We start from the raw sequence: 461373 nt of genomic DNA on the forward strand, positions 1-461373 counted from the left end.
TTCAAGCCCATTCCAAATCTCTCATTCTGGGGAGAAGACCGGCACTTCTGTATAAGGGCGGCTGCGCTTGGGCTGCGGTTATACGTAGACACCCATTATCCGGCTTATCATATATACCGGGAATCCGACCTGGAAGGTGTTCCCGGCTACGTGTCCAGAACATTATCAACCCAAGACCATGAACAGCCGGCATCGGTCAGTCGGGCCCCTCAAGTTATAACGGGAACCAGACCGAAATTGACCTTGTCGATGGTCGTGAAGAATGAAAGCGGCCGTTATTTGGAGAAAGTCATTGCTGAACACAAGAAGTATGTTGATGAGGTTGTCATTATAGACGACGGCAGTACTGATAATACAGCGGATATCTGCAAGGAGTATTTTGATGGTATTCCTGTTCATTTGGTCAGCAACAAGTTATCCAAGTTCTCGAATGAAGTGGAGCTTCGTAAGCAGCAATGGAAGGAGACGATCTCCACCAACCCGGAATGGATCTTGAACCTTGATGCGGACGAAATGTTCGAGACTAGATTCCACATGGAGCTGCCGAAGCTTCTTGGCCAGACGCAGACGGATGTGTTTTGTTTTCGTTTATATGATTTTTGGAATGAAGATCACTACCGGGAAGACAGCTTTTGGAGATCACATAAGACATACCGTCCTTTTTTACTAAGATATCGTCCGAATTTTGAATATACCTGGCAAGAAACGCCGCAGCACTGCGGAAGATTTCCTAATAATATACTCAAGCTGACCCATGCGCTCTCTGACCTGCGTCTCAAGCATTTTGGTTGGATGAGCGAGGAGGATCGTGCTCGAAAATTCGACAGGTACATGAAGCTTGATCCGCAAGGCAAGTTTGGATGCTTGGCCCAATATTTATCGATTGGTGATGAGCACCCACATCTTGTGAGATGGATAGAGCAGCTTTAGGAGAGCAAGGAATCAGCAGCTGGCAATTGAATGACAGACCTCCTGCAGAGGTTACGCTGCTGATTTGGTACGAAAGAGAAAGGAGTATTGAGAAGTTTGTCGAATAAATAAATATACTAACAGATGCATGCTCTCCAACAGAAGAGATCAGGAGCTAAGGGTGGTATATTCCTCCCTTATTTTCTTTGTGTATATTAAAATAGAGTAGTTTTTTTTATTTATGTCATAAAAAGAAGAAATATGTCGATTAATAGTATAGTACTCTGGCATTAGATAATTAGAAAGGAACGTTCCCGAGATGATTGGATTTAGAAGATTAATGATTGTATACATATTAGTGATGAGCCTTCTGTTAATCTTTTTGAACGGAATTTATTACTACACTATGAGAAGCACGCTTCTTGATGGACAGAAGCAGAGCATTGAGATGATGACCTCACATATTAAATCTTCGCTGGAGATTACACAAAAGGGGGAGATGCTCTTCGAGGAAGCCTTGTCGGGTAAGCTGCGCCTTGCCTCGATTGCAGCCCAGGCTATGCTGCCGCATAAGCTTGATGAGGTATCCAATGAACAGCTGGTCCGGATCCGCGACAAGCTTGGCATTGAAGATTTGACCTTGTTCAGGTATTTGAAGAATGAGAATAACTTTATCGGAGAGAAGTCCAGTGATCCCAAAGAAATCGGCATGACCACGGAGACCTGGGGCAAGGGAAAGTGGAACGTAGTCTTCAAGGAATTGATGGAAAAGCATAATGCTACGCCGATTCCGAACTTTGGCGAGAACCTGCCTAATTTTTGGGCGGGCCCATTCGATACCTCCTCCTCTGATCCTACTAAAATCAGCAAATGGGGATACTACAACGACGGGACCACAGACTATCTGATTGATCCTTATATTTCGGAAAGTATCATTAACAGGTTCAGAGACAAGGCTGGGGTGCAGTTCAATATCGAGGAACAGGAGAAAAGCAACCCGTTAATCCTTGAAATTGGCATACTTAACGACAAAATTCTGCAGGGAGAATGGAAGGTGCCGAAGGATAAGCCTGAATGGCATTCTGAACGCAAGCTTCTCTATGGTAAATATAATTATACCTCCCCGGAAGATTCAACACTTGCGAAAGAGGCTTTTTCCAAGATGGAGAAAGTGCATAAGGTGATGGAGATCAATGGGAGGTCCGTGCTGAGAACCTATTCACCAATTAGCCTGGAGGATAATGTGAATAAAGGATTCGACCGCATGCTGGTCATCGTGACTTCCGACATGGATCAGCTTACATCGGACTTGATTCAGAAAGAAGTAAGAATATCGATTGTGGCCTTGATTATCCTGGTCATCGGAGCCTTAATGATTACTGCCGTTGTTAGATACATTAAGAAGCAGAGCAGAATTGTGAACGATGTTCAAAGCATGTACCTTCAAAATATAGACAGCCTGTTCACTACAATCAAGGAGTATCGGCATGATTTCGTGAATCATATCTTCGCGCTCACGGGACTTGCGAGAATTAAGAAATATGATGAGCTTGAAGCATACCTTCACAGCCTCAACCATATTAATAAATCGCTTAATGACATTATTGATATTCAGGTTCCCGCGTTCAATGGGCTTATTCAGGCCAAAGTGGCTCAGGCGCTGGAACGGAAAATTAACTTTGAGTATTATTTCTCGGGGTTTGAGCTGTTGGATCTGGATATATTAAAAATTACGAACCTTGTCCGCATTACCGGGAATCTGGTTGATAATGCGTTCTATGCCGTTCAGGATATGGATGAAGCTGAACGGAGAGTGGAAGTGATAGCGCGGGTTGAGCACAAGAAACTAACTATTCAGGTTCGCAATAATGGTGAACCCATACCGGAAGAGCTCAGAGAGCGGATCTTTGATCATGGATTCACGACAAAGCCCAAGACCCGGAACAGTGGTCTGGGTCTCGCGATTGTAAGAAAGCTTGTTGAGGGCTATAATGGGCGGATTACACTTGAGAGCAGCAGCGAATATACCTGCTTCAAGATCGACATTCCCCTTAGCCCCAAAGAAATGCATGGGTTCGCTTGATTGAGGAGACACCACCGCTGGAACCGAAGCCCGGGAGCATATTCCCGGGCTTCCTTGCAATAGATCAGAACAACAATGCCTGCCGTTTGCTCAGGAAAGGGGAACTTCACAACATGAAATCTGTACTCAAAGGTGGATTCTCCACTGAGTTATTGTATATTCTGGGGATTATCGCCATCTCGTCTGCGGCCATCTTTGTGAAATGGTCACAGGCTGAGGTATCGGTTATTGCCATGTACCGCATGTTCATTACAGACCTCTTGTTAATTCCGCTGTTATGGAAATACAGAACTGAATTCTCTCAGCTGACTCTGCGGCAGCTCGGTATGCTGTCAGTCTCGGGAATTGCGCTAGGGCTGCATTTCCTACTGTGGATGGCGTCACTTCGGTACACTACGGTGGCCAGTTCTACAGTCATACTGACCTTAGAGCCGATTATCGTTATGCTCGGTTCATTCTATTTGTTCCGCCTGCGTTCTAATCTTGCCATGAGATTAGGCATGGCTGTGGCGCTGGCCGGCTCGCTAGCCATCAGCATTGGGGATTTCACCTTATCGGGCTCCGCTTTAGCCGGGGATATTATGTCATTTCTTAGTGTACTTGCAGTATCTGCCCATCTTCTGATTGGTAAGCGGATGCGGGAGAAGACCAGTGCCTATGTGTACAATTTCAGTGTCTTTGCCTTTGCGGGGATATTTCTGGCTGCCTACAATGCCGTCAATGAGATTCCGTTTGGAGGGTATTCGGAGAGAGAGTGGGGATTATTCCTGCTTCTAGCCTTGATTCCAACCTTGTTCGGTCATTATTTATTCAATTGGCTGCTGAAGTATATGAACGCTTCTGCCGTGTCCATGGCGGTTCTAGGGGAACCGGTGGTGGCTTCCTTACTTGCCTGGCTGCTGCTGAATGAGAGACTGACCTGTCTGCAGCTCATTGCCGGGGTGTTCATTATTGCTGGGGTCTGGGTGTTTATCCGCTATGGCAGGGAGACGGACAGGAGCTGAAGAGCAAGCCCGGGCATACTCTCAAGCTTGATCTCCGCAGATCCTGTCAAATAGCTGAATATTTAAAAGAAGGAGCCCACGGTCTGATTGCCGGGGCTCCTTCTTTTCACGATCCCTGCCTTAATCCGCGCTTCCCACTAAGGACGGGCAGCTCGGACTTCAGGCGAAATTAAGGGTACGGCCGGTCTCGACAAGGGTCTTGATATTGCTGAGAATCATCGGCCAGCTCTTCAGACTCCCTTCATAGGAAGGGTCATTGGCGTGCCACTCATCGTGAATGAGAACCAGCTTTGTTACACTTCCAACAGGCTCAAGCAGCCAGCTGATCCGCGATTCATAGTTCTCTGCGTTCGGCTCCTTGAGATAGGAAGGTCCGACCCTGTGTGTGAACCGAAATGCCTTCTGCGGGGTGAACTCGAGTATCGTGCCGAACACATGAAGTGTCTTCTCACCATCGCTGCCTGGGCCGATGTATTCCAGCAGGTCCCCTTCCTTGAATGTGGAGTGAATGACGCTGCCATAGTAAATCTGCTGCACCTGATGCGGAGCAACCAAAGCTTCCCAGACCTCTTCAGGTGAGCCGCCGATATACATTTCATATTTCAGATCTTGCATGTCCATTATACCTCCTTGATTCATGATTCTACCCAGCTGCATATGCCGAGTATCTGGGCCAAGTATAGTACAAGATCACTGCCAGCTGCTGTCAGTTAAGATCATTCTTCTCATAATGATGCAGCATACCCTTGAGGATTTCGACCATCCTCTTCTGCAGACTCGCGGGTTCAAGTATGGTAATTGCCTTTCCGTAAGATAATAGGAAATAGGGCGCGAAGCTCTGAATGGACTCCTCTGTTAATCTGAACAAAATTTCGCCGGGTCCCCGCCTGGTTAGCGTGTGAGCGAACAGCCAATGCCTGCTTAGCTCATTCAGCGCTTCCTCCTGACCGGATATCCGTACATGTACGAGGTCCGGTTCCTCCTTGGATCCGGGAAGCAGGGAGTTCATGAAGAACTGGCTTGCCGAGAAGGATTCAGGGTGCCTGAAAGTCTGCTCGGTAACCGTCAACGTCTGAATTCGGTCTACCCGAAAGCTCCGGATCTCACTGCGGTGGTGACAGTAGCCGACTACGTACCAGTTCCCTTTCCACTGAACAAGCCCATATGGATCAAGAAGACGCTCCTTGGCCGATCCTTCGTGACTTCTCATATAGACCATATGAAGGGTGCAGCCTTCCGCCGCACAGGTGCTCAACAGCTGAAGATGTTCCTCGAGCTTCTCCGATGAAGGTGTGATGACTCCGATCCGGTTCTCATGGAGCATCACCTGCTGAAGCTGCTCCGGCCCAATATACGTTTTGAGCTTGGAGATGGCCCGGTTCAGGATATCGGGAAAAGGATACCCGGCATCCTGCGCGAACTGTGCAGCCTGAACAAGACTTTTCTGCTCGTCAGGATCGAAGAGCAGCGGGACAGAGTTGAAATGTTCCATCAGCCGGTACCCGCCATGATGCCCGGTATCCGCTGTAATAGGAACCCCGCTGGCACACAGTGAATCGATATACCTGTAGACCGAACGGACGCTGATCTCCAGTTCCTCTGCAAGCTCACGTGCCGTAATTCTTTTGCGGGTCTGAAGAATCCATAATATTGACATCATATAATCAGCTTTCGCCACTTAAGCATGCACCCTCTTCATTTGGCTGGGGTCATCAGTGAACCCTTCTGTCTCCATATTCCACATGCATCCGGAGTTTCCTTTGCGGACGATGGAATTAGGACTATAGAGACAGTTCGGTCTCACTATAGCTCCCGCTGTGATACAATGCACACGCTTACTTTCAGGGTATATAATACAATAAAGCTATAACTTCATAAGTAGGGGGAGTATATATGAAGGTCAAAGATTTCATGATTACGAATCCCGTTACGGTCAGCAGTACAACAACCCTGAGGGAGCTGCTTCAGAAGCTGGTGGATAAGCGAATTGGCGGAGCTCCTGTTGTGAACGACCAGAGCAAGCTGCTTGGCATGATTAGTGATGGAGATGTCATCCGCTACCTTAAGCCAAGCACGGGCCGTGTATATGACTTCTTCAGCTATGTGATCCAGACCGAGACAGAATCACTGGACAGCTCTGTGATGAACAAGCTTGAGACCTCGGTTGGCAAGGTTATGGTCAGCAAAAATTTATTTACGGTATCCCCGGAGGATCCTCTGGAAAGAGCGATTGAAATTCTGGGCAAGCACCACTTCAAGAAAATTCCGGTCGTTGACCCGCAAGGGACGATCGTGGGTGTAATCAGCCGGGGAGACGTGCTTCGCCAGCTGGTCAACTCCTTCGTTCTTAACCCTTGAACCGGGTTGATACTCAAGAGACCTTGGCACCTCCATTTGGTGCCAAGGTCTTTCTTTATAAACCCGAATATTACAAGCGCACACAATCAATGTAACAAACAAGCAGATTTATCAATCTGATTTCTTGTCCTTATTCATCTCTATTCGTTCTCCCAGCGCTTGAAATACCTCGTCAATCGTTTTTATCCGCTCCTCAACTCTTTTTGCCGCTGCATCCAAGGTGAAACCATCATCAAGCAGTTCTTTTACCAGAATAATTTTCTTAATGCTCATATAGTCGTATTTTCGGGTCGATCCTTCACCCTCTTTTACAGAGTGGATCACGCCTTTTTCTTCCCAATATCGAATTTGCCGCTGCGGAACCCCCGTTATATCGGACACTTCGCCTATGCCAATGACTAATTTTTTTAACAAGGCCAGATCAAGCATAGGATCTATTGATTCTTTCATCATGTTCACCCTTTGAATTCAATTATTGTAATTAGTCTACAATATGTGAATGCTGTTAACAACTTTAGTTATATTATTGACTTAAATTGTAGATATGTTACAATTTGCGAAGAAATATTACATTAAATATTTTTAATTTACTGAGGAGAGGGGGGCAATTAGGCTTGGCAGATTGTATGAATTAACTCGACATCATTTATAAAACAGTCCGATGGATAAGGTCGACGATCTTAGAGCTTGAAGAAAAAAATAGATGAGGTGTAGAACATGGATCATGCGGCAGTAGAAAATGTGATAGATGAGCAGGAGTATCGCCAAGTATTGAAGCGGATGTTGGAACTTGTATCTGTACCTGATGGTTATGCTTTGAGGCATGTACAATGCCAACAACAGAATAGCAACGATGTATGGGTTGTTCGTTATGAGAAAGATTCAGGAGACAATAGTGGCTTAGGTGGAGAGCATTACTCCTTTGTTGTGCAGAAAAATAATCATAAGCTTCTCGGAATCACTTGGATGGACGCGAGTCTCTCATACGGCAACCTTCCCTCCAAGGAGGAAACGGAAGAGCTGGCTAAATCTTTTTTGAACAAAATAGAGCCAGGGCTGTTTGAACGGCTGGAACATAAATGGACCGATCTTCATCAAGAAACGATTCATGTTAAGAACCGCGATGGGGACCATGAGGAAGTGATCGTGACTGGAATGAAATACAAATGCTATTTAAGAGATGAGCAAAATTATGCCTGGGTTATATTTGGCCCCGGGGGACAACTGATCACGTTTGAACAGGGAATCATCTGGGAGGGAGGCAGAGTTACGGAAAAATGGCTCCACGATAGTTGGCTTGAGCAAGAGAATCACACGTTATCGTAGTACTCCTCGATTGACTATGTGGAAAAGGAGTAAGTTCACCTTATGAAAATTAAAGTTCTCGTACTGACGATTGCTGCCTTCACCGTCGGTCTTGTGGAATTGATCATAGGCGGTGTACTGCCGCAAATTGCCGGTGACCTAAGCGTCCCTGTCAGTACGGCCGGTCAGCTCATTACAGCTTATGCCCTTGTATATGCCATATCTGGTCCTGTACTTATCGCACTGACGTCCAAGGCCGAGCGCCGTAAGCTGTATTTATGGTCATTGGTTGTTTTTGTCCTCGGAAGCCTGCTTGCTTTTTGGAGCCCGAATTTTGGTGTCCTGCTGATTTCACGTTTTGTTACGGCGGCCAGCGGCTCTTTGATTACAACCTTGTCGCTGACCATTGCCGTAAGATCCGTTCCGGAAAAGTTCCGAGCTCGTGTACTTGGTGTCATATCGATGGGCATGAGCTCGTCCATCGTACTCGGCCTTCCTCTGGGCGTTCTGGCAGCCGACCGGTTTGGCTGGCGTGTCCTGTTTCTGTTCATTGCCGTTTTTGCCTTGTTGACCATGCTTGTTGTATATAAACTCATGACGCCGATTGAGCCGCAGCACGTGATGCCGCTCCGTCAGCAGCTTACCTCACTGAAGAATATACGGGTTGCAGGGGCTCATGTAGTTACGCTGCTTATGATGGCGGGACACTATACGCTATATGCCTATTTCACGCCATTTCTGGAAAACATCATGCATATGGGGGCCTCCTGGATCAGTATTGTTTACTTTTTCTTCGGTGCCTCGGCCGTGGCAGGCGGTATGATCGGCGGTATATTATCGGATACTATCGGCGTGAAGCGGAGTATTTTGATCATCGTCGGCGTGTTTTCACTGCCTCTGTTTATTTTGCCGTTTTCAGCTTCGCTAATCCCTCTATTTGTTGTGCTGATCTTTATTTGGGGGGCGTCAAGCTGGGCATTGGCTCCTGCACAGCAAAGTTATCTGATCGAAACGGCACCGGAAACATCAGAAATTCAACAGAGCTTTAACTTTTCCGCCCTGCATGCGGGTATCGCAGCTGGATCGGCCATCGGTGGGATTGTGATTCATCGTACTTCATCCGGAGCGTATAATGCTTGGTTTGGCGGAGCCATTGTTATGCTGGCTTTTGTCGCAGCCTTATATACGTTTTATCATAAACCCTTACTCCGAGAATCAGGAAAAGTGGGGCCAGTCGCACAATTGCGCAGCGGAGAAGAGACTTAGGTTAACGTGTCCGTTCTGCTGATGCTGTTCTGCGAGCGGCATGCCGGGTCCGAAAGCCGTGCATGACCGCTCTCTGAAAGCCGATATGACGTGCTGCTGTACGTGCAGCCTGTTCATAAGTGCAAACAAGGAAGTGCCGCTTAATCAACGGCACTTCCTTGTTTGTGATGATATCTTGATTCCGCCCTCTAAGGCTTTGGCGAGAGAAGTCTCTGGCTGTGCCATCCACCCGGCAAAACCTAAGAGACTCTAAAGGGAAGGTTCAAAACATAATTTTCATGATAATATGCTTACACCAAATGGGTGAGAAAATACGATGCCGCATAAGGTTATTTGCAAGTCGCTTCCGCAATTCGGAATAAATACTGCTGCCAAAGGCACAGTCTGTCTCAAGTTCAGAACTTAGCTTCGCTCCAGGATTGTGTTCAGGGTCGTCCGGTCCAGTCCGCGAACCAGCTTGATCAACAGCTCCTTGGCTGCCGCATAATCGTCGGTATGAAGAATGGACGACGAGGTGTGAATATAGCGTGAGCAGACACCAATAACCGTAGAAGGGACCCCAATTCCGCTAAGATGGACCTGACCGGCATCCGTACCGCCCGGGGATACGAAGTACTGGTATTTGATCTTGTGGGTATCCGCGGTGTCTTGTACATATTCAACCAAGCCCCGATGGGTCAGCATGGTAGGGTCGAGTATGCGCAGCAGCGCCCCCTCGCCCAACTGGCCGAATTGACGTTTGTCCCCGGTCATATCGTTTGCTGCACTTGCATCCAGCCCGAAAAAGATATCCGGCTGAATCAGATTCGCCGAGGTACGCGCCCCGCGAAGGCCCAGTTCTTCCTGAACCGTAGCCCCTGCATACAGCACATTAGGCAGCTTCTCCTGATGAAGTGCCTCCATCAGTTCAATGGCTAGACCCACTCCATAGCGGTTATCCCAGGCTTTGGCCATAATCTTCTTCGGATTGGCGAGAGGGGTGAATTCACAGATGGGCACAATCTGTTGTCCAGGACGGACGCCGAAGCTCTCAGCCTCCTCCTTACTGTCCGCACCAATATCCAAATACATCGTTTTGAGGTCTACGGGCTTGCTGCGCAGAGCGTCATCGAGCAGGTGAGTCGGAATAGAGCCGACTACCCCGACGATCCGTCCCTGGGGTGTAATAATCTGAAGCCGCTGGGCAAGCACGGCTTGGCTCCACCATCCGCCGAGAGGCTGGAAGGTAATCATCCCGTTAGGAGTGATGCCTGTAACCATGAACCCTACTTCATCCATATGTCCTGCAACCATAACTTTAGGTCCTTGTTCGTCTCCGCGGAGGACACCGAATAGACTGCCCAAGCGATCCTGCACGAACTCTTCGGTATAGGAAGAGAGCCGCTCTTTCACGAAGCCGCGAAGCTCCCGCTCAAAGCCAGGTGCTGAAGGGAATTCAGTCAAGGTGCGAAATAGCTCAAGTGTGTGTTCATTCATATCGAGTATTCCCCTTTCGTTCAATATTTCTAGTATGAACTACGATGTAAGCCTTGTCGAGTTGATGAGCTCAAGGGTTATAACATGCACAGAACTCCTCAGCCAGCATACGATGTGTAAGGTCCTGCTTGGGGGGAGTCTTATGACAATTGTCCAGTTGAAGCAACTGCTTATGATCTGTCTGCTGTTCATTTTGCTTGTTATCGTGCTCTATTTTTTCGAGAGGCAATCTCGCCTGCTGCTGATGTACTGAACAGGTACTGAACAGTCTCCTGCCGGAGGCTGTTCTTCTTTATTTTAACTTTGGCATATGGATGATTTACCAATCATAACAATCCGCACTGCAACAAATAATGAGGGGGACGAGCTCAGCCGCGCTGCTAATGCGCTTGGCTCACACACATATCCTGGATCGATGATATGTATGGATTAACCTATGAAAGGGGCAGGATCAGATGATATTTCTCTGGGCATTTATCATCGGAGGTTTATTTTGTGTAGTGGGTCAGCTTATGTTCGACCTGTTCAAGCTTACTCCGGCCCATACAATGAGTACTCTGGTGGTCATTGGAGCCCTTATGGATGCATTCGGCTGGTACGATCCATTGATCAAATTTGCAGGTGCCGGGGCTTCGGTACCGATTACCAGCTTCGGGAACGCGCTTGTTCATGGGGCGATGACAGAGCTCAACAAGGAGGGCTGGATCGGGATTGTTGCGGGTATATTTGAAGTGACAAGCGCGGGGATCTCCTCTGCGATTATATTCTCGTTCTTTGCCGCATTGTTGGTTCGTCCCAGAGGATAAGAAGCCTGCTCGGCACAGAGATGTCCATAAGGTATCGCGTTCACAACGGCATGGATGACACGAACGCGTGGATAAGAGAAACCCTTTTTTGAAGATTGGTTGTGTTCCATTACTTCCATTTTCAAGAGAGTGGTTTCTTTTTTTTGGCTGTTATTAAGAAATCGAAGGAACTATACGCAGGCCCATCTCATCATGTACAATAGGAAGATATATACAGGCTTAAAGTTTATTGTTATTTTGTGAACATTTTGATGAGGGGGAAAGTCAGGCATGACGTTGATGAGAGAATCCGTGCAAGCTGCAACAGCTATCCGAGTGAATCTGGAATCATGTATATTAGGTAAATCCTTTGAAATAAAGCTATTGTTGACCGCGCTTTTTGCGGGAGGGCACGTCCTGATTGAAGATGTGCCAGGAACGGGCAAAACCCAGCTGATCAAGGCCCTGGCCAGATCCATGAATGGGGAATACCGCAGAATCCAGTGTAATCCGGATATTCTGCCAAGCGATATTACGGGGGTATCCGTATTTCATCCCCAGGAAGAGCGCTTCGTCTTTCGGCCAGGTCCTGTAATGACTCATATCCTTCTTGCAGATGAGATTAACAGGGCTACAACAAAGACGCAGTCGGCCCTGCTTGAGGTTATGGAAGAGCGGAATGTGACAGTGGACGGGGTAACCTATGGACTGCCGAATCCTTTTATGCTGTGTGCGACCCAGAATCCGATTGATTTCGAAGGCACTTATATGCTTCCCGAGGCTCAGCTGGACCGTTTCATGATGAAGCTGCGCATGGGTTACCCTGATGAGAGTACCGAAAGAACCATGCTGCACTCCCACCAGAAGGGACAGCCTGTGGATCAGCTTGAGCCTGTGACCCACATGGACGAAATTGCCCGTATACAAGAGGAAATTCGGCTTGTGCATATTGATGATGCCGTGCTGAATTATCTGCTGGAGATTGTGCGTCGTACCCGCGAATATGAAGGCGTGCTGCTTGGCGCCAGCCCGAGGGCTTCCCTGGCATTTCTTAATGCGGTGAAAGCGTATGCATTCCTGAATGAACGCAGTTATGTACTTCCTGATGATATCAAAATCCTGGTTCCCTATGTGTTGGGCCACCGGATTTTGCTCCGGCCTGAAGCTAGGCTGGACAGCCTGAACACGGATACTGTATTGCAGAACATTCTCAGACAAGTCGACGTCCCGGTTTCTGTGGAGCGATAAGCTTGTGAATCAAAGCTTGTTGGCTTTAGAAGGAGGGTCAGGGATGAAGCGACTATGGAGACCGGCTGTATTATGGCTGGTATGTCTGGTATACACCTTGTTTCAAGGAGGCAAAACCTCCATTATGCTGCTAATGATGGTCTCAATTCTGATGGTATACTGGGCGCTCAGCAGCTGGATCGGTCTAAGGAAAATAAGCGGATCAAGATCCCTGTCCATGGAAGGCGGGCCGGGAGGCCAGATGCAGGCCGGGGATCAGGTGCAGGTCAAGCTGAATCTGGAGCATGGCGGCTGGGCGCCGCATCCATTTATTGTTGTACGTGAAACATTGAAGCGGCACAGCGGCAGTTCTTGGGCCTTTGAAGAAAGTGTAATTCCGAGGTTTCGTTCGGGAGCACAGATCTCTTTCCAGACACCGCCGCTGGAGCGGGGCAGATATACTTTTGCGGAGACCGAATGCAGTGCCGAGGACATCTTCGGTCTTATCAAGCATTCGCGCAAGTTTGATTTCAAAGGTGAATTCTATGTGCTGCCGAGAACCGTATTTATTCCATATTGGCATTTGACCGACCGCAACTCCCGGTTCGCAGGTCCGGAGAATGCGTTGTCCCTGTCCCGGCGTGAGACGACTCAAATCAATGGAGTCAGAGAGTATGTCTATGGGGACCGCTTGTCCAGGATCCACTGGAATGCTACTGCGAAGACAGGGAGCTGGAAGTCCAAAGAATTTGAACATGAGTCTCTCCCGAAGACAGTAATGGTACTCGACGCCAGTCAAGGCAGTTATCCAGACCCGGCAGAATTCGAGCTTGCCGTATCTACTGTAGCCTCCTTGCTGGATTACAGCGCGAGAGAACGTATGAGTATCGGGATGTGCACAGTGGGAAGCCGCTTCACAGGATTTCTTCCAACAGATCATGCTGAAGGGCGTCAGCGGATGATACAGCATTTGGTGGACATCAAGGCGGATGGTCAGGGCCATCTGAGAGATAGGCTGGCCGGGAGAAGGGAATTGTTCGCACCAAGTACTTTCTTTGTGCTTATTAGTTCACGGGCAGACAAAGAAATCCTGGAGACCTTGCAGTGGGCGAAGTCCAACCAGATGTCCCCTTACCATATCTTGATCGGTGAAGCTCCGCAGAACGAACAAGTCCTGGCTTCCTTACGTCAGCAAGGCTTGCGGGGAATCGTTGTTCCTTCTCTACAGGAGCTTCCTGTGTCCATGAGAGGAGGACGCTATGTTTAACAGGTTAGGCAAAGTACAGTACTCATGGTATTTTATTCTTTGTATTATTTGGGTCATGATTATGTCTGTCCAGTGGATTCATTTCGTTAAGCCGATCTGGTACAACGAGACCTCGGTGCTTGTTCTGTATGTTTTGATTGCTTCGGCCGCAGCGGAGGCCCTGCTGCCTTTTAACAGGTGGCTCAAGTGGGGAGTTAAGGTTGCCGCCATCGTCATTATTCATTATTGGGTGTTATCTTCTTATTCTGTTTTTGTTGCAGACGGGCCTTTGATTCCCGGTAATGTCATCAAGTTCCTGAAGAGCCTGGACCCTTATATCTGGTTCTCTCTGCCTGCCTGGGGATTGTTTGAGCTTGCGATCCGGCTTGCGAGCTATCGCGGGTTTATCCTTCTCTTTACGGGGATGAATATTATAACCTTCGCCATCCTCGACTCGTTCACCAGCTATTATTTGTGGCCACAAGTGGCCTGGACGGTCTTCGCGGGACTTGGCTGGCTGGTCAGCTTTCATTTCCACCGGTATCAGATTAAATATCCGCGGGGCTGGAGCCACTTGCGGCTGTATCCGTTCAAAGTCCTTGCGAATGTTGTGGTAGTATTCTGCTGTGTTTTGCTGCTCGGAGTCAGCATGCCTGAGGTGTCACCGGTGCTGACCGATCCATACTCGGCATGGTTGAAATCCAGAGAGAATAAATATGGCAAGGCGGAGGAAGCCGATAAGAAGGAAGGGCAATCCGCTTCCGGATACAGCAGGGATGATTCGAAGCTTGGCGGCGGATTCACGTTTGACTACAGCTACGTCATGTCTGTGACTTCATCGAAGGCGGCTTATTGGCGGGGAGAGACGCGTGATCTCTATACAGGAACAGGCTGGGCTCTCCATGAGGGGCATGCGAATGACTCTTCAAATATTCTGGATCAGTCCGTGCACGACAACAGGCTGGGTAAGAAGGTGAAGACCGAGCCAGTGGTACAGACAGTTGTAATGACCGGCAAGCGAAGCTATCCGGTGCTGTTCGGAGCCTACTCCATTTCGAAGATCACACTGCTTAATAAAGAGGAGAAGGCCAAAGGTCCAATAGCGAGATGGCATCCGGGGGATAGCTCTGTGACGTGGGAGGGCTTTGACAAAAATCCGAAGAGTGCCGGATATCCTTCCATATACCAAGTGAAATCCGAGATACCGATTATTCCGTTGAGGGAGCTGAGGTCATCTGATTATGACTCCCTGTACCCGGATGGAGTGGAAGATAAGTATTTGCAATTAAATCCTGACTTTCCTGACAGTGTAAGAGAGCTTGCCGAGCGGGTGACGGCGAAGGGGAAGACCCCTTATGAGAAAATGGTGCTGCTGCAGAACTATCTAAAGACAAATTATACGTACACCAACACGCCGGACTTGTCGCGCAAAGTCCATGAAGATCTGGTGGAAGGCTTTCTGTTCGATATCAAAGCAGGCTACTGTGACTATTTCTCCACCTCCATGGTGACCATGGCCCGTTCGGTCGGGATGCCCGCCAGATGGGTGAAGGGCTTCTCTACAGGACATCAGCAATTTCAAGGTCCGGAGAATCTGACCAGTGTACCGACAGGTCCATATGTAGTAACCAATGCGGATGCCCATTCCTGGGCCGAAGTATACTTTGGCGAAGATTATGGCTGGGTTACCTTTGAAGCAACTCCCGGGTTTGATGCGCCTATGAACGTGGCTGATGATGAGTTGAATAACACTCTTTCGAAGCCGGTTACCGCAGAACCGGAGGATATGGATTCTGAGGAAGAGTCAGCGCGTTCGGCAAATCGTGTGTTCATTCATACGTTCCTATGGATAGCGGCAGGTGTTCTGTTCATTGTGGGCGGGTTCCTGGTGTGGAAATACCGCAGCACTCTGTATTATGCATATCTGCGGCTGAGACAAGGCCGTGAACTGACATCCGGAGAAAAGGTTGTTGTGGAGACAGGCCGCTGGCTTAGCTTTATGAAGAGAAGGGGCTTCACCAGAGAAGACCATGAGACCCTTCGCGAAGCGATTGCCCGATGGAAGGGTAATGCTCCGGACATGGCCGCGTCATTTGATGAGCTGCTGCTGCAATTTGAGAAGGCCAAGTACAGTCCGCATGCTGTCACAGAGCAGGACTGGAGAGCTCTTCAGGGTCTGCTGCACAACATGAGCCGATCTTTGAAGAAGACCTATTCGCACTAATCAAGTTACTTGAATCATAATGCCTTGGGGAGCAGGCTTCCCGGGGCGTTTCTTTTTTACTATAAAGAAAGATTATGGTATAGTTTGTCGTAGAAACTGAGGTGACGTAACTTGTTTGAGAAGTTGATGCCCAAACTGCGGGTGAATACGGTGTTTGATATTGATCTGGAGGGGCTGTACGCAGCAGGCTACCGGGCCATCATTACGGACCTGGATAATACGCTTGTAGGTGCGAAGGAACCTTTGGCAACGCCCGTTCTTGTAGAATGGTTTGAAAAAGTAAAGCAGCATGGTTTTAAACTTGTGATCGTGTCAAACAATAATTTGGGAAGGGTGTCTTCGTTTGCCACCCCTTTAAATATTGAATTCATTCACAAAGCCAGGAAGCCATCTAACATACCTTTTCATAAGGCCTTGGGTCTGCTCGGATATAAGCCGAGTGAAACGGTTGTAGTCGGAGATCAGCTTCTTACCGATGTCTACGGGGGGAACCGGATGGGCCTGTATACGGTGCTTGTTCAGCCGATTGCCCTTGAAGATGAGGGCTTCGTCACCCGGTTCAACCGCCGGGTAGAACGGATTGTTCAAAGGCGCTTGCGTAAAGTTGGAGTATGGACCGAGGAGGACAAGAAATAATGACAGAAGGACCGCTTATCCCGGAAGGGAGAAAGTGCAGCGGATGCGGCGTGAAGCTGCAGAATGAGGATGTGAACAAGCCCGGTTACCTTCCAGTGCAGGCATTGGAACGTGAACCGGTCATTTGCCAGCGCTGCTTCAGAATCAAGAATTATAATGAATCCTCTTCTGTAACGGTGGAGCAGGATGAATTCCTGCGTCTGCTCAGTCAGATTGGCGAGAAGGATGCGCTTGTCATCCACATTGTGGATATTTTTGATTTTGAGGGCAGTGTAATTGGCGGTTTGCAGCGCTTTGTGGGTGCCAACCCGGTGCTGCTTGCCGTGAATAAGATCGACCTGCTTCCCAAGGTAACCAATTGGAATAAGCTGCTCAACTGGGTACAGAAGCAGGCCAAAGAGCTCGGACTGAGAACACAGGATATCATCTTCTGCAGTGCGAAGCAGAACAAGGGGTTTGACCGGCTTCTGGAAGCCGTGGAACAGTATCGGGGCGACCGGGATGTCTATGTCGTAGGAGCTACCAACGTGGGCAAATCCACGCTTATCAACCGTTTGATACGTGATTATAGTGATCTGGAGCAGGAACTGACCACTTCACGTTATCCGGGCACCACCCTGGACATGGTTAATATCCCGCTGGATGACGGACAGTATATTATTGATACGCCAGGGATTATGTATCCTTCACGCTATAGTGAACTCGTTGGACCAGGCGACCTGTCCGTCATTATGGCGGACAAGCCGCTCAAGCCTATCGTCTATCAGCTTAATGAGGGGCAGACCCTGTACTTCGGCGGATTCGGCCGCTTTGATTTCATTCAAGGTGACCATCAATCCTTCACCTGTTTTGTCAGCGGCAAGATGCCGATTCACCGTACGAAGCTGGAGAGGGCGGATGAGCTGTTCGAGAAGCATGCGGGTGAGATGTTATCTCCTCCGAACCGTGACGAGATTAACAAGCTGCCGGACTGGACAAGACATGAATTCCGGATTCCGCGGGGAGCCCGGAACGATATATTCATTTCCGGACTTGGCTGGATCAAGATTAATGGGGAGTCAGGCGCGGTGGTAGCCGTCCATGTACCGAAAGGGATTAAGGTGCTGCTACGTCCATCCTTGATCTAAGTAATGCAATGTCATGTGAAGTGAACCTTATGTTCAATTCATATATTTCGGGAGGTTGCCTTATGAGCAAGGAGATCGGTTATTCTTCAAGCGGACCGCTGTTATTAGGTGTAATGGGAGATCCCATTGCGCACTCCAAGTCTCCTGTTATGCATGAAGCGGCCTTACGCGCCGTCTCTTTGCCAGGAAGCTATGTGCCTCTGCACGTGAAGCCTGAGTATTTAACTCAGGCCATTGAGGGAGTAAGAGCGCTTGGATTTCGCGGAGTGAATGTGACGGTCCCGCACAAAGTGAACGTGATGGACCTTCTGGATGAACTCGATGAAGGAGCCCGCCGGATCGGCGCGGTGAATACCATTGTTAATAATAACGGTGTGCTTACCGGATACAATACGGACGGAATTGGTTATGTCCGGTCCTTGAAGGAAGAGGCTGTGCCTGATCTTAAGGGTAAGACGATTCTTGTCCTTGGAGCGGGAGGGGCAGCAAGAGGCATTATCCATGCACTTCTTCAAGAGTCGCCCGCACAGATCATTGTGGCGAACCGGACACCGGACACCGCCAAGCAGCTTGCCGGAGAATGGTCCGGGCTTGGGAATTTGATTGGTTGTGGGAATGACAGCATTGAAGCATCGTTGAAGAATGCCGATGTGCTGATCAATACCACCTCGGTCGGCATGCATCCGGCCGTAAGCGACATCCCGATGAATCCAGAGTGGATTCCGGAAGGGATTGTTGTAAGTGATCTCATCTATAATCCGCTGCAGACCGAACTGCTTCGCCAGGCTGAGGCTAGGGGCTGCCGCACACACAGCGGACTTGGCATGTTCATCTATCAAGGAGCGTATGCTTTTGAATATTGGACTGGTCTTGAAGCTCCGGTAGTTCTGATGAGGGAAGCGGTACTTCGAAGCTTACAGGGTACATTATAATTAAAAATTTGAATATGGGCCGGTTAACGGCCATCTAAGGGGTTAGAACAACATATGCTTACAGGCAAACAAAAACGTTTCTTGCGCAGTCAAGCGCACCACTTGCAGCCGATCTTTCAGGTTGGAAAAGGCGGTACCAACGAACAAATTATCCGCCATATTACCGATGCCATTGAGACCCGGGAGCTGATCAAGTTATCCGTGCTCAATAATTGTCTGGATGACCCGAAGCAAATCGGGGAAGAGCTGGCAGCGGATTCAGGCGCCGAGCTGGTTCAGGTAATCGGCAGAACCATTGTGCTCTATAAGGAATCACGGGAGAACAAACAAATCGAGCTTCCCAAGAATTAAGGCGAAAAGGATGGTTGGATCATGAGAAAAATCGGGATCATGGGCGGAGCGTTCGATCCGATTCATGTCGGCCATCTGCTCGTGGCGGAGGCAGCCAGGGACCAGTTCGGACTTGAAGAGGTCTGGTTCATGCCCTCTCATCTGGCGCCGCACAAGCGGCAGGCCGGAGTGAGCGGGCAGATGAGGCTTGAGATGGTTGCGGAAGCGATTGCGGGCAATCCCGCCTTCAAGCCGCTGGATATTGAGCTTGTACGCGGCGGAATTTCCTATACGATTGATACCATGAAGGAGTTAAAGGGGCTGCATCCGGATATTGAGTTTTATTTCATTATCGGAGCGGATATGATCAATTATCTCCCGAAATGGGAGGGGATCGACGAGCTGGTGAACATGCTCAAATTCATCGGCCTCCAAAGACCGGGAAGTATGCTGGATCTGGATACGCTGCCCCAATTTATTGAAGACGCCGTTCTTCTGGCTGAGATGCCGCTTGTGGATATCTCGTCCAGTCTGATCCGTAGACGAGTAGCCCAGGGACAGTCAGTTCGCTATATGGTACCTGAAAGTGTATATGAATACATGAGAAGGAGCGGAATCTATGCGATACAGCCGGGATGAACTGATCAGGGCGGTATCCGGACAAATGCCGGAGAAGCGCTGGAAGCATACGGAAGGGGTCATGCAGTCTGCTGTAGAGCTTGCCAAGCGGTACGGAGCCGATCCGCAGAAGGCGGACCTGGCCGCGCTTATGCATGATGTGGCAAAGTTCTGGCCAATCGAGAAGCAGGAGCAGGTTATTCGCGAGAATCATCTGAATCAGGACCTGCTCGGCAATGACAAGCAGCTGTGGCATGCCGAGGTTGGCGCGTTCGTGGCCAAGCGGGATTACGGAATTGAGGATGAAGAGATTCTGGATGCGATCCGTTATCATACATCAGGCCGGATTGGCATGACTCTGCTGGACAAGGTGATTTGTCTGGCTGATTATATTGAACCCGGGAGGGATTATCCGGGTGTGAATAATATAAGGGAACTGGCAAATCATAGCCTTGAAGAAGGGCTGATCGCCGGGCTGGATTCTACGATCCATTTTCTTCTTGAGAAGAGAAAGGTGATCTATCCGCTTACCGTTCTATCGCGTAATGATCTTATTCGGTACATCAAGTGAAGATAAGACACTAAGCTGATTTCAAAACATTAGGAGGTAAATGAATGACAGTAAGTCCAAATGAACTGCTTAACATAACTATAGAGGCTGCGGATGACAAGAAGGCGGCCAACATTGTCGCGCTTGATTTGAAGGGAATCTCCCTGATCGCGGACTATTTCGTCATTTGTCACGGGAACTCGGATACGCAGGTCCAGTCTATTGCGACTGAGATCCGCAAGCGCGCTCAGGAAGCCGGCGCTACGATTCGCGGGATTGAAGGTATGGATTCGGCCCGGTGGGTATTGATGGATCTTGGTGACGTGGTCGCGCATATCTTCCACCGCGATGAACGTGAATATTACAATATAGAGCGTCTATGGTCAGATGCTAAAGTGGTGGAGACGGTATGAGTCTGATTGCGGGTACGATTGTCTCTCTGATGATTGACAGGGAGGTCTCGCCCTACGGTTTCTTTTTAAGTTATGGTTCTGAGGATGTGCTGCTGCATTACACGGAGCTTACCCGCAAGGTTGAGCCCGGGGATACGGTTGATGTGTTCCTGTTCTATGATACGGAGGACCGGCTGGCCGCCACCATGAAGACGCCTTACCTTACTCTTGGAGAACTTGCACTTCTTGAAGTAGCCGATGTTCATCCAAGGCTGGGATGCTTCCTGGAGATGGGGCTGGGCCGGCAGCTGCTGCTTCCGATCCGGGAGCTGCCGGAGCTGCCGGAGCTTCAACCCCGCGTAGGTGACCAAGTCTATGTAATTATGGAGCATGACAAGCAGGGCAGACTCAAGGCGAAGCTGGCTGGTGAGCAGGAGCTTGCTCCGCTGGCTTTTCACGCACCTACAACATGGAATAATCAGTGGCTGGAAGCTGTCGTATACAAGCCTCTGCAGATGGGTACGTTCGTCGTTGTTCAGGGCGGTGTTCTTGGTTTTGGTGCGATTGGGATGATCCACTCCTCTGAACGCAGCAGGCTGCTGCGTCTGGGTGAACGTGTGAACGTGCGTGTGGCTCATATTCGGGAGGATGGACGGGTGAACCTGTCTATGGCCCCGCGAAAAGAAATCGGCCGCAATGAGGATGCCGACCGGATATTTGAATACCTGGAGAGCCGGCCCGGAGGAGGCATGCCTTACTCAGACGCCACTCCTCCGGATGTTATCAAGCAGCGGTTCGGAATTAGCAAGTCCGCGTTCAAGCGCGCCATGGGCAAGCTGTTGAAGGAAGGCAAGATCCGTCAGGAAGAGAACTGGACTTATCTCATTAAGGACACAGCAGCCAATGACACAAGTGACGGAGACGGCACAGCCTAAGCTTCTATGGAAAGCGGTGTTGATTGATGGCATCATATCGCAAATTCGCGTATGTGTATGACGAACTGATGGAAGATATGCCCTACCCGGACTGGATCCGGTTCGCAAGAACAGCCTGGGAGAAGCTGGGGATGCCGAGAACAGTCGTTGAGCTTGGCTGCGGAACCGGGAGTATCACCATACCCCTGGTTAACTCGGGATTTGATGTAACAGGGATGGATTTGTCTCCGGACATGCTGGCGGTGGCCCGCCGCAAGATGGAGCAGACCCCGCGCGGCGGCAGACTTCTGCGGGATGGATCCGTACGCTGGGTACAGCAGGATATGAGAGAATGGGTGATGCCGGAGCCTGTAGACTCCGTAATCTCATTCTGTGATTGTATCAATTATTTGCTTGAGCAGGAGGATCTTACTCGGACATTTAAGCGTACCTTCGAAGGATTGAAGCAGGGTGGGACATTCCTATTCGATGTTCATCATCCGAACACCCTGAAGCGGTATGAGGAGGATCAGCCGTTCATTTGGGACGAGAAGTCCGTCTCCTATATCTGGACCTGCGAGCGGGATGCATACCGCAATGAGATCGAGCATCATCTGACGATATTTGCGCGTGAACAGGAGATGGGCTCCGATGTGTACCGCAGATTTGAAGAGACGCATGTTCAGCGTGCTTATGATCCGGAATGGATTAAGGTGGAGCTCACGAAATGCGGCTTCTCACAAGTGAATTATTATGCTGATTTCGAATGGGTCGAAGCTGGCGAGGATGCGGCAAGACTATTTTTTGTGGCGGTAAAATAATATATCCAAACAGCCGGTCATCTTCGGGATGACCGGCTGTTTGTTTAGAGCTCCTTTCCAATATATTCAGCTAATTGTTGAATAGTGTCTTCATTCCTGCGGTAGTAAGTCCACTGGCCTATGCGTCTGGCTTCCAACAGACCTGAACGCTGCAGCAGGGACAAGTACTGGGACGTAGTGGACTGGGACATGCCCGCCTTCTCCTGAATCTTGCCGACACAGATTGCATCTTTGAAATCATGCTCATCTGCGAGGGGAGCCGCACTTGGGAAGTTCAGCTCCGGTTCTTTTAGCCACAGCAGGATCTGCAGCCGGGTTTCGTTCGCTAGGGCTTTAAATATAGTCAAGTAATCCATGGATTCATTATATTTGTTCTTCCCGACTTGTCAAAGGAATTCCTGGAAGTATAGAAATCTTGTTCAGCAGTGAATAAAAGCCTCTGCGAATATAATAATAGTCGTAATGCTGTCAGTAGCTGAGGATCTGCCGACATACCTGGCATTGACTATAAGCGCAGTTATGAATATAATAATTGTTAATAAAATTGGATATTTAAGCTATGATGAGGATCAGTAATTCAGACCTAATCACTCAGAGAGCCGGTGGTGGTGCGAACCGGTTGATCAGACTGTAATGAACTCGCCTCGGAGTCATGATGCAAGCCGGGAATCCGGGCAGATTATTGCCTTTATTCCGGTGAACATACATCGTTACACCCGCGTTAAGGGTGCTAGAGTGAGCGCAGAACAAAGCATGTTGACGCGCTAACTAGGGTGGTACCACGGGAATATTCCTCTCGTCCCTAGCGGTAATAACGCTATGGATTGAGAGGTTTTTTTGTGACAATTAACTCACTGTGAATACCCGAAATGAATTCAGATTTCAGAAGTGCAATCCAAGGAGGATCTTATTTCATGGCAGACAACAATGGTAATAATCACGTCTATCATCCGCAGGCGATTGAGCCAAAGTGGCAGGCTTACTGGGATGAGCACCAGACGTTCAAGACACGGGAGGATGCTGGGAAGCCCAAATTCTACGCACTGGATATGTTCCCGTATCCTTCAGGCGCAGGTCTACACGTAGGTCACCCGGAAGGTTATACAGCAACGGATATCGTCTCCCGTTACAAGCGGATGCGCGGCTATAATGTGCTTCATCCAATGGGCTGGGATGCTTTTGGCCTTCCCGCTGAGCAGCATGCGCTGGATACAGGTGAGCATCCGCGTCATATCACAGTGAAGAATATTAATAATTTCCGCCGCCAGATTAAGTCGCTTGGCTTCTCCTACGATTGGGATCGGGAGATCAGCACGACAGACCCCGAATATTATAAATGGACACAGTGGATTTTTATCCAGCTCTATAACAAAGGGCTTGCCTATGTCGCAGAAGTACCGGTGAACTGGTGCCCGGCTCTGGGCACAGTACTTGCTAATGAGGAAGTTATTGACGGGCTGAGTGAGCGCGGTGGACACCCGGTTATCCGCAAGCCGATGCGTCAATGGGTTCTTAAGATTACTGAATATGCTGAGCGTCTGCTTGAGGATCTGGAGGAGCTTGACTGGTCAGAGAGCATCAAAGACATGCAGCGCAACTGGATCGGCAAATCCGAAGGCGCGGAGGTCGACTTTGCTATTGAAGGACAGACGGAGTCCTTGACCGTGTTCACAACCCGTCCGGATACCTTGTTCGGGGCCAGTTATGCGGTTCTGGCTCCAGAGCACGCACTTGTCGATGTGATTACAACGGGCGACCACCGCGAAGCTGTGAAGGCGTATCAGGAGCAGGCGGCGCGGAAGAGTGATCTGGAGCGTACGGATCTGGCCAAAGAAAAGACAGGTGTGTTCACAGGAGCGTATGCGATTAATCCGGTTAATGGGGCCAAGGTGCCAATCTGGATTGCTGATTATGTACTTGCAGGTTATGGTACAGGCGCCATTATGGCTGTTCCGGCTCATGATGAACGCGATTATGAATTTGCCAAGCAGTTCAATCTGCCAATTCTCGAGGTGGTATCAGGCGGTGACATCAGCAAGGAAGCTTACGCCGGTGACGGAGCGCATGTCAATTCCGAATTCCTGAATGGATTGAATAACGAGGAAGCGATTAAGAAAGCTATCGCCTGGCTGGAAGAACAGGGGAAAGGCAAAGGCAAAGTCACCTATCGTCTGCGTGACTGGTTGTTCAGCCGTCAGCGCTACTGGGGCGAGCCGATTCCGATTCTGCATCTGGAAGACGGAACTATGAAGCCTGTTCCTGTAGATCAGCTTCCGCTTGTCCTGCCTGAGGTGGATCAGATCAAGCCGTCAGGAACAGGGGAATCACCACTGGCGAATGTGACGGAGTGGGTGAACACCATAGACCCGGAGACAGGTCTGCCGGCACGCCGGGAGACGAACACAATGCCGCAGTGGGCAGGAAGCTGCTGGTACTACCTCCGGTTCATAGATCCGCACAATGACCAAGAGTTGTGCTCGCCGGAGAAGCAGAAGGAATGGCTGCCGGTTGATCTGTACATTGGTGGCGCTGAGCACGCCGTGCTGCATTTGCTGTACGCCCGCTTCTGGCACAAGGTTCTCTATGACCTCGGGGTCGTATCTACCAAAGAACCGTTCCATAAGCTGGTTAACCAGGGTATGATTCTTGGGACTAATAATGAGAAGATGAGTAAATCTCGCGGGAACGTCATTAACCCGGACGAGATTGTGAATGAATATGGAGCGGATACACTCCGTATCTACGAGATGTTCATGGGTCCGCTTGAAGCTACCAAGCCTTGGAATTCGAATGGAGTTGAGGGAACTTACCGGTTCCTCTCCCGTGTATGGCGTCTGTTCATCGGAGAGGACGGCGGACTCAGTTCCAAGATTGTGGATGGAGAAGGCAGCGAGGAATTCAAGCGCACCTGGCATAAGACGATCAAGAAAGTCACAGAGGATCTTGAAGGACTTCGGTTCAATACGGCTATCAGCCAGTTGATGATTTTCATCAATGAAGCTTATAAGACAGATGTCGTTCCTAGAGAAGCGGCAGCTAACTTCGTACAGCTGTTGTCCCCGCTTGCTCCGCATATTGCTGAGGAATTGTGGCAGCGTCTTGGTCACGAAGACAGTGTAAGCTATGTAGCATGGCCATCTTATGATGAGGCTTGGACTGTGGATGCCGAGGTGGAGATTGTTGTTCAGGTTAATGGCAAGATTGTGGAACGTGCCAAAATTGCCAAGGATCTGGATCAGGCTGCCATGCAGGAGCTCACTCTGGAGCTTCCTAATGTTAAGCGCGCAATTGAAGGCAAGTCGGTCCGTAAAGTGATCGCAGTGCCTGGCAAGCTCGTAAATATCGTTGTCGGTTAATCATCCCTTTGCTCCTGCTGGCTGAAGCTCGTATCAAGCTTAGCCAGGTCATGCTCATGCTTATGGGCAGTCGTCTGGATTAACTCAGGGAATACCGAAATTAAATGCTGCTTGAGTACGGAAAGGCCTTCCGCGGTTACACCTCCAGGAACGGCTACGCGCTGGATAAGCTGTTCCAGTGAGTAGCCACCCTCGGTGAGAAGGCGTCCTGTACCAAGCAGCATTTCTGCGCCCAGGTGTACAGCGGTTGCTCTCTGCAGCCCGCTTAGTTCTGCAGCCGAATCGGCCCAGAGCCCGAATATGAATGCCAGGAAAGCCGGACCGCAGCTCGAGATATCTGAAGCGGCGCGGACATGATCTTCTTCAATCAATACCGGGGTGCCCACCGAAGAGATGAGCTGCTCAAGCAGCAGCCTGTCTTCGGGGAGTATGCGCTGCCCATACATGCAAAGTGAAGCGCCGCTTAGGACGGCGTGGGTGATACTCGGCACGATTTTGGCTACTTTACATGGAAGAATGCCCTCGAGGTGGCTGATCCGGACCGGGCTCGTTATGGATACAATAATTTGCTGCGAGTTTAGGGATTCCTTGATTTCGGTGAGGACATCCGGGAACTCCAAGGGTTTCACACACAGAAATATAATGTCGCTCTGAAGCACAGTCTGAACATTGCTGCTGACGGCTTGAAGACCCGGATACTTGGCCGAAAGCCGTTCTGTCCGGGTTAGTGTGCGGCTGGTTGCCGTAATCTGCCGAGGCTGCAGTGCTCCGGAACGCAGAAATGACTCAATTAATAGACTTCCCATACTTCCTGTTCCGATAAATCCTATTCGCATCAATGAGATCTCTCCTTCTGCGCGAAGGCGCGGCTTCGTCGTTAACAATGTATGCAGCTGAGATAGATGTTCATGACTATGAGTTTATAGATTTGAGATTGGAGCTGGATGAATGGTATACAGAAAGTGGGTTGGAACAGTTGTAGTATCAGCTGCGGTAGGAGCAGGTCTGATGCTGCTTGCCGTAGGAGCAAGGCCGCCTGCCGGTCTTGAGGGCTGGGCCCCGGTAAATACACAGGCAGCCAAGGCCTTGCAATCGCATGAAGGCCCGGAGAAGACTAAGGATGAGGGGCGGGCCAGAGATCAGGCCCAAGATCAACCCAAAGATCAGACCCAAGATCAGACCATGATCCAGACTAAGGTAAGGGATCATAGTATGGATCAGGCCAAGGATGTTCCCAAGGCAGCGAAGAGCAGTGCTGACGGGAGTTCAACGGGGGCCCTGAGCACAGCAGCAGCGGCAAGCCAGCCCCCGTCAGCTCAAGACAGCAGTTCGGAAGCAAGCGGGCCTTCTGAGCCGGCTGGATCGGTCAATATCAATACTGCAGGGCTCGAAGAGCTTCAGAATATACCGGGGATTGGGGCCAAGAAGGCGGCCGCCATTGTCGACTACCGCAATCAGCATGGTGCCTTCACTAAGGTGGCTGATTTGACCAAGGTTAAGGGCATCGGTCCAAAAATGCTTGAAAAAATGAAGCCTTACATCGGGCTGTAGACAGGAGTAGTGAAAGATGAATCCGGATAAACGGAAAGATTGGGATACGTATTTCATGGATATCGCTTATATGGTATCTACCCGGTCACGCTGCAGCAGACGTCATGTGGGTTCGGTTCTTGTTCAAGGCAAAAAGCTGCTGGGGACAGCCTATAACGGCGCTCCTTCGGGAGTTCCCGATTGTTCTGAAGCCGGCTGCATGATTGCTGAAGAATATGAGCTGGTCACGGAGAATGGTCATGAGCAGATGGTTAAGAAACAGCGCTGTGTTAGAACAATTCATGCCGAGCAGAATCTGCTGCTTTTTACCGATCGGATCGACCGGGAAGGGTCCAGCGTATATGTAACGGATGAGCCCTGCTGGACCTGCGCGAATATGCTTGCGAACAGCGGGATTACCCTGATCGTATACCACCGTCCTTACCCGAAGGATTCCGCCAAGGTTAAGGCGATGATGAGCCAGAAAGGGATTACGTTCAGGCAGCTGGAAGCCTATTCACCTCCACCCGAGACGGTTCAGAAGGTGCAGGATTAACAGTCCCAATTGGGTAGACGGCAATCCATAGAATATAGACTAATGCTGAGGAAGAACCTCCGCTTGCGAATGAAGCAAGCCGGGGTTCTTTTTGTTTTTCTTTTTGTTTTTGCGAAATCTTTTGCGGGAGGGGGAAAGTAATGGCTCGTAGACCACTAGTGACTGCAGCGTGTCTGTGGATCGTGGGAAGTGTGATGGCAAGTCAGTTCCATAATTGGTCTTTCTGGCTGCTTTGGGCAGGCTTGTCCTTGGCGTTTCCGCTTATAAGCTACTTGAGCAGGTGGACCTGGAAGCAGACAATGATCTGCTGGCTTGTTGTCTCGGCATCAGCCCTGTATTGGAATTATAACGAGTTCCGGAATGTGAGCGCGATTACAGATATTCTGGATACAAATGGGATAGCAGCGGAAGAAGCGGTGATCAGCAAGGCAAAGGGAGTTATTATCTCGGCACCTGAGACGGATGGGGACAGAACGGACTTCAGGATCAAGCTCACAGACCTCTCTATAGACGGGCCGGGAGGGAAATCTCTGACTGATAACGACCTTGCTAGTGAGAAAGTGATTGTGCAAGTCCGCTTGTTAAGAGAGGAGGAGCTTATACTCTCCAAGAAATGGACCCGCGGACAGCATGTTACATTGACGAGTGTAAGTCTGACGGCTCCGGCACCAGCCCGGAACTTTGGGGGATTTGATTACAGCGAATACCTGCACCGGGAACATATCCATTGGCTGTTCAAAGTGAAAGGGGCGGCGCATGTTCAGACAACAGAGGCCAACTGGAGCTTTGCTGCCATTATGGCCTGGAACGACCAGCTCAGAAATACACTTGCCAGCCGGATCGGCCAATTGTTCAAGGAGCCGAGTGCCGGGTTCATGCAAGGTCTATTAATCGGTGTTACTGATGGGCTCGATCCAGAGACATACAGCAGCTTCACGCAGCTGGGCCTAACCCACATTCTAGCTATTTCGGGCGGCCATGTCGCCATTAATATGGGGATTTTGTTTTGGCTGCTAAGGCGGTTCAAGGTTACTAAAGAGAAGGCCTACCTTGTTGTCCTCATATTTATACCCTTCTATGTATTATTAACAGGGTTCACCCCGTCGGTAGTCCGTTCGGGAATCATGTCTATGCTGGGCGTCTACCTGCTTAGAAAGGGGCTCTTTAAGGATACGCTCAATATATTAGCGGCGGCGGCACTATGTATGCTGATGTGGGAGCCGTACTTTTTGTACAATGTTAGTTTTCAGCTGTCTTTTATCGTCACCGCTGGATTAATTGTGCTTGTCCCCCTTGTGAATCCCTTATTGACCTTTCTCCCGGGAAAAGTAAGAACCGCCGCATCCATGACCATCGTAGCTCAGATTGTATCGTTCCCATTAACGATCTATTATTTCAACCAATTCTCTCTGCTCTCGCTTGCCGCTAATTTCATCATCGTTCCGATAGTAGGGGTGTTCTCCTTGTCAGCCGGGACTGCTGCTCTTCTGCTAAGCTTAATATGGCTGCAATTAGGCAGGTGGGCGGCTTATCCCGCCCATTTCATGAATGAGCTCGCTTTTATGGCGGCGTCCTGGATGAGTGGCCGCAGCGGATTTACAACGATCTGGAAATCACCAGCTGTTGGATGGATAGCTGTGTATTATATTCTGATAGGATGGTTCTTGTACTTGGGTGCAAGAAGAGCCGCAACGGAGCAGTCTGCCTTCGGTTATTCGATCGCTGGTGAGACCCAGCCTCTTGTACCGGATATGTTACATTCTTCCCGGTTCGGCGTCCGTCCAAGCCGCCACAGGCTCAGTCTCTTCACTGCGGGTCAGCTTCTCAGCTGCTGTGGATTGCTTGGACTGCTGGCTGCCGCATATCAGCCGGAGAATCCCCATAATATTGGAACGGTTCAGTTTCTTGATGTGGGTCAGGGCGACTGCACGCTTATTACCACACCTGAGGGCAGAAATATCCTGGTGGATGGCGGAGGAACCGTGACTTTTGGCAAGCCGAAGGAGGCTTGGAGGAACAAGAAAGAGCCTTACGAGGTAGGTGCGAAGGTTGTGGTTCCTTTGTTGAAGAGAAGAGGGATACACCGGCTTGACGCGATTATTTTGACACATGGGGATCAGGATCATGCAGGGGGGCTGCAAGCCGTAATGGAATCTATTCCTGTCAACGCCTTATTTATCAATGGAACGCTTGCGGATTCCAAGACGATGAAGACACTTATACATACCGCTCTTGACAAGGAGATCAAGCTGTATTCCATATCGGGAGGCATGCGGATCAAGCCGGACAGCCGCACGGTACTGGCCTTTCTGGCGCCTGTTCAGCCTGCCGGGCTGGAAGAGGAACAGGTTCCTTTTGTTAAAGAGCAGAATCATGTATCTATTGCATTTCTAATCGAAATGGATGGTGCCCGCTTTCTGTTCACAGGAGATATGGATGCGGCCTCGGAGAAAGATGTAATCCGGCAGTTGGGTTCCTCGAAGGTCCTGGGTCTGCCGGGTGTTCTAAAAGTTGCCCACCATGGCAGTCATACCTCGACATCTGAAGCCTGGCTCGACTTTTGGAGTCCGCAGGCAGCTGTCATTTCCGCGGGTGTGTCCAACAGCTACGGCCATCCACATCCCGATACCATGGACAAATTGCAAAAGCGGGGGATTAACATTCACCGCACCGATGAGATGGGCGAGATCCAAATGCAGGTGCGCAAGGGGAACATAGTCACACGGCATAAGCTCTAGCAAAAGGACTATAGTCTCTTAAGAAAGCAAGCCACTATCATCCATAACGATGGCTGGATGACTCTGTGCCAGATTTCTGGTATTCTTAGGTGAGACTTATGGCATAAATTATATTGAAAAAGACAAGATGTCATTGCAACATATTACTCAAATGTAGCGTCTGTATAGTTGCAAGGAAGGGGGATCCTTTGTGGTCGAGCAGGGACTCATCAGAGCCGCTCAATCGGGCGATCGCGACGCTCTAATTACCCTATTGCGAGAGATAGAACAACAGGTGTATCGCACAGCCTATTATATTCTAAATAATGAGCAGGATGCCCACGATGCCGCCCAGGAAGCACTCATTCGTGTCTATACCAAAATTGATTCCTATGAAGAAAAGGCGCAGTTCAAAACCTGGGTTCAGCGGATTGTAACCAATATATGTATCGACAAGTTCCGTCGTAACAAGCCTACTGTATCCATTGATGAGCATGAGATGGTATTCCAGGGCAAGGAGAACGTGGAGCGGCAGGTCATGTCGGCTTATTTGGCACAAGATATCCAGGAGGCGATCAACCGGCTTCCGGATCACCATCGCTCGGTTGTCGTCCTGAGGTATGTTCAGGACTTATCCTATAGTGAAATTGCCGATTGTCTAGACCTCCCGCTAAATACGGTTAAATCTTATTTATTTCGAGCAAGGCAGCAGCTTCAAAACTTACTTCAAGATTATCAGAAAGGTGGTGTATCAGGATGAAATGCCCGGAAGCGGTGGAATGGATGCATCGTTATTTGGACGGGGATCTGAATGCGGAAGAGAGCGATTTGCTGATCAAGCATCTTCGCAGCTGTGATGATTGTGCTGAAGCGTTCGGGTTACTGAAACATTTGTCGGACAATCTCTATCAGCTTCCGGATGTGACTCCGAAGTTCAGTATTGTCGATTCGATTCTTCCAAGGCTTGAGGAGATGGATAGAGCCCGTGCCGAAGAGGGAAGTACTCTTGAGATGACTGAGCCGGCAGTTCCTTTGATGAGAACCGTGCCGAACAAGGTTACGCAGCCGAAGCGAAGCTCTTTTTGGCAGAGGTCTTCAAGAACTTGGATTGGCGGGGTTGCGGCCGCGGCTGTTATATTAGGTTTATTTATCTATCAATATGAGCCTGTGACCGTGCCTAACGCCGAGATTGCTTCAACTGGGACCTCTTATCAAATGCAGCAGTCGATAACAGAAGACTCAGAGGTCACCGGTTCAGTTCCTTCAGATATGATCAATTCTTCTAAGATTCAAGATCAAGCTAAGAAGGTGAATCCCGAAGCAGCCCCTCAAGAGGATGGCAAGCAGGGTAATGTGGAGACAGATCCGCTGACCGGGTTGCAGACAGACGCTATTGACAGGAACAGCGCTCAGACGGATGGAGCTGCGGTATCTCCGAAGAAGGAAGGCAGCGGGGATCAGTCGTCTGTAACTCCGAAGGAGCCCCGGCAGAGTATGAAGAAAGAAACGGCGCCTGCCCAAGAGACTGCGCCGGCAGATGAACGGAATTCTTCTTCAGGGAATGACTTGCCTACTTCAGAGAAAGCAACCCCCAAAAAGCCTTCTGATTCACAGAGAGAGCAGGAGAATCAGATAGCTAAAGAACCCGACGACAAGGCTTCCTCAACGGGTCCTGTGACCAATACGGATAATTCCATGATGGGAATAACCAGCTTTAAGCCAATCAAAGTGTCTCCGGACGGAAAGTATACGGTGGAAGTGGAACAAGGACACCTGAAAGTGTATGCCAATGACGGACAGAGCCGTACGCTTCTAACAGATACGGCGCTCAATGGAGATTGGGTGAAGGGCGAATGGTCGGAGGACAGCAAAGTCTTTCATTATCAGACTATCAAGGATGATATGACCAAGGACTTCTCCTTCAATGTCGCGGATTCGAACAAGAGCAATTCCACCAATTCGTCACAATAGGAACCTTTTCAGACTTATTTGAATAGGTTATATATTAAGTAACGAGCAATGAGTTTCCTGATCGTCTATGACCGCCGGGCAGTGAGTTTCTAGAGCTTTCTTGCCTGACGTTTATATAGATGTTCCGGGACAGAGAGACCTTAGTGCCTTATGGCGCGGGTCTCTTTGTTGTTTTATCCGGAGGTAACGGCGTAAGGAGCAGGGCGGGCATAGACTTTGCAGCCTGTTTTACATACAATATAGAGGGTACGGGCAGGAGGGATATAGACTTTGGACATCAAGGCAGCAATCAAAGAAATTAAGCGGGGGCAAGTCTCCCCTTTATATTTATGTTATGGCTCTGAGAAATATCAGATTCAGGAATTCATACAGCTGATCCAGAGTCAGATTGTCGATCCGGAGAATCGTGACTTTGCAGTGGTTCATTATGATCTGATCGATACCCAAATAGAGACCGTGGTTGAAGAGGCGGAGACGTTGCCCTTTCTAGTGGACCGCAAGCTGATTCTCGTCCGCGATAGCTCGTTATTCTCAGCCGCTAAGGAAGGCGGCAAGATTGAGCATAAAGTCGAACGCCTGCTTGCTTACCTGGATAACCCGGCTGAGCATAGTGTCATGGTGTTCATGGTGAATGGTGAGAAGCTCGATGAACGGAAGAAGACCGTCAAAGCGATGAAGGCGAAAGGGCAAGTGCTATCATTCATGCCTCTTGGAGGCCATGAGCTTATCCAGTGGGTGATCAAGCAGGCATCCAGCCGTGAATGCGTAATGGATGAGACAGCGGCTCAGGCACTTCTGGCCAGTGCGGGTGTGCAGATGGCTGCGCTGTCTGCCGAAGTGAACAAGCTGTGTCTGTATGCGGGGGCTGGGGGTACCATAACGGCTGACGTGATTCATCAGCTCGTTGCACGGACAACAGAGCAGAATGTATTCGGCATGGTCGAGGATATTGCCAACCTCAAGCTGGAGCGGGCACTGTCGACCTTCTATGAGCTGCTGAAGCAGCGTGAAGAGCCAATCAAGATCGCTGCTCTAATAGCCCGGCAGTTCCGGATTATGCTTCAGGTGAAGGAGCTTGGCGGGCAGAGTTACTCCCAGCAGCAGATTGCTTCACAGCTTGGCCTGCATCCTTATGCGGTCAAAATTGCTGGAGAGCAGGCGAGGAAGTTCGAGATGAGGCGGCTCAAAAGCTCCTTGGCGGAATTAGCGGAGCTGGATTACCGGATGAAGAGCGGCCGAATTGATAAGGTGCTTGGCCTTGAGATGTTCCTACTAGGGCTTGGCGCATAAATAGATAGAGAAGGGCTGTGGCGATTAGGCTGCAGCCCTTCTTCGTGTGTCTAAGAGAATCAAAAAACGGGCACCTCCCCAAAGGGAAGTACCCGTTTCATGCATTTGACATATAATAGCGCCTTACGCTTGCTTTGTAAGAGCGTTCAATTTTTTTGCCAAGCGAGATTTCTTACGAGCAGCTGCATTTTTATGGATCAAACCTTTCGTTACGGCTTTGTCCAATTTCTTGGAAGCTGCGGCGAAAGCGGCTTTAGCTGTATCCACTTCGTTGTTAGCCAGTGCGGAATCAGCGGCTTTAACAACCGTACGAAGAGCGGACTTCTGGGAAGCGTTCAGCGCGCGGCGTTTGTCATTAGTTTTCACACGTTTAATGGCGGATTTAATGTTAGGCATTGCATTCACCTCCTGTAAAGCATCTATCGAAAATTCACAACTTAAAATATTTTAGCATGGGCCCTTGTAAAAAGCAATAAATTCATCACAAAACATCTATAGTATAATCTGCACCACTCTCCCGCACAATAAAGGAAACAGCGGATTAGGAGGTTGCAGGAATGACATTGGATCTTAGTGGGTATGCGATAAGGACGGATTTAGCCGTTGAAGCGAAGGAGCTGGCCGAACGAGTACATGGGGCGCCCATTCCCGGATTGAATGAGGATATTACGGAGGATGACGGGATCAAGGTGACCAGGCTGGATGTGCTTAATGAGTCGGCTTCCATGCAGATCGGCAGAGTCCAGGGCCATTATGTAACGATAGAGGTGCCTGCACTAAGGAATCAGGATACAGGGCTGCAGGAGAGGGTGGCAGCGACTTTTGTAACCGAGTTCACAGGGTTCTTGAATAAAATCGGGATCACCGAAGAGAAGAAGGTGCTGATTGTCGGGCTGGGGAACTGGAATGTCACGCCGGATGCCCTGGGGCCGCTTGTTGTTGAGAATATGATGGTCACACGTCACTTCTTCCAGCTTGCTCCCGATCAGGTCGCTCCGGGTTATCGCGAGGTTAGCGCAGTAGCTCCCGGGGTGCTGGGCATTACGGGAATCGAGTCCAGTGAGATTGTACAGAGCATTGCTGAACGGACGAAGCCGGATGTCATAATCGCGATTGATGCCCTAGCTTCAAAGTCTCTGGATCGATTGAACACAACCATACAGATTGCGGATATCGGTATCCACCCGGGCTCGGGTATTGGTAACAAGCGGCGTGGACTGACCAAGGAGATTCTTGGGGTACCCTGCATTGCGATAGGTGTTCCTACGGTCTGCTACGCGTCAACCATCGTGAATAATACATTCGAGCTTCTTCTGAGACATTTTGATCAGGAGCATGGCGGCTCTGGTAACGGTCAGACGAAGCAGATAATGGGGCTCATCACAGAACTAAGCGAGCAGGAAAGACTCGGTCTAGTAAAAGAAGTTCTGGACCCGCTTGGTCACGACGTCATCGTGACTCCTAAGGAAGTTGATGAATTTATTGAAGATATCGCCAATATTATTGCAAGTGGGTTAAATGCTTCGCTGCACAAGGCCATTAATGCTGACAATGTCGGTGCTTACACTCACTAAGAATCGGATCCTATGAAGTTCGCAATCTAGCGGACTTCTCTTTTTTTGTGAGAATTGAGGTTCTACCTTTTTAGCCCGGTTCATAGATTTGGAATATAAGAGTGAATCACTCTCAACCGGCTAAGAGGAGGACAAGGCGACAATGAAATCATTCAGAACCTGGAACGTGGCAAGATGGAGACAGAAAATGATGCAGGTGCTCGCAATGGGCCGCACTTTCATGCTGCTCATGGTGTTGTCGATAGTGTTTTTTATTCTGCTGGGCATAGGCGGACTGGCTGAACGAAGCTTGAACACGTCTCCCGTCTCATCTATGAAAGGACTTGCGGCCTCACTATCAAGCCGTTTCTTCGCAGATATGGTGGGTATGGAGGTTCCACATCTTGGCAATGGACAAGGCCCTTCAGCGCTGTCAGGGAAAAACATGACAAATTTCGTATTCCAGCTGCTCACCAATGTGAATCCCTCTGATCCCAAAAGCCTGCTGGCCCGTGAAGTACCGGGGCTTGGAGCGAATAATCCGGTCCTGCTTCGCACAGGCTCAGGCAACAAGAATGTGGATGCCCCTGAGGATTATAATCCGGCCGCCAACAAACCTGCTTTAGACAAGCCCGTACAGGAAGATATGAAGCCGCACAAGGATAACGCACTGAATAATGCGGAATCAGACGATAAGACGGACAAGAGCCAACGCGTGAAGCCAGGATCCAAGAAGAAAGTGGTGATGATCTATCATTCCCACCCTCAAGAAGCCTATAATCCGCTGATTGGATCAACGGGTGACAATCCAAGCTCTGCGAATTTCTCCAAAAATGTAGGTGCGGTGGGAGGCATGGTTGCGAAGGAGCTGGAACGAAAAGGACTGTCCACCCTCCATTCGCTTGCCGACTATGCCTCTACCGTCAAGAATTATAATTATAACTATTCCTACAAATACTCCCGCGCTACCGTGAAGGAGGCGCTGAGCCAGAATAAGGACTTGTCGTATTTCATTGATATTCATAGAGATTCGCAGCGTTATAAAAAGACCACCACGACATTGAACGGCGTGAATTACGCCCAGGTCTACTTTATTATCGGCCATGGCAATCCTAATTGGCGTAAAAATGAGGCGTTCGCAAGCCGCATACACAGCCGGCTGGAAAAGGCCTATCCCGGCATTTCGCGCGGAATTTGGGGGAAGACCTCGGCTCAAGGCAACGGGGAATACAATCAATCCTTCTCAGCGAACAGTGTACTGATTGAGGTTGGTGGAATTGACAATACTAAAGAAGAGCTGGAGCGCACTTCCAAGATTCTTGCGAATATGATCGCTGAAGTATACTGGAGTGATCAAAAAGCCAAGAAGGTGGACGAGCCCAAGAAAAGCAAGCCAAAGAATACGGCCCAAGCTGATAAATCGGGCCCCCCGCATGCTTGATCATGACAGGGCTAAAGAGGTGAGGGGAGGAGACTGTTTTTATGAGACGGACAGTTAGAAAAGCTTTGCTGTATGGCCTGCTGCTTGTGACAGGGGCTACTATCGGACTACAGCTTGCCGATACAACACCGGCGAATTTGGCTGTAAGAGCAGGCATGTTTCCTGCCCAGCAGTATTTGCAGCAGGGAGGTACTCCTGTGCCCGCCAATGGACTGCAGACGAATTCCCAGCCGGGAAATCCACTGCAAGGGAATGTACAGGGAATTGTGCAGCAGGGCATGAGTTATCCGAACAACACACAGCCGTTCGGACCAGGTGAAGGAGCCGCCCCTGCGTCCAACTATCTGAACACCGGGGCTTATCAGGTGCAAAGCGGGCAAGCTGTGCAGTCCAATCAGCCAGCTTCGTCGAGTCAGTCTCAGCAGTCAACTCAGCAGTCAACTCAGCAGTCAACTCAGCAGTCTGGTCAGACACAGACTGCCCCGGGAGTGCTACAGACGCCCGGGAATATTCTGCTCCCTGCTCCCCCCAAGCCGCCAATAGACCACCTTGCGGACCGAACGGGAGAACTGCTTCAGCAGGCCTCCCAGAGTGGAATTAATTGGGTGGTGTCCCTCTTCGGATCCTTAACTAACTAGGCATACAAGCACGCTGATCACTCATTCCTGAAACGCAGTCTTTAATTCAGCCCGCGTAGCTGATATAATGAGTTGATTGTACTTCAGGTTCATTTGTGGGGGTAAGGCATGACGGACATTAGAGCAAGACAGAAGAAAATCAGAAACTTCAGTATTATTGCACATATAGACCATGGCAAATCAACACTCGCAGACCGTATTCTTGAATATACGGGGGCATTAACCTCCCGGGAAATGCAAGAGCAGGTTCTGGACCAGATGGATCTGGAGCGGGAACGCGGGATCACCATCAAGCTGCAGGCGGTTAGATTAACGTACAAGGCTGATGATGGTGAAGAGTACCTGCTGAATTTGATCGATACGCCAGGACACGTCGATTTCACGTATGAGGTATCCCGAAGCCTTGCGGCTTGTGAGGGTGCGCTTCTCGTGGTTGATGCCGCTCAGGGGATCGAAGCCCAGACTTTGGCGAATGTCTATCTGGCACTCGATAATAACCTTGAGATTCTACCAGTTATCAACAAGATCGACCTGCCGAGCGCAGATCCGGATCGGGTTAAGCAGGAGATTGAAGATGTTATTGGTCTGGATGCCAGCGATGCGGTGCATGCTTCAGCCAAAGCGGGAATCGGGATCAAAGAGATTCTGGAGCAAGTGGTGAGTAAGGTTCCAGCCCCGACAGGAGATCCGGATCAGCCGCTGAAGGCTTTGATCTTTGACTCTCACTATGATCCGTACAAAGGGATTATTGTGTATGTCCGTGTCATTGACGGCAAGATCAAAGCGGGCTCCAAGATTAAGATGATGGCAACGGACAAGACGTTTGAAGTGATTGAAGTCGGTGCCTTCATGCCGCGTATGGGTATAGTGGACGAGCTTAACGTTGGGGATGTTGGCTTCATCGTTGCCGGTATCAAATCTGTAGGGGATACCCGTGTGGGTGATACTGTAACAGATGCGAAGAACCCGACGCCAGAGCCGCTTCCAGGCTACCGTAAGATCAATCCGATGGTCTATTGCGGTCTGTACCCGATTGAGACTTCAGACTACAACGATCTGCGTGAAGCGCTTGAGAAGCTTCAGCTGAACGATGCATCTCTTAGCTTCGAGCCGGAGACCTCCAGTGCGCTTGGATTCGGATTCCGCTGCGGATTCCTTGGACTGTTGCATATGGACGTAATTCAGGAGCGTATAGAACGCGAGTTCAATATTCCTCTGATTACCACCGCACCGAGCGTTATTTATAAGGTCACACTGACGAATGGCGAAGTAGTTACAATTGACAATCCTTCACATTATCCGGAAGTGGGCAAGATCGACAAGGTAGAGGAGCCATACGTTAAGGCGAGCATCATTGTGCCTAACGATTATGTAGGTACGGTTATGGAGTTGTGTCAGAACAAACGCGGTGAGTTCGTTAACATGGAGTACCTGGATACGACACGGGTAACGATCACTTATAATATTCCGTTGTCTGAAATCGTGTACGATTTCTTTGATCAATTGAAATCCGGTACCAAGGGATATGCTTCCTTCGACTACGAGCTGATAGGATATCGTCCTTCTAACCTGGTCAAAATGGAGATCCTGCTTAACGGCGAACAAGTGGATGCGTTCTCCTTCATTGTTCACCGTGACAGAGCCTTCCACAGGGGACGGCTGATCTGTCAGAAGCTGCAGAAGCTCATTCCGCGGCAAATGTTCGAGGTGCCTATTCAGGCTTCTATCGGAACAAAAGTGGTTGCGCGTGAGACGGTTAAGGCGATGCGCAAGAACGTACTTGCCAAATGTTACGGCGGAGATATTTCCCGTAAGCGGAAGCTGCTTGAGAAGCAGAAGGAAGGGAAGAAGCGCATGAAGCAGGTCGGCAGCGTTGAGGTGCCGCAGGAAGCCTTCATGGCAGTTCTGAAGATTGACGAAGATTAAGCGGAATTACGGAGAAAAGGAAAGCTGCGGCATATTCTAGGATGTAGGACAAAGTGCATAGTAGAAGTAAGCTAGTTGTGAGTGAAGAGGATGTCCATCTCCAGCCGCTTCTTGTCCGCCCTTTGCTTGATTAGATTAAGAGGTGGCAAAGGGCTCCCAAAGGCGGACGTAAACTCTTACGATTGGACATCCCCTTCCTGTGAGGCTGTGCGAACTTCATAATGACTTTGTCAGAATGCTGAAGGAAAGCCGCGAGGCTTTCCTTTTTCCGTAAGGGGAGTAGGTAGGAGAAGAAGAACAATCGACAGGATAATTATCGATTTTGAAATAGAAAGACTAAAGGAAGACTAAACAGCAGTAGAAATTATCAACAAGCATAATGCTTGTTGGTAAGGAGGGTAACAGTATGCACAACATAGCTAACTTAAAGGGTAATGGGGCTGCCGATCTGCGAACAGCAGGGGGAGAAGCGCCCAAAGCCATTTATATACACATTCCATTTTGCACGAATAAATGCTTTTATTGCGACTTCAACTCTTATGTCCTTAAGGATCAACCGGTCATGGAATATTTAAAAGCGCTGGATCATGAGATGGAGCTTACCGTACAGCAGACTCCACCCGGGGTAATCAATACTATATTTGTAGGGGGCGGTACTCCTACTGTTCTGACACCTCACGAAATGGAGTTCTTCCTGTCTTCAGTCCGGCGTCATTTTCCGAACTGGGCGGAAGATATTGAATTCACGATGGAGGCGAATCCCGGTACAACTGATTTGGAGAAGCTTGCGGTCATGAAGGATGGCGGAGTGAATCGGGTTAGCTTTGGCGTACAGGCATTCCAGAATGAACTTCTGGGACGTATCGGACGTATTCATAATACAGATGACGTATACCGCAGTCTGGAGAACGCCCATAAGGCAGGAATCAGCAATATGTCTATTGATTTGATGTTTGGGCTGCCCAATCAGACTGTTGAAATGCTGGATCAGAGCATAACCAAGGCTTTGGCGCTGGGGCTTCCGCATTATTCAATATACAGCCTCAAAGTGGAGGAGAACACGCTCTTCCATACGATGTACCAGAAGAATGAGCTGCCTCTGCCAGACGAGGAGGATGAGCTGCAGATGTATCTGCTGCTAATGTCCCGAATGAAGGAAGCGGGCTACAAGCAGTATGAGATTAGCAACTTCGCCAAGCCCGGTTATGAAAGCAAGCATAATATGACTTACTGGCGTAATGAGGACTATTATGGACTTGGGGCCGGGGCTCACGGATACGTGGGAGGGCAGCGTCATATTAATATCAAGGGCGTCAATCCTTATAATGAGGCTGCTTCAGCAGGACTGCCCCGTCTGGATCAATTCAAGGTCACGACAGAGGAAGCTATGGAAGACTTCGTTATGGTTGGACTGCGTGTGCTCGACGGAATACAGAGCCAGCTTTTCCTGGAACAGTTCGGTGTCTCTATAGAAGAAAAGTTTAAAGCACCTTTGGACAAAATGCTCCAGGCCGGCCTGCTTGAGCCGAAAACTGCAGCCGAGGGGTACAAGCTTAGCGAGAAGGGCATTCTGTTCGGAAATGAAGTGTTTGCTGAATTCATCGGCTTCCTGACCGCTAATAACGGCTAGGTTAACTTGTTCAATCCTGCTCGCTGTAACCTCCGCCTGGCCTTTGCATACCCTGTATAAATATAGTTATTTATGTATTGAAACCTTATACGACTTAGTGTATATTTATTCATATTATATACAACTCAGGGAGGCAGTATAATGGCTGTGGTATGCAGACAGGCGGTGTTATCGGACGTAGAGCCGCTTTTTGAATTGATAGAGGAATATGCACGCCGGGGCATTATGCTGCCACGCTCGCGCAAGGTTCTTGAGCGGCAGATCCACGATTTTGTAGTTGCGGAGCTGGATGGAGTCTTCGTTGGATGCGGTTCGCTTTGTCTTCTGGGACAAGATCTGGTGGAGGTGCGTTCTCTTGGGATTTCCGAAGGGTATAAAGGGATGGGAATCGGCTCCAAGATTATGGACGAGTTGATCAAGCAGGCAAGGGAGCGGAAGATTCCCAAGATTATGGCGCTGACTTATGAAGTGTCTTTCTTTAAGAAAAACGGTTTTACCGTTGTGGATAAAGAGATTTTTCCGGAGAAGGTATGGACGGATTGTGTAGTCTGCCCGAAGCAGCACGCATGTGATGAGATCGCTGTTCTGAGAATGCTGGGCTAACCGGCAAGTTTAATATTACGAATCCTCACTAATTAGCAACAGACCACTAACCTTATTAACTATTTATTTAGCTAATAAGGTTAGTGGTCTGTTTTTTTATACATAGTTCATACACCTGGGGTGAAAAAAGATCTATGTATATTGTGCTACTGTGAAAAAAGCGCTCCCTTTATTGGTACTTTTATCCTATAATTAACTGAATGTAAAATTATATATTAGATAGAATGGGGAAAAGAGATGAAGAAAGTAGTAGTGTTGGTTTTGTTCCTTTCCATGATTTTGCCTGCTACGGTATTTGGAGCTGAGAAGGGGATTTCCGTCTATATTGACGGAGTAAAGCTGCAATTCACAAGCAAACCAATTCAAGAGAATGGAACAACACTCGTGCCTTTAAGAACAATTTTCGAAGGTCTGGGTGCAAATGTGAAGTGGGATTCCAAGACACAGACCGTAAAAGCTTCAAAGAATGGGGTAAACATCGAAATTAAATTGGGACAGAAGTTCGCCACCAGAGATGGCAAGAAGATCGCCTTAACCACAAAGCCCCGTACTATTGCAAGTGTGACTTATGTACCTCTTCGATTTATCGGCGAGTCGTTTGGTAACGCGATCGAGGTGAAAGGCAAGGATATTTATATCATATCTCCAGCACCTCCTTCCTTTGAATACGTGGCGAAAGACAGTAACACACAGGCACCGTCACAGCCCGGTTCAAAGCTCACTGTACAAGAGATCGGCAAGCTGTCAAATCGTGTAGTATATATAGAGACGTATGACGCTTCCAACAAGCCGCTTGCGACAGGCAGTGGTATTGTTGTGAGTAGTGATGGCAGAATATTGACGAACTATCATGTTATTGACCAGGCATCCACGGTAAAAATTGAGTTTAATGATCAGCGTTCTTTTACAACCTCCACCTTGCTCGCAAAGGATGAAGATCTTGATTTGGCTTTGTTAAAAATTTCAGCTGCCAATTTGCCTTACGTGAATATAGGTGACTCTGCCAGTCTTCAACTTGGAGAAGAGGTTGTTGCCATCGGTTCTCCTTTGGGTTACAAGAACAGCTTGACTAGCGGGGTGGTTAGTCAAACCTCAAGACAAGTAGATGGGCAGAACTATATACAAATTTCCACACCCATAGATCACGGAAGCAGTGGAGGAGCTTTATTTAATATGAAGGGTGAGCTTGTAGGTGTAACCTCAGCACTTATTCAAAGTTCAGCTAATATTAACCTGGCTATTCCCTCAAGTGACGTGAAGATTTTCCTCTCAAAGCCTCAGACAGAGCAGAGCCTCAGTACTCTGGTGCAGTCAAAGCCAGCTCCTAACATTACTGCTGTGAATAGTGCAGGTGCTCAGGTTCTGACCAGTTATCTGAACGAGAATTACGGCGGCCTGACATACGGTGGCCTCGAAATGGATTTTGATTGGTACGTAGTACCTTCAAAGGACGGACAGCAGTATCTTATTGGCGGGTCTATGAAGGACGGGCAGCAGTGGGCAGATTGGGTTGACATGCAGGATGATGACGAGACTGCTATTCCAAGCTTGATAATATATTTATCTAACGAATTACGCAGCAATTTAAAAATATCTGATACATTCTTTTCATTATTTCTAGATGTTTATGTGGATAAATACCCAGGGAGTTTCCCTGCTGAGTCTATCACTAAAGAGGGAAGCGGCTACCGCTTGAATTATAATTTTATATTTGGCTCGGTGGACTACACTACAGGTTATTTGGATTACATTATTGACCCGGCTAACAATAAAAATATTCAGTCAATGAAAATTAACTAGATCGGTTATGTATCATAACATTTTCAATGCGCTATAAAAGGTAAAATAGTGGTTCAAAGATACCGAACTGACTTGACAATGTCTGCGTCAGTTTGGTATTTTTGTATTACCGATTAGCACTCGTTATAAGTGAGTGCTAACGATACAAAGGTAGCTGATATATAATGTACGATAAAGTCCGCTAGGAGGGATATCATGTTAACGGAACGGCAAAGAATGATTCTGACTGCTATTGTAGATGACTATATCCGTTCGGCTGAGCCAGTCGGCTCTCGGAGCATTTCCAAGCGCGGCGATGTCGGTTACAGTCCGGCTACAATCCGAAATGAAATGTCCGATTTAGAGGAGCTTGGGTTCCTGGAACAGCCTCACACTTCTGCGGGGCGGATACCTTCACATAAAGGCTATAGATATTACGTGGATCACCTTGTACCACCGGAAGCTATTGCGTCTGAGGAATTAATGCAGCTTAAGACATTCTATGCGGAGAAGCTGAATGTGCTTGAGCAGGTCATTCAACATGCGGGCACAATTCTCTCACATATGACGAATTACACTTCCATCCTACTGGGACCGGAGGTTTTTCATACTTCACTCCGCCACTTTCAACTGCTTCCTCTTAATGAGGATACGGCGGTTGCGATTGTGGTGACCAATACGGGACAGGTGGAGAATAAGACTGTATCGATTCCTGCCGGAGTATCTGTATCCGAGATGGAGAGGGTAGTTAATCTTCTGAACCGGAAGCTGGCAGGTGTGCCTATTTACAAGCTCAAATCAGCGCTTTATACCGAACTGGGTCAAGAACTGCAGCGTCATGTCTCCCACTTTGAAGAGGTGATGACGGTACTTGATCAGGCTCTGGATAGCGGTAATGAAGGCCAGCGGGTATTTCTCAGCGGCACAACAAATATGTTGACCCAGCCGGAATTCCGTGATGTGGACAAAGTGAAGAGCATTCTTGATCTGCTTGAGGAGACTCCTACTTTAATGAAGATGCTGGTTTCGGCTTCCTCAGGCTCGGGTATTCAGGTTCGTATAGGTACGGAGAATGACCATGCCGCCTTTGCGAATTGCAGCCTGATTACAGCCACCTATGCCGTAGAGGGCGAAGCACTCGGTACAATAGGCATATTAGGTCCTACCCGGATGGAATATGCCAGAGTCATCGGCATTCTGAATATTTTGTCCAAAGATATGACGAAATTTTTGTCCAAACATTAAATTGAATGAATAACTGTAATTTCCGTATTTTAAGGAGGTGAAGACATCTTGAAGGAACAACAACCTATTCAAGAGGAACTCAATAATGAGATAAAGGAAGATAACATGAACACTTCTAATGATAATGTTAATGCGCCAAATGATGATCATCTGCAGGCGGAAGGCGTTAATTCTGCAGAGGCTGGGGATGCGGTAGAGAATGCTGGGTCTTCCGATTCAGCAGAATTGGAACAGCTTCGAAATGAAGTACAGGAGCATCAGCAGCGGTTCCTGCGTTCTCAAGCTGATTTCGACAACTTCCGCAGACGTACGCAAAAAGAGAAAGAGGAGCTTGCGAAGTATGCTTCCTCCAAGCTCATTACTGAGCTTCTGCCGGTAATTGATAACCTGGATCGTGCCCTTGCGGCCGCTCAGGAGAATGCGGAAGCAGAATCGTTCTCCAAGGGCGTAGATATGATCTTCCGTCAGCTTGAGGGCATTCTCGCAGCAGAAGGACTGTCGCCGATGAATGCGGTGGGCCAGCCTTTTAACCCGGAATACCATCAGGCGATTATGCAGGTAGATTCGGATGAATATGAAGAAGGCGTCGTTGTAGAGGAAGTGCAGAAGGGCTATCTGCTTAAGGATAAAGTCCTGCGCCCTGCAATGGTTAAAGTAAGCGGCTAAATTACACATAACGAACAGAATCTAGCATCCTTAAGGAGGATATAAACGAATGAGTAAAGTTATTGGTATTGACCTTGGAACAACTAACTCCTGTGTAGCAGTAATGGAAGGCGGCGAAGCCGTTGTTATTCCTAACCCGGAGGGTGCGCGCACAACTCCTTCCGTAGTAGGCTTCAAGAAAGATGGAGAGCGTGTGGTAGGTGAGACTGCGAAGCGCCAGGCTATCACGAATCCGGACCGTACAATTATCTCAATCAAGAGACACATTGGTACGAACCATAAAGAAGCAATTGACGGCAAAGATTTCACGCCGCAGGAGATCTCCGCAATTATTCTGCAAAAATTGAAAGCTGATGCCGAAGCTTACCTTGGACAAACGGTTACTCAAGCGGTTATCACGGTTCCTGCTTACTTCAATGACAGCCAGCGTCAAGCAACCAAGGATGCTGGTAAGATCGCAGGTCTTGAAGTTCTCCGTATTGTGAACGAGCCGACGGCAGCAGCTCTTGCCTACGGTCTCGAGAAGTCCGAAGATCAGACAATCCTGGTCTATGACCTGGGCGGCGGTACTTTTGACGTATCCATTCTCGAACTGGGCGACGGCTTCTTCGAAGTTAAAGCGACAAGCGGGGACAACCGTCTTGGCGGTGACGACTTTGACCAGGTTATCATTGATTACCTCGTTGCGGAATTCAAGAAAGATCAAGGTATTGATCTGAGCAAGGACAAAGCGGCTGTACAGCGTCTGAAGGATGCGGCTGAGAAAGCTAAGAAGGAATTGTCCGGCGTTCTTACGACAACAATCTCCTTGCCATTCATCACTGTAGCTGACGGAGTTCCTCAGCACTTGGAAGTGAACCTGACTCGTGCGAAGTTCGAAGAACTGTCCGCTGATTTGGTGGAGAGAACCCTTGGACCAACTCGTCAAGCGCTTAGCGATGCGGGCATGACTCCTGCGGATATCGATAAAATTGTTCTTGTCGGTGGTTCCACTCGTATTCCTGCCGTACAGGAAGCGATCAAGAAATTGACTGGCAAAGAACCTCACAAAGGTGTTAACCCGGACGAAGTGGTTGCTCTTGGTGCTGCCGTGCAAGCCGGCGTGCTTACAGGTGACGTTAAGGATGTAGTTCTTCTCGACGTAACTCCGCTCTCCCTGGGTATCGAGACTGCAGGCGGCGTATTTACGAAGATGATCGAACGCAACACTACGATTCCTACTAGTAAATCTCAAGTGTTCTCCACTTATGCGGATAACCAGCCTAGCGTAGAAATTCACGTGCTCCAAGGCGAGCGTGAAATGGCAGCGGGTAACAAAACACTTGGACGCTTTATGCTCGGAGACATTCCACCGGCTCCGCGCGGTGTGCCGCAGATCGAGGTTACTTTCGATATCGATGCGAACGGTATTGTTAACGTATCTGCAACCGACAAAGGAACTGGCAAGAGCCAGAAGATCACAATCACTTCTTCCAGCGGTCTGAGCGATGCTGAAGTTGAACAAATGATGAAAGACGCAGAGCTGCACGCTGAGGAAGACAAGAAGCGTAAAGAGCTGGTTGAAGCTAAGAACGCTGGCGACCAACTTGTATACTCTGTTGACAAGACCATCAAGGACCTTGGTGACAAAGCCGATGCTGGTGAAGTTGAGAAAGCCAATGCGGCAAAAGATGAGCTGAAGAAGGCACTTGAAGGTGACAACCTTGAAGAGATCAAAGCAGCAACAGAGAAATTGACCGAGATTGTTCAGCAGCTTTCTGTTAAACTGTATGAGCAGGCTGCACAAGCTCAGCAAGCTGAAGGCGCTGAAGGTGCTTCTGCTGGCGGAGCGGCAGGTAAAGATAACATCGTTGATGCTGATTATGAAGTGGTTGACGAAGATAAGAAAAACTAATTCACCTGATGTTGGTGTTATAGCTTAATTTAGGTAACAGGGAAGGTCAAAGCGCATAGGCATCCCGCGCTTTGGCTTTCCTTTTGCCTAACTAAGCGCTTTGCAGTGCTAGCCATAAAGATATGGGGGGTGGAACAATTGGCTGAGAAACGCGATTACTATGAGGTCCTGGGCCTCGGTAAAAGTGCTTCTGACGAAGAGATCAAGAAGGCTTATCGTAAGCTTGCGCGTCAATATCATCCAGACGTTAATAAAGCTGCCGATGCAGAATCGAAGTTCAAAGAGGTTAAGGAAGCTTATGATGTCCTCAGTGATTCGCAGCAGCGGGCCCGGTACGACCAATATGGACATATTGATCCGAACCAAGGTATGGGCGGAGGCTTCTCCGGCGACTTCGGGAGCGGGGGTCTAGGTGATATCTTTGATATGTTCTTTGGTGGCGGCGGAGGAAGAAGAGATCCAAATGCTCCGCAGCGGGGAAATGACCTGCAGTACACGATGACAATTGAGTTTAAGGAAGCGGTGTTCGGCAAAGAGTCGGATATTACAATTCCACGCACCGAATCCTGTGATACCTGCTTCGGATCCGGGGCCAAACCTGGAACGAAACCGGAGACTTGTTCGGTCTGTCATGGTTCCGGACAACAGGAAGTGGTTCAGAATACGCCATTTGGCCGTATGGTGAACCGCCGCCCATGCAGCCACTGTGGTGGAGCAGGGAAGATCATCAAAGAAAAATGTTCAACCTGTCACGGCAACGGCCAAGTGAAGAAGCAGCGCAAGATTCATGTGCGGATTCCTGCTGGTGTCGATGATGGCGCTCAGCTTCGCATGTCTGGAGAAGGTGAAGGGGGTCTGCGCGGGGGGCCAGCGGGCGATCTGTATATCGTAATCCGTGTGAAGCCGCATGACTTCTTCGAGCGTGAAGGAGACGATATTTACTGTGAAATTCCACTCACTTTCGCACAGGCAGCTCTAGGCGACGAGATCGAAATTCCAACCCTTACAGAGAAAGTAAAGCTCAAGATTCCGGCAGGCACTCAGACAGGTACTTATTTCCGGTTAAAGGGAAAAGGAGTACCCCGGCTGCGCGGCATGGGACAGGGCGACCAGCATGTTAAGGTCGTTGTAGTCACTCCAAGCAAGCTTACTGATGACCAGAAGGAACTACTTCGTCAATTCGCAGCTCTCGAGGGCGAGCATACGCATGAGAATGAGCAATCGTTCTTTGATCGTGTAAAGCGGGCCTTTCGCGGAGATTAGAGGATAGACTAACTCAAAAAGAAGCTGTTCTACAGTTCGCAAGTCTGTAGAACAGCTTCTTTTGTCTGCTTCGCGTGAGTCATTCAGATATACATACAACAGCCCCCTGCAATCGCAGGGGGCTTGTCTTGTTCAATCATCGATTTAGTTGGCGATTCTAGCGGTAATCTCCTCATCGAGATCGAGTGTTACATCTTCCCGGAATACCCGGAGACCATATTCGGTATGCGTATACAGCAATATGGCTTCAATGATGTTGGCTTCGACAAGATATTGGCTTCTCCCATTTACCCACACCTCGGCGGTATAGCCGGTATCTTCATCCCAGGCTAGCTCAACCTGGACATCGGTAGGACGAACGTCTTTGCGCTGAGCCATATGAAGACAGATCGCGTTGATGATTTCATCCATACTGAGAACCATACTTAGTATCTTCCTCCACGGTGATCGTTATATCTTGGCTTCCTGAACTTCCGGAACAAAGCAATCCCGATCATAACGACTACATAAATAGCAAGCAGGTTGATCAATAGACCAAAGATACTGCCTAGAGCACCCATATTAGAGAACAATCCGCCGAAGAGCATTCCTGCAAGGCCACCAATCATCAGGCCCTTCATAAATCCTCCACCGCTGAAGAATCCGCGGTTAGCTGTTTGTCCAGAATTTGTATTCTTGTTCGTAGTGGATCCTGAATCTTGAGATTTCTTCGGTGTGTTGGTGTAGGAACGGGAACCGGATTTAAATCCTCCACCTGAACGCTTCGCATCCACTGCATGCGGAACTGTGAATGCAAAGAACAGAGTGAACGCCATAACCACAAGCATTAATTTCTTCATCATTTGAGTCTTGAAGCCTCCTATAAAGATATAGTGTATTTTGTCTATAACATTTAATACGGAGCGGGCAGGAATCGGTTTCGTTTTCTATAGAAAAATAGTTTTCCCTGCAAAACACATTTTATTTGCCGAATAAATTGGCGTTGTGCGCCGCATCCTAATTCTCCAGAGAGTCTGTGAACTGGCATCACAGGACAATGAAGGGAAGATAACTGGAAAGGTGGACGAAAGACATGACAGAGAAGAATATCCTGGCTTACTTCAAGAGTCCGGAAGAGGCCGAGGGAGCCAAGCGCAAGCTTCAGTCTCTCCGGGTTGTAGACATGTCCATAACCCGCTTCAGCCGCTACCCTGGAGAAGGTTATGATCCCGCAAATATGTTCTCGGGAGATTGGACCTCCCTAGCCTCCCTTACCCAGAATGCGGAGATCACGAATCGTTCAGCTGGAATTTTGGCTGCAGCAGACCCAGCGGCCAGCGGAATGAGCGATGGAGGGCAAGGGGGGCCGACCGGGAGAGACATCCTCCTGACCGTTGTGGTAGAGGAAGATTCTCATCACCAGGCCCTGCGAATTGTTGAAGAAGCCGGTGGCATGCTATAGTGACAGCCCTATATATAAAGGAGTGGACAAAGTGAACAAGAAGCCCGCATATATTAAGCGATTTACAGGCAAGATCCCTCAGAATCTTAAAGGCAGCTATCTTGATGTGGAATTCTCTGAGGAGCGCGCCGATCAGGAGGACTGGGAAGCGCTGCAGCGGAGTGAACGGGCCGATGCCCGTCAGCATGGTAACCGTTTGGTATAGCATAAGCCTGGAACCCCAACCGCCGAATTTTATTCCGGCGGTTTTTTTGCGGAAGAATTTTGTCTCGCTTCTAAATGTATAGTACAATGAGAGTTATGCAATTAGGAAAGAGGAGGCATTTAACTCATGAATTGGAGAGAGTTAACTATACATACAACAGAAGAAGCGGTGGAGATGATCACCAACTTTATGCATGAAGCTGGTGCAGGTGGGGTCTCTATTGAAGAATCCATACATAACAGCAAGCTGCAGGATCTATCTTACGGACAGTGGTATGAACTGGAGCCTAATGATATTCCCGAAGGGAAAGCCAGAGTGAAGGGGTATTTCCCAGAGACAAGCAGCGTTGAAGAGGTGTTAGAGGAGATCAAGCCCCGGATTGAAGAACTGAGAGATTTTGGTGTAGATGCTGGCGAACTCAAATATGAGATCAAGGATGTCCATGAAGATGACTGGGCGAATAACTGGAAGCAGTATTTCAAGCCTCTGCGTGTATCAAGACGCCTGACGATCAAGCCAACATGGGAGCAGTATGAGCCAGAGACACCAGAAGAGCGTATCATTGAGCTGGACCCCGGTATGGCCTTCGGAACAGGAACACATCCGACAACCGCGCTGTGCCTAAGAACGCTGGAAGGCGTTATCCGCGAAGGAGACGAGGTTGTGGACGTGGGAACAGGCTCCGGGATATTGGCGATTGGAGCTGTAAAGCTTGGCGCCAAGCATGTACTGGCGATTGATCTTGACCCTGTGGCTGTGGCAAGCGCAAGGGAGAATACACTGCTTAACGGGCTGAGCGATCAGATTACTGTCCATGAAAGTGATCTGCTGTCCGTGCTTAAACAGGGTACCGAAGGACTGGGCATCAGCCTGCCGGTGCGGGTCGTGGTGGCTAATATTTTGGCCGAGATTATTCTGCTGTTCATTGAAGATGTATACCAGGCTCTCGAGCCGGGGGGATATTATATTGCTTCGGGAATCTACAAGAACAAAGAGAAGCTGGTCGAAGACGCTTTGATTGCAGCAGGATTTGAAATAACGGAAACGGGCCGTGAAGAGGATTGGGTAGCTTTCGTGGCCAGGAAGAGGTAACGCATGGAATTCTTAGATAGACTATTTCGCTTTCCTGTAGAGCAGCTCCCCTTCTTTCTTACGGCACTGGTTATCGCATTTACGGTACATGAATTTGCGCATGCTTATTTTGCGAACCGGTTCGGGGATCCTACGGCCAAGCTGCTAGGCCGGGTAACGCTTAACCCGGCTGTTCACTTCGATTTTCTCGGCGTATTGATGCTGCTGATCGCAGGGTTCGGCTGGGCCAGGCCCGTCCCGGTTAACCGGGACAACTTCAGTAACCCCCGCCTTATGGGGATTATCGTATCCGCTGCGGGTCCAATCAGCAACTTGCTGCTGGGTATTATAGGGACTTTGATTTACGCGGCTTTGTTCCATTTCGGGGTTATGAATTCGTTGTGGTTAGATAGTGAGCCGACCAAGCTGGCTCAGGCCATCTCCGCCTTCTTCTATTACTTTAACTTAATGAATTTCTTCCTCTTCTTGTTTAATCTAATCCCACTGCCCCCACTGGACGGTTATCGTATTATTGAGGATCTTGCACCCCGCTCGATGCTGGGCAGATTGCAGCAATTTGAACGCTGGGCCATCTTTGTTTTCCTGCTTATTCTGTTTGTTCCTCAGCTGCAGCGGTACACCATTACGCCGCTGTATGATGCGGCAAGCTCGATGTATCTGAGGCTGTTTCATCTCGTCTCAGGGTAGGCTGACAGGAATACGCTGGGAGAGTGTTTTTCACACTGGTCAGCCTAAGCCAAAAGTTGTATGATGTACTTTGATGATTTTGGACAAGGATGGTTGAGACATGCAGCGTTATTTCATTCCGTCTGAACAGTTCGGAGAGACTTCAGTAACGATTTCCGGTGAAGATGCCAGACATATTGCCCGGGTAATGCGGGGTAAGGCGAAGGATAAGGTTATTGTAAGTGACGGCGTCTCGAAAGAGGCAATTGTCGAGCTTCAGACCATAGAGCCGCTGGAAGTTCAAGCGGTAATTGTTGAACATCTCTCACTGTCCCAGGAGCCTTGGCTCCAGGTGACTGTGGCTCAAAGCCTGCCTAAGGGCGATAAAATGGAAATGGTTATCCAGAAATGCACCGAGATCGGTGCAGTTTCTTTTGTGCCTTTTTTGTCGGAGCGAACCATTGTTCAGTATGATGCCAAGAAGGAAGAGAAGCGGATTACCCGTTGGCGCAAGATTGCCAAGGAAGCTGCCGAGCAGGCTCACCGCAGCAAGATACCCGAAGTTGAACAGGCGCTGACCTGGAGACAGCTTATGGCGGGCTTCCCTGTCTACGATCTCATCTGTATTTGTTATGAGAAGGAGAATGGCAAGCACCTTCGCGACGTGCTGAAGCCTTGGTCCGAACAGCTGGACAGGGACCATAAGTATCAGATTTTGATTGTGGTTGGACCGGAAGGTGGATTCACCGAGAAGGAGATTGAAGAAGCCGAGTCGGCAGGTGCTGTATCTGTTGGACTTGGCCGGCGTATTCTTAGGACGGAGACGGCTGGAATGGCCGCCCTGACATGTATGCTTTACGAAACCGGAGAAATGGGGGGAGCATGACAACATGCCATCCGTAGCATTTTACACTTTGGGCTGCAAAGTGAACTTTTACGATACTGAAGCCATCTGGCAGCTGTTCAAGAATGAAGGCTATGAACAGGTCGATTTCGAGCAGACAGCTGACGTATATTTAATTAACACCTGTACCGTAACTAATACGGGAGACAAGAAGAGCCGGCAAATTATCCGTCGTGCGGTCCGCCGCAATCCGGATGCTATCATAGCAGTAACAGGATGTTATGCTCAGACTTCACCTGCTGAGATTCTTGATATTCCCGGTGTAGACCTTGTCATTGGTACACAGGACCGGGACAAAATCATGCCTTTCATTCAGCAGATTCAAGCTGAGCGTCAGCCGATTAATGCGGTGCGCAACATAATGAAGACCCGGGAATTCGAGGAGCTGGATGTGCCTGATTTCGCAGACCGTACTCGGGCCTTCCTCAAAATCCAGGAGGGCTGTAACAATTTCTGTACCTTCTGCATCATCCCTTGGTCCCGCGGGCTATCACGAAGCCGTGAACCGCAAAGCGTAATCAAGCAAGCACACTCTCTAGTTGCTGCAGGATTCAAAGAAATCGTTCTAACCGGGATTCATACTGGTGGCTATGGCGATGATCTGGAGAATTACCGCTTGTCTGATCTGCTGTGGGACCTCGATAAAGTAGAAGGACTTGAACGGATCCGTATCAGCTCGATTGAAGCAAGTCAAATTGATGAGAAGATGCTGGACGTGCTGAAGAACTCCAGCAAGATGTCCCGGCATTTCCATATTCCGCTTCAAGCGGGAAGTGATGAAGTGCTGAAGCGCATGCGCCGCAAATATACAATTGCCGAGTTCGAGGAGAAGATCCGGTTAATCCGTGATTTCATGCCGGATGTGGCGATTACGACAGATATTATCGTAGGCTTCCCTGGTGAGACGGATGAGTTGTTCCAGGAAGGCTTTGAAGCGATCAAGAGAATCGGGTTCTCGGAGATGCATGTATTCCCCTATTCCAAACGCACAGGTACTCCCGCAGCGCGAATGGAAGACCAGGTGGATGAGGAGATCAAGCATGCGCGCGTACACGATCTAATTGATATGTCTGAGCAGATGCAGCTTGCTTATGCGGAGAAATTTGTAGGCCAGGTTCTTGACGTAATACCTGAACGCGATGAGAAGGGACTGTGCGGCCCTGGCAAATTGATGGGTTACAGTGACAACTATCTGCAAATTTTGTTCGACGGACCCGAGGAGCTTCGAGGTGAAGTCTGCCGGGTTAAAGTAACGAAGGCGGGTGTAAATACTTGCGAGGGGCAGCTGGTTCGTGTCCTTGGTACTGCGCCCGAAGCGATTGCCTGATACAAGGGGACTTTAGGCTGGGGTGCATTCATGGACCCTGGCTTGGCTAGACTCCATACAATTAAGTGGTGGAATAACAACAAGGATTTCAACCCGCTGCGGGCTGAAATCCTTGTTGTTCAAATACAAAAGATATGCGTGACAAGAAGGAGGCCTGACAGCATGTCATTCAAAGAGATATCCGCGGGCGGGATTGTGTACCGCCGTGTTCAGGATCAGCTGCAGATTCAGCTGATTACCGACCGATATGGCAAGATCTCGTTCGCTAAAGGAAAAATGGAACCCGGCGAGACAATCGAGCAGACTGCGCTTCGGGAGATTGTGGAGGAGACGGGAGTAACCGGGCGGATTGTACAGCCCATCGATATTATTGCGTATACTTATCAGCATCCCCAGCATGGTAATGTGGACAAAGAGGTGCACTATTATCTTGTTGAATGTGTGAGCGGTGATCTGCGGGCACAGGTGGAAGAGATTCGCGGTGTAGCTTGGTACGAGCCGGGAGAAGCCTGGGAGAAGCAGCAAAAATCCGGTTACGACAATAACGATTTTATACTGGAAAAGGGTCTTAAGCTGTTGGGCGTTGAACTGTAGACATTGCGCTTAATGCGGTGAAGTGAAGGGCCCCAGGGGGCTGTTGCGGGGAGCCAGCTTAAGTACCTAGATCGCTTTTTGGCCTGGCGGCTGCCCTTCGCTTAACTTCCATATAGGCAGGTAGCAGATTGGCAGAGCAAGAAGGGAACAGACGACGTTGAACAAGGTCTGGCTATGGGCAATTTGGGAAGCGGGGTCCTCCGTGATCCATGCCGAGACGGCTTCCAAGCCATGAACAAAGGGAAGGAACAGAACCGCTCCTCCCAGATTGAGGATGATATGCGACCAGGCAACAAAGCTTCCTGAGCGGGTACCTCCAATGGAGGCGATTAGAGCAGTTACGCAGGTTCCAACGTTTGCGCCAATCACCATGGCTATCCCGAGTTCCACGGGCATTGCCCCTGTTCCTACAAAAGTCATCGCCATCCCGATCACAGCCGCGCTGCTGTGGACCAGAGCTGTTAATATAGCTCCTGCGGCTGCACCCCATAGCAAGCTGTCTGACGCTCTCCTAATGAGCCAGTCCAGGATACCGGCAGCTTCGAGTGCGGGGCTGACCGACTGCATCCATTGAATAGCAACCAGGATCAAGCTGAAGCCTGCTGCGGCCAACGCTCCGTACTGAACGGCTCTAAGTTTCGGTGTAAAGTTCCTTCGGGATCCGAGCATTTCTTCAGCCAGAATCGAAGCTGCCCAGCATACGGCAGAGACAATCAGCATGGGAACCCCGATTTGGGTGAAATTAAAGGCTATAAGCTCCGTGGTCAGACACGTGCCGATATTTCCCCCGAGTATGATCCCAAGCGTTCGCGCGTAAGTTAAGAGGCCTGCATTCACAAGCCCGATTGTCATCACGGTGACGGCCGTACTGCTCTGCAGCACGGCGGTGACCAAGGTGCTGAATATCATCCCCTTCAAGGGTGTGATTGTGGATGCGTTCAGCAGCTTGGTCAGCAGAGGGCCTGCCCATGCATGAAGGGCGGACTCCATAATTTTCATACCGAACATAAAGAGGGAGAGTCCGAGTGTCAGTGGGATAATAATTTCACGAAGCAGCAGGATGAATCCCTCCTTCTGTGTTGTTGCAAGCGTCTTACTGTTAAGTTATGCGGAGAGTAATACAAGCATGACAAGCCTTGAACTGGCTTGAGTTATAATTTATGAAGAAAATGGAGTGATATTTGTTGGCATCCGTAATCTTGTCGCGCAGCCGGAGAAAGAGGCTGGAACAGGGACATCCCTGGATTTATAACAATGAGATTGAGACCATTGAAGGGGAAGCTCAGCCGGGTGAGCTGGTTGAGATTCTGAATCATCAGCGCAAATATCTGGCGACAGGATACTACAACCCCAAGTCCCAGATCACAGTAAGAGTTGTGTCTTATCAACCGGTTGAGGAGATGGATGAGGCCTTCTTCACCAGAAGGTTCAAGGAATGTCTCCAGCTGAGGGAACGTTTTGTGTCTGAGAATGCATACCGTCTTGTGTATGGCGAGGCTGATTTCCTGCCCGGGCTGGTTGTCGACCGCTTTGGCGATGTACTCGTCATCCAGGTATTAACTCTTGGAATGGATCTTCGTCGTGATCAGATCGTTAAGGCACTGGTTGAGGTCGTGAAGCCTCAGGGTATCTATGAACGAAGTGATGTCAGCGTACGTGAGATGGAGGGGCTCGAACAGATCAAGGGGCCGCTGTACGGCACATGTCCACGGCATGTGACCGTAATGGAGAATGGCCTGGTTATCTCTGTTGATATTGAAGAGGGCCAGAAGACAGGCTATTTCTTCGATCAGCGAGAGAACCGCGCCTCCATTGAACCATTGATGACAGGCTGGGGAGCCCGCAGCGGGATTACTCTGCAAGAGGCTGCTGGCGACCAGGGTGAGACCAGGCTGATTCCAGTCAACAGCAAGGGCAAAGAAGTTACTTTCCCATACTGGGATGGGGCAACAGTACTGGAGTGTTTTTCCCATACGGGAAGTTTCACTCTGCATGCGTGCAAATACGGTGCGAAAAAGGTTACCTGTCTGGATATCTCGGCCCATGCAATTGAGAGTGCCAAAGCCAATGTGGAGCTGAACGGGTTCGGTGAACGTGTGGAATTCGTTGTTGCCGACGCTTTCGACTATCTTCGTGAACAGGTAAAAGGGGCAGATGAACGTAAAGCCCGGGCCCAAGCTGCAGCAAGCAAGGCTGATACTTCGGTGCCAATGACTGCGGGCGGCGGACGTACATGGGATGTGGTGATTCTGGATCCGCCAGCCTTCGCCAAGACGAAGAGCGCGGTTAAGGGAGCTGTCCGGGGTTATAAGGACATTAATCTGCATGGAATGAAGCTGGTAAATGAAGGCGGTTATCTGGTAACGGCAAGCTGCTCGTACCATATGCGCCCTGAGCTGTTCCTGGAGACTATTCTCGATGCGGCAGCCGATGCCGGCAAGGTGCTTCGTCTGGTGGAATGGCGGGCAGCAGGCAAGGACCACCCGCAAATTCTGGGCGTTGAGGAAGGGCATTATCTGAAGTTCGCTGTCTTCGAGGTTCGAAGCAAGAATAGTCTATAAAACGCTTGCCGCGTACGTTGAAAGTTATAGTAAAAAGGGCTCTCGATTTAGTTGAGAAGCCCTTTTTTATTTGAAGCCCACAGATTACTCTTTTGGCGGCGCACAGCAGCCTATATCTACCTGATATTCCAACCCTATCGCAGCGGCGGGTTCCTGAGCCTGGACCCAAATTTTACAAACATACGTTCTCTACTTAAGGGACTCTATGTGATATAATAGGAGGCATATTTGTCCGTGTAAGATTAGCGGATATAGACGGGAATTTGGGCAGGAGGCCTGTAAATGTCACTTCAATTTATCATTGGCCGGTCCGGCAGCGGGAAGAGCAGCCTGGTGCTGGAACAGGTTCGTACGAGACTGCGCGAGGACCCGATGGGCCCTCCAATCATTATATTGGTTCCTGAACAAGGAACATTTCAAATAGAACGCGCGCTCACAGAGAGCGAAGAGTTAAGTGGAACCATCCGGGCTCAGGTGCTTGGCTTCCGCAGGTTAGCGCTTCGGGTTATGCAGGAGACGGGCGGTTCAGCTCTGATTCCTATTAGTGATGAGGGAAAAAGGATGCTGCTGTACAAAATTATGCGGCGCCGCAGAAATGAGCTCAGATTGTACAAGAATGCGGGGGATCAGCTGGGGCTGATTGACCGCTTGAATACACTCTATACCGAGTTCAAGAAGTATGCCGGAGATGCTGCTGTGCTTGAATATCACCATTCCCAGCTTCAAGGCACCGGAGAGGAGTCCTCTCTGCTTAAGGACAAGCTGCACGATCTGTCGCTGCTCTATAAGGAGTTTGAGGAGGAACTGTCGCATCATTACGTGGACGCAGAGGATCATGTGATCAAGCTGGCTGAAGGTGCGGCTAAATCTTCCTTTTTGAGCCATGCCGAAATTTGGATCGACGGCTTCTATACATTCACCCCGAAAGAATATGAGGCGATTGGGCAGCTCATGAGAACGGCAGCCAAGGTACGGATATCGCTGACGCTCGACAAGCCTTATGACAATGGAACGCCGCCCCATGATCTTGACTTGTTCCATCCCACAGCATTGGCTTACATGAAGCTGAGAGCCCTGGCCGAGTCTCTGTCCGTTGAGGTTGACGACACAGTGGTATTAGATACCAAGCCATTCCCACGGTTCGTTCAGAGCGAGACGCTTGCTCATCTGGAGTCCGCTTATGAGCGGCGTATCCGGTGGAAAGGGGAGCTTCCTTCGGATTTCCGCCGCAGCCTGAGCCTGCACGCAGCACCTGACCGCAGGGCGGAAGTGGAAGAGACCGCCCGTGCCATTCGTAATCTGGTGCAGGAACACGGAGCCCGGTGGCGGGATATGGCGGTATTTGTGAGAAATATAAGCGATTATGAACATATCGCGGCTTCAGTATTTGAGGATTATGATATACCTTACTTTCTCGACCAGAAACGTTCGATGCTGCATCATCCGCTTATTGAATATGTTCGGGCTTCCCTGGATGTGGTGCAGAAATATTGGAAATATGATGATGTGTTCCGCTGTGTCAAGACAGACTTCGTACTCCCGTTAGATGAATCAATTACGAGAAGTGATATGGACGCGCTTGAGAATTATGTTCTGGCAAGCGGGATTCACGGGTCCAGATGGACGGATCAGCGGCCTTGGAAAGGAAGACCAAGCCTCTCGCTCGAAACTTTGGCCGCTGCAGAAGAAGCCTCAGGTTCGAGCGGCATGGTTAGGATCGAGCTCTGCCGTCATGCGATTGCCGTTCCTCTAGGGGCATTTGAGAAGCGGTTTAAGAAAGGGAAGACCATTCGCGAGAAGTGCGAAGCCGTCTACCGTCTTCTTGAGGACATTGAAGCTCCGCAGCGGCTGGATCTGCTTGCTCACCGTGCTCTTGCGAAGGGGCATCCCCAGGAGGCGATGGAGCACAGGCAGCTGTGGGGAGCTATCCTTGACCTGCTTGATCAGATGGTTGAGATGATGGGCGATGAGACATTAAGCAATGAGATCTTTGCAGGGATTCTGAACACGGGTCTGGAAGGCCTCAAGCTGGCTCTGGTACCGCCTACTCTGGATCAGGTTCTGATCGGCTCCACCGACAGAACACGTACCAGTCATGTGCGGCATGTCTTCCTGCTTGGGGTTAACGAAGGTGTCATGCCGTCTCTGATTCAGGAAGAAGGAATATTGACGGATCAGGAGAGAAGCGTGCTGGCGAAGACAGGAATGCAGCTCTCACCAGGGATTACACGCCAGCTGCTGGATGAGAGGTTTCTTGTCTATCATGCACTGTCCGCTGCAAGCTGCTCGCTCCGGGTGAGTTATCCGTCCGCAGATGAGGACGGGAAGCCGCTGCTGCCTTCCGAGGTGATTAGACATCTATACACTATATTCCCTGCTCTGCGCGAAGGGATTCAGGAACGGACAGCTTCAAGAGAAGAGACAGATGACTTGGCAAGAATCACTTATCCATCCCCGACACTTACGGAGTTGATCGGCCAGCTGCGCCTATGGAAGACGGGAACGGAAATAGCACCAGTCTGGTGGGAAGTCCTGGAATGGTATAGAGCTAGGCCCGAGTGGAACGGGAAGCTGCGTCAACTGCTTGGATCACTCGAGTACCGTAATCGGACCCATACCCTAACGCCGAATACCAGCCGCAAATTATACGGGAAAAGACTGCGGACCAGCGTCTCCCGGATGGAACGGTTCGCATCCTGTCCATTCTCTCATTTTGCCTCACATGGATTGAAGCTTAGAGAGCGGCAGCTCTACCGTCTTAAAGCTCCGGATATCGGTCAGCTCTTCCATGCGGCATTAAGTGCGATGGCGGTTACCTTCAAGGAACAGAACCGAAGCTGGGGCAGCCTGTCTTCTGATGAATGTGTGAGGGAAGCCGAAGCGGCAGTGGACAAGCTGGCTCCCAAGCTGCAAGGAGAGATTCTGTTAAGCTCGAAGCGGTACGGCTATATTTCGCGCAAGCTTAAGAACATCGTCGGCCGCGCTTCTGTAATTCTTGGGGAACAGTCACGCCGAGGAAGCTTTGAGCCAATCGGGCTGGAGCTTGACTTTGGACCTGGGCGCACGCTTCCCCCGCTGACATTCGAACTGCCGAACGGCTGTGTTATGGAGATTGTCGGACGGATTGACCGCGTGGATATGGCGGAGGGCGAGCAGGGGCTTCTGCTGCGAGTCATTGACTATAAATCGAGTCAGACCGACCTCAAGCTTCATGAGGTGTATTACGGTCTATCCCTTCAGATGCTTACCTACCTGGATGTGATTATCAGCTCGGCGGAAGAGTGGCTCGGACAGTCTGCTGTACCGGCCGGCGCCTTGTATTTCCATGTGCATAATCCTCTGCTCCAATCTGCCAATGGGCTGGATCCGGAACAGGCTGGACAGGAGCTGCTGAAGAGGTTCAAGATGAAAGGCCTCCTGATGGCCGACAAGGATGTCGTATCCCGCATGGATGGATTGCTGGAGAAAGGCTATTCGGACATTCTCCCTGTTGCCCTAAAAACAGACGGGACATTCTACAGCAGCGCATCTGTGGCTACGTCCGAACAGTGGGATACGCTCCTTCGTTCGGTGAGAAATACCATCAAGGGAATAGGTACACGAATTACCGAAGGTGACGTTGCCATCGAGCCATACCGGATCGGGCAAGAGACCGCATGCACGCACTGTTCTTACAGACCTGTGTGCCAGTTTGATGAGACGATGGAAGATAACAAGTATAATATGCTGACCAAACCGGACAAGGAGCAGACGTGGGATCTGTTAGGGGAACGCAGCCGTCAGGCGGATGCGTCCTGGCTGCCTTCCGGTGAGGTCCGGACTATAGAGGAGGGACTGGAATGAGCATTCCCAAACCGCCTGGAACTAAATGGAGTGATGATCAGTGGAACGCCATCTCCAAGTCTGGGGGTAATATGCTGATTGCCGCAGCAGCGGGATCAGGGAAGACGGCGGTGCTTGTAGAGCGGATTATCCGCAAGATTACAAGTGTGGAAGCGCCGCTTAGTGTGGACCGTCTGCTCGTGGCGACCTTCACCAAGGCCGCAGCTTCTGAAATGCGGGAACGTATTCGCTCGGCTCTTGAGTCGCTGCTGGAAGAGGACCCTTCGAATGAGCATGTAAGCCGCCAGCTGGCTATGCTTGGCCGTGCTTCTATTACAACGCTGCATTCTTTCTGTCTGGAAGTCATCCAGCGTTACTACACCTTGATTCCGCTTGATCCAGGCTTCAGAATTGCTTCGGAAAGTGATGTGAAGCTGCTTCGTCAGGAAGTGCTTGAGCAGCTGTTCGAGGAGAAGTATGGCACGGAGTCTGAAGGAGGTGCTTTCCTGTCCCTGGTGGATTGGTTCAGCGGAGAACGCAGTGATGATGCGATGTTCCTGCTGGTTCAGCGGTTATATGACTTCTCCCGAAGTCATTCCTGGCCGGATCACTGGCTGCGTTCTACGGCTGCGTTATTCCAAATGGCCGACATGGAGCAAATGTCAGAGAGTCCCTGGGTAAAGTCGATCCTCGCCGATACCCGGCTCACCTTGAACGGGGTACGCGATCTGCTGAAGCAGGCAAAAGATATCGCATTATCTCCCGGCGGCCCCGCTCCTTATGCGGTCTCTCTGGATGAGGATCTCGAGGTGGTTGAAGGCCTGCTTGAGGCGGCCTCCTATCAGCCTTGGGAGAACTTGTATCATGTATTCCAGTATTCTGGCTTCGGCAAGCTGAAGCCCTGCAAGAAAGATCAGACAGATCCGGTTCTTCAGGACCGTGTAAAAAACTTGCGGGAAGAGGCCAAGAAGACGATTATGGAGCTTCGGGGTCAGCTGTTCGGACGGCCTGCTGAGGATTTCGTGGCTGAGCTGCATCAGGCGGCTCCGCTGATGAATGAACTCGCAGAGCTTGTAATTGCTTTTGCCCAGCGGTATCAGGAAGAGAAGCAGGCCAAAGGGTGGCTGGACTTCTCGGACCTTGAGCATTATTGTCTGCAAATTCTTAGACATCCGGACTCTACTCCGGTGAATATAATCCCCTCTGATGCGGCTCTTGAATATCAAATGCAGTATGGGGAAGTTCTCCTGGATGAGTATCAGGATACGAACACGGTGCAGGAGGATATTGTACGTCTGATCTCCAGGGCCAATCCGGGCAACAGGTTCATGGTTGGCGATGTGAAGCAGAGCATCTACCGCTTTAGGCTGGCGGAACCTGGGCTGTTTCTGGATAAGTACCGGATGTATGGCCCGGATTTCACGGGTGAAGGGCTCCGAATTGATCTGGCACGCAATTTCCGCAGCCGCAGAGAGGTTGTCGGCGCCGTCAACTATCTGTTCAGACAGATGATGAATGAAGGGGTTGCAGAGATCTCTTATGATTCAAGAGCAGAGCTTGTCTATGGAGAAGGCTTCCCAGCGGGCTCACCGGATGATTCTTCCGGCTACATGCCCGAGCTGCTGCTCGTTGATCGAAGCAAATCTGACATGACGGCAAGTGAGAGTCTATCGGAAGTGAGTCCGGAGGATGAAGGCACTGCAGAGGACGCAGCCGAGCTCGAGGCGGTCAGGCTGGAAGCCCGCATGATTGCCGCTCGGATTCACGAGATGATGGGAGAGAACGGCAGGTCGCTGTATATCTACGACAAAACTATTCAAGATCATCGGCCCGTGCAATACCGGGATATGGTGATTCTTCTAAGATCCACGCTCTCCTGGGCCCCGGCCATGATTCAGGAACTGCGGCTTGAAGGAATTCCTGCATATGGCGAGTTAAGTCAGGGATACTTCCAGGCATCGGAAGTGGAGATTATGCTGTCTCTGCTTCAGATTATTGACAACCCCCAGCAGGATATCCCGCTTGCTTCTGTACTGAGGTCCCCGATCTATGGGTTATCGGAGGAGGAGCTGGCAGGAATCCGATTAGCGGCTCCGCAATCCGGCTTCTATGAAGCTGTCCAGACTGCGGCTTCCGCGGAGTCATCCAGTGAAGAGTTGTCCCGCAAGCTTGGCGGATTCCTCGCCCAGCTTGAAGGCTGGAGGACGGAAGCAAGACAAGGGGAGCTTGGACGATTGATCTGGAACATTTACAGAGAGACGGGGTATCTGGACTGGGTGGGAGGACTGCCAGGCGGAGCCCAGCGTCAGGCTAATCTGAAGGCGCTCTATGACAGGGCGCGGACCTATGAGCAATCCACCTCCTCCAGGGGGCTGTTCCGCTTCCTCCGATTTATCTCAAGACTGAAGGAGAATGGAGGGGACTTTGGCGCTCCGGGAACGGGCAATGATCAGAATGAAGGCATCCGCATTATGACGATTCATAAGAGTAAAGGGCTGGAATTCCCTGTCGTGTTCGTGGCCGGACTGTCCAAAATGTTCAACAGGCAGGATATGAATGCGCCGTTCCTGATGCATAAAGAGCTCGGATTCGGCCCGAAATTCGTTAATGCCGATACCCGGGTCAGTTATCCCACGCTGCCGAATCTGGCTATTCGCAGACGTGCCAATATGGAACTGCTGGCTGAGGAAATGCGGGTGCTCTATGTGGCTCTCACCCGTCCCAAGGACAAGCTTGTGCTGGTTGCCGCTGTTAAAGATCTGCCCAAGGCAGCAGCAGTCTGGAGTCAAGCGCTCCAGAATGGGGAAGAAATGCTGCCGGACTACATGCTCGCGAGGGGAAGAAGCTATCTGGACTGGATCGGTCCTGCCTTAATCCGCCACCCGGCAGCCTCTGTACTGAGAGAGCTCGCTGGTGCTGGCGAGGAGTCTGGGGCAAGGCTTATCGCTGAGCGCCTGGATTGGCGGATCGGAATCCTGTCTTCCCAGGATATGCAGAGACACGCCGCGGCAGCTTCAGAAGACATGGGAGAGACCGGCGAAGCTGGAGACAGGGCGGCGCTGCAGGCGTTGATATCCGGCCGTCCGGTTCTTGTCGGGAAGGGGCTGGATCCAGAATTGTCCGAGGCTGTTGCTTCCAGGCTGGGTTGGTCATATCCGTTCGAATCAGCCAGTCATATCCCCGCCAAGACTACCGTAACCGAGATGAAAGCCATGCTTGCGCTGCAAGATGATCCTCCAGTGAATATTCTGGAAGGACAAGCATTGCGGGAAGAGGTTATACAGGCTGCTGAGCCTGCTTCCTTCAAGCTTCATCTCCGGAGGCCCCAATTCATGGAGCAGCGGAGAATGACGCCCACGGAGCGGGGAACTGCGTACCATACGGTTATGCAGCATATTTCTTTTAACGCTGAAGACGTGGATCATGCTGCGGAGGAGACGACCCGCTGGCTTGTTCAGCATCAGATCATGGCTGAAGATCAGGCCCGGGAGCTTGAGCATGACAAGATTACCGGATTCTTGAAGAGTCCGCTTGGGCTAAGGCTCCGTGAAGCAGAGTGGGTCAAGCGTGAGCTAGCTTTCAGTTACGGAGTACAAGCCTCTGAAGCTTATCCCATGCTTAAGGGATTCGGGCTTGATGCTCATGATGACTACAGGCTTAAATTACAAATCCAGCAGGGACTGAATCAGGAAACTGTGCTTGTCCAGGGGATTGTGGACTGCCTGTTCTGTGTCGATGGAAGGTGGATTCTTCTCGATTATAAGAGTGACCGTGTGCTGGAGCATACAGGCGGCCTGAGCGCTTTGGCGGAGAAGTACCGTTTCCAGCTGGAGCTATACGGGAGAGCCATAGAGGAGATTACCGGGAACCCCGTGGATGAGAAATGGCTGTACTTCTTTGATCAAGATGAGGCTGTGAAATTATAAATACAGGCAGGGAAGGCATCTTGCCAGAATAGAGAGGGGGAAGACCATGCGGATTCTGCATACAGGAGACTGGCATTTGGGGAGAACGCTTGAAGGACGCAGCCGGCTCAGTGAGCAGATGATGTTTCTGGATGAGCTTGTGCAGTTGGCCAAAGACACCAAGGCGGACTTGATTATGATGGCGGGTGACGTCTATGACAGTGTCAATCCTCCAGCAGCTGCGGAAATGATGTTCTATGAGGCGGCGGCGAGGCTAACCGAGGATGGCAGACAGCTCGTTGCCATTGCGGGCAACCATGATCAGCCTGAGCGGGTAGCATCAGTCACGCCATTGGTTGCCCGCAGCGGGATTACCCTGGTAGGGCTTCCATCGTCAGAGCCCGTGCGGCTGCATGCAGCCAGAACAGGAGAAACTGCCGTCATCGCAGCACTGCCTTATCCATCTGAAGCGAGGCTCGGCGAGCTCCTCGCAGGTCAGGTGGATGAAGGCGAACTGAGATTGGCCTATAGTGAACGGGTGGGGCGTCTGATGCGCCTTTTGGGTCAGTCCTATAGCAAGAACACGGTGAATCTGGCCATGAGCCATATTTATGTTCTTGGGGGTCTGGAGTGCGACTCTGAACGTCCGATCCAGATTGGCGGTGCTTATACTGTCGATCCTTCGGCACTAGACATAGGCGCCCAGTATACAGCGCTCGGTCATCTGCACCGTGCCCAATCTGTCAAAGGGAATGGCATAATCCGGTACAGCGGCTCGCCGCTCGCTTACAGCTTCTCTGAAGCTGGACAAGCCAAGTCGGTCATGCTTATAGACGTGGAACCAGGGGGAGTACCGGTCACGGAGGAGATTTATCTGCGGAGCGGCAGACCGCTGGTCCGGTGGACTTGTACGGGCGGACTGGAAGAGGTTCACCGCTGGCTGGACGAGGGACGTGATGGGGATGCATTCATAGACTTGGAGATTCGTCTAACGAAGGCCATGTCGCTTGGAGATATCCAGTCCCTGCGTAAATCCCGTGAAGGGATTATTCATATCAGACCGGTGTATCCGGGCCGGGAGCTTGAGCAGACGGCAGCTGGACGCTCACAAATGCCGGTTCACGAGCTGTTCCGCAAGTTCTATCAGCGCCAGAGCGGAGGCGCAGAGCCTGAAGAGGAGCTGGTGGAACTGTTCATGCAGCTTGTCGCCGAGGATGAGCTCGCATCAAGCTTGGAGGATGACGCATCATGAAGCCTATTTCACTGAAACTCTCAGGTCTGCAAAGCTACCGTGAGCCTCAGGAGGTTGATTTCACGCAGCTGTGCGAGACTGGGCTGTTCGGCATCTTCGGTCCCACAGGCAGCGGCAAATCCACTCTGCTAGATGCGATTACCCTTGCCTTGTACGGTAAAGTGGAGCGTGCAGTTAATGGTACACAGGGCATCATGAATCATTCGGAGGACAGCCTCTTTGTCGCCTTTACTTTCGAGCTTATGTCAGCAGATGGGGCGGAATGTTACCGGGTTGAGCGCAGGTTCAAGCGCACAGGCGATGTCTCGATCAGCAATACAATCAGCCGCTTCATCCAGGTTCTTCCGGAAGGGGATCAGGTGCATGCTGACAAGCTGTCCGAGGTGACCCGCTGCGTTGAGGAGAAGATTGGGCTTAAGATGGACGATTTCACCCGGGCCGTCGTGCTTCCGCAGGGGAAGTTCGCTGAATTCTTATCTCTGAAAGGCAGTGAACGCCGGCAGATGCTCCAGCGCTTGTTCCATCTGGAGAAGTATGGCGATCATCTCGGAATGAAGCTCAGCCGCAAGGTCAAAGAGACCGACAGCCGGCTCAAGGAGCTGGCTGCGGAGCAGCAAGGGCTTGGTCTGGCTTCCGAGGAAGCCCTCCAGGAAGCCGCCGGGCGCCTGAAAGCGGCTGCGGCGGAGGCGGAGCTGCGCCGGCGCGAGCTGCAGGAGGCCGAGCGCCTCTACGAGCAGCTCGCCAAGCTGCGCGAGCTTGGCGCCGAGCTTGCGCAGCGCAAGCAGTCGCTCCTGCGGCTGCAGGAGCAGAGCGGCGAGGTCGCGCAGCTGGAGGCGCGGCTTGCGCAGGCTGCTGCCGCGGAGCAGCTGCGCCCCGCGCTCGGCGCGTGGCGCGACGCGCGGCGCCTGGCTGCCGAGCGCAGCGAGCTCGCGCAGCAGGCGGCGGCAGCCGCTGCGTCGGCGGAAGCTGCGGCAGCGCAAGCGGCCGAGGCGGCAGAGCTTGCCCGGCAGGCGCTGGCGGCTGAAGAGCCGGGTCTGCTTGTCCGGCTCGATCAGCTTGAACAGGCGAGGGGGCTGCAGACCGAGCGGGATGCGCTTAAGCGTGAGCAGGCAGGGCTGCAGTCCCGGCTCACCGAGGCTGCCCGTGCCCTGAGTGCTCTCACGGAGCAGATTACGAAGGAGGAGCTGCTTCTTGCCAAAGCGGTTCAGCGTCGACAAGAGCTGGAGCGGCGGCTTAAGGACGTGGAGGTTCCCTCTGTACTCAGGCGCAAAGTTCAGACGGCAGCATCGCTTAAAGAGCGGTTCATCGAGCTTGCATCCCGGCGGACCAAGGCTGATCATACTTCTTCTGATCTGAAGGAGCGACTGGTCAAAGCCGATAATGCACTGAAAGAAGCGCGGCAGCTTGAGAGTGTACAACTCGAATCTCGCAGTCAGGCTGCAGAACAGGCTGCCGGATTAATAGAAAGATTCTCTAGTCTGATGGAGATCTGCCAAGATGTGCTTGAGGGACTGGTGCGGCGTGAGCATACACTTCGTCATGCCGTGAAGTCCCAGGAGCTGCAGTTATGGTCTGCCCGGCTGGCCGAGCAATTAATTGACGGCGAAGCATGTCCGGTATGCGGATCGGATCATCACCCTATTCCAGCCGGACACGTTCTGAATGAGGCTGAGCAGCTGGAGGGTGAATTGGAGCAGATTGCAGCCAGCTTGTCCGCCACACGGGACATGAAATATAGTCTGTCCCGGGGATTTGACACCTGTCGAACCCTGCTGGAGTCTCTAATTCCACCAGGGGACCAGGAGGTTATGCTGCAGGCTGCTGCTGGGCATTCGACTGCCACTTTACCAAAGCTGGCTGAAGAAGACCATAAGTTCAACGAGCAGAAGACACATAAGGAATGGGCAGCGGAGATGAATAAGGCTCAGAAGGACTTGTCAACCGCCCAGGAACATCTTAAGCAGCTTCAGCAGGTGGTGAAGGAGGTTCGTGACAGTCATGACGCTTTACAGCCGCGTCTGGCAGGACTGAGTGCGGAACTCGCCGCGCTGCAGAATCAATTCGACCAATCCCTGCACATTCGGGATGAACTTGCTCGGGAGCAGACGGAGCTGACAGAGAAATGGAACCAAGAGCTGCCTGACTGCCAACTGGCTGATACGGACTCGCTGGTCAGGGACATCCATGAGAAGGATTCCGTGTCTGAAGATGTGAAGAAAAGACTTGAGCTCAGTGGACCCTTCATTGAAGAGAAGACTGTTCTGCTGCGCAGTCTGACTCAGGAAGCCGCAGAACTCGACAAGCAGCAGGTCCAGTTGCAGGCCCAGCTTGCGGGCAAGACTGAATTGCTAATAGAAAAGGAAGGGCGCCTGCATGTCTTGGCCGGAAATGAAGCGGTCGATAAGCTGCTTCTCGAGACGGCAGACCGTCTTGAATTGCTGCGAAGACAAGCTGCCGCTCTCCAAGAGCAGCATATGACAGCGGATCAGGTGAAGCAGGAGACGGCGAAGTCAAGCGCAGCGGCACAGCAGACTGCAATCGCTGCACTTGAACAGGAACAGCAGCTGCGAAGCGGCTTTGAGCAGCAATTGGAGATGAGCCCGTTCACCCGGGAGGAAGATACTGAGCAGGCTCTATTGGACCCGGCAACACGCGAGAAGCTTGAAGAACGGATTAGGACTCACCGTGATCTTGAACGTGAGCTCGCCATTCAGACGCGTGAGCTGGAGTCCAAGCTTGCGGGCAGACAGATTCATGAGGAAGAATGGGAGAGCTGCAAGAACAGACTGGCTGAGGGCAAGGCAGCCGATGAAATGGCTGTACAATCCAAAGCCAGAGCCGAGCGTGATCTTGAGGATATGGAGGTGCGTCACGTCCGCTGGAAGGAGCTTGAGTCAGATCGGGTCAAGCTTAGTCATTCTGCTAATCTGCTGAGCAAGCTGCAATCCAGTCTGCGGGGGAACGCATTTGTGGAATACATTGCCGAGGAACAGCTCATGAACGTCAGCAGGGCCGCTTCGCAGCGGCTAAGAGACTTGACCAAGCAGCGTTATTCCCTGGAGACAGACTCGGGAGGCGGATTCATTATATGTGATGATGCCAATGGTGGCATCAAGCGTCCGGTGTCTACGTTGTCTGGAGGAGAGACCTTCCTTACCTCACTAGCCCTGGCGCTTGCCTTATCGGCACAGATTCAGCTTAGAGGCCAATATCCTTTGCAGTTCTTTTTCCTGGATGAAGGCTTTGGAACGCTTGATCCCGAGCTGCTCGATACGGTGATCACTTCACTGGAGCAGCTTCATCATGATCATCTGGCGGTGGGCGTCATCAGCCACGTGGCCGAGCTAAGAGCGCGGCTTCCGCGCAAGCTGGTGGTAGTTCCGGCAGAGAATGCGGGCTCAGGCTCCCGAATTATGCTGGAGCATTTATAAACTAATAATGTACATTATGAATTGACGGGCACATGTAACGGAGGAATGATTCTGATTTCTGCGAAGCATGTGCTTCTTTTTTGTGTTGGTTTTCGGTATGATAGAAGCAGTTCAGGAACTGACGGTCTCGCCTTGCTCTTCAGGCGAAATCAAGAAAAGGAGGATACGACTACGATGGATTGTTTGTTCTGTAAAATTGCCGAAGGCTCTATTCCTTCGAACAAAGTGTACGAAGATGACAAGTTTCTGGTATTTCATGATATCCAGCCGGCGGCCCCTACCCATGTTCTGATTATACCGAAGAAGCATATTGCGACCATGAATGATGTGGCTGAAGAGGATCTGGCTCTCATTGGCGAGATGCACAAGGTTGCTCAGAATGCAGCCAAGAAGCTTGGTGTTGCGGAGAGCGGCTACCGGCTGATTAATAACTGTGGTCCTGATAGCGGACAGGCTGTGTATCATATTCACTACCATCTGCTAGGCGGAGCGAAGCTTGGGGCGTTGACCGGAATTTCCGGTTCACATGCCTGATTCTGGAACTGAATTTAACTGGATATAAAAAAGAAAGCCACTCACGGTTGACACCCTATTTCCTTTTCACCTATAATGAAAGTTGATGAACCGTGTTGTGCTCTTGGACGGTCTGGTCGGAGGGAGGGAAAACTGGTGTCTGAAACTAAAGTTCGCAAAAACGAGACTATTGATGCTGCACTTCGTCGCTTCAAGCGTTCCATTGCAAAAGATGGAGTCTTGGCTGAGGTGAAGAAACGCAAGCATTATGAGAAGCCAAGCGTGAAGCGCAAGAAAAAGTCCGAGGCTGCTCGTAAGAGAAAGTTTTAGGAGGATCTGAACTACCATGAATCTTAGCGAGCGATTGAACGAAGATATGAAGCAAGCGATGAGGAGTAAAGACAAGTTCAAGCTCTCCACCATTCGAATGGTTCGTGCAACGATTAAGAATCTTGAAATAGATTTGAAAAGAACTCTGGACGACAACGAAGTGCTTGATATCCTAAGTCGTGAAATCAAACAGCGCAAAGATGCCCTCCAAGAATTTCAAAAAGCAGGCCGTGATGATCTCGCTGCTCCTTTGGCAGAAGAGATCAAGATAATTGCCGAGTATCTTCCCGAGCAACTTTCTGAAGAAGAAATTAAAGTCATTGTACAGCAGACCATCCAGGAAACCGGTGCTTCTTCGAAAGCGGATATCGGGAAAGTAATGAGCGCGCTTATGCCCAAGGTCAAAGGCCTTGCAGACGGCAAGCTCGTTAATCAGGCAGTTCAACAGCTATTGCAATAACAAGTACGAAACACCCTCTAGTGATAGAGGGTGTTTTTTCATAATTGAAACGCAGCAAAACATCTTTCGTAGTACATAATAGGATTTGATGTTAATATTTACATAGGGGAGGGATCTTTTGGTGATGCGCAAGCTAAGGCTAGTTATGTTCCCGGCTGTGTTGCTGGTGCTGCTGCTCGTATCCGGCTTCGCACCGGCACTGCTGTCTAGTGTTGAAGCCGCTTCTGCTCCAGCTAAGATGAAGTCAGGAACGGTCTATGTTATTCCGCTGGATCAGAAGATTGAGTCAGGGCTTGAGAAGTTTCTTGTTCGTGGATTTAAGGAAGCGAAGGATCAGGGAGCGGCCCTTATTGTCCTCGAAGTGAATACGCCGGGCGGCCGTGTGGATAATGCGGAGAATATCGGGCAGCTGATAGCTGGGAGCCCGATTCCCACGGTTGCTTTTATCCAGGGCAATGCGGCTTCTGCCGGCAGCTATATCGCTCTGCATGCGGATAAGATTGCCATGCGGCCGGATAGTGCGATTGGAGCGGCAGCGCTTGTTGACGCTTCAGGGCAGACGGTGGACAGCCCCAAGGAGATCGCTTACTGGAAGAGCAAGATGAGCGCGGCAGCGGATCTTCAACGCCGGAATCCCAGAATTGCGGAAGGAATGGTCGATTCCTCCATCACGGTGGAGATGCCCGAGATTAACCGGACCAAAGAGAAGGGTCAGATTATCTCTTTGAGCAGCAGCGAGGCGCTAAAAGTAGGTTATGCCGATACGCTTGCAGACACCACGGAAGAAGTCATTCAGTGGATGGGCTACAGCGGTGAAGATACATTTCGGGTAGAACGGACGCTTGCTGAGAATGTGGCGATATTCCTCACGAACCCATTTGTGATGACGGCTTTGCTTTTTCTGGGCATTGCGGGAGTTGTAATTGAGCTGCTTGTGCCCGGCTTTGGAGTGCCAGGAATTCTCGGAGTGGTGGCTTTCGGGCTGTATTTCTTCGGTAACTATATCGCTGGATTTGCTGGACTTGAGACAGGTGTATTGTTCGTTATTGGTCTTGTGTTGCTGGCGCTAGAGCTGTTTATACCGAGCTTTGGGATTCTTGGCATACTGGGATCAGCCTGTCTGATTGCGGGGGTAGTCCGGGCTGCCTATGACACCCAGGACGCATTAACGTCTTTGGGCATTGCTTTTCTGGCTGCGCTAGTGGTGATCGTCATTGTTGTCTGGATATTTAAGGAACGGGGAATTTGGAACAGGTTCATTCTCCGTGACGAACTAACCAGTGATAAGGGTTATAGCTCCATACGGGAGCGGATAGATCTGCTGGGTCTTGAAGGAACCAGCCTTACTCCACTTCGTCCTGCAGGGACCGCTGTTATCGGAGGCGAGCGCATTGACGTTGTAACGGAGGGCGGGTTCATTAAAGCAGACATGCCGCTTAAAGTAATTAAGGTTGAAGGAACCCGGGTAGTGGTTGCAGAAATCTGATACATGAGGAATATGGAATGAGCTCTGCTCATCCTTATAACTATAAATTATAGACATTAGGAGCTGATACGCTGTATGTTGGATTCATCATTTATTGGAATACTGCTCATTGTGGTTGTCGCCATTATTGTACTGAGCATTTTCCTGAGCTTCTTCCCGGTAATGCTGTGGATTTCCGCCCTTGCCTCCGGAGTTCGGATCAGTATATTGACTCTGGTTGCCATGAGACTTCGCCGGGTTACGCCGGCCCGAATTGTTAATCCGCTCATAAAGGCTCATAAGGCGGGTCTGGGTCTCACCATTAACCAGCTCGAAAGCCATTATTTGGCCGGGGGTAATGTGGACCGGGTGGTTAATGCCTTGATTGCGGCTCAGCGTGCAAATATTCCTCTCGAGTTCGAACGGGCGGCTGCGATAGATCTGGCGGGCCGTGATGTGCTTCAAGCGGTTCAGATGAGCGTTAATCCGAGAGTCATCGAGACTCCGGTAGTAGCGGCAGTGGCAAAGGACGGGATTGAGGTTAAGGTTAAAGCGCGGGTTACGGTACGTGCGAACATTGACCGTCTCGTCGGCGGTGCCGGGGAAGAGACCATTATTGCCCGTGTTGGTGAGGGTATTGTAACTACGGTAGGTTCAAGTAACTCCCACAAAGATGTGCTTGAGAATCCCGATTTAATTTCCCGTACTGTTCTTAATAAAGGACTTGATGCAGGAACCGCATTTGAGATTCTCTCGATTGATATTGCGGACGTGGATGTAGGTAAAAATATCGGCGCGTTCCTGCAGACAGAACAGGCAGAAGCTGATAAGCGGATTGCCCAGGCCAAGGCTGAGGAACGCAGAGCCATGGCAGTAGCCCAAGAGCAAGAGATGAAGGCCCGCGTAGTCGAGATGCGTGCCCGCGTAGTAGAGTCGGAATCTGCGGTTCCTCTAGCTATGGCTGAAGCTCTAAAGGCTGGCCAGATTGGTGTGCTAGACTACATGAATCTTAAGAATATTGAAGCCGATACCAATATGCGTAGCACGATTGGTAAGCCAGGTGACGCATCTTCTACAACCAAGGATGACGAATAGGCGGTGTTCTAGATGAGGGATCTGCTGGAATGGGTGCAGAGCCATCTGTATCTGGTTATCGTTATCGGATTTGCGGTCTTGTCTATGCTGGGTAAGAAGGGCAAGTCCTCAGGACGCGGTTCTAACCGGATGCCAACCTTCGGGGAAGATCCAGGCAATCAACCCAAGCCTGTTCGTCAGCCCAATCAGACAAGGCCCGGCACTCTTCAGAGCGCCGGACAGGGCGAACAGCGGGGCCTTGGGTCAGATCAGAGAATGGAAGATTGGGGAAGAAATATTCTCCCGGGGTCTGCTACGAGCAGCTGGGCGGAGCATGAGGAGAATTCTATCGGTCCCAAATCTGCGGCCATTGAGGAGGGACGGGAGGCTGCTGAGATCATCAGTCTGCAGCGTAAGCTTGAACAGCTTGAACACACCAACCGTTCCCTTGTCCGTGAATTGAAGCGTAAGAATGCACCTGGACCTGAGGCCACTCGGCCTGCCGGTGAAGGTGCCCCTGCTTTGAATACAAGTCAGCTGGCAGACGGGATTGTCTGGGCCGAGATTCTGGGCAAGCCGCGTGCGAGACGTCCGTATACGTATAAAAGATAAGTTTTGAGGGCTGTATCCATATGGATCAGCCCTTTTTCTTGTCTACACCACTTGAGCTGTCCAATTTCAATTCTGTAAAAAAGATTCCTGAGCCTCATAAATCAGCATCCTCCCGCATAATTTGTACAGTATGGAAGGAGGACTGCCGATGAGCCGTTTCACCCGCAAACTACGTAAATGGTCGGTCGATATCCTGGACCTCCCTCAGGATCTTGTCATGGATCTGCCGAGGCTCACGATGGTTGGCAGCAAGCAGTTATTGATTGAGAACCATCGCGGTGTCCTGCATTTTGCTCCAAATAACTTGAGATTAGCACTTCCGGAGGGCTTTCTGTCCGTAGAGGGAAGCCACCTAGTCATAAAAGCGATTATGCCAGAAGAAGTATTAATAGAAGGCGATATCGCTGCAATCCAGTACTTTGGAACGGGGGAGAAACGATGAAGACACCGGGATTAACCAAATTACGCGGTTCGGTAAAGGTGACTATTCGTGGTGGGCATATTGAAGCCTTTGTGAATGAACTGGCCAGGGAACGAATCGAGGTATGGAACCTCAAATCATTGGGTCCTAACCGGCTCGAGATGGAGGTGGTTATCTCTGATTATTACCGGCTTCGTCCGCTCCTCAAGAAGACAAGCTGCCGGGTTCATGTGGACCGGAGAGAGGGTCTGCCTTTTTTTTGGAACCGGGTATTCAGACGAAAATGGTTTATCGCGGGGTTTGTTCTCTTTTTTCTGATGATCTTTGGCTTCTCTTCGCTGGTATGGAATGTGGAGGTGAAGGGCAATGTGAGAATACCCACCGAGGATATATTGCTTGCCGCCAAAGAGGAGGGCATTTACCCGTTTCAGTGGATCTTTCGTCTGCCAGATCAGGACAAGCTCTCCAAGGATCTGACAAGAAAACTCAGCGGAACCTCATGGGTCGGTGTTTCAAAGACAGGGACCAAGGTTACGATTGAGGTGGTAGAGGCTGCTCAGCCCAAGAATGCGGAGCTGCTCAGCCCCAGGCATCTTGTCAGCAAGACGGATGCGGTAGTGACGCATATTTTTGCCGAACGGGGACAGCCAGAGGTATCGAAGAATGACCGAGTAACGAAGGGAGCTACGTTAATCTCGGGAATTCAGGGCGAGCAAGCTGTCGTGGCTAAAGGAAATGTGAGGGGTCTTGTCTGGCATGAATATGACATTGAGGCACCACTTGTCCGCAAGCAGAAGGTCTATACGGGAGAGAAGAAAGAGCGAGGCTATCTGTATTTCGGCGGTACGGCAATTCAGATCTGGGGCTATGGCAAGGATGGGTATGAACAATCGCAGACGCTAACCCAGCTGGATCCGTTAACATGGAGACAGTGGAAGCTCCCGATAGGCTGGATGTCCGAGGACGTGCTGGAGGTCACGGAGCTTGAGACCAAGCAGTCCGTAGAACAGACTGCGACTCGTGGACTTGAGAGAGCGAAGCTCGATATCTTGGCGAAGAATGGAGCGGACGCTCAAATTGTGCAGCAAAAAATTTTGCATGAGAAGACAGACAATGGTAAAGTTTATATGAAAGTGCTTTTTGAAGTGGAACAGAATATAGCGGAAGAACTTCCGATAGTTCACGATCAAGGAGAATGAGGCTACTTGTCAGAGCAAACTGTAAGCATCAAGATACCGCTGCAAAGTGCAGCAGAGGGACTGTCTTTATTCGGCCCTCAAGACACCTTCCTTAAGCTGGTTGAAGAGAAAGTGGCAGTACAAGTGGTTTCGCGGGAATCGGAGATTACGATTCGCGGAGAGAGAAGAAGTGTTGATGTGGTGCAGCAGCTGTTCGAGGTTCTACTGCAGCTCATTCGCAATGGATACGTACTCACCGAACGTGATGTGCTGTATGCAATAGACCTTGCTCTTGATTTACGCGCTGACCAATTGCTTGATTTATATAAAGGTGAGGTTGCGATAACTTATAGAGGCAAGCCGATCCGTGTGAAGACAATCGGGCAGAAGCACTATGTTACAACTATTAAGAAAAGAGACATTGTCTTCGGAGTAGGTCCTGCGGGTACCGGCAAAACTTATTTGGCCGTTGTTCTTGCCATCACAGCGCTGAAGGAAGGATCGGTCAAGCGGATCGTACTTACCAGACCTGCTGTAGAGGCCGGCGAAAGCCTAGGCTTCCTTCCGGGTGATCTGCAGGAGAAGGTAGATCCGTATCTTCGTCCGTTGTATGATGCACTTTATGACGTAATGGGACCTGAACAGACCGCCAAGGCCTTGGAGAGAGGGTTAATTGAGATTGCCCCTCTGGCTTACATGCGCGGGAGAACCCTTGATGATGCTTTCGTTATCCTGGATGAAGCCCAGAATACGACGCCGGAGCAAATGAAAATGTTCCTTACACGTCTCGGCTTTGGCTCAAAAATGGTGATTACGGGGGACGTAACCCAGATTGATTTGCCTAGAGGCAAGAAGTCGGGGTTGGTGGAAGCCAAGTCCATCCTTAAGAACATTGATGAGATCGGCTTCGTCTATTTCGACGAATCGGACGTTGTGCGTCACTCACTTGTTCAAAAAATTATTATCGCTTACGACCAGGCTGCAGAGAATCAGGACTAGCAGCACAAGGGGAGCAACCGTCAATCTAAAGAGAGAAATCCCACAAATAATCAGGTACTTTCAGAAGATAGAGAGGGTTGTTCAATGACCTCGAAAGAAACGTCGAAAAGCAGTACATTTCAATCCAAAACGGCAGGATGGAAACATAGCGTCCCTGTACGCTATGTTCTGTTCTTGCTGTTTGTTGTTTTATTTTATGTCAGTCTTGCTCCTAAGCTGTTGCCAGAACGCTACAATATTGTAATTGGGCAGCCAAGTGACAAGGAAATTCTGGCACCTGTCCAGATTCCTAATAACAAAGCAACGCTCAAGGCACAGGAGCAGGCAGCCGAGAAACAGAAGGATATTTACAAGATCGTATCGCTTCGTAATGAAGTGCTTGCCGCCCAGCTTCTTGACCGGATTCTGCGCTTGAACCAGGATGATCAGGTCTCAAGAGAGGACAAGATCTCGATCTATCGTCAGGAGCTGCCCAGCAAGGTGCAGGAATACCTGCAGAGCTATATTGTGAACAATAAGCTCTCCTCCGCCTATTCGGAATCTTTGCTGGAAGAGATGAAGAAACGGATTAATGAGCAGGCTTATCATATTTCCGAAGAGACATTTATCAAGATTCCCCGGCTTACACCGGAGGATATCAGTGAAATGAAGCCTGTAGCGAAGGACATTGTATCCAGGCTTATGAGTGATCAGGTGACTGAAGCCCCGGCGGTACGTGCCAAAGTTGCCGAGCAGATCAGCTCCAGTATGCTGAGCAAGCGGATCTCCCGGGAGGTCGCCCAGGAGCTAATACGGCTGGTAATTACACCGAATAACTTCAGGGATGATGAGGCAACCAAGGAAGCCAAGGTACTCGCAAGAGAGAGTACCGAGCCCGTGTATATCAATCAGGGTGATGTGCTTGTTGCAAAAGGCGAGCGGATTACCGAGGAAATGTACAATTTGCTGGATCAGAACGGGCTGCTTAAGGATGAAGTCAACTACTGGCCACAGCTTGGACTGCTGCTGATGTCCCTTTTGTTAGGTTTCGGCCTGATTATGTACATGCGCCAATCGGAGGGAGCCGCCAGGTTCAAATATAACAACGTGCAGCTGACTATGCTGCTGTTGATTTTTGCGATTACAATTCTCTCTATCCATGTGGTTAATGTTCTACAGAGCGCTCAGCGCCCTTATATAGGGTATCTGGCGCCAATCGCAACAGGAGCCATGCTGATTACCCTGCTGATTGATATTCCATTAGCTTATATCAGCTCCATCGTGCTCGGAATACTGGCAAGTATCATACTGAACAGCCACCAGGGCCAAATTTTTGATTTCTATTTCGGCTTCTTCGCGGTCATTATATCGTTCGTGTCCATATTCTCGATTCACCGTGCCAGTCAGCGTTCCACGATTCTTAAAGCGGGAATTATGGTCTGCCTGTTCGGTTCCCTGTCCGTGTTCACGCTTGTTCTGCTTAACGAGAATGGCTGGACCCAGTCTGGCACGCTGTATGCGATTGGGTTTGCTTTTGCCGGGGGGCTTCTGACCACGATTCTGGTTATTGGTCTAATGCCATTCTTTGAAGTATCCTTCGGCATTCTGTCCGCGCTTAAGCTGGTGGAGCTGTCCAATCCTAACCATCCGCTGTTAAGAAAGCTTCTCACGGAGACGCCTGGAACCTATCATCATAGTGTGATGGTCGGCAATCTGTCTGAAGCAGCGGCGGAAGCCATTGGTGCGAACGGACTGCTGTGCAGAGTCGGATCGTATTATCACGATATCGGCAAGACGAAGCGGCCAAGCTATTTCATTGAGAACCAGAACAATATTGAGAATCCACATGATTTCATCGATCCGAAGCTGAGTAAGTCGATTATCGTGGCTCATGCACGGGATGGGGTCGAGATGCTTAAGGAGTACAAGCTTCCTAAGCCGATTCGGGATATTGCCGAGCAGCATCATGGAACTACCTTCCTGCACTTCTTCTATCACAAAGCGCTGAGGAATGCTGAGGAACAGGGGGGAGAGCCAGACTTTACCGAAGCGGATTTCCGTTATCCGGGACCGAAAGCGCAATCGAAGGAGGCCGCGGTTGTCGGGATTGCCGATAGTGTTGAGGCCGCAGTAAGATCGCTGCGCAAACCGACGGTGGAACAGGTCGAATCCATGATTGAGAAGATTATAAAAAGCCGTCTTGATGACCATCAGTTCAATGAATGTGATCTGACGATGCGGGAGCTTGATGTGATCGCCAAGACATTGCAAGAAACCGTTATGGGCATCTTCCATTCCCGGATCGAGTATCCAGAGGAGATTAAGAAGCCAAAAGGAAATGATGAGACAGACAAGGGGCGTGAAGTGAATGGGTCTGAAGCTGGCTTGGAACAATGAGCAGGATGACTTTGAGATCAGTCAGGAATTGATTGATCTGCTGGAGAAAGCCCTGGATATAGCAGGAGAGGCCGAAGGAATTGTTGACGGAGAAGTGGACCTTACCTTCGTCAATAATGAGGCTATTCATGAACTGAACCGGGAGTACAGGGGAATTGACCGGCCAACGGACGTATTGTCTTTTGCGATGAATGAATCCGTTGATGAGGAGCCGGAGATACTGTACGAGCTCGAAGAGGGTCAGAGCCTGGATGATATCCCGGATGTACTTGGAGATATTATCATTTCAGTGGAACGGGCAAAAGAGCAGAGTGAGGAATACGGACATTCGCTTGAGCGGGAGATCGGCTTTCTGTTCGTGCATGGATTCCTGCATCTGCTCGGCTACGATCATCAGGATGACGCCAGCGAAGCAGAAATGATGTCTAAGCAGGAAGCTGCTCTTTCAAGGGTCGGCCTAGTACGGTAATGAAGCGAAGTCATAGTTGGAGTTCCACTTTCCGTTATGCAATCGAAGGCATAGGGTACGGGCTCAGAACACAGCGCAATTTACGCGTTCATGTTATTTGCGCGGTGCTGGCGGCCGGTGCGGCCGCCTTTTTCCATTTACCAGCAACCAAGTGGGCGATCCTGCTGCTTACCATCGCGCTCGTCATTTCGCTGGAGCTGATCAACACCGCCATCGAGTCGGTGGTAGACCTGGCAAGCCCGGATATCCATCCTTTGGCCAAAGCCGCCAAGGACACCGCCGCCGGCGCTGTTCTCGTCGCAGCGATCTTGGCTGTGATTATCGGTATAGTGCTGTTCTACGCTCCCGTACTTGAGTGGGTAACTGGTAAATAACCAAAATATAAGACGAGCTTGAAATTATAATATATGTACGGTCGTAACTACGAGGTTGCTTGGACTTTCGGCCGCTGCCCGCCTCCAGATTTCTTGAACTATACGCATAGCGGTTGAAATCCGGAGACAAAGCTTATGCTTCCGGTATAGCTTTCTTTCAGAAAGCTTGTAGGTGAACGCGTTCGCCCCTACAGTTCCAAGCTTCCCCTCCGTTACGCCTTATGTATACGGGTCTATGCTCGAAGTAGAGCGCATCCCGCAGGGACAGCGTCTCCGAGCACGGAGTACCACAAACCCGAACGGATCTGTGCTCGAAGTAGAGCGCATCCCGCAGGGACAGCGCCTCCGAGCACGGAGTACCACAAACCTGCACGTGTCTGTGCTCGAAGTAGAGCGCATCCCGCAGGGACAGCGTCTCCGAGCACGCAGCAACACAACCCGCACGGGTCTGTGCTCGAAGTAGAGCGCATCCCGCAGGGACAGCGCAACCGAGCACGCAGCAACACAACCCGCACGGGTCTATGCTCGAAGTAGAGCGCATCCCGCAGGGACAGCGTCTCCGAGCACGGAGTACCACAAACCCGCACGGATCTGTGCTCGAAGTAGAGCGCATCCCGCAGGGACAGCGCCTCCCAGCACGCAGCGACAACAAACGCTCCCGCCAGTGCTCCGCAAGTAAAGCGTGTCCCGCAGGGACGACAAGCGGCTCATCGCACGCATTCTCAAAGTGCCGGCAGGAGCGCCAGAAGTCAAGCGTGCCCCGAAGGGGCGGCAAGCGGCTCAACGCACCAACCGTAGCCCAGGCGCACCCACCCATCCATAATCAGCCAAACTGCAGGGTGTCCAGAGGGCAGAGCCCTTGGGGCCCTCCCTAAGCAGGGAGGGTTTGGGTGGGTATGAAAAGAAATGTTTATACAAAAAAAGGAGTATTCCAATGAAATCTAAATTCAAATCCGGCTTCGTCGCCATCGTCGGACGCCCCAATGTGGGCAAATCGACATTAATGAACCAGGTCATCGGGCAAAAGATCGCGATTATGTCCGACAAGCCGCAGACCACGCGCAACAAAATTCACGGGGTCTATACGACACCGGAACTGCAGATCGTGTTCCTGGATACACCGGGAATCCATAAGCGCCAATCCAAACTGGGTGACTTCATGAATCAGACCGCGCTGAATACCCTGGGTGAGGTGGAAGCCGTACTATTCCTTGCCGATGCTTCGGAAGGGTTCGGGGGCGGTGACCGGTTCATTATCGAACGCCTGAAGGGAATCCGCACTCCGGTCATTCTGATTCTTAACAAAATTGATAAAATAGAGCCCGAGCAGCTGCTGCCTCTGATTGAAGAATATCGCAAGCTGAACGATTTTGCGGAGATCATTCCAATCTCTGCAATGCACGGCAATAACGTCAATACGATGCTTGAGCAGATCGCCAAGTATTTACCGGAAGGACCGCAGTATTATCCCGATGATCAGATCACGGACCACCCGGAGCAATTCGTATGCGCCGAGCTGATCCGGGAGAAGATTCTTCAGAATACACGTGAAGAGGTTCCCCACTCCATCGCGGTTACTATTGAGGATATGAAGGTGGAGAACAACGGAGTCGTTCATATCTCGGCGGTCATTTATGTTGAACGGGATTCACAGAAAGGCATTATTATAGGCAAGCAGGGAGCCATGCTCAAGGAAGTGGGCCGATTGGCCAGACACGATATCGAGAACCTCTTGGGCTCTAAGATATTCCTTGAACTATGGGTTAAAGTGAAGAAGGATTGGCGTAACCAGGATCGGGTGCTCAAGGACCTTGGGTTCCACAAGAACTCCTAGGGTAATTGTATACTGGGAGTTATTGCATCACATAGTTCGGATTCCACAGCACATCCTAATCTCGTAAATGCAGCGTCATTTTCTGAGAGGGGATGAGAACGTATGCGTGACTTTTCGTGGAATTATTTTACGAACAGTGGGGATGTCGATGCTTACCTGCTCTATAAAGCGGCCACTGTCCATACAGATCAGGAGCCGGAGGCCGCGGAGGAATTGATCCTGGAGGAGGAAGCGAATTAACCGCTTGTGAATGTCAGGGACAGCTTGGGGGAGGTTGCATGCTTTACAGGGTGGAGGGGATAGTCATCCGCAGCATGGATTACGGTGAGGGGAACAAGATTATAACAATCTGTACAGCCACTCATGGCAAAATTGGGGTGCTTGTGCGGGGAGCGAAGAAATCTAAAAGCCGCCATGCTGCGCTGACTCAGCCTTTTACAAATGGGGAATACCTGTTTTTCCGTACAGGAAATGGACTTGGTACCTTAAATCAAGGTGAGATTCTGGAATCTCACCATCTTTTGCGTGAGGATCTGATCTTAACTTCCTATGCTTCTTATGCCTGCGAGCTGCTGGACCGGACGCTGCAGGATGAGGAGGTTGGGGCATTCTGGTTCAATCAGCTGAAGGCTTGTCTTGAGGCTTTGACATCGGGAAAAGATCCACAGGTTACCGCGCATTTATTCGAAATGAAGATACTTCAAGCCGCCGGTTATGGGCCTGTGTTGGATAACTGTGTATCTTGCGGTAGTGAGGATGAGCCCGCTGTAGTCAGTCCGCGCCTCGGCGGTGTATTGTGCCGAAGATGCAAGCACCATGACCCGAGCGCGATGACGGTTACACCGGGGACGCTGAAGCTGTTAAGATTATTCGCGAAGCTGGATCTTCGGCGTCTTGGGAACATCGATGTCAAAGACACCACGAAGGCCGAGATGAAAGTGGTTATGCGCGCGTTTATGGATGCCCAGCTTAACCTTAATCTGAAATCACAGCGTTTTTTGGATCAGCTGGATAAATATGAACTTGAATAGCCAAAGCTAATGCTGCCCTTGTGATTATTTTTTTGATTATGCTACGGTTTGACTAACGTCAGGAAATCATTTATTATGGACTAGAAATTCTCTGATAGAGAACATGCGTTGAACGGGAAAGTAATGAATTGCGGTTCTAGGATTAAGCGATTCGGGGATGGTGAGAGCCCGAAAGAACGAATTCATGAAAGGGCACCCGGGAGCATGAAGCGAACGGAAAAGTGGATACAGCAGCGGCGGCAGGTAATCTGCGATGCGAGCGGCTGTATCAAGTAGGGTGGAACCGCGGGAACAGCTCTCGTCCCTATGTCTGTACAGCAGGCGTAGGGACGAGAGTTTTTTGCTGTGCTTAGGCGGTTGTAGGCCGCCTATCGTCCACTGCGTCCAATAGATAATGTGAAGGAGAATGGTGTTCATGAACTTTCAACAAATGATTCTTACACTGCAGCAATTCTGGGCCGAACACGACTGCATTATCGTGCAGCCCTATGACACGGAGAAGGGCGCGGGCACAATGAACCCGATGACCTTCCTGCGCTCCCTTGGTCCGGAGCCGTGGAAAGTGGCTTATGTGGAGCCTTCCCGGAGACCGTCGGATGGACGGTATGGAGAGAACCCGAACCGGTTGTATCAGCATCACCAGTTTCAAGTAATCATTAAGCCATCCCCGGACAATATTCAGGAGATCTACCTGGACAGCCTTAAGGCGCTTGGAGTAGACGCCCTGCAGCATGACATCAGATTCGTGGAAGATAACTGGGAGAACCCTTCCCTGGGCTGTGCGGGTCTTGGATGGGAAGTATGGCTGGACGGGATGGAGATTACCCAATTCACCTACTTTCAGCAAGTTGGCGGAATCGAGACCAACCCTGTGGCTGTTGAAATTACCTATGGTATGGAGCGCCTCGCTTCCTACATTCAAGAGAAAGAGAACGTGTTCGATCTGGAGTGGGTGAATGGAATTACTTACGGTGATGTGTTCAAACACCCGGAGTTCGAGCATTCCAAATATACGTTCGAGGTGTCCGACACCAAGATGCTGTTCACACTCTTCAACATGTATGAGCAGGAAGCGAACAAGGCGATGGAAGAGCACTTGGTCTTCCCGGCCTATGATTATGTACTGAAATGCTCACACACCTTCAACCTGCTGGATGCGCGCGGTGCAATCAGCGTAACGGAGAGAACAGGTTATATTACCCGCGTGCGCAACCTTGCCCGTCAAGTGGCAGCAACTTACATGGAGGAACGCGAGAAGCTGGGCTTCCCGCTGCTTAAGAAAGGGGGAGTAACCCGTGGCTAAAGATTTATTGTTCGAAATTGGTCTAGAGGAAGTTCCTGCCCGGTTCATCCGTGCGGCGATGGATCAGCTCAAGGACCGTATGGTCAAATGGCTGGCAGACTCAAGTATTGCACATGGAGAAGTTCAGGCATTTGCAACGCCGAGACGTCTTGCTGTCCTTGTTCAAGGCGTTGCCGAGAAGCAGGAGGACGTTCATGAGGAAGTGAAGGGGCCTTCGCGCAAAATCGCGCTTGATGAGAACGGAGCATGGAGCAAAGCGGCTCTGGGCTTTGCCCGCAGCCAAGGTGTAGATCCGGAACAGTTCACTTTCAAGGAGCTGGGCGGCACTGAATATATTTATGTGAGCAAGAGCACGACTGGTGTGGAGACCTCGGCTGTACTGGCCGAAGGCCTCCTGGGAATTCTGCAGTCGATGACATTCCCCAAGAATATGCGGTGGGGCAGTTATGAATTCAAATTCGTGCGTCCGATCCGCTGGATTGTCGCTCTGTTCGGCAAGGACATCGTGGAGATCGAGATTACCGGTGTGAAATCGGGCAATGTGACCCGGGGACATCGCTTCCTTGGTACGGATGCTGTAATTACAGAGCCATCCGGATACATTGAGACCCTGCGGACCCAGCATGTGATTGTGGATGTGAATGAGCGGAAGAAGCTGATTACATCCCAGATTGAAGAGCTCGCGGCGTCCAAGGGCTGGAATATTGCTGTCAAGGAGGATCTGCTCGAAGAGGTGCTCTTCCTGGTAGAGGTGCCGACCGTACTGTTTGGAACCTTTGAGGAATCTTTCCTCAACATCCCGCAGGAAGTGCTCATCACCTCTATGCGTGAGCACCAGCGTTATTTCCCTGTGCTGGATAGCCAAGGCTCACTGCTTCCATACTTCGTTACCGTTCGTAACGGAGGTTCGGTCGCTCTGGACACCATTGCCAAAGGGAACGAGAAGGTACTGCGGGCGCGTCTGTCTGATGCTAAATTCTTCTACGAAGAAGATCAGAAGCTCCAGATTAAGGATGCCCTGTCCAAGCTTGAGACTATTGTCTTCCACGAGGAGCTCGGCACCGTTGGTGATAAAGTCCGCCGGATCCGGAAGATCGCGGACAGTCTGTCCGAGAAGCTGAGTCTTGAGACAGCGACGGCAGAAGAAGTCAGCCGTACAGCTGAAATCTGCAAATTCGATCTTGTCACCCAGATGGTGTATGAGTTCCCTGAGCTGCAAGGTGTAATGGGAGAGGATTATGCCCGCAAGGCTGGAGAACCGGAGGCGGTTGCCAAAGGTATCCTGGAGCATTATCAGCCTAAATTCGCCGGTGATGCCGTTCCAGCATCCATGGTTGGATCTATTGTAAGCATCGCGGATAAAATGGATACGATTGCCGGCTGCTTCTCGATCGGCATCATCCCTACCGGCTCCCAGGATCCTTACGCGCTTCGTCGTCAGGCGGCGGGTATTGTACAGATTGTTCTGGAACGCAAGCTGCCGCTGCTGCTGTCGGACATCTTCACAATTGCATTGAACATTCATGAGGAAATGGGCATCCTGAAGCGGTCAACTCTTGAGATTCGCAAGGATTTGCTTGATTTCTTCGGACTTCGTGTGAAAAAGACCCTGTCAGATACCCTGCGTTATGATGTCGTTGATGCGGTCATTGCTGCAGGATATGACGATGTGGTCTCTGTTGTTGCCCGCGGAGCGGCATTAATGGATACCGTGAACGGGGAGCCTGATTTCAAGACAACCGTTGAATCCTTTAGCCGTGTTAGCAATCTGGCTTCCAAAGCTTCTGCCGAGAAGGTCAGATCCGACCTGCTGCAGGAAGAAGCGGAGAAGAATCTGTATGCGGCGTGGCAGAAGGTGTCGAATGACTACCGGAAGCAGCTGTCAGAGCAGAATCCGGCTGCGGCGCTTGCGCTGCTTAGCAGCTTGAAGCCAACCATTACAGGCTTCTTCGATTCGGTAATGGTTATGGCGGAGGATGAGCAGATCCGGTCCAACCGTCTTGCGCTTCTGGCGGCAATAGATCAGGATTTGAAGACCTTTGCCGATTTCAGCAAGCTGGTTTGGGCCTAGATAAATTCTGCGGGTTAGCGGCAGAAGATACATTTTGAATTCACGTATATAATAAATAAGCAGGAGCCATATACTAAATCGGAATGGCACATGAGAATACGGGAGCGAAGGTCAATGAGAATTGTAGTCGATGGCGATTCCTGCCCTGTAAAAGATGAGATCAGCCGGACCGGCCGCAGTCTGAATGTTCCGGTCCTCATGGTCTCGTCCTACGATCACGTTCTTCGTGCCGAAGAGGGAGTCTCTGTAATCCAGGTGGACCGGAGCTCCCAGAGTGCCGATTTGTTTATCGCTAATCATATTGCTTCAGGAGATGTTGTCATTACGCAGGACTATGGTCTGGCCGCTTTAGCGCTAGCCAAGTCCTGCGCTGTGCTTTCACCCCGCGGGGAGAGCTATCACAGCGGCAACATTGACTATCTGCTTGAGCGGAGGCATTACCATGCCAAGGCAAGAAGAGGCGGTAAATATGCCAAGGGGCCCAAACCATTTACAGATGAGGACCGGCAGGCCTTTCAGCGCGAATTGACAAAAGTTTTACTTAAATTGCAGGAGAACGTTGGATTTTAGCGAATTTATAACATATGTGTTACATGGAATGCTCAGCGTAATAAAGCCATTCCTGTAACCATTTCTCTTGAGAATGAGCAATCAGGTTGAAGTGTCTTTAGTTCATTCAATTCATAGAGATGAAGGTGGTTAAGATGAGTACCGGACGGGGGACCATTCCGGAAGAGATCATTGAGTCTGTGCTTAGACAGCATGACATCGTGGATACCGTAAGTAAGCATGTTCATCTGACCAAGCAAGGGAAATATTTGAAAGGTCTTTGTCCGTTTCACTCGGAGAAGACACCGTCCTTCACAGTAACGCCTGAACGACAGATCTTTCACTGCTATGGCTGCGGAATGGGCGGCAATGCCATCAAGTTCAGGATGGAGATTGAAGGATTATCTTTCCCGGAAGCGGTTAGGGTCATGGCGGAGGATGCGAATATCCCATTCAAGGATGCGGCCGGAACCGACCATACTCCGCGCAATCCTGAGCTGGATGCGCTGCTTCAAGCCCATGAATGGAGTGCCAAGCTGTATCATTTTCTACTGAAGAATACGGAGCACGGTAGACCAGCTATGGACTATCTGAAAGCAAGAGGGTTCACAGACAAAGCGATAGACCAATTCCAAATTGGGTACGCGCCTGCCCGCTGGGATACACTCGTTCAGTTTCTGGACAAAAGATCCTTTGATCTCAGCGCGATGGAACGCGGTGGACTACTCGCTTCAAGACAAGATGGCTCCGGATTTGTAGACCGGTTCAGAGACCGAATCATTTTCCCGATTCATAACCGGACAGGGAAGGTAATAGCTTTTGCGGGGCGAATATTGGGTGAAGGACAGCCGAAATATTTGAACTCCCCGGAGAGCAAGCTGTTTATCAAGAGCCGAACCCTTTACAATCTGCATCAGGCCAAATCGGCGATCCGTAAGACGGGGCAAATTGTCCTGTTCGAGGGTTACGGTGATGTGATCAGCGCTTCTGAAGCAGGGGTTCATAATGGGGTTGCTACGATGGGAACCGCCTTGACTGACAGTCATGCGGCGATACTGCGGAACATGGCGGATGAGGTTGTTGTCTGTTATGACGGGGATAACGCCGGACAAGCCGCGGCTCTTAAGAGTATTCCCATTCTGGAAGCGGCAGGCTTTCAAGTCAAGATATCCGTTCTTAGTGAGGGACTGGACCCGGATGAGTTCATACAGAAGTATGGAGCGGAGCGTTTCATACGGCAGATCATCGAAGGCAGTGTATCCTCCATCAAATTCAAGCTGATTAACCTCAAAAAAAACCATATCATGTTAGGATCCGGCGAGGACGCCAAGGTTCCCTTCATTAAGGAAGCCCTGGAAGTGATCGCGCCCATTGAATCTCCAACGGAGAGAGAAATATATTTGAAGGAATTGTCGGCCGATCTTAAGGTCTCCTTCGAGAGCCTGAAGCAGGAATGCAATCAGATTCGTACCGATCTGCAAAAAAAGGAGCAGGGCGGGGATAATAACCCCAAAAGGTGGAATAATGGTAGGCATAAAAAAGGGCAGGCCGAAGCTCCTGTATTACTCCCGGCTTATCATGCCGCAGAGCGAAGGCTGCTGTCATTTATGCTCCAGGATGAAGAGGTTGCGGCCTATGTGAACCAGCGCCTCGGAGACAGCTTCAATATTGAAGATTATGCAGCAGTTGCTGCTTATCTATACGCATATTACGCACAGGGTAAGAGCCCGGATGCAAGCAGGTTCATTTCCTCATTACAGGATGACCGCCTTGAGAAGACCGTAAGCTCGATTGCGATGATGGACACACCGCAGGAATGGACGGTTCAGGAATTGGACGATTGTATTCGTGAGATCCGGAAGTACCCGATTCGTCAAGAGATTGAACGCAAGAAGGAAGAGATGATCTTTGCGGAGCGTGCAGGCGACTTCATGAATGCTGCACAAATAGCAAGTGAGATTATAGCCCTAGAGAGACAGATGAACGAGAAGTAGCACGGATGTTTCTAGGGAGGAGGGAGTTGAGGGAATGGCAAATGATCAGCATGCTGAACTAGAAACGGAACTTACACTCGATCAGGTGAAGGATCAGCTAATTGAGAAAGGCAAGAAGAAATCCTCATTATCCTATAAGGAAATTGTTGAGAAATTATCCCCTTTCGATCAGGATCCTGAACAAATGGATGAGTTCTTTGAACAATTAGGGGACCTTGGAATTGACGTATCCAATGAAAGTGATGAGGAGCTGATCTCCCGTCCCGGTGATGACGAGCGTGAACGTGAGGACAAGGATGATTTCAACTTTGATGATGATCTCTCCCTGCCGCCGGGAATCAAGATCAATGACCCGGTCCGGATGTATCTGAAGGAGATCGGGCGTGTTCCCCTCCTGTCAGGTGATGATGAGATCGAGCTCGCCAAGCGGATAGAGGAAGGCGATGAAGAAGCCAAACGCCGGCTGGCCGAGGCGAATCTTCGTCTCGTGGTGAGTATAGCCAAGCGTTATGTAGGACGAGGAATGCTATTCCTGGACTTGATCCAGGAAGGGAACATGGGTCTTATCAAAGCCGTGGAGAAATTCGACTTCAAGAAGGGCTTCAAATTCAGTACGTACGCGACCTGGTGGATTCGTCAGGCGATTACGCGTGCGATTGCCGACCAGGCCAGAACCATTCGGATTCCTGTGCATATGGTGGAGACCATTAACAAGCTGATCCGCGTGTCCCGTCAGCTGCTGCAGGAACTGGGCCGTGAGCCAGCCCCTGAAGAAATTGCTGCAGAGATGGAGCTCAGTGTGGAGAAGGTTCGTGAGATTATGAAGATTGCCCAGGAGCCGGTGTCTCTGGAGACACCGATCGGGGAAGAGGATGATTCTCATCTGGGTGACTTTATTGAGGATCAGGAGGCGCTCGCACCTGCTGATGCGGCGGCTTATGAACTGCTTAAGGAACAGCTCGAGGATGTTCTGGACACCTTGACCGAAAGAGAAGAGAACGTGCTTCGTCTCCGTTTTGGCCTGGATGATGGCCGGACCAGAACGCTTGAGGAAGTGGGTAAAGTGTTCGGGGTTACGAGGGAAAGAATTCGCCAGATTGAAGCCAAGGCTTTACGGAAGCTCCGTCACCCTAGCCGCAGCAAGCGGCTTAAGGATTTCCTCGAATAGCCAGGCCAAGGTATCAAGACCTTTCTGCAAGTGCAGTCAGGTCTTTTTTTCTGAATCAGGGTCATCTATAATTATTCCAGTATCTTATTCGCTGTAGCATGTGGGGGTTAGGACATTTGAATCCTGAACGACGTGAGATTATATTGAAAGAGATTGATTATTGGCGCACGAATCGGCTTCTTCCAGAACATTATTGTGACTTTCTTGAGAATCTGTACCATGAAGAAGAGATTCAAGCCTCCAAGAGGACCTTCTCTATAGGTGCAATCCAGCAGGGAAGCCTGCGGACTTGGCTTCTAGGTTTTGGAATTATATCCGTAATTTTCTTTATTGGTTTTTATTTTAGCCTTTTTCCATGGCCATTGCAAATGGCGATTGCTCTGCTTGTTACGTCCGTGTGCTATACCTATGCAGCCGTGATCAGACCGGATAGGAAGGTGAGGGCCCTGCTGCTAGCTTCGATTGGAAGCATTGTATTGCTTGGGCTTGGCGGCTGGATCTTGTGGCTTCAGGATTGGCTTACGGCTGGAGCCGTCGCCGGACTGATCGGGATATGCGGATTAATCTGGTGGCTTGCCGGTTACTTTCTTCACCTGGGAATTCTCAATTACTGCGGATTCGTATGCTTCCTGCTGCTGTATGGTGTAATGCTGGAGCGAATTCACCCGGAGGCCTCCTGGCTGATGATGCAGCTGTACTGGCTGCCGCTCAGTGTGGTGATGGTGTGGTTATGCTGGCTCTCCCATCATAGGGTTAAGCGGATTGCGCCGGTGTTTTTTGCGGTTGGAATTACGGTTTGGTTCATGCCGGAGGCGGATATGCTTCTAATGAGTGAGCATATTCCAAGCGGGATGGCTTTGTTATGCCTGCTCAAAATCGCTGCTGCGTTTGTTATTTTATATTTTCTTCGAAAAAAATGGATGGTGTGGGTGTCTAAATGAAACTATCAGCAAGATTACAACAAATATGCGATCAGCTGCTACCGGGCTGCCGGTTCGCGGATATTGGTTCTGATCATGCCATGCTGCCTGTAGCAGCGATCCTTAGTGGACAAGCGGATTCCGCGGTAGCGGGAGAGGTGAATGAAGGTCCATTTGAAGCTGCGAAGCGGCAGGTGGCACAATCGGGGCTTAACAGCAAAATTTCAGTTCGCAAAGGCAACGGGCTTGAGGTGATTGAGCCTGGTGAGGTAGAGGTCATCACCATAGCTGGAATGGGCGGAGCGCTCATTGTCTCGATTCTAAGCCAAGGGGTTGCCAAGCTTGATGGAGTGCGGCGGCTTGTTCTGCAGCCTAATGTCGGGGAAGATCTGGTTCGCAGGTGGCTGCTTGACCAGAACTGGTATTTGTCTGCTGAGCACATTCTTGAGGAAGATGGCAAGATCTATGAGATCCTGACGGCCGACAGGCGGGACGACGCGGCCTTGCTGAACCGTGAGCTGTACCAGGAACGGATTATCCCGGGATGCAGCCAGGTGCTGAATCAAGAACGACTGTTATTAATGGGACCAAGATTAAGTGAATCGCCTGCTCAAGTGTTTTTTGACAAGTGGGATTCGGAGATTTCCAAGCTGATGAAAGTTCGCAGTCAGATTGCTAAATCAGATCTTGAAGCTTCACGTGCGAAAGAGGAAGAGATGAGAGCGCAGATCGAAGCTTGGAAGGAGGTTCTATCATGTATGCAAAAGGCCAGACCGTAATTCAATTGATGGAGCAGCTGGCTCCCAAGCATGTAGCTGTACCCGATGACAAGATTGGCCTGCAGCTTGGCAGCCTGCAGAAAGAGATCAAGAACATCCTGGTGACCTTGGATGTGACGGATGAGGTTGTTCAGGAAGCGATCACGCATAAGACAGATCTCATTATCGCTCATCATGCCATTATCTTCCGTCCTCTTGCCCAGCTGCAGACAGATACACCTGCAGGGCGCCTATATGAGAAGCTGATCAAGAACGATATCGCAGTCTACATCAGTCATACGAATCTGGATGTGACTGAAGGCGGGATCAACGATTGGATGGCGGAGGCGCTTGGTATTGAGGCCTCAGATTCACTTGAAAATGTGCATACGGACCACTTATTCAAGCTTGTCGTATTTGTTCCCAAGACTCATCATAAGCAGGTTCTGGATGCGGTGTTGAATGCCGGAGCTGGGGCAATCGGCAACTACAGCCACTGCAGCTTTAATATTGAGGGCTACGGCACCTTTGTTCCGCAGGAAGGGACCCATCCTTTTATCGGTGAACAAGGCAAGATGGAGCGTGCTGAAGAGATCCGAATTGAAACGATCGTGCCAAGCAGTATTCGAAGTAAGGTAATCGGCGCCATGCTTAAGGCCCATCCGTATGAAGAGGTCGCTTATGACCTGTATTCGATGGACTTGAAGGGAAGAACGTTGGGATTAGGCAGAACGGGCAAGCTTCTCGAGCCTGTCCTCCTGAAAGAATTTGTAGATCGGGTGAAGAAGGGGCTGCAGGTTGATCACGTAAGGGTCGTGGGCGATTTGAACCGGACGATTAAGAAAGCGGCTGTACTTGGCGGCTCTGGGGGCCGCTACTGGAAGCAGGCTCAGTTCCGCGGTGCTGATGTGCTCGTGACTGGCGATGTCGATTTCCACACCGCCCAAGACGCGCTTGCGGCCGGAATTGCCATCATTGATCCGGGGCATCATGCCGAGAAGATCATGAAGGAGAAGGTGGCTGGCTGGCTGAGGGAGAAGCTAGGTGAGTCCAAGTACAGCACCGAGGTTCATGCATCCCGAATAGATACCGAACCTTTTCAATTCATGTAAATTATAAGTAGGGAAATTGGCATTATGCGCTAATGGAACCTGTTTTTTAGGGTTGTGCGGGTCGTGAAATGCCTGTATACTAGATCAAGTCATGGAAAGTTCGACAGACAATCGCCGGCAAGCTCGTCTTGCGGGAGGAAAGTCCGGGCTCCACAGGGCAGGATGCTGGATAACGTCCAGTCGGCGCGAGCCGAAGGATAGTGCCACAGAAATGGACCGCCGATGGCCGTTCTCTAGGGGACGGATCAGGCAAGGATGGAACCGAGGTGTAAGAGACCCCGAGGAGCGTTGGTGACTTCGTTCCTGGTAAACCCCATCTGGAGCAAGACCTAATGGGACGCAGTCCCCTTCTGGGGGACAGCCTTTGCCCGAGGCGCGTCTAGGTTGGTCGCTTGAGCTGTGCAGCAATGTATGGCCTAGATAGATGATTGTCGCTTGTAGTGGGAGGGTAGTTCCCGTACGTACCACCAAAGAGCACAGAACCCGGCTTACGTCTAACTTTCCTCAACTAACAAGAAGCCCCGATCCATTAGCAGATCAATGATGATTTGCTCGTGGATCGGGGCTTCTTTGTGTGGTTAGGGCTGGACTCTTCGCTGCTTAAGCTTGTTGATCTCATCCTGGATGTGCTGCGGCCACAGCTGAAGCGGAGACATGCCGCCGCCCGCTGCCTGCAGCGCAGCGAGAACATCGATCTGGCCGAAGCCATAATATTTGTCCCGGCCGGTCTCCCCAAGATCAATGACGTTCTTGCGAATGATATCCATAACCTCTGTATTCCGCAGATCCGGATTGATGGAGCGGACTAATGCTGCCAAGGCCGCGACATGGGGGCTCGCCATGGATGTGCCGGAGAGTGCCGCATATTGGTTATGTGGATAGGTGCTCGCAATGCTTTCACCCGGAGCCATGACTTCAATGTAATTGCCATAATTGGAGAACGAAGCTTTATTCATATTCGAGTCGGTGGCTGACACGGACAGAACCTCCGGATAAGCTGCGGGGTAACCCGGCCTCTCGGTGTTGTCATTCCCCGTTGCAGCGATAATTACGACATCCTTGTTATAGGCATACTTGATGGCATCGTGCAGGAACTGCGCATCCGCGTAGTTGCCTAGGCTCAGGTTAATGACTTTGGCTCCATGATCAGCCGCCCAGATGATCCCTTGAGCAACGGAATAGGTTGTGCCTGAACCCGAAGAATCCAGCGCTTTGACAGGAAGGACCTTGTTCCCCCAGGTCATTCCGGCAATTCCCTCGTTGTTATTAACCTGAGCGGATATGATTCCGGCTACATGTGTACCGTGACCGACATCATCCATCGGCTTGCTGCTTGGGGAGATAGTATTATAACCGGGAAGAAGGCGTCCCTTCAAATCCGGGTGATCGAGATCAACTCCGGTATCCACTACAGCAACAACGACATCACTCTTGCCTTTCGTCAGCTTCCACCCCCTTGTGGTCTCAATGATGGGCAGATTCCATTGATATTCGGAGTAGAGGAGATCGTTAGGAGCCTCCGTAGTCTCCTCCAAGGTTCCATCCTGGGGAGCAGTCTCATTGGTCAAATATAGATAATGCGGCTCCACAAATTTAGGATTCCATTTGGAATGGAAATAAGCTTGAAGCTGGCTCATGCTTTTTCCGCTGGCGTGAAAAATGTAAGTATTGTTGATTTTTTGATACGGGATAATGCTGTTCAGGTCCTTGCGAATCTGCTTCAATGCAGCCCGTGTAGGAGGCTTGTGAAATGTGACCACAACCTCATTCTCGTAATAATGGCTTGCATTTTCGTTGTCCTGTCCGGTTTTGACGGTTGTATCCATTAGCGTATCCGGGTGGAAGGATTCCATCTTGTACCGGCCTTCTTTGGGGTACGGAATCAGCCTGAGATTTTTGTGCTGGTGGTTCTTCACTTTCCCCAGAATATCGAGGCTGAAGAGGGCGATAACTCCCTGCTCCCCTTTCTTGGCAGGTTCACCAGCTACAAAATACTTGGGGTCTCCGGCTGGAAATCCGGGCGATTCATAGGGCTGATTCCGGTTCAGGGATCTTTTGGCTAACTGAAAATAGGACTTGGCCAGCTGATCCTCCTTGCTCCCCGGTGTAAAGGCAGGGTGCCGGAATTCCTGTTCATGGCTGCTGTCAATCCAAATGAGTGACAAAAGGTGCTGGTGATCGTCCTGAAGCTTGCGGATGTACGCACTGTTCATATGCTCAGGAGCCTGCTCCAGCTTGTGACGCAGCACTTTAAGGTGCTGCCTGGCATCATGGCGGACAAGGCGGTCTGTAGCGGCCATATCTCTGTGGAGCAGAAGCTGCTTTAGCTGTTGTTCCTGACGAGGGCCAATGGATTCTGATGGTCTTGCCTCATTGCGTACGGGAGTTTTGGCTAGGAACATGGTTACGGCAAAAATAGCAGCGGTTGCTGCTAAGCCCGCAGCTATCCATTTGCGTGTTGACATGGTTTAGAAAGTCCTCCTTAAATGACATAAATGTACCACCGGATATATGTAGCTATAGCGTTAGAAACGGCCCCTTTTTTTATACCGGGTGCAGGTACGTGTATTCAGGTGAAAATGATGGAAATCCATGAAAATTCAAGTGATCCGGGACAAGAAAGGATACCGCTTTCAATGGTTTTGTGATACTATAATTTAGAATACAGTGACTCATGCTGTGTCCGCTGTACCTATTGCTCTTGCTTGACAGAACGGAAGGAGAACAGTTTTATGCCTGAAACCAATGTCCAACAATTATGCGAATCCGCCAAAGAGAAGCTAATGATTGCCATTCCTAAGCTGGAACAGTTTTTGAACGAATATTCACTTATACAGCTCGCTCCTGAACAAGATGAGGAATCAGTTCATTTCTCCAAAGGATTCTTGACGGACCTGCGTCATCTTCTGGTTAATTCAGAAGCTGTGTATGAGAAATTGGGTGTTGTGCTTCGGCGGGCTAACTTCGACAAAGAAGCCGCAGAGAAGGTGCTGTACAGCGTATACCATGATGCTGTGAACAGTTTTTTCTATCCAAAGAACGAAAGTTACTCTGAAGATGGACGTTATGCTTATACCGGACAAGATGCAATTCGTTTCCGCAAAAAGCCAGTTCGCGCTGCACGTGACATTATTCTGGATGTAACCAAAGTATATGAAGATCTCCGTGATGAACTCACATTTTATGAAAGTGATTATCTGACCCAACGCCGTATGCAGAAAGCGAATGCTTAGGGGACAGAATTATAAATACGCAGTGACCCGAAGATACCTGTTCATGGTATCTTTTTTTTGCTTTGAATTGACAGATGGCGTTCTGTATAGGGGACTGGCCCTGGGGAGAAAATGTACTTGAGGTGATAAACATGCCAAATGGCGAGAAGCCCATAGTGAAATGCAGTGTCTCCAACTGTCATTATTGGGGTGAGAAAAACATCTGCAAAGCCGACTTGATCATGATTGATATTGACCAGCATGCGGCTGCAAGCTACCGCGAGGAATATGCAGGGGAGTCGTTCGACTCAGAGCATCAGGATGCTGCCCGTTCCTCCGCGTCTACCTGCTGCCACACGTTCAAGCCAAAGTCGAAGTCATCCTAGACTGACCATTTCAAGCGGAGGTGTACACGATGAGCGAATATCCAAGAGACATCCAAGATGATCAGCAGTCAACATCCTTGACATCATCAACACCGACAACATCAACATCATCAACATCATCAGTGCCGTCAACGAATTCAACGCACTCAACATCATCAGTATCTTCAACGCATTCAACGCCATCCAGATCGGCATCATCAACAGATTCTTCGCAGTCCACATCGGCAGTATCATCAGCACCGTCGTCGCAATCCACATCATCCAGATATGGGACAACCGGCCAATTCAACAGCCGTGTGGATTATCCGCGCAGAACTTATCAAGAGGAGTATGCCTCAGAAGTGACGCCAGGTGTATCTTACACAGGAGCACGGACTGGGCAAGGTGAGAACACTACAGGGTCATCAACAGAATCCACATCCGGACAGACTGCGGGATACGTGGGTGTAGCGCTGGGGATCGCCTCGCTCTTCATATGGTCCATCATCCTGGGGCCGATTGCCGCTATTCTGGGGTTCTACGCCTACAGCCAGGGGAAAAGAACTTCTGGCGCCTGGGCTGCAGGACTCGGCATCATCGCTACACTTAGTTATTTCGTGCTGATTCCATTCACACGCTAAAGAAATCATTGTTACTCTCAATATTTAACAGGCCCTGTCCGATATAAAGGACAGGGCCTGTTTTTTTCGCCAAACTACTGGTTATCATCCTAACAGGCGTGTACAATAACAAAAGTACGACTTGGACACAGAAGAGGAGCTACTTTACATGCAAATAGATCCGCGTACCGCCAAGCAGCTGATTGAATTTCAGCTTATGAGCGGAATCGATTTACAGGGTACTGCCCTTCAGAATACTACATCTACAGGCGGAAGCAACTCCGCTTTTAATATGGTGCTTCAGCAGCTTATGCAGTCCGATTCAGCCTCGGCTTCGGAGAATGAATATTCCTCGGCTGTGAGTCTGGGACAGACCATTAATGTCAATGGCCAGCTTTGGCAGCTTATACAAGCAAATACAGAAGGAACTACAGACGTATCTTCAGTCTCGGCGGACTCCAGCCATGGAGTGCAGCCTGCACCCGTGCTTACGCGGGACCATAGTGCGGATCACAAATCCAGACCGACGGATTACAATGACCTGATCAGCAAGGCGAGCCGGGATTATGGGGTGCCTGAGTCCTTGATCAAGGCAGTTATTGATACTGAATCCTCCTTCAATCCCAATTCAGTTTCCTCCGCGGGAGCCAAGGGCTTAATGCAATTAATGGACGGCACAGCCCGGGGGCTGGGAGTCAGCAATTCCTTTGATCCGGCCCAGAATATCGATGGAGGCACCAAATATATTTCTTATCAGCTCAAACGCTATGACGGCAATTTAAGCACGGCCATGGCCGCTTATAATGCGGGACCTGGCACCTTGAGGAAGCTGGGCATCTCCAATGATAAGGAACTGATGGAGAAGCTTCACCTACTCCCTGTGGAGACACAGAAATATGTAACCAAAATCGACCGGGCCCGTGCCAAGTACGAGGTTTAAGAAAATCATGTTGGAGCGTTCCGCTTAAGCGGGGCGCTTTTTTGCCGCTTTTCAGCGCTGACGGCAAATCTGTTACAATGGGATGAGGAGGGGAATGTAGATGTATTACTTTGACCACGCCGCAACAACCCCGCCAAGCGATGAAGTGATCCGGACTGTGAATGAAGTGATGGCAAGGCATTATGGCAACCCGTCATCGCTTCATCGCCTGGGAGAAGACAGCGATAAATTGCTGAGGAGATCACGGGAAGTCTGCGCGGCTTCACTTGGCGTTGAGAGCGCCGAGATTATTTTTACGTCAGGAGCAACAGAGAGCAATAACCTGGCGCTCAAGGGAGCGGCATTACAATATAAAAGCAGGGGTAATCACATTATTACCACCGAGATTGAGCATCCTTCCGTATATGAATGTGCCAAGCAGCTTCAGCTATTGGGCTTTGAAATGACCTTTCTGCCTGTTAATGGGGAGGGTACTGTGGACGCGGAGCAAGTTATGGATGCGGTACGGCCGGAGACCATCCTGGTCTCGATCATGCACGTGAACAATGAGATAGGCAGTATCCAGCCAATTGAGGATATAGGCCTCCGCCTTAAAGCCGAACATCCTAAAGTGCTGCTGCACGTGGATGGCGTTCAGGGATATGGAAAGGTTCCCTTATCTCTAAAGGAGAGCGGGATCGATATGTACAGCCTGTCTGCGCACAAGATCAGGGGTCCCAAGGGCACGGGCCTCTTATATGTGCGGGAAGGCGTGTCGCTATTCCCGCTGCTGGCAGGCGGCGGGCAGGAGAGAGGGCTGCGCTCGGGTACCGAGAATGTGCCGGGCCTGGTAGGGATGGCGAAGGCGGTTCGCCTTGCGGGCGAAGGCGTGCAATCCAGATCGGATCAGCTGCGAGCTCTTCGCAATCGGTTCATTGAAGGAATAGCCCGTATTCCAGAGGTATCCCTGAATTCAGCGCCAACTGGCGGAGCCCCGCATATCATTAGCTTTTCCGTTCCGGGGATGAAAGCCGAAGCGCTGCTTCATATGCTGGAGGAAGATGGCTTTATGGTGTCCACGAAATCGGCCTGTTCATCCAAAGCGGCAGAGCCCAGCCGTGTTCTTCTAGCCATGGGAGCCGGGAAGGCTGCGGCTGCAAGCGGAATTCGGGTTAGTCTTGGTGAAGAGCATAACGGGGACCATATTGATTTGCTGCTCATCTCTTTGAATAAAGCGGTGAACAGGCTTCGTCATTTGAAAGGTGGACTTTAATTATCAATGATGACTTATGATTTATTACTCATGCGTTTTGGCGAAATGGCCATTAAAGGCAAGAACCGCAAGCGGTTCGAGAAAGCCGCCTTGGCTCACGTACAGACTATACTCGAGTCTTTCCCCCGGGCTTCGGTCCGCAAGGAATATGGGAGATTCTATATTATACTTGGCGGAGAATCCGCTTCTGCGCTTATTCGGGAGCTTAAGAAGGTATTCGGCATTGCATCCATTAGTCCGGTAATTGCCGTAGCCTCTGACCTAACGAACATCCTTCAGGCGGCCGTATCCTATATGAGCCAGCAGTCCTTCCCAGAAGGTACAACTTTCAAAGTCAACGCCCGGAGAGTCTGGAAGGACTTTCCCCACTCCTCACATGAGGTGAATAGATTGGTAAGCGGCCCGATCCTGCGGGAGCTTGCTTCACTCAAGGTGGATGTTCATCATCCACAGATTGAGCTTAGGGTCGAGATCCGGGAGGATCAGACGTATCTCTTCAGTGAGGTTATCCCTGGGGCCGGTGGGTATCCACTTGGCACGAACGGCAAAGCGATGCTCTTGTTATCAGGTGGCATTGACAGTCCGGTAGCTGGATGGTCCGCTATGCGCAGAGGGCTTGAGATTGAATGTGTCCATTTCCACAGCTATCCATTCACAAGCAAGAAGGCTGAGGAGAAGGTCATTCGCTTGGCCCATACCTTGTCTGCTTACTCCGGTGAGGTCAAGCTGCATTTGGTTCCATTTACAGAAGTACAGACCCTGCTGACCAAGGCGAAGCAGGATAGTCTGATGATTACGTTAATGCGGAGAGCGATGCTGAGAATTGCTTCCGCGTTGGCGGAGCAAAGTGGAGCCCTTGCTCTGGTCACAGGCGATAGCCTCGGACAGGTGGCGAGTCAGACTCTGCCCAGCATGAATGTGATTGGCAGGGCCACGGAGCTTCCTTTGCTGAGGCCTCTAATTATGATGGACAAGCCTGATATTATACAGCTCTCCAAGGAGATTGGAACTTATGACTTATCCATTCTGCCTTATGAGGACTGCTGCAGCCTATTTGTTCCGAAGTCGCCATCGACAAATCCGAATCTCAGAATCATACAGAAGATCGAAGCGACTTCACCTGAGCTTACTCAGGAGATAGAGACTGCGATTGCGGGAACAAAAACGATGGTGCTTCGTCCAGGTGTACAGCCAGTATTTGATGAAGCTGATGAAGTAATAAAGGCAGATTGGTTCTAGATACAAAGAAAAGGAGCTTTCCGCAAAGGGGAGCTCCTTTTTCTTTGTGCTGCCGGATTCTCAAGAGTGGGTTGCAGGATCCGGGTGATTCTTCTTCCCGCCCTCACGCTGATTCTGCTTCTTCTTGAGATGTCCTAGGAGAAGCACAGCTGCAACAACGGCAATGATGAAGACAAGGCTTAACACAGGCTTGTCCCCAAATAGAGCAGCTAGCTTGGGCTCAGTCGTAATCATATGAGACGCAGTATAAGCAAGAACGGCTGCGCCTACATAAGCGATCCAGGGAAAGGAATTAAGCAGCTTAATGAATAGTGTACTGCCCCACACGACAATCGGCACACTGATCAGGAGTCCAATGACTACCAGAATCATATGCTGTCCTGAAGCGCCAGCCACCGCAATGACATTGTCGAGTCCCATGGCCGCATCTGCTATAACAATGGTACGAACAGCGGGCCAAAGAGAGCTTTCGGCTTTGATTGAGTCATGGTCTCCATCATCGGTCAGCACTTTGTACGAGATATAGATCAGAAGCGCTCCGCCAATGGCCAGGAGCCAAGGGATATTCAGCAGCCATACTACAACCAGGGTTGCAAGTATCCGGAGCAGAACTGCACCGGCAGTTCCATAGAAAATAGCTTTCTTCTGCACAGGAGGCGGTAGCCTTCTTGCGGCCATCCCGATGACAATGGCATTATCCCCTGCCAGAATCAAATCGATAAAAATGATGTTAATCAATGAGACAAAAAACGCTGCGCTGAACATTTCCAACTTAGGTCACTTCCTTCGGTGTGTATATACGTATTAATTAACCAAAACGTTGCATTTGGCAAGTCCTATTCGCATGAGGTGATAAAATAACATCCAATCCCTTAGTGTACCTAAGGAATAGCTTGGCTGCTCCATGCATAAGTAAGTAAGGGAGGGATGTCCGTGGAATCGCTGGTGCTGCTGGGAGAAATACTTATGATTAACCTGGTGTTAAGCGGCGATAACGCCGTTGTTATTGCACTTGCAAGCAAGAATCTGCCGCTGAATCAAAGGAAGCAAGCCGTGTGGCTAGGCGCTCTGGGAGCCGTGCTGCTTAGAATTATTTTGACCTGGGTTGCTGTTATACTGCTTCAAATCCCCCTTATTCAAGGGATTGGCGGCATTATGCTGCTCTACATAGCCTTCAAGCTGCTGCTTGAGCATGAGGATGAATCCTCGGTGCGAGGAGCGACCACACTCTGGAAGTCAATCCAGACGATCCTTGCGGCTGATTTCATCATGAGCTTAGATAATGTTCTAGCTATTGCTGCGCTTGCGAACGGGGACTTGTCCATCCTCGTTATCGGAATTGCGCTCAGCATTCCCATCGTAGTATGGGGAAGTAATCTGATTGCCGATTGGCTGCGCAGATATCCGCTGCTGGTCTATTTAGGTGCAGGAATTCTTGCGTATACAGCCGGGAAAATGCTGCTTCATGACCCTAAAGTGGGATCCCTGCTCGTGTCCAGTATTCCGGCAATGGCCAACCTCATTCCCGTCTTCCTTGCAGGCATTGTGGTTATGGCGGGCTGGCTCAAGAAATATAATCAGAACAGAGCTTAATATTTGTCTAAATTCAGGCCGGCATCCGCCGGTCTTTTTGCCTTATATTGCATAATGGACAAGGGAGGAGAGTGGAATTTTCTGTATTTTTCATTTAAAATAAGAAGCAAGAGCATGTCGCTTATTGCAGCGGCTTGTCTTTATAAGTACTTTTTTGGAAGGTGAGTGATGGAATGTCGGAGAACAATAAGCTGGTTACCGGGATATTTATTCTAGCGGCGGGTATTGTTATTCTTCTGGGGAAATGGGGAGTATTCAGCTTCCTGGGCTTTACGCTTTGGCCGTTAATATTTCTAGTCCCGGGCATTCTTCTTCATCTGCTGTTCTTCACGGGAAGAAGCTCTGCCGTTCTGCTCGTTCCAGGCGGAACTCTCACCGTATATGGAATTTTATTCTTCATTCTTAATTTCTCGGCTTCCGGAATGCTCGCCCATCTATGGCCATTGTTCATTCTCGGAATCGCGGTTGGATTGTTCGAATATGACATGCTTGCGTTCCCAAGACCGGCTGGCGTATTCCTGATTGCAGTTGTTCTTACGGCAATTACGGTCGTGATCTATGGTATCACCCTATTGTCGATCTCCATCATCTATCTGTTTGCACTTCTGCTCATTGTCGGCGGGGTCTGGTTAATTGTCGCCCGGGGAAAAAGCAGACGCGGCTGGTGATCGAATGGAAGTTCTTGAATTATCCGCGATATCGCGTATAATATAAGGGATATGTCAAGCGTCGGCCTTAATAGATCCGGCGCTTATTTTGATGATTAACTTTTTCCAGTGGAGAAAGAACATTAAATAGAACCAGAAGGGATATGGAGAACAACCATGCATTCTAGAAATCAGATTCGTAACATCGCAATTATTGCCCACGTCGACCACGGCAAAACAACGCTAGTCGATAAGCTTCTTCAACAATCCGGTATTTTCCGGGAGCATGAAGCCTTGCAGGAGCGCGCCATGGACTCCAATGATTTGGAGAGAGAACGCGGGATTACCATTTTGGCCAAGAATACGGCCATCACTTACAAAGACTATTTGATTAACATTATGGATACGCCGGGTCACGCCGACTTTGGTGGTGAAGTTGAGCGTATCATGAAGATGGTTGATGGCGTTCTGCTTGTCGTTGACGCTTATGAAGGCTGTATGCCACAGACTAAATTCGTGCTGCGCAAAGCCCTTGAATCCAACCTTACCCCAATCGTTGTCGTGAACAAGATTGACCGTCCTGCCGCACGTCCAGCTGAAGTTATTGATGAAGTACTGGATTTGTTCATTGAGCTTGGAGCCAATGATGATCAGCTGGAATTCCCAGTCGTATACGCATCTGCCTTGAACGGTACATCCAGCCTGGATGCCGAGAAGCAAGATGACAACATGCTTGCTTTGTATGAGACTATTATTGAGCATATCCCGTCACCAACCGAGGATGTTGAACAGCCGCTTCAATTCCTGGTTACCTTGATGGATTACAATGAATATCTTGGACGTATCGCGATTGGCCGTGTGAACCGCGGAATTATCAGTCAAGGCCAGCAGGTCGCAGTGATGACCCGGGATGGAAGCAAGAAGATGGCCCGTATCGAGAAGCTGTTCGGATTCCAGGGGCTTCGCCGCATAGAGATAGAAGAAGCTGGCGCGGGGGATATCGTTGCGATTGCAGGTATTAAGGATATTAATATCGGTGAGACGATCGCTGATCCGAACAATCCGGAAGCTCTTCCTGTTCTTAAGATTGACGAGCCAACACTGCAAATGACGTTCCTCGTGAACAACAGTCCATTTGCCGGCCGTGAGGGGAAATGGGTGACATCCCGTAAGATCCGTGAACGTCTGATGAAAGAGCTTGAGACTGACGTAAGCTTGCGTGTAGAAGAAACGGACAGCCCGGATGTATTTGTCGTATCTGGTCGTGGTGAGCTTCACCTGGGTATTCTTATCGAGAATATGCGCCGGGAAGGCTATGAGCTTCAAGTGTCCAAACCTGAAGTTATTGTCAGAGAAATTGATGGGGCAAAAATGGAACCGATTGAACGCCTGATGATCGACGTGCCAGAAGAAAGTATGGGCGCTGTCATGGAGAGTCTCGGTTCACGCAAAGCCGAAATGGTGAACATGATCAACACGGGCAGCGGACAAGTTCGTCTTGAGTTCCTGATTCCGGCACGCGGCCTGATCGGGTACCGCACACACTTCCTGACACTGACCCGTGGCTACGGGGTTATGAACCATGCATTCGACAGCTACGGACCACTTCATGGCGGTCAAGTTGGCGGACGTCACGAAGGAGTGCTCGTATCCAGCGAGAATGGCGTATCCACACTTTACGGAATCTTGTCCATTGAGGACCGCGGCATTCTGTTCGTTGAGCCGGGCGCAGAAATTTACGAGGGTATGATCGTTGGCGAGCATACACGTGATAACGATATTGTCGTGAACATTTGCAAAGAAAAAGCGGTTAACAACATCCGTTCTGCGAACAAAGAAGAAACCGTGAAGATGAAGACGCCGCGCTTGATGTCACTTGAGCAGGCTCTGGAATATCTTAATGATGACGAATTTTGTGAGATCACACCGAAATCTGTGCGGATCCGTAAGAAGATCTTGAACAAGAGCGAACGCGAACGTGCGGAGAAGCACCGCAAGAACGCGCAAGCCAATCTGTAACACACAAGCTGTTAGGGCTTAGTGAGGAGGGCGTTCCATGCAGGACTGGCTTTCACATCATCCGTACATTGCTTTTGTGATTATCTTTGTACTGGTGGCCTATGTGTATAATAAGGTGTTCCGTGCGCAGCAGAAGCTGCCGCTCTGGAAAGAAGCGATACTTTATGTGTTAATGGCGATGGGTTCCTTCATGTTGATGGTTTTTCAAATCGACAAGCTTCCGATTATCCAGTGCCTGCTGGTCGCTGTCGGCCTCATGCTCATGGTGCGGATCCGCTACTTTGTTGAAGCTCGTCAGAAGAAGAAACAGAATAAGGTCCCTCCTGCTGAAAAAGCGGGAAGACTATAACTGATAGGAAAAAGGTGTAAAGATTCATGAATCCTAGAACCAGTGGTCTTCCTCCCCGAGAGGGAGGCCAAAAGAAGAAAACAGGTCGCCCTCAGGGCGGCAAGAAGAAGGCGCGTAAAGGAAGGGCTTTCCTGAAGTTCCTGCTTACGCTTGTCATTCTGGCACTGCTTGTTGTTGGTGGATATTTCGGTTTTCTGTACTGGAAAGTCAATCAGGTAATTGATACAGCTGGCAATTCAAATCCCGTGCCTGCTGAGAGATCCGCCAAGGTGAAGCCGTTATCTGTGCTGCTTATGGGAACGGACTATCGCCCTGAGACGGGAACCCATCTGACAGACGTCATGATGGTGATCGCCTTCAACCCGGAGACGAAGTCCGCAACGATCGTCTCTCTGCCTCGTGATACCCGCTTCAAGGCAAAGGGGTATGGAACAGGCAAGATCAATTCGTTCTATCCGAACATTCTGTCTGAGACGAAAGATCCGGTCCAGGCAGGCGATACGATGAAGAAGCTGATGGGGGATTACTTCGATCTCGAGCTTGACTATGTGACCGTGCTTAACTTCCAAGGCTTCCGCGATGTCGTCGATGCGCTTAAAGGTGTCGATGTGACCGTGGATATGAATATGTGCTACCGGGATAAAGCAGACGGAACGGATATTAATCTGAAGAAGGGTCCTGCTCATCTGGATGGCAAGGAAGCTCTGGATTATGTGCGTTACCGTAAGTCCAACTGTAAGCCAAAGACCAAAGGGTCGGATGACTTCGACCGGAACCGTCGTCAGAATGAAGTGCTGCATGCTCTAATTGATAAAGCGAAGTCTTTCAATGGAGTTGTGGGTGCTGCTGATGTCATTGAAGCGGTGGGTAAGAACATGGATACAGACTTTGAGTCTGAGCAGCTTAAGGATATGATTGCCACGTACTGGAATATATCCAAGGAGAATGTGCACTTCATGCCGGTTACAGGTGAGTGGAAGAGTCCTTATGTATATATTAATGATGACCAGCTCACTAAAGCCAAGAAAGCCCTTCAGGATGAAATGGCGGGCAGAGCAGCAACACAGGCAGTTACCAATTGAATGCAAGTTTTGCCTCGTGGTATAATATAATTAAGTAGATCGATTCAACTGTACGGGAGGCTGGCCGCATGTCAGAAGCTGTCGCGCAATTATATGAATCCTTACATGTTGTACTCAAGGCTCCTGGCCAGGTACTGTCGTCAGGTCTGATCGATCAACTGACTGATTTAGGTGAGCAGGATAAGGCAGAGAACTGTGCGCTTGCTTATGCGCATCAGGCTTCTTATGCCGTAGGCATGGCTGAAATGAATAAGAGTGCTGCAGACCTGCCGTACGGACAAGTGTGCAGCTATGTAGAAAAGCCCAGTGAGAACTCTCACCGGGCTTTTCTGTTCAGTTGGGACAATCTATGGCGAAGGGGTTGAAGGAGCCTTTTGACTCTTTTTCTTGGAGTGGACAGAAGGATTATGGTTCTGTAATTGAGATGGTTCTCCTGTGTCTCTGCCGGCCGGCTCTGGTGCGGCAGCAGGCGGGTTAACATCTCTTGGCATTTGCGGAATAATTCGACCGATAATATCGGAAAGTTCGTTGCCGAATCCAGATAGAGGATGTCCTTGGCGCACACTCTGACTAATATCTGAGATCCGGTGTGACAAATCGATATCCGCCGTTACGATCGCGTTTTTCCCATGCGGGTCCTTGCGCAGCGCTTCTGCTGCAGAGTATTTGATGGTACCTACTCGGGATCGATCCAGGTTCGCATCAACGTCGAGTCCCACTACGGCTGTATCTCCGATCAGGACACAGGATGCATTTCTGACTCCGGGAACCCGCTTGACAAGGGACTCCAAATGAGCCTGCAAAGACTCCTGACCCGGCTGCCCTTGCTCCTGATCCTGCTGGTTCTGTTGGTTATATTGGTTCTGTCCCGCTATATCTTGATCTGATCTACCAGCTTCGTCATTGCTTAATATGCGCGGTGTACTTCCCTTTTGACTCTGAGGAGAGGGTGATGCATGGTTATTAGCTGCAGTTCCACAGCTTGATAGCAGTAATGCCGTTAATATTAGACACAGCCATGTTCGCATGAATGTTCATTCCTTTCGGGTAATCTCTATCGTAGTGTTAGACTACCCGGGCCGGAGATAAATATGTATGTGAATGATAAGGCTGCAAAGACCGCGGTGGAGGGGATAGCTATGAAGAAAATATTTGTCCTGGATACGAATGTGTTGCTGCACGACCCCAATGCGATTTTTGCTTTCGAAGAACATGAGGTAGTGATTCCTGCTGTTGTGCTGGAGGAGATTGATTCCAAGAAACGGAATCCGGAAGAAATCGGTAGAAATGCCCGCGTTGTATCGCGGTTACTTGATGGGCTCCGGGAGAAGGGACATCTGCACAATGGGATTGAACTTGACCAGGGTGGAAGGCTGAAGGTTGAACTTAACCATAGAAGCTTTGTCAAGGTACAGGAAATGTTCGGTGAAGTAACGAATGATAATCGCATTCTGGCTGTTGCGTTAAATTACCATTTGGAGGAACTTGAGACTGCCAGCCCAAGGTCTGTCGTACTGGTTAGCAAAGATGTGCTTGTGCGGATCAAGGCGGATGTGCTGGGATTGACTACCCAGGACTATCTGTCTGACCGGACGGCGGGACCAGGCGATCTATATTCAGGCTATTCAAATATTAAAGTTCATCCTTCGGTCATAGATGAGTTCTATACCCACCGTTCTCTCCAGATTAAGCCGCTCGGCTTTAATTTTTCATTATATCCGCATGAATTTGTGATTCTCAAGGATGAGATGGGAAGCGGCAAATCGGCACTGCTCAAAGTGAACGAAGATGTTACTCAACTGGAGCCATTATACATGAGCAATGAACCGGTATGGGGAATCAGTGCGCGGAATGCCCAGCAGCGGATGGCACTTGAGCTTCTGCTGAACGATGACATTCCTCTGGTTACCATTACAGGCAAGGCGGGAACCGGCAAGACTCTGCTGGCTCTCGCGGCAGGGCTTCTGAAGACGGAAGACGAACACAAATATAAAAAGCTGTTAATCGCGCGTCCTGTAGTACCTATGGGAAAAGATATCGGTTACCTTCCAGGAGAGAAGGACGAGAAGCTGCGGCCTTGGATGCAGCCGATCTACGATAACCTGGAGTACCTTTTTGATACCAAGAAGTCCGGCGATATTGATAAAATATTGATGGGACTCGGGAGCATTCAGGTTGAAGCCCTCACTTATATCCGGGGCAGATCGATTCCTGGGCAATTCATCATCATCGATGAAGCTCAGAATTTATCCCGCCATGAGGTGAAGACCATTGTCTCCCGGGTTGGAGAAGGCAGCAAGATCGTTCTAATGGGTGATCCGGAACAAATTGATCATCCTTATCTGGATTCGGTCAGCAATGGACTCTCTTATTTGGTCGAACGCTTCCAACAGGAAGGGATCAGCGGCCATATTACACTCGAAAAAGGAGAGCGTTCCAAGCTGGCGCAGGTTGCTGCCGATCTGTTATAGTCATGAAGAACCGCCGCTGCTTAGGATCAGCGGCGGTTTGTTTTACATAGGCAAGAAGTAGATTGCGATAAATAGGGACAAAGACGCAGGGAATTTGTTACAATAATAGGAGGAAGTAATTTTGGGGACGAGAGGGAGATCAGGTTGTGAAGCACAAAAACCAATGGGTGCTTTTTGCCGTCCTGCTGTTGGCCTTAATCAGCCTGTCTCCTGGTGAGGATTCTGCACTGACCCGGTCTGATCGGCAGGAGGGGGCCAGCTATGCTCCTCAGCCCAAGCCAAGGACTGAGAAAGAGGCGGGCAGGATTAAGGTTGCCGCATCTATGGCGCCCGATGAATTTAATCGTCTGAATCAAATAAATCAAGCCTTTATGAAAGAGCATCGTGTACAAGTAGAGCTTGTTAATATACCCGAGAAAGATGCATACCACAGCTTTAAGAGCAGCATGGAGATGGGAGAAGCCCCTGATGTTCTGCTTCTGGACAATGCCTGGATACGGGAGTTCGCCTCCTCGGGCTTTCTGCTGCCTGTTGAAGCTTATAATTCGGGACAGGCGGGTGCCGATTCGCTGAGCACTTCACTCAGTCAGACGACTTGGAACGGTTATGTATGGGGGGTGCCGAAGGACTATGATCCCTATGTTGTTGTCTATCATCCGGCAAGGCTTCAGGAACTGGGTTATACCCAGCTTCCCAAGAGCTCAGGCGAATGGTCGGCGCTTATCGGAAGCTTCAACAAGAACAAGCATATCCCTTACCTGGCTGCATTAGACCCGAGTGATGCCTATGCGGCGATCTCGCTATTGTGGAGAATGGGTGCAGATCAGGACAATGGTAAGAATCACGACTTCCGGCTGACATCTGATATGAGGGCGGCCTTCTTGCGAATCCAGGAGATGAAATCCAAGTTCTATGTGTCGGCAGGAGATGAGGCCGGAGAAGAGCGTATCTGGAAGCGGCTGGAGCGGGGAGAGATTCTTTTCTATGTAACCAAAGCGTCCGCATTTGGTGAGAAGCTAAGACCAGGGCTGAAGATGGAGCAGCCTTCGCAGGAGCGCGGTGTGCCCATGTTATGGCTTGAAGGAAGAAGCTTCTGCTTATCTGCGCAGAGCAGGAATGCGAAGACCGCGAATGCCTGGATTTCGGAGATCACTTCGTCCAGACAGCAGGCGGCCGCCTACCGCGAGGGAGGCAAGCTTCCAACCTTGAAGACTCTATACAATCAGCCTGATCTCAAAGGAATAGGGGAATGGGTCTCTGCCATTCAAGATAGAGGCCGGGTAGGCATTGTACCGGTTGATGCCAGATTGCCGGCATACCTTAACAAGTTATCTTCTGATGCCGCGAAGTATTTAGCAGGCACCGGAAGTCTGAAATCTTTTATGGCCTCATTTGAACATATCGGTCACGCAGCTCGCCCCTAGAGGGCGAGCTTTAATTTTATAACAAGAAGTCCCTGTTGCAGTGTAACTTCGCTGGCTTCCACCAGAGGGATGATTAATTTAGGATAGAATCCAAGGTCGAAATCGTCCTCAAGCTCCTGACGGGTGGTGTCAGGCAGTTGGAGTCCGTTGAAAATTAATTGGTCCACATGGAACCGGATAGAGTTCTGCGGCTCATTCTCAATGGTATAGTGACCTTCAACCCTTAGCTGCAACGAGCCTTGCTGCCCCTCTGCAATAATCTTGCCGTCTTCAAACGTGAAGGCGAATTGATTGAATATTTCGTTCTCGGCCCTGAGGAACGTGTTCAGATCTTCCTGCTTGATCGAGATCGTATAGTTGGTACCCGAAGCCGTAATGCTGTTCCCGTTATTCTTCAAGAATTCGGGCAGATTGACCATAGCTTCAGCCAATGCCTTGAAATGGCGTCTAACCTCAAATAGACCGACGTTATTCCAGTAGGCATTCATCTCTTCCATAAGCGCTTTGAGTTTCTCTGCCTCGGAGCTGCCTTTGAGCGAGCTGTTCACACTTGCCTGAAGATCCATAACGCGATCACGCTGAAGCAGCAGGTTATGCTTGAGCTCTGTAAGCTCGGCGAGTAATTGATTCTGCTTGTCTCTGGTATCCGCAAGGCTTCGATAGGCCTTCTGATAGTCATCCAGGATCTCATGATCCCTCTCAAATATCATATCAATAATGTCCAGTACGGAGATGAAATCACCGATGCTCTCAGTAGACAGAAGTGCTCCAAGCAAATCCTCTCTCTCGCCCATATAGTAGGCACGAATGCGTTCATCAGTCTGGGATTGCCTGGCCGAGATCTCTGCCTGCTTGGAATCAAGTTCCCCGGAGAGCACGTCCAGCTTGGACTCGGCCTCCGCCTCCAGTTGTTCCGTCTTCTTGATCTCCCGGTCGATCTCTACGATAGACAGGCTCTTCTCCAGAAGCTTCCGAGTCTCCTCAGATATAGGATCTTCCGCATAAATACGGCCTGGAAAGAGAATAAGAGCGGTGCATAGTATGAGAAGGATGCAGCTAAATATACAACGGCGTAACAATGAAATCCTCTCCTTAATTAACTTCCATGCGAACTAGCTTCATGCAGCATATATGATTATATGTTAATCCCATTCATAATAGATGAACTTTAACGAGAAAAGGTGATCCGGCAACAGCCGAATCACCTTTAGTTGGTTGAGGACCTAGCCGATTTATAGCGGCAGGCCCATCTTGAATACCGTCCAATAGCTAAAGCCGGTAAATGTGACGATCATGTATCCCCAGAAGAGCAGAATATATGTTCTCTCCGTGAATTTCAAATATCCGAAAATAACAAAAAAAGCAGTTTGCAAGAAGAACAGCAGGGCCATTTCAATCAAGTTGCCGGCAAAAGCCATAAGCCCGATGGCTAATGTGAAGAAACCAAGCACCCGGAACATGCGTGCCATGATTTATCCCCCTTTCGTATGTATGTAAGCGACCTCATTTAATTAACTACATTATACCCGGAATGAATGGGTGTGTAAACGAGAAGTGTGATTAAATAAGAGTTTGTCTTATCAGGCTCATAAGGTATGACAAGCTAGATTTTTGGAAATACATTTTAGTATCAAATAGATTCTATGAACTCTACGAGAGGCATAGGAATGAATTAAGCAGCTTTTTTACCTTATTCAACTACCGGGGTAAGCCGGGTTAATGAAGACGGTTATATCAGGATGTCGTTAGGAGGGTTCGTATCGCATGACAGCAGTAAGACAGGATGCATGGAGCGCAGAGGATGACTTGATTTTGGCCGAGGTCACGCTGCGCCATATTCGTGAGGGAAGCACACAGCTTACCGCATTTGAGGAGGTTGGGGAGAAGATTGCCAGGACCCCTGCCGCTTGCGGATTTAGATGGAACAGCTGTGTCCGTAAAAAATATGAAGCCGCTATTCAAATTGCGAAAGCACAGCGCCAAAAAAGAAACTATTTGAAAAAACAATCTCCACTAATGGGTGGAGGCAGTATGGCATCCCTTGCATCGGTAGATCTGGAAGAAGGACTGTACAAGAGTGAAGGCGTTACCGAAGAGACCCTTTCTATCGATGCGGTGATTCGTTTCTTGAGACAATGGAAGAACACAGTTCAAGAAAGCAGCCGTCATATGAGATCTTTGGAGAAGAAAATCCGGGATAAGGAAGAAGAGCTAGCGTCGTTAAGAGAAGAGAATCGGAGATTGTCTCTACAAGTAAATGAAGTGCAGACAGACTACCGGGTAGTCAATGACGATTATAAGGCGTTGATTCAGATCATGGACCGCGCGCGCCGTCTTGCATTTCTCAATGAGGAAGATGAGGAATCGAAATCCCGCTTCAAAATGGATGCGAATGGAAATCTTGAGCGTATTGAATAGCGCAGGTGTGTTATAGAATAGAATGTATTCCCGGCCTTTAGGTCGGGGATTTTTTTATGGTATAAAGATATATAAATAGACCCTGACAAAGTGAGGGAAGAAGGATGAAAGTGGAGATTATGGGCGCCGGAGCCCTGGGCTTGATGTTCGGGGCGGCATTAGTTGCCGCCGGAGAAGATGTGCGGATCTGGACACGCACAGCCGAACAGGCGGAAGCACTCGGCAGAGACGGAATCCGTCTGATCATGAGTGAGGGACAAGAGGTATTTGCGCCTGCCGGCCGCTTTCTTGTGGAGAGCAGCAGAGAGTTAGATTGCCAGAAGATTGACAGAACCAATGCGGATTGGATTCTTGTAACAACAAAGCAGCGTCATATGGATGAGCGCCTGCATCGTCATCTGGCAGTACTGCGCGGGGAGGGAACAGATATCATCTGTTTTCAGAACGGAGTAGGCCACATTGAACGGCTTAGTGAAGCCTTGGGCGGACAGCATATTCTAGCGGCATTAACAACAGAGGGGGCCCGGAAGGAGGGGGACTGTACGGTCTACCGCTCGGGAGAAGGACAGACCAGGTTAGGTCTAACGGGAATTCATGAGAAAGCGGGTCTTTGGCTGGATAAGGCTGAAAATTTAGCTGTCAGCTTAACTATGGCAGGATTTCCCGCCGTGTTGTCGAATGACATCGATAAGGAAATTTACCGCAAACTCCTGATCAATGCAGCTATTAACCCGTTAACTGCCCTGCTGAGAATTCGTAATGGAGAGCTGCTCGCTAGTGAGGAGCGGAGAGCCCTTCTGATTGAGCTAATCGAGGAGACTCTTGACATTTATAATCACTATGGAATTTCGTATGACGCGGATATCAAGGATCAGGTCTTCGCGGTATGCCGTTCTACGGCGCACAACATGTCTTCTATGCTGAAGGATGTTCTGGCAGGACAAGTCACTGAAGTGAACAGCATCAACGGTCAGCTTGTGAAGATGGCCCATAAGAAAGAGATCAAGGTCCCGGCACATGAGAGGGTCTGGCGTCTGGTCTCGGCTATGTTGGCCCACCCTGATGGGAACTCCAAGCTTTAACCTGAGAGCAAGCTCAAATTTTGTGGAGGTGGAAGGTGTGAATCTGCTGCTCGCTCCGTTTGTCTTTTTCAGTGCCCTGCCCTTTGTTCCGTTTCTACTCGTCTATGGAATCCATTATTTCTGGAATGGAAGGAGGGATAGAAGGAAATCCTTGCTGCTGGCCGTCGACGTGACCACTGTCTTTCTCATTTTGTCTGTCTCCGCCTTGTTCAATCAGATCTTTGTGTCAGGATTTGGCTTCTATTTCATTTTGCTTCTGCTTCTGATCATTGGAGGCCTGATTGGAGGGGCCCAGAACCGGATGAAAGGAAAGGTGGATGTCAAAAGACTGGTTCGTGCGGTGTGGCGTCTGGCTTTTCTCGGTGCTGGATTTGCCTATATCTTGTTTGTAATTATTGGTTTTTCACCATACATATTTAGGGTTTAAAAGAGGCATACTTAATTCATTAACTCGGAACAAGATGTAATTGATTACCAGTTAGTGTGTTTATAATTGTGTTAATCTAACTGAATATTCAGTACTGTAATAGCATCTTGATTCCAGTATACATAAGCATATTTCGATAAGAACTATGCTTTTTGTTTTATTTCAAGGGATGCTTGAGGCAGGAATTCCCATTATGTTTTTTTGACCGATGGTTGTATAATCGAGAACACACATACCAACATCGTAAGGGAGACAGCTAGATGAACAGAAAGAAATTATTGGTTCTTGTAACGCTAGTTCTTGCTTTGAGCACAGTCCTAGCCGCCTGTCAGAAAAATGGTAATTCTGGTTCTTCCAACCAAGGCAGCACAGGAACCCAGAGCACAAAGCTTGCAGCAGATCAGACGTTCCATATCAATCTGGCCTCCGAACCGCCTACGCTGGATCCGGCTCAATCGCAGGACAACGTATCCAGTGCGGTACTTCGAACATTGTTTGAAGGTTTGACACGCAAGGATAAAGACGGCAACGTCGTTCCAGGTATTGCTGAGAAATGGGAACAAAATGGCAAGGAATATACCTTCCACCTTCGTTCCGATGCAAAATGGAGCAATGGGGATCCTGTAACCGCCAAAGACTTCGAATTCGCGTGGAAACGGGTGCTTGATCCAGCCACAGTTCCGGCTCCTCCGTATGCATATCAATTGTATTACATCAAGAATGCCCAAGCTTACAATGAGAAGAAGATTACGGACGCGAACCAGGTTGGTGTGAAGGCGGTTGATGACAAGACATTGAAAGTAACGCTTGCGAATGAGACTCCGTATTTCCTGGGTCTTACCTCATTCACAACTTACTATCCGGTTCATCAATCTGCCAAGGACAATGCGAAATGGGCTGCTGATCCAAGCACGCTGATCTCTAACGGACCTTTCAAGTTAACCACCTGGACAACCGGGCAGGCGCTTGAAGTAGATAAGAACGATAAATATTGGGATGCCAAGAGCATAACTTTAAATAAAATTACGGCTTCAATTGTAGACCAGGCAGCTACGGAAGTAAGCAGTTACAAGAGCGGCCAGCTTGATCTTGCAGGACAGCCTATCGGTGAGATTCCTACCGATCAGATCGCTTCTCTCAAATCAGAGGTTCCGAATGAACTTACGATTAAGGGGATTGCATCCACTTATTACTACCTGTTCAATGTAACAACACAGCCATTTGATAATGTCAAGATCCGCCAAGCTTTCACAAAAGCCATTAACCGTAAAGCCTTGATCGAGAATGTGACCTTGGCTAACCAGATCCCGGCATTTGGTCTCGTACCTCCAGGTATCAAAGGGGTAGACAAAGAGTACCGTGCAGAAAATGCGGATTCCGCTTATGGCAATGAAGATGTGAATGAAGCGAAGACGCTTCTTGCAGAGGGGCTTAAGGAATCTGGTCTTACCAAGCTTCCTAAGATTACCCTGATCTATAACACGAATGACAACCATAAGAAGCTGGCTTTGGCTATCGCGGATATGTGGAAGCAGAATCTTGGCGCTGAGGTTACAATTCAGAATCAGGAGTGGGGCGTGTTCCTGCAGAACCGCCGCAATTTGAACTATCAAGTCGCACGCGCCGGCTTCGGAGCGGATTATGATGATCCAATGACGTTCATCGACCTGTTCACTTCGAACAGCGGCAACAATGATACAGGCTTCAAGAATGCGGAATACGACAAGCTGGTACAAGAAGCATACTCCAGCAATGACAACAAAGCGCGCAACGCAGCAATGAAGAAGGCCGAGGATATCCTGATCAAGGACAACCAGGTTATTCTTCCGATCTACTACTACACGAACATTCAGCTTGTTAAGCCATACGTAAAAGACGTTATTCTTGACTATGCGGGCCAGCTTGATATTACACGTGTAAAACTGTTGGAGCACTAATAGTAATCTTCTGTAACAGGATGATTGCTTCGGGGTGTATATGTGAGGACCGATCCTCCGTATATATCCCGATTTTTTGTGTAAAGGCGCTTTTTCCATATCTTGTTTTCTTTGGAGAAGTTATAGAGGTAATGGACAACACAGACAGATTGGGGTGAAAGGCACTATGGTTCGGTATATTTCAAGTAAATTTTTATATATGTTAGTCTCTTTGCTCATTCTCGTGACGGCAACCTTCTTCTTGATGAAGGCGATTCCGGGTAACCCGTTCATGTCAGAGAAGCAGGTGCCGCCACAAATTAGGGAGCGCCTGATGGAGCAGTACGGCCTGGATAAGCCGGTCATCGTACAGTATGGACAGTATTTGAAGAATATCGCCCAAGGTGACTTCGGGATATCTATGAAGATGCAGAATAAAGAGGTGACAGCGCTGATCACGGATACATTCGGCGCTTCCCTGAAGCTCGGCTTGGTTGCAATTGTGGTGGCTCTAATTGTAGGTGTGCTGCTGGGTCTTATTGCTGCACTCTATCACCGGAGACTGATTGATAATGTGGCTATGGTCCTTGCAGTACTGGGGATAGCAGTTCCCAGCTTTGTGGTTGCCTCGATGCTGCAGTTCGTCTTGGCTCAGAAGGCAGGGATCTTCAACGTCATGGGCATGAATGGCCCTCTCGACTATGTTCTGCCTGTGGCCGCTCTAGCTGCACAGCCGATTGCGTTCATCGCCCGGTTGACCCGCTCGAGCATGCTTGAAGTGCTTCATGCGGACTATATCAAGACAGCCAGAGCCAAGGGGCTTAACTGGATAACCATTCTATTTAGGCACGTCGTTCGTAACGGAATTCTACCCGTGATCACGTACCTGGGCCCGATGACAGCCAATATTATTACAGGGTCTGTCGTAATTGAACAGATCTTCGGCATCGGCGGTCTGGGTAAGGTCTTTGTCTCAAGCATCAGTAACCGGGACTATACCTTGATAATGGGCGTAACCATTTTCTATGGCGTTATCTTGATGCTAGCCCGTTTCTTGACTGATATTGCTTATGTGTTAGTGGATCCAAGAATCAAACTGACGAACAGAAAGGAGGGCTAACCTTGGGTGTGAAAAATGAATTGATACCACAGGGCTCAGCCGCCAACCTGACTCCGGAAGATTTCCGGAAGATCGGTGTGGATGAGAAGCAATCCGAAGTGATTCAGCGCGAAAGCCTCTCGGCCTGGCGGGATTCCTGGGAACGGCTTCGTTCTAATAAGCTCGCGATGGCAGGCCTGATTGTTATGGCTTTGGTGGTCATTATGGCTGTGATTGGTCCCATGATCTCCAGTTTTGATTACCAGACCAATGATCTGATGAATACCAACAAGCCCCCGAACTCGGTTCACTGGTTCGGTACAGACGATCTGGGACGTGACATGTTCGTGCGTACCTGGATGGGGGCCCGGATCTCGCTGGTTGTCGGTCTGGCAGCAGCTTTAATTGACCTTATGATTGGTGTTATATACGGTGGCATTATGGGGTATTTCGGCGGACGAGTGGATGAAATTATGAATAAATTTGCCGAAATCCTCTATTCGATTCCTTATCTGCTGGTTACGATTCTGCTTCTCGTAGTATTCGAGCCGAGTCTCGGCACGATCATTCTGGCCCTTACGATTACAGGCTGGATTAATATGTCCTGGATTGTCCGCGGTGAGATGATGCAGCTCAAGAACCGGGAGTACGTACTGGCTTCACGTTCCATGGGAGCAGGCTCAGGCCGTCTGCTATTCCGTCATCTGCTTCCTAATGCGATGGGACCGATTATCGTTACCCTGACGCTGTCCGTACCAAATGCGATATTCTCGGAAGCGTTCCTGAGTTATTTGGGTCTCGGCGTACAAGAGCCTATAGCCTCACTCGGTTCAATGATCAGCTCCTCGCTGTCAGGATGGATGCTGTATCCTTGGCGGATGCTGTTCCCCGCTCTATTAATCAGTTTGACGATGCTCGCATTTAACATAGTTGGTGACGGTCTGCGTGATGCGCTGGACCCTAAACTCAAGAAATAGGAGGTGAGATTCGGATGGAGCCAATTCTAGAAGTAAATGACCTTCACGTGTCCTTTTCTGTTCGCGGAGGCGAGGTCAAGGCTGTCCGGGGCGTGAATTTCACGGTAGGCAAAGGGGAGACGGTGGCGATTGTCGGAGAGTCAGGAAGCGGGAAGAGTGTGACCGCCCAGACCATTATGCGGTTGATCCCTTCGCCTCCGTCCAAGATTAAGCAGGGACAGGTTATTTTTAATGGGCAGGACCTGCTTGGCAAGACGAACAAACAGATGGAAGCCATACGAGGCAGAGACATTGGAATGATCTTTCAGGACCCGATGACCTCGCTTAATCCGACGATTAAAGTAGGCAGACAAATTACCGAAGGCTTGATCAAGCACCAGAATCTTTCTTTGTCTGAGGCGAAGGCCCGTGGAATTGAAATGCTGAAGCTGGTCGGTATCAAGAATGCCGAGGCGCGCTTCGATCAGTATCCGCACGAATTCTCAGGAGGTATGCGTCAGCGGGTCATGATCGCGATTGCTCTAGCCTGTAATCCTTCGCTGCTGATTGCGGATGAGCCAACTACGGCACTGGACGTGACTATACAGGCTCAGATCATTAATGTGATGAAAGATATGCAGAGGAAGTTCGGCACCTCGATCATTATGATTACCCATGACCTTGGTGTTGTGGCCGGGATGGCGGACCGGGTGATCGTCATGTACGCGGGTGAAGTCGTTGAGACAGGCACAAGCATGGAGATCTTCAAGAATCCCCAGCACCCGTACACTAGAGGCCTGCTGCGCTCGCTTCCAAGGATTGATCAGCGCAAGGATGAGCCGCTTGTCCCTATCATAGGTACGCCGCCGGATCTGATCAAGCCGCCGGTGGGATGCCCCTTCGCGGCCCGTTGTGATCATGCCATGAAGGTGTGCGAGCGTATCGACCCGGCTCCGACCCATTTGAGTGACACGCATATGTCCCGCTGCTGGCTGCAGCATCCGATGGCACAGGAGGTGCAATCTTCATGAGCAAGCCGTTAATTGAGGTAGAAGGTCTGAAGAAATATTTCAATCTTGGCAGAGGCAACGTCCTGAAGGCTGTGGACGATATCAGCTTCTCCATTAATGAAGGAGAGACGCTTGGCGTGGTCGGGGAATCGGGCTGCGGCAAGTCCACCGCCGGACGTACGATTCTACGTCTGTACGAGCCTACAGCAGGAAGTGTCCGGTTCGGTGGAACCGATATTTACAAGCTGTCACCAGGTAAAATGAAGGCCATGCGCCGCGATATGCAGATGATCTTCCAGGATCCGTACGCCTCGCTCAATCCGCGCTTCACGGTAACGGATATCATTGGCGAAGCGCTGGACATCCACAACATGGCCGGAAGCCGGAAGGAACGTAAAAAGCGTGTTGAGGAGCTGCTGGATATGGTCGGACTGAATCCTGACCATGCGACGCGGTACCCGCACGAATTCTCAGGCGGACAGCGTCAGCGGATTGGTATAGCCCGCGCGCTTGCGGTGAATCCCAAATTCATTATTTGTGATGAACCGATCTCGGCACTGGATGTGTCCATCCAGGCCCAGGTGGTCAATCTGCTTCAGGATCTCCAGAAGAAGCTGGGTCTGACTTATTTGTTCATCGCCCATGACTTGTCGATGGTGAAGCATATCAGCAACCGGGTGGCTGTCATGTATCTGGGCAAGGTAGTAGAGCTTGCTGAGAGTGAAGAGCTGTATGCGAATCCCATGCATCCGTATACCAAAACGCTGCTCTCGGCGATTCCTGTACCGGATCCGGAGATCGAGGCAAGCAAGCCCCGCATTCTGCTGAATGACCAGAGTTCAGGGCCGATTCACTCTGCAAAAGACGGGGCGGCGTCCGGCGATATATATGGCCTGGATAACTCTGCTCTTGTGGAAGTAACCAAGGGACACTGGGTTGCCATGCCCCTTTCATAGAACTGACCGCCGAAGGGTCATACCACTGTGTAACAGGACAGTGGCATGACCACAGCCGGCGGTTTTTCTGTTTTCTTTTGACGGAGGAGCTTGAGATTGAGTACAATCAAATAAGGTTAGTTGGGCTACAGACAGGAGGATCACACCTTATGAATTTCATATCTGAGCCGCTTCCATCGCAGCAGCCGCTGGCTGAAGCGCTGGTCTCGGACTATGCTGCTGTGCAGCAGTTATATACAAGTGACGCTAGACTGGATTCAAGCTGGGTTAATCGGGCAGATTGGCTGAGACGGACAGAGGGGACCCGGGTGAAGCGGAAGGCGGTTGTAGAGCGGCTTCGTCGCTATAACGCCCTGCATAACCCTTCTCCAGAGGTATCTGCCGCGCTCGATCTGCTGGAGAAGCCGGAGACGTATGTAGTGACAGGAGGCCAGCAATCCGGATTATTTACCGGCCCGATGCTTGTCATCTACAAGGCAATTACGGTCATCCAGGCTGCTGCTCATGCATCCAGGAAGCTGAATAGGCCTGTAGTTCCCGTATTCTGGATTGCCGGGGAAGACCACGACTGGGAGGAAGCCAACCATGCGTATGTGCTGACCCGGGAGCTTGAGGTTAACCGGATTCGTGTCCATAAGAATGATGACAGACGAAGCCAGGTTGGACAGACCGAGGTTAGTCAGGATGCGTGGAACGGGGTAATTCAGAAGCTCACAGATGTGCTGCAGGATAGCGAACACAAAACGGAGCTTCTCCAGAGCTTGAGAGATGCTGCTGCAGAATCGAATACGCTGACCGGGTTTTTTGCCAAGCTGCTCGGAAAGTGGTTCGGACAGTATGGTCTGATTCTGCTGGATTCCTCGGACAAGGAGCTTCGGGAAGTCGAACAGCCAGTCTTTGAACAGATGATTCTGAACAACGACGAACTAGGACGGGCCTACCGGGAGTCAGCGGATCAGATGGAGAGTCTCGGCTTCGGCGCACAGGCGGAAGTGGCGGAAGATGGAGCTAACCTTTTTTACATACATGAAGGAGAACGACTGCTTCTGTTCAAGCGGGAGGGCAGATTTGAGGATCGAAAAGGCTTGGTATCCTTTAGCCGTGATGAGCTTCTGGAGGAGGTACGTCTACATCCTGACCGCTTCAGCAATAACGTGTTGACCCGTCCACTCATGCAGGATTCCATTCTGCCGGTTCTGGGAACTGTGCTGGGTGCGGGAGAAATTGCATACTGGGGTCTTACTGGAAGAGCTTTTGCAGCGCTGGGTCTGCAGATGCCGCTTCTGCTGCCGAGAATGTCATTCACCCTGACCGATGCAACCATACAGAAGTACATGGCGAAATATGAATTATCTTTCGGAGATGTCAAAGAAGGGCTGGCGGAGAAGAGAGAGGCCTGGCTCGCAGGGCAGGTGGAAATGGACGTGGATCACCGTTTCGATGAGGTCATCCAAGCCTTCGAAGCTTTGTATGAGCCCTTGATTGAAGAGATTGGAACAGTTAGGCGGGGACTGCTGAAGCTTGGCGCCGCCAACAAAGAGAAGATTAAGGAACAGATTGAATTTTTGCGCAAGCGGACCCAAGGTGCATTAGAAGAGGCGCATGAGACGGCCTTGAAGCAGTGGGAACGTATTGGCGTTACTTTGTTCCCTAACGACAAACCGCAGGAGAGGGTCCTGAATGTGTTCTATTACTTGAACAAGTACGGACACGGCCTGATTCATGACTTGCTGCAAATTCCATACGAAATAACGGGCGGACACCGAATTGTAGAAATGTAGGATTGTTCTTCAACATAAAAAATATTGGAGGTATCAGATGATGAGTACACAAGCAATTCAGAACAGTATTATTACGGATCTTGCACTGGCTGCTGAAGGACATCTGAAGATCGATTGGGTAGAGGCGCATATGCCAGTTCTTAACCGGGTGCGCAAGCAATTTGAGGTTGAGCAGCCGTTTAAAGGCTTGAAGGTGTCCATCTGCCTGCATCTGGAGGCGAAGACGGCTTATCTTGCTAAAGTCGTTCAGGCTGGAGGCGCGGAGGTTACCATTACGGGAAGCAATCCGCTATCAACGCAGGATGATGTCTGCGCGGCTCTGGTGGAGGATGGAATCACGGTATTTGCCAAATACAACCCGGACCCGGTGGAGTTCAAGCAGCTGATTGTGAAAGCTCTGGAGACCAAGCCGGATCTGATTATCGATGACGGCAGTGATTTCGCCTCCATTCTGCACGGGGAGCGTCCAGATCTGCTGGAGACGATCCGCGGCGGCGCAGAAGAGACCACTACGGGCATCATTCGTCTCAAGGCACTTGAGAAAGAGGGAACATTGAAATTCCCGATGGTTGCCGTGAACGATGCTTATTGTAAGTATCTGTTCGATAACCGTTATGGCACCGGCCAATCGGCATGGGATGGCTTGATTCGCACGACCAACCTTGTTGTAGCAGGCAAGACGGTTGTCGTTGTTGGATACGGCTGGTGTGGTAAAGGCGTGGCGATGCGTGCGAAGGGTCTTGGAGCCAAAGTGGTGGTTACTGAGGTGGACGCAATCCGTGCAGTCGAAGCCCATATGGACGGGTTCGATGTTCTGCCTATGATCGAAGCGGCTAAAGTTGGGGATTTCTTCATCACCGTGACTGGTAACAATTCAGTTATTCGGGGTGAACATTACGATGTGATCAAGGATGGCGCGATTCTGTCCAATGCTGGACATTTCGATGTTGAGGTTAACAAGCCAGAGCTAGCAGAGCGCGCAGTATCTGTTCGCACAGTCCGGAAGAATATTGAGGAATACAAGTTCGCGGACGGACGCAAGGTGTATTTGATTGCAGAAGGAAGACTGGTTAATCTTGGCGCGGCGGACGGTCACCCTGCCGAGATCATGGATACCACATTTGCTCTGCAGGCCTTATCCCTGAAATATGTGAATGACCATTATAAGGAAATTGGCAGCGCGGTAGTTAATGTCCCATACGAGCTTGATGAGCAGGTTGCCCGGTACAAGCTGGACAGCTTGGGGATTCAGATTGATACCTTAAGTGAGGAACAGAAGGCTTATCTGGATAGCTGGAAATAAATATGATACAGAACTCCCTTCCTGTGTGAACAGGAAGGGAGTTCTGTATTTAATGGCCTTTGTACCGCAATTTACCAATAAATTTTTGTGCTTGCAGAGAAGGAGTTTACAATAGGACGAAGAATAAGTATTATTTATAAGTGGTGTAAAGTGGTGTAAAGTGGGGGAAAGAGGTAAGGAGTGAGCGCATCCAATGTTTATGGGAGAATATCAGCATAGCATTGATGACAAAGGCCGGATCATCATACCGGCTAAGTTCCGCGAACTTCTGGGAGCTTCTTTTGTTGTTACCCGCGGGCTTGACCAGTGTCTGTTCGTATATCCTCAGGATGAATGGGGAGTTATGGAGCAGAAGCTCAAAGCACTGCCGCTTATGAAGTCAGATGCACGCGCTTTTACCCGCTTTTTTTTCTCCGGGGCTACTGAATGTGAATGGGACAAGCAGGGAAGGGTAAATTTACCGGCTACTCTCCGGCAGTATGCAAAGCTTGAGAAGGATTGTGTCGTGATTGGGGTATCCAATCGGGTAGAAATATGGAGCCGTGATACGTGGGAACATTACTTCGAGCAATCGGAGGATACGTTCAACGAGATTGCGGAGAAGCTGGTTGATTTCAATTTCGAATTATAAAAGTAAAAATAAGAAATTAATTTTAATGTCTGGGGGGCGGCAGCTTGTTTCATCACATCACGGTACTCAAGGAAGAGGCGACAGAAGGGCTGCGCATCAAGCCAGACGGCATTTATGTGGACTGCACCTTAGGTGGCGGAGGCCACAGCTCGGTGATTCTATCAAAGCTTGGGCCTGAAGGCAGATTGATCGCCTTTGATCAGGATGATTGGGCTCACGCGAACGCCAAAGAGAAGTTATCTGAATACGGAGAACGGCTCACCTTGGTGAAGAGCAATTTTCGTTACATGGAAGAGAAGCTAAGAGAGATCGAGTGGGTTCCTAAGCAAGGAGGAATTCCGCAGGTAGACGGCATTCTGTATGATCTTGGTGTATCCTCCCCTCAGTTCGATGAGGGTGAACGCGGATTCAGCTATAATGCAGATGCGCCGCTCGACATGCGAATGGACCGTTCATCGGATCTGACCGCACGAGAGATTATTAATGAATGGCCGGAGAAGGAGATCGCCCGGGTATTGTTCCAATACGGGGAAGAGAAGTTCTCAAGGCGTATCGCCAAGTTCATCGTTGACAGCAGACAGGAGACACCTGTTGAGACAACAGGCCAGCTTGTTGAATTGATTAAGCTGGGTATTCCTGCTGCGGCACGCAGAACCGGAGGGCATCCCGCGAAGCGAAGCTTCCAGGCCCTTCGAATTGCCGTGAATGATGAACTGGGCGCATTCGAGGACGGGCTTCATCAGGCTGTACGATGTACAGCTGCCGGCGGCCGGATTTCAGTGATTACGTTCCACTCACTGGAAGACCGGATCTGCAAGCAGATTTTTGCAGGGTATTTAGAGAAATGTACCTGTCCTACGGACTTCCCGATGTGTGTATGCGGAGGGAAGGGAACGCTCAAATTGATTAACCGGAAGCCGCTGGTTCCTTCGGAAGAAGAACTGGCTCATAATCCCCGGGCGCGCTCAGCCAAACTGCGCGTAGCGGAGAAATTGCAATCTATAGCGGAGGAAACCTGATATGGCCTACACACGGGGTAACCTGGCAGTCAAAGAGAAAACGTCCGGACGGGGACAAGCATTACCGAAGTACAAAGAAACGACCAAGGTTGTTACAAGACGCGCGCCACTGCCAGTAGGCGAGAAGCTGCTGTATATTTGTACAGTTATCTTCTGTGTGGTGATCGCGAGTCTGCTGATTTGGCAGAATGCTGCAGTCTATAACCTGAAATATCAGGTTCATCAAATCGATAAAGAAATCATACAAGCAAAGCAGGACATGTCGGATCTGGAAGTGAAAAAGCAGCAGCTGGAGCAAGGAGTTCGCGATTACGCTATTAACGTGCTTGGCTATGAGCAGCCTGGTATCCGTGAGAATGACCCTAATGGAAGTGCTTCTACTGGCGGGAAGGATATATCCGGGACGAAGACAGCCCGGAATTAACCGATAAAGATGAGGGCTTGAGAGATGGACAAGAGAATAAAACTTCGGACACTACTTATAGGGGGACTCGTTACCCTCTTTTTTCTTGTAATTATAGGTAAAGTCTTCTGGCTGCAAATTGTCCAAGGCTCCTTCTGGGAAGCATACGGCAAAGATAACTATTGGTCCCGGGACCAGAAAATTCCGGCTGTGCGCGGCGAGATTACCGACCGGAATGGAGACGCTTTGGCCATTAACGCACCCGCTTATACTGTAGCCCTTCAGCCAAAAGTGATTTTGAAAAACGGGCTGGAGGACGAGGTTGTCCAGGGACTGAGCAAGCTGCTGAACAAGCCGGAAAGTGAGATTAAGGCATTACTCCACTCTAAGAACAAAAATGGAGAGAATTTCGACCAGGTTGAGGTTCGAAATGAAGGATGGAAGATTGATCAGGAGCTGAAGGGTAAAGTTGAGGCTCTGTCAGATCAGATTCAAAAAAACCACAAACCTAAGGTTTCTTCTTCTGGAATCACCTTCATTGAAGATCAGAAGAGGTATTACCCAAAAGAAACTCTTGCCGCTCATATCCTGGGTTACACCAACCGGGAAGGGGCTGCTATAACAGGCCTGGAGAAAAAGTATGATGATCTTCTGCATGGAATTGACGGATCTATCAAATATGAAAGTGACCGGAAGGGCGTCAAGCTGACCAAAGCAGAGGAAAAGTACTTGCCTCCTAAGGATGGAAGCAATATCAAGCTGACGATTGACGATAACATACAGTTATTTATCGAGGATGCGATGAAAGAGGCTTTTGCCAAGCTGAAGCCAATCAGTATGACTGTCATTGCGGCTGATCCGAACACGATGGAGATTCTGGGCATGGCTAACGTGCCAACGTTCAACCCGAATGAATACTGGAAGGAAGACTATAAGGACAACTTCCGGAATCATGCGCTGGCCTCAACCTATGAGCCGGGATCGACCTTCAAGATTGTAACTTTGGCGGGTGCGGTGCAGGAAGGGTTGTTCAACCCGAACGCTACCTACATGTCGGGACGTATCAAGATTCCGGGATACCGGACCCCTCTCTATGATGTGAAGCGCGATGGCTGGGGGCAGCTGACTTATCTTCAAGGCGTTAAGCATTCGAGTAACGTGGCTTTTGTTAAGCTGGGATATGAGATGCTTGGCAAGGAGAGGCTGCTGAATTACATCAAGAACTTCGGATTTGGCAGCAAGACAGGGATTGAGCTGTCCGGGGAAGCAAAAGGTGTCGTTCATCCGCAGCGTGACATTGAGTATGCGACCACGACCTATGGACACGGGATTACCGTGACCCCGATTCAGCAGGTTGCTGCAGTTGCCGCTGTGGCCAATGGAGGCAAGCTGCTTGAGCCTCATATTATCAAAGAGATTAATCCGCCTTCGGGCGCGCCTCAGATCACCCAGCCGAAAGTGGTTCGGCAGGTCATTTCTCCCGAGAAAGCCAAGGAGGTTGGAAGCTACCTCGAGCAGGTTGTCTCTGACAAGAAAATTGGTACGGGCAAGAATGCGTATATTCCTGGCTACCGTGTAGCTGGGAAGACGGGCACCGCGGTGAAACCGAAGACCAATGGTCAGGCTGGGTATGACTATACGAAGCAGGTGATTTCTTTCATTGGTTATGCGCCGGTTAACGATCCGAAGATCCTGGTTCTGGTTGTGATTGATGAACCCCAGGATTCGGAATTGAGCGGCGGAGCGGCTGCCGCACCTGTGTTCAAGAAGATTGTAAGCCAGTCTCTGGAGTATATGGGAGTGCCCAAATCCAATACGGCGGCGGACGAGCACAGCGAGACGATGACAGCTGCGCCAGACCTCAAGGGATTGCAGCTTCGGGATGCCAAGAGCAGTCTGACGAAGAAAGGGATATCCTTCGAGACGCTGGGCAAGGGCAGCAAAATAATCAGTCAGTATCCTAAGGCCGGAACGATGATGTCCTCCGCGCAGCGCGTATTCCTTCTGACTGAAGAGAGCAAGTCGATGCAGATACCGGATCTGACCGGCGTGTCTCTGCGTGACGCTATGGAGATACTCACACTGATGCAGGTGTCTGTAACCGTGAATGGAGAAGGGTATGTGTCAAGCCAGAAGGTGACAAAGACAGGCGGGAAGCGAAGCGTCCTGCTTACACTTCAGCCGCCGTCTGCTCCAGTCAAGGATGCGAGTGGCGGTACTGCCAATCCTTCTGACAAGAAGTCGAAGGAGGATTCCGGATAGCCTGTTCTATCCCCTGTTTGTCCTGAATATTCATGATATCAATGGACAAGAGGATGAACAGGAGGAACATTTATGAAGATTTCCGGGATAACGAGAAGACGCAGGCTCTTCTCGCTTCTCTTGATACTTTGTATGCTGTTCGGTGCATTGGTGATCAGGCTGGCTTATGTCCAGCTTAGCAAGGGCAATGAACTGTCAGCCGAGGCTGAGGACTTGTGGAGGCGCAACATCCCATTCTCCGCCAAGCGCGGAGAGGTCCTGGACCGAAATGGCACTTCACTCGCTTATAATATTACAACGCCAACAATTATGGCGATTCCCGCCCAGATCAGGAATCCGGAGACAACCGCACACAAGGTGGCTCCCATTCTGGGGATGAATGAAGAGGCAGTGCTTAAAGCAATCAAGACCAGACAGCTGATTGTCAAACTACGACCCGGCGGGCGAAAAATTACGATGGAGAAGGCTCAGAAAATTCGTGATTTGGGTCTGCCGGGTATTGTCATTGCCGAAGATAACAAAAGGTATTATCCTTATGAAGGACTTGCGGCACACATACTCGGGTTCACGGGGATTGATAACCAGGGCCTGACAGGTGTGGAGAAAAAGTATGATGCCAAGCTGAGCGGCATGAATGGAAGCATCTCATTTCTGTCCGATGCTGGGGGACGGATTATGCCAGGTTCCTCCGAGAAATACGTTGAACCGAGGGATGGTCTCAATCTGGAGCTGACCATCGATAAGAATATCCAGAGCATTATGGAGAGGGAGCTTGACCAGGCAATGGCCAAGTACAAAGCTAACGGCGCCTGGTCTATCGCGATGAATCCCAAGAGCGGGGAGATTCTGGCGATGGCCAGCCGACCTGGGTATGAGCCTGGACAGTATCAGGAATATGCTTCGCAGGTGTATAACCGCAATCTGCCGATCTGGATGACCTATGAACCCGGATCGACATTCAAGATCATTACACTCGCTGCGGCACTTGAGGAGAAGCAGGTGGATCTCGTTAATGACCGGTTCTTCGATCCCGGTTATGTGAAGGTGGGCGGTGCGAGGCTCCGCTGCTGGAAGAAAGGCGGGCATGGCAGTCAGACCTTTCTGCAGGTGGTGGAGAATTCTTGCAACCCTGGCTTTGTAGCGTTGGGGCAGCGTCTCGGCAAGGAATCCCTGTTCAGTTACATCCGGAATTTCGGTTTTGGCAGCAAGACAGGTATCGATCTTGGCGGAGAAGAGAACGGAATTCTGTTCAAGCTGTCCCAGGTAGGACCTGTCGAGCTTGCTACCACGGCATTTGGCCAAGGGGTCTCGGTAACTCCGATTCAACAGGTGGCAGCCGTATCTGCGGCGATTAACGGAGGCAAGCTGTTCAAGCCTCACGTGGGCAAGGCTTGGGTGAATCCGGACACCGGACAGGTAGTGGAGAAGATGGAGCCTCAGTTTGTCAGACAGGTTATTTCAGAGAGCACTTCCAAGCAGGTCCGCGGCGCGTTGGAGAGCGTGGTTGCCCTTGGTACAGGGCGGCCGGCCTTTATCGATGGATACCGGGTTGGGGGCAAGACCGGAACTGCACAGAAGGTCATCAATGGACGATACTCGTCTAGTGAGCATATTGTTTCTTTTATAGGATTTGCTCCGGCAGACGATCCTCAGATTGTAGTCTATACAGCTGTTGATAACCCTCAAGGTATTCAGTTCGGGGGCGTAGTGGCAGCCCCTATCGTTAAGAACATCCTGGAAGATTCGCTGCATTATATGAAGATTCCACCGCGCAAAGACCAGCTTGCCAAGAACTATAAATACGGCGAGCAGCCGATTGTAGAGGTGCCTGATCTCGTAGGAGCCTCGGTGCAGGATTTGTATGAGGACCTGAATATGAACTTTAATTTGGCTCGCTCAGGTTCCGGTAATTATGTGATTAATCAAGCTCCCAAGCCTGGAGAACGGGTGGAGCGAGGGTCTACAATTCGTATTTACATGGGCAGTGAGTCTGAGGCAGAGCATAATCATCAGGAGTAAGGCGCCTGATTTGACGTTAATTTGACTATACTATATGGACTGAACTTAAGAGATGTATCGTCAGCTTGAGTTCATTTCATACTTGAATGAATTCGTGATATAGATGGAGGTATAACTTAATGTTACTTACACAACTAGCTGCCTATTTAACAGCTTCCAGCATCCATGGGGATGGTGGGGTCACAGTTACAGGCGTTCAGATCGACTCGCGCAAAGTGACCTCCGGCGACTTGTTCATTTGTCTGCCAGGACATACCGTAGACGGGCATGATTATGCCCGTCAAGCTGCAGACAATGGAGCAGCCGCATTGGTAGTTCAGCGTTTGCTTGATGAAGTGGAGCTCCCGCAGCTCCTGGTGAAGGACAGCCGTCTTGCGATGGCGGTGCTGGGTAACGCCTTTTATGAAGAGCCAAGTTCGCGTCTTCGCGTAATCGGGGTTACGGGCACGAACGGGAAGACAACAACCACGTATCTGATTGAGCAGATTCTTAAGGATCAGGGCAGTAAGCCGGGATTAATCGGTACGATCCAGCGCAGATATGACGGAAGGAGCTTCCCGATGTCAGGGACGACACCCGAATCGCTTGACCTGCAGAGCTATTTGAATGATATGGCTGAGGCGGATTGTGATTATTGTGTCATGGAGGTGTCCTCACATGCTCTGGAGCAAGGCCGCGTCAAGGGAACACGGTTCCGCACGGCTATCTTCACGAATTTGACCCAGGATCATCTGGACTACCACAAGACCATGGAAGAATACCGGGCGGCCAAAGGGCTATTCTTCTCGCGTCTGGGCAATCAATACTACCAGGACCCGCAGGAACGCAGTTATGCGGTTCTGAACGTAGACGATGAGGCATCCGCCTATTACGCTGCTCAGACTGCTGTGGAAGTCATTACATATGGTGTCGAGAAGGAAGCGGATGTGCGGGCTTCGAACATTTCAATCACGGCCCGGGGAACGTCGTTCCATGTGGATACTTTCCGGGGGAGCGCGGATATCCGTCTTCGCATGGTCGGCAAATTCAATGTATACAATGCTCTGGCGGCAATCAGCGCCGCCCTGCTGGAAGATATTCCGCTGGAGAAGATCAAAGCAAGTCTGGAGTCTTTGCCAGGGGTAGAAGGCCGGGTTGAGGCTGTGGATGAAGGGCAGGATTTTGCAGTTATTGTGGACTATGCCCATACGCCTGACGGACTGGAGAATGTGCTGCGGACCGTGAAGGAATTCGCGGAAGGCCGTGTGATATGTGTGTTCGGCTGCGGTGGTGACCGCGATAAGACGAAGCGGCCGATTATGGGACAGATTGCCGCCAAATATTCGGAATATATCTTTGTCACCTCAGACAATCCGAGAACCGAGAATCCCGAAGCGATTCTCTCCGATATTGAGCAAGGTCTGACGGGGCACGGCGTGACGAAGGATCGTTATGAACTCGTTGTGGACCGTAAGGAAGCTATTGAAAAGGCTATTGAAATGGCAAGCTCTAAAGATGTAGTATTGATTGCGGGGAAAGGCCATGAGACCTATCAGCTTATTGGGTCCCAGGTACTTGACTTTGATGATCGGATTGTTGCTAAAGAAGCCATAAGGGGTCCTCGAAAGTGATAAATAGAAATCTAGCTCAAATAGCACAAATGTGTGGTGGGAATCTTGTGAATGCCAAGCATGCGGAGATCAACGCGGCAGGCGTGATAACAGATTCCCGCAAAATAACTCCAGGCTGTCTCTTCATCCCTTTGGTGGGGGAGCAGTTTGATGGACATTCCTTTGCTGCCGAGGCTATCAGCCAAGGTGCTGCGGGCGTTCTCTGGCAGAGGGATCACGGCACTCCCCCGGAAGGCCCTGTTATTCTCGTAGAGAATACTCTGGAAGCTCTGCAGCAGCTCTCTAAAGCTTATCTTGCAGAGACAGCGGTACGCGTGATCGGGATCACGGGCAGCAACGGGAAGACAACAACGAAGGATATCGTTGCCTCGCTGCTGTCGACAACCTTTAAGGTTCACAAGACCAACGGGAATTTTAACAATCATATCGGGCTTCCGCTTACCATTCTATCGATGCCGGAGGATAGCGAAGTCATAATTTTGGAAATGGGCATGAGCGGCCGTTATGAAATTGAATTGCTTTCAAAGCTAGCAGAGCCGGAGACGGTATTGATTACGAATATCGGAGAATCCCACCTGCTTCAGCTGGGTTCAAGGGAGGAAATTGCCCGGGCCAAGGTGGAAATTCTTGCTGGACTGAAGCCGGGCGGCCTGTTTGTCTACAATGGGGATGAGCCTTTGATTCCTATGGTGCTGAAGGAGCCTGAGACCCACAAGCCGGAGAATCTGAAGATTGCAACTTTTGGAATGAATGACAGTAATGATGATTATCCGACCGGCATCATGTTTCAAAGTGGAGGAACTGTGTTTACCTCTTATTCAGGCCGTTCGGAGACAGCCTACCGGCTTCCGCTGCTGGGCGAGCATAATGTAATTAATGCGCTAGGCGCAATTACGGTTGCCAGGCATTATGGAGTGACTGAGGATCGTATCATCAAGGGACTTGAGCACTTAGAGCTCACAAGCATGCGTATTGAGCTGCTCGAGGGAATTAGCGGAGTCACAATCCTGAACGATGCATATAACGCGAGCCCCACTTCGGTGAAAGCGGCGATCGGAGTTCTGGAGAAGATGAAGGGCTACCGGAGAAAAATAGCTGTGCTTGGTGACATGCTCGAGCTCGGAGAGAACGAGGAACGATACCACGTAGAGATCGGGCAGTTCATAACGGAGGATAAAGTGGACCTTCTGTATACTTTTGGACCATTAGGGTCCAAGATCGCACAGGGAGCTGCAAGCCATCTTCCCGATACGCATATCCATGCATATATTGACAAGAATGAGCTCATTCGTGCCCTTTTACAAGAGTTGACCCCCAAGGACGCGGTGCTTATCAAAGCTTCGCGGGGAATGAGACTGGAAGAAGTGGCCCGGGCCATCCAGATAGATAAGCTTCAACCCTAATTAATGATAGCGAAAGGAGGGAGATCCGTGGATTTCTCACTTGTACTTCTCACCATAGGCGTTTCCTTCATCCTCGCCGTCATTGCGGCTCCCTTATGTATTCCCCTGCTGCGCAGACTCAAATTCGGACAGCAAATCAGAACCGAGGGGCCTCAGTCCCATTTGAAAAAAGCAGGTACGCCAACGATGGGCGGCATTATTATCATGATCGCTTTCACATTGGCTTTTGTGAAATTTTCTGTCATTAATACAGAATTCTACGTCATGCTGGTAGCTACGCTGGGATTTGGTCTGGTAGGGTTCCTGGATGACTATATCAAAATTGTGTTTAAGCGCTCGTTAGGACTTACTGCCAGGCAGAAGATGCTTGGACAGCTGCTGTTCGCGGCCATTGTATGCATCCTGCTGATCTCGAACGGTCACAGCACCGCGATTGGAATTCCCGGCACGGATTATTCTTTTGACTGGGGCGGAATTTTCTATTATCCATTTATCGTCTTTATGATGCTGGCCATTACGAATGCTGTTAACTTTACAGACGGTCTGGATGGACTGCTGTCTGGTGTCAGTGCCATCGTACTTGGTGCTTACGCCGTGGTTGCCATGCAGGCGACCTCACTGCCCGCTGCGGTATGTGCTGGAGCCATGATTGGCGCAGTGCTTGGCTTCCTCGTGTTCAATGCGCATCCGGCCAGGGTGTTCATGGGAGACTCGGGATCGCTAGGTATTGGCGGGGCTATCGCGGCCATTGCCATCGTCACCAAGAGCGAATTGTTGTTCCTGATTATCGGTGGAATATTCGTCATTGAGATTCTGTCCGTAGTGCTTCAGGTAGCTTCATTCAAGACCCGTGGCAAGCGCATATTCAAAATGAGTCCGATTCACCACCACTTTGAATTGTCTGGCTGGTCCGAGTGGCGGGTTGTGATTACGTTCTGGACAGTTGGACTTGTGCTCGCAGGTATTGGACTTTATCTCAACAAGGGGTTGTAATGATAATGAATCATCCGGAAATGTATAAAGGCCTGGAAGTTGTTGTCCTGGGCCTTGCCAAAAGTGGAGTTCAAGCAGCCAAACTCATGCACGAAGCAGGCGCCAATGTGATAGTTAATGATAAAAAGGATAGAGAACTGTGTCCCGAGGCATCCGAACTGGAGGCTTTGGGAATTTCTGTTCTATGCGGGAGCCACCCGGAAGGACTTATCCATCCGGGTGTCTCTCTGCTGATTAAGAATCCGGGCATCCCGTATACGGCGGCCCCTGTACAGACAGCACTGGAGCTAGGGATTGAGGTCGTTACCGAAGTTGAGGTGGCCTATCATATCTGCCAGGCGCCTATTATTGGTATAACGGGCTCCAATGGTAAAACTACGACCACTACATGGGTAGGCAAGCTGCTGGAGGCAGCTGGTCTGCATCCGATTGTTGCCGGTAATATCGGTACTCCGCTGTGTGAGGCAGCAGCCAATGCCCGGCCTGAAGATTGGATGGTCGTAGAGCTCAGCAGCTTCCAGTTGAAGGGAACGCAGGACTTCCGTCCGGCTGTAGGCTGCCTCCTGAATGTGGCAGAGACCCATCTGGACTATCACGGCGATATGGAAGATTACGTGAGTTCCAAGGCGAAGCTGTTCGCCAATCAGCTTGAGAGCGACACAGCTGTGCTCAATTTTGATGATCCGGTCTGCCGGGAGTTGGTTCCTTACGTCAAATCTAGGCTGCTGCCCTTCTCGGTTACAGAGACCCTGGTAGAGGGTGTCTATCTGGATCCGCCGTATGCGGCGGATGTTCAGGACCATGTGTCAAGAACTGTAATCTACCGCGATACAGAAGGGAATACACATGACATTATACAGGTGGATGAGATTGGTCTGCCGGGTCGCTTCAATGTGGAGAATGCACTCGCAGCCATCGCTATCTCCATTGCTGCCGGGGCAAGCCCGGACCTGCTCGCCGAGCCGCTGAAGACATTCCGCGGAGTTGAACACCGCTTGGAGTATGTAGATAAGAAGAACGGTGTGACTTATTACAACAATTCCAAGGCGACGAATTCCAAAGCTACTATTATGGCCTTGAGCGCGCTGGATGCGCCAATTATATTGATTGCTGGTGGACTTGACCGCGGCTCCGACTATATGGAACTGCTTCCTTCCTTTAAAGACAAGGTCAAGGCAGTTGTTGCGCTCGGGGAGACCAGGGAGAAAATTGGCCGGGTAGCCGGGCTTGCCGGATTAACGCAGATCGTGCTCGTCGATACTAAGGAAGACGCTGCCTCCGTACTTGGCACCGCGATTCAAGAAGCCGCAGGTCTTGCTCAGGCGGGGGACATCGTTCTATTATCCCCGGCTTGTGCTAGCTGGGACATGTTTGCTTCCTATGAAGAGCGTGGACGCATTTTTAAAGAGGCCGTGCATAACCTTTAGTAGAGGGGTGGATAAGCCCCTACTACTATTATAGTTAGAGGTGGCTTCCGCTATGATTAAGACGCGCCATGCGCCTGATATTTGGTTGTTAATCTGCATTCTGGCACTGCTGGCGATCGGCATGGTCATGGTATACAGCGCGGGCTCGGTGCTTGCTTTTCACGATTATGGTGATTCATTTTATTTTGTGAAAAGACAGCTGCTTTTCGCAGTACTTGGATTGATCGCGATGTTCTTTACCATGAACCTCGATTATCGTAATTTGCGTAAATATTCGAGAACTATTCTAATTTTTTGTTTTATTCTTCTAATTATTGTACTTATACCGGGCATTGGTGTTGTCCGCGGCGGAGCCAGAAGCTGGCTGGGCATCAGCTCGTTCGGGATTCAGCCTTCCGAGTTCATGAAGCTCGGGATGATCCTGTTCCTGTCCGACTGGCTGAGCCGGGAGACCATGGATATTACCAGGTTCACGAAGGGGCTGCTTCCGCCACTTGGCATGATTGGACTTGCATTTGGGCTAATTATGCTGCAGCCTGATCTGGGGACGGGGACGGTAATGCTGGGAGCCTCACTGCTGATTGTGTTCGCTGCAGGCGCGAGACTCAAGCATTTGTTCTCGCTTGCCCTGGTGGGGATTGCCGGTTTTGTAGGTCTGATTCTGGCCGCGCCCTATCGTTTGAAGCGGATTACAGCCTTTCTTGACCCATGGTCGGACCCGCTGGGGGCTGGCTATCAGATTATTCAGTCTTTGTATGCGATCGGCCCCGGCGGACTAGCCGGGCTGGGTCTGGGGATGAGTCGTCAGAAGTACAGTTATGTGCCTGAGCCGCAGACGGATTTCATATTTTCGATATTGGCAGAGGAGCTCGGGTTCATTGGGGGTCTGCTCGTGCTGCTTCTTTTTACAATTCTGGTATGGAGAGGTATGCGGGTCGCGATGACGGTTCCCGACACCTTCGGCAGTCTGCTCGCTGTGGGGATTATTGGTATGGTCGCGGTTCAAGTTGTGATTAATATTGGTGTTGTTATCGGTCTCATGCCGGTTACCGGCATTACGCTGCCGCTCATCAGCTACGGGGGATCCTCGCTTACGCTGATGCTGACGGCGCTAGGAATTTTGCTTAACTTATCCCGTCATTCGAGGTGAACATCATGCGAGTTGTATTAAGCGGAGGGGGAACTGGAGGACATATTTATCCAGCTCTCGCCGTCGCGAAGCAATGTGCTTCTGAATATCCGGAATCGGAGTTTCTATATATAGGTGGACAAAAGGGGCTGGAGAGCTCCCTGGTTCCCAAGGTAGGTATACCCTTTGAGGCTATTAATATTACCGGATTCCGTAGAAAACTGTCACCGGAGAATATCAAGACGGTTATCCGGTTTCTGCGGGGCGTCCGCACTTCCAAGAAATTGCTTAAGAGATTTAAGCCCGATGTAGTTATCGGAACTGGAGGATATGTGTGCGGCCCTGTCGTCTACGCCGCCTCAAAGCTTGGGATTCCCAGTATTATTCATGAGCAGAATGCGATACCCGGTCTTACGAATCGCTTCTTGAGCAAATATGTGGATACTGTGGCACTGAGCTTTGAAGGGATGGAGAATGCTTTTCCAGGTGCCAGGAATATCCTCTATACAGGAAATCCTCGGGCGACTACAGTCTATGAGGCGGATAAAACCAAGGGGTACTCCGCTTTAGGGCTTATACCCGGAACCCCGATCGTACTCGTGGTTGGCGGCAGCAGGGGGGCGAAGGCTATTAATGATGCCATGATTGAGATGGCACCCATGCTGAATGAACTAGAGCATGTCCGCTTTGTCTATGTGACTGGTGAGAATTATTATGAGCCAACCCTGGAAGCGATCAAGGCTAAGACGGGTCAGCTGCCCCGGAGCCTTCAGGTGCTTCCTTATGTGCATAATATGCCCGAGGTGCTGGCTTGCACGTCGTTGATCGTTAATCGTGCGGGAGCTTCCTTCCTGGCAGAGATCACCTCGCTGGGCATCCCGTCCATTCTGATTCCTTCTCCTAATGTGACTAACAATCATCAGGAGAAGAATGCCAGAACACTGGAGCAGGCCGGAGCGGCTGAAGTAATTCTTGAGCCGAGCTTGACAGGACCGGCCCTATTCTCATCGATCAAGCGGATTATGGAGGATGTGTCCAGGCAGGTTGCCATGTCAACAGCTTCCCGCAGACTCGGCAAGCCCGACTCTGCACACCTGCTGGTAGAAGAGATGCACCGTCTAGTCCAGCAGCGGAGATAAAACCAGGCTCTGGGCGGGTGTCACACTCTATGGGGGGCTTACATAAGATACTCTATAATCGCGTGACAATCTACCCAAGGTGCCGGTGGGATGCTCCGCTATTCATCCTAACTAGGCTAGATCGATCAATTGGCTGTGTGGGTAACGAACCAGGGAGGGAAATTAAGATGCAGCAGTGGATTTCTAAATTATCCAGGGCAGAGGTCGGCAGTATTCTGACCAACGAGCCAATGGCCAAATATACAACATGGAAAATCGGAGGTCCCGCTGATGCGGTGATCGTGCCGGAGACAGTACAGCAGCTTCAGCATCTAATCCGTATTCTGCATGAGGAGAAGGTTCCTTGGATGCTTGTTGGCAAGGGGTCCAACATGCTCGTGTCCGATCTTGGAATCCGCGGCGCGGTGATCAGACTCGGTAAGGGGCTTGAAGGCTCAGAGTTCCGGGGAACAGAAGTGGAAGCGGACGGAGGCGCAAGCTTTGTCAGTCTAAGCATTATGGCGGGCAAGAAGGGACTTACAGGTATGGAGTTCGCTTCAGGTATTCCCGGCACGGTTGGGGGAGCGGTATACATGAACGCCGGCGCGCACGGGTCTGATGTGTCACGCATATTCAAATCCGCTGAGATTGTACTGGAGACAGGGGAATTGGTTAGCTACAACGCGGAGCAGATGGGGTTCGCTTATCGCCATTCAATCCTGCACGAACGGAGTGGGATCGTGGCTAAAGCCGTCTTCGAGCTTATGGAAGGTGATCGTACGGCGATTTCATCAACTATGGCGGCCTACAAAGACCGGAGAAGACAGACTCAGCCTTTGCAGCAGCCGTGCGCCGGGAGCGTGTTCCGCAACCCGCCGGGAGATCACGCCGCAAGGCTGATTGAAGCCGCTGGTCTGAAGGGTTACCGGTCAGGCGGTGCCGAGGTATCTGAGATGCATGCCAATTTCATTGTTAATACCGGGCAAGCGACAGCAGAGGACGTACTCACCCTGATGAACCATATTCAAAGCGTTGTTGCCTCTAAATTCGAAGTGAATTTGGTTCCGGAAGTGTTCTGCGTGGGTGAGCGGTAAACTCGGAGGTGATACATTGGACAAATTGGTGATTGAAGGCGGGCAACCCCTATCAGGAACCATTCGTATCCATGGAGCGAAAAATGCCGCATTGCCAATTCTGGCAGCGAGTCTGCTGTCCGGAGGGAAGGTTCAGCTGCGCAATGTGCCGCGTCTGCTTGATATTGATGTCATGCTGCGCATTCTGAACCGACTAGGCTGCAGTACGATTCACAGAGGGGACACCGTGGTTGTTGATTCAAGCGGGGCGGATTCATGCCAAGTGCCGGAAGATTTAATGAAGCTGATGAGGTCTTCGATATTTCTAATGGGACCTTTGCTGGCCAAGTTTGGCGAGGTGTGCGTGTATCAGCCGGGCGGATGTGCGATCGGGGAACGTAAGATCGATCTTCATTTGAACGGGCTTAAGGCCCTTGGCGCCGAGATCGAGGAGAACGACGAGCAGATTTGGTGCCGTGCCAAGAAGCTGGTGGGTGCGGATATCCATTTGGATTTCCCAAGTGTAGGGGCAACAGAGAACATTATGATGGCTGCTGTACTGGCTGAAGGGACCACCATAATTACCAACGCGGCCCGTGAGCCCGAGATTCAGGATCTGCAGAATTTCCTGAATGAGATGGGCGCGAGCATTATGGGGGCAGGAACAGACACCATCAAGATTCGCGGGGTGAAGCAGTTATTTCCATGCGAGTATGGGATAATTCCTGACCGAATCGTGGCTGGAACTGCGTTAATTGCGGCTGCAGCTACCCGGGGCACGGTAACATTGACTCATTGCAATCCAGCCCATCTCATCTCGCTGCTTCATGTCCTGAGGCGCGCTGGTGTTCAAATAGGGGTATGCAATGATATAATCAATGTTAGTAGTCTTGGGAGACCTAAAGCGGTAGAGAGCATTGTGACCTCTCCTTATCCTGCCTTTCCTACCGACCTCCAGTCTCAGGTTATGGTGCTGCTATCCTTGGCGGATGGCATCAGTATGATGAGAGAGACCGTGTTCGAAGGCAGGTTCAAGCATGTGGATGAGCTTGTGCGTATGGGTGCTGATATCTCGGTGAATTCTACCTCTGCTTACATCCGCGGAGTTCCGAGATTATATGGGGCAACAGTAGAAGCAACGGATTTAAGAGCCGGTGCAGCGCTGGTTATTGCAGGACTGTCCGCTCACGGCCAGACTGTTGTTGAGCAGGTTCATCACATTGACCGGGGATATGATCGCATAGAGAATTTGTTTCAGCGGCTGGGAGCCCGCATGCATAGGCAGACTCCAGTGCTCAAACAGCTTGATTTTGCCTGATTAATGCCAAGGTTGTCCCCTCCATCCGGAGGGGCTATCAGGCTTAATGGAGAAGTGAAAATGCCAAAAGCAAATGTACCTGTCCTTAAGAAGGACAAGCCTAGAATGAAGACAAGCCGTAAAGTCATCGCTATATTAATTCTTCTGTTCATTGTCTTGATGGGTGTGCTGTTCTTCCGGTCACAAATTAGCAAGATCTCAGAAATCCGGTTCACCGGAAATGCATATTCAACGGATGCGGAGCTCTTGAAGCAGATGGGAATCCAGGTGGGGTCGCCTTTCTTCGGTACGAGTGAAAGCACGATACGTGAGCGTCTTGCCGGCATTCCGTCTATTGAGAAGATAACTGTGGACAAGCAGTTCCCGGGTCTTATCAGCATTACAATCAAGGAGTACCGCGCCGTGGCTTATTCTCTTAACAAAGACGGCAGCTTTGCAGCCTATCTGGCGAACGGGACTGAGGTTCCAGTCAAGAATGGCGGTATTGCTGCCGGGAAGCCGCTGCTTACGAAATGGAAGAAGAATGATCCGAATTTGATCAAGCTCTGTAGTGTGCTGGGGCAAATCCCGGACAATCTGACCGCGGATATTTCAGAGATCATTCCGTCGCCGACGGCATCTTATCCGGATCGGATCAAGATGTACACCAGCTCGCATTTTGAGGTGATTACAGCGATTTCCCTGCTGACTGAGAAGATCGAGGACCTGAACTTAGTTATCGATACACAGGAGCCGGGAACCTTAACTATGCTCGAGGCGGATTCCTATTCGTCCTTCGGGCCTGTAGAAGACAATAAGGAGCCTCAAAAAGAGACTACTAATCAGTGACGAACAATGATAAAATATAATTTATGAGCTTGTTAGCAATCTCCCTCTTTTTTCTTATAATTTTTGTAGTAGCTGTGTGTCAGGTTTCTATGGCAAAATGCTGCTGGGACAGGGTTCTGACTAAATCTTGGCAATTAAAAAATTTGTAGAAAAAAGAGGGAAAGTTTAAACCGCGTTGAATTAAGTAGAGAGTTACGCTTAGCTCTACTAAACAATTTTCAAGATAACAGGAGGTGCCAGGGGCTTGAGCAACAATGACATCATTGTTAGTTTGGACATCGGTACATCCAAAGTTCGTGCTATTATTGGGGAAATCTCGAATGGAACCTTTAATATTATTGGGGTTGGATCTGCCGAATCGGAAGGAATCCGTAAAGGCGCGATTGTAGATATTGACCAGACTGTGCAGTCTATCAAGAGTGCGGTCGACCATGCTGAACGCATGGTGGGTATTCAAATATCGGAAGTGTATGTCGGTATTTCGGGAAATCATATCGGACTCCAATCCAGTCACGGCGTAGTGGCTGTGTCGAACGAGGACCGTGAAATAGGGGAAGAGGATATTGAGCGCGTCATGAAGGCCGCAGAAGTGATTGCCCTTCCACCTGAACGGGAGATTATCGATGTAGTAGCCAAGCAGTATGTAGTAGACGGATTGGAAGGGATACAGGATCCTCGCGGAATGATCGGGGTAAGACTTGAAGTCGAAGCCACCATTATTACCGGTGCAAAGACGGCAATACATAATCTTCTTCGCTGCGTAGAGAAAGCGGGTCTGAAGGTCACGGATCTTGTTCTTCTGTCGCTGGGTGCAGGCCAGCTGGCCTTATCCAAGGATGAGAAGACTATGGGTTCCGTGCTTGTAGATATTGGAGCCGGGTCTACAACGATTGCTGTATTTGAGAACGGGACTATCTCCGCCACATCCACACTTCCAATCGGCGGGGAATTTATCACGAATGATATAGCCTATGGGCTTCGGACCTTGACTGATCAAGCTGAGAAGGTCAAGCTGAAATACGGATGTGCGCTTATGGAAGATGCTGCTCATGACGTTACTTTCAAAGTAACCCGTATCGGGAGCAATGTGGATAAGGAATTCACCCAAGAGGATTTGGCTGCAATCTCGGAGCCGCGGGTACAGGAGATATTCCACTTGATCCGTCAGGAAGTTAAACGGCTCGGTTACACAGAGCTTCCCGGGGGTTATATACTAACGGGGGGAACGGTATCCATGCCTGGGCTGCTGCAGGTGGCTCAGAATGAACTGGCCGCTTCTGTACGGATTGCTGTACCGGACTATATTGGAGTCAGGGACCCCGGTTTCACAAGCGGAGTTGGAATCCTGTATAATGTGATTCGTAACATTCGTATCCGCAGCACCGGGAATAAGAAGCAAGTCAAGAATCCAAAGTCGGCCCCTGCTGCTCAGGAGACAGCTCCTAAGGCGGGAATCTGGGGAAGCATTAAGAATATCTTCAAAGAGTTTATATAACTAAGACCACGATGGACGGGCCATCCACGCACACTGAGGGGGAGATGGAAGAGTATGTTGGAATTTGATTTTGAAATGGAGAGCATGGCTAAAATAAAGGTCATCGGGGTTGGCGGCGGCGGAAGCAATGCCGTGAACCGTATGATCGAGAATGGAGTGCAGGGTGTGGAGTTCATTACGGTGAACACCGACGCGCAGGCACTGCATCTGGCTAAGTCCGAACACAGACTGCAGATCGGGGACAAGCTGACTCGTGGTCTTGGAGCAGGAGCCAATCCGGAAGTAGGTAAGAAGGCTGCTGAAGAATCCCGCGATTTGATTGCGAATACGCTCAAAGGCGCGGATATGGTCTTCGTTACTGCAGGGATGGGTGGAGGCACAGGTACAGGCGCCGCTCCTGTAATTGCCGAGATTGCAAGAGAATGTGGAGCATTGACCGTGGGCGTAGTTACCCGCCCGTTCACCTTTGAAGGACGCAAGCGTTCCTCCCATGCCGAGCTTGGCATTGAAGGACTCAAGGAGAAAGTTGACACTCTGATCGTGATTCCGAATGACCGCCTGCTTGAGATGGTGGACAAGAAGACTCCAATGCTGGAAGCTTTCCGTGAAGCCGATAATGTGCTTCGTCAAGCGGTTCAGGGTATCTCAGATCTGATTGCGGTTCCAGGTCTAATCAACCTTGACTTTGCCGATGTGAAGACCATTATGACTGAGCGCGGGTCCGCGCTTATGGGTATTGGCCTCGCAACCGGTGAGAATCGTGCGGCTGAAGCAGCTCGCAAAGCTATTATGAGCCCGCTCCTGGAGACGACGATTGAAGGCGCTAGAGGCGTTATCATGAACATTACCGGAGGCTCCAATCTGTCTCTTTATGAAGTCAATGAAGCGGCGGAAATTGTCATTTCTGCATCCGATCCTGAAGTGAATATGATCTTCGGTGCGATTATTGACGAGAATATGAAGGAAGAGATTAAAGTCACCGTTATTGCTACAGGCTTTGAACACAAGCCAGCTCCTGTACAGCCGCAGCGGAAGCCTTCGGTAAGTAATCCGGAGCCACAGGAGAATCGTTCGAATAACCTGAGACCATTTGGGAACCAGCCAAGTGGAGATCAGCTAGATATTCCAACATTCCTGCGCAATCGCCGTAACAACGATTAGTCCTGGATAGATTTCCCCCATACATGAAGCCCGTTTGTCGCCTTGTGCGATGAGCGGGCTTTTTTGATCGTATCCTTGCTAGGTATAGGGAGAAGATCAGAATTGTGTCACAGATAATCCCTGGAAGGTCGACAAAAAAAGTTGATCTCCGCACTCAATATTAGACAGACTTCATAGTTTGATCTACTTATACTGAGAACATCAATCTGCTTTAAGAGAATGGACAATAAGACTGAACGGGGGAAATAACATTTTGAAGTGGTAGTCTCTTAAGTGTCTACAGCATTTCCATGAATGCCAGCTAGTGAAGAACTGCTCCCGTGGAAACAGGCAGGTGTAGCCGTGGTTGTGTATATTGATCTTATTTTCCTGTTGAACCTGGTCATTGACGGTGCTCTTATTTGGCTAACTGCCTGGATGAGGAAGCTGAAGGTGAATAAATGGCGTGCCGCTGCCGCCGCAGTCATTGGGGCTTTATATGTGCTCATGATGTTTCTGCCTCAGCTGTCCTTTTTGTATACGTTCCTTACAAAGTTTTTATTCTCGGTAGTCATGCTATGGGTAGCCTTTGGATTCGGAAGTCTGCAAAACTATCTGCGGAATATGGGCGCCTTCTATATCGTCAACTTTGTGGCCGCCGGGGGGATCCTGGGCATCCATTATCTCCTGCAAAGCTCTGGGGAGGTATGGAGCGGAATCTGGTATACGACGACTGGAGGAGCCGGCTTTGAACTGAAGATAGGGGCTCTGTTCATTCTCATTGTCTTCGTACTTGTTCTGCTGGCGTTCAAGTCCGTCCAGGCATCCCGGCAGAGGCAGCTTCGCTTGAATACCTATCTTGGGGAAGTGACGGTTCATATTGAAGAGGTGGAAATTAGCTGTACGGGTCTCATTGATACAGGGAATCAGCTTACAGATCCATTAACGAGGATGCCGGTCATGGTCATGGAGGCCTCGCTCTGGGAGCACTTTCTCCCGGACGGCTGGGCCAGCAAGCTCAGCAGCGGTGGAGCGGACAACCTCATTATGGAGCTCAGTGAAGATGCAGGATTCCCTTGGAGAGAGCGGCTAAGGCTGGTCCCGTACCGGGGTATCAACAAAGGCTCGCAATTTATGATTGCGCTCAAGCCGGATAAGGTAACTGTTGTGGCTGGAGACAAAAGGACCATAACGAGCAGAGTGCTCATCGGGCTGGATGGAGGAAGGTTGTCATCTGAAGGAGCCTATAAGGCCATTATTCATCCGCTGTTAACGGAGGATGCCGGCGGGAGCGACCAGGCAAGTGCAACTGCTAACGCGATATAGGAGGTTTGAGCCATGCTTGTAAAATGGAAATTAACACTTCAACTGCAGTACTATAGGCTGCTGTTCCTTCTGGGAATGAAAAGTGAAGAGATTTATTATATCGGCGGGAGTGAGGCGCTTCCGCCTCCTTTAACACGCGAAGAAGAGGAGTTCCTGCTGCAGAAGCTCTCCAGCGGGGATGCAGCCATTAGGGCGATGCTGATTGAACGCAATCTGCGCCTGGTCGTGTATATTGCCCGTAAATTTGAGAATACCGGAATCAACATCGAAGATCTGGTGTCAATCGGGGCAATTGGCTTGATTAAGGCCGTGAATACTTTTGATCCCGAGAAAAAGATAAAGCTTGCCACCTATGCCTCACGCTGTATCGAGAATGAGATTCTCATGTATCTGCGCCGGAACAGCAAGATCCGGTCCGAGGTATCTTTTGATGAGCCGCTTAATATCGATTGGGATGGCAATGAATTGCTCCTGTCTGATGTGCTGGGCACCGAGAATGACACCATCTACCGCAATATTGAAGAGCAGGTGGACCGGAAGCTGCTTCACAAGGCACTCGATAAGCTGAGTGACCGGGAACGAATGATTATGGAGCTCCGATTTGGGCTTAGCGACGGGGAAGAGAAGACACAGAAGGACGTGGCAGACCTGCTTGGAATCTCACAATCTTACATTTCCCGGCTGGAGAAAAGAATCATCAAACGGCTGCGCAAAGAGTTCAATAAAATGGTGTAACCCCAAAATATAGGAATAAAAAGACCTCCCTCGGAGATAATGAACATTAGTTTCACCGCAGATTAGGTAGGGCCTTACACGCCTTACAGGCTTGATCTGTATCCTTGGGAGGTAAGACACGATGACACGAAACAAAGTCGAGATTTGCGGTGTCGACACTGCAAAGCTACCTGTTCTAACGAATGCGGAAATGCGTGAATTATTCCACTCTCTACAACAAGACCACGTGCGAGCAGCAAGAGAAAAGTTAGTCAATGGGAATCTGAGGCTCGTGCTCAGCGTAATCCAGCGGTTCAATAACCGGGGAGAGTATGTGGACGATCTGTTCCAGGTCGGCTGCATCGGACTAATGAAGGCTATTGATAATTTTGATCTATCGCAAAATGTGAAGTTCTCCACCTACGCTGTTCCGATGATCATCGGTGAGATCCGGCGCTACTTAAGGGACAACAATCCGATTCGGGTCTCCCGGTCCCTGCGGGATATCGCTTATAAAGCGCTTCAGATGAGGGACAGTCTGACGAACCGGAATTCACGCGAACCGACCGTGCTGGAAATTTCAGAGGCTCTGAACATCCCCAAAGAAGACGTGGTGTTCGCTCTGGATGCGATCCAGGACCCTGTATCCCTGTTCGAGCCTATCTATCATGATGGCGGGGACCCGATCTATGTGATGGATCAGATCAGCGATGATAAGAACAAGGACGTGTCCTGGATTGAAGAGATCGCGCTGCGCGAAGCGATGCATAAGCTTAACCGCAGGGAGAAGATGATTCTCTCCATGAGATTTTTTGAAGGCAAGACCCAGATGGAGGTTGCGGATGAGATCGGTATCTCGCAGGCGCAGGTATCCAGACTGGAGAAATCCGCTATTTTACAAATGCAAAAGCATGTGAAATCCTGACGGCCCGAAAGGGACCGTCTTTTTTTATGCTTGATCTTATTTTTTGGATAAGTGACTCATATATTTAACAGACAAGGGCTTAAGAAGCTCTGACGTGAAACTGGATGAATGATGTGCACACAGGGGGAGAGGTCATTGGTGAAAATTTCCGATTTCCAGACAAAGGATGTCATTAATGTGGTAGATGGGAAAAGACTCGGTCAAATCAGTGATTTGGAGCTTGATCTGCGGCAGGGGCTGATTGAGGCTATTGTGGTTCCAGGTTACAGCAAGTTCATGGGGCTGTTCGGAGGCGGCAATGATATGGTCATTCCCTGGCGGAATATTGTTAAGATTGGTTCGGATGTCGTGCTGGTGAAGCTGGATGAGAGCCGGATCAGAACCCAGGAGAATGAGAACACGATCTATATTGAACGGGACAGACATGAGGGACGCCGGAGCCTGTAGAGTCGCCGGGATGTGAATGTTAGTGGGCAAACTCATCCGAATCAGGGTTAGTAAAGTCCGCGGCATATGGTACACTGTATTCAGGAGTAATTAGGAGGATATGGGATATGGAACCGTTTGTTAGGGTAAATATAAAGCACGGAGAGCCTGAGCGGCTGAATCTGCGTTCCTGGGAGGAAGCTTTCCCTGGACTTAGCGCAGGCTTTACCGGAAGGGGTGGCGGAACGGGAACCGCTCCTTATGAAAGTCTGAATTTAGCTCTGCATGTGGGGGATGATCCGGAAGCGGTCATAGCCAACAGGGCAAAGTTGGCGGAGTCGGCCGGATTCCCATTCGATGCATGGACCTGTGGAGAACAGGTGCATGGTACCCGTATAGGCGTGGTTGATGCTGAACAGCGTGGACGGGGAAGGCTTGACAGAACGAGCAGCTTTGAGGATACGGATGGATTAATCACCCATGTGCCTGGCATAATGCTTACGTCATTTTATGCGGACTGTGTGCCGCTGTATTTCCTAGACCCCGTCCACCATGTGGTTGGTCTCGCTCATGCGGGCTGGAAGGGAACCGTTCAGCAGATTGCCTTACAGATGATTGTTAAGATGGAAGAGGAATACGGGAGCAGACCGGATCAGATTAGAACAGCGATCGGCCCTTCCATTGGGCCGTGCTGTTATGAAGTTGATGAGCATGTGATGTCCAGGGTCAGAAGCATCGTGTCCGAATCTGAGCAGCAGGATCTGGCAGCGAAGGTGGCTTCGGCATCAGCCAACCCAGGTAAAAGCATGCTGAACTTGAAAGAACTGAATCGAATCATTATGATTAAAGCAGGAATTTTGCCGAGCCATATCGAATGTACAACGTGGTGTACAAGCTGCAGCACCGATGTATTCTTCTCCTATCGCAAGGAGAATGGAATAACCGGTCGCATGGCCAGCTGGATCGGCATGAAGGAGAGGTGATCCTTCTTGAGCTTGAAGGAACGGATTGAGCTGGTGAACACACGAATCAGACAAGCCTGTGAACGTAGTGGAAGGCAGCCTGAAGAGATTAACATAGTCGCTGTAACGAAATACGTATCTGTGGAAGCAACAGAAGCGGTTCTTGACCAAGGACTTGTACACCTTGGCGAGAACCGTCTGCAGGTGGCAGGTCCCAAATGGGAGCAGCTTGGTGGCAGAGGGACTTGGCATTTCATTGGCCATTTGCAGACCAACAAGGTGAAGGAAGTTATCGGGAAGTTCGAGTATATCCATTCGCTGGATCGTCTGTCCCTCGCCAAAGAGCTGGAGAAGAAAGCCGCTGCGGCAGATACGTTTATTAAGGTCTTTGTCCAGGTTAATATATCTGGAGAGGAATCCAAGCAGGGCCTTGAGCCGGATGAAGTGCCAGGCTTTCTTGAGGAGATCCGCAAGCTCCCTCATCTGAAAGTAATCGGGCTAATGACCATGGCTCCATTTGAAGGTGACCCGGAAGACACAAGACCTATATTTAGAGGGCTGAGAGAGCTTCGGGACCAGCTGAACGATAAGTCGTTAACTGACGAGCCGCTCAAGCATTTGTCGATGGGAATGTCGAATGATTTCGAGGTGGCGGTCGAAGAAGGGGCGACATGGCTTCGCCTCGGCACTCTACTAGTGGGGAAAGAGGAGGAGAATTAATGGGAGTCATGAATAAATTTATGAATTTCTTTGGCCTTCAGGAGGAGGAGGAAGTCGTGGAACGGGAGAAATTCCAAGAGACAGATGAACCTGAGCTTGAAACTCCGAGCTTCGATGCACGTAGAAATCAAAGGGGAAGCAATGTGGTAAGTATTCATTCCCAGAAGAATGTCAAGCTGATCTTGAATGAGCCTCGTTCCTATGATGAAGCGCAAGAGATTGCAGATCATCTGCGTTCGCACCGCGCGGTGGTTGTTAACCTGCAGCGCGTCCGTAACGATCAGGCCCTTCGTATTATCGATTTTCTGAGTGGTACGGTATATGCTCTCAGCGGTAGTATCTCCAAAGTTGGCGCTAACATCTTTCTGTGCACCCCGGATACGGTTGAGATTCAGGGCTCGATTACTGAAATTCTAGCCGACGAACAAGAATATAACAGAATGAGGTGACCGGAAGTTGAGCAGTATTGAGACGATTATTTATGCCTTGTATCAAATTTATACGTACATGATTATCATCTACATTCTGATGTCATGGATACCGAATGTCAGAGAGAGCTTCATCGGTGACCTGCTCGGGAAGCTGGTTGAGCCATTTCTTGCTCCGTTCCGCCGGTTCATACCGCCGATTATGGGCATGATTGATATTTCTCCAATCGTAGCTTTGTTCGTACTTCGGCTTGCTGTTGTCGGACTGGTAAGTGTAATCGGCTATTTGACAGGAAGCAGATAATGAAGGTTGACATATATGAACACTTCCGCCCCGAAGAACGAATGTTTGTGGACCGGGCATGGGAGTGGATTGTTGGAGCCGGGGAATATCATGAAGTGAAGCTTACCGATTTCCTGGACCCTCGTCAATGCTTCATCCTGGAATCACTCGCTGGAAGAAATCCCGAGGTAAGCGTCAGGTATGATGGCGGATATGAAGGGGCTGAACGGGTTCGTGCCCTTATAGCTCCGGACTACAGGGATTTGTCCTACGAACCAATGAGGCTTAAGGTTCTCGATATATCTTCCCTTGATCAGAAGCTGGACAGCTTGGAACACGGGGATTATATGGGGGCCTTGCTGTCTTTGGGACTTAAGCGGGACAAGATTGGCGACATTCATGTTCTTGAGGACGGCTGTAATGTGATAGTTGCTGAAGAGACAGCGGACTACCTTCGTGCCAACCTGCGTCAGGTTCACAGGGTTAATGTGTATACCGAGATCAAGGACCTGAGTGATCTGCGCGTATCAAGTCAGAATCTGGAGGCCATGGTGCTGACCGTGGCTTCCTTGAGATTGGATGGAATCGTCAGCGATGTGTATCGGCTCAGCCGAAGCAAGGTCTTGGTTCCCATTAAAGCCGGCCGCTGCCGGATTAATTGGAGGACAGAGGAAGACCCTTCCAAGAACCTCAGAGAAGGGGATGTCGTCTCCCTGCAGGGATTTGGACGGTTCAAGGTCCTGGAGTTGGACGGTGTGACGAAGAAAGGGAGATTCCGGGTAAAAATCGGGAAATTTGTGTAGAAGACAGCAGGAAATCTTCTCAATCTGTCGAATTGTAATACAGTGGACAGAGCGAGAACCTGATCTTCTGCCTTGTTGTTCAAATTTTTAGGAGGTGCGCAGCATGCCATTAACGCCGCTGGATATACATAATAAGGAGTTCTCCAGACGTCTTCGCGGCTACGACGAAGATGAAGTGAATGAATTTCTCGATCAGATCATTAAGGATTACGAGAGCGTCATTCGGGAGAACAAGGATCTTCAGAACCAGCTGCTGACGGTGCAGGAGAAGCTTGACCATTTTGCTACGATTGAAGAATCGCTGAGCAAGACGATCATCGTTGCCCAGGAAGCGGCTGACGAGGTTAGGAACAATGCGAAGAAGGAAGCTCAGCTTATCATAAAAGAAGCAGAGAAGAATGCGGATCGCATTATCAACGAATCCTTGAGCAAATCCCGTAAGGTTGCCCTTGAAGTTGAAGAACTCAAGAAACAGGCTTCCGTATACCGGGCCCGCTTCCGGGTGCTGGTTGAAGCACAGCTGGAACTTCTAAGTCAAGATGGCTGGGAATCTCTTGAAGAGGATACCAAGCGCGGCGAGCGTGAAGTGCGCGAGATATACTAGGCCTTCTCCAGGTTGACATTGTGACCCAAAACAGGTATAAATAAAAACATATGATTTTAACCGCATAGCTTCTTTTGATGATGGGAACCAGTACGCTGAACCCCTTGATCTCCAGAGAGTTGGTATCCTGCTGAAAGCCAACGTTCAAGAGTCAGACGGAATATCCTCCCGGAGAAGTTAAGCCTAAATCTGCAGAGATAATATCTCTGGAGACGTTAAGCTTCACCGGCTGCCGGCCGTTATACCGGACCCATATGAAGCGTATGGGACTAAGTTGTCAGTCTTTCTTCTGCCGTGTAGAAGGTAAGATTGGAACAAGGGTGGTAACGCGAGCACAAGCCTCGTCCCTTAGGGGACGGGCTTTTTTTGTTGTTTACAGATATGATTTCACATTGGAGAAAGGAAGGCTGCAAGCGATGCAAAAGGTGGATGTGAAAGAAAAAGCCCGGGCGCGGGAGAAACGGATTTTGGCCAAGTGGAACACGGAGGATACATTCCGCAGGAGTATTGAGAATCGGGAAGGAAGACCGAATTATGTGTTCTACGAGGGACCTCCGACAGCGAATGGCAAGCCTCATATCGGACACGTGCTCGGCCGTGTAATTAAGGACTTTATCGGACGTTACCAGACTATGAACGGGTACCGTGTTGTCCGCAAAGCGGGCTGGGATACTCATGGTCTGCCGGTAGAGCTCGGTGTGGAGAAGCAGCTTGGCATCTCCGGCAAGCAGGAAATCGAGAATTACGGAGTAGAGGAATTTATCAAGAAGTGTAAAGACAGTGTTTTTGAATATGAGAAACAGTGGAGAGAGCTGACGGAAGCAATCGGTTACTGGACGGATCTCGATAATCCTTATATCACGCTGAAGAACAGCTATATTGAGAGTGTGTGGAACATTTTGTCCACCATTCACAAGAAGGGGCTGCTCTATCGCGGTCACCGCGTGAGTCCTTACTGTCCTTGCTGCCAGACTACTCTTAGTTCACATGAGGTGGCTCAAGGCTACGAAGATGTCAAAGATCTTAGTGCTACTGCCAAGTTCAAGCTGACTGACAGCGGAGAATATATTCTCGCATGGACAACAACGCCATGGACGCTGCCTGCCAATACGGCGCTCGCCGTGAATCCGTCAATCACTTATGCGCGTGTGAAGCAGGGCGACGAAGTATTGATTGTGGCTGAAAGCCTGGCAAGTGATGTGCTCAAAGGCGAGTATGAGATTCTCTCTACCCTTACAGGTGCAGAACTGATCGGCAAGAGCTATAAAGCTCCGTTTGACTACATCCACCCTGAGAAGGGGCTAGTAGTAGTGGGTGCCGATTTCGTAACAGATTCCAGCGGTACAGGAATCGTGCATATGGCTCCGGCTCATGGCGAGGACGACTATAGAACCTGCCGTGAGAATGACATTGAGTTCATCAGCGTAGTCAACCTTCAAGGTAAGTACGCCGATGTGGTAACCGACTTCGCCGGACGCTTCGTGAAGGACTGTGATCTTGATATCGTCAAATTGCTGTCTGAACGCGGACTGCTGTACAGCAAAGAGAAGTATGAGCACAGCTACCCATTCTGCTGGCGCTGCAAATCACCGCTGCTCTACTATGCAATGGATAGCTGGTTCATTAAGACAACGGCCGTGAAGGACCAACTGATCGCGAACAATAATAGTGTGGATTGGTATCCGGGACACGTTCGTGAAGGGCGCTTTGGTAAATTCCTGGAGGATCTGGTGGACTGGAATATCAGCCGTAACCGCTACTGGGGTACCCCGCTTAACGTATGGGTCTGTGACAAGACTGGCAAGGAATTCGCTCCGGCAAGCATCGCCGAGCTGAGAGAGCATGCCATTGGGGATGTGCCTGAGGATATTGAGCTGCACAAGCCTTATGTAGATGAGATCAAGCTCAAATCTCCATTCCATGAAGAGGGGGTTATGACCCGTACTTCAGAAGTCATTGACGTCTGGTTCGACAGCGGCTCTATGCCTTTTGCCCAGCAGCATTATCCATTCGAAAATGAGCAGGAATTCAGCGAGCAGTATCCGGCTGATATGATCTGTGAAGGGATTGACCAGACGCGTGGATGGTTCTACAGTCTTCTTGCGGTATCTACCTTGTTCACAGGCAAAGCTCCTTACAAAGCTGTAATTGCTACAGGTCATATCCTGGATGAGAATGGGCAGAAGATGTCCAAATCCAAAGGCAACGTGATCGACCCTTGGGACATTATTGAAGAATATGGCACCGATGCTTTCCGCTGGGCTCTTCTGTCCGACAGTGCGCCATGGAACAGCAAGCGATTCTCCAAAGGAATCGTGTCTGAAGCCAAGTCGAAGGTTGTTGACACGCTGGTTAATACCCATGCGTTCCTGACTTTATACGCGAACATTGACGGATACAAGCCAGAGGAGCACGCTTACCGTCCATCGGAGAGCAAGCTGGACCGCTGGGTGCTGTCCCGCCTGAACAGTCTGATTCTGACTGTGAACAAAGGGCTATCGGTGAACGACTTCCTTAACCCGGCCAAAGCGATTGAACAGTTCGTTGACGAGCTGAGCAACTGGTATATCCGCCGTTCCCGCGACCGCTTCTGGGGCAGCGGACTAAGTGAAGATAAGCTGTCTGCTTATCAGACACTGACGAGCGTTCTCGTGACGCTGGCCAAATTGACCGCTCCGTACACTCCGCTTCTGGCAGAGGATATCTACAGTAATCTGGCTGGAGAGCTGGAAAGTGTCCATTTTGCAGACTATCCAAAAGCGGATGAGGCTCTGATTGACAAGGAACTGGAAGCGGATATGGAGACTGCCCGCCAGATTGTTGAGCTTGCCCGCAACGTTCGGAATGAGACGGGAATTAAGACACGCCAGCCGCTCTCCGAGCTGATTATCTCCATTGACCGCAGCTTTGCAGTTGCAGATTATGATGATATCATCAAGGATGAGATTAATATCAAACACATTGAAGTAGAGCAGAGCGACAGTGGATTTGTTGATTTCACGCTGAAGATGAACCTTAAAGTGGCTGGGAAGAAATATGGTAAAAATATTGGCTTCCTGCAGGGTTATCTCAAAGGTCTCGCTTCTGATGAAACCCGCCGGATTGTTAACAGCGGTGTTCTTCATATCACCTCTCCTGAAGGTGAGGAGCTTGAGATTACAGCCGAGGAGCTGCTGGTTGAGAAGCAGGCGAAGCCTGGATTTGCCTCTGCCTCCGGATATGGAATTACTGTGGCCTTGAATACCGAGATCACCCCTGCCCTTGAGCAGGAGGGGCTGGTTCGTGAGGTCGTCCGTGCGGTACAAGACACACGCAAGAAGCTGGATCTTCCGATTGAGAAGAGGGTTCACCTAACTCTTGGTGTGGATGATGAGTTAAAGGCTGCCATCACCGCATTTGACCACGTGCTCCGTGAGAATGTGCTTGTCACAGAAGTGTCCTTTGGAGATAAGGAAGGCGCTGAGCAGATCGATTTGGGGAATAGACAGATCAAAGTTCATATTGCCGGATAATAATCAGCATGGTTCTCCGAATTGGGGCCATACTATATAGCAAAAATAACTAACGAGCTTTAGCCAGAATTTCCTCCTGCAGGAAATCTGGCGGGCTCGTTTATGTTTTGCATAGAGAAGCCTGAAGGCCACCTACGGAAGGACTGAACAAGTCAAATGATACACCGCAAGCCGGCGAATGCAACGAAAAAAAATGAAGAACAATTGCTGGATGGGACGCTGGAAGAGAAGATGGGAGCGGTATACAAGTTGACCCTTCATTGGTCTCAGGAGCTTGAGAAGTCACGAATTATGGAATATACCCAGCTTATGGTCAGGCCATGGAAGCTGATCTGGCTCAATTTGCTGTCAGGAGCTTCACGTGGTGTCGGAATTGCTATTGGCTTTACTTTTTTTGCAGCAACAATTATATATTTCCTTCAAGCGCTTGGGGCATTGAACTTACCTATTGTCGGTGATTATATCGCCGATATTGTGCGGATTGTCCAGCGGCAGCTGGAGCTTAATACTCGTTAGAGCCAGTCCCGAGTGATTCTTCAGATTCCAGGTGTCTGGTGCTGCTCATATGCTTGCGGTACTGACCATTCCGGTAAAAGAATACCTCAGTGCCCGTGATATCAGTTGCGACAAAGCTCTCGTAAGGTTCAACGAATCCATCGAGCTCATTATCGGCTTCAATTTCCATATCGTTATAATTGTCAATCTCATTGCCTTCTGCCATAGCTGGTGAATTGGACGTTCCATAGCTTTCGAGGATCTGCCAGGCATCCTCACCATCGAAGCCATTCTGGTCGTCATGCTCGTCCATGCTGGTCCGGCCAAATGGAGGATACAGGAATTCCTCCTCAATCGGGCGCTTGCTGGAGACTTCTCTTTGCGGTGTATGCTCTATGCAATAGGTGGTCTCAGGGATGGCTTCCAGCCGGTCATAGCTGATGGGCTGACCGCAGGTGATGCACACCCCATAGCTGCCTTCGTTCATGCGCTGCAGAGCGTCATCAATCCGGTCAAGATGAAGCTCATCGTGCTCCGCAAGGGCTAGGTCTTTGCCCCGTTCGAACACTTCAGTACCCAGGTCTCCGGGATGGTTGTCATTGGTTGATAATTCACTGATATTCTCACGTGTTGTTGCCGCCATGCCGTAATGCTCGTTGTAAGCCAAGCGGCTCGAAATATCCTCGCGCTGTTCCCGAAGTCTTTGCTGAAGGGTGGAAATCTGTTCATTGCTTAGATGAGACATAAGGGTTCTCCTTTCTGAGGTGCACAGGATGTAAAAGCTCTTACCTCTAGGTTGCGCAAAGGGAGGCGGTTTTAGAGTAGGAAAATCCTATCGCTCATGGACGTTCTCTTTCCTGCTGTGCTACAATATACAGGGCTAAATCGTGGTTAATTCTGCCTGATTATGCGGCAGGTGATATCAAGAACGAGGTGACAATCGGCAGTGATCTATTACTTAATTGCATTCATTGTTTTTCTGATTGACCAGGGAACCAAATATATTATTGCTACAAAAATGCAGCTGCACGAGCAAATCCCTGTAATCGGTGATTTCTTCCTGATTACATCACACCGGAACAGAGGGGCAGCATTTGGAATACTGGAGAACCAGCGTTGGTTCTTCATTGTAATCACGGTTATCGTTGTCCTGGCTATCGTATGGTACTTGCAGAGAATCAAGAATAATCCGCACAAGCTGCTGCCTACGGCATTGGCACTGGTGCTTGGTGGTGCGGTGGGGAACTTCCTGGATCGGGCATTGACCGGAGAAGTGGTGGATTTCCTGATGCTTAATTTCGGAAGCTACACATTCCCGATTTTTAATATCGCAGATTCCTGCATTGTAGTGGGTGTGGCACTGATTGTTCTGGATTCGTTCCTGGATATGGGCAGACAGAAGAAAAAAGAGGCAGAGGCAGGGAGCGAGCAGACTTCATGAATGAAACTCTAGAATGGACGGTAACACCAGGCTCGGCCAAAGAGCGTATTGATAAGTATGTGAAGGAATGTCTTGCTGAAGATTATTCTCGCAGTCAGATTCAGCTGTGGATTGAAGAGGGACATGTCACGGTAAATGGCAGCTCTGTCAAGTCTAACTACAAGCTTGCTGAAGGTGATCTGGTGTGTATCCGCATCCCCGAACCCAGCTCAGTGGAAATTGTGCCCGAGAATATTCCGCTTGATGTATATTATGAAGATTCGGACGTAATTGTGGTTAACAAGCCTAGAGGCATGGTTGTCCACCCCGCACCGGGTCATGCATCAGGAACCTTAGTTAATGCGCTAATGTACCATTGCAAGGATCTGTCAGGAATTAATGGCGAGCTGCGCCCGGGTATTGTTCACCGGATCGATAAGGATACTTCGGGACTCCTTATGGCCGCTAAGAATGACAAGGCTCATGCTTCTCTGGCTGCACAGCTTAAGGATCACTCGGTTACACGCAAATATTTTGCGTTGGTGCATGGCAATGTGACCCATGATCAAGGAACCGTGGATGCTCCAATCGGACGTGACACCTATGACCGCAAGATGTTCGCGGTAACTGAGCGGAACAGCAAGACCGCGGTTACTCATTTCCATGTTGCTGAGAGATTCGGCGATTACACCCTCCTTGAATTAAAGCTGGAGACAGGCCGGACACACCAAATCCGGGTACATATGAAGTTCATTGAGCATCCGCTGGTGGGAGATCCGATGTATGGCAGAAGCAAAGGAATCAAGATGAATGGACAAGCGCTGCATGCGGCGGTACTGGGATTTGTTCATCCGTCTTCGGGAGAATATCTTGAATTCTCCGCACCCATTCCGGACGATATCGAGAACTTGCTGCGCTCTCTTCGGAACAGGTAACTTCAATGATCATTTTAAGGCATTCCATGAATCAAATCACATGTTCCGAGCGCTGGAGCATGGATTTGATTCGGAATGTCTTTTTTTTGTCAGCTGCTTCCAGGTCATCTTGGATGGTCAAATAGTACAAACGATCTGATGGATAATCCATTGTGAAAAGACTCTATTTCCAGCATATTTAACAGTAGATTTAGTTAAGGAGATGGGCTGGCATGAGTATTGAACAATATCAACAAACTTATATTCAGAACAATTTTGCAGACCGCATTGGCGGCGCTAATTACGGGAAAGATACCGCAATCTATAAATTCGAGAAAATTAAACGTGCCAAGGCTGCAGCCAAGAAGGATTTCCCGGATGTTGAGCTCATTGATATGGGTGTCGGGGAGCCTGATGAAATGGCTGATGCAGGCATTGTGGCGAAGCTAGCCGAGGAAGCTGCCAAACCCGAGAACCGGGGGTATGCCGATAACGGAATCGCAGAATTCAAGGAAGCTGCCGCGAAATATTTGCAGGAAGTATTCGGAGTGGAAGGAATTGATCCGGTTACCGAGATCGTTCACTCCATTGGCTCCAAGCCTGCTCTGGCTATGCTGCCTTCATGCTTCATTAATCCTGGAGACGTAACCATCATGACGGTGCCGGGTTATCCCGTTCTTGGAACACATACGAAATACTTGGGTGGCGAGGTATATAATATCCAGCTTACCGAAGAGAATAATTTCCTGCCGGATCTGTCTTCGATCCCAGAAGAGATCTGTGCTCGCGCGAAGCTTCTGTATCTCAACTATCCGAACAACCCAACAGGTGCCAGCGCAACCAATGAGTTCTTCGCCGAAGTGGTTGTATGGGCCAAGAAGCATAACGTTGTAGTTGTTCATGATGCTCCTTATGCCGCTTTGACTTATGATGGGCTTAAGCCACTCAGCTTCTTGTCCGTTCCAGGGGCCAAAGATGTCGGCATCGAACTGCATTCCTTGTCCAAGTCATACAATATGACTGGCTGGAGAATTGGATTCGTAGCAGGGAACCCGCTTGTAGTTAAGGCATTCAGTGATGTGAAGGACAATAATGATTCAGGTCAATTCATTGCCATTCAGAAAGCTGCGGCTTACGGGCTTGCTAATCCCGGGATTACCGAGAAGATTGCGGACAAGTATTCCCGCCGTCATAACATGCTTGTAGAGGTACTGAATGACCTGGGCTTTAAGGCCAAGAAGCCTAAAGGCTCCTTCTTCCTGTATGTCGCAGCGCCAAAAGGTGTGGCAGGAGGCCCGTCGTTCGAGAGCGGCGAAGCGTTCTCGCAATATCTGATTCGTGAGAAGCTGATCTCCACGGTGCCTTGGGACGATGCGGGATCCTTTGTCCGCTTCTCTGTTACATTTATGGCGGAGGGTGAAGAAGAGGAGAAGCGTGTTATATCGGAGATCCGACGCCGTCTTGGAGATGTGAAGTTTGAATTCTAATTGAATAAAAATTTAGAAGCTGCCGGGTGATGATCCGGCAGCTTCTTTGCTATTGCTTGGTAATATGCATCGATAGGACTTTAGAAAGAAGAAAACTTGTTATCTATAGTGGATATTTATGCATTACTGTCGTATAATTATTATGACGGAATACAATTTCCGGGATTTCCTTCTGATTACTTTTAACTGATAAACCGACAATGATCGACAATTACTAAGCAAGCCCGCCTTGACAGGCTCCCGGTGTTCTGTCATAATTCATGTAAATCAATAGCACCTTTAAATCAGTCCCGTGAGGCTGGCAAGGTAACGTGAATGAGGTAGTACGGAAAGGTCCAACACCGCGCGCTGCGCTGGTGCCCGTTTCGTATAGCCTTTGACAGTCATAGTCTAAGCTGTGACTCGAGAACTCCTTGCCTGATATTGGGCAAGGAGTTTTTTTTTCAGCCCTTCACGGAACCTGATGAACTTATCATTGGGAGGCGTACACTGTGAGCATTGAAGCACAACACGTCATTATGGACGAAACTGCAGTAAGACGGGCGCTGACTAGAATTGCACATGAAATAATTGAGAAGAACAAAGGAATTGAGGGCTGCGTCCTGGTGGGCATTCGAACTCGCGGGGTATTTCTGGCCAAGCGAATTGCGGAAAGACTGGAAGAGATTGAGGGAACCAAGGTACCTTGGGGTGAAATCGATGTGACCCACTACCGGGATGACCGGTCAACCACAAGTGCGAGAGATCCTTTGGGCCAACCGCTGGGTGACCAGACTATTCAAGGTAAAAAAATCATTCTTTGTGATGATGTTCTTTATACAGGCAGAACGATTCGTGCGGCTATGGATGCTCTGATGGATTGCGGCCGGCCTGAATCGATTCAGCTGGCGGTCCTCGCTGACAGGGGTCACCGGGAATTACCCATACGAGCTGATTATATCGGCAAGAACGTTCCTACCTCTAAGGCTGAGGAGATTGAAGTGCTGCTCCAGGAGTTTGACGGCGTGGATCAGGTGAGAATCATACAACAACGGGAGGGCAACAGATCATGACCATGTCAATGTCAGCAGTGAGAGAGCGCAGTCTGCTTGGTCTTAAGGAGATTAGCAGGGACGAGATTTCTTCCATACTCGATCGGGCAGCTTACTGGGAGAATCAGAAAGAGAAGATGGTCCCGGAGCTGGCGAATCGTTTTGTGGCGAATATGTTTTTTGAGAACAGCACGCGCACCCGATTTTCCTTCGAAATGGCTCAAAAACGCCTGGGAGCTCAAGTACTGAACTTCGCAGCGGCGGCATCCAGTGTTGAGAAAGGCGAGTCCATCTACGATACGGTCCGCACCTTGGAATCCATGGGCATTGATGCAGGAGTTATCCGGCTTAAGCCGATAGGCCTGCTTGCGGAACTCGCCGAGAAAGTATCCGTTCCGCTTGTGAATGCGGGGGACGGGAACAATGAGCATCCTACCCAGGCACTGCTGGATTTGTACACGATGAAGAAACAGTTCGGAGAGCTCAAGGGACTTCGGGTCTCCATCATTGGGGACATCCTGCACAGCCGGGTGGCCAGATCAAACCTGTGGGCGCTCAAGAAATTCGGAGCTGAAGTGAAGTTCTGTGCACCGCAGAGTATGCAGGCACCGGAGCTTGCCGAGCATGCACCTTATGTCTCTATGGAAGAAGCATTGAAGGCGGATGTGGTCATGATGCTTCGGGTTCAACTGGAAAGACATGCTGTAGGAGTGTTGAAATCAGCCGAACAATATCGTCTGAAGTATGGTCTGACCGAGGAACGGGCTGCTCAGCTGGAGCCGGGAGCGATCATAATGCATCCGGCCCCGGTTAACCGAAATGTGGAGATTGATGATCGACTGGTGGAGAGTGAACAATCCCGGATTTTCCCACAAATGTCGAATGGGGTTCCGATCCGGATGGCCGTTATGGAACGTGCCGCGAAATAGTAACGGCGAATGCCCAATAACGATATGATATAGCAGGTGAACTAAGGGAGCGGAGGTAATCATGAAGCTTATAATCAAAAATGCCAATATTCTTGGTGCAAATGACCAGCTTGAACTGAAGACGATTATCGTAGGTAATGGAGTTATCGAGAGTATCTCTGATGGTACGGGGAGCGACACAGTCGAGTCTGCGGATACGAAAGTGATCGATGCGAAGGGAAAGCTTGTATCTCCAGGATTTATCGATATGCACGTTCATTTGCGGGAACCGGGATTTGAATATAAAGAAACCATCGAGACAGGGGCACGTTCGGCGGCTAAGGGCGGGTTCACAACCATCGCATGTATGCCAAATACACGCCCGGTGACAGACAATCCGGAGACTGTGAAGCTGGTGCTGGACAGAGCTAAGGAAGCCGACCTTGTAAATGTACTGCCTTATGCTGCAATAACCAAGAGTGAGCTGGGACGTGAGCTAACCGACTTCGTAGCCCTTAAGGAATCCGGTGCGATCGGATTTACAGATGACGGTGTAGGGGTACAGAGTGCCCAAATGATGAAGGATGCCATGAAATGGGCGGCTGAGCTGGGTATGCCGGTTATCGCTCACTGTGAAGACAACACACTTGTTGAGGGAGCCCCGGTTGCAGAAGGCGAATTCGCCAAGAAGCATGGGCTTAAGGGGATTCCTAATGAATCCGAAGCGATTCATGTCGGCCGCGACATTCTGCTTGCTGAGGCCACAGGCGTACATTACCATGTCTGCCATGTCAGCACCGAGCAGTCCATCCGGTTAATCCGTCAGGCGAAGGAGATCGGTATCAAGGTGACCGCAGAGGTATGTCCGCACCACCTGATCCTTTCCGAAGAAGATATTCCCGGGCTTGATGCCAACTGGAAAATGAATCCTCCGCTGCGCTCACGCCGCGATGTAGACGCATGTATTCAGGCTGTAGAGGACGGTACGATTGATATCATCGTGACTGACCATGCGCCGCATAGTGAAGAGGAGAAAGCCAAAGGCATGCAGCTAGCTCCATTTGGCATCGTCGGATTCGAGACTGCCTTCCCGCTGCTCTACACGAAATTCGTAGCCACTGGCAAATGGCCGCTGGCACAGCTCATCCAGCGGATGACCTCTGATCCAGCCCGTGTCTTCGGCCTCAAAGCTGGTAAGCTTGAGCCGGGCGCACCTGCCGATCTGACGATTGTTGATCTAGAGTCCGAGAGAGCTGTGGATCCATCAACATTCGAGTCGAAGGGACGTAACACTCCTTTCACGGATTGGAAGCTTCAAGGCTGGCCAGTCGCGACGATCGTAAGCGGCAAAGTAGTCTGGTCCGAGTAGGCCAAGAGCGTATCCCGCAGGGAGAGCGCTCCAAGCAGAACAGAGATCAGAAGCACAAAAGCAACGCCCCGGGCCTTGCACAAACCAAGAGCGAATCTCGCAGGGAGAGCGCTCCAAGCAGGACAAAGATCAGGAGAGAAACAAGTAACTCCCCGGGTCCTGCGCAAGCCAAGAGCGTGTCCCGCAGGGACGACAAGCGGCTCCATGTGCAGACAGCCCGGAGAGTCAAATATAGCAGCACCAAGCACCAACGGTTTTCCGCAGCCAAGGAGCACCGCAGTCAAGCGGGTCCCGAATGGGACGGCAAGCGCTCCCGGCACCAACGTGAACAAGTACAGATCAAATAAATCCTTCGCCAACCTTTCGGGTGTCCAGAGGGCAAAGCCCTTGGGGCCCTCCCTTCCAGGGAGGGTTTGGGAGGGTCAAAACTAGAGGAGATGATACCATAATGCAGGCAAGATTATTGCTCGAAGACGGTACGTTATTTACAGGCAAATCTTTTGGAGCAGATGTTGAGAAGACAGGCGAAGTTGTATTCAATACAGGAATCACCGGTTACCAGGAAGTTCTGTCTGACCCGTCATACTGCGGTCAAATCGTAACGATGACCTATCCGTTGATTGGTAACTACGGGATCACCCGGGATGACTTCGAATCTGTTGCTCCATCGATCCATGGATTCGTGGTGCGCCGCTATGAGCCGGTACCGAGCAACTGGCGTGCACAGAATAGTGTAGGCGATCTGCTCAAGGAGTACGGGATTCCTGGAATCAGCGATATCGATACACGGATGTTAACCCGGATTATCCGCCATCACGGAACGATGAAGGGAGTTCTGACTACTTCCTCCAAATCCATCGAAGAATTGAAGGAAATGATTCAGGCAACCAGCATCAATGAACTGAGAAACCAGGTGGCAAGCACGTCCACTAACCATATCTACACAAGTCCAGGCGAGAAGGAGCGTATTGTGCTCGTCGACTTCGGCGCCAAGAGCGGAATTCTTCGTGAGCTTACCAAACGCGGCTGTGACGTTGTCGTGGTTCCTCATGACACAACGGCTGATCAGATTCGTCAGCTAAACCCCGACGGCATTCAACTGTCCAATGGCCCTGGGGACCCGAAGGACGTTCCTTACGCAGTCAAAATGGTCTCCGAATTGCTCGGTGAATATCCGATCTTCGGCATTTGCCTGGGGCACCAGCTGTTCGCCCTGGCGTGCGGAGCTGATACGGAGAGCCTGAAGTTCGGTCACCGCGGAGGCAACCATCCGGTTAAGGAACTTGAGTCCGGACGCTGCTATATCACTTCCCAGAACCATGGTTATACGGTAACTGAATCCTCAATTGCCGGAACACCGCTGGAAGTGACACACATTAACAATAACGACAAGACCATTGAAGGTCTCAAACATACGAAATTCCCTGCATTCTCCGTGCAATACCATCCGGAGGCTGCACCAGGTCCTTACGACAACAGCTATTTGTTCGACCGTTTCCTTGAAATGATCCGTACACACAAAGAGCAGAACCCAACTAAACCGCGTCAGGCGCTAATTATGGCTGCAGCGAAAGGAGCGCGTTAAGATGCCAAAGAATAACGAACTTAAGAAAATACTGGTTATTGGTTCCGGTCCGATTGTAATCGGCCAGGCAGCTGAATTTGACTATGCGGGTACACAAGCCTGCCAAGCGCTGAAAGAAGAAGGCGTAGAGGTTATCTTGATTAACAGTAACCCGGCAACGATCATGACAGATACGAACATGGCGGATAAAGTATATATCGAGCCAATCACCCTTGATTTCGTAACCCAAATCATTCGTCAGGAGCGTCCGGATGGATTGCTTCCTACGCTTGGCGGACAGACAGGTCTTAACATGGCTGTTGAGCTTGCTCGGGCGGGCGTGCTTGAGCGTGAGAACGTCAAGCTCCTCGGTACCCAGCTGACTTCCATCGAGAAAGCGGAAGACCGCGATTTGTTCCGTGAGCTTATGCGCGAACTGGATCAGCCTGTACCTGACAGTGATATCATCACTACAGTTGAAGAAGCTGTGAATTTTGCGAATGAGATCGGATATCCGGTTATTGTGCGCCCGGCTTATACCCTTGGGGGAACAGGCGGGGGAATCTGTGCGAACGAAGAAGAGCTGCTTGAGACCGTAGCTGCAGGTATTCGTTACAGCCCAATCGGTCAGTGTCTGATTGAGAAAAGTATTGCAGGTATGAAAGAAGTGGAATACGAGGTTATGCGTGATGCGAATGACAACTGTATCGTTGTCTGCAACATGGAGAACTTTGACCCGGTGGGCGTACACACTGGTGACAGTATCGTTGTGGCGCCGAGCCAGACGTTGTCTGACCGGGAGTATCAAATGCTGCGTTCCGCATCGCTCAAAATTATCCGCGCCCTGAATATCGAGGGTGGATGTAACGTACAGTTCGCTCTGGATCCACAGAGCTACCAATACTATGTCATCGAAGTGAATCCGCGGGTAAGCCGCTCTTCAGCCCTTGCTTCCAAAGCTACAGGCTATCCGATTGCCAAGATGGCTTCCAAGATCGCGCTGGGTTACACGCTGGATGAGATTGTTAACCCGGTAACAGGTCAGACTTATGCCTGCTTCGAACCAACCCTGGATTATATCGTCAGCAAAATTCCGCGTTGGCCGTTCGACAAATTCATCAGTGCGAACCGCAAGCTTGGAACACAGATGAAAGCTACCGGAGAAGTTATGGCCATTGGCCGGACTTTCGAAGAATCCATCCATAAGGCAGTTCGTTCCCTTGAGATCGGGACACACAGACTGCTTCTGAAAGGTGCGGATCAGCTCAGTCAGGAAGAGCTCGACAGACGACTGGTTCAGCCTGATGATGAGCGCTTGTTCCTGGTTGCCGAAGCCTTCCGCCGCGGTTATGAGCTTCAGCAGATTCAAGACTTGACGAATATTGACTGGTGGTTCCTCGACAAGATCGAGCGGATCGTGAATTTCGAGAAGAAAATTGCTTCCGAAGCAGAGCTTACCAGCGAGACGCTGTACGAAGCCAAGCGCCTTGGCTTCACTGACCGGGCAATTGCGGAACTTCGGGCTGAAGCTTCACGCAGTGAGTATACTACCGAAGGAACAGTAAGAAGTCTGCGTCTGGAGCAGGGTCTGCGTCCTGTGTACAAAATGGTAGATACGTGTGCGGCTGAATTTGAAGCTACTACGCCTTACTACTACTCCACTTATGAGACTGAGAATGAAGTACTGCCTTCGGCGAAGGAGAAGATTATCGTTCTGGGTTCCGGTCCAATCCGGATCGGTCAGGGTATCGAGTTCGACTACTCCACGGTTCATGCTGTCTGGGCTATCCAGAAGGCGGGTTATGAAGCTGTTATTATCAACAACAACCCGGAGACCGTATCGACTGACTTTAACACTTCAGACCGTCTTTACTTCGAGCCGCTATTCTTCGAAGATGTGATGAACGTAATTGAAGAAGAGAAGCCGGTTGGCGTTATCGTGCAGTTCGGTGGTCAGACTGCGATTAACCTCGCTGCGCCTCTGCAGGCTGCCGGTGTGAAGATTCTCGGAACCAGCCTGGAGAGCATCGATGAGGCGGAGGACCGCAAACGGTTCGAGGCACTGTTGTCCAGACTGGATATTGCACAGCCTAAAGGCAGCACGGTAACTTCCGTAGAAGCTGCGGTTGGCACGGCACAGTCCCTGGGTTATCCGGTACTGGTCCGTCCTTCCTACGTACTTGGCGGCCGCGCCATGGAGATTGTGTACTCGGATGACGAATTGCTGAGATACATGGAGCAAGCAGTACAGATTAATCCTAAGCACCCCGTGCTTATTGACCGCTATATGCTCGGAAAAGAAGTCGAAGTAGATGCTATCTGTGATGGCGAGACTGTGTTGATTCCTGGAATCATGGAGCACGTGGAGCGCGCAGGAGTTCACTCAGGTGACTCGATCGCCGTATACCCGCCACAGTATCTGTCTGAGACACTGAAGCAGAAGATTGTCGATGTTACGATCAAAATTGCCAAAGAATTGAAGACTGTAGGTCTTGTTAATATCCAGTTCGTTATCTATAAGGACGAGGTTTATGTAATCGAAGTGAATCCGCGTTCCTCACGGACCGTGCCTTTCCTGAGCAAAGTAACGAATATCCCGATGGCGAATGTGGCTACTCAGTGTATCCTGGGCACGAAGCTGAAGAATCTTGGTTATGTGGATGGATTATGGCCGGAGAGCGACTTTGTCTCGGTAAAAGTACCGGTATTCTCATTTGCCAAACTGCGCCGGGTTGAGCCTACACTCGGTCCTGAAATGAAATCGACCGGTGAGGTAATGGGACGCGATCAGAACTATGCGAAGGCCTTGTACAAAGGGCTGATCGGTGCGGGTATGAAGATTCCTGCAACAGGCTCTATGATTGCCACAGTATCGGATAAAGACAAAGAAGAAGCTATTGAGCTGTTCCGCGGATTCCACAATCTGGGGTACAACATCATTGCAACCGGCGGAACTGCGGAAGCGCTGAAGGAAGCTGGCATTCATGTAACCACTGTGAACAAGCTTAGCGAAGGCACACCGAATATTCTTGATTTGATCCGCGGAGGTAAGGCTCACTTTGTAGTCAATACGCTGACGAAGGGCAAAGAGCCTGAGCGTGACGGATTCCGAATCCGCCGCGAAGCGGTAGAGAATGGCGTGGTATGTATGACTTCACTGGATACTGTTCGCGCATTGCTTACGATGCTTGAATCCATTAACTTTACTTCGCAGGCTATGCCTTCATTAACTACTGTCTAAACCTTCCTCTGCATCAGGGTATTAGAACTGATTATAAGGAGGAGAACGAACAATGATGACCCATAATATTGCCGGACGCTTGATGGTGGCCCTGGACTATTCCTCAGCTGAGGAAGCCAGGCTGCTCATTGATCGGCTGCAGGGAATCCCCTGCTATATGAAAGTCGGAATGCAGCTGTACTATGCTGCAGGCCCCGATTTCGTCCGCGAGTTGAAGCATAAAGGCTATAACGTATTTCTGGATCTGAAGATGCATGATATCCCGAATACGGTTAAAGGCGGCGCGAATAGCATTACCCGGCTTGGAGTGGATATGTTCAATGTCCATGCCGCTGGCGGTGTGCAGATGATGAAAGCGGCCAGAGAAGGCGTGAATGAGGCTCTTGCGCAAGATGCCTCTCTCACCGCTCCATTAATTATTGCTGTAACCCAGCTTACCAGTACGGATCAGCGGACGTTGAACGAAGAGATTGGAATTCCGGGTGCGGTAGAAGAAGCTGTGGTTCGTTATGCGCGCAGAACGCTGGAAGCTGGTCTTGACGGAGTGGTTGCTTCGCCGCTGGAAGCGCAAGCTATCAAGGCTGCCTGCGGAACAGATTTCAAGACGGTTACACCGGGAATTCGTCCGCAGGGCAGTGCCCAAGGAGATCAGTCCCGGACGCTTACACCGGGTGAGGCGATCCGCAGAGGGACAGACTTCATCGTGGTGGGCCGCCCGATTACCGCGCATGCGGACCCAAGACGCGCGGCGGAGCAAATCATAGAGGAGATGACCATCTAGTGCCGAATCAACGTGAAATAGAGTCTAAGATTGCAGAAAGTCTGCTGGAGATTGGTGCGGTTGCGCTGCGTCCACATCAGCCATTTACATGGACTTCAGGCATTAAATCACCGATCTACTGCGATAACCGTCTTACGATGTCCTATCCTGAAGTTCGTGATTTGATCGCTGAATCATTCGCAAGCTTAATCCGGGAGCAGTATCCTGATACTGAAGTGATTGCTGGCACTGCAACGGCGGGGATTCCGCACGCGGCATTTGTATCACAGAAGCTGGGTCTGCCTATGGCTTATATCCGCGACAAAGCCAAAGGTCATGGCAAGGAGAATCAGATCGAAGGTCTGATTAAGTCCGGCCAGAAGGTCATCGTAATCGAAGACCTGATCTCTACAGGAGGCAGCTCGATCAAAGCTGCTCAAGCCGTCCAGGAAGCTGGAGCTAACCCGCAAGCCGTGCTTGCCATCTTCAGTTATCAGCTGGATAAGGCGGTAAATGCCTTCAATGAAGCCGGGATTGAGATTCAATCCTTGTCCAATTACACGGCCCTGATTGATGTTGCTGTGCAGAAGGGGACTATTCAGGAGCAGGATCTGGAACTGCTCAAATCCTGGAGAGAGAATCCTTCGGCATTTGGCAATTAAGAAATGGGTCCGATTAAGCAGATAATTAAATAGTTAGGTGTGAAGACAGCCGGGAGTTCCGGCTGTCTTTTTTTATACCAAGAGTAAAAATTGTGAAATTTTCTTATAAACTTATTGTAACTTTTTGCCAATGAAAATCGTTTATAATTCAGTAGGACTTGGAAATATTTACATGAAAATAATGATATAGGGAGAGCAAATGTTATGAGGCGATGGCTGCGCAAACGACCTGTAGACGAGGCTCCGGAAGCGGAGAACGATTCTTTGCCTGCCTCAACACAGGCTGCTGATCCGGAGCCAGAAGTGATTAAGCAGGCTGATAAGTGGATAGATACAGTGATTCTAGACTCTGATGTACCTACGTCTATTGACCAGTCAATTGAACCAGATATGCTGCCGGACAACATCATACATAAGTCGTTGGAGCCTATTCTTGAGGTCAGGGATGTTCACCGGTCTTTCCAGGTCGGAGGGCAATCCCTTCATGTGCTCAAGGGAATCCACATGGAAGTGCTGCCAGGACAGCTGGTCATGCTAAAGGGAAGATCAGGCTCGGGGAAGACCACTTTGCTGAATATGCTGGGGGGATTGGATCAGCCTTCAGAGGGTGAGATTTATTTTCGCGGTCAGACGCTCCATACCCTGAGTGATAAGAGAAGAACGGTGCTACGCCGAGATCAGATCGGGTTTATTTTTCAGGCTTATGCCCTGCTTCCTCTTCTGTCTGCTTGGGAGAATGTGGAGCTCAGTCTGCGTATGGCCTCGGTTCCCTCAAGAGAGTGGAAGGAACGGGTTGCCCATTGCCTAAATTTGGTGGGGCTCGGCAAGCGGATGCATCACAGGCCCTTCGAGCTCTCCGGAGGAGAACAGCAGCGGGTAGCCATTGCCAAAGCGATCGCTCACCGGCCTCATTTGCTTCTTGCGGATGAACCTACAGCCAATCTGGATTCCCAGATGGGCGCACAGGTTATGGCCGTATTCAGAAATATTATCGAGACGGAGAATGTGACGATATGTATGACCACACATGATCCAACAATCTTGGAGGTAGCGGACCATGTCTACGAAATGGTGGATGGACAATTTGTATAGGAGCAGGGGGGGATGGAGGCGAGGCATTGGCATTACCGCATTATCTGTAATAGTACTTGCCTCTTCGGGCTGCGGGCTTCTGCCCAAAGAGCAGGAGGAGGAGGTATTGCCCACGATTCAGGCGCCCAAGATTTCCAAGAAGCCGGAATACGAGGTTACGTCAGATACGTTCGAGACTACGGTTCAAAGCAGCGGACAGTTCCTTAGCCAGCGGGAAGAACCAGTCTATTTCACACTAGGCGATTCTCTCCAGCTTCATCTCAAGGAAATTAACATCAAGCTTGGCGATAAGGTGAAGAAGGGAGAAGTTATAGCTACGCTTGACACAGAAGAGCTTCAGAAAAGTGTGCGTGATAAGGAGCTGGATATCCGTTCCCAAGAGATAACCATGAAGGAAGCGCTTAGAACCAGGGATGAGAAGGATCCGATTGAATTTGAGACGAAGAAGCTTCAATTCGAGAAAGCCCGCCAAGAGCTTGCTGATCTGAAGGATCAGATCTCAAGAGCAGTGCTGACAGCTCCATTCTCGGGCACGGTGACTTCGGTCAGTGTAGAGAAAGGCGCGATGATTAAGTCCTATGATACCATTGCGGTCATCGCGGATACTTCCAATCTGATTGTTGCTGCCACGATCCAGAAGGAAGATCTAGAGAAACTGGTGGTAGGCATGCCGGCCAAAGTGGACATCAACAAAGTAGGGGAGATCAGCGGCAAGATCAAGGTCCTTCCGAGTGCTAGTGCATTGGAGAAGAGTAGTGAGAATGGTGGCGGCTCGGGCGGCATGGGGGGAAGCGGCAGCGGCGGGGCTAATGGAAATGGTAATGGCGGTACCGCGACCCCTCCCAAGAAGCAAAGTCTTGACCACTACATGATCGTTCAATTAGACAAGTATCCGAAAGGGATCGAGCGGGGAACCCAGCTTAGTGTGACGGTGTCTACCTCAAAAAGGGAGAATGTGATCGTTATCCCGATCTCCGCCCTGCGAACGACAGGCTCACGCAGCTATGTACAGGTTGTGGAGGACGACGGCAGCAAGCGGGAGGTCGATGTGGAGGTAGGCGAGCAAAGATCCACCGACGTTGAGATCAAAAAAGGACTCAGCGTGGGACAGAAGGTTGTGGGCCGATAATGGGAATGCCGCTGGTTCGATTCTTATTCCGAAAGATGTGGAATACAAGGTGGCTGACCGTCAGCACACTGCTTGGATTAATCGTGGCTGTGTCATTTACGGTAAGTATCCCCATGTATTCGGATGGTGCTCTTAAGCGGGTTGTTGCCAGGACACTTCAAGAGAATAGCACGGGTCTTCCCGCCGGATCTCTTCTGATGACCTATCAGGCAGCCGGAGGGGACAAGACGGACCTGTCTGGTCTTCAAGCGGTCGATCAGTACATAAGACAGAATGTGCCCAATGAAATCGGATTCCCGTATAAGGCCTATGTGAATACCCGCTCCATCCGGGGAACAGACGTCTACCCGGAGGATCCAACCAAGGTTGATGCCAGCCGCACCCGTTCGATGACGCTGGCCGCCATGAGCGGCCTTAAAGATCAAGCTGAGATAAGAAAAGGCCGGCTGCCTGGTGATCAACGGGCGGATGGTGTTGTTGAGGTGGCGATGCTGGAGGAGGGCATGTACCAGAATGATCTCCATGTGGGAGATATCCTCAACTACCCTGTGTACAGTGGTCTGGATATCACGATACGTGTTGAGATTGTGGGCGCCTTCAAGCCTGTGAAAGAGACGGATCCTTACTGGGTACAAGGATTCGAGGCCATGGCCAATCACCTGTACACAAGCGAAGCTGTTTTTGACGAAGGGATTCTGAAGGGCCAGAGCGTTCCACTGAACAATTCAAGCTGGTACTATGCGTTTGACCTTGGCGAGATCAAGACGGGTCAAATCACCACTTTAACAAGCTCGTTGGACCGGCTTGATACCGAGCTGTATCAGAAGCTGAAGAACACCAAAGTAACGATATCGTTCGGTGAGCTGCTCAGCAGCTTCCGCAGTCAAAGTCTGCAGCTGCAGACAATGCTGTTCACTTTAGCCGCACCGATGATTGCCATGGTCTTTTATTATATTGTGATGAACGCGCGTCAAGCTCTGAATAAGCAGCAGAGTGATATCGCTGTACTCCGGAGCCGGGGTGCCTCAACCAGGCAGATCATTATGATCTACCTGCTCGAGAGCATTATACTTGGCGCAATCTCGATGGTTCTTGGACCACTGCTTGGCTGGTTCATGTCCAAATCAATAGGTTCAGCGAACGGGTTCCTGGAATTCGTAGACCGGAGATCCATTCCCGTCGGATTTAATACCGATGCACTCCTGCTTGGGGCGGGCGCGGTCATTCTGGCGATCCTGTCCACATTGATCCCGGCTATCTCTTATGCGAAGTCATCTATTGTGAACGCGAAGAGAAAGCAGGCCCGGGCAGACCGGAGCCCCTTCTGGCAGCGCTGGTTCCTGGATGTCGTCCTGCTTGGTGTGGCGGGTTACGGCTACTACTTATTCAATGAACGACAGATGCTTACTTTTACAACAGGCTTAACTACAGACCAGCTGCAAATTCAGCCTTTTCTATTCTTCGTGCCGGCAATAGCCATATTTGCGATGGGACTCTTTTTCCTAAGAATATTTCCGTGGCTGCTCAAATTCATCGGGTGGGCAGGAAAGCGTTGGCTGCCGGTGTCGTCCTATTTGAGTCTAACGCAGCTATCCCGTTCATCACTTTCCTATTACCCGCTGATGATCCTGCTGGTGCTTACCTTGGGGCTGGGTGTATATAACGCATCCGCTGCCAGAACAATTGATCTGAACTCGACAGAGCGTACGTTGTACAGCTATGGAACGGATGTCGTTATCGAGACCCAGTGGACGGGAACTCCGGAGATGACGCTTGGTTCAGGCGGAAATGGAAGCTCTGGCGGAACCCAGGGTGGGGGCCGGCAAGGGGGAGGTATGCAGGGAGGAGCACCTGGCGGGGGCGGTGGAGCCCAAGGAGGACAGCAGAATAAAAATACGAAAATTGTATACTCTGAGCCTCCGTTTGAAGTCTTCCGCACCTTGCCGGGTGTGGAGAATGCAGCCAGAGTCCTTCAGACAAAGGGGAATATTGTTGTCTCCGGCCAGTCTGCGGGTCAGGGACGTATCATGGGGATCGATAATGTAGATTTCTCCAAAGTGGCCTGGTTCCGCAATGACCTGTTCCCCGCACACCCATTCAAATATTTGAATTTGCTGGGACAGTATGAAGCGGCGGCTTTGATTCCTACGAATCTGGCAGACAAGTATAAGCTGAAGCCTGGGGATACCTTTACAGTGTCGATGGAGGATCAGACAATTGATTTCGCTGTCTACGGCATCATTCCGTACTGGCCGAATCTATATCCGGATCAAGCACCTTTTGTCATTGCCAATCTGGATTACATTTATGATCAGGTTCCAATGATTCCCTACGAGGTATGGCTGAAGATGAAGCCAGGCGCCAAGGTAGCGCCGATATACTCTAAGTTATCCGAGCAAGACATCACGATATCAAAGGTCAAGGATGTTAGAACGGAACTGGTCACTCAGAGTAAGCTGCCAACACGGGGCGGGGTATTCGGAATCTTAAGTCTCGGCTTCCTAGTATCTGTAATCGTATCGTTGATCGGGTACATCCTGTTCTGGTTCTTCAATCTGTCTGGCCGGGTAGTTCAGTTCGGGATATTAAGGGCTATGGGATTATCCCGAAGGCAGTTGACCTTCATGCTTCTGGCAGAGCAGATCTTAACGGCCGGTCTATCCATTGGACTCGGGATCGCGATCGGCAAGCTTGCCGGATGGCTGTATCTTCCTTTTCTCCAGACAGCAGACAACGTGACCTCTCAAGTACCGCCTTTCCGAATCGTATTTGATGCCAAAGATACGCAGCAGCTGTATATGGTCGTGGCCTGTATGCTCTTGATGGGTGCCGGCTTGCTGCTGTGGCAGATTCGCAGGCTCAAAGTACATCAGGCTGTAAAGCTTGGGGAGGAGAGATAAGGCATGATTCACTGCGAGGGGTTAGTCAAAATATTTAAGACCAAGGATATCGAGGTTGTGGCGCTGCAAGGTCTGAATTTGACAGTTGAAGACGGAGAGATGATGGCTATTATCGGGAACAGCGGCAGCGGCAAATCCACACTCCTCAACATACTCGGCGGGCTGGACCATCCATCAGCCGGTCAGGTGACTGTGGGTCAATGGAATCTTCTCAAAGTCAATGAAAGTGAACTGGTTGAATACAAGAGGAACACGGTTGGATTCATCTGGCAGAATAATGCCCGAAATCTGCTGCCTTACTTGACGGCACTGGAAAACGTCGAGATGCCCATGATGCTGGGCGGCAAGGTAGACCGTGCTTATGCGAAGCAGCTGCTGGAATGGGTCGGTCTGAAGGACCGAATGCATAACAAGCTGCAGCAGTTATCCGGGGGGGAGCAGCAGCGCGTAGCCATCGCGATTGGCTTGTCTAACCGCCCTAAGCTTCTTCTAGCTGATGAACCTACCGGTTCGGTAGACACCCGCACCTCAGATCAGATTATGGACATATTCCGCCGGATCAATCGGGAGATTGGTCTTACTATAGTCATCGTTACGCATGACCTGACGCTTGCCAGCAAAGTTGACCGGGTTGTTGCGATACGGGACGGACTAACAAGCACAGAGTTCGTCAAGAGGAACCCGGGGCTTGACATGGCTTCTGGAGATAGTGGGTTTGGCAATCAAGGCGGACTTCAGGAGGTTCATGAGGCATTCGTTGTAGTAGACCGGGTTGGTAGATTGCAGGTTCCCAAAGAATACCTGGAGGCTCTCGGAATTGGGGGAAGGGCCAGCATGGAATTCGATGGAGGGAAGATTGTAATCACCCCGCCCAAACCAATTAAGGAGGAAGAATCTTGAGAAAACGATTTGGCAAGACGTACAAACTTCTCGCGACAAGTCTCGCCGCCATCATGCTGACGGGGATGATCGCAGGCTGTACCTCGGATAAGGCGAAGGAGAGTAATGAACCCAAAGTGCTGCGCATTGGAGTAATGTATGGCGGTGGAGGAAATGACCAATATTTCAGACAGCAGTTCACGGATGTATATGAATACACGCATCAAAACGTCACTATAGAGATTGTGCCTGCGATCAATAGTGATCAATTCCGCTACGCGGAAAACCAGAGTTATCAGCCGCCGGATACCGTGAAGAGCTTGAAAAAGCTAATGACGGGCAGCAACCCTGTGGACATAATTGTCTCAGATACGAACAGCTTGAAGAAATTGATTGATGAGAACCTGCTCAAGCAGCTCGATCCGATGATTCAAGAGGATAAGTTCGATACAGCGGATATTGTTCCTTCTGTTATTGATGGAATCAAGCAGATGGGAAATAACAACATTTATGCTTTGGCACCAACTTTTATACCTTCCGCTCTCTTTTATAATAAGAAGATTTTTCAGGATGCCGGTGTTGAAGTGCCTAAAGACGGCATGACTTATGATGATATATTTAATTTGGCTAGACGTGTAACTAAAGGTGAAGGCAATGACCGGATATTTGGCCTCGCATTCAATCAATACAATGGTGCTTCTGCCAGTGATGATGTGTATAAGTTCGTTCAACCGCTGCAATTGAGATACTATGATGAAAAAGCGGAAAAAATGACGGTGAACACACCTCAGTGGGAAAAAGCAATCAGCACAATTGCAAAGCTTAGAAAAGACAAGGTTATATTTGAGAATGTTCAAATGAACAGTCCGCAGGAGAATCAGGCCTATAATCCAATTGATAATGATGTCTTCATGTCAGGGAAGACTGCGATGGTCATGGGTAATATCGGTCTGGTTACAGAGCTTTCCGGTATGAAAGAGGCTGCGAAGACGAACAAAAAGGTGAAAGCTTTTGACTGGGACGTTGTGACCATGCCGACACACCCGGAGAAGCCAGGCGTTGGTGGGGATATCTACCTTAATAATTATATGTCAATCAACGCAAGCGCACCGAATCCAGAAACGGCGTGGGATTTTATCAAATTCCTGAATGGGCCTGAATGGGCCAAGATCAAAGCGAGAAGCACAACGTATGAGATGGTATCCCGCAAATCGTATATTAAGCCAGTGAATGGGCTGAATTATAATGTATCGGCCTTCTATAAGCTGAAGCCTGTTCCGCCTGCGAACGCGAATGACGAGAAGCTGCAAATAGAGAAGCCGGGAATTTTTGGGGTTGCCATGGTAGGGCAGACCTTTATACAAGAGGTTATCGACAATAAGAAGACTCCAAAAGAAGCTTTGCAGGCTTGGGAACGGAAAGGAAATGAAATGCTTCAGGAGCTCAAGAAGAATCCAAAAACTCAGTTCCAGCCTGACGGCACTCCATATATCCCGCCAGCTGACGGAAGTGGGTTTAAAGGTTAATACAAGGTTGTTGAGTTATACTGCATAACCGCACCTAAACCGTCCTTTGGGAATCCGAAGGACGGTTTTTTGTGTGACTATTTTTTTGGTTCAATCTGGTCATACTAAGAGTAGAGCGGAAGTAATGAACAATAAAGAAAGTGAGCGGATACGTATGAGCTGGGTGTACTTTAATAAGTTATATCGAACTAAATTCCAAGCAGGCTGTCTGGCCCGCAGGCTCGAGCATGACGGGTGGATCTATGGTCTGGATGACCTCCGGGAAATTGAAATTTTCCGTTCCAGACGCGGCAAATATGGGGTGCGATTTATTCTTTGAGGGTGACTCTTGACTATCGGTATGTGCATGAGGTATATTATTAGATGTCGCTATTTAATGACGCGGGGTGGAGCAGCCCGGTAGCTCGTCGGGCTCATAACCCGAAGGCCGCAGGTTCAAATCCTGCCCTCGCAATACTTTTTAACAAAAAAGGTAACAAGGGCCCTTAGCTCAGTTGGTTAGAGCGGTCGGCTCATAACCGATTGGTCGGGGGTTCGAGTCCCTCAGGGCCCATAGCGTGCAGACCCTTGCGTAGCAAGGGTTTTTTGCTGTTTATTTAACCGCCGAGTATGATTTTCCGGAGTGCCCTTGCAACCCCTGGTTCAACAGCATACATTACCTTAGATTAGGTTTGAGGGGAGGGGAACTGCGATGAGTGAGTGTCACGTTAATCGTCCGAATCCTGTATTTACTTCCACAGGAGTGATCTTGGTTCTTTTTATTCTGCTGGTGATCATTACCCGCACTTTCATCTAATCAACTCAAGCAATAGCAGATAGGGAAGACATGAGAAGACGGGCCATTTCTGGCTCGTCTTTGTCTATGTGCGAAAACATGTTGTTGAAGATAGCTTTTCTTGGTATATTAAATTAGTAAAAAAAACCAAATTTAGCCTATTCCATTTTGTACAAAGCCTCAAAATGGTACAACTTACGATGAAAAAGATTCCTGGATACTAGTTTTGGGTAAACATATTGTACTTTTGACTCGAAATACTTCATCCAAGTTGGGGGGGCCAATACGAAAATGGAAGTACCTATACCTGAGATCAATGTGAAGTTCAATTGTCAGGTCTGCAATCATGATATTGAAGTGCTCTTCAAAAGCCAACAAGTAGAGGCCGTTCGCTGTCCTGGATGCAGTAAGGTCTATTCTCTGCTTAAGCCTACAATAGGGGAAGAGATTCTGCTGGATTGGGAGCGGGAGGCTTTATACCATAAAATAAAAGCTGAAAAGACGAAGCAGGATAACAGCAGTCTGGTAGCTCTTATGATTAAAGTGGCTGAATTGCTGACCTGGCGGGATGGCGGCAATGGCAAGCTGAAGGCGATTGAGGCGCTGCGGCAGTGGTGTATTGATAACGAGGAGCAGGCCACGATGGAAGAGCTCAGGCTGATATATGGCCGCGGGAAAGCAAACCGGTTGCCGCCAAGATAGACTTCTGTGCGCAATGAATAATCCAGCCTGATATCACCAAGAATAAACGGTGTCTTTCAAACCAAACTTAAGGGGAGTGTTAGGCATGCGTGAAGGCTTGATTCCAACAGTTCTTGGTGCAGTAGTGTCAGCTACAGCCGCTTCCATGCTGGGAAGCCGGTACAAGATGGCTGCAACGGGAGTACTCGGTTTTGGTCTGGCTCATATTGTACTCGGAACCATCGATTTGATCGAGCACCGTTAAGCGTTTGAAAGATACCGGGAGGAGCATAGCTCTTTCCGGTTTTTTTATACACACTCTACGTATATGCATTCAGCACCTCTTCCACATCTTGAAGACGAATGATCAGCTGACCAATATCCTGGTTCTGATGACGCTGATAGAGACGGGGAAGGTCGATCCCAATGAAGTCCTTGTTCCCCTGCACCATTAAAATATCTTCAAGCAACACCGTAACTCCGTTCATATCTCCAAACTCCTCCGGCTCGAACTGCTCCCAAGGCGGAGTTGCCTTAATATAGAGCAGGGTGGACCAGTCCAGCTCATCCGGACTTAATTTGACCAGTATAATTGCTGGAGCCCGGGCTTCTATGTCGAATTCAGCTATTACTCCTATTCTTGCCATAATTTCTTCACTCCCTTGCTGAGCTGTCTGGACAGCTGAGTCATTATCCTCTGAGTCTCCTCAGACTGTATACATAATTCCTGAGCATCTCTTTCATTTCTGTTCCCACCAGGTATCCTGGCGTTCTCCTGCGCGGTAATCTGGTTAAGAATCCGGTTCTGAATCTGCAGCAGCCTCGCATAAGAGAACTTGTAGGGAAGAGTGAATTCCGAGGCAATCAGCTCAACCGCCTCTTTCTGGCTCTCTCCAAGGGGCAGCTCTTTAATCATGTAAAAGGGGGCCGCCGCATATTGAATAAACCGCTCTGCCTCGATCTCCTGCTGCTGCAGGAAGAGTTCCGGCATCTGTCTCTGATTACCCGCATGTCTCAGAACATGACACAGCTCGTGGAAGTACACGAGTCTCTTGGTGAGCGTATCTATCCCTTTAGGCAAAAAAATGACATCCGTCATATTGCAGCTGAAGGGAGGGCCTTCATATTCGACAAGATCAACTTTGAAGGCAGTGGATACTTCATCTATATCCAGATCTGAGGGACACAGAATTCCATGCTGTATGTACCGGGAACTAATCCATTGTTCAAGCTCGGTTTCATAGTATAAAGATAAATCCATAACTTATTCCTCCACTTAGGGAATGTATGTTCGTATTATAGGTGAAAAATAATGCCCTTAAACCTAAGGGCAGTTCCTGCTAACGCAGCAGCTTCTTCTTTTGTTCGCGGTAAGCCTTAAGTGCAGCTTCCATGACTTCAATCTCATCCTGGCTGTACTGGTCCGGTCCGCCGTAGAAGGCAATTCCGGTCTCTTCTTGCAAAGACTTAGGTTGTGAGGTTCGGCCTAGCAGGTAATCGGCATCTACTTCCAATATATCTGCGAGGGCAGCCAAGGTTTCGGAATCGACGGTGCGCTTGCCGGATTCATAATGCCCGTACCCCTGCCGTGTCATTCCTAATTTATCAGCCATATCTTGATGGGTCAAGCTCCTCGAGAGCCTGAGCTGAGTTAATCGTTCCGTAAACACTTCATCACCTCGCTTAGTTCTATTATACCTATGTGAAAGAAAATACGCAACAATTTGTTTCTTATTCAAGTTGACAGAAACAATTTGTTGCGTATAATTGGGTTACACAGGCAACATTTTGTTGCTATGGACACATTGGATCATGGGATATGCATATACATATCCCTTAATTAAAAAGGAGGTTTTTAAGATGCCTAACACTGATGTATCGATTATCCAACAACTTTTGCCACTGGCCGAGCGTTATGGTCTTGCTGTCGTCTTGTCGTTCATTCTGCTCCTGATCGTTGGCATCATCATCCGAATGATAATTAGGGGTGACTTGGTACCTCGTAGTCTGCTTGACAGGGCAGAAGAGGATCGAGATCGGCTTCAGTCCATTTTGGACAAGGAGCGTGAAAGCTTCATGACACCCCTTCTGGAAGTCGTGAACAACCTGAAGAGAAATGCTCCGGACAACAAAGAAGGGTAGCAGGCTCAGATTTTGCTGAGAGTACGCTGCATTTATTTCCTCCAAAGGGGCGGACACCCAGCCCACCAGGCCAGAGCAGGCATATGGTAGGGTAAGCCAACTATCAAGGAGGAACAAATAATGAATAATGCGCCAATGGGAATGTCAGAGAACAAGAAAATGGGGATGGGATACAGCGGCCCGATGCAGAGCCCGGCTTATACCGCTCCGGCACAGGGATATGAGCATGGATATATGCATCTGCATGGAGCTGGATATCACCACTGTCCACCTGTTTATGAGCAGCCTGTGTGTCACACTCCCGCACCATCGGCAGGAATCTGGTCGTCTACAGGGTATATTCTCGTACTCTTTATACTATTGGTGATCATCTCGCGCGGTCTGTGGATCTGAGTTGTTATACAAGGAACAAGCGGGCCTTCGGGCCCGCAGCTTGTGCTGTTCTATAGTCCCGTCTTCTTCTGACCATTATGCTGCACATCCTTAACCGGTTGAGCATGCTTCTGATGCTTCAAGAGCTCACTGACAGTTACACAGCGATAGCCGCGTTTCTGGATCTCTGGCAAAATGGCCTTTAGAGCGAGCGCTGTTTGGGAGCTGCCTTCCACACGGTCGTGCATCAGAATGATATCGCCGCTGCGGAGATTGCCAAGCACTCTGCTCACAATCCGGTTCACGCCGGGCCTTGCCCAATCCCGTGTATCCTGATGCCAAGACCACAGGACAAGCTGATAGCCTTTGCTATGACTCGAAGTGACAATACTTTTGTTGTAAAATCCGCCTGGCGGGCGGAACAAAACGGAATGCTTTCCTGTAGCATTATATATCAACTCTTCAGCGCGGGTGACTTCTTTATCAAATAATTGGGAAGAGTTGCTCGCATTGAAATACGTGTGATTGTAAGTGTGGTTGCCAATCTCATGCCCTTTCTGAAATACCTCTTTAAGAAGTTCCGGGTATTGTGCTGCCCGATTACCAACCACGAAGAAGGTAGCTTTGGCTTGATACTGTCCGAGCAGATCAAGGATGACAGGAGTCTGCTTAGGATCGGGTCCGTCGTCAAAAGTAAGAGCAACCACCTTGTCCTCGGTAGGAACCTCCCATACGATTTCCCCACGGGGTTCAAAATAATCTCGTCCCATAGGTGCCCCTAGAGCCGCGGCAGGGCTCCCGTTACCTGAGATTATGCCAATGCTTAAGGTTAGAGTAAGGGCTGTTGTCCGCCATTTATACATGGGTGCCTCCTTAATGAATGATGATATCCACTTATTATGTGGGAAAAGAGGCCGTTCATACATTCTACCTAATGAGTCGAGTATTGACATAATAGCTAGCAACATGATATGATCTATTTCGTCGCTAATCATGGAAAGACGTTATGGCGTAATTACGCCGGGGTGGCGGAATTGGCAGACGCACAGGACTTAAAATCCTGCGGTAGGTGACTACCGTACCGGTTCGATCCCGGTCCTCGGCATCAATGAAATCAAGGGTTTCAGCTCTTCTGAGTTGGAACCCTTGATTTTTTTATTTATGTGGTTTTGTTAATATGACGCTAACGATCTAAATTTCAAGCTATCTTGTTCGAACTGATTATTCAGCTTCATTCTGCAACATACTTCCAATTTTGGCGTTTGTTATTTATATACCAGAAAAGGAGTGTTATGGAAAACATGAAGCTTAAAAAGTGCATCTCGTTTATGTTTATTTTTCTATTAACCTTGGGTGCAGCAAATTATAGCCATGCGTCAAGTCCCAAGGGGAACCCCAATTATTTTAAAAATGAATGATTATTATGTTGCCTATACTTATCCTAAAGCGCCTTATATTGATAAGCAGAACCGGCTCATGTTGCCTGTAAGAGCAGCAAGTGAATTGTTAGGAGCCTCTATTACTTATGATGCTGCTTCACGTTCAGCCACAATTACACAGAATGATAATGTCGTTAAGATTCAAGGTGGCAGTCATCTTGCTGAGGTGAATGGAAATCAAGTTGAAATGGACACGCAGCCAGTACTGGAAAAGGGATATATGATTATACCTGCCCGTATTTTATTCGACTCATTTGCATTCAATGCTACTTCAATTAACAACGTAATTACGTTAAAGGATGATCGATTGCTTAAAGAAGGGCGCCTGAAATATCTTCTTGATGATGACCGTCTTGCTATATCTAGAACAATAGACTCAAATGCGTTTCAACCGCTCTATTATACGCTCAGCACTTGGCTTAATAAGAACACTACTGAACTTAACTTGAATCTTGTCGCCAAAAACATCTCCGGAAAAGATATTCCGAAAGGGGAAGAGAATTTATCTACAATCATTTATTTTGATGAGGGCGGCTTATTGGATATCCCTTATAGATCAGTCGATATAAAAGATAGAAATAGACTCCCTGTAAAATAGGACTCACTTATAACTAAACATATCGAAAATACGGGAGGGGTTCTAACTAAGAAGCCTAATCTATTACAGTATATCTTGATTTCAGGAAGGACAATTTCTCCAATTAATTAGGTACCTGAACTCAGAAAAAAGATCGCACAGCACTCAAGAAGTATGGGGGCCGGGCGGTCTTTTTTTTGTGCTCCCGAAACCCCATCTTAGCTCCTACAATCTACAAGGTAATCCAGCATCTGGACAGATTAGGAAGATTCCAATATAATCTTAAATACAACTTAACGGGTTGGAATAATATGAAATATATCATATTTCACCCTGGAAGTTTGGGATAGACTTCACTAGTACATATACATATCAATTTGTATACAGAAGGGGGAACTATGAATTTAGACTGGAAGTTTATTGGTGAGAGTCTCCCGCTTTACATGGACGCCATGTGGTTGACTATTGAATTAGCTCTAATCGCCATTAGTTTATCCATGATCTTGGGATTATTGTTCAGTCTAGTACTGTTCTACAGGATCAAGGGACTTCGGAGTATAATTCTCGGTTACGTTGAGGTGTCCAGGAATACTCCTTTGCTCGTACAACTATTCTTCCTATACTATGGACTGCCCAAAATAGGGCTGCACTTGAGTGAGTTCAACTGTGCTGCCATAGGTCTGGTATTCCTGGGCGGTGGATATATGACTGAGGCCTTCCGAAGCGGAATTGATGCCGTAAGCACAGCGCAGATTGAGTCAGGTTTAAGCATTGGACTTAGCAAGGTGCAGCTTGCCAGATATGTCATACTCCCACAGGCCTTTGCTATCAGTGTCCCTTCGCTCGGGGCGAACGCGATCTTTTTGCTGAAAGAAACCTCGATTGTAGGTGCCATTGCTTTGATGGATCTGATGAATGTAGCCAAGGACCTGATTGGAATGCATTACAAGACAGCGGAATCACTGCTTCTGCTGGTGCTGGCCTATCTTGTGCTGGTGCTTCCATTATCTCTGCTGCTGTCCTGGATCGAAAGGAAGGTTAGACATGCGGAATTCGGGGGTTGAGGTGCTGTTTGAAGGGTCAAACTTTGCCCGCTTGCTTGGCGGGCTGCTTGTCACGATAGAAATAGCCTTTATTTCAATTATAATCGGAACCATTCTGGGTGTGGTTATGGGGCTGCTTAGAACGGTCCGGTCCAGATCGCTGCGTATTGTTCTTAGGCTGTACCTTGAAGCTTTTCGGATTATTCCGATTCTGGTCTGGTTGTATGTGGTTCACTTCAGCTTTTCGCCACTGCTTCACATCGAGATTAGCGGGGAGACCACAGCAATATTGGTATTCAGTCTCTGGGGCGCAGCGGAGATTGGGGATATCGTACGCGGTGCGCTTGAATCCATGCCGAAGCATCAGTCGGAATCGGCCAAAGCCCTTGGGCTCAGCAGCGCCCAGCTGTATAGGTATGTCCTGATTCCTCAGGCTGTACGTAGAATGCTCCCAGGGGCCATTAACCTGGCCACACGCATGGTCAAGACGACCTCGCTGGTTGTTTTGATTGGTGTCATCGATGTAGTGAAGATTGGACAGCAGATAATAGAGCTTGGTGTAATCAAAGCTCCGAACGCTTCATTCTGGGTATACGGCTTTATTTTTATTCTTTATTTTCTTGTATGTTATCCCTTATCGCTGCTGTCCAGGAAGTACGAGCGCAGATGGCAGGTCTAACATGAAAGGACAGATCTAAATGACTGAGAATGCTGAAATTCTGCTGAACGTGCAGGGATTACAGAAATTTTATGGAGACAGGCTGGTCTTGGACGGAATTCATCTCCAGGTGAAGAAGGGAGAGGTTACTGTAATTCTTGGTCCGTCGGGCTGCGGCAAAAGTACCTTTCTCAGATGTCTGAACGGTCTGGAGCCGGTTCAGGGTGGGAGCATTCATTACCGGGGGCGGAATCTGACCGGGCCAGCTGTGAACTGGCGTGAGATCAGGCAGCATATCGGGATGGTATTTCAGAACTATGAGCTTTTTCCGCATATGACGGTCGTTGAGAATATACTGCTTGGTCCGTTGAAGGCACAGAAAAGAGAGGCTAAGGAAGCGAGGCAGCAGGCGGAGACGCTGCTCAGCCGGGTTGGGCTCTTCGAACGGAGGAATGACTATCCAAGGCAGCTTTCGGGAGGCCAGAAGCAGCGGATCGCTATCGTCCGGGCGCTGTGTATGAACCCTGATATCATTCTCTTTGATGAAGTGACGGCTTCGCTTGATCCGGAGATGGTGCGCGAGGTGCTGGATGTAATCCTTGGACTTGCCAATCAGGGGATGACCATGCTGATCGTGACACATGAGATGGGATTCGCCAAGTCGGTGGGGGACCGGATTGTGTTCATGGATCAGGGCAAGATTTGTGAGATTGCGGAACCGGAACAGTTCTTCACTGAACCTGTGACAGAACGTGCACAGCACTTTCTAAATATATTTGATTACAACAAATTATAAGAAGCGAGGGAGAAGAGAAATGAAGAGACAGATTAAAGCATTGACGGGATTGATACTGGCGAGTATGTTGTTATTGGGGCTAACGGCATGCGGGAGCTCAGGGGACAGTAAGGAAGCTAGCAGCGGTTCCTCCAAATTTGCCTCAATTGAACAGCTGAAGAAGGACGGTAAGATTAGAATCGGCGTTTTTGCGGACAAGCCGCCATTCGGTTATGTGGACTCTCAAGGCAAGAATCAGGGCTTTGATGTCTATATTGCCAAGAGATTCGCCAAGGATTTGCTTGGGGATGAGTCCAAGGCGGAATTCGTGCTGGTTGACGCAGCCAGCCGCGTGGCCTATCTGGAGTCGAATAAGGTTGATATAATTATGGCGAATTTCACAGTGACAGATGAGCGAAAGCAAAAGGTTGATTTTGCCAATCCATATATGAAGTTATCCTTCGGTATTGTGTCTCCGGACAGTGCTCCAATTACTTCTATTGACCAGCTGAAGGCGAAGGGGCAGAAATTGATTGTAGCCAAAGGGACAACCGCGGAGACCTATTTCACCAAGAATTATCCAGATATTGAGCTGCTGAAATTCGATCAGTATACTGAAATTTTTGCGGCACTGAAAGACGGCAGAGGTGCTGCAATTGCTAATGACAATACCGAGCTGATTGCTTGGGCTAAGTCCAATCCAGGCTTTACGGTAAGTATCCCGGCCTTTGGTGGACAGGATACGATTGCCCCGGCGGTCGCTAAAGGCAATACTGAGCTGCTGAATTGGCTCAACAATGAGATCGAAGCCCTGGGCAAGGAGAAGTTCATTCACCAGGCCTACAAAGAAACCTTGCATGATGTGTATGGTGAAGGTTACACGGATGAACTGGTAGTAGAAGGTGGAAAGGTGCAGTAAGGTTGATGAGCACAGGACTTACAATCCTGCGGTAGGTGACTATCGTACGGGTTCGACCTCCGTCCTCGGCATTCGAAATACATAGGCTTGGAGTAGATAAAGCCGTCTCTGTTCCTACAGAGGCGGCCTTGTGCTGTTTTATGAAGCGTCGGAACTATGAATATGGGTAAGTTGCAAGTAAAGACTGGCAAGGAGGAGAACAGCATGTTCGGTAACGATTGGGATGACATTTTAGAGGAAGAGATGAACAAGCCATATTTCAAGGAACTGATGTCTTGGCTTGATGAGGAGTATAAGGAGCATATAGTGTATCCGCCAAGAGAATTTTTGTTTCAAGCGCTTAAGCTGACCTCATATTCAAATACAAGCGTAGTGATTTTGGGACAGGATCCATATCATGGACCGGGGCAGGCGCATGGTCTGAGCTTCTCCGTGCTTCCTGGTATTAAGATCCCACCGTCTCTTAGAAATATTTATAAGGAAATGGCGAGTGATCTCGGAGTCCCTGTGCCCCATACCGGAACACTTACCCCGTGGGCTGAACAGGGTGTGCTGCTGCTGAACAATGTGCTTACCGTACGGGAAGGACAAGCGGGGTCACATCATGGAAAGGGCTGGGAGACCTTTACTACTGCCATTGTTGAGGCGCTCAACCAGCGCACCGAACCTCTTGTATTTATACTTTGGGGAGCTCCGGCACAGAAGAAGGGGGCTATCGTTGACCGTTCCCGGCATGAGGTCATCATGTCGGCGCACCCGAGTCCGCTGGCGGCTAGACGGGGATTCTTCGGAAGCAGACCGTTCTCCCGGACGAACGAGTTTCTTAAGCAGCAGGGCAGGCAAGAGATAAACTGGGAGCTCGGCTAGCAGGAATTTGTCTTTTGAATATGGAAAAAGAATTAAAGACCCAATGGATCATATTCACGCAGGATCATTTATTGGGCACATCCATTGTTATAAGTTACTGGAGAAGGAGAACGGGCCATGCGTTATGAGGATTGGATCGGGCAGGAAGTCATCGTGTACTGTCAGAGCCAGGAGGACATATATACCGGTACGATTGAAGCATGGGACAAAGCGGCGAATAAGCTGATTCTGGGTCCCCGCTCAATCGCGGTACCGCTGGATGATATTATCAAGATTCAACCCGGCAGCAGAGGCAGAAGAGTGGCCAGAAGAGTACTGAAGACGAAGACAGAGAAGGCTGCGCCTCACTCTGTAGGGTATATTATGAAGAACCGGGTGCAATTCGATAACGCGATCTATTTCAAATCCCCGGTTGCTGTGTGGAGGGCCAATAAGCTGCTCCATTACCATACTACGATTCACCAGCATAATGAACATGAAGTTATTCTAATTACCGGAGAGAAATATTTGAAGCAGAATCATATGTTTGTAGTCAGATCCATTCGAGGTTGAGTGGGTCTTTGTACTTATATATTAATTCATATTGTTTTTATCGGAATAAACGGGTATATTTAAATTAACCAAGATGAATTAAAAAGATGCTAACGATGACCTGGTTAACTTAGCAAGCGGATTAGGGCTTTGGGGTTGTAACAGATTGAATAACTTTGTCGAATGGAATATAATTGGAACAAATGTTCTTAATGTAAAGGATAACATCTATGACTAGACTCATTCCATTTGTTCAACAGCATATCTTAAGATATGCGGCCTTAATTCTATGCCTGTGTCTGCTTGCAGGCTGCTCATTCTCAGGCATCACCAAGGATTCTTCCACAATTGGCCCGGTGGACGGAAATGGCAAGCTGCGTGTCATTTTTATTGATGTGGGCCAGGGAGGTTCCCAATTAATCATTACTCCTTCGGGCAAGGCCATGCTTATCGATGCAGGGAATAATGATAAGGAACAGGTTATGCTCGATACGCTGAAGGAGTACGGAATCTCAAGACTTGATATTGTAATCGGAACCCATCCTGACGCGGACCACATTGGCGGACTGGACAAGGTGATTGATCAGCTGAGTATAGGCAGGATCTATATGCCCAAGATAAGCTCGAATACGAAGACATTTGAATCTGTTCTTCGCTCGATTAAGCGCAAGGGCCTGAAGGTCTCTTCGGCCAAGGGTGATCTCACACTGAACCTGGATAGCGGTGTTAAAGTTCATATGTTAGCCCCGTTAACGAAGTATGAGGATAATAACAATATGAGCGCTGTAGTGAAGGTCTCTTATGGTGAGCACTCGTTCCTCCTGACAGGGGATTCTGAAGCGGACAGCGAGCAAGATATGCTCGCCTCGGGTGCCGATCTTCGCTCAAATGTGCTTTTGGTCGGTCACCATGGTTCCAAATCATCTACGAGCGTGGCATTCCTGAAGAAGGTGAATCCGCAATATGCTGTCATTCAATCGGGAAGAGGCAACAAGTACGGGCATCCAACTCAGACCATTCTTGAGCGGTTGCAGAAAAAGGGTGTGAAGGTCTACCGTAATGATACCCAGGGAACAGTGGAGTTCTTGACGGATGGCCATCATCTTCAGATCAGAGCAGAAAGGTGAGCTGGTTATGAAAGGAATTGTCGAAGGATTTGAAGAAGGCTGCTGTGTAATTGAAATTGACGGGAAGACAACAAGTGTACCTTTGGATCAGGTAGATTCCTCTGTTAAGACCTGCGATGTTGTGGACTGGGACGGCAAGAAATGGGTTGCGAACCCTAAGGAGACAGAAGCGCGCATCCGAGAGATTAAGTCACTGATGAAAGATGTCTGGGAGGATTAGACACCACAAGGGGGATTAGAAGGATGTCATTACAGCGGCCGCTAAAAGGTGAATTTTCAGCTTATTACGAGAGTTATATTCAAGATCTGCCCGAAGGGGAGATTCTGGCTTATTTGCAGTCCCAACTCAATGAGTTCGGCGGGCAGCTTAAGCATCTATCGGAAGAGAAGGCCAACTTCCGCTATGCCGAGGGCAAGTGGAGTATTAAGGAAGTGCTGGGTCATATTAGTGACACGGAGCGCATTATGAGCTACCGGCTGCTGCGGATCGCAAGAGGAGACAACACGCCGCTGGCTGGGTTCAATGAATCCGATTACGTTGCATATGCCGGGTCGGAACGCTTCAATCTGAGTGATCTTCTTGCAGAATTCTCTATCGTCCGCACAGCTACTTTGGACTTAGCCAACCGGCTTGACGATGAAGCGTGGCAGCGCACGGGAATAGCGAATGGAGCTCAGGTCTCCGCACGCGCGATAATTTACATTATTGCTGGACACGCGGCGCATCATCTGAAGCTTATACGTGAACGTTATCTTCAGCTGTAATCTTAAGTAGTGAGTTGATACTTTGAAAATTAAGTTAAGCAAAACAGAAGCCTGCACCGGTCAAGCTGAGCTTGAAAGGGTGCAGGCTTCTGTATGTCTAGGACGTGAGCAAATGGTCAGCTGCAGTTATTCCCATGAAGCAATAGCTTCGAGCTTACCGGATATTTCATAAGGCCCGAATTCAACCGGAAGGATGAAGTGATCTCCTTTGCGAAGCGGGTAGACTTCGCCGCCGCTTTGGAGCTCGCCTTCACCGGCAATGATGCTGACAAGCGTGTATTTTGAACTCGGGTCAAAATGACTCTTGCCGGCAACGGACCATTTTTGAACAGTAAAGAAATCATTAGCTACAAAGGTAGTAATCTCCGCCTGGTCTTTAGCTTCTGTACGATAGGTCCCTTCCTTGTACACTTGAGGAACGGTAGTAACCTCGATGGCCTTTTCCAGATGCAGTTCACGGGTGTTCCCTTCCGCATCTCTGCGGTCATAATCATAGACACGGTAAGTGGTATCCGAGCTTTGCTGTGTCTCCAAGACCACGATGCCTTTGCCCAGGGCATGCAGCGTGCCGCTTGGAACGTAGAAGAAGTCTCCGGCTTTGACCTCGACCTTGGACAGTAGCTGATCCCACTTCCCTTCATGAATCCAGCTTGCCAGCTCTTCCTTGCTCTGCGCACCGTGGCCGTAGATAATCTCGGCACCTGGCTCCGCATCAACAATATACCAGCATTCTGTCTTACCAAGCTCGCCATTCTCGTGTTCGCCTGCGTACGTGTCATCTGGGTGTACCTGTACAGACAGATCGTCAGAGGCATCGAGGATCTTGGTAAGCAGTGGAAATACTTTGGAGTCCGAACGGAACAGCTCTTGGTGGCTGGACCATAGCTCGCCCAGCTCCATCCCTTTGAACGGACCATTCTCAACTACGCTCTGCCCATTGGGGTGTGCTGAGATGGCCCAGCATTCTCCCGTCTCATTCGAAGGGATCTCGTAACCGAACAGACTTTTAAGCTTGGTTCCTCCCCAGATCCGTTCTTTGAACACCGGCTGCAGAAAAATAGGTTGATTCATAATAGTTAATTCTCCTTTCAGATGATTGAATGTATTTAAATTTAGTAAGACATATGGACAAGTGCAGCCGCGCCAATGAGTCCGGCGTCCTGCTGCAGGGCGGCTGGAACAATAGGTGTCTTCCGGCCGGAGGGATTAAGGGCGTATCTTCCAACATAGTCCTGTACAGCATGGAAGAGGGGATCGCCGACTTGGGAGACACCTCCGCCAATAACTATTTTCTCGGGATCAAGGGTATTGATTAAGGTAACGCAGCCTATGCCGATGTAACGGAAGACCTGGTCGATCAGCTCCTTCATGGCGGGGTCACCGCCAGCGGCCAGCTCGAATGCTTCCTTGGAAGTTACACTCCGATCAAGCAGCTCGCTGGCTTGTCTGGCGATAGCCGTACCTGAGGCCACATATTCCCAGCATCCCCGCTGCCCACATACACACTGCCCCGCACTTGAATCAATGACAAAATGCCCCACATCCCCGGCATTCCCGCTGGCACCTGTAATCAGCTTGCCATGCATGTAGATTCCCGAACCGATTCCAGTGCTGATCGTTACAAATACAAAATGCTGAGCATCCATCGCCGCACCGAGCCACTTCTCAGCCAGAGTAGCTGCAGTCGCATCATTCTCAAGCTTGATCGGGTAGGGCAGATGGCGCTTCAATTCATGGATTAGCGGGAAGTCGCGCCAGCCTGGCAGATTAGGAGGACAAGTAATTTGTCCTTCAACTGTATTGAGCGGACCTGGAGCTCCGATACCAACACCGGCAATGTCCTCGCCGGGAATACCGCTCTCATGAACAAGTGTCAGAACAGTCTGGGCGATACGGTCTACCATAACATAGGGGGTTACAGCCGGATTCGTGGGAATGGAGGATTTCTGAATGACATCCCCGTCAGCAGAGATGATGCCGATAGCTGTCTTCGTACCCCCGATATCGATCCCGATTGCATACTTCACATTAAGTACCTCCTGATAATCAATTCAACTTGACAATACTTGACAAAAGTTGACTGTGTAAAGTAATATTAAAGTCAGTGTACCACATTTAAGGGGGATTGCAAGTTATGGCCCGCGTCAAAAAAGTATCCATGCAGGATATCGCCAACAGGCTTCAAATATCCAAGAATGCAGTCTCACTCGCTCTATTGGATAAAAAGGGAGTTAGTGAGGAGATGAAGAGCCGGATTGTCCAGACGGCCAAGGAAATGGGGTACGGTCCCTATGGTCAGAAGCAGGTGGAGCATCCAAATCTGCTTGTAGTGGTGCCTGACAGAGTTACCAGCTATGATGACAACGACCATTTCCATTTTTATCACGATATGATCTGGGGTCTTGAGTCCTCTATCCGGAAGAGCGGTTATAATGCCATTATTGTAAGAGTAGATCACACGATGGAGAAGAATCTTATTCTGCCTGGGCTGTTCGAAGATATTAAGTATGCTGGCGTAATCTTGTTCGGGATTATGGATAAGGCTTATGCCGAGATGATCTGGAAGCTGGACACGCCTCTTGTTATGCTTGATTCCTATTATCGGGACCTGCACTGCCCGGTAGTGACCTCGGCTAATATGGAAGGAGCTTATGAAGCTGCTGACTATCTAATAGGGAAAGGGCATACGCGAATCGGGTTCATCGGCCCCGCTAATCTGACGACAAGTCATGAAGAGCGCTGGTATGGCTTCTGGCGGGCCATGCAAAGCAGCGGGATAAAGATCGAAGAGAAGTGGTGTCTGACGTACTCAAACGGATTTGATTCTACCCAGCGGGAAATTACCGGATTTCTGGATCGTATGGGTGATATGCCGACAGCCTTCTTGTGCGGAAATGACCGGATCGCACTGCTGCTCAGTCAGGCTCTTCAAGCGCGTGGAATACGGCTTCCCGCTGATATATCTATTATGGGCTTTGACGATTTGAACATGTCGGAGACCTCGGATCCTCCGCTTACAACCATGCGTGTGAATAAGACCGGCATGTGTGATGCCGCGGTTGAGCTGCTCATCTCCCGGCTGAGTTCCGCGAGGGAAATGGTGCGTTGGAGCATTCCTCCGATGCTTATTGAGCGCGATTCAACAGCAGCGCTATAGATCAGCAGAACCATCCCCTTTCTTAGGAGAGGGGATTTTTATTTCACAAAACGTAATCTATGTACTGGATTAATTCTGTGGAACCATATACAATACGGTTTGTGTCTTTGCAGGAACCTATTGAAACCACCGTAAAGGAAGTTGTATATGCCCGGAAAATTGAAACGCCTGCTGATTGGCAGACCCATGAAATCCACCGAGATTGAAGGCGAGAAGCTGAGCAAGCTGAAGGCATTAGCCATTTTATCCTCAGATGCTTTATCCTCGGTAGCATACGGGACGGAGCAGATTCTCATTGTCTTGATGGCAGCCGGATTCGCGGCGCTCTGGTATTCGATCCCTATCTCCATTGCCGTCCTTGGGCTGCTGGCGATCCTTGTTATATCTTACAGGCAGACTATATTCGCTTATCCCGGCGGCGGCGGGGCTTACATCGTGGCAAAAGACAATTTGGGGTTATCTCCAAGCCTGCTGGCTGGTGGCTCTCTATTGGTTGACTATATATTAACTGTGGCGGTAAGTGCTTCGGCGGGAACGGATGCGATCACTTCCGCATTTCCGGTACTGCATGACCACCGGGTTCTGATCGCCGTAGTCATGATTCTGATTCTAACATTAATGAACCTTAGAGGAGTGACGGAGTCGGCCTCTATATTGGCTGTTCCGATCTACTTCTTTGTCATAGCTATTTATTTCCTGATCATATGCGGAATCATTAATTACATCACCGGGGGAGCCCACGCGGCCGCTCCTGAATTCGGCAAGACCATATCAAGTGTAAGCCTGTTCCTTCTCCTGAAAGCATTCAGCTCTGGCTGTTCGGCCTTAACCGGAGTCGAGGCCATGTCGAATGCCATTCCGAACTTCCGTAAGCCGTCTGATAAGAATGCGGCGGCTACGCTCATGATGATGGGTATACTTCTTGCAGGAATGTTCATCGGAATCAGCTTGCTCGCGTATTGGTACGGCATCAAGCCTGCGGCTGAGGAGACGGTGGTCTCCCAGATCGCTGAGTCCACTTTTGGCCGGGGCGTGCTGTATTATATCATTCAGGGTGCCACCGCGGTGATCCTGATCCTGGCGGCCAATACGGCGTATTCTGCTTTTCCGCTGCTTGCATTTATGCTGGCAAAAGACAAATTCATGCCTCATGCCTTCATGGTGCGGGGAGATCGGCTCGGCTTCTCGAACGGGATTATCTTCCTTAGCATTCTGTCCGCCGTGCTGGTCATGGTGTTCCAAGGGAATACAGAGAGCTTGATTCCTCTCTATGCGGTAGGTGTCTTCATTCCCTTTACCCTGTCCCAGCTGGGGATGATGATCCGCTGGATTAAGCTGAAGCCTTCTGGCTGGATGCTGAAGCTCTTCATTAATACGGTGGGTATGCTGACTACCCTGTCCATCACGCTTATATTTATTTTCACTAAGTTTAGCCAGGTCTGGGTCATTTTTATTTTCCTGCCACTCGTGGTCTACATGTTCATGAGAATTCAGCAGCATTACACGAACACAGCCGATCAGCTGCGTATCGATCACTTTAGTGAGAAGCCCATCGCGAAGGGGAATACAGTGATTATTCCGGTTGCGGGAGTTACGCGGGTCGTGCTGAATACGGTAAGCTATGCGAAGACGCTTTCGGACAATGTGGTGGCTGTATATGTAGGGTTTGATGATGAGTCGGTCCGCAAAATTGAACAAAGGTGGAATGAATGGAATCCCGGTGTGCGGCTGATTATCCTGAAATCCCGTTACCGGAGTATCCTTGGTCCGCTGCGCAAATTTATAGACACGGTAGAATGGAAGAAGGCCGAGAGTGACCATATCACGATCCTTATCCCTCAGTTCATTACCAAGCATTGGTGGCAGAACCTGCTTCATAACCAGTCAAGCCTGATGATTCGGGCCTATCTGATCACCCGTAAGGATGTTGTTGTTGCGACGGTCCCTTATCATATGGACCGCTAAACCCACATAATTCCAGATACTAAGGAAGCATCCGTTAAGGGTGCTTTTTTTGTGATAACGTTGGTCCATGTGTGTGTTAATTTCACTGCTTGTAGACTCGCGATGTATATTTTCGCCTGCTTTTAATACAATTAATACACTGTATAGTACAATGATTATATGTGGGTTATCCTCATGAGCTAACAGGAATAAGGAGTGATGTTGAGAGATGAATACAGTATGTGTATTTGCGGGTTCAAATCCCGGTGTGAAGCCGGAGTACCGGACTCAGGCCATTCAGCTGGGAAGTACACTTTCGGATCAGGGTATCCGTCTTGTATACGGAGGATCCAAGCTGGGGCTGATGGGTGAAGTCGCGAATGAAGTGCTGCTGCGCGGAGGCCATGTCATTGGAGTCATGCCCAAAGGATTATTTCGCGGGGAGATCGTGCACCGGGAATTGACGGAGCTTATAGAGGTTGAGAGCATGCATGAGCGCAAAGCCAAAATGGGAGAAATCGCTGATGGATTCATAGCGCTTCCAGGAGGTCTGGGTACGTTCGAAGAGCTGTTCGAGGTATTATGCTGGGCACAAATCGGGATACATGCCAAGCCGATTGGTCTGCTCAACATTAATGGATATTACGATCCGCTTATCGAGCTGATCAGGCACAGCGTTCAGGAAGGGTTCTCTAATGATTCGCACTTAAGCCTGATCAGGGTCTCGAGTGAGCCGGAAGATCTGCTGGATCAGATGAAGCGGTATCAGCCGCAGGCCCTTGGGAATAAGTGGACACAACTGGTTGTTGAGTGAGGCTATAGAGAAGTAAGCCCCTGCGGTGTGTGGAACAACTGCCGGGGCTTCTGTTCATATAACGGGTGAGGCTACATCAGCAGGGTGATGACCAACAGTTCATAGAGGACTAGAGGCAGGATGGTGTTGTTGTAATAGAAGCTGCCGGGAGCTCCCAGAAAGCGTTGATCGCCTTGAACGGTTACGCTCAAGTACAAGAAGCGGTCATCGGCGCTGACGATAATTCCTTCGTAAGTATAGCCGTCAATCGTAACTACTTTGACAGGACGGTTCAGGTGAATGGAACAAAGATTCCGAATTTGATCCTTGATCCCTTTTAGCTGCTGTGCCATATTGGGGTTCGCCTGATATACCACTTGATTGTCCTGCTGTAATCCATATGCCATTGATAATACCTCCTAAGTGGGCGTTTGTCTTGGTTCAGTATATACAGCTGTGCCTAGTAAGGTTCCAGCTTGTTGGGCTGTTGATATGTAAAAATTCCTGCCTCTCCATAGAACTCCGGGATTCATATAGAGTTCCGAGGAGCATGACCTCGCAGGGCAAGTCCTATGTTTGGCGTTAAATCCCCAGTGGGTAATAGTCAATAAGTAACCGGGGAGGGAATAACCATGGCAAAGCTGATTATTGGAGTATTCAAGACATCACAGGATACGTCCATTGTGATTGATGAGCTTAAGAAAGCGGACTTGGGTGAGAAGGAAGTATCTGTGTTGTCATGCAAGATCAAGCATATGCATAAGATTTCCGAGAATACAGATATGGGTGAGCCCCAAGCGGGCAATGGGGGAAAAAGTGTATTCGGCATGCTGAAGAATGTGACTGCGGAGATTGAAGATGAGCCCGTTGAACTGATTGCAACCGGTTCAGCGGCCAGGAAGATGGCTGGAACCAAGGTCGGCGAGGGTACTGATGACTTTATTGTCGCTCTGATGGGGGCAGGAGTTCCCCGGGAGGATGCCAGTCAGTATGAAGAACACTTGATTCAAGGACATATGATTGTTATGGTGGAATGCAAGCCGGAGCAGGCTGACCGGGTGGCTAATATTTTCACACAGCATCAGGTGGTAGGAATAGAATAGAAATGGTAGATTTATATCAGTCTACTATCTAATATTTATAGGAGTTGTCAGATGAAACAGGTTAAGGCATTTGTGGATGGGGAAGAAATTATTGGATTCTACCTGCTGAAGTCCGTAGGGATCAAGCAGACGAACGGAGCGGCACCCAAGGACTATCTCGATTTGATTCTTGCCGACCCGTCAGGGGAAATTTCAGCCAAGTTCTGGGATGCGACACACACGGACAAAGAAACCTTCTTCGCGCCTATGCTGGTTAAGGTGAAAGGGCTGGTTCACACTTACCGGGATAAGCTGCAGTTCAAGATCTCCCAGATTCGGCCTGCTTCCCCGGATGATGGTCATCATATAACCGATTTCATCAGGTCGGCGCCCGTCGCCCCGAATGATCTGGTGTATGCCATTACAAGCGCTGCCGCCAGCATTCAGGATGAGGAGCTTCGCTGGATCGTAGATGAATGCATCCAGAAGGTGGGGGATAAGCTTCTACATTATCCGGCGGCAAAGGGAATGCATCATAATTTCTACGCGGGTCTTGCATATCATGTCGTTCGGATGCTTGAGCTTGCTGAGTTCATCGTCATGCAGCGGCCGTTCCTGAACCGTGATCTGCTCGTCGCCGGTATTATTCTTCATGATATCGCCAAGACCGAAGAGTTAACCGCTGAGCTTGGGATCGTCTCTGAATACAGCTTTACAGGTAAGCTGATTGGTCACATCTCGCTTGCAGTGAACTGGATTACAGAAGCAGCATTACGCAAAGGCATGGATATCAGCTCCGAGAAAATCGTTATGCTTCAGCACCTGATTCTCTCCCATCATAATCTTGGAGAATGGGGAAGCCCGGTTCAGCCTCAGCTGCCGGAAGCCTTGGCCCTTCACTTGATTGACCAGCTGGATGCCAAAATGCAGGCTGCCGAGGATGCAATTGATACGATGGCCGATCCTGGAGGTTGGACGCCGCCTATACGTGCGCTGGAGAATAAGCCGCTGTATCGGCGCAAGCAAACATAATAGAGTACTGTTGTAAGCAGAAAGAGCCCTGAATCAGGGCTCTTTCTGCTTACAAGACAGCTGTGTGTCTGTCTACACTAGCTGTGTGCCATCGTCGTTGGGATTGTCCTTCTTCTGGGAGTTCTTCTTGGCTTCATCGTCATCGCCGGTATTCATAATAGCGTCGACCATGTCTTCCAGCACGTCCGTAGCTGCCGGACGGTTGGGATCTACATCAGGGATCTCATTAAATCCCGGTTTTCTATTCTCATCAGGTATACTCATGTTCAACTCAGCTCCTTCATTCATATACGATATAGAATGTCACCGGATTTCCCGGTATATGTAAGGTTAACCCGCCTAGTCGTGAGTTGAATCCATTAAACGTAATTTAGCCGGGTTAATGACAGATAGCCGAATGCGAGGAGATACGTACTTACACAGAAGCATAAGAGGGCTCCCGGTGGGGAACCCTCTTGTGCTTGCAAATATATAATATTGCTTATGTAGCATTTATGATTTGAAAGGGATAATTCTTGTCACATGTTCAATCTCTTCTAGCAGGACCCATACAGCACCTTCAACCGTTCTAATCTGAACGCCTTTAGGATTTTTGTTCCATTTCGGGATTCCAGTCATCATATCTCCAGTAAATAATTTAACTACAACCTCATGCTCCAATGTAACCGCCATTTTCAGTTGAATCAGATCCAGCTCCGCACTAGTCTTCATAATTTAGCCCCCATCACATGATAGATTAATTCCTCATACCTATTACTTCGGACGAAGAGACTATATTCCTGAGAGCAATATAAAAGATGAGTCTTTAGTCTTATCTAATCAGTAGACAAGACCCGTTTAGATACATTAAAGTTAGTTTTCAAGCTTGTATATCCGCCATATTGTTCCAGACAGCCACTAACAGAACGTTCCAACAGCATTTACAGGCCAAAAGTCTTTGATTGCGCTTTCATAACTATATTACCCTTTTTATGGTGATTTCTAACCAAATCTAGATAATCTAATAGTATGATTGTGTATGGGTATTTATTACAGTGAGTAGGAGTTTTTTTGGAAGATTGGATTATGCTATTAGCGACTAGCTTGGTAACTGTAGTTTATGGTTGTTTAGAATTTGCCATCATGTCTGGTTAGAGTTAATATAACTATAAAAAAACAATTAAATGGATTCATTGAGAGGATGTTAATATGGCGATATTCGGGAAGAAAGTAAATAGCATTGAGAATGGTTATGAAGATCTGCTCATAGACGATGAGACTATTGAATCAGTACATACACTTTTTAAAAACCAAGCAGTATTAACAAATATGAGAGTAATATTTGAAGAGCGAGAATCTCTTAATGAGATGAGTTTATCATTTATTGTATCTATTCCTTACTCTAAGATTAATGCCATAGCATTAGAAAGAAAGGGTTTTACAAGTACAAATAGGTTGATAATATCTACTGGTGCAAAAGAATATAAATTGATGTTTAACTTAATTGAAGATGTGTTGAAATTTCAAAAGTCACTAAGTACGTTTATTTTCACTTAGGTCATTTTTGAGTAAATGATAAAACAAAAGAACCCTTACACCGTAAGGGTTCTTCAAGTATGATCTGCAGTGGGCTCGAACCACTGACCCCCACCCTGTCAAGATGGTGCTCTCCCAGCTGAGCTAGCAGATCAAAAAATGGATTAGATAAATAATATCATAGCAGGTTAGTGAGCATATGTCAAACTTCCAGCTGTATAATTCTCTCTTCAAATGGGAAGGAATAGGCTCATTACACACCTGGAGGTCAGACCAAATGAGGAATACTAGGCATGGCTCAAGAGTGGCTCTCTTCACGATCGTATTAATCAGCTCACTCGCATTTTTGAATGGCTGCGGCATGAATGATTCGACAAGGGTTCCTGGCGATTCCATGTTTTCTTTCCCGATGCCCCATGTACCTGTGACAGAGGATGTCTACAACCCTTCCGTTATCGAGGATGTCTATTCACCGGGTGGGGAGCAGCTGGATAATTGGCAGTAACCCGTTTGCGGGGAGCAGATTCAGATTACAGTCAAAGTCGATCCTGGAGTGAATCTCTTAGTGATCGACTGTTTTGTTGTCTTAATATTATTTGTTATAATAATTCAGCTGAAGATTAATTCATACTAGAAGAGGTGACGTCTTGGCTGCCATCATTATACCGGTACATACGGAAGAGCAGTTGAATCAAGGATTGGAGATCCGGAAGGAAGTATTTGTGCAGGAACAGAAGGTCCCCGTGGACCTTGAAATAGACGAGTTCGATGTGATCGGACCTGATTCCCACCATGTGCTGATTGAGCTGGATGGGAGATATGCGGCGACGGGCCGGATTACTTACTACAGGGATAATGCCGCCAAACTCCAGCGGATTGCTGTCCGCCAGGAATTTCGTTCTCATGGCATCGGACGGGTTCTGATGCTTGCCCTGGAGCAAATGGCGAGAGACCTCGGTTTTGAGAAGGCCGTTCTGGACGGCCAGTGTCAGGCTGAAGGCTTCTATACCAAGCTTGGGTATAAGGTAATCTCCGAAGAGCCCTTTTATGACGCGGGGATTCTGCATGTGAGAATGGAGAAGAAATTGTAATATTCCAGAGGGCTACGGGTTAAGCTACCTTCTATTACGTGATTAATTAGAACTTAGAGGGAGCTGACCACTTATGCCTAATGCTGACAGAGAAGTGTTCGTAGCGGTTCAGAAGAATGGGGATGGAGATCTATCCGCATTCAAGACCTCATCTGGACGTGTTCTCTCTTACGAGGAAGCACTGAAGGAAGTCCAAGCAGGCTCTATTGCGGGCGTTAACGCTTTTAAGGGCAGGGACGGAGAGACCTATCTGCGTGGCGATGCGGATGGTGATCCGACCAACAATCTGGATGCCCTGCCTTATTTCGAATAACATGAGCTGTTAAAAGCAAGAGGTCATCCTAGCCGGGATGGCCTCTTTACCATTCAATACCGAAATGAATTGCTATCGCGGCAGATCCGTACGTGTCAATCAACCGCTAATGGGACTCCAATGCGCTCATAGCTCATATATCTCATGCTGGCGCAGGAATTCCATCTCGGCTGTCTGCCCTTGATACTGCTCCATCTCATCTCCATAGTGCATGAGGCTGATCTGTGAGCGGATTTCGGAGGGCAGCGTGAGAAGCTCATCTAGAGTCGTGTGAACGATGCCCTGGCCAGTCAGCTGCACCTCGTGAAAAATTTTGCGGCAGCCCCGTTCCCCCACCAGCTGCTGCAGCAAGGCAGGTTGAAACGTCATATCTGCACTGTAGAAAATTTCGCCATTCAGGTAGAGTGAATAACTCTTCTTGCCTTCAATATGAGGCGTCTGAATAATCTCGACCTGTAGGGAGTCATCCACGCGTGTTATCTGATCTTCCCGCAGCAGTCTGACCTCGAAGGCATCCTCCAGGCTCTCAATTCCATCCTGACCGAGTCCACCCTTAAGTGTATGCTCCCACAGCGGCTGCACAAGCTGTTCAGCAATGTAGAGAACCGGCTTCTGTTGATAGACGTATTTCATTTGGAAAGCGAACTCTTCCAGGCCGCCCACATGATCCGCATGGATATGTGTAATCAACACAGCATTGATATCCGCCCAGGTCTTACCGAGCTGATATAAGGAGATTGGCGCGGTTACTCCACAATCAATAAGCAGGGTCTGATGACCGGTATAGAGCAGTGCGTTATTGTTGAAATATTTCTTGGCAAAGGCTCCTCCTGTGCCAAGCATTTGTAATCGAAGACCCATGATCTCACTCCTCTGGACTAATCTCACTTCTATACTTTAACATGTCAAGACTGCCTGGACAAAATAGGGTCTGGACGACCGCAACTTGATTGAAAATATGAAGTATAACCATATAACAACATGGTATGAAGGAGGGTGTATGGGAATGAAATGGAAGAGAGTGGCTGGACTTGTACTGGCTTTTTCCCTCTTTGGCAGTTCTATGATTTATGCCGATACAGCTGTGCAGAAGATTCGATTAATAATTAATGGTCAGGACATAGATGACGGGGGTTACATGGTGGATGGGAGAGCTTATGTACCCGTAAGAGAATTGAATGGATTAATTGACTATGATGAAGGGACCAAAAGAGTTGCTTTTACCCAGCCGAATGTGGACATTTTTCTGTTCAAAGGGGATACGCCTTTTGGTAAGGTGAGTGCGGGTAAGCTTAAATTCAATGTGTTCTGCCAGATTGACAGCCTGAAAGTGGACATCAGTTCAGTGAAGGTCACGATTAAGGGACCTGATGGATCCGAGAAATCGATTCAGTCCCAGGATCTGGGCAAGGAGCAGAAGGATAATTTCTGGTTCAGGACACATGATTACACGTATGACTTCAAGACTGCCGGCAAATACACGATCAACTTCTATATGAAGATGAACAAGAGCAAGGACTACGTCCTGGTTAGTGAGAAGGTCATAAATGCAATTGGCGGTTAGGCATTAAGAAGCATATCCAAAATTGACCTATATGATTGGAAATGTTACGATACGAGAGTATGCGACAGTAATTAACAAATTAACCCGAAGTGAGGTATTTCAATGAGCGATCACAAACATGAGCACGACGAAGCTTGCGGACACGATCACGACCATGATCACGAGGAGTTCGTGCTCACGTTGACAGACGAGAACGGTCAGGATGTGGAGATGGTTCTCGTTGAAACTTTCGATGTTAGTGAGAAGGTCTATGCTCTTCTGCTTGAACGTAACAATCCGGAAGCTGACGGCATTATTCTCCGTCTGGAAGAAGAAGACGACAAGATGGTGCTCTACAATATCGAAGATGAAGAAGAATGGCGTCAAGTTGAAGAAGCTTACAACGAAATCGTCTCCGCGCAGGAAGAATCTTAATTTCGTGTGACTGTAAGCCGAGAGCTCCCTTTTGGGGGCTTTTTTTATTTTCAGATAGATGTTTTCTACTAAAATCATACAAAAACAGGCCAAACTTGAAATCGTCTGACCTGCACGTTATCCTCTTAATGTACCTAAAATATGGGATCTGCTTCAACAATGACTTTAACTTGATGAATATTACGATCCTCAGGACCCTTAACCGGAAGGCCAACGTCCACATGTTCGACAATGTAATCAATGTTCTCCTGTGAGATGACCTCTCCCGGAAGCAGGATGGGAATACCCGGCGGATAGACATAGATGAACTCTGCAATGATGCGTCCAGCCGATTCCTTGAACGGGATGACCTCGGTATCCGCGTAGAAGGCATCCCGGGGAATCAGGGAGAGCTGCGGAATCTCTGGTGTTTTTACAACCAATTCATTGGCTGGGTTCACGGAATGCTCAGCTGCGAGCTCGCGGAGAGCCTTGAGCAGAGTATCTACGGTCTCCTGGGTATCGCCTGGAGTTATGAAGCACAGGATGTTGTACATATCACTGAGCTCAACTTCGATGTTGTAGTGTTCCCGAAGCCAATTCTCCGTCTCATATCCGGTAATCCCCAGGTGTCTCACATGGACGGTAATCTTGGTGGGGTCGTGGGCATAAGTGGCTTCTCCGCCCAGAATTTCTTTGCCGAAGCAGTAGAGACCTTCGATCTTGTTCACTTCGGTTCTGGTGTAATCAGCCAGCTTCAGTGTCTCTTCAATCATCTGTCTGCCACTGAGCATCAGATTCCTCCGCGCGGTGTCCAGCGACGCCAGCAGGATATAGGAGGTCGAAGTTGTTGTGAGCATGCTGATAATGGTCTGAACCCGCTGAGGGTTGACATAACCGTTCTTCACGTTCAGATTCAGCACCGAGCTCTGGGTCATGGACCCTCCGAGCTTGTGGACGCTCGTTGCAGCCATATCCGCACCCGCCGCCATAGCGGAGACAGGGAGCTCGTCATGGAAATGAATATGAACCCCATGGGCCTCGTCCACCAGCACAGGCACGTGGAAGCTGTGGGCAAGCTCTACAATCTCCTCGAGGTGTGCGCTTATTCCGAAGTAAGTCGGGTTGATGACAAGCACTGCTTTGGCATCGGGATGACGCTTGAGCGCCCGGCGGACAGATGAGGTGGTAATCCCATGGCTGATCCCCAAATTCTCGTCCTGTGCAGGGGATACGAACACGGGCTTGGCACCGGCAAAAATAATGGCCGACATCACGGATTTGTGAATATTACGCGGAACAATGATCTTGTCGCCGGCTGAGCAAATGGACATGATCATGGTCATGATGGCACCGCTTGTTCCTTGTACGGAGAAATACGTATAGTCTGCGCCGAAGGCATCAGCTGCTAATTTCTGTGCTTCCTCAATGACCCCTGTAGGTTGATGGAGATCATCGAGCGGCGCAATGTTAATCAGATCTATAGAGAATGCATTATCGCCAATAAATTCACGGAATTCCGGGTCCACTCCTGCCCCTTTCTTATGACCGGGGATATGGAATTGGACGGGATTGCTAGCCGCATGTTTTTTGAGAGCCGTAAAAAGCGGCGTACGGTTGTGATCCATGTTGAGCCGTCACTGCCTTTCTTGTGTAATTTATAAACAAGCTTGAGTATAGCAAATAGGGGCGGGAATGCAAGCGCAGATTGGTGAGCGTCCGTGTAAATCTGATTCAAAATGGGACAAAATAGATAGAGATTAATGGAACGGAAGGCAGGATAAGGAGGCAGGTATGGAGCTTACAAAGGCAAAAATGGTTTCGAAACGGTTAATGACCCCGGTTTTTATTTACTTATGGATTATCATGTTCCTGGTGGAATTTGTTAAAGGCGCTCTTCTCGTTACGATTCTTCCGGTATATATGGGCGATGTTCTGCACTTGACCACCTTTGCGATTGGGTTGTCCATCTCCATGCAGTACATCGGGGACAACTTGTTCCGGAGCCCCTCAGGCTGGCTGATTGAACGGATCGGGTTCCGGATGACTATGGCTATAGGACTTGTGCTGACTTTTGTCGCCGTTGGTATTATCGCCTATACCTCCAATACGGCGCTTATCGTCTTCGCTTGTGCACTGCTTGGAATGGGAACGGCTCCGCTGTGGCCTTGTATTATGATGGGTGTGTCCGCAGTGAGCAGCGAGAACAATAACTTTGCTACCGCAATGGGCATTATTCAGATGTCAAGTCTGGGCGGAGCGGGTGCCGGCCCTATCGTAATTAACTTCTTCATCGGAGACGGCTCTTACCGGAAGGTATTCTGGATTCTGCTGGGCTGTATGGCGCTGGTGCTGGCCGTATCTCTGCTTCTGCCTGGTAAAAGAAAAACCAAAACAGCCGATCCGCATGTGCTTCATCCCGAAGGGGAAAGTAAGCTTATGGCCGGAGGAGTTAGTCAACTAGGGGGCAATCTCCGAAAAACGTTCGCCGAGATTAGGAAGAATCTCAATGTCAGCTGGATGCTGTATCCGGCTTTATTTCTCCAGTCCTTTGCCATCGGCCTGCTTACCCCGGTTATCACACTATATGTGCGTACCGTTCTTCACCTGTCCCCGGCGAGCTACAGCGCCCTGATGGTGGTCGGTGGCGGGATAACAGTTATCGGACTCATTCCGATTGGCAAGCTGGCTGACCGATATGGTACGAAGTGGTTCCTGCATATCGGGTTCCTCCTGGCAGCGGTATCTATCGCATTGTTCGCAGTGAACCGCTCAATTCCCATTCTGTGGGTGCTTGTGGCGCTGATCGGGATCAGCTATGCATTCATTCTGCCGACTTGGGACACCATGATCTCCCATATGCTTCCTTCAGGAGAGAAGGGGGCAATCTGGGGCTTGTTCCTCACGATTCAGGGCTCGGGGATGGTATTTGGACCGATGGTATCCGGGAAGCTGTGGGATTTATTTGGCCCAGGCTCTCCTTTTATGGCCAGCGCGATTGTCATGGGAATCATGTTCGTCCTTCATCTGGCCTTATCGCGGCAGCATGCACGGAATCAGCCGGAGATAACTTCATGAAATACAGACAGGGGTGCCCGAGGTCAACCGACCTTTTGGGACACCCCTGTTTTTGATTTTGCTAGAAAGAAACTTTATAGAGCGGAAGCAGCTTCTCGAACGTATCTTCCACCTTGGCAACAAGCTTGTCCCCGTCACTTAGGATCGGATCACCCTGTTCAATTCGGAGACCACATAAGATCTCCGACTTCTTCACCGAGCTCAGCTTGGCTGCCATGGCTTTAAAGTCACTTGTTGTCAGGTCATGATGAAGCTGACCGCCCGGATCCATATGATCCATGGACCAGTAGAACTCTGCCGGAATACTTTTTTTCACACTGGACGCGTGTTTGTCCAGATATTTGGCGAGAATGAGCTTATTGGGGCTCTCGTATATGACCGCAAAAATAATGAACAGATGGGAGGCGAACATCCCTACCTGGAAATGCGGAAGTGCCTTGTAGCCGCGCTTGCTGCTCCCCCAGGCTACCCAGCTGTCATGCGGCGGATTAATAGTCCTCCGTGCATGCTTGGCCACATGAGGGAACATCTCTTCTCCGCAAAGCGCGGACAGATATGGGCTGAGTATTCCGCCCAGCTCGTCCAGCTTGGGCCGCAGAACCTGAATTAAAGCCTCCATGCGGGGTTCCAGCCCCGGAACAGTGAAGACATCGAAATCTTGCTTGGTGAACCCGGTAAAAGTCATGAGTGGTGCCCCCTGAATGTATGGATATGTACACGAGACCGCCTCGTGAAATGTGCAGCAGCTTGATTATATCAAAAACCTGCTGTATTTGCGTCACGACCCGATCTTTACGGGTAAAAATAATCAAATAATCCAAGTTACCGTTACATAAGATAAAGTATAAGATAATGTAAACTGTAACCAGGACGATTGTAATTTTGCACGTTTCATGCCCTGCAGAGTCTATGCTTTCGGAGCAGTTTTGCTTAGCAAAACTTGAAGGAGGGAGTCCCATGAACAAAAGTTACGAAGTAGAGTATTGCAACCTGGAATTACGATTTGAACGCAGACATATTCAGCAATTGATCCGTGATTTGATTCAAGATGGATATTCCCTGTACTGGAGTGAAAGCGAGTCTATCTTTATTGTCTCCGTCCGCACTGGCCGGAAGCTGACCAAGCTCCGTTTCCAGAGGATGCACCAAAGCTACAAGCTGGTTGGAGATTATATTATTAAGGATGCGAAGCTTGCGGAATGGCTCGAGAAGCTGATCGGTGATTTGCGGGGGCATGCTGTTGTGAAGCGGTTCAAGGATCGCCAGATTCTGATTGAAAATATCTTGTTCGGCGAAGTAATCCGTCTAGTTGAGGTATCTGGTGTGCAGCAGCGGGTTCTGTACCAGAAGGGCGCGGATCCGAGCTTTGAGAAGATGGCATATATGTACAATTCCCTCTCGGCTGAGCATGAGATCGAGTGTCTTCAAGGGGAAGTGGACTCAGAGCTTGAGCGGCTGTTCGAAGCACTCGAATCCAAAGACGAGAAGGCCGCGGATGCCAGCAAAGAAAAGCTGAAGAGATTGCGCCGCAGCCTGATGGAGCTTGAATGGTGATCAAGGTTAACCTAAATACGATATGACCAAAGCACCTCAAAACTTATCGATTTGGGGTGCTTCGTGCGGAGGATGCTTTGACATATTACAGCAGCGGGGGGTTCACTTCTTTGCACAAAAGCATTAAAATGATATTATTGTCATAAAATATAGTCTGCAAAGGATGGAGAACCTGATGTCAAAACAACAGATAGGCGTCATCGGTCTTGCGGTGATGGGTAAGAATTTGGCACTGAATATTGAGAGCAGAGGCTTCACTGTATCTGTATTTAACCGTTCCCCTCAGAAGACCCACGAGCTTTTGGAGAATGAAGCCAAAGGCAAGAATCTTGTCGGAACCTTCTCGGTAGAAGAATTCGTGCAATCTTTGGAAACTCCGCGCAAGATCCTCATTATGGTACAAGCCGGGGCAGCTACGGATGCAACGATTGAGCAATTGATCCCTTATCTGGATCAGGGCGATATCATTATTGATGGAGGTAACGCTTACTTCCCGGATACCCAGCGCCGCAGTAAAGATCTTGAAGCCAAAGGCTTCCGGTTCATCGGAACAGGCGTATCAGGCGGCGAAGAGGGCGCATTGAACGGACCTGCGATTATGCCGGGTGGTCAGGAAAGCGCTTATGAGCTGGTTAAGCCAATCTTCACAGCAATTTCTGCCAAGGTAGATGGCGACCCTTGTTGTACATATATTGGACCGGACGGTGCAGGACACTATGTGAAGATGGTTCACAACGGCATTGAGTATGGTGACATGCAGCTGATCGGCGAGGCTTATCATTTGCTCAAAGATACACTTAACCTTGATGCAAAGGAACTGCATGAAATCTTCACAGAATGGAACAAAGGTGAGCTCGACAGCTATCTGATCGAGATTACTGCCGATATCTTCTCCCAATACGATGAAGAGACTGGCAAGCCGATGGTTGATGTGATTCTTGATGCCGCTGGCCAAAAAGGTACAGGCAAATGGACAAGCCAAAGCGCTCTGGATCTTGGCGTGCCGTTGTCCATGATTACCGAATCCGTCTTCTCTCGTTTCTTGTCAGCGATGAAAGAAGAGCGTGTTGCTGCTAGCAAAATCCTCAGCGGCCCTGCCAAGTCCTTTAGTGGCGACAAGCAGGAATTTATTGAGGACGTTCGCAAGGCATTGTTCGCAAGTAAGATTGTCTCTTATGCGCAAGGCTTTGCTCAAATGCGTGCGGCTTCCGATGAGTACGGCTGGGATTTGAAATATGGCAATATTGCAATGATCTTCCGCGGCGGCTGCATTATCCGTTCCCAGTTCCTGCAGAACATCAAGGACGCTTATGACCGTGATCCTGCACTGAAGAACCTGCTGCTTGATTCTTACTTCAAGCAAATTGTCGAAACCTACCAGGACGCATGGCGCAAAGTCATCTCCACAGCGGTTGCCAACGGGGTTCCAGTTCCAGGCTTCTCATCCGCATTGTCATACTATGACAGCTACCGGACGGAAAGATTGCCTGCGAACCTTCTTCAGGCGCAGCGCGACTACTTCGGTGCCCATACCTTCAAACGTGTGGACAAGGAAGGCGTCTTCCACCATCAGTGGTTCTAATATAACCATAATTTTGAAGACACCCCGGCCAGGTTTATTGCCTGCCCGGGGTGTCTTTTTGCTTCAGGCATAATGTGTTATGATATGACAAAGTTAATTTTTGAGAGTATTGGATCAGGAAGATATGAAGTAGGTGATATGTTGAAAGGGCCGAAGGACAACATTATTTTGATTGGTATGATGGGCACCGGCAAATCAACCGTCGGTTCACTTCTGGCGGCGGAGACCGGGCATGAGCTCGTTGATCTGGATCTGGAGATCCAGCTTAAGGCCGGCAGTACGATCCCTGAGATTTTCGCCAATAAGGGAGAAGGCTTCTTCCGTGATCTGGAGAACGCTGTTCTGCGGGAGATGCTGCAGCGGGAGCGTGTGATCCTGGCCACAGGCGGAGGATGTGTGCTGAGGGCTGACAACTGCAAGGAGATGGCTGCAAATGGCTGGGTTGTATCCTTGAAAGCCGACGCAGAGAGCATTATCAGCCGGGTAGGAGAGGATCCGAATCGGCCGCTGCTGGCTGGAGGAGCACGTGAACGGGTGGTTCGCCTTCTTGAAGAGCGTAGAGACGCATATGATTTTGCCCATTGTACGGTGGATACAACTGGCAAATCAGCAGCTGACGTGGCTTCGGAGATTTTAATGCATTACCGCGTCTAAGCTTCGTTAACATGAGGACATACCAACCAGATATCCACATAATTATACAAAAGGAGAGTACATATGAATATTATTGTTAGGCCGACACCTCAGCTAAAAGGGGAAATTCAAGCTCTTTCTTCAAAAAATTACACGACAAGGTATTTGCTCGTGGCCGCGCTTGCTGAAGGGACCAGTACCATATATCATCCGGCTCATAGTGAAGACAGTGATGCTATGCGGCGCTGCATCGCCGATTTGGGCGCGGAGATTGAGGAAGACGACGAGAAGATTGTGATCAAGGGCTTTGGTTCCAGACCAAAGGACGTTAAGGAGCTTAATGTAGGCAACGCCGGAGCAGTGCTCAGGTTCCTTATGGCTGTTACCGCACTTTGTCCTGACGTTACATTTGTGAATACTTATCCTGACTCCCTAGGCAAGCGCCCTCACGATGATCTGATTGATTCTCTTACCCAAATGGGCGTTAATATTGAGCATAATGAAGGACGTCTTCCTATCCGCATCCAGGGAGGAGCGCCAAGAGGCGGGAAGATTCAAGTATCCGGGGAAGTCAGCTCCCAATACCTGAGCGCACTGCTGTTCCTCACCCCTCTGCTTGAAGATGACAGCGAGATTGAAGTGCTTGGAGATCTCAAATCCAAAGTAGTTGTTGGTCAGACACTGGAAGTGCTTGAGCAGGCGGGTATCCGGATTGAAGCTTCCGACGATTACGTTCACTTTAAAGTTCAGGGACGCCAATCCTACCAAGCCAAGACGTACCAGGTACAAGGCGATTATCCAGGCTCTGCAGCCATTCTGGCAGCCGCTGCGGTGACAGAGTCTGATGTAATCGTTAAAGGGCTGGAAGAGCACAGCAAGCAAGGTGAGCGTGCAGTTGTGGATGTCCTGAAGATGATGAACGTCCCTCTGACCCATCAGAACGGTGTGGTCCATATCCAGGGGAACGGCAAGCTGAAGGCTGTCGAATTCGATGGGGATGCCGCAACGGACGCGGTGCTTGCTATGGTTGCTGCAGCTGTTTTTGCCGAAGGAACCTCAAGGTTCTATAATGTCGAGAATCTTCGTTATAAAGAGTGTGACCGTATTACGGATTACTTGACTGAACTCACTAAGGCGGGAGCCCGCGTCGAGGAGCGTCAAGCTGAGATTATTGTCCATGGCCGTCCTGAAGGCGTGGAAGGCGGAGTAGAGATTAATGCCCATTACGATCACCGGGTGATTATGGCATTAACCATTGTGGGACTTAGGTCCCAGAAGCCGGTGACCATAAGGGATGCGCACCACGTTGCCAAATCGTACCCGCAGTTCTTTGATCACATTTCTGCACTTGGCGCTTCCGTAGAATGGCTGGAATCCTAATTTAATTCATTGAACTGAATTTATTGACAGGGGGAATCAGGCTATGTCATTTGAGAATCCAGGCCGGCAGGAAATCAAAGAAATCCTGGAGTCGGCTGGAAATATCGCTATCGTAGGCTTATCGGACAAAACGGACCGTACGTCGTATATGATTGCTCAGGCCATGCAGATGAGAGGATACCGGATTATTCCTGTGAATCCGATGGTGAATGAGGAGATTCTGGGGGAGAAGACCTATGCGAGCCTTAAGGATATCCCTGAGTCTGTAGACATTGTAAATGTGTTCCGCCGGAGTGAATTCACTCCGGAAGTGGCACAGGAAGCTGTTGAGATTGGTGCTAAAGTGTTATGGCTGCAGCTGGGTGTCTTCAGTGAAGAGGCCAACAGCATTGCTTCCAAGGCTGGACTTAAAGTCATTATGGACCGATGCATCAAAGTGGAGGATGCGGTTACTTCTCCTGTCCGCAGCCGTTAATGGGCGAATATATAGTTGTATCTGACAAGGCACTCAGTATGAGTGCCTTTGTTGTTTGAGCTTTTTCCTTTGACAAATGTTCAGATGGGTGTATACCATATCTATATAGAGAGAGGATATCCTAGGAGAAGTAGGAATTGAAGGGGGCCCATATGATACAAGGTATCGGTGCTTCGACTGGAGTTGCCATTGGAAGAGCATTCGTTCTGCCTTCTTGGGAATGGGACGTGCCAGACCGGAGAATGGAGAACATCGATCTTACCAAAGAATTCGATCGTCTGTATGAAGGAATCAGAACCTCCAAGAATGAGATTGAAATTATCAAGAATGAGATCAAGGAAATGGTGGGATCAGAGGAGTCAGGAATATTTGACGCTCATATCGCCATTCTGGAAGATCCCGTTTTTATGAGCGAAATCCAGGGAATCATTGAACGGCAATACAAGGCTGCCGAGGTTGCCGTGAAGGAAGCCATCGATCACTTCGTAACGATGTTTGATTTACTGGACGACGAATATATGAAAGAGCGCGCTCTGGACATCAAGGATGTGGGCAACCGGCTTCTCAAGCACCTGCTGGGGACTCCGGATGTCACACTGCCTGCGGACACGCAGCCTTATATCCTCGTAGCCAAAGAGCTGTCACCCTCTCAGCTAGTGCACTTGAATCCGAACAATGTGCTCGGTATGGTAACAATGCTTGGCGGGAAGACCTCCCATTCGGCCATTATGGCCAGGGCGCTCGGCATTCCCCTTGTCTCAGGGCTGGAGAATAAGCTGACTGCCCCGATCCAGACAGGGGATCTGCTAATTGTGGACGGGGATGAGGGGAATCTCTTCCTCGATCCGGATGATGGGCTTGTGGATAAGTATTCCCAGCTTGCTGAGCAGCTGCGGAGGCGCAAGGAGCAGCTGCAGCAGCTGGCTTCCGTGGCCGCGGTCACGAAGGATGGCACAAGGCTGAGATTAGCTGGCAATATCAGCTCGCTCAAGGACTGCGAGATTGCCTTGAAGCATGGCGCTGAAGGCGTAGGCCTCTTTAGAACAGAGTTCCTCTATATGAACCGCAGTACGTTCCCGACTGAGGATGAGCAATTTGAGGTGTATCGTCAGGTTGCCGAGAAGTCGGGTGACCATGCTGTCGTGATACGAACCCTGGATATAGGAGGGGATAAGGAGCTGGAGTATTTCTCTATTCCTGAGGAAGAGAACCCTGTTCTTGGGTATAGAGGCATTCGGATAAGTCTGGACTGCCAGGAGTTGTTCAAGACCCAGCTCACCGCTATACTGCGTGCAAGTGCCTATGGACATATGAAGATATTGCTTCCGATGATCTCCTCCGTAGAGGAAGTTATCGAAGCCAAGCAGGTTCTGCGGCAGGCGATGCATGAACTGGAGCTTAAGGGTGTAAGGTATGACGATAAGATCCCTGTGGGGATTATGATTGAAGTTCCGGCTGCCGCAGCTATTGCGGATCTGCTCGCTGAAGAAGTCGATTTCTTCAGTATCGGAACGAACGATCTTGTACAATATGTTCTTGCCGTTGACCGGATGAATGAGCAGATCGCTCATATGTACCATCCTTATCATCCGGCTATTCTCCGTATGCTTCGTACTACAGTGAGTGCGGCGCATGCTGCAGGGATTACAGTGAGTGTCTGCGGGGAGATGGCTGGGGATGAGCGATCGGTTCCTCTATGGCTGTACCTCGGTATTCATGATTTGAGTATGTCACCCCTGTCCCTGCTGCGGGTCAAGCACAAGATTCTGAACAGCAAGGCAGCTGAAGGCAACTTGATAGGCGAGCAGTGTTACCAACTGCGGACGAGTGCTGAGATCGAAGCTTTGCTGGAGCAGGGTGGGGCGAAAGAGAATTTGAATTCTAGCGAATCGCAGGAATGAACTGTAATTAGATTTCTGGAACGGGCTTTCCATAATAAACGACAAAAAACCGCTGTGAGTTACTCACCAGCGGTTTTTTGCTTTATTTGCTGTCTGCCGCAGCCAGCGCATCGCAGAAGGCCGCGCCATAAGGCGGAAGATCGGGAGGCCGTCTTGCCGAAATAATATGGCCGTCCGTGACAACCGGCTCATCCTTCCAGATGGACCCGGCGTTCTCCATATCATCACGAATTCCTGGTGTTGATGTCACGGTTACCCCGTTCAGAATCCCGGCGGAGATTAGCACCCAGCCAGCATGACAGATCTGACCGATGGGCTTCTTGTCCTCATTCATTTCGCGGACCAGCTGCAGCACCTTAGGATAGCGGCGCAGCTTGTCCGGCGCCCATCCCCCAGGAACTAGAATGCCGTCATAATTTTGGCTCTCCACTTCTTCGTAAGCATATTCAGCTTCTGCCGGAACGCCATACTTGCCAATGTATTTTTTGCCTTTCTCGGCACCGACGAGGTGGGCCTCAGCCCCCTCCTCACGAACGCGGTACACCGGGTACCAAAGCTCAAGATCCTCGAATTCTTCATCTACCAAAGCGATAACTCTTTTTCCAGATAGTCTCATATCTAACGCCTCCAGTCGAATTAGAGCATTGACGAAAATCTATTTCAGTTATTTAATTGTATCAAAAACCAAAACATTTTACACATCACTTACGTTATTTAAGATAAGGCATAAACTATTGAAACAGATTGCAGATGAGGTGATGATGTGCGCAAGTCATGTGATTGCGGACAAGCTATGGGCCTGGATTTTAGAAAAGTTATTTTTGAAGGACGAATCGAAATTGAAAATGTACCAATCCTGCAGTGTGAGTCTTGTTCAACCTATATCGTGCTTCCTGAAGTGAAGCCGCATTTATTATCCCTGATTGGGGAATGGAGGCTGCTTGAGGGCAGCAGGCTGATTCATTTCAATGAGATGAATGAGATTGCGAGCCTCTTATATGACGCTCTCTATGCATCTCCGGTGACTGCTTCGATCGAACATATACTGGAACATAAAAAAGAAGAAAGAATCAATCTTCTCCTCGATATTTATGGATTCGCCAAAGCGAAGGAAGACGGGATGTGGATGGAGGACATTACGCAGCGCCTCTCCCAGCTGACTTTGTTTCACACCGCTCGACAAGTTTCCAGAATAAAATGATTTTTCACTCCTTTTCAGCTGATTTTTCACGATAATTGGATTTTTTTCGCGTTTTTTGCTAAAATACATACAGCATGAGGAACGGAAATGGTATTGGCCTCAGGTTATGTACAGGTTGTCCTGGCATGAAAACGCGTTATCGTTGCGCAAAATAACGATTTATCGTATCATAAATTTAATTCATATTATAGAGTAGCTAAAGTCAACAGCCCAAATTTACTATTTTGCATCACCTCGTGAATGCCGCTGCTGATTTTGGTTCGTTCGGATATATCAGCATTTACTGAATAGGAATGAAAAATTTATTGGCAATGGAGAGAAGAATGTGACGGTTACCATTTATGATGTAGCACGCGAAGCTGGCGTCTCGATGGCCACGGTGTCCCGGGTTGTTAACAACAACCCGAACGTGAAGCCGCAGACCCGGAAGAAAGTGTACGAGGCTATTGAACGGCTTGGATATCGTCCGAATGCTGTGGCCAGGGGTCTAGCCAGCAAGAAGACAACGACGGTTGGTGTCGTGATTCCTGATATCTCGAATTCGATATTCGCGGAAATTGCCCGGGGGATCGAAGATATAGCGAATATGTACCACTATAATATTATTTTGTGTAACGCAGATAAGAAGAAAGAGAAAGAAATCCGCGTCATTAACACCTTGCTTGAGAAGCAGGTGGATGGTCTTCTATTCATGGGCGGCACAGTGACAGAGGAGCATATCCAAGCATTCCATACGTCTTCGGTTCCGATTGTACTCTGTGCTACGAGTGATGAGAATGGAGTAATCCCTTCTGTCGATATCGATCATGAAGCTGCCGCTTTCGATGCGGTTAACACGTTAATCCGTCATGGACATCGTGAGATTGCTATGATTAGTGGAACTTTGCAGGATCCAGCCAACGGTTACGCCAGATTCCAGGGTTATAAGAAAGCGCTTGAATCCGCTGGTATTCCTTACCAAGAGGATCTTGTGAGAATTGGTAACTACCGTTACGAGTCCGGTGTGGAGGCTATGAAGTATTTCCTTGGTCTCAAGAAACGGCCAACCGCTGTATTCTCGGCTACTGATGAAATGGCGATTGGAGCCATACATAGCATTCAGGATGAAGGTCTCAAGGTTCCGGATGACTTCTCTGTCATCAGTGTGGACAACATTCGTATGGCCTCCATGGTGCGGCCTCAGCTTACTACTGTCGCTCAGCCAATGTACGATCTTGGAGCCGTGGCGATGCGTCTTCTGACGAAGCTGATGAAGAAAGAGAGTGTGGAGAATCCCCGTGTGATTCTGCCGCATGAGACGATCCTGCGTTTGTCTGTGAACCATTTAGAGAACAAGAACTAAAGAGATAAATATAATACAATATATGAAAAAGGTTATCGAAGAAGAAGCTCCTGTGCAGGGGCTTCTTTTTGGGAAAGGAGCATGACGAGGATGACGACTACATTAGGATTACTTGGCGCTATGGACGAGGAGATAGCCTTACTGCTTGCAGATATGGAGAGTAAAGAGACGGTGGTTGTCAGCGGAATTGCTTTTACCAAAGGCAATTTGTACGGGAGACAAGCCGTTGTCTGTAAATCGGGAGTAGGCAAGGTCAATGCGGCTGTAACGACACAGATCCTCATCGACCGCTTTGGAGCAAGTGCGATTCTATTCACTGGGGTGGCCGGTGCTGCCGACCCGGACCTGAACATAGGGGATATTGTAATCTCATCTTCTTGCCAGCAGCATGATATGGATGTTACAGCGCTAGGGTTCCCTAGAGGAGTTATTCCCTATCAGGAAGTATCCGACTTCCCGGCAGACGGCATTTTGGTTAAGCTGGCTGAAGCCGCCTGCGGAAGAGTATGCAGAGATCATAAGTTCATTGTGGGCAAAGTGCTCTCAGGAGATCAGTTCATTGCCGACCATGCCATTGTGAAATCGCTGAATGAGACATTAGGCGGAGCCTGTGTGGAGATGGAAGGTTCAGCCGTGGCTCAGGTCAGCCATCTGAATAACATTCCATACGTAGTGCTGAGATCGATGTCTGACAAGGCGGACGGTACCGCGAACGTCAATTTCGCTGAGTTCACGGTGGAAGCGTCCCGCCGTTCATACGAGATTCTAAGAGATATATTAGAACACTGGAATTGATGCTGAATCCGTGCCATTCCAGTCACGGTATAGTCTGAAGTGCAACCGCGAGGGTCTCGCGGTTTTTTGCTGTTATCTCATCTCTTCTGGGCATAGCTTCCCAGCGGCTCAGATCATCCAGCCATTCTGATGGCAATCTTACGGGCGCTTGAGACTGCCACCTGTGAATCCATCCGTCTGGAAGGGGGGTCAGGGGGCGGTTCTTAAGCATCTTCTTCAGTGGGTGGTCGCACATCTCCAGCCATAGCAAGCTCCACGCTCTGGGTACTACCTTCCAGATGTCGTACCCGCCTCCACCGATGGCTACCCATTTCCCCCCGCAGTACGTATGAGCCAGCTCGTGAATCAGTTCAGGCATTTGGTCATAAATACGCATGCTGCAGTGCATATGAGACAGCGGGTCCGTTGCGTGCGCGTCACAGCCGTGCTGGCTGATAATGAGGTCTGGCTTGAAGTAAGCCGCGACGCGTCTGAGGGAACTAGTGAAGCACTCCATCCAGGAATCGTCTTCAGTATAAGGCTGAAGGGGGAGGTTAACGGTGTATCCATAACCCAGATGTTCACCGCGTTCGTTCGCGAATCCCGTTCCCGGGAACAAATATTTCCCTGTCTCGTGAATGGAATAAGTGCAGACGTCTGGATCTGAGTAGAAGCTCCACTGCACGCCGTCTCCATGGTGTACATCGGTGTCGATGTAGAGAACCCGTGCGTTGTATTTCTCTCTTGCATAGGAGATCGCTACCGCTGCATCATTGTACACGCAGAAGCCGGCCGCTTTGGCAAAGAGAGCGTGATGAAGACCTCCTCCCAGATGCAGGGCGTGGGCAGCCGAGCCGGACATCACGGCTTCTACAGCGGTTAGGGTGCCGCCGGCTATATAGGACGAAGCTTCATGCATGCCTGCAAAAAAAGGTGTATCCTCATCAAGAAGTCCATACTGTTCAGCCTTGGACACCCATTCGGCGGCCGGATTCTCTATACTAAGGGCCTGAGCGGCCTTGATGTAATCCAGACTATGAGCGCGCAGCAGATCCTCTTCCTGAGCTTGCATGGAGGCGATCTTCGAGTCCTCCGGCAAGGCGCCAACCTCTGTTAAGAGATCAAGAGTGAGCTCCAGCCGAATGGGATGGAAAGGGTGGTTGTCATGGAAATGATAACTCAAATCTTTGTCATGATGAACAAACTTTACTTTTCCAGACATAGCTGAGCAGTCCCCCTATTCTTCTCGAATTAATACATGAACCGCTGCTGGAACCTGATCTGATCAAATTGCTCTTTGGATTCCAGCGGCACATGCTTGCCAATCCGCACCATCAGGCAGTTCGCGGGATGTGAGCATATCTCCGGATCGTCGGTCGCATACCATACCATATCTACAGTCTGCATCAGGCGTTCCATCATTTTACGGTAGGCCCATACATCAAGTCCGCTTGTCTTCAAGTCCCAATGCCAGTAATATTCTGTCGTAAAAACAATATAATTCTCCATCTGGGCATCCTCAAATGCCGTTCGGATCATTGCACTCCCAAGGCCAAGCGAGCGGTATTCATCGGCCACTTCAATCGCACCCAACTCAATAAGATCGGGCATTCCGCCCTGTGACCAACGCTCCATTTCATCAGGATAATGGAATGTAACATACCCGACGATGAGATCAGCTTCACGTGCAACAATGATACGCCCTTCGGGAAGGGCGGCAATCTCCACCAAGGCTTCATGCTGTTCCTTCGGTCTGCGGAAGGCATCAAGCTCAGAATGCATGTGGAGTAGCTGAAGTGCGTCAGGGGATACAGGTCCTTCCACCGTAATTTCTTTTGGTGGACGGGACAGGATATGGGCGTGGTACATTTTAGGATGTTCCATCGTCGGTCTCCTTTCCTCTTTCCTCTCACTTATAGCAGAAATAAGGTGCGTTGAAAAGTGTAGCCGCTTTCTTGAGCGTATGATATAATACTTTCTGACATAAATTCTTCACATTTCCAGACTTGACAAGCGCGTGTGAGAAAACCTGTGCAAGCCTTTTTTCGACATCATTCGTGTAAACGCTATCTTGAACTGCTCCTGTTTCTAATTTCATGAATTCAACTTACTACTATCCGGTTTCGTAAGGATTAAGGAGGATGAAAAGATGAACCAACTGCAAGGGGAAGTTATTTCAGTGGTGGCCCCCTCGTCAAATCTGGGTGACTATGAATCAACGTATGACAGCTTTAACTGGAAGGATGTTGAGAAGGAATTCTCCTGGTACGAGACCGGTAAGCTGAACCTGGCCTATGAAGCCATAGACCGCCATGTGGATGCTGGGCGGGGTGGTAGAACAGCATTATTATATAGCGATGCCACACGGGATGAGGCGTTCACCTTCGAGGAGCTCTCGGGCTTATCTAACCAATTCGCTAATGTACTCCGGACGATAGGGATTCATAAAGGTGATCGAGTATTTGTGTTCATGCCGCGTACTCCGGAGCTGTATGTAAGTATACTGGGCACGATTAAAGTTGGAGCCGTGGTGGGCCCTTTGTTCGAGGCATTTATGGAGACAGCGGTTAAGGACCGGTTAGAGGATAGCGGAGCGGTTGCGATTGTTACGACACCAGCCTTACTGCCTAGAATCAAACGTGATGAGCTCCCGGCGTTACAACACATTATCGTGGTAGGTGACGAGGTAGAACCTGGCGAAGGAATTATTGACTTCAAGTCCGCCATGGCTGAGGCATCTCCAGAAGCGCAGATTGAATGGGTTGACCGCGAGGATGGACTGATCATTCACTACACCTCGGGTTCAACAGGGAAGCCAAAGGGAGTCCACCATGTACACAACGCTATGATCCAGCATTACTATACGGGTAAGGTTGTGCTCGATCTTCAAGAAGGGGACGTATATTGGTGTACGGCAGACCCGGGATGGGTAACCGGTACATCCTATGGCATATTCGCTCCTTGGCTTAACGGGGCAACCAATGTCATCCGCGGGGGACGTTTCAGTCCAGCTGATTGGTATGGAACCATACAGAAATATGGGGTCACGGTCTGGTACAGTGCGCCTACGGCCTTCCGAATGCTGATGGGAGCTGGAGAGGATGTTATATCACAATTTGATCTCTCCAGTCTGCGGCATGTGCTCTCCGTAGGAGAGCCGCTGAACCCGGAGGTAGTACGCTGGGGACTTAAGGTGTATGGGAAGAGAATTCATGACACCTGGTGGATGACCGAGACCGGAGCGCAGTTGATATGCAATTATCCTTCACTTCCGATGAAGCCGGGTTCCATGGGACGTCCTCTACCAGGCATTGAAGCGGCAATTATCGATGATTCGGGCAATATTCTGCCGCCTTACCGGATGGGGAATCTCGCGATCAAGACACCATGGCCGTCCATGATGCGCAAGATCTGGAACAATCCCGCCAAATACGAGGAGTATTTCCGGATTCAAGGGTGGTATATTTCCGGAGATTCCGCTTATATGGACGAGGATGGATACTTCTGGTTCCAGGGCCGGATTGATGATGTGATCAATTCCTCGGGTGAGCGGATCGGACCTTTCGAAGTGGAGAGTAAGCTTGTAGAGCATCCGGCGGTTGCGGAGGCAGGGGTAATTGGCAAGCCCGACCCTACACGGGGCGAGATCATCAAGGCTTTCATCTCTCTTCGTGAGGGCTTTGAGCCTTCTGAAGAACTGAAGGCGGAGATTTCCAAGTTTGTTAAAGTGGGATTATCCGCCCATGCGGCTCCCCGGGAGATAGAGTTCAAGGATAAATTGCCGAAGACACGTTCAGGTAAAATTATGCGGCGGGTACTTAAAGCATGGGAGCTGCAGCTGCCTGTGGGGGACTTATCTACAATTGAGGAAGACTAATACGATAATTTTATCTATGACGACTGGACTTCGGTTCGGTCGTCTTTAGCATGGCATAAGAAATGAAAAAGACGGAATCCATAGTGGATTCCGTCGGAGTGTGTGTGGAAAGCTGGCTGTAGAAGTGTTATTTCTGGATATGGAGTGCGGACGTCGGTGTTGACTCCCCGGCAGCATTAATTGCCGTTACCCGGATATATCCGTTAATCGGGGCAGCTGTATATTCATACTGGTTAGATTGAACAGTTCCTACTAGAGCATATACCCCGTTCTCTTTATCCGCATAATACACATTGTATCCATTTACGTTCTCTGCCTTCGGGTTCGCATTCCAGCTTACCTGTACACCTGTGCTGGTTGCTTCAGCATGCATTTGCTGAGGGGCGGAAGGCGGCGCAGTAATAACGCTGCTATCCCCATCCCCGCTGCTTCCAGCTTCAGCCCCGGAGCCAGCAGAACCTGTAGAACCTTTAGAACCTGCAGAACCGTCCGACCCGGCATTTGAAGCTTTGCCTGGCTTCGGCAGCGGGGTTCCCGGCCCCTCTGAAGTAGCTACCGCGCTAGGAGACGATTCATGGCCGCCAATATCAACGGCTGTGACGTAATAGGAGTAGTTATGCCCTGCAGATGTTCCGTCCGTGAAGCTAGTGCCTGAACCGGTTAGAACAGCACCTCTGTAGCGGAAGGCGCTGCCGTCTACAGACCTGTACAGCCGGTAACCCGCTACATCTTTCTCACTATTCTTATTGAACGTGATCGTGTTCTGTCCTCTTCCCGCAATGGCCCTTACATTAGATGGGTCAGCTGGAGCCCTGCCGTCGTCCTGTCTTGGATCTAATTTAGTCGGAGCATCCTCTGCTGCATCCTTAGGCAGATAATAGCTTAGGCTTCTGTGCCCGCCTCTCATCTTGGAGAAGGCATTCTGCAGCTCGTCAATCAATTCTTTGATTGGCTTGTCACGCCGCATTACTACCTTTTGCTGCACCATATCCGAAGGGGTCTCGTCATGGGGAATATAGTTCACGTCATTGTACGTAATATACTTGGCTCTCACCAGGACATCATCGGATTTCTTAGGGACATACTTCACGTTGAACAAATCAGTGACCATATTCCCGGCCTGCTGAGTGAGCGAGGTCGGCAGAAGGCCGCTGAACCCGGATACGGTTCTTCTGACAATGCCATCCGGTCTCTTGAACTCGGGTGTCTTGAATAGCTCTGGCTTGCTGTTACTAACCTCATTCATGACAAGTGCCCAGATGGATTTAGCCCTGGACTTGGCCTCTTTGGTAACCAGGGTATTCTTCTGTTCTTTGTATCCCACCCAGATCCCAAGTGTTACATCCGGGGAATAGCCCATGAACCAGACATCCCCATAGTCCTGCGTGGTTCCAGTCTTTCCGGCCACAGGAATCTTGCCGTACTTGTCGAAATCACGTGCAATGGAATGACCCGTGGAGCCTGACGCCGAGATTACCGTGCGAAGCATATCGGTCATCAGGTAAGCTGTCTGCTTGGAGAATGCCTGTGTGGGTTCAGCCTTGTGCTGATACACCACATTACCATTTGAATCGGTGATCCTCTCGATCATGTAGGCGTCATTGAATACTCCTTGATTCGCGATGGCTCCGTAGGCATTCGTCAATTCCTCTACAGTGACACCAAATTTAAGGCCCCCTAGAACCCCGGTCTTAGCCTGGTAATCCTGCTTCTGGATTGTGGTTATGCCAAGCTTCTTGGCAAAAGCCCAAGCCTCGTTGATTCCCACCTTGTCATTGAACAGCTTGAGCGCAGGGATGTTCCGCGATTCATTAAGCGCTGTTCTAGCGGTAACAAGCCCTTTATAACCTCCGCTTGAATTGACGGGAATGTGGTAACCCTTCTGCCCATCCCGAAAGATTACCGGAGAGTCATCAATAATAGAAGCAGGCTGGACAAGCCCTTTCTCCAACGCAGGCAGGAAAGCCGCGATCGGCTTCATGGTGGAGCCGGGCTGCCTGATCATTTGGGTAGCGTAGTTCATCTGCTCGGTATAGAAATCCCGGCCTTCAATCATGCCCAGGATACCACCTGACCGATGATCGATCATCATGCCGGCAACCTGCTCCAATCCTTTTGTTTTGCTGTTTGGAGAGAAGTTGCTGCTGTTCTCTGATACTTTATGCATCGCACTGTATACTTTCTTATCAATCGTTGTGTAGATCCGGTATCCACCAGTTAAGAGCTGCTGCCTGGCTTCCTCGAGAGTCTGGCTTGGAATCTTATTTTTGTTAAGCGACGGATCCTTTAGTAAAGCAAGGACTTCGGCGCCTTGACGTTCGGTCTCCAGCATGAGATACGGAGAGGTTGCATATGCCTTCTCGGTCTGCGGAGCAAGAGCTTTCTTGATATCAAAGGCCATAGCTTCGTCATATTGGCTCTTTGTAATCGTGTTCTCCTCGAGCATACGCTGCAGCACGAGCTGCTGGCGCTTGATTGCCCGTTTGAAGTTGGACTTATTAAATTCCCCTTTGCCGTTAAAAGCAGAATAAGAAGAGGGGAGCTGAGGCAGGCCAGCCAGATAGGCTGCTTGAGCAATATTCAGCTTCTTAAGGTCTGCGATCCCGAAGATTCCTCTGGAGGCGGCCTGGATACCAAATACATTATATCCATTGGAGCCGTTGCCAAAAGGAACCTTGTTCAAGTAAGCGGTTAAAATTTCTTTCTTGTCCAGGAACCGCTCAAGGCGCAGAGCCAGAAGCATTTCCTTAACCTTCCGGTTATCCGTACGATCCAGATTGAGGAACACCCGCCGGGCTAACTGCTGGGTTAACGTACTTCCTCCAGTCTGGCTGCTTTCCCGCAGAAGTCTTTCCTTAACCGCGCGCAAGGTTCCCTTCATGTCGACACCCTTATGATTCCAGAAGTTGTTGTCCTCAATGGAGATGACGGCATCAATCACAATCTGGGGAATTTCCTCGAAGGTTACCGGACGCCGGTCCTCTTCAGAACGAAGCTGGCCGATTACGGTACCGTCGCGATAGTAGGCGAACGCGGTAATATTATTAGTGCTTATTTTCTGTTCAATCGTAGCCCTTGAACGTACAGGGTCATCTTTGACGTTGGATGATACGAAGCCAAATAAGGCTCCCCCAACAAACAGAATCCCTGTAAAAGCAACAAAAACCAGCCATAGGAACACTTTCAGGGTCGTCCTGCCCCAATGTCTCTGGCGTCCGCGTTCTTGTTCTACAGGATCCTTTTCATGCACTTCTACCATAGAGTATCCTCCTTTTAACAGCAACATTATAGCACAAATGTACGCGTTTGAATCCATTTTCTCGGCTGTTGGTCTTCTATGAAGGCTGTTTTGGAATAGGATACCGGGTTTGACTTCCCAAAAGTATATATGTTATAAGATATACAGTAATATACAAATGCATATGGATAAAGGCTTTGAAAGATCTAGTAGAAGGTGGAAATCTCTCCCCAGAGAATCGGTGGATGCTGCGAACCGTGAGCGAACCCCCTTTGAATTACAATCTGGAGCCGTCCGGGGGAACCCGCATCTGAAGGGATGTGTCAGTAGTCCGGTACCGGGTAACCGTTATAGAAATGAAGTGAAAGCCATAGTATCCATTTGAAGTGGGTACGGCTTTAATTAGGGTGGTAACGCGAGCAGCTCCTTCTCGTCCCTTTGGGATAAGAGGGAGCTTTTTTGTGTTCAGAAATATACATGTTACAGGAGGCAGGACATGATGAAATGGGAAGAATTATCACCGGTACAGCAGGCTGAGGTCGAGCGTCAACTGCAAGTGATCTCGCGGGGAGTTGTAGAAATCGTACCTGAGGAAGAGCTTAGGAACAAGCTGGTTAAGTCCGTGGTTACAGGTGAGCCGTTGAAAGTGAAATTGGGACTCGACCCTTCAGCGCCAGATCTGCATATCGGGCACACAGTTGTTATGCAAAAGCTGCGTCAATTTCAACAGCTGGGTCACCAGGTTCAGTTAATTATCGGCGATTTCACCGGACAGATCGGTGATCCAACCGGCAAGTCCGAGACACGTAAGCAGCTGAGCGAGGAAGATGTGAAGCGCAACTCGGAGACGTACTTTAAGCAGGCCTTCAAGATTCTGGATAAAGAGAAGACAAAAATCCACTTTAATTCAGAGTGGCTGGCGCCTATGACCTTTGCAGATGTTGTGAAGCTTGCAGCAAAGCTCACCGTTGCCCGTATGCTTGAGCGCGACGACTTCACCAAGCGTTACCAGAGCGGACAACCTATCAGTGTTCATGAGTTCTTTTATCCACTGATGCAGGGAATGGATTCCGTGGCCTTGAAGTCGGATATTGAGCTCGGCGGAACAGACCAGAAGTTCAACCTGCTTATGGGACGTACACTTCAAAAGGAATACGGTGTAGAGCCTCAGGTAGCTATTATGACTCCGATTATCGAGGGACTAGACGGTGTTCAGAAGATGAGTAAGAGTCTGGGGAATTACATTGGTATCGACGAGCAGCCTAATGAAATCTACGGTAAGGCGATGTCCGTTCCGGATGAGTTGATGCTGAAATACTTCCAGCTTGTAACTGATCTAACGAATGAAGAGCTCGCCGTGCTTGAAGAGGGAATGAAGGGAGGCACGCTGCATCCTAGGGACGCGAAGATGAAGCTTGCTTTTACCCTGGTTAGGATGTATCACAGCCTTGAGGATGCGGAAGCTGCTCAGGAGCACTTCGTGACCGTGTTCCAGCAGCGTGCGCTGCCTGACGATATTCAGACTATCGAGATTGCTGACAGTGAGCTGGAGAATGGCAGAATTGGTCTGATCAAGCTGTTAACGCTTCTTGGGTTCGCCTCGTCCAATGGAGAGGCCAGACGCAGCATACAGCAGGGCTCCGTCAAATATAACGAAGACAAATTGACGGACTTCAGTGCCGAGCTTGAGATTAAAGATGGTGATGTTATTCAGGTGGGTAAGCGGAAATTCGCCAAGCTTGCCCGTAAGTAGTACAGGGTAGGGAGCCGGGAGGCTCCCTTTTTGTATGGAGGAGGAACAAAAAAGAGCACAAAAAAACCGGCCGAAGTCTTTGCAGACCAGGACCGGTTTGGGTTGGTATAAATATTAACGGTTGTAGAACTCGACGATTTGTTTCTCATCGATTTCTTGGGACAGCTCGGAACGCTCTGGAAGACGGATGTACTTACCTTCAAGGGAAGTATCATTGAACTCCAGGTAAGCTGGAAGGTGATTGCGGTTCGCCAAAGCTTCTTTAACAGAAGAAAGACCGCGGCTTCTTTCGCGAAGGCTGATTACATCGCCCAGGTTCACGAGGTAAGAAGCAATGTTCACTTTCTTGCCGTTAACTGTGATATGACCGTGGGATACCAATTGACGGGCACCAGCACGGGAGTTAGCGAAACCAAGACGGTATACAAGGTTGTCCAGACGGGATTCCAGCAAGAACATGAAGTTTTCACCGGCAATACCTTGCATTTTTTGTGCTCTAGAGAAGAGGGTTTTAAATTGCTTTTCGCCCAAGCCGTACATGTGGCGAAGCTTTTGCTTCTCAAGAAGCTGCATTCCGTAGTTGCTTACTTTTCTCCGTTGGTTAGCACCGTGCTGACCTGGAGGGAAAGGGCGCTTCAAATCTTTTCCTGTGCCGCTCAGGGAAATGCCAAGACGACGGCTAAGTTTAAATTTAGGACCTGTGTAACGTGCCATTGTATAGTAGACTCCTTCATAAATGAAATTTTAGGTGGGGCTACACTTGCGCCGGTTTTGTTTGTCGGGCGGGGGGATAGAAGGATAATCCGCTCTACTGACCGAAAAGTTCAGCCGCTGTCCAGTCAGCAACAAAATCCGTGAGGGTGACACAATATTACGCCCTAAGGTAAGACTCTATCCAGTCTTCATCAACAATAAATATTATATGAAGTTAGTATATAAAGTCAAGGCGAAGTTTTTGTTTGAAAAGGAGGGTTTTTGTCGATAGGGCTTTTGCACCAAAAATATGGGTCAAAACCATGATTTTTAGGTGCAAAAATCGAATTTAAATAGTAGAATACAGTTATATATTTATTTCCTAATTTTACCCTGAGAATCAGTTAGCTGTTAAGCATATGTAAAGGTTACCATTAAGCCGACGGAAGTGCGGTGCAGAAGGAGCCCCCTATGGCAGAACATCCACGAGAGGACCCGGTGATTAGTAATCTATCTTCCCAAATTCCAGAACTCAGCATTCACCCGGGCGAGAGCGCCTGGCTGGAGCAGCTTGATATCACGGTACATGACTTCCCGTACATACACCCCTTGTTGCGGTCGGCATTCAGAGACTGGATCCCGGCAGTGTCCGCATTGGAAGTCGGCGGCCAGCTCTCATGGCTGCTTGCCGATTGGACAGCAGAGGTAATACACACCGAAGATAAGGCTATACTGAGTATCTGGCATGAGCGTATAAGCCAGCTGATGCGGACATGCCTGGACTCTGGCGAGACAACAGCGGTGAAGCTGTATGTAGATGCTGCGGAAGAACAACATATCATTGCAGCAGGGATTCCGGTTCGTACCAAAAGCAAAGCCGAGATATTTGCAGTACTCGGGTGTATTATTCAAGGATCGGCTGAAGAGATCGCCTTTGGCGAGCGGATTCTGGGTATGGCGCAGCAGCATTTCACGTCTTGCTTCTACCGCAGGTTCGAGAATACGTTCTTCAAAGATATGATCGCGATACAAGAACAGGCCAAACGTGAAGCTCAAAGAAGATCATTCCTGGTTGATGTAGTACAGAGGCTTCATGACAAGATTGATGTGGATGCGGTGCTGCATGAAGTGCTGGACAGCATTGTCAGGGTATACCCGAATGTCCACTTGGAGATCTTGATGTCCCAGGACCATCAAGGCTCTAATTCCAGGGTGAAGCTGCTGCAGTTGCAAGCGGATACAGATCCGTTATGTGTCCAGGCTTTTATGGAAGGGAAGCTGCTTCGTAACAGCTTTCGGGCAGAGAATGGACAGCAGCAGTTAGAGATCGCTGTTCCATTAAGCGGTAAGCAGGGAGTATATGGGGTGTTTCATTTGTTCATTCCGTATGAACATTTCGAGGAAGCCGATATCCAGTTGGTGGAAATGCTGGCCGATACGGCTGGAACAGCATTTGAGAACGCGAAGCTGTATGAACAGTCTAACCAGCTTATTCATGAGCTGAGGTTAATTAATGAATTGACCCAGCGGTTAAGTCAGAGCTTGCAGCTCAAAGAGATATTTAAGTTTGCAACCGATGAGCTATTGCATATATTTGGTGCCGAATACTGCTGTATTTCCCAACTTGATAAGGATAAGGACTTTTTTGAGATGGTCTCTACTAACGTCACTTTCTTGTCAAAAGAGATTTTTCCCAGAGACTGCGGTGTATGCGGCTTGGTCTATGCCACGAAGGAACCCATCATCCTATCGGATTATCACAGTTATGGAAGGGTATACTCCAGGCTGATGGAGGAGACAGGGTCTAGCTCCTTGATCGGAGTTCCCTTAATGATCCGGGGGGAAGTCAGCGGGACAATCCTGCTTACGCATACCCGCTCTAATTACTTCTCTTATGAGAATTATAAGCTGCTTCAGGTGCTGTCCACACATATCGGACTGGCGGTTGCGAACGCTTCCCTGCATGCAGAAGTTCGGCGGATGGCTAATAGGGATATGCTGACAGGATTGTTCGCCCGTCATTATCTGGATGACAAGCTGCTGGAATTCCAGCGCAGGGATGCGAAGGGCTCCCTTATTGTGGTGGACATAGATAAATTTAAGCAGGTTAATGATACCTATGGCCATCAGATTGGCGACACTATTCTAAAGCAGGTCTGCAATATCATTCAGTCCACCGTGCGCAAGATCGATGTCTGCGCACGGTGGGGAGGCGAGGAATTAGCGGTATATTTGCCTGGCATGGAGCTGGAGGAAGGTTATCAGCTTGCCGAGAATATACGCGAACGAGTGGCGGTTGAGACGACACCACCGGTTACGGTATCCTGCGGAGTATCCCACTGGAGCCGCAAAGATGAGAAGATTAGCGTAGAGTCACTTTTTTACCGGGCTGATATGGCACTATACCGTTCTAAGAACAACGGCCGTAACCAGACCCAAGTTGGCAGGGATAACCAATAAGTCTGAAAGGGCACCTAAGGGTGCTCTTTTATTTTGTCCGCAGATTCATCTGTATAAGTTGTTCCTTGTAGGAGAAATTAGGAGTAGCATTTATATTGTTCATGGATGGAAGGTGTGGGGGATGACCAAGCGAGCTATTGTAGGCAGGGCTGTAGTGATCATAATCATGGTAATGCTGATTGCATCATGTTCAAAGCCGAGGACGGCGCAGGATTGGTTCGACTTGACCTGGGCTGGACTGGCTGGAAGTGACACGCTCAGCTTCAAGGGTAACACCGTGCTGTTGCGAGCCAACCGGCCTCAGCCTGAGGGCAGTCTGGCATTCTCGGGAGAGCTGCGGAACCACCAGGTTCTGACGCTAATCGCAGACTCTCCTGTGAATCAGGAGAACTCCGGCTTGAAAGAGGCAGCTTCCAAAGGAAAAAGCCCTCTAACCACATTTCAACTGAATGGCAGAAAGTGGGCGGCTCTGGATCAGTCTCAGGGAGACCGTATACCTCATCCTCTTGCCCGGGTTAACCCTTTGGCACAGCTTGAAGAGATCCATAATACCAAATCCAAATCCCTCAGACTTGAGAGCGGTGCTGCAAGAGGAACAAAGGTACTACGGATCGAGCTTGCTCCAGAGGAAGCTAAGGCGCTGCTCCGCAGACAGCTTGGTGAAGAAATGGAGCTTGTCCTTGCGAACTGGAAGCGGGATAGCCAGCTGCTGCAATTGACTATCCCCGAGCGGGAAGCCCTGAACCGGGAAGTTCTGAAATTGTGGAGTCAGGGTAACGGCCAATTGTCAGATAAGTTGGATCAGGCAGAAGTTAGGGCGGTGTACCATTTGACTATAGATACAAAATCGGGTCTGCCAAGGCGGCTTACCTCCAATAACAAGATCACCTTTCCCGGAGACTCGAATTTAAATAAACCTGAGATCCTGGTTACTGACTGCAGCTTCAGATGAACAGGAGTTCCTTAGCAATCATCTAAATGCTACAATAGACAGGAATCAACCATTGTTAAATTAATGCAGCTAAGAGGAGGAACAAGAATGCGTGATCCAAGAATCGGGCAGCTGGCCAAGAACTTGGTGGAATACTCTGTTAACGTTCAGCCAGGGGAGAATGTGCTTGTTGAAATGATAGGTACAGAGCGGGATTTGTTGAATGCAATTGTTGAAGAAGTAGGCGAAAAGGGTGGAAACGCATTTGTGCAGCTCACGGACAGAACCGTGCAGCGGGCCATGCTTAAATATGGGAACAAGCAGCAGATCCAGACATGGGCCGAGATCGATCTGAACCGAATGAAGCAAATGCAGTGTTATATCGGAATCCGGGCGGGGGAGAATGTCAACGATCTGGCTGATGTACCTGAAGAAAAGATGAATTTATATAATTCGTTATACTCTCATCCTGTACATAGTGAACAGCGCGTCAAGCACACCAAATGGGTCGTACTGCGCTATCCTAATGCAAGTATGGCCCAGCTGGCCAATACCAGTACGGAAGCTTTCGAGGACTTCTACTTCGCGGTATGCAATCTGGATTATGCCAAGATGGATCGTGCTCAGGATGCTCTGGCTGCACTTATGAACCGGACGGATAAGGTGCGGATTGTAGCGGAAGGGACGGATCTTAACTTCTCGATCAAGGGCATTGGAGCCATTAAATGTTCAGGACAGAACAACATCCCCGACGGAGAGGTCTATACAGCACCTGTTCGTGACTCGGTCAATGGCACAATTAGTTTTAATACAGCCAGTCTGTACAACGGGGTAACATTCGAGAATATCAAGTTCCGTTTCGAGAATGGGAAAATCGTTGAAGCCTCTAGCAATGATACGGCTCGGATTAACGCCATTCTTGATGCGGATGAAGGCGCCCGTTATATCGGCGAATTCGCGATCGGTTTCAACCCTTATATCCTTCATCCGATGAAGGATACACTTTTTGATGAGAAGATTGCGGGCAGCTTCCACTTCACTCCCGGGCAGGCCTATGAGGTAGCGGATAACGGGAACCGGTCTTCCATTCACTGGGATCTTGTACAGATCCAGCGTCCGGATTATGGGGGCGGAGAAATTTATTTTGACGGACAACTGATACGCAAGGATGGACTGTTCGTTATTCCCGAACTTGAGGCATTAAATCCGGAGAACTTGAAATAGGAGATTTATCCTTGATTGGTAAGCGGATTCAAGGTATCATGAACATATATTAATATAAATAGAAAACGGAGGATATTCCATGGCGAACAACAATGCAGCGGTTGTAGAAATTGCACAAACAGCAGGAAGATTCACTTCTTCAATCGTGCTTCAAGCGGAGAACAAGTATATTGATGTTAAGAGTATTCTAGGTCTGTTCACCACTTTGGTCAGCTCGGAAAGCTACGAGCTTCATGTTCATGGACCGGATGCGGTAGAAGCTAAAGCAGCAGTATCTGAAGCTTTCGCAAAGCATGGTCTAAATGTTCGTGTAGTCGAAGAATAGGCTAGCACCGCAGCACTCCTGCCTGATGGCAGGGGTGTTTTTTTGTCCGGCGAGGAATCGGTTCTCCGCATGGCTGGCATTATTTTGCGAGGTTCTTGTATTGGTGTTCATTTTCGTCTAATATTAGGTTAAAGTAAATATAATCGTATGGTTAGACTGAAGATTTTGTACACGGGGGGGAAGATTGCATGACTTCATCTGATTTGCAGGAACAGTTGAATTTGAAAGCGCTGAGTCTTTTGCAAGAAGACGCAGATAAAATAGAGAAGCTAATTGAAGTGCAGATGGAGAATCTGGCAACACGTTATTGCCCTCTATATGAGGAAGTGCTTGATACCCAGATGTTCGGATTCTCGAAAGAGGTTGATTTTGCTGTGCGTGCAGGACTGGTTAATCCTCTGGTAGGCAAGCAGATCTTAAGCAAGCTAGAGCGCAATCTGGCCGTTCTCTATGAGGCCCTGAATACCAAAGAGTAGCCTGTCGCAGGATGGGCATACATAGAAATATACAAATAAAGCGTATGATCCGGATCCAACCGGACATACGCTTTATTTGTGTTATTACACCCAAAGTTCTCTAGATCAGGTAGAAGGATACACCGAGAATGGTGTATACCGCAAGCAGGAGAAGCCCCTCGTACCAGTTCGTGGCCCCGTCCTGGGTAATAGATTTGGCAATAAATACGGATACGCCGATGGCCGCAAGCTCAATGACCGTGAACACGATATCCATGGGCCGTCCCAGCATATGGCTGACAAAGATCAGAACTGGTGCGACGAAGAGAGCGATCTGCAAGCTGCTGCCCACTGCAATCTCTACCGCAGCTCCCATCTTGTTCTTCATAGCCAGCATAATCGCGGCACTGTGTTCAGCTGCGTTGCCGACAATAGCGACTACAAACGCACCGACAAAGATTTCGCTAAGACCGAATTTGGTCGTAAACGTATCCAGCGTATGTACCAGCCACTCACTGACAAAAGCTACCATGACCGTAGCAAGAATCAGATACAGTATCGACTTGCCTTTGGACCACGCTGGAGGATGCTCATGTGCCAGCTGTTCATCGTTGGTCTCGGTTACATCGCTCAAATACTTCTTATGTGTAATCATGGAGAAGACAAGCCACAGCAGGTAAGCCACAATAAGAATTCCTGCCACAACAAGGCTGAACACGTTCTTGTCTTCGGTATGTACGGCATGTGTGTTCAGGAAGATCGCAGGCACGAACAACGCGATAATTCCCAAGATCATTAGTGAACCGTTGAGCCCGGCAAGGGTGACATTGAAATTCTGAATCTTGTACTTCAAACCGCCGGCAAAAAGACTAAGCCCCAGCACGAGCAGAAGGTTGCCGATGATAGAACCCGTGATACTTGCTTTAACGATCTCAAATTGACCATTGCTGACAAGCAGGATTCCGATAATCAGCTCGGCAGCATTACCAAAAGTCGCGTTCAGAAATCCACCGAGACGCTGACCCGCATAATGAGCGACGCTTTCTGTTGCTTTCCCCAAGAATCCGGCAACAAATATTACCGCGATGGAGGAGATCACGAATTGCACCGTAGGATCCCAATGAGCGAAGTGACCGACCGCGCTAAGAAGGAACATTAAGATGAGCATACTTGGAAACCAAATCTTTTTCAAAAAACGACACCTCAACTTTTAAGTTATTTGATGTGGGCTTATAAGAGTACAAAAACAATATAACCATTATTGTACCCAATATAAACGTAAAATGCAGGGTGTTATGCATTTGTTCAATCCGTATTATATACGGAAGTTGGAAGAATGGTCCATAGTTGCTTTCATACCCGGCACCCATTACAATTAGAAATAATTAGATTTTTGGAGGGGGAATGACCATGACCGAGCAGTTGCAGCTTGAATTAGGGACCATTCGAATCTCGGATGATGTAGTATCTAAAATTGCGGGCATGGCTGCACTTGAGACTCCCGGTATCGCGGCAATGAGCGGCGGACTTTCTGAAGGCTGGGCGAAACGGCTTAGTGGCAAGAATGTGCAAAAGGGAGTTACTGTTGAGGTTGGCCAGCTGGAAGCCGCCATTGATCTGCGGATTATCGTGCTGTATGAGACACCGATTCATGAGGTGTGCCGCATGCTTCAGCAGAATGTACGGGTTGCCGTAGAGAGCTTAACAGGTCTGCAAGTCGTTGAAGTTAACATTAAGGTTGAGGGTGTGGCTTTCAAGGATGATGAGATGTAGGCGCATACGTCCTGAAGGTTAGAGGTACATAATCACTTATCGACCAACATCAAAAAGGCTGGCCCCCTGCAGATCTACTGCGGAGGCCAGCCTTTTGTCTATCGGAAGCTTCTTCTGGCAGGTCTATCGGACACGGCCTGCTTGATGACGACAGATTTGGTGCGCTCTTGACTGACTGGCAGGCTGGATTGTCTGGATATACTCAGCACAATGCCCATGCTTGCCATCATAACCATCAGGGAAGATCCGCCATAGCTAATAAACGGAAGTGTAACGCCTGTAATCGGAATCGTATTCGTAACACCGCCAATATTGATAAAAGCCTGAATCGCGATAAGTCCCATGATCCCTACACCAACCAAGGTTCCGAAATTATCCGGGCAGCGGAGAGAGACCAGAATACCTCGCCAGATAAAATAAATATAGAACAATAAAAAGAGCAAGGTACCGATGAATCCGAATTCTTCACCAATAACAGAGAAGATAAAGTCGTTATAAGAATTCGGAAGGTAATGAAGCTTCTGGACGCTCTGACCAAATCCTGTGCCAGTCACTCCGCCATGGCCGATGGCAATCAGAGAGTGGACAAGGTTGTAGGATACATCCTGAGGGTCCTTCAAAGGATCCAGGTAAGCTTCGAAACGGCCAATTTTGTAACTCTGTGTCTGCGTACCTGCGTCATCGCCCGGACTAATCTTGTCGAGCAGGAATTTGGCTCCCAGCACGATGCTTACACCAAGAATAAGAAGGGCAATAGAGCCGAGAATATGCTTCAAGTTGGCGCCTCCAGCGAATATAACCAGACCGGCCGTAGCAACAAGAATTACACAGGAGCCGAAATCCGGCTGAAGCATGATTAGTCCGCCTACAAATCCCACAATCAGCATCACCGGGATATAGCCGGTGCGCAGGTCACGGAAGCGTTCGCCTTTCTTGGAGATTAAGGCTGCCAGGTAGAGGATGATGGTGACCTTGGCCAGCTCGGAAGGCTGAACACCAAACGAACCGATACCGAACCAGCTTCTAGCTCCGTTAATATTTTTTCCTATATAAGGAACAAGTAACAACATAATTAAGGTGACTATGAACACAGGCACAAACAGTTTCTTGTATTTGGCATAAGGTATATTCATTGTAACTAGCATGCTCAGCAGTCCCAGCACGCCGAAGATCATTTGTTTCTTGGTGAAGTACATGGCATCAAAATTAAAATTTTTATTGACTATTGCAATGCTGGAGCTGGAGCTGAATACCATGACTAGACCGAATCCCACCATGAGCAGGGTAAGAATGAGCAGTTGAAAGTCAGGAGTCCCTTTTCTGGTCTGGGTGGTAGTGTTATTACTCATAGCCCGGGTCTCATGCCTCGAGCAGTTTCTTTAGTTCGGTCAGCTTCTGATTCGCCTTGCTCAGAACTTGGGACGGAATTGGAGACTCGTACTCAAGTCCATGAGGGAAGGTTGCGCGGCCCATGTAGACGGCCTCAATCGCGAGCACGGTATCTGGACGCTCCAGCTTGCCCTCCAGGGCGCGGGTATTGATGCGCAGAAAGTACTCGCTGTTGTTGTCTTCTATTTTATAATCATATGTAGCGCGATAATATTCCCACTGCCACCGAACAAACCCTACTTTCTCGGCGGATTCATCCAGATAAGCGAGGTCACTTTTAATTCCATCCAAACCAGTGTTTTCAAAAATCATTAGGTCATTGTCCTCCCTTGACATACAGTATATTCATTCATGATAGTATGTTTCCGGGAGTTGTGCAAGCACTCTCAGGGCCTTATGCAAAAGACTTTTCCGGCAGATCAGCGGTGTGTGTTACAATGATTGCAGCAGCTTAATAGCAGGTGATTGTGTGAACAAAGAGAAGGATGTGGCTGGGGTGACAGATCTAGAACTTGTAAAGTCTTTATTTCCGGAAATGGTGAAGAGAAGGCGTCACCTGCACCGGAATCCCGAAGTTTCCTATAAAGAAGAGAGAACATCGGCCTATGTTGCTGATATTTTGATACAGCTTGGTATAGAAGTTAGAACGGGAGTCGGCGGTTACGGGGTTGTCGGGATCATTAAGGGCAGGCTTCCCGGCCATACCGTTGCGCTGCGGGCGGACATGGATGCCCTGCCGATTCAGGACGAGAAGCGGTGCGATTATGCGTCTGAGGTTCCTGGTGTCATGCATGCTTGCGGTCATGATGGTCATACGGCCACACTGCTGGCGGTAGGGGAGTACTTTGCCAGACACGTGGACACGCTCCAAGGAGAAGTCCGCTTGATCTTCCAGCCGGCAGAAGAGGTGTGCCCGGGAGGGGCGGCCGCAATGATTCGGGATGGGGCGATTGACGGGGCGGATGTGATATACGGAGTTCATCTATGGACTCCGATCCCGGTAGGTACGGCGGCGAGTGCCTCAGGACCGTTCATGGCTTCAACAGATGAGTTCTTTGTGGATATGAAAGGACACGGCGGTCATGGAGGCATGCCTCATGCGGCGATTGACAGCGTTGTAGCAGGCGCGGCCCTTGTCATGCAGCTTCAGACGATTGTCAGCCGATCCATAGATCCTCTGGATCCTGCGGTAGTGACGATTGGCTCCATTCAGGGTGGGACCGTGCAGAATGTAATTGCAGAGCACTGTATCCTCTCAGGCACGGTCAGATGCTTCAAGGAGGAGACAAGGCACCTGATCCGAAGAAGAATTGAGGAGATGGCCGAGGGGACGGCCAAGGCGTACGGAACAGAGGCTGTTATCGACTATGTAATGGGATATCCTCCGCTGGTTAATCACGAAGCAGAGGTGAACCGCTTCTTCCGCGATGCGGGGAACGTGTTCGGCCTTCGGGCGGAAGTATCCCCGAAGATTATGCCGGCTGAGGATTTTGCTTATTATGTACAGCATATTCCCGGCTGCTTTGTTCTAGTGGGGGCTGGCAATCCAGACAAGAACGCCTCGTATCCACATCATCACCCGAAGTTTGACCTGGATGAAGATTCCATGCTGTATGCGGCGGGACTGCTAATTACCCTCGCGGAATCCTATATGAGGGAGCACGGATGAATAAATTCTGGTGATTTCTGGAGAATCTAATATATGAAGCAGGGAGCCCGCAGAGCTGCGGGCTTCTTTGCGCTTGAGAAGGATAGTGAATCCGTGACACGGAAGAAAGGATGTATGTATGGACGGGACAGGAGCATGCTTGGTTCAGCGGGATTTCACGGTACTTCTTGAGAAGGAGCATCCTGGCTTTGAAGCGGCAAGACGTGAGCTTGCAAGGTTCGCAGAGCTGGTGAAGAGCCCGGCTTCATTTCATACCTACCGGCTTACTCCTCTATCCATGTGGAACGCTGCAGCTCAGGGGATGAAGGCCGCTGAAATATTGGACAGCATCCGGGATTTGTCCAGGTCAAAGGTTCCCGATCAGGTGTTAAAGGAACTGACCATCTGGTTGTCGCGTTATGGAAAACTAAGGATGAGCCTATCTGCGGAACAACCAGGAGTTCTCGTCCTGGAAAGTGAATATCCGGAATTCATAGATGAAATTATGCACCTTGAACCTATACAGAGACTGGCGCTTGAGAGGACGGCGGCGACCCAGCTGTCCATTCCCGTCCGCAGCCGGGGAATAATTAAGCAGGATCTGACCCGGCTTGGTTACCCGGTACAAGATGAGGCAGGATACCATAGTGGACAACACTTATTCTTTCAGCTCCGTGACCAGTTGGCCGCAGGAGAGCAGTTCTCGCTCCGGCCATATCAGCACGAGAGTGTGAGTGCCATTGCAGGAAGTGAACCGGGGATAGGGGGAGGAAGCGGTGTGCTGGTTCTTCCTTGCGGTGCCGGGAAGACCGTTATCGGGCTTGCCGCTATGGCCAAGCTTCAGTGCGAGACCCTGATTCTTACTTCAAATGTAACCTCAGTCAGACAGTGGATCGGGGAGCTCAGGAGCAAATCAACATTGAGTGAACTCGAGATCGGAGAATACTCGGGTGATCGGAAGGAAGTCCGCCCGGTAACAGTCTCCACCTATCAGATCCTGTCACACCGCACTAAGAAGGAGGACGGCTTCAAGCATATGAGGCTGTTCAATGAGCGTGACTGGGGGCTGATCATCTATGACGAGGTTCATCTGCTGCCTGCCCCGGTCTTTCGCGTTACAGCTGAGATCCAGGCGACTCGCCGTCTCGGACTTACGGCCACGCTCGTGCGTGAAGATGGATGTGAGAAGGACGTATTCTCTCTGATTGGTCCCAAGCTGTACGAGATGCCATGGAGAGACCTGGAACGGGAGGGCTGGATAGCTCAGGTGAAGTGCTGGGAGATTCGCGTACCCATGAGTGATTCGCTTCGAATGAAATATTCGTTAGCAGAGGGCAGACAGAAATTCAGATTAGCTGCCGAGAATCCCGGGAAGCTGGAGAAAGTGAAGGAGCTGATCGCCGCCCACCCAGGGAGACAAGTATTAATAATCGGTCAATATCTGGACCAGCTGAGGCTTCTATCCGATCAGCTTCAAGCTCCGTTAATAACAGGAGACATGCCACAGCAGGAGCGAACCGGATTATTCACTGCCTTTCGGAGCGGAAGCATCTCCCTATTGATTGTGTCCAAAGTGGCGAATTTCGCGGTTGATCTGCCAGATGCTTCTGTAGGCATTCAAGTGTCCGGCAGCTTTGGCTCCAGGCAGGAGGAGGCCCAGCGGTTAGGCAGACTCCTTCGGCCCAAGTCAGGGGACAATCGGGCCTATTTCTATACCTTGGTCTCGGACGGGAGCCGGGAGGAGGAGTTCGCCATGCGAAGACAGCTGTTCCTGATTGAACAGGGTTACGAATACCTGGTAATTCCCACGCATGATGAAGGCGGCGGAGTGAGGGGGGCTGCACAGTGACTATTCAATCAGGCACTACAGAGTGGGCTGCAGGGCTTGAAGCCTCTGAACTCGGGAAGCTAACCTTGAGTCTGATTATTCAAAGTTATGCCGGCCAGCCCTTCAAGCTGGAACAGCTTGAGAAGCTCGCGAGAGACGGAATCAGTGGAGCTGAGCTGCGTCTCGGTGTTCTCTCCCTGGTTAGAACAGGGGTCGTCTGCGCCGTGAAGAAGACTTGGGGGGAGAGGCTGTATTTCATCAATGGCCGCATGTTCCCCAAGCTTCAGGCCAGCCTGCTGGGACCTGTACCATGGCGCGAAGAGACTGAGGATAGGGTGACTTTAGACCGCGAAGGCAGACCCGGAATTGAGATAGATCTATTCCGGGTCCTGGTGTGGGCCGGGCAGCATGGCCTGCCGCTAACGGCCAAAGGAACAATTCATCAGAAGACTCTAAACCGGATCGGCGGGTTGATCCTGCTCCAGCCGGGTGATCTCAGGCACATGCCGCTTCATTATCCCCACAGAGACGTCTATCCGGCTAATATAGCGATTGTACTGGATCTGCTGTTGGCACTGGGGCTCTTGGAAAGGAACGGCAGCTTGAGTGTAAGTGAATCGGCTGCGGACAGCTGGTTAAGGCTTGATCCATCCTCTATGCGTCTTGCTGTGTACACGCAGCTTCTGACACGTTATGTTCCTGCGGATCCGAATCTGCAGCATTACGTCTATGCGCTAAGCACGGAATATATTCAAGAGGGAGTATGGTACCCCCTCGAAGATATCACAAGCTGGCTGCAGAGGCACCATATGCTTGCAGATCCTCTAGCCGAGGTGCAGATCACCTTCATGCATGGCTGGCTTGAAATGCTCTGCGGTTTGGGGTTCGTAGATTTAGGACTAGGGAGAGAGGGGGAGACGGCGTTTCGCTGGAGGAACAGGCCAAGGCTTCAGGAACAGATAAGTACAAATTGTACTGACAATACCGATGCAGGGCATTCCGCGGCTGGACTTGAAGGCAGGTTCTACGTTCAGCCGGATTTTGAGATTCTGGTGCCCTGCGATGTTCCTTATCTGCCAAGATGGGAGCTGGAGCTCTATGCACACGGAGTAACTTATGATGCGATGTCGGTATATAAGTTAAGCCGTGAATCTGTCGCCCTTGCTCTTGAGCACGGGCGTAATCCCGCAGATATTGCCGTATTTCTGGAGAACTGGGCAGCTTCAGGAATCCCGGACAATGTCCGGAGTGCTCTGGGACAATGGGAGAAGGAGCTTGGCCGGACATCCCTTGAGCAGCGTGTGCTTCTCCGTTGCACGGATGCTGAAGCTGCTGAGATCATTAACAGCTTCAGCGGAGGGCAGATCAGGTTTGAGCGAATCGGCCCTCTTCATTTCATTGTGCATGACCAGGATTTGAAGGCCTTTTGCAAAGTGCTGAATCAACTGGATCTGACTCCGCGGAAGCCAGACCTATCAGAATCGACTTTGACCTATCCGAGATTCAGCCTGGACTTCCCGGCAGCCGGTGACTATGTATTTAACGAAGTCATGGAGAAGGGTCATGATTATCTAGGCTATGGCTCAAAAGAACCACAGGGATGGATATTCAGCGGCACAGCTTTACATATCTATGAACGGGATGTAACCGAGATGGCGTTAGCCGACCTATTCCCGGGTATGGAGGAAATCCCGCAAGCCTGGTGCAAGGAATTAAGAAGCTACCATGCCTCTACCGCCAAGGCACTGATCCAGCAGGCGCTGGCATGGCGGACCAAGATCAGACTCGGGATGGACGGGGAGGTCATTGAAGCTCTCCCACTTGGACTGCTAAGCGGCAGCCCTTGGAAGGTCGAATTACTGATGCTGCCATCTGCCCAGATTCGGGAGCTTACATGCTCCCAGTGGGACTCCTTGCAGCTGCTGCTTCCTCGGGATTGATGTATTACAGGTTAAGTCTTCTTATCGTATAGCGTTTATGATATGATAATCCTGTCTACCTTTTGGGTGGAACACTCTTAGAATTGGGATGAATTTCATGAGCGTATCAGAGAAGAAGACGGTCGATATGGCCGAGATGCTTACTTACGCCTATGAATTAGGCGATATGATCAATAGCTCCGCCTGTGTTGCTGAATACCTTTATTGGAAGCAGCAGGTGGAGAAAGATACAGAGGTACAGCTTCTGATCAAGAAGCTGGAGTCGAAGAAGGAACTGTTCGAAGAGACCCAGCGTTTCGGGCATTTCCACCCTAACTATCACGAGGCAATGGGGCAGGTAGCCGAAGTGGAGCGGGAACTCGAGCAGATTGAATCGGTGAGCAGGTTCAAGCTGGCTGAGAAGGAGCTCGATGGGCTCCTTCATCAGATGTCCGAGACGATAGCTTATGCGGTATCGGACAGCATCAAAGTGCCAAGTAATGACCCGAACCCTAAGGGCGGGGGATGCGGCAGCGGCGGTAAGTGCAGCTGCGGGTAATCTGGCAGAAATTTTTGCGGAAGAAAGCGGGGCAGGGAGCGCCATGTTTCAGGAGCGTACGGGTTATATTATTTGGGTTAGCGATATGAAGGCTGCAAGGAATTTGGAAAAGTACGGAAGTGTGCATTACTTGTCGAAGCGTATGCACTATGCGGTCATGTATGTGAACGCAGACCGGGCCGAAGATATTATGAAGAACGTCCGCAAGCTGTCTTATGTTCGCAAGATTGAACGTTCTTACCGCAATGAGATTAAGACTGAGTACACCAAGGATGCGCCAGACAAAACGCAATATTACGGACTGTAAGCGTATAGGCTTATCATTGAAGTTTAGCATATGCAGAGGTTGTGTCTTAAGACACGGTCTCTGCTTTTTTTGTTGCACCAGGTTCAGACTGGGTAATGATTAAATGTTCTGTGACTTTATTTTCTGTGAAATATATGAAAATAGGAATAAGCCTGCGTAAATTTCATAGAATTATGAAAAAAGAAACATTCCAGAATTATGTTCGTAATATTAAGAAAGCGTTTCACATCTAAATTTAGACTCGATTCGACCGACATAAAGGTGTAACTTGTGGTTTAGTAGGATTTCATGTAATATAATGGGTAAATATACTTAGATACAAAGACCTATTCAGGGTAGGGGGTGTAGTAGTGAAAGATAAGATCATGGAGAGATGGAACACCTACGAAGCTTTTTATGTTCAGCTCGGAGACAAGAAAGTGGCCGATGTTATTATCACCAATCATGCCAATATCAGATATAATGACCGTATTGCCGAGAGTCAAAGCTCATCGGATGAGATTGCAGCCTGGATATGGGAGTGTCTCAAGCAAGACCGCATAGTCCCTTACTACCGGAAGGAAGAGGATGTATATTTAATTGACGATGACATTGTGGTCGTTGCTGAATTTACCGAGCTTCCCGGCGAAGTTGATCTGGCTGGTAATCCGTTACATAAGATGATCGTGGTTACTTTCCTAGGTAAGATGTCGGAGACTATGGAGCTTCGTGATCTGAGATCCTATTATTCCTGGCTGCGCCATTCCCGTCGTATGACCTTGATGAAGAACAGCCGTAAGCGCAAATAGATGCAGGTCCAATATAGATGAAGAGTCATAAGACACAAGGAGTGTGATTCCTGGGTGTCTTTTTTTGTGATCTTTGGCATGCTATTGTAGATACACGAAAGGACGGGTACAAATGGCACTTAACTATCATCAGCTTCACATATTTTATACGGTGGCAGAGAAGGGAAGCTTCTCGGCTGCGGCTCAGGCCCTGCATATGACTCAGCCTGCCGTTACTATGCAGATTCAGTCACTTGAGGATTACTTCGGGACCAAGCTGCTGGTCCGTTCCACGAAACGAATCGAGCTCTCTGAGGCCGGGAGAGCCCTTATGCCTTATGCAGAACGGGGAATTGAACTTATGCGGGAGACCGAAAGTGCGATGGCCCGCTTCACACATATGCTGGAAGGCCGGCTCCAGCTCGGAGCCAGTCTGACTATCGGGGAGTATGTGCTGCCCCGCCTGCTTGGGCCGTTCGGACAGCAGTACCCGCATATTAATATTGTGCTAAAAGTCATGAATACCGCGGAAATTCTGGAGCAAATTCTGCATCACCAGCTTAGCTTCGGACTTGTAGAGGCCCCAGTTCAGCATCCCGATATGGTTATGGAGCCCGTAATGCAGGATGAACTTAAGCTGATTGTACCGGCTGGACATCCGTTAGCTGAACAGAGGGAGGTTCACCTTCAGGAGGTGCTGGAGTATCCGTTCGTTCTGCGAGAGAAGGGCTCGGGTACCCGTCAGGTCATGGAGGAGGAATTGACCCGGCTTAGGGTTGATCTGGAGCTGGTGAAGACGGTCATGGATCTGGGAAGTACAGGGGCAGTGAAATCAGCGGTAGAAGCAGGATTTGGAATAACCATGCTGTCCCCATCCTCCGTGAAGCATGAGGTAGCTCTGGGTCTGCTTAAAGTAATAGATATTAAGGATGCTTCATTTAAGCGGAATTTCTATTCCATCCATCTGAAATCAACGCTGCTGCCCATTTCGGCAGTTACATTTCTGGATTTCCTGAGAGCCCAGAAGCTGCCGCTTTAAATTCAAGCTTGTGAGAAGGAGACGAGCCCTATGAACAGTGTACATTTGAACGGACGATATGATCTTCATACGCATACTCAGGCCTCCGACGGTATGAATACTCCCGCTGAGAATGTTCGCCTTGCGAAGCAGAAAGGCCTGGCGGGACTTGCGATTACCGATCATGATACGGTGTCCGGTATCCCCGAAGCCATGGAGGCCGGGAAGCAGACGGGCTTGGACGTGATTCCCGGGGTGGAGATTAGCACCCGCGCATCTGAAAAGGACGTCCATATTCTGGGGTATTTCCTACAGTATGAGGATGAACAATTGTGTTCGCGGCTTGAACAATTGCGTACGGTGCGAGAGACGCGCAATGAACGGATCCTGGAGAAGCTGAATGAACTGGGTATTGCTATAAGCATGAGCGAAGTAATCTCCGGACTGGGGAGGGAGCTAGGGCCTGATGACAGTGTCGGCAGGCCTCATATCGCGGATGTTCTCGTTCGGAAGGGGGTAGTGGCTGATCTGCGCGAAGCTTTTGACAAGTATTTGGCGGAAGGGGCGGCCGCTTATGTGTCCCTGCCTAGAGTGGGCCCTGTGGAAGCCATTGCATGGATCAAGGAAGCGGGCGGGGCAGCTGTAATTGCTCATCCAGGTTTGTACGGGGATGATGACCTGGTTCGTCATATTATTAAGGAAGGTCAGCCATCCGGCATTGAGGTGTATCATTCCGATCATGGCCCTGGGGAAGAGATGAGATACAGCGGCATGGCCCGGGAATACGGATTGCTTATGACTGGAGGGTCCGATTATCACGGTGTACGTCAGGGACAGGTATTCCATGGAGATCTGGGCAGCCGTTCTGTAACGGCTGACGTGCTGGAACAGCTGCAGGCCAGAGCAGGCCGCCCCTAGGCAGCTGCTATGTAGATCTGAGCAGACCAAAGAGGTATCCGGGTGTTGCGAACACGCCGGATACCTCTATTTTTTGCGCTTATACTAGCCGTTCTTCACCGCGCTCTTCAGACTTTTGACAAGTCCTTCGTCAGGCGTGATGTAGAGGGTCTTCTGATGATCATAGATGACGAATCCAGGCTTGGCGCCGCTTGGCTTGCGGACATGCCGGATCAATGTACAATCCACCGGTACACTGCTGGACTGCTTCGCCTGGCTGAAGTAAGCCGCGAGCTGAGCCGCTTCCTCAAGCGTAGATTCCCCGAAGGCAGCGCTGCGGATCACTACGTGCGAACCTGGAATATCCTTCGTATGCAGCCACGTATCATTCGAGCTTGCCAGCTTGTTGGTCACATATTCATTCTGCAGGTTGTTCTTGCCCACATAGATTTCGATCCCCTCTGAAGACGTGTACACATGAAGGGTTGGACGGTCGTTCTTTTTCTTCTTCCGGGTCTTCTTGCTGCGGTCCCGCAAATATCCCTGTTGAATCAATTCATCTCTAATCTCGTCAATATCGCTCAGTGACGCGAACGCGAGCTGTTGAAGCAGTCCTTCCACATAAGCAATCTCCTCGTGGGTGAGGCGCAGCTGCTCGTCAATGACAGCCAGACTGTTCTTGAATTTATTGTACTTCTTGAAATACCGCTGGGCATTCTCCGATGGTGTTGACAGCGGATCAAGCGGGATCCGCTCCATCCCTTGATTCTCGTCGTAGTAATTCACCAGCTCGATGTCTTTGTCGCCCTTCTTGATCAGATGAAGGGAGGGCAGCAGAAGCTCACCCCAAATGCGGTACCGCTCGGCATCTTTGGCCTCTTCCAGGTCTTCGTCCAGCTTGCCAAGCTTCTTGATATTCTTGGTCCGCTCATTCTGCAGGAAGCGGATCAGGTCACTGACCTTCTGTTTGACCGTATCACGCTCGGCTTTGTCCCCGTAATAGTCCTCAAGGCAGGCGCTGATGGAGGGATAATGCTTGATATCCTCTTGAATCAGGGTAAGCGGAATGGCGGAGAAAATGCTCTTCCCCTTCGCATTCACTCCGGTTACAGGATCATACCGGTGCTCCCGGACAGACGTCATCAGGTTGTCGAAAGCCTCCCAAAGAGCATCGGTTCTGGCAGAGAGAGCCTCGGGCGTTCCCGTCCGTTCTTCGGCACGGTGATGAATCTCCTGGGCAATCAACGGACTAAGCCCGCTGAAGGTATTTACGATCCAGGCCGGAACCTGATCCAGGGCAAGATCCGCAGAAGCTGCGTGGAAGGCCGTCAGAAAGGTCTCTTTGCCCACTGTGAGCGGATTGAGCTTATGCTGCTGAGGCGGCTCGGTATAGCTGAACCCGGGCATAACGACCCGGTAGCTGCTGATCGAAGGGGTAACATGATGAATCCCGTCGAGCTGAGTCCCGGTGGCCGGATCTACAAGAATAATATTGCTGTGCCGCCCCATGAGTTCAATTATAATGCGTTTGCTTGAGATGTCCCCCAGTTCATCCCGCTGCCGCACATCAATCTGAATCGTCCGCTCGAGGCCGTTCTGCGTAATGGATTCGATCACACTGCCTTCACAGTGCTTGCGAAGCAGCATGCAGAACATAGGCGCTTCTTGCGGATTGACAAAAGTCTGACTGGTGAAATGAATACGTGGATAAGTCGGATTCGCCGAGATAATCAGGCGCCGGTTCTCTCCTTGAGCTCTAAGATTGAAGATGATATCGCTCGGGGAGGGCTGGTGTATTTTATTAATTCTTCCGCCAACGCAGAGCTGCAGCTCATGCACAATTGCGCGGGTTACAATTCCATCAAGTGCCATATTCGTGGATTCTCCTGTCTTTCTTGCGTCTTCTTTTACTATGATGCCATAGTTGGAGCAAAAACTTAAGGCCCTCCGGGTGATAATTTGGGACTTGTCTGAATACATTTACCCTAGTACAGGGTGGAAAAGCTCTCACACTGCCAAATACGCGGGAAATACGGGAGGGAAATACGAGCATGGAACAAAAAAACTGGCACCAGTGGAGTGCCGATGAGCTCTTGGAACGGTTCGCCGTGGAGCAGAATCAGGGCCTGGCCACAGAGGAGGCGCAGCGGAGGCGCGAACAGAGCGGCCCTAATGAACTGTCCGAAGCCAAGCGCATCTCGCCGCTGATTCTGTTCCTGAACCAGTTCAAAGATTTCATGATGCTGATTCTCATGGGGGCTACGCTGGTATCGGGGCTGCTCGGTGAATATCTGGATGCCATCACGATTGTCGCCATCGTTGTGTTGAATGGAGTGCTGGGCTTCATTCAGGAATTTCGGGCTGAAAAATCTCTGCGCGCGCTGAAGCAGCTGTCTGCGCCTCATGCGAAAGTAAAGCGCGGCGGAACTGTACAGGACATTCCCGCCCGGGAGCTTGTGCCTGGCGATATTGTCCTGCTCGAGAGCGGAGACCGGATTCCTGCGGACCTTCGCTGGCTTAAGGTGAACAGCTGTGATGTCGAGGAATCCGCTCTTACCGGTGAATCCCACCCTTCCGGCAAAATCACCTCGGCCATCCCATCCGCTGAGGTTCCGCTCGGAGATCAGAAGAACCTGGGGTTCATGGGAACGATGGTTACCCGCGGCTCAGGTGTCGGCGTGGTCATTCGCACCGGCATGGATACCGAAATGGGGAAGATCGCGGATCTGATCCAGAGCACGGAGGCTCAGGAGACTCCTCTGCAGCGGCGTCTGGAGCAGTTAGGCAAAATATTGATCATTCTCTCCCTCGGCTTAACTATCCTTGTTGTACTCGCAGGTATTCTGCATGGACAGCCTGCCGGCAGCATGTTCTTCGCTGGTGTGAGTCTGGCGGTGGCGGCTATTCCGGAAGGTCTGCCGGCCATTGTAACGATCGCTCTGGCACTGGGTGTGCAGCGAATGATCAAGCGCAAGGCGATCGTCCGCAAGCTGCCGTCGGTCGAGACATTGGGCTGCGCCTCGGTAATCTGCTCGGATAAGACGGGAACATTAACCCAGAACAAAATGACCGTGAAGCAGGTCTGGCTGGAGGGACGGTCCTATGAAGTGACCGGTGATGGTTATGAACCGGAAGGATATGTGTTATACCAAGGCAAGCCTGCTGATTTCAAGAAGGAGTCTTCCCTGCGCAGACTGCTTCAGATCAGCTCTTTATGTAATAATGCGGAGATTTATGAATCAGCTTCCGAGGAACAGCGGGGCAAGAAGAAGGGCAAGGATGACTTAGGCACTCAGTGGCTGTTAAAGGGAGACCCTACAGAGGGAGCGCTGCTTGCCCTTGCTTCCAAGGCAGGCTTCTCCCCGCAGACCTTAAGCGGGATTTACAGCAGAGAGCAAGAATTCCCGTTCGACTCCGACAGGAAGCGAATGTCTGTTATTGTGAGTCATCAGGGGGGCCGGCTGTCCTACGTCAAGGGCGCGCCGGATATGCTGCTTGACAGGTGCTCTTATATTTTGTGGGAAGGGAATGTGGTGCCGCTCACCGGGACACTCCGGCAAAAGGTAGCCGCGGCCAACGAAAGAATGGCCCGCTCTGCGCTCCGTGTGCTCGGGCTCGCTTACAGGGACCTTAGGCCGCATGACCATACTTCCTCAGCGGATCAAGTTGAATCCCAGCTTATTTTTGTCGGTCTGACGGGTATGATCGACCCGCCGCGCAAGGAAGTGCGTGAAGCGATCTCCATCTGCCGCAGGGCGGGCATCAAGACCGTGATGATTACGGGTGATCATGGACTGACAGCAGAGGCCATTGCGAGTGAGCTGGGTATTCTTGTGCGCGGCGGCCTCTCCCTGACAGGCCAGCAGCTTGCAGTGATGAGCGATGAGCAGCTGGATAAGCAGGTCGATAACATCTACGTATATTCACGGGTATCGCCTGAGCATAAGCTTCGGATCGTCAAATCCCTGCAGCGTAAAGGCCACGTGGTAGCGATGACCGGAGATGGAGTCAATGATGCGCCGGCGATCAAGGCCGCAGATATCGGGATTGCCATGGGCATTACCGGTACAGATGTGTCCAAGGAAGCGTCCTCGCTGATCCTGAATGATGATAATTTCTCGACCATTGTGGCCGCCATTGAAGAGGGGCGCAATATTTACGAGAATATCCGGAAGTTCATTCGCTACTTGCTCGCTTCGAATGTGGGAGAGATTCTGACCATGTTCTTCGCCATGATGGCGGGACTGCCGCTGCCGCTGCTGCCGATTCAGATTCTGTGGGTGAATCTTGTGACCGACGGCTTGCCTGCGATGGCTCTGGGGGTCGATCAACCTGAGAAAGATCTGATGGAGCACAAGCCGAGAGGGGCAAGCGAGAATATATTCGCCCGCAGGCTGGGCTGGAAGATTATCAGCCGCGGTGTCCTGATTGGACTATGTACACTCGGAGCCTTCTGGATCACGCTTCAGGCAGCTCCTGATAGTCCGCAGCAGTTAATGCTTGCACAGTCCGTTGCCTTTGCAACTCTGGTGCTGGCTCAGCTGATCCATGTATTTGACTGCCGGAGCTCACGGTCGATCTTCCATCGCAACCTCTTCCAGAACAAATATCTGGTGCTCGCCGTGCTGTCTTCACTGCTTCTCATGATCGCTGTGTTCTATATTGAACCGCTGCAGCCGATCTTCAAGACTGTTGCGCTTGGCCCCCGCGAGTGGGCGATTGCCTTTGTAGCTGGCGGAATTCCAACGTTCCTGATGGGAGCAGGCAGTGTGCTGTCGACGAAGAAGCCGCGCAAATCGGGTCCGCGCCGCGCTATGCCGGCGAATAGTACAAATATTCGGGCATAAAATGAATACCCTTCCCTCTCTTAAAAATATAGACTTACCTCAATAAGAGAGATAAAGAGAGGGATAGCTATGGAATTTACAAAAATGCACGGACTCGGCAACGACTTTCTGGTCTTCCACGGACACCAGAATTTGCCGGATAATGTGAGTGACCTTGCAGTGAAGTGGTGTGACCGGTTCTTCGGTGTGGGCGGGGATGGACTTGTATTCATTCTGCCATCTGAGCAAGCCGACTTCCGGATGCGGATTATTAACTCCGACGGCTCTGAAGCCGAGCAGTGCGGGAACGCCATCCGCTGTGTGGCCAAATATGTGTATGATAACAAATTAACAGATAAAGAAAATATTACGATTGAGACGCTGGGAGCCGGCGTTCAGCCGGTTAGCTTGAAGGTCGTGAACGGGGTTGTGCAGACGGTTAGGGTGGATATGGGCGAACCTATTCTGGATGGCCTGACTGTTCCTACCACGCTGGAAGGCAATCCGGTTCTTGATCATCCGATTGAAGCGGATGGGCGCGAATTTAATTTTACCGCCGTATCTATGGGCAACCCGCACTGTGTGATTTATGTGGATGACGCGCCCCATTTCGATCTGGAGACATGGGGGCCGAAGCTGGAAGTCCACCCGTACTTTCCTCGCAAAATCAATGTGGAGTTCGCTACCGTCACCTCCCGTGACCGCGTTGAGATGCGGGTATGGGAGCGAGGAGCGGGGCCGACGCTGGCCTGTGGTACGGGTGCATGCGCAACCTTAGTCTCCTCCGTTCTGAACGGGGTAACCGACCGGGCAGCCTGGATCGGTCTCAAAGGTGGAGACCTGTACATTGAATGGAACGCGGAAGACAACCATGTCTATATGACCGGGCCTGCAGCTGCAGTCTACCAGGGGTCTATCGAATAATAATAACTGTATTTTGCAAGCTGACTCGTGCCACGGCGGGGTCAGCTTGCTTTATGTGCGCCCGGCATGGGCGATAACTAGTCGGTGAAATTCCGCTACAGGCTTGGCAGTAGGAAAGGAACTGTTAGCTGAAAGCAAGGGTGTTCGCCGCTAGGCGGAATCTCAAGGAAGTCGGAGGCAAACCCTCTGTCTGACGTACAGAAATCACATATAAGGCATGGCGGACGAGCTTGCATGACAAGGCAAAGTCCAATGCTCTCCAAACTCCGACATGTAAATGTGCAGAAAAACGAGGGGAAAGTTATCGCTCTTACCCGGGGAGATCTCACATACGTGAAGTAACGCGGAGTAAAGCTTGCTGTGAGAAGTCAGCAGTCGCCATAGTACGCGAACCGAAAAAAAGAAAAAACTCGTTGAGCGGAAGGGCTGAACAATCGTAAGTCTTGAGTATATACAGGAAGGAGAACCAGTGCGTTGAAAGCAGAATACCGAAAGGGCGCCTCAAAGGGATAGTGTGGAACACAAAGTTTATGTGGGAGCGCGGAGTGCCAGGAGTCGGGAGAGTAGGGAAGAGACGGCGCAAATGACATGCTTGAAAAGATATTGACCGATCAAATTCAAGCTAAACAGAGGACCTGAAAGTATTGAATTATGAGCCTTGTATCACTAATTTGAAGTACTAAGCTGAAAAAGTTAAATATTATACTAATGTAACTAATAAGGTATTTATAAATTTGTGTTAAATTAGTAAAAATTGTAGAAATATATTGAATTATTGGAAAATAAATGAAATGATTAAAGAGATCAAACGATCAAAATTTATTTGAGGAGAGATGGATGATGAAGATTGGGAAATTGTTTTTCACAGCTTTTATATTAGTGTTCTCAGCTGTGGTAGTATTGGGACCACAACAAGCATCAGCATCTGGATCAGTACCGAAAATATCAAAAGAGGATTTAGAACTCGGTAGCCCTGTACTAATTAAAAAATCAGAAACACCCCAAACAATAAGGCTTGTTGGACCAGATGGTAAGATTGAGATAAAGAATGCAATCGTAAGAGAGTATCACCCAGCAGATCCTAATGGTTATCTTAAATCAAGCGGTCAACAACCGTTAGATCCAGGAGACGAGTTGGTAAAAGTAGTGGATGTGACTTTCATTGAAAATGAAGCGAAGGATCAATTGAATTCTGAAAAAGTGCAGCCATCTAGACTAGGGGATTAATATACAAAAAATCCAAGTCACGAATATGAAACATATGGGACGTCTGTAGTTGCTTCTGCAGAAGAAACAGGAAGTTCTGGTGGAACCCTAACTCTTTCTCAATCTGTGGGAGTGAGTAATTCATTCAATGCGGGTGTCACCATTAGTGCATCAATAGTATCTGCGACTGTTGGGTATAACGTTAGTCAGAGTTGGACCACTACAGCTTCTTTTAGTGAACCATGCCCTTAGGACCAAAAGAAGACCGTTATAAATGCTTACAGTAAGTATATGACAAGGCATTACGAAGTGTGGAAAACGGGCTTTTTTAGTGATAGCTTGGTTAATCATGGTACAGCTGATCGCCATGTAGGATTCAGATTTGATATTATAAAGAAGGATGGTTATCCAAGCATGTAGTGTTGATTTTAAAATCAAAAGACGGCAAGCCTCCGGTCTTTAGGAGGCTTGCCGTTTGGTTATTCTGGTCATCGCAAATAGAATATGGACTTTGAATGCACGGCTTACTTTTTGCATGCCTCGAAGCAGAAATAGGCGGGAGACCTTGGTTGTTCTTCATTTGGCTAATTGCACTATCAGATTCCCTTCCTTGTACCCGTGATTATTCATGAAGACGATAGTAATGCATTGAACGTGACGTGCTTTTAACCTTACTATCCTGCCCGTTTTATGTTACATTATAGTGAATATTAAGAGGAACCTGTTCCGCTATAGGTTGGAGGATGGTTAGATGAAACCGGAATTAGATTTAAGGGCAAGACTGAAGAGAGAAGTTCTAATCGGCGATGGAGCGATGGGTACTTATTTGTACCAGCTTGGGTTCCCGGTGGGCATTTCATTTGAAGAGCTGAACATTATTCGTCCTGAGGTGATCGGGGACATTCATAGACAGTATGTAGACGCGGGCGCGCAAGTGCTTGAGACCAATACCTTCTCGGCGAATTACTATAAACTTTCCAAATACGGGCTTGAAGGTAAAGTAGAGGAGATTAACCGCGCCGCCGTTCGTATTGCGCGCCAAGCGGCTGGAGATGACAACTATGTAGTCGGCACAGTTGGCTCGATCCGCGGCGGCAAGCGGATTAATGTCTCCAACAAAGAGCTGCGGCGTTATTACGAGCAGCAAATATCAGCCCTTCTGGGAGAAAAGGTCGATGGTATTCTCCTTGAGACGTTCTTTGATCTGGATGAAATTCGGATCGCCCAAGAAATGGTCCGTAAGTACAGTGATCTGCCTGTAATCTGTCAATTTGCAGTAGATAGTATTGGCAGAACGATTGATGGCTATTCCATTATGGACGCCTTCTCGATTCTTCGTCAGGAAGGAGCCGATGTTCTGGGCTTCAACTGTCATTCAGGGCCAAAAGGCATCATGGATGTCATAGCCAAGCTGAATGGGCCCCTTGAGGTTCCACTATCCGTATATCCGAATGCGGGCCTTGCTGACTATGTGGACGGCGAATATATTTACGGGGCAACTCCTGAATATTTCGGACAAAGCGCCATCTCCTTCGCGGATCTGGGAGCGCGCCTCATTGGAGGCTGCTGCGGGACGACACCGGATCATATTGCTGCAATGGCAGCTGTGATGAAGGGGCATACACCGGCGCCTCTGGCCGAGAACGCTGCGCTCTCCGTTCAACCGGTGCTTGAGATTGTGGCTGAGCATGTGGCTGAAGAGCGCGAAGTGCCGGCGGGACGCCCGGAAGGACCCTCCATCGTAGACCTTGTCAAGGAACGTCATACGATCATCGTAGAGCTTGATCCTCCACGTGATCTGGATATTACAAAGTTCATGAAAGGGGCCGCCGCCCTGAAAGAGACGGGAGTTGACGCCCTTACGCTGGCCGATAATTCACTGGCTGTCACCCGCATGAGCAATATGGCTCTTGGCCACCTGGTTCTCAAAGAGACAGGGCTGCGCCCGCTGATTCATATTGCCTGCCGGGACCGTAATTTAATCGGTACCCAGTCGCACTTAATGGGCTTCGATGCGCTGGGTATTGACCATGTCCTTGCGGTAACCGGAGACCCGGCGAGATTTGGCGACTTGCCTGGAGCAAGCTCAGTGTATGATATGACCTCCTTCGAGATTATCAGAATGATCAAGCAGCTCAATGACGGGGTTGCCTTCTCAGGCAAGCCGCTTAAGCAAAAGGCGAACTTCGTTGTCGGAGCCGCATTCAATCCGAATGTGAAGCATTTAGATAAAGCCGTTCAGCGTCTGGAGAAGAAGATTGCTTCAGGCGCCGACTATATCATGACCCAGCCTGTATATGATGTGAAGCTCATCGCTTCTATTAAAGAAGCCACTGCTCATCTGGACGTCCCGATATTTATCGGGATTATGCCGCTGGCCAGTGGGAAGAATGCAGAATACCTGCACAATGAAGTGCCGGGTATACAGCTGTCCGACTCCGTTCGCAGCCGTATGGAAGGACTTCAGGGCGAAGAGGGCCGGCGCGTTGGCGTTGAGATAGCGAAGGAGCTGCTCGATGTTGCAATGGAGCATTTTAACGGGATATACTTGATGACCCCGTTTATGTTTTATGAGATGACAGCGACCTTGACGAATTATGTAAAAGAGAAGTCGAAAGAGCATAAGGCCCACTTGTTTCACTCATAATTATCAATTACAATAGTGTAACGGATGTGATGCCGATGTCATTAAGCATGACCGGATTCGGTCAGTCCGCCCAGCATTTTGGCGGCTATGTGATACAATTTGAGATTAAATCAGTCAATCATCGTTATTCCGAAGTTGTGCTCCGCATGCCTCGGGAATGGACTTGCTATGAGGATGAGTTGAAACGTATTGTACAGCGTCATATCAAGCGGGGACGGATTGATGTCTATATCAACAAAGAAAAGGAAGACGAGTCTTCCAGACCCTTTGTTCTGAACATTTCGGCAGCCAAAGCTTATCTGGATGCGGCCCGTCAGCTTGGAGAGCAGCTTGGCGTGGACGATTCATTAACTGCCCACCAGCTCCTGGCCATGCCTGATGTGCTGGTTAGTGAGGATGCGCTGCCGACGGGTCTGCATCCTGACGAAGACTGGGAGAGAATCCTTATAAGCGGTCTGGAGCAGGCTCTATCAGGTCTGATCAAGATGCGGGAGAAGGAAGGCCGGCATCTGACGAAGGATCTGGAGGAGCGTCTGTCCAAGCTGGAAGAATTTCATTCGGAGCTGGTTCGGCTCGCGCCAACGGTGGTCGGAGATTACCGTAACCGGCTGCGGCAGAGGCTGTCCGAACTTCTGGACGGAACCATGGATGAACAGCGTTTCAGCATGGAAGTGGCCATGTTTGCGGACAGGTCCAATGTTGATGAAGAACTGACCCGTTTGGGTAGTCACTTTGAGCAGTGCAGAGAGCTGCTTCATGCCCGAGAACCGATTGGACGGAAGCTGGATTTTCTCATTCAGGAAATGAACCGGGAAGTAAATACGATTGGATCCAAGGCCAATCATTTGGCTCTAGTCAACCGTGTTGTCGAAATGAAAGCGGAGCTGGAGAAAATTCGCGAACAAGCGGCGAATATGGAATGACGATTCGTTTCGACTTGAATGAGTCAAGTAAATAGGGGGATTAACCTGAAGATGGCGATTAAACTCATTAATATCGGTTTTGGGAATATCGTATCAGCTAATCGGATTATTTCTATTGTTAGTCCGGAATCTGCACCGATCAAGCGGATTATTCAAGAAGCAAGGGATCGGCATATGCTGATCGATGCGACCTACGGACGGCGGACGCGTGCAGTCATTATCACGGATAGCGACCACGTTATCCTCTCGGCGGTTCAGCCTGAGACGGTTGCACACCGCTTGTCCACGAAAGACGATGACAACGACGAATAATATGGAGAGAACAATGGCCAAAGGATTACTAATTGTATTGTCCGGCCCATCAGGTGTCGGCAAAGGAACCGTATGCAGCGCACTCCGCAAGCAGGTACCGGAGCTTGTATATTCCGTATCCGCAACTACGCGTCAGCCGAGAATCGGCGAAGAGCACGGAGTGAATTACTTCTTCAAAAGCAAAGAGCAGTTCCTGAGTATGATCGAGAATGATCAGCTGCTGGAGCATGCCCAATATGTTGATAATTTCTACGGCACTCCGCGTGATTTTGTAGAAGAGACCATCAACAGCGGCAAGGATATTATTCTCGAAATTGAGGTTCAAGGTGCCCTTAAAGTGAAAGAGAAGTTCCCGGATGGTGTATTTGTGTTCCTGCTGCCTCCTTCTCTGGAAGAGCTGAAGGACCGGATTCAAGGGCGCGGTACCGAGAACCAGGCGACCATTGACCACCGGATGTCTGTGGCTCTGGACGAAATCAATCTGCTTGAGTATTATGATTACGCAGTGGTTAATGATCAGATTGATCTGGCCTGCAAAAGAATAGAATCTATTATTGTCGCCGAACATTGTAAGGTGAGAAAGTAAGACCAATAGTCCGGGCGTATATACATAATCGGCCCGAAAGAAGAGGTGTCCTGTATTGTTATATCCATCAATTGATAAAATGCTGGAGAAAGTAGACAGCAAATATTCGCTGGTAGTTGCAGCCTCGCGCAGAGCAAGACAACTGAGAGAGGGAGAAGGCTCTGAATTGAAGCAGGCCAAATCCTACAAACAAGTCGGTGTCGCGCTGGAAGAAATATATGGCGACTACGTACGCATCAAGCGGGATGGCCAGGACCTGGCGGAATTGGATCGACTAGACAAATAATAATTGGCCTTCGGGCCGCTTTACGACAACCGCAAGGTTGTTATTTTTTTCTATATGTAAGGAGAGCGAGGGGTTAGGATGTTAACCGGCAAAAAGATTCTACTTGGCGTTAGCGGGGGGATCGCCGCATTCAAAGCGGCTTCGCTGTGCAGCAAGCTGGTGCAGAGCGGTGCGGAAGTGAAAGTGATCATGACCGAATCGGCTACAAGATTCATCACCGAGCTTACGCTTCAAGCTTTGTCGCGCGGACCCGTGTACACGGATACCTTCGATGAGAAGGACCCCGCCGTTATCTCGCATATCGATCTTGCTGACTGGGCTGATCTCGTGCTGGTGGCTCCTGCTACGGCAAATATTATTGCCAAAATGTCAGCCGGTATTGCCGATGATATGCTGTCCACCACGCTTCTGGCTACGCAGGCGCCAGTGATGATCGCTCCGGCCATGAATGTCCATATGTATCAGCACCCTGCCGTCGTGCGCAACTTGGCGGACCTTGCAGCCCGCGGCGTGATGATGGCAGAACCTGGCGAAGGCCTGCTCGCCTGCGGCTACGTAGGGAAAGGGCGGATGGAAGAACCGGAGAGCCTGGTTCGGATTGTGGAGACTTTTTTTGATAGACAGACGAGATTATCTTCCAAGCCTTTGCAAGGCCGGAGAGTAATCGTTACAGCTGGAGCCACCGTAGAGCGGATTGATCCGGTCAGATATATTACGAATGACTCTTCCGGCAAAATGGGCTTCGCGATCGCCGCGGCTGCCCGGGACATGGGTGCGGACGTACATTTAATTATAGGCAGCACACAAGCAAGCCTTCCGCAAGGGATTTCCTATACTCGGGTAGAGTCAGCTCAAGATATGTATAATGCCCTTGAGCAGGTGTGGGAGACGGCTGACATTGTGGTGAAAGCGGCGGCGGTGGCTGACTATCGGCCTAAGGAGCAGTTCGACCGAAAGATCAAAAAAAGCGGGGACCACATGTCACTGGAACTTGTTAAAACAGTAGACATTCTGGAGAGTCTCGGCCGGATGAAGACAACTCAGCTCCTGATTGGTTTTGCGGCTGAGACAAATGATCTGGATAAGTACGCCATGGATAAATTAATTCGTAAAAATTGTGATCTGCTTGTTGCCAATGATGTGACAAAAGAAGGGGCCGGCTTCGGAACAGATACCAATGTAGTCAGCATATTTGACAGCCAGGGGCTTGTAGAGGCCCTTCCGTTGATGTCTAAAGAAATGGCGGCGCTGCGGATTATGGAGCTGGCTGCAGAACGGTTATCCGGAGCTCTGAATTAATGTATACCATCGCCAAAGTTATAGTAGATGTCCCGAGCAGGGAGACCGACCGGCCTTTTGATTATATAATACCTGACAGCATGCGTGATTGGATTGAAGTAGGAAGCCGGGTTGCTGTTCCTTTTGGGCGTAGAACCGTTCAAGGATTCGTGATCTCGCTTGCGCGTGAATCAAGTCTCGAGAGGTCCAGGATGAGGAAGATTCAGGAGCTGCTCGATCATCTGCCGCCGCTGCCGCCGGATCTTGTAGAGCTTGCGGAGTGGATGAGCCGGGAATACGCGTGCAGCACCATTTCCTCGCTTCAGGCAATGATCCCATCAGCCTTGAAAGGGAAAGCAGAGCGGTATATCAGCTATGTGGAGCCGGACGAACGTTCCGGGGAGGAGCCGGAAGGCCCGGTGGAGAGTGTAACGGAGACAGATGGGTTATTCTCTTTGTCACTGCTGCAGCCTGCGGAAGAAGCTGAAATTATAGAATACGTCAAAGCTGCGGGACCGGTCACCTTCTCTCATCTGGATGCTCGGTATCCCGGCCGCGGGGCATTGATTAAGGGGCTTATGAAGCGCGGCGTGCTCACCGAGAGCCAGGCGATCAAAGACAAGCTTAGAATCAAGACGGTAAAAACTGTATCTGCTGCGGTCACAGGGGAAGAAGCGGCAGCGGCGCTGGCTTCGTTCACAGCGCAGGCGCGCCGGCAGCGTGAAGTACTTGCCTTTCTGCTTGAGGTCCAGATTCCGATCGGGATGCAGGAGCTGCTCACCACCCTTGGGGTTACGGCAGGGACGGTGAAGAAGTTAGCAGAGAAAGGCTTTGCCGTGATTGAGGATGTGGAAGTATTCCGCGATCCATATAAGGATCGCCGTTTCAAGCCGACGGCTCCACTGGCGTTAACGCCAGAGCAGCAGGTGGCCTTTGACCATATTGCCGGTCGTCTGGATAGTCATGAGCACGGTGTCTTCCTGCTGCATGGGGTGACGGGCAGCGGCAAGACGGAGGTGTATTTGCAGGCGATTCAGCAATGCATTTCCCAGGGACGGCAGGCGATCGTGCTTGTGCCTGAAATCTCCCTTACCCCTCAGATGGTCGAGCGGTTCAAAGGCAGATTCGGTGACAAGGTCGCTGTTCTTCACAGCCGTCTGTCCGGCGGAGAACGCTATGACGAATGGCGCAAAATCCGCGAGGGTAAAGTGGAAGTGGCGGTTGGGGCGCGCTCGGCGGTGTTTGCGCCTTTTCCAAACTTGGGTCTTATCGTCATGGATGAAGAGCATGAGACGTCCTATAAGCAGGAGGAGACGCCCAAGTATCATGCACGTAATGTGGCTGTGAGACGGGCTGCCCAGCACGAAGCGGTTGTAATCCTTGGTTCCGCAACGCCTTCACTCGAAAGCTATCATGCGGCAAGGTCGCAGGCTAGCGATGATTTTGCTCCGGTTCTGCTTGAAATGAAGTCGAGGCCAGCCGGAAGCGAACTGCCCGCAGTTCGGATTGTTGATATGCGTGAGGAGCTGAAGGATGGGAACCGGTCTATGTTCAGCCGTGATCTGCATCAAGGTATTGTCTCTAGAATGGAGCGGGGAGAACAGACTGTACTGTTCCTGAACCGGCGGGGGTTCTCCACCTTTGTGATGTGCCGGACCTGCGGTTATGTGGCAGGTTGTCCTGAATGCGACATCTCCCTGACTTATCATCAGAAGTCTAACAATCTTCGCTGTCACTACTGCGGTTATGCGGAGGCCGCTCCTTCCGTATGTCCGGAGTGCGGCAGCGAGCATATCCGGTACTTTGGTACGGGCACCCAGCGGGTTGAGGGGGAGCTTGCCAAGCTCTTCCCGGGGATCCGCGTGATCCGGATGGACGTGGATACGACGGTAGAGAAGGGATCACATGAGAAGCTGCTGAATGCTTTTCGGGAGAAAAAAGCGGATGTTCTGCTGGGCACCCAAATGGTTGCCAAAGGGCTGGACTTTCCTGACGTTACTCTGGTTGGCGTGATCGCTGCGGACAGCTCCCTGAACTTTCCTGATTTCAGGGCGGCGGAGAAGACCTTCCAGCTGCTGACTCAGGTGGCGGGCCGCGCAGGCAGGCACCATCTCCCAGGGGAAGTGTTCGTCCAGTCCTATACACCAGATCATTATTCCATTATCCATGCCAGCCGGCATGATTATCTGTCTTTTGTACGGGATGAGCTCAAGCACCGTAGAACCTTGGGATACCCGCCTTATTGCAGGCTTATTCTGGTTACCATGACTCATGAGAATCTGCAGATTCTTGTGCGGATGGCTGAGAACTTCGTGAGTGATCTTAGAGGGAAGGCCCAGCAAAAGGGCTGGTTCGGCGGACTGGACCGGTTCACCTCGGATGCCTTTGATATCCTTGGACCTATCGCTTCACCCATACCGAGAATCAAGAACCGCTACCGCTTCCAGTGTATGGTGAAGTACCGCGGAGCGATTGATGCGGTTCAGCTGGTGCGGGATGTGAGCAATTTGACGCTGGAGCATTTGAAGGATGCCTCCCTGCAAATTAGTATTGACGTGGATCCGCAGATGCTAATGTGATGTGGTTCGAACCCTCCCAAACCCTCCCTTCCAAGGGAGGGCCCCAAGGGCTTTGCCCTCTGGACACCCTGCCGACGAACGATGGAGCGGTAGAGGCGTGTCTTGTGGCTATGGCGGTTGAATCGCTTGCCGTCCCTTCGGGACCCGCTACCTGGTTGATAGGGTTTAGTTACCTGGAAAGGTCGCTATGGAGGGGCTGTAGAAGCTGGAGGGTTATATTAGGTGCAAGGAGCCGCTTGCCGCCCCTTTGGGGCCCGCTTAACGGTTAGAAATCAGTGTTCACTGCGCGCTGTCCTTTAGGGAGGAGCGGGTTTACGGGAAGGCAGGAGTGCTGAGTCAGAGGTCCGGAGCTTAGTGGTGCGAGACATTGTCTCTTTGAGATGCGCTTTGCTGCGCAGCAGAGATTAGAGTGTTTTGAGTTGTTTGCATATAGATGGAACTAGCGGAGAGGACGGAATCGTTCTATAGAAGCGTCAGCGTTCGCCTTTGTCTCTAAATTTCTACCATTGAATATTAGGATCAGGAAATTTAGAGACAACAGCGATCGGAAGAATGATCCGTCATCGCAGCGTGCTCCATGATCGGAAGAATGATCCGTCATCGCAGCGTGCTCCACGATCATAAGAATGATCCGTCATCGTAGCCGTGCTTCTCGACTGGAAGAATGATCCGGCACCCTAGCGTGCTACACGAACGGAAGAATGGCTTTGTGGCCTATGAACAATAAAGGATGGTGCGTTATGGCGATTAGAGAGATTGTACTCGAACCGAATGAGGTGCTGCATCAGGTAGCAGAGGAAGTGAAACAGATTACACCTGCAATTCGTAAGCTGCTGACAGATATGGCAGATACGATGTACGAAGCGGAAGGTGTTGGACTTGCGGCTCCGCAGGTAGGTGTGCTGAAAAGAGTTATTGTCATTGATGTGGGGGATGACAACGGGCTGATCGAGATGATTAATCCAGAAATTGTTGCCTCGGAAGGGGAGCAATTTGGGCCTGAAGGATGTCTGAGTATTCCCGGTTATCGCGGGGATGTTCGCCGGGCGAATCAAGTAACCGTGAAAGGGTTCAACCGGAAGGGCAAGGAGATTACGATTACAGGGACTGAGCTGCTGGCTCGCGCTTTTCAACATGAGATTGATCATTTGAACGGTATTTTATATACAGAGCTAGCTGAGAATTATTATGAGATACCACCAGAGGAAGAAGAGGAATTTGAACAAGAACAGGCACAAGCCCAGACCTCAGGGGTACAGGAGCCTGATCAAGGGAAGGAGTGAACGGGTCGATGAACATCGTTTTTATGGGAACTCCTGATTTTGCTGTACCCTCATTGGAGACACTATTGACTGAAGGGTACAATGTAGTCGCGGTTGTTACACAGCCAGACCGTCCTCAGGGTCGGAAAAAGATTCTTACGCCCACACCCGTCAAGGAGGCGGCCCTCCGTCATGGTCTGCCAGTGCTGCAGCCTCAGCGGATGAGGAGTCCAGAGGCTGTTGAAGAGCTGGCCGCTTATAAGCCTGATGTGATCGTAACAGCTGCTTATGGACAGATTCTGCCCAAGGCGGTGCTTGATCTGCCGCAATACGGGTGCTTGAACGTTCATGGCTCGCTTCTGCCGAAGTACCGGGGGGGAGCGCCGATTCAGCGTTCCATCATCAACGGGGAGAAGGAGACAGGGATCACCCTGATGTATATGGCTGAAGGCCTTGATACGGGGGATATGATTGCGAAGTCCGTGGTACCGATAGAAGATGAGGACACTTCAGGTACATTGTTCAAGAAGCTGAGTCTGGCTGGCGCAGCCCTTCTCAAGGAACAGCTTCCCTTGGTGATTAAAGGCCGGGCTGCCCGGACGCCACAAATTGAGGAAGAGTCCACGTATGCCAAGAACTTGTCCCGTGAGGACGAGCGGATCTCTTGGTCGGATTCATCCCGTGCGATTTATAATCGCGTGCGGGGCTTGGTACCTTTTGCAGGCGGATTCACGCTGTGGAATGGCGAGGTGTTCAAGGTGTGGGAGGTCGCAAAGCCTGTTGACAGAGCGCCAGCTGGAGGGAACCAGGCTCCGGGCACGGTGCTTGATTTCACAGATCGAGGCATCGAAGTCAAGACGGGAGACGGGTCGGTTATTCTAACTAAAGTACAGCCAGCCGGCAAAAAGGCGATGGATGCAGCTGAATTTCTGCGCGGCGGCGTTCTGAAGAAAGGCGAGGTTTTCTCTTGAGCAGCTCTAATGAAAGCGGCAGGAAGAATCATTCCGCACCGGTAAGCCGCAGCGGAAGCCATAAAGCTAAAGGACCTGGGAATACCCGGCCGCCCAAGCCCGCCACCGCTCGTGAGGTGGCTCTCCAGGTGCTTACCCAGGTTGAAGAAGGGGGAGCGTACAGCAACCTCCAGTTGAACGGGGCATTGCAGAGAAGCGGATTATCCGGGCCGGATGCGGGACTTGCTACGGAGCTCGTATATGGTACCATTTCCCGGTTGTCGACGATCGACTATTTTCTGAATCAGTTTGTGGCCAAGGGCCTGAGGAAGCTGGAGCCCTGGGTACGCAATTTGCTTCGGCTGAGCTTCTATCAATTGCATTATTTGGATAGAGTTCCTTCACATGCGGCGGTTAATGAGGCAGTGAATATTGCCAAAAAGAAGGGACATCAGGGTATCTCGGGGATGGTCAATGGTGTTCTGCGAAATGTGCTTCGCCGCAAGGATGAACTGCGGCTTCCGGAAGGTCTTCCACCGGTTAAGCGGATTGCTCTGGAGTACGCCTATCCCGAATGGATGGTCGGCCGCTGGATCAAGCAGTATGGTGAGCAGGAGGCTGAAGCCATCTGCAGAGCGAACAATGAGCCGCCCTCGGTCAGTGTGCGGGTGAACCGGACAAAGATCAGCAGGGATGAGCTTATGGAGGACATGCGGGCCCAAGGACTCGATGCCCAGGCTTCTCGGGTATCGGAGGACGGCATTATTCTACGAAGCGGTGGCAATATGGCACTTACGGATTGGTACCGGGAAGGGTATCTCTCCATTCAGGATGAGAGCTCGATGCTGGTGGCGGAAGCCGTTGATCCGGCGCCTGGAATGAGAATTCTGGATTGCTGCGCGGCCCCGGGCGGTAAGTCCTGCCACATGGCAGAGAAGCTGGGCGGAGCAGGAGAGATTATCGCTAACGATGTCCATCCTCATAAGGCGAAGCTGATCGAGGATCAAGCGTCCCGGCTTGAGCTGAACACGGTTCGGACAACAACCGGGGATGCCCTGCAGCTTGCAGGCAAGTATCCGCCTGAATCTTTTGACCGGATCCTGTTGGATGCTCCATGCTCAGGTCTGGGCGTGATCCGGCGGAAGCCTGATTTGAAATGGGCCAAGCAGCCAGAGGATATCGATGAGATATCAGAGCTCCAAATCAAGCTTCTGGATGAAGTAGCCGGTCTGCTAAAGCCGGGCGGTATTCTTGTCTACAGCACCTGTACCGTAGAGAAGAGAGAGAATGAGCTCGTTGTAAAGGCTTTTCTGGGCAAGCATTCCGAGTTCGCCGAAGCTTCGGATCAACCGGGCAGCCTGGCACGGCTCGAAGCCGGGAAGCTTAGAGAAGGTGCCGGAATACAAATATTGCCTCAGGACTATCATTCGGACGGATTTTATATTGCCCGGCTTGTCAAACTAGGTTAATATGTCAGAAGGCATCCCCGCTGGAACTTTCCAGCGGGTTTTGCACTTTAGTGTGAACAGTGTTTATGATAAAATGGGAAGAATGAATATAAGCTGGTGCTTAATTTAAATAGAACAGGTGTGTGATCATGAAGCCTTTTATATATGATTTTACGTTAGAAGAACTGCAGGAATGGGCTGTATCCCAAGGTGAGCCGGCTTTCCGCGGAGGGCAAATCTTTGATTGGATCTATGTGAAGCGGGTTAATTCTTTTGACGAGATGACGAACTTGTCCAAGAGCCTGCGTGAGAAGCTGAAGGAGAATTTCCAGTTCATTACGCTGAACGAAATCACCAAGTTTGAATCAAAGGATGGAACCGTTAAGTTCCTGTTCGGTCTTCATGACGATCATGCAATTGAGACGGTAATTATGAAGCATAACTACGGCAATAGTATCTGTGTAACTACCCAGGTCGGCTGCCGTGTGGGCTGTACGTTCTGTGCCTCCACACTCGGCGGATTAAAGCGGGATTTGACTGCGGGCGAGATTGTAGCCCAGGTTGTGCGGGCCCAGCAGATTCTGGATGAACGCGGTGAGCGTGTAAGCAGCATCGTAATTATGGGAACAGGTGAACCATTCGAGAATTATGAAGCGACCATGAAATTTTTGCGCTTGATGATCCATGAGAAGGGTTTGAATATTGGACAGCGGCATATTACTGTATCAACGAGCGGTATTGTGCCTAATATATATAAATTTGCAGATGAGGATACCCAGATTAATCTGGCTATATCCATTCATGCGCCGAATGATGCGCTTCGCTCGAAGCTTATGCCGGTTAACCGCCGTTTTCCGTTCGATGACGTGATGGAGTCCCTCAGGTATTACCAAGCTAAGACGGGGCGCCGGATTACGTTTGAATATGCGCTTATCGGTGGTGTGAACGACAGACCCGAGCATGCCGAGGAGCTTGCCAGTGTGCTGAAGAACATGCTCTGCCACGTCAATCTGATTCCGGTCAACTATGTTCCGGAGCGTAAGTACACTCGAACTTCCAGAAATGACATATTTCAATTCCAGCGTATATTGGCGGACAAGGGAATTAATGTGACGATTCGCCGGGAACAAGGTCATGATATCGCGGCAGCCTGCGGACAATTGCGGGCGAAGCATATGGAGTCTGGTGCGAGGTGATGAAATTTGATAAATACGGTATATGTCAGTGATGTAGGACATGTTCGTTCGGTGAACGAGGATTCATCATGGGTAGCTAACTTGGAGCAAGGGTTCACTTTGGGTATTGTTGCAGATGGAATGGGTGGACATCAGGCCGGAGACACAGCCAGCAGGCTTGCTGTTGAGACCATTGTATCCGATCTGCAGTCTCTCCCCAGGGCAACCTCTCCTGAGCTTCGGCGCGAAGCTCTCAGGAAGGCGATCCTGCATGCCAATGAGGTGGTGTTCCAGACCGCTTCGGCAAGTGTTGAATATCACAATATGGGAACTACCGTTGTGGCGATTCTAATGGATCGCCGTGAAGGTATTATCGGTCATATTGGAGACAGCCGTGCTTATTTGTTCAGGCAGGGAAATATTACCCAGCTGACAGAGGATCATACCTTGGTCAATGAACTCGTCAAAAGCCGCCAAATCAGTGAAGAAGAGGCATACAATCATCCGCGCAGAAATGTAATTACCCGGGCGTTAGGGACAGATGCTAAGGTGGACGTGGATCTAATTCATGTTGCGCTGAAGGAAGGCGATATTCTCCTTCTCTGCAGTGATGGACTTAGCAGCTATGTCTCCAAGCATAAGATGGCCCAGACTGTAGGACTGCCTAATGTGTCCCTCAAAGACCGGGCAGATCATCTTCTGCAGCTAGCCCTTGATGTAGGCGGAGAAGATAATATTACTGTGGCTTTATTTGAAATACCGGGTGCGGCTGGGGCCAGTGCAAAGGAGTGGACAACATGATCGGACACGAATTGGGCGGTCGATATCAAATCATTGAACGAATTGGCGGAGGCGGAATGGCGCTTGTGTACAAGGCCCAGGACATTCTTCTTGGACGCAATGTGGCTATTAAGGTGCTGCGCCAACAATTTGTGCACGATGAGGAATTTATCCGCCGGTTCCGGCGGGAGGCGCAGTCCGCTGCATCTCTGTCTCATCCAAATGTCGTAAATATTTATGATGTGGGCCAGGAAGATGACATTCATTATATCGTTATGGAGTATATTGAAGGCCAGAATTTGAATGAGATTATCAAAGAACGCGCCCCGCTCCAGGTGGATGAGGCCGTTCGAATTGCCTCACAAATATGTGATGCCCTTGATCATGCTCATCATCATCAGATTATTCATCGGGATATTAAGCCTCATAATATATTAATTGGACGCAATGGACGGGTTAAGGTCACGGATTTCGGTATCGCCCGCGCCGCGTCTTCGGCAACGATTACTCAAACGGGATCCGTGGTAGGATCTGTACATTATTTCTCTCCTGAGCATGCTAAAGGCGTGGTGACGGGGGAGAAATCGGACTTATACTCACTTGGGATTGTACTGTATGAGATGCTGACCTCCAAGCTTCCTTTTCTGGGTGAAAGTCCAATCAGCGTAGCGTTGAAGCATCTCCAGGAGAATTTTGAAGAGCCGCGGCTTGTTAATCCACTTATTCCTCAAAGTGTGGAGAACGTCATTCTGAAGTCGATGCGCAAGAACCCGGGCGAGCGGTACCAATCGGCCAAGGAGATGCTTAGGGATCTGGAGACCTGCCTTCTTCCAGAGAGACGGACAGAATCCAAGATCATTTTTGATGACATGGATGATGCTGATAAGACACGTGTAATCCCGGCTATCAAGCCACCAGTTCAGAGGCCGGCAGCTGGAAGAACCTCGCGTGTGGAAGAAGACAATTCTCCAGCTGCATCTTCCGCTGCCAAGAAGAAGTCCTGGGTGAAGCCAACTATGTGGGTTGGGGGCACACTTCTGGTCATCGTATTCATGCTTGGAGTTGCCTGGTATGTCAATGCTAGCCTTAACAAACCTAATGTAAAGGTGCCTCAGCTCATTAATCTTCAGGAAGATGTGGCGAGAGCGGAGCTCGCCAAGGTGGGCCTCACCGTTCAGGAGCCAATCACAAGAAAGTACCGCGAAGGCTTTGCTGCCGGGGTAGTCTATGAGCAGAACAAGCCGGGAGGAACGGAAGTCAAGCAGGGGTCTGCTATTGCCTTGACAGTGAGCGTGGATAAGCCGCTCAAGAAAGTGCCGGACCTAAGCGGACTGTCCTATGAGGATGCAAGCAGAAAGCTGATGGATGAGTTCCAGATGAAGGAAGAGCAGATTACCCGCAAGGAAGACTATAGTGAAGCTGATCCAGGGAAAGTTACGGGTCAGAGCCTCGCTGCGGGTTCGGACTTCGATCCTGCAACGGCTGTGATGGAGCTTACAGTAAGCAAGGGGCAAGAGAAGGTGAGTATGCCTGATCTGACGGGTCTTACTCAGCAGCAGGCAGAAGCTAAGCTCAAGGAATACGGCTTAAAGCTGGCTAAGGACGGAATTGTTCAGGAGTCCAGTTACAAGGTTGAGCAGGGTCTGGTGTTCAATCAGCACCCATATGCTCCTAAGGAGCAGGTGTCACCGGGTGAAGCGATTACGATATTCGTTAGTTCCGGTTATCCGCCTGAAGCGATCAAGTACACATACAATGTTCCGGTCGCACCTAAGACGGAAGGCAAGAACAGCAAGATTCGTCTGGTATATACCGATGCCCGCGGCGAGAACCTGGAAGCTGGGGTTAAGACGATCAAAACGGCTCAGAACATTCCGGTTAATCTTGTGCTTGCTCCTACTAAAGATGGGGCGATTCTGGTCTATCAGGATGGCAAGTATCTGGACACACTCCCGGTGTCGTATATTGACGCGAAGCAGGGAACTGTGCCTGTGCCTTCCACACCTATCGGACAGGAGCCGGTTGAACCTCTGGATCAAGAACAGCAGGATCCTACTAATACCGGAGATAACAACGCCGAGGATTCAGCCTCGATTCAGGGTGAATACAGCGGTGTAACCGAACGTTATGCTTCGTCTTCCACTGCTGCCAAGCAGGTCAAAGACGCGCAAAAGGAAGCGCAGAAAGCCGAGAGAAAGCAGAAGAAAGATCAGGAAAAGAGCAGATAAACATGGAAGTGAGGCTGCATACATGCCTGAAGGCTTAATTGTTAAGGCTCTAAGTGGATATTATTATGTGAAAGAGACTGGCGGTGAACCGGGAGAACCGGTTCAATGCCGGGGCCGGGGAGTATTCAAGAAGAGGGGAATTACTCCTCTCGTAGGCGACAGGGTTATCTTTGAGCCTACGGAGAATGGAGAAGGAACAGTTACAGAGATCCTGCCACGAGTGTCGGAGCTTATACGCCCGCCTGTGGCCAATGCCCGTCTGGCTGTTCTCTTGTTCTCCCTGCGTGAACCCGATATGAATCTTCAGCTGCTGGACAAGTTCCTGGTCCACATTGAGAATGAAGGTCTTGACACGCTTATTTGCCTAACAAAACGTGATCTGCTTGATGATTCAGATACAGCAGATGAATTGACCAGGCAGGTTAGTGATTTATACAGTTCCATCGGTTATGAAGTCATTGTAACCAGCTCGCATACCGGAGCAGGCACTGACGAAGTGCTTAAGCGTCTTGCGGGAGAGATCAGCGTCTTCTCGGGACAATCCGGGGTTGGCAAGTCTTCGCTTCTCAATGCGATGCTGCCTGGTCTGGGTCTGGAGACCAGCGCCATCAGCCTGCGTCTTGGCAGAGGTAAGCATACGACGCGTCATGTTGAGCTTATTGAGCTTGAGAACGGCGGTTACGTTGCCGATACGCCAGGATTCAGCCAGCTGGACTTCTTGGAGCTCGGTGTGGAACAGCTGTCGGATTGTTTTCGAGAGTTCGCTCTGCTGTCTTCGGATTGTAAATTCCGCGGCTGCAGTCATCTACACGAACCTGGCTGCCAGGTTCGGGCTGCACTTGAAGATGGGAAGATTGCTGCGAGTCGATATGAGCATTATGTGCAGTTCTATGAGGAAATGAAAGATAAGAAACGGAGGTACTAATCAAGTGATCAATATTGCACCGTCTATTTTATCTGCGGATTTCGCCAAATTGGGTCAGGAAATTGCTGAAGTGGAACAAGCGGGGGCCGAGTGGCTTCATGTGGACGTCATGGATGGGCACTTTGTCCCTAACATTACATTAGGTCCTCTTGTTGTAGAGGCTATCAAGCCTCATACCAAGCTTTTCATGGATGTGCACCTGATGATTGAGAATCCCGACGCTTACATACCCGCCTTCGCCAAAGCAGGCGCCGATCTGATCACCGTGCATGCAGAAGCTTGTATTCACCTGCATCGGGTAATCCACCTTATTAAGGAGCAGGGAGTCAAGGTGGGGGTGGCAATTAACCCGGGAACCCCTGTATCTGTATTGTCTGAAGTGATTGAGGAGCTTGATCTTGTACTCGTTATGACCGTGAACCCTGGCTTTGGCGGTCAATCCTTCATTTCGGGAACGGTTCGCAAAATCCGTGAGCTGAATGAATGGAAAAAGCGGCTGGGGCTGAATGACCTGCTTATCGAGGTGGATGGCGGTATTACGGCCGAGACTGCGCCGCTTGTTGTGGAGGCGGGTGCGGAGGTTCTGGTTGCTGGAAGTGCGGTATTCGGCCGTTCTGATCGCGCTGGAGCTATTGCCGAGATCCGTAACAGCGTAACAGCATAACTGAAAAATGGGGACGAGCTTCAGCCTGCTTAACTGGAATAGGGCTGGCGCGAGACGCATACAATTGGTTACATGAGCTAAGGTTCTCATGTAACCTTTTTTTGTGAACGGAACACATGATGTGGACTCGTGTCATAGAATAAAGTAAGCATGGGAAGTATGGGGAGGGTGAATAATGAAGTTTTACACATTTAAGTTGCCTAAATTTTTGGGAGGTTTTGTGAAGGCCGTTCTGAATACATTTCATAAGAACTAAAAAAAGACATTAAAAAAGCACCTCTTATGAAAAAGGTGCTTTTTGTCTATATGCCTGGTTGAAGATTACACACGGGTAACTTTACCGGATTTCAAAGCGCGAGTGCTGACATAAACGCGTTTTGGTTTACCGTTTACCAGAATGCGGACCTTTTGGACGTTAACGCCCCAAGTACGGCGGTTACGGTTGTTAGCGTGGGATACATGGTTACCTGTGCTAGGCTTTTTGCCTGTTACATAACATTTACGTGACACGAAATTACACCTCCTTGTTCCAATACCCTGCATAAAACAATACCTAAATATCATATCACAGCAAAAAAAGCTTCGTCAACCGATTAACTAACTTTATTTGCGTGGCTAAGGTCTTCTTTTATTTATTTCTCCTTCTTCTTATAGTACAATGGTGATTAGTCCATAATATTTTTAAGGGGGGAGTGAAGGATAGTGGCTATTGAACTGAATACCGAATATGGACAAATTGATATATCGGATGAAGCGGTAGCGGTAATTGCCGGATCAGCCGCCATGGAATGTTATGGACTTGTGGGGATGGCAAGCCGAAAGCAATTTAAAGACGGTATTGCAGAACTGCTTGGACGGGAGAACCTTACCCGCGGAGTAGAAGTGAAACCTGATAACAATAGAATCGTAATCAATCTATATATTATAGTTATTTACGGGGTCAAGATATCCGAGGTGGCCCATAACATTCAACAAAGAGTCAAATACGTATTGAACGATATAATAGGACTTCAAGTCAGTGAAGTGAATATTGTAGTCCAGGGCGTACGTGTATCAAGCTAGGAAGGGGATTTCTCATTGAGTAAGCGTTCTCTAAATGGAACAGATTTTACAGCTATGGTATTAGCCGGAGCAGACCAGCTTCACAAGCATGCGGAACACGTGAATTCCCTTAATGTGTTCCCGGTTCCGGATGGGGATACCGGTACAAATATGAATCTTACGATGACTGCCGGTGTAGCGGAACTAAAGCGCAGCGGCAGTGGCGGTGTCGGCAGCAGGGCGGCCGTATTGTCCAAGGGACTGCTGATGGGTGCACGGGGGAATTCCGGGGTGATCCTGTCTCAGCTATTCCGGGGATTCAGCCGTTATTCGGCCTCTTATGAAGAGCTGAATACGATTCAATTCGCCTCAGCGCTGCAAAGCGGTGTGGACACCGCATATAAGGCGGTTGTGAAGCCCGTGGAAGGGACGATCCTTACTGTGGCTAAGGAAGCGGCCAAACATGCGGTTCATTATGCCCGCCGCACGACGGATATATTAGAGCTTATGACAGAAGTTCTGGCTAAGGCGAAAGAAGCTCTTGCCCATACACCGGAACAGCTGCCTGTATTGAAGCAGGTTGGTGTAGTGGATTCCGGAGGACAGGGTCTTGTGTACATCTATCAAGGGTTCTTTGATTATCTGTCCAACAACATCCAGAATGCGGCACCTGCCACCCAAGCTCCCGGACAAGCTTCCGTTCCGGCGGCCCGTCAGGAGAGTCGTCCTGAATTCAAAGCTGTTCCTGAAGTGCCTGCGTCTGCGCAGTCCCGGCTTGAGACAGAGGATATCGAATTCTTGTATGACATGGAATTCTTCATTAACCGCAAGCTCGGTGAAGCGAAAGACACGGCATTTGATGAGAATCAGTTCCGTAAGGCTCTGGGTGTAAATGGAGATTCCATCATCGTTATTGCTGATGACGAAGTCATCAAGGTTCACGTTCATTCCAAAGCACCGGGTGAAGTGCTGAATTTGGCTCTTCGTTACGGCGAGATTACTCAGATTCATATCTTGAATATGAGAGAGCAGCACAGGGACTTGTTGACTGCGGGTATGGACATTGCCCCGGCTCCAGAGGTGTTCGCCGAGATTCCTGCTGAGAAGGCCTGGGTAGCTGACCCAGCTGTACTGCCAGCTGACGAAATGGCGCCTTATGGATTCATCGCGGTGGCTTCAGGCCAGGGAATCGCGGATATTTTCACAAGCCTTGGGGTCGATGCGGTACTGTCCGGAGGACAGACGATGAATCCTAGCACTGAAGATTTCGTTAATGCCATTAATTCAATCTCTGCCCAGCATGTATTCGTACTTCCTAACAACTCGAATATCGTTCTTGCCGCACAGCAGGCCCGTGATCTGCTTGAAGGTGAGCGTAGTGTTACAGTTATTCCAAGCAAGAGTATTCCCCAAGGGATTGCGGCTGCGTTCGCGTTCCAGGAAGAAGAGAGCATCCAGATTAATACGGAGAGTATGCTTGCCGCGGTAGGCCACGTGAAGACCGGCCAGGTTACTTATGCGGTGCGTGATACTCATTTCGATGATTTGGAGATTAAAGCGGGTCATTATATAGGTATTGAAGAGTCCAAGATCGTATCTACAGAAGAGCGTCTTCTTCAGACCTGTGAGTCATTGCTGCAAAAGATGCTTGTAAGCGGTGATGAGATTTTAACTATTCTGACCGGTGAAGAGGCAAGCAAGGAGGATACTCTGCTGCTGTTGAACTGGCTTAAAGAGAATTATCCGGATGCTGAAGTGGAAATTCACGAAGGCGGTCAGCCGATCTATTACTATTTATTCTCTGTAGAATCCTGATTTGATGGTTGGGAGAAGTTCAGAGGACGGGATGGAGGCTTGTTCTGAATGAATCATATTATTATTGTTACCGACAGTACAGCGGATATTCCGCAGAAGACGGTTTCAGAGTACGGTATTCATGTCATCCCGATGACGGTGAACTTCAAAGAACAATCTTTTGTGGAAGGGGTCGACATCACGCCGGCTGAATTCTATGACCGATTAACGAAGTCACCGGAGCTCCCTACAACTTCCCAGACGTCTCCTGCCCAGTACGTTAATGTGTATCAAGGTCTGCTCGATCAGTACCCGGGGGCATCTATTATTTCTATTCATATCTCCTCGGGGATGAGCGGCACCTTTCAATCCGCGTTGTTAGCTAAATCGATGATGGAAGAAGAGGGCATTGCGGCCGATATTACGATCATTGATTCACGCTGTGCCTCATACGGATTTGGTCTTCAGGTGGTTGCCGCGGCAAGACTTGCCGCTAATGGTGCTTCGGTGCAGGAGATTGTAGACGAAGTGGAGCGGCTGCGTCAGGTCCGAAGGTTGTATTTCTTGGTAGATACGCTGGAGTACTTGCAGAAAGGCGGACGCATTCGCAGGGGAGCGGCGATCATAGGCACTGTTCTGAATGTCAAGCCGATACTCTCTGTGGATGAGGAAGGCGTCATATATCCGGTAGACAAGGCGCGGGGACGCAAGAAGGCGGTATCGCGTATTGTGGAGCTGTTCCGTAAGGATTTTGGTGAGCATAAGGATCTGAATATCGCTGTCTGTGACGGGGTTAATCCGGAAACGGCAGAAGATATCGTGCAGGAAATGTCACAGCATTTCACACTGCATGAAGTGGTTCGGACCGATATTGGCGCAGTTGTAGGAACCCATGTGGGTCCGGGAATTGTGGCGGTATTCGTCTGGCCGGCATAAAGTGAGGGATTAAATATGGATATCAGCACGATATCCGTGAAGCAGGTCAGCGGCGTGAGTGCTCTCAAAGAGGGGGAGCTTCACGCCTTTGGCGTCTTTACGGTACAAGATTTACTTGAATATTATCCGTTCCGTTATGAAGATTACCGCCTCCGTTCATTAAGTGAAGTGAAGGATGGGGATAAGGTAACGGTACAGGCCAAGATTATGGGACTTCCGGTACTTCAGCGTTATGGCAAAAAATCGAGATTGACCTGTAAAGTAATGGCCGACGAGTGGATGTTCACGGCGACCTGGTTCAATCGGCATTTTCTAAAAGACCAGCTGACGCCTGGCCGGGAGATTACGCTGACAGGCAAATGGGACCAACGCCGTGCGCAGATGACCGTCTCGGAATCGGAGTTCCCGGATAAGGGCGTGATCCGCAGCGGAAGCCTGCAGCCGGTCTATTCCGTTGGAGGGAACATCACCCAGGCCTGGATGCGCAAGACGGTAGGACAAGCTCTGACCCAGTTCGGGGAGATGATTCCCGAGATTCTGCCGGAGGATCTTGTCCGCAAGTATGAGCTTATGCCGCGAAAGCATGCGATTCTACGCATTCATCAGCCGCAGGATAGCCATGAAGGACAGGAAGCCCGCAAGCGGATGGTGTACGAGGAGCTGTTCCTCTTTCAGCTGAAGCTTCAGGCCTACCGGGCCATGAATCATGAACGGATGGACGGGATTGAGCACACGGTAGACAATGCGACGGTCAGAGAATTTGTCCGGAGTCTTCCTTTTGAACTGACGGATGCCCAGAAGAAAGTGGAGCTTGAAATTCTGAAGGATATGCGCTCTCCCTTCTGCATGAATCGTCTGCTCCAGGGGGATGTTGGCTCCGGTAAGACGGTCATTGCTGCTGTTGCGCTATATGCTGCCGTCAAGTCAGGCCACCAGGGGGCCTTCATGGTACCAACTGAAATTCTGGCGGAGCAGCATGTGAGGTCGCTCACAAAGCTGTTCGAGCCGTACGGGATTACCGTAGGCCTGCTTACGGGAAGTGTAACGGGAAGGCGGCGCAAGGACCTGCTTGGTGCCCTGCAGATGGGCCTGGTTGATGTGGTTGTAGGTACTCATGCCCTGATTCAGGAGGAAGTATACTTCCGGAGCTTAAGTCTCGTCGTCACCGATGAACAGCATCGGTTCGGTGTGAATCAGCGCAGTATTCTGCGGCGAAAAGGGTTCAACCCGGACGTCCTGACCATGACGGCGACGCCGATTCCGAGAACGCTGGCCATCACGGCTTTTGGGGATATGGATGTGTCAACACTGTCTGAACGGCCCAAAGGAAGAAAGCCGATTTCTTCCTATTGGGTCAAGCATGACAAGATGGACCGGGTGCTTGGGTTCATCTCGCGTGAGATCGGGCAGGGCCGTCAGGCTTACCTTATCTGCCCGTTGATTGAGGAGTCCGAGAAGCTGGATGTCCAGAATGCCATTGACCTCTATGTGTCGATGTCCCAGGCGTTCCCCGACTTCAAGGTGGGTCTGCTGCACGGCCGGATGTCAGCGGCCGAGAAGGAGGAAGTGATGCGCGAGTTCTATGCGAACGAGGTGCAGCTTCTCGTCTCGACGACCGTGGTTGAGGTCGGCGTTGACGTTCCCAATGCGACGCTGATGATTATTATGGACGCCGACCGGTTCGGCTTGTCCCAGCTTCACCAGCTACGCGGCCGGGTTGGCCGGGGAGAGCACGCCTCTTACTGCGTGCTCATCGCAGATCCGAAGTCGGAGGTAGGTCAGGAGCGGATGAAGGTCATGACCGAGACGGACGACGGCTTCGAAGTGGCCCGGCGGGACCTTGAGCTTCGCGGTCCCGGCGATTTCTTCGGCACGAAGCAGAGCGGCGTGCCGGAGTTCCGAATCGCGGACATGGTCAGCGATTTCGCAGTGCTTGAGGCGGCGAGGGGGGATGCCGCCTCGCTGGTGGGCGAAGAGGCGTTCTGGACTTCGCCGGTGTACAGCCCGCTGCGGCATTATTTGCAGCGGGAGCAGATTTTGCAAGGTGAGCTGATTGACTAGAGCAGCTGGTTGGGCTGATCTCATTTGAACTCATTTTCGCGTGTTATCGGGAGTATTCTATTTTTCATGAACTATCTGCACTCCTGCCGTCATATATTAGAACAGTGACGTACGGGAGGTGAGAAGCAGCTTTGAATTATCAGCAGTTTGGAATCAGCCCGCAGCTCGTTGAACGGGTTAAGCTCAAGATGAAGAACAAGGCGGTCAAGGATCGTGTGAAGCAGCTGACGGAGAACCTGACGAAGGGGGACCTGCAGGACCCGGCTAAAGTACACAGGCTGGTGAGATCCGCTGCGGGGATCATGAATGAGAGATTGTCTTCAGTTCAAGAGCAACAGATGGTTCAGTTCGTTATTACACAGAAAATTGACCCGAAGAATACCTTCCATCTCATCAAGCTGTGGGGCATGTTCAGGTGAATCCGCAGACTCATCCTTCAAGCTGATATCCGGTTGTGCCGGTATCAGCTTATTTTGTTATAGGCCGATCTCCAAGGACACGGCTATAACGTCTTTGGGCTGCTTGCTGATTGCTTTTTAAGCTAATAAGGTATAATTTTATATTGACATGTCAGTAGGTCAAAAAAAGAAAGGAGAGGAGGATCTATTGACCCCTCGCACCAAAGAACAGAATGAAGCTATACGCACCCGCCGGATGGGGCAAATTATGAGGGCTGCTGCCGAGGCTTATGTAATCAAAGGGATTAATATGGATATGCGTGATGTGGCCGCAGCAGCGGATCTCGGTTATGGCACGGTGTACCACTATTATAAGAACAAGTATGATTTATTATCTGATCTTCTTACCATGGCTCTAGGTGAGGCGGAAGAGATAGGTCTGAACTATCTGATCAAGGGCAGTTCCGTCCAAGATTATGGCATGACTCTGCTGCGAAGGTGGAGGAAAGATCCGTCCCTGTTCGTTCTGTATAAGCTTGCATGCGAGCATTTCCGGGAGCTTCCGGAGCAGGAGGCGAAGGTATTTGCAGAACGGTTCAGACAGAGTGTTATTATTCCTTTGGCTGAAGTGCTCGGGACACTACGCAGAGATTCGCGTCTGGAAGAGTCAGCCTTTCTGATCATTGGCGGTCTGGTAGGCTGCGCAGGTCTATCGGTATATCGCCGTTCTGCGGAAATGAATGAAGATGAAATTGTGAAGCTGCTGCTTGGCGGATTTTAGAGATGAGAGGAGCGATATAACTGTGATTACTCTAAAAACAAGACATGAGATTGAGGCTATGAGGAGGGCTAGTGAGATTGTGGCCGATTGCCACCGGGAACTCGCAAAGCTCATTGCACCCGGAATTACGACAATGGAGATCAACGATTTTGTGGCTAAGCATATTACCAAGCTGGGAGGTAAGCAGTTCACCAAAGGGTATAACGGATTCCCAGCAGAGACCTGTGCTTCCATCAATGACGTGGTTGCCCATGGATTTCCGGGTAGGACGCCGCTGAAGGAAGGGGATATCGCCAAAATTGACATTGTGGTGGAGTGTGACGGCTGGTTCGGTGACTCAGCATGGTGTTATGAGGTTGGTCAAGTCAGTGAGCTTGCCCAGAAGCTGATGCGGGTTACACGGGAATGCCTGTATCTGGGCATTGAGCAGGCTGTTCCGGGCAACCGACTGGGAGATGTGGTGTCGGCTATTCAGAAGCATGCGGAGAATAACGGTTTCTCGGTTGTACGTGATCTGCTCGGCCACGGCATTGGGCGCTCTCTGCATGAAGAGCCTAACTACGAGCACGTGGGGACAGCTGGGAAGGGAGTCCTTCTCAAAGAAGGCATGGTCTTCACCGTGGAACCGATGATCAATGAAGGAACGTACCGGATTACAATCGACGAAGACGGTTGGACAGCCCGGACGGCCGATGGGAAGCTGTCCGCCCAGTATGAGCATACGATTGCGGTTACTGAAGGCGGGCCAATTATTCTGACAGAACAATAAATACCAGCCATTAAAGCCTATTCAAGGCGGATTCCCCAGTAATAACCTGTTGTCAAAGCGAATATTTGTTCGTATTATGAATATAATAAGAACAAACGTTCTGATAGTGGGTGAATATAATGAGAGTACTCTGGTTCAGAAATAGGATTATCCTTAATGAGCTTGAACATGCTAACAGAAATCAGGCCTCAGCGCCAAGAGGGAATCTTACATGAAACAGGCGCCTTATCGGACTGAGGAAGAGGCAGGATGGGTTAAGGAGTTTCTTTTACTGCCGCTCATTCTGGATTTAATGGAAAGGGATGCGCAGCTGATCTCATCGCGTTCGGCTCCCTTCAAGCTGCCTGAGCTCTATATGGCTGTACTGCGTGAATTGCAGTCCCGAATTACCCAGGAGCTGAGTCGGATCCGGCAGCAGATGCGCCAGCATGGAATTAAGGTGTATGAGCAGCATCGCACCAAGGCGGGGCTTGAGGCGCGTTACTTGTGCCGGGGCTACCAATATGAATTCTCCATGCTCTGGGGCTTCGCCCGGGCAGAGATTGATAGACGCATAACCCTCTATCTGGAAGAGGTGGTACTTAAGTGAGAGCAGCAGATCGGGTCATTATGCTTGGAGACTGTCAATCGTTCTATGCCAGTGTGGAGAAGGCGGAGAATCCCGCATATAAAGATCGTCCTCTCGTCGTTGCGGGAGACCCGGCCCGCAGATCGGGGATTATTCTGGCGGCTTGTCCCCTCGCGAAGAGTTACGGAATAACTACGGCGGAGCGGCTTGGGGAAGCGCTTAGGAAATGCCCTGAGGTGGTTGTGGTGAAGCCGAGAATGCAGCGGTATATTGATATTTCCCTTAGAATCACAAAAATTTATGAGCAGTATACCGATCTGGTTGAGATCTTCTCCATTGACGAGCAATTTCTGGATGTAACGGGGAGCCTCCGGATTTTTGGGGACCCCTATACAATGGCCTGGTCAATTCAGCAGAAGGTGCTTGAAGAGACCGGAGTCCGGGTACGCTTCGGAATCAGCTCTAATAAGATGCTGGCCAAGGCGGCTACGGATATCTGGGCGAAGAAGAATGCGAAAGGCATCTATATTCTGAACAAATCAGAGCTGGCCGAAACTCTATGGAAGCAGCCGGTGGACAAAATGTTCGGGGTAGGTTCCCGAATGCGGAACCACTTTCTAAGCTTGGGGATGCTTACCATTGGCGATGTCGCCAGAACGCCGCTGCCCCGGCTTAAGGAGAAGTTCGGTGCGCGGTTTGGCAAGCAAAGCGATATTCAGGCCGAGGTAATGTGGAGAACGGCCAACGGCATTGACGATTCTCCCGTGACGCCGGCCACATTCAATACACCACCCAAGTCTGTCGGACATATGATGACCCTTCCCCAAGACTATACGGATGAGGAGCAGATTAATACTGTCCTCCTGGAAATTGCAGAAGAGGTCTGCAGAGACTGCCGCCGAAAGGGGTACATGGGCCAGGTAGTATCCGTAGGCTGCATGTGCAGTCCCTACGAGACAGGGACGGGCTTCTCACGCCAGATGAAGATCCCGGACCCAACGAACGATACGAACACCGTATTCCGTGCAGCCAAAGCTTTATTCTACCGGCATTGGGATCGTATGCCAGTGCGCCAGATCGGGGTAACGCTCAGCCAGCTGGTCACGGATGAGGAATATCAGCTGACCCTGTTTGATGATCTGGCGAAATCCCAGGCTCTGAACAAGGCCACTGACTTCATTAAAGACAGGTATGGCAGCGCGGCTATTGTAAGAGCCGCCTCCTTGACGTCATCCGGTCAAGCGCTGGAAAGGTCACGAAAAATCGGTGGTCATTACAAATGACAGTTCATCCAATACAGGGGTGTCCTTACGGTTATCCGTAGAGACACCCCTGTTTCAGGTTAGAATAGTGCAGCATGATGGCTTGAGAATACTAGTATTAGGCTCTTTGAGTATAGGGTGGAGAGTTACCGAAGGTCTGGGTCAGAGTAATCAGTTAAACTCGGCGGATTATTCGGATGAAAAGAATCGGAAATTATCGATTTTGTCACAAAAACAACAAAAAAGATGCGTGAAAGTTAGTCGTAAAGACATTCTTGACCCGGTTTCCAAGGTTAAATGAAAAGTCCAGGGCGGGAAAGTGGCTGTACGGACATTGTCGAATCAGGAAGCAGCATATCGAATGAGGTAGAAATCAGGAGAGAGGTCCTTGAGAGACTTTGTGGGGGGAAATCAGCTTTTTACAAAAATAAGGAAAAGCGGGAGAGTAATCCTAGGAAAAAAGGAGGTTTAATTGGGACTTTTTCCCGGGGTACAAGGAAGGGAGTAGTTGGTAAATTATCAAAAGACCCTATATAGGTCTACCTAACCCTTTTTGTAAAATGGTAATAATTGAAAAACGTTGATATAGAGCGATTTTCAAGCGTTTCCTGCTAAGACTTTGGTATCAATTCTGTTACCGAATTGGAAAAGGGTGGGATAATAACCACAACTTCGATATATCGCTAGCGTTTAATACTACATATAATGAGTCTGAGCCATTGGAGCGGTCAGGGCAAATCCCTATGAGGTGTGACTAGGCTTGAATTGATAAGGGAACTTCTGGAATCTCGCAACTAAAATAATCACAGTAATTTAGGAGTTTTTGTGTTTGTCCGGGATTAGTAGTTTTTTGTAAGAAATGTTATGCAATGTCGTGGAACTTTCATGAAAGTCCCGAAAAAAAATGCTCCCATCCGCCTAGTTACTTTATGAGTTCTCTTGGTTAATCATTAAGGAGTGACAAAGGGAGTGGAGGTGTGAGAGCCTTACTATGGAAATCGCCTGCATACAAAAAAATAGCGAGGTGAAGGGATTTTATAGCGATGTCAAAACTAGCGCGCAAACGAATAATTTTATGGATTACGATTGGAATCATTTTAATCGGAGGGGTAACCTCCCTGGTATTCTTGTATCTTCCTCCGTCCCACACAAGCTACGCTACCTCGGACGGAACGAAAATGAAGTTCCAAACCTCGGGAGATAAGTTCCTGAGATACGATGGACAAGGAAATTGGAAAGAGATCTTTGTTAAAGGTGTCAATCTAGGAGCAACGGTACCGGGCCATTTTCCCGGCGAGTTCCCGGCAACAGAAGAGGACTATCTAAGATGGTTCCAGCAGATCCATGATATGGGTGCGAATGTAATTCGGGTATATACGATTCATAATCCTGTATTTTATACGTCATTAGTCAAGTTCAACCGGGATAAGGGAGAGAATCCTCTGTATTTCATTCAGGGAGTCTACTCGCAGGAAGAACAATTGATTGAATCAAAAGATGCTTACGGCGGAGGAATTCCCAAAGCCTTCGAGCAGGATATTGATAAGGTAGTTAGTGCGGTGTACGGGGATTTGGACATACCTGTCAATCCCGGCTTTGCAGGGGGCAAGTACACAACCAACGCAGGCGCTTACCTGATGGCCTGGCATATTGGAACCGAGTGGGATCCCGAAATGGTGGAGAACACGAACAAGGTTCATGCTGGACAGGCCCCTTATAAGGGCAAACATTTCAGTGCGACAGATAATGCCAGTCCGTTCGAAAGCTTCCTGGCGAGTATGCTGGATCGCGCAGCAGCCAAAGAGCAGACTTACGGCTGGGAGCATCCTGTAACTTTTACCAACTGGGTAACCACAGATGTGCTTGAGCATCCAGGAGAGCCTTTATTCCAAGAGGATCTAGTTAGTGTGGATGCTACACATGTGAAGCCAGTGAAATGGGAAGCTGGTTATTTTGCGGCATACCACGTGTATCCTTATTATCCTGATTTATTCCACCTGGATAAGTCGCTGCAGACCATTTCTGACGGCAAGGGTGGCTATAACACTTACAAAGCTTATTTACGGAAGCTTAAGGCCTATTACAAGGATATGCCGATCATGGTTACAGAGTACGGTGTTCCTTCATCTCTGGGTGTATCCCACTTGGGTCCGGGAGGACGCAACCAAGGAGGCCACAATGATAAGGAGCAGGGCGAGATTAACGCCTCACTCACTCAGGATATCTACGATGAAGGATATTCAGGAGCGATTCTGTTCATGTGGCAGGATGAGTGGTTCAAGAAGACATGGAATACCATGCGTTTTGAAATACCGGCCGATCGACGTTCTTATTGGCTTAACGTTCTAACCAACGAGAAACAGTTCGGTATCGTGGCTATGGGACCAGGCAAGTCAGACAAGATCATCATTGATGGCAAGCTGGATGATTGGAACACACTGCCGAAGGACCAGGTGACCGTGTGGGACAAAACTGCACCAGGCATTAGCAAAATGAGGGTTACTCATGATGAGGCTTATGTCTATGTCGGGCTTGACCTTGAGAAAGATTTCGACCCTAAGAAGTCTCTAATGTATCTGGGTACCGATACGCAGCCAGGCGGTGATCAGCCGAAGAATGAGCTGCCAAACAAAACACTCAGCGATGGTCTTGAGAATCTCGTGGTCATCGGTAACGATAAGGAGACTCAAGTCAAGGTTGCTCCATCGTATAATTTCCATCAAAGATTGTATGGGGAACGCGGGTATTGGATGCTTCCAGAGCAGAAAGCGGCAGATAAAGTTAACTTCCAACCATGGAAGCTGGCGGTCAGCTTGACCATGACTCCACCGGATACGCGTTCAGCCCATCCTTTCCAGGATGAGACGGTTGGGATCTTGAAGAGGGGCACTTCGAATCGAAGCAGTGCGGAGTTTGACTCACTGACTTCATGGCAGTACAGCGGTAAGCAGGTAGAGCTTCGTATACCTTGGATGCTTCTTGGATTTGCGGATCCTAGTTCTCAGCAGGTCATTGATTATGGTCCACTCAAGAAGGGACGCACGTTCTCAACTTTAAAAACAGCGGGGATTACATTGGTGCCATGGATTGTGGATCGCGGAACCAAGCAGGTGTCCTGGCCGGGTGGAAATGAGAGTAAGCTTGACCTTAAAGATCAGCCAATCTACAAGTGGAATCCGTGGGAGACTGTGGAGTATACAGAACACCTCAAATCAGGTTATTACAACATGAAGGATGTCTACTCAAAAATGAATAAGCAGTAAGTACAGTAAATACGAACTCACAGAGGAGGTCTCATTGCATTATGTTTCAACATGTCACCGTGGCTATCTATTTCGTCTATGCGTGCCTCGGATTGATTGGACTCGGAATTGCAATCCTATTCTATATGAAGCTCAAACATCTGGCGACGCTTAAGAAAACGGAAGAGTACCAGCTTAAGCATCAGGATTATTTCAGGTTTATCCAATCCCATTTACATGAAGACAGCGATCTTCCAGTGCCGCCGGGCAAGCTCACGGCCTTGGAGAGAAGAGTGATTCAGGACAAGTTCGCAGAATGGATTGAACAGTTCAAGGGAGAACTTCGTAACAGAATCGTTGAACTGTGCGAGAAATCGGGCTTTGTAAAAGATGAGCTTGAGCAGCTGGACAGCCTGTTCTACGGGCGCCGGGTAGAAGCAGCTTACCGACTGGGTAACATGCGGGCCGCAGAAGCGGTTCCCCGCCTGCTTCAAATGCTGAGAAAGCAAAGCTACAGTCCGCTTACCATTATTCTTGGACGGGCGATCGCCAAGAGTGCGAAGCAGGAAGATCAGCTGAAGGAAATGCTTGAACTCATGCTCAGACACGGCAAGCCCATTCACAATCTGGTGGCGGATGTGCTGCTGGAGACAGATCTTGATTCCAGCAAGCTGCTTCTCAAGCTGCTTGAGGATGGAAATACGGATTTCGTGAAAGTTGCCTTAGTAGCTATGTGGGGACAAGCAGTGCCTGAAGTTATTCCGGCTCTCGACCGACTAGTTGGAGCAGAAGAGAAGGATGTACGGGCTGAAGCCGTTAAGCTCTACCTCAGTTCTAATCCGGTTCTCAAGGATGAGACAATCAAGCAGCTTATGTCGGATAACAACTGGGAGATCCGTGCAGCCATCGCCAAGTCACTAGGTTCGCTTCATGCAGCGGGAAGCATTCCTCTTCTCAGAAATGCGATGAGAGATGAGAACTGGTGGGTACGTAACAACAGCGCCGAAAGCCTAGCTAAGCTTGGTGAGACAGGCTTTGAGATCTTGTGCGAGACAGCGCTTCGTGGTTCAGGTGTAGAGCGGGAGACAGCTCTATATCACATTGAGAAAGTTATGAATGAAGGAACTGATCTTCGTGCTGTCGATCAAATGGTATCCTTCAATAAAAAACGTCTGCTCTATGACCGGTATTTCGGCGTTGCCGAAAGAAAACCAGTCCGTCAAGTAGCAGCAGTTGGGGGGGATTACTCTGCTTAGGGATATACTTCTCATCTATGGCTTGTTCGCCATTTATTATGTAATGACGGTTAACACTCTGTATTTCGCAGTGCTGGCTTTCTCATTCAAGAATATTATGATGATATTCCGCAGATCGGCGTACTCGAAATATAATACGCTGTCGGGTTCAGAGCTGGTACCGCCGGTATCACTGCTCGTGCCTGCTTATAATGAGGAAGTCACCGTTATCGAGAACGTTAAGTGTCTACTGACACTGAATTACCCGAACTATGAAGTTATCGTCATTAATGACGGTTCGAAAGATAACACACTGGGCGTCCTGGTGGATGAATTCGGTCTGGAGAAAATCCCGAATCCTGACATGAGAAACTCGATTGACTGTCAGGCGATTAACGGGGTCTATCACAATCCTCAGTATCCACATCTGTATGTAATAGATAAGCCGAACGGGGGTAAGGCAGATTCACTGAATGCAGGTATTAATCTGTCACATTACCCGCTTATCTCTTCTATTGATGCGGACTCACTGCTGGAGAAAGACGCACTGATCCGTATGGCAAGGCAGTATATGGAAAACCCTGAGGAAACCGTTGCAATTGGTGGAGATGTTCGTATCGCCAATGGCTGTCTGATCGAGAATGGTCAGGTTAAGGACTTCTCCCTGCCTAACAAAATGTGGCCAATGTTCCAGGCGATAGAGTACTTGAAAGCCTTCCTCGGAGGCCGGATCGGCTGGAGTTCAATCAATGGACTTATCATCGTATCAGGTGCTTTCGGCTTGTTCCGTAAGGATTATGTCATTGCCGTGGGGGGTTACCGTGGAGGTTACCCGGGTGAAGACATGAACATTATCATCAAGCTTCACCGCTACATGCTGGAGAATAAGCTGAAATACCGGATTGCATTCTGTCCAGAGGCAGTGTGCTGGACTCAAGCACCGGACACCTACCATATTCTCTCTAACCAGCGTAAGCGCTGGGGGCGCGGTAACTTGAAGAACATGATCGAGAACTATGACATGGCCTTCAATCCGAAATATAAGGTTATGGGACTTCTAACCATGCCTTACAACATTATTTTTGAAGCATTGAACCCTTATTTCAAAATTACAGGTTTAGTGGCTCTAGTCGGTTATGTAGCTCTCGATATGACCCAGTGGAAGATTCTGCTGGTATTCGGACTGATCAACTTCCTAAGTGGATACTTGTTCAGCATCGGCGCACTGCTGCTGGAAGAGCTTGCGTTCAAGCGGTTCATCAAAATATCTGATTTGCTCAAAATGTTGTTTTATGGAGCATTCAAATTCTTCGGTTATTCCCAACTGGGTACGCTCTGGCGTATTCAAGGACATATACAGTATCTGCAGAACAACAATTCATGGGGAGCTATGACAAGGCAGAGCTGGAAAGAAGAAAAAACTGAGGCCCCAAGCAGTGCAGCATAAATGATGCTTCCCCACCCAGGGAAGGAAGTGATGCTTACAGACGATCAACTAAAATTCAAACTAATCTGAAAGGTGGGAATTGAAATGCCCAATTCGGCAACGCTCCAAAGGGGTATTCAAGAGAACTTATACCAGCACATCGAGGAATGGGTGAGAGGAACCAAGCAAGAGGTATGCGGAGTAATATTTCTGTATTCCGAGAACAGTCCTGCCAATTTAGACGCCCAAGTCCGTGGAATACTGGAAGCTCAGCCTGATCTTTCCTTTGAGGTTTGGAGTGATGACGAGAACAGTACCCTGGCAGTGATTCTGCCGGGACGAACTCTGGATGCTGTGCATTTTGAAGGGCTGCTGCTCAAGCAGCGGCTTCAGGATAACCAAGCGGATCTGGATCCACGGATCACGTTGGCCAGCTTCCCGGAACAAGGAGAACCTACGGAAGCTGTAATGAAGCAAATGGCTGAGTCTGCCAGACGCAGCTTGACCGGAGATATCCATATTTTCACAAAAGAAGAATCAAAGGTTGCCCGCAGCAGTATTCTGGTTGTGGACAATGATCCGACTATTCGGGAATTTCTACAAATTCGTTTTAAAATGCAGGGTTATGAAACATATGAGGCTAACGATGGTCTCACTGCTCTGAAATTAATCGAACAGATGAAGCCGGACCTGGTTCTGACTGAACTGAATCTGTATGGAATTGACGGCCTGCCGTACATCCATCATATTCAAAAGCTGAATGGAAATAAGTCACCGAAGATCGTAGTTTTGACAGAACAGAAGGTAGAACAGACGATTAGTCAATGCTTCCAAAGCGGAGTTGAAGACTACATTACCAAGCCGTTCTCGCCGGTAGAGCTTGATGCAAGAATTCGCCGCTGCTTTAACTAGTGATTTTCTAAACCTATTATTCTATTAAACTAATATATAGATAAATTGGAGGATGAGAAATGTGAATAAAGAATACCATGACTTATTGGGTGCTATTGAATCGAAGAATGCCGTACTTGGTGTGGTAGGTCTTGGCTATGTAGGCCTACCGCTCGCCGTAGAGATGGTCAAGCAGGGATTCCATGTCATTGGTATTGATCTGGATATCTCCAAAATTGATAAATTATATCGTGGAGAATCTTATATTCACGACATTTCCAATGAGACACTGGGAGAAGCTATCGCTTCTGGAAGGTTCAAGCCGACTGCTGATTACAGCTCCATTCGTCAAATTGACGCAATCAGCATTTGCGTGCCAACGCCGCTTAGTGAGAACCAAGATCCAGATACTTCCTATATTGTGACTGTAGTGGACGAAATCAAGAAATACATGAAAAAAGGCATTCTGATCACGTTAGAAAGCACAACCTACCCAGGAACTACAGAAGAGCTCATTCAACACGAGCTTGAAGCTCTTGGCTATAAAGTCGGGGAAGACTTCTTCCTGTGCTTCTCTCCTGAACGGGTTGATCCATCGAACACACGCTTCAATACATTCAATACACCGAAGGTTATCGGTGGAACTACTGAAGCCTGCCTTAAGCTTGGCGAAGCACTTTACAGCAAATATGTCCAGACCGTAGTTCCTGTCACTTCTCCGAAAGTGGCTGAGATGTCCAAGCTTCTCGAGAACACATTCCGCAGTGTTAATATCGCCTTCATTAACGAAATGGCAATGATGTGTGACCGTATGGGTATCGATATTTGGGAAGTAATTGATGCGGCAAAAACAAAACCATTCGGCTTCATGCCATTCTACCCGGGCCCTGGCATCGGTGGTCACTGCATTCCGCTTGACCCGATGTACCTCTCCTGGAAAGCCAAAGGCTTCCGTTTCTACAGTCAATTCATTGAGCTAGCCCAATCTACCAATGACAATATGCCTTACTATGTGGTTAACAAGACTTCGAAAATTCTGAACGAGTATGCTAAATCGGTCAAGAAATCGAACATTCTTATTCTCGGTATGGCTTACAAGCCGGACATTGCCGACCTTCGTGAGTCCCCAGGACTTGAAGTATACGAGCTGTTCAAGGACAGCGGCGCGTATGTAAGCTATTACGATCCGCATGCTACTACCTTCCGTGACAAGGCGGGAAGCACTGTCAGCAGCATTGCTTATGATGTGGAGCAATTCAAGAAATATGACTGCATCGTACTTATCACGAATCACAGTGATCTGAACTATAGCGAAATTGCCAGCCTAGGTGTACCTATTCTGGATACAAGAAATGCATTCAAAGGTTATTCTTATGAGCATGTATACAAGATCGGTCATTCTGTACAACAGGTTGCTGAGAAGGAAGAGCCAGCTCTGATTGTATAAACCGATTATTATTAGATTAGGAAGGGGGATCAGACGATCAAGTTATTTTTGATGAAGAATAAGGGTTATATCTTCGCTCTCTTGGTCATCATCATGGCTTTGGTCGTGCTTATTCCTTATCTTAACAAGCAGCCATCGGCACCAGAGACTAAATCCACGTGGCTTTGGGACACGGATTTGATCATTGATCAAGCTGATGATATTGTCAGATTCTCCAAGGAACAGGGCGTTAAGATTGTTTTTCTGCAAATTGGTGAGAAGGTGGCTGCGGATCAATACCGCAGCTTCATCTCCAAGGCCAAGAAGGAAAAGATTGAGGTACATGCTCTAAATGGCAGACCTGGATGGGCACTGTATGACAACAAAGAGGAAGCGGATGAATTCCTGAACTGGGTGAAGGACTATAATGCAAGCTCCAAACCGGAGGAGCAGTTTGCGGGCGTCCAATTCGATGTGGAACCTTATTTGCTCAAACAGTGGAAGTCCAGTCAGAAGGTTGTGCTTCAGGAATGGATGCGCAATATGAGATCGTGGAGCGAAAGCGGCAAAGAGGCCGGACTCTCCGTTGGAGCGGCGGTCCCCTTCTGGCTGAACGGGGTGAATAATCCCAATGGTAATGGCAAGCAGCCGATGAGTGATTGGATGATCGACAGGCTTGATTATCTGGCCATCATGGCCTACCGTGACAAAGCGGATCAAATCTATGAAATTTCTGAACATATGCTATCTGAGGCCGACTCACAGGGCAAGAAGATATGGGTTGGAGTCGAGGTTGCGCCGAGCCAAGAGGGTGAAGGGGTATCCTTCTATGCCCAGTCTGACTCGAAGCTGGATGCGGAGCTGAACAAGCTGGTCAGCATGGGAGATAATCATGTCTCCTTCGCGGGTATCGCTGTTCACAGTTATGAAGCATGGCGTACCCGGTTCGATGAGACAAAGACAGCACTCAGAAATGACTAGTGAAGAGAAGGCAGCCTTAAGGGCTGCCTCTTTTTTGAATCAAGACAAGTGAGTTTAATAGGAGAAGAGGTAGTCGTAATGAGCAGATTTTTGCGTGGGGAAGTGGCAAGAATGGCCCAATTAAATATGGAGACGATACGATATTATGAGAACTATGGTCTCATTGATACGCCTTCCAGGAGTGATTCAGGATACCGCATCTACTCGGAAGAGGTTCTTACCCGTCTCACTTTTATCAAGAATGCCAAGGACTGCGGCTTCACACTCAAGGAAATTAGGAAAGCGCTTAAGGCTGGGAAGGACAGCATCCGAGTTGAAGACTTCATCGCATTGATAGACAGAAAAATCCACAGCATAGAGACAGAGATTGAAAGACAGCAGAACACCAAGAATATGCTCAGCCATTTGAAAAGCAGTCTGCAGTCTGTACATAAGCAGCCAGAAATTAAGCAGGTCCTTCAAACACTTGGAATCAAGGAAGAAATTGAAGCTTGACGTTGTAGCTGACGTTTTTACCGCGATATGACGGCAAGAATATCCTATTCCAGCGGGCTTAGAGTACTGACCTTTGAGTATCGTAAAGCACCGGAGGATCCATATCCGGCTGCGAATGAGGATGCGCTTACAGCATACTACTGGCTTAAAGAAGCGGGTTATTCCGCCGGTCAGATCATTTTTGGCGGTGACTCTGTAGGTGCGACCCTTGCCCTTATGACCCTGATTACCCTGCGGGACAGGGAAGAAGCTCTTCCAGCGGGGGCATTTCTGATATCCCCTCATGCGGACCTGGTCCATTTGGATGGGGACTCCTATGTGACTAACAGGGAGAATGACCCCACTGGCAGCCTGGAAGGGAATAGAAGACTCATTGCAGCCTATCTGGGCAGCTGGCAGGGTGAACCTCCAGAAATATTGTCGCCCCTAAAAATGAATCTTGCAGCGCTTCCGCCTCTACTGATACAAGTGGGCAGTCTGGAAGTGCTGCTGAGTGATGCGGTAAGGCTGAGCGAATGGGCGAAGCAAGCAGGTGTAGACGTAACGATGGAGATCTGGGACAATATGTGGAGTGTCTTTCACTTTCTTGCCTATATGCTGCCGGAAGCGGAGCAGGCGATCAGAAATATAGGTGCTTTTAACAAGGCCAAGATATTAGATTGTAATCGATAAGGAGAGATTAGGATGATTTTGCACAAAGGAGAGATTTTGTTTCATCAGGGGGATGATGGAGCATATTTGTACAAAATCAAAAGCGGCCTATTCAAGGTAACCAGACTTCACGAGAACGGAAATATGGTTCTGTTTAATATCTTATATCCAGGGGAGACGGTTCCGCATCATTCTTTGATATCACCCAAAGAGACTCATGGAACCGCGATCGCTCTGATACGAAGTGAAGTTGAGGCTATTCCAGCTGACGAATGGTATAGAGAACTTGAGGAGGATCCCAAGAGGCCGCTTGAGGTGGCCAGCCTGCTTCAGGAGAAGGTCAGATTCATGCAGCAGCGGCTGGATCATCTGACTGTAGGAACACCAGCTGAACGCTTAGAGCTGCTCAAAGAATGGCTGAGCAGCTATGCCCACGGAGTTCCATTGACGGATTATCTGACACAGGAGGAGATTGGCCAACTGATCGGAGTTCGGCGTGAGACGGTCAATCGGCTTCTACGGGGACACTAACAGACATTTAGAATAACAACACAACAAAAAGCTGATCCCGGTGCGGGTCAGCTTTTTGGGTATTAACAACGATCCTTATAAATGGTCTGCTGGTCCAAAGAACTCGAAGTGTGTCCGTTCCGAAGGGATTCCCCAGGTCTTCAAGGCCTCATTCACTGCACGCATAAAAGGGACAGGTCCGCAGAAATAGAAGTCCGAATTCGGGTCCGTTACCTGCTGAAGCCAGGCCAGATCAAGATATCCTGTCTTATCGCATACCTCGTCCTGTGCAGGTGACTCATAGATCAGGAAAGACTGAAGATTCGCATGCTCCCTGGTTAAATCCGTGATATGGTCCTTCATGGCGTGGTGGCTTCCACTGCGTGCTGCATGAATATATACAATATCGCGATGAGGGCTGTTCTTGAGAAGAGTCTCCAGCATGCTAACCATAGGAGTTAGTCCAACCCCGCCGCTTAGCAGAACAACCGGGTTGTCCTTGGTCTCATCCAGAATAAATACGCCCGCCGGGGCACTTAAGTCGAGCACTGTGCCTTCCGTTACCGAATCATGCAGATAAGTAGATACCACACCTGCAGGTTTATCTGCTTCAGCGTCTTCACGCTTCACGGTGATCCGGTAGTAATCCGGATTAGGTGCAGCTGACAAGCTGTAATGGCGCAGATGGGTGAATTCCTGGCCTTCCGGCTTAACCCGTACTGTGATGTACTGTCCTGGCGCGTAAGAAGCGATAGCTTGACCGTCTGCCGGCCTCAGGTAGAAGGAGGTGATCAATTCGCTTTCGCGAACCTTGCGATAGACCTCGAAGGGACGAAATCCGTCCCAGCCGCCGGGTTGCCGTAAGGCATCCTCATACATTTTCTGCTCGGTTCCAATAAAAGCATCTGCTATGACTCCATAAGCACGTCCCCATGCCTCAATAATCTCATCCGTAGCTGCATCCCCAAGAACAGATTTGATGGCTGCCAGCAGGTTCTCCCCGACTATAGGATAATGCTCCGGCTTAATACCAAGTGCCCGGTGCTTATGTGCAATTTGGACGACCACCGGAAGAATCTCTTCCAATCGGTCAATGTGGGCTGCAGCTGCATATACGGCATTGGCGAGTGCGGCAGATTGCTTGCCTTGGCGCTGGTTGGCATGATTGAAGATATTTAACAGCTCGGGGTGGTTCCTGAACATCGTCTGGTAAAAGGTCTTGGTAATCTCATGCCCGTGTACCTCTAGAACGGGGACGGTTGACTTGATAATGTGAATGGTGTGTTGATCTAACATTTGCAGCATCTTCCTTTCCGTAATCGGACTCGATTTCTTTACTTCATGGATGGTCTGTAGTTCAATCCATATAAGTATAGAAAGCCACCAGGAAGCTCATTGTGATTCTCGTCACACGGAAAGTTGATACTTTGTGATTAAGAATTATTTTGCAATGAAATTAGTCACATGGTTTCAGAAAATAATATTATTTTTACATACAAGCTGTTTAGACATGATTATTGCTGTGGTATAATAAGATTAGTAAGCAGAAACGACGGGGGCTGTAAGTCTCGGAGCTCATGGTTCGTTTTTTGCAAAATGAAAAAGAAAGGATCAGGATACCATGTGTCCCCGAAGGACAATTCCCCAAAGGACGATTTGGAAACGTTGTGATCTCTCTTATACTTAGCTTCTTTCGTGGAATGTCGGTGTACGGCCAAATATCCCACGAAAGAAGAGTGTGACAATGCGAAGGATGAAGTCCTCACAGACCTTCTTCGTAGGGAGTTGCCGTAAGGTCAACCAAACTACGATAAGAGGGATTCTGTATGAGGAAAAAGAAGAGAAGTCTAGTTGATTCGGAACAATTGTTCATGATGCTGATCGGCACTTTTTTACTGGCATTTACGTATTATCATATTAATTTTCAGAACCATCTCTCGGAAGGCGGCTTTGTGGGTCTGTCGCTTCTTGGAAAGTATTTATTCGATTTCCCTCCTGCTCTGACCGCGTTAGTACTGGATATTCCGGTATTTATCGTTGCCTTGTTCCTTAAAGGACGCAAGTTCCTGATGAATACTTTGATTGCATCCATAGCTTTCTCGGGATTCTACGAGCTGTGCGACCGGTTCTCACCATTTCAACTGGACCTGCAGAACAATCTGATGATTGCTGCTGTCTTATCTGGGATATTCACCGGAATTGGCGCCGGGGTGGTGCTTCGGGCAGGCGGAGCGACAGGCGGGGATGATATCTTGTCTCTGGTTGTCAGCCAATTAACAGGACTTAAGATCGGTACCGTATTTATCGTCCTGGATGCTATTGTGCTATTAATATCTCTTGTATATATGCCTGTGCTAGAGACGATGTACACCATCGTTGCTGTGTTGATTGCAGGCAAAGTGATTACCTGGACCGTGAATTATGGCAAGGCCGCAGAACCCAAGCTGCGTGTTCCTTACGCTGTAAAAGAGAAGACCGTTCGTGCATAAGAGTGGAGCATCTACTGGCTGAAGCCGGATAGGTGCTCTTTTTTATATAACAGGACTAGCATTAATTTCATAAACAAAGAGGACCTCTATTAAGGGTCCTCGTCGATTATTTAGTGTGTGAGGGATGGTTCTTGTCCCATTCTTCAGCTTTGGAAGTACCGATGGCAATAGCCTTACCTTCGTCATAACCTTCTTCCAGCAGGGCGTTCGCAATCTCCACAGCTTTATTTCTGATTCTTGTGTCCAGATTCTTCATTGAGGGTGGATAATCATTCTTGTCCCAAGGCATATGGATCACTCCTTAGCTCAGTATAGAATAATAATTACCCGGCCAGAGGTGATCTAAACGAGAAGTGATTGATTGGATCCTCTTTCTGCCTGTCACGAGTTGAACAGATAACGATATTCACCGTAGCCTTGTTCCTCGAGCTCTTCCTTGGGAACGAACCGCAGGGCTGCGGAATTGATGCAGTAACGAAGGCCATTCTCTCCCGGTCCATCAGTAAATACATGCCCCAAATGTGAATCCGCTTCAGCGCTTCTGACTTCCGTCCGTACCATGAAATGGCTGAGGTCGGTCTTCTCTTTGACACTGTAGTCGCGCAGGGGCCGGGTGAAGCTTGGCCAGCCACAGCCAGAATCATATTTATCCTTCGAACTGAACAGGGGCTCACCGGATACGATATCCACATAGATCCCTTCGCCGTGATGGTTCCAGAATTCATTGGCAAAGGCAGGCTCAGTCCCGTTCTGCCGGGTGACTTTGTATTGTATGGGTGTTAGGCGCTGTCTCAGCTCATCCTCGTTAACTGTACCAGACCAATGTGTTTCGATAAAATCCTGACGACCCGAGCCTTTGCGGTAACGCTTATAGTGGGCGGGATTCTTCTTGTGATAGCCCTGGTGATATTCTTCAGCTGCGTAAAAGGGAGCCGCTGGCAGAATTGGAGTCACAATCGGCTTATCAAAGCGGCCGCTCTCAGCAAGACTCTGCTTGGAGGCTTCCGCCAGAACACGCTGCTCTTCCGTGTGATAGAATATGGCTGTCCGGTAGGAGTCGCCCCGGTCGTGGAACTGACCGCCTGCATCGGTTGGATCAATCTGCTGCCAGAACAAATCCAGCAATTTTTGATAAGGGAAGATCCCGGGGTTGTAGGTAATCTGTACAGCTTCATAATGACCTGTTGTGTCGGAGCAGACCTGCTCATACGTAGGATTCTCCACATGACCGCCGGTATAGCCGGAGACTACACTCTCTATTCCCGGAAGCTCCTCGAACGGTGACACCATACACCAGAAGCAGCCCCCGGCAAAAGTAGCAAATTGTTGGCCCTCGGACGAATTACTCATGTTACCATTCACTCCTCTATATTGATATGTTTGTTGTTATCCTCGCTTACTTCGCTCTTGTCATTCTTTTATATCCCCATAGAACAGCTCCCGTAAACAGCAGGTAGATGATCAGAACCTGAAGCGAGAGAAGGGGGTTGCTGCTTAGTGTGCCCCCGAGAAAAGAATATACAAATATCCCAGGCAGCTTGCCAATCAGGGATCCAAGGACGAACACGCGGAACGACATCGTGGATACCCCGGCATACACATTGACCGCCATTTGAGGAAGCAGGGGAATCACTCTCCAGAGCACGATCGATTCAAAAGGATGCTTATCAACAAACCGTGTATACCGGTCCAGCGTCTTGTATTTGGCCAGCCAGATTCGGGCCTGCTCCCGGTAAGCGTATTTGACAGCAGCATAGACAAGGGCTCCTGCAGCTGTGGAGCCGATGAGACAGATCATACCTCCCCACCAGGCCCCGTACATATACCCTGCCGCGCCTACCACCAGCTTATAAGGGACTACAGGAAAAAGGGCCAGCAGGGTAGTCATTCCCAGCATGGCGGGCACAGGAGGACGGTGATGGAACCATGCGGTTAGTTCGTTTTGATATAATAATGCGGCTACGAATAGCATTCCATAGACCGCGGCAGCCAGCCATTTACGCATTGCGGCTCCTTTCAGGGAAGAGGTAGCATACTTATCTAGAAGTATAATACCAAAGTGCGGCCAGGGAATCGACCTCTTTCCGGTAAATCAATGAATTTGGGGCTGGCGCCTTATATCATACTTGTGCTATAATTCTCTTAAGAAATATGCATGGTTCCCAAAGGGGAGTAGCTACTTACAATAAAGTCGTCATTACGGGATGAAATCCCCGGCTTTATTGACAACGAATTCGTTGTTAGCGAGACCTTTGCCCGGTGCTTGAACTTGGGTAAAGGCCTCTTTTGATGCGTAAAGCGTCGCGGCCCAAGTAAAGCCGCGACGCTTTTTTTGCGTGGACCGGCCATTATAACAGGGGTAAAGGAGAGAATTGTATGGATTTTATGAGTTTGGATTTCTGGTCTATTCTATTATCAATTATTTTGATTGATCTAGTACTGGCCGGAGATAACGCGATCGTAATTGGACTCGCTGCGAGAAACGTGCCGAAGAAGGACCAGAAGAAGGTTATCATGTGGGGGACCGTAGGTGCGATCGTCGTCCGCGTCGTCATGACGGTGCTGGTTGTGCAGCTACTTGCAATTCCAGGATTAAGATTAGCAGGAGGCCTTGCGCTGCTCTGGATTGCCTACAAGCTGATCGTCGATGATAAGGGTCACGACATCAAGGCGGGCAACAAGGTCTGGGCGGCTATCCGGACCATTATCATCGCGGATACCATGATGGGGCTTGATAATGTGCTTGCCGTGGCAGGTGCCGCTCACGGGGATAATGTGATGGTAATTATAGGGCTGGCAATTTCGATACCTATCATGATCTGGGGAAGTACCGTGATTCTGAAGCTGACAGAACGTTTCCCGATTGTAATTACCCTGGGGGCTGCAGTTCTGGCATGGACAGCGGCTAAGATGCTGGTGGACGAGCCACTCGTCTCGGGATGGTTCGCCAACGGGGCAGTCAAGTATGGCTTTGAACTTATCATGATTGCTATTGTTGTTGGTTTGGGTACATGGGTCAAAAGAAGACATGAAAGACAACGGGCTATCCGCGATATAGTGAACGGTTAACGAACGTTGATGAATAAGACAACACCGCCTCTCAACCAAGATTGAGCAGGCGGTGTTTTTTTGGCGAATTCAGCTGTTCATCTTCTCTCTGCTGACCAAGCGGAACTGCTTGGGGGACATTCCGAACCGGGAACGGAATACTTTATGGAAATAGTTATAGCTCGGGAAGCCGGAGCTCTCTGCGACATGTTCCAGAGACAAAGGACTGAAGATTACCCGTTCACGGGCCATATTCAGACGAACTTCCAGGGCATGCTGCATAATGCTTGTTCCAAACGCTGCCTTGAATAGATGAACCGCTCTGGACACGCTGATTCCTACATGGGCGGCCACATCCTCCAGCTTGAACGTGGTGGAGGCATTCGCTTCAATATAATGCTTAATCTGATAGGCGAGATAGGTACGCGGAGTAGGAACAGGAATCTCCTGCAGCTGTCTGTCAATATCCAGGCAAAGAATACGGAGATAATATTCAGCAATTTCCGGGGAAGGATTAGAGATTCTCTGCTGCTCCAGCGTGATTTGACGGAACAACCCGATGAAGCCCTCAGACAAAGGAACGCGGAGCTTGTTAGGGCGCTGCCGCTGCTTCCACCAGTCATCCATCCATTTACCGCGAAGAAGAATATAGTAATCCCCGCTGAACAGCGTCTGGTCGCCCTGTTTGTTCTCAGAGGCTTCAATCCGCAGCTCATAGGGCTCCCCAGGAGGGAAAATTAACAGATCTCCCGCCTCGACCATCACAAGCCTTCCATCACAGCGGGTCCGGCTGCGTCCTTCGGTCTGAATGCGGATCAGATAATGCTCCAATCCATCCTCATGACTGGAAAAGTAAGGCTTCCGGTGCTGGGCATATCCCGCTGCTAAAATATGCAAGTTCTCATTAACGTTCATGTTACGTCTCCCTAACCTATCATAAAATAATGACCAGATTGTTCAGGTTTCAATCATATTATTCATTTTACTGCAGCCGAAATAGGAATACCATATTACTTGTTAAATAGTTTGCACTGCAGCGAGATTACATATGTTTGAAGGTCACGGCTTGTGCGGATAGGGTGCTGGAGAAGACAAAGAGCGGTCAGATCATTTGCGGAATTGAAAACGTATACACCGTAGATGATAAGACCACTTGCCTTTATGAGGAGCAGGGCCCGGAAATCTCGGGCACCTTGCATTGCTAGTCTGCTCGGACCACTCCGAAGAATAAGCGGCTTGGCAGCTGCCCGGGATAGTCCGGCAGACGGTACATACCGGAGAGAATGCGGGTAATCCCATCTCTGTCCATACCCTTATCCACTTCCTTCAGCCCCCTACTATTTTGACGGTGAAGTTAAGCTCGGAAGAACGGGTAATGAGGGATGGGAGATTGTACCGCACATCTGTGAATTCATTTTTACTATTTAAATATTGAGGAGGGCATCGTCATGTCTAGAGTGTTGAAAGTAGCCGTAATCGGCTGTGGAGGTATTGCCACAGGTAAGCATCTGCCGAGCTTGTCCAAGCAGAAAGAGGTGGAGCTGGTTGCCTTTTGCGATATTGTTGAAGAGCGTGCGCTTGAAGCCAAAGAGAAATACGGTAACGAGAACAGTAAGGTCTATACGGATTACAAGCAGCTGCTTGAAGAAAGCGGAGCAGAGGTAATTCATGTATGCACTCCGAATGATTCACACGCGGAGATCACGATCGCCTCACTGGAATCAGGCAGACATGTAATGTGTGAGAAGCCAATGGCGAAGACAGCTGAGCAGGCCAGAGCTATGCTGGATGCCGCCAAGCGTACGGGCAAGAAGCTGTCCATTGCCTATCAGAACCGCTTCCGCAGTGATAGCCAATATCTTAAGAAGCTCTGTGATGACGGCGAGCTTGGAGATATTTATCTAGGGAAGGCGCTTGCTATCCGCCGCCGTGCTGTTCCTACTTGGGGCGTGTTCCTGGATGAAGAGAAGCAGGGCGGAGGACCGCTTATAGATATCGGAACCCATGCGCTGGATTTAACTCTTTGGCTGATGAACAACTATGAGCCAAAGAGCGTAACCGGCTCGGTATTTCACAAGCTCGGAAGCCGGAAGAATGCGGCGAATGCATTCGGGTCATGGGATCCAGAGGAGTTCAAAGTGGAGGATTCCGCATTTGGATTTATTACCATGAAGAACGGTGCGACCATTATTCTGGAATCCAGCTGGGCTCTGAATGTGCTTGAGATTGGGGAAGCACAGACCATTCTGAGTGGTACAGAAGGTGGAGCCGACATGAAGAATGGTCTTCGTCTGAATGGCGAGAAGAACAGCCGTCTGTGGGAGACCAAGGTGGATCTTAGTTCAGGCGGGGTGGCCTTCTACGAAGGGGAAGAAGAGACGGATGCGTATCTCGAGGCTAAATCCTGGGTTGAGGCTGTGCTAGAAGACCGTGAACCGCTTGTGAAGCCAGAACAGGCGCTGGTAGTAACTGAGATTCTTGAGGCTATTTATGAATCGGCAAGAACAGGCCGAACCGTATATTTTGAATAATAACTAGGAGGATACAATTATGAAATTAGGAGTATTTCTAGTTCTGTTCGGAGACCGTTCATTTGAAGAGGCTTTGGATTTTGTTGCGTCCCAGGGCGTGAAGGCAGTGGAGATTGGTACCGGAGGGAATCCGGGGAACAAGCATTGCCAGCCAGATGTACTGCTGGAGAACAAGACGGCTAGGGATGAATTCAAGAAGGCGTTGGATTCCAGGGGCATTACAATCAGTGCCCTAAGCTGCCACGGGAACCCGCTCCACCCTCAGAAAGCACTTGCTAAGGCGGATCATGAAGACTTCCTGAAGACCGTCAAGCTTGCCGAGCTTCTAGAGGTTCCCGTTGTGAATACTTTCTCGGGATGTCCCGGCGATCATGAAGATGCGAAGTATCCGAACTGGCCGGTTGCCCCTTGGCCGAATGACTACCAGGAGATTCTGAAGTGGCAGTGGGAGAACAAGATCATTCCTTATTGGACTGAGATGGGGAAATATGCAGCTGAACATCACGTAAAAGTTGGACTTGAGCTGCATGGTGGATTCTCCGTGCATACCCCTGCAACCCTGCTTCGTCTTCGGGAAGCCGCAGGTGAGGCCATTGGAGCGAATCTGGACCCGAGCCATATGTGGTGGCAGGGTATTGACCCTGTTCAAGCCATTCATATTCTAGGCCGTGAAGGAGCTATACATCATTTCCATGCCAAGGATACGGTTATTGATCCGGTCAACGTGAATAAATACGGCCTTACAGATATGCAGTCCTATGCCAACATGCTTGATCGCGCATGGCAGTTCCGTACGGTAGGTTACGGTCACGATATCAAGACCTGGGCGGATATAATCAGTGCTCTGCGCCTGGTAGGATACGACTATGTGGTAAGCATTGAACATGAAGACGGCTTGATGTCCATCGAAGAAGGGTTCACCAAGGCAGTGCGTAACCTGCAATCAATCATCATTGAAGATTCGAGCGCGGATATGTGGTGGGTGTAAAAGCCCATGCCACATCCATTCCATATAATTAAATAAATTTTTAACAAATAAGCCAAACTATGATCGGAGGATAATATCCGAAAATAGTCTTGGCTTATTTGTTATGAAACGTTCATTTTGTATACCCTTTCACGTATATATTGTATAATCAGGCAGTATCCTGGTTTTCTTTATGACCAAAGTATTGTAAAATATATATACTAACTAAACGTAAGTTTTCGGTTATACCCTGACCGGAGTATAAAGAGGTGATTTCTATGGAGGGTCAATGGAATTTGTGTCCGCGATTTGAAACCGCGTTCTCTTTTCTCGGTAAGAGATGGAACGGTCTGATCATACAGACCTTGATGAGCGGCCCTAAGCGGTTCAAGGACATTTCTGGGCTTATTCCGTCGATGAGTGACAAAATGCTGTCCGAACGCATGAAAGACTTGGAGTGTGAAGGCATCCTGGTTCGCCATGTATATCCCGAGACTCCTGTCCGGATTGAGTACGAATTGACAGACAAAGGCAGAGCACTTCAGCCGGTAATGGAGCAGATTCAATCCTGGGCAGAAGCCTGGGTAGAATAATAAGCCAGTGTCTTGCTGCTGGCTAATTAACATAGAAAGCAGGTGCTTTAGTGGCAGAGATCATCATTATTGGAGCCGGACCGGCTGGAGCCAGTGCAGCTTTATTTCTGGCCAAGGCAGGTAGAGAAACCTTGGTAATTGACAGCAACACAAGTATGACCAAGCGGGCTTGGATTGAGAACCACTATGGCGTCAGAGACATCTCGGGACCGGATCTGCTCAAGATCGGTCGTGAGCAGGCCGCCAAATTCGGAGCCAAATTTATTGAAGAGAAAGTTACGGCTCTGGATACCAACGGCGGCCAATCAGTTACTATTAAGACGGAATCGGGAAGAAGCTATGAGGCGTCTCATGTGATCTTTGCTACGGGAGCGCTTACAGATTTGGCTAAGCATATCGGGCTTGAGTTTAAGGAAGGTCCGGAGCCTAGAATTAAGACGGTTATTGCAACGGATAGGGAAGGCCGCACAAGTAAGCCGAGAATCTGGGCAGCCGGAACGGTGGCCGGGGCAAGTGTTCACACGATTATAACGGCTGGCGACGGTGCTAGAGTAGCAGTTGAAATATTAAGCGAGTTAAATGGCGAGCGTTATGTAGACCACGATGTATTGAAATCATAAATATGATCAGGCTTTTTGCAGCTATATCTGCAGAAAGCCTTTTTTATTTAGAATTGTGATCAATAGTGACTTTTATTACAAAATCTCTGTTACTCAAATCACACATGTTCTTCAGTGAATTGAAGTACGATGGTATCAGATATTAACCAAAAACAATGGAGTGGATGAAATGGGTATGGCTAATCTTGCTTTCAAAGCAGAAGACATGGTGAGAGACGTTGTGGTGCGTTTTCCTAAGTCAAGCGATTATTTTCGAAGCCATCGTATTGACTTCTGCTGTGGTGGGAATCGTCCGTTAAGTGAGGCGTTGGAAGAGAGAGGTCTCAGTACTGAAGATGTGTTGAAGGATCTTCACAGGCTGCTCAGCGAGCATCCAGTGACCGAAGAGAATGATAACTATGCGGCATGGAGCTCTAATGATTTGATCGCATACATTGTGAATAAGCATCATGCCTACCTTCGTGAGGAGCTTCCGTTAATCGAGCAGAACGTGAAGAAGGTATTCCGCGTTCATGGTCAAGAGGGGGAGCATTTGGCTGAAATTAACCTTCTATTCGGAGTATTGAAGAAAGAACTGCTTGAACATACAGACAAGGAAGAAGCAAGTGTCTTCCCGAAAATGATTAATTGGGAGTCCAGTCAGGAGCCGGACACGCTGAACAAGCTTCGTTCCTCTATTACAGAGCTTGAGGCGGAGCACGATGCTGCAGGAGATATTTTGAAGCGGCTTCGCGAACTGACTCAGGATTTCACGCCGCCAGCTCATGCTTGTACAACCTACAGAATGACTTATTCCCGGCTCGAGGAATTAGAAGCGATGACCTTTCAGCATGTTCATGTGGAGAATAATATTTTGTTCCCCCGTTATTGAGTAAGAGAAACTGTGATGAAGTATGCTTATGAATGTGAAAAGTATCACTATTATGTGAGCTATATCACTATAGTGTGAGGTATGTCACAACTTCGATATTGTACTGTCGATATACTTAAGTCATCAAAGGGCGAAATTAAACAATAACATGCCTGAATAGTTTGAGGAGGCATCTGAATATGAGCACGAATAAAAAGAAGCTTGTTGTCATAGGTAACGGAATGGCCGGGATTAGCACGGTCGAGCAAATTCTTAAGTTAACTACAAATTTTGATATAACGGTGTTTGGCAGTGAACCACACCCTAACTACAACCGGATTATGCTCTCTTATGTTCTGGATGGCAGCAAGACGATGGATGATATTGTTCTCAATGATCTGAATTGGTACAGCGAGCATGGGATTAAGCTTCATACCGGCACGACGGTAACACATATTGATGAAGCCAGCAGAGAAGTCGTGGCTGAGAATGGACAGCGCGTGCCATATGATCAAATTATTATAGCAACTGGCTCGAAGCCGTTCATCCTGCCGATTCCAGGCAGCGATAAAGAAGGCGTAATCGGGTTCCGCGATATCGAGGATTGCAATCAAATGCTGGAAGCAGCCAAGAATTACAAGAAGGCTGCGGTTATAGGCGGCGGACTACTAGGACTTGAGGCTGCCAAAGGACTTGTTCATTTAGGAATGGACGTGACTGTGGTTCATCTGATGGAAGATCTGATGGAGCGTCAATTGGACAGCACGGCTGCAGCAATGCTGAGAGCGGAGCTTGAGCGTCAAGGGATCAAATTTGCCATGGGCGTTCAGACCACTGAATTGATCGGTGAGGAACGGGTGCAAGGACTGAAATTCAAGGACGGAACCGTGCTTGAAGCTGACTTTGTCGTAATGGCTGTTGGAATCAAGCCTAATATTGCTGTCGCGGCGGCAAGTGGAATTGAGACAAACCGGGGCATCATTGTGGATGACTTCATGCAGACATCCATGCTTAATGTATACTCCGTCGGAGAATGTAACGAACATAGAGGTGTGTGTTACGGTCTGGTAGCCCCACTCTTTGAACAAGGCATGATTCTGGCCAAGCATATTTGCAATGTGGACACAGCTGGCTATGAAGGTTCTGTTGTATCAACAAAGCTTAAAATTTCGGGTGTTGATGTATTCTCAACTGGAGAATTTATCGACGGGCCAGAGCATGTTGTAATTGCTCAGAAAGACGAATGGAAGCGAACTTACAAGAAGATTTTGCTTAAAAACAACGTCATGGTAGGAGCAGTGCTCTTTGGCGACATTACAGAATCCGCTAATTTGCAGAAGCTGATCAAGCAGAGAACAGAGATGACGGATGAGCTGTATGCTCAGTTGATGGGAACCGGCTGCTGCGGCGGCGGAGCTGAGAAGAAATCGTCGTCTGTAGATACGATGGCTGATGACGAAATCGTATGTGGATGCAACGGGGTAACGAAGAAAGCAATTGTCGATGTAATTAATGATCAGGGCCTGACAACAGTGGATGAGATTAAAGCTTGCACAGGAGCTACACGTTCATGCGGCGGTTGTAAGCCTGTTGTTGAACAAATCCTGCAGTACGTCCTCGGAGATGGCTTCAAGAAGACAGCCAAACAGGGAATATGCGGCTGTACAACCTTGAGCCGTGATGAAATTGTTGCTGAGATCAAGAGCAAAGGTCTCACTACAACCAAGGAAATCATGCACGTGCTTGATTGGAACCAGAAGGAAGGATGCTCGAAGTGCCGGCCAGCCTTGAACTACTATCTGGGCATGATCAATCCGGATTCACATGTGGATGAGAAAGAATCACGTTTTGTTAACGAGCGTATGAATGCGAATATCCAAAAGGATGGCACCTATACCGTAGTTCCACGGATGTACGGCGGTGTAACTACTCCAGAAGATCTTAAGAAAATCGCCGATGTCTCGCTCAAATATGATGTTAAAGCTGTTAAAGTCACAGGCGGACAGCGTCTAGACTTAATTGGAGTGAAGAAAGAAGATCTTCCAAAAGTATGGGAAGAGCTGGATATGCCATCAGGGTACGCATATGCCAAATCGCTGCGCACGGTTAAGACTTGTGTCGGTTCGCAGTTCTGCCGCTTTGGTACACAGGATTCGATGGGTATGGGAGCACTTCTTGAACGCAAGTTCGAGAGACTTGATTTCCCGGCTAAATTCAAGATGGCGGTTAATGGCTGCCCAAGAAACTGTGCCGAGTCGTGCACGAAGGATATTGGTATTGTTGGTAACGATGGAGGCTGGGAAATCTTTATTGGCGGTAACGGCGGGATTAAAGCCCGTCTTGCGGATTCGCTGTGCAAAGTGAAAACGGATGAAGAGCTTATTGAAATCTGTGGCGCGATGATGCAATACTACCGGGAGACCGGCAACTACCTTGAGAGAACATCGGAGTGGGTTGAACGGTTAGGTCTGGAACAGATTCGGGCAGTTGTGGTGGAAGATGAAGCCAACCGCAAGGCCTTGATGGAACGCATCGAGTTTGCGCTTGAGCAGGTTGAAGATCCTTGGAAGAAAGTCTTGAATGATGAGAAGACCCAAAGAGCCTTGTTTAATCAGCTGGACCCTGCGTTGCTTCAGAAATAAGCTCACTCAGTTCGAAAGGAGAGTTATCCATGGAAGAAAAGCATGCCTATTATCCTGTGGGAACAGTAAATGATTTTCCCGCACAGATTGGCCGGGTTGCACACGTTGGTGAAGTGGAAATCGCGATATTCTTAAATTCAGCCGGAGAGATATATGCGGTAGAGAACAAGAATCCTCATCCTAAGGGTGGGCCGCTTGCAGAAGGAATTGTCTCTGGGACATACCTGTATGATCCGCTCTATGACTGGAAGATCGATCTTAAGACCGGACTCGTGCAGGCCCCTGATGAAGGAATGGTAAGAACCTTTCCCGTAATTGTCAAGGGTGGTATCGTCTTTGTAGGCGCGCTGGCTCTTGAACCGGCAAAAGTATAAAGAGAATGAGTAAAGGATCCTTTCGAAATGAAAGGATCCTTTTTATATAACTCTGCTGAGTATTAAATACGTATTTAGGAAGCCCATTTTCCGATAAGATACAAGACCACACAGACACCAAGAAGTATGAAAGCATGTACAGTGAACAAAACAATGCTATCCAGCTTGTTGATCACATAGAGCGAAATCATTAGAAAAGTCCCTATCCCGGCACCGATCAGAAACCTCTTTAAATACCGACTTTTTGGTGAGTAGGATTTACGATTGTCAGCCATTTGAGTATGATGAAATGCACGCTTGCCAATCCATGTAACTAGACCCCAGGCTATGGATAATAGCAGTATGGCATTAAGTACAAATCCAAGGCCGATAGGGATATAGAGATTAATTTTGAAGGTTGAGAATCCATTTTGTATCCATTGATTAAGTGATCCCGAAACAATCACGTGTATTAATAATAATATACTTAAACCAGAGAATATGATGGCAACTGCCTCTTTCAGCTTGTCTCTCCCTGATTTTGAAGCCGAGTTAAGAATAATTTCATCGCAAAAGCTTTTGTAATCAGTTCCGATTATTGTAGATATGTCCTCATTTCTTTCTTGTGCAGCCAGAGTCATATCCAGCAGATCGTGCCTGACCAATTCCACTTGTGCATCGGGCATACTGCTAACCCGCAGATATACAACTATGTCCAACATGACTTGCTGGTTATGTTTCTCTAATTTCTTATCCAGTTCGTTATTTTTCATGCGAAGCTGATTAGTAGTTGTAATACTCAATGGCTCTCCTCCTTATCAGTCAAACAATTTGTGAACCGCAGCCACAAGAGTTAACCATTTCTCCCAAAAGGCTTCAAGCTCAATTAGTCCCTCATTCGTAAGGTTGAAATACTTTCTCTTCGGACCTAGTGGTGAATTCTTATAGTTAGCAGCGATCAATCCATTCTTCTCAAGCCTCATTAACAAAGGGTAAATTGTCCCTTCCGAAATGTTTGGGAATCCCTTAGAAATGAGCTTCTCGGAAATTTCATAACCATAAGTTTCATGAGTGCTAATAATTTTTAGAATACATCCCTCCAAAGTTCCCTTGAGCATTTGAGATTTATCATTCATCTGAACACCTACCTTGTATTACATAATAGCTTGTGGCTATATTGTATTACATACTAGTTTGCGAAAGCAAGCTGATTGTATTATGAATGTCAGCAATGCAGACAAGCTGAACTGCTATTAGAGCGTTTCAGCTTGTTGATTGTACAGCTTGATTTCAAAAGTGGTTCTGCCGGCAGCGCTTAACAGATGCAGTTCTCCGCCGTGCAGTTCAACGGCCTTCTTGGCAATGGATAGCCCGAGTCCAGTCCCTCCATCGCTTGTCCTTGCCGCATTCCCCCGGACAAAAGGATCAAAGAGGGTGTCCCGGATAGATTCAGGAATTCCAATCCCATCATCGCTAATCTTGAGACTGATAGTATCCCGCATTTGAGTTAATTCAATGTCTACCGAGGTTCCCGCGGGATTGTATTTGAGCGCATTTACTAGCAGATTGGATACGGCCCTGCTCATCATAGTAGGGTGGAGACGGATAGAAATCTCCTCCGCTGGGATGGATAGGCTCAAATTAAAGTGTTTTTGCTCAAATTGATCATAATTCTCTGCTGCAATCTCACGAACCAGTTCACCCAAATCGGTGTATTGAAACTCTCCCGTCCATGGATAATCTGGGGTATCCAGTTTGGATAATTCGAACAAATCCTCGATTAGCTCCGTCATTAATTTCGCCTTTGTATGGATCAAATTCAGATACTTTATTCTTTTCTCCTCATTATCAGCCAGACCAAGCAGCAAAGCGCTGGCGTAGCCCTGAATTGTTGTAATAGGAGTCTTCAGATCATGCGAGATATCTAGCAGCATGCGCTGTTTGCTCATCTTTAACGTCTGATTGGCCTGCTCCGTATCCTGTAGATGTTCAGCCATTTCGTTAAAGCATTCTTGAATGGTGGTCAGCTCCTCATTGGACCTGAATGCCAGGCGCTGATCGTAATTTCCTTCCTTCATATGCTTGATGGCTGCTGAGATCTGCTCCAGAGGAATGGTTAGGCGCGAAGAAGTCCACCTGCTGTAAATATATGCACTAAGCACAGACAGAAGAAGAATTCCATAAAAGCTACTGGTAAGCGTAATTGAAACACTGTTAGGAGGCTGAAGCAGCTTCAGCTCTGAGTGGCCCATCTCTCTTGGTATCACAACTAGACATATCAAGCTGGCACCTTGATTGGACCGGAATGGGGCTATGGAGTACAAATAGGATCCCTTTTGCCCGGAATACATCATGGACATCATCTCTTCTGTGGAATATTGGGTTCGCTTGTCCCGCTTATTTCCTATAATGTAGATAAGTGCCCGCTGATTATCCAGGATTTCAACCCACCCTCCCGACTCCTCAATCGCTTTGGAATCAATAGAGGTATAATCGGCTTTGACAATAAGGGAAGCATCAACTGGGTCGTCAAAATATTTACTTGAGAAGCCCCCAGAGAAGAGTTGGACAAATAAATAGATAATCCCGAGTGTTAGAGCAAAGAACAGATAAGACTTAACCAGCGAGTGAAATAAGCGCCCCCTCTTTCTCACAGGAAATCTTCCTTCTTGGCGAACTTGTATCCAAGTCCACGTATAGTCTTGATATAGACAGGCTGCCTGGGGTCTTCCTCAATCTTATCGCGTAGCCTCGAAATATGAACCATAACTGTGTTGTCATCCTTCCAATAAGGATCACTCCATACCTTCTCGAACAGCTGCTTCTTCGTAAATACACGCCCGGGTGCCTCCATAAAGGTCTTAAGCAGCTTGTATTCTGTAGATGTCAGCTCTATTTCATTCCCTTCTAGCGTCAAGGCGCAGGACTCCAAATGAAGTCTCAGCCGACCAACGGAAAGGGCAGCAAGTGGAGCTGAAGAGACAGGAAGGGCGTCATTGAAGTCATAGGCTCTTCGAACCTGGGCTTGAATACGGGCTACAACTTCAAGGGGATTAAATGGCTTGACTATGAAATCATCTGCTCCTAGACCAAGTCCAAGGATCTTGTCACTATCCTGATTTTTGGCTGAGAGAAAAATAATCGGCATTTTATAAACCGAACGGATCTGCTTAACCAGCTGATAACCGTCCTGAACTGGCATCATTATGTCAATTACAGCCAGGTCGATTTGTTCGGACTGAACAATCTCCCACGCTTGCATGCCGTCATAAGCTTCCAGAACACGGTAGTTGTCTCTCTCCAGGAACAGCTTCAACAGCTCTACAATATCAGGCTGATCATCAACAATTAAAATGGTGGGATTCATGACTATAGCCTCCAGTGGGTATAACATTAAGCTTCTAGCTTCTTAAGTCATGTAATTCTATTTACAGCGGCCGAATCCTGTTCGGATAAAGGAATGTAAGTTTATTTTAAGATTAAGACCATATGAAGTGCAAAAAAAAGCAGGCAGGCCCGGATCGGACGCTGTCTGCTCAGAGACCTCTGTATTCTAGATACGGCAAATTTGGTGTGGACATAATTCACAGTGGCAAATATCCTGCAGCATGACCAGATCCTTAATAATGATTAATCCGTTCTCATACTCAAGGGCGTCCTTCCTGCGCAGATCACTGAGCATCCGGTTCACACTTTCCCGAGTGGCCCCAATCATATTCGAGAGATCGGTATGAGTGATCTTTTTGTTGATACGGATAGTATTGCCCAGCTTCTCCCCATAAGAATTGCTAAGGCGGATCAAGGTGGAACATAAGGCCCCGGGCTTGCCGTACATCATCAAATCACGGAATTTGGTCTGAGTCAGACGGTGGTGAATCCCCATCCATTTCATAAAGTCAATGGCAAAATCCGCATGCTGGCAAATGATAACCTCCAGATCGCGTTGTTCAATTATCCCGACTTCACTGTCTTCAATTACTTCAGCAGTGAAGCTGAATTTGGATGCGAAGAAGGGATCTGCTTGGCCGACCAGGTCGCCATTTTGATACATATATAAGATAAGCTCCTTACCCTCATCTGTGGACTTTGTTAATTTGATTCGTCCTCTCTTAATGAAGAATAGCTTATCTGCCAAATCTCCTTCCCAGAACAAATGAGATCCGGACGGATAAAATTTATCCTTCATCATTACTAATAGACGGTTAAAATTTTGTTCGGTGAAGCTGTCCGTGTTCCCTTGGGTCAAGGTAGTAGTCATATACTCCTGCATAACTGCTCACTCCTTAGTGGTCCAATTTAGTCATATTCTACCTGGAAGGGACTAAAGGTCCGATCCATTTATATGCCTCAATTATATAGCTAAATCAAACTGTTGAGGGGCTTGTGAGGAGGGCAAAAGTGGCGAATAAACGAACATTGTGATTTTTTTCACTTTAGTTATTTTGTGTGAGAAATATCACAGTATAGCATATCTTACCATGCTAAGATGAATGCGTAGAGAGAAGGACAACAAACGAGCGGTTTTGAGATTAATACTCTTGTGAAAATATTCACGATTAGTTAATCCTTTAATTCCCGCTCAGCTAAATAATAGGAGGATGAGAGTAATGGCTGTAAAAACCGAAGTAACTGAACCCGTAAAGCCAACCGCTGAAGAACACATCCAGACATTAATTAACAAAGCAAAGAAAGCAACTGACGCATTTATGAAGATGGATCAGGAGCAGATCGACAATATCGTTCAAGCCATGGCTCTAGCCGGCATGGATAAGCACATGTACCTGGCTAAGCTCGCCATTGAAGAGACTGGACGCGGCGTCTATGAAGACAAAATTATTAAGAATATGTTCGCTACCGAATATATCTACCATAGTATCAAGAATAACAAAACTGTAGGTGTAATCGAAGATAATCAATACGATAACTTCCAGAAGATTGCTGAACCTGTTGGTATTATCATGGGGATCACACCTGTTACGAATCCAACTTCAACAACCATCTTCAAAGCCCTGATTGCCATCAAGACTCGTAACCCTATTATCTTCGGGTTCCACCCGTCTGCACAAGGCTGTTGTACAGAAACAGCGCAGATCCTGCTCAAAGCAGCAGTAGAGAACGGTGCTCCTGCAGACTGCATTCAATGGATTGAAGCTCCTTCCATGGATAAGACCAATGCCCTGATGAATCACCCTGACGTGGCCTTGATTCTTGCCACAGGCGGATCAGCAATGGTTAGAGCAGCATACAGCTGTGGTAAGCCGGCACTTGGTGTAGGTCCTGGTAACGTACCTTGCTTCATTGAGAAGAGCGCCGATATCGACCAGGCTGTGAATGACCTGATCTTGTCCAAGACGTTTGACAACGGCATGATTTGTGCTTCCGAGCAAGCAGTAATCATTGAAGAACCAATCTTCGATCAAGTGAAGAAGAAAATGATCGCTAACGGATGTTACTTTGTTAATAAAGAGGAAGCAGCCAAGTTGACAGCTGGGGCCATCATCGCTGATAAATGCGCTGTGAATCCCACTATCGTAGGTCAACCAGCTGTGAAGATCGCTGAAATGTGCGGAATTCAAGTACCGGAAGGAACCAAAATTCTGGTTGCCGAAATTGAAGGTGTAGGCACCAAGTACCCGCTGTCTGCTGAGAAGCTTAGCCCGGTACTCGCTTGTTACAAAGTAAACAGTGCACAGCAAGGTATCGACCGCGCAGCTGAGATTGTCGCATTTGGCGGTATGGGTCACTCTTCGGTTATTCACTCGAACAACGAAGAAGTAATTCAGAAGTACTCTGATCGTATGCCAACTTGCCGGATTCTGGTGAATCAGCCATCTTCGCAAGGCGGTATCGGAGATATCTACAATACCAACCTTCCATCGCTTACACTCGGCTGCGGTTCGTATGGACGGAATTCTACTTCCTCGAACGTAACAGCGGTGAACTTAATCAACGTGAAAAGGGTGAATCGTCGTACCGTGAATATGCAATGGTTCAAAGTACCTTCCAAAGTCTATTTTGAAAAAGGCGCAACTCAGTATCTTGCCAAAATGCCTGATATCTCACGTGTATTGATTGTTACAGACCCAATGATGGTGAAGCTGGGTTATGTTGAAAGAGTGGAACACTACCTGCGTCAACGTGAGACCCCGGTTGCTGTTGAAGTATTCTCACAAGTTGAACCGGATCCATCGACTACTACGGTACAACGCGGTACAGAACTGATGAATCAATTCCAGCCTGACTGCATCATCGCCCTTGGTGGTGGATCCCCAATGGATGCTGCCAAAGGAATGTGGTTGTTCTACGAATATCCAGATACTGACTTTAACAACCTGAAGCAAAAATTCATGGATATCCGTAAACGGATCTACAAATACCCGCGTCTTGGCCAAAAAGCTCAGTTCGTAGCTATTCCAACAACATCGGGTACAGGTTCGGAAGTGACTTCATTCGCGGTTATCACTGATAAAGAGAATGGCAATACGAAATATCCATTGGCTGATTATGAGCTGACACCAGATGTTGCGATTATCGATCCAGAATTCGTATACAGCTTGCCTAAAGTGGCTGTAGCCGACACAGGTATGGACGTGCTTACCCATGCGATTGAAGCTTATGTATCTGTAATGGCTAGTGACTATACAGACGGTCTTGCGATCAAAGCTATCCAACTCGTATTCGAATGGCTGGAGAAATCGGCTCTGACTGGAGACAAATTGGCCCGTGAGAAAATGCATAACGCTTCGACTCTTGCCGGTATGGCGTTCGCAAATGCATTCCTCGGTATCAACCACAGCTTGGCCCACAAATGGGGAGGTCAGTACCACACTGCTCACGGCCGGACTAACGCGATCTTGATGCCGCACGTCATTCGCTATAATGCGAAGAAACCAACGAAGTTTGCTGCTTTCCCTAAATACACCAACTTCGTGGCTGATCAACGCTATGCGGAGATTGCGCGTATTCTGGGACTGCCAGCTCGTACAACTGAAGAAGGCGTGAAGAGCCTGATCAACGCCATTCGCGATTTGAACAAGAAGCTGGGAATCCCCGAATCGTTCCAGGAACTTGGATTCGATCCTAAAGACTTTGAGAGCAGAGTTGAATACCTGGCAGATCGTGCATTTGAAGACCAATGTACAACAGCTAACCCTAAGCTGCCGCTTGTGAAGGAATTAGCTGAAGTATACAGAGACGCTTTCTACGGCAGATTTGAATAAGGAAGCCTAAGTTAATAGCACGCTGAAAACGGAGTGACAAATATCACCGAAAGAGTGATATTTGTCACATCCTTTTTACGGCAGATCTCCTATGATAAGAGTATAAAGAGTCCCAGTTAGAAAGGGATAGGGGCAGAGAGGGAATCACAGAAAGCACTTTGTTGACACCTGTTGTGAAAATTATCACAATTTACGTATTGTACAAACTTAGTGATCTCGCATGTTCCTGCTGGCATCAAAATTAATGTGATGGAGGGAATTATCATGTCGGTTATCGAGAGAGAAGTGCAGCCGGTAAAACTGGTACAATCCGGATGGAGAAGCTTCAAGAAAGGGAAATGGCAAAAAGAAGTCAATGTTCGCAATTTCATTGATGATAACATTAACCCATACCATGGCCGGGAAGATTTCTTGCAAGGTGCCACACAGAATACGAAGGAATTGTGGGACATCGTCTCCGATTTGACCAAGAAGGAACGGGATAACGGCGGCGTTCTTGATGTAGACGTGAATACCCCATCTACTATCATTTCCCATCAACCAGGTTATTTGGATAAAGAAAAAGAACAAATTGTCGGCGTTCAGACAGACGCTCCGTTCAAACGTTCCATTCAGCCGTTCGGCGGGATCCGGATGATGATTGATGCGTGTGAGGCTTATGGTTTCAAAATGCCTGAAGAAGTTATTAATATATTCAATGGAATTCGGAAGACTCATAACCAAGGCGTATTCGATGCCTATACCTCCGAGATGAGAGCAGCGCGCAAAGCGGGGATCATTACAGGTCTACCAGATGCATACGGCCGTGGCCGTATTATTGGGGACTACCGCAGAGTCGCCCTGTATGGCGTGGATTTCCTTGTTATTCAGAAGAAATATGAACTAAATCAATTGGAGCTTGATGTGATTGACGAGGATGTTATCCGTCTACGCGAAGAGCTGTCTGAACAGATTCGTGCTCTAGGGGAGCTTAAAGCTCTGGCTGAAATGCATGGATTTGATATCTCCAAGCCTGCTAATAACGCGAAAGAGGCATTCCAATGGGTCTATTTCGGTTATCTGGCAGCAATTAAAGAACAGAATGGTGCCGCTATGTCCCTGGGCCGCGTGTCTTCCTTCCTTGATATCTACATTGAACGGGATCTAGCTGAAGGCACATTAACAGAAGAACAAGCTCAGGAATTGGTGGACCATTTCGTTATGAAGCTGCGTATTGTGAAATTCCTGCGTACGCCGGACTACAATGATCTATTCAGTGGCGACCCTACCTGGGTGACAGAGTCTATCGGGGGTATGGCGGATAATGGGCAGACAAGAGTAACTAAGAACAGCTTCCGGTTCCTGCATACGCTCTATAACCTGGGACCTGCTCCAGAGCCTAACCTGACTGTGCTGTGGTCTGATAAGCTGCCTGAAGGCTTCAAGAAATTCTGTGCCAAAGTATCCATTGAGACCAGCTCCATTCAATATGAAAATGACGACTTGATGCGTCCGATCTATGGTGACGATTATGGAATTGCCTGCTGTGTATCCGCTATGGAGATCGGTAAGCAAATGCAATTCTTCGGTGCCCGTGCGAACCTTGCCAAAGCATTGCTGTACGCAATTAATGGTGGTAAAGATGAGAAGTCCGGCGCTCAAGTGGGTCCAGAATATCCTGCAATTACAGCAGAAGTTCTTGATTATGCAGAAGTAATGAAACGGTTCAAGCCAATGATGGAATGGTTGGCTAAGCTCTACATGAATACGCTCAATGTTATTCACTATATGCACGATAAATACAGCTATGAGCGGATCGAAATGGCACTGCATGACCGGGATATTCTCCGGACTATGGCTTGCGGTATCGCAGGACTATCCGTCGCAGCAGACTCCCTTAGTGCCATTAAATACGCTAAAGTAAAGCCAGTTCGTAATGAGAATGGGATTGCGGTTGATTTTGAGATCGAGGGAGACTTCCCTTGCTACGGTAACAATGATGATCGCGTCGATCAAATTGCTGTTGAGCTGGTTGAGCTGTTCATGGGCATGATCCGCAAGCATAAGGCTTACCGGAACGCAATGCCGACACAGTCCGTGCTTACCATCACATCCAACGTGGTATACGGCAAGAAGACGGGAACTACACCGGATGGACGTAAAGCCGGGGAACCGTTCGCACCAGGGGCCAACCCGATGCATGGACGTGACAAGAAAGGCGCACTTGCTTCCTTAAGTTCTGTGGCCAAGCTACCATATGAGCACAGTCTGGACGGTATATCCAATACATTCTCCATTGTTCCTAAGGCTTTAGGCAAAGAAGCCGAGGTTCGCAAATCCAACCTCGTATCCATGATGGACGGTTATTTCGGCAGCGGGGCGCATCATCTTAATGTCAATGTCTTCGACCGTGAACAACTTATGGATGCGATGAATCACCCAGAGAACTACCCACAACTGACTATCCGGGTATCTGGATATGCGGTCAACTTCATTAAGCTGACTCGTGAACAACAGCTCGATGTGATTAACCGTACCTTCCACGGTACAATGTAAGGCGCAATGTCGAGATATAGTTAGATAATTATCAGCTGCAGCCTCTGCAGAAAGGAATGAGACAAATCATGCTTACAGGTCATATTCACTCACTAGAAACGTTCGGAACGGTAGATGGCCCGGGGATACGGTTCGTCCTCTTCATGCAAGGCTGTCTGCTGAAATGCAAATACTGCCATAACCCGGATACCTGGAACTTGGCTGGCGGCCAAGACATGCAGCTTGAAGAGGTGCTTGCCGAAATTGAGCCATATATCAATTACTATCGTTCTTCAGGTGGCGGATTAACCGTATCTGGGGGAGAAGCGACGCTGCAGGCTCATTTCGTAACCGAGCTGTTCCGCGAAGTGAAGCAGCGGTGGGGGCTTCATACAACTCTGGATACCAACGGTTACAATGAAGGGGATAAGATCAAGGATCTGCTTGATGTAACAGATCTTGTGCTGCTCGACTTGAAGCACATAGATAACGATAAGCATATCGAACTAACAGGGAAGCCCAATGATCGGATGCTTCATATGGCGGAGTGGCTGTCTGAGCATAATAAGAGCATGTGGATCAGACACGTTCTGGTTCCAGGCATTAACGATGATCAGGAAGACTTACTGCGACTCGGCCGTTTCATAGGGACACTTAGCGGGGTAGAGAAATTTGAAATTCTTCCTTATCACCAAATGGGTGTATATAAATGGGAAGCTATGAACTGGAAGTATCCGCTTGAGAATGTACCTTCTCCAACGGATGACGAGGTTCAAAGGGCGTACCAGCTGGTGGCTGAAGGAATAACCCAGAGCCCTATGCATGTTGGCAGTTGACCACCGTCAACTGACCTGGGCACAGCGCTTGGGAGCCCTGCAGAGAGCTAGAACCTTATAAGCAGCGTGAGAATCAGGATCCTTAGATGCTGGATCTCACGCTGTTTGTTATTCAATCCCTCAAGTAGGGGGGAATGAAACTGTGAAAGGTCAACGGATAGTGAATAGTCTCTCTACGGGCCGTAAGTGAGGCTGTCAGTTAAATATTCGCTGGGGATTCATGCACGGACTTCATTAGTCATGATGGGTGTAGAACGGAGCGCACTCCTACATGGTAGGACCGTGATTGACTCAGGTATCTTTTTACGGCATTATGGGAGATAGACAGATTTGTCAGGGCAGGAGGAAGAATACATGCTGTCGACAGACCAGATTATTGGAGTTATGTCGAGTCAAGGGCTTCGGATTACAGATCAGAGGAAGACCCTGGCTAAATTATTTGCCGAAACCGAAGGATATCTGACACCCAAAGATGTCTATGATTATATGTGTAAGAAATACAGCGGACTAAGCTTTGATACCGTCTACCGCAATCTGCGGGTAATGGAAGAGCTAGGTGTGATCGAGCAGATCGTGTTTGAAGACGGGCTCAAATTCAAGGGTGGCTGCAGCGAGGTACATCACCATCATCATATGATTTGTCTGCAATGTGAGAAGACTTATCCCATTCATTTCTGCCCCATGTCATTCGCTGATACACCAGAGCAATTCCAGGTGGTTAAGCACAAATTTGAAGTATTCGGTTATTGCAGAGACTGCCAGGCGGCCAAGCAGGATTCCTGTGAAGCTCAGCCTAAGGAATAGACAAGATGTCCATTACGCGCAAAGTTGTTCAATCTCCTATCCATGTGTACCGGAAATTCATCTCTCCGCTCAAGCCGCCCACCTGCCGCTTCTATCCCAGCTGCTCGGCCTATGCGCTTGAAGCGATAGAAGTCCATGGAGCTCTGAAGGGGTCCTGGCTTGCCGCGAGACGGATTGCGAAATGTCATCCGTTTCATCCCGGAGGGCTTGATCCGGTTCCACCGCGGCATGAAGATGTTCACCTTCAAGAGAAGACCTAGCTTGACATCGTATATTACTTTTCATATATTTTAAATATATACATTTCCTAAGAATGGATAAGTACGAAGCAGCCAGCCAGTACAGAGAGCCGGAGGAAGCTGGGAACCGGTCTGGAGGGACTTTGGAAGATGGTCCGGGAGGAACTTCTTTCGAGCTGGCGGGCATGCCCCGCAGTAAGGGAGAGGCGCTGATCCAGCGTTAACGGAGCGTCTATTTAGACGGTAATGAGCCCGGGTGGTCAGTTTGTCCGGGGAAATTGGGTGGTAACACGTGAGATCTCTCTCGTCCCATTAGGGGACGGGAGTTTTTTGTTTTTTTGCTGGTGAATGAGACTTAGAAATGGAATATTCCGTGTTGAGATTTACAATCCAGAAGGAGGATGACTGATGTCTGACAAGAAAACTTTTTACCTGACCACACCGATCTACTATCCAAGCGATAAGCTGCATATTGGCCATGCCTACACCACGGTAGCCGGGGACGCAATGTCCCGCTATAAGCGGCTGCGTGGATACGATGTAAGATTCCTCACAGGTACCGACGAGCATGGTCAGAAGATCGAGCAGAAGGCACAGGAGAAGGGGATGACTCCCCAGCAGTTCGTTGATGAGATCGTAGCAGGCATCAAGGAGCTATGGAGGAAGCTGGATATCTCCAACGATGATTTCATTCGTACAACTGACGAGAAGCATAAGCAGATTGTGCAGGATATCTTCGACCGTCTGCTTCAGAAGGGGGATATCTACAAAGGGGAATACGAAGGCTGGTACAGCATCCCGGATGAGACTTACTATACCGAGACCCAGCTGGTTGATGTGGTGCGGGATGAGAAAGGGAACATCCAAGGGGCCAAAAGCCCGGACAGCGGGCACCCGGTTGAACTGGTGAAGGAAGAGTGTTATTTCTTCAGAATGAGCAGTTATGCGGATAGATTGCTTCAGTATTATGAGGAGAATCCCGATTTCATTCAGCCGGAGTCCCGGAAGAACGAGATGATTAACAATTTCATCAAGCCAGGGCTTGAAGATCTGGCGGTATCCCGTACAACTTTTGAATGGGGAGTTAAAGTCAAAGGGGATCCGAAGCATGTGGTCTATGTATGGATCGATGCGCTCTCTAACTATATTACCGCACTGGGTTATGGCACTGATAATCCCGAGCTCTATAACCGGTATTGGCCGGCAGATGTACATCTGGTAGGGAAGGAGATTGTCCGCTTCCACTCCATTTATTGGCCAATTATGCTTATGGCACTTGATATTCCGCTGCCGAAGAAAGTGTTCGGCCATGGATGGCTGCTGATGAAGGATGGCAAAATGTCCAAGTCCAAAGGCAATGTGGTGGATCCGAACACCCTGATCGACCGCTATGGTCTGGATGCAACGAGATATTATCTGCTGCGCGAGGTGCCTTTTGGGTCAGATGGCCAGTTCACACCGGAGAGCTTTGTTGAACGGATCAATTCAGATCTGGCGAACGACCTCGGGAATCTGCTGAATCGGACAGTAGCTATGGTAAATAAATATTTCGATGGGGTTCTGCCTGCCTACGTGCCAAATGTGACCGCCTTCGATCAGGAGCTTACTGCTGCTGCCAAGGCGGCAGTAGACAAAGTTGAGGAGGTTATGGAGAAGCTTGAGTTCTCCATCGCCCTTACCGCAATCGGTCAGTTCGTCAGCCGGACGAACAAATATATCGATGAGACCCAGCCTTGGGCCTTGGCCAAGGAAGAATCGAAGCGTGAGGAGCTTGCGTCCGTGATGGTGCATCTCGTCGAGTCTCTGCGCATTGCTTCCATTCTGCTCCAGCCATTCCTGACTCAGGCCCCGGCAAAAATCTGGGCTCAGCTCGGAATTGCCGAGGGAGAGCTTACCGCATGGGATAGTTCCAAATCCTACGGGCTGATTCCTGCTGGTACAAAGCTCGGCCAAGGAGAGCCAATTTTCCCTCGTCTTGATAGTGCCGAGGAAGTTGCTTATATTGTTCAGGCTATGGCTGGAAGCACCGCGGCATTTGCTGCAGCGGAGCAAGAGCAAGCACCAGCTGGCGGAGCCAAGGACGTCCTGGAGGCGGCACCCGCACCAGAACTCAAGGAAGAGATCAGCATTGATGAGTTCGCTAAGGTTGAGCTTCGCGTTGGCCAGGTCATCTCAGCGGAAGCAGTTGCCAAGGCTGATAAGCTGCTTAAGCTGCAGCTTGATCTTGGATTTGAACAAAGACAGGTTGTATCAGGAATCGCTAAGTTCTATAAGCCTGAAGAACTGGTAGGACGCAAGGTTATCGTGGTGACCAACCTGAAGCCGGTGAAGCTGCGCGGCGAGCTGTCACAGGGTATGATCCTTGCTGCATCGCAGGGAGACCAGCTGACACTGGCTACGGTTCCAGATAGTATGCCGAATGGCGCTGTCGTGAAATAAGAAATTTCGTATTAATTGCAAGGGCCTTCTTCTCTCGTGGAAGAAGGTCTTTTTTTTATTTTACCGGGCACAATGGAACTCGGGGTTGACATTCATTTTGCAGTGCCCCTATAATTCTCTTAGTAATTATTACGAATAGGGAAGGCGAATTCGATGAAACTAAACGCAGGGCGAACCTTAATGGGGCTATTATTTATAATTGTATTGGCAGGCTGCGGCCGTGGAGAGACTAATCAGCTTGTGGAAGGTAAAGTGAATGTAGTTACAAGCTTTTATCCAATCTATGAATTTGCTTCTGCCATTGGAGGAGAGAATGCCAATGTCATTAATCTGCTGCCAACGGGGGTGGAACCCCATGAATGGACTCCTCGCAGCAACGACATCATTACGGCATCCAAAGCTCAGCTGTTCTTCTATAACGGAGCCGGATTGGAAGGGTGGGTACCGAACTTCCTGAAAGGGCTGAGTCAAGACTCTAAAGTAAAGACCGTTGAAGTCAGCAAAGGCATCGCCTTGATTGAAGCCGAGGAAGGCGCAGACGGGCATGATCATGGAGCGGAAGCAGATTCTAACAGCAATGAGCCCGAAGCGCATGAGACGGATCCTCATACTTGGATTAGTCCTAAGTCAGCGATGCAGATCGCGAAGAATATCAAGGATAGTTATGTGCAGGCCGATCCGGCACACACAGCAGATTATGAGTCACGATACGAGAAGCTGGCGGATCAGCTGAAGCAGCTGGATGCGAAGTTCACAAGTGAGCTGTCGAAGACGAATAAAAAAGAAATTGTTGTGTCCCACCAGGCATTTGGCTATCTGTGCCGGGATTATGGTCTGACCCAGCATGCGATTATGGGGCTGTCACCGGATGCGGAGCCAAGGGCCCAGGATATTATTGAACTGACCAAAGTGGTGAAGCAGGAGAATATCAAATATATATTCTTCGAGGAGCTCGTCTCCGACAAGCTTGCTCGTACACTAGCAGGGGAGACGGGCGTTCAGACCCTGGTGCTCAATCCGGTGGAAGGGCTCACCAAGCAGGAAGAACAGAACAAAGATAATTACTTCACTTTAATGGAGAAAAATTTGCAAAATTTAATTCTAGCTTTACAATAAAGATAGATAATCACACGGAAATGGAAGGCGGCCGGTTATGAGTTCAGACAGCGGCAATACTGCACCTTATTGTCATCAGAATATTATTGAAATAGACCATGTATCCTTCTCATACCGGGATCAGAAAGTGATAACAGACCTAAGCTTTACGGCCAAGGAACGTGACTTCGTCGGGGTGCTGGGATCTAACGGCACGGGGAAGACGACTTTGCTCAAAATGATTGTTGGGCTGCTTGCTCCTTCTCAAGGCAGCATTAAGCTGTTCGGCGAACCGATTCAGAAATTTAAGGACTGGGAACGTATTGGATATGTTCCTCAGAAAAATGCATTTAATCCGCTCTTTCCCGCCACCGTGCGGGAAGTTGTGCTTTCAGGCTTATACAGCAACCGGAAGATCTTCCGCCGTATGAGCCGGGCGGACCACCAGAAGTGTGCGGATGCCATGGAAGTCATGCGGATTACAGATATCGCACATAAAAGAATTGGCCAGCTCTCGGGAGGGCAGCAGCAGCGTGTATTCCTGGCCCGGGCCTTGATCAACCACCCGGATCTGCTCATTCTGGATGAGCCGACAGTAGGCATTGATGTGCAGACCCAGGCTGATTTCTTCGAGCTGATCTTCCATATGCATGCTCATCACCATATGACCTTCTTGATGGTATCTCATGATATCGAGATGATTGAAGGGTATCTGGGCAAGGAACCGCGTGACCGCAGCGGCGGCATCAAGTTCCATGTCAGACATTCCCATGATACGGACTGTGAGATTCCGGATTTGCAGCATTCGCTTAACTAGCTTCCATAAGGAGATATGTACATTGGAGATTTTAACAGTTGATTTTTTCCAGAGAGCGCTCGCGGGGGGACTGCTTATCGGAATTACAGCACCGCTTATCGGGATATTCCTTGTGCTGCGCCGTCTGTCGATGATTGGGGATACCCTCGCTCATGTAACCATTGCGGGTGTGGCTCTCGGCTTTCTGATAAATGTGTACCCTATCGCGGTGGGACTTATCTTCGCCATTGTCGCCTCTTTTGCAATTGAGAAGCTGCGCAAGGCGTATCGCGGTTATGCGGAGCTGTCCATTGCGATTATTATGTCCGGTGGTGTGGCTTTGGCCTCTCTATTCTTCACGCTGGGGATGGGTTACAATACCGATGTGGTAAGTTATTTATTCGGGAGCATATATACGCTGGATACAACAGACCTCTATGTAGTTGGCGCGGTTACTGTTGTTGTCGTGCTGGGTATATCGCTATTCTTTAAGGAATTCTTCCTGCTGACGTTCGAGGAGGACGCTGCCGCGGTGAGCGGTCTGCCTGTAAAGTGGCTTAATCTGCTTATTACAGTAATGACAGCTCTTGTTATCAGTACAGCGATCAAGATTGTAGGGGCCCTGCTGGTGTCTGCTCTGATAACCATCCCTGCTGCATGCAGCCTGTTTATTGCCAGAAGCTTCAAGAGCTCGGTGATCTTCTCGGTAGTCATTGCCGAAATTGCTGTTGTTGTCGGCCTGATGGTCGCGGGAATCTGGAATCTGGCTCCTGGCGCCACGATTGTACTGCTTCTGATCGCTATGCTCATTCTTACTTTGCTCGCCAAAAGAGGATTCACTGCCTAATTTGGACTGATTAACAGGAGGAACATATGCCGGATATTAATATTTGGGTTGCTTTTGCGGCCGGGATTGCGTCCTTCATTTCTCCCTGCTGTCTGCCTCTGTACCCCTCGTATCTATCCTATATTACAGGGATGTCTGTACAGACCTTGCGCAACGAGCAGGATAGGCCAAACGTCCGCTTTCGGACGATGACCCACACACTCGCTTTCATACTAGGGTTCTCTGCGGTATTCTACACGCTTGGATTTGGGGCAGGAATGTTCGGGCAGCTATTTAATGAGTACAGGGACCTCATTCGTCAGCTGTCTGCCATCTTAATTATGGTTATGGGTTTATTCTTATTGGGCATATTTCAACCGCAATTTCTGATGAAAGAACGTAAGCTGGAGTTCAAATGGAGGCCAGCCGGATACATAGGTTCATTCATACTTGGAATCGGATTCTCAGCCGGATGGTCTCCCTGTGTGGGACCGATCCTGATGTCCATCATTGCCTTGTCAGCAAGCGCTCCTGGTACATGGATAGGCCTGATCACTGCTTACTCGGTTGGCTTCGCGGTTCCCTTCTTCATACTGGCATTCTTCATCGGCTCAACAAAATGGATTCTTCGTTATTCTGGTCTGATGATGAAGATTGGCGGTGGTGTGATGGTGCTTATGGGAATCCTGCTATTTACTAACCGGATGACCTATATTACCATCTGGCTGCAGGGAATCACGCCGGAATGGTTGAAATTCTAGGTGAAGTAGTCAATCTTGGCATAGGGAAAATGCTCAAAAATTCGCTCTGTGATGAATTCGCGCAGGGCGATTTGCTGTTCATCTGGATACACATATTTGTATTGGCCATAGCGGCCCCACTTTTTCTTGCGCTTTTCCATATCCATCTCAAGCTTGGTTTTTGGATATCTTTTCTCGATTGTTGCTTTTGCGGTCTTGGTGAACCGGTGCTGGATCATCTCAAAGGTCAGATCCTTGACCGGTTCCGCCGGCATAGCCTGGGCTAACTGCCGGAGCAGGTCGGCATAACCCTGTTCCCAGCCATCGTACCAAATGATCGGAGCGATAATGAAGCCCAGGGGATACCCGGCTTTGGCTATTTTGCCTGCAGCTTCAATACGTTCTTCAAAGCTGGATGTAGCGGGTTCGAATTGACGGATCACATAGTCAGAGTTGATGCTGAACCGGATCCGGGTATGACCGGCATGGTTCAAATCCAGGAAAGGTTCCACATGGTGAAATTTGGTCACGAACCTTAGACGTCCGTATTCTTCCCCGGCCATGAAGGTAATAAGCTCCGTCAGGGAACCGGTGATATGCTCCAGGCCTACGGGATCGGAGGTACACGCTGCTTCAAACCGGGTAATTTCCGGAATGCGTTCATCAATGTATTTTTTGGCGGCAGCTATGACATCCCCGGTATTCACATAGACCCTGATGTAGGGCTTAGCCCCGAGGGTGGTCTGCAGATAACAATAATGACAGTGCCCCATACAGCCCGTCGATATCGGAATGGCATATTCCGCTGACGGCTTGGATTGATCGAACTTCAATGTCTTGCGGACTCCAACAACCAGCGTGCGCTTGGCGTTCTTGTACTGCTGCAGCTCGGTGTCTCCGGGAAGCCCGGTTATCCGGTTGTGGGAGGTTGTCATTTTGTAAGGGATGCCCTTAGATTTGACCCAGTTCATAATTTGAATGCCTTTGGGATAATCGAGCGCACCAGGCTCAAAATAGACAAAGTCAGGAACAAAAGGTTTGGTACGGGTCTTGGATTTCACAGGGGGTTCAGCAGTAATTATGGGAGTCATCGTACCCACCTCCAGCTCATTTCGGATATTGTGTATTGTGTGTAGAATGAGTTGATAAGAATCATGGCAATAATAGTACAATGCGCTGCGGCCGCCGCCAGGACTTGCCAAGTCCTCTCAGGAACATGTATCATTACAAGAGCAGGTTTTGTGGCACACAGGCCATTGTGGACATATAGAAATGAGGGAATAACATGCCAACGCCCAGCATGGAGGATTATTTGGAGCGCATCTACAAGCTCATCGATGAGAAGGGATACGCCCGCGTTTCGGATATAGCCGAAGGCTTGGAGGTTCATCCTTCTTCCGTAACGAAGATGATCCAGAAGCTAGACAAGGACGATTATTTGATCTATGAGAAATACAGAGGACTTGTACTGACCAGCAAAGGCAAGAAGGTAGGCAAGCGCCTGGTCGACCGGCATGAGCTGCTGGAGGAGTTCCTTGAAATGATCGGAGTGCAGCAGGAGAACATCTACAAGGATGTTGAGGGAATTGAGCATCATTTAAGCTGGGATTCGATTACCCGGATTGAAACTTTAGTCGAGTTTTTACGTCAGGATAAGCAAAGAATACAGCAGCTTCACGCATTACATGGTGAAGTGATTAGCGATTCGTGAATGAGGCATCTGTCCTTATAGGCAGGTGCTTGTTCTTTTTTTTGGGGAAGCAGCGCTTATGCCCTATGTACTTAACATGGCTGCGAGTGTTGTTTTGCCTGCAAATCTATGATTGTGGGAGGATTAGTAGTGTATGAAGTTACGTAGTTTGTTGATGCTGATGCTGTTGTCGGTGCTGAGTCTGTCGTCCTTGTCTCCATCTGCCCAGGCCAAAGCTTCGCAGATTACCATGCTGCTGGATGGGCAGCCGCTTCGTAGTGACGTGCCTCCATATTTGAAGTCGAACTTCACGATGGTTCCCCTTAGGGTAATTAGCGAGGGATTAGGTGCAAGCGTGAATTGGAACCCTTCCACCAGCACGGCAACCATCTCCAAAGGCTTAGATACCCTGGTGCTTCAGTCAGGAAAAAGATCGGCGAAGGTGAATGGCGCAGCGGTATCTCTGGATGCCACAGTTCAGGTTGTAAGCGGGAGAACCATGGTTCCCCTGCGGTTTGTTGGAGAACATCTGGGTCTACTCGTGAATTGGAATCAGGCTAAGCAGCAGGTTGTGTTGACTACCAAGGATGCCGGGGGAGTGCCTACAGTACCAGTTACACCGCCCGGAACAACCCCTGGGAATACAGACTCGGCACAGCTTCGCGGGGCATGGATATCCACGGTCTATAACCTGGACTGGCCAAGTACCAAATCCTATGGCAGAGAGGATCAGCAGAAGGCCGAGTATACAGCTCTGCTGGATAAGCTTCAGGATACGGGGATTAATGCTGTATTCGTGCAAGTGCGTCCCGCAGCGGATGCAATCTATCCATCTAAGCTTGTGCCATGGTCCCAGTACTTAACAGGCACGCCGGGGAAGGATCCAGGCTACGATCCATTAGCCTTCTTGGTAGAGGAGACACACAGACGCGGAATGAAGTTCCATGCCTGGTTCAATCCGTTCCGGGCCAGCATCCTGACTGATGTCAGCAAGCTGCCTGCGAACAGCACGGCTGTGCAGCATCCGGACAGGATTGTGAAGCAGGGCGGGAAGCTGTATATTAACCCCGGTATTCCGGAAGCCCGCCAGCAAATTATTGATTCCATTATGGAAGTTGTGCAGAATTACAATATTGATGGTGTGCATCTCGATGATTACTTCTATCCTTCGGCAGAAAGCACCAGTGATAAATTCGATGATGACAGCACTTATAAGACCTATAATCCTGCTCAAATTAAGACCAAGGGTGATTGGCGCCGAGCGAATATTAACGGCTTTGTGAGAGACCTCGGGCAGAGCATTCATAAGGTCAAACCTGCCGTTAGCTTTGGGATTAGCCCGTTCGGAGTGTGGCGTAATAAGGCAACTGACTTAACGGGATCGGATACCAAAGCGGGAATAACCGCTTATGACAGCATGTATGCTGATGTCCGTACATGGATTAGGAGCGAATGGATCGATTATGTAGCCCCGCAAGTCTATTGGAGCATGTCGTTCACGAATGCTCGCTATGACAAGCTTGTGGATTGGTGGTCTCAGGAAGTCCGTGGAACAGATGTCCAGTTATATATCGGGCATGCTCCCTACAAGCTGGGAAGTCCAGAGGTAGGCTGGCAGACTGCCCAGGAGATCATTAACCAATTGAACTACAACAAGCAATCTGGTGAAGTGAAAGGAAGCATTTTTTACAGCGCGAAGGATCTCATCAAGAACCCGCTTGGCCTGCTTCCATTGTTGAAGTCTTATTTTCTAACTAATTGATGGTAACGAACTCCGTCTAATGTCATAAACACAGCCCTCATCAACATACATAAGCAGTAGACCGCCCCGTTCCAAGGGGATGGGCCACTCTTGTGCAGGATGGGGGCTGTGTGGTTGTATGCGGATAAATGGAGTGTTTCAAGGCGGGGGTGTCAGAGGGATTTCTCTGGTGGGCGCGGTACGTGCGGCTGAAGTGCATGATTTCAAATTTAACAGATTGGCCGGAACGTCCTCGGGATCTATTATTGCTTCACTATTGGCAGCTGGATATGACGCAGAAGAAATGAAGGAACTCATTCTGGCAACCACGTTCACCAAGTTCTTGAAAAGATCGTTCATCTTCAACACGCCGCTAATTGGACCGGCAGCGCGGATTATGTTAAAGAAGGGCTTGTATGCAGGTGAAGCTCTGGAGGATTGGCTTAGAGAGGTGCTTCTCTATAAGAACATTAGAACATTTAAGGATTTGGAGAAGGGGAAGCTAACGATTATCGCTTCCGATATTACAAGCGGCAAAATTCTCATACTCCCTGATGATTTGCATAAGCTCGGGATCAATCCTGATCAATTCGAGGTCGCCCATGCCGTCAGAATGAGCTGCAGCATTCCTTACTTCTTCGATCCCGTTCTGCTCCGGCTGCCGCCCAAATTATCGCGAGGCAAGGCGTTCAAGGATCAATTTATTCATATCGTGGATGGAGGCCTGCTCAGCAATCTGCCGCTGTGGCTGTTCGATCAGGATGGATTGAAGACTGACGGTGAGAGGATTCCAACGGTAGGCTTTCAGATGGTGGGGAAAAACTCGAACCAGCCGCACCGGGTTGGAGGACCGTTCAGCATGCTTCAGGCGTTATTTGACACCATGTTATCCGCCCATGATGAGCGCTATATTGAGCAGGAGAACCGATACCGTACGGTCAAGGTGCCTATTCTCGGCATTGGCGTGACCCAATTTCACATTACCCATGAAGAAAGCCTGCTGCTTCACGAATCCGGCTTCCGGGCGGGAAGCAAGTTCTTCGGTGACTGGAGTACCCAGCATTACGAAGAGGAATTCGAGAAGTATTGTCAGCAGGCTTTCTGATTCTTCGATAGACTAATGATATTTCGGCTGCTGCCCATCCTCATTCTTACCCTTATTCCCTTCGATGACTTGAAAAGGGTAATGTTTGCGTTTGGGAGCAGCATCTGAACGGCGCTGAGGCGTCGTTTTTGTTATTTTTGCCATCGTTCTGGCAGAAGGCTTCACTTTAGGTGACTTTGAACGGTACTTGGCCGGCGGGAATTTGTAGAGCAGGAACACAGCGGCAACGAGAACAACGGGAATGAGCCAATTTAGGAGCCCGCCTGTAAGCATACTGTTCACAACTCCGATTGCTGCGAGTCCAATAAGGACCCAGAATATGATGGCCTGTTTTCTCATCGATTCATCATCCTTTCACAGGGTCCAGATGGGTACCGAGCGTGGATAGCTCAGCCGAAGGATTCCGTTCCAGTACAGCGTCGAGCTCGCGCATCCGGTTGAAGGAGGCGATAGATACTTCGACTTGATCGTCATTAGGTTCTTTGGTGGTGAGCAGCTGCAGCCATAGCCCCGGGTAGCCTAGATAGCGAAGTACCGGAACATCGCGCAAGGAATTCGTAATACGCAGCATTTCGAACGAGACTCCAATAACTAGGGGCAGAAGCAGCAGGCGGATATATACCCGTTCCCAGATATTATCCCAAGAAAAGAAAGAGTAAATTATTACACCAACAATCACAGTCAGCACCATAAAGCTGCTGCCGCAGCGGTAGTGGAGCCTGCTGTATTTCTGCACATTGGAGACCGTGAGTTCCTCACCAGCTTCATAGGCACTGATTACTTTATGCTCGGCGCCGTGATATTGGAACAACCGCTTAATCATCGGCGTCAGGGAGATTGCCCACAAATAGATGAGAAGAAAAATAATTTTGATTACGCCTTCTAGGAGCGTATGCGCAAATTGACCGCTGAATGTGTTTTTGAACAGGAACTCTTCGATCGCAGCCGGGACTACAGTAAGCACTACTTTACCAAATACAAAAGAAAGAATACCCATGATAGCAACACCGAGGATCATAGTCAGCGAGAAGCCGGATTCCTGTGAAGCTTTCTGCTGCGCTCTCTCTTCTGGACTAAGCTCATCATCGGCCAAAGCCTCTGCGGAATAGTTCAAATGCTTCGATCCCTTGGCACTGGCATCAATAATACTTACAATGCCTCGAAGGAGCGGGATCTTGCGAAGCTGAGTTACCCATTTCTTGTCTCTCTTGGGCACTTCAAGGAAAGTGATCTCTTGATTCTTCCGGCGGACAGCCGTGACGTTCACATGCTTACCACCGAACATAACGCCCTCGATAACGGCTTGGCCGCCATAGATGGCTGGACTTGATTGTTCAGGCAACAACTTCACCTTCCTAAGCTTAGTATTAGATTTGTACAGGAGTCTTCAAATCGTTATATCTTATAAAATCTATTGTATCTAACTTCAGGACTAAATTCTAGTTTTTCGGCTGGTTAGCCTTTTTCAATTTGCACATACTAACTGGGATAAATATAAGTATCAGGAAAATAACCGGAAGGGATGAAGATGCTAATGACAAGGCAGCAAAGACGAAGCGACAATACGGGAGTACTTACAAATCCTTGGTGGTTCGCATTGGAGCTCGGTTTTTTCGCGGGGCTAATCTGGGGGGGCGTTCATGGCTTGTTTTATTTTCTGAGGTTCACCTCGGTGCTTCCCGGATTTCTGGCTGAACCCTTCTTCAAGACTACTTATCTCATGACTCAGCCGGGTTATTATCTGGGCTGGTTATATTTCATCATGTTCTCCATTATTGCGGCCTATCTATATACCTTCATATTGAGAAAGGTACCGGGGCCGTGGCTTGGTATGATCTACGGAATCATGTGGTGGGCCATCATTTACTTGGCAGCCGGACCTGCTCTTTACATGGTGAAGCCATTCAGACAGCTCCATTTAACCACGCATATAAGTGAATTTTGCCTCTTTCTTCTATGGGGGCTGTTTATCGGGTACACAGCCGCATTTGAGTACACAGATGAACGGAAAAGAGAGCCTAAGAAGCTGCTGGACCGGCTCAAAAGTGCTTCTCAAGAATAACCATCCTATGGTAAAATAAGCTTTGGTTATTTTACGAGGAGAGGGGCGCCTAAGGCAGATGACACACATTCTGATCATGAACGGCCCGAATTTGAATTTGCTCGGGGTTCGTGAGCCTGGAATATACGGCTCCCTGAGCCTGGCTTCTATTGAGGAGAATTTGAGGAAGCAGGCAGAGGATTTGGGTATTCGAGTATCCTTCTTCCAGTCCAATCATGAAGGGCATATTATTGATCGTATTCAGGCAGCCATGGGTGAAGTGGACGGAATTGTGATTAATCCGGGCGCGCTGACTCATTACAGCTATGCCATTCGGGATGCCCTGACTACGGTGAAGATTCCGGTGGTCGAAGTACATATGTCCAATATCCACGCCCGCGAGGAGTTTAGACATAAGTCCGTGGTTGCGCCGATTGCCGTAGGTCAAATTGCGGGCTTTGGCGATGGAAGCTACTATCTGGGACTTACTGCAATATGCCGGTACCTCGAGAGCAGGAATTAAGGAGACCAATAATATGGCAAATAAACGGGTAATAAAGCTTAGGGAATCGCTGCGTCAGAGAAATTTGGAGGCGGTATTTATTACCAGTTCCATCAACCGCCGATATTTGTCTGGGTTTACGGGTTCCTCAGGGTATGTGCTGATCACACATCAGAAGGCATATTTGTTAACGGATTTCCGTTATATGACACAAGCTCCGCAGCAAGCGGCGGGTTACGAGGTCGTTGAGCACGGAGTATCGGTTGCTGAGACACTCAAGGAACTTCTTGCTGCCGAGAGAATCAGCCAAGTAGGCTTTGAGCAGGATGATGTCGTGTTCTCGGCTTACCGCAAATATGAACAGGAATTAGCTCCTGTACAGCTGGTACCGGTAACAGGGCTTGTAGAGCTGTTAAGAGTCTATAAGGATGATGAGGAGCTTGCGATCATGAAGCAGGCAGCCGATCTGGCTGACCGCACTTTCCATTATATGCTGGAGATTCTAAGGCCAGGAGTGACCGAGCTGGAGATGGCTTTGGAGATGGAATTCTTCATGCGCAAGAACGGTGCAACCTCATCTTCCTTTGACACGATTATTGCTTCGGGTGAGCGTTCAGCATTGCCGCACGGCGTTGCCAGTGATCGGGTTATTGGCAGCAATGAATTCGTGAAGATGGACTTTGGCGCCCTTCTGAACGGATATTGTTCGGATATTACACGTACGGTTGTTGTGGGCACACCTAGCGACAGACATCGCGAGATCTATGATATTGTGCTGGAAGCCCAGCTTCATACGCTTGAGCATCTACGTCCGGGCATGTCGGGTGCCCAGGCCGATGCGCTTGCAAGGGATGTCATTACAAGACATGGATATGGCGGCCAGTTCGGTCATAGCACCGGGCATGGCCTGGGTATGGAGGTTCATGAGTCGCCGCGGCTGTCCAAGCTTAGCGATACGATTCTGCAGCCAGGTATGGTCGTTACGGTGGAGCCTGGCATTTACCTGCCTGGCTTCGGCGGTGTGAGAATAGAGGACGATGTAGTGATTACGGAGAACGGAATTCGGCGTTTGACGGAATCGACGAAAGACTTTATTGTAATTTAGAATGGCATCAAGCATAATTATTGAAGTATTTGTCTAACTTGAGGAGGATTTTCTGTGATTTCAGTCAACGATTTTAAAACAGGCCTTACTGTAGAAGTAGATGGCGATATCTTCACCGTATTGGAGTTCCAACACGTTAAGCCGGGCAAAGGTGCAGCATTCGTTCGTTCCAAGCTGAAGAATCTGCGCAACGGGAACACGGTTGAGAAGACCTTCCGTGCTGGTGAGACGATTGGACGGGCTATGATCGAAAACCGCGATGTTCAATATCTCTATGCCAGCGGTCAAGAGCATACATTCATGGACAACGAGACTTACGATCAATTCTCCTTGAATGCAGACCAGCTAGAATGGGAGCTTAACTTCCTCAAAGAGAACATGAATGTGAAGATCGTCAGCTACCAGGGCGAAATCCTGGGAATTAACCTTCCTACAAGTGTTGAGCTCAAGGTTGTTGAGACTGAGCCAGGTGTTAAGGGCAACACGGCACAAGGGGCTACCAAGAGTGCGAAGCTCGAGACTGGACTTAGCGTACAGGTTCCTTTATTCATCAATGAAGAGGACGTACTGCTTATCGATACCCGTGAAGGTAAATACATCTCTCGCGCATAGTCTTCTTACTTTCACAGCGATTCCTCCATCTTCGGGATGGGGGAATTTTTGTGTACATATGCAAAAAGATTGACTTCCTAACTGACTTTCGTATTATACTGGTTTAAAGCGTTACTGATAATAGGGATTGATCTATGGAAACGCCGGAATTGGAGTATTATGATCAATGAGGAGTGAACCAACTTGGCTTTATACGTAATGAAATTCGGAGGGAGCTCTGTAGGGGATACAGAGCGAATGAAACGCGTAGCAAAGCGTATCGCAGAGAAACAAGACGAAGGTCATCAATGTGTCGTGGTTGTTTCGGCTATGGGGGATACCACGGACGATCTGATTGACCAGGCCAAGCTGCTGAACGCAGAACCGCCTGCTAGAGAAATGGATATGCTGATGACGAATGGTGAACAAATCTCGATTGCCATGCTGTCCATCGCGCTTCATGCTATTGGACGAAAGGCTGTCTCCTATACAGGTTGGCAGGCCGGCTTCCGAACCGAGTCCGTATTCGGGAAGGCCCGCATTACCGATATTCGCCCGGATAAAGTGAAGAAATCGCTCGAAGATGGTGCGGTTGTAGTGGTGGCCGGATTCCAAGGGATGACGGAAGACGGCGAGATTACCACGTTTGGACGGGGCGGTTCAGATACAACAGCGGTAGCACTGGCGGCAGCGATTGATGCCGATGTGTGTGAGATCTATACCGACGTTGACGGTATCTATTCTACAGATCCGCGGATTGTGAAATGTGCGCGTAAGCTGGATGAGATATCATATGACGAGATGCTTGAGCTCGCTAATCTGGGCGCAGCCGTGCTGCATCCCCGTGCCGTAGAGTACGCGAAGCATCACAAGGTACGTCTGGTTGTACGTTCAAGCTTTACCCATAATGAAGGCACAGTTGTGAAGGAGGAAGTCAGCATGGAGCAAGGTGTTGTAGTCAGTGGCATTGCTTATGATAAAAATGTGGCACGTATCAGTATTCTAGGTGTATCCCACGTACCAGGTGTGCTGGCCAAAGTGTTCGGTTCACTTGCGGCAGCTCAGATTGACGTTGATATTATTGTACAGAGCGGTGTGCAGGGCGGCAAAGCCGATTTCTCCTTCACAGTTGCCCTATCCGACAGAGAGAAGGCGCTTAGCGTGATTGAAGGCCTTCGCGGTGATCTTCCTTTCAGTGAAGTGAGCTCTGAGGATAATCTGGTCAAGATCTCGATCGTAGGCGCTGGAATGGTAAGTCATCCTGGAGTAGCGGCTCAAATGTTCGATGTCATCTCCAAAGAAGGAGTCAACATCAAGATGGTAAGCACATCTGAGATCAAAGTCTCCTGTGTGATTGACGGGGATAAGCTTGGTGAGGTTATCAAGGCCCTTCACACCGCTTATCAGCTGGACACCGAGGAACAGGCATTTGTCGGCGGACCTAAAGACCGCAGATAGTCTCCTAGCTTTCAACCGATAACTTAATTATTTTCATATCCTCTTTACCTTCAAGAAGGTTCACCGTATCAGCGGTGAATCTTCTTTTTTTTTTCTAAAAAGGCAATCCTGCGCATAAAGCTAGATAGAGGACAAGAAGGATAAGAGGGACAAGTGGGACAAGAGTAAGGAGGAAATTATGCTTGATAAATTTGTAGCCAGTATGGCAACTCTACGGATCATATCCGGGACCTTGGAGATTATTGCGGCCATACTCATGCTCAAGCTTGGCAGGATTGATAAAGCGCTCGCGGTGAATTCAGCCTTGGCCTTTGTGGGACCGACAGTCTTGATTGTAACCACTTCACTGGGGCTTATGGGGATGGCTGACAAGCTTTCTTGGGGGAAGATTGGCTGGGTGGCCTGCGGAGTGATCTGTCTCTTAATTGGTATTTTGAAAAAATGATAGATTTCCCCGTCATACCTGAAATTATTCGGGCATACACTTGTCTTAAGTAAAGTTACTAAACAATTCTAAAGTCTTACATGGCGGGGGTAAATATGAACCCAACTTGGTTGACCGTATTACCTGAACACATCTCACGTATGCTGCGCCGGCTCCCACCCGAGCTTCTGACGAACCTCGAAGAGCTTCGGATCAGAGAAGGACGGGCCCTTGAAGTCAACGCCGCCGGCCGTCATTATTTCGTAACTGAAGACGGAAATATGAGCCGGGATCCAGAAGCAGCCTTCAAGCCTGGACGGGAGGATACCCACCGGCTGCTCGATCAAATTACGAACCATTCCTTGTATACGATGGAGGAAGAACTTCGCCGGGGGTTCATCACCATTCCGGGCGGACACCGGATCGGACTGGCAGGCAGGACCGTTCTGAGTGGAGGCAAGGTCGAGCATATTCGCGATATCAGCGGCTTCAATATACGGATCGCCCGTGAAGTACAAGGGATCGCGGATCCTGTTCTTCCCCAGCTGCTTGATTTCAGACACCGGAGTGTGAAGCATACCTTGATTCTATCGCCGCCTCAACACGGCAAGACCACCTTGCTGCGCGATTTGGCCAGGCAGATTAGCAGGGGGACCTGGGGCCACCCGGAAGCCAAATGGCCAGGGATGAAAGTAGGAATTATCGATGAACGATCCGAGATCGCCGGCAGTCAGCGGGGGGTGCCGAGCTTTGATGTCGGGCCCCGCACCGATATTATGGATGCTTGTCCCAAGGCCGAGGGAATTATGATGATGATCAGGTCCATGTCACCTGAGGTCATCATTGTTGATGAAGTAGGCCGCGAGGAAGATGGGGAAGCGTTGGCCGAAGCCCTTCATGCGGGCGTGAGAGTGATTGCTACCGCACATGGAACCGATGCAGGGGAGCTGCTTCACCGTCCGGCGCTTGCCAGGCTTGCGGACCCTCCCTTTTTCCAAATGTATGTAATTCTGTCCAGATCAGACAAGGGTCTCTCGTTCAGGCTGCTGGACAGCAAGATGAGATCAATGCAGGTAGAGGAAGTGCGTTGGAAAGGTAGTGGGCAGCATGCTTAAGATGCTTGGGGCCGTGCTTGTCATCGTGGCTGGCACGATGGCGGGTTGGCTGAAGGCGAGGCAGTTCGCCAGTCGTCCGGATCAGATCCGGCGGTTAATACAGGCGCTGAAGAGGCTGGAGACGGAGATCACCTATGGGTTCACCCCTTTGCCAGAGGCGCTTCAGCGGATCGGCAAGCAGAATCAGGCTCCTATACGTTCGATTCTGATGAAGGCGGCTGAAGGGATGGACGGACAGGCTGGCATGACCGCACAGGAGAGTATTCATAAGGCCATTCATGAGGAATGGAGGCATACAGCGATGAAGACTGCAGAGCGGGACGTGCTGTACCAGCTTGCCTATTCGCTCGGGACAAGCGATCGAAGAGACCAGCTGAAGCATATCGAGACTGCGGTCCGTCAGCTGGAAGCCGAGGAGTCGGCCGCGAGAGAGGATCAGGGCAGGTACGAGAAGATGTTCAGAAGCCTGGGATTACTGACGGCAGCACTGATCGTGATCCTGATCTACTAGAAGAACCGGGGAGCATGGTTCTGTCCGCTCCTAACTGATAGCGAGGTGCCTTTTCATGAATTTAGAAGTTAATGCTATATTCCAGATTGCGGGCATCGGCATCATCATTGCGATGATTCATACGGTGCTGAAGCAAATGGGCAAAGAGGATATGGCGCACTGGGTGACCTTGATCGGGTTTGTGGTCGTGCTGTTCATGGTCATTCGGATGCTGGACAGTCTTTTTCAAGAAATCAAATCGATATTTCTGTTCCAGTAGGAGGCCCGGCCGATGGAGATCATCCAGATTGTCGGACTTGGGCTGCTTGCAGCGATCCTGATTCTGGTCATTAAGGAACAGAAGCCAATCTTTGCATTTCTGATCGCCGCTTGTACCGGCATTACCATATTTCTGCTAATCATTGGCAAGATCAGTTCCATTATTGATGTTCTCGAGGAGCTGGCCCAAGCCTCAGGAGTACAGCTGATCTACCTGAAGACGATCCTGAAGATTATCGGAATTGCTTACATTGCGGAATTCGGTGCCCAAATCGTGCGTGATGCAGGACAAGAAAGTATCGCTTCAAAAATTGAACTCGCCGGCAAAGTCTTGATTATGGTGCTCGCCATCCCGATCATTGGCATCATTATAGAGACCATTATGAAGCTGCTGCCGGTCTAGTGGAAATGGGGACAAGGAGGATGAAGCTCCACGACCTGAATTGGCACAAGAGAACGCTAATCCTCTTCATACTCGGCTTTATGATCTTCTGGCCGGCGAAGCTGTTCGCACAGTCACAGGACGAAGGCTGGATGAAGCAGCAGGCGTCTGAACTGCCGACGGATCAGGTCGAAGCTTATTGGAAGCATCTGATGAAGGATTACGGCGGATTCTTTCCAGATGAGAAGGTGCCTTCCTTTATGGACATGTTACTGCCCGGAGGACAGGAATTCAATGTGAAATCCGGCCTCTCGGCACTGCTCAAATATATGTGGCATGAGGTTCTGTACAACGGACATATCCTGGTTACCATTGTCATTCTGACTGTGTTCAGCTTGATTCTGGAGACGCTGCAGACCGCATTCGAACGGGGAAATGTCAGCAAGGTGGCCTACTCGATCTGTTACATGGTCATTCTAATTCTGGCAATCAACAGCTTCAATGTGGCCATCGGATATGCCACAGACGCCATCAAGGACATGATTGACTTCATGATGGCGATGGTGCCCCTGTTGTTTACGATGCTGGCTTCGATGGGGAACATCGTCACAGTAACGGTTACGCACCCGCTTGTAGTGTTCATGGTTCACACGGTAGGTACGCTCGTATACACGGTGGTGTTCCCGCTGCTGTTCTTCTCGGCGCTCCTTCATATAGTCAGCTCCTTATCGGACAAGTATAAGCTCACACAGCTGGCTAATCTCCTTCGTACCATCAGTATGAGCTTGCTCGGGGTTCTGCTTACGATCTTTCTAGGAGTCATTTCTGTAAAAGGAATTACCGGCTCGGTTGCCGACGGGGTAACCCTGCGTGCAGCCAAATATGTAACGGGGAACTTCGTTCCCGTTGTAGGGAAAGTGTTCGCGGATGCAACGGATACCGTCATCTCCGCATCCCTGCTGGTGAAGAATGCCGTGGGCCTTGTGGGTGTCATTGTAATTTTGTTCCTGTGCGCTTTTCCAGCCATCAAAATTCTGACACTGGCATTAATCTATAATCTCTCCGCAGCGGTTATGCAGCCACTGGGTGATTCCCCGGTTGTAACGTGTCTTGAGACCATTGGCAAGAGCATGATCTATGTGTTCGCAGCCATGGCTGCCGTTGGCTTGATGTTCTTTCTGGCCATTACCATCATGCTTACCGCCGGAAATATAACGGTGATGATGCGATGACAATGGACTAAGAGAGGGGTGAATCCATGACCTGGATTGCCAATTGGCTGAAGGAAATTATATTTGTGGTTCTCCTGGCGGGCTTTGTTGACCTGCTTCTGCCGAACCGGTCGTTCGAGCGTTATGTCAAGCTGGTGATCAGTCTGCTCATCCTGCTTACGCTAATGTCTCCTGTGGTCAAACTCATTGGCGGCGATCCGGTGCAGGAACTGCAGACGGCGCTCAATCAGACGACGAAGGAGCTTGACCCCAACATGGACAGCAGCAGTACCGATCAGATTGTTCAGCAGGGATTGGCACTCCGCAAGAAACAGGAAGCACAGTCGCTCGAATGGGCAGGCCAGGAGGTAGCAAGAGAAATGGAGCAGCAAATTGAGCATAAGGCGGGAATTCAGGTGGAGCGGGTGAAGGTCACACTCGCAGTAAATAACCAAACAAGCCGACAGGAGGATACCGTGCAGCAGCCTGCCGGGAAGCCTGTGATCAAAGAAGTGGAAGTGTATCTCGCAGCCAAAAATCCGCCTGTAACTGATGGAACACCATCAAGTGAGGGAATACAGAGTACTGCCATATCGGTTCCTGCTATTAAGCAGGTTGAGAAGGTGGACATTACTGTCAAACAAGATGGGGCATTGGATACGAAGCATCCGGGCACGGGGACATCGAAGGATGCCGAAGTACAGAGCCAGAGTGGAATCCATACCACAAGAAATCTGGAGATTACGAACCAACTGACAAAGGATTGGGGTATCTCAAGGACAATCATCAAGATTCATGAACCTGAGGAACAATCAGGGCAATAAAGGAGGTGGAGAGCATGGTGAAGTGGTGGAAGAAGCTTGAACAGTGGCTGGGGGCAGGACCGGAAGGCAGCAAAAAAATAAACACATTGAGACTGCTTATTATACTCGGACTCATTGGAGTGGCCTTCATGCTGATCAGTTCATTTGTAAATGTGAAGAAAATCGATACCGGAGGTGCAGGGCGTGAACCACCGGTTCAGAATCAGTCTCAGACCACTTCGGCTGTCTCCCAGCCCGAAGATGGGGACAGCTCCTTTGACAATATAGAGGGCAATCTGGAGAGTCGAACCAAGGAAATACTGGAGAAAATCGTCGGAGTAGGTACGGTGGATGTGATGGTTACGGTTGACTCAACGGAAGAAGTTGTGGTTCAGCGGAATATGAAGGATTCCCAGGAACAGACAGATGAAACAGACGCGGGAGGCGGGAAGAGGCATGTAACCCAATATACCCGGGATGGACAGATTGTGACTTATGAAGTGTCGGGGGACTCTAAGCCGCTCATTACGAAGAAGATCAAGCCGAGAATCCGCGGGGTCCTCGTGGTCGCACGGGGGGCGGAGAACAAGACCGTCAAGCAGCTGATTGTAGATGCCGTTGAGAAAGGCCTGAATGTTGCATCCTATCAAATATCTGTAGTTCCACGTAAGGGCACACAGTAAGAGGGTTGATTAATAATTAGGAGGTATATTTAATGAAAACGAACAGACAAACAATTTGGCTTGTGTCCATGCTTAGCTTGATGGTGATCCTCTCGGCATACTACCTGTTCACAGAAGAGTCAGCGGTCAAGGCTCCAAAGGTTGCTGATGGCCAACAGGTATCCGTCCAGGATAATACGGCTGCCAAAGACACGGCTCTAACCGAGGCACAGGAGGATTTGGTCGTAAAAGAAGTAACGGATATCAGTGATAAAGTAACGGCTGCGGAGCCAGGCGCAGCAGCAGACAATAGCAAGAACGATGCTGCAAAGAAAGACACCGCGGCTGCCGAGGTGAAGAGCCCAGAGAAGACAGCACCTGCTGATCAATCAGCAGTGTCCAGTGAAGACCCGCAGAAGGATGCCGAGGTACTGAAGAAGATTGAAGCCCAAGGCACAGCGGGCAACGATGCCATTACTAATTATCAGTACCAAAGAAATGAGGAGAACAAGAAAATCAATGATAAGCTCACACAGATTATTGCGGATCAGACGAAATCAGCGGAAGAAAGTGCAAAGGCTCAAAGAGAACTAGCCGCCTTGGAGGATAAAGAGGCGAAAATTTCCGATATTGAAGAGAAGCTGCAGCAGCAGTATGCGAATGCGGCGGTAACTCCGAAGGATGATGGATACACCGTGGTCGTGCTAAGTGACAAGCTCGAAGCCAAGCAAGCCGTTAGCATCGTGGACCTGGTGATTAAAGAGCTTGGAGTCGCCCAGGATAAAGTTAGAGTGCAATATGTAACCCAGTAAACATGTGAAATGCGTTTATAAAACGCGGTTTCTCAGCAATTAAGAAGCCTTGCGCAAGCAGAAGGGCCCAAGAATCTTGGGCTCTTTCTATTTCTTAGACTTGTGATATAATACATAATGCTATGTTCTAAGAAGGCCAAGGCTTGTGTGTTACAAAGCTGAAGGAGTGAAACTGACAATGTTCAAATTAAACGAAATCAAAGAGCTTATTAAATTGGTGGATCAGACCTCGATTCACGAACTTGAAATTGAGAATGAGGGAACAAGACTTGCAATCCGCAAGCCGGGCAAGACTGAGATTGTACAGGTACAATCCGCAGCAGCGCCTGTAACGCATGTAACTGCCGCTCCCGCGTCGGTACAGATTCAGCCTGCAGCAGAGCCAGCCGCTGCGCCATCTGGCGAAGGTGCCCCGCGTGCCGATGCTAATGCGAACTTACATACGATTGTCTCTCCTATGGTAGGCACATTCTATCGTTCCTCTTCACCTGACAAGGCTCCTTATGTCAATGTGGGCGATAAGGTCGGCGACAAGACCACGGTCTGCATTATTGAAGCGATGAAGCTGATGAACGAGCTTGAGGCTGAAGTCAAAGGGGAAATCGTTGAGATCCTGGCCGAGAATGGCCAGCTTGTGGAATATGGACAGCCCCTCTTTCTGGTGAAGCCGGAGTAATGAACGTAAGAAGGCGGTAATACACGCTATCTTTAGGGTGCCAAGGAGGATGCAGACTTGAAATTTCATAAAATACTTATAGCCAACCGCGGTGAAATCGCGGTGCGAATTATCCGGGCTTGCCGGGAACTGGGTATCCAGTCCGTGGCTGTATACTCGGAAGCGGATAAGGATTCCCTTCATGTCCGTTTAGCGGATGAAGCCTATTGTATAGGTCCAACCCTGTCCAAAGACAGTTATTTGAATTTTACGAATCTGATGAGCGTGGCAACGCTCACCGAGTGTGACGCAATTCACCCGGGTTATGGATTCCTGGCTGAGAATGCCGATTTTGCAGAGATCTGCGGGTCCTGCAACATCACGTTTATTGGACCGTCTCCGGATGCGATCACCCGCATGGGAGATAAGGCGGTAGCCAAGCAGACGATGATTGAAGCGAAAGTGCCTGTTATTCCTGGTTCGGACGGCCTGATTGAAGATATGGACCAAGCTATTATGGTAGCTCGTGATATCGGCTACCCTGTTATAATCAAGGCAACCGCCGGTGGCGGCGGCAAAGGAATCCGGATTGCGGAAGATGAGGATTCCCTTGTTCAGCAGATTACCACGGCACAGCAGGAGGCCCAAAAGGCTTTCGGCAATGCAGGTGTATATCTGGAGAAATATCTTACAGGCATGAAGCACGTTGAGATTCAGATTATCGCCGACAGGCATGGGAATGTTGCCTATTTGGGAGAACGGGATTGCTCCGTTCAGAGACGCAGACAGAAGCTGGTAGAGGAAGCTCCTTGCCCGATTCTAAGTCCTGAGAAACGTAAAGAGATGGGAGAAGCGGCAGTGAGAGCAGCTCAAGCCGTTGATTATTCCGGCGCCGGTACGCTTGAGTTCCTGTTGGGCCCTGATGGACAGTTCTACTTCATGGAGATGAACACCCGGATTCAGGTTGAGCATCCCGTAACCGAGATGGTTACCGGGATCGATCTGATTAAGGAAATGATCTCGGTGGCTGAAGGGAACCCATTGTCTTTCTCCCAGGAAGATGTCATTATTAACGGCTGGTCTATCGAATGCCGTATTAATGCCGAGGACCCGTCTCGTAATTTCATGCCGTCCCCAGGCAAGATAGGTTTCTATCTGGCACCGGGTGGACCGGGTGTCCGTGTAGACAGCGGAGCTTATCCGGGGTATGTGATTACGCCTTTCTATGATTCCATGATTGCCAAGCTAATCGTATGGGCTCCTACACGTGAGGAAGCTATTGCCAAAATGAAGCGGGCGTTATCCGAGTTCGCGGTAGAAGGAATTCACACCACGATTTCTTTCCATCAGAAGCTGCTGGAGCATCCAACCTTCATACGGGGGGATTTCGATATTAAATTTCTGGAAGAAAATGAGATTTAATAACTTGGACCCTGTTTGTCATAATGAGTCCAAAATGATATAGTATGTATAATAAGTGCGCTTGCCTACTAGTAGCATCCGCAAACTTATTGAGAGGTGGATGAAGACGACGATGAGTACTTTTCCTACAGAATATGAGAGAACCGAAATTGGTGAAATCCAAATTGCTCCCGAAGTCATTGAAGTAATCGCAGGTCTTGCTGCCGTTGAAGTTAACGGTGTGGCTGGCATGAGCGGCGGATTCGCTGGAGGCATCGCAGAGCTGCTGGGACGGAAGAACCTGTCCAAGGGCGTTAAGGTCGAAGTTGGTCAGCTTGAGGCTGCAGTCGATGTATCTGTGATTGTGGAGTATGGTAACCGCCTTCCAGAAGTGGCGACCGAAATTCAGCGTAACGTCAAGCGCTCGATTGAGACCATGACAGGGCTTACTGTTGTTGAGGTCAACGTACATATTCATGACGTTATCTTCAAGACAGCCGAGAAGATCGAGGAGTCGGAACTGAGCCACAGGGTGAAATAATGAATGCAGCGATTAACCCCTGACGAATCAGCGTCAGGGGTTTACTATAATCTTAAGGTGGGTGCACGTTCAGTGGCAAAAATCTTGGACAGACTTCTGCTGTTTATTTATAGTTTCAGCATAGGTATTCTATCCGTAATTGCGATTCTTCTCTTTACCGAAGCGGTACCTTTTCACATTGACAGCAGTTATGAGAAGACTCTGCTGAATGTATCAATTGCGGTTGCAGCTGTACTCTTCCTGCTCAGCATCCGGTTCTTCTATATTTCGATCCGGCGTGACAGGGCATCATTGCCCTCAATCGATCAGCGGACGGAATTCGGAGATATCCAGATTTCGGTGGAGACCATTGAGAATCTGTCCCTCAAAGCTGCATCACGGGTTAGAGGCATCAAGGATGTGAAGACACGAATCAAGATTACCGAGTCGGGATTGAGCATTATTATTCGCGCGCTAGTGGACGGGGAGAGCTCCATACCGACACTGACTGAAGAAGTTCAGAGGCAAGTCCATGATCACGTACAGGAGATTACGGGCATTCCGGTATCTTATGTATCCGTGTATATTGCTAATCTTGTTCAGTCGCCTACGATCAAAAGCCGGGTTGAATAGGGGTGGATTTCAGGGTGCTCTGGAAACAATTATGGGAGAGTCATAGAGGACGCTTGCTGGGTCTGGCTACCGCCCTGTTACTTTGTCCAATCTATCTGTTTTTCGGGTTTTGGAACATGCTTTTCTGCGCGCTGCTCTTGTACATCGGTTATACAATCGGTAAGTATAAAGATCTTGGCCAGGGCTCGTTCATCCCATGGGCGGAGATACGTGACTGGCTCGGTGCGCGCTGGCGTCCTTTTAAATGATTCCTGTGATATGCTTTCTCCGAAAAAAACTGCTGCTATACGGTGTGCCTTCGGTAAACTCCGTATAATTCTGCTCATTTTTTTGTTGCGGAGAGCATTTCACGGGTTTTTTTCTGTCAATAGTCATGCACACTATATGGAATGAACTACACACAAAATACATCCATGATCCATACAAGGGATGTCCAGAGGTTAACCTCGAGGAGGAAGTTAATGAAAAGACGATTAGCTAGGGAAATATCGGTACAAAGCCTGTACCAAATGGAAATGAATGATGTCGAAGCAAATGAGGCCGTTACAATGCTTCTGTCAGAAGCCGGCGGGGAGAACGAGAGTGAAGTTGAACTCAGCGATATGGGGACTCCGGAATTCGTGCTTGAGCTGGTCAACGGAGTCTGGGAGAAGAAAAGCGAAATCGATGCCCTTCTCGGTGATTATCTGAAAGGGTGGCAGATCAGCCGGTTGTCCAGAGTGGACCGTCAGGTCCTGCGCTTGGCGGCTTATGAGATGATCTACCGTGATGATGCGCCTGCCAAGGTGGTTGTGAACGAAGCCATAGAGCTGGCGAAGCACTTCGGAACTGCCGAATCCGGCAAGTTCGTTAATGGGGTTCTGGGGAAGATGATTCAGGATCTGGATCAATTGAAAAACAAACAGTAAAACAAACAAACAGTTAAAAAACAAATCATGGAGAGGGAGAGAGATAATGACAGCACAAATAATTAGTGGGAAACAGGTAGCTGAGGAAATTCGCCAGGGTCTGCGTGAGGAGATGGAGAGACTGGCAGAGACGGGATTCAAGCCAGGTCTTGCGGTAGTGATTGTTGGAGAAGATCCTGCTTCCCAGGTCTACGTCCGTAATAAAGACAAGGCTTGCCATGACCTGGGATATTATTCCGAGGTTCATAAGTTAGAGGAATCCACTACCCAGGAAGAACTGCTTGCCCTGGTTAACAAGCTGAATCAGCAGAGCAACATTCATGGCATCCTTGTACAGCTTCCACTGCCTAAGCATATTGACGAGAAGTCCGTAATTAATGCCATTGCTGTGGAAAAAGACGTGGATGGATTCCATCCAGTGAATGTGGGTAATCTGGTCATTGGAGATGACAGTCTGCTTCCTTGTACCCCTGCAGGTGTGATTGAGCTCATTAAGCGTACGGGTCTTGATATGGCCGGCAAGCATGCCGTTGTGATCGGACGCAGTAATATTGTAGGCAAGCCAGTGGCTCTTCTGCTGCAGCGGGAGAACGCTACGGTTACAATGTGTCATTCCCGTACAGCCAACATGAAAGAGCTTACCCTTCAAGCGGATATTCTGGTTGTTGCGGTTGGCAGAGCCAATTTCATTGATGCGTCCTATGTGAAGCCGGGTGCGGTAGTTATCGATGTTGGCGTGAACCGTCTTGATAATGGCAAGCTCGCTGGCGATGTTGATTTTGACAGCGTGAAGGAAGTCTCCGGGCCAATCACACCGGTTCCAGGCGGAGTAGGTCCGATGACGATTACGATGCTGATGAACAATACGATGGTGGCAGCAAAGCGTCTTAGCGGTCTGGAATAATCCATCTTTCATAACCTGAAGGGGGGATCCCCGTGAATCAAAGAATCTTCTCGATAAAGGAACTGAACCGGTATATCCGAATGAAGCTGGAATCGGACACGCTTCTGTCCGAAGTGTGGATACGGGGAGAAATCTCGAACTTCACACACCATTCAAGCGGTCACATGTACTTCACCTTGAAAGATAAGGACAGCCGGATCAAGAGCATTATGTTCGCTTCTCACAACCAGCGGCTGCCTTTTATTCCGAAAGAGGGATCAAGGGTGATTGCAAGAGGCAATGTATCGGTGTACGAAAGAGACGGGCAGTACCAATTCTATGCGACCCATATGCAGCCGGATGGGATAGGCAGCTTGTATCTCGCCTATGAGCAGCTGAAGAAGAAGCTTGAAGATGAAGGATTGTTTGAGCAGTCCCGTAAAAGAGCTCTGCCGCGTTATCCGAAGACGATCGGTGTAGTTACGTCTCCAACAGGTGCCGCAGTGCGGGATATCATAATCACCTTACAGCGGCGATATCCGCAGGTGCCGATCATCCTGCACCCCGTGCTTGTGCAGGGCAAGCAGGCAGCGCCTTCGATTGTGAAGGCACTGCGTACTCTGAACAGCATGGGAGAGGCCGATGTAATCATCGTCGGCCGGGGCGGGGGCTCACTCGAGGAGCTGTGGGCCTTCAACGAGGAGATTGTGGCCCGGGCTATCTATGAATCGGCAATCCCCGTCATCTCGGCCGTGGGCCATGAGACTGACTTTACGATAGCCGATTTCGTAGCCGATCTTCGCGCAGCCACGCCTACAGCCGCTGCCGAGCTGGCCGTGCCGCATGCCGCCGAGCTGCGGGCGCTGCTCGGCCAGCGCGAGCGGGAGCTTCAGCAGGGGCTGAAGCACCGTCTGGCTCGCGCCCGGGAGCGGCTCGCGCGCCTCCAGCGCTCGCCGGTGCTCGTGCATCCGCGGCGGAGCCTGCTCCAGCACGCCGAGCGGCTCGACATGCTGAAGCATCGTCTCGCCAGCCGCATGCATGCCCGCGCGCTCTTGACGAGCGAGCGGCGCGGCCGCCTGCATGCGAGGCTCCTGCGGTTCCATCCGCAGGAGCAGCTGCAGTACGCGAAGCGGCGTCAGTCGGACGCCGCAAGGCAGCTTCGCCAGGCAATGCTGGCGGTGCTCAAGGATAGATCCGCTCAGCTGACTGCAGGGATTCGTCAGCTCGATGCGCTGAGCCCACTCAAAGTCATGGGCAGGGGCTACAGCTTGGTCTATGATGAACAAGGTTCACGCTTAATTAAATCGCTGGATGAAGTCCAACCTGGGGATATGCTGAAGATCAAAGTCACCGACGGTGAACTGGATTGTCAGGTATGGGGGATGCAGCGGGAAGGAGACAGTCATGGAACAGGAGAAGGACATTAATTTTGAAGAGGCCATGAGTCAGCTCGAAGAGATCGTGTCTAAGCTGGAACATGGAGATGTGCCGCTTGAGACGGCAATCGATCTGTTTCAGCGGGGGATGCAGCTGTCCCAGCTCTGCGGTCAGAAGCTGGTACAAGTCGAGGGAAAGATCGAGATGATTGTTGAATCAGACGGGGAGATTACGAAGAAGCCTTTTGCAGCTCCGGTCGAAAGTGGTGAATCAGGTGAGTAGTCAGCCTTCATTCGGCTCCTATATGGAAGAAATCAACAAGCTGGTCACCGGTGGACTTCAAGACTTTATTCCAGGGGAGTGGGTTGTTCCCTCCTCTCTCCATGAAGCCATGCGTTATTCCTTAATGGCCGGAGGCAAACGCATTCGTCCACTGCTCGTCATTGCTGCGGCGGAGTCGCTGGGCGGGAGCCGTGAAGCGGCGCTGCCCGTCGCCTGCGCCGTAGAAATGGTACATACATATTCACTAATCCATGATGATCTACCGGCGATGGATAATGATGATTTCCGCAGAGGCAAGCCTACGAACCACAAGGTGTTCGGTGAGGCGTCAGCTATTCTTGCGGGTGACGGTCTTCTTACCCATGCCTTCTACAGCATTGCCCAGGCAAGCCGGAGATACCATGTTCCTGCTGAACAAACGTTGGCCATTGTAGAAGAGCTGTCTTTGTACGCAGGGCCCAAAGGTATGGTCGGCGGGCAGGCAGCGGATATGGAAGGTGAGCAGGGGATTACAAGTCTCGACCAGCTGAAATACATCCATATGCACAAGACAGGCGATCTCATCGTCTTCTCGTTGAAGGCCGGGGGCCGGATTGCTTCCGCTTCTCTGGAGCAGCTCAGGGCGTTGGAGACTTTTGGCCGAAGCATTGGACTGGCATTCCAGATTCAGGACGACATCCTGGACCTGATTGGCAATGAGGAAAAGCTGGGTAAGAAGACACAAAGCGATGTAGTGATGAATAAAGTGACATACCCATATTTTATTGGACTGGAGGAGTCGAGAGCTGAGGTGGACCGGCTTACCTTGCTTGCCAAGGAGGCGATCGGTGGTGGAACCATTCCCCATCCGGACCGTCTGCTTCAAATGGCCGACTTTCTGCTTAACCGCGATCATTAGAGACAAGATTTGGGACAAAAGGAGGCTGCAGGCCGGCACAGATTATTGCAGCGCTTACTTTTGTGGTATAATGATCACAATTACCTGAGGGAAATTTGTACTACTCACCATGACAAATCCAAATTGAAGAAAGCGGGGAAATCATGTGCTGCTTTCACAAATTCATGAACCCAATGATTTAAAAAAATATTCTGTAGACGAGCTGGACAACATCGCCCAGGAAATACGCGATTTCCTGATTCAGAAGCTGTCCGCTACGGGTGGGCATCTTGCGCCGAATTTAGGTGTGGTAGAGCTCACGCTTGCCCTTCACTATTGTTATAACAGCCCTGACGACAAATTTATATTTGACGTTGGCCATCAGGCATATGTCCACAAGATCCTGACCGGACGAATGGAGCAGTTCGATACACTTCGCAAGTACAAAGGCTTGAGCGGATTTGTGAAGCGGAACGAAAGTGAGCATGATGTCTGGGAAGCCGGGCACAGCAGTACTTCTCTGTCGGCGGCAATGGGCATGGCCTTGGCAAGGGATCTCAAGGGCGGAACGAACAAGGTAGTCGCAATTATCGGAGATGGTGCCCTTACTGGGGGAATGGCATTTGAAGCCATGAATCACATCGGTCATGAGAAGAAGAATCTTATGGTTATACTGAACGATAATGAGATGTCGATCGCTCCGAATGTGGGTGCCATGCATAATTATTTGAGCAAAATCCGATCGGACCGGACCTATCTTCGGGCCAAGGACGAGGTGGAGCTTCTGCTTAAGAAGATTCCGGCCATTGGGGGCAAGCTGGCGAAGACGGCAGCCAATCTCAAGGATAGCCTGAAGTATATGATCATGAACGGTGTTCTGTTTGAAGAGCTTGGCTTCACCTATCTGGGACCCGTTGACGGACACGATCTTCCCAAGCTGATCGAAGTCTTTAAGCAGGCTGATAACGTGACAGGTCCTGTACTTGTGCATGTTCTGACTACGAAAGGCAAGGGGTATTCACCCGCTGAAGCGGATTCGCACAAGTGGCATGGCATCTCGCCTTACAAGATTGAATCGGGCAAGGTGCTGAAAGCTGTTGGAAATCCGATGTATACGGAAGTGTTCGGTCAGACACTGATTGAGCTTGCGGAGCAGGATTCCCGTATCATTGCTGTAACCCCAGCTATGCCGGGAGGATCGGGTCTTCTTAAATTCGCGGAGAAGTTCCCTGATCGGATGATCGATGTGGGCATCGCTGAACAGCATGCGGCAACCATGTGCGCAGCTCTGGCTATGGAAGGGATGAAGCCGGTGTACGCGGTGTATTCCACTTTTATGCAGAGAGCTTACGACCAAATCATCCATGATATTTGCCGTCACAATGCCAACGTGATGTTCGCCATTGACCGTGCCGGGTTTGTTGGCGCTGACGGGGAGACGCATCAGGGCGTGTATGATATTCCTTTTTTGCGCCATATTCCGAATATGGTTCTGATGATGCCCAAGGATGAGAACGAGCTGCGTCATATGATGAAGACCGCTCTCGAGTACAATGATGGGCCTATTGCTTATCGTTATCCTCGAACCAACGTGCCGGGAGTTTCTATGGATGTGGAATTGGTACCTATTCCAATCGGTACCTGGGAGAAAGTGCGGGAAGGTGATGGGACAGCCATCATAGCCGTCGGGACAATGGTCCAAGTTGCAGAGGAGGCGGCTGAGCAGCTGAAGCGTGAAGGTATCCAAGCAGCAGTGATCAATGCAAGATTTATTAAGCCGCTTGATGAGACTATGCTGCTTGAGCTTGCCAAGACCCACGCCAAGATGGTGGTCATTGAGGAGTCAACCATTGCGGGTGGCCTTGGAAGTGCCATTCTGGAATTCTATGCTCAGCAAGGCATTTCCGGTCTTGACATACGCTTGATGGGAGTTCCTGACAAGTTCATTGAGCATGGCAGTATTAAGGAACAGTGTCAAGAAGTGGGTCTCACAACCGAGGCCTTGATAGAACAAGTTCAAAAGCTGCGGAATGATCACCATTTCGCATTTGGTAAGAAGACGCTGCCTTCGTAGGCAGCTTCTTTAATGAAGTCGGGACTACAGGAGATGAACATGGCTGGTTCTAAGGAACGGATAGATGTCCTGCTTGTGGAGCAAGGATTTTTTGAGAGCAGAGAGAAGGCGAAGGCAGCTATTATGGCCGGTCTGGTGTATGGGGATACGGAACGGATTGAGAAGGCCGGAACCAAGATTCCGCGTGACACCCAGCTTAACGTGAAAGGGGCTATACACCCCTACGTGAGCCGTGGAGGTCTTAAGCTTGCCAAGGCGATAAATACTTTTGGATTAGATATGAGCGGACGGGTTATGCTCGATATCGGCGCGTCAACGGGTGGGTTCACCGACTGTGCGCTTCAGAACGGAGCGTCTTATGTCTACGCGATAGATGTAGGTTACAATCAGCTGGATTGGTCGCTGCGTAATGACGAGAGGGTCAATGTCAAGGAACGCATGAACTTTAGGTATATGACCCCGGAAGATCTGGATGGCCCGGTGCCTGATTTCGCGAGTATTGATGTTTCTTTTATTTCCCTGAAATTAATTCTGCCTCCGCTTAAGAGTCTGCTGAAGCGGCCGGCTGATGTCGCTGCGCTGATTAAGCCTCAATTTGAAGCGGGCAGGGACAAGGTGCCAAAGACTGGAGTTGTCCGTGATGCCAAGGTACATCAGGAGGTGATGGAACAAGTGCTTACTTTTGCCGTAGAGGAAGGCTTTGGTATTAAGGGATTAACCTTCTCGCCTATCACCGGAGGGGAAGGTAATATCGAATTTCTGGTGCACCTTCGGCTTGATCCGGATGAGCAGAATGAGGGAGATTCTAAGTTGAATATACCGGAGCTTGCCCGCAACGTTGTAGAAGAAGCTTCGGGTACCTTTAACCCTCAACATAAATGAGCCGCTGCCTGCAGCGGTTTTTTTTCGGGATTGAAACTCTTTTAATAAATCTTGTATAATGAGAACAAGTGTTTCTTTTTTGGTTGGTCCGTATATTTATGTATTAGAAAAAGGATGAGGTCCTTCCCTTGTCGAATTACCCTTTGAGGTGATGGAATAGGTATGCAGGCAGATGGATTTTTAATAGTTGTTGTCGTTGCCATTCTGTTGTATCTGATCTACCGGAGTGTTCAGTCCTGGCTGCGTAGGCCGGCATTGTTAAGACGCGGACTTCACTTCGATCTGAATGAGGACATTCCTGGTCACCCTGCTGTGGAATTGCTGAAGGAGCACGGGTACGAGGTGATCAGCGGCAAGCTTCGGGTACCTCTTACCTTCATGGTTAACCATACGAAGCTGCACAGCCGGCTGTTTATCGATTATGTAGCTACCCGGGAAGATGAACTGTATTTAGTTAGATTAGCTCGTGCAAGACAGCCACTAGAATGGACTGGCAGCGGAGTCCGCCAGGAACTGCTCCCATTTCTTTTGTTATATCCGGATTGTTCAGGTTTATTATATATCGATGCCGAGCATAGTGAGATTAAAGTCATCGTACTGGATTCTGATGATGAATAAGCCGAATATTAGGCATTTACGGAGGAATGTATGAAAGGCCAAAGACATATCAAGATACGTGAAATTATTACCGGACAGGAAATTGAAACCCAGGATGAACTCGTAGAAGCTCTGCGTGAGGCGGGTTATCAGGTGACTCAGGCCACGGTATCCAGGGATATAAAGGAGCTTCTGCTCATTAAAGTTCCAATGGACGATGGCAGGTACAAGTATTCACTTCCGGTCGATCAAAGGGCTAATCCGGTACAGAAGCTGAGGCGCTATCTGGTTGACAGCTTTGTACATATTGATTATACAGGGAACCTGGTTGTGATGAAGTGTCTGCCGGGAACCGCGAATTCCGTAGCTGTACTGATTGATAATATGGAGTGGCCAGAGATACTGGGCACAATCTGCGGAGACGATACGATATTGATCATCTGCCGAACGGAAGAGTACAGCAAGTCCATTATTAATCAAATTATGAGTTTTATTCCTTAATAGGCGGACGGAGGTGCGCTCATGTTAGTTCACTTGTCAATTAGAAACCTGGCCGTAGTTGAATCGGTTGATGTTACATTCCATCGAGGCTTTCATGTTCTTACTGGGGAGACGGGTGCCGGCAAATCCATTATTATAGATGCTCTTGGCTTCATTGCGGGAGGACGGGGGTCAGCCGATCTGATCCGGTACGGTTGCGACAAGGCAGAGATTGAAGCCTCCTTTGATCTGCGGGGCAATCATCCTGCATGGAGTACGCTCGAAGGCTTGGGCATACATGCCGATCCGTCAGAGGAGCTTATCATTCGCAGGGAGATCAGTGCGCAGGGTAAGAGTATCTCCAGGATCAACGGTCAAATGGTGAATTTGAGCATGCTCAGAGAGATTGGCGACCAACTGATCAACATTCATGGTCAGCATGAGCACCAGACGCTGCTTCGTCCAGAGCGGCATCTCCATTTGCTGGATGCATTTGGATCCGACATTCTGGCCCCGCTAAAGGCAAGTTATCAAGCGACCTATTCCGCGTTTGTTAAGGTGGAGAAGGAATGGAATGAGCTCCAGAAATCCAGTCAGCAGACATTCCAGATGCTGGATATGTACCGTTACCAGATTGAGGAGATCGCAGCCGCCAAACTAAAAGCCGGAGAAGATGAATTACTTGCGGAAGAAAAGGTCAAGCTATCCCATAGTGAGAAAATGATGGATTCCATCTCGGGTGCCTATGAGCTGCTCAACGGTTCACATGGGCTTGAAGCTGTAGCCAAAGCCATATCCAGGTTCGAGGATATTGCCGGTTATGATTCCAAGGGAATCGGGCCGATCCTGGAACAGCTGCAATCCGCTTATTATCAGCTGGAAGATGCCTCATTTGCTCTGCGGAATTACCGGGATGGCATTGAGGTTAACTCTGGCCGGCTGGACGAGGTACAAGAAAGGCTGGATTTCATTTCGACCTTGAAGCGCAAATATGGGGACAGTATTGAGCGAATCCTTGCCTATTATGATCAGATCACACAGGAGACCGACACGCTGGAGAACAAGGATGAAATTCTGGAGAGACTGAGTGCCCGCAGGGAGAAGCTGCTTACCCAGCTTCTTGAAGAAGGGGAGGCATTAAGTCAGGCACGGCAGCGGTGCGCCGACGACTTGGCCATTCAGATCGAAGCTGAGCTGAAGGATCTGCAGATGGGCCGTACCTCCCTCAAAGTTAAATTTGGCCGGCTTGAGGATCCATCGGGAGTGGAGTGGAGAGGTCAGCGTATCCGCGTAAGCCGGCAGGGCCTGGATACGGCCGAGTTCTTGATCTCACCAAATCCAGGCGAGCCGCTAAGGCCGCTTGGCAAGATTGCTTCTGGTGGTGAGCTGTCCAGGATGATGCTTGCCTTGAAGAGCATTTTTGCAAGACATGATGAAGTGCCGGTTCTAATATTTGACGAAGTGGATACGGGAGTTAGCGGCCGGGCAGCCCAGTCCATAGCAGAGAAGCTGTACAAGCTGTCAGCAACCTGTCAGGTGTTCTCAATCACACACCTTCCTCAGGTAGCCTGTATGGCTGACAATCAGTATCTTATTGAGAAGACGGTTCATGACGGCCGTACCATGACTCAAGTGGAGGCTTTGACGGAGACAGGCCGGGTGAAGGAGCTTGCCCGTATGCTCGGCGGGGTTGAAATTACGGAGAAGACCCTGCATCATGCCCAGGAAATGCTCGGGTTGGCAAGGGATCAGAAGGCTGAGGTTACTTGCCGGAGTAATGATTGACAGTAATAAATGGCCTGCTCGGGGGTATCTTATAGGTACGCAATTGGCGACCACCTTTTCGTCAAGCGATAGAAGCTAAGGGAGCGTGACAGCCATTGAACCCGAACCTCAGGAAGAGAATGCTCGGCCTTTTATTTACTTTTTTCTTTTGTTTCTTAGGTTCGGCAGCAGCAGGAGAGGTCAGCAATCCACTCATGCCGAACGAGCTTAGATTAGTCGAGGGCGAGCTTGCCCGTATAGAATCAGCCCTTCCGGTTCTGGCACAAGTCAGTGTAGACCGGCCGGATGTGGTACAGCTTGGCGGTGATGCTAAGTCGTCCGCGGGTGATGTTTCTTTTGGTAAAGGAAAGCCGCTGCTGCTTAGTTCCCAATCCGCAGGAGAGGCTCATCTCCGTATGAAATTATTCGGTCAAATTCCTCTTAAGACAGTCAAAGTCAATGTTATTCCCGATCTCAAGGTTATCCCGGGTGGACAGACCATTGGTGTTAAGCTGAAATCGTCTGGTATTTTGGTTGTAGGACACCATTTGGTCAGCATGTCCGGTAACTCCAAGCAATCCCCAGGAGAAAAGGCAGGACTTCAGCTCGGCGACCGCATTACGCACATGAATGGCATCGAGCTCAAGGATGTGAAGGATGTTGCCTCAATTGTTGAACAGGCAGGCCAGCAGAAGCAGCCGCTTGAAGTGACTTATAAGCGCGGAGAGCACGTCTACAGAACCACATTGTCTCCTGTCTTTGACGAGCAGGACAAGACGTGGCGTCTGGGGCTTTATATTCGCGATTCGGCTGCGGGCGTGGGTACCCTTACTTTTTATGCTCCAGAGCAAGGGGTCTATGGGGCTTTGGGTCATGTAATCACTGATATGAATACCCAGACACCTATTGTGGTTGGCAGTGGCCAAATTGTTGAATCAAGCGTTACTTCAATCTCCAAGAGCGAGAACGGAGAACCCGGGGAGAAAAGGGCGCATTTTATCAAAGAGGGCCGTGTCCTAGGAAATATTGAGCAGAATACCGACTTTGGCATATTCGGCAAGATGTCCACGAATCCGGAGCATAGCCTCTATGGTGATCCTATTCCTGTCGGTTTTGCTGAGCATGTGAAAGAAGGCCCTGCCGAAATCCTGACTGTCGTAAGCGGACAAAAAGTGGAAAGATACAGCATCGAAATCGTCCATGTCTCATCTCAAAATGCACCACAAACCAAAGGGATGGTCATTCGGATTACGGATCCAAGATTAGTGAACAAGACCGGCGGAATTGTCCAGGGAATGAGCGGGAGCCCAATCATTCAGAACGGCAAGTTGATTGGTGCAGTAACCCATGTCTTTGTGAATGATCCCAAATCGGGATATGGCTGCTTTATTGAATGGATGCTGCAGGATGCTGGTGTCATGATCAACAATTCAGGGCAAGCGAAAAATCTTAAGGCGAGCTAACCGCCTTAAGATTTTTTTGTCGAAAAAGAAAAATTGACGTCAAGTATTGTAATAAATATTTTATTATAATATAGGCTTTAAAAAAAATAAAGAAAAATAATTTTCGACGAAGGGATTCAGATCTTTATGTCGAATCCATATATTAGGACATGAAAAGATAAGCGACACAAATACAGAATTTCTAAGGAGGACATGGAAATTGCAAAACATTGAGGTATTGTTGGCTGACGATAATCGGGAATTTACGAATTTACTGGCGGAGTACATTTCAGGACAGGAAGATATGACCATCTCGGGTATTGCATACAACGGAGAAGAAGCTCTTCAGATGATCGAGAACGGCTCCAAGATTCCTGATGTTCTGATTCTTGATATTATTATGCCTCATCTGGACGGATTGGGCGTACTTGAACGCCTTCGTGATATGAATCTGTCTCCGCAGCCTAAGGTAATCATGCTAACGGCATTTGGACAAGAGAATATTACACAAAGAGCGGTGCAGCTCGGGGCTTCGTACTACATCCTCAAGCCTTTTGATATGGAAGTGCTTGCTCAACGAATTCGTCAGCTGGTCGGGATTCCATCGCAAAGTCTAGGCAGTCAAAGTTCAACTTCATCGTCCTCCTTGTTCAAATCCAATGTGGTTCCTATGGCTAAAGGGAAGAACCTGGATGCGAATATTACCTCGATCATACATGAAATTGGCGTACCTGCGCATATTAAAGGATATCAGTATTTGCGTGAAGCCATCACTATGGTGTACAACAATATAGAAATCTTGGGAGCAATCACCAAGACCCTGTATCCGGCTATTGCGGAGAAATTTAAGACAACCCCTTCACGGGTGGAGCGCGCAATCCGCCATGCTATTGAAGTAGCCTGGACCCGCGGGAACATTGATTCCATCAGTCACCTGTTCGGTTATACCATCAACATCAGCAAATCAAAGCCGACCAACAGTGAATTCATCGCCATGGTGGCAGATAAGCTGAGAATTGAGCATAAGGTTAGCTGAAAGGGTAAGGGGCTGTGAGTACAATAATATACAGAAGCTCATGCAGCATCTGTAGAAGCTAAAGTCATTTCTGAAGGGAAGCAGCATGCTAACCTTGGAAGTGGCTTTGTTTTTTATAGAAAATTCCTATAATCGGTACAAAAAAGTTGATTACCTGCACATACCTAATCATGGTAAAGTAATATTATCCCATGTTAACGGGTAGGTTTTATTGGAGATTATGATCACTTCACTGTTAAGGAGGAGGATGGATATGAGCAGCAGGCAAGAAAGATTAATAATCCGTGATGCTGTGCCTGAGGATCGGGCATCGATCGAGAAATTGATGGTAGAAGCTTACGGACAATATGAGCAGAGCATGCCGGAGGAACGGTGGAAGCCATATATCAAGTCAATTCGTGAATCTGTCTATACAGAAGGCCCGGCAGCGCGCATTGTAGCCGAGCTAAATGGGGAAATTGTGGGCAGTCTGCTTGTTTTCTTGTCCTCGGAAGCGGCGTATGGCCGTCCTGATCTCAAGATAGAATCTCCGATCATTCGTCTGCTCGCAACTTCTCCGAAGGCAAGGGGGAGAGGGATTGCCACCCAATTGATTAGTGAGACTGTACGCAGAGCTAAGCTGTGGGGCGCTGATACAATTCATCTGCATACGTCTGATGTCATGGCTCCCGCCATAAGATTATATGAGTTTCTAGGCTTTGAGCGTGCCAGGGAGAAGGAAATGCAGAATGGAGACATACTTGTGAAGTGCTATCGGCTTCAGCTGCAGCCTATTGAAGCTTAAGAGGAGTGGGTTGTTACCCATTCCATCTAGCTTAGTCTTTGGACACTTATGTATAGGGGTGCACAGGTGTGGATATATGGATATACAAAAGGAGCCTCTGACAATCAGAAGCTCCTTTTGTGCAGGTATTTACATTTAAGGTCTATTACTATACTTCGAATCCATGGGAAGCAATCACGTTCTGGTACCAATAATAGCTGTCTTTCGGCGTCCGTGTATAGGTCTTGAAGTCGACATGCACGATGCCGAATGGCTTGGTGTAGCCGAATGCCCATTCGAAGTTATCCATAAGGGACCACAGCATGTATCCTTTAACGTTGATTCCTGATTCAATGGCTCGTGAGAGCTGGAAAAGATGCTTTTGCAGGTAAGCGATACGCTTTGGATCATGCTGCTTGCCGTCTTCACTTGCTTCAGACTCGTAATAAGCGCCATTCTCAGTGATATAGATCGGAATAGAGCCGTATTCACGGTCTACCCATTGAAGAACATTCAAGAAGCCCTGAGGGTAGATGTTCCAATCGAAATCGGTTGTATCGAACCCGCCGGATACCGGCTCGAATTCCAGAATTCCTGCTTCAGGATCATGCCTGCCGACACCACCGGTATAATAGTTAATCCCAATGAAATCAATGGGCTGGCTAATGATCTCCAAATCTCCAGGCAGAACCGGAGGTTCATATCCTTTGGATTTGTACCAGTTCAGAGCTCTTTGTGGGTAGATTCCCTTGAATACCGGATCGAAGAACCAGTTATTGAAGTACTCAAGACGGCGCTCTGCGGCTTCAACATCCTGTTCTTGCTGGCTGAAGGGCTCAAACCATTCCGTGTTCGGAGCAAAACCAATCTCTCCTTTAATGCCTAATTGTCTAAAGGACTTCACGGTCTCCCCATGGGCAACGAGGATATGATGGGCGACGTTCAGAGCAAGCTGGAAATCTTTGTTCCCGGGGGCATGGTCGCCTAACTCATTGGAGAGGAAGGAGATGCACCAAGGCTCGTTAAATGTGATCCATTTGCTAATCTTGCCCTCAAAGGACTTGAACATCGTCTCCGCATAACGGACAAATGCGTTAATTGTATCACGGGAATCCCATCCACCGCGCTCTTGAAGAGCTTGGGGAAGATCCCAGTGATACAGAGTGCACATAGGCTCGATGCCATTGGCCAGTAATTCATCGACTAGCCGATGGTAATAGTCAAGTCCCGCTTGGTTGACTTCTCCATCCCCTTGCGGGAAGATCCGCGGCCAAGCCACGGAGAATCGGTAGGCTTTGGCTCCCAGCTCTTTAAGCAAGGCCACGTCTTCGTTGTAGCGGTGGTAACTGTCGCAGGCCCCATCGCCCGTGTCCCCGTTAAGTACTTTGCCCGGTGTCCGTGAGAATACATCCCAGATCGATTCTCCCCGGCCATCCTCTCCAATAGCTCCCTCTATTTGGTAGGATGATGTAGCAGATCCCCAGATGAAATCCTGTGGAAAGTGTATTTTTGCCATATCGAACGCCCCTTTTCATTTCATAAAAGTAGTTATACCAGGTTTTCGAAACCGGTTTCGAAACTATGAACCAATTATAATACATAACTATATAAATTCATACGGTCTTCTAATTAAATTCACAATTTATTAATTTGAGGCGAGTGTCATCTGGAATTGTAGGTGAACAGTAACTTTTTGATCTGAAAAGCGTCAATATTGAAGTGATTTTACATTAAAATGTTGCTAATCTTATTGCTGGAAGCAGGAAGGGAGCATTTATACAATGGCTTATCAGGTTACTTACAAAGACAAGGATAATAATAGTGATCATAAGAAGACATTCACGAGCTTCGCTGCCGCGGAGCAGGAGGCTAAGGAGCTTGATGCAGACGGTCATTCGGATGTAGTTCTGGAATCCCCCCGTCGGAAGGCGGGTCTGCCCAACCTCGTTGGTATTATGCTCAAAAGTCTTGGTGTGCTGATACTAGTAGGAGGAGTTCTGGTGGGTATGTTCACAGGCCGGGATTCAGCAAATGGCTTCGATCTTATCATCGCTATGGAGTGGTGGGTACTTGCTGTGATGAGCGCTGCTTTTTTCTATGGAATGGGTGAGGTCGTCAATCTTCTTGACAGACTTGTTAAGAAATTGAATACTTAAATCAGCAGACCATTCAGACTGTGGGGGACATATATGGAGAACACCGACCTTTATCTATCTGATCTGGATAGAAGAGTAAGTGACGAGATTGCTGAGCTTCAGGCTCAAATTGAACACTTGAAAGCCGAGAATGCCCGGCTGCGCACAGCGTTGCTCAAAGCTTCAGCCAGCCCATCCAAGATGTCGAGCAAGCTTAGGGATGCGCTGTATGAATAAATAATCATGATGAGGTGAGCTTGAGATGAGCAGAGATGAGATGAGCAGAGACAGTAAGAAAATGAAATTGGATTTGGAACGTATTGTATTCATAGGCCGGACGTATTCAGAGTACCTGGCGATGTTCGATCTGGATGAATCGGAGCTTGCGGGACGCGTTATCTTGGACTGCCCTGCAGGAGCATGCTCGTTGACAGCTGAAGGCAGCAGCCGGGAATACAACATCTCTGCCGCGGATATTGCTTATCAGTTCGGGCCCGATGAGCTTGAATCCAAGGGTATTCAGGATCTGGTCCACGCGAGGGAACGTCTGGAAGAGGCTCGTAATGAGTATGTATGGGATTATTATGGCAGTGTTGAAGGTCATCACAAGTATAGAGAAAAAGCGCTCGCACTCAGTTCTGAGCACCGGAGACAATGTCCGGAGAAGTATATATACGCTGAATTTCCCAAGCTTCCTTTTGCGGATGAATCTTTTGATCTTACCTTATCAGCCCATTTTCTATTCATGTATGCAGACCGGCTGAGCGGGCAATTTCATGAGGAATCCCTGCTGGAGCTTATGAGAATTACACGGGAAGAGATACGAATCTTCCCCCTGGTAGATCTGAGCAGCAACCGGTACGAAGAGCTGGATTCATTAATCCAGCTCGCTGCATCCAAAGGCTGGTTGGCAGAAGAAATGAGGACGGAGTATCGTTTTCAGAGGAATGCCGACAGTTATCTCAAGCTTACTAGGCAAATATAGAACAAATAATAAGCCTCCGGAGTTCGTTATTCATCCGGGGGCTTATTGTTTGTTGTGTAATTCTCTGTTATGAAGACCGGTTCACAGATTGCTCGTTAGGCCGATTCTTGTTCTTCGTCTCCTGGAAGCGAGGGCCAATATAACCGCGCTTGCGGTCGCGAAAGAAGATCCAGCCCCCAAGGAAGGAGATTCCCGCCAGGAACATAATGAGCCCTCCTGTGAAGCTCAGCCAGTCAAACGGAATATGTGTAAGCGAATCGTCGCCATGCATGTAGAGGTATTTGAATAGGGCATCTTTCATATAGAGAAATCCAGTCATAGCTATGATTCCGGGAATAACAAGAATGAGGACCGCAATAAAACGGGCGGTGAGGGTTCGCATTGTCATGAGTAGTATCTCCTGTACGTTCTGATTTGATCATAATTTAGAGGCTGAGTAGTTTAACACAATCATTTTAATCATAACGCTTTCACACCGGTCTGTCTATTTGAAAGCTTGAGGAAATGGCCTTCATTCCATATCAGAAGAAAACAAGGTACAATAATAACCAAATAACTATGATTATCTAGTGGAGGTCTCAAATGACGATTACGTGCGATGTAGCTATATTGGGAGGCGGAACAGGCGGATATGTTGCCGCGATCCGGGCGGCACAGCTTGGCAAGGAAGTGATCATCATTGAACAGGACAAGCTTGGGGGAACCTGTCTTCACCGCGGATGTATCCCGAGCAAAAGTCTGCTGCGCAGTGCGGAGCTTTATGCTCAAATGAAGGATAGTGAAAGCTATGGAATCGAAACCAGTGGGGTGGCGCTCGTATTCCCGAAAGTTCAGCAGCGCAAACAAGGGATTGTTGATCAGCTGCATAGCGGCGTTAAATATTTGATGCGCAAAAATAACATTAAAGTCATTCAAGGTACAGGCCGGGTTATCGGGCCATCCATCTTCTCCCCGAAGAGCGGGGCGGTTGCCGTTGAGCTGGCGGATGGGGAGATGGAGACCATTGTCCCAAGCCATTTGATCATTGCCACCGGCTCAAGGCCTCGTCACCTGCCGGGTCTTGAACCGGATGACGGGTACATACTCAGCAGTGACGAGGCGCTCACACTTGAGGAATTGCCAGATTCCATACTCATTGTAGGAGGCGGAGTTATCGGGGTGGAGTGGGCTTCGCTGCTTAACGACTTCGGAGTGGAGGTTACCGTCATTGAAGCGGCTGATCAGCTGCTCCCTTCCGAGGATGCGGATATCGCTGCTGAATTGCAGAAGCTTCTGGTTAAGCGGGGCGTCAAGGTGCTTACAGGAACCTCAATCATTCCAGATTCTGTCCAGAAAGGAAACGGAGTTACGATCTCTGCCCAGCAGGGAGATGAGTCGATTCAGCTTCAGGCAGACAAGCTTCTCCTCTCAATCGGCCGACAAGCCAATGTGGAGAATATTGGCCTGGAGAATACGGATGTTGGCCTTCAGAATGGGTTCATTCGGGTAAATGACCATTTCCAGACCACAGAGCCGCATATTTACGCGATTGGTGATTGTATCGGCGGATTGCAGCTGGCCCATGCGGCCAGTCACGAAGGCATCGCTGCAGTGCAGCACTTAGCGGGTGAACCAACACATGGCTACAATCCGCTACACATCCCGAGATGTGTATATACACGTCCCGAGGTGGCTGCTGTCGGCCTCACGGAGAAGGAAGCTGCTGCAAAGGGGTATAATATAAAGACGGGGAGATTCCCATTCCAGGCTATTGGCAAAGCGCTCGTCTATGGAGATAAAGATGGTTTTGTGAAGATTATAGCCAACGCGGACACCAATGACATTCTGGGTGTGCATATGATTGGTGCTCATGTGACTGATTTGATCGGGGAAGCGGCTCTTGCACAGGTACTGGATGCCACGCCTTGGGAGATTGGCCAGGTTGTTCACGCTCATCCGACGCTAGCTGAGATTATAGGCGAAGCTGCGCTGGCTCTAGATGGACAAGCCATTGGGATATAACGTTTGGCAAAAGATTTTCTTTTTGCTCGGATACCGCTTATAATAGAGTTATCCCTAGTCTTAGTACCAGGTTATAAGAGGAGACTACTAACCTAGTCTCAATTTGAAGGAGGTAACTCCCTATGAATGCGAAATCTTCTGTGAAAACACAAACCAGACACGAGCAGCTTGGACTATCTAACGCTGAAGTGATCGACATGTACAGATATATGCTGCTTGCGCGTAAATACGATGAACGCAGCCTGCTTCTTCAGCGTGCAGGCAAAATCAATTTCCACGTCTCCGGTATAGGCCAAGAAGCAGCGCAGGTGGGCGCGGCTTTTGCTCTGGATCGGGAACGGGATTATTTCCTGCCGTATTACCGTGACTACGGATTTGTTCTGGCCGCTGGCATGAGCCTCAGAGAGCTTATGCTGTCTGTGTTCGCCAAAGCTGAAGATCCGAACAGCGGGGGGCGTCAAATGCCAGGACACTTCGGCAGCAAGCGTCTTCGCATCGTGACAGGATCAAGTCCGGTAACCACTCAGGTGCCGCACGCTGTCGGGATTGCCCTCGCAGCCAAAATGCAAAAGAAAGATATCGTATCCTTTGTCACCTTTGGGGAAGGTTCAAGCAACCAGGGGGACTTCCATGAAGGCTGCAACTTCGCAGGTGTTCAGAAGCTGCCTGTGATTATAATGTGTGAGAACAACCAATATGCGATTTCAGTGCCGATCCAGAAGCAGCTCGCTGGCAAAGTCAGTGACCGGGCGCTCGGATATGGCTTCCCGGGTGTGCGGGTGGATGGAAATGATGCTCTGGAAGTGTACCGCGTTGTGAAGGAAGCACGGGAGCGTGCTGTTCGCGGCGAGGGTCCAACTCTGATTGAAGCTATGATGTACCGTCTCTCCCCGCACTCTACTTCAGATAACGATCTCGCTTACCGTACGAAGGAAGAGGTTGACGAGAACTGGAAGAAGGACGGACTTCCGAAGATGAAGCAGTATTTGATCGAGTGTGGAATTTGGAGTGAAGAGCAGGATGCGGCTCTCTCCGCGGAGATTGCCCAGCAGCTCAAGGAAGCGATTGATTCGGCTGATAAGGCCCCGTTCCCAAAACCGGAGGATACGCTGCTCCATGTGTATGCCGACAATGAAGGAGATGTTCGCTAATGCCGGTTATGGAATATATCGATGCCATCCGCCTCGCCATGAAAGAGGAGATGGAACTGGATGAGAATGTGTTTGTATTAGGTGAGGACGTTGGCGTTAAGGGTGGAGTATTTACTACAACCAAAGGCCTTCAGGAGCAATTTGGTGAACAGCGTGTGCTTGATACTCCGCTTGCGGAATCCGCTATCGCAGGAGTAGCAATCGGGGCAGCCATGTACGGCATGAAGCCGATAGCTGAAATGCAGTATTCAGACTTTATGCTCCCCGCTACCAACCAGATCATAAGCGAAGCCGCCAAGATCCGCTATCGTTCCAATAATGACTGGAGCTGTCCACTCGTGGTCCGCGCGCCAATCGGTGGCGGGATCTTCGGGGGACTGTATCATTCCCAGTGTCCTGAATCCATCTTCTTTGGCACCCCAGGGATCAAGATTATTGCTCCGTACTCGGCTTATGATGCAAAAGGCTTGCTGAAAGCCGCGGTCAGAGACCCGGATCCCGTTCTGTTCTTTGAGAACAAGAAGTGTTATAAGCTGATTAAGGAAGATGTGCCGCTGGATGACTATATTGTGCCGATCGGTAAAGCGAATGTTATTCGCGAGGGTTCGGATATCACGGTGATCGGATACAGTCTGCCGCTTCACTTTGCCATGCAGGCTGCCGAGGAACTGGCTGCAGAGCAGGGGATAAGCGCGCATATTCTGGATCTGCGCACCCTGCAGCCGCTTGACCGTGAATCCATTATCGAAGCTGCCCGCCGTACCGGGAAGGTGCTGATTATTCACGAAGATAACAAGACAGGCGGAGTAGGTGCAGAGGTATCTGCCATTATCTCCGAAGAGTGCCTGTTCGAGCTGGATGCACCGATCAAGCGTCTGTGCGGTCCGGATGTGCCTGCCATGCCGATTAGCCCTCCGATGGAGAAATTCTTCATGCTGAGCAAAGACAAGGTCAAAGCAGCCATGCTGGAGCTTGCTTTATATTAAGAATTGACTGCAGAGCTTCGTGAGTCGAAGCTCTCTAATCATAGGAGTGAGAATATGTCATCGAACAAAACATGGACGGATGTAGTCATGCCTCAGCTGGCGGAGTCATTGGTGTCAGCAACCATTGGTAAATGGCTGAAAAAACCGGGAGATCCGGTTGAACAATATGAACCAATCTGTGAGGTCATTACAGATAAGGTTAATGCCGAACTTCCTTCAACGCTGGACGGAATTATGGGAGATATCCTCGCCCAGGAAGGAGAGACAGTCGATGTCGGAGCTGTAATCTGCCGTATTGGAGTTGAAGCCGCTGCGTCTGCAGCTGCACCCGCCGCACCTCAGCCGGATTCCAGCGGCGCGGCTGCTTCTCAAGCTGGTGGCTCCTCGTCTCCTGCTCTTTCGGCGGATGCTTCCCTGCGAAGCCGCTATTCGCCTGCCGTGCAGACCCTTGCGGCTGAACATGGTCTCAACCTCAGCGCTATACAGGGTACCGGTATGGGTGGACGGATCACCCGTAAGGATGTGCTTAAGCATATTGAGAGTGGAGGTGCTGGTTCATCGTCCGCTCCTTCTGTGCAGACCGCTCCAGTATCACAGCCACCGGTTCAGACCCAATCGCAGGCCCAGGTGCTGCCAGGCCATGTGACTTCGGCACCGGTCATTCAGCAGCCGCAAGTGAATGAGCCTGTTCGCCATTCAGGCATCCACCTTAGTGATACCCCTAAGCTTCCAACGATTGAAGTTGAAGGCGGACAGGCGGAGCATTACATCGACATTACCCCGATCCGTAATACAATTGCCACGAAGATGCGTCAGAGCGTATCGGAGATCCCGCATGGCTGGATGATGATCGAGGTAGACGTTACAAATCTGGTACAGCTCCGCAACAAGCTCAAGAATGAGTTCAAGGCCAAAGAAGGCGTTAATCTGACTTATCTGGCTTTTATGATCAAGGCTGTAGTAAATGCAATTAAAGACTATCCGATTATGAACTCGGTCTGGGCCGTTGACAAAATTATCGTGAAACGTGACATCAACATTTCTCTTGCCGTAGGCACGGACGACTCTGTGATGACCCCTGTAATCAAGAAAGCGGATCAGAAGAACATTGCCGGACTTGCAAGGGAAGTTGAGGAATTGGCACGCAAGACACGTGAAGGCAAGCTCAAGCTTGATGATATGCAGGGTGGAACCTTTACGGTGAACAATACAGGTTCATTTGGTTCGATTCTGTCACAGCCAATTATCAACTACCCGCAGGCGGCAATTCTTACCTTCGAATCCATCGTGAAACGACCTGTGGTGATTAACGATATGATCGGTGTCCGTTCGATGGCTAATTTCTGTCTGTCGCTCGATCACCGGATTCTGGATGGAGTGATCTGCGGACGCTTCATGCAGCGTGTGAAGGATAATATTGAGGCATATTCACTTGATACTCAGGTCTATTAACCAGCGAAGCTGATACAATGAATAGAAAAGAGGCGACTCATCATGAATAGAACACTGGAAGTGCGCTACATCCCGATCATGGATTATGGGGAAGCGTGGGAGCTCCAGAAAGATATCGTGAAGCGTGTCGACCGTGAGGAGCAGCAGGAGACCCTGCTGCTTCTCCAGCATCCGCCGACTTATACGATTGGTTCCCAGCGACATCCTGAACATTTGCTGCTAAGTCCTGAGCAATTGAAGGAACAGGGCATTTCCATCTTTGAAATTGACCGGGGCGGAGACATTACCTATCATGGTCCAGGTCAGCTTGTTGGATATCCTCTTCTCGTTCTGGATGGTTCCAAGGGACTTGATTTGCATGAATATCTGCGTAAGCTGGAGCAGGTCATCATCAATTATCTTGCAGGCTTTGGAATTGAAGGCAGCCGGAAGCCGGAATATACCGGTGTGTGGGTGGGTAATCAGAAGATTTGTGCAATAGGAGTTAAGTTCAATAAGCGCCGGGGCAAAAGAGGTTTTGTGACGAGCCACGGTTTCGCATTCAATATTAAATCAGGAATTCAGAACGAGGGCTTCCAGGGGATTATTCCCTGTGGAATTCAAGAATACGGAGTAACCTCACTGGAGGATATTACGGGTAACGAATTCACGGTAGAACAGACGGCCAAGGACATCGTGCCTTATTTCACTGAGGTGTTCGGCTACGATGCCGTATGGCCTGAGAAGGTTACCTATTGATAAAGGGTTCAACCACCAATAATAAAGTTGATCCAATCATGGCAAAAAGCATGAGGTATATAAAAATTTTCATCCATTTCTTCGGCATATTCCAGACTCCTTTAAGATTAAGTAATGGCCGGTCCCATACCTTATCATTTTAGCCTAAATCGGAAGGAGAGGAAAGTCGATGATTAATAAAGACCGCGTAATCAACCTGTTTCTTGAGTTAGTGCAGATTAACAGCGAGACAGGGCAGGAGAGAGAGATCGCAGATGTACTGACGAAGAAATTCAAGGATCTGGGACTTGTCGTCACCGAGGACGATTCAGCGGCAGTTACCGGGCACGGTGCCGGGAATCTGATTGCCACACTGAAGGGTAATGGGTTGGCACAGGCCGACCCTCTCTTATTCACCTGTCATATGGATACGGTAGCCCCTGGCACAGGGATTAAGCCCGTAATTGGAGAAGATGGCTGGATCCGCAGTGACGGCACCACGATTCTCGGTTCGGACGACAAAGCAGGTGTTGCTGCCTTAATCGAATTAATCGAGGTCATTCAGGAGAATCAGATTCCACACGGGGATATTCAGTTTGTGATCACTGCTGGTGAGGAATCAGGCTTGATGGGGGCCCGGGCGCTGGATGCGAAGCATCTGAACGCCAGATATGGCTTTGCCTTGGATTCGAACGGAGAAGTGGGCTCCATCTGCGTTGCCGCTCCAACCCAGGCGAGAATTGAGATTGAAATCTTCGGGAGATCAGCCCATGCCGGGGTCAACCCGGAAGATGGCATCAGTGCCATCCAAGTAGCGGGCAAAGCCATCGCGCGAATGAACCTGGGGCGTATCGATCAGGAGACTACTGCCAATATTGGGAAGTTCGAGGGGGGCGGAGCCACCAACGTGGTGACCGATTACGTGAAGCTGTATGCGGAAGCGCGCAGTATCGTACATGAGAAGGTGGAGCAACAGATTGCCGGGATGAAGCAGGCTCTGGATTCTGCTTGTCTTGATTATGGAGCAACAGGAAAAATGAACAGCACTATCATTTATCCTGCTTTTAACCATACGGAAGAAGAGCCCGTTGTACAGCTTGCAAAAAAGGCAGCCAGCAGGCTGGGACTTAGCGGCCGGACCTTTCATTCCGGCGGTGGCAGTGATGCGAATATTTTCAACGGCCTCGGCATCCCGACCGTCAATCTTGCAGTCGGCTACGAGAACATTCATACGACATCTGAACGGATTAAAGCGGATGATATCGTCAAAGCGGCTGAGCTGGTGTTAGAAATAGTCAAAGCAGCCCGCATATCGACTCCTTCCTAACCCCCGCGCTACAACAGGAGACAAGTCATGTTCTTACGGAACAAGTCTTGTCTCCTGTTTTATTTGACAGTTGAGCACTACAGCTGCCTGAAAGTAGGGGCTAAGGACTTGTTGCGAAGCTGGGCAGGTGTCCAGACGGTATGCCAGCACGAGCGCTCAACGATATATAGTGACTGGATTATCGTCTCTTTATAATGCTGTGTCTTTTGGGTGTCGAGAGAGTTAAGTGTATTCAAGCTGAGGCGTTCTTCCATTTCCTGATGGGATTTCTTGAGGTAACAGGATGCCGCGGCAAAACGGTAGGTAGCGGTAAGAGGGTCTTTCTCGGTCAGTGATTCAAAAATCCGGGCAGCGGAGTCGTAGAATCCCTCATCGTAATCGATCTCCGCCATAATGAACGCCAGCTCCTTGTGAAGGGGTTCGCTATAGTCCATGGAGACCATGGGGTAATGATCGGTTAATCTTACTTTGGCAGATTTCGTGTAACCCTCATAATACAGACAAAGTGTAAGCTCATTCTGCAGATACGTATCTTCACCCGCTATGCTCAAAGCCAGGTCATACAGACCCAGGTTCACTGCGCGCTTGAGTGCTTCAGACAATAACTGCCTGTTCTGAACAGCTGTAAAGTCCTCTTCTCCAAGGATCCAGCGGCACAGAAGAGTGTCCATGGCGAGCGGATCGGTGAAAGCAGGTCTAAGCTGACCCGCGTCAATTGCTTTTGAAGCATAGTGTACAGCTTGTTCAAAAAGGCCTTCCCGTATCAAGCATTCTGTATGCAGCTGCAGCATGCGTTCACTGGTTAGTGAGGGATTAGCATCCAGGTATGTATAAGCGGTATGAAAAGCTCCAATCCGGCACAGGATATCAACCAGAATCTCACTTTGGTTCGGGGATTGCATTAGCTTACGATTCATTCTTTCGGCGATAATCTCATCACTGTAGCCCTGCTCATGAAGAAGATCTCCCCATTCCGTCAAGGCATCTATCTCATAGCCTGTAAAAGCTATTGCCTGCTCGAACGCATAAATGGCCTTCGCATGCTGGTTGTTCCGCCGAAGCAGCTTCCCGTATTCAATCCAGCACTCTGCTAGAGTTCCCCGTTCGGAAGCCGTTTTGTACTCCCGTCCAAAGGCATTTAACAGCCCTTCTTCCAAGCTTGATATCGCCTGCGTGATGTCCCCCCGGTCCCTGTGTCTTAGGCTCATCTGATAAAGAAGGGATAACGACTTGGATTTGGTCCGATCCGAGTCAAACTGACGTTTCTTTTCCACTTGGCAACCCTCCTATCTTCTTAATAACACAAATAGGTATTAAATGTATTCGGATTTTGTCAAAATCGTAAAATAATTCACTTTTTTCGTAAACTTATAGTGATAAGGTCCTTGACCTGGATGTCAGGACCGATGTTCTTTTTCCAATTCGACAGAAGGGCCTTTACCTGCCACGCTTTACCTGATATATGAAACCTGGTATCTGCAAAGTAGCTCTTCATGATCAAATGCTCCTTTTCCTTGGCGATTTGGTATAATATCACCATATGTTCAGAAGGGACAAGTTATGTTCATAACAATCAAAAGGAGGCAAAATTCATGAATAAATCTCCAAATTCAGCATTGAACGAAAAGGTGATTTCTACCAAGCCTATCTTTTCCGGCAAAATAATCTCACTTCAAGTTGATACCGTTGAACTGCCTGATGGGAGCCAGGGAGAGCGGGAAGTGGTTAAGCATCCTGGCGCGATTGCTGTGCTCGCCGTTCAGAACGGACGGATTCTACTAGTCGACCAGTTCCGCACACCACTTGGCCGGTGCGAGCTGGAGATTCCTGCGGGCAAGCTTGAGAAAGGGGAGGACCCGCTCGAGGCCGCCAAGCGGGAGCTGCAGGAAGAGACGGGATATTCAGCGGGGAAGGTCTCGCTGCTGCATTCCTTTTACACCTCACCAGGGTTCGCGGACGAGATCATACACTTGTACCTGGCGGAAGATCTGAAGAAGGGCGAATCGGCTCCGGACGAGGATGAATTCCTGGAGGTTCATGAATCTACGCTGCATGAAGTGAAACGGTATATGGCTGAAGGATGGATATCGGATGCCAAGACGATGCTGGCGGTGTACATTTGGGAACTGGCAAGTCATACAGGGAAATTCGGCCATGAGTGAGACACCGCTTCAGCGATATTACGCGGATCTGCATATCCATATCGGCAGGACGGAGAAGGGGGAGCCGGTCAAGATTAGTGGAAGCCGGAACCTTACTTTCGCGCAAATTGCCAGTGAAGCCAGCGATCGCAAGGGGATTGATCTCATCGGAATTATTGATTGCCACTCGCCTGGCGTTCAGGCAGACATCAAGAATAGTCTGGACAAAGGGGAAATGAAAGAGCTGAAAGAGGGGGGAATCTCTTATGGCAGAACAACGATCCTGCTGGGCTGTGAGCTTGAAATCCGAGAACCTGGGATGGGCCCGGCCCATCTGCTGGTCTACTTCCCCCATCTATCCATGATGGAGGAGTTCACCGGGTGGTTGTCCAAGAGGATGAAGAATATTCAGCTCAGCTCACAAAGGCTGCACGCTCCGGCACTTACCCTGCAGGAGGAAGTTACAGCCCGCGGTGGTCTGCTGATCCCCGCCCATATTTTTACGCCGCATAAGAGTATTTACGGAAGTGCTGCTCCCAAGATGTCCGACGTCCTGGACTTATCCCGGGTGAACGCGGTCGAGCTGGGTCTTAGCGCAGATTCCGAGATGGCAGGTTACTTAAGTGAACTGGATGAATTCACGATCCTGACCAACTCGGATGCCCACTCTCTGGGCAAGATAGGCCGTGAATATAATGAACTGGCGCTTGGAAGTCCGAACTACCGCGAGTTCGAGAAAGCGCTGGCTAGAGAAGGTGGGCGCAAAGTTACGGCGAACTACGGTCTGAACCCCAGACTCGGCAAGTATCACCGGACCTATTGCAGCGGATGCCAGAGCATCATTGATGAACAAGGCATCTCCGTGCAGCGCTGTTCTTACTGCGGGAGCACCAAGTTAACCCGCGGCGTTCTGGACCGGATTCTCTCGATTGCTGACCGGGAAGCTCCGGCGGTCCCTGCCCATAGGCCGCCCTATCACTACCAGGTTCCGCTTGAATTCATCCCGGGTCTTGGGAAGGCCAAGCTCGCCGCACTGCTGGAGGCTTTTGGAACCGAGATGAATATTCTTCACCGTGTGCCCGTTGAAGAGCTGGCCGGGGTTGTAGGAGCCGAGCTTGCCGAAGCAATCGGGGAAGCGCGCAGCGGGACCATGCAGCTTATTGCCGGGGGCGGAGGCACATACGGTAAGGTTCACAAGGGATAAGTTCCCCGCATAGGGCTGAGCCCTTGCTCATAGAATAAGAGAGTACTTCTATGGACAAGAAGGGAGATCGGCCTTATGTTTAGAACCTTCAGCCACACACTCAAAGATCAGACGCCTCTGTATGTTTTTGTAACGGTGCTTTTTCTGATGGGGGTAGTTTTTGGCGCCCTTATGGTTAATGCCCTTACGCTTGAGCAGCAGCAGGATTTGTCCCGTTATTTGGGAGATTTCTATACGAACTTCAATGAGGATCACCTGGGCTCATCGGGCCTTAGCTCGTTCTGGAGCATAGCCGTACTTAATCTGAAATGGCTCGGGCTCATCTGGATCCTTGGCCTGTCCGTAATTGGCCTGCCTGGAATATTGATTCTGGACTTTCTTAAGGGTGTATTGATCGGGTTCTCTGTCGGCTGCCTTGTCGGTCAGTTCACCTGGAAGGGCATGCTGCTTGCGCTTGTCTCCATTGCGCCGCAAAATCTGGTACTGATACCTGTACTGCTGATCTGCAGTGTGGCCGCAGTGAGCTTTTCCCTTAGCATCATCCGAAGCCGAGTTCTGCTGAAGGGACGCGGCTCCCTATCGAAGCCGTTCCTGAATTATACCGGTCTGGTTCTAGGTCTTTGTCTGTTAATTCTTGGGATATCTACCTTTGAAACCTGGGTTACACCCGTATTGATAGGATGGGTTGCCCCAGTGCTGGAACAGGCGTCAGCCGCCGCTTCGCTCTAGCAAAATGTTTGACTTTGTTGATCTTCAACCCCTATAATGAAAGAAGCGATTTATGCCAGAAGTGGTTCGGCTTTTTTTCCAAGGGGGAGGTTAACATGGAAGAACGGATCGATAAAATTAAGCAGCAGCTTCAATCCCATGGTTATAAGCTGACACCCCAACGGGAAGCCACGGTAAGGGTTTTGCTTGAGAATGAAGACGATCATTTGAGCGCGGAAGATGTGTTCATGCTCGTTAAAGATAAAGCTCCGGAAATAGGTCTTGCGACAGTATATCGGACACTTGAACTGCTAAGTGAGCTTCATGTTGTAGAGAAGATTAACTTCGGCGATGGTGTTGCACGTTATGATCTTCGTACGGATACAACCAAGCATCATCATCATCACTTGATCTGTGTTCAATGCGGGGCAATGGATGAGATCAGAGAAGATTGGCTAGGCCCTTTGGAGGAACGTCTGGAGAAGGAATTCAATTTCACGGTTCTTGATCACCGGCTTGATTTTCAGGGGATTTGCTACCGCTGCAAGGACAAAGACAAAGATAAGAACGGGGACGCCGACAAGAAGATTGGATAACAATCTTGGGGGTTACCGTAAGCTCTCTTCGGCCGCCGGCCGCCGGGGGCTTTTTTTTGGCCAAATATCAAGGTACATGTGTCCCTCATTTGGCTGCATAGAGACAATCATAATGAGCACGACTTGTCTGTATACTTAATCTATACCGTCTTTTATGTGAAGGTGAAATCGGGTATAGAAAGAGGGAGAGGCATGGTCATTTCGCTCCGCAAGCTGCTGATGTTCATCAAGCTGACGATTATATTTCTGGGATTGTCACTGTTCTTGTACAAGATGATAGGCTGGTTCGATACATGGATATTTCCAGCTGATAAATATGGAACACCGCAAGGTGCGGCGGTGAAGGCGTTTCATCATAGGGATGACGGCAGTTCGGATGGCGGATCCCCGCTTGAAAGATTAAGAACCTTTTATTGGTATGGGGAGTAAGAGTTAGGAGGAAGGACAGTGAAGCCGTACATCGCTTCTTTTATTGAATATTTAAGGGATCACAAGGGACTTGCGGCTGGAACGCTGTCATCCTATCAGAAGGATCTGGAGCAATTCACAGAAGCTATGCAAGAGCGTGGACTGGAGGAAGCCGGGCAGGTATCCAAGGTGCATTTGACGCTCTACTTTGCGGGACTCAAGGAGGCGGGAAGAGCGGCAGCCTCAATCACCCGGGCGTCTGTGTCGATAAGGTCCTTCTTTCGCTACATGACCCGTGAACGGATGCTGAGCCATGATCCATTCCTCCTGATCGACATGCCGAGACATGAGAAGAAGGCGCCGCAGATTCTCACAGAATTCGAGGTAGGCCGGCTGCTGGACATGCCGGATACAACCGCGCCGGTGGGACTCAGGGATAAGGCAATGCTGGAGCTATTGTATGGCACGGGGATTCGGGTAAGTGAGCTGATTATGCTGGGTGTGCAGGATATTGATACTTCCCTGCGGTTCGTGCGATGCGGCGGGGACACGGGCAAGGAGAGGATTATTCCTTTTGGCGAAGTGACCGCGCTCTGGCTATCGAAGTATCTGGATCACTCCAGACCGATCTTGATCGAGGAGGATGAAGAGGTGCTGTTCCCCAATCGCATGGGTGGTCGATTCTCCAGACAGGGATTCTGGAAGATGATCAAGAAATATGGGAGCGAAGCGGGAATAGAAGCAGATATTACACCTCACACAATCAGACATTCCTTCGCCGCGCATCTGCTGGATCATGGCGCTGATCTTAGGTCGGTTCAGGAAATGCTTGGACATGCGGATATGTCCACCACACAAGTATATATCCGTAAGTCTAAGGATAACCTGAAATCTGTCTACCAGAGCTATCATCCAAGGGCTAGAATTCAGCAGCAGGATCATCAGGAATAGGGATCATAACATGAATATTTGAATGGAGAGATAGAGCTATGACAACATTGAATCAGGGCATTATTCAAGAAGCAGCCGATTATATTCTGAATACAGCTGGCAGCAAGCCAGAGGTAGGGCTTATCCTGGGATCCGGACTTGGGGTTCTTGCCGACCATATCGAGAATGCCGTTACAATTGATTATGCAGATATTCCTCATTTTCCTAAATCCACGGTTGAGGGTCATGCCGGTGAGCTTGTTCTGGGTACGGTCGGCGGACGTCAGGTGGTATTGATGAAAGGCCGTTTCCATATGTACGAAGGATATGGTCCTGAAATAACGGCATTTCCGGTGCGTGTCATGAAGGCGCTCGGCGCCGATAAGCTCCTGGTAACCAATGCCGCGGGCGGAGTGAATATGTCCTATAACCCGGGTGATTTGATGCTGATCTCGGATCATTTGAATCTGACGGGGCAGAGTCCGCTAACCGGACCTAATGACAATACGCTGGGTCCCCGCTTCCCGGACATGTCTGAGGCCTACAGCAGACGTCTGCGTACGCTTGCCAAAGACATTGCCAAGGAGCATAATATTCCGCTGCAAGAAGGAGTATATGCGGGAATGATCGGACCTGCTTACGAGACACCAGCCGAGATTCGGATGCTGCGCACACTTGGAGCCGATGCTGTCGGGATGTCTACAGTCTCTGAGGTAATTGTTGCCCGGCATGCGGGTCTTGAGGTTCTGGGCATCTCCTGTATCAGTAATATGGCTTCAGGGATTCTCGACCAGCCGCTGTCGCATGACGAAGTCATGGAGACCACGGAACGCGTGAAGGAGAAGTTCCTCGGTCTAGTAACCTCTATAATTCCTAAGCTATAGATTATTAGCTGGATGATTAAATATGTATACCGACACAGATCTTACCGGGACGCCGGAGAGGATCTGTGTTTTTTTGTGGATACAGGAATATTCTGGACACCTCCCGGGCGATACTAGACTATCAGTTAAAGTTCTGAGAGGGGGATATTCTAATGAAAAAATGGCTCTTGATCTGTACAGCAGCTCTGATGCTGGCGTCTTCAGCCGTGCCATCCGCAGGATTGGCAAAGGAACAAAGTAATTCAACTGACGTATCCGATCTCGCACCGAGCGCAGGCTCTGCCATATTAATGGATGCCGATACAGGAACCGTCCTTTTTGAGAAGAAAAGTCACGACAAGCTGCCGCCCGCAAGCATCACCAAAATTATGACCATGCTTCTGACCATGGAAGCGATCAGCAAGGGAACCTTGAAGCTCACGGACAAAGTCCCGACAAGTGAATATGCCGCCTCCATGGGCGGGTCTCAAATCTTCCTGGAGCCTGGGGAAGAGATGACGGTGGATGAGCTGCTTAAAGGGATCGCGATGGCCTCCGGGAATGACGCCTCTGTGGCTATGGCCGAGAAGATTGCGGGAACCGAAGTTGAGTTCGTCAAGCTGATGAACAAGCGTGCCAAAGAGCTGGGTCTGACCGATACCCACTTCATGAACTGCAACGGTCTGCCTACCGACAACCACTACTCCTCAGCCCACGACATTGCGGTGATGAGCAGGGAGCTGTTGAAATATGAACACATTACGAAATACACCGGAGCCTATCAGGATTACCTCAGGAAAGATTCCGAGAAGCCCTTCTGGCTGGTAAATACCAACAAGCTGGTCCGCTTCTATACGGGTGCTGACGGTCTGAAGACAGGCTACACCTCAGAAGCCAAGTTCTGTCTCTCTGCTACCGCGCGCCGGGATGGATTAAGACTTATCGCAGTGGTGCTCGGAGAGCCGAATACGAAGACACGTAATGCCGAAGTTGGCAGCATGTTCGATTACGCTTTCTCCCAATATGCGGTGAAGCCTTTATTCAACAAGGGGGATGTGATGGGTAACGTCAAGATCCAAAAAGGCGATACCAAAGAGCTGCAGCTTGCCGCGTCCCAGCCATACCGTATTCTGGTGAAGAAGAGCGAGGCTGGCGAGAAGATTACCCATAAGCTTGAAATTCCGGCCCAGGTCAAGGCTCCCGTAACCAAGGGACAAGTGCTCGGTAAGCTTGTCGTCTATCAAGGGGACAAGGTGCTGAAAGAATTTGAGCTTAAAGCATCCGCGGACATTAAGAAGGCAGGCTGGTGGACGATGTTCAAGCGGACAACCTCCAAACTGTTTTTTGTAGATTGATAGGAGTTTTCTTCTAGTTTTGTCGGGGTGCAGGAATCGTTCTGCGAATTGTAGAAATGAGTGTTCATGTCAGAGAGGAGAGTGAACAGACGTGAATCTTCATTTGGAAATGGAAAAGCACCGCGAGACCCTTATCGTCAGACTCAGCGGGGAACTGGATCACCATACGGCTGATTCTGTAAGGCTGAAGCTTGATGAGGAGATTGCCCGCGGTCGCTGCAGAGATCTGGTGTTCAGCTTGAAGGGGCTGCTGTTCATGGACAGTTCAGGTCTCGGGGTTATCTTGGGAAGGTACAAGCTGATCAAGCAAAAGGGTGGAAGAATGGTGATCTGCGACGTAACACCTTCCGTATTCCGGTTGTTCGAGATGTCAGGCTTGTTCAAGATTATGCCTGTTGTTGACAATGAGGGCGCTGCTCTCTCTGAACTGGAGGTAGCCCTATGAGCAAGAACTTTATGAACCTGCAATTCGCGGCCATGTCGGAGAATGAATCCTTCGCCCGCGTCACTGTGGCTGCCTTTGTCTCCCAGCTTGATCCGACCATGGACGAGATTACTGACCTCAAGACAGTCGTATCCGAAGCCGTAACGAACTGCATCATCCATGGGTATGACAGCGATCCAACCGGCATTGTCTATATCCATGTAGAGCTGGAAGGGGATGTCGTCTCCCTGGTCATTGAGGATAAAGGCAGGGGCATTGAGGATACAGAACTGGCCAAGCAGCCGTTATATACATCCAAGCCGGAGCTTGAACGCTCTGGCATGGGCTTCACAATCATGGAGAATTTCATGGATGAATTCGAACTGGTCAGTGAAGTCGGCGGAGGAACCTCCATACGCATGAAGAAGAGGATTGAATCTAAGAAAGCTTTATACAATTAGGGGTTGGGTATATGAATGCCGATGTGAAGCAAACCTCACAGACCTACTTAGATGACGCGGAAGTGAAACGTTTGATTGCCCTGAGCCAAACGGGTGATTCAGTTGCCAGAGACACATTAGTGAATTGTAATATTCGTCTTGTCTGGTCCGTCGTACAGCGGTTTATGAACCGGGGATATGAACCCGAAGATTTGTTTCAAATCGGTTGTATCGGCCTCTTGAAGTCGGTCGATAAATTCGATCTAAGCTATGATGTCAAATTCTCCACCTACGCGGTTCCGATGATTATCGGAGAAATTCAGCGCTTCCTGCGTGATGACGGGACGTTGAAGGTGAGCCGTTCGCTTAAGGAAATGGCGAATAAAGTCCGGAAGAAGAAGGACGAGCTTGCCAAAGTGCTGAACCGTCTTCCAACCATTAAGGAAGTGGCGGAAGCCCTGGAGGTCACTCCCGAGGAGATTGTGTTCGCTCAAGAAGCGAACAAGCCTCCAACCTCCATCCATGAGACGGTCTTTGAGAATGATGGGGATCCTATCACGCTTATGGATCAGATCGCGGACGAGTCTCAGGACAAGTGGTTCGATAAGCTGGCTCTTCATGAAGCCATTGATGGTCTGAGTGAAAGAGAAAGGCTTATCGTCTATCTGAGATACTACCGGGATCAGACTCAATCGGAGGTCGCGAGTAGACTGGGGATATCGCAGGTGCAGGTCTCCAGGCTGGAGAAGAAGATTCTGCAGAATATCCGGGATCAAATTGCCCAGTGAATAAGAGCCGCCTTAGAATGCCAACCGGTGTTCTAGGTGGCTTTATTTGTTTGCGTTCATTTATCTACCGGAATGTCTCTAAGCCTTCACTAAGACTAAAAAGTGCTTGCTTAAGGCATACTATGCGCAATTCGGCAGTTAAGGGGTGAACTGGATGAGCAAGGATCCCGCTCCCACCGTCTATCTTAGACTTCGCAAAAATGTCAGGCTCCATGAAGGTCGTGTGATACGTCTGGGTGATATTGCCCAGATCTTAGCTCCTGGAGATTCTGAAGAAGAATTGCAGCAGCTGATCATGGACAGACCGGAGCAGAAGGATGGCAACCGCATTATCATAGATATGCTGCAGATTATCGGCAGGATTCATACTCTTATGCCGGGATGCGTCGTTGAACATATTGGCGAGCCGCATACGCTGGTTGAAATTGCCGGGAAGGAGAAGAAGCCTTCGGTCCTGTTGTTTATTATGGTGTGGCTGCTTCTATTCTTCGGCTCAGCCCTGACGATCATGAATTTCCATGCGGATGTCAGTATGCAGGAGGTCCAGATTCGGATTGTGGAAATGGTTACAGGTAAGCGGAACGAACATCCGTATGTTTTTCAGGCGGCATACTCTGTGGGGATCGGTCTGGGGATGATTATATTCTTCAACCATATCTTCAAGAAGAAATGGAACGAGGAGCCAACCCCCCTTGAGGTGGAGATGTTCCTGTATCAAGAGAACCTTAATCACTATGTCATTACGGAAGAGTATAAGAAGCTGCACCAGGATGCCAGGAGAGAAAAGGGATGACGCTGGCTCTGTCATGGATCTTCTCCCTGTTCCTGGGTTTGGCCGGGGGGATTGCCGTCGGGGGCGGAGTCATCGCCCTGTTCGTGGTACTGGATATCATTCCTCGTCTGGCCCAGCTTAGCCGCTCTTATGAGAAAGTGCATTGGTATGAAGGAGCTATGGTCAGCGGATCTGTTGTGGGTACGGTGGCTGACTTTTGGAATATCAAGCTAGGCCTGCCTTTCGAAATTATTAACGGTTGGATTGGCCTTCTGAATGGAATCTTCATCGGGATGCTGGCAGCGGCATTGACGGAAGTGCTGAACGTACTGCCTATTCTGGCAAAAAGACTTCATATGAAGCGCTACCTGTTCGGATTGCTGCTGGCTATGGTATTCGGGAAGGTAGCGGGGTCGTTGTTTGAATGGTTTGTGTATAACCGATAGAACGGACAGGAAGGATGAGACAAGCGATGACAGAACAAGAGATGGACCGTCAGGAGGAGGAAATGCAGGGGCCCCCACCGGAATTTGACCCTGGCGAAGAACAGGACCGCACAGAATCGGGAACCGAGGAAGCAGATCGTCCGAATAAGGTTGAAGCGGAGAGATCAAACAATGTAGAAGAGTCCGTTATCTACTGGCAGAAGGCGGATCGGATCAGCCAAAATCTGGATACAACAAGAAAAACTCTTGTCAAAGTGATTGGACTTGATGAGAGTTTTGATGTGAATTTTCGTGAGATGACCTTTGGCGGCTGCAAGACGGGGCTGTTCTTCATTACCGGCTTTGCCAAGGATGACATTATGCAGGAAATTATCAAGCGCTTGACCTATCTGACCCCTGAATCTTTGTCCGGTGATGCCCTGGGGGATTTCTTCGAATTCTATATCCCTCATATTCAGGTCTCCAAGGTGAAGAAGCTGAGTGAGGTTATTAATAAAGTCATGACCGGAATGAGCGCGCTCTTCATAGACGGTGAAGAAGCTGCGATCGTGATGGACACCCGTTCTTATCCGGTACGAAGCCCCGAAGAGCCTTCACTCGAGCGGGTGGTCCGCGGGGCAAGGGACGGCTTCACCGAGACACTGCTTACCAACGTTGCACTTGTAAGGCGTAGACTCCGGGATCCCGGCCTCAAATTTGAATATATCCAGGTAGGGAGGAGAACAAGGACCGATGTCAGCATAGCTTATATTGACGATATCGTTGACAAGGCTCAGGTTGATGCGATTCGTGAGAAGATCAAATCGGTGGACATCGATGGTCTGCCGCTGGCGGATAAGCAGCTGGAGGAGGCCGCAGTGAACAGCGGTTGGAACCCGTATCCGCTTGTGCGATATTCCGAGCGTCCCGATGTGGTGGCGGCGCACATTATGGAAGGGCGGGTCGTGCTGATTGTGGACACTTCACCAAGTGCTATCATTCTTCCGACAACCTTTTTTGATCTGTGTCAGCATGCCGAGGAGAACCGACAGACGGCAACGATGGGAACCTACTTAAGATGGGTTCGGTTCGCCGGAATCCTCGCATCCTTGTTCCTGCTCCCTTTATGGCTGCTTGTGGTTGTTCATCCGGAGATCAAGCCTGCCGCGCTCTCGTTCATTGGTCCTCAGGCGAACGCCAAGCTGCCTTTAATTATGCAGTTCCTGCTGGTTGAGTTCGGCGTTGACCTGATGCGGATGGCTGCCGTTCATACGCCGACCCCGCTTGCTTCCGCCATGGGCTTGATTGCAGCGATACTCATCGGGGATATCGCCGTGAAGACGGGCTTGTTCGTCAACGAAGTCGTTCTGTATATGGCTGTAGCGGCCATTGGGATGTTCGCTACCCCGAGCTATGAGCTGGGACTAGCGAACAGGCTGGTCAGGCTGCTGCTGCTGATCTCGGTTGCGCTGTTTGGAGTTCCTGGGTTTGTTGGCGGAGTGACCTTGTTTGTTGTTTTACTCACCATCCGCCGATCTTACAATTCATCCTATCTGTGGCCGTTTATACCTTTTAATGCAAAAGCGATGTTCGCCTTTCTGTTCCGTGTGCCTGTAAGCTATTCGAAGAAACGTCCTTCCTTCAACAAAACGAGGGACAACACCAGAATGCCGCGCGAGAACTGACCTTTAGACCGGTTGATAAAAAACACAAATCAAATACGCAAAAATCCATTATTCGATTTCCACTTTTTTTGTTATACTTAGTAAAATCAAATTAATCGGAGGATTGCGAATGTTTCTACACGGTACAAGCACAATCAATACACAAGGACACCTCGAAATTGGAGGCTGTGATACAGTAGAGCTCAAAGAGAAATATGGAACACCCTTATATATTGTTGACGAGGCGCTAGTTCGTCAGCGGAGCCGCGAATATGTGGAAGCCTTTAAGCAATCCGGACTTTCTTTCCAGGTTGCCTATGCGAGCAAAGCGTTCTGTACGCTGGCCATGTGCCGATTGGCAGAGGAAGAAGGGCTCTCTCTGGATGTTGTATCTGAAGGAGAGCTCTACACAGCACTGCAGGCTGGATTCCCAGTAGGAAGAATTCACTTCCACGGGAATAACAAGACGCCTGAAGAGATTCAGATGGCGATTACAGCGGGGATTGGTTGTTTTGTTGTTGATAATTTCACCGAGATTCATCTGCTGAATGCGATTGCTAAGGAGAATGATGCCCGGGTTAACGTACTGCTTCGTGTTACTCCAGGGGTAGAAGCCCATACGCATGAATATATTTCCACGGGTCAGACAGACTCCAAGTTTGGATTCGATATTGGAAATGGCTCGGCATTTGAAGCTGTGAAGCTGGCAAGCGAGCAGTCCAATCTGAATCTGCTGGGCGTTCATTCCCATATCGGCTCCCAAATCTTTGAGGTGGAAGGCTTCCAGATGGCGGTTGAGCGCGTTGCCGCTTTTGCCAAATCCGTAAAAGAGCAGCTGAATGTGATCTTCCAGGTTGTGAACCTGGGCGGCGGCTTCGGAATCCGTTATATGGAAGAAGATACCCCGCTTAAGATTTCCGAGTATGTTAAAGCCATTACAGATGGCGTGAAGCAGCATTTTACCGGAACCTATGACAAGCTTCCTGAAATCTGGGTTGAGCCAGGCCGGAGTATTGTCGGGGATGCGGGCACAACCTTGTATACGGTCGGTACAACTAAGGACATTCCGGGCGTGCGCAAATATGTGGCTGTAGACGGAGGTATGACCGATAACCCTCGTCCGGCGCTGTATGAGTCGAAATATGAAGCTATGCTGGCGAACCGCGGGAACGATCAGTCGGAAGAGACAGTATCTATTGCAGGCAAATGCTGCGAGAGCGGAGATATGCTGATTTGGGATTTGGATCTGCCAAAAGTAAGCAGCGGCGATCTCCTGGCAGTCTCCTGCACAGGTGCATATAACTATGCCATGGCAAGCAACTATAACCGGATTCGCAGACCAGCAGTGGTCTTCGTGAAGGACGGGGCAAGTGATCTCGTGGTGAAGAGAGAGACTCTGAATGATATCGTTGCCAATGATCTGATTCCTGAGCGGATCCAGAAGCAGCCTTCATTTAACTAATTATTAGAGGCGGGAGCTGTCAGCTTCCGCTTTTAATTTTGCACTGGGACGGGTTTCATAGTACACTAATGTACGTTGAGTTGTACCCCACTTTGGAAGGAGATGCTTTACATATGGCAAAACAAGCTAAAATCAAAATGGAAAATGGCGGAGAAATTCTGATCGATCTGTTCGAGAATGATGCTCCTAATACTGTGGCTAACTTCGAGAAGCTGGCTAACTCCGGTTTCTACAACGGACTTACATTCCACCGTGTAATCCCTGGATTCGTCGCTCAAGGCGGTTGTCCTAACGGCACGGGTACAGGTGGCCCTGGATACACCATCGATTGCGAGATCAATCCGAACAAGCATGAGCGCGGTGTGCTTGCTATGGCCCATGCGGGTAAGAATACAGGCGGAAGCCAGTTCTACATTACTTATGCTCCACAGCCTCACCTGGATGGCGTGCATACCGTATTCGGCAAGGTTGTTCAAGGTATTGAACTGGTAGATGAGTTCAAAGGCCGCGACAAAATGGAAAAAGTGGAAGTATACGAAGCCTAAGTTCAGTATACAATGCCTAAGTTTAAAGATATAGATCAACGAGAACAGGAGTCCGAATGGACTCCTGTTTGTTGTGCAGCGGAACTAACGCTTAGCGTCCTGAATGCTTCGCTTCATCCTTCACTTCGCTCCGGAATCCGGCGATACTCTCAAGGCGCCGATGGTTCTTGGCCTCAATGTCGCTCTTCTCCTCCGAAGTGATTTCATCTGCATGCTCACTCAAATAGTCCTGCGCTTCGCGGTAGTTCTCAATTGAGTTATGAATATGCTTTTGGAGCTTCTCCACATTGTCTGAACGGTTGTCCGGCTTCGGTCTTGTCATAATGAAACCCTCCTCAAAGTGAAGTTGTATGGAATGCTTCAGGTGAACGATTATAGACTTCCCTGAATACATCCCAGGTACCCGGGGCGAGCCCAAGCATCTTGAGGGAGGAAATGAAAAAGTTGCATTTTTGACAGCCGCTATGATAACATGACAATCAAGTTTAATAGTGTTTTATCCTTCGGGGTCGGGTGAAATTCCCAACCGGCGGTGATGGTGCATACGTGCATCTTAGTCCGTGACCCGGCGAAGCACACAGTGCATCGTCGGCTGACCTGGTGTAATTCCAGGACCGACAGTACAGTCTGGATGGGAGAAGGATGACGCGAACTGCATGACAAGGCTTGGCTTTGTTGTGCTGTTTTAGGGCATATGTTTATTTGAGCAACCATTTTTTGCACGAGACGTTTCTTTTTAAGAATTTCGTTTCTTGTAATAAGCATTGTGGGCAGCTTGAATGAATGGCTATGCCTTAGTTTCGCTGCATAGATCTCTCGTACCCCATCCGGAATTCTTTCCGTATGGGGTTTTTTATATTTAGAACCACGTGGTGCCGAAAGGAGATGACCTCTCAAGTGGAGTTCGTGAATGATGAGTATTACATGTCCATGGCACTGGATATGGCAGAGAAGGCAAGGGGTCAGACGGGAACCAATCCGGTTGTAGGTGCTGTAGTGGTGAAGGATGGATCGATCGCGGGGATTGGCATCCACCTTAAGCAGGGAACTCCTCATGCCGAAGTCCATGCGCTTAATATGGCTGGGGAACTTGCTGTAGGAAGTACCGTGTATGTTACTCTGGAGCCTTGCAGCCATTATGGTCTTACTCCTCCATGCAGTGAGCGATTGATCGCGGAGAAGGTAGCCCGTGTTGTTATTGCATGTGAAGATCCCAACCCCAAGGTTGCAGGACGAGGCATTGCCATGCTCAGGGCAGAAGGGATTGAGGTTCAGGTGGGTGTGCTGCGGGATAGGGCACTGAGCTTGAACAAGAAATTTATCAAATTTATTACTACAGGATTGCCTTATATAACGATCAAAAGTGCCAGCACACTTGATGGTAAAATTGCCTCGGGTGCTGGTGACAGCAAGTGGATTACCAATGAGCAATCACGGGCGATGGTTCATGTGATGCGTCATCAGCATCAAGGGATTCTGGTTGGAATTGGCACGGTCATCGCGGATGATCCAGAATTAAGCACAAGGCTGCCAGTTCCGGGAATATCGCCTGTAAGAATCATCGTAGATTCGAGCTTGCGTATACCGGACCATGCGAAGGTGATTACGGACGCCAAGGCGAAGACCATCTTGCTAACGACTGCTCAAGCTAATGGGAACCGGATCAAGGAGCTTGAAGATAAGGGCATCCGGGTTATTCCCTGCGGAGATGGCCCCACGGTAGATCTGAATCTGGCGTTAAAGCAGCTGGGCAGTGAAGGAATATCCTCGATACTGGTTGAAGGGGGCGGCAGCATTAACGGCAGCTTCATTCAGGAGAAGCTTGTGGATGAAGTAGCCTTGTTCATCGCGCCTAAATTGATCGGGGGTCTAGGATCAACCGGGAACTTCGTCTTCGAGGGATATGCTCAGATGAGAGACGCGGTCACCTTGAAGGATATGTCCGTAGAGGTCATTGACGACAATGTGCTGATTAGGGGCACTCCTGTATGGAGAGAGTAAAATGTGCAATGTATCAGGGGACACGAATTGATTGCCAGAAGATAAGAGCAGGGAGGAGGTGCAGGCATGTTCACAGGGCTTGTTGAGGAAGTAGGGACCCTTAAGTCGGTGCAGCGTAAAGGAGAGGCCATGGTGCTGGATATTCAAGCCAGTGTGATTATGGAAGATCTGAAGCTTGGCGACAGCATCGCAGTCAATGGGGTCTGTCTTACAGCGGTGTCTAATCAAGGGAACTCTTTTGCCGTTGACGTAATGCCAGAGACCTACCGTCACACCAATCTTAGCGCATTGAAAGTTGGCGGGAAAGTAAATCTGGAACGTGCAATGGCAGCAGGCGGGCGATTCGGTGGGCATATTGTTCAGGGACATGTGGATGGCACAGGGACGATTACGGGCGTAACAAGGGACCAAAATGCGGTAGTGTACGACATCGCACCCTCCCAACAATCTTTATTCAAATACATTATACCTCAAGGCTCTATTACGATAGATGGAATCAGTCTTACGGTTGTCAGGTCGAACGGAGAGAAGTTCAGTGTCTCTATAATCCCCCACACCTTGGCGGAGACAGCTCTTTCGGATAAGCGGGCAGGGGATACCGTTAATTTGGAATGTGATGTGCTTGGCAAATATGTAGAGCACCTGTTGAATTATGGAAGCAGAGAGAAGGGGATGGAGGCTGCTCCGAATAAGCAGGGTGTAGGGATGCAGTTTCTCATTGAGAACGGCTTCGCTTAACTGATGACATTCCAAAGAAGATGCAGTTGAAAATATGACAGTCTCAACAAGCGTGAACAGTTGAACTGAGTCCTTCTATACACAAAGGAGTGAGTAGCTATGAGTGATATCCGGCTTGATTTGGTTGAAGAAGCCATTCAAGATCTTCAGAACGGAAAAGTCATTATCGTGGTGGATGATGAAGACCGGGAGAATGAGGGTGACTTCATTGCCCTGGCCGAGAAAGCGACACCCGAAGTGATTAATTTCATGATCAGCCAAGGGCGTGGCCTCGTATGTGTGCCTATTACGCAGGAACGGGCGGATGAGCTGGATTTGAAGCCGATGGTTGCGCAGAATACCGATTTTCATGGTACTGCATTCACGGTCTCGGTAGATCATAAGGATACGACCACGGGCATATCTGCAAAAGAACGCTCGGTTACGATCCAGGGTCTAATGGACCCGGATGCCAGACCCTCTGATTTTCGCCGTCCGGGCCATATGTTCCCTCTAATCGCCAAGAAAGGCGGAGTGCTCCGCCGTGCAGGCCATACGGAAGCCGCTGTGGATCTTGCGATATTGTCAGGAGCTTATCCCGCTGGCGTAATCTGCGAAGTAATTAAGGAAGACGGCACGATGGCCAGATTACCTGATCTGATGCAGATTGCCAAGACTCATGGGCTGAAGCTGATCAGCATCAAGGATCTGATTCAATACCGCAATGAGAAGGAGAGGCTGGTTAACCGGGAAGTGGAGGTCCGGATGCCGACTGACTATGGCGTCTTCCGGGCGGTTGCCTACTCCAATGAAGTTGACCAGAAAGAGCATGTTGCCTTGGTCAAAGGAACCATTGACAGCAGTAAGCCAGTCTTGGTGAGAGTACACTCCGAGTGCTTAACCGGTGATGTATTCCATTCTCATCGCTGTGACTGCGGACCCCAGTTCGAGGCAGCACTGCGGCAGATTGAGGAGGCGGGCAACGGGATTCTGCTCTACATGCGCCAAGAAGGGCGGGGCATCGGGCTGATCAACAAGCTGAAGGCCTACAAGCTGCAGGAAGAAGGGCTTGATACGGTCGATGCCAATCTGAAGCTTGGCTTTGCCGCTGATCTACGTGACTATGGTATCGGGGCTCAGATCCTGAAGGACCTTGACGTGCGGGAGATTAAGCTGATGACCAACAATCCTCGCAAAATTAAAGGGCTGGAGGGGTATGGTCTTCAGGTTGTGGAACGTGTACCTATCCAGATGAAGGAGAATGAAGATAATACGAATTATCTTCATACCAAACAGGCCAAGCTGGGACATATGCTGAAATTCGACGATCTTGAACAGAATGAATCGGCAGAGATCTGAAATTAACTAATTAAACCAAGAAGGGTTGATGAATCATGGGGAACATTTTTGAAGGGAATTTGGTATCGGAAGGTCTTAAATATGCCATAGTTGTAGGGAGATTTAACGAGTTCATTACAAGCAAGCTGCTTGGAGGAGCCCAGGATGCGCTCAAGCGGCATGGTGTCAAGGATGAGGAAGTAGATGTGGCGTGGGTGCCGGGAGCTTTCGAAATTCCATTTGCTGCCCAGAAATTGGCGGAGAGCGGCAAATATGACGCTGTAATTACGCTTGGGACTGTAATCAGAGGATCCACTACTCACTATGACTATGTATGTAATGAAGTTGCCAAAGGAGTCGCAGCTGTCGGCATGAAGACAGGTGTTCCTACGATCTTCGGCGTGCTTACTACGGAGAGCATTGAGCAGGCGATTGAGCGGGCAGGCACCAAAGCCGGGAACAAAGGCTGGGATGCGGCTACCGCAGCGATTGAAATGGCAAACTTGACGAAACAATTAAAATAGTGCTTATTTAGTGTAGTACCATTATAATGGTACTACATTTTTATTTTATCGGGCGGAGGAGCAACACGTGACAGTACTTTACAAGCTGGAGACCTTTGAAGGACCGCTCGATCTGCTGCTGCATCTGATTGATAAAGCGGAGATCGATATTCATCATATATCCATTAGCGAGATTACAGACCAATATTTAGCCTATCTGAACAGTATGCAGGAGCTGGAGCTGGAAATTACCAGCGAGTTCCTGGTCATGGCAGCAACGCTGTTATCCATCAAGAGCAAGCAGCTGCTTCCGAAACCGCCCGTTATCGAGATTGAAGAGGATTACTATTATTATGAGGAAGAAGAGGATCCGCGGGATGAGCTGATTCGTAAGCTGATCGAATACCGGAAGTATAAGGGTATCGCGGAGCATCTGCATGATAAGGAGTGGGAGAGAAGTCTTATATTCTCCAAAGAACCGGAGGACTTGTCTCCATTCATGCCTGAAATTATAGAGAATCCGGTCAAAGGGCTGCATGCGGCCGACCTCATCGCCGTCTTCCAGAAGGCGATCCGCAAGGCGGTCAAACGGAATACTGTAACCCGTATTCAAAGAGATGAGATTTCGGTCAAGGACCGCATAAGAGAAGTAGTTACGGCGCTGGAGTCGCAGGGGAAGGGCGGGAGGATCTTGTTCTCGAAGCTCCTGCATGAGGAAATGCATAGACACGAGATTGTCGTCACTTTCCTGGCTGTTCTGGAATTGATGAAAATGAAGCAGATTGTCTGTTATCAGAACAAGCTGTTCGATGATATTGTGATGGAGTGGAAAGGGGAAGGAAGCAAGAATGGATTTTCAGAAGATGAAATCAATTATTGAAGGCCTGCTGTTCCTGGCTGGTGATGAAGGGCTTACCGTCAAGCAGCTGGCAGAGGTGTTGGATCAGCGCAGTGAAGTGATTATCGATGCGCTTAAAGATATGAAGAAATCGTTCAAGAAGGCAGGGCGCGGGCTGCAAATTATATCGATAGCGGGTGGGTATCAGCTGGCTACCTTGCCCGAGCACGCTCCATACTTCGAGAAGCTGGCCTACTCCCCTTCGCGTTCGTCCCTGTCCCAGGCGGCACTTGAGACTTTATCCATTATTGCCTACCGCCAGCCTATTACCCGGATTGAAATTGAAGAGATCCGCGGAGTGAAGTCGGAGCGGGCAATTCATACCCTGGTGAACAAGGATCTGATCGAGGAGGTTGGCAGGGCCGAAGCGATCGGACGCCCCATTCTATATGGAACGACCAAGGCATTCCTTGATTATTTCGGCCTGGGAAGCCTGGTTGATCTGCCGGAGATGGAGCAGTTCGAGAATACGGAGAACCTTGAAGAGGAGACCCAGCTTCTGTTCCAGAAGCTTGAAGAACAGCAGCAGCTTAGTTTCGATGATGTAGAGAAATAAAACCCGATTATTGTATATTTAGCTTCACAAGGGCCGCTCTAACTGGAGCGGTTCTTTTTTTCCTCTTAAAGTGAATACTTCCTTATCTTGGTGCCATACTATACAAAGCTTCTAATTCAGTCACCAGTATGGAGGGTTGCACGTGTGGATGTGGCTCGGAGGATTGCTGCTCCTGCTGCTGATCTTGATCTTCGCGGCTTTGATCTCCAGAATCAAGCTGACCCTTAATGTGAATAAGCTCGGTAAGGACGATACCATATTAATTGAGGTCTCAGCTCTTTTTGGGTTATTTAAATATCACTATGAAATCCCCATGCTCAAATTCAAGAACCTCAAACAAGGCCTGCAAGTGAAGGAAAAGAAGGAAGCAAATGTGAAGCAGGACGAACAGAAGGAAGACCAGACGAATATCGGGAAGGACAAGATTGATTACTGGATCGATAATTGGAAAAGCATGCTTGCGGCTACACATGATCTCAAGCTATGGCTTAACCGGACACTGAGAGAGGTTAAAGTCAGGCATTTAGACTGGACGACAGAGCTCGGACTGTCAGATGCCGTTCATACGGCCCAGCTAACCGGGGCATTATATGGAGTGAAATACAGCCTTGTCGGTATGCTGTCGTATCAGCTTAGGCTTCTGGTCCCCCCTAAGTTATTTGTGATCCCGATTTACGGGAACCAGCCTCATTTTTCCACAAAAATGACCTGTATAGCAGAAATACGGTGTGGTTATGCTATATATGCTGGACTGGTGCTCATAGTTCGAGTGTTAAAAGTGAAAGGAGGAGCTAAGAAATGGCAGAACATCCTATTCAAGGGCTGATGCAGACGGCTCTTGAGAACATTAAAGACATGGTTGATGTGAACACAATTGTAGGTGAGCCGGTGGAGACGCCGGATGGAAGTGTAATTCTGCCTATCAGCCGTGTCGGCTTCGGATTCGCTGCGGGGGGTAGTGACTTTAATATCGAAGACAGGCATGAGAAAGCAGGAGCTAACGGAGAGGGTAAAGTCCGGCCGTTCGGCGGCGGAAGCGGCGGCGGTGTATCCATCAATCCAATTGCCTTCCTGGTTGTCGGCAAGCAGGGCGTTAATGTGGTGCCTCTGGACAATCAGACTCATGTCGTGGAGAAATTGATTGATGCTGTTCCTAATGTCATTGATAAGATTCAATCCTTGTTCCCTAACTCACATTCTCAATCAACTCACAGCTCAAGCAATTACAGCTCTAATGCCGGCGGCTTGACAGGAGCTGTCAACGCATACCCGACAGGGCAAATGAATACAAGCCTAAATGAGAATCCGAATACGCAGCATGGGCATACCCTGCTCTAGGCCTTAACAAGAAGTTGCCATGAATCCCTTCCTGCAGCAAGCGGAAGGGTTTTTCATGTCTTGGAAAAAGGACATACTGTCCTGCTACTCTGCATACTATGGTATAAGTATTTGGGCTTATCCCACTCGGAGGAATACAACATGTATATACCCAAGTCAACGATTTTACTTACAATAACCACACTGTTAACTTTCTTCACGATGCAGCCTGCGCAAGCTGGGCCTTCCAAGCCTGATCCCGTTCATGGGCCAGTGACGCATGCTAGGGCCGCTTCTTTAATTGATGTAACCTCGGGACGGATCATTTACAGCGTGAAGGGTGATCAAATTCTGCCCATCGCCAGCTTGACCAAGATCATGACCGCGATTGTAGCTATTGAGCATGGCCGTCTGAATGACATGGTGAAGGTCGGTAAGAACGCTTTTGCCAAAGAGGGCTCCTCCTTGTATCTGAAGCTGGGTGAACAAATGACCCTTAACAACCTGCTCTACGGACTGATGCTCAGATCGGGTAATGATGCGGCTTCCGCAATTGCTGAACATGTCGGCGGCTCGGAAGAAGGGTTCGTGTATCTCATGAACGAGAAGGCGAGGCAGCTCGGGCTTGCGCACTCCCATTTCTCCAATCCGCACGGGCTGGATACCCAGGCACATTATTCGTCCGCGAATGATCTGGCGAAGCTGACTGCCTATGCTTTGCATAATCCGGTATTTAGAGAAATCGTCCGCACAAAAGTGAAGACAGCGCCGAACCCTAATGATCCATGGGAATATAAGTGGGCTAACAAAAATAAAATGCTGCGCCTCTATGATGGTGCAGACGGTGTGAAAACAGGATATACCAAGATCGCCCGCCGGTGTCTCGTCAGTTCCGCTACCCGAAGTGGACAGCAGCTTGCAGTTGTGACGCTCAACGATGGGGATGATTGGAATGATCATGCCAAGCTGCTGGATTTCGGGTTCAGCAACTACCCGCTTAAGACACTGGCTCAGGCTGGCGAGTCTGTCCAGCAAGGCAGCAATCTTGTGACAGGTTCAGGCTTCAAATACCCACTGCGAACCGGGGAAGCGCAGCGGGTTGTTAAGAAGTTAACTCTACTCAAGCCTCAGCCGGCAGATTTCCAGCTGCGTGCCAGGTTAGAATTTCTGCTGCAGGATAAGCTTATAGGTTCAGTACCTGTGTATACACAATCCGCGCAGGAGCGCAGACCAGCTAATACCCGTAAATAGAGATTATGACGAAGAATAAGTAGAAAATGCACCGCTGACCACAGTAACACATGGGGGAGGAGTTCTAGTGGTTAACAAAATATGGCTTGCTTTTATTTTGATTGGTTTTGCTTTTGCCGCAGCCAAGGGGAATATTAATGTTGTGACTGAAGCGGCTTTTGATGGGGCTACGACCGGGGTGACCGTCTGCTTCGGCCTGATCAGCATTATGGTATTCTGGCTGGGAATTATGAGGCTTGCTGAGGATTCTGGACTGGTAAAAGGGATATCCAGGCTGCTTGGTCCAGTCGTATCATTTTTGTTCCCGGATGTTCCAAAGAATCACCCTGCGATGGGGTTCATCCTCTCTAATATGAGCGCGAACCTGCTTGGATTAGGCAACGCAGCAACGCCGATGGGAATCAGGGCCATGCAGGAGCTCCAGACCCTGAATCCGGACAAGGACAAAGCAACCCCTGCCATGTGTACCCTGCTCGCGCTGAACACAGCTAGTATCACGCTAATCCCTACGACATTGATCGCGATACGAATCAGCTTTGGTTCTGCCAATCCGGCAGAAATTGTAGGCACAACGCTTGTGGCGACAATGATAGCTACTCTCGCGGCAATTATGGCGGACCGCTGGTACCGCAACAAGTATGCGAGGAAGCATCCGCCAGTAATACCGCCTGCAGCAACTTTGACCGTAGAGAGGTGAGGAACCTTGCAAACCTGGATCCACTTGTTCTCCAATTGGGCTGTTCCGGTAATGATCGCTTTCATTCCACTGTTTGCCTTTATCCGGAAGGTTCCTGTCTACGAGTCATTTGTTGACGGCGCGAAGAGCGGATTCAATACAGCGATCGAGATTATTCCTCATCTGGTGGGAATGATGGTAGCAATCAGCGTCTTCCGGGCTTCAGGCGCCATGGACTTCTTTACAGGCTGGATCGCCCCTCTGATGACCTGGCTCGGTGCACCGCCCGAGGTTCTGCCTCTTGGGTTTCTAAGACCGCTTACGGGGACAGGCTCGCTTGCTTTTACCACTGACCTGATCAAGACTTATGGAGCTGATTCCATGATCGGAAGGATAGCCTCCACCATACAGGGAAGTACGGATACAACGTTCTACGTGCTGACAGTTTATTTTGGCGCTGTAGGAATCAAGAATGGAATGTATGCCCTGAAGGTGGGCCTGTTCTCTGATATCATCGGATTTATTGCGGCAATTGCCATATGTCTGATTGTATTTGGATAGGTACGCGGGATGTAATTCATTTGAAGCTCAAGAGCTGCCCAAAGGCATGAGTGGATGGCTGCCTAGTCGCAGATTGTTTGCATTACGTTCCAATATTGAATAACGCGGCCCCAGCCCTCTTCGGAGGGCTATTGTGATTTTATACCTTAGTGGGTATCATTAGGATGAGGTGACTTATAAGACAATGGAAAGATTACAGAAGATATTAGCCCAGGCAGGTGTAGCTTCACGCAGAAAGTGCGAGGAGATGATCCTTGCGGGTAAGGTTCAGCTGAACGGAGAGACCGTAACGGAGCTTGGTACGAAGGCCGATCCGGCAGTTGACGAGATTACCGTGAACGGCAAGAGAATTGGAATTGAGAAGAAGCTGTATATTGTATTCAACAAACCGAAAGGTGTTATTACCAGCGCGTCTGATCCTAAGGGCCGCAAGATCGTAACCGATTATTTAAAAGGTGTAAATGAACGGGTATTCCCGGTTGGACGTCTTGATTACGATACAGAAGGATTGTTGCTGTTAACTAATGATGGTGACTTCGCCTATTTGCTCACACATCCGAAGCATCACGTGCCTAAGACTTACTTGGCCACCGTCAAAGGAGTGCCCCATGGTTCAGATCTGGACAAGCTGAAGAAAGGGGTCATGCTGGAGGATGGAATGACCGCGCCTGCAGAGGTGGATTACTACGATATCAGTGCGGATGACAAGGAGTCCACAATTCGAATTACGATTCACGAGGGCAGGAACCGGCAGGTCAGACGTATGTTCGAGTCGATTAACCATCCGGTTCAGCGGCTTAAGCGTATCTCGTTCGGAGAACTTCACCTCGGGAACATGAAGCGCGGACTATACCGCCATCTAACCGCTGCTGAGATCGAAGATCTTAAGAGAAGCGCGAAGAAAGCGGACAAGCAGGGAAGAAAATAGCAGACACATAATCTTCAAATAACGAAGCTGTATATGTGGCAGTATTCGTTATAATATTCATAGGATATTCACTAAATGTCCATAAATACAGAATGAACTATGACATTTTTCGCATCTTAATTGGATGTAAGTTAATAGTTCAGTCTGTATTTATAATATTCGTCATAGAAGGGAAGCTGCTTGAGCATGAAGAAATACAGGCGACCGGTGCAAATCGTGATTCTGCTCTTCATCGTAATATTGGGCGGCTATGCGATCAGCACCGCAGTGCTCGGCTCCCACGACAGACTGCAGGTTGGCAGCAAGGCGCCTTCTTTCTCACTGCTTGGCATTGACGGCGGTGTGCATCAATTGAACGAGTACGAAGGCAAGGCGATGGTTATCAATTTCTGGGGCACATGGTGCAAGCCATGCGTTAAGGAAATGCCCGCACTTCAGCAGCAATGGGAGAAGTGGAAGGATAAAGGGGTCGTTGTTCTGGGCATCAATGCAGGTGAGGATCAGATGACCGTGCAGAATTTCGCGAAGGACCGCGGGGTGACCTTCCCGATACTGCTTGATTCGAATAGTGATGCTGTACGGGATTATAATATCTCGCCTCTTCCTACGACCTTTTTTGTAAGCGCTAAAGGTAAGATCACCTCCATTCATCAAGGTGAGCTAGATCTGGAGACACTCGACAGCCAGATCGGCCAGTTAGTCGCGCCATGAGACAGGAGGTAACAAATCATGATTAGTAATACAAAATGTGAATGCGGACACCAGAACCGCGTGGGCACGGTACTCTGCGAGGCATGCGGCAAACCGCTGATTGAGCTTGGCGAGGCTGGAGAGATATTGGAGATGCGCTATGACGGAGCGGCACGTCGTTCCCAGCGTGCGAATCCGAATTTCATCGATCAGATCTGGAACTTCTTCTCCTCCGTTAAGGTTGCAATCTATCTGATTATCCTCACGTTACTTGGCGCCATGCTCGGTACCATCTATCCGCAGGTAAGCACATTCGTTAATCTGCCAAATCCGGATGAGTACTATAAGAAGACCTACGGAACGCTGGGAGAAATATATTATGCTCTGGGACTTGCGGATACATATAATTCATGGTGGTTCATTCTGCTCCTTGTCCTGATCGGCTCATCGCTTGTCATATGCAGTCTGGACCGCGTGCTGCCACTGTACAAGGCGCTATCCAAACAGAAGATCAAGAAGCACATGGAATTTCTGACCCGCCAGCGTGTTGTCTACCAGGGACCTGTTCAAGAAAAAGCCGAGGATTGGATAAAACGGGCGACTCCGGTTTTGAAGAAAAAAGGATACCGGGTTCATAGTGAAGATACGGCTCTGCTAGCGGAGAAACAAAGATTTAGCCGTTGGGGGCCTTATGTCATCCACATTGGTCTAATCATATTCTTGCTGGCTGTTCTATTTAGAGGACTGCCGGGGCTCCATATGGATGAGCATGTCAGCTTCCCGGAGGGGGAAGTTAAGCGGATTCCGGGGACCACTTTCTATTTGAAGAATGAGCAGTTCAAGGTGGAATATTACAGTGAGCAGGAGCTTCCTGAAGAGTTCCGGAACACAGGCAAGATCCTCCCGAAGCTGTATCAGACCAAGGCAGTCTTGTATGAATGTACGGCGAACTGTGATGACCCGTCCAAGACCCCGGCGCTGAAGGAAGTGGCGAGGCATGATATTGAAGTGAACAAGCCGCTGGATTACAAGGGACTCATAGCGTATCAGTATGATTTCGATCTTACTCCCAAGCTCCGATCTGTTGAGCCGGTGCTGGTTAATAAAGTAACCGGAGAAGAATACGGGAAGCTGAAGCTCGATATGATGAACCCGGAACGGAGTTATTCACTTGGACCCTATACCCTTGAGCTTAAGAACAAGTATATGGACTTTATGCTGAATGAGGATGGGGAGCCAACCTCCAAATCGCCGAACCCGAACGCACCGGCATTCCTCTTCCTGGTGAAGGGGCCTTCCCTTCCGGAGGGAGGCGCTCAGTTTATTTACTTTCCGAAGCAGATCGATAAAGAGCGGTTTCAGCAGGATTTGATAAATGAGAAGCTGGGCGGAGTAGAGAAGAAGCTGGATCTTGATGTCAAGACGATGGATGATGTCGATATCATAAAATCAACGAGCTACCTTAATATTCGCATAGACCGCGCGATGCCGTTCGTATGGACGGGTCTTGCGATAGTCATGCTTGGGCTTGTGCTCGGGTTCTACTGGACACACCGGCGGATCTGGCTCCGTATTGATGATGGGCAGCTTACCTTAGGCGGACATACGACCAAGAATTTCTTCGGTCTTCGCCGTGAAGTGGTCTCCATCCTGAAGCCGCTGGGTGTTGACGTAGATGAGAAGTCTCTGGATAACGGGAGGAACCAAGAATGAGCTCACAGGATTTATTGGAAATTAGTAAACAGGCCTTTATGTATTCTTTCTTCTTATACTGTATAGCCTTTATAGCCTATGCAATTGCTGTAATCGGGAAAAGCTGGAGAAATCGGGAACCGGTGAGTCACGAGCGTAAATGGGGCCGCATCTCCTTCTTCATCTCCACTGCGGGCTTGCTTGGACATCTATTATACTTCGGGACCCGCTGGGCGGGGGCTGGACGGATTCCGGTCAGTAACATGTATGAGTTTATGTCCTTTTTATCTATGATGATCATGGTTGCTTTTACGATCGTCTTCATCATCTACCGCAAAACCCTGCTTGGCTTGTTCGCGCTGCCGGTTGCGGTCATTGTAATGGCTTATGCGGCTGTCTTCCCGGCTGAAGTTCAGCCGCTTATTCCATCGCTGAAGTCGATCTGGCTGTATATTCACGTTACACTGGCTGCGACGGGTGAAGCTTTCTTCGCGGTCGGCTTCGCAGCGGCGTTTATGTATCTGCTGCGTACCGTGAACTTTGAGGGCAAGGAGAAAGTGGACCGCCGGCAAAAGTGGTGGGTGGAGTTCACTATGTTCTCCATAATCATAGTTGTCGGCTTTATAGTTGCTGTCTTTGCTTTCCGTGCTGCAGGCTATCAGGCGGTATTCTCAAATGAACAGATTTCGGTGGATTCGGCAGGTGTATCCACGACCAAAGTGAACAAAGTGGAGTACAACCTGCCTCCTATCGTGGCTCCTTATGACAGCAAGGTGGAGAGTATGCAGAGCTTCATCGGGATGAATGAACCGCTGCTTCATGCTCCTTCCTGGGTAGAGGGGGGAACGGCTGGGCGGAAGCTCAATACGATCGTATGGTCCATTGTTGCGGGCGCGATTATATATCTGCTTCTAAGGCTGTTGGTACGCCGCCCCTTGGGTAAGCTGGTGTCTCCGCTCTTAAAAGGATTAGACCCGGATGACCTGGATGAAATCAGTTACCGCGCGATTGCGATCGGCTTCCCGATCTTTACCCTGGGCGCTCTTGTCTTCGCGATGATCTGGGCCCAGCAGGCCTGGGGCCGGTTCTGGGGTTGGGACCCGAAGGAGGTCTGGGCACTCATTAGCTGGCTGTATTACAGCGCCTATCTGCATCTGCGGCTGTCGCGAGGCTTCCAGGGCCGGAAGGCTTCCTGGATTGCGGTGCTGGGCTTCCTGGTCATCATGTTCACACTCGTTGGGGTGAATCTGGTTATTGCGGGACTGCACTCCTATGCAGGGACAGATTAATATTTGAGCCTAAATTGAACTAAAGATATTATATACTCAGTCTTGAGTGCTTCTTATCAGGGCATCAATTGAGGTATACTGTCTTTAGTTCATTCCTTATTGTACACACTGGTTTCAGATTTGCTCTTCGAGAGGATTAGGGAAGAAGATAAAAGGGGTTGTTGTCAATGTCAGATCAATTGAACCGCATTCTGGTAGTGGATGATGAGGAGCGTATACGCCGCCTGCTCAAGATGTACCTTGAGAAGGAAGGCTACGAGATTGATGAGGCGGAAGATGGTGAGACGGCGCTGCGCAAGGCAAGCACAGGCGATTATGGCCTGATTCTGCTTGATGTGATGCTTCCTGGCATCGATGGAGTCGAGGTCTGTAACCGGCTCAGACAGGTCAAATCTACACCCGTACTCATGCTGACGGCAAAGGGTGAGGAGATTAACCGGGTACAGGGCTTTGAGGTTGGCGCCGACGATTATGTCGTGAAGCCGTTCAGTCCGCGTGAGGTTATATATAGAGTCAAGGCTATCCTTCGGAGATCCTCGGCTACAGCTTATTTGTCCAAGGAGAGTGGGACAAGCAACAATATTGTTTTCCCGAATCTCATTATTGAGCATGATGCTCACCGGGTAACGGCCAGCGGACACGAGGTCAGCCTAACGCCAAAAGAATACGAACTGCTTCATTACTTGGCTGTATCGCCGGATAAAGTATTCTCTCGTGAAGAGCTCCTTAAGGATGTATGGAATTATGAATTCTTCGGTGATCTCCGTACGGTGGACACCCATGTGAAGCGGCTGCGTGAGAAGCTGAATAAGGTATCACCGGAGTCAGCGGGCATGATTACCACAGTATGGGGTGTCGGTTACAAGCTCGAGGTGGCTAAATAGGTGAAAAGATTCTGGAGAACGCTCGTAGGTAAGCTGTGGATTACGATCATTTGTCTAGTCGGCAGTGTCCTTATGATACTCGGCCTTTTCCTGCTGCCTTACATAGATACCAACTTTACGAATTCGGGTGCGATCAAAAAGCTGTTCACCATGGTATCTATCATCGGGTTCTCGATGACCACGTTCTTCGCGCTTATTCTGTTCAACAAAATAACGCTTCCGATGCAGCAGCTGATCCGGGCTGCCGATTCTGTACGGAAAGGGAAATACGACACCAGACTATCTCTTCGTACTAGTGATGAGATCGGGGAGCTTGCCAATTCCTTCAACCATATGGCTGAAGAACTTGAGAATACAATTCGAAGCTTGAATCATGAGAAAGAGCATTTGTCGAGTGTCCTCCGCAGTATGAATGATGCGGTAATCACCATGGACATCGAGGGCTCCGTTATCTTGACCAATCCGCCAGGAGATGCGGTTATGCATTCGTGGAGCAGTCTGCTTGATGAAGAGGACAGCTTGGCTCATCCGGAATCCAGGCGTTCAGGCCAACCCAGGGTGCCCGAGCCGCTGCTCCCAATGTTCACAAGAGTACTGAGTGAAGGCGGGGACCAGAGCGCGAATGTGCACGTCAAGCAGGGGGTCTGGTCCGTTCATATGGCACCCCTGGCCTCGGACGGGGATATAAGGGGAGCTGTGGCCGTCCTGCGTAATGTTACGGAAGAGGTAAGGCTTGAGAAGATGCGGCGTGACTTTGTCGCTAACGTCTCGCATGAGATCCGGACACCGCTCTCTATGATGCAGGGCTACAGCGAAGCTCTGCTGGACGGTATGGCCGCTTCTCCGGAGGAAAGTGAAGAGCTTGTACAGGTCATTCATGACGAGTCCCTACGTATGGGCAGGCTGGTCAAGGACCTGCTTGACCTTGCACGTATGGAAGCAGGGCATACAGATATGGTGATGCGGCCGCTGGATGTCAAGGAGCTGCTTGAGCGGGTATACCGCAAGTTCAGTGTCCGGGCGAAAGACCGTGAGATAGAGCTGATCTTGCATGAGCTTATGGATAGCCTGGTTTTGGAGGAAGCGAACGAAGACCGCCTTGAACAGGTACTGACCAATCTGCTCGATAATGCGTTCAGGCATACTCCGAGCGGCAAGAGAATTGAGATTCAGGCCCAGCTCATGACTCAACGTGGTAAGCGTGAGCTTCGTATTGAGATCAAGGATGAAGGAGGAGGTATCCCGCCTGATGACCTGCCATACATTTTTGAACGCTTCTACAAAGCCGACAAGGCAAGGGTGCGTGAAGAGACCGGAGGAACAGGGCTAGGTCTTGCGATTGTGAAAAATATTGTCGAAGCCCACCACGGTACCATTACCGCCAGCAGTGAAGTCGGACAGGGTACAACCTTCAAGCTTCTGCTGCCTGTCGAAAGACAGGAGTCTTAATCACATTGCTGAGAGAATACATGGTTTTTTGTTGAACGCCGAAGATTAATCTTGTTCTCCGTGGAACAATTGCCCTATATCCAAGTCAAAAGAGCTGTCCTTCTATGAAGGACAGCTCTTTTTGTAGAGTCTAAATATTCCGGTTATTAGGAAAGGACAATTTCTTGTGCCGCATTGATCTCTGGAAGCTTGATCAACTCTTCAAGCACTTCCTTTGATACAGCCTTATCGACTGTCAGCACCATGATGGCCTCACCGCCAACGATTTTACGTCCAACTTGCATCGCAGCGATGTTCACATCATTATTTCCAAGAAGTGTGCCGACTTTACCAATAATACCTGGTTTGTCATTATGGGAGATGTAGATCAGGTTACCTTTAGGCTCGATATCGACAGGGAATTTGTTGATTTGTACAACACGGTCTCCATATCCGGATAGCAGAGTTCCCGCAACGCGCTGCTCTTCGCCGCTTTGAAGCTTGAGGGATACGCTGATCAGGTTCGTGAAGTCTTTGGTTGCTGTAGATTTGGATACAACCACATCGATATCACGAGCTTTAGCCAAGTGCATGGAGTTGACAATATTCACATCATTTCCGAAATGACGGGAGAGAAGGCCTTTAACAATATAGCGGGTAAGAGGCTGAGTGTCCACTTCGGACAGGTCGCCTGCATAGTTAACGACAATCTCTTTAACAGCTTCATTATTGATTTGAGCTGCGATCGTACCCAGCTTTTCACCCAGTCCGAAGTATGGTTGAAGCTTGTTCATCACGCTTGGAGCAACCGGAGGCATGTTCACCGCATTCTTGAATGGCTCGTCTCTCAGGATGTGCAGAACCTGCTCAGATACATCGATAGCCACGTTCTCTTGAGCTTCAATCGTTGAAGCACCCAAGTGAGGAGTTACAATAATCTTCGGGTTGTTCAAGAACGGATGATCTGGCTGTGGCGGCTCATGTTCAAATACGTCGAAAGCTGCTCCGGCTACGATTCCTTGATTCACAGCTTCAACAAGCGCATTCTCATCGATAACTCCCCCGCGGGCACAGTTAATGATGCGCATGCCTTTCTTCATAACCGCGAATTGAGGTGTGGAGATGATTCCGCGTGTCTCAGGCGTTAATGGTGTGTGTACAGTGATGAAGTCCGCGTTACGAACAATATCATCAACGCTTGCAAGCTTCACACCCAGCTTCTCGGCACGTTCTTCAGTAAGGAACGGGTCATAACCGAGGATGTCCATACCAAAAGCTTTGGCACGCTTGGCAACTTCACTTCCGATGCGTCCCATTCCCAGAACACCAAGGGTTTTGTTGCGGAGCTCGACACCAAGGAAGGACTTGCGGTCCCAGGTTCCGCTAATGGTCTTGGCATAGGCTTGTGGAATATGTCTGGCAAGGGCCATCATCATGGCCAAGGCATGCTCACAGGTAGTGATGGTGTTACCATCAGGAGCATTAATAACAATGATTCCGCGCTGCGTAGCTGCTTCAAGGTTAATATTGTCGACACCAACACCGGCACGGCCTACTACTTTGAGGCGCTCACCGGCTGCCATGATTTTCTCAGTAACTGTTGTTTGGCTGCGAACGAGAAGTGCGTCGTACTCGGGGATAATGCGGATTAATTCTTCCTCACTTAGCCCAGTCTTTTTCTCTACTACGACATCTTCTGCATCAACGAGCTGTTGAATCCCTAGATCACTGATCGGATCCGATACTAACACCTTATACATGTTGATTTCCTCCTCCAAAATTGAATGCTCGTAATATAGGTACCTATATTCGACATTATTAATTAAAAGGCCCGCCAAAAAAATGGCTGAATCCTTAAAATACTCTCTTTAATTCATTATAGCAGCAACGTGACAAAGGGAAAATATAAATAAAAAAACTCCCGACCCGCATACTACTACCGTAGTAAGGGACGAAAGTTGATCGTGGTACCACCCTAATTCACTGTCCTTTGCAGGAACAGCCTCAGTGTCTGGTTAGACAAAATGATAACGGAGTTAATCCGATTACACCTACTACAATGTTCGGTATAATAACTCAGGAGTGCTAAAGACCACATCTTAGCTGCCGGTTTGCAGCAACCACCGACTCTCTGTAAGCTTCAAAGTGACTTTTTTCCTTCAACGTGTTTGGCGAACTAATTTTTCCATAATGTATCATAGCCTCTCGAAGAGTGTCAATAGCATAAGTAACAGCATTCTGCCCGTTCTTGAATCTCCAGCCGTTTTTGGGTATGATTTTCATATTATACTTTAAAGGACAGACACCCTAATGAAAAAATTCAAGTTTGGCAAGATCGAGATTAAGCCTATTGAGCCAGGGCAGCTGAATGAGCGGCTATTATTAATTAATTTGTATATTACCCAGGGTCTGGCCTTACTCATTGGTCTTATTGTAGTGTTCTTCCAGAAACAAAGTCTTATGAAGCTGTTTGAGCTCCCGGAAGGTCTTGGATTTCTGTATTGGGGGGCGGGGCTTGCCGGACTAATGTTCACCATTGATCTGGTGCTGTCCAAAGTGATTCCGGAAGAAAGCATGGATGATGGCGGCATTAACGAAATGCTATTTAGAAAAAGACCTGTATGGCACATTATCCTTATTGCGGCTTTTGTCGCGATTTGTGAGGAGCTCCTATTCCGCGGGGCAATTCAGCATGCCATTGGTCCCTACTGGACAAGCATTATTTTTGCTATTATTCATATAAGATATTTGAAGCACTGGATTCCGACAGGCTGGGTATTTCTTAGCAGTTATGGACTGGGTTACATCTACATTCATTCAGGAACGTTATGGGCACCTATTGTGTGCCATTTCATCATAGACCTGGTGTCTGGAATGATTATTCGATTTCGGAGGGCAAGATGAACGAGCGCTTGAGCAGAGTAGAGCGGTACAGCCGCAAGCAGCATGAGATAAGAGCGGTTCGGGATAGGGCAGCACAGGTGACCGAAGGGGCGATTGGAGATCAGGTACGGCTCAGCAGAAGTAAAATTCACGGGAACAGGACGGATAGACAGGTGTCTGCCCCCGTCGTAGATAATATTGAACTTGATGAACCTTCTTCCGCTATAATAGCTGAGGACGAAATGTCAGCCGCAGAGATGCCTCCAAGAAGAGAAGTGTACCCTTCTCAGAGGATCAAATGGACTAAATGGTTCTATAATTCTCTGGTTATTATTTTTATTGCACTTTTAATTTTATTGTTCTTCTGGGGTATGCAGCAATCGACCTGGGGCAAACAACACTAGCAGAACAGCAGTCTCCGTTTAATGGAGACTGCTGTTTGGTATTATCCCCTTCTAGTAGACAAGAGAAAAAAGACATCTGGTAAGATGGATTTAATTCTTGTTGAGCGGAGGGGATTTTTCATGGCCAAAAAGGGGCAAACCTTTCGGAAGTACTCCTTGGAATTAAAGATGGAGGCAGTCCGGTTGGTGAACGAGGAGCAGAGGAGTATTCGTGAAGTGGCGAAACAGTTGGGCGTTCGTAATAAGTCTCAGGTACAAACCTGGGCAACAAAATATCGAACAGGTGAGATTTTAGAGCCAACTAGCCCAAGACGAGGACGACCGAAAACGAAGTTTTCCAGCATGGAAGAAGAAATGGCGTATCTACGAGCGGAGATTGAATATTTAAAAAAGCAGTATCCAAATCTGCACAAGGAGTGACGAAGAAAGCAACCAGGTTCGGAATCATCGAGGAAATGCGAGAGAGGTATTCACTGAAATGGCTATTAGAGGTAGCCCATGTTTCACGAGCAGGCTATTACAAATGGAGAAGGGCTCAGCAGACAGCCTGGCAGCGTAAAGAAAGGGACAAGCTACTGGAAGCTCATATGTTGTCGCTCCACCGCCTTCATCCCTACTTTGGTTATCTGCGTATGACGGTTGCTTTACGGAAAGAAGGCCTCGTAGTTAACCACAAAAGGGTCTACCGGATTATGAAGAAATTGGGGATTCAGTCGGCCATTCGAAAGAAGCGTCGTTTTTTCGGTAAACAGGCTTCTGTCGTGAATCCCAATCGGCTGGATCGTCAATTTCAGGCGGATACTCCTTTATCTAAACTGGCTACCGACATTACCTACATACGGGTTGGGGAACGGTTTGTCTACCTTTCGGCGATCCAGGATCTGTATAACAACGAGATCGTAGCATGGCACCTTTCGGAACGAAACGATCTGGCTCTGGTCAACGAAACGCTAGACGCGTTAAGTAAAGATGTAAATTTGGAGGGAGCTATTCTCCATTCAGACCAGGGATTTCAATACACCTCCAAACCATTTAACCGTAAACTTACTGGACTTGGGATCCTCGGAAGCCATTCCAGACGCGGAAACTGTCTGGACAATGCATGCATAGAATCCTTCTTTTCTCATCTGAAGACGGAAAAGATATATTTAAGCAAGCCCCAAACCTTAGCTGAGGTAGAAAAACAGGTGCGCGAGTATATTTCATTTTATAACCAAAGTAGATTCCAGAAAAAACTAAACAACCGTTCCCCGGTTGAATACCGAGAAACGGTTGCTGCTTAAACATGTCTTTTTAGACCTGTCTACTTGACAGGGGTATGACCAGTTCTTTGGCTTTTTATGAAGTGAATTAAGGCCATCTTAACGATTAATAGCTGACAGAAGCGCCTGGCAGTTGTATTGCACGAAGCAGGATACATGGATCACTTGCCCGTAGCTGCCGGGGGTTCTAAAGAGATGCTTGCCGGATCCACGAAGCTGTAGCCTTTATCCGTAAGCTTTGTTAATAGGGTATCCAAGGCTTCAACAGTCCAAGGAAGCTCATGCATGAGAATATTTGCACCCGGATGGAGCTGATCGAGAACATTTTTGACGACTTTATCCGGATTGGTGCTCTTGTTCTTAGTCTTCAGAGTCCAATCAAGTGATCCGTTAGACCACGTCATATAGAGCAGCTTATTCTCCTTGGCGACTTGGCGCGCGGTCTCTCCACCCTCACCAAAAGGGGGACGGAAGAACACAGGGGTTTCACCCGTCAACTCCTTAACGGTCTTCTGAACATCCTCAATCTGCTTCCTCACCTTGGGGAGGGGCTGTGATTTGAGAGAAATGTGGTCCCAGCTGTGATTGCCAATGGGCTGACCCCGGTCGTGAATGAGCTTGAGCAGCTCGGGGTTCTCTTTGATGCGGTATCCGTTGACGAAGAAGATAGCCTTGGCTTTATGCTTATCAAGCACATCAATAATACCATTTATCCACTTTTGGTCCTTCGGTCCATCATCGAAGGTCAGAAGAACGACTTTACTCTCCACACCTTTTTCGTTCGGGACAATGTTGTAGGCTTTGTTCATGTGGTATTTAATCTCCGGAACCGCGCTCGCCTTGTTTTGGTCGTCCTTGGCAGGTGATCTGGTTCCCGGCTTATTGTCTGCATTCGTGTCTGTATCCTGAGCAGGCTTGTCCAGTGGGGCAGTGGGCTCAGCTTGGGTCTGTGTCCGGGCTTGACCGCTGTTATTAGCATTCAAGTCACTTGGGGGCTTGTCTGTATTCTGTCCGCATGCACTTAAGATTAAGAATGAGGCGGCTAAGAATAGAAGCTTTCTCTTCAACAATAATCTCATCTCGCTTTCTGTATTCCACCCGCATGAGTTGGCTTCGTTTGGCTAACACTACATACGATTCTAACATACAAGGAGGTGTTTAACGTGAATTCTTCCTCATTTATAGGAGGTCTGATTCTAGGTGCGGCAGGTGCTGTCTGGTTAAGCAAGAGACAATCCCATTTGTTAAGCTCAGCCGGGTCGCTGAACTTGTCTGGACTCACCAATAAGAAGCATGAGTGCTCCTCCACAGGGTCTGCAGCCTCGTCTTTCGGCTCCCATGCGGGCCAGGTGACTCCCAGTTCAGCGCCGGCCAGCTCGGCTAATTCGAAGGAATCCAACTTGAACACAATCAAGAGTATTATCAAGGGGAATCCAGGCCTTCACCGGGAAGTGGAGCAAATCCTCAAAGAGACAGGTACAGTCATACCAGGTTTATAAACGGATTTAACAACAAAAGAATCATTTCCGGCGCCCTCGGCGTACCAGGAAGTGATTCTTTTGTCATCAGTATGCCCGGACCGGCTGATCCTGGGAACAGAATTCTATATCTTATTGATATAACCAGAATTTAAGGCTTATTTCTTTAGCTCAATCTGTATATTTGCGTGCATTTGAAGAAAATAAATGATAACATACTTACATAGAACCATTTCCAGCACAATATAAAACAGGTACCACAAACTGTTGATAAACTCGGCTTGGAGAGGAGGATCCTGTATATGAAGATAGAAAGATTGGGCCAGGATAAGATACGGATTTTCCTCACTTTTGACGATCTTAGCGAGAGAGGCATTCAGAAAGAGGACATGTGGCAGGAGATTCCTAAAGTCCATGATCTGTTCACTGAAATGATGGATCAAGCTTATAGTGAAGTAGGCTTTGATGCCTCAGGTCCTCTTGCCGTTGAAGTGTTCGCTCTTCCCGCACAGGGAATGGTCGTCATTGTGACACGGGGGAAATATGAGAATCATCAATTTGGTTCATTGCATGAGGATGAAATGCCGGAAGAAATTTATGAAATGGAAGTCACGCTCGAACTAAGCGATGCTATTGTCTATGCTTTTAATGATTTTGAAGCATTGATCGAAGCCGCTCATGTTTTGCAGCCAACGATTACCGAGACCGGCAGATTATTTAATTATAAAGGGAAATGGATTCTACACTTCGAGCCTGATGACTTAGATGAAGGTAAGCACCCTGCACTTATTGCGGTATTAGCCGAGTATGGAGAAGCAACCTCAGTTACTCCAGCTGTACTCGAAGAATATGGTAAGCTTGTGATGGCAGAGAATGCAATCCGTGTAATTTGCGAGCATTTCAAGCGTCAGACTTAAGCTATAATAGATACTTGCAGATATGCAACTTAGGGCGGCGGTTACTTGGGAACCGCCGCTTGCATTAGGTAGGGCGGCGACAACAAAAGGAGGAGAAGCCGTTGCTTTGGCTTGCTATAGGAACTGCAGCGGTGGCTCCAGGGGTCGCGCTGCTTACCTATTTTTATTTGAAGGATAAATACGATTCTGAGCCTCTTCATATGGTAATCAAGATATTTCTGCTCGGATTCCTGATCGTACTGCCGATCATGATTCTTCAGCGGGGAATGACCTATTGGCTTGGGAGTCATTCATTGGTTGAATCTTTTCTTGTCTCTGCAGGGATTGAGGAGCTCATCAAATGGTTCGTGCTGTATCATATGATCTACAACCATATGGAGTTTGATGAACCTTATGATGGAATTGTGTATGCAACGGCGGTATCGCTTGGTTTTGCTACGGTGGAGAATGTGATATTTGCTCTTGCCCATCAGGCATCTGTAGATGTGCTTCTTGTCCGTGCTCTTCTTCCGGTATCGGGACATGCCATGTTCGGCGTTATTATGGGTTATTATTTAGGCCGGTCCAAGTTCTCTGTCGGGCATAAGAGACACAAATTCCTGCTCTTTTCCCTGCTGATGCCTGTATTCTGGCATGGGGTATATGATTGGATCCTTAATTACACTACGCAATACTGGATTTGGTATATTATTCCTTTGATGGCGTTTCTCTGGTTCGGTGGAATCGGCAAGATGTACCGTGCCAATGACAGATCACCGTTCCGGCTTACGGAAGCTGGAGGCAGCGATTAATTCTGGTTATAATTGGGCACCCTATCTTAAGGCGATGAATCATCCCACTTAAGAAAGGGTGCTTTTTATTATGCGGATAAAAGTGAAAATAATATGTAAAAATTGCGGAGAACGGTTTGTTTTGCGGGGGAAGAAGGAAAGCGGGCGTATTGAGACGGGGTTCAAGATGTGCGTCTGTGATAATATGCATCATTTTGAAATTCAGGAAGAGACGCTCTGAATCTGAGGGATTCCAAGTTCATGCATAAAGCTTCTTTCTTCTTGTCAAACTAATGGCAGTTACTTGAAGAAAGGAGCTCGTGAATTTGTATGTACAAGAGATTAAGTGCTGTTCTATTCCCCCTAAGTGCAATCTTGCTAATCGGGGCTCTCATCTGGGGTTATCAAGAGAACCAGGAGAAGAACTCGATTCTGATTAAAGCAGAGAACCAGTATCAGCGGGCCTTTCATGATCTGTCCTATCATGTAGACCGCCTGCACGGGGAGATCGGGAATACGCTAGCCGTTCATTCAGCGTCCACACCAATGCACCGCAAAGGTCTAATGAATCTGTGGCGGATCACCAGTGAAGCGCAAAATGAGATCAATCAGCTCCCGCTTACCCTTTTACACTTCAATAAGACGGAAGAGTTCCTGTCCAAGATAGCCAAGTTCTCTTACCAGACCGCCAACCGCGATCTGACAAAGCAGCCTTTGACTGACAAAGAGCTCAAGAATCTGAAGGAGCTGTACAAGACTTCTAACGAGATTTCATCCGAAATCCAGAAGGTTCAAGGGAAGGTTATTAATCATCACTTGAGATGGATGGATGTGGAGACAGCTCTCGCAAGTGAACATAAGGCCCAGGATAATACCATTATTGACGGCTTCAAAACAGTTGACAAGAAGGTCAGTGAGTATCCAGAGCTCGACTGGGGGCCTTCCGTGCTCAGTATTTACAATAAGCGTTCAGTCAAGAAGCTGAGCGGCGCCCCTACTACCGTAGAACAGATTAAAGAGAAGGCAGTTGATTTCGCCGGATACACGGACGCGTCTCAAGTCGAAGTAACCGAGAATGGAAAAGGGACGGAATGGTCCTCATTCACCGCCGTTCTGCCCGGGAAGTCCAAAGGCGACCGGATGACGATCGATTTCACCAAGAATGGTGGACACGTAATTGCTTATAACTATACCCGGCAGGTCAATAACCGTTCCATTTCGGATGATGAAGCCCACCGGAGTGCAGCCCAGTTCCTGAAGGACAAAGGTTATAAGGACATGCAGGCTATCGTCTACGATCCCTCGGATAACATCGCGAACCTGACGTACGTAACTAAGCATGACGACATCTACTTATATCCGGAGAAAGTAACCGTGCGCGTTGCGCTGGATAACGGACAAGTAATCGGACTGCAGGCTAGTGACTATGTATATGAACGTGATAATAAGCCTGAAGTAATGCAGCCAAAGCTTTCGTTAGCCGATGCCCGCAAGTTTTTGAATTCGGATCTTAAAGTGACCTATCACCGCAAAGCTCTCATTGAGAACGAGCAGTCAGAGCGGGTGGTGACTTATGAGTTTGGCGGCCGGATAAACGGTTCTCAGTACCGTATTTTCATCAATGGGAACACGGGTGCCGAGGAAGCTGTAGAGGAAATACGCTCTGGACGCCAAGCCGCTTCTCTAAAATAAGTGAGCACAAGCATTCTTCCCCGTTATGGAAGAATGCTTTTTTTGTGAAGTTAGTCTTCACGCTTACTGCCGCCATGCTATAATGTCAGATGGACATAAATTCATGCGGGCAGGTGGACAGGTTGCTTCCCAAAATCAATGATCTTGTATATATACAGATTGCTTCAGAAGTTGAGAAGGAAGAGAAAATCGAATACAAATCACGTATCTCCGAAATAGAAGAAGATTCCTATTTGATTGAGGTGCCGATTCCTGTTGATGGCGGCGGGATGAAGAAGCTGTACATGGGCGATGAGCTGTCGGGCTATTTTCTGGCGGACGAGGGTGTCAAAAATTATTTCAGCACCTACGTGCTTGGCTTTGTCAGTGATAATATCAAGCTGGTACGAATTCGTAAGCCAGACCCGGATTCCATTACAAGGATACAGCGCCGGAATTTCCTCCGGGTTACCGCTGATCTGGAGGTGGCGGTCAAGACACCGGGGAATATAAGGTTCGTGGCCCGTACCGAAGATATCGGCGGCGGGGGGTTCTCGTTCTATTGTGAGACTAACTACAGCCTGGTTGAAGGGGATATCCTTCACTGCTGGATCCTTCTTCCTTATAAGAATGGTTCAATCGAACACGTTCCTATTGAAGCCGAGATTGTTCGTATGAAGAAGCTTGAGACCGGAAGAAGTCTGGTCATGATGAAGTTCGAGAGCATCTCCGATATGGAGCGTCAGAAGCTGATCAAATACTGTTTTGAACGGCAGTTTGATTTCCGTAACCGATAATGCTTAATATGGATGAATTTCCTCTTGTCTGGGCACGGTAAACGTAAATCCAGCGGAGGAGAACGTGTTCATGGCGCAGGAGGACAGTAAGTATAGTTCGTTAGAACAAGAATATGAGTCTTTGTTCCTGAGGTTTAGCAACCAGGTTCACAAAATCATGATTATGCTGCTGATAGCATTGGTGGTTGGGGTTATCCTGTTTCAGGGTCTGCTGAGAATTCCTTCGTTCAGAACAGTGCTTTCTTCTGCTGAACGTTATGAGGGTAAGCCATTACCACCTCTGCAGAAGCTAATTGAAAAATTTACCGGTAAATGAACGCTTTTGCATCACCCTATGTTGTGTGGTATAATTTTCACGTCGCAGGCAATGCCTGCTTTTTTATTGAGGCCATTGTTTGAGGAGGAATACCCCGTTGGCAAGTCATCAGTCACACGAGAGCGGGAAGATCAACATCGCAATAGACGGACCTGCTGGGGCCGGCAAAAGCACAATCGCCCGAATGGTGGCAGGAGCTCTTGCTTATGTCTATGTAGACACAGGGGCGATGTACCGGGCAGTTACGTGGTACATGCTTCTCAAAGGAATTGAACCGGAAGAAGAGCAAAAGGTGCTTCAAACGGCTCGAAACATGGTTATTGAATTGATACCGGGAGTAGATGGCCAGAAAGTGCTGGTTAACGGTGAGGACGTCAGCGACCAGATCCGTTCACTCGCGGTGAACGCCAAGGTGTCCCGATATGCGCAAATCGAGGGGCTGCGCAACCTGCTGGTTTCATTGCAGCGGCAAATGGCTTTGCGCAAAGGCGTCGTCATGGACGGTCGCGATATCGGCACTACCGTACTCCCTGATGCGGAAGTTAAAATTTTTATGACCGCAAGTGTGCAGGAACGGGCACGGCGCCGTTATAATGAAATTAAAGATACGGTTGCCATCACCTTGGAACAGCTTGAGCGTGATATTGCTGAGCGGGACCGCTTGGATGAAGAACGCGAGATATCGCCGCTTCGCCGGGCAGAGGATGCTGAATTTCTGGATACAACGAATATGAGCTTGTCTGAGGTGTCTGAGACGATCATTTCGCTGTGCAGAACGTATGGGAAGGATAGAGGACAGATATGATTTATTACCTAGTTCGCGGAGCGCTCAGGGTTATTTACAAGTTTCTATTCAGACTTAAAGGAATAGGGCTTGAGAATATTCCGAAAGAAGGCGGCGTGCTGCTATGTTCTAATCATATCAGTAATTTCGATCCGCCTACGGTCGGTATTCTGTTAGACCGCAAAGTTCATTTCATGGCAAAAGCGGAGCTTTTCGAGGTTCCCGTACTCGGATGGCTCATTAAGCAGCTCGGCGCCTTCCCCGTCAAACGTGGAGGCGTTAGCAAAGAATCGATCAAAACATCTTTGACGCTGCTGCGAAGCGGCAAAGTTATGGGTATCTTCCCTGAAGGAAGACGTTCGAGCTCAGGGGAGAGCGGAATGGCTATGAAAGGCGCGGCAAGCTTTGCGCTACGTAGTGATGCGGCTGTCATTCCTGCTGCCATTATTGGGAATTATAAATTATTTCGCAGAACCAAAGTAATTTATGGTGCACCAGTGGATCTATCTGAATTTCGTGAGACACCGTCTCCGGATTCGCTCGAGCTGGCCACTGCTAAGATCATGCAGCACATTGCGGAGCTTAAAGCCCGCGGATAAAAGACCCGTATTCACGGGCCAGAACATGCATGAACATTAGGAAGTTATGGAAAGCTATTGCATAATGCATGTTTTGAACCACGCTAGCCGCGGGTTTAAATAAATGGGGTTTTGAATCGAGGAGGGTATTGAGATGTCGGAAGAAATCAAAGGTCAGCAGGACAATGCTGAAGTGACAAATCAAGATGAGTTGGAGCAAATCGTGTCCATCAAGAAAGGTGACACCGTCAAAGGATCTATCGTTAAAGTTGAAGACAACCAAGCTTACGTAAGCATTGGATATAAATATGACGGCGTCATTCCTATTCGTGAGCTATCTTCTGTTCATTTGGATAACGCTGCAGATGCGGTTGAGGTAGGTCAAGAAGTTGAAGCTAAAGTGGTAAGCATCGATGACGAGAAAGAAAGACTGGTTCTTTCCAAACGTGCAATCGACAGCGAGAACGCATGGGATGTCCTTACTCAGCGCTTCGAGAACAAAGAAACATTTGAAGTAACGGTTGCTGATGTAGTTAAAGGCGGAATCGTTGCCGATGTGGGCGTTCGCGGATTCATTCCAGCTTCCATGGTAGAGCGTCACTTTGTAGAAGATTTCAGTGACTACAAAGGCCGCACACTGCGCGTTAAAGTGAAAGAAATCGACCGTGAGAACAACAAAGTCATTCTTTCAGCCAAAGATGTTCTGGATGAAGAGTTCGAACAAAACAAGCTGAAAGTTATGGAAAGCATTAAAGAAGGACAACTGATCGACGGTAAAGTACAGCGTCTGACTCAATTCGGTGCATTCGTTGATGTAGGCGGCGTGGATGGTCTTGTTCACGTATCCGAAATCGCTTGGAATCACGTTGAGAAGCCAGCTGATGTTCTTTCTGAAGGCGATGAAGTGAAAGTTAAGGTTCTGAAGGTAGATCCGGAGAAAGGCAAGATCAGCTTGAGTATCAAAGCTGCTGCGCCTGGACCTTGGGAGACTGCGGCAGAGCTCTTCAAGACTGGCGACATCGTTAGCGGTGAAGTGAAGCGTCTTGTTACTTTCGGAGCTTTTGTTGAGATCGCTCCAGGGGTTGAAGGTCTGGTTCATATTTCCCAAATCTCCCACAAACATATCGGTACACCACAAGAAGTACTTAAAGAGGGCGAAACGGTCCAAGTCAAAATTCTTGATGTGAATCCTTCCGAGAAACGCGTTAGTCTGAGCATCAAGGAGACTGAAGAAGCTCCTGCTCAAGAGGCTAAACCTGATAGAACGGAAAGAAGAGGCGGCGGTGCTGACCGTGTGAACCGTGAGGATATCAATAACAATCCTAACGTATCTCTGAGCAATCAAGGTCTTAGCATCACACTTGGAGAGCGCTTCGGCGATAAGCTGAGCAAACTCAAATAATACATTCTTACCATGAAGAGAGGAATCGGCGAACTCGTGACGGGTTCGCCGGTTTTTTTATAGTTTGAGTCAAGTTTACATGGATGGTTAGCCAATTAAGTTATTTTTTGCTATGATGAGTTACGAGTCAACAAGACAAGGTTTGCGAGATCGGTCTGTATGGCAAAACTTCATGTAGTTGAGTTCATCACTACTTCAGCTTATGTTATAAAGTTAAGCAGGCTTACGTAAACATTTAGGAGGAGTTCATATGGCAAGACCCGTTGTGGCTATAGTTGGACGTCCAAATGTGGGGAAATCTACGATTTTCAACCGCATTATCGGCGAACGATTGGCCATTGTGGAAGATAAACCGGGGATTACCCGTGACCGTATCTACGGCATCGGGGAATGGAACGGCAAATCGTTCAGCATTATTGATACCGGAGGTATTGAGCTGGACGGGGAAGACATGATTCTGAAATCCATTCGGATGCAGGCAGAACTGGCCATCGAAGAGGCGGACGTCATTATTTTCATGTGTGACGCCAAATCGGGCTTGACTCAGTCGGATGAAGAAGTGGCTACACTCTTGTACCGTTCCGGCAAGCCAATTATCCTCGCTGTGAATAAAGTGGATAATTTAGGCCGGGCTGATCATATTTATGAATTCTACAATCTTGGTTTTGGAGATCCAATCGGAGTATCAGGCAGCCATGGAACGGGTGTCGGTGATTTGCTTGATGCGATTGTTGAGAACCTGCCTGAGCTTAAGGATGAGGAATATGATGAAGATGTGATTCGGGTTGCCCTGATCGGCCGGCCGAATGTTGGCAAGTCTTCATTGGTTAATGCCATCCTCGGGGAAGAGCGCGTCATCGTCAGTGATGTGGCGGGAACAACACGGGACGCGATTGATACTCCTTTTGAGAAGGATGGTCAGCGCTACGTCTTGATTGATACTGCCGGAATGAGAAAAAGAGGCAAGGTGTACGAGACGACGGAGAAATACAGCGTCATGCGTGCAATGAAAGCGATTGAGCGCGCAGATGTGGTGCTTGTCGTGATCAATGGGGAAGAAGGCATTATTGAGCAGGATAAGCACATTGCGGGTTATGCTTATGAAGCCGGCAGAGCATCTATATTTGTTGTGAACAAATGGGATGCTGTAGAGAAGGACGACAAGACGATGAATAATTTTGAGAAGAAGATCCGCGATCACTTCTTGTTCATGACTTATGCACCTGTTGTATTCTTGTCCGCGCTGACCAAGCAGCGTCTTCAGAAGCTGCTTCCTGTGGTACAGCACGTGGCTGAACAGCATGCCAGACGCGTACAGACCCATTTGCTGAACGATGTGGTCTCTGATGCTGTTGCTATTAACCCTCCGCCAACGGACAAAGGACGCAGGATGAGAATTAATTATGTCACTCAGGTTACGGTTAAGCCGCCGACCATTGTTGTCTTCGTTAATGATCCGGAATTGATGCATTTCTCTTACGAACGTTATTTGGAGAATAAAATCCGGGCAGCATTTGACTTTGAAGGCACACCGATCCGGTTGTTCACCCGCCGTAAATCGGACGAAGGTTAGGAGAGAGAAGTGTGAGCTTAACATCTATTCTTGCGGTAATTCTCAGCTATTTGTTAGGTTCAGTCAGCTTTAGCGTGGTGCTGGCACGAACTTTGAAAGGCATTGATATACGCCAGCATGGCAGTGGGAATGCGGGGGCAACCAATACGCTTCGTGTGCTTGGCAAAGGTCCTGCTATTCTTGTTCTCGTGCTGGATATGCTCAAAGGAATCGCAGCAATCTGGCTTGGACGCTGGCTGGGTGGTGGTTCAGAATGGGTACCGGCCATCTGTGGCATCGCAGCCATTATGGGTCATAACTGGCCGGTGTACTTCCGGTTTCGCGGGGGCAAAGGGATCGCTACCACCATTGGGGTGATGGCGTCTCTTGCTTTCTTCCCTGCGTTGTACGCAGGTATTATTGCCATTGCTTTAATTGCTATTACCCGGTATGTTTCACTTGGTTCTCTGCTTTTTGTCGGTCTGACTCCTATTTTCCTGCTGATTATGGGACCAATCGGACCTTATTTCTGGACCAGCCTAATTATTGGTGTATTCGCTTTCTGGAGACATCGCACGAACATTGTGAAAATTGCGCAGGGTAAAGAGAACAAACTGGGATCCAAAGGGGGAAGCAGGGTTGTTTAGTAAAGCTGCTGTTCTAGTTGCGGGAAGCTGGGGGACTGCCTTGGCTAGTGTTCTTGCCGATAAAGGGATACATGTATCGCTTTGGACGCGAACCGAGAAGCAGGCAGAGGAAATCAACAAGGAGCATACAAATGGGCGCTATCTGCCTGAGGTTGCTCTGCCTCCAAATATTTATGCTACAACAGATATGAAAGAAGCGGTGAGCGGAGCGCAGGCTGTAATCATGGTGGCGCCATCCTCTGCGGTTCGTGAGGTATCCCGTCAGCTGAAGCAGTATTGGACTGAAGACATGCTGGTCGTACATGCGACCAAGGGCTTCGAGACAGAGACGCTGAAGCGGATCTCTACGGTGATCGCCGAAGAGCTCGGATGCGAGGAAGGACATATCGTGGTTCTGTCCGGCCCAAGTCATGCCGAGGAAGTCGTCAAACGCTGCCCTACAACTGTGGTAGTCGCTTCATTGGAAGAGAATCAGGCAAAGCGAGCCCAAGATCTGTTCATGAACAATAATTTCCGTGTCTATACGAACCGGGATGTGGTTGGAGTTGAACTTGCCGGGGCTTTGAAGAACATTATTGCTCTTGGAGCAGGCATGTCGGACGGACTTGGATTCGGAGATAACGCGAAAGCAGCGCTTCTGACCCGGGGACTGGCCGAAATTACCAGGATCGGTGTGGAAATGGGAGCCAATCCGCTTACCTTCTCTGGACTTGCTGGAATCGGTGACTTAGTTGTTACCGCAACAAGTCAGCACAGCCGCAATTGGCGTGCCGGATCGCTGCTCGGTCAAGGCAAGCCGCTCCAGGAGGTCCTGGAATCCATGGGCATGGTGGTTGAGGGGATAAGAACTACAAAGGCCGCTCATACGATGTCTGAGAAATATGGTGTGCAGATGCCGATCGCAGCCCAGCTCTATCATGTATTGTTCGAGGATATGTCTCCGAAAACGGCTGTAGAGGCCTTGATGGGCCGGGACCGTAAGACGGAAATGGAGATCATGTCCCAGGAAACCTGGGAACAATGGCATACCTAAGCAAAGACTGCCCGAACCTTTTCTGTGCGCGAGTCATACATTAAGTGTGACGACTGCCGGAGGAGGGAAGAATATTGAACAAGAACATCTCTAAAGAAGCTCTGAATGCGATTAACAAGAAGACGGGCAAGCCGATTACGGAGAATGCGGTGAAGAAGCTCGCGAGTACCGTCAAGCCTTCTACGCTCCAGAGTGAGACGCAGCTGCGGCAATTGATTAAGCAGGTATCGGCTATGGCCAATGTGCCCGTGTCTGAGGCAACAATTTCTGAAATTGTTGGAGCTGTGAAGAAGAGTGGAATGAATCCTAATAATATGGAAGCTCTAATGAAGCTAATGCTCAAAAAATAAACGGTGCACTCCTTTTTAAGTTTGAGAGAAGACCCATGCTGGCAAAGCAGCCGTCATGGGTCTTTTTAGCGTGTCATAGCCCTTTTTTTTGGAGAGTGCTATAATGTTGATCATACTAATTAACGATGGGGGAACTAGCACGCATGGATGCAATGACCAAAATGTGGCTCTCGATTGCGGCCATTCTTGTCATGGGATTATCCGTATTTCTCATTACATTCGCCCGGGCCAAGACTAGGGGTCTGGTTAGAGGGTTACTTTCTTTAATTGCTTTTATTATTATGATTGCAGGTTTCTTGGTAGGCGTTGTGTCCATCACTTAGAGGCCCAGCGAGCAGTTCACTAGAAAGAGGTATAGTGATGGAAGGATTCAGACATGCCCATCATCCGGAGCTAATTAGCGCTCTTCGCAGATTAGCACAAGAGTGGGAGAACAGCCGGCAGGGCTGGCTTGTTGGAGGCAGCTGTGGGCTGTGGCTTCAGGGTGTGGAACTTGACAACGCACCGAGGGACATTGACGTGTATACAGACCTTGCGGAGGCTCACACACTTCACGAGATTCTGCAGCCCAGATCCATCGACAAGCAAGTCTTCGATAGAAGTGGAATGTATGTATCTCTTCTAAGTCATTATCAGATGGGGCCATATGTGCTTGAATTGGTCGGCGGATTCGAGGTTAAGACAGGGGGCAGCCATTACCGGGTTGAAGTTGGAGAGCTGCTGATTGATCAAGCATCCTCAGTACAGCTTGGTGCCGAGCGGATTAGATTAATGCCGTTAAGCCACGAATTTTTGTTCAATATATTGCGGAACAGGCCGGATCGGTATGTGCCTATTGTCGAAGTGATCTGCCTTCATGCGAGAGAGCATCTTCCGCTGCTCCGGAATCTGATTAGGCGAAATGTGTGGGCTCAAGAGCACTTGCATATTATTTCCAGTCAACTGGAGGAACGAGGCATTCTTGATGGATTATGAAATCAGGTTTGAACCGGCAGGTAAAAAGGTGAAGGTACGCGGGGGAACAACGGTGCTGTCGGCCGCCCGTCAGGGGCGTATCCACATTACTACCCGCTGCGGCGGTAAAGCGGGCTGCCTTATGTGTAAAGTTAATGTTCAGGGACCAGGGCAAGCCGGACTCTCGGCTCCCACTGAAGCTGAGCTTCGCAAGCTTGGTTCCAGAATTGACGATGGCGACAGACTGGCCTGCCAGGCGAAGATTACGGGTCCAGCGCTAGTTGTGCTGCCCGAAGATCCTCTTAAGGCTGCTGTACGCAAGCAGCTCGAGAGGCAGCAGGAAGATGACTTATGGTAAGTCTGAAGACATTCATATTATTGGATAAGGATGAGAAGTTTGAATAACAGAACTGTACGGTTGTATTCGCGTTGTGCTGCTGTGATCCTCACTTGCGCGTTTCTTATTAGCCTGCTCGGAGGATGTATGTATCCTAGAGAAAGCCGTGGCAATCAGGTGTCATACCGTGAGAGTGTGAACCGTCTGCAGCTTGCTGTAGATCAGTTCCAGAAAGACAAGGGCATCCTTCCCATACTTAATGCGGACGCATCTATTCCCCGGTTCGAGAAGTTCAGAATTGATCTGGATAAGCTGAACAAAACGGGGTACATCGATGAGATCCCGGCAACCGCTTTTGAACAAGGAGGGTCAGCTTATTTCCTGATCCTGGATGAAGAGACAAAGCCGGTTGTGAAAGTTATGGAGCTGACCACCGTGCAGAAGGTCAATGATATTCAGCGTGCGGTTGATCAGTACAAGAGCAGCCATCAAGGGAAGCTTCCAGTTCAAAAGGAGCTGTATCCAGGCATTTATTCTGTGGATCTTAAGGCGATTAAAAGTGAATCGCTCGTCTGGACAAGCTTTTATTCCGGACAGGAGTCCGATTACATCCTTGACCCAGGCGGTCGGGTGTATGTGGATTACGCGCTGGATATTATGCAGGCTGTAGAAAAGTCTGGTGGCACTCCGGCTTCTGATACAGATCTCAGAGTCCTCCTTCTTGAGCACTCTTACTATGTGCCTGTCAAATCCCTGCCTTATCGCTGGCAGAATAACCAGCCTGTTGCTGTGAGTGAATAAAGACCCGTAAGGGTCTTTTTTTATGTCAAAGTCTCCTATTTTGACGTCATATAACTTATAGATTCACCATACATATACAATATGGCGGATGTTCCGGTGATCGTGGTCCAATCCATTAGTTCCGGAACTAAAAATATAATAGGCGCTTCTTATATCTGTCATATTTCCGCATCTGGTACATATGATGGTACTAGTCCTAAAGCATGTACGAGTTCACGCCGCTTCGTTCCTATATCTCCTGACAGGCTTCTGGCGGCGGACACGGGTAGGGGCAACAACAGTGCTCTGCCGTTGCAAATCATTAATTACCTGAGTGAATAACGAAGCGGATGCTCTCAAAAGCATTTTTCCTTCGGCGAAATTTGAGGAGGGGATTTCATTGGCACTGGAAAAAGTAGATATTTTCAAGGACATAGCCGAGCGTACCGGAGGTGACATTTACCTTGGTGTTGTTGGAGCTGTCCGTACAGGTAAATCAACCTTTATAAAAAGGTTCGTAGAGACCGTAGTCCTGCCTAACATCACTAACGAAGCTGACCGCGTGCGCGCAATTGACGAGCTTCCGCAAAGCGCAGCTGGAAAAACCATTATGACGACGGAACCGAAATTCGTACCGAATAATGCGGTTCAAATTAAGGTGGACGAAGGCCTCGAAGTGAATGTGCGCTTGGTTGATTGTGTAGGGTATGCGGTAGAAGGAGCAAAAGGATATGAGGACGAGAATGGTCCGCGTATGATCTCAACGCCTTGGTTCGAGGAACCTATTCCTTTCCAAGAAGCTGCAGAGATAGGCACCCGCAAGGTGATTCAGGAACACTCCACACTGGGTGTCGTGGTCACCACGGACGGAACGATCGCGGATATCCCCCGGTATTCTTATGTGGAGTCCGAGGAGCGGGTCATTGCTGAGCTGAAGGAAGTCGGCAAGCCGTTCGTGCTTATCATCAATTCAACCCGGCCGCGCAGCGAAGAGGCGCTTCAGCTTCGCAGCGAGCTCGCCGCGAAGTATGATATTCCGGTACTTACGCTCAGCGCGGCAACAATGACGGAGGAAGATGTAACCGGCGTACTTCGCGAGGTGCTGTATGAGTTCCCTGTCCATGAAGTGAATGTGAATCTTCCGAGCTGGGTCATGGTGCTGAATGAGAACCACTGGCTGCGCAGCAACTATGAGAACTCTGTTCGTGATACGGTGAAGGATATCCGCCGTCTGCGGGATGTGGATCGTGTTGTTACGAATTTCCTTGAGTATGACTTCATTGAACGTGCCGGTCTGAGCGGCCTTAACATGGGTCAAGGTGTGGCCGAGATTGACCTGTTCGCTCCAGATGAATTATATGACCAGATCCTGACCGACGTGGTAGGTGTGGAGATACGGGGCAAAGATCATTTGCTGCAGCTTATGCAGGAATTCACCCATGCCAAGAAAGAATACGACCGCTTCGCTGAAGCGCTGGAGATGGTTAAGAATACCGGGTATGGAATCGCGGCGCCAACACTGGCTGAGATGGCTCTGGATGAGCCTGAGCTGATCCGTCAAGGCTCCAGATTTGGCGTGAGACTCAAAGCCACCGCCCCATCCATTCATATGATCCGTGTGGATGTAGAATCTGAATTCTCGCCAATTATCGGTACCGAGAAGCAGAGCGAGGAGCTTGTACGCTACTTGGTACAGGATTTCGAGAGTGATCCGATCAAAATCTGGGAATCGGACATTTTTGGAAGATCCCTGCATTCCATTGTGCGCGAAGGCATTCAGGGCAAGATTGCCTTAATGCCGGACAATGCCCGGTACAAATTACAGGAGACGCTGGGGAGAATTATCAACGAAGGCTCAGGTGGGCTAATTGCCATTATTTTGTAACCATGAGAATTATGACCGGCCAAGGTCCAACTTGGTCGGTTTTTTTCTGTGAAAGGGCACTAGAATCGAGCGAAAACCCTTAAATACCTTGAAATTCTGCTTTAGGTGTATTACTATAAGTTTGTTCTTCCGAAGATTAACGTATATTTTCGGTCAAAACGGAAACAAAGTATAGCAGAGAAGCAGTTATTCCTTTTCGGGGAGGTGAAACAGGATGAACAAATCTGACTTGATCGCACAGGTGTCTGAATCTACGGAACTGTCCAAAAAGGATGTTACTAAAGCCGTTGACGCTGTATTTGAAGCGATTTCAGAAGCACTTCAAAATGGGGATAAAGTCCAGCTGGTGGGCTTCGGTAACTTTGAAGTTCGTGAACGTTCCGCACGCAAAGGACGCAATCCACAAACCGGAGAGGAAATCGAAATCCCTGCGAGCAAAATCCCAGCTTTTAAACCGGGTAAAGCGCTCAAAGACGGAATCAAATAAGATTTCTACATATTTCTTCCGTTACCAAAGACCGTGAGCTTCTGTTCACGGCCTTTTCTTTTCGCGAGGAGCAAGGCAATTCGAAGCAGGAGGTTCAATTATAGTGGACGAACAAAATGTGAACAATGCGGACTACTTTGTAGTTAAAGCCAAGGAGCAAGGAGTACAGGTCATTGGACTTACCCGCGGAAGAGACACCCGGTTCCATCACACGGAGAAGCTGGACAAAGGCGAGGTTCTGATTGCCCAGTTCACAGACCACACTTCAGCTGTCAAGGTTCGAGGCAAAGCCATTGTCATGACCAAGCACGGAGTAATTGATACGGAAGACTAACCGCAGGCGTTGCCTGCTTTTTTTATACACAAAGTTATGCAGCGGCAGAATTATAAAGACGTTCTTCCTGGCGCCCGAAATGTATAGAATGAGGTAGAGACTCTAATGTACTTGCCCTGCAGCAGGCACATCTTGGATGAGGGGGAGGATGCCTTGAGAAGGTGGACAACAAGCATTGCCGCAATCCTTATAGCTGTGACTACGGTACTTGCTTTGGCATCCCTCACTGGTCAAGGGACGGCTTGGAGCGGGTCCAGGGTGTATAGTGCTTTTGCCAGTGCGAAAGTCGTTGACCTCAGGGAGAATAATCTTGTGGATGAGCTTGCGGGGCTGCCCCTGTCTGTACGTATTGCAAAGGTTAACCTGGACCAGTCGATCCTCTCGGTGGAACTCAAAATTGGGGAGAAGAGCTATCAGCCTTCCGTACTCTACCTGGACATGGCCGAGCTGATCCGGTTCGCATTCGAGAGAACGAGTAACGTAAGTCAGCTCTTGATCCGGCTGGTTGCCGAAGACAAGTGGGTCGGGACCAAGCATTTACTGCTTGCTGCCGATGTACGGCGCGGAGAGTGGCCCTCTTCCGCATTGGATGATCTGGAGAACCTGGGAGATCAACCGTTATCTGGTGAACTTAAGAGATACTTCCGTATTTCAGCTACTAGCCTGTGGAAGAACCGCTTTGAGCGGACTGACTGGTAATTCCTCTCGTTTCTGCCTAACTCCGTGCGTGCCGAAACAACATATGCTATAATATATTGGATTGTGACATGTAACTAGACATCGTCAGTATGAGCGGCCCGGAGGACACGGATGAGAACCTATCGCATACCCGAATTAGCAAAAAAATACGTCGATTATGACATGATAACGACCCACACGGAGCTGCCGCCTTTGGCGAATGCCCGTGTTCGTTTGCTTTACACCTTTTTAATCGGTCAAGAAGGATTTAGTGAGGCTGAGGCCGAGAATATCGCCCTGGCTGTATATCTTGTCCAGCTAGGTATGGATACGCATGACCTTATTGATGCGGAGCCGATCCGCAAAGAGGAGGGCCTAATGCGCTCCCGTCAGTTGAATGTGCTGGCAGGGGATTACTTCAGCAGCTTGTTCTATGAGCTGCTTGCCGGCGCCGGCCGGATTGAATTAATCTCTGAGCTCAGCTCCTCTGTATGTGAAGTGAACCGTAAGAAAGTGAATTTGTATACAAAGCTTGCGCAGTCAGATTTGTCTTCGGAGGTTATCTTCAATAGCCAGGTGGAGCTTAACAAGGAATTGTACCTGCCTATAAGCTCACTGATTGATTCAGCACACCAGCATGTCTGGCTGAAGCTGCTCCATGAAGTCAGCTGCTGTGAGATAGCTGTGGTTCATCTGAACAATGCAGCAGTGAGCTCGGTGGCAGTTGGAGGCCCTTCGTTAGTTAATGTCAAGCATACTCACGACTTGGGGAACCGCCTGTTAACCGGACAGGAGCATTATGACTGGGTAACGGACGTGCTCCGGCAATCGCTGGAGAGGATTCAGCAGTTATTGTCAGATGTACAGAGTGAACGGCTCCGTGAGGAGCTCCGCGAGTTAATACAGCCTTTTGTATCCAAGCTAAGATTATTGAAGCCTGTTTTATAAGGAAGGGAAAGTGAAAGAAATCAATGGAATCACAATCTCCTAATCAAAAGGAAAAATTTGTGCACTCCGTGTTCGAGAGCATAGCTCCTAAATACGATCTTATGAATGACATCTTAAGCTTCCGCAGGCACAAGGCCTGGCGTAAGTTCACCATGAACAAAATGGCTATGTCGTCCGGGGACACCGCCCTGGATCTCTGCTGCGGAACCTGCGACTGGACAATAAGTATGGCAGAGGAGAGCGGTGGCCAGATCAAGGGCCTGGATTTCAGTGAGAATATGCTTCAGGTGGGACGGGGCAAAATTCATGCCCGCGGACTGGACGGAAGAATTCAGCTTTATCAGGGCAATGCGATGGACCTGCCTTTTGAGACGGGCCAATTTGATTACGCCACGATCGGCTTTGGATTAAGGAACGTTCCTGACCTGCACCAGGTGCTGCGCGAGATGAAGCGTGTGGTGAAGCCGGGCGGAATGGTCGTATGCCTTGAATTGTCCAAGCCAACTTGGCAGCCTTTCAAAGGTATTTATTACTTCTATTTCAACAGAGTACTTCCTCTTCTAGGCAAAATGTTCGCTAAACGCTACGAGCAATACAAGTGGCTCCCGGACTCGCTTGTACAATTTCCTGGAAGGCATGAGCTGGCTCAAATATTCCGTGACATCGGACTGACTCAGGTGGAAGCTTATCCTCTGACAGGTGGAATTGCCGCACTACATATCGGAATCAAGGAGACGCCAGATGTTTAAGAAAACTGCCATTTTTCTACAAATGATCAAATTTGAACATACCGTTTTTGCTCTTCCATTTGCCTTTATGGGAGCTCTTCTGGGCTCTGTTGCGGTAAATGGTCATCTGCCCAGCTGGTCACAGATCGGCTGGGTACTGCTTGCCATGTTCGGCGCAAGAAGCGCCGCAATGGGTCTTAACCGCCTGATTGACAGGGTAAGCGACAAGAAGAACCCGCGTACCGCGGGCCGCGCCATTCCGGCTGGACTGCTGCGTATCAGTGAAGTTGTTGTTTTCATCATTGTCTCATTTATCCTGCTCTTCTGGGCAGCATCACAGCTTAATCCACTTTCGGTCAAGCTGCTTCCGATCGCAGTATTTATGCTGGTCTTATATTCCTATACCAAGCGCTTCACCTGGCTCTGTCACGTTGTGCTCGGAATGACCATTGCACTCGCACCGCTCGGCGGCTGGGTAGCCGTGACAGAAACTGTTAATGGGGCAGCGATGGTATTTTTTGTGACCATTACGTTCTGGGTTGCCGGCTTCGATATTATCTATTCCTGCCAGGATATTGAGTTCGATCGCAAAGAAGGGTTGTTCTCGATTCCAGCCCGTTTTGGTGTGGCTGCATCTCTCAAGATAGCCAGAGTATTTCATATTGTTACCGCGCTTGGTTTCGTAGCCCTCTTCCTTATGACTCATCTAGGCTGGTGGTATATTACCGGGATGGTCATTGCCTACTTAATACTATTTTATGAGCACACCATCGTCTCTCCCAAAGATTTAAGCCGCCTTCAGACCGCATTCTTCTTGATGAATGGGGTTCTGAGCATTGTTGTGTTCTCGTTCACGCTGATCGATCTGCTGGTGAGCCAATGATGAAGGTTCAAGTAGATTCCCGTGCCGTAGAATTATATTCGTCCAAGTCTTATGTCGTTGGCATCACTGGTGCCAGCGGGTCGGTGTATGGAGTTAGATTGATTGAAGTGCTCCTTCAGTTCGGAATCACCGTCCATATTGTAGTCTCCAATGCGGGCTGGCGGGTGATCAAGGAGGAGCTCGGCTGGAATGTGTCTGACCGGGAAGGGCTGCTTCAAGAGAAGTTCGGCTCATTGCCCGGGAGTTACCAGTATCACCCCGTGGCTGATATTGGAGCTTCCATAGCTAGCGGTTCGTTCCGTGTGGATGGAATGATCATTATGCCGTGCTCCATGGGCACGCTGTCTTCCATTGCACATGGCTCGTCCGACAATCTGATGACCCGTGCTGCGGATGTGATGATGAAGGAGTCCCGCACACTTGTGCTGGTGCCCAGAGAGACACCGCTTCATGCGATTCATCTTGAGAATATGCTTACCTTGGCCAGGCTCGGAGTACGGATGATTCCCGCAATGCCGGCCTTTTATTTCGGTCCGAAGAGCATGGATGATTTGATTAATTTCCTAGTGGGTAAAGTACTAGACAGTCTTAACATTGATCATCGATTGTTTACGAGATGGGGTGACACAGATGGACAGAAGGGAGAACAGAATCCTCATCGGACAAATTGATTATACGAATGTATGGCCGGTATTCCATCATTTTCGTCCGGAATCCTTATCCCGCAAGGTGAGTATGGTTACGGAGGTCCCGGCTGTGCTCAACCGTCGGATGCTAGAGGGATCTTTGGATGTATCGCCAATTTCATCATTTGCCTACGGAATCGGACACGAGAAATTTCTGCTGCTGCCTGATTTATCTGTTAGTGCCAGAAGTGCGGTTAATTCTATTCTACTGTTCTCAAGGGAACCCTTGGAGCATGTGATTAATGGCCGAATTGCGCTTACGAATACGTCGGCTACATCCATTAACCTTCTCAAGATTATTATAGAGAAAGCCTATGGCGGCAAGCCTACATATTGGAACAGTGAACCTGATCTAGCTTCGATGATGAGAGATAGTGATGCGGCGCTGCTTATCGGGGACCATGCGATTCGGGCTTCCTGGGAGCCTCACGGTTATATTGTCACAGACTTAGGGGAAGTCTGGAAAAGATGGAGCGGTTACGGCATGACCTTCGCTGTATGGACTGTTCAAAGGACTTTCGCGGAGCGCCACGGGGATTTCCTGGCCGAGATACTGAACGCATTTACATTAAGCAAACAGAAAAGTCTTCATGATCTGGAGCCTTTAATTCATCGATCTGTAGAAGAAATTGGAGGTTCTCCGGTCTACTGGCGACATTACTTCAGTAATCTGTGTTATGATTTCTTGGACGAGCAGCGGGCAGGACTCGCGCTGTATTTCAAATATGCTTATGAAATGGGTCTGCTTGAGACCGAAGTACCTTTAAATATGTGGAGTGACAATAAGCTGACACGGGTGAAAGAATGAAACTATTGGATATTTTCGGGACACTAAAGAAAGATATGGATGCTGTGGAGCAGCAGTTGTACCGGAGCATCGATGTGGATCAGGGGCTGCTTAAGGAGACTTCTCTTCACCTGCTTCAGGCGGGAGGGAAGAGGCTGCGTCCTGTATTCGTCCTGCTGGGAGGCAAATTCGGTGACTATAATCTTGAGCGTCTCCAGCATATTGCAGTTCCTCTTGAATTAATTCATTCGGCATCCCTAGTGCACGATGATGTCATTGATGACGCTCACACCCGCCGCGGCAAGCCAACGGTGAAATCAAAATGGGATAACAAGATCGCCATGTACACAGGCGATTATATTTATGCCAAGGCGCTCTCCATCGTGACGAAGCTGGGTAACCCGGAGATACACCAGGTGCTATCCAAAGCATTAGTCCAAATGTCCATCGGCGAGATGGAACAGATTCGTGACTTCTTCAATACGGGACAATCGGTCCGGAATTATCTGCTTCGGATCCGCCGCAAGACGGCTCTCCTGATCGCAGTAAGCTGCCAGCTTGGAGCCATCGCAGCCGAAGCGCCTGTGGAAGTGAGCCGATTATTATACAGATACGGATATAACGTGGGCATGGCTTTTCAAATCCGGGATGATCTGCTGGATCTAAGAGGGACTGAGAAGCAGCTGGGCAAGCCGCCTGGCAGTGATATGAGACAGGGGAATATTACGCTCCCCGTATTATTCGCTCTTCAGGAAGATAGATTGCGTGAACCGCTGCTGCGTGAGATCGCGAATATCCGCGCGGGGGACGGATCTACGGATACTTCCAAGGCCATCCAGATGATACTCGGCAGCCAAGGGATATCCCGTGCGGAATTACTCGCTGACAGGTATATCGAGAAGGCGCTTTCCTCCTTGCAGCGGCTGAAAGACAACAAGGCGAAGAAGCATTTGCAGGACATTGCGTATTTTGTCAACAGAAGAGCCTATTAAGCACTTATCACCCTTACATTATTCTGCTAATATATGGAGTGAGTCCGCTAGATTCGCGTGGTATAAGAGAGAAGCGGCGTCACAACGGGAGGGTTACCTATGGAACGTACTTTTTTAATGGTGAAACCAGATGGTGTGCAGCGCGGCCTTATAGGCCGTATCATTAGCCGTTTGGAAGACAAAGGGTTCAAGCTGGTTGCTGCCAAGCCTGTCCAAATTACGCAGGAGCAAGCAAAAAGACATTATGCGGAACATGAAGGCAAGCCTTTTTTTGACAACCTGGTGAGTTTCATCACTTCGGCACCCGTGTTCGCAATGGTCTGGGAAGGCGACGAGATCGTGACGCTGTCACGTATCGTCATTGGCAAGACAAAAGTAACCGAAGCACTGCCTGGCACTATCCGGGGAGACTATGCTGCTCATACGCCTTCGAACCTCATTCACGGGTCCGATTCGCCCGAGAGTGCTGAACGTGAAATTGCCAACTTCTTCGAGCCTCACGAAATACTTAATTATACGAAGAGTACTGACACGTGGATCTAAGCCGTATCCCATCTCAAGCTGACAAGACGGAACATGAGGGAACGACACCAGATCCCGATTATGTAGGTTTTATTCAAAGTGTGAAGCAGCATACCGGTATTGACCTTTCGCAGTATAAGGAAGCTCAAATGAAACGGAGATTGACCACCCTGCGCACCAAGAATGGTCACTCATCGTTCGCATCCTTCTTCGATGCCATGATGGCCGATAAGAAGCTCTTCTACGAATTTCTTGATAAAATGACGATTAATGTCTCTGAATTCTGGCGTAATCCGAACCGGTGGGAAGTTCTGAGGGATAAGATCATTCCTGAACTAACTGAGGGTGGTAAGTCGCGTCTGAAAGTATGGAGCGCAGCTTGCTCCACGGGAGAGGAGCCTTATACCATAGCCATGATCCTCTCTGATCTGGGCATGCTTCAGAATAGTTATTTGCTGGCCTCGGATATTGATGAAGGAGCTCTTGCGAAGGCTAACCAGGGGCTATACCTGGAGAGATCCCTGAAGGATGTTCCGGAGGAAGTAAGCCGGCGCTATTTCACACCTGAAGGCAGTACGATGAGTGCGATGTACAGGGTGGACGACAAGCTGAAGAAGGCGGTCACGTTCAAGAAGCAGAACCTTCTGCTGGATCGTTTCGAAGAAGAATTTGATCTTATCGTATGCCGGAATGTGATGATTTACTTTACCGAAGAAGCCAAGAGTGCCTTATATACTAAGTTTGCGAACGCGCTGCGCCCTGGAGGCATCCTGTTCGTTGGAAGCACGGAGCAGATCTTCTCTCCGGGCAGATATGGACTGGAAGCTGCAGAAACTTTCTTTTATCGTAAAAAGTGATACCACAAGTATAAACATGTCCTTATTCTCCGATACTGGTTACATGCGAATTCATATCGGAGGCAGGTCATGGACAAAAGAAAAGTGATTCACGCTTACCAGCGCGGATTCCTGACTCTTCAGGAGTGCGCGCAAATTCTTGGTGTAGAGAGAAGACACGTAGAAAGTCTGCTCGTCAGCAAGAATGAAGAAGATAGAAACAAGCTTAAGGCGGCTCTTCTTGGCAGGGAAACTGTCGGATAGATGAGCTCATACTGAGAAGTTATGGACGCCCCCTCTTCCAGCTTGGGAGAGGGGGCGTTTTTTGTTTTGGAGCCGGTTCTTTGGCTTTCCTTGTCAAAAGCGCAGAACCTATACTATAATGAGCAAAGAATTCTCGGATTTTAGCCAATTACAGTTTAACAGTTTAAAGGGGGAACGCATCATGAGTTTACGTTATTTAACGGCAGGGGAGACGCACGGTCCCCAGCTAACTGCGATTATAGAGGGATTACCGAGTAATCTGGAGATTGATTTCGAAGCTCTTAATTTTCAACTTTTACGTCGTCAAAAGGGTTACGGCCGCGGCCGCCGCATGCAGATCGAGAAGGATACGGCCAAAATTGCCGGTGGAGTGCGTCACGGTTATACCACAGGAGCTCCTGTTGCCCTTATCGTAGAGAATAATGACTGGAAGCATTGGCAGAACATTATGAATATTGAGCCGATTGAAGGATCAGACGAAGAGAAGCGCCGCGTACACCGTCCAAGACCGGGACATGCTGATCTGAATGGCGGACTGAAATATAATCTGAAAGATCTTCGTAATGTGCTTGAGCGTTCCAGCGCGCGTGAGACAGCGATTCGTGTCGCTTGTGGTGCGGTGGCCCGGCAATTGCTGGAGCATTTCGGAATTCGGATTGCCGGACAGGTTATCCGGATTGGAGAGATCGAAGCGCCACCTCATAATTTGTCACTGGATGAGCTTCGGGAAGCAACAGAGCAATCTTCCGTTCGTGTGGTAGATGCCGAGACCGAGAAGAAGATGGAAGCCTACATCGATCAGATCAAGCAGGATGGAGATTCCATCGGCGGGATTGTGGAATGTATTGTCGAAGGCGTGCCAGTTGGACTTGGAAGCCATGTGCAATATGACCGCAAGCTCGATGGGCGGATTGCTCAGGCAGTTATGTCGATTAACGCATTCAAAGGTGTTGAGATTGGTATCGGATTTGAAGCGGGAACCATTCCGGGTTCCAAAGTTCATGATGAAATTATGTACAGCGAGGAACGCGGATACCACCGGGCTACCAACCGTCTTGGAGGCTTTGAAGGTGGTATGACAAATGGGATGCCTCTCGTGGTGCGCGGCGTAATGAAACCGATTCCTACGCTCTACAAGCCTTTGCAAAGTGTTGATATTGATACGAAGGAGCCTTTCACTGCCCAGGTTGAACGTTCCGATGCTTGTGCTGTTCCAGCAGCAAGTGTTGTCTTGGAAAGTGTTGTCGCATGGGAAGTGGCGAAAGCCTTCCTGGAGAAATTCGGCGGGGACTCTATCGAGGAAATCGAAAGAAACGTGAACAGCTACAAAGAGCAATTGGGGAACTATTAATGAGAACGCTTATGGTGGAATTGGGCGAGCGTTCCTACCCCATTTACATTGGAAGCGGTCTGCTGAACGACTTGGGGACATATCTTGATAAGCACGGTATAACTACCAAAAACACCTTATTGCTTGTGACCGACGATAATATTGCACCTCTCTATCTTGAGACGACATTACATATACTCCAGCAGAGCGGATATCGTGTGGTGACGTCGGTCGTCACGGCCGGTGAGAAAGCCAAATCGCTATCTGTGTTCGAGAATGTGATGACGGCAGCCATTGAGGGCGGGCTTGACCGGAACTCCGCCGTGCTTGCTCTAGGTGGTGGAGTGGTTGGTGACCTTGCAGGCTTCGTAGCCGCCAGCTATATGCGTGGAGTCCGCTTCGTTCAGATTCCTACCACAATTCTCGCCCACGACAGCAGTGTGGGAGGCAAGGTTGCTGTGAATCACCCGCTGGCTAAGAATATGATCGGCGCATTCCATCAGCCTGAGCTGGTTCTCTACGATGTGGATACCCTGCAGACACTTCCAATACGGGAAGTGAAGGCTGGTTACTCGGAGATGATCAAGCATGGCCTGATCTGGGATGAAGCCTTCGCGAAGTGGTGTCTTGAACATGCAGATAACCTGTTGTCACTGAACCGGGACGATCTGGCTTATGGACTGGAGCGGGGATGTGCGGTCAAGGCAGCGGTCGTCTCGCAGGATGAACGAGAGAATGGACTGCGTGCCATCCTTAATCTGGGCCATACGATCGGCCATGCAATTGAGGCGGTTGGAGGTTATGGCGAGTTTTTACACGGGGAAGCGATCTCAATTGGCATGATGGGATCTGCAATTCTGGCCGTGAAGCGTGGTAGAGATCAGTCAATCTACACACGGACCAAGGAGCTGTTCGAGAGGTTCGGGCTGCCTACTTCACTGCCAAGGCATTTGGAGACAGAGAGTCTTATCCAGGCGCTTCTCCATGACAAGAAGTTCAAGGACAACAAGATTGTCTTCGTACTTCCGGTTGCTATAGGCAAGGTTGATATCGTAACCGACATCACACTGGACGAGGTCCGTAGTGTAATAGAGCAGTTGAAAGAGGAGGCATAACGGATGTACAACCGTGGTATACGGGGAGCAACTACAGTTAACCGGAATGATGAGAATGAGATCCTGCACGAGACCGTCGTCTTGCTAAAAGAGATTGTGTCCCAAAATGAGATCACTCCGGAGGATATTTGCAGTGTGTGGATTACGATGACGCAGGATCTTGATGCGACTTTCCCTGCCCGTGCCATCCGGCAGATGAATGGCTGGGACTTGGTCCCGCTCATGTGCTCAACTGAAATTCCGGTTAAAGGAAGCCTGCCACTCTGTATTCGATTGATGATTCAGGTGAATACGAACAAGAGCCAGCGTGAAATGAAGCATGTCTATCTGAATGAAGCGAAGGCACTTCGTCCAGACCTTACTGTTTCGGGTAACTAGCAGAATCAGAACATGAGCGTGTTGCCAATCCGATGGGATCTGGTGTATAGTGAGTACAGTGCAATTAGTACTATAGAGCCGAGTAGAGTTAAGTTTGAGATGAGCAGAGTTGAGCTGAGCGAAGTCCTTTGGTAGATGAATCGGTCGTATGCCTGGTAGTGGAAGAGGCAGTGATAGCGATTCTTGATTTGCGCGGGTGTGTGTACGGATACACCAGGCGGATTCCAGTCCTTGGGACGACGATAGTTTACTTCACTGTACATTCAAGCTAGCCTCTACTTCGGTAGAGGCTTTTTATTTTATCAACATTATTTATAGCCGATCTATTCAAGATAAAGGAGTGAAGGACAATGACAACCCCGCGTACCCAGGAAGTAATTCAAATGGCCAAACAATATAACCTGATCCCTGTTGTTCGTACGCTAATGGCGGATATGGAGACGCCAATCCGTTTGTTCCAGCGGTTTGCGCAGCGTGATCGGGCGTTTTTACTTGAAAGTGTAGAGGGTGGGGTACAATGGGCCCGGTACTCTTTTATCGGAACAGATCCTTTTCTGATGATATCCGCCAAGAAGGGCGGCGTGGTTATTGAACAAGGCGGAGAGGAGAGGTCGCTCTCGGGTAAGCCAATCGAGGAATTAAAGGCGATCCTTCGCAGCTACCGAAGCCCAGAGCTTCCAGATATGCCGCCATTTACGGGCGGTGCCATCGGATTCTTCGGTTATGACCTGCTTCAGTACTACGAGAAGCTTCCTGCACACGCAGTGGATGATCTCCAGATGAAGGATATCCAGTTCATGTTCTGTGATCAAGTTATTGTATTTGACCATGTGAAGCAGCGTATCTTGCTTGTGGCGAATCTTCATGTGACTGACGGAGCAACGGATGCGGAGATTATAGAGGCTTATGAGGCTACGCTTACCAAGCTTGATAAGATGGCTGAGGTGCTTCAACAGGAGGGACCTGGCGAGAGCTTCAACCGGCGTCCTTTTCCGGAAGATGTAGAGCTTGGAGAAATTGCCTCGAACATGACGAAAGAGCAGTATATCAATAATGTCATACAAGCTCAGGAATATATCCGATCAGGCGATATTTTCCAAGTGGTGTTATCCCAAAGGTTCCATATTGAGACAGAAGTATCTCCTCTACATGTATACCGGGTGCTCCGGACCTTGAACCCATCCCCGTATATGTACTATCTCAAAATGGATGACGAAATTATCGTAGGTACTTCTCCAGAAGCCTTGGTCAAGGTGGAGAACGGACGCGTTGAGACCAGACCTATCGCCGGAACCAGACCCCGCGGAGCAAATGAGACGGAAGACCGGGAGCTTGCTGAAGAGCTTCTACAGGATGAGAAGGAGCGTGCGGAGCATCTAATGCTGGTCGATCTGGGACGCAATGATCTAGGGCGTGTATCCGAATACGGTACAGTCAAATGTGATTCGTTCATGGAGATCGAGAAATACTCCCATGTCATGCATATCGTCTCTAATGTATCGGGGGAGCTTCGCAAAGACAAGGATTTCTTTGATGCTTTCCTCTCCTGTCTGCCTGCAGGAACTGTCTCCGGGGCTCCAAAGCTGAGAGCGATGGAGATTATAGCGGAATTTGAGCGGGAAGCCCGCGGCACGTACGCCGGGGCAATTGGTTATCTGGGCTTCTCCGGGAATATGGACTCCTGCATTACTATAAGGACCATTGTCTTCAAGAAGGGTAAAGCCTATGTTCAAGCAGGGGCAGGAATTGTATGGGACTCGGTTCCTGAGAAGGAATATGAGGAGACAGTGAATAAAGCCAAGGCGCTTCTGAAGGCAATCCGGACGGCAGAGCAGATGTTCCCGGTATCGCCAGGCAGTGACGGAGTTATTAATCAAGATTATCTTTATGAATACACGCCTTAAAGGATTAAAGGAGGAGATAAAGATGAGCGGAATCGAAACACTGCAGACGGGGATATCACGTGTAATATCAGGGCAGAACTTGGGCCGGGAAGAAGCCCGGAGTATAATGGAAGTGATCATGGCGGGCTCGGCTACACCTTCACAGATCGGCGGACTTCTGACAGCGCTTCGGATGAAAGGGGAGACTGTTGAAGAAATTACTGGCTTTGCGGAGGCTATGCGCGGTTACGGCAACCGGCTCCATACGGAATCCAGACAACTGCTGGATACTTGTGGAACAGGCGGCTCCGGAATCCACAAATTCAACATTTCCACTACTTCAGCTATTGTCGCAGCCTCGGTATCCGTGCGGGTTGCTAAGCACGGTAACCGCTCGGCATCAGGTCGTGCCGGAAGTGCAGATGTGCTCGAAGCTCTAGGTGTAAATATTCATCTATCGGCGGATCAGGCAGAGAAGTGCCTGGATGATATCGGTATTTGTTTTCTCTTCGCTCAGATCTACCATCCATCCATGAAGCATGCGGCCGCAACCCGCAAGGAACTGGGGATAAGAACGGTATTTAACATGCTGGGGCCGCTTACCAATCCGGCTTCGGCAGATCGTCAGGTGCTTGGCATCTATGATGGCAGCAAGACGGAGGTCATTGCTGAGGTTCTAAGAGAACTTGGATCCAAGCGCGCGCTTGTGGTTACAAGTCATGAAGGTCTGGATGAGATCAGTATTTCCGCACCAACCCGGGTATCTGAACTGAAGAATGGCGTGATTCACACTTACGAACTGCATCCGAATGATCTCGGGCTCAGGGTGTATCCGCTTGGCGATGTTATTGGCGGAGATCCTCAGGTTAATGCGGATATTATCCGCCGTGTGCTTCAAGGTGAGAAGGGTCCTTATCGGGACGTTGTTCTTGCTAATGCAGGTGCTTGTATTTATGTGTCCGGTCTTGCAGAGACCATTCAAGATGGGGTAACTATGGCATCGGAAGCCATTGACTCCGGGAAAGCTCAGAACAAACTTGAGCAGCTTATTCAAACGACGGGAGAAATTAGCTATGTATCTTGATCGCATTGTCGCAACCAAACATAAAGAAGTATCCGAGCTGGCTGAGGGCTTCTCGCTTTCAGCAGTGGAGCGGGCTATTGCGGACATGCCGCCAACTCTGGGTTTCCACCACGCCGTGTCGGACGGCCGCAGACGTTCCATGGGACTTATCGCGGAAGTGAAAAAAGCTTCGCCTTCCAAAGGTCTAATCCGCCCGGACTTTAATCCTGTAGAGATCGCCAAGACCTATGCGGATGCAGGAGCAGATTGTATTTCGGTGCTTACAGATAAAGAGTATTTCCAAGGAAGTGGCGAGTACTTGAGAGCAATACGTCAAGCCGTGCAGGTTCCGCTGCTGCGTAAGGATTTCATCATTGATGAGCGTCAAGTCTACGAAGCCCGGCTTCTAGGCGCGGATGCAGTCCTGCTAATCGCCGCGATTCTAACGGATCAGCAATTGAAGCAGTACGAAGCAGCAGCGGCCGCATTAGGCCTTGATGCTCTTGTAGAGGTCCATGACAGAGAAGAACTGGAGCGTGTGCTGAACCTCGGAACTTCCAAGCTAATTGGGATTAACAACCGTAATCTAAGAACCTTCGAAGTGAGTCTGCGGACGACAGAAGAGCTGGTTGATCTGGTTCCGGCGGGAATTACTTTGATTAGCGAGAGTGGAATATCCAAGGCGGAAGATATTGAATATCTGTCTTCCTGCGGCGCTCACGGGGTTCTGGTAGGCGAGACGTTCATGCGCAGACCGCAGGTGGGAGAGGCAGTATACGAGTTAATGGGGCCTCTTGTCCATGGGAACGGGGCAGTTCATGGCTGAACCATCGGTAAAAATTTGTGGACTTCAGGACGTTGAAGTGCTAAAATCTATGATAAACTTGCCTGTTGATCACATTGGATTTGTATTCGCGAAGAGCAGACGACAGGTGACCGCTGAACAGGTGGCGTCGTTGATTCCTATCCTGAAGGAGTGGGACAGTACAGCGACGCCCGAAAGCGTCGGTGTATTTGTTAATCCCACAATGGAAGAGCTGGCTGATATTTTGCAGAGCGCGAGTCTGGATATCGTTCAGCTGCATGGACAGGAGTCGCCTGAATTTTGTCTTGAAGTGAAGAGACGTTTCGGCGTGAAGGTGTATAAGGTACTTTCTATTAAGAACAACAGTGATATTGAAGGTTCTGACCTGGTAGATTACAAGGGTGCTTTGGATGGTCTGCTGCTGGATACCTATGATCCGATTTATGGTGGAGGATCCGGCCATACTTTTGATTGGAAGCAGATCGAGCCCTATCAGACATGGACGAAGCAGGAGGGAATTCCTCTAATCATAGCAGGCGGGCTGCACCCGGATAATGTGGGTGACCTGCTTGAGCATTTTCAGCCCGATGGTGTAGATGTGTCCAGTGGAGTAGAGACCAATGGAATTAAGGATATTGCCAAAATACGAGCTTTTGTCGAGAGGGTGAAGCGCTAGATGACACAGGTACCAGATGAGAAAGGGCGATTTGGCGACTTCGGTGGCCGTTATGTTCCCGAGACGCTTATGAATGCCTTGATCGAACTTGAAGAGGCTTACCGCCATTATTCGCAGGAGCCTGCTTTTCAGGATGAAATTGACTATCTGTTGAAACAATATTCCGGGCGGGAGACACCTCTGTTCTATGCAGAACGTTTGTCTACGCATCTGGGTGGAGCCAAAATCTATCTAAAGCGGGAGGACCTGAACCACACAGGAGCCCATAAGATCAACAATGCGATTGGTCAAGGTATTCTAGCCAAACGGATGGGCAAAGCGAAGGTGATTGCCGAGACTGGGGCAGGGCAGCACGGGGTTGCCACGGCAACGGTTGCTGCACTGCTTGGCCTGGAATGTAAAGTGTTCATGGGAGAAGAGGACATGAAGCGTCAGCAGCTTAATGTATTCCGGATGAAGCTTCTTGGGGCGGAAGTCGTTCCGGTCATATCCGGTACCCGTACACTTAAGGATGCGTGTAACGAAGCGCTGCGATACTGGGTCAGCCATGTACAGGATACATTCTACATTCTGGGGTCCGCTACAGGCCCGCACCCGTATCCTATGATGGTGCGTAACTTCCAGCGGATTATTGGAGACGAGACACGGCGTCAGATTCTGGAATTTGAAGGAAGACTTCCGGATCTGATTGTCGCCGCGGTTGGCGGGGGAAGCAATGCAATTGGCATGTTCTATCCTTTCGTTGAAGATACATCCGTTAAGCTGCTTGGTGTTGAGGCAGCAGGCCACGGCGTAGATACAGAATATCATGCGGCGACAATGACAAAGGGAACCAAAGGGGTCTTCCAGGGTTCACTGAGTTATCTGCTTCAGGATGCCTTTGGTCAAGTGCTTCCCGCACACTCGATTTCGGCTGGACTGGATTACCCGGGAATTGGCCCCGAGCATTCCTATCTCAAAGATATCGAGCGCGCTCAATATGCTCCAATATCCGATCAGGAGGCTCTAGACGCCCTTCAGCTCCTCAGCCGTACCGAAGGGATAATCCCTGCATTGGAGTCGGCTCATGCTGTAGCTCAGGTGATCAAGGAAGCACCCAAACTATCTTCTGATCAGATTATCGTTATCTGTCTCTCGGGTAGGGGAGATAAGGATGTTGAATCCATTATGAGTTATCTGGGAGGTGATCCGTCATGAATCTGATGGATCAGAAATTTGCCGAGCTGAGGGCGGCGGGTCGTACCGCCCTTATTCCCTTCTTGACTGTGGGCGATCCGGATCTGGATACCACCGTGGACTTGATTGTGCAGATGGAGGCGGCGGGTGCGGACGTCCTGGAGCTGGGTGTGCCTTACTCGGATCCTCTTGCAGATGGCCCCGTAATCCAGCGGGCTTCAGAGCGCGCGCTTACCAATTCCTCGGTAACGGTTGGAGCCTGTATCGATGTTGCCGTGCAAGCAAGACAGCGTGGGGTTAAGATTCCTTTTGTTCTGTTCACTTACTTTAACCCAGTCCTGCAGATCGGGCTGGAGACCTTCTTCCAGCAGCTCGCAGAGCACGAGATCAGCGGGTTGATCATTCCGGATCTGCCTATCGAGGAATCGGAGGAAGTGCTGGCTCTGGCCGATGCCGCCGGAATTAGCCTGGTGCCGCTAGTAGCACCTACTTCGAATGAGCGTATTACCCGCATATTAAGCAATGCACGTGGATTCATTTATTGTGTCTCCTCTTTGGGAGTCACTGGGGAACGCAGCTCCTTCCACGAGGGCGTGGAGCAATTTATTCATGAGGTTAAGTCCCGCACGGATCTTCCGGTTGCAGTAGGGTTCGGGATATCGAGCCGTGAGCAGGTGGAGCGCTTCTCAGCTATATGTGACGGTGTCGTGGTAGGAAGTGCCATTGTCCGCACCATTGAAGAGACAATTCCACTGCTCGCGGATTCCGAGAATAGAGACAAAGGTCTGTTGCAAATTCGTGATTTTGTGGCACAATTGAAAGTCTAGAATAGGGTAGTCACTTAGCTATGCTTAACCAGGAAAGGAAGGGAATCGTATGCAGCCAAAACCACAGATTGTAAATCTCCCAGTATATCAGCCGGGCAAGCCGGTTGAAGAAGTGAAGAGAGAGCTCGGGCTTGACGAAGTTGTCAAACTGGCTTCCAACGAGAATCCCTACGGTGCTTCTCCGAAAGCCAAGGCTGCCATTGAACAGGAGTTAAGCCAAATAAGCGTATATCCGGATGGAAGTGCTGCAGAGCTGACCAGCGTTCTAGCAGGCCATCTTGGTGTGAACCGGGATCAGATTATATTTGGCTGCGGTTCCGATGAGGTCATCGCTCTGATTACACGCGCCTTTTTGCTGCCTGGTGAAGAGAATATTATGGCGGATCAGACTTTCTCGGTATACAAAAGCAATGCGGATATTGAAGGTGCTGTGAGTATTGAAGTGCCTCTGGTGGACGGAACGCATGATCTGAACGCCATGCTGCAAGCGGTGACTGAACGCACCAAGATTGTCTGGATCTGCAATCCGAACAATCCAACCGGGACAATCGTATCTCATACGGACGTTGTTAATTTCTTAAATGAAATACCGGAACATGTCCTAGTAATACTGGATGAGGCTTATGCGGAGTTTGTAACGGATTCTTCGTACCCAGACAGCCTTAGCCTGCTCAGCAAATATCCGAACCTGATGATTCTACGTACATTTTCGAAGATCTATGGACTTGCATCACTTCGTATCGGTTATGGAGTCGGGCATCCGAATGTGGTTAGGCTGATTAATCAGGTGCGTGAGCCTTTTAACACCTCCAGATTGGCACAAGCTGCAGCTAAAGCGGCCTTGACCGACCATGAATTCATTGCTGCTTGCCGTGCTAAGAACCGAAGCGGGATCGAATATTTGTCTGCTGAATTTGCCCGGCTTGGACTTCAGCACTTCCCGGCACATGGCAACTTTATCTTAGTTCATGTGCAGAGATCTGGTCGTGAAGTATTCCAGTCTCTTCTGAAGCTGGGAGTTATCGTGCGCGCTGGCTTCGGTAAATATCCGGATTATATCCGTGTAAGTGTCGGTACACCGGATGAGAATACTAAATTTATTGCTGCACTGGAGCAGGTTCTTGCAATCCAGGAACAGCCGGTTACTGCGGAATAATCTCCGCAGTATCTTTTTGTTTATTGATATACTGAGCAGGAACAATCACAAATCAGAGCAAATTGAGTGGGGACAAATGACTATTAAAATTGCAATCTTTGGTGTAGGCCTGATCGGGGGCTCTCTTGCACTTAGCTTCAAAGGAAAACCGGGGATCACGGTGATTGGTCACAGCCACCGTGCTGAATCCTTGCAGCAGGTTAAGGATCGAGGTGTCGTTGATATGGCCACGCTCTCAATTGAAGAAGCGGCTGTTGACGCTGATTTTATATTCTTATGTGTGCCGGTAAGTCAGCTCGAACCTTATTTACATACGCTTAGCACCTTGAAGCTGAAACCCGGATGCATCATTACGGATGTGGGGAGTACCAAAGCCTCGGTGGCTGCGTGTGCTGAAGCGATCACACTTCCCGGTGTTTATTTCATCGGCGGGCATCCCATGGCTGGATCGGAGAGATCAGGTGTAGCAGCAGCTTCTACGTTCTTGTTCGAGAATGCTTATTACGTGCTGACTCCGTCATCCAATGTACCGGAAGAAGCCTACAAGCGGCTGGAAGACCTGCTGGTCCACACAAAAGCACATATCGTGCGTGTCGAGCCAGGGCTTCATGATGAGATTGTAGGCGCCATCAGTCATCTTCCGCATATTATCGCTGTAGCCCTTGTTAATCAGGTCTGCGACTATAATCATGAGAATCCGCTGTACCGGCAGTTGGCTGCGGGAGGATTTCGGGATATTACAAGAATTGCATCAAGTGATCCGGTGATCTGGCGGGATATACTACTCAGCAACAGAGAAGTGCTGCTGAAGCTGCTTAAGGACTGGAAGATACATATGGATGAATTTCTTGAGCTGCTCGAGAATGAGGACGGTGCAGGTATTGTAAAAGCCTTCGACAAAGCCAACCGTTTCCGCAGTGAATTGCCTGAGCGCCGAAAAGGGGCTATAACCTCCTTGTATGATCTGTATATTGATGTCCCGGATACGCCGGGTGTCATTGGCCATATAGCTACTGAGCTGGGGATTCGGCAGATCAATCTCAGCAATATGCAGATTATTGAGAGCCGTGAGGATGTACCAGGAGTTATGCGTTTGTCTTTCAGACAGGAGAAGGATATGGAGCTTGCGAAGGAGCATCTGTTAACCCTGGGATATACCGTCTACCTGTGAGTCTGATACCGCTGTTGCTTTTCCGAAGGGGAAGCGAGCAGCGGTTTTTTTTGTGTGCCTTTCCCATAAACGGGGGGGGTGAAAAAAAAGGACCACTTTCATTGGAAAGTGGTCTTGCTCGAGCCTGAGCAAATTATATTGGATAGGAGTGGAGAGAAACCATACTGTACTTTTATTATATTGTATACGTTTACATTCTGTCAACACATTTTTATAAACGCTTACATTTTTTTATTTTTCTTGTTATAGGCATCGTAGCTGGATTTGTAATTTGCCTTGTCAGGCAGAATATAACCATATTGCGAGCATGAACTCAGGCTTATATAATTAGGAAGAAGCTGGAAGCTCGAATCGCCGGCATCGCTATTCTTTTGCAAGAGCCGGAGACTGATCCACTAGATACATATAGCCGTTACACAATAGGAGTGAGGTGAAGGTAATGGGCAATGCTGTAATTCGTTCGATCAATGTAGGGACCCCGCAGCAGATGCAGTATAACAAGAAGGCAATACTAAGCGGGATATTCAAACAGCAGGTAGAAGAGCCCCTGTTCTTATCCCGTCTCAATCTGGAGGGAGACAGACAGGCGGATCTTAAATTTCATGGCGGCCCTGACAAGGCCATATGTGTCTACGCATATGAACACTATCCATACTGGGAGAGTCTTCTGGAACGTTCTCTTGTCCCAGGGGCGTTTGGTGAGAATCTGACCATAGAGGGGCTCGTAGAGAAGGATGTCTGTATTGGTGATATCTTCAAATTCGGCGAAGCGACCGTCCAAATCAGTCAGCCACGACAACCCTGCTATAAGCTCTCAGCGAGGTATGGCATACCGGAGATCCCCGTTAAAATGCAGGAGACCGGATATACCGGATTCTATCTCCGTGTACTACAGGAGGGTCATGTCAGCCGTGAGGATGGATTAATACGACTTTCCTCAGATCCGCTAGGGATAACGGTTGCTTTTGCCAATCGCGTCATGCATCAAGACAAAGGGAATCTCGAAGCCGCCCAGCGGATCCTTGAAGTGGAAGCCTTGTCGTCCAGCTGGCGGGCAACCTTTGAGAAGCGGCTAAATGGAATTGAGAGGGACACAAGCGAGCGGCTGACAGGACAAAGCTGAATGCTTCAAATTTAATAAGTCATATTTAGAAGAGGTTGTTTTCATTCATATGGAAATGGCCTTTTCCAATTTTGAGGGTAATTTCTTAGTGGCTGTGAGAAATTTTTTTAATTCCTACTTGTATGGTATAATATTGCAGTATTGGTTGTGGAACCAATTTAAGACATGTTAAATATAGTGTTTTTTTCGGAATGGCCGAAACTTTTCAAGTCCTGTTCGGTAATAATAGACAGAATCGAACGGGGAAGATGCACATGGATAGGCGAGGAGGATCGCATTCTAATGACGGATTCCCAAATGATTCGAGATATCAAGGAAGGCAACACAGAGCTCTATTCTGAATTAATGCACAGGTATCAACGCAAGATTCTCGCATTTATTTATCATATGCTTAAGAGCGCTCAATTGGAGCTGCTTGCTGAAGACCTTTGTTCCGAGACATTTTACAAGGCATTTCGAAGTCTGCACTCATTCCGGGAAGTTGACGCTTCCTTCTCCACATGGCTGTATACCATTGCCCGTAATACGGTATTAAGTGAAATGCGTAAGCAGAAGACAGGACTTATTTCGCTCGATGAGAGTGGATATACCCCGGCAGCACCTCCGGATATTGTCCCTGAGCAGGCGATATTACGCAACGAACGGGTCGGTATGGTTAGGGAAGCAATTAACAATCTTCCGGAGAAGCAGCGCAGTGCCCTTATACTTAGAGAATACGATCAGCTTGATTACCAGGAGATATCCTCGATACTCGGTCAAAGTGTCAGCGCAATTAAGTCATTGTTATTTCGTGCCCGCAGCAGTGTTAAGAGCCAGCTTGAGCCCTATTTTTACGAACCGATCTATGAGCAATTTGAAGGGATGAAAAGCAGATGAATTGTCGTGAAGCCCAAGAAAGCTTTGGCTTGATATGGGACGTTGCAGCAGACGACCCGCGGCGCAAAAATCTGGAGTGGCATGTACTCGGCTGTGAGGACTGTGCGGCGGAATATGAGATATGGAAAGAAACTCAGGACATCATACATAATCTGCAGATTGATATTCAGCCAGGGCAAGCGGAGAGAGTGAACCGTGCGGTCATGGACCGTATTTACGCGGAGTCTCCATGGCTTGCGCCCGGCGGTCCTGAGTCAAGAAAGACTTCTCAATTGCTAAGGCGGCGAATGGCTTTATGGATAGCGGGCTTTCTTACTATTTTCATATGTAGTCTGCTCTATTTCATGATTCCAACTACTTCGGAAGTGCAGCCGCCCACCGGGAACCATTCAGGCTTGCTCCCTGTTGCCATTGCTGGCACCGATACGGTAATGAATACGGATCATGTCTATGACATGCCCGATGTATCCAGGGGGATTATAGACCCGTTAATTGTCAAAATGAGCCCCGCTTATCCACAGTACTGGATGCTGCTGTCGATGTTGGCCTTGGGCCTGGGTCTCTTCTCTTGGCGAGGGTTAAGACATATACGAAGATAAGCTGGACCCGCGGCAAATGCTGCTCATGTCTGCCCAGTAGACAGGAGTGGCGTTTGCCACTTTTATTACAACCCATCTGCATAACACGAAGACACAAGGAGGCTGTTCATTCATGCTAGTTGGCTTAATACGTCATGGCCTGACAGATTGGAACGCGCTAGGGAAGATCCAGGGACAGAGCGACATACCGCTGAATGAGGAAGGAAGAAGACAGGCATCACTGCTTGCCAGAAGACTTAAGGATGAGCCATACAAATGGGATTTTGTCATTACAAGCGGCCTGTCCAGAGCTCAGGAGAGCGGGGAGATCATTGCTGCGGAACTTGGTATTCCGGTCTATGATCCAGACTCGCGTCTGATGGAGCGTGCTTTTGGTCAAGTTGAAGGGATGACTTCGGAGGAGAGAGAGACCCTATGGGGCATAGACTGGCGACTTCAGGATCTTGGTCAGGAGAAAGACCAGGAGGTTCAGGCAAGAGCGCTCGCCTTTCTGACAGAGCTTGGAGAGCGTTATGCTGACAAGAACGTGCTGGTTATCTCTCATGGCGGCCTGTTAGCCCAGCTCTATACCGCGCTTTATCAAGATATGTTGACGGAGAGAATCGGGAATCTCTCATTGACCATATTGGAGAAAAGTGAACATACCTGGGAAGCCAGGCTGTATAACTGCTTGAAGCATCTTCAAGAGAACGATCAATAATCCGCGAAAGCGGGTTATTTTTTTTATTTCAGGCGGAATAAAACTCCGAAACCTTCCCATAATGGTAGTAAAACGGTGAGGCGATGAAACTATGAATCTGGCGGAAATGCTTACTTATACGGATATTGCACAGCTTAGCAAAATAGCTAATCACTATCAATGCAGCTGCAATGGAAATTCCAAAAATGAGCTGATTCAATCCATACTGCACCAGATAGGCAGGAGGGAGTTTATAGAAGAACATGTGAGCAAGCTTAGTGCCGAGGACTTCCGTTTCCTGAATACGCTGCTCTTTGATCATCGTCAGCACTACAGCTTGGAAGAACTGATGGCCCGTGCTCAGCACACCCGCTTTACAGAGGATGCGAAGGAGAAGGAGAATCCAAGAGATATTATTACAAGATTCAGGCAGAGAGGCTGGCTCTTCAACGGTTCATCCCAGAATACGAAATTCCTGTTCGAGGTGCCCGAAGATCTGAAGCTCCGCTTCAGGGAAGTGCTGGGACAGCGTCTGAAGGATGAAGTCAGGATCGGCGCAGAGCCTAGTGCCATACGTGAGGAGCATAACCTGGCCGTGGAGGATTTGTACCTGATCTTGTATTATATTTCCAAGAACGAGCTTCTATTGAATCAGGAGGGAATTATGTACCGCCGCAATCAGATGCAGCTGATGGACAGCCTGCATGTGAATGAACCTTTGGTGGGCAAAGGGGGCTGGAGATTTGGCTATGGACGAACCTTCAAATACTATCCGGATCGCCTGTCTCTTCTGTATGATTACGCATACTCCCAAAGGCTGATTGAGGAAAAGGATTTTCGGCTGAAGCTTACATCACTCGGTGAACGATTTGTTTTGGAGGAAAAACGTGAATCTCTGATACATTTAGTACGCTTTTGGTTAAAAACTTACAAAGCAGCAATTCCAAATCTGCTATCCCTGATGTACTGGATCTATTGCTGTACACAGGAATGGGTAACTGTAACTTCCCTTAGCCAAAGTATGGACAGGTTGATCAGACCTTACTATTACGATACTTCGGCATCAATTTTCGAGGAACGCACCTTAAAGATGATGCTGCATCTCGGCCTGATCAGGGTAGGTGAGGATAAGGAGAGGGAGCGTTATGTGCAGATTACTGCTTATGGGAAGACTGTAATACCTATGCTTCAAAATAGGTCAGAAGAGCCCGTTTGACAAGAGGGGACAGGCTTGCTAAGATCACTCCAATTCTGAACTTACCATGATAGGAGTGAGAGTGATTCGATGTACATTTCTTATATGGGGAAAACCCCTTTCGTGGATCCATCTGTTTATGTAGCTGAAGGTGCAAGACTGGCCGGAGACGTCCGGATTGGCAGGGATTCTAGTATATGGTTTAACGCGGTCCTAAGAGGGGATCTGGCTCCAATTATAATTGGAGAACGCAGCAATTTGCAGGATGGTGTCATAGCCCACGTGAATACGGGGCAGCCCCTTATCGTTGCCGATGACGTATCGGTCGGGCATGGTGCAATTATACATGGCTGTACGATAGGCAAAGGCACTTTAATTGGGATGGGGGCTATTTGTTTAAACGGAGCAGAGATCGGCGAATATGCTTTAATAGGAGCCGGCTCGCTAATAACGGAGAACCGTAAAATTCCACCCTATACTCTTTCCCTGGGTTCACCCGCTAAAGTGGTCCGCGAGCTAACGGAAGAGGATCTACGCCGGATGGCGCTGACTACAGACAGCTATGTGGTGAAAGGAAGAGAATATAGGAGCTCTTAACATTGGCTGGAGGTGCATCCTATGGATCAGATGAAAGTTACTTATGAGGTTATGCTGGGTCTGGCAGCAGAAATGGTGTGGGACGAGGCGTTGAAGAAATATCGGGCAGAGCAGCTTCACTGTGAAATCGATTCTGCTTTGGCAAAAGGGGATGAAGAGGCCTTCCGCCTTCTTACCGAAGAATTAAGGACCCTGGAAAAATAGAAGAAATGCCTTGTGCATTTCTTCTATTTTTTATGCGTCCATTTGTTCTCATCGGTTTCTTTCCATGTATAATAGGGATAGAGAGAGGAGAGTCATAATGAAATTTAGCGAGATTCATCCCGCGGAATGGGGAGAACTGAAGCCCTATCTGGATACCTGCCTCTTGCCTGTTACCGGACTTACTGGCGGGGAACAACCTTTTGAAGTTGTATATTCACTTGAACGGCTAAGAGATGTAATGGAATGGGTAGAGATCCCTTTCAAAGGAAGAGTCGTAACTTATCCCGCTATTCAATACGGGAAGGAAGACATTATGGGACAAATTAATGCTGTGTGTGCTAATGTCAAGTCGGCTGGCTTCAAATACGTCATTGTAGTCTCAGCCGAGATAGAGCTGGACCCCGAGGTTATTTATGAAAGCGATTTAGTAGTTACTCCTGGCCGATTTGAGAGTTCTGCCGGGCAGACTCCAACAGCAGCCGTCATGGAGGAAATTCAGCGCTTATGGTTTAGCGGCCAAGAGGCCTAAATGTGACGAAATATCGACATTTCATCGAAAATGTGACCATACTGTTAACGAACAAGCACTGTAAATTCTTGACGCTCTAGAGAGCCTAATATATTATAATAATGTCCTAGTATTTCGTGTGATTTTTATCATTGATATCGAGAGAAATGGTTCGGAAAAAGGGGGTTGAAGACAGTATGAGCAATCAGCATGACCATCACGAATCATCGCACAGACCACCCAATAAGAGAAAAGAAATGTCCCGCAGACAATTTCTGACTTACACGCTGGGGGGAGCTACGGCCTACATGGCAGGTGGAGTAGTACTGCCGATGCTTCGCTTTGCTGTAGATCCGGTTCTGCACAAGAAGACGGAAGGTAACTATGTAAAGGTTGTGGAAGTAAGCAAGGTCACAGAGGAGCCGCAGGAGTTCTCTTTTGAACTGCAGCAGCAGGATGGATGGTATGCAAGCACAGCATCATTGACGGCTTGGATCCGCAAAGATGAAAGCGGAAAAATTTATGCGCTTTCACCCATCTGCAAACACTTGGGCTGCACGGTTGGCTGGAACAACAACAAAGCATTCCCGAATGAATACCATTGTCCATGTCACGGGGCACAGTATACGAAAGATGGGAAGAACCTTTCTGTTGCACCGAAGCCGCTTGATGAATACCAGGTTAAGATTGACAAAGATTGGGTGTACTTAGGCGATATCGTTCCTAATACTCGAGCTAAATAAGGAGGCGTAGAGTCAGATGTTGAAGAGTGTCTACAACTGGGTTGACGAACGTCTGGATATTACGCCGATTTGGAGAGATGTGGCTGACCACGAAGTACCTGAACACGTGAACCCGGCACATCACTTTTCCGCTTTTGTATACTGTTTCGGCGGCTTGACGTTCTTTATTACGGTGATCCAGATTCTGTCGGGAATGTTCCTGACTATGTACTATGTACCTGATATTATTAATGCTTATGCCAGCGTTGAATTCCTGCAGACTAAGGTGGCATTTGGACAGATTGTCCGCGGGATGCACCACTGGGGAGCAAGTCTGGTAATTGTAATGATGTTCTTACATACCTTGCGGGTATTCTTTACAGGCTCTTACAAGGCGCCTCGCGAGATGAACTGGGTTGTGGGAATGCTGATCTTCTTCGTTATGATCGGTCTTGGCCTTACAGGTTACCTGCTTCCATGGGATAACAAGTCTTACTTTGCAACCAAAGTTACACTGGAGATTGCGAACTCGGTTCCTGTACTTGGTCCAATCATCAAGGAACTGCTGCAGGGCGGTACGATCGTAGGTGCGCAGACGCTGACGCGATTCTTCGCTATTCATGTGTTCTTCCTTCCGGCCGTGTTGCTTATCCTTCTGGTAGGACATTTCATTATGATCCGCAGACAGGGGATTTCCGGACCGCTATAAGATATTCTTAAGAGAAGGGAGGCAATGATCATGGGTCACGATGGCAAATCGAACGAAAAGATCGTGTTTGTCGGCGATTCGAGGGTACGCAAAGGGAATGGATTTATTACTCCGCCCGACTATACAGCTTACCCGGGGAAGTCCGAAGCATTTATACCTAACTTCCTATTAAAAGAATGGATGGTTGGCGTTGTGGTCCTTGTAGGCTTCCTGGTACTTACCATTTCAGAGCCTGCGCCACTTGGTTTCCCGGCTAACCCAACGGCTTCGGTCATCCCGATGCCAGACTGGTATTTCTTATTCTTGTATCAATATCTGAAGTATCCATATGCTTCAGGTGATTATATCGTTCTGGGTACACTTGGTGTGCCTGGCGTAGCCTTCGGTGGCTTGCTGCTGGCTCCCTTCCTGGACCGTGGCAAAGAACGCCGTTTCTACCGCAGACCGATCGCTTCCGCAATCATGCTCTTGTCCTTGGTCGCAACTGTCTATCTGACGAACTTTGCGTGGACGCATTACAAGCATGAGCTCGAGAAGACTGGCATGAAGCCGGAGGAAGAGCGCCGGATTGAGAAGGCTCTCGAAGCTCGGGAGAAAGGGCTTCCGGCACCATCCAACGCAGTTAAGGCCGAAGAGGTTGCAATTGTGGATAAGGATGATCCGGCAATGGAGACCTTCAAGAAAGCAACTTGTATCTCCTGTCATGCAGCCGATTTGAAAGGGGCTAGCGGTCCTTCGCTTCGGGGTGTTGGGGATGAGCTTGACAAGGCCGCAATTCTTACCATCATCAAAGAAGGTAAAAATGGTCCTGAAGGCAACATGCCTGCCATGTATGGCACAGCCAAGAGCGCGGGGCTCAGCGACCAGGATATCGATCATCTGGCCGAATGGCTCTCGAAGCAGAAGGCTGAAGCCAAATAAGATACCTATTTCAGAGAACCTGACCGTTTATCAGCGGTCAGGTTTTTTTTGAGTCTTGTATTTTATCAATCACATCCGTTATTCTCAGATAAGATAAGGGGGATTGTAAGTGAATATTTCATATTGGTTGAGCCGGGAGTTCCTGACCAGCCGAGGCTTTCTGTTGCTTTTGTTTATTTTCAATCTGCTTGGCACGATTTATGGCTACTACTGGTATGGTCATCAAATTGACTATACTGTGACGCATAACCCGCTCTGGCAGGTGATTTTTGTTCCGGACAGCCCGACGGCAAGCCTGTTCTTCACCTTGTCTCTATGTTTCCTGCTGTGGTCTGAACCGCTCAAGAAATTCGGCGCGATTCGGGTTCTTATCGAGTCCCTTGCTGTAGTCACCAGTGTGAAGTACGGTGTTTGGGCAGTAAGTATCATTTTTGCGGGGGCCTATCAAGGGAACATGATTGGGTGGCAGGACTGGATGCTGGTTGCGTCACACACAGCTATGGCCATTGAGGCACTGCTCTTTGTCAGGTTCTATAAATTTGGAGCAATAGGACTTCTTGGTGCGGGGCTATGGACTCTGCTGAACGACATGGTAGATTATACATATGGTGTATTCCCATGGCTGCCCGTGCAGTTGATGGACGATCTGGTCAGCGTGCGCAACTTCACAGTGATTCTGACTCTGCTCAGTATCCTGGCCGGCTGGCTTGCCCTTAGACAGCGCGACCGCTCTATGCTTCCTTAAGGCTTGGTTCTAGGCAGGGACAGACTGTCATAGATATGGGGGTATAGGAGGGGATGTCCGTGGAGACAATTCGGCACAGCTGTCTGTCCTTGCTCATTGGACTGATTATTGTGGCTGTCGTTGTTGTCCTGCCGTCTGGCAAAGCTTCGGCTCATCATGATGCCGCACATAACGCGAAGATGAAAGAGCTTGATAGCGCTTCTGAGGCTCTGTACCGATATATGCAGGATGGCAATGGAGCGAAAGCCCAGCTTGAAATGGATACCATCGTCAAGGTCGTACAGACGCTTTCTTTCCAGGGTCTGACCTCAGTAGAAGGGATCCATGCGCTTTCTGAGACGATTATGGACACGCGTGAGGCGCTTGCCCGAAGTCAGTCCCAGCCTGAGGAATGGAGAATGACTTCATCCAGGCTCCGGCTGGCGATTGACAGTCTGCTGCACAAGGAGCAGACGTTGTGGATCCAGTATTACAAGCTGTTCACGGATGATCTTAGACAACTGTCTGAAGCCAGGACAGGAGCGGATGCAGTCAGGGTGAAGCAAGCTTTTAACCAGCTCAAAGAGCATTATGAGACCATCCGGCCAGCTGCCGTCATACAGCGGGAACCTTCCTTAATCACCCGGGCGGACTCATGGATGTCTTATATGGAGAATCTGTGCGGAGGGAAGACGGTAGATCCCCAGGCGCTCGGTGGGGCGCTAAGCGGTGGAACTGATGTAATTCATGATCTGTTCGGCAAGAAGCGGACTGAACCAACGATGCTGCCATTAACGGGAACTTCAAATCCATGGCAATGGGGTCTGCTTATCGGAGGCTGGATTATTGTAGCCTTAACTTATACCGGCATCCGGAATTACAATGCTTACCAGGAAGTAAGGCCAGCTGCTGGGAATAAAGGAAGATCGGGCTGGCGTCTATAGCCGGGTATGAATAAAAGGGTAAGGCTCACCGTGAATCACGATGACCTTACCCTTCTTTTATCAGCTAATCCTCTCTAAATCCCTCGCCATGAACATCATGGACATCGTTAATAATGATGAACGCTCTTGGATCTACGGATTTGGCAATTTGGGTCAATCTGCGTATTTCTTGCCTTGCAACCACACAGTAGGCCATGTGCTTCGCCTGCTTGGAGTAGGCTCCTACTGCTGGAATCAGTGTAACCCCCCGGTCCATGTCTCTTGTAATCAAGTCGGCGATCTCAGGTGCATGGTCACTGATTATGGTGAATGCTTTCGCTGAATAGGCCCCTTCCTGAATAAAATCAATGACTTTGGACGCTATGAAGACGGCTACCAAGGTGTACAGAATCTGTTCTTTTCTAATATAGAGCAGGGAGATCCCAATAATAATTACGTCCAGAGCCAAAATAACCTGCCCCATGCTCCAGCCGTATTTCCGGTTGCAGATCCGGGCAATGATGTCAGATCCGCCAGTGGTACCCCCAAAGCGGAAGACTAGGCCAAGACCCGTTCCGAGGGTCACCCCGGCATAAAGTGAAGCGAGTATGTAATCATGCTGCGTGGCAAAAGGGACAATCCAGCCTTTTCTGATCATAAGCTCGAATAACCACAGAAAAAACGTCAGGGAGCCTATCCCTATTCCGGTATATACAATCTGCCGGCTCCCCAATACCTTCCAGCCTAACAGGAATAGCGGGATATTCAGGATTAATGTTGAAAGTGATGGAGATATAGCGAATGCATATTTCAGGAGAATCGTGATCCCGGTAACTCCACCTTCCATAAGCTTGTTGGGAATAATGAAGTAGAGCAGACCAAAAGCATAAATGGCTGTACCGAGCAGTATAGGCAAAATAGTTCTTGATACACGGACTATATGGTTGGTAGACATGCAATCCCTCGCTTGTTGTAGGATAGGGGCTTTTGTTGTCCCATCTTGTAGTATACCTTTTTTAGGCAGCGTTTAAAAAAAGAATTTGTTTTCAAAACTTCTTTACGATAACATAGGGGTAAAACCTTCGGGTAGCCTAGGGGGATAAGGATAAGGATGGCCGAAAAATCACTCGCAGAACTTCAGCGTGAGGTTGACAAGTACATATCCCAGTTCAAAGAAGGTTATTTCAGCCCGCTTGCACTTATGGCAAGAATGAGCGAAGAAGTTGGCGAACTGGCAAGGGAAGTGAACCACACTTATGGTGAGAAGCCTAAGAAGGCAACAGAAGCTGACAACTCTATTGAGCTGGAGCTCGGCGATATTTTGTTTATTACGATCTGTTTTGCAAATTCCTTGGGGATCAACCTGACCGAAGCGCACGACAAGATCATGCATAAGTTCAATACCAGGGATGCGGACCGCTGGACCCGGATAGACACCGAATAGCCCTTATCGTCATATGCTGAAGGAACAGCAGCGGAGATGAGAAGGGTGCAGTCTAATCCTGACACCGGAGCGCCGGACATTGTACTGGGCTGTTCGCACCCACCCCGAGTGATAGGGGCAGACGGTTCCATTCATGAACTTAAATTATGGGAACAACGGATTTCAACTTATCTCGAACAATCATCATCCTAGTGGACAGTGAGGAGCATGAATATGACAACGAAGATCAGAGTGGCCGTAGCTGGAGCTGCAGGCCGAATGGGGAAAGAAGTCGTTAAAATGGTACTGGAGGATGCCGAGCTTGAGCTTGCGGCCGCCATCAACCGGTCAGGGGAAGGGATGGACGCGGGCACCTTGGTCGGCCTGCCGGCCTGTGGAATCCAGATTCAATCGGATCTGGAGCTGGCTTTGATTGAGAGCAAAGCCCAAGTGCTGGTGGACTTCACGACACCCCAATTCGCATACACGAATACAGAGCTTGCGATTCGGCTTGGTGTGTGTCCGGTGGTAGGCACCACGGGCTTCACTCCGGAACAAATTGAGGATCTGGACAAGCAGTGCAAGAGTAAAGGGATTGGAGGCCTCATTGCCCCCAACTTCTCGATCGGCGCGATTCTTATGATGAAGTTTGCCGCACAGGCTGCCAAGCATTTTCCGAACCTGGAAATTATCGAGTATCACGGGGATCAGAAGCTGGATGCTCCATCGGGTACAGCGGTGAAGACGGCAGAGTTAATCTCCCAGAATCGCGAAGAACTTCGTCAAGGCAACCCGAACGAAGAGGAGACCATTGAAGGCTCTCGGGGCGGATACTATAACGGCTTCCGCATTCACAGTGTGCGGCTTCCGGGAGTGTTCGCCCAGCAGGAGGTCATTTTTGGCGGTTTTGGCCAGACGCTCAAGATTCGGCATGATTCCTATGAGCGGGCGGGTTATATGCCTGGTGTGAGCTTGGCTGTGAAGAAGGTTGTGGGGTATCAAGGATTAATTTACGGATTTGAACACTTTATAGACTAAGAGGGGTATAACGACATGTTAAATATTGCGTTTATCGCCCATGACCGGAAGAAAGAGGAAATTGTCAACTTCGCTATTGCCTATGAGCACGTATTCGAGGGTAACAATCTATATTCAACCGGAACCACGGGACAGCGAATTATGGATAACACCAAACTGAGCATACACCGGTTCTTGTCTGGACCGCTTGGTGGAGACCAGCAGATTGGAGCCCTTATTGCCCAGAATCAAATGGACCTGGTCATCTTCCTGCGCGATCCTCTCATGGCTCAGCCGCATGAGCCAGATATTACGGCACTTCTCCGCTTATGCGATGTGCATGGTATACCTGTTGCCACTAACGTAGCCTCAGCTGAAATCCTGGTCAGAGCACTGGACAGGGGAGACCTTAGCTGGCGGGAGCTGGTTGAACTCCATCGTCCAAGGTTAAATACATGAGCGATAAGCTGGACATCCTGATCTTTGGAGCCCACGCGGATGACGCCGAGATAGGGATGGCGGGCACGATTGCCAAGCATGTTGAAGCGGGCCTGAAGGTCGGTATATGTGATCTTACCCAGGCGGAGATGTCCTCCAATGGCACCGTGCAGCTTCGCTTGCAGGAAGCTGAAGCAGCTTCTAAGGTATTAGGACTGACTCTGCGCACCAATCTGGAATTGCCGGATCGAGGATTGTTCATTACGGCTGAACATGTTGCCGCAGTGACTTCTGTCATTCGTGAGTACGGACCAAGGGTTGTCTTCGCTCCATACTGGGACGATCGTCACCCGGATCATGTGCAGTGCAGCAAGCTTGTGGAAGAGGCCGTATTTAACGCCAAGTTGCGCAAATTCATGCCGGACAAGCCGCCTGTATTGGTGGACGAGCTGTATTTCTATTTCATCAATGACTGGAGAACCCCGGATCTGATCGTGGATATCACGCCGCATTACGAGACCAAGGAACGCTCCCTTCGCTGCTATGAATCCCAGTTCACACCTGGTATAGACGGAGTTGCCACCCCGCTTACACAAGGTTATGTGGAACGGGTCAAGGCGCGGGACGCTCTGCTGGGGCAGCGCCGGCTCATTCCTTATGCTGAAGGCTTTGCTGTCAAGACGCCTTACAAAGTTCAACTGTTCTAAAGACTAACAAGAAAGAGGTGCCCCTGATATGAGCCAACCTTTAAAAATCGGCATCACCTGCTATCCCACACTTGGTGGATCAGGGGTTGTAGCGACTGAGCTGGGTAAGCTGCTCGCCGAGAAGGGACACGAAGTGCATTTCATTTCACATAGTGTTCCTTTCCGGTTAGGAGCTTTTCAGAAAAATATATTTTATCATGAAGTTGAAGTGAACGATTATTATGTGTTCCGTTATCCCCCGTATGACTTATCTCTGGCTACGAAGATGGCTCATGTAGCCAAGCGCGAGAAGCTGGACATCCTTCATGTGCACTATGCTGTGCCACATGCGGTGTGTGCCTTTCTGGCCAAGCAAATGGTAGGGGACGAGCTTAAGGTTGTGACCACGCTTCACGGGACTGATATTACGGTACTAGCGCAGGATGAGTCTCTGAAGGATTTGATACGTCTTGCGATTAATGAAAGTGACGCTGTGACTTCCGTCTCTGAGGATCTGATGAGAGAGACCCGGGAAGTGCTCGAGATCTCGAGGGACATTGATTTAACCTATAACTTTGTCGATAAACGGATATATTATCCGCGTGAAATAGATTCATTAAGAAGTGATTTTGCGGCTCCGAACGAGAAGATTCTTATGCATATCTCTAACTTCAGACCTGTCAAAAGGGTTAGTGATGTGGTTGATATTTTCTCAATGGTCAGCAAGGAGGTCCCGGCCCGCATGCTGTTTGTGGGTGAAGGACCAGAGCTGCCGAAGATTCAGTGCAAGATTAAGCAGCTGGGTCTTGAGGACCGTGTTCATTTTCTGGGTAAGCAGGATCAGATCGCCCAGGTCATATCCATGGCAGATGTTCTGCTGCTGCCTTCCGAGAAGGAAAGCTTTGGTCTTGTTGCCCTGGAAGCTATGGCTTGCGGGGTGCCAACAATCGGCTCAGAAGCTGGAGGTATTCCTGAACTGGTATCTCACGGCCAGACCGGATTCCTGGCTCCAATTGGAGATACCCGTACCATGGCGGACTACTGCATCAAGCTATTAACGGATAGCAAGCTCGCCGAGCAGGTTGCCGAAGCCTGCCTTGTACGGGCGAGAGACGAATTCAGCAGTGCACGGATAACCGAAGAATATGAGCAGATTTATTACCGGGTACTCGGACGCAAGGCTCCAAAGCTCAACTCGGTATGCAGTTAAACTACTCCGGGTGGGAAGGGATACTCCTTCTCCCCGGAGTCTTGTGTGTGAGGAGATGATGAACCTTGGTGAAACAGTGGAGTCAGGTTGACGCGCGAGTGGTGTCTGCGGGTGAAGAGGTGCTGAGACGCCTAGAAGACGCCGGCCATAAAGCATACTGGGTTGGCGGCTGTGTACGGGATGAGGTTATGGGAAGACCGGTGCATGATATGGACATTGCAACTTCTGCCAGACCTGAGATGGTTATTCAGCTGTTCGAACGCTGTATTCCTACCGGGCTTCAGCATGGAACGGTAACGGTGCTTATTAATAAGCAAGCTTTCGAGGTTACCACATTTCGTAAAGAGACTGAATACGAGGATCACAGGCGTCCAGCTGCGGTTGAATTTGTGGATGCGGTTCTTGAAGACCTGAAAAGGCGGGATTTCACGATGAACGCCATGGCCATGGATATCGATGGCAATCTGATTGATCCTTTCTGTGGCAGAGAAGATATCAAGGCTGGTGTAATCCGGTGTGTCGGCGAGGCGGACGAGAGATTTGAGGAAGACGCTCTGCGGATGGTCCGGGCTATCCGGTTCGCATCGGTGTTCGGATTCACACCCACGCTTAGCACATGGCGAGCCGTAATCCGTAACCGGGACAAGATGGATTATATCGCTATAGAGCGGATCCGCGCCGAGTTCGAGAAGATTCTGTACGGCCCTGACCCTCTGCGGGGACTGGAACTGTTAAGCCGAAGCCAGCTGCTTGAGAATTCCAAGCTTCCAACAGTACAAGTTCAGACTCAGCCTGACATGCTGAGGAAGCTTCCTCTGCTTCCCGCCGTACCTGCAGACCTTCGCTTGTCCCTGCTTGTTCAGGGGCTCGGGATTGAGACCGAATCTATTCCCGGCCTGTTGAAGAAATGGACCTTCCCCAACCGTGATGCCGAAGGTACGGTTAGTCTGATCCGGTTCGATCAGGAATGGATGGAGCAACTACGTGCCAGAAACAGTAGGTCGGCAGAAGAAATTGAGAAGTCGCTCCGTCCTCACTGGGTTGTATTGGAGCTGGCTTATGGCCAAGGTACGGCCGGTCTCTGGATTTCAAGAATGCAGACCCTATTGGAATCCACCAATAGGACTGATCATCTTCTACCCATCAACCGGGAGCAGCTTAAGATTCTGGAAGACTGGCATACAGCTATTCCTGTTCATCATGTTCGTGAGCTCAAGGTCAAAGGCAACGAGGTGCTTGAGGAGTCTGGACGGCCCGGGGGACCCTGGCTGGGGAGCTTGATGAAGCAGTTGCTTTATTCGGTTGCGGCGGGAGATGTCCCGAATACCAAGGAAGATTTGCTTAATGAAGTGAAACGGATGGTGAATCTGAGTGAAGCCTAATACAGTTCTGGACATGCTGCTGCAGAATCCAGGAGAATATATATCCGGTGAAGAAATTAGCAAGCGGTTGTCCATCAGCCGCACTGCGGTGTGGAAGCAGATTAACAAGCTGCGCGAGGCGGGTTATGAATTTGACGCGGTCTCCCGCAGGGGATACCGATTAATACAGAAGCCGGCAAGAATGGATCCCATCAGCCTGATGAGTGCGATGAATTCTTCTACCTTCGGTAAGCAATTGAAGATCTTGGAGGTTACGACGTCTACCCAGGAGGAAGTTAGGCGGCTTGCTGAAGAGGGCGCTCCTGAAGGGACGCTGGTGATTGCAGAGGAACAGACTGGAGGGCGCGGACGCTTGGGCCGTAAGTTCTTCTCTCCTCCTGGCAAGGGAATCTGGATGAGCCTGCTCTTAAGACCTGATCGACCCTTATCCTGCGCACCTCAGTTAACCTTGCTATTTGCCGTTGCCGTATGCAGGGCCATCAAAGCTGCAACCGGCGTTGAGAGCGGAATTAAGTGGCCGAACGATCTGCTTGTACAAGGCCGCAAAATCAGCGGGATTCTTCTGGAGTCGGTTGCAGAAGATGATCGGATTCGTTACTGCATTGCCGGGATCGGGATAAATGCGAACATGACGATAGAAGATTATCCAGAGGAATTGCGAAGCATCGTAACTTCGCTGCAGCTGGAGAGCGGGAAGCCTGTTAACCGGCCAGCCGTAATCGGAGCGGTAATGTCGGAGCTCGAACAGCTGTATCGGCTGTATCTGGAGGAGGGATTCACCCCGATCGCTCACTTGTGGGAAGCCCTGTCTGTTACAATTAACAAGGTGGTTACCGTGCATACTTCCAGAGGGCTGGTGTCCGGATATGCTGTAGGCATCGATGGGAATGGAGCCTTGATCCTGGAAAAAGCAGGCGAAAGGTTCACAGTATTCTCAGGAGATGTGCAACTTGGCGGTTGAAAAGTTGACCCGATCTGCTATACTGACCGTACGAGGTGGTATTGGCCTAGACCAAACTGCACTCCGAAATAAGTTGCAATAGTACATGATGTATCATGAATCTGGTTGCGTTGGATTCTGCTCTGAGCCGAAGGGACCGAGACAGAAGGGACGAACGTATGTTACTCTTCTATGGATCTATGGACTTTTCGGACTTTTTGGTGCACAGCTGAAAGGTTCTTTTTGTTGTGTACACATACTTCTAAATTTGGGATACCCAGAGGAGATGAAGGTCCGTGCTAAATATTGTAAAGATTAAAAAAATGAAACAGGACGGCGAAAAACTGACCATGATTACCGCCTATGACTACCCTTCTGCGAGATTGGCAGAGGAAGCTGGTGTGGATATGCTGCTTGTTGGTGATTCACTTGGCAATGTTGTATTGGGATACGATTCCACGGTTCCTGTAACTATTGATGATATGGTGTATCATTCCCGGGCGGTTAGACGCGGGGCTGAGCAGACTTTTATTGTGACAGATATGCCCTTTATGACTTATCATGGCGGCCTTGACGAGACGCTTAAGAATGTTAGAAGAATTATGCAGGAGGGTCACGCCCACGCTGTCAAAATGGAAGGTGGAGTTGAGATCTGCCTGGCTGTCGAGAGCACTGTGAAATCCGGTGTGCCAGTTCTTGGACATATCGGCCTCACTCCACAGTCGGTGAACCAAATTGGAGGCTATCGCATTCAGGGTAAGGACGACAAGGATGCGCGGCGGCTGCTCGAAGATGCCAAGGCGCTGGAGAGAGCTGGGGCCTTCGGTGTCGTTCTCGAGCTGGTGACCGAAGAAGTAGCCGCGGAAATTTCCAGACAGCTCTCCATTCCGACCATCGGCATCGGGGCGGGCAGGGCATGTGATGGCCAAGTGCTTGTGTATCATGATGTACTGAAATACGATTCGGATTACCGGGAGAAGCGGTTCGTCAAGACCTTCGCGGATATCGGGAATGAAATTCGAAGCGGCATTCGCGAGTATGTGCGGGAAGTCAAATCAGGTCAGTTCCCGGGGAAAGAGCATGTGTTCCACGCTGAGGAGAACGTGGTTGATGCATTGTACGGCAAAGGAAAGGTGGACACCCGGTCATGATCGTTATAGATAAAGTAACAGATCTAAGGCAGTATGTGAAACAGCAGCGGCTCAGCGCCGTCAAGACAGCCGGACGAGAGCTGTCCGTAGGCTTTGTGCCTACGATGGGCTTTCTTCACGATGGTCATGCCAGCCTGCTGAAGCAGGCAAGGGAACAGAATGACCTTGTGGTTTTGAGCATTTTTGTGAACCCCATTCAGTTCGGTCCGAATGAAGATCTGGATCGCTATCCCCGCGATGAGCAGCGGGATCTCGCTTTGGCAGCTCGGGAAGGCGTAGATGTTGTCTTTCTGCCAAGCGTGCAGGAGATGTACCCTCAGCCTACGAAGACGAAGATCGCTGTGTCCGAGCTTACTGAAGAGCTGTGCGGTGCTTCGCGTCCCGGCCATTTCGACGGGGTAACCACAGTGGTGGGTAAGCTGTTTCATATGGTCGCACCCGATACAGCATATTTCGGGCTCAAGGATGCCCAGCAGGTGGCGGTCATTCGTCAAATGGTGGATGATTTGAACTTTGATATTAAGATCGTTCCCTGCCCCATAGTCCGTGAGTCAGATGGACTGGCGCTGAGCTCGCGGAATGTATATTTAAGCGAAGAAGAGCGGGAGCAGGCACTTATCCTGTCCAGATCTCTCCGTGAAGCAGAAGACTGGATTAAAAGCAATCCGGCAGTAACCACTGACGAAATTCGTGAAAGTCTGATTCGTAATATTAAGTCTCAGCCCTTGGCTGTCATTGATTATGTCGATATATTAGCTTTTCCGTCACTTACTCCAGTCCATACAGATGCCGCAATAAATGATCTGGATGTAGAAATCTTAATCGCCCTGGCGGTTAAATTCGGAACAACTCGCCTGATTGATAATATTCTTCTTACTACCAAAGGAGTGGCAACCCATGTATAGAACCATGATGAAATCCAAAATTCACCGCGCAACCGTAACGGAGGCGAACCTTAACTACGTGGGCAGCATTACCATCGATGAGAACCTTATGGAGCGCGCCGACCTGCTTGAGAATGAGAAAGTACAAATTGTAAACAATAATAACGGTGCCCGTCTCGAGACGTATGTCATCCCTGGACCACGCGGGAGCGGGGTAATCTGTCTTAATGGAGCGGCAGCAAGACTGGTTCAGCCGGGAGATACAGTCATTATCATTTCCTATGCCCAGATGTCCCAGGAGGAAGTTCGTGATCATAAGCCTACAGTCCTGTTCGTGGACGGAAATAACCGCCCAGTTGAGACCGCGAGCTACGAGGTGCATGCGACAGTCCGTTAAGCAGTCATCCATTATTTAAGGTGTTCCTTCAAGTATGAAAACATCCGCCTGAACAAAAAATGAACATAGGGCCGCAGCTTGCTTTCATTTTCGTTTAGGGTGGGATGCAGATGATGTTTCAGCATGTATTTGCGGAAATGAATGACATGTTGGAGGAAATCGCCGAGATGTACCCAGTTGCAAAAGGTAACCAAAAGCAGGAGCTTAGCAAAAAGTGGCAGATGCTCAAAACGATGAGCGATGGCATTATCGAAGAGTGGTTATCATTTGAGGAGAAAATGAGTGATGTGCGCAAAAGCTGGGGGTTCGCGGAATCCGCTGAGACTGTGGAGCTTCCTGAGATGAAGTCGGGATCCTTCATTAAGGGCCAGGGCTACTACAAGCTGATGATGTATTCCCATGCGGCCGAACAGTTCACGCGTACTACCGAGGAGTTTCAAGACAGTCTGCTGGCCCGGATTTACCTGGCCATGTCCTATCTGAATATGGATGATACCCGGGAGGCGGGACGTCATTTTCAGTGGGTGCTGCCACTGACCGACAATAAGCGGCTTAGATCCATCATTTATAACGCGCTGGGCTGTATTGAGGCGAAGATGAACCATATGGACAAGGCGCAGGAATATTTTACACTCGCACATCATATTGATCCTTCATTCACAGAGCCTTTGAATAATCTGGATGTGTGTCAGCAGAAAAGGGGATCGCTGCAGTTCGGAACTCAGCTTGCTTCCTTAATGTAGTGATCTTAATTGGATGAACGATGCGACCTGTACTGATGGGGGATTATTCGCATCGTTTTTTTTGTTTTTTTGCCGTTGAATAAAGGGTGCGAATATTTGTTTGCATGTCTTAATTTCCAAACCGAGTTTTTTTTGTTATGCTGTTAGAGAGACTGGAATGAAAGGTAATGAGTATATAATGAAATATGCCGTTCTCGATTTTGAAACGACAGGTAACCAGTCCTCTGATGAAATTATTCAAGTTGGGCTTGCTATTATAGATCACGATCGCACGATTAGTCAGGTATATTCTTCTTATGTGAAGCCAAGTGTGCCGATCCCGCCTTTTATCTCCGGGCTAACAGGGATAACCGATGAGGATGTCCATGGCGCACCCTTACTGGATGAGGTCATGATGGAAATGGTCCCTCTGCTGGACGATGTGGTCCTCGTTGGACATAATGTAGCATTTGACTTTAATTTCTTGCAGAGTGCTTTGGACAAGACGGGCTATTTGCCCTTTACCGGCAGAATTCTGGATACGATGGATTTCCTGAAAGTGATGTTTCCTTCGCTTACCTCGTATCAGCTTGGCTTTGTGTCGGGTGAATTCGGAATAACTCATGAGAGACCGCATCAAGCGGATTCCGATGCTTTGGCAACCGCACTTATATTTATTAAATGTCTGGAAGAAATTGATGAGCTTCCTCTGCTTGCTTTGCAGCGGCTGTCTGACCTGTTCTCAGGCGAGGACAGTGATCTGGGATGGTTCTATGATGCTGCACTGCAGGACAGAGAACGGGAGACGGATCCTTCAACCGATGGCTATACGTACTATCGTCAATTCGCGCTTCGTACTGAAGATTGGATCGATATCAAGCCTCCGCGGAGTGATGATTTCGATAATCCTCTTGAGGATAAGTCTTTCGAACAGTTCATGGATGAGGTTCGTGCCAATTTGAAGGGCAAACTTCCCGGTTACGAGGAGCGGGAAGCTCAGAATATTATGCTTGGAGACGTCATGCAGGCCTTTGATGAGGAGAAGCACCTCCTGGTTGAAGCGGGCACCGGCACAGGGAAGTCACTCGGTTACCTGCTGCCTGCAATTTATCACAGCGTTAAGTCTGAAGAGAAGGTTATGGTAAGTACACATACTATTAACCTGCAAGAGCAGCTTCGCGAGAGGGATATTCCTCTGCTCACGGACGTGGTTCCTTTTCCATTTCGGGCAGCCATCTTCAAAGGACGGGGGCATTATTTGTGTCTGCGCAAATTTGAACATAAAATAAACAAGAGAGACTTCGCGACACCCAAGGAAGAGGTAATGATAGCCGCTCAGATGATCGTATGGCTGACCCAGACCGAGACGGGCGATGATGAAGAACTGAACCAGGGTAACCGGGGGGCTGATTTCTGGGAGACGGTTGCCAGCGAATCGGATTCATGCCTCGGCCGCTCATGCCCGTGGTTCCGCAAGTGCTTCTACCATAAAGCCAAACATGAGGCAGGTGTGGCTGATGTGGTAATCACGAATCACTCCAAGCTGTTCACAGATGTGAAAGCGGGGCATCAGCTGCTTCCAAGTTATGAACGTCTTGTAATTGATGAGGCGCACCATCTGGAAGAAGTAGCAGGCAAGCATTTAGGTATGAATATGAAGTACTTCACCGTCGTGCATACCTTGACCCGCCTCTACAAGGACAGCCGAACCGGGCAGCTCCCTAACCTGCGGGCCCAGCTTCAGACCAGTGGGTCTGAGAAAGCAAGTGAGTGGGTAAGCGTGATTGATAATCTGTACCCGGAGATTCTTGAGATCAAGGAGAGCTGGGATCGTCTCAGCGATCAATTGTTCGGACTTATGCCTGAGCGAAGCGATGCGGCTCCGGGAGATCCGGGACAGTTCGTGCTTCGTCTGCTTCCGCACAAGAAGCCTAAGAATTGGGATGCGCTTAGTGAAATCGAGAATCAGATCTATATGACCATGGGCACGGTAATCCGCAAGGGTGAACGTATGGTGAATGAGCTGAAGGATGATGACGACAACTACAGCTCCGAGAGCCTGGTGACGGATATCAGTGGACTTTTCAAGGATTTGGGAGCAGAGAGGGACAGTATTCGTTCATTTATGAAGCTTGACAATGAGGAGACCGTCTACTGGCTTGAGGGTAACGGTCATTACCGAAGCCGGTCTCTGCAGATTTTTGCGGTGCCTGTAGAGGTAAGCGAACAGCTTAAAGCCCTGTTTTTTGACAAAAAGAAAAGTGTCATCATGACTTCTGCCACCTTATCCGTAGATAAGTCGTTCCAGTACATGATCGAACAGCTGGGTCTAACGGAAGCTTCCGAGCAGGATAAGCTGCTCACTTCACTGCTTCCTTCCCCGTTCAAGTACAGGGAACAGGCTCTGCTTGTCATCCCCCGGGATTTCCCGAGTGTGAAGGGCAGTGTCGGGGACGATCATTTTGTGAACACACTTGTGCAGTCTCTCGCAGACTCGGCGGTGGCTACGGAGGGTCGGATGCTCGTACTGTTCACGTCATACCGGATGCTGAGACAGGTGTATGATCCGCTGAAGGAGGTTCTGTCCGCTCAGGGGATCACTGTCATTGGACAAGGGGTGGACAGCGGGAACCGGACCAAGCTAACCCGGAGATTTCAGGGCCAGCAGGCCTCTGTCCTGCTCGGTACAAGCAGCTTCTGGGAAGGCGTGGATATACCCGGTGAGGCTCTAACGAGTCTGGCTATCGTGCGTCTGCCGTTCCAACCCCCGAACCATCCACTGGTGGAAGCCAAGAGCGAAAGGCTGCAGCAGCAGAAGAAGAATCCTTTTATGAAGCTGTCTGTACCGCAAGCAGTAATCCGCTTCAAGCAGGGTTTTGGACGGCTTGTGCGTTCCTCTCAGGACCGCGGTATCGTAATTGTATATGATACGCGAATTCTGGAGTCCTACTACGGAAAGTATTTCCTGTATTCTCTGCCAGGCCCGAAGATGGAGCATATGCCCACCAATCAGATGGTGCCCCGGATTTCGGAATGGCTTCAGCACCGGTAATGACCGGACTCAATTGCATTAGGGGGAAAAGAAATGAAGTCGGAGAAAATTTCAGATGCGGTGGTGCGCAGATTGCCCGTATATCTGCGCTTTCTGAATGAGCTGAGTCACCGGGAAGTCTCAACCGTCTCCTCACAGGAGCTTGGGCAGAAGCTGGATCTCAATCCGGCTCAAATCCGCAAGGATCTTGCTTACTTTGGTGATTTCGGACGAAAAGGTATTGGCTACGATGTCGCCTATCTAATAGAGAAGATACGCCAGATTCTCAATCTGGACCAGCAGATTAATGTGGCTCTGGTTGGAGCAGGGAACCTGGGTCAGGCTCTGTCCAACTACAATACTTATCTGAAGGATAACATGAAGATCGTGGCCGTGTTCGATGCTTCAGAGCAGAAAGTCGGCCAGAAAATAAATTCTCTAACTGTGCAGCCGATAGAAGATCTGGTTGCTACCGTGAAGAAGCTGGGGATCCGGATTGGAATCATCACGGTCCCTGACTTTGAGGCGCAGCGCGTTGCAGATCAGCTTATCGAAGCCGGTATTGAAGCAATTCTTAACTTTGCGCCTACAATTTTGAAGGTGCCTGCACAAGTGCGGCTGCACGCTGCTGATTTTACAACCGATCTGCTCAGTCTGGCCTATTATTTGGGAGATGGAAAGGAAGCACTGACAAATGAGTCGTAAATGGTTAATCGAGAATGGAAGCTTTGCTGTGTTGGAAGAGGGACGTTCTGTTGTTAAGGGATATATGTTAATTGAGGACGATCTGATTACATATGTGGGAGAGGCCCGCCCGGAGATTGAAGAAGGAACAGATACGTTCGATGGTAGAGGCTTGCTGTTCGCACCAGGACTGATCAATACACATGGTCATGCTGCGATGTCCCTGCTTCGTGGTTATGGAGATGATATGCTGCTTCAGGCGTGGCTGCAGGAGAAAATGTGGCCGATGGAAGCGAAGTTCACTTCCCGTGATGTATATTGGGGAACAGCCCTGTCTGTGGTCGAGATGCTTAAAGGAGGAACAACAACCTTCCTGGACATGTATGATCATATGGATCAAGTGGCGAAGGTAGCTGACGAATCGGGTATCCGTGCTGTGTTGATGCGCGGTGCCATCGGGCTGTGCCCAGAGGACGTACAGCAGCAGAAGCTTGAGGAAGCAATACGGTTCGCTAAGGACTGGCATGGCAAAGCGGATGGCCGGATTACGACCATGATGTCTCCGCATTCCCCATACACTTGTCCGCCTGCGTTCATTGAGAAGTTCGTACAAGCTGCACATGATCTGGATCTGCCGCTCCATACCCACATGTCCGAGACAGCTGCTGAAGTGCAGCAGAATATCGAAGAGTATGGTCTTCGTCCAACGATGCATTTGGAGAAGCTTGGTTTCTTCTCCCGGCCTTCGATCATTGCCCATGGTGTGCATCTAACTGATGAAGAAATCGGGATTCTTGCCAACCATAAAGTTGCAGTCTCGCACAATCCAGGCAGTAATCTGAAGCTTGCAAGCGGAGTTGCCCGTGTTGTTGATCTACAGAAGGCAGGCGTGGTCGTATCCCTTGGTACAGATGGGGCTGCCAGCAATAACAATCTGGATATGTTCGAAGAGATCAGGTTGGCAGCCTTGATCCATAAAGGTGTATCCGGTGATCCTACAGCTGTACCGGCAGAAGAAGCGCTTAAGATGGGAACGGTCTACGGGGCAGAGTCGGTATACCTTCCGAATACCGGAAGGCTGGCTGAAGGCATGAAAGCAGATTTCATTGCCTTGAACACAGACCAGGCTCATTTTATTCCGCATACGGATTTTATATCACATATTGTATACTCAGCGGGTCCTAAAGATGTAGAGCATGTCTGGGTGAACGGGAATCAGGTAGTCAAGCATGGCAGCTGTCTAACCATTGATGAAGAGCGGGTGCGCAGAGAAGCTCAGGCTTGTTTCGAAGGATTGCTCTCCCGCTAAGCGGAGCACTTCTGAGTGAAGGGGAGTGATCGCATGAAGAGAAAAACAAAACGGATCCTGATATCCGTATTTACTGTCTTGCTGATCCTGTTCGGTATTCAGCGCTACTATGTGTATACCATGGAAGATTACTGGAATGAGAAGGACGCGGCGGTGATTGTAGCCAAGCAGCAGGCTAATCTGGCTTCGTTCACGCATGCCAGTAAATCTGTATGGGATACGGTATGCTGGGTTATTGAAGGGAAAAATGCAGCAGGAGAAGATATTGTAGTCTGGGTCGTGGACGGCAAGGTTGACCATCAGGAGCTGGCCAAGAACGGGGTTAGCCTGGAACAGGTTAAGAGCAGCATCAAGTCCCAGATGCCGGATATCTCCATTGTTCGTCTTGTTCCGGGTATCTTTGACCAAGGGACTGGGAAGCAATACGTATATCAATTGTTCTATAAAGAAGGCGATCACTACAACTACAAATTCTATCGGTTCACAGATGGACAGGCATTGCCTAATACTTATACATTACCGAATCGATAGGCTTTATTGCAGGTGTGCCTAAGCAAAAAGACCTTCCTAATTAAATAGGAAGGTCTTTTTTGAATTGCGAACAATTCTTGAACTTTGAAAGAATATATCAATAATTTCAATTATTTTCTAAAATAAGCTTAGAAAAAAGTATATATTCTATGATATACTATTGCTTGTACAAATGAATATAAAAGGGTACACAAAAAAACGGAGAAATCCGTTAATTTTTTCGAAAGCTGCAATTCTTATGTATCTTATGTATTAATTTTATTAATGTATTGATTTTATTAAGGGGGATATCCATTGAAACTACGTCTTGTACCATTAATTACTAGCGCTGTTATCTCCGCTACCCTTCTTTTTGGTGGGTGGTTCGCCTATAGTCAGTTTGGGGTTGAGGCCCCGCTCAAGAAATTGGTTACCAATTATGAAGGTGTGAAGAATGCTCAATTTGATATTAACCAGAAACAGGTGGACTTGAAACTCGATTTGGAGCCAAAAACAGATTTAAGAGGTTTGGTTAAGCAGTTGACGGTGGATGGCAAGTCAATTATCGGCACTCGCAAGTTAAGATTAACCGTGGTGGATCACTCCAACAAAGTGCTTGATCAGTGGTGGTCAAGAGCGCTATTTCCGGTAGCGGAAGCTATGGACAACAAGAAATATACCGAGATTCCAGTTACGCTTGAAAAGCTCAAAGAAGGTACACCAGGACTATCAGTGAATACAGTAATGGATAATCAGAACATTTATGTATCTCTGTCTGACGGTAAAGCCAGCAAGTTCATAATACTTCCGCGTGTGCCGGGTGAGATGGGGGTATGGAATAATGTCTAAGTTCATGAAAGAAATCGTTGTCGGGGTTGTCACGGTGCTGCTTGTGTTCCTTGCATATATCGGAGTTAATATTATTCCGATCGTGATTGGATTAGCTATGGTCGGTGCTCTCTTTGCGGTGGTTCAAATGAAAGGCGGAATTACCGTAGGTGCTTCCCAGGACCGCAAGCGGAAGAAGGCGGGTCCCGCTAAGCTGACTTTTGAAGAAATTGGTGGACAGGATAATGCGAAGCAGGAGCTTCGTGAGGCCCTTGATTTCATGGTCAGACATGAAGAAATTCAGAAATTCGGGATTCGTCCGCTAAAAGGTATCCTGCTGACCGGTCCTCCGGGAACCGGTAAAACCTTGATGGCTAAGGCTGCGGCTCATTATACCAAGTCCGTATTTGTGGCAGCCTCAGGTTCTGAGTTCGTGGAAATGTATGTAGGCGTGGGTGCAGGACGCATTCGGGAATTGTTCAAGGAAGCCCGTACACGTGCCGCACAGGAGAAGAAAGAGAACGCAATTATTTTCATAGATGAGATTGATGTAATCGGGGGCAAACGTGAAGGCGGCCAGCAAAGGGAGTACGATCAGACCCTGAACCAGCTTCTTACGGAAATGGACGGTATTTATAACTCGGACGCCCCTCGCATTCTGGTCATTGCAGCAACGAACCGCAAAGAGATGCTGGACAGTGCGCTGCTGCGCCCAGGACGCTTTGACCGTCATATCCAGGTTGAATTGCCTGATAAGAAAGGGCGCAAGCACATTCTTGAGCTGCATGCCAAGAATAAGCCGCTGAATGCGGACGTTAGCCTTGATAGGCTTGCCGAGGAGACCTATGGCTTCTCAGGAGCCCAGTTGGAGAGTGTCATGAATGAAGGAGCCATCTATGCCATGAGGGAGAACCTTCAGATCATTGACCAGCGTCACTTGTCTATGGGTGTGGACAAGGTTATGCTCGGTGAGAAGACAGACAGGGAGTCAACGGAGGAAGAGAAGCGCAGAGTAGCTGTGCATGAACTCGGACATGCTGTGCTGGCTGAGATTGTGGCTCCAGGCAGTGTGAATCAG

At 49.3% G+C, this 461373-nt stretch carries 461 protein-coding genes, 4 tRNA genes, 1 other RNA gene, 2 pseudogenes, 1 riboswitch and 4 other annotated features (2 of these 473 only partly in view); of the genes and pseudogenes, 405 read left to right on the forward strand and 63 right to left on the reverse strand.

Features of this window, described 5'->3' with window-relative positions:
- The 3 genes from LDO05_RS06320 to LDO05_RS06330 all read left to right on the forward strand — a co-directional run.
- Positions 1-930: the 3' portion of a glycosyltransferase gene (locus LDO05_RS06320; protein WP_251378014.1), read on the forward strand. It extends 639 nt beyond the left edge of the window; the window shows 930 of its 1569 coding nt (coding positions 640-1569); its start codon lies off the left edge, out of view; its stop codon occupies positions 928-930.
- 385 nt (positions 931-1315) lie between these two features.
- The gene (locus LDO05_RS06325; RefSeq protein WP_251378015.1) at positions 1316-2992 is read left to right on the forward strand and encodes a sensor histidine kinase; all 1677 of its coding nucleotides are present in this window, start codon (positions 1316-1318) and stop codon (positions 2990-2992) included.
- 113 nt (positions 2993-3105) lie between these two features.
- Entirely contained in the window at positions 3106-3996 is an 891-nt protein-coding gene (locus tag LDO05_RS06330; protein ID WP_251378016.1) for a DMT family transporter, read from the forward strand.
- Positions 3997-4155: 159 nt separating this feature from the next.
- Here LDO05_RS06330 and LDO05_RS06335 read toward each other — a convergent pair whose 3' ends face one another.
- Both LDO05_RS06335 and LDO05_RS06340 read right to left on the reverse strand, forming a co-directional pair.
- The gene (locus LDO05_RS06335) at positions 4156-4611 is read right to left on the reverse strand and encodes an SRPBCC domain-containing protein (RefSeq protein WP_251378017.1); all 456 of its coding nucleotides are present in this window, start codon (positions 4609-4611) and stop codon (positions 4156-4158) included.
- Positions 4612-4702: 91 nt separating this feature from the next.
- Entirely contained in the window at positions 4703-5656 is a 954-nt protein-coding gene (locus tag LDO05_RS06340) for a helix-turn-helix transcriptional regulator (protein WP_346657627.1), read from the reverse strand.
- A gap of 233 nt (positions 5657-5889) precedes the next feature.
- Between LDO05_RS06340 and LDO05_RS06345 the strand changes: the two genes are divergently transcribed.
- Positions 5890-6354 carry a CBS domain-containing protein gene (locus LDO05_RS06345; RefSeq protein ID WP_251378019.1) on the forward strand — a complete coding sequence of 155 codons (465 nt, stop codon included), beginning with the start codon at positions 5890-5892 and terminating at the stop codon, positions 6352-6354.
- Positions 6355-6465: 111 nt separating this feature from the next.
- On the opposite strand, the gene LDO05_RS06350 is transcribed toward LDO05_RS06345, so the two are convergent.
- Entirely contained in the window at positions 6466-6807 is a 342-nt protein-coding gene (locus tag LDO05_RS06350; protein ID WP_251378020.1) for a MerR family transcriptional regulator, read from the reverse strand.
- Positions 6808-7071: 264 nt separating this feature from the next.
- Between LDO05_RS06350 and LDO05_RS06355 the strand changes: the two genes are divergently transcribed.
- A complete protein-coding gene (locus LDO05_RS06355) occupies positions 7072-7680 on the forward strand; it encodes a hypothetical protein (RefSeq protein ID WP_251378021.1) in 609 nt (202 codons plus the stop codon).
- 42 nt (positions 7681-7722) lie between these two features.
- Positions 7723-8925: an MFS transporter gene (locus LDO05_RS06360; RefSeq protein WP_251378022.1), complete on the forward strand. Its 1203-nt coding sequence runs from the start codon at positions 7723-7725 to the stop codon at positions 8923-8925.
- 402 nt (positions 8926-9327) lie between these two features.
- Here the strand turns inward: LDO05_RS06360 and LDO05_RS06365 are convergent, their stop codons facing one another.
- Complete coding sequence (locus LDO05_RS06365; protein ID WP_251378023.1) at positions 9328-10401, reverse strand: M42 family metallopeptidase; 1074 nt, start codon at positions 10399-10401, stop codon at positions 9328-9330.
- 455 nt (positions 10402-10856) lie between these two features.
- Between LDO05_RS06365 and spoVAE the strand changes: the two genes are divergently transcribed.
- The 13 genes from spoVAE to LDO05_RS06430 all read left to right on the forward strand — a co-directional run bounded on the left by spoVAE (position 10857) and on the right by LDO05_RS06430 (position 22203).
- The gene (gene spoVAE / locus LDO05_RS06370) at positions 10857-11207 is read left to right on the forward strand and encodes a stage V sporulation protein AE (RefSeq protein ID WP_251378024.1); all 351 of its coding nucleotides are present in this window, start codon (positions 10857-10859) and stop codon (positions 11205-11207) included.
- Between the two features lie 270 nt (positions 11208-11477).
- Positions 11478-12434: an AAA family ATPase gene (locus LDO05_RS06375; protein ID WP_251378025.1), complete on the forward strand. Its 957-nt coding sequence runs from the start codon at positions 11478-11480 to the stop codon at positions 12432-12434.
- A gap of 43 nt (positions 12435-12477) precedes the next feature.
- Entirely contained in the window at positions 12478-13680 is a 1203-nt protein-coding gene (locus LDO05_RS06380) for a DUF58 domain-containing protein (protein WP_251378026.1), read from the forward strand.
- Positions 13673-15883, forward strand: coding sequence for a DUF4129 domain-containing transglutaminase family protein (locus LDO05_RS06385; RefSeq protein ID WP_251378027.1), 2211 nt, complete (start codon positions 13673-13675; stop codon positions 15881-15883). The genes LDO05_RS06380 and LDO05_RS06385 overlap by 8 nt, the downstream gene beginning before the upstream one ends.
- Before the next feature lie 111 nt (positions 15884-15994).
- A complete protein-coding gene (locus LDO05_RS06390) occupies positions 15995-16519 on the forward strand; it encodes a YqeG family HAD IIIA-type phosphatase (protein ID WP_251378028.1) in 525 nt (174 codons plus the stop codon).
- Positions 16519-17646: a ribosome biogenesis GTPase YqeH gene (yqeH, locus tag LDO05_RS06395; protein WP_251378029.1), complete on the forward strand. Its 1128-nt coding sequence runs from the start codon at positions 16519-16521 to the stop codon at positions 17644-17646. Before LDO05_RS06390 ends, yqeH begins: the two co-directional genes overlap by 1 nt.
- Before the next feature lie 62 nt (positions 17647-17708).
- Positions 17709-18578 carry a shikimate dehydrogenase gene (locus LDO05_RS06400; protein ID WP_251378030.1) on the forward strand — a complete coding sequence of 290 codons (870 nt, stop codon included), beginning with the start codon at positions 17709-17711 and terminating at the stop codon, positions 18576-18578.
- 54 nt (positions 18579-18632) lie between these two features.
- Entirely contained in the window at positions 18633-18929 is a 297-nt protein-coding gene (yhbY, locus tag LDO05_RS06405) for a ribosome assembly RNA-binding protein YhbY (protein ID WP_251378031.1), read from the forward strand.
- 21 nt (positions 18930-18950) lie between these two features.
- A complete protein-coding gene (locus LDO05_RS06410; protein ID WP_251378032.1) occupies positions 18951-19547 on the forward strand; it encodes a nicotinate-nucleotide adenylyltransferase in 597 nt (198 codons plus the stop codon).
- On the forward strand, positions 19528-20097 hold the full coding sequence (gene yqeK, locus LDO05_RS06415) for a bis(5'-nucleosyl)-tetraphosphatase (symmetrical) YqeK (protein WP_251378033.1): 570 nt from the start codon (positions 19528-19530) through the stop codon (positions 20095-20097). The genes LDO05_RS06410 and yqeK overlap by 20 nt, the downstream gene beginning before the upstream one ends.
- A gap of 44 nt (positions 20098-20141) precedes the next feature.
- The gene (gene rsfS, locus LDO05_RS06420; protein WP_251378034.1) at positions 20142-20489 is read left to right on the forward strand and encodes a ribosome silencing factor; all 348 of its coding nucleotides are present in this window, start codon (positions 20142-20144) and stop codon (positions 20487-20489) included.
- A complete protein-coding gene (locus LDO05_RS06425) occupies positions 20486-21403 on the forward strand; it encodes a CvfB family protein (protein ID WP_251378035.1) in 918 nt (305 codons plus the stop codon). The genes rsfS and LDO05_RS06425 overlap by 4 nt, the downstream gene beginning before the upstream one ends.
- A gap of 26 nt (positions 21404-21429) precedes the next feature.
- Entirely contained in the window at positions 21430-22203 is a 774-nt protein-coding gene (locus tag LDO05_RS06430) for a class I SAM-dependent DNA methyltransferase (protein ID WP_251378633.1), read from the forward strand.
- A gap of 44 nt (positions 22204-22247) precedes the next feature.
- Here LDO05_RS06430 and LDO05_RS06435 read toward each other — a convergent pair whose 3' ends face one another.
- Entirely contained in the window at positions 22248-22559 is a 312-nt protein-coding gene (locus LDO05_RS06435; protein ID WP_251378036.1) for an ArsR/SmtB family transcription factor, read from the reverse strand.
- Positions 22560-22753: 194 nt separating this feature from the next.
- Positions 22754-23010, forward strand: a binding site (T-box leader).
- 107 nt (positions 23011-23117) lie between these two features.
- Here LDO05_RS06435 and leuS point away from each other — a divergent pair.
- The gene (leuS, locus tag LDO05_RS06440; protein ID WP_251378037.1) at positions 23118-25559 is read left to right on the forward strand and encodes a leucine--tRNA ligase; all 2442 of its coding nucleotides are present in this window, start codon (positions 23118-23120) and stop codon (positions 25557-25559) included.
- Here the strand turns inward: leuS and comER are convergent.
- The gene (gene comER, locus LDO05_RS06445; protein WP_251378038.1) at positions 25556-26395 is read right to left on the reverse strand and encodes a late competence protein ComER; all 840 of its coding nucleotides are present in this window, start codon (positions 26393-26395) and stop codon (positions 25556-25558) included. The two genes, leuS and comER, sit on opposite strands and share 4 nt — an antisense overlap.
- Positions 26396-26507: 112 nt before the next feature.
- Here comER and LDO05_RS06450 point away from each other — a divergent pair, with 112 nt between their 5' ends.
- The 6 genes from LDO05_RS06450 (at position 26508) to holA (ending at position 33623) form a co-directional block, all read left to right on the forward strand.
- Positions 26508-27110, forward strand: coding sequence for a ComEA family DNA-binding protein (locus LDO05_RS06450; RefSeq protein WP_251378039.1), 603 nt, complete (start codon positions 26508-26510; stop codon positions 27108-27110).
- Between the two features lie 16 nt (positions 27111-27126).
- Positions 27127-27645 (forward strand): deoxycytidylate deaminase, encoded by a 519-nt coding sequence (locus tag LDO05_RS06455; protein ID WP_251378040.1) that lies wholly within the window; start codon positions 27127-27129, stop codon positions 27643-27645.
- Positions 27646-27785: 140 nt separating this feature from the next.
- Positions 27786-30383: a DNA internalization-related competence protein ComEC/Rec2 gene (locus LDO05_RS06460; protein WP_251378041.1), complete on the forward strand. Its 2598-nt coding sequence runs from the start codon at positions 27786-27788 to the stop codon at positions 30381-30383.
- A gap of 190 nt (positions 30384-30573) precedes the next feature.
- Entirely contained in the window at positions 30574-31122 is a 549-nt protein-coding gene (locus LDO05_RS06465; RefSeq protein ID WP_251378042.1) for an RNA polymerase sigma factor, read from the forward strand.
- A complete protein-coding gene (locus tag LDO05_RS06470; protein WP_251378043.1) occupies positions 31119-32333 on the forward strand; it encodes a zf-HC2 domain-containing protein in 1215 nt (404 codons plus the stop codon). The genes LDO05_RS06465 and LDO05_RS06470 overlap by 4 nt, the downstream gene beginning before the upstream one ends.
- Positions 32334-32603: 270 nt before the next feature.
- Positions 32604-33623 carry a DNA polymerase III subunit delta gene (holA, locus tag LDO05_RS06475; RefSeq protein WP_251378044.1) on the forward strand — a complete coding sequence of 340 codons (1020 nt, stop codon included), beginning with the start codon at positions 32604-32606 and terminating at the stop codon, positions 33621-33623.
- A 123-nt stretch (positions 33624-33746) separates the two neighbouring features.
- Here holA and rpsT read toward each other — a convergent pair whose 3' ends face one another.
- Complete coding sequence (rpsT, locus tag LDO05_RS06480) at positions 33747-34019, reverse strand: 30S ribosomal protein S20 (protein WP_068616180.1); 273 nt, start codon at positions 34017-34019, stop codon at positions 33747-33749.
- A gap of 161 nt (positions 34020-34180) precedes the next feature.
- Between rpsT and gpr the strand changes: the two genes are divergently transcribed.
- From gpr to dnaJ, 11 genes are all read left to right on the forward strand, one after another.
- Positions 34181-35197, forward strand: coding sequence for a GPR endopeptidase (gpr, locus tag LDO05_RS06485; protein ID WP_251378045.1), 1017 nt, complete (start codon positions 34181-34183; stop codon positions 35195-35197).
- A gap of 142 nt (positions 35198-35339) precedes the next feature.
- Positions 35340-36617: a stage II sporulation protein P gene (locus LDO05_RS06490; protein WP_251378046.1), complete on the forward strand. Its 1278-nt coding sequence runs from the start codon at positions 35340-35342 to the stop codon at positions 36615-36617.
- A gap of 41 nt (positions 36618-36658) precedes the next feature.
- The gene (locus tag LDO05_RS06495; RefSeq protein ID WP_251378047.1) at positions 36659-37255 is read left to right on the forward strand and encodes a hypothetical protein; all 597 of its coding nucleotides are present in this window, start codon (positions 36659-36661) and stop codon (positions 37253-37255) included.
- Positions 37256-37363: 108 nt separating this feature from the next.
- Positions 37364-39181: a translation elongation factor 4 gene (gene lepA, locus LDO05_RS06500; protein WP_251378048.1), complete on the forward strand. Its 1818-nt coding sequence runs from the start codon at positions 37364-37366 to the stop codon at positions 39179-39181.
- Between the two features lie 406 nt (positions 39182-39587).
- The gene (hemW, locus tag LDO05_RS06505; RefSeq protein WP_251378049.1) at positions 39588-40811 is read left to right on the forward strand and encodes a radical SAM family heme chaperone HemW; all 1224 of its coding nucleotides are present in this window, start codon (positions 39588-39590) and stop codon (positions 40809-40811) included.
- Between the two features lie 141 nt (positions 40812-40952).
- Positions 40953-41414, forward strand: a complete 462-nt coding sequence (locus LDO05_RS06510) for an N-acetyltransferase (protein ID WP_251378050.1) — start codon at positions 40953-40955, stop codon at positions 41412-41414.
- Between the two features lie 237 nt (positions 41415-41651).
- The gene (locus LDO05_RS06515) at positions 41652-43214 is read left to right on the forward strand and encodes a trypsin-like peptidase domain-containing protein (RefSeq protein WP_251378051.1); all 1563 of its coding nucleotides are present in this window, start codon (positions 41652-41654) and stop codon (positions 43212-43214) included.
- Positions 43215-43409: 195 nt separating this feature from the next.
- Complete coding sequence (hrcA, locus tag LDO05_RS06520; RefSeq protein ID WP_251378052.1) at positions 43410-44438, forward strand: heat-inducible transcriptional repressor HrcA; 1029 nt, start codon at positions 43410-43412, stop codon at positions 44436-44438.
- Positions 44439-44486: 48 nt separating this feature from the next.
- Entirely contained in the window at positions 44487-45104 is a 618-nt protein-coding gene (gene grpE / locus LDO05_RS06525) for a nucleotide exchange factor GrpE (protein ID WP_251378053.1), read from the forward strand.
- Positions 45105-45153: 49 nt separating this feature from the next.
- Positions 45154-46998: a molecular chaperone DnaK gene (gene dnaK / locus LDO05_RS06530; RefSeq protein WP_251378054.1), complete on the forward strand. Its 1845-nt coding sequence runs from the start codon at positions 45154-45156 to the stop codon at positions 46996-46998.
- A gap of 138 nt (positions 46999-47136) precedes the next feature.
- Positions 47137-48261, forward strand: coding sequence for a molecular chaperone DnaJ (gene dnaJ / locus LDO05_RS06535; RefSeq protein WP_251378055.1), 1125 nt, complete (start codon positions 47137-47139; stop codon positions 48259-48261).
- 144 nt (positions 48262-48405) lie between these two features.
- Here the strand turns inward: dnaJ and LDO05_RS06540 are convergent, their stop codons facing one another.
- Both LDO05_RS06540 and LDO05_RS06545 read right to left on the reverse strand, forming a co-directional pair.
- On the reverse strand, positions 48406-48684 hold the full coding sequence (locus LDO05_RS06540) for a YxcD family protein (RefSeq protein ID WP_251378056.1): 279 nt from the start codon (positions 48682-48684) through the stop codon (positions 48406-48408).
- A gap of 2 nt (positions 48685-48686) precedes the next feature.
- Positions 48687-49100, reverse strand: coding sequence for a hypothetical protein (locus tag LDO05_RS06545; RefSeq protein WP_481857048.1), 414 nt, complete (start codon positions 49098-49100; stop codon positions 48687-48689).
- A 233-nt stretch (positions 49101-49333) separates the two neighbouring features.
- Here LDO05_RS06545 and LDO05_RS06550 point away from each other — a divergent pair, with 233 nt between their 5' ends.
- From LDO05_RS06550 to LDO05_RS06580, 7 genes are all read left to right on the forward strand, one after another.
- Entirely contained in the window at positions 49334-49702 is a 369-nt protein-coding gene (locus tag LDO05_RS06550) for a hypothetical protein (protein ID WP_251378058.1), read from the forward strand.
- 31 nt (positions 49703-49733) lie between these two features.
- A complete protein-coding gene (locus tag LDO05_RS06555) occupies positions 49734-49907 on the forward strand; it encodes a YfhD family protein (protein WP_251378059.1) in 174 nt (57 codons plus the stop codon).
- A gap of 126 nt (positions 49908-50033) precedes the next feature.
- The gene (gene prmA, locus LDO05_RS06560; RefSeq protein ID WP_251378060.1) at positions 50034-50999 is read left to right on the forward strand and encodes a 50S ribosomal protein L11 methyltransferase; all 966 of its coding nucleotides are present in this window, start codon (positions 50034-50036) and stop codon (positions 50997-50999) included.
- 3 nt (positions 51000-51002) lie between these two features.
- Positions 51003-51686: a site-2 protease family protein gene (locus LDO05_RS06565; RefSeq protein WP_251378061.1), complete on the forward strand. Its 684-nt coding sequence runs from the start codon at positions 51003-51005 to the stop codon at positions 51684-51686.
- A 100-nt stretch (positions 51687-51786) separates the two neighbouring features.
- Positions 51787-52551, forward strand: a complete 765-nt coding sequence (locus LDO05_RS06570; protein ID WP_251378062.1) for an RsmE family RNA methyltransferase — start codon at positions 51787-51789, stop codon at positions 52549-52551.
- Between the two features lie 4 nt (positions 52552-52555).
- A complete protein-coding gene (gene mtaB, locus LDO05_RS06575; RefSeq protein ID WP_251378063.1) occupies positions 52556-53896 on the forward strand; it encodes a tRNA (N(6)-L-threonylcarbamoyladenosine(37)-C(2))-methylthiotransferase MtaB in 1341 nt (446 codons plus the stop codon).
- A 162-nt stretch (positions 53897-54058) separates the two neighbouring features.
- Positions 54059-54490, forward strand: coding sequence for an NUDIX hydrolase (locus LDO05_RS06580; RefSeq protein ID WP_251378064.1), 432 nt, complete (start codon positions 54059-54061; stop codon positions 54488-54490).
- A 66-nt stretch (positions 54491-54556) separates the two neighbouring features.
- Here the strand turns inward: LDO05_RS06580 and LDO05_RS06585 are convergent, their stop codons facing one another.
- On the reverse strand, positions 54557-55546 hold the full coding sequence (locus tag LDO05_RS06585) for a Na/Pi cotransporter family protein (protein WP_251378634.1): 990 nt from the start codon (positions 55544-55546) through the stop codon (positions 54557-54559).
- Between the two features lie 128 nt (positions 55547-55674).
- On the opposite strand from LDO05_RS06585, the gene LDO05_RS06590 reads away from it, so the two are divergent.
- From LDO05_RS06590 to rnpB, 29 genes are all read left to right on the forward strand, one after another.
- On the forward strand, positions 55675-57051 hold the full coding sequence (locus tag LDO05_RS06590; RefSeq protein WP_251378065.1) for a class I SAM-dependent rRNA methyltransferase: 1377 nt from the start codon (positions 55675-55677) through the stop codon (positions 57049-57051).
- Between the two features lie 282 nt (positions 57052-57333).
- Entirely contained in the window at positions 57334-60894 is a 3561-nt protein-coding gene (gene addB / locus LDO05_RS06595; RefSeq protein WP_251378066.1) for a helicase-exonuclease AddAB subunit AddB, read from the forward strand.
- The gene (addA, locus tag LDO05_RS06600; RefSeq protein ID WP_251378067.1) at positions 60891-64799 is read left to right on the forward strand and encodes a helicase-exonuclease AddAB subunit AddA; all 3909 of its coding nucleotides are present in this window, start codon (positions 60891-60893) and stop codon (positions 64797-64799) included. The genes addB and addA overlap by 4 nt, the downstream gene beginning before the upstream one ends.
- Positions 64800-64845: 46 nt before the next feature.
- Positions 64846-66030 carry an exonuclease SbcCD subunit D gene (locus tag LDO05_RS06605; RefSeq protein WP_251378068.1) on the forward strand — a complete coding sequence of 395 codons (1185 nt, stop codon included), beginning with the start codon at positions 64846-64848 and terminating at the stop codon, positions 66028-66030.
- Complete coding sequence (locus LDO05_RS06610) at positions 66027-69461, forward strand: AAA family ATPase (RefSeq protein WP_251378069.1); 3435 nt, start codon at positions 66027-66029, stop codon at positions 69459-69461. The genes LDO05_RS06605 and LDO05_RS06610 overlap by 4 nt, the downstream gene beginning before the upstream one ends.
- A gap of 174 nt (positions 69462-69635) precedes the next feature.
- Complete coding sequence (locus tag LDO05_RS06615) at positions 69636-69995, forward strand: histidine triad nucleotide-binding protein (protein ID WP_251378070.1); 360 nt, start codon at positions 69636-69638, stop codon at positions 69993-69995.
- 135 nt (positions 69996-70130) lie between these two features.
- Complete coding sequence (rpsU, locus tag LDO05_RS06620; RefSeq protein WP_005547957.1) at positions 70131-70304, forward strand: 30S ribosomal protein S21; 174 nt, start codon at positions 70131-70133, stop codon at positions 70302-70304.
- Positions 70305-70320: 16 nt separating this feature from the next.
- Complete coding sequence (locus LDO05_RS06625; RefSeq protein ID WP_251378071.1) at positions 70321-70764, forward strand: GatB/YqeY domain-containing protein; 444 nt, start codon at positions 70321-70323, stop codon at positions 70762-70764.
- 124 nt (positions 70765-70888) lie between these two features.
- Positions 70889-72250 (forward strand): NfeD family protein, encoded by a 1362-nt coding sequence (locus LDO05_RS06630; protein ID WP_481857049.1) that lies wholly within the window; start codon positions 70889-70891, stop codon positions 72248-72250.
- Between the two features lie 75 nt (positions 72251-72325).
- Entirely contained in the window at positions 72326-73324 is a 999-nt protein-coding gene (gene floA / locus LDO05_RS06635) for a flotillin-like protein FloA (protein ID WP_276575565.1), read from the forward strand.
- A 12-nt stretch (positions 73325-73336) separates the two neighbouring features.
- Positions 73337-73915 (forward strand): hypothetical protein, encoded by a 579-nt coding sequence (locus LDO05_RS06640; protein WP_251378072.1) that lies wholly within the window; start codon positions 73337-73339, stop codon positions 73913-73915.
- Between the two features lie 148 nt (positions 73916-74063).
- Positions 74064-74357 (forward strand): sporulation protein YqfC, encoded by a 294-nt coding sequence (gene yqfC, locus LDO05_RS06645; RefSeq protein ID WP_251378073.1) that lies wholly within the window; start codon positions 74064-74066, stop codon positions 74355-74357.
- Entirely contained in the window at positions 74354-75535 is a 1182-nt protein-coding gene (gene yqfD / locus LDO05_RS06650) for a sporulation protein YqfD (RefSeq protein ID WP_251378074.1), read from the forward strand. The genes yqfC and yqfD overlap by 4 nt, the downstream gene beginning before the upstream one ends.
- A 6-nt stretch (positions 75536-75541) precedes the next feature.
- Entirely contained in the window at positions 75542-76513 is a 972-nt protein-coding gene (locus LDO05_RS06655; protein ID WP_251378075.1) for a PhoH family protein, read from the forward strand.
- A gap of 84 nt (positions 76514-76597) precedes the next feature.
- A complete protein-coding gene (locus tag LDO05_RS06660) occupies positions 76598-78889 on the forward strand; it encodes an HD family phosphohydrolase (protein WP_251378076.1) in 2292 nt (763 codons plus the stop codon).
- Entirely contained in the window at positions 78861-79358 is a 498-nt protein-coding gene (ybeY, locus tag LDO05_RS06665; RefSeq protein WP_251378077.1) for an rRNA maturation RNase YbeY, read from the forward strand. Before LDO05_RS06660 ends, ybeY begins: the two co-directional genes overlap by 29 nt.
- On the forward strand, positions 79358-79732 hold the full coding sequence (locus tag LDO05_RS06670; RefSeq protein WP_251378078.1) for a diacylglycerol kinase family protein: 375 nt from the start codon (positions 79358-79360) through the stop codon (positions 79730-79732). The genes ybeY and LDO05_RS06670 overlap by 1 nt, the downstream gene beginning before the upstream one ends.
- Before the next feature lie 934 nt (positions 79733-80666).
- Positions 80667-81566: a GTPase Era gene (gene era / locus LDO05_RS06675; RefSeq protein WP_251378079.1), complete on the forward strand. Its 900-nt coding sequence runs from the start codon at positions 80667-80669 to the stop codon at positions 81564-81566.
- 102 nt (positions 81567-81668) lie between these two features.
- On the forward strand, positions 81669-81806 hold the full coding sequence (locus LDO05_RS06680) for a YqzL family protein (protein WP_251378080.1): 138 nt from the start codon (positions 81669-81671) through the stop codon (positions 81804-81806).
- A gap of 38 nt (positions 81807-81844) precedes the next feature.
- Positions 81845-82597 (forward strand): DNA repair protein RecO, encoded by a 753-nt coding sequence (recO, locus tag LDO05_RS06685; protein WP_251378081.1) that lies wholly within the window; start codon positions 81845-81847, stop codon positions 82595-82597.
- 415 nt (positions 82598-83012) lie between these two features.
- Positions 83013-83900, forward strand: a complete 888-nt coding sequence (gene glyQ, locus LDO05_RS06690) for a glycine--tRNA ligase subunit alpha (protein WP_251378082.1) — start codon at positions 83013-83015, stop codon at positions 83898-83900.
- Positions 83893-85971, forward strand: coding sequence for a glycine--tRNA ligase subunit beta (gene glyS / locus LDO05_RS06695; protein WP_251378083.1), 2079 nt, complete (start codon positions 83893-83895; stop codon positions 85969-85971). The genes glyQ and glyS overlap by 8 nt, the downstream gene beginning before the upstream one ends.
- A gap of 114 nt (positions 85972-86085) precedes the next feature.
- Positions 86086-86541: a YaiI/YqxD family protein gene (locus LDO05_RS06700; protein WP_251378084.1), complete on the forward strand. Its 456-nt coding sequence runs from the start codon at positions 86086-86088 to the stop codon at positions 86539-86541.
- Between the two features lie 134 nt (positions 86542-86675).
- Entirely contained in the window at positions 86676-88514 is a 1839-nt protein-coding gene (gene dnaG / locus LDO05_RS06705) for a DNA primase (protein ID WP_251378085.1), read from the forward strand.
- Positions 88515-88548: 34 nt separating this feature from the next.
- Positions 88549-89682: an RNA polymerase sigma factor RpoD gene (gene rpoD / locus LDO05_RS06710; protein ID WP_251378086.1), complete on the forward strand. Its 1134-nt coding sequence runs from the start codon at positions 88549-88551 to the stop codon at positions 89680-89682.
- Between the two features lie 116 nt (positions 89683-89798).
- Positions 89799-90623 carry a hypothetical protein gene (locus LDO05_RS06715; protein WP_251378087.1) on the forward strand — a complete coding sequence of 275 codons (825 nt, stop codon included), beginning with the start codon at positions 89799-89801 and terminating at the stop codon, positions 90621-90623.
- Positions 90620-91381 carry a tRNA (adenine(22)-N(1))-methyltransferase gene (locus LDO05_RS06720; RefSeq protein ID WP_251378088.1) on the forward strand — a complete coding sequence of 254 codons (762 nt, stop codon included), beginning with the start codon at positions 90620-90622 and terminating at the stop codon, positions 91379-91381. Before LDO05_RS06715 ends, LDO05_RS06720 begins: the two co-directional genes overlap by 4 nt.
- Entirely contained in the window at positions 91357-92472 is a 1116-nt protein-coding gene (locus tag LDO05_RS06725; RefSeq protein ID WP_251378091.1) for a Nif3-like dinuclear metal center hexameric protein, read from the forward strand. Before LDO05_RS06720 ends, LDO05_RS06725 begins: the two co-directional genes overlap by 25 nt.
- A gap of 95 nt (positions 92473-92567) precedes the next feature.
- An RNA gene (rnpB, locus tag LDO05_RS06730) (RNase P RNA component class A) lies at positions 92568-92978 on the forward strand.
- Between the two features lie 72 nt (positions 92979-93050).
- On the opposite strand, the gene LDO05_RS06735 is transcribed toward rnpB, so the two are convergent.
- Positions 93051-94937 (reverse strand): S8 family peptidase, encoded by a 1887-nt coding sequence (locus tag LDO05_RS06735; protein ID WP_251378092.1) that lies wholly within the window; start codon positions 94935-94937, stop codon positions 93051-93053.
- Positions 94938-95204: 267 nt separating this feature from the next.
- Here LDO05_RS06735 and LDO05_RS06740 point away from each other — a divergent pair, with 267 nt between their 5' ends.
- Positions 95205-95705 carry a DUF3907 family protein gene (locus tag LDO05_RS06740; RefSeq protein WP_251378093.1) on the forward strand — a complete coding sequence of 167 codons (501 nt, stop codon included), beginning with the start codon at positions 95205-95207 and terminating at the stop codon, positions 95703-95705.
- 131 nt (positions 95706-95836) lie between these two features.
- Positions 95837-96070 carry a DUF1540 domain-containing protein gene (locus LDO05_RS06745; protein ID WP_251378094.1) on the forward strand — a complete coding sequence of 78 codons (234 nt, stop codon included), beginning with the start codon at positions 95837-95839 and terminating at the stop codon, positions 96068-96070.
- A 61-nt stretch (positions 96071-96131) separates the two neighbouring features.
- Here LDO05_RS06745 and LDO05_RS06750 read toward each other — a convergent pair whose 3' ends face one another.
- The gene (locus LDO05_RS06750) at positions 96132-96359 is read right to left on the reverse strand and encodes a hypothetical protein (protein ID WP_251378095.1); all 228 of its coding nucleotides are present in this window, start codon (positions 96357-96359) and stop codon (positions 96132-96134) included.
- A gap of 7 nt (positions 96360-96366) precedes the next feature.
- Between LDO05_RS06750 and LDO05_RS06755 the strand changes: the two genes are divergently transcribed.
- The 4 genes from LDO05_RS06755 to thiI all read left to right on the forward strand — a co-directional run bounded on the left by LDO05_RS06755 (position 96367) and on the right by thiI (position 100100).
- The gene (locus LDO05_RS06755) at positions 96367-96690 is read left to right on the forward strand and encodes a hypothetical protein (protein WP_251378096.1); all 324 of its coding nucleotides are present in this window, start codon (positions 96367-96369) and stop codon (positions 96688-96690) included.
- Between the two features lie 148 nt (positions 96691-96838).
- Positions 96839-97609, forward strand: a complete 771-nt coding sequence (locus LDO05_RS06760; RefSeq protein ID WP_251378098.1) for a lytic transglycosylase domain-containing protein — start codon at positions 96839-96841, stop codon at positions 97607-97609.
- Positions 97610-97709: 100 nt separating this feature from the next.
- Positions 97710-98861, forward strand: coding sequence for a cysteine desulfurase family protein (locus LDO05_RS06765; RefSeq protein ID WP_251378099.1), 1152 nt, complete (start codon positions 97710-97712; stop codon positions 98859-98861).
- Positions 98862-98870: 9 nt separating this feature from the next.
- Positions 98871-100100 (forward strand): tRNA uracil 4-sulfurtransferase ThiI, encoded by a 1230-nt coding sequence (gene thiI / locus LDO05_RS06770; protein WP_251378637.1) that lies wholly within the window; start codon positions 98871-98873, stop codon positions 100098-100100.
- 60 nt (positions 100101-100160) lie between these two features.
- On the opposite strand, the gene LDO05_RS06775 is transcribed toward thiI, so the two are convergent.
- The gene (locus LDO05_RS06775) at positions 100161-100865 is read right to left on the reverse strand and encodes a TerC family protein (protein WP_481857050.1); all 705 of its coding nucleotides are present in this window, start codon (positions 100863-100865) and stop codon (positions 100161-100163) included.
- A 168-nt stretch (positions 100866-101033) separates the two neighbouring features.
- Between LDO05_RS06775 and LDO05_RS06780 the strand changes: the two genes are divergently transcribed.
- From LDO05_RS06780 to LDO05_RS06805, 6 genes are all read left to right on the forward strand, one after another.
- Positions 101034-101693: a TerC family protein gene (locus LDO05_RS06780; RefSeq protein ID WP_251378101.1), complete on the forward strand. Its 660-nt coding sequence runs from the start codon at positions 101034-101036 to the stop codon at positions 101691-101693.
- Positions 101694-101866: 173 nt separating this feature from the next.
- On the forward strand, positions 101867-102361 hold the full coding sequence (locus LDO05_RS06785; protein WP_251378103.1) for a hypothetical protein: 495 nt from the start codon (positions 101867-101869) through the stop codon (positions 102359-102361).
- Positions 102362-102517: 156 nt separating this feature from the next.
- On the forward strand, positions 102518-104359 hold the full coding sequence (gene typA, locus LDO05_RS06790; protein ID WP_251378104.1) for a translational GTPase TypA: 1842 nt from the start codon (positions 102518-102520) through the stop codon (positions 104357-104359).
- Between the two features lie 37 nt (positions 104360-104396).
- Complete coding sequence (locus LDO05_RS06795) at positions 104397-104708, forward strand: YlaH-like family protein (protein ID WP_251378105.1); 312 nt, start codon at positions 104397-104399, stop codon at positions 104706-104708.
- Between the two features lie 26 nt (positions 104709-104734).
- A complete protein-coding gene (locus LDO05_RS06800; protein WP_251378106.1) occupies positions 104735-105790 on the forward strand; it encodes an LCP family protein in 1056 nt (351 codons plus the stop codon).
- Positions 105791-105858: 68 nt separating this feature from the next.
- Entirely contained in the window at positions 105859-106155 is a 297-nt protein-coding gene (locus tag LDO05_RS06805; RefSeq protein WP_251378107.1) for a hypothetical protein, read from the forward strand.
- Here the strand turns inward: LDO05_RS06805 and LDO05_RS06810 are convergent.
- Positions 106138-106818 (reverse strand): YhcN/YlaJ family sporulation lipoprotein, encoded by a 681-nt coding sequence (locus LDO05_RS06810; RefSeq protein WP_251378108.1) that lies wholly within the window; start codon positions 106816-106818, stop codon positions 106138-106140. The genes LDO05_RS06805 and LDO05_RS06810 overlap by 18 nt on opposite strands.
- A 111-nt stretch (positions 106819-106929) precedes the next feature.
- Here LDO05_RS06810 and LDO05_RS06815 point away from each other — a divergent pair, with 111 nt between their 5' ends.
- Positions 106930-108261 (forward strand): PhoH family protein, encoded by a 1332-nt coding sequence (locus LDO05_RS06815; RefSeq protein ID WP_251378109.1) that lies wholly within the window; start codon positions 106930-106932, stop codon positions 108259-108261.
- Positions 108262-108407: 146 nt separating this feature from the next.
- Positions 108408-109685 carry an extracellular solute-binding protein gene (locus tag LDO05_RS06820; protein WP_251378110.1) on the forward strand — a complete coding sequence of 426 codons (1278 nt, stop codon included), beginning with the start codon at positions 108408-108410 and terminating at the stop codon, positions 109683-109685.
- Here LDO05_RS06820 and LDO05_RS06825 read toward each other — a convergent pair.
- A complete protein-coding gene (locus LDO05_RS06825) occupies positions 109682-110764 on the reverse strand; it encodes a coiled-coil domain-containing protein (RefSeq protein WP_251378111.1) in 1083 nt (360 codons plus the stop codon). The two genes, LDO05_RS06820 and LDO05_RS06825, sit on opposite strands and share 4 nt — an antisense overlap.
- Positions 110765-110917: 153 nt before the next feature.
- Positions 110918-111154 carry a DUF2626 family protein gene (locus tag LDO05_RS06830; protein ID WP_251378112.1) on the reverse strand — a complete coding sequence of 79 codons (237 nt, stop codon included), beginning with the start codon at positions 111152-111154 and terminating at the stop codon, positions 110918-110920.
- Positions 111155-111449: 295 nt separating this feature from the next.
- Between LDO05_RS06830 and LDO05_RS06835 the strand changes: the two genes are divergently transcribed.
- The 38 genes from LDO05_RS06835 (at position 111450) to LDO05_RS07020 (ending at position 153720) form a co-directional block, all read left to right on the forward strand.
- A complete protein-coding gene (locus tag LDO05_RS06835; RefSeq protein WP_251378113.1) occupies positions 111450-112103 on the forward strand; it encodes an RsfA family transcriptional regulator in 654 nt (217 codons plus the stop codon).
- Positions 112104-112207: 104 nt separating this feature from the next.
- Positions 112208-113185, forward strand: a complete 978-nt coding sequence (locus tag LDO05_RS06840; RefSeq protein ID WP_251378114.1) for a ketopantoate reductase family protein — start codon at positions 112208-112210, stop codon at positions 113183-113185.
- Positions 113166-113612 carry a DUF3397 domain-containing protein gene (locus tag LDO05_RS06845; RefSeq protein WP_481857024.1) on the forward strand — a complete coding sequence of 149 codons (447 nt, stop codon included), beginning with the start codon at positions 113166-113168 and terminating at the stop codon, positions 113610-113612. The genes LDO05_RS06840 and LDO05_RS06845 overlap by 20 nt, the downstream gene beginning before the upstream one ends.
- A 260-nt stretch (positions 113613-113872) precedes the next feature.
- Positions 113873-115549, forward strand: a complete 1677-nt coding sequence (locus LDO05_RS06850; protein WP_251378115.1) for a peptide ABC transporter substrate-binding protein — start codon at positions 113873-113875, stop codon at positions 115547-115549.
- A gap of 166 nt (positions 115550-115715) precedes the next feature.
- On the forward strand, positions 115716-116648 hold the full coding sequence (locus LDO05_RS06855) for an ABC transporter permease (RefSeq protein ID WP_251378116.1): 933 nt from the start codon (positions 115716-115718) through the stop codon (positions 116646-116648).
- A gap of 8 nt (positions 116649-116656) precedes the next feature.
- The gene (locus tag LDO05_RS06860; protein WP_276575588.1) at positions 116657-117604 is read left to right on the forward strand and encodes an ABC transporter permease; all 948 of its coding nucleotides are present in this window, start codon (positions 116657-116659) and stop codon (positions 117602-117604) included.
- A gap of 14 nt (positions 117605-117618) precedes the next feature.
- Positions 117619-118614, forward strand: a complete 996-nt coding sequence (locus tag LDO05_RS06865) for an ABC transporter ATP-binding protein (RefSeq protein ID WP_251378117.1) — start codon at positions 117619-117621, stop codon at positions 118612-118614.
- Positions 118611-119549: an ABC transporter ATP-binding protein gene (locus LDO05_RS06870; protein WP_251378118.1), complete on the forward strand. Its 939-nt coding sequence runs from the start codon at positions 118611-118613 to the stop codon at positions 119547-119549. Before LDO05_RS06865 ends, LDO05_RS06870 begins: the two co-directional genes overlap by 4 nt.
- Positions 119550-119698: 149 nt before the next feature.
- A complete protein-coding gene (bshC, locus tag LDO05_RS06875) occupies positions 119699-121330 on the forward strand; it encodes a bacillithiol biosynthesis cysteine-adding enzyme BshC (protein WP_251378119.1) in 1632 nt (543 codons plus the stop codon).
- 40 nt (positions 121331-121370) lie between these two features.
- Positions 121371-122633 carry an adenosylhomocysteinase gene (locus LDO05_RS06880; RefSeq protein WP_251378640.1) on the forward strand — a complete coding sequence of 421 codons (1263 nt, stop codon included), beginning with the start codon at positions 121371-121373 and terminating at the stop codon, positions 122631-122633.
- Between the two features lie 193 nt (positions 122634-122826).
- Positions 122827-123264: a division/cell wall cluster transcriptional repressor MraZ gene (mraZ, locus tag LDO05_RS06885; RefSeq protein WP_251378120.1), complete on the forward strand. Its 438-nt coding sequence runs from the start codon at positions 122827-122829 to the stop codon at positions 123262-123264.
- A gap of 44 nt (positions 123265-123308) precedes the next feature.
- Complete coding sequence (rsmH, locus tag LDO05_RS06890; protein WP_251378121.1) at positions 123309-124283, forward strand: 16S rRNA (cytosine(1402)-N(4))-methyltransferase RsmH; 975 nt, start codon at positions 123309-123311, stop codon at positions 124281-124283.
- Position 124284: 1 nt separating this feature from the next.
- Positions 124285-124707: an FtsB/FtsL family cell division protein gene (locus tag LDO05_RS06895; RefSeq protein WP_251378122.1), complete on the forward strand. Its 423-nt coding sequence runs from the start codon at positions 124285-124287 to the stop codon at positions 124705-124707.
- 24 nt (positions 124708-124731) lie between these two features.
- Positions 124732-126948 carry a penicillin-binding transpeptidase domain-containing protein gene (locus tag LDO05_RS06900; RefSeq protein ID WP_251378123.1) on the forward strand — a complete coding sequence of 739 codons (2217 nt, stop codon included), beginning with the start codon at positions 124732-124734 and terminating at the stop codon, positions 126946-126948.
- A 72-nt stretch (positions 126949-127020) separates the two neighbouring features.
- Complete coding sequence (locus LDO05_RS06905; RefSeq protein ID WP_251378124.1) at positions 127021-128967, forward strand: stage V sporulation protein D; 1947 nt, start codon at positions 127021-127023, stop codon at positions 128965-128967.
- A 119-nt stretch (positions 128968-129086) separates the two neighbouring features.
- The gene (locus LDO05_RS06910; protein WP_251378125.1) at positions 129087-130577 is read left to right on the forward strand and encodes a UDP-N-acetylmuramoyl-L-alanyl-D-glutamate--2,6-diaminopimelate ligase; all 1491 of its coding nucleotides are present in this window, start codon (positions 129087-129089) and stop codon (positions 130575-130577) included.
- Positions 130578-130606: 29 nt separating this feature from the next.
- Positions 130607-131980, forward strand: coding sequence for a UDP-N-acetylmuramoyl-tripeptide--D-alanyl-D-alanine ligase (locus LDO05_RS06915; RefSeq protein WP_276575567.1), 1374 nt, complete (start codon positions 130607-130609; stop codon positions 131978-131980).
- A 27-nt stretch (positions 131981-132007) separates the two neighbouring features.
- A complete protein-coding gene (gene mraY / locus LDO05_RS06920) occupies positions 132008-132973 on the forward strand; it encodes a phospho-N-acetylmuramoyl-pentapeptide-transferase (protein ID WP_251378127.1) in 966 nt (321 codons plus the stop codon).
- A 5-nt stretch (positions 132974-132978) separates the two neighbouring features.
- A complete protein-coding gene (gene murD, locus LDO05_RS06925) occupies positions 132979-134400 on the forward strand; it encodes a UDP-N-acetylmuramoyl-L-alanine--D-glutamate ligase (protein WP_251378128.1) in 1422 nt (473 codons plus the stop codon).
- 52 nt (positions 134401-134452) lie between these two features.
- Positions 134453-135550, forward strand: coding sequence for a stage V sporulation protein E (gene spoVE, locus LDO05_RS06930; protein WP_251378129.1), 1098 nt, complete (start codon positions 134453-134455; stop codon positions 135548-135550).
- Positions 135551-135555: 5 nt separating this feature from the next.
- Positions 135556-136668: an undecaprenyldiphospho-muramoylpentapeptide beta-N-acetylglucosaminyltransferase gene (murG, locus tag LDO05_RS06935; protein ID WP_251378641.1), complete on the forward strand. Its 1113-nt coding sequence runs from the start codon at positions 135556-135558 to the stop codon at positions 136666-136668.
- A gap of 167 nt (positions 136669-136835) precedes the next feature.
- A complete protein-coding gene (murB, locus tag LDO05_RS06940) occupies positions 136836-137741 on the forward strand; it encodes a UDP-N-acetylmuramate dehydrogenase (protein WP_251378130.1) in 906 nt (301 codons plus the stop codon).
- A 16-nt stretch (positions 137742-137757) separates the two neighbouring features.
- Entirely contained in the window at positions 137758-139038 is a 1281-nt protein-coding gene (gene murA / locus LDO05_RS06945) for a UDP-N-acetylglucosamine 1-carboxyvinyltransferase (protein WP_251378131.1), read from the forward strand.
- A 60-nt stretch (positions 139039-139098) separates the two neighbouring features.
- Positions 139099-139866: a cell division protein FtsQ/DivIB gene (locus tag LDO05_RS06950; protein ID WP_251378132.1), complete on the forward strand. Its 768-nt coding sequence runs from the start codon at positions 139099-139101 to the stop codon at positions 139864-139866.
- A 244-nt stretch (positions 139867-140110) separates the two neighbouring features.
- Positions 140111-141361, forward strand: a complete 1251-nt coding sequence (ftsA, locus tag LDO05_RS06955; protein WP_251378133.1) for a cell division protein FtsA — start codon at positions 140111-140113, stop codon at positions 141359-141361.
- A gap of 54 nt (positions 141362-141415) precedes the next feature.
- Complete coding sequence (ftsZ, locus tag LDO05_RS06960; protein ID WP_251378134.1) at positions 141416-142522, forward strand: cell division protein FtsZ; 1107 nt, start codon at positions 141416-141418, stop codon at positions 142520-142522.
- 294 nt (positions 142523-142816) lie between these two features.
- On the forward strand, positions 142817-143827 hold the full coding sequence (gene spoIIGA / locus LDO05_RS06965; protein WP_251378135.1) for a sigma-E processing peptidase SpoIIGA: 1011 nt from the start codon (positions 142817-142819) through the stop codon (positions 143825-143827).
- A gap of 12 nt (positions 143828-143839) precedes the next feature.
- Positions 143840-144562: an RNA polymerase sporulation sigma factor SigE gene (gene sigE, locus LDO05_RS06970; protein WP_251378136.1), complete on the forward strand. Its 723-nt coding sequence runs from the start codon at positions 143840-143842 to the stop codon at positions 144560-144562.
- Between the two features lie 121 nt (positions 144563-144683).
- Positions 144684-145466, forward strand: coding sequence for an RNA polymerase sporulation sigma factor SigG (sigG, locus tag LDO05_RS06975; RefSeq protein WP_068616382.1), 783 nt, complete (start codon positions 144684-144686; stop codon positions 145464-145466).
- Between the two features lie 111 nt (positions 145467-145577).
- A complete protein-coding gene (locus tag LDO05_RS06980) occupies positions 145578-145913 on the forward strand; it encodes a YlmC/YmxH family sporulation protein (RefSeq protein ID WP_481857051.1) in 336 nt (111 codons plus the stop codon).
- A 107-nt stretch (positions 145914-146020) separates the two neighbouring features.
- On the forward strand, positions 146021-146875 hold the full coding sequence (gene pgeF / locus LDO05_RS06985) for a peptidoglycan editing factor PgeF (RefSeq protein ID WP_251378138.1): 855 nt from the start codon (positions 146021-146023) through the stop codon (positions 146873-146875).
- A 6-nt stretch (positions 146876-146881) separates the two neighbouring features.
- Positions 146882-147574: a YggS family pyridoxal phosphate-dependent enzyme gene (locus LDO05_RS06990; RefSeq protein WP_251378139.1), complete on the forward strand. Its 693-nt coding sequence runs from the start codon at positions 146882-146884 to the stop codon at positions 147572-147574.
- A complete protein-coding gene (locus LDO05_RS06995) occupies positions 147574-148023 on the forward strand; it encodes a cell division protein SepF (protein WP_251378140.1) in 450 nt (149 codons plus the stop codon). Before LDO05_RS06990 ends, LDO05_RS06995 begins: the two co-directional genes overlap by 1 nt.
- Before the next feature lie 7 nt (positions 148024-148030).
- Entirely contained in the window at positions 148031-148306 is a 276-nt protein-coding gene (locus LDO05_RS07000; protein ID WP_481857025.1) for a YggT family protein, read from the forward strand.
- Positions 148306-149088 carry a YlmH family RNA-binding protein gene (locus LDO05_RS07005; RefSeq protein WP_251378141.1) on the forward strand — a complete coding sequence of 261 codons (783 nt, stop codon included), beginning with the start codon at positions 148306-148308 and terminating at the stop codon, positions 149086-149088. Before LDO05_RS07000 ends, LDO05_RS07005 begins: the two co-directional genes overlap by 1 nt.
- Positions 149089-149191: 103 nt before the next feature.
- The gene (locus LDO05_RS07010) at positions 149192-149692 is read left to right on the forward strand and encodes a DivIVA domain-containing protein (protein ID WP_251378142.1); all 501 of its coding nucleotides are present in this window, start codon (positions 149192-149194) and stop codon (positions 149690-149692) included.
- A gap of 431 nt (positions 149693-150123) precedes the next feature.
- Complete coding sequence (gene ileS / locus LDO05_RS07015; RefSeq protein WP_481857052.1) at positions 150124-153204, forward strand: isoleucine--tRNA ligase; 3081 nt, start codon at positions 150124-150126, stop codon at positions 153202-153204.
- Between the two features lie 156 nt (positions 153205-153360).
- Entirely contained in the window at positions 153361-153720 is a 360-nt protein-coding gene (locus LDO05_RS07020; protein ID WP_251378143.1) for a DUF5665 domain-containing protein, read from the forward strand.
- Here the strand turns inward: LDO05_RS07020 and LDO05_RS07025 are convergent.
- Positions 153707-154444: a TraR/DksA C4-type zinc finger protein gene (locus LDO05_RS07025; protein WP_251378144.1), complete on the reverse strand. Its 738-nt coding sequence runs from the start codon at positions 154442-154444 to the stop codon at positions 153707-153709. The genes LDO05_RS07020 and LDO05_RS07025 overlap by 14 nt on opposite strands.
- Before the next feature lie 201 nt (positions 154445-154645).
- Between LDO05_RS07025 and lspA the strand changes: the two genes are divergently transcribed.
- The 6 genes from lspA (at position 154646) to LDO05_RS07055 (ending at position 160828) form a co-directional block, all read left to right on the forward strand.
- On the forward strand, positions 154646-155140 hold the full coding sequence (gene lspA, locus LDO05_RS07030; protein WP_251378145.1) for a signal peptidase II: 495 nt from the start codon (positions 154646-154648) through the stop codon (positions 155138-155140).
- Positions 155137-156054 carry an RluA family pseudouridine synthase gene (locus tag LDO05_RS07035; RefSeq protein WP_251378146.1) on the forward strand — a complete coding sequence of 306 codons (918 nt, stop codon included), beginning with the start codon at positions 155137-155139 and terminating at the stop codon, positions 156052-156054. The genes lspA and LDO05_RS07035 overlap by 4 nt, the downstream gene beginning before the upstream one ends.
- 212 nt (positions 156055-156266) lie before the next feature.
- Positions 156267-157520 carry an LL-diaminopimelate aminotransferase gene (locus tag LDO05_RS07040; RefSeq protein WP_251378147.1) on the forward strand — a complete coding sequence of 418 codons (1254 nt, stop codon included), beginning with the start codon at positions 156267-156269 and terminating at the stop codon, positions 157518-157520.
- Positions 157521-158011: 491 nt separating this feature from the next.
- A complete protein-coding gene (pyrR, locus tag LDO05_RS07045) occupies positions 158012-158572 on the forward strand; it encodes a bifunctional pyr operon transcriptional regulator/uracil phosphoribosyltransferase PyrR (protein WP_276575568.1) in 561 nt (186 codons plus the stop codon).
- Positions 158569-159480 (forward strand): aspartate carbamoyltransferase catalytic subunit, encoded by a 912-nt coding sequence (locus LDO05_RS07050; protein WP_251378148.1) that lies wholly within the window; start codon positions 158569-158571, stop codon positions 159478-159480. Before pyrR ends, LDO05_RS07050 begins: the two co-directional genes overlap by 4 nt.
- Positions 159481-159541: 61 nt before the next feature.
- A complete protein-coding gene (locus LDO05_RS07055; RefSeq protein ID WP_251378149.1) occupies positions 159542-160828 on the forward strand; it encodes a dihydroorotase in 1287 nt (428 codons plus the stop codon).
- Here the strand turns inward: LDO05_RS07055 and LDO05_RS07060 are convergent.
- Positions 160774-161187: a hypothetical protein gene (locus tag LDO05_RS07060; protein WP_251378150.1), complete on the reverse strand. Its 414-nt coding sequence runs from the start codon at positions 161185-161187 to the stop codon at positions 160774-160776. The two genes, LDO05_RS07055 and LDO05_RS07060, sit on opposite strands and share 55 nt — an antisense overlap.
- Before the next feature lie 89 nt (positions 161188-161276).
- On the opposite strand from LDO05_RS07060, the gene LDO05_RS07065 reads away from it, so the two are divergent.
- The 15 genes from LDO05_RS07065 to LDO05_RS07135 all read left to right on the forward strand — a co-directional run bounded on the left by LDO05_RS07065 (position 161277) and on the right by LDO05_RS07135 (position 176302).
- Entirely contained in the window at positions 161277-162413 is a 1137-nt protein-coding gene (locus tag LDO05_RS07065; RefSeq protein ID WP_251378151.1) for a carbamoyl phosphate synthase small subunit, read from the forward strand.
- 1 nt (position 162414) lies between these two features.
- Complete coding sequence (carB, locus tag LDO05_RS07070) at positions 162415-165633, forward strand: carbamoyl-phosphate synthase large subunit (RefSeq protein ID WP_251378152.1); 3219 nt, start codon at positions 162415-162417, stop codon at positions 165631-165633.
- A 52-nt stretch (positions 165634-165685) separates the two neighbouring features.
- Positions 165686-166414: an orotidine-5'-phosphate decarboxylase gene (gene pyrF, locus LDO05_RS07075; protein ID WP_251378153.1), complete on the forward strand. Its 729-nt coding sequence runs from the start codon at positions 165686-165688 to the stop codon at positions 166412-166414.
- Positions 166414-167055: an orotate phosphoribosyltransferase gene (gene pyrE / locus LDO05_RS07080; protein WP_276575569.1), complete on the forward strand. Its 642-nt coding sequence runs from the start codon at positions 166414-166416 to the stop codon at positions 167053-167055. The genes pyrF and pyrE overlap by 1 nt, the downstream gene beginning before the upstream one ends.
- Before the next feature lie 204 nt (positions 167056-167259).
- Positions 167260-168147, forward strand: a complete 888-nt coding sequence (locus tag LDO05_RS07085; protein WP_251378154.1) for an ABC transporter ATP-binding protein — start codon at positions 167260-167262, stop codon at positions 168145-168147.
- A complete protein-coding gene (locus LDO05_RS07090) occupies positions 168113-169276 on the forward strand; it encodes an efflux RND transporter periplasmic adaptor subunit (RefSeq protein WP_251378155.1) in 1164 nt (387 codons plus the stop codon). The genes LDO05_RS07085 and LDO05_RS07090 overlap by 35 nt, the downstream gene beginning before the upstream one ends.
- On the forward strand, positions 169276-172176 hold the full coding sequence (locus LDO05_RS07095) for an ABC transporter permease (protein ID WP_251378156.1): 2901 nt from the start codon (positions 169276-169278) through the stop codon (positions 172174-172176). Before LDO05_RS07090 ends, LDO05_RS07095 begins: the two co-directional genes overlap by 1 nt.
- 3 nt (positions 172177-172179) lie before the next feature.
- On the forward strand, positions 172180-173076 hold the full coding sequence (locus LDO05_RS07100; protein WP_251378157.1) for an ABC transporter ATP-binding protein: 897 nt from the start codon (positions 172180-172182) through the stop codon (positions 173074-173076).
- Complete coding sequence (locus LDO05_RS07105) at positions 173073-174581, forward strand: ABC transporter substrate-binding protein (RefSeq protein WP_251378158.1); 1509 nt, start codon at positions 173073-173075, stop codon at positions 174579-174581. Before LDO05_RS07100 ends, LDO05_RS07105 begins: the two co-directional genes overlap by 4 nt.
- A gap of 124 nt (positions 174582-174705) precedes the next feature.
- Positions 174706-174900, forward strand: coding sequence for a hypothetical protein (locus LDO05_RS07110; protein ID WP_251378797.1), 195 nt, complete (start codon positions 174706-174708; stop codon positions 174898-174900).
- 61 nt (positions 174901-174961) lie between these two features.
- Positions 174962-175035 (forward strand) — tRNA-Met (locus LDO05_RS07115).
- Between the two features lie 25 nt (positions 175036-175060).
- A tRNA-Ile gene (locus LDO05_RS07120) sits at positions 175061-175134 on the forward strand.
- Between the two features lie 138 nt (positions 175135-175272).
- On the forward strand, positions 175273-175377 hold the full coding sequence (locus tag LDO05_RS07125; RefSeq protein ID WP_221885995.1) for a YjcZ family sporulation protein: 105 nt from the start codon (positions 175273-175275) through the stop codon (positions 175375-175377).
- Positions 175378-175647: 270 nt separating this feature from the next.
- Positions 175648-176058: a hypothetical protein gene (locus LDO05_RS07130; RefSeq protein ID WP_251378159.1), complete on the forward strand. Its 411-nt coding sequence runs from the start codon at positions 175648-175650 to the stop codon at positions 176056-176058.
- Between the two features lie 85 nt (positions 176059-176143).
- The gene (locus LDO05_RS07135) at positions 176144-176302 is read left to right on the forward strand and encodes an asparagine synthase (RefSeq protein WP_127198041.1); all 159 of its coding nucleotides are present in this window, start codon (positions 176144-176146) and stop codon (positions 176300-176302) included.
- A 55-nt stretch (positions 176303-176357) separates the two neighbouring features.
- Here the strand turns inward: LDO05_RS07135 and LDO05_RS07140 are convergent, their stop codons facing one another.
- The 3 genes from LDO05_RS07140 to LDO05_RS07150 all read right to left on the reverse strand — a co-directional run bounded on the left by LDO05_RS07140 (position 176358) and on the right by LDO05_RS07150 (position 177650).
- Positions 176358-176684: a hypothetical protein gene (locus LDO05_RS07140; RefSeq protein ID WP_251378160.1), complete on the reverse strand. Its 327-nt coding sequence runs from the start codon at positions 176682-176684 to the stop codon at positions 176358-176360.
- The gene (locus tag LDO05_RS07145) at positions 176672-177298 is read right to left on the reverse strand and encodes an ImmA/IrrE family metallo-endopeptidase (protein ID WP_251378161.1); all 627 of its coding nucleotides are present in this window, start codon (positions 177296-177298) and stop codon (positions 176672-176674) included. Before LDO05_RS07145 ends, LDO05_RS07140 begins: the two co-directional genes overlap by 13 nt.
- A gap of 79 nt (positions 177299-177377) precedes the next feature.
- Entirely contained in the window at positions 177378-177650 is a 273-nt protein-coding gene (locus LDO05_RS07150; protein ID WP_251378163.1) for a helix-turn-helix domain-containing protein, read from the reverse strand.
- A 247-nt stretch (positions 177651-177897) separates the two neighbouring features.
- On the opposite strand from LDO05_RS07150, the gene LDO05_RS07155 reads away from it, so the two are divergent.
- Together LDO05_RS07155 and LDO05_RS07160 are read left to right on the forward strand one after the other, a co-directional pair.
- The gene (locus LDO05_RS07155; RefSeq protein WP_251378164.1) at positions 177898-178179 is read left to right on the forward strand and encodes a hypothetical protein; all 282 of its coding nucleotides are present in this window, start codon (positions 177898-177900) and stop codon (positions 178177-178179) included.
- A 288-nt stretch (positions 178180-178467) separates the two neighbouring features.
- The gene (locus LDO05_RS07160) at positions 178468-178572 is read left to right on the forward strand and encodes a YjcZ family sporulation protein (protein ID WP_251378646.1); all 105 of its coding nucleotides are present in this window, start codon (positions 178468-178470) and stop codon (positions 178570-178572) included.
- A gap of 50 nt (positions 178573-178622) precedes the next feature.
- Here LDO05_RS07160 and LDO05_RS07165 read toward each other — a convergent pair whose 3' ends face one another.
- Positions 178623-179414, reverse strand: a complete 792-nt coding sequence (locus tag LDO05_RS07165) for a polysaccharide deacetylase family protein (RefSeq protein WP_251378165.1) — start codon at positions 179412-179414, stop codon at positions 178623-178625.
- Positions 179415-179570: 156 nt separating this feature from the next.
- Here LDO05_RS07165 and LDO05_RS07170 point away from each other — a divergent pair.
- From LDO05_RS07170 to LDO05_RS07220, 11 genes are all read left to right on the forward strand, one after another.
- Positions 179571-179656: transfer RNA gene (locus LDO05_RS07170), tRNA-Leu, on the forward strand.
- Between the two features lie 248 nt (positions 179657-179904).
- Positions 179905-180588 carry a copper amine oxidase N-terminal domain-containing protein gene (locus tag LDO05_RS07175; RefSeq protein WP_251378166.1) on the forward strand — a complete coding sequence of 228 codons (684 nt, stop codon included), beginning with the start codon at positions 179905-179907 and terminating at the stop codon, positions 180586-180588.
- A 377-nt stretch (positions 180589-180965) separates the two neighbouring features.
- Positions 180966-181631 (forward strand): amino acid ABC transporter permease, encoded by a 666-nt coding sequence (locus LDO05_RS07180; protein WP_251378167.1) that lies wholly within the window; start codon positions 180966-180968, stop codon positions 181629-181631.
- Positions 181612-182289: an amino acid ABC transporter permease gene (locus tag LDO05_RS07185; RefSeq protein WP_251378168.1), complete on the forward strand. Its 678-nt coding sequence runs from the start codon at positions 181612-181614 to the stop codon at positions 182287-182289. The genes LDO05_RS07180 and LDO05_RS07185 overlap by 20 nt, the downstream gene beginning before the upstream one ends.
- Before the next feature lie 19 nt (positions 182290-182308).
- A complete protein-coding gene (locus LDO05_RS07190; protein ID WP_276575570.1) occupies positions 182309-183064 on the forward strand; it encodes an amino acid ABC transporter ATP-binding protein in 756 nt (251 codons plus the stop codon).
- A gap of 19 nt (positions 183065-183083) precedes the next feature.
- Positions 183084-183962 (forward strand): cysteine ABC transporter substrate-binding protein, encoded by an 879-nt coding sequence (locus LDO05_RS07195; RefSeq protein ID WP_251378169.1) that lies wholly within the window; start codon positions 183084-183086, stop codon positions 183960-183962.
- 204 nt (positions 183963-184166) lie between these two features.
- Entirely contained in the window at positions 184167-184829 is a 663-nt protein-coding gene (locus LDO05_RS07200) for a uracil-DNA glycosylase (protein WP_251378648.1), read from the forward strand.
- 117 nt (positions 184830-184946) lie between these two features.
- Positions 184947-185381 carry a hypothetical protein gene (locus LDO05_RS07205; protein WP_251378170.1) on the forward strand — a complete coding sequence of 145 codons (435 nt, stop codon included), beginning with the start codon at positions 184947-184949 and terminating at the stop codon, positions 185379-185381.
- Positions 185382-185590: 209 nt separating this feature from the next.
- Complete coding sequence (locus LDO05_RS07210; RefSeq protein ID WP_251378171.1) at positions 185591-186487, forward strand: ComEC/Rec2 family competence protein; 897 nt, start codon at positions 185591-185593, stop codon at positions 186485-186487.
- A 7-nt stretch (positions 186488-186494) separates the two neighbouring features.
- Complete coding sequence (locus LDO05_RS07215) at positions 186495-186707, forward strand: DUF3006 domain-containing protein (protein WP_251378172.1); 213 nt, start codon at positions 186495-186497, stop codon at positions 186705-186707.
- 23 nt (positions 186708-186730) lie between these two features.
- Entirely contained in the window at positions 186731-187252 is a 522-nt protein-coding gene (locus tag LDO05_RS07220; protein WP_251378173.1) for a DinB family protein, read from the forward strand.
- Between the two features lie 126 nt (positions 187253-187378).
- Here the strand turns inward: LDO05_RS07220 and manA are convergent, their stop codons facing one another.
- Together manA and LDO05_RS07230 are read right to left on the reverse strand one after the other, a co-directional pair.
- Positions 187379-188323: a mannose-6-phosphate isomerase, class I gene (manA, locus tag LDO05_RS07225; protein WP_251378174.1), complete on the reverse strand. Its 945-nt coding sequence runs from the start codon at positions 188321-188323 to the stop codon at positions 187379-187381.
- A 41-nt stretch (positions 188324-188364) separates the two neighbouring features.
- The gene (locus LDO05_RS07230) at positions 188365-189279 is read right to left on the reverse strand and encodes an ROK family protein (RefSeq protein WP_251378175.1); all 915 of its coding nucleotides are present in this window, start codon (positions 189277-189279) and stop codon (positions 188365-188367) included.
- A 107-nt stretch (positions 189280-189386) separates the two neighbouring features.
- Here LDO05_RS07230 and LDO05_RS07235 point away from each other — a divergent pair, with 107 nt between their 5' ends.
- The 3 genes from LDO05_RS07235 (at position 189387) to LDO05_RS07245 (ending at position 193167) form a co-directional block, all read left to right on the forward strand.
- Positions 189387-190409: a LacI family DNA-binding transcriptional regulator gene (locus tag LDO05_RS07235; protein WP_251378176.1), complete on the forward strand. Its 1023-nt coding sequence runs from the start codon at positions 189387-189389 to the stop codon at positions 190407-190409.
- A 147-nt stretch (positions 190410-190556) separates the two neighbouring features.
- Positions 190557-192374 (forward strand): APC family permease, encoded by a 1818-nt coding sequence (locus LDO05_RS07240; RefSeq protein ID WP_251378177.1) that lies wholly within the window; start codon positions 190557-190559, stop codon positions 192372-192374.
- A gap of 208 nt (positions 192375-192582) precedes the next feature.
- Positions 192583-193167, forward strand: a complete 585-nt coding sequence (locus tag LDO05_RS07245; RefSeq protein ID WP_251378178.1) for an LOG family protein — start codon at positions 192583-192585, stop codon at positions 193165-193167.
- Positions 193168-193238: 71 nt separating this feature from the next.
- Here the strand turns inward: LDO05_RS07245 and LDO05_RS07250 are convergent, their stop codons facing one another.
- The gene (locus tag LDO05_RS07250) at positions 193239-193553 is read right to left on the reverse strand and encodes a hypothetical protein (RefSeq protein ID WP_251378179.1); all 315 of its coding nucleotides are present in this window, start codon (positions 193551-193553) and stop codon (positions 193239-193241) included.
- Between the two features lie 225 nt (positions 193554-193778).
- On the opposite strand from LDO05_RS07250, the gene LDO05_RS07255 reads away from it, so the two are divergent.
- Positions 193779-194249: a general stress protein gene (locus LDO05_RS07255; protein WP_251378180.1), complete on the forward strand. Its 471-nt coding sequence runs from the start codon at positions 193779-193781 to the stop codon at positions 194247-194249.
- A gap of 51 nt (positions 194250-194300) precedes the next feature.
- Complete coding sequence (locus LDO05_RS07260; protein ID WP_251378181.1) at positions 194301-195260, forward strand: 3'-5' exoribonuclease YhaM family protein; 960 nt, start codon at positions 194301-194303, stop codon at positions 195258-195260.
- A gap of 72 nt (positions 195261-195332) precedes the next feature.
- On the opposite strand, the gene LDO05_RS07265 is transcribed toward LDO05_RS07260, so the two are convergent.
- Together LDO05_RS07265 and LDO05_RS07270 are read right to left on the reverse strand one after the other, a co-directional pair.
- The gene (locus tag LDO05_RS07265) at positions 195333-195524 is read right to left on the reverse strand and encodes a hypothetical protein (RefSeq protein ID WP_251378182.1); all 192 of its coding nucleotides are present in this window, start codon (positions 195522-195524) and stop codon (positions 195333-195335) included.
- 228 nt (positions 195525-195752) lie between these two features.
- Entirely contained in the window at positions 195753-195971 is a 219-nt protein-coding gene (locus tag LDO05_RS07270; RefSeq protein ID WP_251378183.1) for a hypothetical protein, read from the reverse strand.
- A gap of 477 nt (positions 195972-196448) precedes the next feature.
- Here LDO05_RS07270 and LDO05_RS07275 point away from each other — a divergent pair, with 477 nt between their 5' ends.
- Positions 196449-196796, forward strand: a complete 348-nt coding sequence (locus tag LDO05_RS07275; RefSeq protein WP_251378184.1) for a PH domain-containing protein — start codon at positions 196449-196451, stop codon at positions 196794-196796.
- A 60-nt stretch (positions 196797-196856) separates the two neighbouring features.
- Here the strand turns inward: LDO05_RS07275 and LDO05_RS07280 are convergent.
- Positions 196857-196929: transfer RNA gene (locus tag LDO05_RS07280), tRNA-Val, on the reverse strand.
- 123 nt (positions 196930-197052) lie between these two features.
- Between LDO05_RS07280 and LDO05_RS07285 the strand changes: the two genes are divergently transcribed.
- The 3 genes from LDO05_RS07285 to LDO05_RS07295 all read left to right on the forward strand — a co-directional run bounded on the left by LDO05_RS07285 (position 197053) and on the right by LDO05_RS07295 (position 198179).
- Positions 197053-197280: a hypothetical protein gene (locus tag LDO05_RS07285; protein WP_251378185.1), complete on the forward strand. Its 228-nt coding sequence runs from the start codon at positions 197053-197055 to the stop codon at positions 197278-197280.
- Between the two features lie 142 nt (positions 197281-197422).
- Entirely contained in the window at positions 197423-197866 is a 444-nt protein-coding gene (locus LDO05_RS07290; RefSeq protein ID WP_251378186.1) for a GNAT family N-acetyltransferase, read from the forward strand.
- 73 nt (positions 197867-197939) lie between these two features.
- The gene (locus tag LDO05_RS07295) at positions 197940-198179 is read left to right on the forward strand and encodes a DUF3892 domain-containing protein (protein WP_251378188.1); all 240 of its coding nucleotides are present in this window, start codon (positions 197940-197942) and stop codon (positions 198177-198179) included.
- A gap of 126 nt (positions 198180-198305) precedes the next feature.
- On the opposite strand, the gene LDO05_RS07300 is transcribed toward LDO05_RS07295, so the two are convergent.
- Positions 198306-199040 carry an MBL fold metallo-hydrolase gene (locus LDO05_RS07300; protein WP_251378190.1) on the reverse strand — a complete coding sequence of 245 codons (735 nt, stop codon included), beginning with the start codon at positions 199038-199040 and terminating at the stop codon, positions 198306-198308.
- 145 nt (positions 199041-199185) lie between these two features.
- Between LDO05_RS07300 and LDO05_RS07305 the strand changes: the two genes are divergently transcribed.
- Entirely contained in the window at positions 199186-199743 is a 558-nt protein-coding gene (locus LDO05_RS07305; protein ID WP_251378191.1) for a copper amine oxidase N-terminal domain-containing protein, read from the forward strand.
- A 102-nt stretch (positions 199744-199845) separates the two neighbouring features.
- Positions 199846-200157 (forward strand): DUF1292 domain-containing protein, encoded by a 312-nt coding sequence (locus LDO05_RS07310; protein ID WP_251378192.1) that lies wholly within the window; start codon positions 199846-199848, stop codon positions 200155-200157.
- A gap of 134 nt (positions 200158-200291) precedes the next feature.
- Here the strand turns inward: LDO05_RS07310 and LDO05_RS07315 are convergent, their stop codons facing one another.
- Positions 200292-201764, reverse strand: coding sequence for an aminotransferase class I/II-fold pyridoxal phosphate-dependent enzyme (locus LDO05_RS07315; RefSeq protein WP_251378193.1), 1473 nt, complete (start codon positions 201762-201764; stop codon positions 200292-200294).
- Positions 201765-201930: 166 nt separating this feature from the next.
- On the opposite strand from LDO05_RS07315, the gene LDO05_RS07320 reads away from it, so the two are divergent.
- On the forward strand, positions 201931-203214 hold the full coding sequence (locus tag LDO05_RS07320) for an MFS transporter (RefSeq protein ID WP_251378194.1): 1284 nt from the start codon (positions 201931-201933) through the stop codon (positions 203212-203214).
- A 61-nt stretch (positions 203215-203275) separates the two neighbouring features.
- Here LDO05_RS07320 and LDO05_RS07325 read toward each other — a convergent pair whose 3' ends face one another.
- A complete protein-coding gene (locus LDO05_RS07325) occupies positions 203276-203899 on the reverse strand; it encodes a DUF1054 domain-containing protein (protein ID WP_251378195.1) in 624 nt (207 codons plus the stop codon).
- Positions 203900-204171: 272 nt separating this feature from the next.
- Here LDO05_RS07325 and LDO05_RS07330 point away from each other — a divergent pair, with 272 nt between their 5' ends.
- The 6 genes from LDO05_RS07330 (at position 204172) to ptsP (ending at position 210739) form a co-directional block, all read left to right on the forward strand.
- On the forward strand, positions 204172-204768 hold the full coding sequence (locus tag LDO05_RS07330) for a hypothetical protein (protein WP_251378196.1): 597 nt from the start codon (positions 204172-204174) through the stop codon (positions 204766-204768).
- A gap of 175 nt (positions 204769-204943) precedes the next feature.
- Complete coding sequence (gndA, locus tag LDO05_RS07335) at positions 204944-206350, forward strand: NADP-dependent phosphogluconate dehydrogenase (RefSeq protein ID WP_251378197.1); 1407 nt, start codon at positions 204944-204946, stop codon at positions 206348-206350.
- A gap of 138 nt (positions 206351-206488) precedes the next feature.
- Positions 206489-207004: a shikimate kinase gene (locus LDO05_RS07340; RefSeq protein ID WP_251378649.1), complete on the forward strand. Its 516-nt coding sequence runs from the start codon at positions 206489-206491 to the stop codon at positions 207002-207004.
- 63 nt (positions 207005-207067) lie between these two features.
- Positions 207068-208363 carry a 3-phosphoshikimate 1-carboxyvinyltransferase gene (aroA, locus tag LDO05_RS07345; RefSeq protein ID WP_251378198.1) on the forward strand — a complete coding sequence of 432 codons (1296 nt, stop codon included), beginning with the start codon at positions 207068-207070 and terminating at the stop codon, positions 208361-208363.
- A 43-nt stretch (positions 208364-208406) separates the two neighbouring features.
- A complete protein-coding gene (locus LDO05_RS07350) occupies positions 208407-208838 on the forward strand; it encodes a CoA-binding protein (protein ID WP_251378199.1) in 432 nt (143 codons plus the stop codon).
- A 152-nt stretch (positions 208839-208990) separates the two neighbouring features.
- Complete coding sequence (ptsP, locus tag LDO05_RS07355; protein ID WP_251378200.1) at positions 208991-210739, forward strand: phosphoenolpyruvate--protein phosphotransferase; 1749 nt, start codon at positions 208991-208993, stop codon at positions 210737-210739.
- A gap of 82 nt (positions 210740-210821) precedes the next feature.
- On the opposite strand, the gene LDO05_RS07360 is transcribed toward ptsP, so the two are convergent.
- Positions 210822-211355, reverse strand: a complete 534-nt coding sequence (locus tag LDO05_RS07360; RefSeq protein WP_251378201.1) for a type 1 glutamine amidotransferase domain-containing protein — start codon at positions 211353-211355, stop codon at positions 210822-210824.
- Positions 211356-211502: 147 nt separating this feature from the next.
- Here LDO05_RS07360 and LDO05_RS07365 point away from each other — a divergent pair, with 147 nt between their 5' ends.
- The 3 genes from LDO05_RS07365 to LDO05_RS07375 all read left to right on the forward strand — a co-directional run bounded on the left by LDO05_RS07365 (position 211503) and on the right by LDO05_RS07375 (position 214077).
- A complete protein-coding gene (locus tag LDO05_RS07365) occupies positions 211503-211940 on the forward strand; it encodes a hypothetical protein (protein WP_251378202.1) in 438 nt (145 codons plus the stop codon).
- Positions 211941-212265: 325 nt separating this feature from the next.
- Positions 212266-213282 carry a catabolite control protein A gene (ccpA, locus tag LDO05_RS07370; RefSeq protein ID WP_251378203.1) on the forward strand — a complete coding sequence of 339 codons (1017 nt, stop codon included), beginning with the start codon at positions 212266-212268 and terminating at the stop codon, positions 213280-213282.
- A gap of 90 nt (positions 213283-213372) precedes the next feature.
- Positions 213373-214077, forward strand: a complete 705-nt coding sequence (locus LDO05_RS07375; RefSeq protein WP_251378204.1) for a 5'-methylthioadenosine/adenosylhomocysteine nucleosidase — start codon at positions 213373-213375, stop codon at positions 214075-214077.
- A 22-nt stretch (positions 214078-214099) separates the two neighbouring features.
- Here the strand turns inward: LDO05_RS07375 and LDO05_RS07380 are convergent, their stop codons facing one another.
- Both LDO05_RS07380 and LDO05_RS07385 read right to left on the reverse strand, forming a co-directional pair.
- On the reverse strand, positions 214100-215278 hold the full coding sequence (locus LDO05_RS07380) for an acetoin utilization protein AcuC (RefSeq protein ID WP_251378205.1): 1179 nt from the start codon (positions 215276-215278) through the stop codon (positions 214100-214102).
- A gap of 29 nt (positions 215279-215307) precedes the next feature.
- The gene (locus LDO05_RS07385; RefSeq protein ID WP_251378206.1) at positions 215308-215940 is read right to left on the reverse strand and encodes a GNAT family N-acetyltransferase; all 633 of its coding nucleotides are present in this window, start codon (positions 215938-215940) and stop codon (positions 215308-215310) included.
- Between the two features lie 265 nt (positions 215941-216205).
- Here LDO05_RS07385 and acsA point away from each other — a divergent pair, with 265 nt between their 5' ends.
- On the forward strand, positions 216206-217933 hold the full coding sequence (acsA, locus tag LDO05_RS07390; RefSeq protein WP_251378207.1) for an acetate--CoA ligase: 1728 nt from the start codon (positions 216206-216208) through the stop codon (positions 217931-217933).
- A 127-nt stretch (positions 217934-218060) separates the two neighbouring features.
- On the opposite strand, the gene LDO05_RS07395 is transcribed toward acsA, so the two are convergent.
- On the reverse strand, positions 218061-221192 hold the full coding sequence (locus tag LDO05_RS07395; RefSeq protein ID WP_251378208.1) for a transglycosylase domain-containing protein: 3132 nt from the start codon (positions 221190-221192) through the stop codon (positions 218061-218063).
- Positions 221193-221359: 167 nt separating this feature from the next.
- Positions 221360-221612 (forward strand) — a binding site (T-box leader).
- 58 nt (positions 221613-221670) lie between these two features.
- Between LDO05_RS07395 and tyrS the strand changes: the two genes are divergently transcribed.
- Positions 221671-222924: a tyrosine--tRNA ligase gene (gene tyrS, locus LDO05_RS07400; RefSeq protein WP_251378650.1), complete on the forward strand. Its 1254-nt coding sequence runs from the start codon at positions 221671-221673 to the stop codon at positions 222922-222924.
- 114 nt (positions 222925-223038) lie between these two features.
- Here the strand turns inward: tyrS and rpsD are convergent, their stop codons facing one another.
- A complete protein-coding gene (rpsD, locus tag LDO05_RS07405; RefSeq protein ID WP_251378209.1) occupies positions 223039-223638 on the reverse strand; it encodes a 30S ribosomal protein S4 in 600 nt (199 codons plus the stop codon).
- A gap of 450 nt (positions 223639-224088) precedes the next feature.
- Between rpsD and LDO05_RS07410 the strand changes: the two genes are divergently transcribed.
- The 5 genes from LDO05_RS07410 to LDO05_RS07430 all read left to right on the forward strand — a co-directional run bounded on the left by LDO05_RS07410 (position 224089) and on the right by LDO05_RS07430 (position 229033).
- On the forward strand, positions 224089-226077 hold the full coding sequence (locus tag LDO05_RS07410; protein ID WP_251378210.1) for a sensor domain-containing diguanylate cyclase: 1989 nt from the start codon (positions 224089-224091) through the stop codon (positions 226075-226077).
- A 121-nt stretch (positions 226078-226198) separates the two neighbouring features.
- Positions 226199-227029: a hypothetical protein gene (locus LDO05_RS07415; RefSeq protein ID WP_251378211.1), complete on the forward strand. Its 831-nt coding sequence runs from the start codon at positions 226199-226201 to the stop codon at positions 227027-227029.
- Positions 227030-227116: 87 nt separating this feature from the next.
- Positions 227117-228232, forward strand: a complete 1116-nt coding sequence (locus tag LDO05_RS07420; protein WP_251378212.1) for an aminopeptidase — start codon at positions 227117-227119, stop codon at positions 228230-228232.
- A gap of 79 nt (positions 228233-228311) precedes the next feature.
- Positions 228312-228557 carry an HPr family phosphocarrier protein gene (locus tag LDO05_RS07425; RefSeq protein ID WP_251378213.1) on the forward strand — a complete coding sequence of 82 codons (246 nt, stop codon included), beginning with the start codon at positions 228312-228314 and terminating at the stop codon, positions 228555-228557.
- 188 nt (positions 228558-228745) lie between these two features.
- Positions 228746-229033: an Fpa/YlaN family protein gene (locus LDO05_RS07430; RefSeq protein ID WP_251378214.1), complete on the forward strand. Its 288-nt coding sequence runs from the start codon at positions 228746-228748 to the stop codon at positions 229031-229033.
- A 100-nt stretch (positions 229034-229133) separates the two neighbouring features.
- On the opposite strand, the gene cax is transcribed toward LDO05_RS07430, so the two are convergent.
- Positions 229134-230204, reverse strand: a complete 1071-nt coding sequence (cax, locus tag LDO05_RS07435; protein WP_251378215.1) for a calcium/proton exchanger — start codon at positions 230202-230204, stop codon at positions 229134-229136.
- Positions 230205-230422: 218 nt separating this feature from the next.
- On the opposite strand from cax, the gene LDO05_RS07440 reads away from it, so the two are divergent.
- A complete protein-coding gene (locus tag LDO05_RS07440) occupies positions 230423-230785 on the forward strand; it encodes an Asp23/Gls24 family envelope stress response protein (protein WP_251378216.1) in 363 nt (120 codons plus the stop codon).
- Between the two features lie 98 nt (positions 230786-230883).
- On the opposite strand, the gene ftsW is transcribed toward LDO05_RS07440, so the two are convergent.
- Together ftsW and LDO05_RS07450 are read right to left on the reverse strand one after the other, a co-directional pair.
- Positions 230884-232134: a putative lipid II flippase FtsW gene (gene ftsW / locus LDO05_RS07445; RefSeq protein ID WP_251378217.1), complete on the reverse strand. Its 1251-nt coding sequence runs from the start codon at positions 232132-232134 to the stop codon at positions 230884-230886.
- Positions 232135-232144: 10 nt separating this feature from the next.
- On the reverse strand, positions 232145-232486 hold the full coding sequence (locus LDO05_RS07450) for a YugN family protein (protein WP_251378218.1): 342 nt from the start codon (positions 232484-232486) through the stop codon (positions 232145-232147).
- Between the two features lie 223 nt (positions 232487-232709).
- Between LDO05_RS07450 and LDO05_RS07455 the strand changes: the two genes are divergently transcribed.
- From LDO05_RS07455 to LDO05_RS07490, 8 genes are all read left to right on the forward strand, one after another.
- Positions 232710-233843 (forward strand): amidohydrolase, encoded by a 1134-nt coding sequence (locus LDO05_RS07455; protein WP_251378651.1) that lies wholly within the window; start codon positions 232710-232712, stop codon positions 233841-233843.
- A gap of 118 nt (positions 233844-233961) precedes the next feature.
- Positions 233962-235671, forward strand: coding sequence for a DNA repair helicase XPB (locus LDO05_RS07460; protein ID WP_251378219.1), 1710 nt, complete (start codon positions 233962-233964; stop codon positions 235669-235671).
- A complete protein-coding gene (locus LDO05_RS07465) occupies positions 235668-237590 on the forward strand; it encodes a helicase-associated domain-containing protein (RefSeq protein ID WP_251378220.1) in 1923 nt (640 codons plus the stop codon). Before LDO05_RS07460 ends, LDO05_RS07465 begins: the two co-directional genes overlap by 4 nt.
- Before the next feature lie 97 nt (positions 237591-237687).
- Positions 237688-238128, forward strand: a complete 441-nt coding sequence (locus LDO05_RS07470; protein ID WP_251378221.1) for a YlbF/YmcA family competence regulator — start codon at positions 237688-237690, stop codon at positions 238126-238128.
- 43 nt (positions 238129-238171) lie between these two features.
- Complete coding sequence (locus LDO05_RS07475) at positions 238172-238435, forward strand: YlbG family protein (protein ID WP_251378652.1); 264 nt, start codon at positions 238172-238174, stop codon at positions 238433-238435.
- Between the two features lie 350 nt (positions 238436-238785).
- The gene (locus LDO05_RS07480; RefSeq protein WP_251378222.1) at positions 238786-239223 is read left to right on the forward strand and encodes a hypothetical protein; all 438 of its coding nucleotides are present in this window, start codon (positions 238786-238788) and stop codon (positions 239221-239223) included.
- Between the two features lie 112 nt (positions 239224-239335).
- A complete protein-coding gene (locus LDO05_RS07485) occupies positions 239336-240241 on the forward strand; it encodes a selenium metabolism-associated LysR family transcriptional regulator (protein WP_251378223.1) in 906 nt (301 codons plus the stop codon).
- A gap of 30 nt (positions 240242-240271) precedes the next feature.
- Positions 240272-241138, forward strand: coding sequence for a PHP domain-containing protein (locus tag LDO05_RS07490; protein ID WP_251378224.1), 867 nt, complete (start codon positions 240272-240274; stop codon positions 241136-241138).
- Between the two features lie 84 nt (positions 241139-241222).
- Here LDO05_RS07490 and LDO05_RS07495 read toward each other — a convergent pair whose 3' ends face one another.
- The gene (locus LDO05_RS07495) at positions 241223-242989 is read right to left on the reverse strand and encodes an Rqc2 family fibronectin-binding protein (RefSeq protein WP_251378225.1); all 1767 of its coding nucleotides are present in this window, start codon (positions 242987-242989) and stop codon (positions 241223-241225) included.
- Positions 242990-243168: 179 nt separating this feature from the next.
- Between LDO05_RS07495 and LDO05_RS07500 the strand changes: the two genes are divergently transcribed.
- The 19 genes from LDO05_RS07500 (at position 243169) to spoVM (ending at position 266372) form a co-directional block, all read left to right on the forward strand.
- Positions 243169-245964, forward strand: coding sequence for a calcium-translocating P-type ATPase, SERCA-type (locus LDO05_RS07500; protein WP_251378226.1), 2796 nt, complete (start codon positions 243169-243171; stop codon positions 245962-245964).
- Between the two features lie 69 nt (positions 245965-246033).
- Positions 246034-246867: a diaminopimelate epimerase gene (dapF, locus tag LDO05_RS07505; protein ID WP_251378227.1), complete on the forward strand. Its 834-nt coding sequence runs from the start codon at positions 246034-246036 to the stop codon at positions 246865-246867.
- Positions 246868-247704: 837 nt separating this feature from the next.
- Positions 247705-248094: a hypothetical protein gene (locus LDO05_RS07510; protein WP_251378228.1), complete on the forward strand. Its 390-nt coding sequence runs from the start codon at positions 247705-247707 to the stop codon at positions 248092-248094.
- Positions 248095-248824: 730 nt separating this feature from the next.
- The gene (locus LDO05_RS07515) at positions 248825-250720 is read left to right on the forward strand and encodes a bifunctional homocysteine S-methyltransferase/methylenetetrahydrofolate reductase (protein ID WP_251378229.1); all 1896 of its coding nucleotides are present in this window, start codon (positions 248825-248827) and stop codon (positions 250718-250720) included.
- A 35-nt stretch (positions 250721-250755) separates the two neighbouring features.
- Complete coding sequence (locus LDO05_RS07520; RefSeq protein WP_251378230.1) at positions 250756-251643, forward strand: YicC/YloC family endoribonuclease; 888 nt, start codon at positions 250756-250758, stop codon at positions 251641-251643.
- A 51-nt stretch (positions 251644-251694) separates the two neighbouring features.
- On the forward strand, positions 251695-251955 hold the full coding sequence (gene remA, locus LDO05_RS07525) for an extracellular matrix/biofilm regulator RemA (RefSeq protein ID WP_005548256.1): 261 nt from the start codon (positions 251695-251697) through the stop codon (positions 251953-251955).
- A 13-nt stretch (positions 251956-251968) separates the two neighbouring features.
- On the forward strand, positions 251969-252541 hold the full coding sequence (gmk, locus tag LDO05_RS07530) for a guanylate kinase (RefSeq protein ID WP_251378653.1): 573 nt from the start codon (positions 251969-251971) through the stop codon (positions 252539-252541).
- 55 nt (positions 252542-252596) lie between these two features.
- Positions 252597-252827: a DNA-directed RNA polymerase subunit omega gene (gene rpoZ, locus LDO05_RS07535; protein ID WP_251378231.1), complete on the forward strand. Its 231-nt coding sequence runs from the start codon at positions 252597-252599 to the stop codon at positions 252825-252827.
- A 78-nt stretch (positions 252828-252905) separates the two neighbouring features.
- A complete protein-coding gene (coaBC, locus tag LDO05_RS07540; protein ID WP_251378232.1) occupies positions 252906-254126 on the forward strand; it encodes a bifunctional phosphopantothenoylcysteine decarboxylase/phosphopantothenate--cysteine ligase CoaBC in 1221 nt (406 codons plus the stop codon).
- Positions 254126-256684 carry a primosomal protein N' gene (gene priA, locus LDO05_RS07545; protein ID WP_251378233.1) on the forward strand — a complete coding sequence of 853 codons (2559 nt, stop codon included), beginning with the start codon at positions 254126-254128 and terminating at the stop codon, positions 256682-256684. The genes coaBC and priA overlap by 1 nt, the downstream gene beginning before the upstream one ends.
- A gap of 740 nt (positions 256685-257424) precedes the next feature.
- Entirely contained in the window at positions 257425-257967 is a 543-nt protein-coding gene (gene def / locus LDO05_RS07550) for a peptide deformylase (RefSeq protein ID WP_251378234.1), read from the forward strand.
- An 8-nt stretch (positions 257968-257975) separates the two neighbouring features.
- Positions 257976-258917 carry a methionyl-tRNA formyltransferase gene (gene fmt / locus LDO05_RS07555; RefSeq protein ID WP_251378235.1) on the forward strand — a complete coding sequence of 314 codons (942 nt, stop codon included), beginning with the start codon at positions 257976-257978 and terminating at the stop codon, positions 258915-258917.
- Positions 258914-260365 carry a 16S rRNA (cytosine(967)-C(5))-methyltransferase RsmB gene (gene rsmB, locus LDO05_RS07560; RefSeq protein WP_251378236.1) on the forward strand — a complete coding sequence of 484 codons (1452 nt, stop codon included), beginning with the start codon at positions 258914-258916 and terminating at the stop codon, positions 260363-260365. Before fmt ends, rsmB begins: the two co-directional genes overlap by 4 nt.
- A gap of 128 nt (positions 260366-260493) precedes the next feature.
- Positions 260494-261540, forward strand: coding sequence for a dual-specificity RNA methyltransferase RlmN (rlmN, locus tag LDO05_RS07565; RefSeq protein WP_251378237.1), 1047 nt, complete (start codon positions 260494-260496; stop codon positions 261538-261540).
- Positions 261541-261546: 6 nt separating this feature from the next.
- Positions 261547-262320: a Stp1/IreP family PP2C-type Ser/Thr phosphatase gene (locus LDO05_RS07570; RefSeq protein ID WP_251378238.1), complete on the forward strand. Its 774-nt coding sequence runs from the start codon at positions 261547-261549 to the stop codon at positions 262318-262320.
- The gene (pknB, locus tag LDO05_RS07575) at positions 262317-264527 is read left to right on the forward strand and encodes a Stk1 family PASTA domain-containing Ser/Thr kinase (RefSeq protein ID WP_251378239.1); all 2211 of its coding nucleotides are present in this window, start codon (positions 262317-262319) and stop codon (positions 264525-264527) included. The genes LDO05_RS07570 and pknB overlap by 4 nt, the downstream gene beginning before the upstream one ends.
- 22 nt (positions 264528-264549) lie before the next feature.
- The gene (rsgA, locus tag LDO05_RS07580) at positions 264550-265452 is read left to right on the forward strand and encodes a ribosome small subunit-dependent GTPase A (RefSeq protein ID WP_251378240.1); all 903 of its coding nucleotides are present in this window, start codon (positions 264550-264552) and stop codon (positions 265450-265452) included.
- 4 nt (positions 265453-265456) lie between these two features.
- Positions 265457-266116, forward strand: coding sequence for a ribulose-phosphate 3-epimerase (rpe, locus tag LDO05_RS07585; RefSeq protein ID WP_251378241.1), 660 nt, complete (start codon positions 265457-265459; stop codon positions 266114-266116).
- A gap of 175 nt (positions 266117-266291) precedes the next feature.
- On the forward strand, positions 266292-266372 hold the full coding sequence (spoVM, locus tag LDO05_RS07590; protein WP_036621610.1) for a stage V sporulation protein SpoVM: 81 nt from the start codon (positions 266292-266294) through the stop codon (positions 266370-266372).
- Between the two features lie 65 nt (positions 266373-266437).
- Here spoVM and rpmB read toward each other — a convergent pair whose 3' ends face one another.
- Positions 266438-266626, reverse strand: a complete 189-nt coding sequence (gene rpmB / locus LDO05_RS07595) for a 50S ribosomal protein L28 (protein WP_082926854.1) — start codon at positions 266624-266626, stop codon at positions 266438-266440.
- 192 nt (positions 266627-266818) lie between these two features.
- On the opposite strand from rpmB, the gene LDO05_RS07600 reads away from it, so the two are divergent.
- The 19 genes from LDO05_RS07600 to LDO05_RS07690 all read left to right on the forward strand — a co-directional run bounded on the left by LDO05_RS07600 (position 266819) and on the right by LDO05_RS07690 (position 286604).
- Positions 266819-267178 carry an Asp23/Gls24 family envelope stress response protein gene (locus LDO05_RS07600; RefSeq protein WP_251378242.1) on the forward strand — a complete coding sequence of 120 codons (360 nt, stop codon included), beginning with the start codon at positions 266819-266821 and terminating at the stop codon, positions 267176-267178.
- 15 nt (positions 267179-267193) lie between these two features.
- Entirely contained in the window at positions 267194-268972 is a 1779-nt protein-coding gene (locus LDO05_RS07605; RefSeq protein WP_251378243.1) for a DAK2 domain-containing protein, read from the forward strand.
- 48 nt (positions 268973-269020) lie between these two features.
- Positions 269021-269887 carry a DegV family protein gene (locus LDO05_RS07610; RefSeq protein WP_251378244.1) on the forward strand — a complete coding sequence of 289 codons (867 nt, stop codon included), beginning with the start codon at positions 269021-269023 and terminating at the stop codon, positions 269885-269887.
- A 15-nt stretch (positions 269888-269902) separates the two neighbouring features.
- Positions 269903-271948: an ATP-dependent DNA helicase RecG gene (gene recG, locus LDO05_RS07615; RefSeq protein WP_251378245.1), complete on the forward strand. Its 2046-nt coding sequence runs from the start codon at positions 269903-269905 to the stop codon at positions 271946-271948.
- A gap of 131 nt (positions 271949-272079) precedes the next feature.
- Positions 272080-272367 carry a stage VI sporulation protein F gene (locus LDO05_RS07620; RefSeq protein ID WP_251378246.1) on the forward strand — a complete coding sequence of 96 codons (288 nt, stop codon included), beginning with the start codon at positions 272080-272082 and terminating at the stop codon, positions 272365-272367.
- A gap of 187 nt (positions 272368-272554) precedes the next feature.
- Complete coding sequence (locus tag LDO05_RS07625) at positions 272555-273127, forward strand: TetR/AcrR family transcriptional regulator (protein WP_251378247.1); 573 nt, start codon at positions 272555-272557, stop codon at positions 273125-273127.
- A gap of 22 nt (positions 273128-273149) precedes the next feature.
- Entirely contained in the window at positions 273150-273896 is a 747-nt protein-coding gene (gene map / locus LDO05_RS07630; RefSeq protein ID WP_251378248.1) for a type I methionyl aminopeptidase, read from the forward strand.
- A 211-nt stretch (positions 273897-274107) separates the two neighbouring features.
- A complete protein-coding gene (locus tag LDO05_RS07635; protein ID WP_251378249.1) occupies positions 274108-274485 on the forward strand; it encodes a YhjD family protein in 378 nt (125 codons plus the stop codon).
- A 20-nt stretch (positions 274486-274505) separates the two neighbouring features.
- The gene (locus LDO05_RS07640; RefSeq protein WP_251378654.1) at positions 274506-275747 is read left to right on the forward strand and encodes a DNA polymerase IV; all 1242 of its coding nucleotides are present in this window, start codon (positions 274506-274508) and stop codon (positions 275745-275747) included.
- A gap of 276 nt (positions 275748-276023) precedes the next feature.
- The gene (locus LDO05_RS07645) at positions 276024-276263 is read left to right on the forward strand and encodes a hypothetical protein (protein ID WP_251378250.1); all 240 of its coding nucleotides are present in this window, start codon (positions 276024-276026) and stop codon (positions 276261-276263) included.
- 506 nt (positions 276264-276769) lie between these two features.
- Positions 276770-278989 carry a hypothetical protein gene (locus LDO05_RS07650; RefSeq protein ID WP_251378251.1) on the forward strand — a complete coding sequence of 740 codons (2220 nt, stop codon included), beginning with the start codon at positions 276770-276772 and terminating at the stop codon, positions 278987-278989.
- Positions 278990-279030: 41 nt separating this feature from the next.
- Positions 279031-280224 carry a HEAT repeat domain-containing protein gene (locus LDO05_RS07655; RefSeq protein ID WP_251378252.1) on the forward strand — a complete coding sequence of 398 codons (1194 nt, stop codon included), beginning with the start codon at positions 279031-279033 and terminating at the stop codon, positions 280222-280224.
- Positions 280225-280267: 43 nt separating this feature from the next.
- Positions 280268-281650, forward strand: a complete 1383-nt coding sequence (locus tag LDO05_RS07660) for a glycosyltransferase family 2 protein (protein ID WP_251378655.1) — start codon at positions 280268-280270, stop codon at positions 281648-281650.
- Positions 281651-281734: 84 nt separating this feature from the next.
- Entirely contained in the window at positions 281735-282541 is an 807-nt protein-coding gene (locus tag LDO05_RS07665) for a response regulator (protein WP_251378253.1), read from the forward strand.
- A gap of 52 nt (positions 282542-282593) precedes the next feature.
- Positions 282594-283967 (forward strand): nucleotide sugar dehydrogenase, encoded by a 1374-nt coding sequence (locus tag LDO05_RS07670; protein ID WP_481857026.1) that lies wholly within the window; start codon positions 282594-282596, stop codon positions 283965-283967.
- A gap of 48 nt (positions 283968-284015) precedes the next feature.
- Complete coding sequence (locus LDO05_RS07675) at positions 284016-284927, forward strand: hypothetical protein (protein ID WP_481857027.1); 912 nt, start codon at positions 284016-284018, stop codon at positions 284925-284927.
- Between the two features lie 78 nt (positions 284928-285005).
- Complete coding sequence (locus LDO05_RS07680) at positions 285006-285422, forward strand: MerR family transcriptional regulator (RefSeq protein ID WP_251378255.1); 417 nt, start codon at positions 285006-285008, stop codon at positions 285420-285422.
- Between the two features lie 27 nt (positions 285423-285449).
- Entirely contained in the window at positions 285450-286094 is a 645-nt protein-coding gene (locus LDO05_RS07685) for an alpha/beta hydrolase fold domain-containing protein (RefSeq protein ID WP_251378256.1), read from the forward strand.
- A gap of 12 nt (positions 286095-286106) precedes the next feature.
- The gene (locus LDO05_RS07690) at positions 286107-286604 is read left to right on the forward strand and encodes a Crp/Fnr family transcriptional regulator (RefSeq protein ID WP_251378257.1); all 498 of its coding nucleotides are present in this window, start codon (positions 286107-286109) and stop codon (positions 286602-286604) included.
- Between the two features lie 75 nt (positions 286605-286679).
- On the opposite strand, the gene hmpA is transcribed toward LDO05_RS07690, so the two are convergent.
- Positions 286680-287879: an NO-inducible flavohemoprotein gene (gene hmpA / locus LDO05_RS07695; RefSeq protein WP_251378258.1), complete on the reverse strand. Its 1200-nt coding sequence runs from the start codon at positions 287877-287879 to the stop codon at positions 286680-286682.
- Between the two features lie 530 nt (positions 287880-288409).
- On the opposite strand from hmpA, the gene LDO05_RS07700 reads away from it, so the two are divergent.
- Entirely contained in the window at positions 288410-289072 is a 663-nt protein-coding gene (locus tag LDO05_RS07700) for a YitT family protein (protein WP_251378259.1), read from the forward strand.
- Positions 289073-289178: 106 nt separating this feature from the next.
- Here the strand turns inward: LDO05_RS07700 and LDO05_RS07705 are convergent, their stop codons facing one another.
- Positions 289179-289361: a DUF2188 domain-containing protein gene (locus tag LDO05_RS07705; RefSeq protein WP_251378260.1), complete on the reverse strand. Its 183-nt coding sequence runs from the start codon at positions 289359-289361 to the stop codon at positions 289179-289181.
- A 92-nt stretch (positions 289362-289453) separates the two neighbouring features.
- Positions 289454-289906 (reverse strand): peptide-methionine (R)-S-oxide reductase MsrB, encoded by a 453-nt coding sequence (gene msrB, locus LDO05_RS18965; protein ID WP_481857053.1) that lies wholly within the window; start codon positions 289904-289906, stop codon positions 289454-289456.
- Between msrB and LDO05_RS18970 the strand changes: the two are divergent.
- Positions 289895-289948, forward strand: a pseudogene (locus LDO05_RS18970) (hypothetical protein); the annotation flags it as partial. The gene msrB and the pseudogene LDO05_RS18970 sit on opposite strands and share 12 nt — an antisense overlap.
- A gap of 3 nt (positions 289949-289951) precedes the next feature.
- Here the strand turns inward: LDO05_RS18970 and msrA are convergent.
- Both msrA and LDO05_RS07715 read right to left on the reverse strand, forming a co-directional pair.
- Positions 289952-290422, reverse strand: a pseudogene (gene msrA, locus LDO05_RS18975) (peptide-methionine (S)-S-oxide reductase MsrA); the annotation flags it as partial.
- A gap of 46 nt (positions 290423-290468) precedes the next feature.
- A complete protein-coding gene (locus LDO05_RS07715; protein ID WP_251378262.1) occupies positions 290469-291077 on the reverse strand; it encodes a TVP38/TMEM64 family protein in 609 nt (202 codons plus the stop codon).
- 371 nt (positions 291078-291448) lie between these two features.
- Between LDO05_RS07715 and LDO05_RS07720 the strand changes: the two genes are divergently transcribed.
- Positions 291449-292141: a TerC family protein gene (locus LDO05_RS07720; protein ID WP_251378263.1), complete on the forward strand. Its 693-nt coding sequence runs from the start codon at positions 291449-291451 to the stop codon at positions 292139-292141.
- Positions 292142-292210: 69 nt separating this feature from the next.
- Here the strand turns inward: LDO05_RS07720 and LDO05_RS07725 are convergent, their stop codons facing one another.
- A complete protein-coding gene (locus tag LDO05_RS07725) occupies positions 292211-293035 on the reverse strand; it encodes an AraC family transcriptional regulator (protein WP_251378264.1) in 825 nt (274 codons plus the stop codon).
- A 533-nt stretch (positions 293036-293568) separates the two neighbouring features.
- On the opposite strand from LDO05_RS07725, the gene LDO05_RS07730 reads away from it, so the two are divergent.
- The 7 genes from LDO05_RS07730 to LDO05_RS07760 all read left to right on the forward strand — a co-directional run bounded on the left by LDO05_RS07730 (position 293569) and on the right by LDO05_RS07760 (position 300697).
- Positions 293569-294651 carry a Gfo/Idh/MocA family protein gene (locus LDO05_RS07730; RefSeq protein ID WP_251378265.1) on the forward strand — a complete coding sequence of 361 codons (1083 nt, stop codon included), beginning with the start codon at positions 293569-293571 and terminating at the stop codon, positions 294649-294651.
- Positions 294652-294670: 19 nt separating this feature from the next.
- The gene (locus LDO05_RS07735) at positions 294671-295639 is read left to right on the forward strand and encodes a sugar phosphate isomerase/epimerase family protein (RefSeq protein WP_251378266.1); all 969 of its coding nucleotides are present in this window, start codon (positions 294671-294673) and stop codon (positions 295637-295639) included.
- A gap of 257 nt (positions 295640-295896) precedes the next feature.
- The gene (locus tag LDO05_RS07740; RefSeq protein ID WP_251378267.1) at positions 295897-296211 is read left to right on the forward strand and encodes a winged helix-turn-helix transcriptional regulator; all 315 of its coding nucleotides are present in this window, start codon (positions 295897-295899) and stop codon (positions 296209-296211) included.
- A gap of 50 nt (positions 296212-296261) precedes the next feature.
- Entirely contained in the window at positions 296262-296831 is a 570-nt protein-coding gene (locus LDO05_RS07745; protein WP_251378268.1) for an FAD-dependent oxidoreductase, read from the forward strand.
- A 169-nt stretch (positions 296832-297000) separates the two neighbouring features.
- Positions 297001-297702, forward strand: coding sequence for an iron-sulfur cluster repair di-iron protein (gene ric, locus LDO05_RS07750; protein ID WP_481857028.1), 702 nt, complete (start codon positions 297001-297003; stop codon positions 297700-297702).
- Positions 297703-297881: 179 nt separating this feature from the next.
- The gene (gene nirB, locus LDO05_RS07755) at positions 297882-300323 is read left to right on the forward strand and encodes a nitrite reductase large subunit NirB (RefSeq protein ID WP_251378269.1); all 2442 of its coding nucleotides are present in this window, start codon (positions 297882-297884) and stop codon (positions 300321-300323) included.
- Positions 300324-300352: 29 nt separating this feature from the next.
- A complete protein-coding gene (locus LDO05_RS07760) occupies positions 300353-300697 on the forward strand; it encodes a nitrite reductase (NAD(P)H) small subunit (RefSeq protein WP_251378270.1) in 345 nt (114 codons plus the stop codon).
- Positions 300698-300771: 74 nt separating this feature from the next.
- On the opposite strand, the gene LDO05_RS07765 is transcribed toward LDO05_RS07760, so the two are convergent.
- The 5 genes from LDO05_RS07765 to LDO05_RS07785 form a co-directional block, all read right to left on the reverse strand.
- Positions 300772-301479: a DUF1129 domain-containing protein gene (locus tag LDO05_RS07765; RefSeq protein ID WP_251378271.1), complete on the reverse strand. Its 708-nt coding sequence runs from the start codon at positions 301477-301479 to the stop codon at positions 300772-300774.
- A 15-nt stretch (positions 301480-301494) separates the two neighbouring features.
- Positions 301495-301812 (reverse strand): PadR family transcriptional regulator, encoded by a 318-nt coding sequence (locus tag LDO05_RS07770; RefSeq protein ID WP_251378272.1) that lies wholly within the window; start codon positions 301810-301812, stop codon positions 301495-301497.
- 117 nt (positions 301813-301929) lie between these two features.
- On the reverse strand, positions 301930-303330 hold the full coding sequence (locus LDO05_RS07775; RefSeq protein WP_251378273.1) for a HAMP domain-containing sensor histidine kinase: 1401 nt from the start codon (positions 303328-303330) through the stop codon (positions 301930-301932).
- A complete protein-coding gene (locus LDO05_RS07780; protein WP_251378274.1) occupies positions 303327-304043 on the reverse strand; it encodes a response regulator transcription factor in 717 nt (238 codons plus the stop codon). The genes LDO05_RS07775 and LDO05_RS07780 overlap by 4 nt, the downstream gene beginning before the upstream one ends.
- A 186-nt stretch (positions 304044-304229) precedes the next feature.
- Entirely contained in the window at positions 304230-304946 is a 717-nt protein-coding gene (locus LDO05_RS07785; RefSeq protein WP_251378275.1) for a Crp/Fnr family transcriptional regulator, read from the reverse strand.
- A 337-nt stretch (positions 304947-305283) separates the two neighbouring features.
- On the opposite strand from LDO05_RS07785, the gene adhE reads away from it, so the two are divergent.
- The 10 genes from adhE to LDO05_RS07835 all read left to right on the forward strand — a co-directional run bounded on the left by adhE (position 305284) and on the right by LDO05_RS07835 (position 318206).
- Complete coding sequence (adhE, locus tag LDO05_RS07790) at positions 305284-307896, forward strand: bifunctional acetaldehyde-CoA/alcohol dehydrogenase (protein ID WP_251378276.1); 2613 nt, start codon at positions 305284-305286, stop codon at positions 307894-307896.
- A 264-nt stretch (positions 307897-308160) separates the two neighbouring features.
- Positions 308161-310431, forward strand: a complete 2271-nt coding sequence (gene pflB, locus LDO05_RS07795; protein WP_251378277.1) for a formate C-acetyltransferase — start codon at positions 308161-308163, stop codon at positions 310429-310431.
- Between the two features lie 68 nt (positions 310432-310499).
- On the forward strand, positions 310500-311246 hold the full coding sequence (gene pflA / locus LDO05_RS07800) for a pyruvate formate-lyase-activating protein (RefSeq protein ID WP_251378658.1): 747 nt from the start codon (positions 310500-310502) through the stop codon (positions 311244-311246).
- Between the two features lie 354 nt (positions 311247-311600).
- Positions 311601-312050, forward strand: a complete 450-nt coding sequence (locus LDO05_RS07805) for a Fur family transcriptional regulator (RefSeq protein WP_251378278.1) — start codon at positions 311601-311603, stop codon at positions 312048-312050.
- A 5-nt stretch (positions 312051-312055) separates the two neighbouring features.
- Positions 312056-312310 carry a membrane protein insertion efficiency factor YidD gene (yidD, locus tag LDO05_RS07810; RefSeq protein WP_251378279.1) on the forward strand — a complete coding sequence of 85 codons (255 nt, stop codon included), beginning with the start codon at positions 312056-312058 and terminating at the stop codon, positions 312308-312310.
- Positions 312311-312350: 40 nt separating this feature from the next.
- Positions 312351-312604 (forward strand) — a binding site (T-box leader).
- A gap of 93 nt (positions 312605-312697) precedes the next feature.
- Positions 312698-314728, forward strand: a complete 2031-nt coding sequence (gene metG, locus LDO05_RS07815) for a methionine--tRNA ligase (RefSeq protein ID WP_251378280.1) — start codon at positions 312698-312700, stop codon at positions 314726-314728.
- Between the two features lie 153 nt (positions 314729-314881).
- Entirely contained in the window at positions 314882-315844 is a 963-nt protein-coding gene (locus tag LDO05_RS07820) for a metal ABC transporter substrate-binding protein (RefSeq protein ID WP_251378281.1), read from the forward strand.
- Between the two features lie 37 nt (positions 315845-315881).
- Complete coding sequence (locus LDO05_RS07825; protein WP_251378282.1) at positions 315882-316640, forward strand: metal ABC transporter ATP-binding protein; 759 nt, start codon at positions 315882-315884, stop codon at positions 316638-316640.
- A 22-nt stretch (positions 316641-316662) separates the two neighbouring features.
- Positions 316663-317466: a metal ABC transporter permease gene (locus LDO05_RS07830; protein ID WP_251378283.1), complete on the forward strand. Its 804-nt coding sequence runs from the start codon at positions 316663-316665 to the stop codon at positions 317464-317466.
- A 26-nt stretch (positions 317467-317492) separates the two neighbouring features.
- A complete protein-coding gene (locus tag LDO05_RS07835) occupies positions 317493-318206 on the forward strand; it encodes a cytochrome c biogenesis CcdA family protein (protein ID WP_251378284.1) in 714 nt (237 codons plus the stop codon).
- Here the strand turns inward: LDO05_RS07835 and splB are convergent.
- Positions 318203-319276, reverse strand: coding sequence for a spore photoproduct lyase (splB, locus tag LDO05_RS07840; protein WP_251378285.1), 1074 nt, complete (start codon positions 319274-319276; stop codon positions 318203-318205). The two genes, LDO05_RS07835 and splB, sit on opposite strands and share 4 nt — an antisense overlap.
- A 194-nt stretch (positions 319277-319470) precedes the next feature.
- Here splB and mntR point away from each other — a divergent pair, with 194 nt between their 5' ends.
- The 3 genes from mntR (at position 319471) to LDO05_RS07855 (ending at position 322721) form a co-directional block, all read left to right on the forward strand.
- A complete protein-coding gene (gene mntR, locus LDO05_RS07845; RefSeq protein ID WP_251378286.1) occupies positions 319471-319896 on the forward strand; it encodes a transcriptional regulator MntR in 426 nt (141 codons plus the stop codon).
- 133 nt (positions 319897-320029) lie between these two features.
- Positions 320030-321637, forward strand: coding sequence for a family 10 glycosylhydrolase (locus LDO05_RS07850; RefSeq protein ID WP_251378287.1), 1608 nt, complete (start codon positions 320030-320032; stop codon positions 321635-321637).
- Between the two features lie 118 nt (positions 321638-321755).
- On the forward strand, positions 321756-322721 hold the full coding sequence (locus tag LDO05_RS07855; RefSeq protein WP_251378288.1) for a patatin-like phospholipase family protein: 966 nt from the start codon (positions 321756-321758) through the stop codon (positions 322719-322721).
- Between the two features lie 12 nt (positions 322722-322733).
- On the opposite strand, the gene LDO05_RS07860 is transcribed toward LDO05_RS07855, so the two are convergent.
- Together LDO05_RS07860 and LDO05_RS07865 are read right to left on the reverse strand one after the other, a co-directional pair.
- The gene (locus LDO05_RS07860) at positions 322734-323060 is read right to left on the reverse strand and encodes a hypothetical protein (protein WP_251378289.1); all 327 of its coding nucleotides are present in this window, start codon (positions 323058-323060) and stop codon (positions 322734-322736) included.
- A gap of 7 nt (positions 323061-323067) precedes the next feature.
- Positions 323068-324063 (reverse strand): DUF1385 domain-containing protein, encoded by a 996-nt coding sequence (locus LDO05_RS07865; protein ID WP_251378290.1) that lies wholly within the window; start codon positions 324061-324063, stop codon positions 323068-323070.
- Between the two features lie 192 nt (positions 324064-324255).
- Between LDO05_RS07865 and LDO05_RS07870 the strand changes: the two genes are divergently transcribed.
- From LDO05_RS07870 to LDO05_RS08025, 32 genes are all read left to right on the forward strand, one after another.
- Positions 324256-324783, forward strand: a complete 528-nt coding sequence (locus LDO05_RS07870; protein WP_251378291.1) for a YqhR family membrane protein — start codon at positions 324256-324258, stop codon at positions 324781-324783.
- A 58-nt stretch (positions 324784-324841) separates the two neighbouring features.
- Entirely contained in the window at positions 324842-325285 is a 444-nt protein-coding gene (gene aroQ / locus LDO05_RS07875; protein ID WP_251378292.1) for a type II 3-dehydroquinate dehydratase, read from the forward strand.
- Positions 325286-325298: 13 nt separating this feature from the next.
- Complete coding sequence (locus tag LDO05_RS07880; protein WP_251378293.1) at positions 325299-326369, forward strand: M24 family metallopeptidase; 1071 nt, start codon at positions 325299-325301, stop codon at positions 326367-326369.
- Between the two features lie 54 nt (positions 326370-326423).
- A complete protein-coding gene (efp, locus tag LDO05_RS07885; RefSeq protein WP_251378294.1) occupies positions 326424-326981 on the forward strand; it encodes an elongation factor P in 558 nt (185 codons plus the stop codon).
- Positions 326982-327164: 183 nt separating this feature from the next.
- Positions 327165-328418, forward strand: a complete 1254-nt coding sequence (locus tag LDO05_RS07890; protein ID WP_251378295.1) for an aspartate kinase — start codon at positions 327165-327167, stop codon at positions 328416-328418.
- A 178-nt stretch (positions 328419-328596) separates the two neighbouring features.
- On the forward strand, positions 328597-328863 hold the full coding sequence (locus tag LDO05_RS07895; RefSeq protein ID WP_251378296.1) for a YqhV family protein: 267 nt from the start codon (positions 328597-328599) through the stop codon (positions 328861-328863).
- Positions 328864-328958: 95 nt separating this feature from the next.
- A complete protein-coding gene (spoIIIAA, locus tag LDO05_RS07900) occupies positions 328959-329957 on the forward strand; it encodes a stage III sporulation protein AA (protein WP_251378297.1) in 999 nt (332 codons plus the stop codon).
- On the forward strand, positions 329950-330468 hold the full coding sequence (gene spoIIIAB / locus LDO05_RS07905) for a stage III sporulation protein SpoIIIAB (RefSeq protein ID WP_251378298.1): 519 nt from the start codon (positions 329950-329952) through the stop codon (positions 330466-330468). The genes spoIIIAA and spoIIIAB overlap by 8 nt, the downstream gene beginning before the upstream one ends.
- 55 nt (positions 330469-330523) lie before the next feature.
- A complete protein-coding gene (spoIIIAC, locus tag LDO05_RS07910; RefSeq protein WP_068616922.1) occupies positions 330524-330727 on the forward strand; it encodes a stage III sporulation protein AC in 204 nt (67 codons plus the stop codon).
- 12 nt (positions 330728-330739) lie between these two features.
- On the forward strand, positions 330740-331129 hold the full coding sequence (gene spoIIIAD, locus LDO05_RS07915; protein ID WP_251378299.1) for a stage III sporulation protein AD: 390 nt from the start codon (positions 330740-330742) through the stop codon (positions 331127-331129).
- Between the two features lie 20 nt (positions 331130-331149).
- Positions 331150-332340 (forward strand): stage III sporulation protein AE, encoded by a 1191-nt coding sequence (spoIIIAE, locus tag LDO05_RS07920; RefSeq protein WP_251378300.1) that lies wholly within the window; start codon positions 331150-331152, stop codon positions 332338-332340.
- 26 nt (positions 332341-332366) lie between these two features.
- Complete coding sequence (spoIIIAF, locus tag LDO05_RS07925; RefSeq protein ID WP_251378301.1) at positions 332367-333143, forward strand: stage III sporulation protein AF; 777 nt, start codon at positions 332367-332369, stop codon at positions 333141-333143.
- 14 nt (positions 333144-333157) lie between these two features.
- Positions 333158-333805, forward strand: coding sequence for a stage III sporulation protein AG (spoIIIAG, locus tag LDO05_RS07930; protein ID WP_251378302.1), 648 nt, complete (start codon positions 333158-333160; stop codon positions 333803-333805).
- 32 nt (positions 333806-333837) lie between these two features.
- Positions 333838-334596, forward strand: coding sequence for a SpoIIIAH-like family protein (locus LDO05_RS07935; RefSeq protein ID WP_251378303.1), 759 nt, complete (start codon positions 333838-333840; stop codon positions 334594-334596).
- A gap of 178 nt (positions 334597-334774) precedes the next feature.
- Positions 334775-335272, forward strand: coding sequence for an acetyl-CoA carboxylase biotin carboxyl carrier protein (accB, locus tag LDO05_RS07940; protein ID WP_251378304.1), 498 nt, complete (start codon positions 334775-334777; stop codon positions 335270-335272).
- 57 nt (positions 335273-335329) lie between these two features.
- Positions 335330-336673 (forward strand): acetyl-CoA carboxylase biotin carboxylase subunit, encoded by a 1344-nt coding sequence (gene accC, locus LDO05_RS07945; protein WP_251378305.1) that lies wholly within the window; start codon positions 335330-335332, stop codon positions 336671-336673.
- A gap of 112 nt (positions 336674-336785) precedes the next feature.
- Positions 336786-337193, forward strand: coding sequence for an Asp23/Gls24 family envelope stress response protein (locus LDO05_RS07950; protein WP_251378306.1), 408 nt, complete (start codon positions 336786-336788; stop codon positions 337191-337193).
- Positions 337194-337265: 72 nt separating this feature from the next.
- A complete protein-coding gene (gene amaP / locus LDO05_RS07955; protein ID WP_251378307.1) occupies positions 337266-337805 on the forward strand; it encodes an alkaline shock response membrane anchor protein AmaP in 540 nt (179 codons plus the stop codon).
- Between the two features lie 14 nt (positions 337806-337819).
- Positions 337820-338053, forward strand: a complete 234-nt coding sequence (locus LDO05_RS07960; protein WP_251378308.1) for a DUF2273 domain-containing protein — start codon at positions 337820-337822, stop codon at positions 338051-338053.
- Between the two features lie 213 nt (positions 338054-338266).
- Complete coding sequence (nusB, locus tag LDO05_RS07965; RefSeq protein WP_251378309.1) at positions 338267-338713, forward strand: transcription antitermination factor NusB; 447 nt, start codon at positions 338267-338269, stop codon at positions 338711-338713.
- A gap of 46 nt (positions 338714-338759) precedes the next feature.
- On the forward strand, positions 338760-339617 hold the full coding sequence (gene folD / locus LDO05_RS07970) for a bifunctional methylenetetrahydrofolate dehydrogenase/methenyltetrahydrofolate cyclohydrolase FolD (protein WP_251378310.1): 858 nt from the start codon (positions 338760-338762) through the stop codon (positions 339615-339617).
- A gap of 80 nt (positions 339618-339697) precedes the next feature.
- Positions 339698-341023 carry an exodeoxyribonuclease VII large subunit gene (gene xseA, locus LDO05_RS07975; RefSeq protein WP_276575589.1) on the forward strand — a complete coding sequence of 442 codons (1326 nt, stop codon included), beginning with the start codon at positions 339698-339700 and terminating at the stop codon, positions 341021-341023.
- Positions 341001-341255 carry an exodeoxyribonuclease VII small subunit gene (gene xseB, locus LDO05_RS07980; protein WP_251378312.1) on the forward strand — a complete coding sequence of 85 codons (255 nt, stop codon included), beginning with the start codon at positions 341001-341003 and terminating at the stop codon, positions 341253-341255. Before xseA ends, xseB begins: the two co-directional genes overlap by 23 nt.
- 22 nt (positions 341256-341277) lie before the next feature.
- The gene (locus LDO05_RS07985; protein WP_251378659.1) at positions 341278-342153 is read left to right on the forward strand and encodes a polyprenyl synthetase family protein; all 876 of its coding nucleotides are present in this window, start codon (positions 341278-341280) and stop codon (positions 342151-342153) included.
- 145 nt (positions 342154-342298) lie between these two features.
- The gene (gene dxs, locus LDO05_RS07990; RefSeq protein ID WP_251378313.1) at positions 342299-344206 is read left to right on the forward strand and encodes a 1-deoxy-D-xylulose-5-phosphate synthase; all 1908 of its coding nucleotides are present in this window, start codon (positions 342299-342301) and stop codon (positions 344204-344206) included.
- A 39-nt stretch (positions 344207-344245) separates the two neighbouring features.
- Positions 344246-345088 (forward strand): TlyA family RNA methyltransferase, encoded by an 843-nt coding sequence (locus LDO05_RS07995; RefSeq protein ID WP_251378660.1) that lies wholly within the window; start codon positions 344246-344248, stop codon positions 345086-345088.
- 162 nt (positions 345089-345250) lie between these two features.
- Entirely contained in the window at positions 345251-345706 is a 456-nt protein-coding gene (locus tag LDO05_RS08000; protein WP_251378314.1) for a hypothetical protein, read from the forward strand.
- A gap of 30 nt (positions 345707-345736) precedes the next feature.
- Positions 345737-346186: a transcriptional regulator AhrC/ArgR gene (gene ahrC / locus LDO05_RS08005; protein ID WP_251378315.1), complete on the forward strand. Its 450-nt coding sequence runs from the start codon at positions 345737-345739 to the stop codon at positions 346184-346186.
- 21 nt (positions 346187-346207) lie between these two features.
- Positions 346208-347950: a DNA repair protein RecN gene (gene recN, locus LDO05_RS08010; protein WP_251378316.1), complete on the forward strand. Its 1743-nt coding sequence runs from the start codon at positions 346208-346210 to the stop codon at positions 347948-347950.
- Positions 347951-348045: 95 nt separating this feature from the next.
- Positions 348046-349392, forward strand: a complete 1347-nt coding sequence (spoIVB, locus tag LDO05_RS08015) for a SpoIVB peptidase (protein ID WP_251378317.1) — start codon at positions 348046-348048, stop codon at positions 349390-349392.
- Between the two features lie 199 nt (positions 349393-349591).
- The gene (spo0A, locus tag LDO05_RS08020; RefSeq protein WP_251378318.1) at positions 349592-350407 is read left to right on the forward strand and encodes a sporulation transcription factor Spo0A; all 816 of its coding nucleotides are present in this window, start codon (positions 349592-349594) and stop codon (positions 350405-350407) included.
- Between the two features lie 253 nt (positions 350408-350660).
- Complete coding sequence (locus tag LDO05_RS08025; protein ID WP_251378319.1) at positions 350661-351191, forward strand: GNAT family N-acetyltransferase; 531 nt, start codon at positions 350661-350663, stop codon at positions 351189-351191.
- A 148-nt stretch (positions 351192-351339) separates the two neighbouring features.
- Here the strand turns inward: LDO05_RS08025 and LDO05_RS08030 are convergent, their stop codons facing one another.
- The gene (locus LDO05_RS08030) at positions 351340-352686 is read right to left on the reverse strand and encodes a GH1 family beta-glucosidase (RefSeq protein WP_251378320.1); all 1347 of its coding nucleotides are present in this window, start codon (positions 352684-352686) and stop codon (positions 351340-351342) included.
- 265 nt (positions 352687-352951) lie between these two features.
- On the opposite strand from LDO05_RS08030, the gene LDO05_RS08035 reads away from it, so the two are divergent.
- The 3 genes from LDO05_RS08035 to LDO05_RS08045 are packed head-to-tail and all read left to right on the forward strand — an operon-like array spanning position 352952 to position 354290.
- Positions 352952-353326: a hypothetical protein gene (locus LDO05_RS08035; protein ID WP_251378321.1), complete on the forward strand. Its 375-nt coding sequence runs from the start codon at positions 352952-352954 to the stop codon at positions 353324-353326.
- Positions 353327-353359: 33 nt separating this feature from the next.
- Positions 353360-353542, forward strand: coding sequence for a hypothetical protein (locus LDO05_RS08040; RefSeq protein ID WP_251378322.1), 183 nt, complete (start codon positions 353360-353362; stop codon positions 353540-353542).
- A gap of 25 nt (positions 353543-353567) precedes the next feature.
- Positions 353568-354290, forward strand: coding sequence for a class I SAM-dependent methyltransferase (locus tag LDO05_RS08045; RefSeq protein ID WP_251378323.1), 723 nt, complete (start codon positions 353568-353570; stop codon positions 354288-354290).
- 67 nt (positions 354291-354357) lie between these two features.
- On the opposite strand, the gene LDO05_RS08050 is transcribed toward LDO05_RS08045, so the two are convergent.
- Complete coding sequence (locus LDO05_RS08050; protein WP_251378661.1) at positions 354358-354672, reverse strand: DUF2627 domain-containing protein; 315 nt, start codon at positions 354670-354672, stop codon at positions 354358-354360.
- Positions 354673-354872: 200 nt separating this feature from the next.
- On the opposite strand from LDO05_RS08050, the gene lpdA reads away from it, so the two are divergent.
- The 5 genes from lpdA to lipB all read left to right on the forward strand — a co-directional run bounded on the left by lpdA (position 354873) and on the right by lipB (position 360618).
- Positions 354873-356291, forward strand: a complete 1419-nt coding sequence (lpdA, locus tag LDO05_RS08055; RefSeq protein ID WP_251378324.1) for a dihydrolipoyl dehydrogenase — start codon at positions 354873-354875, stop codon at positions 356289-356291.
- Between the two features lie 122 nt (positions 356292-356413).
- The gene (locus LDO05_RS08060) at positions 356414-357442 is read left to right on the forward strand and encodes a thiamine pyrophosphate-dependent dehydrogenase E1 component subunit alpha (RefSeq protein WP_251378325.1); all 1029 of its coding nucleotides are present in this window, start codon (positions 356414-356416) and stop codon (positions 357440-357442) included.
- Entirely contained in the window at positions 357442-358428 is a 987-nt protein-coding gene (locus LDO05_RS08065) for an alpha-ketoacid dehydrogenase subunit beta (protein ID WP_251378326.1), read from the forward strand. Before LDO05_RS08060 ends, LDO05_RS08065 begins: the two co-directional genes overlap by 1 nt.
- 54 nt (positions 358429-358482) lie before the next feature.
- The gene (locus tag LDO05_RS08070; RefSeq protein ID WP_251378327.1) at positions 358483-359880 is read left to right on the forward strand and encodes a dihydrolipoamide acetyltransferase family protein; all 1398 of its coding nucleotides are present in this window, start codon (positions 358483-358485) and stop codon (positions 359878-359880) included.
- Between the two features lie 42 nt (positions 359881-359922).
- Positions 359923-360618 carry a lipoyl(octanoyl) transferase LipB gene (lipB, locus tag LDO05_RS08075; RefSeq protein WP_251378328.1) on the forward strand — a complete coding sequence of 232 codons (696 nt, stop codon included), beginning with the start codon at positions 359923-359925 and terminating at the stop codon, positions 360616-360618.
- Here the strand turns inward: lipB and prli42 are convergent.
- Positions 360608-360706 (reverse strand): stressosome-associated protein Prli42, encoded by a 99-nt coding sequence (gene prli42, locus LDO05_RS08080; protein WP_251378329.1) that lies wholly within the window; start codon positions 360704-360706, stop codon positions 360608-360610. The two genes, lipB and prli42, sit on opposite strands and share 11 nt — an antisense overlap.
- Before the next feature lie 81 nt (positions 360707-360787).
- Here prli42 and LDO05_RS08085 point away from each other — a divergent pair, with 81 nt between their 5' ends.
- Positions 360788-361924, forward strand: a complete 1137-nt coding sequence (locus LDO05_RS08085) for a M20/M25/M40 family metallo-hydrolase (protein ID WP_251378330.1) — start codon at positions 360788-360790, stop codon at positions 361922-361924.
- A 77-nt stretch (positions 361925-362001) separates the two neighbouring features.
- Here the strand turns inward: LDO05_RS08085 and LDO05_RS08090 are convergent, their stop codons facing one another.
- Entirely contained in the window at positions 362002-363198 is a 1197-nt protein-coding gene (locus LDO05_RS08090) for a tetratricopeptide repeat protein (RefSeq protein ID WP_251378331.1), read from the reverse strand.
- A gap of 318 nt (positions 363199-363516) precedes the next feature.
- On the opposite strand from LDO05_RS08090, the gene LDO05_RS08100 reads away from it, so the two are divergent.
- The 16 genes from LDO05_RS08100 (at position 363517) to LDO05_RS08175 (ending at position 376649) form a co-directional block, all read left to right on the forward strand.
- Positions 363517-364086 carry an NUDIX hydrolase gene (locus tag LDO05_RS08100; RefSeq protein WP_251378333.1) on the forward strand — a complete coding sequence of 190 codons (570 nt, stop codon included), beginning with the start codon at positions 363517-363519 and terminating at the stop codon, positions 364084-364086.
- Positions 364079-365269 (forward strand): endonuclease Q family protein, encoded by a 1191-nt coding sequence (locus tag LDO05_RS08105; protein ID WP_251378334.1) that lies wholly within the window; start codon positions 364079-364081, stop codon positions 365267-365269. Before LDO05_RS08100 ends, LDO05_RS08105 begins: the two co-directional genes overlap by 8 nt.
- A 75-nt stretch (positions 365270-365344) precedes the next feature.
- Positions 365345-365998 carry a stage II sporulation protein M gene (gene spoIIM / locus LDO05_RS08110; protein WP_251378335.1) on the forward strand — a complete coding sequence of 218 codons (654 nt, stop codon included), beginning with the start codon at positions 365345-365347 and terminating at the stop codon, positions 365996-365998.
- Positions 365999-366093: 95 nt separating this feature from the next.
- A complete protein-coding gene (gene fur / locus LDO05_RS08115) occupies positions 366094-366573 on the forward strand; it encodes a ferric iron uptake transcriptional regulator (RefSeq protein WP_251378336.1) in 480 nt (159 codons plus the stop codon).
- A gap of 78 nt (positions 366574-366651) precedes the next feature.
- Positions 366652-367002, forward strand: coding sequence for a DUF4227 family protein (locus tag LDO05_RS08120; protein ID WP_251378337.1), 351 nt, complete (start codon positions 366652-366654; stop codon positions 367000-367002).
- A gap of 18 nt (positions 367003-367020) precedes the next feature.
- Entirely contained in the window at positions 367021-367932 is a 912-nt protein-coding gene (gene xerD, locus LDO05_RS08125; protein WP_251378338.1) for a site-specific tyrosine recombinase XerD, read from the forward strand.
- A 38-nt stretch (positions 367933-367970) separates the two neighbouring features.
- The gene (locus tag LDO05_RS08130) at positions 367971-368795 is read left to right on the forward strand and encodes a purine-nucleoside phosphorylase (protein WP_251378339.1); all 825 of its coding nucleotides are present in this window, start codon (positions 367971-367973) and stop codon (positions 368793-368795) included.
- 152 nt (positions 368796-368947) lie between these two features.
- Positions 368948-370129, forward strand: coding sequence for a D-alanyl-D-alanine carboxypeptidase family protein (locus LDO05_RS08135; protein ID WP_251378340.1), 1182 nt, complete (start codon positions 368948-368950; stop codon positions 370127-370129).
- A 91-nt stretch (positions 370130-370220) separates the two neighbouring features.
- Positions 370221-370574: an anti-sigma F factor antagonist gene (gene spoIIAA / locus LDO05_RS08140; protein WP_251378341.1), complete on the forward strand. Its 354-nt coding sequence runs from the start codon at positions 370221-370223 to the stop codon at positions 370572-370574.
- Complete coding sequence (gene spoIIAB / locus LDO05_RS08145; protein WP_251378342.1) at positions 370571-371014, forward strand: anti-sigma F factor; 444 nt, start codon at positions 370571-370573, stop codon at positions 371012-371014. Before spoIIAA ends, spoIIAB begins: the two co-directional genes overlap by 4 nt.
- 11 nt (positions 371015-371025) lie before the next feature.
- A complete protein-coding gene (gene sigF / locus LDO05_RS08150) occupies positions 371026-371781 on the forward strand; it encodes an RNA polymerase sporulation sigma factor SigF (RefSeq protein ID WP_251378343.1) in 756 nt (251 codons plus the stop codon).
- A 154-nt stretch (positions 371782-371935) separates the two neighbouring features.
- A complete protein-coding gene (locus LDO05_RS08155) occupies positions 371936-372574 on the forward strand; it encodes a stage V sporulation protein AA (RefSeq protein ID WP_251378344.1) in 639 nt (212 codons plus the stop codon).
- Complete coding sequence (locus LDO05_RS08160; RefSeq protein ID WP_251378345.1) at positions 372571-372999, forward strand: stage V sporulation protein AB; 429 nt, start codon at positions 372571-372573, stop codon at positions 372997-372999. Before LDO05_RS08155 ends, LDO05_RS08160 begins: the two co-directional genes overlap by 4 nt.
- A 26-nt stretch (positions 373000-373025) precedes the next feature.
- The gene (locus tag LDO05_RS08165) at positions 373026-374663 is read left to right on the forward strand and encodes a spore germination protein (protein WP_251378346.1); all 1638 of its coding nucleotides are present in this window, start codon (positions 373026-373028) and stop codon (positions 374661-374663) included.
- A 109-nt stretch (positions 374664-374772) separates the two neighbouring features.
- Positions 374773-376104, forward strand: coding sequence for a diaminopimelate decarboxylase (gene lysA / locus LDO05_RS08170; RefSeq protein WP_251378347.1), 1332 nt, complete (start codon positions 374773-374775; stop codon positions 376102-376104).
- Positions 376105-376217: 113 nt separating this feature from the next.
- On the forward strand, positions 376218-376649 hold the full coding sequence (locus LDO05_RS08175) for a peptidylprolyl isomerase (protein WP_251378348.1): 432 nt from the start codon (positions 376218-376220) through the stop codon (positions 376647-376649).
- Between the two features lie 91 nt (positions 376650-376740).
- Here the strand turns inward: LDO05_RS08175 and tlp are convergent, their stop codons facing one another.
- Positions 376741-376971 (reverse strand): small acid-soluble spore protein Tlp, encoded by a 231-nt coding sequence (gene tlp, locus LDO05_RS08180; RefSeq protein WP_251378349.1) that lies wholly within the window; start codon positions 376969-376971, stop codon positions 376741-376743.
- Positions 376972-377144: 173 nt separating this feature from the next.
- Positions 377145-377296, forward strand: a riboswitch (FMN riboswitch).
- A gap of 250 nt (positions 377297-377546) precedes the next feature.
- On the opposite strand from tlp, the gene ribD reads away from it, so the two are divergent.
- The 17 genes from ribD to LDO05_RS08265 all read left to right on the forward strand — a co-directional run bounded on the left by ribD (position 377547) and on the right by LDO05_RS08265 (position 393399).
- Complete coding sequence (ribD, locus tag LDO05_RS08185; RefSeq protein ID WP_251378350.1) at positions 377547-378650, forward strand: bifunctional diaminohydroxyphosphoribosylaminopyrimidine deaminase/5-amino-6-(5-phosphoribosylamino)uracil reductase RibD; 1104 nt, start codon at positions 377547-377549, stop codon at positions 378648-378650.
- 66 nt (positions 378651-378716) lie between these two features.
- Positions 378717-379388 carry a riboflavin synthase gene (ribE, locus tag LDO05_RS08190; protein WP_251378351.1) on the forward strand — a complete coding sequence of 224 codons (672 nt, stop codon included), beginning with the start codon at positions 378717-378719 and terminating at the stop codon, positions 379386-379388.
- Positions 379389-379487: 99 nt separating this feature from the next.
- Entirely contained in the window at positions 379488-380726 is a 1239-nt protein-coding gene (locus LDO05_RS08195; protein ID WP_251378352.1) for a bifunctional 3,4-dihydroxy-2-butanone-4-phosphate synthase/GTP cyclohydrolase II, read from the forward strand.
- Between the two features lie 35 nt (positions 380727-380761).
- Positions 380762-381229, forward strand: a complete 468-nt coding sequence (gene ribH, locus LDO05_RS08200) for a 6,7-dimethyl-8-ribityllumazine synthase (protein WP_251378353.1) — start codon at positions 380762-380764, stop codon at positions 381227-381229.
- A 67-nt stretch (positions 381230-381296) separates the two neighbouring features.
- Positions 381297-382088: a segregation and condensation protein A gene (locus LDO05_RS08205; protein ID WP_251378354.1), complete on the forward strand. Its 792-nt coding sequence runs from the start codon at positions 381297-381299 to the stop codon at positions 382086-382088.
- Entirely contained in the window at positions 382057-382662 is a 606-nt protein-coding gene (gene scpB / locus LDO05_RS08210; protein ID WP_251378355.1) for an SMC-Scp complex subunit ScpB, read from the forward strand. Before LDO05_RS08205 ends, scpB begins: the two co-directional genes overlap by 32 nt.
- A 148-nt stretch (positions 382663-382810) precedes the next feature.
- Positions 382811-383488 carry a DUF2953 domain-containing protein gene (locus tag LDO05_RS08215; protein WP_251378662.1) on the forward strand — a complete coding sequence of 226 codons (678 nt, stop codon included), beginning with the start codon at positions 382811-382813 and terminating at the stop codon, positions 383486-383488.
- Entirely contained in the window at positions 383461-384000 is a 540-nt protein-coding gene (gene ytfJ, locus LDO05_RS08220) for a GerW family sporulation protein (RefSeq protein WP_251378356.1), read from the forward strand. The genes LDO05_RS08215 and ytfJ overlap by 28 nt, the downstream gene beginning before the upstream one ends.
- 141 nt (positions 384001-384141) lie before the next feature.
- On the forward strand, positions 384142-385230 hold the full coding sequence (locus tag LDO05_RS08225) for a D-alanyl-D-alanine carboxypeptidase family protein (RefSeq protein WP_481857029.1): 1089 nt from the start codon (positions 384142-384144) through the stop codon (positions 385228-385230).
- 67 nt (positions 385231-385297) lie between these two features.
- Entirely contained in the window at positions 385298-385927 is a 630-nt protein-coding gene (locus tag LDO05_RS08230; RefSeq protein WP_251378357.1) for a nucleoside recognition domain-containing protein, read from the forward strand.
- A gap of 51 nt (positions 385928-385978) precedes the next feature.
- A complete protein-coding gene (locus LDO05_RS08235) occupies positions 385979-386467 on the forward strand; it encodes a spore maturation protein (RefSeq protein WP_251378664.1) in 489 nt (162 codons plus the stop codon).
- A 184-nt stretch (positions 386468-386651) separates the two neighbouring features.
- On the forward strand, positions 386652-387395 hold the full coding sequence (locus LDO05_RS08240; RefSeq protein ID WP_251378358.1) for a pseudouridine synthase: 744 nt from the start codon (positions 386652-386654) through the stop codon (positions 387393-387395).
- Between the two features lie 186 nt (positions 387396-387581).
- Positions 387582-388106 (forward strand): thiol-disulfide oxidoreductase ResA, encoded by a 525-nt coding sequence (gene resA / locus LDO05_RS08245; RefSeq protein WP_251378359.1) that lies wholly within the window; start codon positions 387582-387584, stop codon positions 388104-388106.
- Between the two features lie 18 nt (positions 388107-388124).
- Positions 388125-389798 (forward strand): cytochrome c biogenesis protein ResB, encoded by a 1674-nt coding sequence (gene resB, locus LDO05_RS08250; protein ID WP_251378360.1) that lies wholly within the window; start codon positions 388125-388127, stop codon positions 389796-389798.
- On the forward strand, positions 389795-391066 hold the full coding sequence (ccsA, locus tag LDO05_RS08255; RefSeq protein ID WP_251378361.1) for a cytochrome c biogenesis protein CcsA: 1272 nt from the start codon (positions 389795-389797) through the stop codon (positions 391064-391066). Before resB ends, ccsA begins: the two co-directional genes overlap by 4 nt.
- Before the next feature lie 167 nt (positions 391067-391233).
- Positions 391234-391950 (forward strand): response regulator transcription factor, encoded by a 717-nt coding sequence (locus LDO05_RS08260; protein ID WP_127197807.1) that lies wholly within the window; start codon positions 391234-391236, stop codon positions 391948-391950.
- Positions 391951-393399 carry an ATP-binding protein gene (locus LDO05_RS08265; protein WP_251378362.1) on the forward strand — a complete coding sequence of 483 codons (1449 nt, stop codon included), beginning with the start codon at positions 391951-391953 and terminating at the stop codon, positions 393397-393399. It abuts the gene before it with no gap.
- Positions 393400-393545: 146 nt separating this feature from the next.
- On the opposite strand, the gene serA is transcribed toward LDO05_RS08265, so the two are convergent.
- Positions 393546-395138, reverse strand: a complete 1593-nt coding sequence (gene serA, locus LDO05_RS08270) for a phosphoglycerate dehydrogenase (protein WP_251378363.1) — start codon at positions 395136-395138, stop codon at positions 393546-393548.
- A gap of 184 nt (positions 395139-395322) precedes the next feature.
- Positions 395323-395550: a binding site (T-box leader), on the reverse strand.
- A gap of 138 nt (positions 395551-395688) precedes the next feature.
- Between serA and LDO05_RS08275 the strand changes: the two genes are divergently transcribed.
- The 3 genes from LDO05_RS08275 to LDO05_RS08285 all read left to right on the forward strand — a co-directional run bounded on the left by LDO05_RS08275 (position 395689) and on the right by LDO05_RS08285 (position 397948).
- Positions 395689-396282, forward strand: a complete 594-nt coding sequence (locus tag LDO05_RS08275) for a CPBP family intramembrane glutamic endopeptidase (RefSeq protein ID WP_251378364.1) — start codon at positions 395689-395691, stop codon at positions 396280-396282.
- Positions 396279-396665 carry a hypothetical protein gene (locus tag LDO05_RS08280; protein ID WP_251378365.1) on the forward strand — a complete coding sequence of 129 codons (387 nt, stop codon included), beginning with the start codon at positions 396279-396281 and terminating at the stop codon, positions 396663-396665. The genes LDO05_RS08275 and LDO05_RS08280 overlap by 4 nt, the downstream gene beginning before the upstream one ends.
- Before the next feature lie 120 nt (positions 396666-396785).
- Positions 396786-397948, forward strand: a protein-coding gene (locus tag LDO05_RS08285; RefSeq protein WP_481856993.1) for an IS3 family transposase whose coding sequence is annotated in 2 segments (ribosomal slippage) — positions 396786-397050 and positions 397050-397948 — 1164 coding nt in all. Because the reading frame shifts where the segments join, the coding sequence is not laid out codon by codon here.
- 140 nt (positions 397949-398088) lie between these two features.
- On the opposite strand, the gene LDO05_RS08290 is transcribed toward LDO05_RS08285, so the two are convergent.
- Positions 398089-399006, reverse strand: coding sequence for a polysaccharide deacetylase family protein (locus LDO05_RS08290; RefSeq protein ID WP_481857030.1), 918 nt, complete (start codon positions 399004-399006; stop codon positions 398089-398091).
- An 84-nt stretch (positions 399007-399090) separates the two neighbouring features.
- Between LDO05_RS08290 and LDO05_RS08295 the strand changes: the two genes are divergently transcribed.
- From LDO05_RS08295 to LDO05_RS08560, 54 genes are all read left to right on the forward strand, one after another.
- Positions 399091-399426 (forward strand): hypothetical protein, encoded by a 336-nt coding sequence (locus LDO05_RS08295; RefSeq protein WP_251378367.1) that lies wholly within the window; start codon positions 399091-399093, stop codon positions 399424-399426.
- A gap of 281 nt (positions 399427-399707) precedes the next feature.
- Entirely contained in the window at positions 399708-400322 is a 615-nt protein-coding gene (locus LDO05_RS08300; protein ID WP_251378368.1) for a genetic competence negative regulator, read from the forward strand.
- 101 nt (positions 400323-400423) lie between these two features.
- Positions 400424-401113, forward strand: a complete 690-nt coding sequence (gene prsW, locus LDO05_RS08305; protein WP_251378369.1) for a glutamic-type intramembrane protease PrsW — start codon at positions 400424-400426, stop codon at positions 401111-401113.
- A gap of 309 nt (positions 401114-401422) precedes the next feature.
- The gene (ypeB, locus tag LDO05_RS08310; RefSeq protein WP_251378370.1) at positions 401423-402784 is read left to right on the forward strand and encodes a germination protein YpeB; all 1362 of its coding nucleotides are present in this window, start codon (positions 401423-401425) and stop codon (positions 402782-402784) included.
- Positions 402785-402906: 122 nt separating this feature from the next.
- Positions 402907-403560, forward strand: coding sequence for a flagellar brake protein (locus LDO05_RS08315; RefSeq protein ID WP_251378371.1), 654 nt, complete (start codon positions 402907-402909; stop codon positions 403558-403560).
- Between the two features lie 70 nt (positions 403561-403630).
- Positions 403631-403876: a hypothetical protein gene (locus tag LDO05_RS08320; protein WP_251378372.1), complete on the forward strand. Its 246-nt coding sequence runs from the start codon at positions 403631-403633 to the stop codon at positions 403874-403876.
- Between the two features lie 97 nt (positions 403877-403973).
- Positions 403974-404681 carry a (d)CMP kinase gene (gene cmk, locus LDO05_RS08325; RefSeq protein WP_251378373.1) on the forward strand — a complete coding sequence of 236 codons (708 nt, stop codon included), beginning with the start codon at positions 403974-403976 and terminating at the stop codon, positions 404679-404681.
- Complete coding sequence (locus tag LDO05_RS08330) at positions 404678-405259, forward strand: lysophospholipid acyltransferase family protein (RefSeq protein ID WP_251378374.1); 582 nt, start codon at positions 404678-404680, stop codon at positions 405257-405259. Before cmk ends, LDO05_RS08330 begins: the two co-directional genes overlap by 4 nt.
- A 133-nt stretch (positions 405260-405392) precedes the next feature.
- Positions 405393-406640, forward strand: coding sequence for a 30S ribosomal protein S1 (rpsA, locus tag LDO05_RS08335; RefSeq protein WP_251378375.1), 1248 nt, complete (start codon positions 405393-405395; stop codon positions 406638-406640).
- A 250-nt stretch (positions 406641-406890) separates the two neighbouring features.
- A complete protein-coding gene (gene der / locus LDO05_RS08340) occupies positions 406891-408213 on the forward strand; it encodes a ribosome biogenesis GTPase Der (protein WP_251378376.1) in 1323 nt (440 codons plus the stop codon).
- Between the two features lie 11 nt (positions 408214-408224).
- Positions 408225-408839, forward strand: coding sequence for a glycerol-3-phosphate 1-O-acyltransferase PlsY (plsY, locus tag LDO05_RS08345; protein ID WP_251378377.1), 615 nt, complete (start codon positions 408225-408227; stop codon positions 408837-408839).
- Entirely contained in the window at positions 408832-409872 is a 1041-nt protein-coding gene (locus tag LDO05_RS08350; protein WP_251378378.1) for an NAD(P)H-dependent glycerol-3-phosphate dehydrogenase, read from the forward strand. Before plsY ends, LDO05_RS08350 begins: the two co-directional genes overlap by 8 nt.
- Before the next feature lie 74 nt (positions 409873-409946).
- Positions 409947-410222, forward strand: coding sequence for a stage VI sporulation protein F (locus LDO05_RS08355; RefSeq protein ID WP_251378379.1), 276 nt, complete (start codon positions 409947-409949; stop codon positions 410220-410222).
- A gap of 152 nt (positions 410223-410374) precedes the next feature.
- Positions 410375-410545: a DUF2768 family protein gene (locus tag LDO05_RS08360; protein ID WP_481857031.1), complete on the forward strand. Its 171-nt coding sequence runs from the start codon at positions 410375-410377 to the stop codon at positions 410543-410545.
- Between the two features lie 37 nt (positions 410546-410582).
- Positions 410583-411197 carry a hypothetical protein gene (locus LDO05_RS08365; RefSeq protein ID WP_251378380.1) on the forward strand — a complete coding sequence of 205 codons (615 nt, stop codon included), beginning with the start codon at positions 410583-410585 and terminating at the stop codon, positions 411195-411197.
- Positions 411187-411534 (forward strand): 2Fe-2S iron-sulfur cluster-binding protein, encoded by a 348-nt coding sequence (locus LDO05_RS08370; protein ID WP_251378666.1) that lies wholly within the window; start codon positions 411187-411189, stop codon positions 411532-411534. Before LDO05_RS08365 ends, LDO05_RS08370 begins: the two co-directional genes overlap by 11 nt.
- Before the next feature lie 126 nt (positions 411535-411660).
- Positions 411661-412314 (forward strand): DUF3939 domain-containing protein, encoded by a 654-nt coding sequence (locus LDO05_RS08375; RefSeq protein ID WP_251378381.1) that lies wholly within the window; start codon positions 411661-411663, stop codon positions 412312-412314.
- Between the two features lie 385 nt (positions 412315-412699).
- Positions 412700-414178: a stage IV sporulation protein A gene (gene spoIVA, locus LDO05_RS08380; RefSeq protein WP_251378667.1), complete on the forward strand. Its 1479-nt coding sequence runs from the start codon at positions 412700-412702 to the stop codon at positions 414176-414178.
- Positions 414179-414392: 214 nt separating this feature from the next.
- A complete protein-coding gene (locus LDO05_RS08385) occupies positions 414393-414665 on the forward strand; it encodes an HU family DNA-binding protein (protein ID WP_068617082.1) in 273 nt (90 codons plus the stop codon).
- A 97-nt stretch (positions 414666-414762) separates the two neighbouring features.
- Positions 414763-414999 (forward strand): trp RNA-binding attenuation protein MtrB, encoded by a 237-nt coding sequence (mtrB, locus tag LDO05_RS08390; protein ID WP_481857054.1) that lies wholly within the window; start codon positions 414763-414765, stop codon positions 414997-414999.
- 153 nt (positions 415000-415152) lie between these two features.
- The gene (locus tag LDO05_RS08395; protein WP_251378383.1) at positions 415153-415698 is read left to right on the forward strand and encodes a hypothetical protein; all 546 of its coding nucleotides are present in this window, start codon (positions 415153-415155) and stop codon (positions 415696-415698) included.
- Between the two features lie 111 nt (positions 415699-415809).
- Positions 415810-416625 carry a heptaprenyl diphosphate synthase component 1 gene (locus LDO05_RS08400; RefSeq protein WP_251378384.1) on the forward strand — a complete coding sequence of 272 codons (816 nt, stop codon included), beginning with the start codon at positions 415810-415812 and terminating at the stop codon, positions 416623-416625.
- Between the two features lie 23 nt (positions 416626-416648).
- Positions 416649-417374, forward strand: a complete 726-nt coding sequence (locus LDO05_RS08405) for a demethylmenaquinone methyltransferase (protein ID WP_251378385.1) — start codon at positions 416649-416651, stop codon at positions 417372-417374.
- The gene (locus tag LDO05_RS08410) at positions 417367-418236 is read left to right on the forward strand and encodes a UbiA-like polyprenyltransferase (protein WP_251378386.1); all 870 of its coding nucleotides are present in this window, start codon (positions 417367-417369) and stop codon (positions 418234-418236) included. The genes LDO05_RS08405 and LDO05_RS08410 overlap by 8 nt, the downstream gene beginning before the upstream one ends.
- Complete coding sequence (locus LDO05_RS08415) at positions 418233-418907, forward strand: UbiX family flavin prenyltransferase (protein ID WP_251378387.1); 675 nt, start codon at positions 418233-418235, stop codon at positions 418905-418907. Before LDO05_RS08410 ends, LDO05_RS08415 begins: the two co-directional genes overlap by 4 nt.
- Positions 418867-419730, forward strand: a complete 864-nt coding sequence (locus LDO05_RS08420; protein ID WP_251378388.1) for a menaquinone biosynthesis protein — start codon at positions 418867-418869, stop codon at positions 419728-419730. The genes LDO05_RS08415 and LDO05_RS08420 overlap by 41 nt, the downstream gene beginning before the upstream one ends.
- Positions 419727-420701 (forward strand): polyprenyl synthetase family protein, encoded by a 975-nt coding sequence (locus tag LDO05_RS08425; RefSeq protein ID WP_251378389.1) that lies wholly within the window; start codon positions 419727-419729, stop codon positions 420699-420701. The genes LDO05_RS08420 and LDO05_RS08425 overlap by 4 nt, the downstream gene beginning before the upstream one ends.
- A 99-nt stretch (positions 420702-420800) precedes the next feature.
- Positions 420801-421244, forward strand: coding sequence for a nucleoside-diphosphate kinase (ndk, locus tag LDO05_RS08430; RefSeq protein ID WP_251378390.1), 444 nt, complete (start codon positions 420801-420803; stop codon positions 421242-421244).
- A complete protein-coding gene (locus tag LDO05_RS08435; protein ID WP_276575576.1) occupies positions 421235-422080 on the forward strand; it encodes a CheR family methyltransferase in 846 nt (281 codons plus the stop codon). Before ndk ends, LDO05_RS08435 begins: the two co-directional genes overlap by 10 nt.
- 69 nt (positions 422081-422149) lie before the next feature.
- Entirely contained in the window at positions 422150-422323 is a 174-nt protein-coding gene (locus LDO05_RS08440; protein WP_251378391.1) for a hypothetical protein, read from the forward strand.
- Positions 422324-422504: 181 nt separating this feature from the next.
- On the forward strand, positions 422505-423674 hold the full coding sequence (gene aroC / locus LDO05_RS08445; RefSeq protein ID WP_251378392.1) for a chorismate synthase: 1170 nt from the start codon (positions 422505-422507) through the stop codon (positions 423672-423674).
- The gene (aroB, locus tag LDO05_RS08450; protein WP_251378393.1) at positions 423674-424768 is read left to right on the forward strand and encodes a 3-dehydroquinate synthase; all 1095 of its coding nucleotides are present in this window, start codon (positions 423674-423676) and stop codon (positions 424766-424768) included. Before aroC ends, aroB begins: the two co-directional genes overlap by 1 nt.
- A 3-nt stretch (positions 424769-424771) precedes the next feature.
- Complete coding sequence (gene aroH / locus LDO05_RS08455) at positions 424772-425146, forward strand: chorismate mutase (protein ID WP_251378394.1); 375 nt, start codon at positions 424772-424774, stop codon at positions 425144-425146.
- A 350-nt stretch (positions 425147-425496) separates the two neighbouring features.
- Entirely contained in the window at positions 425497-427050 is a 1554-nt protein-coding gene (gene trpE, locus LDO05_RS08460) for an anthranilate synthase component I (RefSeq protein ID WP_251378395.1), read from the forward strand.
- A gap of 22 nt (positions 427051-427072) precedes the next feature.
- Positions 427073-428113, forward strand: a complete 1041-nt coding sequence (gene trpD / locus LDO05_RS08465) for an anthranilate phosphoribosyltransferase (protein ID WP_251378396.1) — start codon at positions 427073-427075, stop codon at positions 428111-428113.
- Positions 428103-428918 carry an indole-3-glycerol phosphate synthase TrpC gene (trpC, locus tag LDO05_RS08470; protein WP_251378397.1) on the forward strand — a complete coding sequence of 272 codons (816 nt, stop codon included), beginning with the start codon at positions 428103-428105 and terminating at the stop codon, positions 428916-428918. Before trpD ends, trpC begins: the two co-directional genes overlap by 11 nt.
- Entirely contained in the window at positions 428911-429573 is a 663-nt protein-coding gene (locus tag LDO05_RS08475) for a phosphoribosylanthranilate isomerase (RefSeq protein WP_251378669.1), read from the forward strand. Before trpC ends, LDO05_RS08475 begins: the two co-directional genes overlap by 8 nt.
- On the forward strand, positions 429574-430770 hold the full coding sequence (gene trpB / locus LDO05_RS08480; protein ID WP_251378398.1) for a tryptophan synthase subunit beta: 1197 nt from the start codon (positions 429574-429576) through the stop codon (positions 430768-430770).
- Positions 430767-431576, forward strand: a complete 810-nt coding sequence (gene trpA, locus LDO05_RS08485; protein ID WP_251378399.1) for a tryptophan synthase subunit alpha — start codon at positions 430767-430769, stop codon at positions 431574-431576. The genes trpB and trpA overlap by 4 nt, the downstream gene beginning before the upstream one ends.
- A 49-nt stretch (positions 431577-431625) precedes the next feature.
- Positions 431626-432732, forward strand: a complete 1107-nt coding sequence (hisC, locus tag LDO05_RS08490) for a histidinol-phosphate transaminase (protein ID WP_251378400.1) — start codon at positions 431626-431628, stop codon at positions 432730-432732.
- A gap of 76 nt (positions 432733-432808) precedes the next feature.
- Positions 432809-433903: a prephenate dehydrogenase gene (locus tag LDO05_RS08495; protein ID WP_251378401.1), complete on the forward strand. Its 1095-nt coding sequence runs from the start codon at positions 432809-432811 to the stop codon at positions 433901-433903.
- Positions 433904-434342: 439 nt separating this feature from the next.
- Positions 434343-435026 (forward strand): MOSC domain-containing protein, encoded by a 684-nt coding sequence (locus LDO05_RS08500; RefSeq protein WP_251378402.1) that lies wholly within the window; start codon positions 434343-434345, stop codon positions 435024-435026.
- Positions 435027-435308: 282 nt separating this feature from the next.
- Complete coding sequence (locus LDO05_RS08505) at positions 435309-435902, forward strand: RNA polymerase sigma factor (RefSeq protein ID WP_251378403.1); 594 nt, start codon at positions 435309-435311, stop codon at positions 435900-435902.
- Entirely contained in the window at positions 435899-436501 is a 603-nt protein-coding gene (locus LDO05_RS08510) for an anti-sigma factor family protein (RefSeq protein WP_251378404.1), read from the forward strand. The genes LDO05_RS08505 and LDO05_RS08510 overlap by 4 nt, the downstream gene beginning before the upstream one ends.
- A 112-nt stretch (positions 436502-436613) precedes the next feature.
- Positions 436614-437201 carry a histidine phosphatase family protein gene (locus LDO05_RS08515; RefSeq protein WP_251378405.1) on the forward strand — a complete coding sequence of 196 codons (588 nt, stop codon included), beginning with the start codon at positions 436614-436616 and terminating at the stop codon, positions 437199-437201.
- Positions 437202-437292: 91 nt separating this feature from the next.
- Positions 437293-438396 (forward strand): hypothetical protein, encoded by a 1104-nt coding sequence (locus tag LDO05_RS08520; RefSeq protein ID WP_251378406.1) that lies wholly within the window; start codon positions 437293-437295, stop codon positions 438394-438396.
- 69 nt (positions 438397-438465) lie between these two features.
- Entirely contained in the window at positions 438466-438972 is a 507-nt protein-coding gene (locus LDO05_RS08525) for a gamma carbonic anhydrase family protein (protein ID WP_251378407.1), read from the forward strand.
- Between the two features lie 21 nt (positions 438973-438993).
- Positions 438994-439176 carry an IDEAL domain-containing protein gene (locus LDO05_RS08530; protein WP_251378408.1) on the forward strand — a complete coding sequence of 61 codons (183 nt, stop codon included), beginning with the start codon at positions 438994-438996 and terminating at the stop codon, positions 439174-439176.
- A 97-nt stretch (positions 439177-439273) separates the two neighbouring features.
- Positions 439274-439705: a DUF2487 family protein gene (locus LDO05_RS08535; protein WP_251378409.1), complete on the forward strand. Its 432-nt coding sequence runs from the start codon at positions 439274-439276 to the stop codon at positions 439703-439705.
- A gap of 176 nt (positions 439706-439881) precedes the next feature.
- Positions 439882-440427, forward strand: a complete 546-nt coding sequence (locus LDO05_RS08540) for a Rieske (2Fe-2S) protein (protein ID WP_251378410.1) — start codon at positions 439882-439884, stop codon at positions 440425-440427.
- A gap of 16 nt (positions 440428-440443) precedes the next feature.
- On the forward strand, positions 440444-441115 hold the full coding sequence (qcrB, locus tag LDO05_RS08545) for a menaquinol-cytochrome c reductase cytochrome b subunit (protein WP_068617160.1): 672 nt from the start codon (positions 440444-440446) through the stop codon (positions 441113-441115).
- Positions 441116-441145: 30 nt separating this feature from the next.
- Entirely contained in the window at positions 441146-442036 is an 891-nt protein-coding gene (locus tag LDO05_RS08550; RefSeq protein ID WP_251378411.1) for a menaquinol-cytochrome c reductase cytochrome b/c subunit, read from the forward strand.
- Between the two features lie 109 nt (positions 442037-442145).
- Positions 442146-442781, forward strand: coding sequence for a DUF1405 domain-containing protein (locus LDO05_RS08555; protein ID WP_251378412.1), 636 nt, complete (start codon positions 442146-442148; stop codon positions 442779-442781).
- Positions 442782-442840: 59 nt separating this feature from the next.
- Positions 442841-443704 (forward strand): sporulation protein YpjB, encoded by an 864-nt coding sequence (locus LDO05_RS08560; RefSeq protein WP_251378413.1) that lies wholly within the window; start codon positions 442841-442843, stop codon positions 443702-443704.
- Between the two features lie 64 nt (positions 443705-443768).
- On the opposite strand, the gene LDO05_RS08565 is transcribed toward LDO05_RS08560, so the two are convergent.
- Positions 443769-444638 (reverse strand): YitT family protein, encoded by an 870-nt coding sequence (locus LDO05_RS08565; RefSeq protein WP_251378414.1) that lies wholly within the window; start codon positions 444636-444638, stop codon positions 443769-443771.
- 156 nt (positions 444639-444794) lie between these two features.
- On the opposite strand from LDO05_RS08565, the gene LDO05_RS08570 reads away from it, so the two are divergent.
- The 17 genes from LDO05_RS08570 to LDO05_RS08650 form a co-directional block, all read left to right on the forward strand.
- Entirely contained in the window at positions 444795-445127 is a 333-nt protein-coding gene (locus LDO05_RS08570; protein ID WP_251378415.1) for a nucleotide pyrophosphohydrolase, read from the forward strand.
- A 213-nt stretch (positions 445128-445340) separates the two neighbouring features.
- Positions 445341-446144, forward strand: a complete 804-nt coding sequence (gene dapB / locus LDO05_RS08575) for a 4-hydroxy-tetrahydrodipicolinate reductase (RefSeq protein WP_251378416.1) — start codon at positions 445341-445343, stop codon at positions 446142-446144.
- Between the two features lie 15 nt (positions 446145-446159).
- A complete protein-coding gene (mgsA, locus tag LDO05_RS08580; protein WP_251378417.1) occupies positions 446160-446582 on the forward strand; it encodes a methylglyoxal synthase in 423 nt (140 codons plus the stop codon).
- Positions 446579-447268 (forward strand): bacillithiol biosynthesis deacetylase BshB1, encoded by a 690-nt coding sequence (gene bshB1, locus LDO05_RS08585; protein WP_251378418.1) that lies wholly within the window; start codon positions 446579-446581, stop codon positions 447266-447268. The genes mgsA and bshB1 overlap by 4 nt, the downstream gene beginning before the upstream one ends.
- 28 nt (positions 447269-447296) lie before the next feature.
- The gene (bshA, locus tag LDO05_RS08590; RefSeq protein ID WP_251378419.1) at positions 447297-448457 is read left to right on the forward strand and encodes an N-acetyl-alpha-D-glucosaminyl L-malate synthase BshA; all 1161 of its coding nucleotides are present in this window, start codon (positions 447297-447299) and stop codon (positions 448455-448457) included.
- A 68-nt stretch (positions 448458-448525) separates the two neighbouring features.
- A complete protein-coding gene (locus LDO05_RS08595) occupies positions 448526-449839 on the forward strand; it encodes a CCA tRNA nucleotidyltransferase (RefSeq protein ID WP_251378670.1) in 1314 nt (437 codons plus the stop codon).
- A 13-nt stretch (positions 449840-449852) separates the two neighbouring features.
- Positions 449853-450800 (forward strand): biotin--[acetyl-CoA-carboxylase] ligase, encoded by a 948-nt coding sequence (locus LDO05_RS08600; RefSeq protein ID WP_251378671.1) that lies wholly within the window; start codon positions 449853-449855, stop codon positions 450798-450800.
- A 275-nt stretch (positions 450801-451075) separates the two neighbouring features.
- Positions 451076-451930, forward strand: a complete 855-nt coding sequence (gene panB, locus LDO05_RS08605; protein ID WP_346657634.1) for a 3-methyl-2-oxobutanoate hydroxymethyltransferase — start codon at positions 451076-451078, stop codon at positions 451928-451930.
- Positions 451927-452835: a pantoate--beta-alanine ligase gene (gene panC, locus LDO05_RS08610; RefSeq protein ID WP_251378421.1), complete on the forward strand. Its 909-nt coding sequence runs from the start codon at positions 451927-451929 to the stop codon at positions 452833-452835. The genes panB and panC overlap by 4 nt, the downstream gene beginning before the upstream one ends.
- Positions 452828-453211 carry an aspartate 1-decarboxylase gene (panD, locus tag LDO05_RS08615; RefSeq protein WP_251378422.1) on the forward strand — a complete coding sequence of 128 codons (384 nt, stop codon included), beginning with the start codon at positions 452828-452830 and terminating at the stop codon, positions 453209-453211. The genes panC and panD overlap by 8 nt, the downstream gene beginning before the upstream one ends.
- Positions 453212-453321: 110 nt before the next feature.
- On the forward strand, positions 453322-453954 hold the full coding sequence (locus tag LDO05_RS08620; RefSeq protein WP_251378423.1) for a tetratricopeptide repeat protein: 633 nt from the start codon (positions 453322-453324) through the stop codon (positions 453952-453954).
- A 178-nt stretch (positions 453955-454132) separates the two neighbouring features.
- Positions 454133-456985 carry an ATP-dependent DNA helicase DinG gene (gene dinG / locus LDO05_RS08625; RefSeq protein WP_251378672.1) on the forward strand — a complete coding sequence of 951 codons (2853 nt, stop codon included), beginning with the start codon at positions 454133-454135 and terminating at the stop codon, positions 456983-456985.
- A gap of 33 nt (positions 456986-457018) precedes the next feature.
- Positions 457019-457669 carry a redox-sensing transcriptional repressor Rex gene (locus LDO05_RS08630; RefSeq protein WP_251378424.1) on the forward strand — a complete coding sequence of 217 codons (651 nt, stop codon included), beginning with the start codon at positions 457019-457021 and terminating at the stop codon, positions 457667-457669.
- Complete coding sequence (locus LDO05_RS08635) at positions 457659-458957, forward strand: amidohydrolase (protein ID WP_251378425.1); 1299 nt, start codon at positions 457659-457661, stop codon at positions 458955-458957. The genes LDO05_RS08630 and LDO05_RS08635 overlap by 11 nt, the downstream gene beginning before the upstream one ends.
- A 33-nt stretch (positions 458958-458990) precedes the next feature.
- On the forward strand, positions 458991-459488 hold the full coding sequence (locus LDO05_RS08640; RefSeq protein WP_251378426.1) for a cell wall elongation regulator TseB-like domain-containing protein: 498 nt from the start codon (positions 458991-458993) through the stop codon (positions 459486-459488).
- A 294-nt stretch (positions 459489-459782) separates the two neighbouring features.
- On the forward strand, positions 459783-460316 hold the full coding sequence (locus LDO05_RS08645; RefSeq protein ID WP_251378427.1) for a hypothetical protein: 534 nt from the start codon (positions 459783-459785) through the stop codon (positions 460314-460316).
- Positions 460309-461373 carry the 5' portion of an AAA family ATPase gene (locus LDO05_RS08650; protein ID WP_251378428.1) on the forward strand. It continues 438 nt past the right edge of the window, so only the first 1065 of its 1503 coding nucleotides appear in the window; the start codon lies at positions 460309-460311; its stop codon lies beyond the right edge, outside the window. Before LDO05_RS08645 ends, LDO05_RS08650 begins: the two co-directional genes overlap by 8 nt.

It is taken from the genome of Paenibacillus sp. YPG26, from assembly GCF_023704175.1.
GTDB lineage: Bacteria > Bacillota > Bacilli > Paenibacillales > Paenibacillaceae > Fontibacillus.

Coding starts and splice junctions, on each gene's coding strand:
- LDO05_RS08635 (WP_251378425.1), top strand. CDS start 457,659: ATGAGTCGTAAATGGTTAATCGAGAATGGAAGCTTTGCTGTGTTGGAA.
- LDO05_RS07850 (WP_251378287.1), top strand. CDS start 320,030: ATGAAGTTACGTAGTTTGTTGATGCTGATGCTGTTGTCGGTGCTGAGT.
- LDO05_RS07265 (WP_251378182.1), bottom strand. CDS start 195,524: ATGAGTATACCTGATGAGAATAGAAAACCGGGATTTAATGAGATCCCT.
- LDO05_RS06835 (WP_251378113.1), top strand. CDS start 111,450: ATGACAGCAGTAAGACAGGATGCATGGAGCGCAGAGGATGACTTGATT.
- LDO05_RS07255 (WP_251378180.1), top strand. CDS start 193,779: ATGGCAAAGCTGATTATTGGAGTATTCAAGACATCACAGGATACGTCC.
- hemW (WP_251378049.1), top strand. CDS start 39,588: ATGCACAACATAGCTAACTTAAAGGGTAATGGGGCTGCCGATCTGCGA.
- LDO05_RS08050 (WP_251378661.1), bottom strand. CDS start 354,672: ATGCGAACCCTCACCGCCCGTTTTATTGCGGTCCTCATTCTTGTTATT.
- LDO05_RS06980 (WP_481857051.1), top strand. CDS start 145,578: ATGTGCACACAGGGGGAGAGGTCATTGGTGAAAATTTCCGATTTCCAG.
- LDO05_RS06915 (WP_276575567.1), top strand. CDS start 130,607: ATGTGTGGTGGGAATCTTGTGAATGCCAAGCATGCGGAGATCAACGCG.
- LDO05_RS06845 (WP_481857024.1), top strand. CDS start 113,166: ATGGGAACTCCAAGCTTTAACCTGAGAGCAAGCTCAAATTTTGTGGAG.
- dnaK (WP_251378054.1), top strand. CDS start 45,154: ATGAGTAAAGTTATTGGTATTGACCTTGGAACAACTAACTCCTGTGTA.
- LDO05_RS07040 (WP_251378147.1), top strand. CDS start 156,267: ATGAGTATTGAACAATATCAACAAACTTATATTCAGAACAATTTTGCA.
- LDO05_RS06800 (WP_251378106.1), top strand. CDS start 104,735: ATGAATCCTAGAACCAGTGGTCTTCCTCCCCGAGAGGGAGGCCAAAAG.
- LDO05_RS08530 (WP_251378408.1), top strand. CDS start 438,994: ATGGATCAGATGAAAGTTACTTATGAGGTTATGCTGGGTCTGGCAGCA.
- LDO05_RS06830 (WP_251378112.1), bottom strand. CDS start 111,154: ATGGCACGCATGTTCCGGGTGCTTGGTTTCTTCACATTAGCCATCGGG.
- LDO05_RS07065 (WP_251378151.1), top strand. CDS start 161,277: ATGCAGGCAAGATTATTGCTCGAAGACGGTACGTTATTTACAGGCAAA.
- rsgA (WP_251378240.1), top strand. CDS start 264,550: ATGCCTGAAGGCTTAATTGTTAAGGCTCTAAGTGGATATTATTATGTG.
- gpr (WP_251378045.1), top strand. CDS start 34,181: ATGACATTGGATCTTAGTGGGTATGCGATAAGGACGGATTTAGCCGTT.
- era (WP_251378079.1), top strand. CDS start 80,667: ATGAAATCTAAATTCAAATCCGGCTTCGTCGCCATCGTCGGACGCCCC.
- fmt (WP_251378235.1), top strand. CDS start 257,976: ATGAACATCGTTTTTATGGGAACTCCTGATTTTGCTGTACCCTCATTG.
- LDO05_RS07240 (WP_251378177.1), top strand. CDS start 190,557: ATGCCCGGAAAATTGAAACGCCTGCTGATTGGCAGACCCATGAAATCC.
- LDO05_RS07640 (WP_251378654.1), top strand. CDS start 274,506: ATGCTTGGAGACTGTCAATCGTTCTATGCCAGTGTGGAGAAGGCGGAG.
- LDO05_RS06435 (WP_251378036.1), bottom strand. CDS start 22,559: ATGGATTACTTGACTATATTTAAAGCCCTAGCGAACGAAACCCGGCTG.
- carB (WP_251378152.1), top strand. CDS start 162,415: ATGCCAAAGAATAACGAACTTAAGAAAATACTGGTTATTGGTTCCGGT.
- LDO05_RS07285 (WP_251378185.1), top strand. CDS start 197,053: ATGAGGAATACTAGGCATGGCTCAAGAGTGGCTCTCTTCACGATCGTA.
- LDO05_RS06855 (WP_251378116.1), top strand. CDS start 115,716: ATGGTTCGGTATATTTCAAGTAAATTTTTATATATGTTAGTCTCTTTG.
- yqfC (WP_251378073.1), top strand. CDS start 74,064: ATGAGCCGTTTCACCCGCAAACTACGTAAATGGTCGGTCGATATCCTG.
- LDO05_RS06775 (WP_481857050.1), bottom strand. CDS start 100,865: ATGTTCAGCGCAGCGTTTTTTGTCTCATTGATTAACATCATTTTTATC.
- ybeY (WP_251378077.1), top strand. CDS start 78,861: ATGGGTCTGAAGCTGGCTTGGAACAATGAGCAGGATGACTTTGAGATC.
- LDO05_RS08100 (WP_251378333.1), top strand. CDS start 363,517: ATGAATAAATCTCCAAATTCAGCATTGAACGAAAAGGTGATTTCTACC.
- LDO05_RS08240 (WP_251378358.1), top strand. CDS start 386,652: ATGGAAAGATTACAGAAGATATTAGCCCAGGCAGGTGTAGCTTCACGC.
- lysA (WP_251378347.1), top strand. CDS start 374,773: ATGTTTCTACACGGTACAAGCACAATCAATACACAAGGACACCTCGAA.
- yqeK (WP_251378033.1), top strand. CDS start 19,528: ATGCGATACAGCCGGGATGAACTGATCAGGGCGGTATCCGGACAAATG.
- LDO05_RS07090 (WP_251378155.1), top strand. CDS start 168,113: ATGTCTACGAAATGGTGGATGGACAATTTGTATAGGAGCAGGGGGGGA.
- LDO05_RS07895 (WP_251378296.1), top strand. CDS start 328,597: ATGCTTGATAAATTTGTAGCCAGTATGGCAACTCTACGGATCATATCC.
- LDO05_RS07305 (WP_251378191.1), top strand. CDS start 199,186: ATGAAATGGAAGAGAGTGGCTGGACTTGTACTGGCTTTTTCCCTCTTT.
- LDO05_RS07310 (WP_251378192.1), top strand. CDS start 199,846: ATGAGCGATCACAAACATGAGCACGACGAAGCTTGCGGACACGATCAC.
- LDO05_RS08105 (WP_251378334.1), top strand. CDS start 364,079: ATGAGTGAGACACCGCTTCAGCGATATTACGCGGATCTGCATATCCAT.
- spoIIIAA (WP_251378297.1), top strand. CDS start 328,959: ATGAACCCAACTTGGTTGACCGTATTACCTGAACACATCTCACGTATG.
- tyrS (WP_251378650.1), top strand. CDS start 221,671: ATGAAATGGGAAGAATTATCACCGGTACAGCAGGCTGAGGTCGAGCGT.
- LDO05_RS06460 (WP_251378041.1), top strand. CDS start 27,786: ATGGCTCGTAGACCACTAGTGACTGCAGCGTGTCTGTGGATCGTGGGA.
- xseA (WP_276575589.1), top strand. CDS start 339,698: ATGAAGCTGGAATCGGACACGCTTCTGTCCGAAGTGTGGATACGGGGA.
- ahrC (WP_251378315.1), top strand. CDS start 345,737: ATGAAAGGCCAAAGACATATCAAGATACGTGAAATTATTACCGGACAG.
- ftsW (WP_251378217.1), bottom strand. CDS start 232,134: ATGAGTAATAACACTACCACCCAGACCAGAAAAGGGACTCCTGACTTT.
- spoIIIAF (WP_251378301.1), top strand. CDS start 332,367: ATGACCTGGATTGCCAATTGGCTGAAGGAAATTATATTTGTGGTTCTC.
- LDO05_RS07520 (WP_251378230.1), top strand. CDS start 250,756: ATGTCATTAAGCATGACCGGATTCGGTCAGTCCGCCCAGCATTTTGGC.
- LDO05_RS08510 (WP_251378404.1), top strand. CDS start 435,899: ATGAATTGTCGTGAAGCCCAAGAAAGCTTTGGCTTGATATGGGACGTT.
- LDO05_RS07035 (WP_251378146.1), top strand. CDS start 155,137: ATGAATGAAACTCTAGAATGGACGGTAACACCAGGCTCGGCCAAAGAG.
- LDO05_RS07670 (WP_481857026.1), top strand. CDS start 282,594: ATGAGAAATGTGAATAAAGAATACCATGACTTATTGGGTGCTATTGAA.
- LDO05_RS08400 (WP_251378384.1), top strand. CDS start 415,810: ATGAGAACCTATCGCATACCCGAATTAGCAAAAAAATACGTCGATTAT.
- pflA (WP_251378658.1), top strand. CDS start 310,500: ATGCTTACAGGTCATATTCACTCACTAGAAACGTTCGGAACGGTAGAT.
- LDO05_RS07855 (WP_251378288.1), top strand. CDS start 321,756: ATGCGGATAAATGGAGTGTTTCAAGGCGGGGGTGTCAGAGGGATTTCT.
- LDO05_RS08215 (WP_251378662.1), top strand. CDS start 382,811: ATGTGGCTCGGAGGATTGCTGCTCCTGCTGCTGATCTTGATCTTCGCG.
- prmA (WP_251378060.1), top strand. CDS start 50,034: ATGAATTGGAGAGAGTTAACTATACATACAACAGAAGAAGCGGTGGAG.
- acsA (WP_251378207.1), top strand. CDS start 216,206: ATGAACCAACTGCAAGGGGAAGTTATTTCAGTGGTGGCCCCCTCGTCA.
- LDO05_RS06365 (WP_251378023.1), bottom strand. CDS start 10,401: ATGAATGAACACACACTTGAGCTATTTCGCACCTTGACTGAATTCCCT.
- LDO05_RS07880 (WP_251378293.1), top strand. CDS start 325,299: ATGGCAAATAAACGGGTAATAAAGCTTAGGGAATCGCTGCGTCAGAGA.
- LDO05_RS07190 (WP_276575570.1), top strand. CDS start 182,309: ATGACTGAGAATGCTGAAATTCTGCTGAACGTGCAGGGATTACAGAAA.
- dapB (WP_251378416.1), top strand. CDS start 445,341: ATGACAACGAAGATCAGAGTGGCCGTAGCTGGAGCTGCAGGCCGAATG.
- LDO05_RS06795 (WP_251378105.1), top strand. CDS start 104,397: ATGCAGGACTGGCTTTCACATCATCCGTACATTGCTTTTGTGATTATC.
- LDO05_RS07005 (WP_251378141.1), top strand. CDS start 148,306: ATGAAGGTTGACATATATGAACACTTCCGCCCCGAAGAACGAATGTTT.
- LDO05_RS08195 (WP_251378352.1), top strand. CDS start 379,488: ATGAGTGATATCCGGCTTGATTTGGTTGAAGAAGCCATTCAAGATCTT.
- LDO05_RS08410 (WP_251378386.1), top strand. CDS start 417,367: ATGTTTAAGAAAACTGCCATTTTTCTACAAATGATCAAATTTGAACAT.
- LDO05_RS07145 (WP_251378161.1), bottom strand. CDS start 177,298: ATGGATTTATCTTTATACTATGAAACCGAGCTTGAACAATGGATTAGT.
- LDO05_RS08425 (WP_251378389.1), top strand. CDS start 419,727: ATGAAACTATTGGATATTTTCGGGACACTAAAGAAAGATATGGATGCT.
- folD (WP_251378310.1), top strand. CDS start 338,760: ATGACAGCACAAATAATTAGTGGGAAACAGGTAGCTGAGGAAATTCGC.
- yidD (WP_251378279.1), top strand. CDS start 312,056: ATGTCCATTACGCGCAAAGTTGTTCAATCTCCTATCCATGTGTACCGG.
- LDO05_RS08570 (WP_251378415.1), top strand. CDS start 444,795: ATGGCCGAAAAATCACTCGCAGAACTTCAGCGTGAGGTTGACAAGTAC.
- spoIIGA (WP_251378135.1), top strand. CDS start 142,817: ATGCCAGCTAGTGAAGAACTGCTCCCGTGGAAACAGGCAGGTGTAGCC.
- LDO05_RS07210 (WP_251378171.1), top strand. CDS start 185,591: ATGACTAGACTCATTCCATTTGTTCAACAGCATATCTTAAGATATGCG.
- LDO05_RS08420 (WP_251378388.1), top strand. CDS start 418,867: ATGGACAGAAGGGAGAACAGAATCCTCATCGGACAAATTGATTATACG.
- rpsT (WP_068616180.1), bottom strand. CDS start 34,019: ATGCCTAACATTAAATCCGCCATTAAACGTGTGAAAACTAATGACAAA.
- ndk (WP_251378390.1), top strand. CDS start 420,801: ATGGAACGTACTTTTTTAATGGTGAAACCAGATGGTGTGCAGCGCGGC.
- ribH (WP_251378353.1), top strand. CDS start 380,762: ATGGGGAACATTTTTGAAGGGAATTTGGTATCGGAAGGTCTTAAATAT.
- LDO05_RS07110 (WP_251378797.1), top strand. CDS start 174,706: ATGAACAATAAAGAAAGTGAGCGGATACGTATGAGCTGGGTGTACTTT.
- LDO05_RS08440 (WP_251378391.1), top strand. CDS start 422,150: ATGGACAAAAGAAAAGTGATTCACGCTTACCAGCGCGGATTCCTGACT.
- LDO05_RS07320 (WP_251378194.1), top strand. CDS start 201,931: ATGGAGCTTACAAAGGCAAAAATGGTTTCGAAACGGTTAATGACCCCG.
- LDO05_RS07260 (WP_251378181.1), top strand. CDS start 194,301: ATGAAACAGGTTAAGGCATTTGTGGATGGGGAAGAAATTATTGGATTC.
- LDO05_RS07700 (WP_251378259.1), top strand. CDS start 288,410: ATGAGGAAAAAGAAGAGAAGTCTAGTTGATTCGGAACAATTGTTCATG.
- LDO05_RS06545 (WP_481857048.1), bottom strand. CDS start 49,100: ATGAAGAAATTAATGCTTGTGGTTATGGCGTTCACTCTGTTCTTTGCA.
- bshC (WP_251378119.1), top strand. CDS start 119,699: ATGAATTTCATATCTGAGCCGCTTCCATCGCAGCAGCCGCTGGCTGAA.
- LDO05_RS07425 (WP_251378213.1), top strand. CDS start 228,312: ATGGCGAACAACAATGCAGCGGTTGTAGAAATTGCACAAACAGCAGGA.
- LDO05_RS08040 (WP_251378322.1), top strand. CDS start 353,360: ATGGAGAACACCGACCTTTATCTATCTGATCTGGATAGAAGAGTAAGT.
- LDO05_RS06850 (WP_251378115.1), top strand. CDS start 113,873: ATGAACAGAAAGAAATTATTGGTTCTTGTAACGCTAGTTCTTGCTTTG.
- LDO05_RS07430 (WP_251378214.1), top strand. CDS start 228,746: ATGACTTCATCTGATTTGCAGGAACAGTTGAATTTGAAAGCGCTGAGT.
- LDO05_RS08550 (WP_251378411.1), top strand. CDS start 441,146: ATGGGTCACGATGGCAAATCGAACGAAAAGATCGTGTTTGTCGGCGAT.
- LDO05_RS08225 (WP_481857029.1), top strand. CDS start 384,142: ATGTATATACCCAAGTCAACGATTTTACTTACAATAACCACACTGTTA.
- adhE (WP_251378276.1), top strand. CDS start 305,284: ATGGCTGTAAAAACCGAAGTAACTGAACCCGTAAAGCCAACCGCTGAA.
- LDO05_RS08370 (WP_251378666.1), top strand. CDS start 411,187: ATGGATTATGAAATCAGGTTTGAACCGGCAGGTAAAAAGGTGAAGGTA.
- recN (WP_251378316.1), top strand. CDS start 346,208: ATGTTAGTTCACTTGTCAATTAGAAACCTGGCCGTAGTTGAATCGGTT.
- LDO05_RS06355 (WP_251378021.1), top strand. CDS start 7,072: ATGGATCATGCGGCAGTAGAAAATGTGATAGATGAGCAGGAGTATCGC.
- rpoD (WP_251378086.1), top strand. CDS start 88,549: ATGGCAAATGATCAGCATGCTGAACTAGAAACGGAACTTACACTCGAT.
- LDO05_RS07665 (WP_251378253.1), top strand. CDS start 281,735: ATGCCCAATTCGGCAACGCTCCAAAGGGGTATTCAAGAGAACTTATAC.
- LDO05_RS06605 (WP_251378068.1), top strand. CDS start 64,846: ATGCGGATTCTGCATACAGGAGACTGGCATTTGGGGAGAACGCTTGAA.
- bshB1 (WP_251378418.1), top strand. CDS start 446,579: ATGAGCGATAAGCTGGACATCCTGATCTTTGGAGCCCACGCGGATGAC.
- LDO05_RS06450 (WP_251378039.1), top strand. CDS start 26,508: ATGGTATACAGAAAGTGGGTTGGAACAGTTGTAGTATCAGCTGCGGTA.
- LDO05_RS07360 (WP_251378201.1), bottom strand. CDS start 211,355: ATGAGACTATCTGGAAAAAGAGTTATCGCTTTGGTAGATGAAGAATTC.
- LDO05_RS07095 (WP_251378156.1), top strand. CDS start 169,276: ATGGGAATGCCGCTGGTTCGATTCTTATTCCGAAAGATGTGGAATACA.
- spoIIIAG (WP_251378302.1), top strand. CDS start 333,158: ATGGTGAAGTGGTGGAAGAAGCTTGAACAGTGGCTGGGGGCAGGACCG.
- trpE (WP_251378395.1), top strand. CDS start 425,497: ATGACAACCCCGCGTACCCAGGAAGTAATTCAAATGGCCAAACAATAT.
- LDO05_RS08175 (WP_251378348.1), top strand. CDS start 376,218: ATGGCAAAACAAGCTAAAATCAAAATGGAAAATGGCGGAGAAATTCTG.
- LDO05_RS08515 (WP_251378405.1), top strand. CDS start 436,614: ATGCTAGTTGGCTTAATACGTCATGGCCTGACAGATTGGAACGCGCTA.
- panC (WP_251378421.1), top strand. CDS start 451,927: ATGATCGTTATAGATAAAGTAACAGATCTAAGGCAGTATGTGAAACAG.
- LDO05_RS07085 (WP_251378154.1), top strand. CDS start 167,260: ATGAGGCGATGGCTGCGCAAACGACCTGTAGACGAGGCTCCGGAAGCG.
- gmk (WP_251378653.1), top strand. CDS start 251,969: ATGGCCAAAGGATTACTAATTGTATTGTCCGGCCCATCAGGTGTCGGC.
- sigG (WP_068616382.1), top strand. CDS start 144,684: ATGACACGAAACAAAGTCGAGATTTGCGGTGTCGACACTGCAAAGCTA.
- LDO05_RS06490 (WP_251378046.1), top strand. CDS start 35,340: ATGAAATCATTCAGAACCTGGAACGTGGCAAGATGGAGACAGAAAATG.
- LDO05_RS07785 (WP_251378275.1), bottom strand. CDS start 304,946: ATGCAGGAGTATATGACTACTACCTTGACCCAAGGGAACACGGACAGC.
- hisC (WP_251378400.1), top strand. CDS start 431,626: ATGCAGCCAAAACCACAGATTGTAAATCTCCCAGTATATCAGCCGGGC.
- LDO05_RS07470 (WP_251378221.1), top strand. CDS start 237,688: ATGAGCGTATCAGAGAAGAAGACGGTCGATATGGCCGAGATGCTTACT.
- spoIIAB (WP_251378342.1), top strand. CDS start 370,571: ATGAGCAAGAACTTTATGAACCTGCAATTCGCGGCCATGTCGGAGAAT.
- yhbY (WP_251378031.1), top strand. CDS start 18,633: ATGCTTACAGGCAAACAAAAACGTTTCTTGCGCAGTCAAGCGCACCAC.
- sigF (WP_251378343.1), top strand. CDS start 371,026: ATGAATGCCGATGTGAAGCAAACCTCACAGACCTACTTAGATGACGCG.
- LDO05_RS07475 (WP_251378652.1), top strand. CDS start 238,172: ATGTTTCAGGAGCGTACGGGTTATATTATTTGGGTTAGCGATATGAAG.
- LDO05_RS07985 (WP_251378659.1), top strand. CDS start 341,278: ATGGAAGAAATCAACAAGCTGGTCACCGGTGGACTTCAAGACTTTATT.
- LDO05_RS08415 (WP_251378387.1), top strand. CDS start 418,233: ATGATGAAGGTTCAAGTAGATTCCCGTGCCGTAGAATTATATTCGTCC.
- mraZ (WP_251378120.1), top strand. CDS start 122,827: ATGTTTATGGGAGAATATCAGCATAGCATTGATGACAAAGGCCGGATC.
- LDO05_RS06815 (WP_251378109.1), top strand. CDS start 106,930: ATGAAGAAAATATTTGTCCTGGATACGAATGTGTTGCTGCACGACCCC.
- mgsA (WP_251378417.1), top strand. CDS start 446,160: ATGTTAAATATTGCGTTTATCGCCCATGACCGGAAGAAAGAGGAAATT.
- ytfJ (WP_251378356.1), top strand. CDS start 383,461: ATGGCAGAACATCCTATTCAAGGGCTGATGCAGACGGCTCTTGAGAAC.
- LDO05_RS06540 (WP_251378056.1), bottom strand. CDS start 48,684: ATGGTTCTCAGTATGGATGAAATCATCAACGCGATCTGTCTTCATATG.
- LDO05_RS07705 (WP_251378260.1), bottom strand. CDS start 289,361: ATGCCTTGGGACAAGAATGATTATCCACCCTCAATGAAGAATCTGGAC.
- LDO05_RS07020 (WP_251378143.1), top strand. CDS start 153,361: ATGATACACCGCAAGCCGGCGAATGCAACGAAAAAAAATGAAGAACAA.
- LDO05_RS06785 (WP_251378103.1), top strand. CDS start 101,867: ATGTCGGAGAACAATAAGCTGGTTACCGGGATATTTATTCTAGCGGCG.
- comER (WP_251378038.1), bottom strand. CDS start 26,395: ATGCGAATAGGATTTATCGGAACAGGAAGTATGGGAAGTCTATTAATT.
- spoIIIAB (WP_251378298.1), top strand. CDS start 329,950: ATGCTTAAGATGCTTGGGGCCGTGCTTGTCATCGTGGCTGGCACGATG.
- LDO05_RS07485 (WP_251378223.1), top strand. CDS start 239,336: ATGGCACTTAACTATCATCAGCTTCACATATTTTATACGGTGGCAGAG.
- LDO05_RS06810 (WP_251378108.1), bottom strand. CDS start 106,818: ATGCGAACATGGCTGTGTCTAATATTAACGGCATTACTGCTATCAAGC.
- LDO05_RS08290 (WP_481857030.1), bottom strand. CDS start 399,006: ATGAGATTATTGTTGAAGAGAAAGCTTCTATTCTTAGCCGCCTCATTC.
- LDO05_RS07460 (WP_251378219.1), top strand. CDS start 233,962: ATGGACGGGACAGGAGCATGCTTGGTTCAGCGGGATTTCACGGTACTT.
- LDO05_RS08405 (WP_251378385.1), top strand. CDS start 416,649: ATGGAATCACAATCTCCTAATCAAAAGGAAAAATTTGTGCACTCCGTG.
- aroQ (WP_251378292.1), top strand. CDS start 324,842: ATGACACACATTCTGATCATGAACGGCCCGAATTTGAATTTGCTCGGG.
- hrcA (WP_251378052.1), top strand. CDS start 43,410: ATGTTAACGGAACGGCAAAGAATGATTCTGACTGCTATTGTAGATGAC.
- LDO05_RS07410 (WP_251378210.1), top strand. CDS start 224,089: ATGGCAGAACATCCACGAGAGGACCCGGTGATTAGTAATCTATCTTCC.
- glyQ (WP_251378082.1), top strand. CDS start 83,013: ATGAACTTTCAACAAATGATTCTTACACTGCAGCAATTCTGGGCCGAA.
- LDO05_RS08330 (WP_251378374.1), top strand. CDS start 404,678: ATGATTTATTACCTAGTTCGCGGAGCGCTCAGGGTTATTTACAAGTTT.
- recO (WP_251378081.1), top strand. CDS start 81,845: ATGCTTTACAGGGTGGAGGGGATAGTCATCCGCAGCATGGATTACGGT.
- LDO05_RS06615 (WP_251378070.1), top strand. CDS start 69,636: ATGGATTGTTTGTTCTGTAAAATTGCCGAAGGCTCTATTCCTTCGAAC.
- LDO05_RS06910 (WP_251378125.1), top strand. CDS start 129,087: ATGTTACTTACACAACTAGCTGCCTATTTAACAGCTTCCAGCATCCAT.
- LDO05_RS07130 (WP_251378159.1), top strand. CDS start 175,648: ATGGAAGTACCTATACCTGAGATCAATGTGAAGTTCAATTGTCAGGTC.
- LDO05_RS07690 (WP_251378257.1), top strand. CDS start 286,107: ATGATTTTGCACAAAGGAGAGATTTTGTTTCATCAGGGGGATGATGGA.
- LDO05_RS08565 (WP_251378414.1), bottom strand. CDS start 444,638: ATGTCTACCAACCATATAGTCCGTGTATCAAGAACTATTTTGCCTATA.
- LDO05_RS07380 (WP_251378205.1), bottom strand. CDS start 215,278: ATGTCTGGAAAAGTAAAGTTTGTTCATCATGACAAAGATTTGAGTTAT.
- murB (WP_251378130.1), top strand. CDS start 136,836: ATGCAGCAGTGGATTTCTAAATTATCCAGGGCAGAGGTCGGCAGTATT.
- LDO05_RS07300 (WP_251378190.1), bottom strand. CDS start 199,040: ATGGGTCTTCGATTACAAATGCTTGGCACAGGAGGAGCCTTTGCCAAG.
- LDO05_RS06735 (WP_251378092.1), bottom strand. CDS start 94,937: ATGTCAACACGCAAATGGATAGCTGCGGGCTTAGCAGCAACCGCTGCT.
- rsfS (WP_251378034.1), top strand. CDS start 20,142: ATGACAGTAAGTCCAAATGAACTGCTTAACATAACTATAGAGGCTGCG.
- LDO05_RS07100 (WP_251378157.1), top strand. CDS start 172,180: ATGATTCACTGCGAGGGGTTAGTCAAAATATTTAAGACCAAGGATATC.
- LDO05_RS06870 (WP_251378118.1), top strand. CDS start 118,611: ATGAGCAAGCCGTTAATTGAGGTAGAAGGTCTGAAGAAATATTTCAAT.
- pflB (WP_251378277.1), top strand. CDS start 308,161: ATGTCGGTTATCGAGAGAGAAGTGCAGCCGGTAAAACTGGTACAATCC.
- LDO05_RS06495 (WP_251378047.1), top strand. CDS start 36,659: ATGAGACGGACAGTTAGAAAAGCTTTGCTGTATGGCCTGCTGCTTGTG.
- LDO05_RS07330 (WP_251378196.1), top strand. CDS start 204,172: ATGAACAAAAGTTACGAAGTAGAGTATTGCAACCTGGAATTACGATTT.
- LDO05_RS06410 (WP_251378032.1), top strand. CDS start 18,951: ATGAGAAAAATCGGGATCATGGGCGGAGCGTTCGATCCGATTCATGTC.
- LDO05_RS06680 (WP_251378080.1), top strand. CDS start 81,669: ATGCGTGACTTTTCGTGGAATTATTTTACGAACAGTGGGGATGTCGAT.
- nirB (WP_251378269.1), top strand. CDS start 297,882: ATGAGCACGAATAAAAAGAAGCTTGTTGTCATAGGTAACGGAATGGCC.
- LDO05_RS07610 (WP_251378244.1), top strand. CDS start 269,021: ATGAATCATATTATTATTGTTACCGACAGTACAGCGGATATTCCGCAG.
- LDO05_RS06840 (WP_251378114.1), top strand. CDS start 112,208: ATGAAAGTGGAGATTATGGGCGCCGGAGCCCTGGGCTTGATGTTCGGG.
- yqeH (WP_251378029.1), top strand. CDS start 16,519: ATGACAGAAGGACCGCTTATCCCGGAAGGGAGAAAGTGCAGCGGATGC.
- lipB (WP_251378328.1), top strand. CDS start 359,923: ATGAATAGAACACTGGAAGTGCGCTACATCCCGATCATGGATTATGGG.
- LDO05_RS06360 (WP_251378022.1), top strand. CDS start 7,723: ATGAAAATTAAAGTTCTCGTACTGACGATTGCTGCCTTCACCGTCGGT.
- LDO05_RS07180 (WP_251378167.1), top strand. CDS start 180,966: ATGAATTTAGACTGGAAGTTTATTGGTGAGAGTCTCCCGCTTTACATG.
- LDO05_RS07805 (WP_251378278.1), top strand. CDS start 311,601: ATGCTGTCGACAGACCAGATTATTGGAGTTATGTCGAGTCAAGGGCTT.
- scpB (WP_251378355.1), top strand. CDS start 382,057: ATGGATTTTCAGAAGATGAAATCAATTATTGAAGGCCTGCTGTTCCTG.
- def (WP_251378234.1), top strand. CDS start 257,425: ATGGCGATTAGAGAGATTGTACTCGAACCGAATGAGGTGCTGCATCAG.
- LDO05_RS06430 (WP_251378633.1), top strand. CDS start 21,430: ATGGCATCATATCGCAAATTCGCGTATGTGTATGACGAACTGATGGAA.
- LDO05_RS08500 (WP_251378402.1), top strand. CDS start 434,343: ATGGGCAATGCTGTAATTCGTTCGATCAATGTAGGGACCCCGCAGCAG.
- aroB (WP_251378393.1), top strand. CDS start 423,674: ATGAGAACGCTTATGGTGGAATTGGGCGAGCGTTCCTACCCCATTTAC.
- LDO05_RS08300 (WP_251378368.1), top strand. CDS start 399,708: ATGAAGATAGAAAGATTGGGCCAGGATAAGATACGGATTTTCCTCACT.
- LDO05_RS07135 (WP_127198041.1), top strand. CDS start 176,144: ATGCGTGAAGGCTTGATTCCAACAGTTCTTGGTGCAGTAGTGTCAGCT.
- LDO05_RS07195 (WP_251378169.1), top strand. CDS start 183,084: ATGAAGAGACAGATTAAAGCATTGACGGGATTGATACTGGCGAGTATG.
- mntR (WP_251378286.1), top strand. CDS start 319,471: ATGCCAACGCCCAGCATGGAGGATTATTTGGAGCGCATCTACAAGCTC.
- LDO05_RS07860 (WP_251378289.1), bottom strand. CDS start 323,060: ATGAGAAAACAGGCCATCATATTCTGGGTCCTTATTGGACTCGCAGCA.
- LDO05_RS08495 (WP_251378401.1), top strand. CDS start 432,809: ATGACTATTAAAATTGCAATCTTTGGTGTAGGCCTGATCGGGGGCTCT.
- LDO05_RS06425 (WP_251378035.1), top strand. CDS start 20,486: ATGAGTCTGATTGCGGGTACGATTGTCTCTCTGATGATTGACAGGGAG.
- LDO05_RS06725 (WP_251378091.1), top strand. CDS start 91,357: ATGTATGCAAAAGGCCAGACCGTAATTCAATTGATGGAGCAGCTGGCT.
- trpA (WP_251378399.1), top strand. CDS start 430,767: ATGAATCTGATGGATCAGAAATTTGCCGAGCTGAGGGCGGCGGGTCGT.
- LDO05_RS08130 (WP_251378339.1), top strand. CDS start 367,971: ATGACAACATTGAATCAGGGCATTATTCAAGAAGCAGCCGATTATATT.
- LDO05_RS06745 (WP_251378094.1), top strand. CDS start 95,837: ATGCCAAATGGCGAGAAGCCCATAGTGAAATGCAGTGTCTCCAACTGT.
- addB (WP_251378066.1), top strand. CDS start 57,334: ATGTCACTTCAATTTATCATTGGCCGGTCCGGCAGCGGGAAGAGCAGC.
- LDO05_RS07165 (WP_251378165.1), bottom strand. CDS start 179,414: ATGTATAAATGGCGGACAACAGCCCTTACTCTAACCTTAAGCATTGGC.
- LDO05_RS06765 (WP_251378099.1), top strand. CDS start 97,710: ATGTATTACTTTGACCACGCCGCAACAACCCCGCCAAGCGATGAAGTG.
- LDO05_RS08025 (WP_251378319.1), top strand. CDS start 350,661: ATGAGCAGCAGGCAAGAAAGATTAATAATCCGTGATGCTGTGCCTGAG.
- LDO05_RS07455 (WP_251378651.1), top strand. CDS start 232,710: ATGGTGAAGAGAAGGCGTCACCTGCACCGGAATCCCGAAGTTTCCTAT.
- LDO05_RS07635 (WP_251378249.1), top strand. CDS start 274,108: ATGAAACAGGCGCCTTATCGGACTGAGGAAGAGGCAGGATGGGTTAAG.
- LDO05_RS08525 (WP_251378407.1), top strand. CDS start 438,466: ATGTACATTTCTTATATGGGGAAAACCCCTTTCGTGGATCCATCTGTT.
- remA (WP_005548256.1), top strand. CDS start 251,695: ATGGCGATTAAACTCATTAATATCGGTTTTGGGAATATCGTATCAGCT.
- LDO05_RS08000 (WP_251378314.1), top strand. CDS start 345,251: ATGCAGGCAGATGGATTTTTAATAGTTGTTGTCGTTGCCATTCTGTTG.
- LDO05_RS07510 (WP_251378228.1), top strand. CDS start 247,705: ATGATGAAGATTGGGAAATTGTTTTTCACAGCTTTTATATTAGTGTTC.
- LDO05_RS06720 (WP_251378088.1), top strand. CDS start 90,620: ATGAAACTATCAGCAAGATTACAACAAATATGCGATCAGCTGCTACCG.
- LDO05_RS07235 (WP_251378176.1), top strand. CDS start 189,387: ATGGCCCGCGTCAAAAAAGTATCCATGCAGGATATCGCCAACAGGCTT.
- murG (WP_251378641.1), top strand. CDS start 135,556: ATGCGAGTTGTATTAAGCGGAGGGGGAACTGGAGGACATATTTATCCA.
- trpC (WP_251378397.1), top strand. CDS start 428,103: ATGTATCTTGATCGCATTGTCGCAACCAAACATAAAGAAGTATCCGAG.
- LDO05_RS08630 (WP_251378424.1), top strand. CDS start 457,019: ATGAAGTCGGAGAAAATTTCAGATGCGGTGGTGCGCAGATTGCCCGTA.
- LDO05_RS08235 (WP_251378664.1), top strand. CDS start 385,979: ATGATCGCTTTCATTCCACTGTTTGCCTTTATCCGGAAGGTTCCTGTC.
- LDO05_RS08135 (WP_251378340.1), top strand. CDS start 368,948: ATGAAAAAATGGCTCTTGATCTGTACAGCAGCTCTGATGCTGGCGTCT.
- LDO05_RS08535 (WP_251378409.1), top strand. CDS start 439,274: ATGAAATTTAGCGAGATTCATCCCGCGGAATGGGGAGAACTGAAGCCC.
- LDO05_RS07835 (WP_251378284.1), top strand. CDS start 317,493: ATGCCGGATATTAATATTTGGGTTGCTTTTGCGGCCGGGATTGCGTCC.
- LDO05_RS06950 (WP_251378132.1), top strand. CDS start 139,099: ATGCCAAAAGCAAATGTACCTGTCCTTAAGAAGGACAAGCCTAGAATG.
- resB (WP_251378360.1), top strand. CDS start 388,125: ATGATTAGTAATACAAAATGTGAATGCGGACACCAGAACCGCGTGGGC.
- LDO05_RS06340 (WP_346657627.1), bottom strand. CDS start 5,656: ATGATGTCAATATTATGGATTCTTCAGACCCGCAAAAGAATTACGGCA.
- murD (WP_251378128.1), top strand. CDS start 132,979: ATGAATCATCCGGAAATGTATAAAGGCCTGGAAGTTGTTGTCCTGGGC.
- LDO05_RS07150 (WP_251378163.1), bottom strand. CDS start 177,650: ATGGCTGATAAATTAGGAATGACACGGCAGGGGTACGGGCATTATGAA.
- LDO05_RS08045 (WP_251378323.1), top strand. CDS start 353,568: ATGAGCAGAGATGAGATGAGCAGAGACAGTAAGAAAATGAAATTGGAT.
- LDO05_RS07725 (WP_251378264.1), bottom strand. CDS start 293,035: ATGAACGTTAATGAGAACTTGCATATTTTAGCAGCGGGATATGCCCAG.
- LDO05_RS06470 (WP_251378043.1), top strand. CDS start 31,119: ATGAAATGCCCGGAAGCGGTGGAATGGATGCATCGTTATTTGGACGGG.
- splB (WP_251378285.1), bottom strand. CDS start 319,276: ATGACTCCCATAATTACTGCTGAACCCCCTGTGAAATCCAAGACCCGT.
- hmpA (WP_251378258.1), bottom strand. CDS start 287,879: ATGTTAGATCAACACACCATTCACATTATCAAGTCAACCGTCCCCGTT.
- LDO05_RS08155 (WP_251378344.1), top strand. CDS start 371,936: ATGAGCAAGGATCCCGCTCCCACCGTCTATCTTAGACTTCGCAAAAAT.
- addA (WP_251378067.1), top strand. CDS start 60,891: ATGAGCATTCCCAAACCGCCTGGAACTAAATGGAGTGATGATCAGTGG.
- dinG (WP_251378672.1), top strand. CDS start 454,133: ATGAAATATGCCGTTCTCGATTTTGAAACGACAGGTAACCAGTCCTCT.
- bshA (WP_251378419.1), top strand. CDS start 447,297: ATGAGCCAACCTTTAAAAATCGGCATCACCTGCTATCCCACACTTGGT.
- LDO05_RS06660 (WP_251378076.1), top strand. CDS start 76,598: ATGACCTCGAAAGAAACGTCGAAAAGCAGTACATTTCAATCCAAAACG.
- ric (WP_481857028.1), top strand. CDS start 297,001: ATGGGTATGGCTAATCTTGCTTTCAAAGCAGAAGACATGGTGAGAGAC.
- LDO05_RS07155 (WP_251378164.1), top strand. CDS start 177,898: ATGCCTAACACTGATGTATCGATTATCCAACAACTTTTGCCACTGGCC.
- serA (WP_251378363.1), bottom strand. CDS start 395,138: ATGTATAAGGTGTTAGTATCGGATCCGATCAGTGATCTAGGGATTCAA.
- floA (WP_276575565.1), top strand. CDS start 72,326: ATGTTGGATTCATCATTTATTGGAATACTGCTCATTGTGGTTGTCGCC.
- pyrF (WP_251378153.1), top strand. CDS start 165,686: ATGATGACCCATAATATTGCCGGACGCTTGATGGTGGCCCTGGACTAT.
- LDO05_RS06670 (WP_251378078.1), top strand. CDS start 79,358: ATGAAGCGAAGTCATAGTTGGAGTTCCACTTTCCGTTATGCAATCGAA.
- LDO05_RS08280 (WP_251378365.1), top strand. CDS start 396,279: ATGAACGAGCGCTTGAGCAGAGTAGAGCGGTACAGCCGCAAGCAGCAT.
- LDO05_RS07715 (WP_251378262.1), bottom strand. CDS start 291,077: ATGCGTAAATGGCTGGCTGCCGCGGTCTATGGAATGCTATTCGTAGCC.
- LDO05_RS06550 (WP_251378058.1), top strand. CDS start 49,334: ATGACAGAGAAGAATATCCTGGCTTACTTCAAGAGTCCGGAAGAGGCC.
- LDO05_RS07220 (WP_251378173.1), top strand. CDS start 186,731: ATGTCATTACAGCGGCCGCTAAAAGGTGAATTTTCAGCTTATTACGAG.
- LDO05_RS08165 (WP_251378346.1), top strand. CDS start 373,026: ATGACAGAACAAGAGATGGACCGTCAGGAGGAGGAAATGCAGGGGCCC.
- leuS (WP_251378037.1), top strand. CDS start 23,118: ATGGCAGACAACAATGGTAATAATCACGTCTATCATCCGCAGGCGATT.
- tlp (WP_251378349.1), bottom strand. CDS start 376,971: ATGACAAGACCGAAGCCGGACAACCGTTCAGACAATGTGGAGAAGCTC.
- LDO05_RS07655 (WP_251378252.1), top strand. CDS start 279,031: ATGTTTCAACATGTCACCGTGGCTATCTATTTCGTCTATGCGTGCCTC.
- LDO05_RS06570 (WP_251378062.1), top strand. CDS start 51,787: ATGCAGCGTTATTTCATTCCGTCTGAACAGTTCGGAGAGACTTCAGTA.
- LDO05_RS08360 (WP_481857031.1), top strand. CDS start 410,375: ATGACCAAAATGTGGCTCTCGATTGCGGCCATTCTTGTCATGGGATTA.
- prli42 (WP_251378329.1), bottom strand. CDS start 360,706: ATGCCGAAGAAATGGATGAAAATTTTTATATACCTCATGCTTTTTGCC.
- LDO05_RS07440 (WP_251378216.1), top strand. CDS start 230,423: ATGACCGAGCAGTTGCAGCTTGAATTAGGGACCATTCGAATCTCGGAT.
- LDO05_RS08385 (WP_068617082.1), top strand. CDS start 414,393: ATGAACAAATCTGACTTGATCGCACAGGTGTCTGAATCTACGGAACTG.
- LDO05_RS08375 (WP_251378381.1), top strand. CDS start 411,661: ATGTATCCTAGAGAAAGCCGTGGCAATCAGGTGTCATACCGTGAGAGT.
- LDO05_RS07450 (WP_251378218.1), bottom strand. CDS start 232,486: ATGATTTTTGAAAACACTGGTTTGGATGGAATTAAAAGTGACCTCGCT.
- LDO05_RS07050 (WP_251378148.1), top strand. CDS start 158,569: ATGACCATGTCAATGTCAGCAGTGAGAGAGCGCAGTCTGCTTGGTCTT.
- LDO05_RS07935 (WP_251378303.1), top strand. CDS start 333,838: ATGAAAACGAACAGACAAACAATTTGGCTTGTGTCCATGCTTAGCTTG.
- LDO05_RS07250 (WP_251378179.1), bottom strand. CDS start 193,553: ATGGCATATGGATTACAGCAGGACAATCAAGTGGTATATCAGGCGAAC.
- LDO05_RS08260 (WP_127197807.1), top strand. CDS start 391,234: ATGTCAGATCAATTGAACCGCATTCTGGTAGTGGATGATGAGGAGCGT.
- LDO05_RS08540 (WP_251378410.1), top strand. CDS start 439,882: ATGAGCAATCAGCATGACCATCACGAATCATCGCACAGACCACCCAAT.
- LDO05_RS08030 (WP_251378320.1), bottom strand. CDS start 352,686: ATGGCAAAAATACACTTTCCACAGGATTTCATCTGGGGATCTGCTACA.
- nusB (WP_251378309.1), top strand. CDS start 338,267: ATGAAAAGACGATTAGCTAGGGAAATATCGGTACAAAGCCTGTACCAA.
- LDO05_RS07395 (WP_251378208.1), bottom strand. CDS start 221,192: ATGGTAGAAGTGCATGAAAAGGATCCTGTAGAACAAGAACGCGGACGC.
- LDO05_RS08640 (WP_251378426.1), top strand. CDS start 458,991: ATGAAGAGAAAAACAAAACGGATCCTGATATCCGTATTTACTGTCTTG.
- LDO05_RS07685 (WP_251378256.1), top strand. CDS start 285,450: ATGACGGCAAGAATATCCTATTCCAGCGGGCTTAGAGTACTGACCTTT.
- LDO05_RS06455 (WP_251378040.1), top strand. CDS start 27,127: ATGAATCCGGATAAACGGAAAGATTGGGATACGTATTTCATGGATATC.
- LDO05_RS08070 (WP_251378327.1), top strand. CDS start 358,483: ATGTCATCGAACAAAACATGGACGGATGTAGTCATGCCTCAGCTGGCG.
- LDO05_RS08035 (WP_251378321.1), top strand. CDS start 352,952: ATGGCTTATCAGGTTACTTACAAAGACAAGGATAATAATAGTGATCAT.
- LDO05_RS08520 (WP_251378406.1), top strand. CDS start 437,293: ATGAATCTGGCGGAAATGCTTACTTATACGGATATTGCACAGCTTAGC.
- manA (WP_251378174.1), bottom strand. CDS start 188,323: ATGAATCAACCTATTTTTCTGCAGCCGGTGTTCAAAGAACGGATCTGG.
- LDO05_RS07660 (WP_251378655.1), top strand. CDS start 280,268: ATGACGGTTAACACTCTGTATTTCGCAGTGCTGGCTTTCTCATTCAAG.
- LDO05_RS06905 (WP_251378124.1), top strand. CDS start 127,021: ATGAAGATTTCCGGGATAACGAGAAGACGCAGGCTCTTCTCGCTTCTC.
- LDO05_RS06900 (WP_251378123.1), top strand. CDS start 124,732: ATGGACAAGAGAATAAAACTTCGGACACTACTTATAGGGGGACTCGTT.
- LDO05_RS07740 (WP_251378267.1), top strand. CDS start 295,897: ATGGAGGGTCAATGGAATTTGTGTCCGCGATTTGAAACCGCGTTCTCT.
- spoIIIAD (WP_251378299.1), top strand. CDS start 330,740: ATGGAGATCATCCAGATTGTCGGACTTGGGCTGCTTGCAGCGATCCTG.
- LDO05_RS07780 (WP_251378274.1), bottom strand. CDS start 304,043: ATGAATCCCACCATTTTAATTGTTGATGATCAGCCTGATATTGTAGAG.
- LDO05_RS08620 (WP_251378423.1), top strand. CDS start 453,322: ATGATGTTTCAGCATGTATTTGCGGAAATGAATGACATGTTGGAGGAA.
- LDO05_RS06740 (WP_251378093.1), top strand. CDS start 95,205: ATGCCTGAAACCAATGTCCAACAATTATGCGAATCCGCCAAAGAGAAG.
- trpB (WP_251378398.1), top strand. CDS start 429,574: ATGACACAGGTACCAGATGAGAAAGGGCGATTTGGCGACTTCGGTGGC.
- spoIIIAE (WP_251378300.1), top strand. CDS start 331,150: ATGAAGCTCCACGACCTGAATTGGCACAAGAGAACGCTAATCCTCTTC.
- LDO05_RS07275 (WP_251378184.1), top strand. CDS start 196,449: ATGGCGATATTCGGGAAGAAAGTAAATAGCATTGAGAATGGTTATGAA.
- LDO05_RS06515 (WP_251378051.1), top strand. CDS start 41,652: ATGAAGAAAGTAGTAGTGTTGGTTTTGTTCCTTTCCATGATTTTGCCT.
- LDO05_RS07825 (WP_251378282.1), top strand. CDS start 315,882: ATGAGTTCAGACAGCGGCAATACTGCACCTTATTGTCATCAGAATATT.
- ftsZ (WP_251378134.1), top strand. CDS start 141,416: ATGTTGGAATTTGATTTTGAAATGGAGAGCATGGCTAAAATAAAGGTC.
- LDO05_RS07245 (WP_251378178.1), top strand. CDS start 192,583: ATGAATACAGTATGTGTATTTGCGGGTTCAAATCCCGGTGTGAAGCCG.
- qcrB (WP_068617160.1), top strand. CDS start 440,444: ATGTTGAAGAGTGTCTACAACTGGGTTGACGAACGTCTGGATATTACG.
- LDO05_RS07140 (WP_251378160.1), bottom strand. CDS start 176,684: ATGGCAAGAATAGGAGTAATAGCTGAATTCGACATAGAAGCCCGGGCT.
- resA (WP_251378359.1), top strand. CDS start 387,582: ATGAAGAAATACAGGCGACCGGTGCAAATCGTGATTCTGCTCTTCATC.
- LDO05_RS07025 (WP_251378144.1), bottom strand. CDS start 154,444: ATGTCTCATCTAAGCAATGAACAGATTTCCACCCTTCAGCAAAGACTT.
- ypeB (WP_251378370.1), top strand. CDS start 401,423: ATGTACAAGAGATTAAGTGCTGTTCTATTCCCCCTAAGTGCAATCTTG.
- LDO05_RS06580 (WP_251378064.1), top strand. CDS start 54,059: ATGTCATTCAAAGAGATATCCGCGGGCGGGATTGTGTACCGCCGTGTT.
- LDO05_RS07375 (WP_251378204.1), top strand. CDS start 213,373: ATGACGACTACATTAGGATTACTTGGCGCTATGGACGAGGAGATAGCC.
- LDO05_RS07325 (WP_251378195.1), bottom strand. CDS start 203,899: ATGACTTTTACCGGGTTCACCAAGCAAGATTTCGATGTCTTCACTGTT.
- LDO05_RS07735 (WP_251378266.1), top strand. CDS start 294,671: ATGAAATTAGGAGTATTTCTAGTTCTGTTCGGAGACCGTTCATTTGAA.
- LDO05_RS07215 (WP_251378172.1), top strand. CDS start 186,495: ATGAAAGGAATTGTCGAAGGATTTGAAGAAGGCTGCTGTGTAATTGAA.
- LDO05_RS08060 (WP_251378325.1), top strand. CDS start 356,414: ATGAATGCGAAATCTTCTGTGAAAACACAAACCAGACACGAGCAGCTT.
- LDO05_RS07490 (WP_251378224.1), top strand. CDS start 240,272: ATGAACAGTGTACATTTGAACGGACGATATGATCTTCATACGCATACT.
- metG (WP_251378280.1), top strand. CDS start 312,698: ATGTCTGACAAGAAAACTTTTTACCTGACCACACCGATCTACTATCCA.
- LDO05_RS07340 (WP_251378649.1), top strand. CDS start 206,489: ATGTTGAAAGGGCCGAAGGACAACATTATTTTGATTGGTATGATGGGC.
- LDO05_RS07720 (WP_251378263.1), top strand. CDS start 291,449: ATGGATTTTATGAGTTTGGATTTCTGGTCTATTCTATTATCAATTATT.
- mtaB (WP_251378063.1), top strand. CDS start 52,556: ATGCCATCCGTAGCATTTTACACTTTGGGCTGCAAAGTGAACTTTTAC.
- LDO05_RS07055 (WP_251378149.1), top strand. CDS start 159,542: ATGAAGCTTATAATCAAAAATGCCAATATTCTTGGTGCAAATGACCAG.
- LDO05_RS07760 (WP_251378270.1), top strand. CDS start 300,353: ATGGAAGAAAAGCATGCCTATTATCCTGTGGGAACAGTAAATGATTTT.
- rpsA (WP_251378375.1), top strand. CDS start 405,393: ATGTCGGAAGAAATCAAAGGTCAGCAGGACAATGCTGAAGTGACAAAT.
- aroA (WP_251378198.1), top strand. CDS start 207,068: ATGAATATTATTGTTAGGCCGACACCTCAGCTAAAAGGGGAAATTCAA.
- LDO05_RS07205 (WP_251378170.1), top strand. CDS start 184,947: ATGCGTTATGAGGATTGGATCGGGCAGGAAGTCATCGTGTACTGTCAG.
- LDO05_RS06895 (WP_251378122.1), top strand. CDS start 124,285: ATGGCCTACACACGGGGTAACCTGGCAGTCAAAGAGAAAACGTCCGGA.
- spoVE (WP_251378129.1), top strand. CDS start 134,453: ATGATTAAGACGCGCCATGCGCCTGATATTTGGTTGTTAATCTGCATT.
- LDO05_RS06625 (WP_251378071.1), top strand. CDS start 70,321: ATGAATCTTAGCGAGCGATTGAACGAAGATATGAAGCAAGCGATGAGG.
- LDO05_RS07650 (WP_251378251.1), top strand. CDS start 276,770: ATGTCAAAACTAGCGCGCAAACGAATAATTTTATGGATTACGATTGGA.
- pgeF (WP_251378138.1), top strand. CDS start 146,021: ATGGAACCGTTTGTTAGGGTAAATATAAAGCACGGAGAGCCTGAGCGG.
- LDO05_RS06350 (WP_251378020.1), bottom strand. CDS start 6,807: ATGATGAAAGAATCAATAGATCCTATGCTTGATCTGGCCTTGTTAAAA.
- ccsA (WP_251378361.1), top strand. CDS start 389,795: ATGAGCTCACAGGATTTATTGGAAATTAGTAAACAGGCCTTTATGTAT.
- LDO05_RS06760 (WP_251378098.1), top strand. CDS start 96,839: ATGCAAATAGATCCGCGTACCGCCAAGCAGCTGATTGAATTTCAGCTT.
- LDO05_RS07315 (WP_251378193.1), bottom strand. CDS start 201,764: ATGGATCACAACCGTACGCCGCTTTTTACGGCTCTCAAAAAACATGCG.
- recG (WP_251378245.1), top strand. CDS start 269,903: ATGGATATCAGCACGATATCCGTGAAGCAGGTCAGCGGCGTGAGTGCT.
- LDO05_RS07350 (WP_251378199.1), top strand. CDS start 208,407: ATGTCATTTGAGAATCCAGGCCGGCAGGAAATCAAAGAAATCCTGGAG.
- lepA (WP_251378048.1), top strand. CDS start 37,364: ATGACGGACATTAGAGCAAGACAGAAGAAAATCAGAAACTTCAGTATT.
- ptsP (WP_251378200.1), top strand. CDS start 208,991: ATGATACAAGGTATCGGTGCTTCGACTGGAGTTGCCATTGGAAGAGCA.
- LDO05_RS06345 (WP_251378019.1), top strand. CDS start 5,890: ATGAAGGTCAAAGATTTCATGATTACGAATCCCGTTACGGTCAGCAGT.
- LDO05_RS08320 (WP_251378372.1), top strand. CDS start 403,631: ATGGCGCAGGAGGACAGTAAGTATAGTTCGTTAGAACAAGAATATGAG.
- LDO05_RS07495 (WP_251378225.1), bottom strand. CDS start 242,989: ATGGCACTTGATGGAATTGTAACCCGCGCAATTGTGCATGAGCTGCAG.
- LDO05_RS06510 (WP_251378050.1), top strand. CDS start 40,953: ATGGCTGTGGTATGCAGACAGGCGGTGTTATCGGACGTAGAGCCGCTT.
- LDO05_RS08160 (WP_251378345.1), top strand. CDS start 372,571: ATGACGCTGGCTCTGTCATGGATCTTCTCCCTGTTCCTGGGTTTGGCC.
- LDO05_RS07270 (WP_251378183.1), bottom strand. CDS start 195,971: ATGAAGACTAGTGCGGAGCTGGATCTGATTCAACTGAAAATGGCGGTT.
- LDO05_RS07870 (WP_251378291.1), top strand. CDS start 324,256: ATGACAAGGCAGCAAAGACGAAGCGACAATACGGGAGTACTTACAAAT.
- LDO05_RS07680 (WP_251378255.1), top strand. CDS start 285,006: ATGAGCAGATTTTTGCGTGGGGAAGTGGCAAGAATGGCCCAATTAAAT.
- LDO05_RS06380 (WP_251378026.1), top strand. CDS start 12,478: ATGAAGCGACTATGGAGACCGGCTGTATTATGGCTGGTATGTCTGGTA.
- LDO05_RS07515 (WP_251378229.1), top strand. CDS start 248,825: ATGAAACCGGAATTAGATTTAAGGGCAAGACTGAAGAGAGAAGTTCTA.
- fur (WP_251378336.1), top strand. CDS start 366,094: ATGGAAGAACGGATCGATAAAATTAAGCAGCAGCTTCAATCCCATGGT.
- LDO05_RS06400 (WP_251378030.1), top strand. CDS start 17,709: ATGAGCAAGGAGATCGGTTATTCTTCAAGCGGACCGCTGTTATTAGGT.
- LDO05_RS08505 (WP_251378403.1), top strand. CDS start 435,309: ATGACGGATTCCCAAATGATTCGAGATATCAAGGAAGGCAACACAGAG.
- LDO05_RS06610 (WP_251378069.1), top strand. CDS start 66,027: ATGAAGCCTATTTCACTGAAACTCTCAGGTCTGCAAAGCTACCGTGAG.
- aroH (WP_251378394.1), top strand. CDS start 424,772: ATGTACAACCGTGGTATACGGGGAGCAACTACAGTTAACCGGAATGAT.
- LDO05_RS07820 (WP_251378281.1), top strand. CDS start 314,882: ATGAAACTAAACGCAGGGCGAACCTTAATGGGGCTATTATTTATAATT.
- dnaG (WP_251378085.1), top strand. CDS start 86,676: ATGAGTACCGGACGGGGGACCATTCCGGAAGAGATCATTGAGTCTGTG.
- thiI (WP_251378637.1), top strand. CDS start 98,871: ATGACTTATGATTTATTACTCATGCGTTTTGGCGAAATGGCCATTAAA.
- dapF (WP_251378227.1), top strand. CDS start 246,034: ATGGAATTTACAAAAATGCACGGACTCGGCAACGACTTTCTGGTCTTC.
- spoVM (WP_036621610.1), top strand. CDS start 266,292: ATGAAGTTTTACACATTTAAGTTGCCTAAATTTTTGGGAGGTTTTGTG.
- priA (WP_251378233.1), top strand. CDS start 254,126: ATGTATACCATCGCCAAAGTTATAGTAGATGTCCCGAGCAGGGAGACC.
- LDO05_RS08475 (WP_251378669.1), top strand. CDS start 428,911: ATGGCTGAACCATCGGTAAAAATTTGTGGACTTCAGGACGTTGAAGTG.
- LDO05_RS06805 (WP_251378107.1), top strand. CDS start 105,859: ATGTCAGAAGCTGTCGCGCAATTATATGAATCCTTACATGTTGTACTC.
- LDO05_RS06880 (WP_251378640.1), top strand. CDS start 121,371: ATGAGTACACAAGCAATTCAGAACAGTATTATTACGGATCTTGCACTG.
- LDO05_RS06330 (WP_251378016.1), top strand. CDS start 3,106: ATGAAATCTGTACTCAAAGGTGGATTCTCCACTGAGTTATTGTATATT.
- LDO05_RS08600 (WP_251378671.1), top strand. CDS start 449,853: ATGCTGCTGCAGAATCCAGGAGAATATATATCCGGTGAAGAAATTAGC.
- LDO05_RS07010 (WP_251378142.1), top strand. CDS start 149,192: ATGCCATTAACGCCGCTGGATATACATAATAAGGAGTTCTCCAGACGT.
- LDO05_RS06700 (WP_251378084.1), top strand. CDS start 86,086: ATGAGAATTGTAGTCGATGGCGATTCCTGCCCTGTAAAAGATGAGATC.
- spoIIIAC (WP_068616922.1), top strand. CDS start 330,524: ATGAATTTAGAAGTTAATGCTATATTCCAGATTGCGGGCATCGGCATC.
- LDO05_RS07415 (WP_251378211.1), top strand. CDS start 226,199: ATGACCAAGCGAGCTATTGTAGGCAGGGCTGTAGTGATCATAATCATG.
- LDO05_RS08085 (WP_251378330.1), top strand. CDS start 360,788: ATGATTAATAAAGACCGCGTAATCAACCTGTTTCTTGAGTTAGTGCAG.
- yqfD (WP_251378074.1), top strand. CDS start 74,354: ATGAAGACACCGGGATTAACCAAATTACGCGGTTCGGTAAAGGTGACT.
- LDO05_RS08365 (WP_251378380.1), top strand. CDS start 410,583: ATGGAAGGATTCAGACATGCCCATCATCCGGAGCTAATTAGCGCTCTT.
- LDO05_RS06375 (WP_251378025.1), top strand. CDS start 11,478: ATGACGTTGATGAGAGAATCCGTGCAAGCTGCAACAGCTATCCGAGTG.
- panD (WP_251378422.1), top strand. CDS start 452,828: ATGTATAGAACCATGATGAAATCCAAAATTCACCGCGCAACCGTAACG.
- LDO05_RS08065 (WP_251378326.1), top strand. CDS start 357,442: ATGCCGGTTATGGAATATATCGATGCCATCCGCCTCGCCATGAAAGAG.
- LDO05_RS06325 (WP_251378015.1), top strand. CDS start 1,316: ATGAGAAGCACGCTTCTTGATGGACAGAAGCAGAGCATTGAGATGATG.
- rlmN (WP_251378237.1), top strand. CDS start 260,494: ATGAAGCCTTTTATATATGATTTTACGTTAGAAGAACTGCAGGAATGG.
- coaBC (WP_251378232.1), top strand. CDS start 252,906: ATGTTAACCGGCAAAAAGATTCTACTTGGCGTTAGCGGGGGGATCGCC.
- LDO05_RS07730 (WP_251378265.1), top strand. CDS start 293,569: ATGTCTAGAGTGTTGAAAGTAGCCGTAATCGGCTGTGGAGGTATTGCC.
- spoVAE (WP_251378024.1), top strand. CDS start 10,857: ATGATATTTCTCTGGGCATTTATCATCGGAGGTTTATTTTGTGTAGTG.
- gndA (WP_251378197.1), top strand. CDS start 204,944: ATGTCAAAACAACAGATAGGCGTCATCGGTCTTGCGGTGATGGGTAAG.
- LDO05_RS06565 (WP_251378061.1), top strand. CDS start 51,003: ATGGAATTCTTAGATAGACTATTTCGCTTTCCTGTAGAGCAGCTCCCC.
- LDO05_RS06995 (WP_251378140.1), top strand. CDS start 147,574: ATGGGAGTCATGAATAAATTTATGAATTTCTTTGGCCTTCAGGAGGAG.
- LDO05_RS07770 (WP_251378272.1), bottom strand. CDS start 301,812: ATGAATGATAAATCTCAAATGCTCAAGGGAACTTTGGAGGGATGTATT.
- LDO05_RS07185 (WP_251378168.1), top strand. CDS start 181,612: ATGCGGAATTCGGGGGTTGAGGTGCTGTTTGAAGGGTCAAACTTTGCC.
- LDO05_RS07420 (WP_251378212.1), top strand. CDS start 227,117: ATGCGTGATCCAAGAATCGGGCAGCTGGCCAAGAACTTGGTGGAATAC.
- LDO05_RS07295 (WP_251378188.1), top strand. CDS start 197,940: ATGCCTAATGCTGACAGAGAAGTGTTCGTAGCGGTTCAGAAGAATGGG.
- LDO05_RS07125 (WP_221885995.1), top strand. CDS start 175,273: ATGAGTGAGTGTCACGTTAATCGTCCGAATCCTGTATTTACTTCCACA.
- trpD (WP_251378396.1), top strand. CDS start 427,073: ATGAGCGGAATCGAAACACTGCAGACGGGGATATCACGTGTAATATCA.
- sigE (WP_251378136.1), top strand. CDS start 143,840: ATGCTTGTAAAATGGAAATTAACACTTCAACTGCAGTACTATAGGCTG.
- xseB (WP_251378312.1), top strand. CDS start 341,001: ATGGAACAGGAGAAGGACATTAATTTTGAAGAGGCCATGAGTCAGCTC.
- typA (WP_251378104.1), top strand. CDS start 102,518: ATGCATTCTAGAAATCAGATTCGTAACATCGCAATTATTGCCCACGTC.
- LDO05_RS06630 (WP_481857049.1), top strand. CDS start 70,889: ATGCGCAAGCTAAGGCTAGTTATGTTCCCGGCTGTGTTGCTGGTGCTG.
- LDO05_RS06640 (WP_251378072.1), top strand. CDS start 73,337: ATGAGGGATCTGCTGGAATGGGTGCAGAGCCATCTGTATCTGGTTATC.
- LDO05_RS06335 (WP_251378017.1), bottom strand. CDS start 4,611: ATGCAAGATCTGAAATATGAAATGTATATCGGCGGCTCACCTGAAGAG.
- LDO05_RS06385 (WP_251378027.1), top strand. CDS start 13,673: ATGTTTAACAGGTTAGGCAAAGTACAGTACTCATGGTATTTTATTCTT.
- LDO05_RS07200 (WP_251378648.1), top strand. CDS start 184,167: ATGTTCGGTAACGATTGGGATGACATTTTAGAGGAAGAGATGAACAAG.
- aroC (WP_251378392.1), top strand. CDS start 422,505: ATGAGTTTACGTTATTTAACGGCAGGGGAGACGCACGGTCCCCAGCTA.
- LDO05_RS07385 (WP_251378206.1), bottom strand. CDS start 215,940: ATGGAACATCCTAAAATGTACCACGCCCATATCCTGTCCCGTCCACCA.
- accB (WP_251378304.1), top strand. CDS start 334,775: ATGTTCAAATTAAACGAAATCAAAGAGCTTATTAAATTGGTGGATCAG.
- LDO05_RS06865 (WP_251378117.1), top strand. CDS start 117,619: ATGGAGCCAATTCTAGAAGTAAATGACCTTCACGTGTCCTTTTCTGTT.
- LDO05_RS07950 (WP_251378306.1), top strand. CDS start 336,786: ATGAGTACTTTTCCTACAGAATATGAGAGAACCGAAATTGGTGAAATC.
- lpdA (WP_251378324.1), top strand. CDS start 354,873: ATGACGATTACGTGCGATGTAGCTATATTGGGAGGCGGAACAGGCGGA.
- rpsD (WP_251378209.1), bottom strand. CDS start 223,638: ATGGCACGTTACACAGGTCCTAAATTTAAACTTAGCCGTCGTCTTGGC.
- der (WP_251378376.1), top strand. CDS start 406,891: ATGGCAAGACCCGTTGTGGCTATAGTTGGACGTCCAAATGTGGGGAAA.
- LDO05_RS07500 (WP_251378226.1), top strand. CDS start 243,169: ATGGAACAAAAAAACTGGCACCAGTGGAGTGCCGATGAGCTCTTGGAA.
- LDO05_RS07995 (WP_251378660.1), top strand. CDS start 344,246: ATGGCTGGTTCTAAGGAACGGATAGATGTCCTGCTTGTGGAGCAAGGA.
- ribE (WP_251378351.1), top strand. CDS start 378,717: ATGTTCACAGGGCTTGTTGAGGAAGTAGGGACCCTTAAGTCGGTGCAG.
- LDO05_RS08275 (WP_251378364.1), top strand. CDS start 395,689: ATGAAAAAATTCAAGTTTGGCAAGATCGAGATTAAGCCTATTGAGCCA.
- pknB (WP_251378239.1), top strand. CDS start 262,317: ATGATCGGACACGAATTGGGCGGTCGATATCAAATCATTGAACGAATT.
- spoIIM (WP_251378335.1), top strand. CDS start 365,345: ATGTTTAGAACCTTCAGCCACACACTCAAAGATCAGACGCCTCTGTAT.
- LDO05_RS07645 (WP_251378250.1), top strand. CDS start 276,024: ATGAAAAGTCCAGGGCGGGAAAGTGGCTGTACGGACATTGTCGAATCA.